Below are 456,833 nucleotides of genomic sequence, written 5' to 3'. Positions count from 1 at the left end.
CGTCCTCGACGTGTCCGCCGGAGACGTCGAGGTCGGCGACGTCGAGCTGCGCGGCGAGGTCGTCGGGCGAGGCGGCCGCCGCGGCGCGGATCGAGTCGAGCGTCTTGCCCGACAGCCGCCCGAGCAGGTTCACCTGTGCGAGCCCCGCGACGGCGAGGGCATCGCGCGGGTCCTGGGCGATCGCCGTGCGGTACGCGGCGGCGGCGGCGTCGTAGTCGCGCCGCTCGATCGCGTCGTACGCCTCCTGGTGGAGCGGCGGCAGCGGCGGCTCGGCCGGCGCCTCGGCGACGCCCTCGTCGCCCGGCTCGATGCGGCCTGCGGCGCCGTGCTGGGCGCCCAGTTCGAGGAGCTGGTCGAACAGCTGGGAGATCACGTCGTCGGGCTGCTCGCCCGCGAACAGCGGCACCGGCTGGCCGGCCACGAGGGCGACGACCGTCGGCACCGACTGCACCTGGAGGGCCTGCACGAGCTGCGGGCTGCGATCGGCGTCGGCGGCCGCGAGCACGAGTCGGCCGTCACGAGCGCGGACGAGCCGCTCGAGCGCCGCGAGCAACTGCTGCGACGGCTCGCTCCACGTCGCCCAGATCGCGACGACGACGGGCAGCGTGCGCGAGAGCTCGAGGACTTCGCCGAATGCGGCGTCGTCCGTCTCGACGACGATGCGGTCGGTCGACGAGGGCGCATGCGCCCCGGTCGGCTGGGCGGCCGCCTGCTGACGCTGCACGAGCGACGTGAGGTCGACGGCTCCGCGCAGCGAGGCGCCGGACGGCGGAATCGGGTTCGTCATCTACTTGACCTCCGATGCTGAGACGAGGCTCTCGGACCAGCCGAGGAGCTGGATCTTCGCGGCGCCGTCGGCGGCGCCGACGCCGGGCACGTAGAACAGCAGTTGGATGCTGCTGGCGCGCTGGACGCCCTTCGCGCTCTGACCCGTGAAGCCCGACAGCGCCGCGGCGCTGCCGCCCTCCTGGAATCCGGTCGTCCCGCCGTCGTTCGGCACGCTCTTCTCGCCGCGGCGGACCTCGACCGACACGATGGCACCGGCGTCGATCGTGCCGAAGCCGATCGCGGGCGCCTTGCCGGCGGCGGTCGAGACGGTCAGGGTCGCCGTCGGGTTCGCCTTCTCGGCCTCGGACTTGCGCGCGGCGGCGTTGAGCGCCTCGTCGAGGTCAGACGCCTCGAGATCGAACATGGGGGCGAACTCGCTCTTGTCGCCGTTCTGGAGGATGTCGGCGTACGCCGCAGCCACCTCTCCGGTCGGCATGACGAGGCCCTTGAACTCGGGCGAGATCGGAGGAGCGCCGATCGAGGCGGGTGCGACCTCGGGGACGTCGGTGTCGGGCACGAGCGCCGTCTGGTACATCACGCGGTAGTTATCGCGCGGCGTCTCCTGCACGAGGACGAGCGCGGTCGGGGCGATCGTCTCGTCGTCGGCGTTCTTCGCGATCGTGAGCACGGTACGCGGCCAGCCGGTCGACTGCTGCGGGAGCGTCAAGGTCAGCGGCGACGCCGGGATGGCCGGCGGCAACGGGTGGTCGGGCAGCGTGCGCCGGATCTTGTAGTTGGCCTCACGGGCCGCCATCGCCGGCCCCGTGAAGCGCTCGGCGGCCTTCGCCGTCGCGCGTCCTTCGTCGACCTCGCTCGCGAACACCGCGATCCGGCGCATGATGCGCTCCATCTGCGGCACCGTGACGGCGGGCTCCACCACGGGCGCGGCCGGGTCGGGCTCGTCGGTCGCGACCGGCGTGGCTTCCGGCGTCGCCGGTGCGGTCGTGGCCGGAGCGTCGGAGCCCTCGAAGCTCGGCCAGTAGTCGGCCGAGCAGGCGCTCAGCGCGAGGGCCGGCACGAGGAGTGCCGGGACGATCGCGATGCGCTTGGCACGGCCGACCGAACGGCGGCCGCTCGTCAGCTGGTTGCGCTTGTTCGGCTTCGGCGCGCTCGGCAGCCGGCCGCGCGGCCCCTTGGGCAGGTTGCGGCGCGGGCCGCGCGAGCGGCGGTGGCGCACGAACCCGGACACGAGCAGGCCGATGCCGACGAGGAACACGAGCGCTCCGCCGACGATGAGCGGGCCGGCCCAGGGCGTCCGGGTGTCGCCCGGCCAGTCGAGGGCGACGCGGGCGGGCGCGGGGTTCACGCCGTCCGAGGCGATGAGCACGCTGATGCCCGCCGGAACGTCGATGGTCGTCGTCACGAACCGCTCACCGGTGAACTCGTCGAGCCAGAGGTCCGACCCCACCGGGGTCGCCGCGGCCAGCACCTCGGGATCGATCGGCTCGGAGGTCTCGTCGGCACCGGGCGTCGCCGGGGCGGTCGCCTCGGGCGCCGGAGTCTCGGTGGGCGCCGGAGTCTCGTCCGGGGCGTCGGGTTGCGGGTCGGCCACCGGCTCCGTCGTGACGACCTCGCTCACGAGCGCCTTCGTCTCGTCGTCGTAGTGCACCGACTGATACGGCGTCGGACCGAGCCAGGCGACCATGTCGGAGCTGCGCCCGTACGAGATGAAGATGGGACCGTCGCCGGAGACCGTGATCTCCTGCTTGCCCGGGTTGGCGGCGAGCGCGTCGGGCTCGACGACGGTGAACGCCGTCGCGCCGTCGGACTCGATCGCCATCGACGCGCGGTCGGGCTCCATGAACACCGTGCGCTGGGCGATGCCGAGCCCGATCATCACGGCCGCGGCGACGAACGCCACGATGGCGAAGACGAAGCGCACGAACTGACCTCCCAAGCCGCGAATGCGGCATCCGACACAGACATCCCACACTACCGGCTGAGTCTGGGAGTCGTCTGCTCGGACCCTGAACGACACGCGCCACCGAGGCATCCCGATGCCCCGTACAATCAGAACGATTCCCGCATGAGCCCCCACAAACGCGGGACACGACCCGGAGGAAGCATGGCCGTCGAAGAGACCGAGTTCACACAGGTGTTCCGCGGATACGACAAGGACGAGGTCGACAAGGCCATCAACGGCCTTCGTCGAGACATCATCGCCGCGAACACCCAGTCCGCGGACACGGTGAAGGAGAACAAGCGCCTGCTGGCCCGAATCGACGAGCTCACCGCCGAGCTCGAAGAAGTCGGCAGCCCCACCTTCTCGGGTCTCGGCACCAAGCTCGAGAACACCCTCCGCGTCGCCGAGGAGCAGTCGACCAGGCTCATCGCCCAGGCCGACATCGACGCCGAGAAGCTCCGCCGCGCCGCCGAGGACGAGGCGCACCTCATGCGCTCGGACGCGCAGGAGTTCGCCGAGCGCACGCTCGGCGAGGCCCGGGCGCAGGCCGCCCGCCTGCTCGAGAACGCGCGGTCCGAGGTCGACGACATGGTCGCCCGCGCGCACGAGACGAGCGAGCAGCTCCGCCAGGACGCGGCGCGCGACGCGGGCGCGATCCGCGGCGCCGTCGCGACGGAGACCGCCGAGCTCCGCTCGAGCGCGAAGCGCGAGTCGTCGGCCCTCATCTCCGCGGCCGAGCGCAAGGCCTCCGAGATCCTCCTGGCCGCGAACACCGAGGCGAGCGAGGCGCGCGCCACCGCCGCCGGCCTCACCCAGGAGACCGAGCAGACCCGCGCCGAGGTCGCCGTCGAGCTCGACCGTGCACGGGCCGAGCTCGCGAAGGAGACCGAGCAGGCCCGCATCGACCTGGCCCGCGAGACCGAGCAGTCGCGGCTCGACCTCGAGCGCGAGTCGGCCGAGGCCCGAGCCGCGATCGACGCCGAGATCGAGGAGCGCCGCGCCGCCCTCGTCCACGAGCTCGAGCAGGCGCGCACCGACCTCGACCGCGAGCTCTCGGCGAGTCGCGCCGAGCTCGCCGAGGAGCGCGAGCAGTCGAAGGTCGACCTCGAGCGCGAAGCCGAGTCGGCTCGCCTGAAGCTGCAGCACGAACTCGAGCGCATCCGGGCGAAGCACGCCGCGGACCTCGACCAGATGCGCGCCGACCTCGCGCTCGAGCAGGAGCAGGCCCGGGCCGACTTCGAGGCCGAGTCGGAGCAGGCGCGGATCGACCTCGACAACCAGCTCACCGCGATGCGCAAGAAGACGACCCACGAGGTCAACCGCATGCGGCGCGAGATCGAGAAGGGTCGGCTCGACCTCGAGTCCGAGCTCACCGCCAAGCGCGACGAGGCCGAGCAGGAGCTGCTCGCCGCCCACCAGGAGGCGGTGGCCCAGACGCAGAAGTTCCTCGACGACGCGAACGCCGAGCTCGCCGAGACGGCCGCACGCACGGCGGAGAGCCGCGCCGAGTCCGAGCGGCTCGAGACCGAGGCCCGCTCGGCGATCTCCGGCATCCGCGAGAAGGCCGAGCAGGAGGCGTCGGACCGCATCGCCGCGGCCCACGACCAGGCGCGCAAGCTCATCGCCGACGCGGAGGAGCGCACGCGTGCGCTCGTCGCCGACGCCGAAGACCGGCTCTCGCAGATTAGGATCGAGCGCGACGCGGTCGCGGGCTACTTCGAGAGCCTGCGCGGTGTGCTGACGCAGGCCGAGCAGATCGCCGCCGACACGAAGTAGTCCGGAAGGGGCGCGGTGGTTCCGTGAAGATCCTCAACGCGTTCCGCATCGGCCTCGTCGGCACCCTCGGTGTCGGCGTCGGCCTGTTCATCCTGACCTCGATCGTGAGTCTCTCGACGATCATCACCTACATCGGAGCAGCGCTCTTCCTGGCCCTCGGCCTCGACCCGGCGATCAGCTGGCTCGAGCGCCGAGGGCTTCCGCGTTGGGCCGCGATCCTCATCGTGATGAGCGGGGTCGGCATCATCGTCGCCGCGCTCGTGCTCGCCGTCGTGCCGATCATCGTCGAACAGATCGGCGACCTCGTCGAGGAGATCCCGCGGATCATCGAACAGGTCAACTCGCAGGACTGGCTCGCGGTCCTGCAGGAGCAGTTCCCGCAGTTGCAGGTCGAGGAGATCAACGCGCAGGTCACCGCCGCGCTCACCGACTTCTTCACCAACCCGGACAAGCTCTCCGAGCTCGCGGGCGGGGTGCTGCAGGTCGCGTTCGCGATCGGATCGGGCGTGTTCGCGGTCGTGATCGTGTTCATCCTGATGCTCTACTTCGCCGCCTCGCTCAACGCGATGAAGCGCGCCACCTACCAGCTCGTACCCGCCTCGCGTCGCGCGCGATTCGCCGATCTCACCGAGCAGATCACGCAATCGGTCGGCCGCTACGTGCTCGGCCAGGTCTCGCTCGCGGCGGTCAACGGCGTGCTGAGCTTCATCTACCTGTCGATCATCCAGGCGCCGTTCCCGGCCGTGCTCGCCTTCCTCGCGTTCATGTTCTCGCTCGTTCCGCTCGTCGGTACGCTCACGGGCTCGATCGTCATCGTGCTCATCTGCCTGATCCCCGGCCTCGGTTCGCCGCTCACCGCCCTCGCGGCGGCGATCTACTACATCGTCTACATGCAGGTCGAGGCGTACATCCTGAGCCCGCGCATCATGCACCGCGCGGTCAAGGTACCCGGTGCGCTCGTCGTGATCGCGGCCCTCGCCGGCGGCGCGCTCGGGGGCATCCTCGGCGCGCTCGTCGCCATCCCGGTCGCTGCGGCGATCCTGCTCATCATCAAGCAAGTGGTCATTCCACGCCAGAACGAACGCTGACCGGCGCCGAGCGCCCCCACCGCGGCCCGCGGGCGAGCGGGGTCAGCCCGCGTTCGAACCGTGGCCCGGTGCGGGCCAGTGGGTCGGCAGGGGCGACGCCGCCGGGTTCACGGCCGCGACGATCTCGTCGAGCACCCGCCGGGTCTGGGTCTCCCCCACCCACAGGTGGCGTCCGCCGGCGACGTCGATGCGCCGAAGCCGCGGCAATCCGGCGAACCGCTCGGCCGCCTCGGCCGGGCGGAGGTAGTCGTCGTGCTCGGGGATCAGCGCGACGAGCGCGGGGCCCGCGGCCGACCACCTGGCGAGCTCGGCATCGCTCGTGCGGTGCAGCGGGGGCGACAGCAGGACGGCGCCGTCGATGCCGTGCTCGAGGCCGTACTTGAGCGCCAACTCCGTGCCGAACGACCACCCGACGAGCCAGGGATGCGGCAGCCCCCGCTCCTCGACGAACGACATCGCCGCGGCGACGTCCGCTCGTTCGGCGACGCCTTCGCCGAACTCCCCCTCGCTGCGTCCGCGAGGCGACGCCGTCCCGCGGGTGTTGAAGCGCAGCACCGCGAGGTCGGCGAGCGCCGGCAGCCGAGCGGCCGCCTTGCGCAGGATGTGCGAGTCCATGAACCCGCCGGCGGTCGGCAGCGGGTGCAGCGTCACGAGGGTCGCGACGGGCTCCCGGTCGAGCGGCATCGCCAGTTCGCCCACGAGCCGCAGCCCGTCGGCCGTGCGGAGCTCGATCTCCTCGCGGCGTGCCGGGAGTTCGACTCCGGCGCGGATCTCGATCGGTTCGGTCGTCTCGCTCACCGCGCGCCCATCCTCCAGCAGTGCGTATGCCAATGCCGCCGCGACGCGAGGTCGGCGGCGTCGCCGAGCACGCCGTCGGCCCGCCAGGCGACGAGGTGCGCCACGCCGGGAGCCACCTCGAGTCCGCAGCCCGGGCAGACGTAGGCCTTCACGGCCTGCGCCTCCGACACGGGCTGCACGTTCCATTCCCGGCCGGCGTGAACCTCCGTACGACGCCATCCGGCGGTCAGCCGCTCGACGTCGAGCTCGGGGTGCGCCTCGCGTGCACGGGCCGCCCGAGACCGGGGTCGATTCGAGCGTGCCATGGGTTCAAGTCTAGGGCGGGCCGGTGCGTCGAGCGCACCGTCAAGCGACGCCGCACGTCCGCCGGCCGGATGCCTCGGCCGCGGGCCGGGCTCAGTACCAGCCGACCGACTCGGAGTGGCCCCACGCGCCGCACGGCGTGCCGTAGCGACCGGACACGTAGCCGAGCCCCCACTCGATCTGGGTGGCCGCGTTCGTCTCCCAGTCGGCGCCGGCCGTCGCCATCTTCGATCCGGGCAGCGCCTGCGGGATGCCGTACGCGCCGCTCGACGCGTTGTAGGCGTTGACCCGCCAGCCGGACTCCTTGTTCCACAGGGCCACGAGGCAGTCGAACTCCGACGACGGCCAACCGCGTGCGGCGACCGCGCCCGCGGCGTACGCCTGCGCCGAACCCGGGTCGGGGGTGACGGCGGGCGGCGCCCAGCCCGCACCCGACGATGCGGGCTCGATCACCGGCTCGGGCTTCTCCTCGACGACGTACTGCTCGTGTCCGCCGACGGTGACCTCGTAGTCCCCGCTCGCGACGACGGACTGCGCGGACTCTCCGCCGAAGCGGGCGCCCTGCGCGAAATCGGGCGACGCCGTCGCCCCGGAGTACGGGTCGACGATGTTGACGAGCACGAAGCTCACCGAGGCGAGGAACGCGAACACGACGGTCGCCGCCTGCTTGACGGGCCCACGGGTGCTTCTGGGAACGGTCGACGGCGACGGCTGCGCCGCGTCGCCCGATCCTGCATGCCTACCCACGATTCGTCGAGTGTAGCGGAGCGATGCGCCGTCGGGCCAATGCCGCGCCCGAGCTCATCGGACCGCCAGCATGACGTCGACGACGGCGTCGAGTACGAGATCGACCTGCGCCTCGCGATAGCCGCCCCGCTGGGTGGCGAAGACGACGGATCGGACATCGTCGACGGATATCGGCCAGCCGTCGCGGAAGTACCGGGTGAGCTTGTCAGCGAACTTGTCGACCTCGCGGACGCTGTACCCGAGCACGAGCGGGTTCATCCGTTCGAAGCGCTGCCCCTCGGGTCGTGCGAGCCGGTTGGAGACGACCTGGGCGGTCAGTCTGGCCTCGCGGAGCCACGCCTCGTCGCCGTGCAGGCGCGCGGCGTCCTGGCGCTCCTGGGCCGCGAACGCGTCCTCCAGCCGGGCGAGGGCGGCGTCGACGTGCTCCGTCGAGTACCCGCCCTTCTGCATGGCGAACGCCGTCAGCCTGATGCGTTCGCTCGTCATCGGCTCGTCGTCGGGCTCAGCGGTGCCGTCGTAGGCGCGGCGGGCGAGCTTCAGGAACTCCTCGACCTCTTCGATCTTGTAGCCGAGTCGGGGCTTCCTGGCGCGCGGGAACGTCGAATCCACTGCACCAGTATCGCGCACGGTCACCCGAAGAGCCGGAACGCCACGAACGCGACGGCGGCCGACGGCAGGATGGAATCCAGCCGGTCGAGGAACCCGCCGTGACCCGGCAGCCAGGAGCTCATGTCCTTGATGCCGATGTCCCGCTTGATGAGCGACTCGACGAGGTCGCCGAGCGTCGCGGTGAGGAAGATCGCGCCGCCGAAGACGAGGCCGAACCACCACGGCTCGCCGAGCATGAACAGCGCGAGCAGGACGCCCGCGACGAGGCTCGCGGCCGCACCGCCCGCGAATCCCTCCCACGTCTTCTTCGGGCTGATGACGGGCGCCATCTTGTGCTTGCCGAACATGAGGCCGAACGCGTACGCGCCGGTGTCGGCGGCGACCGCGGCGACGATGAACGCGAGGGTCCACCACTGGCCGCCGTCGGCGGCGACGAGCACCACCGTGAACGTCGCGAGGAACGTCACGTAGCCCTGGACGAACGCGCCCGCGGAGAGGTCGCGCAGGAGCGCCCGCCCACCGGCGCGCCGCGACGGCAGCAGTTGCTCGGCGAGGCGCCACACGGTGACGATCGCGACGCCCGCGACGACCGCGAGCAGTTGGCCGCCCGCTCCCCCGTAATAGGCGATCGGAACCGCGGCGACGGCCACGGCGACGGCCGGCACGCGCGGCACGTGGATCTCGGCATGGCGGAGCGCCTGCGCGAGTTCGTAGCACGCGAAGCCCGCGAGCACGACGGCGAAGAGCATGAAGAGCTCTTTGACGACGAGCAGGCTGAGCAGCAGTGCACCGCCGAACACGAGCCCGATCAGGATCGCGACGATGAGGTTGCGGCCCGTCCGCGCCTTGATGCGCTCCTGCGCTTCATCGAACTGCGCCTTGGATGCCTCGAACTGACGCTCGAGGTCGGCCTTGCGCGCGTTGACCTGCTGGCGGAACTCGTCGCGCGCGGTCCGTTCGTGCCCCCCGGCGTCCGACTGACCCTCTTCTGGGACGCCTGACATGGCCCTCCCTCAGACCCCGAGCCCTCAGACCTCGAGGAGCTCGGCTTCCTTGCGCTTAAGCGCCTCGTCGATCGCGTCGACGTTCGTCTTCGTGATCTGCTCGAGCTCCTTCTCGCCGCGTGCCACCTCGTCGTCGCCGACCTCGCCCTTGAGTGCGTCGAGGTCGTCCTTGGCCTTGCGGCGGATGTTGCGGACCGAGACCTTGGCGTCCTCGGCCTTCGAGCGCACGATCTTCACGAACTCCTTGCGGCGCTCCTCGGTCAGCTCGGGCAGGGTCACCCGGATGAGGTTGCCGTCGTTCGACGGATTGGCGCCGAGGTTCGGGGTGTCGCGGATCGCCTGCTCGATGTCCTTCAGCGCGCCCTTGTCGTAGGGCGTCACGACGAGCGTGCGGGCCTCGGGGTTCTGCAGCGACGCGAGCTGCGCGAGCGGCGTCGGGGTGCCGTAGTAGCTCACCATGATCTTCTGGAAGAGCTGGGGGTTCGCCCGACCCGTGCGCACGGTGGCGAAGTCGTCCTTGGCGACTTCGACCGCCTTCTGCATGCGTGCGGTGGCATCGGAAAGTACATCCGCGATCACGGGAACTCCTTTACGGTTCGCTACTCGAGCCAGTCTATCGACTGACCTGCTCCACGCCGTCGCCACGATGGCGCCGGGGTCGGCGCCGCGGGGCCGCGGCGATGACCTTCTACGGGGCGACCGGCTCGACGCCGTTGCTCACGACGGTGCCGAGGTCGGCGCCGAGGATGGCGGCGGTCACGTTGCCGGCCGGCTCCATGCCGAACACCTGCATCGGCATGCCGTTGTCCATGCAGAGGCTGAACGCCGTCGAGTCGACGACCTTGAGCCCGCGCTGCAGCGCCTCCTGGTAGCTGATGCGATCGATCTTGGTCGCGTCGGGGTTGGTGCGCGGATCGTCGGAGTAGACGCCGTCGACGCCGTTCTTCGCGACGAGCACGACATCGGCGTCGATCTCGAGTGCGCGCTGCGCCGCCACCGTGTCGGTCGAGAAGTACGGGAGACCGGCACCCGCGCCGAAGATGACGACGCGGCCCTTCTCGAGGTGACGCTCGGCGCGGCGCGGGATGTAGGGCTCGGCCACCTGGGTCATCGAGATCGCGGACTGCACACGCGTCTCGGCACCGGCCTGTTCGAGGAAGTCCTGCAGCGCGAGCGAGTTCATGACGGTGCCGAGCATGCCCATGTAGTCGGCCCGGCCGCGGTCCATGCCGCGCTGGCTGAGTTCGGCGCCGCGGAAGAAGTTGCCACCGCCGACCACGATCGCGACCTCGACCGTCTGGGCCGCGTCCGCGATCTCGCGCGCGAGCGCGCTCACGACGTCGGGGTTGACCCCGAGGGCCCCACCGCCGAACGCCTCTCCCGAGAGCTTCAGCATCACCCTGCGCTTGCGTTCCGTCATCCCGGCCCGTCCTTCCGTCACCCGTGTCAAAACTAGTGCTTCGCCCCGCCGGTGCACAGCATCCGTCGTGGCGCGCGGCGCCGCGGCGTCCGAGGACGTCAGCGGCGAAGCATCCGCGCATGGAAAAGGGAGTCCGGATCGACTGAACGATCCGGACTCCCTCACCTCGGCGTTACGCCGTGGCCTTGAACCGGGCGAACGCGGTCACGGTGAGACCGGCGTCCTCCAGGACCTTCTTGACCTGCTGCTTGTCGTCGCGGGCGTAGCCCTGCTCGAGGAGCACGATCTGCTTGAAGAAGCCGGTGAGACGGCCGTCGACGATCTTCTCGAGCATCGCCTCGGGCTTGCCCTCGTTGCGGCTGATCTCGGTGACGATGTCGCGCTCCTTCTCGACGAGCTCGGCCGGCACGTCCTCACGGGTGAGGTACTGCGGGTCGAACATCGCGATGTGCTGCGCGACGGCGCGAGCCGTCTCGGCGTCGGCGCCCGTGTAGGCGACGAGGACGCCGATCTGCGGCGGCAGGTCCTTCGAGGTCTTGTGCAGGTAGACCGCGAACTCGTCGCCCGAGAGGGTGACGGCCTTCGCGAGCTCGACCTTCTCGCCGAGCGTGGCGGCCTGCTCGTCGATGACCTCGGCGACGGTCTTGCCGTCGACGGGCGCCGCGAGGGCGGCCGCGACATCGGCAGCACCGGCAGCGGCGACCGCGTCGAGCACCTTGTCGGCGAGGGCGATGAACTTGTCGTTCTTCGCGACGAAGTCCGTCTCGCAGGCGAGCTGGATCATCGTGTAGCCGGCGGGCGACTCCTTGGCTGCGACCAGGCCTTCGCTCGTCGAGCGGTCGGCGCGCTTCGCGTTGCCCTTGGCACCCTTCAGGCGCAGGATCTCGGTGGCCTTCTCGAGGTCGCCGTCGGCCTCCTCGAGCGCCTTCTTCGTGTCGACCATGCCCGTGCCGAGCTGCTCGCGCAGGGCCTTGATGTCAGCGATGCTGATTGCCATGTCTGGCTGTCTCCTTCGGGGACTTATTCGGCGGGGGTGGCGGCGGCCTCGGCGGCCTCGGCGTCGGCGGCCGACTCCGTCGCGGCGACCTCGGTCGCGGCCTCGTCGACGACCTCGGCGGCCTCGGCCTTGGCCTCGGCCTCGGTCTCGGCGGTCTTCTCGGTCGCGGCGCCCTGCTGGAGGAGCTCCTGCTCCCACTCGGCGAGCGGCTCGACGGCCGAGACGTTGCCCTCGGCCTCGGGCTTCTGGTGGCGCTCGATGAGGCCCTCGGCCGCGGCGTCGGCGATGATGCGGGTGAGCAGGCTCACCGAGCGGATCGCGTCGTCGTTGCCCGGGATCGGGTACTGGACCTCGTCGGGGTCGCAGTTGGTGTCGAGGATGCCGATGACGGGGATGCCGAGCTTCTTGGCCTCGTCGATCGCGAGGTGCTCCTTCTTGGTGTCGACCACCCAGAGGGCCGACGGCGTCTTCGACAGGTTGCGGATGCCGCCGAGCGACTTGTGCAGCTTGTCGAGCTCGCGCTTCTTGATGAGCAGTTCCTTCTTGGTGAAGCCGCTCGTGGTGCCCTCGAAGTCGAGTTCCTCGAGCTCCTTCATGCGCGCGAGGCGCTTGGAGACCGTGGTGAAGTTGGTGAGGAGGCCGCCGAGCCAGCGCTGGTTCACGTAGGGCTGGCCGACGCGCGTCGCCTGCTCGGCGATCGACTCCTGGGCCTGCTTCTTGGTGCCGACGAAGAGGATGGTGCCGCCGTGGGCGACCGTCTCCTTGACGAAGTCGTAGGCCTTGTCGATGTAGGCGAGCGACTGCTGCAGGTCGATGATGTAGATGCCCGAGCGCTCGGTGAAGATGAAGCGCTTCATCTTCGGGTTCCAGCGGCGGGTCTGGTGCCCGAAGTGCACGCCGCTGTCGAGCAGCTGGCGAATGGTGACGACGGCCATGAGCCGTTCTCCTTCTGTTCTCAGTTGTCGCAACCGGCCGGCGGCCGGGAGCCCTGGTGCCCGGCACGGCTCCGCCGGTCGCGCTCTCGAGAGCGGGTCGGACTGAGTGGAGTCGGTTGCCGAATGGGCACGCGTAGTCACCTCGACGTGCGAGGCGCTCCGGACACTCTACCATCGGCACTCGTCCTCCCCAACCGCGCGCGGCGTCCCGTAGCCCACCGTCGGCGTCGATGCGGGCGGGATGCCTCGTGGCCGATGCAGGATCGGCGGATGGATGACCTCGAACCTTCCCCCGCCGCCGCACCCCGCCGGCACTCCGCCCGCGCGGTCGGCGCACGGCGCGTCGCCGTCTTCGGCCTCCTCGCCGCGCTCGTCGCCGCGGCACCGTCCGCGGCGACCGCATTCGAGATCGCGGCTCCCCCGCAGCGGGCGTCTACCGCGATGCCGCTCCCGCTCCAATGGGTCTGGCCGACGCCGGCACCCATCCGCGTCGTGGGTGCGTTCCGCGCTCCGCCGACGCCGTACGCGGCCGGACACCGGGGCATCGACCTCGCGGTCGAGCCCGGCGCGACCGTGGTCGCCGCGCAATCCGGTACGGTCCGATTCGCGGGCATGGTCGCCGGCCGCGGTGTCGTGTCCATCGACCACGGCGGCGGGGTGATCAGCTCGATCGAGCCGGTCGACGCGCTCGTCCGGAATGGCGACGTGCTCGGGGCCGGCGACACGATCGGCACGGTCGACCGCGGCGGGCATTGCCCCGGCGACTGCGTGCACTTCGGCATCCGCGTCGACGGCGAGTACGTCTCGCCGTTCCTGTACTTCGGCGGACTGCCGCGTTCGGTGCTCCTGCCGCTCGAGTGACCCGCCCTCATGCCCGCGGGTGCGCGGTGCGGTAGCTCTCCTTCAGCCGCTCGGCCGAGACGTGCGTGTAGATCTGGGTCGTGCCGAGGCTCGCGTGTCCGAGGAACTCCTGCACGGCGCGCAGGTCGGCGCCCCCGTCGAGCAGGTGCGTCGCCGCCGTGTGCCGGAAGGTGTGCGGTCCGCTCGGACCCGAACCCGGGATCCCGGCGAGCACGTCGGCGACGAGGCGGTACACGCTCCGGGTGCCCATCCGAGCCCCGCGGGAGCCCACGAAGACGGCGTCGGTCGGCGGAACCGGCTTCGCCGGGGCCTGCGCCGACGGGCGGGCGCTCCGCTCGGCGGCCGCGGCGACGATCGCCTCGCGCGCCGTGTCGAGATAGCGATCGAGGGCGCGCGCAGCCGGCGCCCCGTACGGCACCACGCGTTCCTTCGAGCCCTTGCCGAGCACCCGGACCGTACGACGCCGACGGTCCAGGTCGACGCGGTCGATGCCGACGAGCTCGGAGACCCGGAGCGCCGAGGCGTAGAGGAGCTCGGTGATCGCGACGTCTCGCGCCGCGATCGGATCACCGGTGGTCGCCGCCTTGGCTTCGAGCGCGGCGAGCGCCTCCGCGAGGGCGGGCGCGGTCACCACACGGGGCAGGGCGCGCTGTGCGCGCGGCGCACGGAGGCGGACACCGGGATCGGCGGCGAGCTCGCCCCGCCGGGTGAGCCAGGCGGTCAGTCCCCTGGCGGATGCCGCGCGACGCGCGATGCTCGAACGCGCGAGCCCTCGCTCGGTCGACGCCCACAGCCAGTCGCGCAGCAGCGCGAGGTCGAGATCGCGGACGTCCTCGACCCCCTGCGTCTCCGCGAAGGCGGTCAGGTCGACGAGATCGGATCGGTATGCCGCGATCGTGTGCTCGGAGTAGCCCCGCTCGGTCCGCACGTGACCGAGGTAGTCGTCGACGACCCGGTCGAGGTTCACGGCGACGGCTTGCGGGAGAACCGGTCGACCCGCCCCGTCGGGTCGAGGGCCTCGAGCTCGGCGAGGTAGGCCTCGTCGAACCGGGTCACCACGGGACCCGGCGCGAGGGGCACGACCGAGGTGGTCACCGAGTCCTCGAACAGGTGCACGAGCGAGAAGGAACGGCCGCCGTCGACGCCGACCAGCTCGCGGGGCGGCGCCGAGAGATCCATCGTGTAGGCGGTCGCACCCGCGACGGCCACGGGCACGCCCGCGAACGACCCCTGCGTCGGGTAGTGCAGGTGGCCGCCGAGGATCAGCCGGACGTCGCTGCCGCGGACGACCTCGGCGAACCGCGCCTGCCCGCGTAGCTCGAGCACGTCCATGAGGGCGAGCGGCGTCGGGATCGGCGCGTGGTGCAGGGCGAGCACGCTGCCCCGCGGGGCGGGGGTCGCGAGCACGTCGTCGAGCCAGGCCAGCGCCGAGTCGTCCAGCTCGCCGTGATGATAGCCGGGCACGCTCGAATCGAGCGCGACGATGCGGAGCCCGTCGACGTCGTGCACGCGGTGCACGGGATCGTCGGCGGGCGGTTCACCGAGAAGCTCGGTGCGGAACGGAGCCCGCTCGTCGTGATTGCCCATCACCCAGACCAGACGCGCACCCGTCGCGTCGGCGAGCGGCTCGAGCGCCGCCCGCGCACGGGTGTACGCGTCGACCTCGCCGAGATCGGCGACGTCGCCGGTGACGACGATCGCATCGAGGTTCGTGCCGAGGCGGCGCAACTGCGCGGCGGCCTGTGCGAGCGCACCCTCGGTGTCGGCGACCCCGCCCAACGGCGCACCGCCCGCCAGCAGGTGCGTGTCGCTCACGTGCGCGATGACGGCCTGCGCGGCCGGATACATGCCGAGTCGTGGGTACACGGAGCCTCCTCGCGGCCAGCCTAGACGCGTGCCCCGACACCCGCGCGGACGATCGCGGGCGCGCCGGACGACTCCTCCTCGACAGGTTCCGCGACCCCTCCTCGACAGCCGCCGAGGCGCGCCGTTCGTCGGTCCCACGGCCTGCACGGGGCCATGGGCGCGTTCCGACGGTCGACGCTGGGCTGCGGAGGTGGTGCCGATGAGCCACAACACGGAACTGGGGCGGCGCGGCGAACGGCTCGCCGCCGAGCACCTGGAGGCGGCGGGCATGACGGTCGTCGATCGGAACTGGCGCTGCGCGTTGGGCGAGCTCGATCTCGTCGCGAGAGCCGGCGCGACCCTCGTGTTCGTCGAGGTGAAGACCCGCTCGGGCGAGGGCTTCGGCCACCCGTTCGAGTCGATCACGCCGCGCAAGCTCGCGCGGTTGCGGCGGCTCGCGGCCGCCTGGTGCGACGAGACGGGCTCGCACGCCGACCTGATCCGGATCGATGCGGTCTCGGTCCTCGCACCGCCCTCGGGCGCCGTGCTCGTCGAGCACCTCGAGGGGGTCGCCTGATGTCGGTCGCCCGCACCCGCTCGGTCGCGCTGCTCGGGCTCACCGGCTCGATCATCGAAGTCGAGGCCGACCTCTCGTCCCAGCTCCCGGCCGTGGTCATCATCGGACTGCCCGACGCGGCGCTCGGCGAGGCGCGCGACCGCGTCCGCTCCGCCGCCAGCAACGCCGGGTGCCCGCTGCCGACGCGCCGACTCACGGTGAACCTCTCCCCCGCGGCGCTGCCCAAGCACGGGTCGGGGTTCGACCTGGCGATCGCGCTCGCGTGCCTCGGCGCGGCCGGCGAAGTGCCGGCCGCGTCGATCGACCGCGTCGTGCACCTCGGCGAGCTCGGACTCGACGGGCGCCTCCGCCCGATCGACGGCATCCTCCCGGCGGTGCTCGCAGCGGCGCGGGCGGGGCACGATCTCGTCATGGTGCCGAGCGGGAACGCCGCCGAGGCGGCGCTTGTGCCCGGGGTGCGCGTCGTCGGCGTCGCCTCGCTCTTGGAGGCGGCGATCTGGCACGGCGCCGCGTACGAGCCGCGCGACATCGAACCCGTGCTCGCCCCGGCCGCCGACGAGATCGCGGCCGAGCCGCCCGGCGACCTCGCCGACGTCGCCGGCAACACCGACGCCGTCGACGCGATGCTCGTGGCCGCGGCCGGCGGCCACCACATCTCCCTCCTCGGCCCACCCGGCGCGGGCAAGACCATGCTCGCGGCCCGGCTTCCCGGCCTGCTCCCCGATCTCGACGCCGACGCCGCGCTCGAAGTGGCCTCGATCCGTTCGCTCGCCGGCCTCCGCCCGAACGGGTCGCTCTCGTTCCGTCCGCCGTTCGAGGCGCCGCACCACACCGCGACCGCAGCCGCGATCGTCGGCGGCGGCAGCCGTCTGATCCGCCCCGGGGCCGCCGCCCGGGCGACCCACGGCGTGCTCTTCCTCGACGAGGCGCCCGAGTTCCCGCGAGCGGTGCTCGACGTGCTCCGCCAGCCCATCGAATCGGGCACGATCTCGATCCACCGAGCGAACGCCGTGGCCACGTTCCCTGCGCGCTTCCAACTCGTGCTCGCCTCGAATCCGTGCCCCTGCGGCAACGCGGGCACGAGCGAGTGCACGTGCGCGCCGATCGTCCAGCGGCGATACCTCGCGCGGCTCTCTGGACCGCTGCTCGACCGCATCGACCTGCAGTTGCGGGTGCCGCGGATCACGGTCGCGGCGATGCGCATGGGCGGCGACGGGCCCACGGTCTCGACGGCCGAGGCACGGCGTCGCGTCACCGAGGCGCGGCTGGCGGCGACCGAGCGGCTGCACGGAACACCGTGGCGCACCAACGCGCAGGTGCCCGGCCCCTGGTTGCGCGGTGCCGGGCGGCTGCATCCCGGCGGGCGGGCGACGAAGGGCATCGATCGCATGCTCGAGCTCGGCGTCATCACGATGCGCGGCTACGACCGCATCCTCAAGGTCGCATGGACCCTTGCCGACCTCGCCGGCGCCGGACGTCCCGAGGCCGAGCACGTCGGGCGTGCCAGTTTCTTCAAGACGGGAGTCGAAGCATGACCGCCATCCGTTTCACCTACGTGGACCCGACCGTCTTCGATGCCGTCCGTGCGTGTCCCGGCGATCGTGACGAGCGCCGCGGCGACGCCGAAGCGAGGGCGCTCCTCGGGTTCCTGTCCGAACCCGGCGACGCGGTGCTGGGCAGGGCAGTGTCCGCGACCGGCGCGCACACCGTCGCCGCACTCGTCGCGGACGGCGCTCCGGCATCGGCCCTCGTCGAGGTGCTGCGGCGAGACGGCGAAGCCGCGACCGTCCAGTCCGCCGCACAGGCGCTGGGACGGTGGCGGCCCCGCCTCGACGACGAGGCGTTCGCCCGCTCGCTCGAGCAGGCGGCGAGGGTCGGCGCCCGGCTGCTCGTGCCCGGCGACCCGGATTGGCCCTGGCGCGTCGACGACCTCGGCGCCGCGGCACCGCTCTCGCTGTGGGTGCGGGGTCGTCCGGGCGCCCTCGTCGAGTCGCCCGCGACGATCTCGCTCGTCGGAGCCAGGGCGGCGACCGGGTACGGCCAGCACGTCACTGCGGAGGCGTCGGCCGGGCTCGTCGACCGCGGGTTCACGATCGTATCGGGCGGCGCGTACGGCATCGACGGCACGGCGCACCGGGCTGCCCTCGCGAGCGACGGCACGACGGTCGCGTTCCTGGCCGGGGGCATCGACCGCTATTACCCCAGCGGGCACGAGGCCCTGCTCTCGCGCATCGCCGAGACCGGTGCCGTCTACTCCGAGGTCGCGTGCGGCACGTCGCCGTCGAAATGGCGCTTCCTGCAGCGCAACCGCTTGATCGCCGCGACGGGCGACGCGACCGTCGTGCTCGAAGCCGGACTCCGGTCGGGCTCGCTCAACACCGCGGCGCACGCGAGCGAGCTCGGGCGGCCGCTCGGGGCCGTGCCCGGCCCGGTCACGAGTCCGGCCTCGGCGGGCTGCCATCGGCTGTTCCGCGAACGGGACGCGACGTGCGTCGTCGATGCGGCCCAGATGGCGGAACTCGCCTCGGGCATCGGTGCGACCATCGGCGAGACCGGAACCCCGGGCGGTCGCCGCTCGATGACGGCGGCAGCAGCCGAACCGACCCACGACGGGCTGCGCGTGCTCGACGCGCTCAGCACGCGGGCCGCCCGCGGCGTCGACGACCTCGCGCGCCGAAGCGGCATGGCGCCCGGGCACGTCATGGCGACGCTCGCCGAACTCGAGGTCGAGGGTCACGCCCGACGCGACGCCGGAGGACTCTGGACCCGCCGCGTACTGCGCCGATGACCAGCCCGTCCGGCCGTGCGGGTGCCCGCGCGCGGAGGCGGCTTCGCCCGCCGCTCGAGTCACTCGTCGAGTGCGAGCTCCTTCGGCAGCTCGAATTCGCGGGTCGCGAGCTCCTCGACGTTGACGTCCTTGAAGGTGAGCACCCGAACGCTCTTCACGAAGCGGTCGGCGCGATAGACGTCCCATACCCAGACGTCCTTCATCGTGAGCTCGAAGTAGAAGTCGTGCTCGGTGTCGCGGCGAACGAGTTCGACCTCGTTCGCGAGGTAGAACCGTCGCTCGGTCTCGACCACGTACTTGAACTGCGAGACGATGTCGCGGTACTCGCGGTACAGGGCCAGTTCGACCTCGCGGTCGTAGTCTTCGAACTCGTCTTCATCCATCGCGAATCATCCTACGCCGAGGTCGAAGAGCGCCGGCGCCTCGGGCTCCCGCTCGTGCAGCCACGTGCGACGGTGCAGCTCGCTCGGCCCGTGCTCGCCGATCGCGGCGAAGTGGGCACGGCTCGAGTACCCCTTGTTCTCGTCCCACGCGTACAGCGGGGTCGCGGCGTGGGCCAGCCGCATGCCGCCGTCGCGGTGCACCTTCGCGATGACCGAAGCCGCCGCGACCGAGGCGCAGTCGCGGTCGGCCTTGATGCGGGTGCGCACCCGCGCCCGGTACTCGATCGCGGGGCTCAGCCAGTCGTGGTTGCCGTCGAGGATGAGCGGAGCGCCACGCGTCGCGAGCGCGAGGTCCGCCGGCAGCGCCGCGAGCGCGCGGGCGCCGGCGAGGCCCAGGCAGGCCATGATGCCGAGCGCGTCGATCTCGTTCGCCGTCGCCTCGCCCACCGCCGACGCCATGACCCAGGCTGCGGCTCGCGGCGCCATCGCCTCGCGCCGCGGCTCGGTCATGAGCTTCGAGTCGCGCAGTCCGGTCGGCATGCGCCGGACCGTCGGATCGATGACGACCAGCCCGACCGTGACCGGCCCGGCGAGTGCGCCGCGCCCGACCTCGTCGCACGCGAGCACGAATGGCGCGCCCTCGTCGAACAGCTCGCGTTCGAGCTTGAGGTTCGGGATGGCCTGCTTCGGCATCAGCCGCCGCCTTCGTCGACGCCCTCGAACACCTGCGGGTAGTTGTCGAGCCATGACCAGTGCGAGATCGGCCAGCTCACGACGAACGCGCGACCGACGACGTTCTCGATCGGCACGAATCCCTCGAGCGGCGTATCCGCGTTGTAGCGCGAGTCCTTCGAGTTGTAGCGGTTGTCGCCCATCACCCAGAGGGAGCCCTCGGGCACCGTCTCGTCGAAGTCCACGGCGGAGACCTTCGTGTCGCCGGGAGGCAGGTAGACGTACGGGGACTCGTCGAGCGGCACGCCGTTGACGCTCATCTGGCCGAGCGCGTTGCAGCACTCGACGTGGTCGCCCGGCAGCCCGATGACGCGCTTCACGAGATGGTCGTTCGAATCGGGCGCGCTCAACCCGACGAACGCCATGAACCAGTCGACGGCCGCCACGAGCGGCGGCTGCTGCACCTCGGGCCTGGCCGGCAACCAGCCGCCGGGATCCTTGAACACGACGACGTCGCCGCGGGCGATCGGCGTGACCTCGGGCACCAGCTGGTTCACGATGATGCGGTCGTCCTTCACGAGCGTCTCCTCCATCGACTGCGATGGGATGAAGAACGATCGGATGAGGAACGTCTTGATGAGGAACGAAACCAGCACCGCCACCACGAAGATGACGAGCAGGTCCCTCAGGAAGAGGAGGACGCTGCGCTGCCTGCGTGCCGATGCCGTACCCGCGCGATCTGCGCGCGTGGTGGTGTCTTCTTCTGTCATTTAACCGCCCGAGCTCCCCACCAGTCTATGGTGGGGAGCTCGGTCGGAAGTTCGCGGCCGGCCGCGATTCGCGCGTGCCGGATCAGGCGTCGCGCTTCTCCTTGATCTTCGCCTTCTTGCCGCGGAGCTTGCGCAGGTAGTAGAGCTTCGCGCGACGCACGTCACCGCGGGTCACGACCTCGATGTGGTCGATGACCGGCGAGTGCACCGGGAACTTGCGCTCGACGCCGACCTGGAAGCTGACCTTGCGGACCGTGAAGGTCTCGCGGACGCCCTCGCCCGAGCGGCCGATGACGACGCCCTGGAAGACCTGGATGCGCGAGCGCGTGCCTTCGATGATGTTCACGTGGACCTTGACGGTGTCGCCCGCGCGGAAGTCGGGGATGTCCGACCGCAGGCTCGCCGCGTCGACATGGTCGAGGATGTGCATGATGATTCGCTCTCTGCGCCCGCCACCGGTCGAACGCGGATCTTGATGGGAAAGTGTCTGGTGCCGCCTCGCACGGTGACCGTGCGTCGCATGCTCCCCGGAGGCAGAGTCGTCGGCAGGATCACTCCTGCAGCGGCACAATCCTCTATTGTGCCATGCCGACGGCCCGACAGCCAAAGCGGCGAGACGGATGCCTCGGAGACGCCGGGACCGCGATCAGTCGCGGACCTCGTGGATGATGATGACGTCGCCTTCGCCGTCGTCGAACGGCGGGCGCCGCCCCGAGGCATCCCCGCCGGTCGCACCCCCGCGCTGCTCGGCCGCGAGCCGCTCGAACTCCGCCATCGACGCATTCATGCGCTTCGCACCGTCGCGAACGAGCTCCCACAGGACGATCCAGAATGCCGCGATCGCACCGATCACGGCGAGGAGCCCGAACACGCCGCCGACGGCGGTGTAGAACCCCGTGCCGATGATGGCGGCGTGCCAGGCGCCGAGCACGGCGACATCCGTCCACGAGACGGCACGCTCGCGGCGCACGGTCGGCCGTGCGTTCACGAGGAGCGCGACGACCCCGAGCGTGAGGAACGCGATCGGCACCGTGATGACGAGGCCGAGCGTGCCCCATCCGCCCGAGCCGAAGATCGCCCACCCCACGAGCAGCCACACCGGCAGCGCGATGATCGCGATGAACTGCCAGCGGTAGAAGAGGCGCCGGATGAGCATGTGCCAAGGCTAATCCCGCCCGGCTGCGAGCGCGCCGGGTGTTCACTCAGGGCGGAGCCGACAGAATGGACTCGGAGAGGATGAGCGTGATCGAACTGAGGACCCCCGCCGAGATCGAGGAGATGCGGCCCGCCGGCCGTTTCGTCGCGAGCGTCATCGAGGCGACGTCGAAGGCCGCGGCCGTCGGCGTCAACCTGCTCGAGCTCGACGCGCTCGCGCACGAGATGATCCGCAAGGCCGGCGCGGAGAGCTGCTACATCGACTACCACCCGTCGTTCGGAGCGAGCCCGTTCGGCAAGGTCATCTGCACGTCGGTCAACGACGCGGTGCTGCACGGTCTCCCCCGCGACTACAAGCTCCGCGACGGCGACCTGCTGAGCCTCGACTTCGCCGCATCGGTGAACGGCTGGGTCGCCGACTCGGCCCGCTCGATCGTCGTCGGTACGCCGCGCGACGCAGACCTCCGGCTCATCGAGACGACCGAGCGGGCACTCGCCGCCGGCATCGCCGCCGCCCGCCCCGGCAATCGCATCGGCGACATCTCCCGGGCGATCGGCGACGTGGCGAAGGCCTCGGGCTACCGCGTCAACACCGACTTCGGCGGGCACGGCGTGGGTCGCACGATGCACGGCGACCCCCACGTGCCGAACAGCGGTCGACCCGGTCGCGGCCTCCCGCTGAAGCCCGGCCTCGTGATCGCGATCGAACCGTGGTGGCTCGAGACGACGGACGAGATCTTCACCGACCCCGACGGCTGGACGCTGCGCAGCACCGACGGCTCGCGCGGTGCGCACTCCGAGCACACGATCGCGGTCACCGAGGGCGACCCGATCGTGCTCACCGCCCGCGACTGAGCTGTTCGAGCGGCGTCGGGCTCAGACCTCGAGCTCGACCTCGATCATGCCGCCGACGATGCGGGTGCGGTACGTGCCCAGCGCGAGCGAGCCGTCGGTGAAGCACTCCCCCGTTCCGAGGTCGTAGACCTCCTTGTGCAGGGGCGAGGCGATCGTCGGGCGGTCGCCGCGCGAGCCGACGATGCCGCGCGCCATCACGGGAGCGCCCGTGTGCGGATCGTGGTGGTCGACGGCGTACACCTCGCGCTCGTCGAGCCGGACCAGCGCGATCTGGTGGGATCCGTGCAGGGCGACCTCGCCCCAGCCGGGTTCGAGGTCGTCGACCTCGCAGGTCGCCAGCCAGGCGGTCGTCGGTTCGATGGCGATGGACATCGCGGGCTCCTCTCGTCGGCGGTCGGCGCGACGTGCGCACCGGACGGCACGGATGCGACGCGCCGGCTGCTGTGCGTCGACCGTAGTCGCGGGCTGTTTCGCCGCCCCGCCCCTCCGTGTTTCGCGATCGTGAATCGCACCTCACATCGGCCCGTCGCCGTCGTGCGACGGGCGTGCCGGCTGGTTACCGCGCCGTAACAACGCCGAAACGGCCCCTTCCTACGCTCGCCTCAATCGAGCCCGGGGAGGCAGCATGACCGAGAACAGCCGCGCCAGCGTGCGCGACGTCGTGATCGTCGGCGGCGGGCCTGCGGCGCACCGCCTCGCCGACAGCCTGCACGCCCGCGACGCGGACGGGTCGCTCCGCGTCACCGTCGTCGGCGAGGAGCGCCACGCGCCGTACGACCGCGTCGCCCTGAGCACGCGACTCGCGGATGCCTCGGCCGACCTCACCCTGGAGCCGTCGACCCTGTGGGGCGACGCAAGGATCGAGCTCGTCGTCGACGACCGCGTCGTCGCCGTCGACCCCGCCGCGCGCACGGCGACGACCGCGGCCGGACGGGTGCTGCCGTGGGACGAGCTCGTGCTCGCGACCGGTTCGAGTGCGCCGGTGCCGGATCTTCCGGGCGCCGAGCACGCCCGCGTCTACCGCACGATCGACGACGTCGACGCACTCGTCGCCGAGACCGCGACGATCGCCCGGGAGCGCGGGCGTCCCGCGCGGGTCGTCGTCGCCGGCGGCGGGCTGCTCGGCCTCGAGGCGGCGGGCGGGCTCGCCGCGCTCGGCGCGCACGCGGCGGTCGTGCACTCGGGCGGCTGGCTCATGTCGGCCCAGCTCGACGAGGGCGCGGGGCGCGCGCTCGGGAGGATCATCGCGGGCCAGGGCATCGGCCTGCATCTCGGCACACGGCCGTCGAGCGTCGTCGTCGACGACGGCGCCGTCGTCGGCGTCGAACTCGCGAACGGCAGGCGCATCGACTGCGACGTCGTCGTCTTCGCGATCGGCATCACCCCGCGCGACGAGCTCGCCCGCGACCTCGGCCTCGAGCTCGGTCCGCGCGGCGGCGTCGCCGTCGACACCTCGTGCGCGGCATCCCTGCCGAACGTCTGGGCCATCGGCGAGGTGGCGAGCTTCGAGGGCCGCTGCACCGGGCTCGTCGCCCCGGCGAACGCGATGGCCGAGGTCGTCGCCGACCGGCTGCTCGGGGGGACCGCCGAGTTCACGACCGTCGACGACGCGACGAAGCTCAAGCTCTCGGGCGTCGACGTCGCGAGCTTCGGCGATGCACTCGCACGGACGGCGCACTCGCTCGAGATCGTCTACGCCGACCCGGCACGCGGGCTCTATCAGAAGCTCGTCATGACCGACGACGCCAAGACCCTGCTCGGCGGTGTCTTCGTCGGCGACGCGGCCCCGTACTCCTCGCTCCGGCCGCTGCTCGGCACGGAGCTCTCGTCCGAGCCCGCGGCCTACCTGTCGGCGGCCGGCGTCGAACCGCCCGCGGGCGACGAGCTGCCGGCCGGCGCACTCGTCTGCGCGTGCAACAACGTCACCGCGGGCACGATCCGCGACGCGATCGCGGGCGACGGCCACGGGCCCGGCTGCGCCGAGCTCGGCGAGCTCAAGGCCTGCACGCGGGCCGGCACCCAGTGCGGCTCGTGCGTGCCGCTCGTGAAGAAGCTGCTCGAGTCGGAGCTCGTGAAGGCGGGCGTGACCCCGTCGCGCGCACTGTGCGAGCACTTCGAGCTGAGCCGGCAGGAGCTGTTCGAGTCGATCCGCGTGCTCGGACTCACGTCGTTCGACGAGATCGTCGAACGGCTCGGCGCCGGGCGCGGCTGCGACGTCTGCAAGCCCGTCGTCGCCTCGATCCTCGCCACCCAGCACGGGTCGTACATCCTCGACGGCGGGCGCGGCGGCCTCCAGGACACGAACGACCGCGCGATGGCGAACATGCAGAAGGACGGCACCTACTCGGTGGTGCCGCGCATCCCTGCCGGGGAGGTCACCCCCGAGAAGCTCGCCGTCATCGCCGAGGTCGCGATGGAGTTCGGCCTCTACACGAAGATCACGGGCGGCCAGCGCATCGACCTGTTCGGGGCGCGCCTCGACCAGCTGCCCGACATCTGGCGCCGCCTCGTCGACGCCGGCTTCGAGTCGGGGCAGGCGTACGGCAAGGCGCTGCGCAACGTCAAGAGCTGCGTCGGTTCGACGTGGTGCCGGTACGGCGTGCAGGACTCGGTCGCGATGGCCGTGCGCCTCGAGCTGCGCTACCGGGGCCTGCGCTCCCCGCACAAGCTCAAGTTCGGCGTCTCGGGCTGCGCCCGCGAGTGCGCCGAGGCCCGGGGCAAGGACGTCGGCGTCATCGCGACCGACGCGGGCTGGAACCTCTACGTCGGCGGCAACGGCGGGTTCCAGCCGGCGCACGCGCAGCTGCTCGCGAGCGATCTCGACGACGAGACGCTCATCCGGTACATCGACCGGTACCTCATGTACTACATCCGCACCGCCGATCGACTGCAGCGCACCGCGCGCTGGATGGAGGACCTCGAGGGCGGGATCGACCACGTGCGCGAGGTCGTCGTCGACGACTCGCTCGGCCTCGCGGCCGAGCTCGAGGCGGCGGTCGCGGCCCACGTCGATCACTACGAGGACGAGTGGGCGGCGACCCTCGCCGACCCCGAGCGGCTCCGGCGGTTCCGCTCGTTCGTCAACGCGCCGGGCACGCCCGACCCGTCGATCGCACGCGTGGCCGAACGGGACCAGTTCCGGCCGGCGACGCCCGAGGAGCGCGCCGACGGGCGGGCCGTGCTCGTCGCGGGATCTCGGATCCCCGTGCGGGAGGGCGCACGATGACCGGCCGGGTGACGATCGTCGGCGGCGGTCCGGGCGCGATCGACCTGCTCACCGTTCGCGCCACGAGGGCGCTCGCCGACGCCGACGTCGTGCTCTACGACCGGCTCGCCCCGCACGACGAGCTCTCCGGCCTCGCCCCCCGGGCGCGACTCATCGACGTCGGCAAGCGCCCGGGCCACCACGCCGTGCCGCAGCACGAGATCGAGGCGATGCTCGTCGAGCACGCCGCATCCGGTGCGCACGTCGTCCGCCTGAAGGGCGGCGACCCGTACGTGCTCGGTCGCGGCGGCGAGGAGGTGCTGGCGTGCCACGCCGCCGGCATCCCCGTCGAGGTCGTGCCCGGCGTCACGAGCGCGATCTCGGTGCCCGCGTCGGCGGGCATCCCGCTCACGCACCGCGGGGTGAGCCACGCGTTCACCGTCGTCTCGGGCCACGCGCCGCTCACGGACGACGAACTTCGCCACCTCGCCGGGCTCGGCGGCACCATCGTCGTGCTCATGGGCATCGGCACGCTGCCGTCGCTGGCGGCGGGCCTGGCCCGGCACGGGCTTCCGGCGAGGCATCCCGTCGCCATCGTCGAACGCGGCTGCACCCCGACGCAGCGCACGACGCTCGGCACCCTCGGCGACCTCGTGTCGACCGCGGCCCGTGCCGGTGTCGCGTCGCCCGCCGTCGTGGTCGTCGGCGAGGTGGTGCGCCTCGCCCACGACGGCGACGCGAGCGCCGCCGAGCTCATGGACCGCGCGGCACGCTGGTCGGTGGTCGCATGACGGACGCCTCGGACTGCGCGCCGGGCTTCCGGCCCGACCAGCTCGCCGGATTCCGGATCGGCGTGACGAGCGATCGCCGCGCGGGCGACCTGATCGACGCCCTCGCACGCCGCGGCGCGCAGGTGCTCCACGCACCGACCCTGCGCATGGCGAACGCGGTCTCCGACGATCCGGTGATCGCCGACACCCGGGCGATCATCGCCGCCCGCCCGGACGTGCTGCTCGCGACGACCGCGTACGGGGTGCGGCGCTGGTTCGAGGTGGCCGACGCCGCAGGGCTCGGTGAGGAGCTCGTCGAGGCGCTCTCCGCCACCGACATCCTCGTGCGCGGGCCGAAGGCGCGCGGCGGCATCCGCGCGGCCGGTCTCGGCGACGTCGGCATGAGCGCCGAGGAGACGACCGAGTCGCTCGTCGACGAGGTGCTCGAGCGCTATCCGCCTGGGCTCACCGTCGCGGTGCAGCTGCACGGCTTCCTGCAACCCTTCCAGCTCGAGCGGCTGCACGAGGCGCACGCCCACGTGCTCACGGTCGAGCCGTACCGGTGGGTGGAGACCGACGCCGACGACGACCGAGTCGACCGGCTCATCGATGCGGCCTGCTCGGGCGGCCTCGACTGCATCACCTTCACGAGCGCGCCCGCCGTTCACGCGCTCTTCGGTGCCGCGGAGGCGCGCGGGCGGTACGACGAACTCGTCGACGCGATGTGCGGCCCCGTCGTCGCCGCGGCCGTCGGCCCGGTGACGGCGGCCCCGCTCGAAGACGCCGGGATCACGCCGATCCAGCCGGAACGCTACCGGATGGGCGCGCTCATCCGCCTCGTCTGCGAGCACCTCGAGCAGTCGCGCGTCATCCGCCTCGACACCCGGCACGGACCGCTCGCGCTCCGCGGGTCGGTGCTCGACATCCACGACCGCCGGGTACCGCTCGCTCCCGTCGCGCTCGCGCTCCTGCGCGCGCTCGTCCTCGCCCACGGCGCGGTCGTGGCGCGCGACCGGCTCGCCTCGGGGCTGCCCGGCACGACCGACCCGCACGCGCTCGAGGTCGCGCTCAGTCGCCTGCGCCGCACGATCGGCGTGCCCGGGCTCATCACGACCGTCGTCAAGCGGGGCTACCGCATCGACGTCTGACCGCCCTCACACGGCCGCACCGCACGGGTGAGCAGGTCGAGACGCGGCGTTCACGACCGCAGCGACCGGCCGAAACACCCGCTCATTAGCGTCGACGTCACGAACCCCGACCGCAACCGCAACGGAGGCCCCGATGACCGAAACCGTGAGCACCCGACCGCGCTTCGGCGCACCCGCACCCGCGCCGTCGTCCGCACTCGTCGCCCTGCCGGGCCGGTGGATCGACGGCTGGAACCCCGAGGACGCGGAGCAGTGGGCCTCGCAGGGCCGGGCGATCGCGCGCCGCAACCTGCGCTGGTCGATCTTCGCCGAGTTCCTCGGGTTCGTCGTCTGGCAGCTCTGGTCGATCGTCGCGGTCCAACTCCCGGATGCGGGCTTCGACCTCTCGACGGGCGAGGTGTTCTGGCTGATCTCGATCCCCAGCCTGGTCGGCGCGACACTGCGCATCCCGTACTCCTTCCTCGTCCCGAGGTTCGGCGGGCGCAACTGGACGATCGTGTCGGCGGCGCTCCTGCTCCTGCCGGCGGTCGCCCTCGCGGTGTGCGTCGCGAACCCGGCGACGCCGTTCCCCGTGCTCCTCGGGGCAGCCGCGCTCGCCGGATTCGGGGGCGGCAACTTCGCGAGCTCGATGGCGAACATCACGTACTTCTATCCGCAGCGCGAGAAGGGTTGGGCCCTCGGACTCAACGCCGCGGGCGGCAACCTCGGCGCAGCGGTCGCCCAGTTCATCGTGCCCGTCGTCATCGCGATCGGCGCCGGTGCGAGCCTGAACCTGCCGCTCGCCGGCCTCATCTGGGTGCCGTTCATCGTCGTCGCGATGATCGGGGCGTGGCGCCGGATGGACAACCTCGTCGGTGCGAAGGCCGACCTCGCGAGCTCCGCCGCGGCCCTCAGGGAGCCGCACCTCTGGCTGCTCTCGCTGCTCTACATCGGCACGTTCGGCTCGTTCATCGGGTTCGCGAGCGTGTTCCCGAAGCTCATCGCCGACCAGTTCCCGGCGTTCTCGACCTTCGCAGTCGGCGGCACATCGGTCTCGCTCGCCTTCCTGGGGGCGCTCGTCGGCTCGCTCGCCCGCCCATACGGCGGGCGGCTCGCCGACCGGTTCGGCGGCGCCCGCATCACGATGTGCGCGTTCGCGGCGATGAGCGCGATCACCCTCGTCGTCGTCGCGGCCGTCCCGGCCGCGGGATTCTGGCCGTTCCTCGGGCTCTTCCTGCTGCTCTTCGCCGCGACCGGAATCGGCAACGGCGCGACCTACCGGATGGTGCCGGTCGTCTTCGCGCTCCGCGCCTCGGGCGACGACGCGGCCCGACGCCGCAAGGCCGCGGCCGCCCTCGGGCTCATCTCGGCGATCGGCGCCTACGGCGGATTCCTCATCCCGCAGGCGCTGAACCTCTCGTTCCAGACGACGGGCGGCTATGCGACGGCCTTCCTCGGCTTCGTCGCCTGCTACGCCGGGCTCCTCGTCCTCACCGCCATCGTCTACGTGCGGCCGCTGTGCTCGCACCGGGTCTGATCGGAGCCCGCATGACGCGCACCGCCACCGACACGCACTGCCCCTACTGCGCACTTCAGTGCGCCATGAGCCTGGCCGAGACGGATGCCTCGCCGGCGACTCCGCTCGCGGCGACGGGGCCGACCGCACCGATCACGGTCGCCGCGCGCGACTTCCCGACGAATCGGGGCGGCCTGTGCAAGAAGGGCTGGACGTCGGCGGAACTGCTGCACTCGCCCGCACGACTGCTGGCACCGCTCGTGCGCGGCGCCGACGGCGACCTGCACGAGGCGAGCTGGGAGGAGGCCCTCGATCTCGTCGCGACCCGGCTGCGAGGCATCCGCGACCGGTACGGCGCCGACGCCGTCGGTGTCTTCGGCGGCGGCGGGCTCACGAACGAGAAGGCCTACCTGCTCGGCAAGTTCGCGCGGGTCGCCCTCGGCACGAGCCGCATCGACTACAACGGGCGCTACTGCATGTCTTCGGCGGCCGCGGCCGCCAACCGGGCGTTCGGCGTCGATCGCGGGCTGCCGTTCCCCGTCGAGGACCTCGACGGCGCCGAGACCGTGCTGGTGCTCGGCTCGAACGTCGCTGCGACGATGCCGCCGTTCATCGGGCACCTCGCGGGCGCCCAGGCGGCCGGCGGGCTCGTCGTCGTCGATCCGCGCCGCACGGCCACCGCCCGGCTGACCGACGAGGGTCGCGGCATGCACCTGCAGCCCGCGCCGGGCACCGATCTCGCCCTGCTGCTCGGGCTCGCGCACGTCGTCATCGCCGAGGGACTGGCCGACGCGCGGTACCTCGAACGCCGCACGATCGGCTTCGACGCCGTCCGCCGGAGCGTGGCGAACTGGTGGCCCGCCCGAGTGCAGTCGGTGACGGGTGTGCCGGCCGCCACCCTGCGCGACGTGGCCCGGCGCCTGGCCGCCGGCGGTCGCACGTTCATCCTGACGGGACGCGGCGTCGAGCAGCACGTCGACGGCACCGACACGGCGACCGCCGCGATCAACCTCGCACTGCTGCTCGGGCTGCCCGGCCGACCCGGCAGCGGCTACGGCACCCTCACGGGCCAGGGCAACGGCCAGGGGGGTCGCGAGCACGGGCAGAAGTGCGACCAGCTTCCGGGCTACCGCCGCATCACCGATCCCGCCGCACGCGCCCACGTCGCCGGGGTGTGGGGCATCGACGCCGACGACCTACCCGGCCCAGGGGTTCCCGCCGTCGAGCTCCTGCAGTCGCTCGGCCGCCCCGGCGGTCTCCGCGCGCTGCTCGTACACGGCTCGAACCTCGCTGTCTCGTCGCCGAACGCCGCCTCGGTGCGCGCCGGGCTCGCCGCGCTCGACCTCCTCGTCGTCTGCGACTTCGTGCCGTCGGAGACCGCTGCGATGGCCGACGTCGTCCTGCCCGTGCTGCAGTGGGCCGAGGAAGAAGGCACGATGACCTCGCTCGAGGGGCGCGTGCTGCGTCGCCGGCGCGCCGTCGAGCCGCCCGAGGGCGCCCGCGACGAGCTCGCCGTGCTCGCCGAGCTCGCCCGCCGACTCGGCAGCCGCGCGCGGTTCGACACGGACCCGGCCCTGGTCTTCGAGGAGCTCCGGCTCGCGTCCGAGGGCGGCCTCGCCGACTACTCGGGCATCGAGTACGCCCGCCTCGACCGCGGCGAGCCCGCATATTGGCCGTACCCGCGCGGCGGGACGTCGACGCCGCGACTGTTCGCCGAGCGGTTCGCGCACCCCGACGGGCTCGCCCGGCTCGTCGCGGTCGCACCGCGCCCGACCGCACGCCCGGTGCCGGAGCCCGACGAGCTCACCCTCATCACCGGCCGCCTGCTGGAGCACTACCAGAGCGGGGCGCAGACGCGCCGCGTGACCGAACTGCTCGCGGCCCAGCCCGAGCTCGTGGCCTCGTTGCATCCCGCCACCGCCGAGCGCCTCGGCATCGCCGACGGGGAGATCGTGACGATCGAGAACGAACGCGGACGCCTCGACTGCCCGGTCGCCCTGACGACCGACGTCCGCGTCGAGTGCGTCTTCCTGCCGTTCCACTTCGGTGGCGACCGGGCCGCGAACCTGCTCACGTCGGATGCGGTCGATCCGATCTCGGCCATGCCCGAGTTCAAGACCGGCCACGTGCGGGTGCGCCGGACGGGCGCTGCCGCATCGACCGTCGCGTCGACCGCGGTCGACGCATCCGCCCCGCGGCCCGACCGCCGTGCCGGAGAGGGAGCCGCCGCATGACCCAGCCGCATCGCATCGTCCTCATCGGCTACGGCCCCGTCGGCGCCCGCTTCGTCGAGGAGCTGCTGCCAGCGGTCGCCGACGGCCTCATCCAGCTCACGGTCGTCGGCGGCGAGGCCGTCGAGGCGTACAACCGGGTGCTCGTCGCCGAGTACGCCGTCGGCGCCACGGGGCTCGACGCGATGCTCGTCGGCGATCGCGACGCCGCCGAGGCGGCGGGGGCCCGAATGCTGCTCGGGGTCACGGCTCGTGCGATCGACCGCGAGGAACGGTCGGTCGCACTGTCGGACGGCGAGCGAGTGCCGTACGACCGCCTCGTGCTCGCCACCGGCTCACGGGCCAACGTCCCGACGCTCGACGGCGTCGAGCGGCACCGACGCGACCTCCGATCACTCGAACGGGACGCCGCCCTGGTCGGCCACGACGACGCGCTGCCCGCGGGGGTCACGACCCTCCGCGACCTCGACGACGCCGAACGCGTGCTCACCGCGGTCACCGGGCGCGAGCGCATCATCGTCCTCGGCGCGGGCGTGCTGGGGCTCGAACTCGCCCTCGCCGCACGGCATGCCGGTGCCGAGGTCTGCGTCGTGCACCACGGCCCGCACCCGATGCCGCGAAACCTCGACCGCGCGGCCGGCCTCGTCACGCGCGCCGCGCTCCGGCGCAGCGGCGTCGCCGTCGTCCCGAATTCCCGTGCGGAGGCGGTCGGCTTCCGCGGCGAGGACGACGCCCGCCGGTTCGACCGGCTCATCACCGCCGACGGCAAGGAGCTGCCCGGCGACCTGCTCGTGCTCTCGTGCGGCGTCAGCCCGCGGAACGAGCTCGCGACCCTCGCGGGCCTCCGCACAGCGGTCGGCGTCCTCGTGCACCCGTCCCTTCAGTCGTGGAACGATCCCGCGATCTACGCGATCGGAGACTGCGCCCAGGTGGCCGACCGCGACCTGCACGGCGAGGACGCCGTCGTCCCGGGCGCACCGTCGGGTCTCATCGGTCCCGGCTGGCGCCAGGCGGCCTGGCTCGCGGAGCGCCTCGTCGCGGCGGTGCGTGGCGGCGACCGGGCCGTCGTCGAGGAAGCGGCCGCGGCCGAATCGGTCGGGGCGACGACTCGCCCCGAGCGCGAGGTCCTCGCACCCGAGCGCGAGCCGATCGTCATGCTGAAGGCCGAACATCTCGACGTCGTCGCCGTCGGCGACGTATCGGCCGACCCGTGGGACGACGACCCCGCCCGACCCGACCGGCGCGTTGCGCAGTGGGCGGATCCCGAACACGGCCGCTACGTCAAGATGGTCACCGAGGGCGGGGTGCTCTCGGCCTTCGCGAGCGTCGGGATGCCTCGCACAGCAGCCGAGCTCACGCTCCTGTTCGAGCGTCGCGCGGAACTGCCCGCCGACCGCTCGCTGCTGCTCCGCCTCGACGGGCCGGACGACGACCCGGGCACCGCATCGGGCGCGCTCGCCCCCGATGCCACGGTCTGCTGGTGCAACGGGGTCACCGGTCGACGGATCGTCGAGTCGGCGGCCTGCGGCAACCGCACGGTCGAAGCGGTGGGGCGCGACACCCGGGCCGGCACGGGCTGCGGCGGCTGCCGCGGAAGGATCGTCGAGCTCATCGCCGGCGTGCACGAGGCCGCCGACGAGGCCGCGAGCCGGGCCGGCTGACGCCCGACGCCGCACCGGCCGGGCGGCGGGACACCGCTCCGCCCTGCCCGTCGTCACCGCGGGAGCCTCGCCGGGCGCTCCGGGAGCTTCAGGCCCCGGGCTCGGCGGTCGTCGCGTCGAAACGGGCGAGCACGAGCTCGACGAGCTCGGGCGGTGCCGTCTCGTCGGGGAGGAGCAACGGCGCGGCCACGGCGTCCGCGCCGGATCCGGAGGCGGCGTCGAAGAACCTCCCGGGCGCGAGCAGGTACGGCCCGACCACGACGCGCCGGCCGCGATGGACCTCGCGGATCATCTCGATCGCATCGGGCAACCGCGGCAGCGCCGCCGCGATGAACCCGACCGTCACCGGCCGTCCGAGCCGCACGCCCAGCAGGCGGGCGGTCTCGAAGCACTCCCGAACCGCCCTCGGATCGTTCGACCCGGCCGCGGCGAGCACCACGACGTCGTCATCCTCGAGCCCGGCACGATCGAGCCGCCGTGCGAGCACCTCGACGATGCGGTCGTCCGGGCCGAGCTCGGCGGCGAGCCCCACCTCCGAGCCGGACCGGTCGAGACCGACCTGGAGGCCGGTCCGCACGTGGAAGCCCGCCGAGAGCACGAGCGGCACGATCACCGAGTCCTCGTCGCGGTCGGCGAGGAGGTCGGCCAGCCCGCCGGCGCGGGCGTCGACGAACCCGATCGAGACGTCGAGCCTCGGTCGCGCGGAGGCGACCGCGTCGACCAGCCTGATGATCGCCTCGCGGTTCGCCGACGTCGGTTCGCCGTGCGTCACGGCGACCAGACGGAGCCGGCGCACCGAATCCGGCGGCTTCGGCCGCCCCGCACTCGTGACGATCATGCTCGACCCCGCGCCTCCCGGCGGTGGTCCCTGAGTCCGCCGGTTCGACGGTACGAACCGGGTGTTACGCGTTCGAGATGCGTGGATTTCGGGCGTGTGAAGAACGGCTCACGCGTCGGCGTCGCGCTGCGCGCCGGCCTCACCCAGCAGCTCGGGCCGCACCCGCCGGGTGCGCTCGACCTGCTGCTCGTGGCGCCAGGCCGCGACGGCGCCGTGGTTGCCGGAGCGCAGCACGGGCGGCACCTCGAGCCCGCGCCATTCGGCGGGCTTGGTGTAGCTCGGGTATTCGAGCAGTCCGTTCTCGTGCGACTCCTCGACGAGCGACTCGGGGTTGCCGACGACGCCGGGCACGAGCCGGCCGGCCGCCTCGATCATCGCCATCACGGCGACCTCGCCGCCGTTGAGCACGTAGTCGCCGAGCGAGATGAGGCGCACGCGCATGCGGGTCGCGTAGTGGTCGACGACGCGCTGGTCGATGCCCTCGTAACGGCCGCAGGCGAACACGAGGTGCGGCTCCGCCGCGAGCTCGCGCGCGAGCTGCTGGGTGAACGGCTCGCCCGCCGGCGACGGCACGACGAGGAGCGCCTCGGACTCGCCCTCGCCGACGATGGCGTCGAGCGCCTCGCCCCACGGCTCGGGCTTCATGACCATGCCCGCACCGCCGCCGTACGGCGTGTCGTCGACGGTGCGGTGCCGGTCGTGCGTGTGGTCGCGCAGGTCGTGCGCGGTGATCTCGAGCAGGCCCGATTCGCGCGCCTTGCCGAGCAGCGACAGGTCGAGCACCGAGAAGAACTCGGGGAAGATCGTGACGATGTCGACGCGCATCGGCCGGCTCCTAGCTGCGGGACTCGTCGCCCGCAGCGGGCTCGTCGCCGGTCAGCTCGGCATCGGCGAGAGCCGACGCCTCGGCAGCGGCATCCGCCTGCTCGACCTCGGGGATCTCCTCGAAGAGCCCGGCCGGCGGGGTGACGGTGAGCGTGCCAGCCTCGAGGTCGACCTCGGGCACGATCGCCGAGACGAACGGCACCATGACCTCGCCGGTCGCCGTCTTGACGATGAGCAGGTCCTGCGCGGGAAGGTGGTCGACCTGGACGACCTCGCCGACGCGAACGCCGTCGCGCACGACCGCGAGGCCCACGAGCTGGTGGTCGTACCAGGCGTCGGGCTCGCCCGCTTCATCGTCGCTGTGCTCGACCCAGAGGATGGCCTTGATGAGCGTCTCGGCCGCGGTGCGGTCGTCGACGCCCTCGAAGAAGCCGACCGGGTGCCCGTTGTACCAGCGCAGCTCGCGCAGTACGAGGTGCTTGCCGTGCCAGGGCGACTCCTTCGGCACCTGCAGGGAGAACTCGGCCCCGGGCACGAAGCGGCGCTCGGGGTCGTCGGTGTACAGCTCGAGCTTGATCGCGCCCTTCAGGCCGTGCGCCTTGGTGAGGCGGCCGACCCGGAGCTGCGTCTTCGGTGCGTCGGCCACGTCAGTCGTCGGTGTCGACGACGTCGACCCGCACGCGGCGGCCGTCGGCGAGCGCCGTGACGAGCGTGCGGAGGGCCTTGGCGGTGCGGCCGGCCCGGCCGATGACACGGCCGAGGTCCTCGGGGTTCACGTGAACCTCGAGGACCTCGCCGCGTGCGCTCGACGCGGAGACGACCTTCACGTCGTCAGGGTGATCGACGATCCCCTTGACGAGGTGTTCGAGCGCGGACTGGAGCAAGGCCTTACGCCTCGTCCGTCGCGGTCTCCGCAGCCTCGGCCTCGGCCTCGGCGGGCTCCTCGGCCTTGGGGGCCGGCTTCTCAGCCTTGGGCTTCAGCACCGGCTTCTTCTTCTCGTCGGCGACGAACTCGGCCTTGGCGTCCTTCGTCTGGACGGTCGAGACGGCGTTCGCGTCGCCCTTGAACTTGCCCCAGTCGCCCGTGAGCTTGAGGATGGCGAGCACCTGCTCGGTCGGCTGCGCGCCGACGCCGAGCCAGTACTGCGCACGGTCGGAGTCGACCTCGATGAACGAGGGCTGCTCGGTGGGGTGGTACTTGCCGATCTCCTCGATCACACGACCGTCGCGCTTGGTGCGCGAGTCGGCGACGACGATGCGGTAGTACGGCGCACGGATCTTGCCGAGACGCTTGAGACGGATCTTGACAGCCACGATTCTCCTGAATGTGTAGAAAGGTTGAACCGATCGCCTGGAGCGTGGGGTGCACACCCGGCGGAAGCTCGAATGGTCGGACCACGGCCTGATAGAGGGTCGGGCGGCGGTCCAACCCCCTATTCTGCCAGATCCGGGCGGATGCCGCGAACCGGCGCCGACCGGGCGCCGACGCCGGCGAGGTCCGTCAGCGGAGCCCGGCCATCCACGCCTCGACGCCCGCGGCGTCGATCGGCAGCCCCTTCGAGAGCACGTCGCTGCCGGTTTCGGTGACGACGACGTCGTCCTCGAGGCGCACGCCCACGCCGCGCAGCTCGGGCGGCAGCGTCTCGTCGAAGGCGTGGAAGTAGAGGCCGGGCTCGACCGTGAGCGCCATGCCCGGCCGCATCTTCGCCCCCTGGTAGGCGGCGTGGCTCGCGGAGGAGCAGTCGTGCACGTCGATGCCGAGGTGGTGACCGACGCCGCACACGATGTAGCGGCGGTGCTGCTGCCCCTCGGGCGAGAGGGCCTCGTCGACCGACACGGGCAGCAGGCCCCAGTCGGAGAGTCCCCGCGCGAGCACCTCCATGCACGCGGTGTGGAAGTCCGCCCAGTCGCGGCCCGGTCCGACCGCCGCGAGGCCGGCCCGATGCGAGGCCTCGACGAGGTCGTGCACCTCGCGCTGCGCCGCCGAGAACGTGCCCGATGCGGGCACCGTGCGGGTGACGTCGGCGGTGTAGCCGCTGCGGCGCTCGACGCCGAGGTCGAGCAGCAGCAGCGCCTCGGGGTCGACCGCGCCCTCGGCGCGCACCCAGTGCAGGATCGGCGCGTGCGCCCCCGAACCGACGATCGAGGCGTAGCCGACACCCGCGCCGAATGTCCGGGCGTGCCGGTCGAAGGTGCCCTGGAGCCAGCGCTCCCCGCCGGCTCGCACGGCCTGCGGGATCTCGAGGGCCGTCGCCGCGAAGCCGTCGACGGTGGTGTCGACCGCGGCCCGCAGCTCGGCGAGCTCCCATCCGTCCTTGATCATGCGGAGCTCGGCGAGCACGCGGGCGAGCTCACCCGCCCGGGGACGCCCGGCGATCCCAGCCGCGGGGCCGGCCGTCGGCACGGTGCCGGCGAGGAGGGCGGCACCCGGCAGCTCGAGCTCCTCGATGCGCCGGGTGCGCACGCCGAGCGCGTCGGCCCACTCGGCGAGGCCCGGCATCGGGCCGACCCAGAGCTCACCGCGCAGCGCGTCGGCGAAGAAGCCCTCGTCCCCGGGGCGGAAGGGCGCGGGCAGGTACAGGGTCGCGTCGTGGCCGCCACCGGTCGGCTCGAGCACGAGCACGGCGTCCTCGACCGCGGCGCCCGCGAGCCAGAGGAAGTCGCTGTCGGCCCGGAACTCGTGGGCGTTGTCATTGACGCGCATGGGCGCGCGGCCGGCCGCGATCGCGAGCACCTCGCCGGGGAACGCGGCCGAGAGCCGGTCGCGGTGGCGGGCGGCCGCCTCGGGTGCACCGGCGGGCACGACGGGCGTACGGTCGGCCTCGCCCCAGCCCTCGAGCATCATGTCGCGGAAGCCGGGCGAGGCGGCGAGCCGCGGCATCCTGGGGTCGGGTTCGGCCGGCTGCGGCATCGACCGCGCCGGCGCCGGCTCGGTGATCGCGGAGGTGTCCGCCTCGGGATCGGTGGCGATGATCGTGGCCGCGCCTTCGTGGGCGTGCATGTTCGCTCCTTCCGCGCTTCCTCGCGCGTTCATCCTTTTGTGATGCATTACGCATCACATAGTAGACTCGGCGCATGTCCGATGTCATCGCCGCCATGCGGGTGCTCGACGCCGCCGCGCTCCGCGCGCGCATCGACATGCCCCGCGCCATCCGCGCCCTCCAGGACGCGCTCCGCGACGGCTTCGACCCCGACGACGACCCGCCGCGCTCGATCGTCGACGTCCGCCACGGCCAGCTGCTGCTCATGCCCGCCGACCTCGGCCGGTACGCCGGGCAGAAGCTCGCGACGGTCGCGCCCGCGAACCCCGCCCGCGGGCTCGAGCGCATCCAGGCGATCTACGTCGTGCTCGACGCCGAGACGCTCACCCCTGTCGCCCTCCTCGACGGCACCGAGCTCACGAGCCTGCGCACCCCGGCGATGTCGGCCGCCATGCTCGATTTCGTGGCCGAGCCCGACGCCACGAGCCTCGTCGTCTTCGGCACGGGCCCGCAGGGGGTCCGCCACGTCGAGGCGATGCGCGCGATCCGCCCGATCGAGCGCGTGCGCTTCGTCGGCCGCGATCGGGCGAGGGCGCTGCGAGCGGTGGCCGAGTGCGAGGCATCCGGACTCGACGTCGCCGTGGGCGAGGCCGCCGACGTCGCCGACGCCGACCTCGTCGTCTGCGCGACGACGGCACGCACGCCGCTCTTCGACGCCGACCTCGTGCGCGACCGCACCTCGATCGTCGCGGTCGGCTCCCACGAGCGCGACGCGCGCGAACTGCCCGGCGCCCTCCTCGGTCGCTCCCAGGTGATCGTCGAGACCGACCGGGTCGCCCGCACCGAGGCCGGCGACGTCATCATGGCGTTCGACGAGGGGCACCTCTCCCCCGGCGACGTCGTGCCGATGGCGCGCATCGCGACGGGCGCCGTCGCCGTCGCGCACGACCGGCCCCGGATCGTGAAGACGTGCGGCATGGGCTGGCAGGATCTCGCGGTCGCCCAGGCCGCGATCGACGACGAGGACGGAGGCGCGTGATGCGCTGGATCACCGAGGACTGGCACACGGCGGGCGAACCGTTCCGCATCGTCGAGGGCGTCGCGACCGAGGGCTCGACCGTCGCCGAACGGCGCGTGCACGCGATGACGGGCGAACCCGACCGGGTGCGCCGCTTCCTCTGCCTCGAGCCGCGCGGCCACGACGACATGTACGGCGGGTTCATCACCCCGCCCGACGACGACGGCGCCGACTTCGGGGTGCTGTTCTGGCACAAGGACGGATTCTCGACCGCGTGCGGGCACGGCACGATGGCGCTCGGCGCCTGGGCCGTGGCGACCGGTCGGGTCGACGCCCCCGACGACGGCGAGGCGGTCGTCGTGATCGACGTGCCGAGCGGGCGGGTCGAGGCGCGCGTTCAGCGATCGGGAGGGGCGACCACGGGCGTCGTCTTCCGCAACGTCGCATCGCGGGTGCTCGCCCGCGGCATCCCCCTCACGACGAGCCGCGGCGAGGCGCTCGTCGACCTCGTGTTCGGCGGCGCGGTCTACGCGACGCTGCCCGCCGCCGCCCTCGGCCTCGAGGTGACCCCCGCGCACACGACAGAGCTCATCCGCCTCGGCCGCGAGATCAAGTGGGCGCTGAACGACCATCCCGCGGCGCAGCTCGACGACGACCGGCTCTCGGGCGTCTACGGCACGATCCTCGTCGACGACCTCGGCCGCACCGACGCCGGCCCGTGGCAGCGCAACGTCACGGTCTTCGCCGACGGCGAGGTCGACCGCAGCCCGTGCGGGTCGGGCACCGCGTCGCGGGTCGCGTTCCTGGCGGACACCGGCGAGCTCGCCGACGGCGATACGCTCACGCACGACTCGATCATCGGCACGCGATTCCTCGCACGCATCGCGGCGCGCACCGGCGACGGCGTGATCCCCGAAGTCACCGGTCACGCCTACCGCGTCGGCCGCTGCGAGTTCGAGCTCGACCCCGCCGACCCGCTCGCCGAGGGCTTCAGCCTGCGCTGAGCGTCGGCCTCGCCCCGGCACCCTTTCAGGAAACAGGCCGCTGCTCAGGATCGTATCGCCAAGATCGTCCTGAACAGAGGCCTATTTCCTGAATCGGTGGGGTGCGGCGGCGCTCGTGCGTCAGTGCGCGCCGGTGAGGCTCCCCCACCCGGCCGAGGCGCCCGCGGCGCTGCGGCGCTGCGGCACGCCCCACGGGTTGTCGTCGCGGAGCGGTGCGGGCAGCAGCGCCTGCGGCGCGTTCTGGTAAGCGACACCGCGAAGGAACCGCGTGATCGCCGCCGTTCCGACGCTCGTGGCGTCGGTCGTCGTCGCCGGGTACGGTCCTCCGTGCTGCATCGCGCTCGTGACCGAGACGCCCGTCGGCCACCCGCCGAAGAGCACACGACCGCTCGTCTCGGCGAGGGCGTCGACGAGGTCGGCGAGCCCGCCGCCCTCGAGCTCGGCGTCGCTCGCGTGCAGCGTCGACGTGAGGTTTCCGGGGAACAGCTCGCGTTGGACCTCGGGCAGCTCGGCCGCGTCGTCGTACCGCACGATGATCGAGAGCGGGCCGAACGACTCCTCGAGGAGTTCGTCGCGGTGCTCGCGCAGCGTCGCGAGGTCGACCTCGACGACCGTCGGCGTCGCGAAGCGCTGGTCGGCGTCGTCGACCCGCACGGCGCCCTCCGCGAGCACCGTCACGCCGGGCGCACCGAGCACCGCCCCGCGGCGTTCCTCGAAGGCGCGGCCGATGCCGGGGTTCAGCAGCCGGTGCTCGGCGACCGAGGCGGCCGCGCCGCCCACCGGGCCGAGCTCGGCACCTCGGGGCACGAAGAGGAAGCCGGGCTTCGTGCAGAGCTGCCCCGCCGACCCCGAGACCGAGGTCAGGAAGCCCTGCAGCAGTTCGGGGTCGCCGGCGACCGCGCCGGGGGTCGCATAGACGGGGTTCACGCTGCCGAGCTCCCCGAAGAACGGGATCGGGCGGGGCCGTGACGCCGCGATGTCGGCGAGCAGGCGGCCCACGTGGGTCGAGCCGGTGAACGCGCCGGCGCGGATGCGCTCGTCCTTCAGCAGCTCGACGCCGGCCTGCTGGCCCGCGACGACCTGGAAGACGCCGTCGGGCATGCCCGCGGCCGCGAGGGCACCGCCGACGATCTCACCCGTGCGGCGCGACAGCTCCGGGTGCCCCGAGTGCGCCTTCACGATGAGCGGGCAGCCCGCGGCGAGCGCCGCGGCCGAGTCGCCGCCGGCGACCGAGAACGCGAACGGGAAGTTCGACGCCGCGAAGTTCAGCACCGGCCCGACCGGCTCGAGCACGCGCCGCACGTCGGGGCGCGGGCCGATCACGTACGCCGGGTCGGCGTCGTCGATGCGGGCGTCGAGGTAGTCGCCGTCGACGATCACCTCGGCGAAGAGGCGCAACTGGTTCGTCGTGCGGCGGACCTCGCCGGTCAGCCGCGCCTCGGTGAGGCCGGTCTCGCGCATCGCGATCGCGATGAGCTCGGGGCCGGCCGCGTCGAGCGCGTCGGCGACGGCCACGAGGGCGGCCGCGCGGGCGCGCGGCTCGGTCTCGGCGAAGGGGCGCGCCGCGCTCGCGGCGCGCGCGGCGACGGCGTCGATCTCGGTGGTCATGGATGGCTCCAACTGGTCGATGCGGATGTCGTCAGAAGACGAAGCCCTCGGGGAACGGGTCGTCCTCGTCGAGGAAGTACTGGCCGAGGCCGGTCACCCAGGCCCGGCCGGTGATGGTCGGCACGACCGCGGGCACGCCGCCGACCTCGGTCTCGCGGATGAGGCGCCCCGTGAACTCGGTGCCGATGAACGACTCGTTCACGAAGTCGGTCTCGAGCGCGAGCTCGCCGCGGGCGTGCAGCTCGGCCATACGGGCGCTCGTGCCGGTGCCGCACGGCGACCGGTCGAACCAGCCGGGATGGATCGCCATCGCGTGCCGCGAGCGCACGGCATCGGAACCGGGCGCGATGAACTCGACGTGATGCACGTGGTTCGCACCCGCGATCACGGGGTGCTGCGGCGGCGCCTGCGTGTTGATCGCGTCCATGATCGCCAGCCCCGCCCGCAGGATGTCGTCCTTGCGGGCACGGTCGAAGGGCAGGCCGACCGCGTCGAGCTCGACGAGGGCGTAGAAGTTGCCGCCGAAGGCGACCGAGTACGGCACCTCGCCGTAGCCGGGCACCTCGATCGAGGCATCCAGCCGGTCGACGAAGCTCGGCACGTTCTCGATCGTGACGTGCTTCGCCCGGCCGTTCTCGACCGCGACGCGCGCGATCACGAGCCCCGCGGGCACGTCGAGCCGGATCTCGGTGACGGGCTCCGTCACCTCGACCATGCCCGTCTCGACGAGCACGGTCGCGACGCCGATGGTGCCGTGCCCGCACATGGGCAGGAACCCGGATGCCTCGATGAAGACGACCCCCCAGTCGGCGTCGTCGCGCGCGGGCGGCTGCAGCAGCGCGCCCGACATCGACGCGTGGCCGCGGGGCTCGTTCATGAGCAGGCCCCGCAGCCCGTCGAGGTGCTCCATCGCGTAGAGGCGGCGGTCGTTCATGGTCGCGCCGGGGATCCGGCCGACGCCGCCCGTGACGACACGGGTCGGCATGCCCTCGGTGTGGGAGTCGACGGCCGACAGGACCCGGCGCGCTCGCATCAGGCGACCGCCGCCCGGCGTGCCGCGAGGGCGGCGAGGGCTCGCTCGGTGTCGGCCGTGACCTGCGCGTGCTGCTCGGGCGAGAGCGGGCCGCGCGGCGGGCGCGTCGGGCCGCCGTACGAGTTGCCGCAGATGTCCATCGAGAGCTTGATCGCCTGCACGAACTCGGTGCGCGAGTCCCAGCGGAAGACGGCGACGAGCTGCTCGTAGAGCGCCTTCGCCTCGTGCCACTCGCCCCCGGCGCAGAGGTTGTAGAGCTCGACGGCCTCGCGCGGGAACGCGTTCGGGTAGCCGGCGAACCAGCCGACGGCGCCGTTCACCATGAGCTCGAAGAGCACGTCGTCGGCGCCGGCGATGATGTCGATGTCGCACAGTTCCTTGATCTCGTACACCCGGCGGACGTCGCCCGAGAACTCCTTGATCGCGACGACCTCGGGGATCTCGGCGAGCTTCGCGACGAGCGAAGGCACGAGGTCGACCTTGGTGTCGAACGGGTTGTTGTACGCCATGATCGGCAGGCCGACCTTCGCGACCTCCTGGTAGTGCGCGATGACCTCGCCCTCGTTGGCGCGGTAGATCGTGGGCGGCAGGAGCAGCACGCCGTCGGCGCCGTCCTCCTTCGCGTACTCGGCCCACTGGCGCGCCTGGTGGCTGCCGACGCCGTGGACGCCCGCGATGACGATGCCGCGGCCGTCGACGGCCTCGACGGCGACCTGGATCACCTTGCGGCGCTCCTCGTCGGTGAGCGACGAGTACTCGCCGAGCGAGCCGTTCGGGCCGACGCCGCGGCAGCCGTTCGACATCAGGAAGTCGACGTGCTCGCCGAACTTGTCGTAGTCGACGGCGAGCCCGGCGGGCGCGGAGTCGTCGGCCGTGAAGGCGAGGGTGGTGGCGACGACGACACCGCCCAGGTCCATGTTCTGCGTGGTCATTTGCATTCCATTCTGATCGTTGTCGTCGCGGAGGGCGACGGTGGTGTTGTGCTGTTGCGGGCGGACTCGCCGCCGACGATCGGGAGGCACGCGACGCCGTCGTCCCGTACCGTGCTGTGTAATATATCACACACTACAACCTGCTCCAGTGCTCCGCCGGCCCGTCCCGGGACTCAGTCGGCGGCGCCGGCCGCTTCGTGGTCGGACGCGCGATCGCCGGCGCACGCGGCGAGCTCGCCGATGCGCACCGACGACAGGACGGGCCGGCGGTCGAGGTCGAGCGGGCGCCCGAGCACGGCCTCCACACTGCGGCCGCAGGTGCGGCCCTGGCAGGCGCCGAGACCGGCGCGCGTCGCGAGGCGGATGCCGCGGCTCGAGCCCGCCGCATCCGCGGCGTCGCGCAGCCGGGCGACCGTGACCGACTCGCAGCGGCACATGATCGTCTCGGCGTCCAGCCAGGCCGTCCAGCCGGGTGCGATGTCATGGGTCGCGAGACGCGCCGCGAACGCGTGCATGCGGCGACGGGCTGCGAGCGGTCCGCGCAGGCGCGGGTCGGCCGGGTCTCCCCCGGCGGCGGCGGAGCCCGCGACCGCGCCCTCGGCCAGGGCCGCGTCGGCACCCGCGATGCCGGTCACCTCCCCGGCGGCGAAGACGCCCGCCACGCTCGTGGCCTGCCGGTCGTCGACCTCGACGAACCTGGCGGCACTGATCCGGCAGCCCGCCTGGATCGCCGCCTCGAGGCGGGGCGTGAACCCGTGTCCGAGTGCGACGGCGTCGCACTCGACGTGCCGCTCGGTGCCCGCGATCGGCCGCCATCGTGCGTCGATGCGCTGGATGGTCACCCCGTCGACCACGGTCTCGCCGTGGATGCGGGTGACCGCCTGGCCGAGCCGGTACGGCGTGCGGTGCCGGGCGAGCGAGACGGCGTACTCGCCGAGCTCCCCGGCCTTGCCGGCGACGCCGGCCAGCTGCCACGGCGCGCGCCCCCACCCCCGGGCGATGCCGCGCTTCCCGACCGCCTCCACGACCTCGACGACCTCGCCGCCGACGCGCGCGATGCTCGCGGCGACCGGCAGCAGGAACGGGCCGGCCCCCGCGACGACCGTGCGGCGCCCCAGTGCGACCCCGTCGCGCTTCGCGAGCGCCTGGGCGGCACCGGCCGTCGTGACGCCGGGCAGCGTCCACCCGGGCACGGGCAGGGCCCGGTCGTGCGCACCCGTCGCGATCACCAGGGCGTCGGCCTCGATCGTGAGCGCCGTGCGAGCGGCCGCATCGGCCGGTCCCTGCAGTGCGTGCACGCGCAGGCCGTGCTCGGTGTCGACCCGCCACACGCTCGTCGACGTGTGCACGGTCGCGCGGTCGAGCGCGCCGCGCAGCCGCTCGAATCGGCTCCACTGGTGCTGCAGGCGGCGGTCGGTGAGCGTGTCGTGGTGCCGCCAGAACTGCCCGCCGACCCGCTCGCCCTCGTCGATCACGACGACGTCGGCGCCGTGGGCGAGTGCGGCCTGCGCGGCCGCGAGTCCCGCCGGCCCCGCCCCGAGGACGACGACCCGCCGCTTCATCGCGCCTCCCGTTCGACGAGGTCGCCGTCGCAGGCGGTCCGCTGGCACGCGCGCACGCTCTCCGTGCCGTTCACGGTCACGACGCAGTCCTGGCAGATGCCGATACCGCAGAACACGCCGCGCTCGGCACCGTCGGCGGTGCGCCAGCTGCGGCGGCCCGCGGCGAGGAGCACGCCGGCGATCGTCTGGCCGTCGCGGCCGGCGAGTTCCTCGCCCTCGAAGGTGATGCGGATCGTCATGCGGCATCCTCCCGGAGCGCGGGCCTCGTGGGCAGGAACGGCGTCGGGTCGATCGGTGCCGGCGCACCGAGCACCGCATGGGCGACGAGCTCGCCCGTGGTCGGCGCGAGCCCGATGCCGGCGCCCTCGTGCCCGGCGGCGTGGAAGAGCCCCGCGACCTCGCCGTCGGCCCCGATCGCCGGCAGGTGGTCGGGCGCGTACGGGCGGAACCCGTGATAGCTGCGCAGCAGCATGGTGTCGGCGAGGAACGGGAAGAGACGGGCGGCCTTCGCGGCGATCTCGGCGAGCGCCGGCAGCGTGTTCTCCGACGAGAAGCCGACCCGCTCCCGGCTCGAGCCGATGAGCACGGTGCCGGCCGGGGTCGACTCGACGACCGTCGAGGTCTGCAGGGCGGCGTCGCCGGAGCCCACGGCGCCCACGTAGTCGGCGTCGTAGACCTTGTGGAACACCCGCTGGGGCATCGGCACCGTCACGAGGATCACGCCGCGTCGCGGCCGGATGGCGAGCCGCGCGCCGAGGAGCTCCGCGACCTCGCCCGCCCACGGTCCCGCGCAGTTGACGACGGCATCGCCCTCGATCGGCCCCTCCCGCGTCTCGACGCCGACCAACCGCTCGCCGCGGCGCCGGGCGCCCGTGACCTCGGTCACCCGGAGCGTCGCGCCGAGGCGCACGGCCCGGGCGAGCATCGCCTGCGTCGCGAGGCTCGGCTGCACCTGGGCGTCGTCGGGGTAGTGGATGCCTCGGCAGACGTCCGGCGACAGGTGGGGTTCGAGCGAGCGCAGCGCCGAGGCATCCACCTCGGAGGCCCTGATGCCGATGCCGCGCTGCGACGCGGCGAAGTCCTCGAGGGCCCGCTCGCCGCCCGCGAAGGCGACGACGACCCCGCCCTTCGCCTCGAACTCCGTCGCGGGCTGGCCGGGAGCCCGGTCGGCGTCGAGCCGCTCCGCGAGCGAGCGCCAGGCGCGGTTCGCGACGATCGCGAGCTCCGCCTCGGCGCCGGGCCCCTTGTCCGAGACGAGGATGTTGCCCTCGCACCGGCTCGAGGTCTCGCCGGCGACGCCGGCCCGATCGATGACGACGACCTCTGCGCCCGCCTCGGCGAGCGCGAGCGCACTGGCCGCACCGATCGCACCGGCGCCGATCACGATGACGCGCACGGCGCCACTCCTTCCACTGGTCCTCCGCCGAGCCCTCGCTCAGGCGCCGAGGTAGGCCTCGACGACGCGCGGATCGGCCGCGAGCTCGGCTGCCGGCCCCGACAGGGTGACGGCGCCGGTCTCGACGACGTACGCGCGATGGGCGATCTTGAGGGCCGCCCTCGCATTCTGCTCGACGAGGAGCACGGTCGTGCCCTGCGCGTTCACCTGCTGGACGATCTCCATCACCTGCTTCACGATGAGCGGCGCGAGCCCCATCGACGGTTCATCGAGCAGCAGCAGCTTCGGTCCGCCGATCAGCGCGCGACCGATCGCCACCATCTGCTGTTCGCCGCCCGAGAGCGTGCCGCCCTGCTGCTTGCGCCGTTCGGCCAGGCGCGGCATGAGCTCGTACACGTCGTCGAGCCGGCTCGCGATCTGCCGCTTGTCGCGCACGGTGTACCCGCCGAGCAGCAGGTTCTCGTGCACCGTCATCGTCGAGAAGATGCGCCGGCCCTCGGGCACGTGGAGCAGCCCGGCCGAAACGATGTTCCACGGCTTCTCGGTGGTGAGGTCGAGGTCGTTCCAGCGGACCGTTCCCGACTTCGGCCGCACGAGGCCCGAGAGCATGTTCATCGTCGTCGACTTGCCGGCGCCGTTGTTGCCGAGGAGGCACACGATCTCGCCCTCGTCGACCGAGAAGCTGAGTCCGCGCAGGGCGTGCACCCGGCCGTAGTAGACGTCGGCCTCGTTCACCTCGAGCACGCTCACGATCGGCCTCCGTCCGCCTCGACGGCGCTCTGCGCGCCGCCTTCCTCCTCGTCGACGCCGAGATACGCCTCGATGACGACGGGGTCGTTCTTGATCTCCTCGGGGGTGCCGTCGGCGATCTCCTTGCCGTAGTTCAGCACGACGATGCGCTCGGCGAGCTCCATGACGAGCCCCATGTCGTGCTCGATGAGCACGACCGCCACGCCCATGTCGCGGATCTTGCGGATGAGCTCCATGAGCGATTGCTTCTCGTTGAAGTTGAGGCCCGCGGCGGGCTCGTCGAGCAGCAGCAGCTTGGGGCTCGTGGCGAGCGCCCGGGCGATCTCGACGCGGCGCTGCTCCCCGTAGGGCAGCTGCGTGACGTAGAGGTTCTCGTCCTCAGCGAAGCCGACGAAGTCGAGCCAGCCGCGCGCCTCCCGGGCGCAGGCCTCTTCGGCCCGGCGGTAGCCGGGCGTGTGCAGGAGCGTCGACCAGAAGCCCTCGCGCAGGTTCGCGTGCATCGCGGTCTTCACGTTGTCGAGCACGCTGAGCTCGCGGAAGAGCCGCAGGTTCTGGAACGTGCGCGCCATCCCCCACTTCGTGACCCGCGAAGGCAGCACCCGGTAGAAGCCGAAGCTCTGCAGCAGGTGGCCGAGCCCGATCCGGCGCCAGAACGCCGGGACCTCGCGAACGATGCGGTTGCCGTCGAACTCGACCGACCCCGACGTCGGCAGGTAGAACGCCGAGATGCAGTTGAACGCACTCGTCTTGCCGGCGCCGTTCGGCCCGATGACGGCGAGGATCTCGCCGGACCGGACCTCGAAGCTCAGGCCGTCGACCGCCTTCACGCCGCCGAACTGCAGGCGCAGGTCGCGGACCTCCAGGAGCGCGCTCACGGCTGCCTCCCCTCCTCGGCGTCGGTCGCGGGCAGGCCGTCTACCGACTCCATCACGCTCGGCGGAACGATGGGTTCGCCGGAGTCGACCGCCGACACCGCCGAGGTGAAGGGCGGCGGCTGCGGCTTCTGGCGCTTCAACCACGGCAGTACCGCGGTCGCCGGCCAGAGGCCCGCCGGGCGGAACAGCATGACGACGACGAGCAGGATGCCGAAGATGAGGTAGCGCCATTCGGCGAAGTCGCGGAGGAGCTCGGGGGCGAGCGAGACGAACAGCGCGCCGATGATGACACCGGGCGTCGAGCCCATGCCGCCGAGCACGACCGCCATGAGGATGAGGGCCGAGTAGAGGAACTGGAAGCTGTTCGGGCTGATCGCCGACAGGTGCGTCGCCATGAGCTGGCCGGCCATGCCGGCCCACACGGCGCCGATGATGTAGGCCGAGATCTTCGCGACGTAGGTGTTGATGCCCATCGCCTCCGCGGCGTCCTCGTCGTCGCGCACGGCCTTCCAGGCGCGGCCGAGCTTGCCCTTGCCGAGCCGGCCCGCGCCGATCACGCCGACCACGACGACCACGAGCGCCACGAAGTAGTAGAAGACCACGTAGCCCGGGAACTCGATGCCGCCGATGGAGAAGCCGTCGTCGAAGCTCCACCCGCCGAACTCCCACGACGGGATGCCGTGGATGCCGCTCGGGCCGCCCGTGATCTCGAGGTTGTTCGCCGTGATGCGGATGATCTCGCCGAACCCGAGCGTGACGATCGCGAGGTAGTCGCTGCGGAGCCGCAGCGTCGGTGCGCCGATGATGATGCCGGCGAGCACGCAGGCGCAGACCGTCGCGATGAGCGCGAGCCACATCGGGAAGCCGAGCACCGTCGTGAAGATGCCCGAGACGTAGGCGCCGACCGCGAAGAACGCGATGTAGCCGAGGTCGAGCAGTCCCGCGAAGCCGACGACGACGTTGAGCCCCATGCAGAGCATGACGTAGATGAGGGCGCTCGTCGCGATCGACATCGTGTACCGCGAGGCGTCGACGAAGGGCAGTACGAGGAGCAGGAGCACGGCGAGGCCGCCGAGCATCCGGAGGAAGCCGGTCTGCGACGTGAACACGCCGCGCGGCGCGCGCGGGCGGTCGAAGAGCGGCGAGGGCGCGCGCAGCGGCGCGTGCTTGAGCGCCAGGTCGAGTCTGCCGGCCATGTCACATCCTCTCGACGACGCGGGCGCCGAGGAGCCCGGTGGGTTTGAAGGTCAGGAACAGGATGAGGAACGCGAACGAGAACACGTCGCGCCACTCGCCGCCGAACCATGCGGCGCCGAACGACTCGAGGAGGCCGAGCAGGAGGCCCCCGAGCATGGCGCCGTAGAGGTTGCCGATGCCGCCGATGACCGCGGCCGTGAACGCCTTGAGCCCGATGATGAAGCCCATCAGGAAGTCGATCGAGCCGTAGTACGCGCCGGCCATGACACCGGCGGCGCCCGCGAGGGCGGAACCGATGAAGAAGACCGTCGCGATGACCCGGTTGACGTTCACGCCCATGAGCTGGGCGCCCTGCGGGTCGAGGGCGATCGCGCGCATCGCACGACCCTGGCTCGTGCGCTCGACGATGTGCGCGAGCACGAGCATGAGCACGGCGGCGATGACCACGAGCACGAGCTGCGAGGCGGTGATGCGCATGCCGAGCACGTCGAACCCGGTCGAGGCGAGCCGGATGGGGAACGCCTCGGGATTCGGGCCGAACAGCTGGCGCACGCCGTACTCGAGCGTGAACGAGACGCCGATCGCGGTGATGAGCACCGCGAGCCGCGGACTGTTCCGCAGCGGACGGTACGCGATCCGTTCGATGCCGACGCCGATGAGGCCGGTGGTCACCATCGAGAGCAGCATGATGACGAGCAGCAGCGGGATCGAGGTCTCGTTCGAGATGCCGAAGGCCGAGAGGGTGAAGAACCCGACGAAGGCGCCGAGCATGTAGATGTCGCCGTGCGCGAAGTTCAGCAGCTTGATGATCCCGTAGACCATGCTGTAGCCGAGCGCGACGAGGGCGTAGAACGAGCCGACGATGAGCCCGTTCCAGATGAGTTGCATCACGACAGCGGTGTCCTTTCCGCCGGGGCCTGGGGGTTCGAGGCGGGGCGGGGGCGTACGCCCCCGCCCCGGTGACTCAACCCTGCAGGTCGTCCTCGAGCACGAAGGCGCCCGTGGCCGGGTCGATCGCGACGATGACGAAGCCGCCGCCCGAGAGGGTGTGGTCGTCGGTGAACGTCAGCGGCCCGGCGAACGTGTCGAAGTCCTCGAGGCCCTCGAGGCCCGCGACGACCTCGTCGAAGTCGGTCGACCCGGCGTCCTCCATCGCCTGCGCGATGACGCGCACGGCGTCGTACGACTGCGTGGAGTACGGGCCCGGGGCGGCGCCGGCGAGCTCGGTGTAGTCGGCGATCCACTGGTCGGCGCCCTCGATCATGTCGGGCGTCTGGGTGAACGTGCCGACGATGCCCTCGGTGTAGCCCTCGCCCGCGATCTCGGCGAGCTTGGCGTCGACCGAACCGTCGCCGACGAGGAAGACGCCGTCGTAGCCCGCGTCCTTCGCCTGGCGGGCGATGAGACCGCCCTCCTGGTAGTAGCCGGTCCAGTAGACGAGGTCGGGCTGCTCGTCGGCGAGCTGGGTCGCGACGGCCGAGTAGTCGTTCTCGCCCGGGGTGATGGTCGCCTCGAAGGCGACGTCGAGTCCGGCGTCGGTCGACTGCTCGACGAAGGATGCCGCGAGGTCGGCGGAGTAGGCGGTCGCGTCGTCGATCGCGGCGACGGACTGGGCGCCGATCTTCTCGGAGTACGCGACGGCCGCCGCCGCCTGCTGCGTGCCGGTGCCGTTGATGAGGAAGACGCCCGGCAGGCCCTGCTCGACGAGCTCGTTCGAGTTCGCGGCGGGGATGACCATGGGGATGCCGGCCTCGTCGAAGATCGGCATCGTCGGGAGCGTCGCACCCGAGCAGTAGCCGCCGACCGAGGCGGTGATGCCCTCGGTCACGAGCTTGTTGGCGCCGGCGACCGCCGTGGTGGCGTCGCAGGCGTCGTCTTCGACGACGAGCTCGAGGTCGCGGCCGAGGACACCGCCGTCGGCGTTGATCTCGTTCACGGCCAGCTGCGCGCCGTTCTGCATGTAGTCGCCGAACGCCGACTCGCTGCCCGAGAACGGGGCGAGCATGCCCAGCTTGATCGGGCCGTCGTCGGAGCCTCCGTCGTCGCCTCCGCCGCCGAGGCCGCCGGAGCAGCCGGCGGTGGCGATCACGAGGCTCGCCGCGGCGGCGAACTGCAGGAGGCGCGTGCGGCGCCGTGGAGCGTGGAACATGGGGACTCTCCTCGTCTGCGTCTTTGCATGACCTCGGGCTCGCGTCGCTTGGTGCCACGCCGCCGAGCGGTACGTGACATATTACTCATGATCGGCCGTCCTGCAAATCGCCCCGCGGAACCGACACGGCAGCCGACGACGGCGACGCCGGGGCATCCCGCCGCTGGCACGGCCGGCCGCGAGGGACGCGCTACTCGTCGCGGCCGCTCCAGAGCCCGGCGACGTGCCCGATGTGGCGTCGCATGAGCTGCTCGGCGGCCTCGCCGTCGCCCGCGACGAGCAGCCGCACGAGCTCGGCGTGCTCGAGCGACGACGCCGCGAGCGCGTCGGTCTCCGCCAGGTGCACGAGGCCGACGAGCCGAGTCTGCTGGCGCAGCTCGCGCACGAGCCGCACGAGATGCCGGTTGCCCGTCAGCTCGAGCAGGGTGAGGTGGAACGTCGTGTCGGCCTCGAGGTAGTCCTCGAAGCGGCCCTCGCGCCCGGCCCGCACGATCTCGTCGGCGAGGCCCTCGAGCCGCTCGACCGTCTCGCCGGGCAGCTTGCCGGCGAGGCCCCGCATGGGTGGCGCCTCGAGCAGCACGCGCACCTCGCGGAGCTCCCGGAGCTCGTCCTGCGAAACCTCGGTCACCCGGAACCCGCGGTTGCGGATGGGGCTCAGGAACCCGCGGCGCGCGAGGTTCAGCATCGCCTCGCGCACGGGCGTGGCGCTCACGCCGAACTCGTTCGCGAGGGTCGGCACGGTGAGCACCGTGCCGGGCGCGAACTCGCCCGCGACGATGCGCGACGACAGGGTACGCTCGACCTGCTCCCGGAGGCTCTGCACCTCGAGCAGGCGAATGGGCTCGGGAGTCATCGTCCACCGCTCGCGTGATACATCATGTGGCACATCGTATGCCAACTGGGTCCTCGCGGCGCGGATTCGCGACCGAGCGACCATCGCGTCACGCGGCGTCGCACCCGCCGTCGGCGCACCGGCTCGTGTCATGATTGCCGCACGGGACGGGTCCGGCGACCCGCCCGAGAAGGGCCGCCCATGTCGATCGAGTTCGCCCGGTCCCCGCGATCGACCGTCGGCCTCGAGTGGGAGATCGCGATCGTCGACCGCGCCACGGGCGAGCTCGCCTCGGTCGGCGACCGGGTGCTCGCGATGCTCGACGCGATCAGCCCCGGCGGGCGGCACCCGTTCATCACCTCCGAGCTGCTCACCAACACCGTCGAACTCGTCTCGAGCGTCCACGCGACGGTCGCCGCGGCGGTCGCGGACCTCGAGCACCAGCTCGCCGAGGTGCGCGCCGTCGTGGAGGAACTCGGCGACTACGACCTCATCTGCGCCGGATCGCACCCGTACAGCCAGTGGTACGACCAGCACCTCACCGACAAGCCCCGGTACCACAAGCTCATCGAGCGCACCCGCTGGTGGGGCCGCAACATGATGATCTGGGGCGTGCACGTGCACGTCGGCGTCGAGGACCGCGACAAGGCGCTGCCGATCCTCGACGGCCTGCTGACCTACCTGCCGCACCTGCAGGCGCTCAGTGCCTCGAGCCCGTACTGGGCCGGCGTCGAGACCGGCTACGCGTCGAATCGGGCGCTCATGTTCCAGCAGCTGCCGACCGCCGGCCTGCCGTACCGGCTCGACGACTGGGCCGCGTACGAGCGGTTCGTCGACGACCTGCAGCGCACGGGCGTCATCGAGGACCACAGCGAGGTCCGCTGGGACATCCGCCCGTCGCCGCGGTGGGGCACGATCGAGGTGCGCGTCTGCGACGGCGTCTCGACCGCGCGCGAGCTCGGCGCGATCGGCGCGCTCGTCCAGTGCCTCGTCGAATGGATGTCGACCCGCCTCGATCACGGCGAGCCGCTCGAGGTGCTGCAGCCCTGGTACACGCGCGAGAACAAGTGGCGCGCCGCCCGCTACGGCCTCGAGGCCGTCGTCATCACGGATGCCTCGGGCTCGGAGCGGCCCGTCTCGGCGGACCTGCTCGACCTCGTCGAGGTGCTGGCACCCGTCGCCGAGCGCCTCGGCTGCTCGGCCGAGCTCGCCGAGGTCGGCCACATGGTCGCGGCCGGAGCGAGTGCCCAGCGTCAGGTGCATGTCGCCGAGGCATCCGGCGGCGACCTGCGTGCCGTCGTCGCCCACCTCGCGCAGGAACTGCGCGAGGGCATGGACGGCGACTGACCGGCTGCACGGCGCGGCCGCGCGCGGCCGTCGGCCGCGACGAGCGCCGCTCGACGGCTACCGGCCGCCGAGGAGCTTCTGCATCGCGGCCAGGTCCTGCTCGCTCGGCTGGCCCTTGGCCGCACCGCCGCCGAGCCCGAAGCCCGAACCCGTCGGCGCGCCGCCCTGGCCCGCGGGCGTGACGCCCGAGGCGATCGCCGCGTTCTCGGCCGCGCGCTTGGCGGGGTTGCCCGAGCGCGAACCGCCCGACTTCTTCTTGTTCTTGGCCGCCTGGCGCTTGCCGCCGCCGTAGCCGCCGGCGCCCGGGATCGGACCCATGCCGGGGATCTGCGGCACGCCGCCGCGGGCGACGGTCTTCATCATCTTCGCGGCCTGCTCGAAGCGCTGCACGAGCTGGTTCACGTCGGTGACGGTCATGCCCGAGCCCTTCGCGATGCGCAGGCGCCGCGAGCCGTTCAGGAGCTTCGTGTTCTTGCGCTCGGCCGGGGTCATCGACTGGATGATCGCCTCGGTGCGCACGATCTCGCGCTCGTCGAAGTTCTCGAGCTGCTGCTTCATGCCGCCCGCGCCGGGCAGCATGCCCAGCATCTTCTTGATCGAGCCGGCGCCGCGCAGCTGCTGCATCTGCGCGAGGAAGTCGTCGAGGGTGAACTGCTCCTTCGCGAGCTTCTCGGCGACCTTGAGCGCCTCCTCTTCGTCGAAGGCCTGCTGGGCCTGCTCGATGAGCGTGAGGATGTCGCCGAGGTCGAGGATGCGGCTCGCCATGCGGTCGGGGTGGAACGGCTCGAAGTCGTCGAGGCCCTCGCCGGTCGACGCGAAGATGATCGGGCGGCCGGTCACCGAGGCGACCGAGAGCGCTGCGCCGCCGCGCGCGTCGCCGTCGAGCTTGGAGAGCACGACGCCCGTGAAGTCCACGCCCTCCTGGAAGGCCTTCGCCGTGGCGACCGCGTCCTGACCGATCATCGCGTCGATGACGAAGAGCACCTCGTCGGGGTCGGTCGCCTTGCGGATGTTCGACGCCTGCTTCATCATCTCGGCGTCGACGCCGAGGCGGCCCGCGGTGTCGATGATGACGACGTCGTGCTGGGCGCGACGCGCCTCGGCCACGCCGTCCTTCGCGACCTTCACCGGGTCGCCGACGCCGTTGCCCGGCTCGGGCGCGTACACCGGCACGCCGGCCTGCGAACCGACCACCTGGAGCTGGTTCACGGCGTTCGGGCGCTGCAGGTCGCTCGCCACGAGCAGCGGCGTGTGCCCGTCTTTCGCGAGGTGCTTCGCGAGCTTGCCCGCGAGGGTCGTCTTGCCGGCGCCCTGGAGGCCCGCGAGCATGATCACCGTCGGCGGGTTCTTCGCGAACTGCAGGCGGCGCTGCTGCCCGCCGAGGATCGCGACGAGCTCTTCGTTGACGATCTGCACGACCTGCTGCGCCGGGTTCAGCGCCTTGTTGACCTCATCGCTCAGGGCGCGCTCGCGCACGTGCGCGGTGAACTGCTTGACCACGTCGAGCGAGACGTCGGCGTCGAGCAGCGCGCGACGGATCTCGCGGACGGTGCCGTCGACGTCGGACGCGGAGAGCTTGCCCTTGGTGCGGAGGTTCTTGAAGGTCTCGGCGAGGCGGTCAGACAGGTTTCCGAAGGTAGCCATGGTGCCTTCGATTCTAGGCGAGTCCGGATGCCTCCCCGCTGCGCGGGTCGATGCCGCCCCGACGACGACGCGTTCAGCCCTCGAATCGCACGTCGACGATCTCGCGCTCGAGGTCGATCGCGGCGATGAGGCGTTCGTCGGTGTCCTCGGGCGCGAGGGCGTATTCGAACTCGGCGAACGCATCGCCCGGCTCGTCGGCGTCGGGCCGCAGGTCGACCCGCACGAGGCTCATCGACCGGAGCGCGTCGACCTGGCGGTCGCCCGACTCCCGGCCGATCGCGGCCTCGACGTCGTCGGCCTGCTCGAGCTCGGGGTCGAGCACCGTGTCGAGGTAGCGCACGATCGGCGAGCCCTTCGTGTCGAGCTGGCTCACGAACGCCTGTCGCAGCTCGTCGTCGATGAGCTCGAGCTCGCCGACCATCGCCGACGCGACGTCGAGCGCGGCGATCGACACGAGTTCGGCGTCCGCGTCGAGGACGACCTCGACGCGCTGGTCGGCGTACTCGAACGTCTCCGACCAGTAGTCGCCGACGAGTCCGAAGTAGTCGTGTTCGATCGACATGGGGCTCCCCTCCCGAGTCCTGCGCTATCCGACGAGCTTCTGGGCGAACACGTGCGGCGTGAAGCCGGTGAGGTCGCCGATGCCCTCGCCCTGCCCGATGAGCTTGATCGGCAGGCCGGTCTTCTCCTGCACGGCGAGCACGAAGCCGCCCTTGGCCGAGCCGTCGAGCTTCGTGAGCACGAGCCCGGTCACTCCCCCGTGCTCGATGAACGCCTCGGCCTGCGCGAGCCCGTTCTGGCCGGTGGTCGCGTCGAGCACGAGCAGCACCTCGCTGATCGGCGCCTGCTTCTCGACGACGCGCTTGATCTTCCCGAGCTCGTCCATGAGCCCGCCCTTCGTGTGCAGCCGTCCAGCCGTGTCGATGATCACGATCTCGGTGCCGTCCTGCTTGGCCTTGTCGACCGTCTGGAACGCGACCGACGCCGGGTCCTGCCCCTCGCGCTCCGGCCGCACGATGCCGACGCCGGCCCGGTCGGCCCACGTCGCGAGCTGGTCGACCGCCGCCGCGCGGAACGTGTCGGCCGCGCCGACCACGACCGAGCGGTCGTAGCTGCGCAGGAAGCGCGCGAACTTGCCGATGGTGGTCGTCTTGCCGACGCCGTTGACGCCGACCACGAGCACGACCGCGGGCCGCTCGGTGAGCTTCAGCGTCGGGTCGTACTTCGCGAGCCGCTCCTCGACGAGCTCGCGCAGCATGCGCTGCACGTCCTTCGGGTCGGTCGTCTTGAACCGCTCGACCTGCGCCCTGATCCGGTCGACGATCTCCTCGGTGACGGCCGGGCCGAAGTCGGCCGTGATGAGCGCCGCCTCGAGGTCGTCCCACGTGTCCTCGTCGATCGTCTTCGCCCCGAAGATGCCACGCAGGGCGTTGCCGAGCGACCATGAAGCGCGTTCTGCCATGCCTCCAGCCTAGGCGAGCGACTTCCGCCCGGGCGCGCAGGATCGTCGCACGCGAACGCACCCACGGCAAGGGGGTTGTCGGGATCCTCGGACGGGGCGAGCGTCGAGGTGGACGGAAGGAGTTCGCATGACCGTCGTGGGCTTCCACGCCTCGCACGAGCAGATCGCCCCGGCGCGCCTGCTCCGCGCGGTGCAACGCGCCGAAGAGGCCGGCTTCGACGCCGCGATGTGCTCGGACCATCTCGAACCGTGGAGCGTCCGGCAGGGCGAGTCCGGGTTCGCCTGGAGCTGGCTCGGCTCGGCGCTGCAGGCGACCCGGCTGCCGTTGGGCGTCGTCACGGCGCCCGGCCAGCGCTACCATCCGGCCATCACGGCGCAGGCCGTCGCGACGATCGAGTCGATGTACCCGGGACGGTTCTGGGCCGCGCTCGGCAGCGGCGAAGCACTCAACGAGCACGTCACCGGCGACCCGTTCCCGCCGAAGGAGGTCCGCGACGCACGGCTGCGCGACGCGGTCGACGCGATCCGCGGGCTCCTCCGCGGCGAGGAGGTCAGCGCCGACGACCTCGTGCACCTGGACCGCGCCCGGGTGTGGAGCCTTCCGGCCGTCCCGCCGCCCCTCTTCACCGCCGCGGTCAGCCCCGAGACGGCGCGCGACGGCGCCGCCTGGGCGGACGGCCTCATCACGGTCGACCAGTCCCGCGAGGCGATCCGGGCGGTCGTCGACGCCTATCGCGACGCCGGCGGAGACGGGCCGGTCGCGGTGCAGGTGCATCTCAGCTGGGCTCCGACGCACGACGAGGCCCTCGCGATCGCCCACGACCAGTGGCGCACCGGCGTGCTGCCCGGCCCGCTCGTCTGGGAGCTCGATCGCCCCGAGGCGTTCGACGCCGCCACGGCCGATGCCTCCGCCGAGGACGTCGCCCGCACCGTCCAGGTCTCGAGCGACCCGTCGCATCACCTCGAGCGACTCGTCGAGCTCGTCGGCCTCGGCGTCGACCGGATATACCTGCATCACGTCGGCGTCGAGCAGGACGCGTTCATCGACGTGTTCGGCGAGCGCGTCGTGCCGGCGCTGCAGGAGGCGGGCCGATGAGGGTCACCGACCGCAGCGACCTCTGGTGGAAGACCGCCGTCGTCTACTGCCTCGACGTCGAGACGTACATGGACTGGAACGACGACGGCTCGGGCGACTTCGAGGGGCTCGCGCACCGACTCGACCACCTCGCCGAACTGGGCGTCACGTGCATCTGGCTGATGCCGTTCCAGCCGACGCCCGACCGCGACGACGGCTACGACATCACCGACTTCCTCGGCGTCGATCCTCGGCTCGGCTCGCTCGGCGACGTCGCGGAGTTCACGCGCACGGCCCGCGACCGCGGCATGCGCGTGATCATCGACTTCGTCATGAACCACACCTCGGAGCGGCATCCGTGGTTCACGGCCGCCCGCCGCAGCCGCACCTCGCCCTTCCGCGACTGGTACGTGTGGCGCGACGATCCGCCCGAGCAGGCGAACACCGTCTTCCCCGGCGAGGAGCAGTCGGTCTGGGAGTTCGACGAGCGCACCGACCAGTACTACCTGCACAGCTTCTACCGGCACCAGCCCGACCTGAACATCGCCAACCCGGCCGTCCGAGACGAGATCGCGCGCACGCTGGGGTTCTGGCTCGAGCTCGGGATCTCGGGGTTCCGCGTCGACGCGGTGCCCTTCCTCATCGAGCCGCCGGAGGGCGTCGACATCGGCGATCCGCACGAGTTCCTCCGCGACCTCCGCCGATTCCTGCAGCGCCGATCGAGCGAAGCGGTGCTCCTCGGGGAGGTGAACCTGCCGTACGCCGAGCAGCTCGACTTCTTCGGCCGCACCGGCGACGCGGCCGAGCTCACCCTGCAGTTCGACTTCCTCGGCATGCAGGCGCTCTACCTCTCGCTGGCGCGCGAGGACGCCCGGCCGCTCGCCGAGTCGCTGGCGAAGCGCCCGAAGCTCGAGCCGGAGGCGCAATGGGCGAACTTCGTGCGCAACCACGACGAGCTCACACTCGACAAGCTCTCCGAATCCGAGCGTCAGGAGGTGTTCGACTCGTTCGCGCCCGAGGAATGGATGCGCGTCTACGACCGGGGCATCGTGCGCCGGCTGCCGACGATGCTCGACGGCGATCCGCGCCGCATCCGGCTCGTCTACAGCCTGCTCTTCTCGCTCCCAGGCACGCCCGTGCTGTTCTACGGCGAGGAGATCGGGATGGGCGAGAACGGCGAGCAGGAGGGCCGGCAGGCGGTGCGGACCCCCATGCAGTGGACCGACGAGCGCAACGGCGGATTCTCGCGCGCGAGGCCGTCGCGGCTCGCGGCGCAGCCGCCGGGCGACGGGTACTCCCCCGAGCACGTGAACGTCGAGGCGCAGATGCACGACGCCGATTCGCTCCTCTCGTTCATCAAGCGACTCGCGACCCGGTACCGCAGCTCGCCGGAGATCGGGTGGGGCGAGCTCGACGTGCTGCCGACCGGTGCGGACCAGGTGCTCGCCCACCGGATCACCGCCGACGTGGGTCGGTTCGTCGCCGTCCACAACTTCGCGCCGAGCCCGGTGCTCGTGCCGCTCGAACTCGGCCCGGTCTCGCCCGACTCCGTGCTGTCCGACCTCTTCGCCCCGGACACCTTCCCGCTCGACGAGCGCGGCCGCATCGAGGTGCATCTCGACGCGTACGGCTACCGCTGGTTCCGGATCGTCGAGCCCGACGACCGGCGACTCACCTGAGCCCGGGTCAGCTCGCCCGCGCCTCGCGGTCCTCGCGCACGCGCTGGCCGACGACCGCCGAGACGCCGTCCTGGCGCATCGAGACGCCGTAGAGCGCGTCGGCGATCTCCATCGTGCGCTTCTGATGCGTGATCACGATGAGCTGCGACGAGTCGCGCAGGTCCTCGAAGGTCGTGAGCAGGCGCCCGAGGTTCGCATCGTCGAGGGCGGCCTCGACCTCGTCCATGATGTAGAACGGGCTGGGGCGCGCCTTGAAGATCGCCATGAGCAGCGCGACCGCGGCGAGCGAGCGCTCGCCGCCCGAGAGCAGCGAGAGCCGCTCGATCTTCTTGCCGGCGGGCTTGACGCTCACCTCGATGCCCGTCGTCAGCATGTCGTCGGGGTTCGTGAGCGTGATGCTGCCGGTGCCGCCGGGGAAGAGCACGGGGAACACCTCGGCGAAGGCGGCCTTCGTGTCGTCGAACGCGCTTCGGAAGATCGACTCCATCTTGCCGTCGATCTCCTCGATGATCGTCAGCAGGTCCTTGCGGGTGTTCGCGAGGTCGGTGAGCTGCTCGCTCAGGAACTGGTGGCGTTGTTCGAGGGCGGCGAACTCCTCGAGGGCGAGCGGGTTGACCCGCCCGAGCTGGGCGAACTTGCGCTCGGCGGCGGCGAGGCGGCGCTGCTGCTCCTCACGACGGAACGGCACGGCGTCGCCGTCCTCCGTCTCGGCGGGAACCGGCTGCTCGGGGCCGTACTCGTCGACGAGCACGTGCTCGTCGAGCCCGAGCTCCGACTCGGCGCGTTCGAGGAGCCCGGTGACGTGCAGCTTCTTCTCGTAGATGCGCAGCTCGAGACCGTGCACGTCGTCGGTGACGGCGTGCAGGCGTTCGCGTACCGCCGTCTCCTCGCGGCGCACGGCCTGCAGCTCCTCGTTGCGACTCGAGCGCTCGGCCTCCGCCCGACCGAGGGCGACGCGCGCCTCGGCCACGGAGGCGTCGACCGACGCGAGCGCGGGCGGCAGCGCCGCGGCGACGCGCCGGGCGGCTCGGAGCTGCGCCCGACGGATCACCGCACGGCGGGCCGCTTCCTCGGCCGCGCGACGCTCCTGGTCGAACTGCGCCTCCATGGCGCGGATCCGCGCCTCCTCCGCGCGCACGCGCTCCTTCGCGGTCTCGAGCTTGAGCTTCGCCTCGACTTCGGCCTCGCGGGATGCCTCGACTGCGGCGAGCGCCCCGTCGCGCACCGAGACGTCGAGCACGGGACGGGGCACGGCCCGGGCGGCCTCGAGCGCGGCCTTCGCCTCGTCGGCGGCGGCCTCGGCGTCGGCCACCCGCTCCGCGGCGTTCGCGGCGGCCGCCTGGAGGCGCTCGGACTCGGCCTCGGCCGCCTCGGCCTGCACGCGTGCCCGGTTGAGCCGCTCGGTGCGCTGGGCCAGCTGGGCGTCGAACTCGCGCAACGCCGCGAGCGCGCGCTTGGACTGCTCCTTCGCCTGCTCGACGAGGCGACGCTGCTCGGCGAGCTCGGCACGGCTGCGCTCGATCTCGCCGCGCACCTCGTCGAGCCGCGCGGCCGCGCGATCGCGCTCGGCGATGAGCTCGATGCGGCTCTGCGTGCGTCCCGATCCGCCGCGCACGACGAAGCGGCCGATGACGGTGCCGTCGCGCGTGATGACGGTGGCCGGGCGGTCGGCCGATGCGAGCGCGGCCTCCGCCGCACGGGCGGCCGCGAGGTCGTCGGCGATGAGCACCTCGGCGAGGAGCCCGCGGACACCCGCGGGCGCGGTCACGACCGATGCGGCCGGGGTGAGGCCGTCGACGACCAGCGCGTCGTCCGCGGCCCGGCCCGGCTCGGCGAGCGCGAGCGCGACGCGGCCCATCTCGGCCTGCCCGGCGCGGTCGAGCGCCCGGTAGGCGGCATCGCGGTCGTCGACGAGCACCGCGTCGGCGAGCGAGCCGAGCGCGGCGGCGATCGCGGCTTCGAAGCCGGGTTCGACCTGCATCGCCTCGGCGAGCAGGCCTCGCACACCGGCGACGCCCGCGGCCACGAGCGCGGCCGAGCCGTCCTTCTGGTCGAGCGCGAGCGAGAGCGCCTGGGTGCGGGCGCCGAGGGCCCCCTGTTCGCGCTCCCGTCCGTGCAGCTCCTCGCGGATGCGCTCGATCTCGGCCTCCGCTTCGAACACGGCGGCCTGGGCGAGCTCGTAGGCCTCGTCGAGGTCGGTCTCGGCCGACTCCTCGACGCCGGCCGCCGCCTCGGCCTCGGCGAGCGCCTCCGCGGCCGCGGCACGACGACCGGCCGACGCCTCGAGCGCGTTCGCGTGGCGGAGCACCTCGCCGCGCACGGCGGCGAGCTTCGAGCCGGCCGAGTCGGCCTGGCCGGAGAGCTTCGAGAGCTCGAGGTCGTAGGCCGACACCTGCGCCGACTGCCGGGCGATCTCCTGGTCGACGGCGTCGAGTTCGGCCCGGCGGCGCTGCGTCGCCTCGTGCGCGTCGTCGAGCGAGGATGCCGCAGCGCCGATGCCGTCGCGGAGGCCCCCGAGCTCGGCGATCGCGGCGTCGATCATCTCGCGGGTGACGCTCGGCGAGGCATCCGCGTCGTCGGATGCGCCCTCGAGGAGGGCGATGCGCTGGCGGGCGAGCGAATCGAGCGAGCGGAGCCTCGCCTGCGCCTGCTCGAGGGCGAAGCTCGTCGAACGGGCGCGATCGACGTCGTCGCCGACCTGCGCCTGCTCGAGTGCGGTCACCTTCATCTGGTGCTGCTCGAGGCGCTCCTGCAGGACGAGGCGCTCGGCGTGCCGCTCGTGCTCGCTCTTCCCGTGCTCGTCGAGGGCGCGGCGGAGGCCGACGACCTCGTCGGCGAGCAGGCGCGCCTTCGCGTCGCGCACGACCGCCGCGATCGTGGCCGCCTCGCGCGCGACCTCGGCCTGCCGGCCGAGCGGCTTCAGCTGTCGCCGGATCTCGCCCGCGAGATCGGAGAGCCGGGTGAGGTTCGTCTGCATCGCGTCGAGCTTGCGGAGCGTCTTCTCCTTGCGGCGCCGGTGCTTGAGGATGCCCGCGGCCTCCTCGATGAAGCCGCGCCGGTCCTCGGGCGTCGCGCGCAGCACCTGGTCGAGCTGTCCCTGTCCGACGATGACGTGCATCTCACGGCCGAGGCCCGAGTCGCTGAGCAGCTCCTGCACGTCGAGCAGTCGGCACTGGTCGCCGTTGATGGCGTACTCGCTCGTGCCGTTGCGGAAGAGGGTGCGCGAGATCGTGACCTCGGTGTACTCGATCGGCAGCGCGCCGTCGGTGTTGTCGATCGTGAGGCTCACCTCGGCGCGGCCGAGCGGGCCGCGGGTCGACGTGCCCGCGAAGATGACGTCCTCCATCTTGCCGCCGCGGAGGGTCTTCGCGCCCTGCTCGCCCATCACCCAGGCGAGCGCGTCGACGACGTTCGACTTGCCCGAGCCGTTCGGGCCGACGATGCACGTGACGCCGGGTTCGAAGGCGAAGGTCGTCGGCTGTGCGAAGGACTTGAAGCCCTTGAGCGTCAGGCTCTTCAGGTACACGTCCCACCCTCTCCTGCTCGCGAGAACGCTGCCGACTACGGTAGCCGAGGTTCGGCGCCGAACCGCGCACGCGCGCCGCGCTTCGGAGATCGCCCCTTGCCGCCGCCGGGAGGGATCGATAGTCTGATCCGCTGCCCGTGCCCGGCAGCACCCTGAGGAAGAGGAGCCGGCTCGTGTCCGTCGAGATCCGTCCCGTCACGATCCCCGGTGCGCTCGGCACGACCGAGTCGGCCGAGTTCGAGCGCGTCGTCGACCTCGCCACCGCGTGCGAGATCGAGCGATGGGGCGACGACCGCTTCGCCGACACGGCGGCCGAACTGCTCGCCCTGTACCGCGACGAGTACCTCCCGCGCCTGGTCTTCGCCGCGTGGGACGGCGACCGCTGCGTGGGCCGCGCGACCGCGTGGTGGGAGGCCGACCCCGCCGCGGTGCGCGGCGACATCGTCGTCGAGGTCGTCCCCGATCACCGCCGGGCCGGGATCGGTTCCGCGCTCCTCGCGCGCGCCGAGGCGGTCCTCAGCGACCTCGGTCGCGACGTGTTCGGGATGTTCGTCGATCTGCCGATCGCGGTGGCCGAGGGCCCGGGTGAGCGTCTGCACGCACCGCAGGGCGACGCCTCGATCCCGGTGGACCTGCCCGGGGTGCGATTCGCACTGCGCCACGGCTACACGCTCGCCCAGCTCGAGCGGCAGAGCGGGCTGACCGTCACGGGTCGCCTCGGGGAGTTCCGCGACGCCTCCGAGCGGCGCGAGGCCGAGGCATCCCCGTATCGGCTCGTCGGCTGGATCGACCGCGCGCCGGACGACCTGGTCGACAGCTACGCGGCCGCCCGAGCCCGCATGGTGCTCGACGTGCCGGCCGGCGGGCTGACGCTCGACGAGGAGGTCTGGGATGCCGCGCGCGTGCGCGCCCACGAGGATCGCGCCCTCGACGGCGGGCGGAGGTTGCTCGTGCAGGCCGCGCTCGCACCCGACGGCGGGGTCGCAGGCTACACCGAGCTCGAGCTGCCGCCCGGCAAGACCGTCGCCTATCAGTCCGACACGCTCGTCGTCGCCGCCCATCGCGGGCACGGCCTCGGCATGCGCGTGAAGCTCGCGAACCTCGTCCGGCTCGCCGAGCTCGCCCCCGAGCGCACCGACGTCTACACCTGGAACGCCGACGAGAACGAGCACATGCTCGCGATCAACATCGCGCTCGGCTTCGAGCTCCGCGGCCTCTCGGCGGAGTGGCAACGCGGGTGATGCGCGTCACCGACGCCGCTGGCACCTCGGGCAGCGGTGCGACGAGCGATTCATGAAGGGCTCGCGCACCATCGCCGTGCCGCACCTCGGGCAGGGCTCGCCCGACCGCCCGTACGCGTTCAGCGAGTGCTCGAAGTAGCCCGAGGCGCCGTTCACGTTGACGTACTGGGCGTCGAAGCTCGTGCCGCCCTCGGTGAGCGCCCGCCCGAGCACGTCGCGCACGGCGCCGAGCAGCTCGCGGACGCGCCGGGCACTGAGCGAGGCGGCCGGCTGCTCGGGGTGCAGGCGCACCGCCCACAGGGACTCGTCGGCGTAGATGTTGCCGATGCCGCTCACCACGCCCTGATCGAGCAGCACCCGCTTGACGCCGGTGCCGCGGCGGGCGAGCTGCGCGGCGAACCGCGCGTCGGAGAACGCCGGGTCGAGGGGGTCGCGGGCGATGTGGGCGACCTGGCTCGGGATGCTCCGTGCCCATTCGCCCGTCTCGTCCGCCGAGAAGCCGCCGAGCCCGCCGTCGGCGGTGGGCAGCATGCGGTCGACCGCCAGCGAGCCGAAGATGCGCTGGTCGACGAAGTCGACGCGGAGCTCGCCGTGCGCGGGATGATCGAGATGGAGGCGCACACGCGCGTGCCGGTCGTCGCCCGGATGGTCGGGTGTGCGGAGCAGCATCTGCCCGCTCATGCCGAGATGGCCCACGATCGCGCGCTCGTCATCGATCGGCAGCCAGAGGAACTTGCCGCGCCGCACCGCCGCGGCGACGCGCGCGCCCGTGACGAGTCGCTCGAAGTCGCCGAGGAGCGGGTCGTGCCGCTTCAGCGATCGCCGGTCGAGCACCTCGACGGCGACGACGGTCGCGCCCGTGACCGCGGGCGCGAGACCTGCGCGGACGACCTCGACCTCGGGGAGTTCGGGCAACTCAGGCCGCGCCGTTGATCAGCGTCCAGGCCTCGAGTGCGGCGGCCATCTCGGCCTGCTTCTTGCTCGAGCCCTCGCCCGACGCCTGCACGAGCTCGCCGACCGTGACGGTCGCGACGAAGTGCTTGTTGTGATCGGGACCCGACTCGGCGACCGAGTACGACGGTGCCGGCGCACCGCGGCGGGCCGCGATCTCCTGCAGGCTCGTCTTGGGGTCCATCGCCGCGCCGAAGCGCTCGGGGTCTTGCATGAGGGGCGTGATGAGTCGCAGCACCAGCTCGGTCGCGGCGTCGCCGCCGGCGTCGAGATAGACCGCGCCGATGATCGCCTCGACGGTGTCGGCGAGGATCGACGGCTTGTCGGCGCCGCCCGTCATGGTCTCGCCGCGCCCCAGCCGGATGTACGAGCCGACACCGATGGTGCGTCCGACCTCGGCGAGCGCGACACTCGACACGAGGCTGGCGCGCCGCTTCGCGAGCTCGCCCTCATCGAGGTCGGGGTGGTCCCTGAAGAGCCTGACCGTGACGGCCTGCCCGAGGATCGAGTCGCCGAGGAACTCGAGGCGCTCGTTCGTCGGGATGCCGCCGTTCTCGTACGCGAACGACCGGTGCGTGAGCGCGAGCAGAAGCAGGGAGGGATCGATGTCGACCTGCAGCGTTCGCTGCAGTTCGTCGAGCGTACGATCCTCGAGCGCGGTGCGCTCGCCTCCCATGCGTTCCGTTCGCGTCACGACCGGTCGTCGGTACGTTCCGGGCCGACTAGACGTCGGCGACCTTGCGGCCCTTGTACTCGAGGAAGAGCGGCGTGCCCGCCGAGTCCTCGACGACCTTCGCACGGTGCGGAAGGCTGTAGGTGACCTTGCCGTTCTCGACGGTCTTGACGAGCGTGGGGACCTCGGCCTTCCACTGCGAACGGCGCGCGTGGGTGTTGGCGCGTGACTTCTTCCGCTTGGGAACAGCCATGACTATCTCTCTTCTCTCTGCTGATCGGCGCCGGACGACGCATCCGGACCGTTGTCTTCGGAAGCCTGGAACCCCGCGAGCGCGGCCCAGCGAGGATCGCTGTGCTCAGGGGTGACGAGTTCCGGATGATCGGCCAGTCGGAGCCCGGTCTCTGGGTCGAGACCCGGGCAATCCGGTCGGCACACCGGCTGGAACGGCAGTGCCAGCACTACCGCATCTCGGATGAGTGGTTCAAGATCCACGTGGTCGTCTTGAACCTCATACTCGATGGCTTCCCCGCCATGATACCCGAAGAGTTCTTGGAACTCGACTCGGACGGGCAGGGCGATGTCGGTCAGGCACCGCCCGCACTCGCCCTCGGCGGTCGCGTCGACCTCGGCGGTGACGAGGATGCCCTCGTGCACCGATTCGAGCCGGACGTCGAGTTCGACCTCCGATCCGGCGCCGACGGCGACGAGACCCTCGCCGTACTGCTCGGGCGCGGGGACGGTGATGAGCTCCTCGCGCATCTCGCCGGGACGATTGATGAGATCGCGCACGTTCACGCTGAACGGCGACTGCTTGATGGCCACGAACGACGATTCTACGCGCCGGAGGCAGGGCGTTCGCCGAAGGCCGGGCGGGCGCGGTCGATGAGCGAACGGGGCACGAGCACCGCCCGGTAGCGCTCCGCCAGCGGCTCGCCCACCGCGAGCGCGGAGCGTGCCGTCGAGAGGGCGGCGGTCAGCCGTGCAGTGGATGCCTCGTCGGCGTGTCGCGTCGGACCGTAGCGCTCGCGCTCCACGGCATCGCGGAGGACGACCAGCGCGGCCGCCGCCTCCGGTGCGGCGAATCCCTCGCACCCGGAGAGGTGCGCGGCCGCGCCGCGCGGCGTCGCGGTCGCCTCGAGCCGGATCCCGAGGTCGCGGGCGCTCGAGAGCAGCTCGTCCCACGCCGCGTCCGCCGGCCGCTCTCCGCGCCGGATGCGTCGCAGCCGGCTCGAGCGCTGCACGGCCCGCAACGCGGCCGGTGCGGCGAGCACCGCCGCCACGAGGAGGACGATGACCCCGCCGCGCAGCCACCAGTCGTCGCCGCCGACCGTGCCGCCCGCGGAGGCGCCGAGGCCGCGATCGGGGTCGAGCTCGGGCCGGCCGCTCGCCGGCCCGGTCGAGGCGCCCGCCGTCGGCGACGGGGTCGCGCCCGCGTCGCCGGCGCCCGGCCGAGAGTAGTCGGGTACGCTCCCCCGGCCCGGCGTCGGCTCGAACGACACCCAGCCGATGCCCTCGAAGTACAGTTCGGGCCATGCATGGAGGTCGTGCGAGTCGACCTCGACCCGCTGCACGCCGCCGACCCGCTCCTGGGTCGCGGTGCCCGCCGTGTACCCGACCGAGATCCTCGACGGGATGCCCGCCTCGCGGGCGAGCACCGCCATCGTCGAGGCGAAGTGCACGCAGTAGCCCGACTTGCTCTCGAGGAACTTCGCGATGACCTCGAAGCCGCCGCCGTCGTAGCCCTCGTCGACCGGCGCCTCGGTCGAGTACTCGAAGTCGTCGGACCGCAGGAACGACTGGATGGCCACCGCGGCGTCGTACGGCGTCGCGGCGCTGCCCGCCACCGCGGCGGCGGTTTCGGGGATGACCGGCGGCACGTCCTCGGGCAGGGCGAGGTACCGCTCGAACTCGGGATCGCCGACGACGCCCGAGGAGCGCAACTGCGCGGCCGTCGGCTCCCGCTCGAGCCACGTCGCGCGATACCGCTGGCCGCCGGTGTCGGCGTCCACGCTGCGCACGGTCAGCGCGCCCGGATCCCAGAACCAGGATCCGCTCAGTCCCTCGACGCTCCGGGTCGGGTACGGCAGGGGCAGCCACGTCGTGCGCACCTCGTCGACGACGATCTCGATCGGGTGCTCCTTGGCGGCGACGTCCTCGTCGAGCCCGTCGGGCAGCGGCATGGCATCGACGGTGTTGTCCGCATCGACGCGCGACTCGGTCACGCCCCAGGCGGCGCCCTCGAACCGGTCGAGCGTGAGCAGGGTGAAGTACGGGCGATCGTTGTCGCGGGCGAAGTAGTGGAACGCCGGACGGGGCTCCGGGCGGCGCAGGTCGCGCCCGAGGTCGATGAACGGGCTCACCCCGCGGCCGAAGATCACGCCCTGCGAGCCGGTGCCGAGCAGGAGGCTCGTGGAGATGCTCGGCGTCGAAGCGGCGAGCACGGACGCGACGAGGATGCCGACGGTGGTCAGCCCGAGCGTGGTCGCGAGGCCCGATGCGACGGGCACCCGCGCCGGCGGCACGACGGTCGCGGCGCGGTCGTCGTCACCGGCGCCCGCGAGGTTCGCGCGGCGACGCACCCGGACGTCGACGCGGAGCAGCAGGAGATAGGCCGCGGCCGAGAAGACGAGCGCGGGCACCTCGGCGCCCGTCTCGATGATGAACCCCGGGATGAGGATCGGCACGAGCGCCGGGGCCGCGGCGAGCGCGGGCATCCGCACGGTCTGCACGAGCACGTCGACGCACACGGCGAGCACCCCGACGCCGAGCGCGAGCACGAACGAGAGGGCCGGAACGGGGATCGCCGGGACGGCCTGCTGCTGGATGGTCCGCTGGGCGCCGTCGAACAGGTCCGCGAAGAGCGGGAAGGTGTCGGCCGTCGGCACGATGAGCGCGAAGCTCGTGGAACCGCCGAAGACGAGGGTGAGCAGGAGCAGGAGCACGACGAGTTCGCCGAACGGCACGAGGGACCCGGGCACCCGCAGGGCCCTGAGCCCCGCACCGCCGAACATCGTGCCCGCGGCGATGAACGCGCACAACCACCACCAGCCGCTCCCCGCGATGAGCGGGCCGAGCGCCATCGATGCGACGGCGACGAGCAGGAACGACGCCGCCGTCAGCGCCAGCCGCTGCGGTCGGCTGAGCGGTCGGTCATCGGGATGCATCGCGCTCGCCCCCGACCGCGCCGGTGATCGCGTCGGCCTTCACCGCGATGCCCGCCCAGGCGTCGCCGATCGAGGCGGGACGGCGCACGCGCACGACCCGCCAGTCGGCCTCGTCGAGCGACTCCACGAGCCTCGGCGCAACGGCCTCCGAGACGAAGGCGATCGCGGGCTCGAGGGTCTGGCGGAGCCCGACGAGAGCCGCGACATCCCGTTCGTCGGGCTCGACGAGCACCGCGATTCCGGGCATCCGCGCTTCGCGCGCGCGCACCCCGTGGTCGCCGCCGCCACGCGGAGTGCGCGCCTGCGCGTCGTCGCGCTGCGCGATCTCGAGGCGGGCGAGGTCTTCGAGGAGCAGGCGGTCGCCGCCCGGCATCCGGTACGGGCCGGGCGCCGCCGCGTTCGCGATCGATCCCCGCGACAGGTCGCCGACGGGGTCGCAGCGAACCCGGAAGCCCCGATCGAGCAGGTGCACGCCGACGGACGCGACGACCTCGACGCCGAGCTCGAAGCCGGCGTGTCCCTGTTCGGGCACGGCATGGGCGAACGCCCCGGTGCGGGGCCGGCCCGCGAGGGTCGTGTCGACGAGGATGCGCACCTCGGGGTCGCCGCGCTGCTCCTCCTCGCGGACCATGAGCTCCCCTCGGCGCGCCGTGGCCGCCCAGTTCACCCGCCGCATCGGATCGCCGTAGCGGTACTCGCGGGCGATCAACTCGTCGGAGTTCGGGTGCGTGCGACGCTGCAGGCCGTGCAGGACGCCGTCGACGCTCGCCGCCGACCCGAGGGCGTGTTCGAGTGGGGTCACGCGCGGCGTGACGACGACCTCGTGTCGCGCACCCGCGTCGCGGTCGATGCGTGCGAGCGCGAACGGATCGAAGACGCCCACTCGGAGCGGACCGATGCCGTACACCCCGCGCCGGGGCAGTCTCAGCCGGTACTCGAGGCGCACGGTGTCGTCACCGGAGGGCAGCACGGCCTCGTACGGCCCGACGGCCGGGAGCACGGCCTCCGGCGGCGCGTCGAGACCCTCGGGCACCCGGTCGCGCCAGTGCGCCCCGTCGAACGCGCGCCGGCCCCGATTGCGCACGGTGATCGCGACGCTCGCCCCCGAGCCGGCGCTGACGACGGGAGGGGTGAACGTGCGCGTGACGCCGAGCCGCGGCGATCGCACCGTCACGAACAGCGCCGCCACCGCGGGCATGGCGATCCCCACGAAGGCGAGGAGCATGATGTCCCGCAGGTCGAACCACAACGAGATGGCGAGGAGCACCACGCCGACGACGAGCAGCGCGCCGCCGCGCCGGGTCAGCCGCGGCCAGGCGGCGGCTCGTGGAAGGCGCGGGCGCTTCATCTCAGTTCCTTCGTGCGCTGCCCACCGGAACCGGCGTCTCCCCCACGATCCGGCGGACGATGGCGTCGATGAGCGGCCCGGCGTCGCGATCGTGCGCCCCGAGGGCGCGGCTCGTCGGCACGAGCCGGTGCGCGAGCACCGGGACGGCGAGCGCGTCGATGTCGTCGGGCAGCACGAAGTCGCGGCCGTGCATGGCCGCGTGCGCCTTGGCCGCGCGGACGAGCTGCAGCGTCGCCCGCGGACTCGCGCCGAGCCGCAGCTGCCGGTCGTCGCGGGTCGCGCGCGCGAGGTCGACCGCGTACTCCTTGACCGGCTGCGAGGTGAAGACGTGCTGCACCGCCTCGATCATCGCGCGCAGCTCGTCGAGCGAGACGACGGGTGCGAGGTCGTCGAGCGGGCTCCTCGTCTCGCGCGTCGAGAGCATCGCGAGTTCGTCGGCCGACGCCGGGTAGCCCATCGAGATGCGGGCCATGAACCGGTCGCGCTGCGCCTCGGGCAGCGGATACGTGCCCTCCATCTCGACGGGGTTCTGCGTCGCGACGACGGTGAACGGCGCGTCGAGCCGATAGGTGGTGCCGTCGGCGGTGACCTGCCGCTCCTCCATGCACTCGAGGAGTGCTGACTGCGTCTTCGGGCTCGCCCGGTTGATCTCGTCGCCGATCACGAGGTTCGCGAAGACGGGCCCGCGCTTGAACTCGAATCGACGGCTCGACTGGTCGAACACCGAGACGCCGGTGACGTCGCTCGGCAGCAGGTCGGGAGTGAACTGGATGCGGTTGATGGTCGCATCGACCGATCGGGCGAGCGCCTTGGCGAGCATGGTCTTGCCGACGCCCGGCACGTCCTCGATGAGGAGATGCCCCTCTGCCAGCAGCACGGTGAGGGCGGAGGTCACAGCCTCGCGCTTGCCCGCGATGACCGTCTCGACGTTCGCGACGATGCCCGCGGCGAGGGCGCCGACCTCGTCGATGCCCATGGTCGCAGGGCCGGCAGTCTCCGACCCGCCCGACACCGCGACCGCCTCGCTCATGGCGTCATCGCCGTCTCGAGGTAGTCGGCGACGACGGTCGGCACGTAGGGTGCGACGTCCCCGCCGAGCGACGCGACCTGACGGACGAGCGAACTCGACACGTGGGCGTTCGCCGGGTCGGGAAGGAGGAAGACCGTCTCGACGCCGGCGAGGTGTCGGTTCACGATGGCCATCGGCGTCTCGTACGCGACGTCGACCTGGGACCGGATGCCCTTCACGAGCACGGTCGCCCCGACGTCGGTGCAGTAGTCGACGAGGAGGCCCATGCTCCACGAGGCGACGACGATGCGGCCCTCGATGCCGGCGTCGGCGATCGACTGCTCGATGAGCGAGACCCGCTGCGCGATCGGCAGCAGCGCCGACTTGTCGGGGTTGTGGACGACGACGACGTGCAGCTCGTCGTAGAGACCCGCCGCCCTGGCGATCACGTCGAGGTGGCCGCGCGTGACGGGGTCGAACGATCCTGGGACGACGGCGATCCGCTGCATACGCAACAGCGTAGTGTCTCCGAGGAGCACCGCGGCGCCTCCGTGAGAGTCTCAGCCCTTGCTCAGGTAGCCGCTCGCCTCGTCGTCGAGACGCCGCCGCACCGCGGCCGCGAGGGCGTGATGGTCAGCGAGCTGCGGGTCGGCCTCGAGGAGCTGTTCGGCTTCGGCCCTCGCGTCGGCGATCACGTCCCCGTCACGCACGACGCGCAGGAGCTTCAGCGACGACCGACCGCCCGACTGCGAGGCGCCGAGCACGTCGCCCTCGCGGCGCAACTCGAGGTCGACGCGCGCGAGTTCGAACCCGTCGAGCGTTGCCGCGACCGCCTCGACGCGCTGGAGCGCGAGGGAGCCCGGCGGCGCCTGGGTGACGAGCAGGCACAGGCCCGGCACCGCGCCCCGGCCGACCCGGCCGCGCAACTGGTGCAGCTGCGAGACTCCGAACCGGTCGGCGTCGACGACGACCATGACGCTCGCGTTAGGCACGTCGACGCCGACCTCGATGACGGTCGTCGACACGAGCACGTCGAGCTCGCCGGCCGCGAAGGCGCGCATGGTGCGATCCTTCTCGTCGGCGCTCATCCGCCCGTGCAGCGGAGCCACCCGCAGGTCGGCGAAGCGCGGGTTCTCCTCGAGCTCGGCGAGCACCGACGCGACCGACGCGACGGGCCCGGCGGCCTCGGCCCCGCCCTCGACCGGCTCGCCGTCGTCTTCGGCCACGCGCGCCTCGATCGCCGGGCACACCACGAAGCCCTGGCGGCCGAGCGCCACCTCTTCGGCGAGACGCTCCCAGACCCGCGGCCGCCAGGCCGGACGGATCGCGAGCGGGACGACCTGCGAATCGATGCCCGCCCGGCCGGCGGGCAGTTCGGCGATCGTCGACACGTCGAGGTCGCCGAACACGGTCATCGCGACGGTTCGCGGGATCGGCGTCGCGGTGAGCACGAGCACGTGCGGCGGCTCTGCGCCCTTCAGCCGCAGGGCCTCCCGCTGCTCGACGCCGAAGCGGTGCTGCTCGTCGACGACGACGAGTCCGAGGTCGGCGAACGAGACCCGGTCGCCGATGAGCGCATGCGTGCCGACGATGAGCCTGGATTGGCCCGCGGCCGCGCGCAGCAGGGCCCGCTTGCGGTCCGCGGCCGGCAGCTGGCCCGTGATGAGGGTCGGGACGAGCTCGGCGGAGAGCTCGGGGCCCAGCATCTTCACGATCGAGCGCAGGTGCTGCGCGGCGAGCACCTCGGTCGGCGCGAGCAGCGCCGACTGACCGCCCGAGTCGGCGACCGCGAGCATCGCGCGCAGCGCGACGAGCGTCTTGCCGGAGCCGACCTCGCCCTGCACGAGACGGTTCATCGGCACGGGTTCGCCGAGGTCGTGGGAGATCTCGGCGCCGACGGCGACCTGGTCGCCGGTGAGCGAGAACGGGAGCGCCGCATCGAAGCGTTCGAGCAGGCCCCCGGCGGTCGGGCGGCGGGCGAGCGCGTGCGTCGACCGCAGGGCGGCACGCCGCTGGAGCAGCGCGGTCTGCAGCACGAACGCCTCGGTGAACCGGAGCGTGCGGCGCGCCGCCTTCCACTCCGCTTCGAGCTCGGGCCGGTGCACGCGCTCGAGCGCGTCGCGGTGACCGAGGAGCCCCCGGCCCGACCGGACCGACGCGGGCAGCGGATCGTCGACCGCACCGAGTCCGTCGAGGAGGAGACCGATCGACTTCGCGATCTGCCAGCTCGCGAGCGTCGACGTCGCGGGATAGATGGGGATCGGCGACTCGGCCCAGCGCTTGGCCGCCGCGTCGCCGACGTCGACCGGTGAGAGGTCGTCGAACAGCTCGTAGTCGGGGTGGGCGAGCTGCCGATTGCCCTTGTAGTCGCCGACCTTCCCGGCGAATATGCCCCGGCGCCCGGGACGCAGGTCGTTCTCGCGCCAGCGCTGGTTGAAGAACGTGAGGGTCAGGACGCCGGTGCCGTCCGAGATCTTCGCCTCGACGATCGAGCCCCGCCGCTGGCGCATCTCGCGAACGCGGACCTCGAGGACCTCGGCCACGATCGTGACGTTCTCGTCGAGCGGGAGCGAGGCGAGCGCGGTGAGCTCGCCGCGCAGCGCGTACCGCCGGGGATAGTGCGCGAGCATCTCGCCGACGGTCGCGTAGCCGAAGGCCCGTTCGACCGCCTGCGCGGTGCGCCCGCCGAGCACGCCGGAGAGCCTCGAGTCGAGGGTGAGGGTTCCGGGCGCGGCCGGTGCCGCGCCGTCGGTCTCCGCTGGTCGGGCCGTCATGCCTCGATCGTAGGCTCCGCCTGCGTCAACGCCGCCAGCTCGGCCTCGACGTAGGGATCGTCGGGCCGCTCGGCGGCGAGCGCGCGCTGCAGTTCGAGCGCCTCGTCGGTGCGGCCGAGGCTGCGCAGGCAGCGCGCGACCGACCATCGCGTCACGTGCCGCTGCTCGGCCGTGCCGTACGCGTCGGCAGCCTCGACGGCCTGCTCGAACTGCATCAGCGCACCGGTCAGCCGGCCCGAGTCGTGCAGCGTCCAGCCGAGGTTGTTGTGGAGGGCGACGCCCCAGCGCAGGACGCGCGGGTCGCGCGAACCGTCGAGCACGTCGAAGCCCTCGGTGGCCCACTCCTCCTCGTGGCCGGCGTCGTTCAGCGCGAGCATGTGCAGCGCGTCGAGCACGAGGAACGGCGAGCCGGCGATGGCCGCCTCGCGCACGCCGCGGGTCAGCTCGGGCACGGCGTCGGCCGGGCGGTGGTCGGATGCCGCGAGCCGGCCCCGCTCGATCGCCACCCTCGCTCGCACCTCCGCGGCGTACGCCGCCGGCTCGCCCTCCACGGGCTCGAGCGCCGCGACCTCGTCGAGCGCGGCGAGCGCCTCGTCGCCGCGGCCGAGGATGCCGAGTGCGCGGGCCAGCTGGGTCGTCATGACCGCCCGCGTGTGCGTCGAGTTCGACTCGTCGGCCGCCGCGGCGCGGAAGCGCTCGGCGCTCGCCTCGGGATCGGAGAAGTCCCAGAGGCGGTCGATGAGCTGCTGCTCGCCCTCTCGGTGTCGGGACGGCTCCGCGGGCACGCGGTCGGTCGAGCCGGTCTCTTCATCAATCGGGGCAGGCACGCTTCCATCATGGCAGTGCCGGGCCGTCATGGCAGTGCCGGGCCGCCGCCGATATGCTGCCGGGAGCATGACCCGCATCATCTCCGGCTCCGCCGGCTCGCTGACCCTCCGGGTGCCCCGCACGGGCACCCGTCCGACGAGCGACCGCGTCCGGGAGGCGATCTTCTCCGCGCTCGAGTCGCGCGACGCGATCGACGGCGCGAACGTGCTGGACCTGTACGCCGGCTCGGGCGCGCTCGGCCTCGAGTCCGCGAGCCGGGGCGCCGCCGAGGTCGTGCTCGTCGAGCGCGCCGCCGCGGCGGCGGAGGTGTGCCGGCGCAACGCCGACGCGGTTCGCCGAGCCGCGCGGGGCGCTGGAGCCCGGGTCAGGGTCGTGCAGCGCGCCGTCGCCGCGTACCTCGAGGGTGCGACGGGCGGCTTCGACCTCGTGTTCATCGATCCCCCGTACGACCTCGGCGAGGCCGCCCTCGCGCGGGACCTCGAACTGCTCGCGCCGCTGCTCGCCCCCGACGCCGTCGTCGTCGTCGAGCGCAGCAGCCGCTCCCCCGAGCCGATCTGGCCGTCGGGCATCGAGTCCTCGCGGCGGCGCGACTACGGCGAGACGACCCTGTGGTGGGCGGACGCGGTTCAGCCCGTCGCGCCGTCCCAGCCCGAATAGGGGTCCCAGCCGTCGGCGTCGACCGCGCCGCCGTCGAGGAGGATCGCGCCCGGCGCCTCGACGACCCGTCCGATCGCCTCGAACGGCTCGGGCAGCGCGACTCCAGGCGGGAACGTCGCGAGCAGGCCGTGGTCCTCCGCGCCGGCGAGGGCCAGTCGCACGTCGGGGCCGAGCGCGGCCCGGTCGAAGTCGAGCCCCACCCCGCTCGCCTCGGCGAGGCGGCGGGCGTCGCGGGCCAGGCCGTCGGAGACGTCGAGCATCGCCGTCGCGCCGGCGATCGCCGCCGCCCGACCGGCGCCGACCGGCGGGCTCGGTGCCAGCTGGGCCGACAACGCGCCGGGATGCCTCGCCCGCAGCAGCGCCGTGCGCTCCGGGTCGGGCCGGCCCGAGTCGTCCACCCCCTCGGCGAAGAGGAGCGCGAGGCCGCGCGCCGCGTCACCGCGTGCCCCGGCGTGCGCGACGACGTCGCCCACCCTCGCGCCGGACCGCGTGATCGGCGCGCGGCCCTCGAGGTCGCCGAACGCGGTCACCGAGATCGTCAGCACCGACGACGCCGACAGGTCTCCGCCGACCACGCCGCACCCGGGGGCGAGGGCGGCGAGGCCCTCGCGCAGCCCGTCGGCGATGCCCTCGAGCACACTCACCGGGAGGTCGTTCGGTGCGGCGATCGCGACGACGAGCGCGGTCGGCCGCGCGCCCATCGCCGCGACATCCGTGAGGTTGGTCGCCGCCGCCTTCCAGCCGAGCTCGTACGGGTCGGACCACGCGAGCCGGAAGTCGGGACCGTGCACCATGAGGTCGCACGTGACGACGAACCGCCCGTCCGCCGCGGCGACGACCGCGGCGTCGTCGCCCGCGCCGAGGAGCTCCGACTCGCCGCCGTCGAGTCGCGGGAGGATCCTCGCGAGCACGGCCTGCTCGCCGAGTTCGCCGATCGGACGGTCGTCGTGCGTCGCGGGCGCGGTCGTGTCGGGCATCCGTCCAGCGTAACGAGCACCGAGCGCCGGAATGGTGTGTAATGGTTCCTTACGAACTCAGGGTCGAGCACGTGCTCTGCGGTTCGGCACGAGACCCGAACGCGGCGGATCCCCCGTCCGCCGCCCTGCAATGGAGCATGCGTGAGCCGTCGGAGCGAAAGAGCAGAACGCACGGCGAGCCGCCGCCGTCGCCGCCGGGCGATCATCGCCGTGACCGCCGCCGCGACCGTCGTCGCGGTCATCGGCGGCGCCGGCGTCGCCTGGGCCGACGGCCGGTTCGACCGGTGGCTGAACCCTGAGACCCCCTGCACGGAGCCGGTCGAGCTGACGGTCGTGGCCGACCCCGCCGTCGCGCCGACCGTGGAGGCGATCGCCGCCGACCACGACGCCTCCCGGGACTCGTGCTCGAGCACCGAGGTCGTCGCGCAGGCGTCGGCCGACACGGCCGCGATGCTCGCCTCGGGAAATGCCCCCGACGTCGACGCATGGATCCCCGACTCGCCCGTCTGGCTCGTGCGCATGTCGAGCACCGCGAGATCGCTCGGCCGCCCGGTGCCGAACCTCGCGCTCGAACGCTCCCTCGCCTCGAGCCCGGTCGTCTTCGCCGCGCCGGCCGACCGTGCCGCGGCCGTCGGCGACGAGGGACTCAGCTGGAACGCCCTCCTCAACGACGGGTTCACCGCGCTCCTGCCCGACCCCGAGGCATCCTCGGCCGGCCTCAGCGCACTGCAGGCGATGGAGCGACGGGTCGACATCGGCTCGCCCCGCCAGTTCCAGCAGGCGATGATCGAGCTCAACGACACGATGCTGCCGTCGGCCGACGATGCGTTCGCCGCCCTCGACGCGAGCCCCGACGGCACGGTCGCCGTCGCGAGCGAGCAGGACATCGCCCGGCACAATCGCGAGAGCGGCTCGACGCCCCTCGTCGCCCTCTACCCGACCGACGGCACCCTCGCGCTCAACTACCCGTTCCTGCGCGTGCTCGACGAATCGGAGCTCGCGAAGAACCTGCCCGCGGCGGGCGAAGCGGCCGACGAGGGTCCCGAAGCGCGCGCCCGTGCGCGGCACGCACGGGAACTCGACGCTCTGAAGCTCGCGCTCTGGTCGGCGAAGGGCGCGTTCGCGGCAGACGGATTCCGCGACGGCACCGGCTCGGGAGAGCTCGAACAGGAGGGGGTGCTCGTCGACGCCGTGCCCGTCGCCTCCGCCGCGGCGGGGGCGCAGGTCGCGATCCTCCGCACCTGGGGCGTGCTGAGCCTGCGGTCCCGCATCCTCGGCGTCATCGACGTCTCCGGATCCATGGAGGAACCGACCGTCACCGGGCTCCGCCGCATCGACCTCCTCACCCAGGCCGCCTCGAAGACGCTCTCCCAGTTCTCGGGCGACGTCGACCTGGGCCTCTGGATCTTCTCGACCGCACGCGCCGGCGACCGCGACTGGGAGGCGCTGGCCCCTGTCGAGAGCCTCGGCGACGACGCCCAGCGGGCGCGCATCGACTCCGCGATCGCCTCGCTCCCCGGCCGGCTCGGGGGTGCGACGGGGCTCTACGACACGGTGCTCGCCGCCGTCGCGCAGGTGCGCACCACGTACGACGCCGACCGCGTGAACTCGGTCCTGCTGCTCACCGACGGGCGGAACGAGGACGAGAACGGCATCTCGCTCGACACGCTCCTCGAGAAGCTCGGGCGGCTCGACGATCCCTCCCAGCCCGTACCCGTCGTCCTGGTCGGCATCGGTCCCGACACCGACGTGACGGCGATGCGCGCGATCGCGAAGGCCACCGGCGGCGCGGCGTACACCGCGGCGAAGCCGCAGGACCTGAGCTCGGTGCTCACCGACGCGCTGTCGCAGCGCGCGTGCCGCCCGAACTGCTGAAACGCGGATGACTCCGGCTGGGCCGGCCGTCGGGTGTCGCCGTTCCCACCCGGCGATGCCGTTCGATCGGCGACGCTCGGCACGAACGGCGACATTCGACGCGAGCCGTTGCCGCGCGCAGCGGGCGCTCGGGATCGGACGGCTACCCTGAGAGGGATGTCTCACCCGATCGCGCGCGCCCGGCGCGCCCGCCTCGCCCTCGCCGCCGCCTGCACCGCCGGGCTCGCGCTCGCCCTCACGGGCTGCAGCCAGCCGGTGCCCATCGACCCCGCAGTCGACGCGAGTTCGCCCGACTGCGCGGCGGTGATCGTGCGGCTGCCCGACGCGCTCGCGAAGGACACCGGTGAGGAGCAGGCCGAGCGCGAGACCAACGCGCAGGGCACGGGCGCCTGGGGCTCCCCCGCCTCGGTCCTGCTGCGCTGCGGCGTGCCGACGCCCGGCCCGACGACCGACCGCTGCGTCACCGTGAACGGCGTCGATTGGATCATCGACGAGACGGACGCACCGAACTTCCGGTTCACGACCTACGGGCGCACCCCGGCCGTCGAGGTGCTCGTCGACAACGACGTGGTCTCGGGGACCACCGCGATCACCGAATTGTCGTCGGCGGTCTCGGTGATCCCGGCCGAGGCCGCCTGCACGACCGTCGACGACGCGACCGCCGAGCCCGGCGCGGACGGCTGACCCGGCCGGCGGTCGCGGACGGCGGCCCTACCGGGCTCCGGTCGCGTACCCGACCTCGATGAGCTCGGTGATGAGCTCTGGATAGCTGAGCCCCGAGTTCAACCAGCAGGTCGGGAACATCGAGATCGGCGTGAACCCCGGCATCGTGTTGATCTCGTTCACGACGAACCCCTCGCCCGTGAGGAACACGTCGACGCGGGCGAGGCCCTCGCCGCCGATCGCCTCGAAGGCGCGGCGGGCGACGCGCTGCAGCTCGAACAGCTCGCCGTCGCCGAGGTCGGCAGGGCAGACGAGCTCGACGCCGGGCGCGTCGAGGTACTTCGCCTCGAAGTCGTAGAACTCGCGCCCGGTCATCACGATCTCGCCGGCGACGCTCACCTGCGGCGTGCCGTCGCGCCCCTCGAGCACGGCGCACTCGATCTCGCGGCCGACGACGGCCGACTCCACGAGCACCGTGCCGTCCTCGGCGAACGCCGTGTCGAGGGCGTCGTGGAGCTTCGCCCAGTCGTCGACCTTCGTGACCCCGACCGACGAGCCCGCGCGCGCCGGCTTCACGAACACGGGCAGGCCGAGACTGTGCACGCGTCGGTGCCACAGCTCGGGGTCGTGATCGATCCCCGCGCGGGTCACGGTGACCCACGGCGCGACCGGGATGCCGGCGCCCTCGAGCACCGTCTTCGTGAAGTGCTTGTCCATGCCGAGCGACGACGCGAGCACGCCGTTGCCGACGTACGGCAGGCCGACGAGCTCGAGGAGCCCCTGGACGGTTCCGTCCTCGCCGAATCGGCCGTGCAGGATGGGGAAGACGACGTCGACGTCGCCGAGCGAGCGCGTGCCCGAGTCATCCGTCACCGTGAGCTCGCGGGAGACCGCCGAAGTGGGCCAGGAGACCCGCGTGCCGTTGTCGACGACCTCGGGCAGGTGCGCGGGGTCGAGCGCGAAACGCGCCGGATCGTCGGCCTCGAGCACGTAGGCTCCGTCGCGCGTGATCCCGACGGGGATCACGTCGAAGCGACTACGGTCGATCGCCCCCAGCACCCCGCCCGCCGTGGCGCAGCTGATCGAATGCTCGCTTGAGCGCCCGCCGAACAGCAGAACCACCGTGAGCTTGTCCATCTTTCGTCCTTTCGCCCTGCGGCTCGTCGTCGGTCGTGAGGTGCGGGGCGATGTCCTTCGGGTCGAGCGTGCCCGCGAGGACCTGCCGGACCTGCTCGACGATGGGCATCTCGACACCCTTCGCCCGCGCGAGTTCGAGGATCGGCCCGACCGAGGCGAGGCCCTCGGTCGTCTGCTGCATCTGGTTCACCACGTCGTTGAGGTGATACCCCTGGCCGAGCAGGCGACCGGCGGTGTTGTTGCGCGACAGCGGCGACTGGCTCGTCGCGATGAGGTCGCCGAGCCCCGCGAGACCCGACAGCGTCTCGGGGTGCGCGCCGAAGGCGACGGCGAAGTCGGTCATCTCGACGAGCCCGCGCGTGATGATCGACGCCTTCGTGTTCTCGCCGTAGCCCGCACCGTCGACGATGCCGATGGCGACCGCGATGAGGTTCTTCAGCACGCCGCCGAACTCGGTGCCGATGACGTCGGTGTTGACGAACGAGTGGAAGTAGCGGTTGCGCGCGACCGAGGCGATGGCCTGCGCCGTCTCGAGGCTCGTCGAGGACACGACCGCGGCCGTCGGCTGCTCCTTCGCGATCTCGAGCGCGAGGTTGGGGCCCGAGATCACCGCGATCTGCGATTCGTCGATCGGGAGCACGTCGGCGATGACCTCGCTCATGCGCAGGCCGGTCGACTTCTCGACGCCCTTCATGAGCGAGACGACCTTGGCCTCGGCGTGCAGGTGCGGCTGGATCGCCTTCAGGTTCTCGCGGAGCGACTGGCTCGGCACGGACACGAACACCTGCTCGGCCCCCGCGAGGGCGAGGTCGAGCCGGCTGGTCGCGCGGAGGTTCAGCGGCAGGTTGATGCCCGGGAGGTAGTCGCTGTTGCGCTTGGCCTCCTGGATCTCGCGCGCCATCTCGGGCCGCCGGGCCCACAGGACCACGTCGGCTCCGCCGTCGGCGAGGATCTTCGCGAACGTCGTGCCCCAGCTGCCGGCGCCGAGCACGGCGACGCGAGTGCCGTGGGGCGGCTTCTGCCTAGTCTTCAAGGCGCCCCGTCTCCTTCTGGCCGTGTGCAGCCGGGTTCCACCGCTCGTCGGGCGCGGGCTCGCCGCGCACCTCGGCGAGGAGGCCGGCGATCGCATCCATGAGCTCTCCGGTGGCCTTGAGGAGCATCGCCTGGTCGAGCGGCTTATCGCGGTACTCGCTGAGGTCGAACGGCTCGCCGATGATCACGTCGATCGTCTTGCGCGGGAACAGGCTGAGCTTCTTCCCGTAGCGCGGCAGCACGGCCTGGGTGCCCCAGTGGGCCGCCGGAACGATCGGGATGCCGCGCTCGAGGGCGATGCGCACGGCGCCCGTCTTGCCGCGCATCGGCCAGAGGTCGGGGTCGCGGGTCAGCGAGCCCTCGGGGTAGACGATGACCATCCGCCCCTTCTCGACGAGCTCCTCGGCGGCACGAAGGGCCTGGTGACCGTTGCTTCCCGTGCGCTCGACGGGGATCTGGCCCGACGTGCGGAGGAACCAGCCGAGCACGGGGTTCTTGAAGAGCGACGCCTTCGCGAGGAATCGCGGCGCGCGGCCGAGCTTCCAGCTGGCGGCGCCCATCACGACGGGATCGATCTCGCTGTAGTGGTTCGGCGCGAGCACGAAGGCGCCCGACTGGGGCATGCGCTCGGGGTGGTGGAACCGGTACCGGATCGCCAGGTTCAGGAGCGGCAGGATGAGTACGGCGAGCACCCAGAAGAACGACGGTCGGCGCTTCTCAGACCGGGGCTTGGCAGGGTGGTTCGCCGAGGAGGTGTCGTGTGGCACTCCCCTATTATCCTTCGAGTTCGAAATCCGCCCCGAGCAGCTCGAGCTTCGTGATGAAGTCCTCGTAGCCGCGGGCGATGATGCCGACGTTCGAGACCGTCGAACGGCCCTCGGCCGTGAGCGCCGCGATGAGGTGGCTGAAGCCGCCCCGCAGGTCGGGCACCTCGATGTCGGCGCCCGTGAGGGTCGCGGGACCCGAGATCACCGCGGAGTGCTTGAAGTTGCGCTGGCCGAAGCGGCAGGGCCGCCCACCGAGGCACTCTTTGTGCACCTCGATCGACGCGCCCATCTCGACGAGCGCGTCGACGAAGCCGAACCGCTGCTCGTACACCGTCTCGTGCACGATCGACACGCCCTTCGCCTTCGCGAGGGCGACGACGAGGGGCTGCTGCCAGTCGGTCATGAACCCGGGGTGCACGTCGGTCTCGATGATGACGGGCTTGAGCTCTCCACCGGGGTGGTAGAACCGGATGCCCTCCTCCTCGATCTCGAACGCGCCGCCGACCTTGCGGAAGACGTTGAGGAACGTGAGCATCTCGGCCTGGCGGGCGCCGCCGACGAAGATGTCGCCGTCGGTCGCGAGTGCCGCGGCGGCCCAGCTGGCCGCCTCGTTGCGGTCGAAGAGTGCCCGGTGCGTGTAGCCGTCGAGCTTGTCGACCCCCTCGATGCGGATGACGCGGTCGGTGTCGACCGTGATGATCGCGCCCATCTTCTGGAGGATGTTGATGAGATCCATGATCTCGGGCTCGATCGCGGCGCCGGACAGCTCGGTGATGCCGTCGGCGAGCACCGCGGTCAGCAGCACCTGCTCGGTCGCGCCGACGCTCGGGTACGGCAGCGACACCTTGGCGCCGTGCAGGCCCGCGGGCGCCGACATGCGGATGCCGCTCGGCAGCTTCTCGACGATGGCGCCGAAGTTGCGCAGCACCTCGAGGTGGTAGTCGATCGGGCGGTCGCCGATGCGGCAGCCGCCGAGGTCGGGGATGAACGCCTCGCCGAGCCGGTGCAGAAGCGGCCCGCAGAACAGGATCGGGATGCGGCTCGAACCGGCGTGCGCGTCGATGTCGGCCATGTGCGCGGTCGCGACACCCGACGGGTCGAGGATGAGCTCGCCCTCCTCGATGCCGTGGGTGACGCTCACGCCGTGCACCTCGAGCAGGCCGCGCACGATGCGCACGTCGCTGATGTTCGGCACGTTCTTCAACACGCTCGGGGTGTCACCGAGGATCGCCGCGACCATCGCCTTGGTGACGAGGTTCTTGGCGCCCTTCAGTTCGATCCTGCCGCGAAGCGGCTTGCCGCCGTTGATCGTGATCTTGTCGACGTTCAACCCGACTGCCGTTCCATGGTTCTTGGCATCCTGCCCGAGTGTGTTCACAGACTCCCTGATTCCGCCGGCTCCCTGATGGGGAGCGTCTTGGGGCGCCACGCCGCCCGATGTGTCTCGAACTCGGCGATGGCGTCTTCGTCCCGGAGGGTGAGGCCGATGTCGTCCAGGCCCTCCAGAAGCCTCCACCGAGTGTAGTCGTCGATGTCGAACGGCACGGTGAGCGATCCTGCGCTCACCGTTCGTGCAACCAGATCGACCGTGACGGCTATTCCCGGATCGGCCTCGACGACCTCCCAGAGGCGCTCGACGTCCTCGTAGGCGACCTGGGCGGCCAGCAGGCCCTGCTTGCCCGAGTTGCCGCGGAAGATGTCGCCGAAGCGAGACGAGATGACGACGTCGAAGCCGTAGTCGCGCAGCGCCCAGACGGCGTGCTCGCGGCTCGAGCCGGTGCCGAAGTCGGGTCCGGCGATGAGCACCTTCGCCCCCTGGTACGCGGGCTGGTTGAGGATGAACTCGGGGTCCTGGCGCCACGCGTGGAAGAGGGCGTCGTCGAAGCCGGTCTTCGTGACCCGCTTCAGGAACACCGCCGGGATGATCTGGTCGGTGTCCACGTTGGACCGGCGCAGCGGGACGGCGACGCCCGTGACGGTGGTGAGCTTCTGCATCAGCGGGCCTCTCCTTCGGTCTGCAGATCCCAGGGGCTCGACAGCGTGCCCCGGATGGCGGTCGCGGCGGCGACGAGCGGCGACACGAGGTGCGTACGCCCGCCCTTGCCCTGACGACCCTCGAAATTGCGGTTCGACGTCGAGGCGCAGCGCTCGCCCGGGGCGAGCTGGTCGGGGTTCATGCCGAGGCACATCGAGCAGCCCGCGAAGCGCCACTCCGCGCCGAATGCCTCGAACACCTTGTCGAGACCCTCGGCCTCGGCCTCGAGCCGAACGCGGGCCGAGCCCGGCACGACCATGACGCGCACGCCGTCGGCCTTCTGCTTGCCCTCGATGATCGACGCGAACGCCCGGAGGTCCTCGATGCGGCTGTTCGTGCACGACCCCATGAAGACGGCGTCGACCCGGATGTCCTTGAGCGGTGTGCCGGGCTCGAGGTCCATGTACTCGAGCGCGCGCTCAGCGGCGGCGCGCTCGTGCTGGTCGTCGAACGAGGCCGGGTCGGGCACCGACTCGGAGAGGGACACGCCCTGGCCGGGGTTGGTGCCCCAGGTCACGAACGGCTCGAGCGCGTCGGCGTCGATGAAGACCTCGGCGTCGAACTCGGCGCCCTCGTCGGTGGGCAGCGTCTTCCAGTACTCGACGGCGGCGTCCCAGTCGGCCCCCTCGGGAGCGTGCGCACGCCCCTTCAGGTAGGCGAACGTCGTCTCGTCGGGGGCGACCATGCCGGCGCGGGCGCCGGCCTCGATCGACATGTTGCAGATCGTCATGCGGCCGTCCATCGAGAGCGACCGGATCGCCGACCCGCGGTACTCGAGCACGTACCCCTGCCCGCCGCCGGTGCCGATCTTGGCGATGACGGCGAGGATGATGTCCTTCGCGGTCACCCCGGGGCGCAGGGTTCCCTCGACGTTGATCGCCATGGTCTTGAACGGCTTCAACGGCAGGGTCTGCGTCGCGAGCACGTGCTCGACCTCGCTCGTGCCGATGCCGAACGCCATCGCGCCGAAGGCGCCGTGGGTCGAGGTGTGCGAGTCGCCGCAGACGACGGTGATGCCGGGCATGGTCAGGCCGAGCTGCGGCCCGACGACGTGCACGATGCCCTGCTCCTTGTCGCCGAGCGAGTGCAGCCGGATGCCGAACTCCTTCGCGTTCCTGCGGAGGGTCTCGATCTGCGTGCGGCTCGTCGGGTCGGCGATCGGCCGGTCGATCTCGAGCGTCGGGGTGTTGTGGTCCTCGGTCGCGATCGTGAGGTCGGGGCGGCGAACCGGCCGCCCCGCCATCCGCAGGCCGTCGAAGGCCTGGGGGCTCGTGACCTCGTGCACGAGGTGCAGGTCGATGTAGATCAGGTCGGGGGTGCCGTCTTCGCCCTGCTTGACGAGGTGGTCCGTCCAGACCTTCTCGGCCAGCGTGCGGGGACGTGCGACAGCGTCGTGCGCAGCGTTCATTTCGTTCGTCTTCCTTCGAGGATCGGTTTCGGCCGACGACGGACTCCGCGACGGGGACGGCCTCAGTTCGAAGCCCCGTCGCGGCGACGAAGGAGAAGTCGTGGCGCGCGCATGCCCATCAGGCTAACACCTCGCCGACCACGCGCCGGCCTCGAGCGGACGTGTGGAGGTCATCGGGCGTCACGGCGAGACGTCCGGCGGCCGTCAGCGGGTCGCGCCGTCGACGCGCAGGCCGAATTCCCCGAGGTAGAGCGCCGCGCCGAGCGCGACCACGACCGGCTCCCCCGGGACGAGCTCGCGCATCGGCCCACCGGGCGGCTCCACGCGCACGCCGTTCGTCGATCGCAGGTCGGTCACCCGCAATCCGTCGGCCACGGGTTCGACGAGGGCGTGGGTCTTCGAGACCGTGCGTGCAGGATCGTCGACCGCGATCGTGCGGGCCCCGGGCACCGCGCCCGGCTGCGGGTCGCGTCCCAGCACGGCCGGCCCGTCGACGACGGCCTCGAAACCGGATGCCGCGACGAGACGCCGGACCGGAACCGCCGTCGCCGGCGCGGGCGACTCGACGGTGACCGCCCCCGCGCTCGACGGCTGCGCGGGCACGGCGCCGCGGACGGGCGGGGACGGCAGCGGCACGCCGGGTGCGCCGATGGCCGGTCCCCCGGGCGCGAACGACGGCAGGGTGCGCGGCACGGCGCGCACCGTGCGATCGGGCGCGCTCGGCTGCGGCGCCTGGGGCACGAGCCCCGGCGGCGGCACGATGAAGTCGGACTCGCCCACCCGCCAAGCCTAGCGACGACGACGGATGCGATACCGGCTGATGAATCGTCGGGCACGACCGACGGCCGCGGTCACGGCCGCCGTCGCGGCATCCGCCTCGGTCCATCGGCGGGCGACGACCTCGTCGGGCACGGCCGAGCCGTCGAACACGTCGCGGTCGATCACCGCGGCGAGCGCCGACAGCGGCACCGCGTCCGCCGAGGCATCCGCCGCGGACATCGCCGGCGCGAGCCCCTGCTCGGCGACCTGACGCTCGAGGGACGCCGCCGACTGGCGGCGGGTGGCGCGCACCGGCGGCTCGAACCCGAGCTCCGCGTAGCGGTCGACGAGCTCCTCCCACGCGGCGGCGGCCTGTCGGGCGTTCGGGCCGGAGCGGCGCCGACGTCGCCGCGCGGCCTTCGCCATCGCCGCCACGAGCATCGGCAGGAACACGAGGGCCGCCGGGATCGCGATCGAACCGAGCGCCACCCACACCCAACCCGGGATCTGGAACGGACGGTCCTTGTCGTCGTCGTCGGTGTCGTCGATCTCGACGGTCGCGAGCAGCTCGTCCTCGGAATGCTCCGCCCGCGGGGGCTGGCGCACCTGCGGCTGCGGCTCGGACTTCGGCTTCGGGGTCTCCTCCTTCGGCACGTCGACCTGGTCGGGGGTCGGGTGGAAGGCCACCCAGCCGACGCCCTCGAACGCGACCTCGACCCACGCGGTCACGTCGTCGCCGACGACCTCGACCTCGTCCTGGCCCTCGCCGACCTCGGGCGCGAAGCCCATGACGACGCGCGCCGGGTAGCCGAGATCGCGAGCCATGAGCGCCATAGCCGCCGCGTACTGCTCGGCGTCGCCGACCATCTGGGACCGCGTGAAGAGCTCGGTGATGCGGTCGGCGCCGTGCCCGGCCCGCGAGGCGACCGCGTCGGACGCGAGTCCGTGGCTCAGGAATCCGTTCGTCGTGAGCGCCTTCTCGATGGCCCGCAGCTGCTCGATCGGGCTCGGCGCGTCGCCCGCGAACTCCTGCGCCTTCGCCTCGGCGACGTCGGGCGAGTTCTCGACGATCGGCAGGGTCAGGTCGGCGACGGGCACGTCGAGCAGCGCCTCGGTGTCGGGCTCGCGCTGCACGCGCGCCTCGAGCTCGTAGCGCGTGCCCTCGCCGACGCCGCTCGTGAGCACCGCGGTGCCCGCGTCGGGGTTGTAGCGCAGGTCCCCCGCCCGGGCGGCGCTGTCGCCGTCCTGCAGGTGCAGCGCCGTGCCGTAGCCGACGGTCGGCAACCAGACGTCGGAGTACGCGCCGATCTCGATCTCGACGTCTCGCGTCGAGCCGAGGTCGGCGAGGCCGGGCTCGGGCAGCGATTCGCCGACGATCCCGTAGCCCGCGTCCGATCCGGCGTCCTCGGGGCCGGCGACGTTCCACAGCCGACCCGTGTAGGCATCCATCGTCGCGAGCCTCAGCGTGTCGCCGGGTTCGAGGCCGCGAACCGTGAACAGCGTCTCCTCGGCGAGGTCCTTCGTGTACTTGCGGAACCCCGACAGCGGGCTCGGGAACTCGAGCGGGTCGAACGGCGGCACGACCTCGTCGCGCAGCACGAATCGCTCCGGGCTCACGGGTGCGAAGGCTACGCCCGCGAGCGCGCCGATCGCGACGGCACCGGCGACGACCGCGCTCGTGCCGGCCACCTTCTGCCGACGGAGGCGCTTCGCACCCTCCCCGGCGGACTCCACCGTCGTGCCGCGATGCCACGCGATCCAGACGAGGGCGATCACCGCGAACGCGACGCCGCGGACGCCCGCGAAGTACGGCTCGTCGGTGCCGAGCAGGATGCCCGAGAGGTAGAGCAGGGCCGGACCGACGACGAGCACGCTCGCGCGGAGCGCGGTGCGCCGCTTCGGCAGCCAGCGGGTCGCGAGCATCGCGCCGACGAGCGAGACGAGCCAGGCCGCGAAGTACGGCAGCGCCGCGATGTAGTAGGGCGCCTCGACCGGGGTGCCGATCGTGACGATGTCGGCCCACCCGAAGACGGCGCCGTAGGCGAGGCCCGCGAGCGAGGCGAGCGACGGCAGCACCCCGAAGATCGCGGTCTCGGGCATCGTGAAGGGCGAGCCGAGGAGGAAGTAGGCGGCGATGCCGACGAGGACGGTGGTGAGCACGCCGAGCCGCCAGACCGCGCCGGCGACCGCCGCGAGGGTGCCGACGACGAGGCCGGCGATCGCGGCGACGAGGAAGTTCAGGTCGCCGAAGCTCGTCTCGTAGCCGATGATGCCGAGCAGCGACAGTAGGCTCAGCACGAGCAGGTCGCTCACGACGTTGCGGGGAAGGCGTCTCACGGGCGCACCCTCCGCATCAGCCGGGGCAGGTCGGCGAGCTCACCGACGGTCGCGACGGTCATGCCGGCGATCTTCGTCAGCGAACTGGCGGCGCCGAGCTCGATCCGCACGGCGATGGTCTGCGTGTCGTTGCCGAACACGGTCTCGACGGCACGGAACTCCGCGAGCGGCAGCCGCGAACCGCCGACCGCGATCACGACGCTCGGCGCGGGCAGGCGCTTCGTGGCCTCGCGCACGAAGTCGCGCATGGTCGGGTGGGCGCCGTCGACCGGCTCGATGCGGCACGAGTCATCCAGCAGGGTCGTCGGCGTCGCCGTGCGCAGCGCGACGCGCTCGGTCACGACGGAGAGGCGGGTCTGGTCGCGGATCACCTGCACGCCGATCGAGGCGAGCACCGAGACGCCGAGCTCGAACTCGTCCTCCGAGGCGTAGTGCGATCGCTCGGTCGACTGCACGAGCGCGAGCTGCGACCGCCGGGTCTCCTCGTACTGGCGCACCATGAGCCGGCCCGTCCGGGCCGACGTGCGCCAGTGCACGTTGCGGAGCGGATCGCCGGGCTCGTAGGCGCGCAGCGCGTGGAACGAGATGTCGTTGTTGGTGATGACCTTCGTGATCTCGCCCTCGAGGTCGCGCACGAGGCCCGCCGCCGACGGCAGGAGGCGCGCCGTGACGGGGTGCACGAAGAGCTCGACGGGGTCCGTCCAGCGCACGGTGCGGCGCAGGATGCCGAGCTGGTCGCCGCGGACGGACACCGCGGGACCGGCCACGATCACCGCGCGCCGGTTCGTCGGCACGGCGAAGAGCTCCTCGTGCTCCTCGCCGGGGGCGAGGTGCGGCACGACGAACTCGGCGAGGCCGGAGCCGACCGGCAGCTCGATACGCGCCGGGGCCGACGGCGCCGAGCCGGCGTTGCGGACGGCGAGGCGCCCGAGCGCTCGCTCGCCCGCGACGACGCGGGCCGGCTGCAGTTCGATGCCGACCGCGAAGTGCATGCGACCGAACACGAAAGCGACCGACACGAGCACCGCCGCGAGCAGCGTGAAGCCGAGGAAGGCGAACTCGATCCAGCCGAAGGCCCACGCGAGCACGAGCGAGACCGCCGCTGCGGCGAGCACGAGCCATCCGGTCGTCGAGACGACGCCCGTCACCGGCGCGCAGAAGCCGGCGACCGCGCGCCAGGCGCGGCCGATGGCGCGCGACGCCGTCTGCAGGGATGCCTCGAGCGACCGCCCGACGGCGCGGGCGGCGATTCTCGTCTGCGAGGGCGCCGGCCCCGGTTGCTGCGGGGCGGGCGCCGCCCGCGTGCCGGTCTCGGTGCTCATGCCGCCCGGTACGCCGGCGGAGCCACCTCGACCAGCACCCGATTCACGATGTCGATCGCGCTCACGCCCGCGAACTCCGACTCGGGGTCGACGATGATGCGGTGCGCGAGCACCGGCACAGCCAGTTCGCGCACGTCGTCGGGCGTCGCGAACGTGCGGCCCTGCGAAATCGCCCGGGTCTTCACCGCCCGCGCGAGCGCGAGGGCGCCGCGCATGCTCACACCGAGCGCGGAGTCCTTGTCGTCGCGGGTGGCCGAGACCAGTTCGTTCAGGTACGACAGCACGGCCGCGTCGACGTACACCTCGCTCGCGAGCTGGGCCATCGTCGTGATCGACTCGGGCGCGATGATCGGCGACACCTTCGACGCGCGGGCGCGGTTCGCCGAATCGAGCAGCAGTGTCACCGCCGTGTCGTGGTCGGGGTAGCCGAGCGAGGTCTTGATCAGGAAGCGGTCGAGCTGCGCCTCGGGCAGCGAGTAGGTGCCCGCCTGCTCCACCGGGTTCTGCGTGGCGATGACCATGAACGGCGAGCCGACCTCGTACGACACGCCGTCGACGGTGACCTTGCCCTCCTCCATCACCTCGAGCAGCGACGACTGGGTCTTCGGGCTCGCGCGGTTGATCTCGTCGGCGAGCACGATCGACGCGAAGATCGGGCCCCGGTGGAACTCGAACTGCCCCTTGCCCTGGTCGTAGATCGTGACGCCCGTGACGTCGGACGGCAGCAGGTCGGGCGTGAACTGGATGCGCGAGTTCGTGCCGTCGAGCGTGTTCGCGAGCGCCTTCGCGAGCACCGTCTTGCCCGTGCCCGGGTAGTCCTCGAGCAGCACGTGCCCGTCGGAGAGGAGCGCCGTCACGACGAGTTCGATCACGTCGCGCTTGCCGAGGATCGCGCGGTCGACGTTGTCGACCAGCTTCGAGAAGGCGTCCTGGAACCACAGGGCTTGGTCTTGCGTCACTGACATGCGAGATTCGTCTTTCTCTTGCTTCTGCTTCGTTGGCGTCGGTTCACGCGGCTCACCACGTGTTGAACGGGATGCTGTTCCACTGGCTGCCGCTGATCGCGCCGAGGGTTCTCGAGGTGCCGCCGCTGACGTTCTCGAATCGCACTGCGATGGTCTCGCCCGCGGCGCGCCGGCCGAGGTGGTTCTGCAACTCGAGCCGACCGTCCGCGCCGACATCGTAGGTCCCCTTGTAATTGCCCCAGGAGCCGTTGACGGTCACGTACACCTGGTAGCGGCCCGGGTCCATGTTCGCCCACGAGATCCGCACATTGGCACAACCGCTGCCACCACTGTCGCAGGCGCGGCTGCCGCCCTTGCCGATTGAGCCCGAGGGTTGGGGCGGCGGACGGTTCTCGACGCTGAACCGGATCGAATTGGCCGGCCCGACCTTCTGGCTGCCGACGTTCTTCGCACGTACCTCGACGGTGTGGCTGCCGGCACCGAGGTTGCTGAACGTCTTCGATCGGGCCGCGCCCCAGCCCGACCAGCCGTTCCCGTCGATGTTGGTGGAGTACTCCACGCTGCCGCCACCGGTGTCGTTCGGGGGGTTCCAGCTCACGCTGACATCGGCCGGCGCATATCCGATCGAACCGTGGCTCAGGCCCGTCGGCTGCGTCGGCGTGCCGTACGGCGTCTGGGTCAGGCTGTTCGAAGTTTCCGACGTGCCCTTCGCGTTGACCGCCCGCACCGTGAACGTGTACGCGGCACCGTTGCGCAGGCCGTCGATGATCTGCGGTGTACCGGCCGCGGCCTCGCCGAACTCGCGCGATCCCCCGTCGTAGCTCACGATGTATCCCGTGATCGGCGAGTTGTTCGTCGCATTCGCCCGCCAGGTCACCTCGACCTTGCTGTCACCGCTCGTCGCCGAGATCAGCGTCGGCGGGTCGGGCCGGTCGCGCACGATCACCGTGACGCGGCCCTGCACCTCGCGCGCCGGGTCCATCGTCGCGTCGCCGATGCGGTAGATGACGCTGAGCTCGCCCGTGAAGGCGGCTCCGGTGCGCACGGTGAGGTCGGACTCGGTGTGGCTCACGGACGCGTTCGACCCGACGCTCGCCGTGTCGATCTCGGCGGCGACCACGCGCAGTTTCTCGCCCTCGGCGTTGAACGGGTTGAAGTCGTTCCCGAGCACGTCGATCGTCCTCGTCTCGCTGCGGACCATCTCCTCGGGACCGTCGTCCTTCGCGATGGGCTTCGACCGCGTGGAGGAGACGACCGTCACGTCGACGTAGCCGGGAACGGTGAACGACTCGAACTCGAGGTCGAAGGTCAGGCGCGTCGCGGTGCCCGGCTGCACGCCGAGCTCCGACCACACCGTCAGCGTCCCGCCGTCGATCCGCGCCTGGATGTCGTCGGTCGTGCCCGACAGGTTCGTGTACGCGACCCGCTCGATGTTGTCGGGGTTCGGCTGGTAGGTCGACGACCTCAGGTCGACCTCGAGCGGCGTCTCGCCCGCCTCGATGGTCTCGTTGCGGGGCGTGAACGTCGGCGGGGTGTCGTTGAAGTCCGGGTCGCCGACGGTGATCGGGATCGTGAGGTTCGCGACGCGCCCGATCGGGTCGGAGGCGTTCTTGCCGTCGGTCACCTGGAAGGTCACGGCTGCCGATCCCCGGTAGTCCTGCTCGGGGACGTACTGCAGCGTCTGGCCGTCGACCATCGGCGCTTCCTTCGCGTTGGTCGCGGAGGCCGTGAGGACGAGCGGGGGTTGGCCCGAGGGCACCACGACGATGTCGTTCACGTCCCACGTGATGCTCCCGTTCATGGGCACGACGACCGGTTCCATGTCGGCGAGGTGCGGAGCCGGGAACTTCGCCTTCTCCTCGGCGGCGAGCTCTTCAGGGGTCTTCGGCCGCTGCGTCTCCTCCGCGATCGGCTCGTCGTCGCCGCCGGGCACGGGCGGCACGATGACGAACGCCATGGCGTCGAGCTCGTCGAGCTCGTTCGTGAGGCGGTAGGCGACCGCGAACCGGGCGCGGCCCGGCTTCACGTCGATGCTGCCGTCCGAGAGCACCTCGGCGCGGTCGGCGTTCGGCCCCTCGAGGCTCACCTTCAGGTCCTCGACGAGTCCGCCGGGGTTCGTCGCGTCGTTCAGCGGTCGGACGTTGACACGGTCGACGTCGACGACCTCTTCCGGCTCGATGACCTGGTCCTCGGCGGTCGGCGGCGGGATCACCGCGTCTTCGGAGACCGCGACCTGGAGGAAGGCGGCGTCGGCGCCGCCGTGGCCGTTCGAGATCTCGTAGCGCACCGTGTAAGCGCCCTCGGTCTCGGGCGCCGTCACCACGACGCGCCTCCGGTCGCGGATCTCGGCCTCGATGCCCTCGTCGACGTCGGGGAGCCCCGCGACGTGGAGCTGGTAGCCCGACGGGTCGGAGTCGTTGAGCAGCACCTCGACGCCGACGGTGCGGCCGGGCTTCATCTCGATCGTGTCGTCGACCGCCTTGGGCGGCAGCTGCACCGCGGGGCGCGGGATGACGCCGATGCGGACGACGCCCTTCGACCTGGCGCCCTGCGTGTCCTCCACCTCGTACTGGAAGGTGTCGGTGCCGGCAGAGCCGGTGAGCGCCTCGTAGGTGATCGAGGTGCTCGTACGCTCGAGGATGCGCCCGAGCGACGGCGCCGACGCGATGCCGGTGAGCGTCACCGAGTCGCCGTCGGGATCGATGCCGTCGAGCGGGACGTCGATCTTGACCGCCGAGCCCTCGAAGGTCCGCGAGGTGAGCGGTGTCGGCAGCGGAGCCCGGTTCTTCTCGGGATCGGGACCGATGACCGTGAAGCGCACGGTCGCCCGCGCGGTCTGCTCGAAGTCGTCGCCGACCGTGTAGACCGCGCTGTACACGCCGGGTGTCTTCGGCGCCTGGAACCGCACCTCGTCGCCGTTCACGAACGCGAGGCCGCCCTCCGCGTCGACCTTGGTCAGCTCGGGGAGGACGTGGATGGCCGCGGCGTCTGGGTGGTAGTCGTTGTCGAGCACGGGGACGGTGACGATGTCGCCCGCGCGTACGTTGACGCTGTCGTCCGCCGCGACGGGAGGCTGGTGCTTCACGAGCGGCGGAACCGGGACGACGGCGACACTCGCCGTCGCCGTGTTCACGCCGTCGGAGATCGTGTACTCGAACTCGAGCTGGCGGTCGATCGCCTCGGAGGCGGTGACGCGTGCGACCGTGTTCGTCAGGATCTCGACCGAGACGAGATCGTCGGTCGCGGAGTCGTCGACCGACTGCACCGCGAGCACGCGGCCCGACGGCGAGACGTCGTTCGCGAGCAGCGGCACGGTGGTCGGCTCGCCCGGCCGCAGGTACGCCGTGTCCTTCACCGCGATCGGCTTCGGCTCGTCGTCGGGCGCCTCGGCGACCTGCACGCGGATCAGCCCGACGCTCACCGCCGTGTCGGCGGCGAGGTCGTAGAGGAAGACGTATTCGCCGGGCGCATCGGCCGAGAACGTGATCGTGCCCCGCTCGAGGTTCGGGGTCACCGATGCCCCGTCGGGCACCTCTTCGACCCCGGCGAGCGCGAGCGGCGCGCCGGACGGGGTGAGGTCGTTCGCGAGCGGCTCGATCGCGATCGACTCGCCGACGAAGACCTGCGCGAAGTCGGGGGTGCCGACGGGATTGAGGGTGCCCGTGGGCTTCACCTCGACCTCGAGGGTGCCGGCCGCCTCGGTCTGCCCGTCCGAGACGACGTACTGCACTTCTTTGGTGCCGAGCTCGCCCGAGCGGTGCGCGAAGGTGACCTGGCCGTCGGGGCTGAATCGCACCGAGTCGCCGCTCGTCGGGGACGCGTTCACGAGGTACACGTCGTCGCCGTCGGGGTCGTTCCAGTCGGCGAGCACGTTGTAGGAGATCTGCCGGTTCTGCTCGACGCTCGTCGCCGCGGTGCGCATCGAGACCGGCGCCTCGTTCTCGGTCTCGGGGGTGATGCGCACGTTCACGGATGCCTCGGCCACGCCGCCGCGCCCGTCGTCGGCGGAGTACCGGAACGATGCGGTGCCCGCCGCGCCCTCGTCGGGGGTGAACTGGAGCGCCCGACCGCCGTCGATGAGCTCGAGCCGGCCCTGGGCGCCGCTCACGGTCGGCAGCTCGGCGACCGTGAGCACGTCGCCGTCGGGGTCGGTGTCGTTCTCGAGGACCTCGAGGACGGTCGTGCGCTCGGGCCGGACGCCGAACTCGTCGTCACGGGCGAGGGGCGGGCGATTGACGGGCCCGCGCTCGGCGAGGGTGTCTTCGAAGTTCTGACGGGAGCTCTTCTCCTCGCCCTCCTCGTCGTCGGACTCCTCGGGCGGGGTGACCTCCTCCCAGTTGTCGACGAGCCGAAGGTCGGAGTCGACCAGCCACGCGTTGCCGTTGGAGAGGTTGTTGAGCACGATGACGTTGCGATTCACGCGGAACTCGAGCCGCTGCCCGGCCGTCTTCTGCTCGATCTCCTGCGATCGGGGTTCGTCGCCGTCGCACGCGGCCAGGTACGTCGCCGACGTCGACCAGGCGCCGTGCGCGCAGCCGTTCAACCAGACCGGTGCCGCGACCCGCGCGGCATCCTCGGCTCCCGCGTCGGCGCCGCTCGGGATGACGCGGACCGATCCGCCCGCGAGCGGCGCCTCGAGGAGCGCGTCGGCCGTCGCGACGAGGGCGACGTCGTGCTCGGCGCCGGTCTGCTGCAGCCGCAGCCCCTGCTCGGGCAGGTCGACCACGGCGTCGCCGGAGATCAGGCGGTTCTCGTCTTCGTCGAGGATGACCGCCCGCTCGCCGACGGCCGCGAGCTGGTGCTCGCCGAGCTTCGGCGTGCCGCGCTTCTCGGGGTCGGCGCCGACGGCGACCGTGTAGATCGTGCGCTTCTCGGGGCGGGTCGCGAAGACCGTGCCCTCGCTCGAGACGGCGACCTTCGCGCCGTCGCCGAGCTTCAGGAGCGGATCGGTGCCCGCGGCGTCGAAGGAGAGTGCGGACCCTGCCTGCACCGTCCACAGCTCGCCCTTCGGCGAGAGCACGGCGATGACCTCGCCGCCGTAGGCGACGGTCGACCCCGGCGGCACGTCGATGCGCTCCGTGAGCGTCGTGAACGACGGGTCGATGCGCTCGATGGAGCCGATGCTGCGGTCGTAGAGGAACGCGTCGTCGCCGTTCTGGAGGACGTCGAACTCGTTCGTCGCGGTGTTGACGGCGGCGTCGAGCTCGCCGATCGGACGGTTGAGTCGCCCCGCGAGCAGGTCTTCCTCGTTGAGCACCCAGACGTCGCGTGCGTCGAGGTCGGGGTCGGTCACGGGGAAGCCCTGGTGCAGCACCGCGAAGGTGAGCGGCACTCCGGCGATGAGCGTCAGGGCGAGCGTCGTCGCGGTCGCCTTGCGCGTGCGCACCCAGGACGTGAAGGAACCCAACGCTTCTCCCTGATGCACGGCGAACAGAAAACGGAGCCGACCGCCCCACAACGGGGTACACGGTAACACGAGCCTCCCCGGCCGGCACATGGGGAGACGTCCCCATGCCGGCCCGCGCTACGCTCGCGCGACGACTCGCACCGGGCTACGACCGCGCCTCGTCCCCGTCGCCCGCGCCATGGGGGCGATCGAGCAGCGGAAGGTCGTCGGCGCTGACCAGGCGGGTCGCCACCGCGTATTCGACGAGCCTCGCGCGCCGGTTCGTCGCGAGCTTCCCGCGGCCGCCTCGGAGGCCGTCGACGCCGATGCGGTCGAGCTTCTCGCAGACGTTGTCGAGCTTGCGGTTGAACGTGGTCATGCTCCAGCCGAGGCGGGCGGCGGCCTCGGCCGACGTCGGCACCGCCGCGCGGCCGGCCGCGGGCTGTGCGAGCACGTGCTCGGCGAGGGCGACGACGAGCAGGCGCTGGCTCGTGGTCAGCGTCACCGGCATCACGGTCGTGCCGCCGTCGACGGGCGTCGCCGTGAGCGAGGTGTTGTAGAAGTCCTCCTCGGCGTGCACGGTGAAGTCGTACGTCGTCGCGCCCGCACTGAACATCACGTGCACGGTCTGGAAGACGAGCGGCAGCTTCGCCCCCGGGGCGACCCACGCCTGCACGCTGCCGGTCGCATCGGAGACGGTGGCCGAGAGCAGCTGACCGACGTTCGACAGCCACCACAGCCCGTACTCGCTGGAGAGCGTGAGGAACGTGCGGTGCAGGTAGGGGTTCTCGTCGATCGTGAGATCGGAGTCGCGGCCGATGGTGAACGGCTCGCCCCCCGACTCGACCGTGTACCACTCCCCGCAGTATTCGACGCGCAACGGTCTCATTCCGAGCATCCCTCCACCGGCTCCGATGTCTTGCTGCCGCGCTGCACCTCGACTTCGATGCAGACGACTCCCCCAGCCGTATTCTCGACCACGATCGTCGACGCCTCCGTGACCTCGACCCCGCCCGAGCCGTCGACCCGCTTCCAGCGGTACCGGTCGCCCTCCTCGGCGCGGTCGTGCGAGACCTCGAAGACCGTACTCGACCCGTCGACGCCGGCGTACTCGACCGACGGCGCCGGCACGGTGGCGGCGATCACCGCGTCCTGCGCGTCGGCGCCCGTCGTGGGCTCGGGCTCGGGGGTCGCGAACGTGCCCGAGAGGGCGATCGCGATGCCGACGACCGCGACGACGACGACGCCGGCGGCGGCGGCGACGATCGCCCCGGCCCTGCCCCGACGCGGCGCGCGCGTCTCGGTCGCGGCGGCGCCGGGCGCTTCGGGCACGTTCGTGCGCGGGCGCACGATGGTCGCATCGACCGGTGTCGCGGCAGCGGGCGACGCACCGCGCAGCAGGGTCGCGTCGTCGACCACGGGCGACGGGCGCTGCGGCTGGGCGACGACCTGCTGCGGCATGCGGGCACGCGTCCGGTCGTCGTCGACGGGGGCCGGCGCGGACGAGGGGCCGTGTGCGGAGGCCGGAGCCGGCGCAGGAGGCGGTGCGCCGATCGGCGCCGCCGGTCGCGGAGCCTGCGCCTCGACCGTCTGCACCGTGCGGGCGCGGGTGGCATCGGCGCCGTCGTCGACCGGGGCGGCTTCGCGCTCGGCGCCGAGGTTCGGCACCTCGATGTTCGTCGCCGCGTAGCCGAGCTCGAGCTCGACGCGCTGCAGGGCACGGGCGAACTCCACCGCACTCGGATAGCGGTCGGCTCGGCGCACCGCCATACCCTTCGCGAGCACGGCGACGAGGCTCGCCGGCACGTCGGCACGCCCGATGGGCGTGATCGCGCCGCGCTCGATGCGACCCATCAGGTCGAGCGAGCCGTTCGACCGGCCCGGGATCTCGAACGGGGTGCGCCCCGCGAGGAGCGTGTGCACCGTCGCGGCGAGCGAGAAGACGTCGCTCCTGGTGTCGGGCTTCGGGTCGTCCTCGAACATCTCGGGCGGCGACCAGGGCACGCTGAGCCCGACCGCCGACTGGCCCGAACCCGAGCCCGTCGCACCCAGCTCGGCCGCCGTGACGGTGTGCACGGGCAGCTCGCCCTCGAGGTTCGACGAGATGCCGAAGTCGGTGAGCGCGGGCCACCCGTAGTCGTTCGTCAGCACGTTCGCGGGCTTGATGTCGCGGTGCAGGATGCCGGCGGCGTGCGCGGTCGCGATGGCGCCGGCGAGTCGCACGCCCGTGCGCAGCGCGTCCTCCACCGAGAACGGCTCGCGCTTGTAGCGCTCGGCGAGGCTGGGACCCGAGCAGTACTCCATGACGAAGTACGGGCGCCCGTCGGCCGAGACGTCGGCGTGGAAGATCGTGACGATGAACGGGTGCGCCGACAGCTGCGCCATCAGGTTCGCCTCGGCGACGAACTGCGCGCGCGTGTCGCGCTCGAGCTCTTCGGTGAGCAGCACCTTGACCGCCACCTTGCGGCGCGGCAGCTTCTGCTCGTAGAGGAAGACGTCGGCGAATCCGCCCGAGCCGAGCAGGCCGAGCGACGAGTAGCCGGGCAGCTCCGGCGGGGTCGACGGGGCGCGGCGCATCAGTCGCCGACCACCTGGATGGTCCAGCCGCCGCCGAGGTCGACGACGGTGCCGATGAGCACGGGCGTCGGCTCGCCGGCCCGCAGCTTGACGGGCGGCTTGCCGGGCGCGACCACGAGGGTGCCGTTGCGCGAGTGCAGGTCGGTCACGACGACCGTGCCGCCTTCGAGTGCGAGCCGCACGTGACTGCGCGAGATGTCGGCGTCGCCCTGACCGATCGTCACGATCCGCGGCAGGCGCCCGCCCGACACCTTGCTGACGCTCGGCGCACGACCGAGCACGATCTCGTGCACGAGCGGTTCGAAGCTGCCGTCGGGCATGCGCAGCCGGACCTCGGGCGACGGTGCGGGGTCGCCCGCGGCGACCGTCGGGCGGGATGCCTCGCGCTCCGCGCGGAGTCGCCGGATGTCGGCGCTCGCCACGGTCATGCCGTCGTGGTCGCCCTCGCCGATCGGCGGCGAGACGATCTCGCCGGCGCGCCTCGCGATGGTCTCGTCGAGATCGGGCTGGGGCTCGGACGGTGCCGCCGCGGTCGCCTCCGGCGGGCGGATGAACTCGGAGACGCCCGCGATCGTCTCCTCGACCGGCGCGATCGTCTGCTCGGGCGCGGGCGGCGGGACCGCAGGGCCCGGCGCGGCGGGCGTCGCCGCGGCCACAGCCTGCGGTGCGCCCGCCGAGAGCACGGTCGGCGCGGTCTGCGGACCGCGAGCGGCCGGCTCGTCCGTCGATGCCGTCGCTGCCGTCGACGCCGCCTGCATGGAATCGAGCGATGCGGTCGCGGCGGGTCGCACGGTCGCGGCGGCGCCCGGCACCGCGACGGCGGCGGTCGGCACCACGCCGTCGATGACGGGCAACCACGAGGCATCCGCCCCGATGCCCGCGGCCGCGACCTCGACGCGCTCGACGCCCTCGACGACGCGTTCGGTCCAGGTCGACACCGCCGCACCGGAGACGATCGTGTCGCCCGCGACCACCTCGAACGCGCCGCGTACGATGATGCGGACGGGCCCGAGCACGCCGGGACCCCCGGTCCAGGTGACGAGGGCGAAGTCGGGCGTGCGCCCGAGGCCGTCGGCCGTCAGCCGCTCGAGCACCTCGGTCGACGAGTCGGGCGCGAGCGTCGGCCAGAGATCCGTCGCGATCGACGGGGCCGACGGCCCCGACACGATGAGTGCGGCCCCCGCCCGCACCGCGGCGACCGCGTCGCCCTGCACGTCTGCGCGATACTCAGGCATCGCGACCCCCCTCTTCTCGTGGTCTCGTCTCCTCGACCGCCTCGATCGCCCGATCTCGGGTCGCGTCGCCGTCGTCGGCCCCGTCACCGCCGATCGTCGACTCGACGACGACGACGCTCACGTTGTCGCGGCCGCCGTGCGCGAGCGCCGCCTCGACGAGCTCGCCCGCCATGCCGGCCGGGTGCGCCGCGTCGCCCGCGAGGATCGCCGCGATGCGATCGTCGTCGAGCTCCTTCGTGAGGCCGTCGGAGCAGATCAGGAACACCTGGCGGCCGGCCGCGGGCACCAGCCACACGTCGGGTTCGACGACGTCGTCGGCGCCGAGCGCCCGCGTGATGACGTTCCGTTCGGGATGGCGCTCGGCGTCCTCCGGGCGGATGAGCCCCGCGTCGACCAGTTCCTGCACGGCCGAATGGTCGACGCTCACCTGGTCGAGCGAGCGGCCGTCCCACGCGTAGATGCGGGAGTCGCCGATGTTGAACGCCATCCAGTGGAAGCCGCCGGAGTCGCCCGCATCGACGAGCGCGACCCCGGCGAGCGTCGTACCCGCGACCGCGGTGCCCTCGTCGCCGTCGCCGCTCAAGGCCCGCACCGCGTCGTTCGAGCTGTGGATCGCGTCGAGCACCTGCTCGGGCGACGGCGGCGTACCGGGCTCGATGTGCCGGCGGAAGGTCTCGACCACCGCCCGGCTCGCGGCGTCGCCGCGGGCGTGGCCGCCCATGCCGTCGGCGACGAGGTACACGGGCGACTCGGCGAACACGGCGTCTTCGTTCACACTGCGCACGAGCCCGAGGTCGGTGCGCGCCGAGTGGGCGATGAGCGCGGAGCCGCGGGTCAGGGCGACGACGCCCTCGGCATCACCTGGCACGGAACTCCTCGGTAGGGCGGGGCGGTCGGGACGGCAGCCCGAGCGACGCGCCGAGGCGTCGCCCGACAACGGTAGCAAGTCCGCGGGCCGGACGCCTGCTCATGTGGAGAACGCGAGCGGGACGGGACGGCGATCCGACCGCCTCGACCCGTTCGCCGGACTCAGCGCCCGGTGCGCTCGGAGTCGTCGGTGAAGTGCGGCACTTCCTCCATGAGAGTGTGACCGCGGCGCTTCGCATCCACGCGCGCCTTGACGAGGCTCGCGACCGTGGCCACGAGCATCGCGAGCACGATGACGCCGAGCGACATCCACGTGGAGATCTCGGGCGCCCACTCGATGGGCTCGCCGCCGTTGATGAACGGCAGTTCGTTGACGTGCATCGCGTGGAACACGAGCTTCACGCCGATGAAGGCGAGGATGAACGCGATGCCGTACTTGAGGTACTCGAGGCGCTCGAGCAGGCCGCCGAGCATGAAGTAGAGCTGGCGCAAGCCCATGAGCGCGAACACGTTCGCCGTGAACACGATGAACGCCGACTGGGTGATGCCGAAGATCGCGGGGATCGAGTCGAGCGCGAAGAGCAGGTCGGTCGTGCCGATCGCGATGAACACGATGAGCATCGGCGTGAAGAAGCGCTTGCCGTCGATCGTCGTGCGCAGCTTCACCCCGTCGTAGTCGTCGGTGAGGCGCACGCGCTTGCGGAGCATCCGCACGACGAACGACTCGGAGTCGTCGTCCTCGTGGTCGCCGCGGACCTGCTGGATCGCCGTCCACACGAGCCACGCGCCGAAGATGTAGAAGATCCAGCTGAAGTTCTCGATGAGCGAGGCGCCGAGCAGGATGAAGATGCCGCGCAGCACGAGCGCGATGATGATGCCCACCATGAGCACCTCCTGCTGCAGCTTCCGCGGCACCGAGAACCTCGCCATGATGATGACGAACACGAAGAGGTTGTCGATCGACAGGCTGTACTCGGTCAGCCAGCCCGCGAGGAACTGCCCGGCGAACTCGCCGCCGGCGAAGAGGTACATGAGCCCTGCGAAGACGAGGGCCAGCACGACGTAGAAGACGACCCAGAGCGTCGACTCCTTCATCGAGGGCACGTGCGGGCGCTTGAGCACGAGCAGCAGGTCGGCGAGGAGGATCAGGGTCAGCACGACGAGCGAACCGACTTCGAACCAGACGGGGAGTTCGAGCACGTTGGACCTTTCGGGGGGATCAGGGTACGGCAGGGCCCGAAAGTCTCTCCCCGTGGCGCCAACCACTCCCACGACCGGAGCGGCGACGACGGCGCTCGTACTGACGATCATGGGTCGGAGCCGCGGCCCCGCGGGATACTCCCCTTCGCTCAGGCGAGTCTAGCGGACGGCCCGCCCACGTAGACTCGAACCCCGCGAACCGAGGAGAGAGCTTGAGCGCCCGAACGACGCCCGTCAACCCCGATCCGTACTCCACGACTCCCGGCTCCGCCGTGATCGGCTATGCGATCTTCGCCAGTCGCTGGCTGCAGGCCCCGCTCTACCTGGGCCTCATCGTCGCGCAGGCCGTCTACGTCTGGGTGTTCCTCAAAGAGCTCTGGCACCTCGTGGACGGCGTCTTCATCGACCAGGAGCACGTGCTCGGCGAGGCCGACGTCATGCTCATCGTGCTCGGCCTCATCGACGTCGTGATGATCGCCAACCTGCTCATCATGGTGATCATCGGCGGCTACGAGACGTTCGTCTCCCGTATCAGGGTCGACGGCCACCCCGACCAGCCCGAGTGGCTCTCGCACGTCAACGCGAACGTGCTCAAGGTCAAGCTCGCGATGGCCATCATCGGCATCTCGTCGATCCACCTGCTCAAGACCTTCATCGAGGTCGGCGACCTCGGCAGCCCGGACGCCGAGAACACGACCGGCGACACGTACACGGGCGAGGGCGTCATGTGGCAGGTGCTCATCCACCTGACCTTCATCCTCTCCGCCGTCGCGCTCGCGTGGATCGACCGGATGTCGTACCACAAGGCGACCGCGGGCGAGACGCACGACGGCGTCGCGGTCCCGGTCCCGCCGGTTCCCGCCTCCGACGGGGCGACGCCCGCGCCCGTCACCGCGCCCGACCCGAGGCTCGAGCCCGTGCGGTGAGCTTCGGCCCGCGGCCGACACGACACGGATGCCTCGGAGCGACCCGCTCCGAGGCATCCGTCGTCTCTCGGGGCGCCCCGACGGAACGACTCCGGAAAACGAAGAACGCCCCCGCTTTCGCGAGGGCGTTCCGTCGTGTTGCCGATCGTGACCCCAGCGGGATTTGAACCCGCGCTACCGCCGTGAGAGGGCGGCGTCCTAGGCCGCTAAACGATGGGGCCGTGGTTGGAAAGAGCTCCTTCTGGATCTCGCTCCGTTTCCGGCAACTCGAAGAGTATGACACACGTTTCGGGCGGTTTCCAAATCGAGCGGTCGCCCGCCGCCCCGACCCGCCGGAACGCCCGGATCGACGGGGTTTCGGAACGGGTTGCGTGCGCCCGTCGCACGGGTGTTGGCTCGAAGCATGCGCCTCACCAAACTCGAACACGCCGCCCTCGTCATCGAGGACTCGGGCGACAGGCTCTACATCGACCCGGGCAGGTTCACGACGCCCATCACCGAGTCGGCGGGTGCCGTGGCCGTCGTCATCACGCACGAGCACGACGACCACTGGGCGCCGGAGCAGCTCGACCGGATCATCGGCATGAATCCCGACGTGCGGATCTTCGGGCCGGCGGGCGTCGCCGCGGCCGCGGCGGACTACCCGGTCGAGGTCGTCGCCCCGGGCGACGGGATCGAGGTCGGGCCGTTCCGCCTCCGCTTCTACGGTGGGGAGCACGCGCTCATCCACCGATCGATCCCCGTCATCGACAACGTCGGCGTGCTCGTCGACGACGCGCTCTACTACGGCGGCGACTCGTTCGCCGTGCCCGAGGGCGTCGCGGTCGACGTGCTCGCGGCGCCCGCCGGCGCCCCGTGGATGAAGCTGTCGGATTCGATGGACTACGTGGAGGCGGTGGCACCTCGTCGGGCGTTCGCGACGCACGAGATGCTGCTCTCGCAGGCGGGCAAGGCGCTCGCGAACACGCGCCTGGCGTGGGCGACCGAGCAGCACGGCGGCGAGTTCCTGCCGCTCGAGCCGGGCGACACCCTCGACTTCTGAGCCTCAGTCCCCCGAGTCGTCGCCCGAATCCTCGTCGTCCTCGTCATCGCCGCGGAAGACGCCGGGCGGCGGGTCGACCACGGGACCGGGTCCGGCCTCGGTGAAGGCTCCCCCGCCGTACTTCGCGGCGGCGACCGACATCACGACGGGCCACATGCGGTGACGCGCCTCGGCCGCCCGCCCGCTCGCGAAGAAGATGCCGCGCTGGTTGGCGTCGCCGTTCACGCTCACGACCGCCGCGACGGTCGCGACCTCGGTGCTCGCGCCCGCCATCCACGTGTCCTTCGCCCCGTCGGTCGTGCCGGTCTTGCCGATCAGCGGCACGTGGGGCACCGTGTTCTGGTCCGACTCCCAGGCCGTGCCGTTCATCACCCTCGTCATGCCGTAGTGCATGCCCGCCGCAACCTCGGGAGACACCGACTGCGTGCAGGTCGACTTCGGCGGCGGCAGCTCCTCGCCGTCCCGTCCGACGATGCGGTCGATCGCGATCGGGCTGCAGGTCCGACCGTTGTTCGCGATTCCCGCGAAGGCGACGGCGACGCTCAGCGGGGCGACCTCGTTCGTGCCGATCACCGTCGAGGGGCTCTGCAGCAGCGGGTCGCCGTCGGCCCGGTGCATCCCGAACGCCTCCGCCGACTTCCGGATGCCGCAGAGGTCGAGCTCCTTCGCCATGCCGAGATACCCCGTGTTGATCGACTGGACGGTCGATTGGAGCGCAGTGTAGGCCCCGCCCGACTCGCCCGAGTCGTTCTTCGGGTTCCAGTTCTCGCCCGACACGTCGTAGTCGCCGACGCAGCTGTCGTGGAAGACGCCCCAGTTCGAGCGAGGCTTGGAATCGACGCGCTCGCTGAGCCCGTGCCCCTCCTTCAGCCATTGGGCGAGCGTGAAGACCTTGTAGGTCGATCCGGGCTGGAACCCGCGAGAGCCGCCCTGGGCGAAATCGGTGTTGTAGTTGATGCTCGTGTACTCGGGCCCCGACGCGAGCACCTCGGGGTCCTGGCTGTAGCGCTTGTTCTGCGCCATCGCGAGCACGCGCCCCGTGCCCACCTCGACGCTCACGACGACCCCGCCGAGATCCCAGCCGGGATAGGTCATCGGCACGTTCTCGGCGATGGCCCGGACGGCCGCCCCCTGGAGATCGACGTCGAGGGTCGTGTAGACGTCGTAGCCGCCCCGACGGAAGTTCATCATGCGCGTCTCGGCGTCTTCGCCGAAGGTCGGATCGTTCTGCAGGATGTTCTTCACGTAGTCGCAGAAGTAGGCGCTCGCCCCGGCGGTCTGGCAGCCGGTGCTGGGCTCGGTGATCTTCGGTTCGACGGGCGAGGCGATCGCCTCGTCGAACCGGTCGCGGGTGACCTTGCCGAGGCTCAGCATCCGCTTCAGGATGTAGTCGCGCCGGGCGTGGTTCGCGGCATAGCCGTTCTCGGCGCCGTTCGACTCGCTGCCCGGACGGTCGAGCCGAAACTTCTCGGGGTTGTTCACGATCGCCACGAGCGACGCGGCCTGCGCGAGCGTGAGATCCGACGCCCGGGTCCCGAAGTAGTACTTCGCGGCCGCCTCGATGCCGTACACCGTGCCGCCGAAGCCCGCGATGTTGAGGTACCCGAGCAGGATCTCGTCCTTGCTGTAGCGCTTCTCGACGCCGATCGCGAGCCGCATCTCCTTCACCTTGCGGTCGATCGTGGTCTCCGTGACGGCGTCGTAGCAGTCGTCCTTCGCGGCCACGTCGAGCTCGAGCTCGCACTGCTGCACGCGGACGTTCTTCACGTACTGCTGCGCGATCGACGACCCGCCCTGCGTCTCGCGGCCGCTCGCCGTCGTCACCGCGGCGCGCAGCGTGCCCTGCAGGTCGATGCCGCCGTGGTCGTAGAACCTCGGGTCCTCGCTCGCGATCGTCGCGTCCTTGACGTCCTGGTCGACGGCATCCCAGCCGACCTCGACGCGATTCTGGTCGTAGAACGAGGCCATCAGGCTCGGCCGGCCGTCGGCACGGACGACGAAGATGTTGCTCTTCTCGCTCAGCTCCCCGATCTGGAGGTACCCCGGCAGGTTGTCGAACATGCCGATCGTGCCGCTGGCGGCCAGGCCGACCATGGCGATCGAGGGCGTCGCCGCGACCACCACGAGCGCGGCGACGGCGGCACTCGCCGCGATGAGCCCGACGAAGCCGCCGAGCACGCCCAGCGGCGTGCGCGTCTCGGCGAAATCCCGGTTGCGCATGTTGCGCGGTTCCGACGATGCCACCTCGACGCACCCCCAGCCCTGGGTTCACTTCGGCGGATGCGAGCGGAACCGATCCGCGCTGTCACATCAATGACACCGCAGCCGGCCGGAGTTTGTCCAGCCTCCGGCCGGCCTTGCGCGTCGTCAGGTCGGCGCCGCGCTCAGGATGCGAGCCGCTCGCGCCGCACCGGCCGCCAACCGGGCCGCGGCACCGCGGCCCGCAGCGACCGCGTGTACGGGTGCACCGGGTTCGCGAGCAGGGCGGCCGTGTCGCCCGAGTCGACGACGATGCCGTGCTCCATCACGATCATGCGGTCGGAGATCTGGTTGACCACCGCGAGGTCGTGCGAGATGAACAGGTAGCTGATCTCCCGTTGGGCGCGGATGTCGCTGAGCAGGTTGAGGATCTGCGCCTGGATCGACACGTCGAGCGCGGCGACCGCCTCGTCCAGCACGATCACCGCCGGGTCCGCGGCGAGCGCCCGGGCGATGGCGACGCGCTGCCGCTGCCCGCCCGACAGCTGGTGCGGGTACTTCGAGGCGAAGCGATCGTCGAGGCCGACGCTCTCGAGGATCTCGAGCGCCGCCGTGCGGGCGGAGCCGCGCCGGCCGGTGCCGCCCGCGTGCAGCGCGACGCTCGTCTCCACGATGTCGCCGACCCGCTGCCGGCCGTTGAGCGACGAGTACGGGTCCTGGAACACGTACTGCACCTCGCGCGCCCAGCGGCGGCGGTCGGCGAGTCGCTTCACTCCCCCGGCGCGCGACTCGCCACGCACCGAGAGCTCGCCGGCGGTCAGCTTCTCGAGGCCGACGAGCATGCGCGCGACCGTCGTCTTGCCCGACCCCGATTCCCCGACGATGGCGAGGCACTCGTCGGGGAACAGCTCGAACGACACCTCGTCGACGGCGACGATCGGCTCGTCCTTCGTCGGCCCGGGGAACTCCTTGCGCAGCCCGCGCGCGACGACGATGGGCTCGGTCCGGTCGGTCATGCTTCCGCCTTCAGCAGTTCGTGGGTTTCGCGGTTGTAGCGCAGCACCGGAAGGCGCTCGACGCGCTCCTCGATGCTCGGCCGTGCGCCGAGCAACTCGACGGTGTACGGGTGGGTCGGCGCGTCGTAGACGTGCGCGCCCTGCTCGACGATCTCGCCCGCGTACATCACCGCGAGTCGGTCGCAGCATGCTGCGGCGAGCTCGAGGTCGTGGGTGATGAACAGCAGGGCGAGCCCGCGAGCGCGCCGCTGTTCGTCGAGGATCGCCATGACGTCGGACTGCGCCGTCACGTCGAGGGCGGTGGTCGGCTCGTCGGCGAGGATCAGCCTCGGCTCGGCGAGCAGCACGCTCGCGATCATGACTCGCTGCAGCAGCCCGCCCGACAGCTCGTGCGGGTACTGGCGCAGGCGGTGCTCGGGGTTGCGGACGCCGACCTCGTCGAGGAGCACGACCGCGCGGCGCTCGGCCTCCCGACGGTCGACGCCGCGTTCCTGCACGAGCGCCTCGGTCAGGAAGTCGCCGACCCGGTGGACCGGGTTCACGTGGGCGCGCGGGTCCTGGAAGATCATCCCGACGTCGCGCGACCGGTACTTCCGGAGCTTCGCGGTGTTCATGCCGAGCACGGACGCTCCGTCGAACTCGATGTCGCCCGTGACGGCGAACTCGGGGCCGAGCATGCGCGTGATCGCGCGGGTCGTGAGCGACTTGCCCGATCCCGACTCGCCGACGAGCCCGAGGGCCTCGCCCTCGCCGATCTCGAACGAGACGCCGTCGAGCAGCCGCTGCTCGACGCCCTTGAGCCGGAGCGTCGCCCGCACGCCGTCGAGGCGCAGCAGTGGTGAGGTCATCGGAGGCTCCTTGCGCTGGAGGTGAGTCGGTCGCCGATGACGGTGACGCACCAGACGATGAGGACGATGAGCGCACCGGCCGAGATCGCCTCGATCGGGTGTCCGCGCAGCATCGAGTCGAAGCCGCTCTTGACCATGAGGCCGAGGTCGGCCGTCGGCGGCTGGACGCCGAGTCCCAGGAACGACACCGCCGCGAGGTCGATCACGGCGAACCCGAGCGACGAGACCGCCTGCGCGACCACGATCGGCTGCACGTTCGGCAGGACCTGCGTGAAGGTGATCCCCGTTCCCGACTGGCCCTGGAGCCAGGCGGCCGAGACGTACGGCATGTTCCGCTCGCGGAGCGCGGCACCGCGTACGACGCGGGCGACGTACGGGATGTAGGCGATCGAGAGGCCGGCCACGACGGTGCCGAGGCCCGGTCCCCAGATCGCGACCGCGATGAGCCCGAACACGATGCCGGGCACCGCGAACAGGATGTCGAGCAGCCAGGTGATGACCGTGTCGGTGCGGCCTCCCCGCCAGGCGGCGAGCAGTGCGAGCAGCACGCCGACGACGGTCGCGATGAGGATCACGAGTCCCGGCCCGGCGAGGGTGATGCGCGCGCCCCAGATCAAGCGGGACAGGATGTCACGGCCGAGTGCGTCGGTGCCGAGCAGGTGCGCGGGCGACGGTGCGCCGAGCGCGGCCAGCAGATCGGGGAAGTCGGGGTCGTACGGTGCGATGACCGGCGCGAGCGCCGCGGCGAGGATGATGACGAACAGGATGCTCGCCGCCGTGCAGCCGAGGACGCCGAGTCGGTCGCGCGTCGCCGTGACGAGGCCCGATCGGCGTCGGACCCGTGTCACTCGCGCGACGGCGAGGCTCGTGGTGGATGGGGTGGTCATTGCCGGCTCCCGAGCGCGATGCGCGGATCGATGAAGGTGTAGAGGAAGTCGACGACCGCGTTCACGACGACGAACGCGACGACGAGGACGAGGATCACCGCCTGCACGACCGCGAAGTCGCGTTGCAGGATGGCGCGCACGAGCAGCGACCCGAGCCCGTCGAGCGCGAACACGTTCTCGACGACGACCGCGCCGGCGATGAGCGTCGCGATCGTGAGGCCGAGCACCGTGACGATCGGAACGAGGGAGTTGCGCAGCACGTGGTGCTGGACGATGTACCGCGGGGTGAGCCCGCGCACCGTCGCCGTCTGCACGTGCTCGCGTCCGCTCTCCTCGAGCACCGCCGCCCGGGTGATGCGGGCGAGGTACGCGGCACTCGCGACCGACAGCGCGATCGCGGGCAGGGTGAGGTGGTACAGGGTGTCGACCCCGCCGGTTCCCGACCCGAAGGTCGGGAACCAGCCGAGGGCGACCGCGAAGATGCTGATCAGCGCCACACCGACCACGAACGACGGCGTCGAGAGCCCGATCGCCGCGAGCGACGAGGTGACCTGGTCGCGCCAGCCCCGCCGCAGCGCCGCGTAGGTTCCGGCGAGCACGCCCACCACGGCGATGATCACGGCCGCCATCGACACCAGTACGAGCGTCGTGGGGACTCGGCCGGAGATCAGCGTCGAGACGTCCTGCCGGTACACGATCGAGTAGCCCAGGTCGCCCTGCAGGATGCCGCCGAGCCATGCCACGTAGCGCACCGGGAACGGGTCGTTCAGGTGGTACTGCTCGGTGACCGCGGCGATCTGCTCCGGCGTGCCGCCGCGCGGCCCGAGGATGAACGCCAGCGGGCTCCCGGGGGCGAGGTAGAGCAGGCCGAAGACGAGGAAGGAGGTCACGAGCAGGACGAGCATGAGCCCGCCCACGCGTCGCAACATGTAGGCGCCGACCGACATGGGTTACTCCACGCCGCCGAGCGACGCCGCCCACGGCGCGTAGAGGTACGCGAACGAGGCGGTCGCACCCGAGATGCGGTCGTTCTGCACGAGGGTCACGGGCTCGTAGGCGAGCGGGAGCCACGGCAGTTCGTCGGTGATCGTCTGCTGCGCGTCGATCACGAAGTCCGCACGGGCGGCCTCGTCGGTCTCGGCGCGCGCCGCGAAGATCGCCTCGTCGGCGTGGTCCCAGCCGGCGTAGTTGTGGCTGTCGGTGCTCGCGAACATCTGGTACACGTCCGTCGGGTCGGCGAAGCTGCCGTACTGCGTCGTGAAGAAGCCGTCGATGCCCTCGCGCGCGGCCGGGTCGAAGTACAGGTTGCCGAACTGCTCGACCGGGATCACCTTCGTCTGGATGTCGAGGCCGATCGCCTGGCCGGCGGCCTGGATGACGTTCGCCGTCTGCTCGTGGACGGCCGAGCTGCCCTGCACGGCGAGGACGATCGGGTCGACCGTGCCCACCTCGGCGACGAGCTGCTTCGCCTCCTCGATGTCGGGGTCGGCCGAGAACTCCTCCCAGGCCGTCGCGAACTTCTCCTCCTCGTAGCCCCAGTACGCGGGGCCGGCGAGCGTGGTGGCGGGGATGCCGGCGCCCTGGAACACGACCTTCGTGAGCGCCTCGCGGTCGATCGCGAGCGAGAGCGCCTGGCGGACCCGGTCGTCGCCGAGGCCGCCGTCGAAGTTCGTCGTCATCATGGTCCAGAACACGAGCGAGTCGCCGAACGTGACGGTCACGTCGTCGCTGTCGGTGAGCTGGCTGAGCCCGGCCGGCGGCAGGTAGAAGTACTGGCCGTCGACCTCGCCGGTGCGCAGCGCGTTGACCGCGGTCGACTCGTCGGCGATGAAGCTGAAGCTGAGGGTCGAGGCGAGCGGGGCGCCGCCGTCCCAGTAGCCGGGGTTGGCCGCGAGGTCGATGCTCTTGCCCGAGTTCCATGTCTCGAGCGAGAACGGACCGGTGCACTGCAGCCCGCCGTCGGGCGTGCCGAAGGCCTCGCCCTGCTCCTCGGCCGCCGCCTTCTGCACGATCGCGCCGGCAGCGGTGGCCATGGCCTGGGTGAACAGCACGTCGGGCTGGGTGAGCTTCACGGTCACCTCGTTCGGGCCGGTGGCCTCGACCGACTCGACGTTCTGGAAGTAGCTCGAGAAGTAGCTCGTCGCCGTCTCGCCGACCTGGCGGTCGAGCGAGTAGACGACGTCGTCGACGGTCAGCGGGGTGCCGTCCCAGAAGGTGACGCCGTCGCGGATGGTGTACACGACGGTCGTGTCGTCGGGCTGCGTGACGCCCGAGGCGAGGCCCGGCTCGACCGAGAAGTCGGGCTTCATGCGCAGGAGGCTCTCGCAGAGGTTCGCGGTGACCGTGTTCTCGGCGTAGTTGTAGCCGAACTGCGGGTCGAGCGACATCGGCTCGTACGGGAGGTTCCACTTCAGGTCGTCGACCGGCGCGGTGCCGGCCTCGGTGGTGGTGGCGAGGTTGTCGAGGTCGACGTTGAGCGTCGCCTCATCGTTCTGCTCGGTCGCCTGCGCGGTGCAGCCGGCCAGGGCGAGGCTCGCGGCGGCCAGGGCGGCTGCCGTGATGGTCATACGGCGTCGGAACACGGGGGAACTCCTTTGTCGTCGTGTCGGATTGCGGATGGTGCGGATGGGTGGGGTGGGCGGATCGGGAAAAGCGGTGACCGACCGGCTCAGGGCCGATCGAGCCGGCGCCCGTCGCGGATCACCGCGGCGGGGCCCGGGCGGTCGATCACGATCTGCGCGATCGACTCGCCGGCGAATTCGAGGCGGGTCGGATGCTCCGGTCCGGAGTAGCCGGCGAGGTCGGGCAGGCCGATCAGGCTCGCCCCCTCGGTCGAGCAGATGCGGTAGCACCGCTCGAGCTCGGCGTCGGTCATGGCGCCCGTGCGATAGGCGAGCAGGTGCGCGCGGTCGACCATGCTGCCCGAGCCGAAGGGGGTCCACGAGTCGCGGACGCCGTCGCTGCCGGCGACGAGTCGGACGCCGTGGCGCTCGAGCAGGTCGAGGTCGGGCACGGGGTCGTCGCCGAGGGCGCAGTTCGCGATCCACACGCCCGCCTCGGCGACCGCGTCGAGCGTCGAACCGAGCGTCGGCAGGGAGGCATCCCCGAGCGCGAAGGCGTGGCTCACCGTGACCCGGCCCTGCATGCCGGCCGCGCGCGCCCGCTTCGCGATCTCGCGGATCTGCGCGAGCCCCGGCTCGCCACGGTCGTGCAGGTGGATGTCGACGTCGCGACCGGTGCGCTCGGCCAGGCCGAAGACGGCGTCGAGGTGTCCGTCGACGTCGCCCTCGAGGCCCAGCGGGTCGATGCCGCCGACGAGGTCGGCGCCGGTCTCGAGCGCCGCGGCCATCGCGTCGATCGTGCCCGGGTTCGTGAGCAGGCCGAACTGGGGGAACGCGACGATCTGCACGGTGAGCCAGGGTGCCAGCCGTTCGGCCGCGGCGCGCACGCCCTCGACGTTCATGGTTCCGAGCTCGCTCGAGACGTCGACGTGCGCGCGCATCGCGAGGGTGCCCTGCTCGACCGCGGTGGAGAGCAGCGCGTGCGCACGCTCCTCGACGCTGCGCGTGTAGGAGCGCTGGGTCGCGAGGTCGTTCGCGATGAACTCGGGCAGCGAGGCGGCCCGGCGGCGCGACATCCACGGACCGCCCCAGCTCGACTTGTCGGGGTGGATGTGGGCGTCGACGAGCGCCGGGGCGGCGACGACACCCGTCGCCGGGCGGTGGACGTCGACGGCTTCGGCCGTCGTCGCGGTCGCGTCGGTCATGCGAACGAACTCCTTTGTCCGTGGGCGGCCGGAAGATTCCGGACCACGTGTGATTTGTCAGATGTATGATAACCATACATTCCCCCGGAAGCGGAAGATCGAGAGAATGGAAATCGTGAAGCCCATCCAGCGAAGGTCGATCGTCGACTCCGTCGTCGACCGCCTGCAGTCCGAGATCGCGACCGGGGCCTGGCCCGTCGGCACCCGCATCCCGACCGAGGCCGAGCTCACCGAGACGTTCGGCGTCAGCCGCCCCTCGGTCCGCGAGGCGGTGCGGTCGGTCGCGCAGCTGGGCCTGCTCGAGACGCGACAGGGCGACGGCACCTACGTCATCGCGAGCGACGCGACCGAGGTGGCACTCCGCCGGGCGCTCGGCGACGCCGACGCCCGCGAGGTGCTCGCCGTGCGTCGGGCCCTCGACGTCCTCGCGGCGCGCGAGGCGGCCGCGCATCGCGACGACGGCGACATCGCGGCGCTCCGCGACGAGCTCGTGCTCCGTCGCGCGGCGATCGACCGCAACGACGTCGACGCGTTCGCGGACCACGACGTCGCATTCCACGTCGGCGTCGCCGCGGCCTCGCACAACCGGCTGCTCGTCGGCATCTACGCGAGCTTCGACGCCTCGCTGCGCCATTCGGTCGCGCAGAACTCGTGCCTGTCGAACAACGCCGACCCGAGTGCGGTCGACCTGCACGAACAGTTGCTCCGGGCGATCGAGGCGGCCGACCCCGAGTCGGCGACGGCCGCGGCGCTCGGCGTGCTCGACCAGACCGAGCGATCGCTCGATGGCTGAGCGCCGACGCGCACCGATCCTCGTCGTCGGCGCCATCGTGGTCGCCGGCCTGCTCGCGGGCTGCACGCCCGATCCCGCCCCGACGGGCGCCGCCGCGACCCCATCGCCGAGGCCGACCGCCCCGACCGCAGAGGAGACCCCCGTGCCCACCCCCGAGCTGACCGCCGACGAGGCGAACGCCCTCATCATCTCCGCGACCGCCGCGGGCGACCTCGCGGGCGTCGAGCGCGCGATCGCGAACGCCGCCGACGTCGACGCGCGCGACGGCGAGGGTCGCCCGGTGCTCGTCACCGCCACCCGCGCGAACCAGGTCGCGATCGCGCGTGCGCTCCTCGAGGCGGGCGCCGACCCGAACGCGAAGGACGCGATCGAGGACTCGGCGTTCCTCTACGCGGGTGCCGAGGGGCTGAACGACATCCTGCGGCTCACGATCGCGCACGGCGCCGACCCGAAGAGCACGAACCGCTACCGCGGCACGGCGCTCATCCCCGCGAGCGAGCACGCGCACGTCGAGACGGTGGGCATCCTCATCGAGGCGGGCGTGCCCGTGAACCACGTCAACAACCTCGCGTGGACGGCCCTGCACGAGGCGATCGTGCTCGGCAACGGCGACGACGCGCACGCCGAGACGGTGCGGCTGCTGCTCGCGGCCGGCGCCGACCCGTCGATCCCCGACGGCGACGGGGTGCTCCCCCGCCGGCTCGCCGCGCAGCGCGGCTACGACGCGATCGTCGCCGAGATCGACGCGGCGAGCTGATCCGAGGGCGGATGCCTCGTGGCCGCCGCCCGTCAGCCGCGGACCGCGCCCGCGGTCAGCCCCGGGTCGCGCTGCGCGCCGGCGCGGCGGGGGCCTGCGGCATCCGCCTGACCTGCCCGAACCGCTCGGCCACGGGGGCCAGCAGGAGCGGCCGCGCGAGCACCCAGCCGCCGACCATGACGGCGAGCGACACCGCGAACACGGCGAACCCGACCCAGTCGTCGGCCTCGCGCGCCGCGTACATGTGGTTGAGGTTGCGCAGGGCGCCCGTCGCGAGCACGAGCACGACGTGCACGGCCGTGAAGAGCAGGAAGAAGAGCATCACCGGGTAGTGCAGCGCACGAGCGAACCGCTCGGGCGGCGCCGACGCGAGGGCGCCCCGCATCGGCCAGATCGGTGAGAGGCGCAGCCCCGTGATGATCGCGAGCGGCGACGCGATGAACACGATCGTGAAGTAGGCGAGCACCTGCGCGTCGTTGTACGACATCCACGAGTTCTCGACGGGCCACTCGAGCGAGAGGTACTGCAGCACGACGGAGATCGAGTTCGGCACGACGTCCCAGCTCGTCGGGACGATGCGCACCCATTGCCCGGTCGCGAACAGCAGCACGACGTAGACGACGCCGTTGAGCACCCAGAACGCGTCGACGACGAGGTGCAGCCAGACCGAGATGCCCATCCGGCGCGGCGCGCCGTCGGTGCGGGGCCAGCGGGTGTTGTCGCGCGTCCAGAATGCCGGCGGGCGCGCCTTCGACCGGATGATGAGCCCCGTGCGCACGAGCATGACGAGGAAGAACGCGTTGAAGAAGTGCTGCCACGCGAGCCACGCCGGGATGCCGACCGGAGCCCCCTCGGGCAACGGGCTGTGGCCCGGGTACTCCGCGATGAAGTCCTGCACGGCCGGCGCGGCGCGCAGGGCGCGCGCGACGAGCACGGCGACGACGAGCAGGATGACGGCGCCGCAGGCGACGAGCAGGGCTCGCTTCACGGAGAGTCCCCGTAACCCGGGGCGCGAGGATGAGGGCACGTCTCTCAGCGTGACAAAGGCGTGCAGGCCGCGCAACTTCGGGCCGTCACGTGACGTTCGGCGGGAATCGATTCGGCCCGGGACGGCGGGGAATGCTCACGCGGCCGGCGCGGCGCGCCAGAGTAGGGGCATGTTCGAAGCCGATGTCCGTGATGTCGCACAGCTGAGCTCGACCGGGTCGCTGCCGCCGAACGCCGACGTCGACGAGCTCGTGGCTACGGCCCACGCCCGGTACGCGGGACTCGACGAGGGCGTCGTCGCCGACTACATCCCGATCCTCGCCGAGGCCGACCCCGCCTGGTTCGGGCTCGCCGTCGTCGGCGCGAACGGCAGCGAGCACCTCGCGGGCGACGTCGAGGTCGCGTTCTCGATCCAGTCGATCTCGAAGGCGTTCGTGTTCGCGCTCGTCTGCGACCTGATCGGACACGACGCGATCCACGAGGTGATCGGGGTGAACAACACGGGCCTCGCGTTCAACTCGGTCGTCGCGATCGAGCTCAACGGCGGCAGCCCGATGAACCCCATGGTGAACGCGGGAGCGATCGCGACGACGGCGCTCATGCCCGCCGGCCATGCCGACGAGCGCTGGCAGCTCGTGCGCGACGGGCTCAGCCGCTTCGCCGGCCGGCCGCTCGCGCTCGACGGCGAGGTCTACCGGTCGGAGGCGTTCACGAACCACCGCAACCAGTCGATCGCCCGGCTGCTGCAGAGCTACGACCGACTCGCGATCGACCCCGAGGAGGCGGTCGACGTCTACACCCGGCAGTGCTCGCTCGCCGTGACCGCCCGCGATCTCGCCGTCATGGGGCGACGCTCGCCGACGGCGGCGTCAACCCGGTGACGGGCGAGCGGGTCGTCTCTGCCGGGACGGCGCGCGACACGCTGGCCCTGCTCGCATCGTGCGGCATGTACGAGCGGTCGGGCGAGTGGCTCTTCGAGATCGGCCTGCCGGCCAAGTCGGGCGTCGCGGGCGGCATCGTCGCCGTCGCACCCGGCAAGGGCGCGGTCGGCGCGTTCTCGCCACGGCTCGACCCGGCGGGCAACAGCGTGCGCGGCCAGCGCGCCTGCGCCTTCCTGTCGCGCGCACTCGGCCTCAACCTGTTCGCCTCGGACCCGCGGCCCTCGGGCGCGCAGCCCGTCTCAACCGACGAAGGAGCCCCGCGATGACCAGCTCTGCACACCCCACCGGCGCGACCGAGATGAATACGAACGGGGCGGATGCCTCGGGACCGGCGCCGCACGCGGGCGAGCGCCGCTCGTGGGCGCCGATGGTCGGGCTCTTCCTCGCCCAGGTGCTCATGTCGTTCAACGTCGCCGCGCTCCCGATCTCGCTGGGCGGCATGGTCGAGGACTTCGGCGTGCCGCCGACCGTCGCGTCGACGACGATCGTCGTCTACGGCCTCGCCGTCGCCGCGCTCGTGATGACCGGCGCGAAGCTCGGCCAGCGCGTCGGCTGGGTGCTCATCTTCCGCATCGTCGTGGCGGTGTTCGCCGTCTCGTCGATCATGATGATCCTGTCGACGTCGATCGGCTGGGCGATCGCGGGCCAGGTGCTCGCCGGGGCATCCGCCGCCATCATCGTGCCCGCGCTCGTCGCCCTCATCGCCGAGAACTACCGCGGCGACCAGCAGGCGACGGCGGTCGGTTCGCTCGGTTCGGCCCGGGCGTTCTCGGGCATCAGCGCCTTCCTCATCGGCGGCACGCTCGGCACGCTCGTCGGGTGGCGCCCCGTCTTCTTCATCACCCTCGGCCTCGCGGTCGCCGTGTTCGCGCTGAGCTTCCGGTTGCGCGGCGACCGGGGCGACAAGGGCATCCGCATCGACCTCGTCGCGTCGGCGCTCATCGGTGCGGCGATCGTGATGCTCACGCTCGGGTTCAACAACCTCAACTCGTGGGGCATCCTGCTCGCCGGGCCGGGGGCGCCGTTCTCGGTGCTCGGCCTCTCTCCCGCGCCGATCTTCGTGGTGGCGGGCCTCATCCTCGGCCAGGGCTTCTTCATGTGGACGAAGCGCCGCATGCGGCTCGGCCGCGTGCCGCTCGTCGATCTCGGGGTGCTCAGCGAGCCGACCGAGCGGGCGGCGGTGTACGCGATGTTCATCATCGTCGCGATGGAGGCCGCCGTGAACTTCACCGTGCCGACGTACATCCAGGTCGTGCAGGGTCGCACCCCGTTCGACACGTCGCTCGCCATGATGCCGTTCAACCTGACGGTGTTCGTCACCGCGACACTCATCGTGCGCTTCTATCGGCGCCACAGCCCCCGCACGATCGCCCTGTTCGCGTTCGGGCTCACGACCGCGGCGCTCGTCTGGCTCGCGTTCGTCGTGACGAACAACTGGGAGACGGTGCCGACGATCGCAGGGCTCATCGTGTTCGGCATCGGCCAGGGCGCGCTCGTGACCCTCGTCTTCAACGTGCTCGTGACGGCGGCGCCGAAGGAGCTCGCGGGCGACGTCGGCTCGATCCGCGGCACGACGCAGAACCTCGCGAGCGCGGTCGGCACCGCGCTCATGGGGGCGCTCCTCGTCACGATGCTCACGCTCAACTTCACGCAGGCGGCGGTCGAGCACCCCGAGATCCCCGACGAGCTGAAGGCCGAAGTCGGCCTAGGCCAGGTGAACTTCGTCAGCAACGACGACCTGCGCGCGAAGTTCGAGGAGACGAGCGCGACGCCCGAGCAGGTCGACGCGGCCGTCGCCATCAACGAGGAGGAGCGGCTCAACACCCTGCGCCTCGGGTTCCTCGTGCTGGCGGGCCTCAGCGCGCTCGCGGCGCTGCCCGCCTCGCGCCTGCCGAAGTACAAGCCCGAGGAGATCCCCGACCCGATGGCGGCTGCAGGCGGCGACGACTGACCGGCGAGCGAAGACCGCAAGGACGACGGGATGCCTCGGCCGAGGCATCCCGTCGTCACCGGTTCGATGCGGACATCGTCAGGCGGTGGGTTCGGTGAGGGTGCCGGTGTAGTCGATGAGCCAGTGCTTGAGGTCGCTGCCGAGGTCGTCGCGGTCGACGGCGAGCTGGATCACGGCCTTGATGTAGTCGAGCTTGTCGCCCGTGTCGTACCGGCGACCCCGGAACACGACCCCGTACACCCCGCCCGTGCCCTCGACATCCTCCGCCATCGTCATCAACGCGTCGGTCAACTGGATCTCACCACCCTTGCCCGGCGCCGTGTCGGCCAGCACCCCGAACACCTCGGGCTTCAGCACGTACCGGCCGATCACCGCGTAGTTCGACGGCGCGACCTCCTTCGCGGGCTTCTCCACCAGGCCCGTGATCCGCACCACATCCGGGTCATCCGTCGCCTCGACCTGCGCCGCCCCGTACAGGTGGATGTGATCCGGATCCACCTCCAACAACGCCACGATCGACGCATCCCGCTTGACCTGCTCATCCAGCATCCGGGTCAGCAACTCGTCCCGGGCGTCGATGATGTCATCACCCAGCAGCACCGCGAACGGCTCATCCCCCACATGCATGTGCGCCCGATGCACCGCATGCCCCAACCCGAGCGGGTCGCCCTGCCGCACATAGTGCATGTCCGCGAGCTGGGTCGACTCGTTCACCTTCTCGAGCTTCGCGTGATCACCCTTCTTCTCCAGCGTCGCCTCCAACTCCGCGACCCGGTCGAAATGATTCTCCAACGCGTTCTTGTTCCGACCCGTGATCATCAACACATCCGTCAGACCCGCGGCAACCGCCTCCTCGACCACGTACTGGATCGCCGGCTTGTCCACCACCGGCAGCATCTCCTTCGGCATCGCCTTCGTCGCCGGCAAGAACCGCGTACCCAGACCAGCAGCCGGAATGACCGCCTTCGTGATTCGCCCGTTCGCGGGCGTCGTGCTCTCCGTCATCGTCGTGTCCTCTCGTCGCATCCTCGTCGTCTCGCGGCAGCGGGGCCCGCGCTCAGGCCGGCCGGAATCCGGTCGTCTCGGGCGGCGGCGCGTGCCGGATCATGAGGTGGCGGGTCACCGAGTAGTCGAGCAGCGGCTCGATCGACATGTCCTTGCCGAAGCCCGATCCCTTGACGCCGCCGTGCGGGGCCTCCGAGGCGATCGGCAGGTGGTCGTTGACCCAGGTCACGCCGACGTCGAGCGACTGGCTCACCCGGAGGGCGCGGCCCACGTCGCTCGTCCACACCGACGAGGCGAGGCCGTAGGCGCTGTCGTTCGCGAGCGCGATGCCCTCGGTCTCGCCGTCGAACGGCAGCACCACGAGCACGGGGCCGAAGACCTCGCCCTGCACGATCTCCGACGACTGCGCGGCGCCGACGAGCAGGGTCGGCGCGAAGTACGAGCCGACGCCGTCGATCGCCCGGCCGCCGACGAGCGCCTCGGCGCCCTCGGCCACCGCGCGCGTCACGAAGCCCTCGACGCGAGAGCGGTGCGCCCGCGACACGAGCGGCCCGATGTGCGTCTCGGGGTCCATCGGGTCGCCCGCGACGACGCCCGCGACCGCCTGCCGCAGCGCGGCGACGCCGTCGTCGTAGACCGAACGTTCGAGGTACACGCGGGTCGCGGCCGTGCAGTCCTGCCCGGAGTTGTAGGTCGCGCCCATGGTGACGGCCTGGGCCATCGCCCCGAGGTCGGCGTCGGCGAAGACGATCACGGGCGCCTTGCCGCCGAGCTCGAGGTGCACGCGCTTCACGCCCTCGACCGCCCCGCGCATGACGGCCTTGCCCGTCTGCGTCGAACCGGTGACGCTCACCATGTCGACCTCGCGGTGCGTGACGAGCGCCTGCCCGACCTCGGCGTCGCCCGTGACGACGTTGAACAGCCCGGCCGGCAGGCCCGCCTCGACGGCGAGCTCCGCGAAGCGGAGCGTCGTACGCGGGGTCGCCGGCGCGGGCTTCACGATCACGGCGTTGCCCGCGGCGAGCGCGGGGCCGGCCTTCCAGATCGCCATGATGAGCGGGAAGTTCCACGGCGTGATGCCCGCGACGACGCCGACCGGGCGCCGGGTGAGGATCGACGTGTACCCGTTCGAGAACGAGCCGGCGCCGGTGCCGTCGAGCGAGCGCGCCGCACCGGCGAAGAAGCGCAGGTTGTCGATGCCGAACGGCAGCTCGCCGTCGAACGCGGTCGTCCACGGCTTGCCCGAGTCCTCGACCTCGAGGCGGGCGAGGTTCGCCGCGTCATCCTCGAGTGCGTCGGCGAGCCGCAGCAGGGCGAGCGACCGCTCCCCCGGCGTCTTGGCCGCCCAGGCCGGCTGCGCGGCGCGCGCGGCCGCGGCCGCCTCGTCGACATCGGCGATGCCCGACGCGGTGAACGAGGCGACCTCCTCCTCGGTCGCGGGGTTCGTGATGACGGCGTCGCCGCCGGTGCCGGCGCGGTAGTCGCCGATGAACGTTCCGGTGCTCATGTCGAGCTCCTCTCGGGCTGGTGGTCGGGGCCGGATGGCCGGCGTCGGTCGGATGGCGGTCGCGGCGGATGCCGCGCGACGGGTCGGGCTCGCTTCGACGGACTCGGCGAGCGATCGGCTAGGAGTTGAACCCGAGGCCGAACCGGTCGAGGGTGCGCAGCCACAGGTTGCGCCGCCCCTCGTGCGCGTCGGCCGCGAGGATCGAGTGCCGCGTGAACTGCACGATCGGGTTGCGCAGCGGCTCGGGCGGGATCGGGAACGGGCGGCGCCTGACGATGTCGTAGCGCAGCCGCGAGGTCGGCTCGCCCGCGAGCAGGTCGAGGGCGACGTCGGCCGAGAACCGCGACGCGCCGACCCCGAGTCCGGTGTGTCCGACCGCGTAGGCGACCCGGCCGCCGCGCGCCGTGCCGTACGCCGCGGTGAATCGGGTGGTCGAGTCGATGGGACCGGCCCACCGGTGCGTGAAGCGCACCCCCTCGAGCTGCGGGAACGTCTCGAAGAAGTGCCGCGCGAGCAGCTCGTGCGAGGCGTCGCGCTGCTCGAGGCTGGCGTCGACCCTGCCGCCGAAGTAGTACACGGCGTCCCAGCCGCCGAAGAGGATGCGCCCGTCGACGGTCGGCCGGTAGTAGTGGAACTGGTTGCCCGCGTCGGTGAGCCCCTGCCCCTCGGACCAACCGATCGCCGCCTGTTGTGCGGCGTCGAGCGGCTCGGTCATGAGCACGTGGTCGTACAGCGGCATGATGTAGCTGCCGAGCCGTCGCAGCGGCGCGGGGTACGCCGCGGTCGCGATGACCGCGTGCTTCGCGTCGACGTGCCCGAGCGCCGTGCGCACGCGCACGCCTGCCCCCTTCCGGTCGGTGCCGGTGACCGCGGATGCCTCGAAGACACGCACCCCGCGGCGTTCGAGCTCCGCAGCCATGCCCCACGCGAGCCGCGCGGGGTCGATGAGCACGGTCCCGGTCCGATCGCGGAGTCCGCCGAGGTAGGTCGGCGAGTGCACGTCGGCCTGCACCTCGTCGCGATTCTGCAGCTCGAGGTCGACGCCGTGCCGTGCGCCGAGCTCGTGCGCCTCGCGGAGCCCGTCGAGCTGCCACGGTTCGATCGCGACGGTCGTCTTGCCGGCGCGGCGCAGACCGCAGTCGATGCCGGCCGTCTCGACGGTCGCAACGAGCTCGGCGAGGTTCCGCTCGCCCTCCTCGTGGAGGGCGCCGACCTGGGCGGGCCAGATCGCGGTGCCGTGCGTGAGCCCATGCGTGAGCGAACTCGAGACGAACCCGCCGTTGCGGCCGGTCGCGCCGTGCGCGACGCGCTCGGCCTCGAGCACGACGACGGATGCCCCGGGGTCGCGCTCGATCGCCCGCCAGGCCGTCCAGAGCCCGGTGAACCCGGCGCCGATCACGACGAGGTCGGCCTCGGCCGGTCCGTTGAGCGACGGGCGCGGCAGCGGGGCGCCGTCGGCGGGGGTCCGATCGGTCCAGTAGGCGCTCGGGGCGGCGTCGGCGAGCGCCGCGCGGGCCTGCTCCTGCGCCCGCGCGGTCGCGTCGACGGCGGTCACACCCGTTCCCGGGCGCCCACGCGCTCGATCACGTCGGCCGCGACCGAGACCCCGTCGCGCGAACGGATGACGGCGCCGGCGGCCGCGACGCGCTCGCGCAGCGCCGTGTCGTCGAGGAGCGTGCGCACCGCACCGGCGAGCTCGTCGGGCGTGAACCGGTACGGGTCGAGGCGAATGCCGTAGCCGCGTTCGTGCACGCGCTGGGCGTTGTCGTACTGGTCCCAGAAGAGCGGCAGCAGGATCATCGGCTTGCCGAAGTGCAGCGCCTCGGTCGTGGTGTTGTTGCCGCCGTGCGTGATGACGAGGTCGACGAGCGGCAGGACCTTCGTCTGCGGCAGGAACTCGGCGCCCCACATGTTGTCGGCGAGCTCGATCTCGGCGTGCAGCGGCCCCTTCGAGACGATGACGTTGACGGGCTGCTCGGCGAGTGCGGCGATCACTCGGCGCATGAGCTCGACGTCGGCCGAGCCGAGCGACCCGAGGCTGAAGTAGACGAGCGGGCGACTGCCGCCGGTGAACGAGGCGGGCAGGTCGGCAGGCGCCTGCTCGGTCTCGCGCACCGAGGAGTCGAGCCGGTGCCAGGTCTCGTCGAGCGGGCGCTCGTCGGTGTAGTCGAGCACCTCGGGGTAGACGTAGAGGTTCTCGTCGCCGCGGTGGATGAACTCGAGGTCGGGCAGGGCGGGGGCGCCCTGCGCCCGCACCCAGGCGTCGAACTCCTGCCAGAGCGGCCGGTGCGTGCGGTCGTACTCGGCGCGGAAGGCCGGCCAGGCCGCACGGTCGTCGGCCGCGAGGCCCGAGAACACCGGGGCGATGTCGTCGCCGGGCACCTCGAGCGGATTGCACGACACGATCCGAACGAACGGCACGCCCGCCGTCACGAGCGCCGGGAAGGCGATCACGTTGTCCTCGACGATGACATCGGGCCGCACCCGCTCGATGATCGCCTGCAGCTGCGGCTCGCAGTACTTCGCGCCGTCGACGAGCGCCTGCCAGATCGGCAGCGTGACGGTCTCGAGCTGCTCGGCGGTCGTCTTGCGGAACTCGGGCGAGACCTCGCGGATGTAGTCCTTCCAGAACTGGCCGGCGTCCTGCTCGACCTCCTCCTCGGGGGCGGGGGCGAGGTCGACGAGGTCCTCCTCGAAGCCGAGGGCGGCGAGCTTGCCCTCCCACGAACGCTCGGCCGCGAACACGACGCGGTGCCCCCGCTGGAGCAGCACGTTGCCGATGCCGATGCAGTTGTTCGTGGGTCCGTAGGCGCTCTCGGGCATGAAGAGGAAGGTGCGGCGCTCGCCGGCCATGGGTGACTCCTTCGTCGATTTATTGAATGGTGATGAAAAGAATTCGAGTTGTCAAGGGTTCGGAAGAATATGGCCGCTTCGACGTATCATTGAGCAGCGATACAGAGAACTCGTCGAGGAGGGGAGCCCGGATGGCGCGGCCGAAACGGCAGGAGGAGCGACGGAGCCAGCTCGTCGCGGCGGCCCAGCGGGCGATCGCGGCGCACGGCCCCGACGGCGCGCGGCTCAATCGCGTCGCCGAAGAGGCGGGGCTCACGTCGAGCGCCGTGCTGTACTACTACCCCGACATCGACGAGCTCATGTTCGAGGCGAACCGCGCCGGCATGGAGCGGTTCTACGAGGCGCGGGTGCGCATGCTCGAGCAGCTCCCCGACGACCCCGTGGTGCGGCTGCTCGCCCTCGCGAAGTCGGGCCTGCCGAGCGGCCCGGGCGACACCGAGGTGCGGCTGCTCTGCGAGCTCGGCGGCTCGGCCGGGCGCAACCCGCTCATGGCGTCGCTGCTCACGACCCTCTACGACCGCCAGGTCGGCATGTACCAGGTCGTGCTCGAGCAGGGCGCGGCGCGCGGCATCTTCACCCTCGCCCAGCCGTCGCTCGTCATCGCGCGCAACCTCGTCGCCCTCGAGGACGCGTACGGCTACCGCATCATCGCGGGCCACCCGACGATCGACCACGACGGGGCGTTCGAGCTCATCGCGGCGAGCGCGCGGCTCGCGACGGGTCACGACCTGACCCCCTCCGCCTCCTCCTGAGCCGGGTCGCCGGCGGGGTCCGCCGAGATCGTCGAGCGTGCGGATGCCTCGGCCGAGGCATCCCCGCCGGTCGATGCGTCGCGTGCGACCGCGGCGGCCCGCCCGAACCGCACGCCGACCGCGTCACCGCGGGCGAACGCGCTCGCGCCGTGCACCGAGGCGATGACCGGTGCCGCGAGGCCGGGCACCTCGATCGAGAGCGTCGACGCGCCGCCGAGGAAGTACGTGTCGACCACGGTGCCCCGGAGCGCCGCCGTCGCGGCGTCGGCCGCCAGCTCGACGTCTTCGGGGCGCACGACCGCCGTTGCGGCCACTCCGTCGGCGAGGCCGTGCGGGGCCACCTCGACCGGGCCCGCGCCCGGCACGTCGATGCGCCCGGCGCGCACGACGCCGTCGAGCAGGTTCGCCGAGCCGATGAACGACGCGACGAATCGCGTCGCCGGGTTCGCGTAGAGCTCCTGCGGGGTGGCGAGCTGCTCGAGTCGCCCGTCGCGCAGCACCGCGATGCGGTCGGCCATCGACATCGCCTCCTCCTGGTCGTGCGTGACGACCACGAAGGTCAGGCCGACCTCGTGCTGCAGGCGCTTGAGCTCGAGCTGCATCGAGGCGCGCACCTGCCGGTCGAGCGCCGAGAGCGGCTCGTCGAGCAGCAGCAGCTTGGGGCGCTTGACGATCGCACGGGCGAGCGCGACGCGCTGGCGCTGGCCGCCCGAGAGCTGGCCGGGGCGGCGCTTGGCGAGATGCGCGAGGCCCACGACGTCCATGACCTCGGCGACGCGCTTCGTCGTATCGGCGCGGCCGACGCCCTCCGACTCGAGGCCGTAGGCGACGTTCTTCTCCACCGACATGTGCGGGAAGAGGGCGTAGCTCTGGAACATCATGTTCACGGGGCGACGGTGCGCCGGCATGCGCAGGAGGTCGTCGCCGTCGATCTCGATGCGACCGGCCGCGGGCGTCTCGAAGCCGGCGATCGAGCGCAGCAGCGTCGTCTTGCCGCAGCCCGAGGGCCCCAGCAGCGCGAAGAACTCGTTGCCCTCGATGTCGAGGGAGATGTCGTGCAGGGCGACGGTGTCGCCGTAGACGGCGCGCACGCCGTCGACGCGGAGGAGGGGTGCGGTGCTCACTTCGTGGTTCCTGTCAGTCGGGTCAGTCGTTGCGCCGCGATCACCGTGACGATGCTCACGAGCAGCAGGATGCTGGCGAGGGCGTTGACTTCGGGAGTGACCCCGAAGCGCACCATCGAGTAGATGACGATCGGCAGCGTCGGCTGGGTCGGCGCGGTCGTGAAGAACGCGATCACGAACTCGTCGATCGAGAGCGTGAAGGCGAGGAGGGCCCCGGCGACGATGCCGGGCGCGAGCTGCGGCAGCGTGACCCGCATGAAGGTGCGCACGGGCCCCGCGCCGAGGTCGCGCGAGGCCTCCTCGAGGCTCTGGTCGAGGCTCGCCATGCGGGCGAGCACGATCGCGGTGACGAACGCGGTCGCGAACACGGCGTGCGCGAGGATCGCCGAGTGCAGGCCGAGCGACACCGACAGCAGCGAGAAGAACGTGAGCAGTCCGATGCCGAGCAGCAGGTCGGGCAGGATGGCGGGCGCGATCGCGAACGCGCGGATGAGCCCGCCCCGCGTGAACTTCTGGATGCCGTACGCGAGGAGGGTCCCGAGCACGGTCGCGATCGCCGTGGCGCCCGCCGCGACGACGAGGGTGTTCGCGAGGCCCTGCATGATCTGCTCGTCGGCGAACAGCTCGGGGTACCAGCGCAGCGAGAAGCCGCGCCACACGAACAGGTTCTCGGAGTCGTTGAAGCTCATCACCACGACGACGAGGATCGGCAGGTAGAGGAAGGCGTACCCGAGCCACAGCGGCACGAGGATGCCTCGCGGCTTGCGCACCGGTCGCGGTGCCGAGGCCGGGTCGGCCTCGCGCATCGCGGTCGTCGGCGGATTGCGGACGTCAGCCACGGCGGCTCCCCTCCGTCAGGCGGCGGGAGACCGCGGACTGCACGAGGATGACGAGCACGAGCATGATCGTGAGCACGAGCGCGAGGGTCGCGCCGAACGGCCAGTCGCGCGCCTCGAAGAACTGGTCGCGCACGAGGTTGCCGACCATGATCGTCTTGCCGCCGCCGATGAGCTCGGGGATCACGAAGTTCGACATCGCCGGGACGAAGACGAAGATGCACCCGGTGAGCGCGCCCGGCAGCGAGAGCGGCAGCGTGACCGTGCGGAACGTGCGCCACGGCGTCGCTCCGAGGTTCGTCGCCGCCTCGCGGAGCGAGGGGTCGAGCTGCTGCAGCGAGGCGTAGAGCGGCAGCACCATGAGCGGCAGGTACATGTAGAGGAGGCCGACCACGATCGACTGCGGCGTGTAGAGCATCGCGATCGGGTCGTCGATGAGCCCCAGGGACTGCAACCACTGGTTCACCCAGCCGGCGTTGTTGAGCAGCAGGATCCACGCGTAGGTGCGGATGAGGAAGTTCGTCCAGAACGGCAGCACGATCGCGACGAGCGCGACGGTGCGCCACTTCGGCGAGAGGCCCGCGATCGCGTACGCCATCGGGTACCCGATGAGCAGCGCGAGCAGGGTCACGACGAGCGCGATGAGCACCGACTGGCCGATCACGCCGAGGTAGAGCGGCTCGAAGAGCTTCACCCAGTTGTCGAACGTGAACTCGAACACGATGCCGCCGAAACGGCCGCGCTCGAAGAAGCTGTAGAACGCGAGCAGGCCCACCGGGATCGCCATGAAGACGATCAGGAATCCGAGGCCGGGGGCCAGGAACGGAACGGGCGCGAGCCCCCGTCGCGTGCGCGGTGCGCGCGCGACGGGGGTCGGCCGGTCGAGCGTCGACGTCACGGCGTCAGTTGGTCGCCAGCACTTCGGCGTTGAGGTCGACGTACTTCAGCGAGTCCTCGCCGAGGTCGACGATGACCTCCTGCTCGAAGAGCTCGTCGACCGTGATGCCGAGCGTCGGGTACTGCTCGACGAGGGCGGGGTCGAGTGCCTCCATCGCCGCCTGGTTCGGCACCTTGTAGAGGATGTTCTCGGCGACCCAGGTCTGCACCTCGGGGTCGAGGATGTAGTTCACGAAGGCCATCGCGGCCTCCTTGTTCTCCGAGCTCTCGAGCACCGTCATGGTGTCGACCCACAGGTCGGCGCCCTCCTCGGGGATCACGAACTCGATGTCGGGGTTCTCGGCGATGCCGTAGTTGCACCAGCCGTCCCACGCCTCGACCAGGGCCGCCTCGCCCGAGACGAGCTTCGAGTAGAACGTCGTGTCGTCGTAGGCGAGAAGGGTCGGCTTGGTCTCGAGGAGCTGCGCCTTCGCCTCCTCGAGCTCGGCGTCGTCGGTCGTGTTGAGCGAGTGACCCTCGAGCTTGAGCGCGGGCATCGAGAGCCAGCGGTCGGTCGAGAGCATCGTCGTCTTGCCCTCGAGCTCGGGCTTCGGGTTCAGGAGGTCGCCCCACGACGTCGGCGCGAACCCGGTGAGGTCGGGTCGGTAGCAGAGGCCCGTCGTGCCCCACGCGTACGGCTCGGAGTACACGTTGCCCTCGTCGTAGTCGAGTTCGAGCGCCTCGGGGTAGAGGTTCTCCTCGTTCGGGATGAGCGACTTGTCGAGCTTCGCGAGCAGCCCCTGCTCGCCGAGCGCCTGCGCGTACTGGCCCGAGACGAACGCGACGTCGATGCCGGGGTCGGCGCTTGCGGTGAGCTTCGCGACGATGTCCTCGTTCGTGGTGTGGTTCACGATCGTCGTCTTGACGCCCGTCGCCGCCTCGAACTGCTCGGCGAGGTCCTCGGGGTAGTAGTCGGCCCAGATCGACACCGTGAGCGACTGCTCGCCGAGGTCGGCGTCGGGGTCGAGCGTCTCGCCTCCCCCGCCGTCACCGGTGGAGCACGACGTGGCGACGAGGGCGAGCGCGAATGCGCCGGCCGCAGCGGCGGCGATGCGACGGGTCGAACGCATGGGGAACCTCCTGCAACATTGGTCAAGGTTGAGCGATTGTTGCATCGGTCATCAAGAAATGGCAATGGCCCGGAGAAAACACTGGAGCGGGGTTTGCCGAATAGTTATAATCCGAATTCAATGAACTCGACGATGAGCAGCGGCTCGACCATCAGCGGCGCAGAGCCCGTCGTCGACGGGCGCGCGCTGTCCGTCGACGACGACGGCGCCGTGCTCCTCGACGGGCGTCGCCCCGCCGCCGGCGACGGCCTGGCCCGGGCGCTCGCCCGTGCCGTCGGCGGCTATTCGGTCGAGGCGGATGCCTCGGAGCGCGCCATCACGGTCGACCAGACGAACGTCTCGGTCATCGTCGACGAGCGGCTCGTCGTGAAGCTCGTCGGGCGATGGGGGGCCGCCGATCGCGCCGGGGCCCTGCTCGAGCGGCTCGCCGCGGCGGGATCGACCGACGTCGACCGGCTCGTCGGCCGGGTGGAATGGCGGCACCCGTCGCTCGGCGTCTCGACGATCGCGATCGTCACCGAGTACCTGCCCGGCGCCGAGGACGGCTGGACCTGGGCGGTCGACGACGTCGTGTCGATGCTCACCTCGGGTGCCGAGCCCGAATGGCCGGCGCTCCTCGGCACGCGCGTCGCGCGCATCCACGAGGTGCTCGGCGCGACGGCGACGCCGTCGGGCGACGACGCCCCGGACGCGAGGCTCGCCCGCGCCGACGACGCCCTCGCGCGGGCGCTCGACGCGACCGACGCCGCCGACGGCGAGGTCGGCGCGCGACTGCACAACCGCCGCGACTCGCTCGCACGAGACATCCGCTCGCTCGGCGGCACCTCGGCCGGCCTCGAGTTCCCGATCCACGGCGACCTTCACGTCGGCCAGGTGCTCGCCTCCCCCGACGGAACCGGGGGGCGACGCTACACCGTCATCGACTTCGACGGCGACCCGCAGTTGTCGAGCGACGACCGCGAGCGCGCCGACGCGGCCGCACGCGACGTCGCGCACCTCGTCGTCTCGCTCGACCTCGTGGCCGCCGTCGCCCAACGACGGCTCGGCCGCGCCGACGACCGCGCGTTCGCGTGGGCCGACCGGGCCCGGGCGGCGCTCCTCGACGCCTACGTCGCCGAACTCGCACGGCCGGAACTCTTCGACGAATCGCTGCTGCCCGGATTCTGCGCCGAGCAGCTCGTCGCCGAACTGCACTACGCCGACCGGTTCCTGCCCGTCTGGCGCTACGCGCCCGACGCCGCGATCACGCACCGCCACCCTTCGACCGCCGAACATCCGGAGACCCCGTGGACCCCACCGCCTTCCGTGCCGACCTCGAGCTGATCCCCCACTCGCTCGGCGAGCTCGCCGACGCGCTCGACGCCGGCCTGCCGGGCCTCGACGACGTCGCCGCGCTCGCCCGGTCCGGGGTCGATCGCGTGCTCGTCGTCGGCATGGGGTCGAGCCGGTACGCCGCCGACGTCGTCGCCCGCCGTCACCGCGCCGCCGGCGCGAACGTCGTCGTCGAGCTCGCGAGCACCGAGCTGCTGCCGCCGCCCGCACCCGGCCTCGTCGTCGTCGCCGTCTCGGCGACGGGCGGCAGCGTCGAGGTGCTGAACGCCGTCGAACGCTACCGCGGTTCGGGCCGGCTCATCGCGATCACGAATCGGCCGGCCTCGCGCCTCGGCGAGCGCGCCGACGTCGTCGTACCCCTCGTCGCCGGCACCGAGGCATCCGGCATCGCCTGCCGCACCTTCAGGGCGACGTTCGCGGTGCTCGACGCCGTGCTGCACGCACTCCGCGCGGTCGACGTGGCGCGCTTCGACGGCGCCGTGCTCCGACGCGCCGCCGACGCATCGGCCGACCTGCTGGCGACGTCGACGACCTGGCTCGACCCCATGACCCGGCTGCTCGCCGGCCCGTCGGGCACGTGGACGCTCGCCCCGGTCGAGCGCCTCTCGAGTTCGCAGCAGTCGGCGCTCATGCTGCGCGAGGTGCCGAGGGTCGGCGCCTTCGCCTCGGAGACGGGCGACTGGTCGCACGTCGACGTCTACCTCACCAAGACGCAGGACTACCGCGCGCTCGTGTTCGCCGGCTCCGCCTGGGACGCCCAGGCCCTCGAGTGGATGGCCTCGCGCGGGTCGCGGTTCGCCTCGGTCGGCCGGGAATTGCCCAGCGCCGAGCTCGTCGTGCGCCACCGGCACGACGACCGTCCCGACGTCGCGACGCTCGCCGAGGTACTCGTCGGCGAACTCGTCGCGAACCGGATCCTCGACGGAGAGGGGGTTCATCAGCGCGCCTGATGCCGCGCCTCAGACCCCGGCGCACCCGCCGGCCGGCATCGCACTCTGCTCCATGTTCAGCACCGCTCCACCCATACGGAACAGCGAGGTTCATCATGCAGGCAACTCCCCGCGGCACCACGCCGCTCACCGCACGGATCGGCTCGATCCTCCGCGCCCACGGCGAAGCCGATCGACGCGGCATCCCCGTCGACGAGGTGCTCGGCGAAGCCGCCGAAGTCCGCGCCGAGGCCGCCGGATCGAGTCGGCGCGCCGGCGCCGTATCGATATCATCCGCCACGGCCGCCGACCGACCGAAACCGCCGCCCAGCCGGCGCGACGCCCTCAGGGTCGCGGGCGTCGCCGGTGCGGGCGCCGCACTCGCGCTCGCCGCGACGCCCATGCCGGCCGCGGCCGCGGCGGCCAAGCCCGCCCCGGCCCCGACCGTCGGCATCGTCGGCGCCGGGCTCGCGGGCACACGCGCCGCGCACTGGCTCTGGCGCACGAAGGGCATCGCGTCGACGCTCTTCGAAGGCAGCGCCCGAGCCGGCGGCCGTTGCTACAGCCTGCGCGACCACTTCTCCGACGGCATCGTCGTCGAGCACGGCGGCGCGCTCATCAACACCGACCACAACGCCATCCGCAACCTCGCGTCGAACCTCGGGCTGAGCCTCGACGTCGTCGCGGGCGGCAGTTACAACGGCTGGGTCGACAAGTACCGCATCGACGGGGCCGACTATCCCTACGACGACGCGAACGACGACTGGGGCGAGGTGTACCAGGCGATGAAGGCCGACCTCGCCGCCGCCCCGTACTGCCAGACGTACGACGTGCACACGGCCGCCGGTGTCGCCCTCGACGAGATGACGGTCGACGACTGGCTCGCGGCGAAGGTGCCGGGCGGGCTGTCGAGCCGCTTCGCGAAGCTCATGCAGTCGAACGTCATGGCCGAGTACGGGCTCGAGTCGCACGAGCAGTCGGCGCTCAACCTCGTGTACCTGCTCGGCTGGAACGCGCAGAACAGTCTGTCGCCCATCAACGGCGCCGACGAGAAGTACATCGTGCGCGGCGGCAACGACCAGATCGTCACGCGCATGCTCTCGGAACTGCCCGCCGGCACGGCCCGCTACGGCCACGAGCTCATCGCCGTGAAGCGGAACGCCGACGGCACCGTGCGGCTGAGCTTCAAGGTCGGCAACCAGACCGTCGACCGGACGTTCGACCGCGTCATCCTCGCCCTGCCGTTCACGACCCTCCGCGAGTGCGACCTCATCCAGGCGGGCTTCTCCGCGCACACGCTGCGCGCGATCGACGAGCTCGGCCTCGGCGCGAACGCCAAGGTGCACGTCGAGGTCTCGCACCGGCCGTGGGTCGAGCAGGGCTACGGCGGTGCGGCCTACACGAACCCGTCAGGGTTCCAGTGCGGCTGGGACGACACGGCCTCGCATCCGCTGCCGATCGGCGTGTACAACTTCTTCCCCTCGGGCGACCAGGTGAAGGCGTGGTCGGGCCAGCCTTTCGGAGTCGCCCCCGCGACGCAGGTGCAGGGGCTGCTCGCCCAGCTCGAGCCGATCTTCCCCGGCGTGACGGCCGCGTACACGGGCAGGAGCTACCGCGACTTCTGGTGGGCGAACCGCTGGTCGCACGGGGCGTACACGTGCCAGCGGCCCGGGCAGTACACGCAGCTGTTCGGCGCGGGTTCGACGCCCGAGGGCAATGTCCACTTCGCGGGCGAGCACACGAGCGTCGAGTACTACGGCTTCCTCAACGGTGCCGTCGAGTCGGGCGAGCGCGCGGCGAAGGCGGTCGCGCTCTCGTGAGCTGAGGCGGGGCGTCCGCGGGGCGGGGGCATCGTGGATGCCTCCGCCTCGCGTCGGCCGGCGCGAGATCGGCGTCCTACTCGCGTTCGCCGACGGGCGCATCCGGGTCGATGCAGTCATCCGCCTCCGCGGGGCGCCCGGGAAGGTCGCGGCGGCGGAGCCAGGGCTGGCACCAGGAGACGGCGTTCGACAGGAGGGCGACGACGCCCATCGCGAAGATCACCGGCGCGGGCCCCCACTGCTCGGCGAGGATGCCGGCGAGGAGCCCCGCGATCGGCATGCCGGCGAAGTTCACGAGCTGGGCGCTCGTGCTCTGGCGCGCGAGCATGTGCTCGGGCACGTACGACTGGATCCAGGTCCGGCGCAGCACGTTCGCGGCGACGATGCCGGCGACCGCGAGGGCATTCGCGACGACGACGATCCAGAGGACCGGGCCCGGCTGCGCGAGCGCGAGCAGCGGCAGCATCAGCCCGGCGCCGGTGAGCAGGATGCTGATGCCGCGCGCGTCGCCGAGCCTGCGGCCGAGCCACGGCGCCACGAGCGCGCCGACAACGCCACCGATCGAGGAGATCGCGAAGACGGCACCGATGGTCGCGGGGTCGAGCTGCAGGTCGCGACTCAGCCACAGCACGAGGATCGCCTGCTGCCCGATGAGCCCGAAGTTCGCGACGGCGCCCTGCAGCACGAAGAACCGCACGATCCGATCGCCGAACACCACCTCGAGGCCCGAGCGCACCGCCGCCCACAGCGGCTCGCGCGACGGCTTCGCCGCGACCGGATGCGGCTGCATGGCCACGAGGCACACGAGCGAGATCGCGAGCCCGATCGCCTCGCCGAGCATCGCCCGGACCGGGCCGACGAGCTGGCCGACGAGCCCGCCGAGACCCGGCCCGACGCTGTTCGCCGCGTTCTCGGTGCCGAACAGGAGGCTGTTGGCGACCGGACGGTCGGATTCGGGGACGATCCGCACGAGCAGCTTCGTGTAGGCCGATCGGAAGGCGATCGTCGCGGTGCCCACGACGAGCGCGACGAGCACGAGCTGCCAGAGGCTCAGCACACCGAACAGGGCCGCGACGGGCACGGAGAGGTATGCGGCGATCGAGATCGCATTCGCCCCGATCATGACCGCGCGCGGCGAGCGGCCGTCGACCCACGCGCCGATGGGCAGGCCGACGACGAGCCACGGCAGCCACGTCGCCGCGGCGATCACGCCCATCCACGTCGCCGAGGCGTCGAGCCGGTCGACGGCGATGAGCGGCAGCAGCACGCTCGTCATCCCCGCCCCCGTCACCGACGCCGCCTCGCCCGACCACAGCAGCAGGAAGTCCCGGTTGCGCCAGACTCCCCCGCCGCGCGGCGCACGCGACGACTCGGTGACGGCCGGTTCGGCGACGAGCGCGTCGCGGGGCCGCGGCTCGGCGTCCGCCGTCTGTTCGACGCTCACGGCCGGTTCGGGAACGCGCGCGCCCAGACGAGCACGGCCTCCCGCCCCTCGGGGTCGCGGCCGCTGAACGAGCGGAGCACGGCTTCGAGCGCCTCGCCGAGCGCGGTGGCCTCGGCGGGGGTGAGCCACATCCGCGACTGGTGCGCGAACGCGACCTCGGCCCATTCGGGTCGGTCGTCGCGCTCGGCGAGCCACTGACGGGCCTGGGCGTGCTGCTGCTCGAGCATCTGCCCTTCCACCGCGTCGGCGACGACGCGGGCCGCAGGGTCGGAGAACCCGCTGGAGGACCACCGGATACCGCGTTGCGCCCGCTGCCACCAGTGCTCTCGGGCATCGCGGGCGAGTTCGGGCGCCTCGACGACGAGGCCCGCGCGGGCAAGGATGCCGAGGTGATGGCTGACGCTGCCGATCGCGACGCCGGCCTTCTCGGCGAGCATCGAGACCGTCGCCGGCCCGTCGACGGAGAGCAGGTCGTACAAGCGGTTGCGCAGCGGGTGCGTGAACGCCTTCAGCACATCGGCGTCGACGATGTCGCGGATGCCGTCGCGCTCCTGGATGGGTTCCATGGCTCCACGATAGATGCACAAGCTTATTTGTACAAGCCTTCTTGTGCATACTCGGGGCCTCGATCACCGGCGCCAAGGTCCTCCCGAAGCACTTCTTGACGACCCGCCCGCGCCCGGGTTACTCTTGCCGCAGCCATCCTGACAGCGCTGTCATTCCGCATTCCCGGACGCGACTCCTGTCGACCGCACGTGGCACCCCGAAGGCCCGCCGAACCCAGGAGACACCATGGCCCCCTCCGGCCCCACCGCCGCACGCCGCGCGAAGTCGCCCAGATGGCGTCGCACCGTCGCCCTCGCCGTCGGGGCGGCCCTCGCCGCACCACTCGCCGCCTTCGCGCCCGCAGTCCAGGCATCGGCCGCCCCCGCCGTGCGGACCGCCGCCTTCGGCGCCCCCGATGAGATCGCCGCCGACTACTACGCCGCCCTGCTGCGACACACTCGGTGGGTGAACACGGTCTGGGACCCGGCGATCAACGCGTACCAGTTCAAGGACTTCAACTTCGCGGTCGTGCTCGGCAACGCCGTGATCGTCACGCACGGCGACTACGACGCCGAGATCACCGGCATCTCGAAGGACCAGCTCACGCAGCGCACGGTCGACACGATCCGCTACTACGCCGCCAAGAACCGCTTCGTCGACCCGAACGGCACCTGGGGCAAGCGGATGTTCTGGGACTCCACGTTCCAGTCGTACTTCCTCGACGCCGGACGCGTGCTGTGGGACCGGCTCGACGCGACGACGCAGCGCAACCTCGAGACGATCGCCGTCGGGCAGTCGGCCTACACGTCCGACCTCGACCACGGCGACGACCCCCTCTCGGGGTCGTGGACGGCCGACTGGCCCACCGGCAAGCACGTGGGCGACACCGCGCAGGAGGAGGCGGGCGTGTACACGCAGGCGCTCGCGCCGGGCCTCGCCTGGGCGCCCGACCACGCCGACGCCGACCGCTGGAACGAGCAGCTCGGCGACTGGGCGCGCAACGCCGCCGGCCAGCCCACCGCCGACCTCAACAACCCGGCCGTCGTCGCGGGCAAGCCGGTGTCGACGAACACGATGCAGACGATCTACGACACGTACCTCGTCGAGAACCACGGTTCGTTCGGGCCGCACTACCAGTCCGACATCTGGCGCTCGGGCGGTCGCAACGCGATCCAGTTCATCCTGAACGACCAGCCGATTCCCGAATACCTCACGCACCAGCCGAACTCGGCCGAGCTCTGGCGCTCCATCGAGATGGTGATGTCGAACCAGGGCGAGCCGTTCATGCCGATGGTCAACGACCGCGAGTACCTCTACGGCCGCGACGTGATCCCGATGGCGTTCCTCGGCCAAGTGCTGCGCGACCCCGACGCCGTGCGCGCCGAGGCGAACATGGCCGCGTCGCTCGAGGCCTACCAGGCGTACGCGCCGGTCGACCGGCTCGCCAAGTTCTCGGGCGAGCCCAAGTACGAACCCGAGGCGCGCGCCGAGATCGCGATCTCGTACCTGCTGCACGTCGAGGCCGCCGAATCGGCGGAGGGCGTCGTGCAGCCCACGCCGCAGGACGAGTTCTTCGCCCGTCTCGCCGGTGTGCGCGACTTCGGCGCCGGCCCCGGTCTCTCGGTTCAGCAGTCCGCGAACGCGTGGGCGGCGGCATCCAGCAAGAAGGGCTTCCTGAAGTTCCCGTGGGTTCCCGGCCACGACTCGTGGCTGTTCGCGCTGTCGGGCTCGACCCCGTACCTGTATCCGAACTCGGCGGCGACCGTCGCCGATCGGCGCACGAGCACCTACACCGGGCCGCGCGACGGCTTCGAGGGCACGGCATCCGTCTTCCGCATCGGCGACGGCTACGCGGGCCAGGCGACGCTGCCAAGCGGGGCGGCGCTCTACGCCTCGACCGGCGCCGGCTGGCAGGACGGCACCGTTTCGGTGCGCAACCTCGACCTCGGCGGCTACAACGACCTCGACGGGTCGCGCACCTACTTCACGGCCGAGGGATCGGCCACCGACACCCTCCCCGTCGTGACGCCTCCGAACCCGGCCGACGCGAACGCCGCACGCATCGACGACCTGTCGTTCGACCCGGTGCCGGCGCGGTACGTGCGCATGCAGGGCCAGCAGGGCAACGCCCGCTACGGCTACTCGCTGTACTCGCTGCACGCCTACGGCACGGGTGACGAGGCCACGACCGACCTGGCCGCCGGACGCCCCGCAACCGCGTCGAGCGAAGACCCGGCCCGCCGGGCCTCGACGGTCACCGATGCCGACCCCGCGACCCGCTGGGCCGTCGCCACGGCCGAGCGCACGCGTGCGGACTCGTGGATCCAGGTCGACCTGGGCGCGGAGCAGACCGTCGGCTCGGTGCGGCTGGCCTGGGAGGTGAGCGCCGGTGAGCGCTACCTCGTCCAGACGTCGTCGGACGGCCGGACGTGGACGACGCAGACCGCCTACACCGGCGGCGCCGACGCCAACGTCGCACGCCTCGACACGGTCGACCTGACGCCGGCGGGAGCGACCGCGCCGGCTCCGGTCGAGACGAGGTTCGTGCGCATGCAGGGCGTGCTGGGCGACCCCGCCTACGGCTACTCGCTCTACACGATGCGCGCGCTGACGCCGACCGGCGTCGACGCCGCAGCGGGCAAGCCTGCGACGGCCTCGAGCTCGGACACGGGACGCGCCCCGTCGAACGTGACCGACAGCGACCCCGCCTCGCGCTGGGCGGTGTCGCGCGCCGAGCGCACCCGCGCCGATTCCTGGATCCAGGTCGACCTCGGCGCCCCCACCGCGATCGCGCAGGTGCAGCTGGGCTGGGAGGTGTCGGCCGGTCGCGAGTACCGCATCCAGGTGTCGGCCGACGGTGAGACCTGGCAGGATGCCGCGAGCTTCCGTTACACGGGCGACCAGGTCACCACGACCGAGGGCTCGTGGATCAACGTCGAGGGCAGGGCCGGCTACGTCGTGCGGGGCGGGCAGGCCCCGATCACCGTGTCGAGCGAGAAGGAGGGGATCAACACCGTGCGCCTCGGCGGCGGAGACCGCCCGATGCTCGTCGAGATGGTGCCGGGCGACGCCGCCGCGACGGCCGCTCAGGATGCCGCGCCCCAGCCGAGCGCCGACGGACTGCTCGTGAGCTCCCTCGACGGCTACCTCACGGCGTTCAACCTCACGGCCGCCGACGTGACGACCGAGGTCACGATCCCCTACGCGGGCGACGACGTGTCGCTGTTCGCCGGCGACCAGGTGCTCGGGTCGGATGCCTCGACCCTCACCGTGACGGTGCCCGCAGGCGACGCCGTCGTGCTCGCTCCGCGAGCCACGGTGCCGACCGCCGCCGCTGAGGTTGCCGGCGTCTCGGTGTCGGTGCTCGACGGCCGCACGATGCGCGTCGCGAGGGTCGACCTCGGAGATGCCCGAGCCGAGGCATCCACCGTCGCCGCCCCGCCGACGCTCGACGTGACGAACGTCGAGACCGGCGAGACGCGGACGCTGCCGGTCGGCAGGCCGGACGTCGCGGCCGCCGCGACGTTCCCGGGCGCGACGGCGTTCCCGGTGCCCGACCTGGCGCTCAGCACGATCACCTTCCCGGCGTCCGTGCTGCCCGAGGGCATGACCTCGCCGCAGGGCGCGGTCGACGACGACACCCGTACCGCGTGGACGCCGGGTCCGGACGGCCGAATGGTCACCGACCTGGGTTCGGCGCAGCCGATCGGCACCGTCACCACGCTGTGGGACGGCGACGGCGCCCCGGCGGCCACCGTTTCGGTGAGCGACGACGGCATCACGTTCCGAGAGGTCGGTTCGATCAAGGCCGACGCGACGCGCGGGTCGGTGGTGGTCGACGCGACCGCGCGCTACGTGGCGCTGGCCACCGAGTGGACCGAGGCCGACCCGAGTCTGACCGCGCTGCGCGTGCTCGTTCCGGGGGTGATCGAACGCGGCGGCCGAGTGGGTCAGTGAGCGCTCCCCCGGTCAGGAGCCGTCGGGTGGGCTGAGGCAGACCACCTCCAGCTTGAATCCGTGCGGGTCGAGGAAGTACGTCGCGTAGTGGTCCGGGCCGAACTGCGGGAACACGCGCGGCGCGTGCAGCACCGTGTCGCCGCGCTCCCGCACCCAGTCGTGGATCGCATCGACCTCGGAGCGCGTCGCGACGAGGAAGGCGAGGTGCTGCAGGCCCGTGCGGTCGCGGGAGTAGTCGCCGCTCGCCCTGGCCTCGTAGAGGAAGAGTTGGGCACCGTTCCAGTCGACCGGACAGTAGCCGTTGTCGAAGCACTCCTGGAAGCCGACCATCGGCATGAGCTCGTCGTAGTAGCGCTTGGCGGTCGCGACATCGGGTACCGCCAGGCCGATGTGTTCGATGGGCATGCCCCCACCCCCTCACTGGCTCGTGGTCAGTCGACGCTCTCGATCACGAACATCGTCGTCGCCCACCCGACTGCGAGCAACGACACCGCTCCGAGCACCCACGAGACCGCCGTCAGCGCACCGAGCCGCTGCCGACGGGTCCGTGTCAGGTGCACGGGGACGACGATGCAGTTGATCAGCAATGCGAGGTACGCCGCGAGCCAATACGGAACGAGCCCGATCGCCGCCATACCGCACGCTGCGCAATCTTCTGGGATCGTGGCCTGGAACCGCCAGGTCATGACCGTTGCGACCGCAACGATCACGAGGCTCACGACGAGCCAGACGATGTAGCCGGCGAACTTCACCACACGCTCATCATGGCCCGATCGGAATCGGATTCGCATCGATCCGAGTACGAGTACGCACCTTCGGGGCCGACCCCGTCTTTGCATTCGGCGAACCCGTTGATCTGCACGTGGCCGCTCGCGCCCGTCCGGCCAGTCGAGTCGGATGCGTGGGCTCGTGGTCGCTGGTGGTAGCGTCGCTGCATGTCCCAGAAGCGCCCCGTGACGCTCCAGGACGTGGCCGACCTCGCCGGAGTCTCGCGCGGTGCGGCGTCGTTCGCGCTCACGAATCGCAGTGGGGTCTCAGCGGCGACGCGTGAGCGAGTGCGCGCCGCAGCGGCTGAGCTCGGGTACCGGCCGAACCCGACGGCGCGCAATCTGAGGACGTCCCGCACCGGCATCGTCGCCGTGTACCTGCCGCGTGTCGCCCCATCGCTCAGCTACTATGCGGCGGCGACGTTCGGCGTCCTGGACGAGGCGCAGGACGCAGGCTACCTCGTAACGCTCGTTCCGCGGCCGACGACGCCCACGCCGCTGCCGGCGCTCCATGCCGACGGCGTCATCGCGATCGACCCGATCGGCGGGGACCCGGTCCTCGATGAGATCCTGGGTTCCGGCATCCCCGTTGTGAGCGGCGAGGCGATGCCCGAAGGGTACGCGCCGACCCGAGGCGAGGTGCGCTCGGACCACGCGGCGACGACCCGCGAGCTGCTGGACCACTTCGATGAACGGGGCGCCCGCTCGCCCGCGATCATCGTGCCGGACACGACCGCGACCTGGTCGACCGAGATCGAACGCGCCTACTCCGAGTGGTGCGCAGCCCACGGTCGGCGTGGACGCATCGAACGCGTGGGTGTGCGGGGGCTCGGTATCGAAGGCATCACCGCATCGACCATCGCGGCGACGCGACGACTCCTCGATGCGAGCGATCCGGCCGACGCGATCATCGCCTTGTCCGAGGGATCGGTGCTCAACGTGGTCACGAGCGCGAAGGAGTTCGGACGGAGGATCGGTGACGACCTGCTGGTCGCGGCCGCCGTGGACTCGCCCACGCTGCAGTACACCGAGCCGCCGATCACCGCCGTGGACCTTCGCCCGCACGAGTTCGGTCGGGCGCTGATGCGGGTCATGCGCGATGTGCTCGACGGGAAGGTCGCGCCCGGCGAGACCCGTCGGCTCGTCGTGCCCATCGAGGTCGTCCTGCGAGAGTCCACAGCCGGGACGACTGGCTGAAGACACGGGCGACGCACTCACGACTCATAGCGATGGCGGACGCCAGGCCGGCGACATCTCGCACGCCGCGGAGTCCGTGAGGTTGACGGCTTCGCCCCCTACCCGTTGCACCCAGATGTCGCAGTCCCGCGTGAAGGCGATCGTGCCGCCGTCGGGGCTCCACGCCGGTTCGTCGGCGTCGGCTGAGGCATCCGTGACCTCTCGCACTTCACGCTGCCCGCCGTCGAGTGAGACGGTACGGATCCGGCGCACGCCGTCGATGAGCCAGGTGAACGCGATCGTGCGGCCGTCGGGCGACCATGCGGGGTGGGCGGCCACGCCGCCCTCGACGATCGGGCGTGAGCGCCCGTCTTCCCACACCATGAGCGGTTGCTCGCAGGGCGTCTCTGGGGTCGCCTCACAGCCCGGCTGCGCGGCGACATAGGCGAGCCGTGCCCCGTCCGCCGACCAGGCCGGGTGATACACCGAAGCCTGATCGGCGATGACCGGCAGCGAAGCCGTGCCGTCCAGGTCGACGGACTCGATCGCCGAGACGGACTGGGCGCCCGAGGACTCCCGCGACGAGACCTGCGCCGTCTGCACGTACACCTCGTCGTTCGACCGGAACGACGACACCGAGGGAACCCGCGAGCCGGTGATGAGTTCGGTCACTCCCGGATCTTCGTCCACGACGAGCACGGCCATCTCGTAGTGACCCTCGCGGAAGATCCGACCGACCACCGACAACTGGGAGCCGTCCGCCGACCACGCCGGGTTCGTCGCCGCGAGTTCCGACAGTGTGACGCGGCCCGAGCCGTCCGGCTCGATTCCGCCGAGACGGAACGTGCCGTCGTCGTTGCCCGAGAACACGATCGCCGGCACGTCGTCGACGATCAGGGTCGCGAGCTCAGGGTCGTCGGCGTGCTCCGGCTCCGTGATCGGGGCGTCGTGCACATGGCCGTGGCCGTCGTCTTCGGCCTCCGCGGCGGACGTCGGCGAGTCGAGCGATTGATCCACCGCGACGGAGCAACCGGCCAGCAGCGTGACCGCGGCGATGACGGGGATGATTCGGGCTCGGGTGGCCGCACGGGAGCGTGGGTGCATTGGGAGATCTCCTTCGATCTGGCGGTCACGTCGAGGGCGGCGGACCGGTCTGCGGCGAACGCTCGCAGACCGGCCCGCCGATTTCGCAGGTGTTCCGGTCAGCCCACAGGGTTCGCCGGGTCGGAGTAGACGACCGTGCCGCTCAGCATGGTCATCAGGACCTTGGTGTCGGAGATCTCCTCCGTCGGGATCGAGAAGAGATCCTGGTCGATGACGATCAGGTCGGCGGCCTTGCCCACCTCGATGGAGCCGGTCACGTCGTCCTGGTGCATCTGGTAGGCGACGCCGATCGTGGAGGCCTTGAGCGAACGGATGAGCGAGATGCCTTCCGAGCCGACGAGCTGGCCGGGCAGGATCCCGGCGGCCTCGTTGACTTCGCCCTCGCGGTCGATCGCGGTCTCGATCTGCGTCCACGGGATGAGGTCGGTCACGGGCCAGTCGGAGCCCGCTGCGACGACCCCGCCGCCGTCGAGGATCGACTTCGCCGGGTACATGCCGGCGAGATCCTCGGGTGCGATGTAGCCCTCTGCGCCGTTCACCGTCCAGCCGTCCCGTTGGGCCCACTGGAGCGACATGCTCGCGACCACGCCGAGCTCGCCGAAGCGAGGCCGGTCGACGGGGCGCACGAACTGCAGGTGAGTGATCGTGTCGCGACGGTCCCAAGCCGGGTTCTGCGCCTGGATCGCCTCGAAATTGTCGAGCGTGACCTTCACGGCGCGGTCGCCGATGCTGTGCGTGTGGATCGTCCAGCCGTCCTTGTCGAGCGCGAGGAACCCGTCGAGGCCGTCCTCGCACGACGGCTCCTCGCCGCGGAGGTCGCCTTCGACCCAGACCGGGTTCTCGGCTGTTCCGACGTTGATTCGGTACGGCTTCATCATCGCGGCGGTCTGCCCGGGATACTCCGGCACGCCGTCGCAGAAGATCTTGACCGTGTCGATGGCGAGCGACCCCGGGCTGTTCGGCGAGGTGTAGCCGTCGTAGGCGTCTCGCACCGCGTTGATGCGGTCGAGCACCTTCTGGATGCCTGCCGCGTCGGCTCCGCGCACATCGCTGGCGGAGAGCGCCTGGTTCAGGCGGACCGTCAGCTCGCCCTCATCGGCCAGGCGCTTCGCGAGCGCGGCATTGTTCGCACTGCCGCCCGGTCGCAGCACCGAGGTGATGCCGAGCCGGTTCGCCTTCTCGATGTTCGTGACGAGCTGCTTGAAGGCCGCGTCGGCCGGGGCCGGCGTGCCGGGTCCGAAGTTCGCCGAGTAGTCGGCGAACGTCCCGTTCGGCTCGCCCGCGGCATCGTGCCCGATGAACCCGCCCGACGGCGGAACGGTATCACGGGTGATGCCCGCGTTCGTGATCGCCTGGGAGTTCGTGGCGTACTTGTGGCCGTCCATGTTGCGGACCACGATCGGCCGGGTCGTGCCCGTGCCGTACGGGTCGTCCGCGGGCGACTTCGACAGGCGGTCGAGCGTCTGCCGGTCGAGGATCGTGCCCTTCGGCTGCATCGCATCGCCCATGAAGTTCTGGGCCGACAGCACGTAGTTGCTCGTCAGGTAGCCGCTCTGCTCGGCACTGAGCAGGCAGGCCTTGAGCTTGCCGAGCACGATGTCGACCGTGCCGCCCTCGTAGCCCATGTCGCATCCCTCAATCCTGGCCATCCGACCTACAATCTATCCTCGGAATCATGGCCGAGCCTCTGATGGATCGCGAGGATGATCTCGACGACCACAATTACCAAGTACGCGAGGTATACGCGCAGTATGGCCTGTCCAGTTATCTCGGTCAGGTCGTCGAGAAGGGCGTCGTCAATCTCCTGACGCTGCACGCCAACTTTGAGTCCTCCAATCCGACTCAACAGAGCTTCGACGCGTTCTTCGAGAAATACGCGACGTACACGATGGGTCGCCTCATCACCGCAACGGAGAAGGCGTTCCCGACGGAAGTCGAGACGATCGCCGCGCTGAGGCGAGCTCTGCCTCTCCGCAACTCATTAGCCCATGACTTCTTCTGGGACCGAGCGACACAGTTCATGTCTTTCGCCGGGCGAGAGGCGATGCTCACAGAGATCATGAATATGCATGAGCCGTTCCAAGCGGCCGACCTGCTCGTCAGCGACCTCGTGCGCCGTGTGGTCGAAGCGAGCGGCATCACCCCAGAACAGTTCGAGGCGAACCTCTCCGAAGCCCTAGACGAGATACGGGCGCAGATCCCTAACGACTAGCTAGCTGCAGGCCGTCAAGGAGTCCGCTCAGTTGCGACTGCCAGATCGTCCCTCTGTGTTACACCGAGCGCACCTTTCATGCAGAGCATCCCTGATTGGAGCGGCGCATGTATGTCTTCGAACGTGATGAACGGTCCACGCGGTGGATCAGCATCGCATTCCTGCAGGGCAAGGATGCCACGGAGTTCCTGGACCTCATTGACGAGGAAGGCCCGATCTCCGCGATCTATCGCCTCAGCGAGCGCGACCTAGGCGATGAGAGCGTTGAGGCCGCTCTCGCGAACGGCTACGTGTACGACGCCGTGCCTGCCGGAAGCACTGACCGAACGATCGAACCCTTCGGGTCGCCCTATGCGCTGACGTACAGCGAGAAGTACGGATACGTCTCGCTACTCCGCCGGTACGAGGTGCAGCCTCAACATGACCATCCGGTGCCGATAGGCGGAACGTTGCTCGCCTTCGAACGGCCTACGCAGTCGCATGCCGGTGATTCGCTCGCACGTGCGTCCTCGGCGATGCGAGGCTCGCGGGTGGAGCACGGGGTTGCGTTGTGATCGTCGGCGAACGTCTGCACACGTCGCCGCTGATCAACCCGCACCACGAGCCGCACCGTCTCCGGCGGGCGCGCAAGCGCGCAGCATCCAGGATCGAACACGACGCTCGGAAGGCGGCCGCCGGCACACGGCGTGAACAATACGAGGCCGAACGTTCGGCCGCTTGTGCAGCCAGCTACCTGCCCCGTTCCGGCGAGCCTGGACCTGCTACTCTCCGCAGCCCGGGCCGGCTGAAGCTTCCGAAGCATCAGGACACCTCGGCGACGCTCGCAGGCCACTACCCATTCCTCGCTGAGGGAGGTCTCGGCTCGGCTGGCGTGTTCGTCGGCCAGGACCTCTATTCGGGCGGGTCGTTCGTTTACGACCCGTGGGTGCTCTACCAGCGGGGTATGATCACGGCTCCGAACGTTGTGCTGGCTGGCATCGTCGGCTCCGGGAAGTCGTCACTCGCGAAGTCGCTGTACACGCGATCGTTGCCGTTCGGGCGGCGCGTCTATGTGCCTGGTGACCCGAAGGGTGAGCACACTGTCGTCGCCGAGACCGTCGGTGGGAAGGCGATCATTCTCGGCCATGGCCTGCGCAATCGGCTGAACCCGCTCGATGAGGGGCACCGGCCGAGCACTGCATCCGACGCCGAGTGGGCCGCCCAACTCGCCGCACGCCGACGTGAGCTCATCGGCGCGCTCGCCGAGACCGTGCTCGACCGCCCGCTCTCCCCGCTCGAGCACACCGCCATCGACCTCGCGCTCAACGACGCCGTGCACAGCGCCGACGTGCCAATCCTGCCGATGGTCGTCGACCGCATCCTCGACCCGAGCATCACGACCGACCCCGACCGTCGCCTGGGCGAAGACGGACGCCTCGTCGCCCACGCACTCCGCCGCCTCGTCGCCGGAGACCTCGCCGGCCTCTTCGACGGGCCCTCAACGGTTCGATTCGACCCGTCACTGCCGATGGTCTCGCTCGACCTCTCACGGGTGGCCGAGAATTCGACCCTCATATCGGTGCTGATGACGTGTTCGTCAGCGTGGATGGAATCAGCACTCTCCGATCCCGACGGCGGGCAACGCTGGGTGGTCTACGACGAAGCCTGGCGACTCATGGCCTACCCGGCACTGCTCCGTCGCATGGACGCCCAGTGGCGCCTCGCCCGGCACTTCGGCATCGCGAACATGCTGATCTTCCACAAGCTCTCCGACCTCGACAACGTCGGCGACTCCGGGTCCGCGATGCGCGCCCTCGCGTCATCCCTGCTCGCGAACGCAGAGACTCGCATCGTCTACCGGCAGGAGCCCGACCAACTCGGCGCAACCGCGACGGCCCTTGGGCTCTCCAGCACCGAGCAGAAGCTCCTCCCAACGCTCGGCACCGGGCAAGGGCTCTGGCGCGTCAAAGACCGGAGCTTCGTGGTGCAGCATCAACTCCACCCCGCCGAGCTGGCAGCGTTCGACACCACGGCCCGCATGATGGCGGGCGCTTCACGGTGATCTGGATGCCTCGTGCCGACGGCCACGCGGGTGCACCTTCCGGTCACACCGAGGAGGCACTGTGACCACAGACGACGAACGTGACGCGAGGATGACGCTCGCCGTCGCATCCGAACCGGCCGACATCATCACCGGCACCCTCGTCGGCCGCCTCGGCGCCGCCGAGACCCTCTCGCTCATCGAGTCCCGCACCGCCCTTCCGTCCGACATCGACCCCGCCGAGGGGGAACTCTGGCGTCGACGGCTTGCTTCGCGGCTGACGCCCGGCGAAAACGATCGAATCCTCAGCCGGATGGAGCAGCACGAGCTGCGCATGATCACGCCCGGCGACCAAGGCTGGCCCACCGAGTTGAGCCAGCTCGGACCGAGCGAACCGCTCGCACTCTGGATGAGAGGCGACATCGCACCGCTGAACGTGGCGTTGCAGCAGAGAGTCGCAATGATCGGAGCGAGGGCCTCGACGTCATACGGCGATCGGATGGCGGCAGACATCGCAGCTGATCTGACCGGCCGGGGGAAGGTGGTCGTCACGGGAGGCGCGTACGGCATCGACGCTGCTGCCCTCCGCACGGCGACAGATACGGCCCCCGCTCATGCGATCGCGATCCTCGCAGGTGGACTCGATCTGCCCTACCCCAGCGGCCACGACGACCTCTTCGCCCACGTCACCGGCGCAGGGGGTCTCCTGCTCAGCGAACTCCCACCGGGAACCGCGCCGACCAAGTGGCGGTTCCTGCAACGAGCGCGACTCGTCGCGGTCCTGGGCAGCGTGACGATCGTCGTCGAAGCCGGCCGACGGTCGACCTCACTGCACATCGCTGGGATCGCGCACGCGCTCGGCCGCCCCGTCGGCGCCGTCCCCGGACCGCTCACCTCGGTCGCCAGCGCCGGCGCGCACCGGCTGATCCAAGACGGCATCGCCAGCCTCGTCGTCAACGCCGCCGACGTCATTGACCTGACGGATCCGGCCGCCAGATACGCCGCCAGCCGCCCCTTCGCTGACTCCCACGCGCGCCGCAATCGCCTCGTTGGCACCCCAATCGGTCGCTGATTACATGAGCACCCAACGACACACTTCCGCCGGGCTCGGCGACGAGCTCACCAACTTCGGCATGATCGTGCTGATCGGAGGTGCTGGACTCACGCTCGTGCTCCGAGCCGCTGGAAGCGCCGCGGCATGGGCCACGGGCACCACTCAACCAACCAGCGGTCCAGGGTCCGGTGTCGCAGTCCTCTTCAATCCCGGCGATCCCGGAAGCGCGCTCGGCGCCCCGGACCTGCATCCGGTCGCCTATTGGGTCACCGCCGGACTGTTCGTCGCAGCCGCCGCGGCGGCCGCGCTCTTGATCGGGCACGCCTTGCATACGTCGACGCATGCCCGCCGAGTCGATCCGCTTCGGTATCCCGGAATCGCCACGAGATCCGAGATTGCGCGAGCGGCATCGCACGCTGCGCTCATGAGGCGCGCCAGACATCTACGCCCGTCATTGACGGGCGCGACCCCGACTGATGTCGGCTACCGGCTCGGTAGTTCCCGGGGCGTAGAGGTGTGGGCATCGGTCGAAGACTCGATCCTCGTCATCGGCCCACCCCGCTCCGGCAAGGGCGCGCACATCGTCATCAACGCGGTTCTGGATGCACCCGGCCCCGTCGTGACGACGTCTACCCGCCCTGACAATCTCACGACGACCTTGCGCGCGCGAGAGCAGCAGGGGCCGGTCGCCGTCTTCGACCCACAGCACCTCGCTGCCGGCATCCCTTCGGGTCTCCGGTGGTCGCCCATTCGTGGATGCGACGACCCGCTCACCGCGATGATCCGCGCGACCGGCCTCGCCGCCGGCACCGGCCTCGCCGCAGGTGGTGTCGAGAGCGGTAGCTTCTGGGAAGCCAAGACCCGCGTCGCCCTCCAAGCGCTCCTCCATGCCGCCGCCCTCGACCATCGCACGCCCGTCGAATTGTTCCGCTGGACCCTCGACCCCGCGGCTGCAGCCGATGCCGTCGCGATCCTCACCGCCAACCCTTCCGCCGCGGTCGGATGGGGTGATTCCTTGCAGGCGATGCTCGAAGCCGACCCACGAACCCGTGACTCGATCTGGCAGGGCGTCTCGCTCTCACTCGCCGCGCTCGCCGATCCACGCGTGCTCGACGCCGTCTCCGCCAGCGACCAGGAGGAATTCCGCCCCGAGTCGTTCCTCAGGAGCAACGGCACCCTCTATCTGCTCGCCACCAGTGCAGGCGCGAACAACGCGGCATCGCTCGTCGCCGCGCTCCTCGAAGACGTCATCGAAACGGCCCGGCGGATCGCCGCCCGCAGCCCTGGCGCCCGCCTCGACCCTCCCCTGCTGCTCGCCCTCGACGAGATCGGCAACCTCGCCCCGCTCCCTTCGCTCCCCAGCCTCATGGCCGAAGGAGGCGGCACCGGAATCACGACGATGCCGGTACTGCAATCCCTCGCCCAAGCCAGAACGAAGTGGTCAGACAGCGCAGCAAGCACGATCTGGGATGCTTCGATCGTCAAGATCGTCCTCGGCGGAGCATCCAACTCGAAAGACCTGCAGGATCTCTCCACCTTGATCGGCGACCGGGACGACGCAACCGACTCGACCACCATCGGCGACCGCGGGTCGCGCTCCTCGCAACGCTCGGTACGCCGCGTTGCGACGATGCCGCCCGACGCGATCCGCACCCTCCCATTCGGAACGGGACTCATCCTGCTGCGCTCAGCGCCGCCGATCATTGCGCGCCTCCGCGCCTGGACCCGACGAGCCGACGGGAACGCACTCTGGGCAGGGCGTGCCGACGTCGAAGCTCTGCTGGGCGCACCAGCGCCCCAAGCGGCATCCGAACCGGAAGCCGACGAGGCGACCGATCCCGTCGAGTGAGACAGCCTCGAGGGGTGTGGATGCCGCGGCGGAGCACCGAGCGCACCTCTTGGTGAGCGCGGATCGACGGTCCGCCCGGCACAGGAAGGCACAGTCCCATGGCTCTGCACACTCAGCAATCGATCTCGGGCTTCATCGCGACCGAGCCCCGGCAGTCGGTCACCGAGCGCGGCGAGACCCGCTTCTACGCACGCATCGGCCAACCCAGGTTCCGCCGCGAAGACGACGGCACCTTCACCGAACTCGCGCCCACGTTCCACGACCTCGTCGCCTATCGGGCCATCGCCGACCGTGCCATGGCCCGGTTCGCGAAGGGCGATAGCTTCGTCGCCGAAGGCTACGTCCGCACCTTCCAGGTCGAGCACGACGGCGAGATCGTCGACCGAGAAGAGTTCGTCGCGAAAAAGCTCGGTCACGACCTCGCACGCACCGAGTACGAGGTCGATCGCTCCCGCCGGCACACCGCGGTCATCCAGGCGGATGCCACGGCCAAGGTCAATGACACCCTCGCGGCGGAGGGCGATCAGCCGCGAACGCACGAGAGCGGCGGGCCGGCAGCCTTCGGAAATGCCGTCCTCGGATTGTGATCGACGTGGTCGACGCATCGCGAGGAGCCGCGTCCGCCGACCAGGAGCCCCTGTTCGGCGGACGCACCTTCAACGAAGCCCTCTTCGACGACCATGCCTTCGACGGCGCCACCGAACCACTGATCGCCGAGCCGCCGCATCCCGTCAATTGGAACGTTCTCACTGCCGAACAAGCCGAGACCGAATGGATCGAGCTCAACCGCTGGGTCAACTGGCTCCGCCGCACCTACGGCCTCCCGGCGTCGATCATCCCGCCGTTCTGGCACCGCCATCCCGAACTCGTGTGGGAGCTCTCCGCCCTGCACCTTCATTGGCTCAGTGCCTACGACCCCGACCAGCACGGCTCGGCCCCCTTCGGCTGGCACCGCGACTTCGCCGACGCCCGCAACCGACTCCACGATTGGGTCGCCACCTCCGGCGCCCGCCTCGACCGCGACCGCCCCACCCGCCAAACCAGCTGGCCGGGCGAGCCGCCGGCACAGGCTATCGATGACGTCGTCATCTCCGATCGTGAAACCGACTTCGTCGAGTTCGTCGTCGCCGATATCGAGCGTCGTCGCGCGTCCAACGTGCAGGATTCAAGCCCGCTCGATCCTCGCGGCTGACGGTTGCGTCACTGGGGCAGGTGCGAGGCGGATCGCCTCCGCCACGACCGGGCGGCCTGACCGATCGCCCTGACGTGGCGAGGTCGGCGCGGCTCCGATGGACCGAGAATGGGTGAACACCGTCACGATGTATGTGCCGCTGTCGGGGTACCGCACGACCGAAGCTTCGTTGCCGACACCGAGAGTTTCTTCGGACACCTCGAGGACGAGCTCTACTGCAACACCACGTTCCTCACCGTCGATGCGCTGATCGAGGCGATCGATGCCTACGTAATCTGGTCCAACACGGACCGAGGCCATACAGCGCTGCAGGGCCTGAGCCCGGCGGAACACCGGACCCAGGCCCTCACGCGCTAGACCCCTGCGCCTATCCTTGGCCTCTGGGACCGGTTCAGCATGCGGGGCCTTCGTCGGGGCGTACCTACGCTGATGCGCCCTTGCTCGCCTCGGCGGCGTCGATCTCGGACGCGAGCTCCTTGTCGAGGTCGCCCCACGTCGTACCGGTGACCTTGCTCGCCTCGGCGTGGCTGAGCAGCGGGGTGATGTCGCTCCCCTTCTGGTTGACCGCGACGACGACCAGCCCGGATTCTCCGGCCTCGAGGAGGTCGGCGAGTTCGCGAACCTCCTTCTTCGGGATGTTGTGGTGGAAGTGGCCGACGATCGCGCCGACGCCCGAGCCCGTCCCGGCCGATGCCGCGACCGCGGCGATGCCCAGCGGCGGCACCAGCAGCGCGAGCGCGCCACCGAGCGCCGCGCCGCCCCAGATGAGGTGCTTGGTGGTGCTGTCGTGGCGGTCCATGCGCAGGTCGCCGTTCTCATCCTTGGTCAGCACCGCGACAGCCGTGTGGTCGAACTCGCCATCGTGCCGGGCGTCCCAGACCGCGTGGAAGTCCTTCACTGCCGAGTCTCGATCCGCGTACTTCGCCGCGGCGAGCGTGATCGGAGTGTCCTTGTTCAAATTGCACCTCCTGTTTGCATGAAGGGCGGAATTCCTACCCCCGGATCGAGCCTTGAACACCTCCGGCCGGTTGCCATCACCCAGAATTGACGAAGTCTCTCCTACGTGTGGCTGCTCGGGCTCGAGGGCGTCGCGCAAAGGCCGGCGTCCGTGCCGCAGGCCTCTGAACCGTGACTTCACCCCGCCCGTGCCTGGGTGATGAACGTCACCGACGTTCGTACATGACGCGCTCATGGAGTCGATCAACGAGCTCTACGAAGCCGAGTGCGTCCGCACGTTCACTCCATCTATGTGATGTCGGCGCTCTCCCACGCTCCTTACGCTGACGCGTACCAACGCGGCAGGGGTGGGCGCAACAGGTCGACGACGGTGTCCCCGTCGGAGTTCACGTCCGAGACGCAGCGCCGCGTACGGGATGCAATGTGGAGGAGGGGGCTATGCCGAACACAAAGAAGCCGAACATCGTCTTTGTGCTGTACGACAACATCGGGTGGGGCGACTGGGGCGTCTACGGCGGAACGACCGCGACGCCGAGGATCGATGAGTTCGCCGGTCAGGGGGTCCGATTCAACAATTACAACGTCGAGTCCCAGTGCACGCCGACGCGCGCGGCCTGCTTGACGGGACGACTGCCGTCCCGCTCCGGCACGTACGCGGTGCCCCTGCCCGGGCAGGGCGCCTACGGGCTCAGCCCCTGGGAGTACACGCTGGCCGAGCTGCTCTCCGATGCCGGGTACGCGACGTCGGCGTGGGGCAAGTGGCATCTCGGAGAGGTGGAAGGCCGGCTCCCGACCGACCAGGGCTTCGACGAATGGTGGGGCTACCGCAACACCATCGATGAGGCCGGGTACTCCTCGTACGCCGGATTCCGCGAACTCGTGAAGGACGGTGTCGTAGAGCAACCGAAGATCTGGGAGGCGAAGCGCGGCGAGAAGCCGGTCGCGGTGGCCGACCTCGACCTCGCGATCCGACCCCTCGTGGACGAGAAGATCGCCGGGCTGGCGACGGACTTCATCCAGCGCAAGGCGAAGGACGGAGAGCCGTTCTTCACCTACGTCGCCTTCTCGCACGTGCACCCCCCGGAGGCGGCTCACCCCGATTTCGACCAGACCTCGCCGGAGCGGAACGGCCGGTACGCCGACATCATCGCGGAGACCGACTACCGCTTCGGGCAGATCCTCGACGCCATCGACGACGCGGGCATCGCCGACAACACGATCGTGCTGCTGCTGAGCGACAACGCCGCCGGAGGCGTCGACGCCACCCTCGGCGGGTCGAACGGCCCCTGGCACGGGAACTTCATGACCCCGCCGTTCGAGGGCAGCATGCGGGTGCCCGGGATGGTCCGCTGGCCGGGCAAGATCCCGGCAGGCGTCGTCACCAATGAGCTGCTGTCCGCGGTCGACTGGTTCAGCACGCTCGCGACGCTCGCCGGTGCGGCCGACCGGGTGCCGACCGACCGGCCGATCGACAGCGTCGACGTCTCCGAGTTCCTGCTCGGCAACGCCGACTCGACCGGGCGCGAGTCGATCCTGTTCTGCGGCCCCGACGGCGAACCCATGTCGGTCAAGTGGCACGACATCAAAGTCGTCCTCCGGTACGCCGAGGGAATCGGCGAACCCATCTGCAAGCCCATGTTCCCGCACGTGTACGACCTCAGCAGCGATCCCGGCGAGCAGTACAACCTCATGAGCGAGAAGCTCGACATGGGGTGGATGTTCGCGCCGGCGTTCAGGGAGGTCGGCGCCTACCTCCGAAGCGTCGCGCAGTACCCGAACACCAAGCCGGGTGAAGACTTCGAGGGCTACAAGCAGACCGCCTGATGCGGAATCGCACGACACCACCGTTGAGGGAGCGGAATGTCAACGAGTACTCGCAACGGAGGAAGCGGCAGCGAACTCACCGTCTTGATCGCCTGCTTCGCAGGACGGAAGACAGCAGGAAGGACCCGCCGGTCGCTCGCGAAGGCAATGCGCTCGACCGGCGCGGTCCTGCTCGACACGACCGTGATCGACGTCGACGAGAAACACACGGCACGAACGCATAGTCCCCGACGTGTGCTCGCCGGCACGCTCACTCCGCTCCTCACCTGGGGGCTGTGCGGGTTACTCACCGGCGGCTGGGTGAGCGCGATCTTCTGGGGCTTGCTCGGGGCGATTGCGGGCGGACTCTATACCTACTTCAAAGTACGCCTCGCGACGAAGGCGCAGCTCGATTACTTCGGGAGCCGGCTCCCACCGAACTCCTCCCCTCTGCTGGTCTTCGCCGGAGCCCGTAACCCCGAGAGCCAGCTGACGGCTGCAGCTTCGTTCGCTCCATCTGTGGCGAGCGTCGTGTCGATCCACGACGACCTCGCCGGCGAGGTCATGCACTGGACCGGCGACCCCCGCGGCGCAACCCACGCAGCGACCGAGCAATCACCCGCAGCGTCGAAGACGCTGGTGAACATGATCCTCACTCGCTATCCCCAGCCGGACACTGCGCGAAAAATCGCCGATGCACTCCAGACCCAGATGGCCGACGAGCTGAAGCAGCTCAAGCCCGCCGAAGCCGCGGCGAAGAAGGAGGGCGCCGAGGCCTTGAAAGCGTTCGAAGCCGCCGTCGCGGAGGCAGAAGCCGCCGGCGCAGAACCCGAGGTCGATCTCGTCATTCGCACTGACGCAGCGGGCAAACGCCGTGTGCACGATCCCAACGTCGGCCCGATGGCCGTCGCCAAGGGGGACATCTCGGGCTGGGCCGCTTTCGGTGCCGTTTGCGGGCTGATCGTCGGCTGGATCGGGAACGGATTCTGGGGCAGCGTCGAGGTCGGCATCATCGCCGGAGTAATCTGCGGCGTGTTCGGGTTCTTCGCTGGAATGCTCTACGGGCTGTGGGCCGGACGGTCTGCGTCGGCTCGACGACTCAGGCCGATCGGCCCACTCCTGGCCCCGGGAACCTCCCTGATCCTCGCCTGGGCAGGCGGCGGCCTGCGGTCCGAAGGTCTCGCAGAACTCACGACGACGGACTCGAGTCAACTCGTCGTCCGGTTCGACGCCGCGCCCGGTGGCATGACGCTCAATACGAGCCGATCGGGCTGACAGGTTCCGACAACGGAGGTGCTCCGGGTCCGACTCACGCGATGCCCGGCACGCTGTCGTTCGTCCGACGGGCTTTCCGCATGCTCCGCGCTGCCAGCAGAACTGCTTCATTGCGAGTGCTCGCCCCCAACTTCCGATATATCGACTGGACTTCAGTGCTGACGGTGTTCCGCGAGAGGTTGAGTTGAAGCGCGATCTCGGCATACGTCAAATGCGTATGAAGAAACGGCAGCAACCGCGTTTCAGCGGCCGACAAGGTCGGCTCGATGTAGCTCGCCGCATCAAAAGATGAATGGACCGATGGCAGAAAATCGAGCAGTTCGTCGATCGCATCCAGCGCCCGTCTGACATGCCCCTCCGCCATCGACCACCGACCATCGTCGATCGCGATCATCGAGAGCTCGACGATCGATTCATCCAATCGTGCAAGAGCGTCAACATTTCGGGCAGCTTTGATCATCCTCACCGGGTCCCCCTGATCTTTCCCCACTTCGCAGGGTCGCGTCCCCCATGCACGCGCGCCCTGCACCCGAACGCTAAGGACTTCGAGAATGGCTCCGCATCATCCGAATTGGATGACATGTGCCACGTTCCGCTCTGCACCGAAGGGCGGAGGTGGGTCGTTGCGCGTTCCGCGGGGAAGAAGATGGCCCCGAGCATCGCTGGGCGCCTACTTTGACCAGCTTCTCGCGCACCAACTCGACGACAGAGCCAAGGCAGGTCTAGCCAGCCTGCCGCATAAGGACACTGCAATCCCATGCGCTGCCCCGAGAGACGAACCGACGCGTCGGCGGTGCGTGCGGAATGGGTGACACGACCTTGGGTCCGCCCGTCCGTCGGTCAGGACGAGCGCACCGTGGATCGAGCCGCGCCCCCGCTGCAGGGAGCGCGGCTCGATCTGCTCGCCGCTAGGCCTTGCGGCGGCGGGTGGCGACGACCACGACCAACCCGACGATGATCGCGATCGCGCGCCGACGATGCCGGCCAGTCCAACGACGACCGAGATGCCTGCAGAGCTGGCAGGTCAATCCATGAATCGATCCCGGGTAGGAGAGCGGCGGTCGTGGTGATGCAATTGCTGCACCGCCTTGCGTTGATGAGACTACCCACCGAGCACCTCATCAAGGATCTGCGCCGTGATCGGATCCACCTGCTCAGCAGACACGACATAGCTGGCCCGAGTGACCTGTTCGTTCGCGTGCCCAAGCAGCCGCGACGCGATGGTGATCCCGGCCGCGCGTTCAATGAGCGTGGCGGCGGTACGCCGGTAAAGGTGCGTCGAGAATTCGTCGACGTCGATGCGGAGCGCCACCAATGCACCCTCCTCGTCGGAGATGAACGTTCGCAGCAGCCGCTCGTAGTTGCTCACGCTCAGCGCGCGCCCCGACCTGGTCGGGAAGAGGAATGCATCTTCGGCGGGACCGGCAAGCGCCAGTCGCCGGCGTACGGCCGCGGCGGCCATCGTCGGGATCGCGATCGTGCGGCGTTGGCGGGAGCGTTTCGGCGAGTCCTTTCGGTGTGTTCCCTGCGTCCGGTTGCTCACGATCGTGCCGTTGACCAGCAGTGTTGGCGGTTGGGTGGTCATGTCGACGTCGCAGCGCCGCAGGCCGAGGCACTCACCGACGCGGATCGACGTGCCGATCATGATGTCCATGCCGTCCACGAGCGCTCGGTAGTTCGGCCGCGGTCCGTCGCCCCCGCCGTGCCGCCATCGCCCCATGAGTTGCCTGAGGCCGGAAATTTGCACCGGCGACAGCGCGGATTCCTTCTTCGGTGTCATCGGCAGCCGTTGCACATCCCGGATAGGGTTGCGCGGCATGGCGTCATCCCTCACGGCATACCCGCAGACGAGGCTCAGCACGGCCCGAGCGCGGCGTGCCGCCGAGACCGACTCTTCCTCGAGGATGCGCTGCAGAATGCGATCACAGCGTCCGACTGTGAGCTGTTCAAGCTTGACCTCACCGCACCTGGGCACGAGCAGCATCCGGGCCGTAGTCTCGTACCGCTCATACGTCGAGAACTCCAGGCTGCCGGCCGTCGCACGACTGAGGATCTGGGGCAGCCACGCCGCGACCGCGTCCGCGAGCGTGCTCGACGGTGCGAGTCCGGATTCGCCACCCGTGCTGAGCACGCCGGCCTGCCGACGCAGTTCGGCGCGCACCGCGTCTTCCGTCGTTCCGGTCGCGAGCAGCCGGTGCGGGCGCCCAGAGTCGTCGCGGGTGGATGCACGACCCCGGAACCGGCCGCTCGCGAGCGCCGTGACGGTGATCTTTCCGAGCTCACCGGCGGGGATCCTGGGCCTAGGCATGCTCGCGCTCCTTGGCCCAGGCGAGCACCTCGGCGATGTCGTAGCGGACGTGCCGGCCGAGCTTCATGTATCGAGGTCCGGTCTGGAAGAGCCGCCAGTCCTCGAGCGTGCGCTCGGGCACCTGCAGCAGTTCAGCGACCTCGTGCTGCGTAAGGAAGGGCTGTACGTGCGCCGCCGTCTCGTTCATACCCGAGAGGTGCACGGACTCCTCCGTGACTTCTCGGAACGAACCGTGATGAGCACGGGCTGACCGCGCCAACGACGCAGCGCGGACTGCCCGAACACGGGTTTCTGGCAGGTTTCTGGTAATCGCGCCCCAAAAACGCTGAAGGCGCGAGCTGGGCAATGGATGATATTGCCGCGGAATCTCGCGCCTACAAGAGCTGGGGTACCTGGACTCGAACCAAGAACAACTGAACCAGAATCAGCCGTGTTGCCAATTACACCATACCCCAATGGCCTGAAACCGAGGTTCCCGGGCCGAGAGACAACATTAGCCTACCGGGCCGCCTCCGCCAAACTGAGCCGCACTCACCGGGCCGTGCTGGGTTCCGGGGGTGCATTTCCGCAAGTTCGGCGCCGCGAGTGCGGCGAAAGTTGCGGAGAAGCACCCCCTGGAACCCGTGGTCTCGATACGCGCTTCGCGCTACTCGACCGACGAAGGCCGCGGCGCGGCACCCCCAGCCGAGCCGGCCTCAGCCGACGAGCGCCGCCAGGCGGTCGATGCGCGCGAGCGAGTCGAGCTTGCCGAGGATCTGCATCGACTCGAAGAGCGGCGGCGAGACGCGGCGGCCCGAGATCGCCGTGCGCACGGGGCCGAAGGCCACGCGGGGCTTCAGGCCGAGGCCGTCGATGAGGGCGGCGCGCAGCGCCTCCTCGATCTCTGCGGTGTTCCAGGCCGAGGCGGGCAGCGCGTCGAGCGCGTCACGTGCCGCGGCGAGCACGGCGGGTGCGTCGGCCGGAAGGGCGCCGACCGCCGCCTCGTCGTACTCGAGCCCCGAGGCATCCGTGAAGAGGAAGCCGAGCATGCCGGGCGCCTCGCCCAGCAGTCCGATGCGCTCCTGCACGAGCGGCGCCGCTTCGGCGAGGATCGCCTCGTCGGCCGCCGAGAGCGGCGCGGCGACGACGCCGGCCTTCTCGAGGTACGGTACGGTGCGCGCGGCGAAGTCGGTCACCTCGAGCTGGCGGATGTGGTCTCCGTTGATCGCCTCGGCCTTCTTGAGGTCGAAGCGCGCGGGGTTCGGGTTGACGTTCTCGACGTCGAACGCGGCGACGAGCTCGTCGCGGCTGAACACGTCGCGGTCGGCCGAGTAGCCCCAGCCGAGCAGGGCCAGGTAGTTCAGCAGGCCCTCGGGGATGAACCCGCGGTCGCGGTGGTGGAACAGGTTCGACTCTGGGTCGCGCTTCGAGAGCTTCTTGTTGCCCTCGCCCATGACGTAGGGCAGGTGCCCGAACCGCGGGATGAACGTCGTCACGCCGATGTCGATGAGGGCGCGGTAGAGCGCGATCTGGCGCGGCGTCGACGAGAGCAGGTCTTCTCCGCGCAGTACGTGCGTGATGCCCATGAGCGCGTCGTCGACGGGGTTCACGAGGGTGTAGAGCGGGGCGCCGTTCGGGCGCACGAGCACGAAGTCCGTCGTCGATCCCGCCGCGAAGTCGATGCGGCCGCGCACGAGGTCGTCGAAGCCGAGCTCGACGTCGGGCACGCGCAGGCGCAGCGCCGGCTGGCGGCCCTCGGCGCGGAACGCGGCCTTCTGCTCGTCGGTGAGGTCGCGGTCGAAGTTGTCGTAGCCGAGCTGCTTGGGGCGGCCGGCGGCCTCGTTGCGTGCGTCGATCTCCTCCGCCGTCGAGAACGACTCGTAGAGGTGGCCCGCCGCCTTCAGCTTCTCGATGACGCCGGCGTAGATGTCGCCGCGCATCGACTGCCGGTACGGCTCGTGCGGGCCGCCGACGCCGACGCCCTCGTCCCACGAGAGGCCGAGCCAGGTCAGTGCGTCGAGGATCTGCTCGTAGCTCTCCTCGCTGTCGCGCGCGGCGTCGGTGTCTTCGATGCGGAACACGAACGTGCCGCCGGTGTGCCGCGCGTACGCCCAGTTGAAGAGGGCGGTGCGCACGAGACCGACGTGCGGGGTTCCGGTCGGTGAGGGGCAGAAGCGAACACGGATGTCGCTGCCGGTGGCCTGGGTGACGGGGTGAGCTGAATCGGACATCGGCTCAATGGTATCGAGGCGCACGGCCGGTTCGCGGTGCCGTGGTGGCGCGCTCAGCCGGTGAGACCGTCCAGTGCGGCCAGCGCCGCGGCGACGGCGGGCACGCGGTCGGCGCCCTTCGCGGTCACGAGGTGCAGCGACCGCACGTCGGCGCGCGCGGTCGGCCGGGTGACGACGCCGGGGTGCCGGGGCGACGCGGCGAGCGCGAGCGCCGGCAGGAGCGCCACGCCGAGCCCCTGGGCGACCATGCCCTCGACGGCGACGAAGTTGTCGGTCTCGAAGGCGATGCGCGGCGTGAAGCCGGCGGCGTCGGCGAGTTCGAGCAGGTGGCCGCGGCAGCGCGGGCAGCCCGCGATCCACGCCTCCTCCCCCAGTTCGGCGAGATCGATCGTCTCGGATGCCGCGGCCGAATGCCCGGCGGGCAGCACGAGCCGCATCGGCTCGTCGCCGTACGCACGCACGTCGAGGCCGCGCGCGCTCGCCCGATGCGGATCGTCGCGGTCACCCGGGTAGCTGAACGTGATCGCGACGTCGGCACGGTCGGCGCGCACCGCCGCGACCGCCTCGGGCGGCTCGGCCTCGACGTAGGTCACCGTGACCCCGGGGTGTTCGGCCGCGAGCGCGGCGATGAGCCGCGGCACGAGCGTGGCCGAGGCCGACGGGAACGCGACGAGGCGCACGCGCCCGGCTCGCAGGCCCCGGAGTTCGGCGAGCTCACCCGCGGCGGCCTCGAGGGCGGTCGCGACGGCGTTCGCGTGTCGCGCGAGCACTCGTCCCGACTGGGTGAGGCGGATGCCTCGGCCGACGCGTTCGACGAGGGCGATGCCCGTGCGGTCCTCGAACCGGCGGAGCTGCTGGCTGACGGCGGGCTGGCTGTAGCCGAGCGACTCGGCGGCGGCGGTGAGCGAGCCGTGCTCGGCGATGCGACGCACGACCCGCACGGTCTGCAGGTCGAGCGCGGCGGCGAGGGCTTCGATCGAGGCGTCCGACATGCGCCAATCATAATCCTGAGTTATCTGTGTCATAGATCACCGGGCCTTGTCGAATGATTCTCGCTCGTCGAGGCTTGACCCATGCTCGAACTCGCAGACCGCTTCGCCGCCGGCCGCGGCTACCTGGCCGCCTGTACGCTCGGCCTGCCCGCCGACGTCACCCGCGACGCCGTGCGCCGCGACCTCGAGCGCTGGTCGACGGGATCGGCGAGCGCGGCCGACTACTCGGCGGCGCTCGAGCGGGCACGGGGCCACGCCGCCGCGCTCCTCGGCACCGCACCCGAGCACATCGCGACCGGCTCGCAGGTCTCGGTGTTCGCGGCGCTCGCCGCCGCCTCGGCGCCCGCCGGGGCGGAGATCCTCTGCGTCGACGGCGACTTCTCGTCGGTCGTCGCCCCCTTCCTCGCGCGCGGCGACCTCCACGTGCGCCACGTGCCCCTCGACGCCCTCGCCGAGTCGATCACCCCGTCGACCTGGCTCGTCTCGTACTCGCTCGTGCAGTCGGCGACCGGTGAGGTCGCCGACGAGGCATCCATCACCGCGGCCGCGCGTGCCGCCGGCGCGCTGACGCTCCTCGACACGACGCAGGCGACCGGCTGGATGCCGACCGACGACGTGGACGGCGACCTCGTCGTCTGCCACGCGTACAAGTGGCTCGGCGCGCCCCGCGGCGCCGCATTCGCCGCGTTCTCCGCGCGCGCCGTCGCCGAGTTCACCCCGCACACGGCCGGCTGGTACTCCGGTTCCGATCCGTGGGCCTCGTGCTACGGGCCCGAGCTCCATCTCGCCGACGGTGCCCGCCGGTTCGAGGTCTCCCCCGCATGGCATGCGTGGGCCGGCGCCGAGGCGGCGCTCGGCTTCGCCGCCTCGCTCGACATGGCCGAGGTGCGGCGCCACGACCTCGGGCTCGCGAACGCGTTCCGCGAGCGGCTCGGCCTCGAGGCATCCGACTCGGCCATCGTGACCTGGCCCGACGAGACCGGCTGCGACCTGGCCGCGTTGACCGCGGCCGGGCTCGTCGCCTCGGGTCGCGCGGGTCGCGCGCGGGTCGCGTTCCACCTGTGGAACGACCTCGAGGACGTCGCCCGCGCCGCCGATGCGGTCACGGGCTCGAAGCGGTCGCTCGTCGTCGGCTGAGCTCGACCGCGGTCCGGGTCACGCGTCCCGCGTCACGCGTCCCGCCTCTCGCGGTCACGCGTCAGCGGACTACTCGACCTCGGTCGGACCCGACCTCGGTCGCATCGATGAGTCCCGCGGCCTCGAGTCGCTCGCGAGTCGTGATGGTCTCGTGCATCGAGCCGGACCCACCGGCGAGGCGTCGGCGGATCGATGCGGCGATGCGACGGGCCTGCGTCTTCGCGCGCTCGGCCGCGGGGCCCGCGAAGCGGGAGTCGACCTCGGCGTCCCAGAGCTCGAGCCACCGGGCGAAGTGGGCCTCGCCGAACGGCGCCTTCGCGTGCACCGCGACGTGCAGGGCGAGCGCGTTGCGCCGGTAGGCGCCGGTGTCGAAGAGCACCGTCTCCCAGAAGTCCACCATGATCGGCAGATGGTGCTCGAGGTCCATGTGCGCGACGTCGGTGAAGATCGGGCCGATCATCGGGTCGGCGAACGCGCGGCGGTAGAACGCCGCGATGAGCGCGCCGAGGTCGTCGCGGTCGCGGATGTCTCGGCGATCGCCCTTCGCCACGCCCATGGTCGCCCCGCCTACCGCGCGGCGCGCACCGGGTTCGAGAGGGTGCCGAGCCCCGAGATCGTCACCTCGACGGTGTCGCCGTCGACGATCGGGCCGACGCCCGCCGGCGTGCCGGTGAGGATGACGTCGCCGGGCAGCAGCGTGAACACGCTCGAGGCGTAGGCGACGATCGCCGGCACCGAGTGCACGAGGTCGGCGAGCCGGCCGTCCTGCCTGCGTTCGCCGTTGACGCTCGTCTCGAGCGTGCCGTTGGCGAAGTCCAGGTCGGTGTCGATCACGGGGCCGAGCGGGCAGAACGAGTCGAAGCCCTTCGCCCGGGTCCACTGGCCGTCGTGGCGCTGCAGGTCACGGGCGGTGACGTCGTTGGCGATCGTGTAGCCGAAGATCACCTGGTCGGCGTCGGCCTCGCTCACGTTCTTCGCGATGCGGCCGATGACGACGGCGAGCTCGCCCTCGTGCTCGACCCGCTCGCTCTGCTTCGGCAGCACGATGGCGTCTCCGGGGCCGATCACCGAGGTGTTGGGCTTGAGGAAGAGGAGCGGCTCGGCCGGTGCGTCGCCGCCCATCTCGGCCGCGTGGTCGTGGTAGTTCTTGCCGACCGCGACGACCTTCGATCGCGGGATCACGGGCGCCAGGAGCTTCGCCTCGGCGAGCGGAACCCGCTCGCCCGTCGGCTCGTAGCCGGCGAACATCGGGTCGGCCTTGAGGACCACGAGCTCGTGCTCCTCCTCGTCGACGATACCGAACGAGATGGCCTGTTCTTGTTGGCTCTGGCCGTGGCTGAACCGCGCGATCTTCATGGCGTCCAGCCTATCTTTCGCCGAGTCGCCGAAAGGTGCTGCTCACGCCGCGACGAAGAGCAGGTTTCGGCGACTCGATGAGCAGGCCGACGGGCGGCTCGGTCGAGTCAGCCGTCGGCGATCAGGCGCTTGCCGAGGCTCACCGCATCGTCGACCGCGTAGCCGAGCCGCTCGTAGAAGGCGATCACCTCGGTGTTCGACGTGCGCACCTGCAGGTTGAGCTTCGGGCAGCCGCGCTCGATGAGCCGGCGCTCCGCCTCATCCATGAGCGCCCGCCCGAGCCCCGTGCCGCGCGCCGGGTCGGCGACCGCGAGGTAGTTCACCCAGCCGCGATGACCCTCGTACCCCACCATCGCCGTGCCAACGATGCCGTCACCGCCCGCAGAACCGGCGACCGCGACCAGGAACAGCTCGGGCTGCACCGTCAGCTTGCGCTCGATGTCGAGATACGGGTCGTTCCACGGCTTGACGAGCCCGGCCGCGCGCCAGAGCGCGACCACCGCCTCGGTGTCGCCGACGGCGAACGGCCGGATCGAGAACGATCCGGCCGCCGCCTGGTCTGCCGGAACAGACGAAGCAGAATCGACGTCGCTCACGCGTCCAGCCGGAGCATCCACCCGTGCCGGTCTTCGACGCGACCGTACTGGATGCCCGTGAGCTCTTCACGGAGCGACATCGCGAGCTCGGTCGCGGCGTCGCCGGAGTGCACGATCTCGAAGTCGTCGGCGAGCAGCTTGCCGATCGGCACCACGACCGCGGCCGTGCCGCACGCGAACGCGCCGACGATCTCGCCCGACTCGGCGCCCTGCCGCCACTCGTCGATCGAGATCCTGCGCTCCTCGACCTCGATGCCGCGGTCGCGGGCGAGCTGCAGGATCGAGTCGCGCGTGATGCCCTCGAGGATCGAGTCCGACTCGGGCGTGAGCAGGCGTCCGTCGCGCGTGACGAGCACGACGTTCATGCCGCCGAGCTCTTCCAGGTTGCGCTCGTCGTCGAGGAAGAGCACCTGCTGGCAGCCCTTCTCGTACGCCTCCGCCTGCGGCAGCAGGCTGGACGCGTAGTTGCCGCCCGTCTTCGCGGCGCCCGTGCCGCCCTTGCCGGCACGCGCGTAGTTCGTCGACAGCCAGATGTTCACGGGCTGCACGCCGCCCGGGAAGTACGCCCCGGCCGGGCTCGCGATGAGGTAGTACGCGACCTTCTTCGCGGGGCGCACGCCGAGGAACGCCTCCTTCGCGAACATGAACGGCCGCAGGTAGAGGCTCGTCTCGTCGGCCGAGGGCACCCAGGCGCCGTCGACCGAGATGAGCTGGGTGAGCGAGTCGAGGAAGATCGACTCGGGCAGCTCGGGCAGCGCGAGACGACGGGCGGAGCGCTGCATGCGCGCGGCATTCGCCTGCGGACGGAAGGTCCAGACCGAGCCGTCGGCGTGGCGGTACGCCTTCAGGCCCTCGAAGATCTCCTGCGCGTAGTGCAGCACCGCTGCGGCCGGGTCGAGCTGGATCGGACCGTACGGCGAGACGCGCGGGCGGTGCCAGCCGCCCTTCTCGCTCCAGCAGACGTCGACCATGTGGTCGGTGAAGTGCTGGCCGAAGCCCGGCGCAGCGAGGATGGCCTCGCGGTCGGCGTCGGACTTCGCCTCGGGATTGCGGACGGTCTGCCAGATGAGCCCGGCGGCAGTCGGGGCCTGGAGCGGAAGGTCGATGGTCATGGCGCCCTCTTTCGGAGATTTCAGAGATGCGGATATGGGATGCGGTTGCTACGAATTCGCGGGCACCGTCGCCGCGACGCGTGCGGCGATGCGGTCGCCGATCTCGGAGGTCGATGCGGCGGCGCCGCCGCGCTCGGCCACGTCGTCGGCGATCGCCCGCTCGACGCGGGCCGCGGCATCCGCCTCGCCGAGGTGGCGGAGCAGGAGCGCGACCGAGCCGATCGCGGCGGTGGGGTCGGCGATGCCCTTCCCGGCGATGTCGGGAGCCGAACCGTGAACCGGCTCGAACATGCTCGGGAACGTGCCGTCGGGGTTGATGTTGCCCGAGGCTGCGAGTCCGATGCCGCCGCTGATTGCGCCGGCCAGATCGGTGAGGATGTCGCCGAAGAGGTTGTCCGTGACGATGACATCGAATCTAGCAGGGTCCGTCACGAGGAAGATCGTCGCGGCGTCGACGTGCAGGTAATCCACGGCCACGCCCGGGAACTCGGCGGCGACTGCGTCGACCGTGCGCTTCCACAACGACCCGGCGAAGACGAGCACGTTGGTCTTGTGCACGAGGGTGAGCTTGCTGCGACGGCGGGATGCCTCGGCGAACGCGTAGCGGACGACGCGCTCGACGCCGTAGGCGGTGTTGACGGAGACCTCGTTCGCGACCTCGGCGGGCGTGCCGACGCGGATCGCCCCGCCGTTGCCGACGTACGGGCCCTCGGTGCCCTCGCGCACGACGACGAAGTCGACGTCACCGGGGTTCGCGAGCGGGCTGACGACGCCCGGGTAGAGCACGCTCGGGCGGAGGTTCACGTAGTGGTCGAGCTCGAAGCGCAGCTTCAGCAGCAGGCCGCGCTCGATGTTGGCACCGGCCAGGCGCGGGTCGCCGGGCACGCCGCCGACGGCGCCGAGCAGGATCGCGTCGTGCGACTTGATCGCGTCGAGGTCGGCGTCGGTCAGCACGTCGCCCGTCTCGAGGTAGCGGGCGGCACCGAGCGAGAACGGCGTCTGCTCGAAGGCGAGCGCTCCCCCGGCCGACGCGGCCTCGAGCACCTTGAGCGCCTCGGCGACGACCTCGGGGCCGATGCCGTCCCCGGGAATGACCGCGAGCTTGACCGTACGTACCATGGATTCTCCTTCTCGCACCAGCCCCTCCAGCGTAGTGCCGTCGCTCGCTACGCTCAGCCGTATGACGAGGACTTCGTCGCCCCACGCGACGCCTCGTCGACGCGGAGCCACCCCCGGCTCCGCGGGGAGAGGGAGGACGTCATGAGTCTCGGACTCGGAATCGTGCTCGTCGTCATCGGCGCGATTCTCACCTACGCGCTGAACATCAGCGTCGAGTGGATCGACCTGCAACTCGTCGGCTACATCCTCATGGTCGCCGGCGCCGTCGTCATCGTGATCGGCATCATCCTGCTCGTCCGGCGTCGCAAGACGATCGCGACCGAGCACACGAGCGTCGACCCGTCGAGCGGCGACCGGATGACGCGCGCCGAGCGCTCCACTCCGGAGGACCCGACGCTCTGACCCGCCGGAGGTCGTCCGCGTCACGGACGATCCGGGCGCAGGCCGCCGAACGGCAGGCCTGCGTCCGGATCCGGGACGATGACGCGGCGGGCTCAGTCGTGCTGGGCGGGGTTGCGCAGCGTGATCGCCGCGATCACCGCCGCCGAGACCATGAGGCCGACGCCGATGAGCGACGTCACGAGCACCCCGCCGTCGAACGCGACCGCCGCGGCCCGCATGAGCGCGTCGGCCTGCGCCGCGGGCAGCTCTGTCGCGACCGCCGCGGCGCCCGCGAGGGTCTCGCGCGAGGCATCCGCCTGGGCCGTCGTGAGGGAAGCGGGCAGTTCGATGGCGCTCGCGTAGTGCGCCGCGATGATGCTGCCGAGGCCCGCGGTGCCGAGCACCGCGCCGAGCTCGTACGCCGTCTCCGAGACCGCTGAGGCGGCGCCCGCCTTCGCGGGCGGTGCGCTCGAGAGGATGAGTTCGTTCGACACGGTCTCGGCCATGCCGATCCCGATGCCGAGCATCGTGAACGCGAGGATCACGGCACCGGTCGACCCCTCGGACGCGCCGAAGGCGACGACGAGGTAGCCCCCGGCCGAGAGGCTGAGCGCCGCCGGCACGAGCACCCGCGGGTGCACGCGACGCGCGATCGGCACGACGACGAGGCCGGAGACGATCATCGCGATGAGGCCGGGCAGCAGTGCGAGGCCCGCCTCGACGGGCGACAGGCCCGCGATGATCTGCAGGTGCTGCGACACGAAGAACAGGAACCCGACGAGCGAGATCACGCTGAGGAGGTTCACGAGCACGGCGCCGCCGAACGGGCCCACCGTGAACAGGCGCACGTCGAGCATGGGCGCGTCGCTCGAGAGCTGGCGGCGTACGAACAGCCAGCCGGCGAGGAGGCCGACGACGATGAAGAGCGGGCCGGCGGCGTCGAGCCCCTCGGTCGCGATGTGCTTGATGCCGAACACGATCGGCGCCATCGTGAGGAGCGACAGCAGGATGCTCCACACGTCGATGCGGCCCGGGTTCGGGTCGCGGCTCTCGGTGATGAGCAGCGGCACGAGCACGAGCATCGGCACGAGCACCGGCACCGCGAGCAGGAAGACCGAGCCCCACGCGAAGTGCTCGAGCAGGAGGCCGCCGACGAGCGGGCCGAGGGCGGCACCCGCGGCGAACGCCGAGGCCCAGATCGCGATCGCGAGGCGGCGCTGCTCGCGGTCGCTGAAGATCGACCGCAGCAGCGAGAGGGTCGACGGCATGAGCATGGCGCCGAAGAACCCGAGCGCGGCGCGCGCGGCGATGAGGAGCTCGGCGGTGGGCGCGAACGCCGCACCCACCGAGACGACCGCGAAGCCGATCGAGCCGATCATGAGCATGCGGCGACGGCCCCAGCGGTCACCCGCGCTGCCCATGGCGACGAGGAGCGCCGCGAGCACGAGCGGGTAGGCGTCGATGATCCAGAGCTGCTGGGCCGCGGTCGGTGCGAGCTCGCTCGAGATCTCGGGCAGCGCGAAGCTCAGCACGGTGTTGTCGATCGAGATGAGCAGCGCGGGCAGCATGAGCACCGCGAGGGCGAACCAGGCGCGCCGCGGGGCGCGGCCGGTCGCCGGGGCGCTGCCGGCGCGGCGGGCGGCGTGGGCGGATGCCTCGGGCGCGTCGGTCCGCCGGGCGGTCGTCGTGGTCGTGGTCGGGGTCGTGGTGGCCGTCTGCTCGGTCATGGTTTCACTCAGTTTCTATACCGTCTGGTTGGTATAGTAACTGATGCGACCCGCATCCGCCAGTGGGTCGCCCCGCCCGTGAACACCGCCGTTTCAGGGAGAATGAAGCCATGGCCCGCCCACCCGCCGCCCGAGAGGCGGTGCTCGACGCGTTCGAGCGGCTCATCATCTCCGACGGCGAACGCGCCGCGACGATCGACGCGACCGCTCGCGCGGCCGGCGTCTCGAAGGGCGGCCTGCTCTACCACTTCGGCTCGAAGCAGGCGCTCGTCGGCGGGCTCGTCGAGCGTCTCCTGCGTCTCGTCGACGACGACCTCTCGCGCATCGACGAGGCGCCCGACGGGGCGATCGCCTACTTCCTGCGCTCGTCGCTCGACATCGAGACCCCGCTCGACCACACGTTCGTGGCGATCCTCCGGCTCGCCCAGGGCGGCGACCGCGAGGCCGGTCGCGCGCTCGACGACGCGGAGACGCGATGGCTCGGCACCCTCACGAACCACGTCGGCGACCCGACGCTCGCCCTCGCCGTCACGCTCGTCGGCGACGGGCTCTACCACCGGGCGGCGCTCCGCGCCGAGGCCGTCGACGTCGACCTCACCGCGTCGACGACCGGTTCCGTCTCCTCCGAGCAGCTCACCGCACTCGTCGCACTGCTCGAGCGCCTCGTCGCCCGCTGAGCCCGCAGCGTCCCTGCCGCGCCGGGATGCCCCGGCCCCACCCCGCGAGGAGTGCCGCGCCGAGGCATCCCGCCCGAAACGACCGAACCGTCGCGAACGGCGAGGCGTGCTCGCGCACGCCCGCCCTTCGCGACGGTTCGACAGACGACCGCGCGAGCGCGACCTACTCGGTGATGTCGATCTCGACGAAGAGCGTCGCGTCGATCGCCTCGCGCACCCGGTCGAGCACGTCGCCCGGAATCGGCGAGTCGACCGTGAGCACGCTGAGCGCCGAGCCGCCCGCCTCGCGGCGCGCGATCTGCATGCCCGCGATGTTGATGCCGGCGTCGCCGAACTCGCGTCCGTAGACCGCGACGATGCCGGGGCGGTCGGTGTACTCCATGATGATGTGGGTCGTCGCGATCGGCACCTCGAGCTCGTAGCCGTTGACGCCGACGAGCTTCTCGGCCTGCTTCGGGCCCGTCAGCGTGCCCGCGACCGACACCTGGGTGCCGTCGGCGAGCGCGCCGCGCAGCGTGATGACGTTGCGGTACTCGGGGCTGTCGGCCTCGGTGATGAGGCGCACCTGCACGCCGCGCTGCTCGGCGAGGAGCGGTGCGTTGACGTACGAGACCGTCTCGGAGACGACGTTCGTGAACACGCCCTTGAGCGCCGCGAGCTTCAGCACGCTGACGTCGTAGTCGACGAGCTCGCCGCGCACCTCGACGTCGAGGCTCGTGAGCGCGCCGTGCGCGAGACCCGAGAACAGCTGGCCGAGCTTCTCGACGAGCGGGATGCCGGGGCGCACGTACGGGTCGATGATGCCGCCCGCGACGTTCACCGCGTCGGGCACGAGCTCGCCCGCGAGCGCGAGGCGCACCGACTTCGCGACCGAGATGCCCGCCTTCTCCTGGGCGTCGTCGGTCGACGCGCCGAGGTGCGGCGTGACGATGAGGTTCGGCAGGCCGATGAGCGGCGACTCCTTCGGCGGCTCCTGCACGAAGACGTCGAGCGCGGCGCCCGCGATCTCGCCCGAGACGAGCGCGTCGTGCAGCGCCTGCTCGTCGATGAGGCCGCCGCGGGCGACGTTCACGACGTAGGCGGTCTTCTTCATCTTCGCGAGCTGCTCGGTGCCGATCATGCCGAGGGTCTCGGGCGTGCGCGGCATGTGGATCGTCACGAAGTCGCTGCGCTCGAGCAGTTCGTCGAGCGAGACGGTCTGCACGCCGAGCTGCTGCGCACGGGCCGCGGTGATGTACGGGTCGTACGCGATGACCTCCATGCCGAACGCCTGCAGGCGCGCGGTGATGAGGGCGCCGATGCGGCCGAGGCCGATGATGCCGACGGTCTTCTCGTAGAGCTCGGTGCCCGTGTACGACGAACGCTTCCACTGCCCGGCCGAGAGCGAGGCGTGACCGGCGGGGATGTGGCGGGCGAGGCTCAGGATGTGGCCGATCGTGAGCTCGGCGGCCGAGATGATGTTCGAGGTCGGCGCGTTCACGACCATGACCCCTGCGGTCGTGGCCGCCTTGACGTCGACGTTGTCGAGTCCGACGCCGGCGCGGGCGACGACCCGCAGCTTCGGGGCGGCGGCGAGCGCCTCTGCGTCGACCTGCGTGGCCGAGCGGATGAGGATCGCCTCGGCGTCGGCGAGGGCCGACAGGAGGGCCGGGCGGTCGGTTCCGTCGACCTGGCGGATCTCGAAGTCGGGCCCGAGGGCGTCGACGGTGGCGGGCGAGAGTTCTTCGGCGATCAGCACGACCGGCTTTGACACGAACGGTTCCTTCGGGGGCGGTGCGCGACGAAGCGCGCGAATGGGGTGCGCCTACGCCAGTGGGGGCGCCGTTACCCCGACCACCCTACTGGAGCATGACGTCGCATCTCGTTCTGTGACGGTGAGCGACGCTTCAGCCGACGATGACGCCGCGCACGAGCCCCAGCAGCACGGTGCAGCTGAGGAACAGTGCCGCCGACGCGCACAGGCCGGTGAAGTAGAGGGCCGCGCGCGCGAGGACGCCGTGGCGACGGCCGAGCACGAACGCGCCGAAGAAGCACGCGAACGGTGCGAGGAACGCCACGGTCATCACCGCCCAGCCGGCGGCGGAGAACGTGAGGCCCAGGCCGAGCAGCTGCACGACGCTTTCGACGACCTCCCAGACGTCGTAGGCGTAGAACAGGCCGAACACGGTGGCGAGCACGACGTCGAGCCACATCGGCACGCGAGGCGACGGGGCGGATGCCTCGGGCAGGACGCTCTCGGCGGTCATGCGGTCACTCCCAGGACGAACGGCAGCGGAATGAGCACGACCGCGCCGACGACGAGCCACACGAATCGTGCGCGGCTCGTCGGCGCAACACGCAGGGCGAGTGCGAACCAGCACGGTGCGGCGAGCACGGCGAGCCAGAGGCCCAGCGAGTACATCGCATCGCTCACGAGGCTCGTTCCGGGCGCGGAGGTGCGCACGGCGGTGATGAGCCAGCCGATCGTGTAGAGCAGGTAGACGCCGCCCAGCACACCGAGGGCGACGAGCGCGACCGAGCCGGTCTGGCGCGGGACGTCCTCGTCGTCGACGGGCTCACCGGCCGCGCCGTCGGGCTCTCCGTCCACCGCGTCGATCCCCTCGACGACACCGTCGGCCGAGGTGCCGGTCGCGTTCAGCGGAACCGCCTTGCCGACGGTCTTCCACCCGGGTGCGAGGGTCGGGTCGTCGTCGCCCTCCCAGCGGAGGGCGTCGTCGTCGGCATCGGGGTCGGGACGCATGGCTCCAGCCTAGTGGCGCGGCCCCGACGGCGCGTCGGGCCTCACGCGCCCGCGGTCACGCCTCGCCGAGCGGCTTCGACCGCCGCCGCCACGAGCGCGGCATCGGTCTCGTCGAAGCCGTCGACGCCGCCCCCGGGACCGCTCGGGCCGCCGCGGAGCGCCCGACCGCGCGCCGACAGGTGCACCGCGTCGACGCCGGCGTCGGCGAGCGCGGCGATGTCGGCGAGCTTGACCCCGCCGCCCGCCATGATCTCGAGCACGCCGGACACTTCGGCCATCGCCGTGAGGGTCGCGAGGCCCGAGCGGCAGTCGGCGGCTCCGCCCGAGGTGAGCACGCGACGCACGCCGAGCCGGGCGAGCGACGCGACCGCGGCGCGCGGGTCGTTCGCGGCATCGACCGCGCGGTGCACGGTCACGTCGGCCGCGCCCGCTGCGTCGACGAAGCGCTGCACGGCGTCGACGTCGAGGTCGCCGGCCTCGGTGAGCGCACCGACGACCACGCCGTCGGCCCCCGCACCGACGACCGCCCGGATGTCGCGCTCGATCGTGTCGAGCTCGTCGGCGTCGTAGACGAACCCACCGCCGCGGGGCCGCACGAGCACGTGCACGAACGAGGTCGCCGACGCCTCGGCGGCGAGCGCGACGGCCGTCTCGACGAGCCCGATCGACGGGGTGAGGCCGCCGAGTCCGAGCGCCTGGCAGAGCTCGATGCGCGCGGCCCCGTGCTCGATGGCGATGCGCGTGCCCGCGGCATCCTGAACGGCGATCTCGACGGGGAGCGGGAAGGCGACCATTCTCGACAGCGTAGCGGGCGCGGGGACGGCCCCGTCGTCTCGGGGTGACGACGGGGCCGCGTGGGGCGGAGGAGCGGACGGCGACTGCGAACGGCGAGTCGGTCACCATCCGTTCGTGGTGACCCCGTGCAGGCCTCGAGGGTCGTCGTCGTTGACGAGGCGACGCTCCTGCGGCGCGGGCGTCGGCGTCGGCTGCGATGGGTCGCTGCGGAGCCCGCTCGGCCCGGTGGGCGACCGCTGCGCGGACTCCGAGGGGAGGTCCTCGATCGATGTCACCCTTCCGGGCTTCGTGACGCCGTGCAGGCCGCGCGGGTCGTTGTCGTTGACGAGCGACGACGACACGCTCGCCGCGCCCCCCTCGCCCGTGCCCGCTCCGTGCAGGCCGCGCGGGTCGTTGTCGTTGACGAGCCGGTTGAGCATCCGCTGCTGGTCGAGCGGCAGGCGCACGGCTTGGCGTTGCTCTCGGGGCTCGGTATCCACCTCGCTCGAGGCGGTGGCTCCTGCGCATCCGGCGAGGCCGAGCGCGACGAGGAGGGCGATGGCGACCGGGCTGTGCCGCCGGATCCGGGGGGTCGTGGTGTTCATGCCCCCACCGTGTGCCGCGCCGGTATCCGCCCGCCCATCCTCCGGTATCCGTGCGGTATCCACCCCCGGACTCGGGAATTGACGAATACTCACCTTGAGCCGCAGAATGCACGCGTGACCGTCAGCGTGCTCGGTGCGCTCGTCGTCGACGGGAGCCCGATCAGCCCGCGGGAGCGGGCGGTCCTCGCCGCACTCGTGCTGCGAGGCGGAGCCGCGGTCGCCCCCGACGAGCTCGCCGACGCGGTGTGGGGCGAGCGCCCACCCGCGACGTGGCCGAAGCAGGTGCAGATCGCGATCGCGCGGCTGCGCCGGCTTCCCGGCGTTCCCGAGATCGTCACGGAGCCGGGCGGCTACCGGCTCGCGGCCAACACGACGACGACGGATGCCTCGGAGTTCGAGCAGCTCGTGCAGGTGGGCCGTCGCCACGCCGCCGACCGCGCCGCCGATCGCGCGGAGGCGGCGTTCGATCGCGCGCTCGGCCTGTGGCGCGGTCGTGCCTACCCGGAACTCGCCGACTGGCCGCCCGCCGCAGCCGAGGCGCAACGACTCGACGAGCTGCGCGCCTTCGCCGACGAGGAGCGGCTGGCCGCCCGGCTCGAGCTCGGGCAGGCCGCATCGCTCGTCGGCGACGCCGAGCGGCTCGTGCGGGAGGCACCGCTGCGCGAGCGACGATGGGAACTGCTCGCCCTCGCCCTGTACCGCGGCGACCGGCAGGCCGACGCACTCGCGGCACTCAGGTCGGCGCGGCGACGCTTCGACGACGAGCTCGGCATCGAACCGTCCGAGCGGCTCACGCTGCTCGAGGCCGGCATCCTGCGGCACGACCCCGCGCTCGCCGCCCCGACCGGCGCGCCCACGCTCGACGCCGCGTGCCCGTATCGCGGCCTCGACGCGTTCGAGGCCGAAGACGAGGAGTGGTTCTTCGGTCGCGACCGCGAGATCGGGGCCGCGCTCGAGCGCATCGACCGGTCGGCGTTCGTCGCCTTCGCGGGCGCGAGCGGCTGCGGCAAGTCCTCCCTGATCCGCGCCGGGGTCGTGCCCGCCCTCCGCCGGCGCGGGCACCGCGTCGAGGTCGTCCTGCCGCGCCGCGGTCTCGCCGTCGAACTGCCCGACCGGCTGGCGGCCGGCCGAGCCGGCGACGTGCTCGTGATCGACCAGTTCGAGGAGGTGCTGCACCTCGGCCTCCCGGACGAGGACCTCGAGTCGATCGGTCGCGGCATCGTCGCGTTCATCGAGGCCGGCGGCGGCATCGTCCTCACGGTGCGCAGCGACCACCTCGATGCCTGCGCCGCACTCCCCCACCTCGGCGGATACTTCGCCGACGGCGTGCAGCTCGTGCCGCCGATGGGCGCCGAGCAGCTGCGCGCGGCAGTCGAGTCGCCCGCCGCGTCCGTCGGCCTCCGGGTCGAGCCCGGCCTCACCGAGCTCGTGCTGCGCGACGCGGCCGGCCGGCCCGGGGTGCTGCCGCTCGTCTCGCACGCGCTCGTCGAGACCTGGCGACGCCGCGAGGGAGCGACGCTGACGGTCGCCGGCTACGAAGCCGCCGGCGGACTCTCCGGAGCGATCGCCCAGTCGGCCGACGAGATGTACCGCCGCATGTCGCCCGAGGAGCGCGACGTCTGCCGCGCCACGATGCTGCGACTCGTCGCGCTCGGTGCTGACGGCGCACCCGTGCGACGGACCTTCCCGACGCGGTCGCTGCACGACGACGCCGTGCGCGAGCGCGTGCTGGCCCGACTCTCCGACGCCCGGCTCGTGAGCGCCGACGAGTCGACCGTCGCCGTCGCGCACGAAGCACTCGCCGACGCGTGGCCACGCCTGCACCGCTGGCTCGAGGAGGATGCAACTGCGGTGCGGACGATGCACGCCGTCGCGAACGCAGCCGAGGCCTGGGAGGCGGGCGGACGCCTCGACGAGGACCTCCTGCGCGGCGCACGTCTCGAGGCGGCGACCGAGTGGTCCGAGGCCGAGGAGCGCTCGCTCACCGCCGTCGAGGCCGAGTTCCTCGCCGCATCCGCAGACCACGAGGCATCCGACCGCCGCGCCCTCGAAGCCCGCGCGAAGGCCGACCGTCGGCAGAACCGCCGCCTGCGCTCGCTCCTCGCCGCCGCCGCGGCGCTCATCATCGCGCTCGTCGGCGTCGGCACGTTCGCCGGGTTCAGTGCGAACGAGGCTGAACAGCAGCGCAACGACGCCACGATCGAGGCGCTCGTCGGCAAGGCCCTGTCGCTGCGCGACTCAGAGCGGGATGTCGCGGCGCTGCTGGCCGCGGAGGCGTACCGCCGCTGGCCCGACGACCCGAGGACCCGTGCGGGGCTCATGGGCGTCGTGAGCGGGGTCGGCGGATTCCTGAGTAGCGCATTCATCGACGGGGCCGGCGCGGCGTTCGGTGCGGTGATCCCGGGCACGCGCAGCGCGCTCGTCGCGACCGACGACGGCGACATCGCCGTCCGCGAGGTCGACGACGGCTCGGTCGTGCAGACGCTCGAGCTCGGCTTCGACCCCGTCGCTTCGGCGCCACCGCCGATCGTGGTCGTCAGCGCCGACGGCAGCACCGGGGCGGTGCTGTGGCCCGAGCGCGTCAATCCGGAGGTCGGCAACACCTGGTACGGCACGGCGACGAGTTCTACCCTCACGGTCTTCGACGTCGACACCGGCGAACGCCGGCTCGACCCCGTCCGCGTTGGAGTCGGCCCTGGAGCGCTCGCGATCGACGGCACCGGCGAACGAATCGCGGTCGCCGCATCCAGCAATGGCTCTGTGCGTCTCATCGATACGACCACCGGCGAGCAGCGCCGGATCACCGGCGAACGTACGGTACCGCTCGACCACGATTCCGTCGCGGCGTCGCTCGCCTACGGAACCGACGGGTCGCTCTACGTCGGCCGCCTCGACGACCGGGTCGACGTGATCGACCCGGCGACCGCGACGACGGTCGCGACGCTTGTCGTCCCGGTCGCGTCGGCCAATCGGGCGATGGTGATCGGGCCCGACGGTGTGGTAGTAGCCTCCGGCGACGGGAAGCTGATCGCCCTCGACCCCGCCGACGAACGGCTCGAATGGGCCGTCGAGCTCCCGCCGAGCATCCCCGACTCATGCTCATGGATCACCGCGTCGGAAGCGACGAGCACGGTGTACTGCGGCGGCCAGTTCGGGCATATCGACGAGTACTCGCTCGATGACGGCCGACCGCTCGGACGGCTCGATGCGCGGCTCGGCTCCGTCGGACCGCTCACGACGCTCGACGACGGACGCGAACTCGTGTCGATCAGCCTGACCGGCGCGGCGATCCTCCGCTGGCGGCTGGACGGCGGCGGCCCGGCGCACCGCCTCATCACCGCAGGTTGGCAGGCGGACGGCGGATACTCCGAAGCGGGCAGCCTGATCGTCGCTCGCCCGCGCGACCCGGCGCCGGCCGACGGGAGCCCGCCCATCGCGGCCGTCGTCGACACCGCTACGGGCGAGTTCCTGCGTCGATTCGAGGACGGGCTCGCCGATCCCGTGTGGGGCTCGGGGCAGCTGCTCGTCGGTCGCGCGGCGGAAGGCGGCTTCCACCTCTTCGACGCCGATACGGGCGACGTCATCGCCGACCTGCCCGAAGGAACGTTCGGCGTCTGGCCGTCGCCTGGGCGCGAGCGGGTGTTCGCGGCGCAGAAGGACTGGACGATCGCGACGGTCGACGGCGCGACTGGCGAGGTCGCGGGCGCCCCGGTCACGGGACCGGACGGGTTCCCGGTCGGGGTCGTAAGTTCCCCCGACGGCGAGGTGCTCGGCATCCTGGGGTACCGCGGCGGCGGGCTACTCGCCGCCGGAATCTTCGACACCGCGACCGGTGAACTCATCATCGAACAGTCCGGACTCCATGTCGCCGCGATCACCGATGACGGGTCGATGATCGTGTTCGACGAGGACCGCATCACGCGGCGCGCGTCGTTCGACGACGAGTCGGCGCAATCGCTCGCCGGCACCGGCGGCGGGCTCGGCGTCGCCGCGCTGAGCTCCGATGGTCGCACCCTGCTCGTCACCGCCGGCGACCAGTCGGTCCAGGTGTTCGACCTGCCGAGCGGCGTCCGGATCGGCGAGCCCTTCACAGCCGACGCAGTGACGTCGTCGAGCGCATTCCTCCGCCCCGACGGCCGCGAACTGGCGGTCACGATCGCCGACGGAATCATGATCTGGGACCTCGACCCCGGCCACCAGTTCGACGCCGTGTGCCGCATCGCCGGCCGTAACCTCACCGAGCAGGAGTGGCGCACCTACCTGCCGGGCTTCGACGGACCGCAGCGCACCTGCGGCTGACGGGCGACGTGCAGCCCGAGCGCGGACGGCGGCCCGCCCCGAGACATCCTCGAAGGCGGGCCGCCGTGCACAGCTGGAACGCGACCGCTCAGAACACCGGCACGCCGTTGCGCACGAGCCTCCAGTTCACGACGTGGAAGTCCTGCGGGTCGATCGTGCCCTGCGCCGACGCGTAGGCGACGATCGCTTCGCGGATGGCGACCTGCGCGTTGTAGACCACCGGCGCCGTCGCGATGTGCGGGAACCCGCCGCCGCCCGACTGGCGGTAGTTGTTGACCGCCACGAGGAACTGCTGGTCGTCGGCCACCGGCGCGCCGTCGTACACGAGCGGCGAGATGCGCTGCCCGACCGGCTTCGAGATGTCGATCGTGTACTCGACGCCCGAGAACTGGTCGTAGTTGTAGTCGGGGGTGAAGGCCGACCTCGGGGTCGGGGCGTTGGTCCACGATGCCGGTTCGACCGGGGCGTCGGGGGCGACGGTCTTGAAGTACTCGGCCGAGAACTCGAGGTACTCCTTGATCTGCTTGCCCGTGAGGATCGACGCAATCAGCGTGTTGTCGTAGATGTAGAGGCCGGCGACGTCCTTGATCGTGACCTCCCCCTCCGGGAAGCTCGCGGCCCGGTTGAACGGCGCCGCGATCGAGACGATCGGCAGGGATGCCTCGGCGGTGCCCGCGACGGCGGCGCGCACGGTCTCGGTCTGCACCTCGTTGACGTAGTCGAGGATCGCCGTGTCCTTCCAGCAGGACTCGGCGGCGAGCATCTCCTCGGTCGAGGTCGCGACCTCCGAGTGCATGTAGTCGACGACGGCGTCGTGCTGGTCGCGCACGATCGCGACGAACTCGGGGTCGTCGACGACGGTGTTCGCGTTCAACAGGTACGCCTTGTGTTCGACGACCGACCACTTGCCGCGCGAGTAGCTGAGGTCGAGGTCGAACACGCTGAGCCGCTGGCCCCAGTTCTTGGGCTCGCTCATGATGACCTCGGCACCGGTCACGAGGTTCGTGACGAGCCGCTCGGGGATCTCCGCGTGGGCGTGCCCGAAAAGGACCACGTCGATATCGGGCACCTGCTCCGCGACGAGCTTCGCCGCGTTCTCGATCGGCAGGTCGGAGCCGTAGGTCGACAGGCCGCTCTCGCCCGAGTGGGCGCTCACGACGATGATGTGCGCGCCTTCGGCCTTCATCACCGGCACCCAGCGCTTGGCGGTCTCGACGAGGTCGAGCACCTCGACCTTGCCCGAGACGTTGGCCTTGTCCCAGATGACGACGCCGGGGTTCGTCAGCCCGAGCACGCCGACCTTGACGGGCGGGTGGCCCTTCGCGACCTTCAGCTGCGTGATCGTGTACGGCGTGAATCGCGGAACCTTCGTGCCGGCGTGCACGGCGTTCGCGGCGAGGGCCGGCGCGTCCATCTGCGAGATCCAGTTGTCGAGGAATTCGAGGCCGTAGTTGAACTCGTGGTTGCCGAGGGCCACCGCGTCGTACTCGAGCGCGTTCATCTGCGCCGCCACCGGGTGCAGCGCACCGGTCTCGGTGACCGGTTCGACCGTGGCGTAGTAGAACCCGAGCGGGGTGCCCTGGATCGTGTCACCCGCATCGAACAGCAGCGTGTTGCCGCGACCGCGGTCGGCTCGGACCTGCTTGACGAGGCTGGCCACGCGCGCGAGGCCGACGGCGTTCGTCTCCCGCGTCGGCGAACCGTCGTAGTACGTCGCGTCCTTGTAGTAGTCCCAGTTGACGACGTTCGCGTGCAGGTCGCTCGTGCCCATGATCGTGATCTTCGCCGACGTGCCGTCCGTCGCCGCCATCGCAGGGCTCGCCGACCAGCCCGCGGCGGCGAGGGCGCCGGCCGCCGACATGCCGACGAGGACGTTGCGTCGGGTGACGCCCGAGTGCGCATGGCCGGCTTCGTCGTCGGGCACCGCGCAGGAGCACCAGCGGGGAACGGGTTCGGGTTCGTGGTTCGCGAGTTCACTCATGGCACAGAATGCGACCACGATCGGATGCCTCGGTGCAAGGGTTTGCAGCTGAATTCCGCGTGCTCATTCGCGCACGACGACGAACGGCCCGTTCCGGAGTGATTTCCGGAACGGGCCGCGTGGTCTCGATACGGCGCTGGCGCGCCTACTCGACCGACCTCAGGTCAGCGAGCGACCTCGCCGTCGACGTAGTCGTCGTCGTCCGAGGCGTTCCACGCGAAGAGCTTGCGCAGTTCGCGGCCGGTCGACTCGATCGGGTGCTGCTCGCCCTTGGCGCGGAGCTCGAGGAACTCCTTCTGGCCGTTGTCCTGGTCGGCGATGAAGCGCTTGGCGAACGTGCCGTCCTGGATGTCGGCGAGGACCGCCTTCATGTTCTCCTTGACCGACGGGTCGATGACGCGCGGGCCCGAGACGTAGTCGCCGTACTCGGCCGTGTCGGAGACCGACCAGCGCTGCTTGGCGATGCCGCCCTCCCACATGAGGTCGACGATGAGCTTCAGCTCGTGGAGCACCTCGAAGTAGGCGATCTCGGGCTGGTAGCCGGCCTCGACGAGGGTCTCGAAGCCGTACTGCACGAGCTGCGAGGTGCCGCCGCAGAGCACGGCCTGCTCGCCGAACAGGTCGGTCTCGGTCTCTTCGGTGAAGGTCGTCTTGATGACGCCGGCGCGGGTGCCGCCGATGCCCTTGGCGTACGACTTCGCGAGATCCCAGGCGGTGCCGGTCGCGTCCTGCTCGACGGCGATGATGTCGGGGATGCCTCGGCCGGCGACGAACTCGCGGCGCACCGTGTGCCCCGGCGCCTTCGGCGCGACGAGGATGACGTCGACGCCCTCGGGTGCCTCGATGTAGCCGAAGCGGATGTTGAAGCCGTGGCCGAAGACGAGCGCGTTGCCGGCGACGAGGTTGTCCTTCACCGAGTCGGCGTAGATGTGGCGCTGGTACTGGTCGGGCGCGAGGATGACGACGACGTCGGCCCACGCCGCGGCGTCGGCGACGTTCTTGACCTCGAAGCCGGCCTCTTCGGCCTTCTGGATGGACTTCGAGCCCTCCTTGAGGCCGATGACGACCTCGACGCCCGAGTCGCGCAGGTTCTGCGCGTGCGCGTGGCCCTGCGAGCCGTAGCCGATGACGGCGACCTTCTTGCCCTGGACGATCGAGAGGTCGGCGTCCTGGTCGTAATACATCTCAGCCATTGCTGTTCTTCTCCTTGGTGTGGGTTTCGGTGACGGATGTCTCGGCGCCGTGCCGAGGCATCCGTGGTCAGTTCTTGAAGACGCGTTCGGTGATGCTCTTGCCGCCGCGCCCGATCGCGAGGAGGCCCGACTGGGCGATCTCCTTGATGCCGTACGGCTCGAGCACCTTGAGCAGCGCCTGGGTCTTGCCCGAGTCGCCGGTGACCTCGATCACGAGCGCGTCGGTCGAGACGTCGACGACGCGGGCGCGGAAGAGGTTGACCGCCTCGAGCACCTGGGAGCGGGTCGTGTTGTCGACGCGCACCTTGATGAGCAGGTGCTCGCGCTGCACCGACTGGGCCGGGTCGAGCTCGACGATCTTGATGACGTTGACGAGCTTGTTGAGCTGCTTCGTCACCTGCTCGAGCGGCAGGTCCTCCACGTCGACGACGACCGTGATGCGGCTGAGGCCGTCGATCTCGGAGTGGCCGACCGCGAGGGACTCGATGTTGAAGCCGCGGCGGGCGAACAGGCCCGCGACGCGGGTCAGCAGGCCCGGCTTGTCCTCGACGAGGAGGGAGAGCACGTGGGTCGACATGGTCAGTCCTCCTCGCTGAAGGCCGGCGAATGGTCGCGGGCGTACTGGATGTAGCTGTTCGACACGCCCTGCGGCACCATCGGCCACACCATCGCGTCGGCCGAGACGACGAAGTCGATCACGACGGGGCGGTCGTTGGTCTCGAGCGCGAGCTTGATCGCATCGTCGACCTCCTCCTTCTTCGTGACGCGGATGCCGAGGGCGCCGTACGCCTCGGCGAGCTTCACGAAGTCGGGGATGCGCACCGTGTCATGACCCGTGTTGAGGTCGGTGTTCGAGTACCGGCCGTCGTAGAACAGGGTCTGCCACTGGCGCACCATGCCGAGCGACGAGTTGTTGATGACCGCGACCTTGATCGGGATGTCGTTCAGGGCGCACGTGGCCAGCTCTTGGTTGGTCATCTGGAAGCAGCCGTCGCCGTCGATCGCCCACACGTCGCGGTCGGGCTGGGCGACCTTCGCGCCCATCGCCGCCGGCACCGCGTAGCCCATCGTGCCCGCGCCGCCCGAGTTGAGCCACGAGTTGGGGCGCTCGTACTTGATGAACTGCGCCGCCCACATCTGGTGCTGGCCGACGCCCGCGGCGTACACGCCCTCGGGGCCGGTCAGCTCGCCGATGCGCTCGATCACGTACTGCGGGGCGAGCAGGCCGTCGCTCGGCTCGGAGTAGCCCAGCGGGTATTCGTTGCGGAGGCCGTCGAGCGTCGCCCACCACTCGTCGAGGTCGGGGGTCTCGTCGCGCGTCGCATCGCGGTAGGCCGCGCCGAGGTCGACGAGGACCTCCTTCAGGTCGCCCACGATCGGCACGTCGGCCGTGCGGATCTTCGAGATCTCGGCCGGGTCGATGTCGACGTGCACGACCTTCGCCTCGGGGGCGAAGAGCGCGGCCTTGCCGGTGACCCGGTCGTCGAATCGTGCGCCGAGGGCGACGATGAGGTCGCTCTCCTGCAGCGCGAGCACCGCCGGCACCGTGCCGTGCATGCCGGGCATGCCGAGGTGCTGCGGGTGCGAGTCGGGGAAGGCGCCGCGGGCCATGAGCGTCGTGACGACGGGCGCCTTCGTGGTCTCGGCGAGCGCGAGCAGCTCTTCGGACGCGCGGGCGCGGATCACGCCGCCGCCGACGTACAGCACCGGGCGCTTCGCGGCGGCGATCAGCTGCGCCGCGGCGGTGACCTGCTTGCCGTGCGCCTTCGTGATCGGACGGTAGCCGGGCAGGTCGACCTTCGGCGGCCAGCGGAACGAGAACTTCGCCTGCTGGGCGTCCTTCGTGATGTCGACGAGCACCGGGCCGGGTCGACCCGTCGTCGCGATGTGCACCGCGGCGGCGATCGTGGCGGGGATGTCCTCGGCACGCTTCACGAGGAACGAGTGCTTCGTGATCGGCATCGTGATGCCGACGATGTCGGCCTCCTGGAAGGCGTCGGTGCCCATGAGCGTCGAGAACACCTGGCCGGTGATCGCGAGCAGCGGCACCGAGTCCATGTGGGCGTCGGCGATGGCGGTGACGAGGTTCGTCGCGCCGGGACCCGACGTCGCGATCGTGACGCCGAGCTTGCCGCTCGACGACGCGTAGCCCTGGGCGGCGTGACCGCCGCCCTGCTCGTGGCGCACGAGGATGTGGCGCAGCTTCTTGCTCTCGAAGAGCGGGTCGTAGACGGGCAGGATGGCTCCGCCCGGGAGTCCGAAGACGTCGGTGATGCCGAGCAGTTCGAGCGAGCGGACGACCGCCTCGGCACCCGTGATCTCCACGGGTGCAGCGGACGGCACGGCCGCAGGCGTCGGCACGGGGGTCGATTCCGTGGGCATGCGGTTCCAATCTGGTGGACGGTGATTGCGAAGAGTGCGCAGCACTCAGCCCGTCGTCGCGCCTTCGGCAGCGGAGCGCACGAGCTTGGAGTACTTCGCGAGAACGCCTCGGGTGTAGCGCGGGGGAAGCGGAGCCCAGCCGTCGCGGCGGGCAGCCAGCTCGGCCTCGTCGACAAGTAGGTCGATGGACCGGGCTGCGATATCGACCCGAATCAGATCACCATCGCGCACGAAAGCAATCGGACCTGCGTCGACTGCTTCGGGTGCCAGATGGCCGATGCACAGGCCGGTTGTGCCGCCTGAGAATCGACCGTCCGTCAAGAGTAGTACATCTTTTCCGAGGCCGGCGCCCTTGATGGCCGCCGTGATGGCGAGCATCTCGCGCATGCCGGGGCCGCCCTTGGGGCCCTCGTAGCGGATCACGACGACGTCGCCGTGCTTGATCTCGCCGTTCGTGAGCGCGTCCATCGCACCGCGCTCGCGCTCGAACACGCGGGCCGGGCCCTCGAACACGGCGGCGTCGAAGCCGGCCGTCTTGACGACGGCGCCCTCGGGCGCGAGCGTGCCGTGCAGGATCGTGAGGCCGCCCGTCTCGTGGATCGGGTCGTCGAGCGTGTGCAGCACCTCGCCGTCCAGCGGCGGCAGGTCGAGCTCTTCGAGGTTCTCGGCCATGGTCTTGCCCGTGACGGTGAGCACGTCGCCGTGCAGGAGGCCGGCGTCGAGCAGCGCCTTCATGAGCACGGGCACGCCGCCGCGACGGTCGACGTCGTTCATGACGTACTTGCCGAACGGTTTGAGGTCGCCGATGTGCGGCACCTTGGAGCCGATGCGATTGAAGTCGTCGAGCGTGAGGTCGACCTCGGCCTCGCGGGCGATCGCGAGCAGGTGCAGCACGATGTTCGTCGAGCCGCCGAGCGCCATGCCGACGGCGATGGCGTTCTCGAACGCCTTCTTGGTCAGGATCTGGCGGGCGGTGATGCCCTTGTTCAGCAGGTTCACAACGGCCTCGCCCGAGCGGTGCGCGTAGTAGTCGCGGCGACGGTCGGCCGACGCGGGCGACGCCGAGCCCGGCAGCGAGAGGCCGAGGGCCTCGGCGACCGAGGCCATGGTGTTCGCGGTGTACATGCCGCCGCAGGCGCCCTCGCCCGGGGCGAACGCGCACTCGATGCGCTTCGCGTCGGCCTCGCTCATTGTGCCGGCCTTGACCGCGCCGACCGCCTCGAACGAGTCGATGATCGTGATGTCCTTCTCGGTGCCGTCGGAGAGGCGCACCCAGCCGGGCGCGATCGATCCCGCGTAGAGGAAGACGCTCGCGAGGTCGAGGCGGGCCGCCGCCATGAGCATGCCGGGGATCGACTTGTCGCAGCCCGCGAGCAGCACCGAGCCGTCGAGCCGCTCGGCCTGCATGACGACCTCGACCGAGTCGGCGATGACCTCGCGCGACACGAGCGAGAAGTGCATGCCCTCGTGGCCCATCGAGATGCCGTCGGAGACCGAGACGGTGCCGAACTGCAGCGGGTATCCGCCCCCGCCGTGCACGCCCTCCTTCGCGGCCTGCGCGAGGCGGCCGAGCGAGAGGTTGCACGGGGTGATCTCGTTCCACGAGCTCGCGATGCCGATCTGCGGCTTGTCCCAGTCGGCATCGCCCATGCCGACGGCGCGGAGCATGCCCCGGCTCGTCATGGCCTCGATGCCATCGGTGACGGTACGACTACGCGGTTTGGGATCGAACTCCGACATGCATCGAGTCTATGGCCAGCGCGATCCGCCGTTACGCGCGACGTCGCGCTCGTCGGCCAGGCGCTCGAGCAGCAGCGCGACGTCCTCGGGACTGCGCACGCGGTGCGCCGCGAGCGACTTGCCCTGGCCGACCTTGACGCCGAGGTCGTCGCCCTCGAGGGCCGCGAACGCGTCCTCGTCGGTCACGTCGTCGCCGACGTACACCACGGCGCTCGCGCCCGCGTGCTGGCGGAGCCGGGTGAGCGCCTCCCCCTTGTCGCTCGGCCGCACCGAGAACTCGAGCACGTTCTTTCCCGCCCGAACGGTGAGCTCCGGCAGCTCGCGCGCGACGCGCTCGCGGACCGCGCGCTGGAGTTCGGCCGCCTGGGCCTGCGCGACCTTCCGCGTGTGGAGGGCGAGTCCGGCGGGCTTCCACTCCACCCACGCCCCCTCGACCGACGAGGCCGACTCTTCGAGCACGCGCGTCAGCTGCTGGAGCTCGGCGAGCTCGCCGTCGCGCAGGTCGATCGTCACGCTGCCGCCGTCGAGTTGCAGCTCGACGCCGTGCGAACCGCTGAGCAGCGCCCCGTGGGGCGGATCGGCGACCTCTCGAAGGCTCTCGAGCGCGCGCCCCGACACGATCGCGACGCGAGTGTCCTCCGCGGCCGCCAGGCGCTCGATGGCCGCACGGGCCCGTCTGGTCGCCCGGGCGTCCTCGGGGCGGTCGACGAGCGGGGCGAGGGTGCCGTCGAAGTCGAGGGCGACGAGCAGCCGCTCGGTCGTGGCGATGCGGCGGAGCCCCGACACGAGCTGGTCGGGCACGCCGGGCGCGATGATGCCGGCGCCCGTCAGCGTCTTCAGGAACGTCGCGGACCAGTTCGCCACGTCGTTGTCTCGCACGCGCTTGCGGAGCGCCCGCATCCGCCGCGCGCGCTCCCGCCTCGGCATCGAGGTCGCCTCGACCATCGCGTCCTTCAGGCCCTCGATGTCGTGCGGGTTGACGAGGACGGCCTGTCGCAGTTCGTCGCTCGCCCCGGTGAACTCGCTGAGCAGCAGCGTGCCGTCCTCGTCGAATCGGCACGCCACGTATTCCTTCGCGACGAGGTTCATGCCGTCGCGGAGTGCGGTGACGAGCATGACGTCGGCGGCGAGGTACAGCGCCACCATCTCCTCCCGGGGGTAACCGTGGTGGAGGTAGGCGATCGCCTGGTGCCCCAGGGTCGAGTAGTCGCCGTTCAGCCGGCCGACCATGAGCTCGATCTCGTCGCGCAGCTGGCGGTACGTCTCGACCCGTTCGCGCGAGGGGCTCGCGACCTGCACGAGCGTCGCCTGCTCGACCGAGAGCCGTCCGTCGCGCAGCAGCTCGCCGAACGCCTTGAGCCGATGCCGGATGCCCTTGGTGTAGTCGAGGCGGTCGACGCCGAGCATGATCGTCTCGGGGTTGCCGAGGCTCTCCCTGATCTCGCGGGCCCGTGCCTGCACCTCGGGCCGTCGGGCGATCTCCTCGAAGCCGGCGGCATCGATCGAGATCGGGAAGTGGCGAGCCACGACGCGTCGCACCTCGCCGTCCTCGGCCGGCACCTCGATGAGCGTGCCGCGCGTCGCGTACCCGAAGAGCCGTCGTACCGCACGCGAGAAGTTGCCGGCGTCGGCCGCCCGCTGGAACCCGATGACGTCGGCCCCGAGCAGCCCGTCGACGACCTGGCGGCGCCACGGCAGCTGCGAGTAGATGCCGTACGCCGGGAACGGGATGTGGTTGAAGAAGCCGATCACGAGGTCGGGCCGGTTCTCGCGCAGCATCTTCGGCACGAGCTGCAGCTGGTAGTCCTGCACCCACACGACCGCCCCCGGGGCGGCCGCCCGCGCGGCGGCCTCGGCGAACCGTCGGTTCACCCGCACGTACGCGTCCCACCACTCGCGGTGGAACGAGGGGGGCGCGATCACGTCGTGGTACAGCGGCCACAGGGTGTCGTTCGAGAAGCCCTCGTAGTAGTCCTCGAGCTCGGATTCGCTGAGCGGGACCGGGATGATCGAGATGCCGTCGTGCTCGAAGGGGTCGAACTCCCGGTCGGCGACGCCCGCCCAGCCGATCCAGGCGCCGTCGGCGGCGCGCATGACCGGTTCGAGGGCGGTGACGAGCCCGCCGGGCGAGCTCCGCCATTGCGTCTCGCCGTCGGGTCCGGCCTGGTAGTCGACGGGCAGCCGGTTCGAGACGACGATCATGTCGTAGGCCGCATCGACGTAGAGGTCGTCGCGTGATGGTTCGGGGGCGTTCATAGAGCGGATGTCCCTCCTCGCGCTCTCCTCAGGCTAACAGCGCGTCCGCGGGGCGCGGTCGGTCGAGTCGGCGCGCAGCGCCGTATCGAGACCACCGCCCGGCTGTCGGACGTCGCTGCCAGTATCGGCGCATGGACATCCAACGCCTCCAGCCCGAGGGACTCGTCGTGAGCCCCGCCTTCAGCCATGTCGCGATCGTGCCGCCGGGAGCGACGACCGTCTACCTCGGCGGCCAGAACGGCGTCGACGAGACGGGTGCGGTCGTCTCCGACGACGTCGCCGAGCAGGCCGTCCGCACCATCGACAACGCGACCATCGCCCTCGGCGCCGCGGGCGCGACGCTCGCCGACGTCGTGCAGTGGACCGTGCTCATCGCCGACGGCGCCGACCTCCGTGCCGCCTACGGCGCGATCGCCCCGCGTCTCGCGACCGGCGGTGCGCCGCCCCTCGTCACGGCGGCCACGGTCGCCGGTCTCGGCGTGCCCGGCGCGCTCATCGAGGTGAGCGCGGTCGCGGCGCTGCCCGCCCGGTCGGTCGAGTAGCCACCACGGAGCGCATCGAGACCACCCCGGTCGGTCGAGTAGCGACGAAGGCGCGTATCGAGATCACCCCCGGTCGGTCGAGTAGCGACGAAGGAGCGTATCGAGATCACCCCCGGTCGGTCGAGTAGCGACGAAGGAGCGTATCGAGACCACCAGCAGGCTGCTCTCGATACGCTCCCGTCGAGCTCCGGCCGGCTCAGCCGAGCGCGGCGGCCGCGAATCCGATCGACCGGATGCCTCGGCGCCGGCCGACCACGATCGCGGTGCCGACCACACCGAGCACGCCGAACAGGGCGATCACGGCCGCGGCACCGGCGACGGCACCGCCGCCCGCACCGGACACGATGGTCTGCATGCCCTGCACCGCCCACGTGAGCGGGAGGAACGGACTGATCGCCTGGTACGGGCCGCTCAGCACCTCGATCGGCACGAGCCCGCCGGTGGAGGTCAGCTGCAGGGCCACGAGCACGAGCGAGACGAGCAGGCCGGCGCGTCCGAGCCACGCCGTGAAGAACGCGTGGAGCGCCGTGAACGCGAGCGCGAGCAGGGCCGAGAACGCGAGGGTCTGCGGCAGGAGGCTCCAGGCCACGCCCATGCCCGCGTGCATTAGGAGCACGACCGCGACGGCCTGCGCGAGCGCGATGAGGCCGGCTCGCGCGAGGGCGCGCCACACGAGCCCGCCGGTGGAGGCCGTGCTGCGGAGCGCCTCCCGGCCGAACGGCCGGAACACGAGGAAGAGCGCCATCGCGCCGAGCCAGAGACCGATCGGCACGAACAGCATGCCGATGACCTCGCTCGTCGAGCCGATCTCGTTCTCGCGCGACGTGTCGACGCTCACCGGTTCGGCGACGACGTCGGCGGTCTGCTCGGCGTCGATGTCGCCGAGCTTCTGCGCCTCCTTCGCGCCCGAGGCGAGCCCGTCGGCGAGCGAGTCGGCGCCCGAGGCGAGCTTCGTGGCGCCGTCGGCGGCGCCGTCGGCGCCCGCCTGCAGCTGGCCGAGCCCGCCCGCGAGTTCGCCGACGCCCGACGCGAGACCGGTCGCTCCGTCGCTGAGCCCGGCGGACCCGGCCGAGAGCTGCTCGGCGCCCGAGGCGAGACCTGCGGCGCCGTCGCGGATGCCCGTCGAGCCGGCCGCCAGCTTCGTCGCACCTGCGGAGAGTTCGGCGATGCCGTCCTGCAGCGCCGGGAGACCCGCGCCGCCCGTGGCGAGCGGAGCGCCCTGCTCCGAGAGCGTCTCGGCGCCGTCACCGATGCCGACGACGCCCTCGCGCATCTTGCACAGGTCGGCGAGCTGTGCCGGCCGCGGCTTCGTCGTGCAGTCGGCGAGTCCACCCGTCGCGGCGGTGATCGTCTGGTCGATGAGGGCGAGCAGGCCGGGTTCGAGGGCGGCGTAGTTCTCGGATAGCGCAGTCACGCCCTTCGTGTACGCCACGACGCCGTCGCCGAGCTGGCCGAGCTGAGCCGTGTTCGTCGCGAGCTCGGAGAGCCCGCCCGCGATGCCGTCGACGCCCGCCGTGTACTTTGCCACGCCGGCCGAGTAGCTCGAGAGCCCGCTCGCGATACCGTCGACCCCGTTCGTATACTGCGCCACGCCGTCGGCGTACGCGGAAGCCCCGTCCGCGGCATCCGAAGCACCGGCCGCCGACTGCGCGACGCCGTCGGCGAGCTGACCGATGCCGCTCGAGAGCGAGCCCGCACCGCTCGAGAGCTGCGCCGCACCGTCGGCGGCTTCGCCGAGCGAGCCGCCCATCGTCGCGAGGTTGCCGTAGAAGCCCTCGAGGTATTGGGTGGTGAGCTCGCGGCCGAACGCGGTCGACATTGCGTCGCCGACCGACTGCGCGACCGAACCGGTGAGGTAGCCGTGCGCGTCGTCGGTGCGGATGTCGAGGTTGGCGCGCGTCGGCGACTCCCCCGAGATCGACGTGACCGACTCGGAGAAGTCGGCGGGGATCGTGAGCACCGCGTACGCCTCGCCCGAGGCGAGCTTCTCGGCGGCCTCGTCGTCGTTCGAGATGGTCCACTCGAACCCGGCCGTCTCGGGCCCCGTGAGCTCGGTCACGAGCTGGCGGCCGGCGAGCACGGGCTGCTCGGTGCCGTCGGGCAGGGTCATCGTGACCATCTCGTCGTTGTTGACGACGACGGCCGGGATCTGCTCGAGGTTGTCATCGGCGCCGCCGAGCGCACCCGAGACGAGGCCCGCGACGGCGAGCGGAACGGCGATGACGGCGGCGACGAGCACGCCGTAGCGCACGCGGCGCTGGGCGGGGGTCGAGCCGAACAGGCGGGCGAGTCGGGAGCTCATCGCTGTGCCTCCAGGGTGCGAGAGACGGGTTCTACGTATCGGATGCCTCGTGCCGCGAGTTCGGCCGAGGAGTCGGGCGGGCACGACCCGTCGCCGAGGCCGACGATCAGGGTCACGCTCGCGGGCACGAGGCGGCCGAGTGCGGCCCACAGCTCGTCGCTCGCGTCGCCGGGGTCGTCGTCGAGGTCGACGACGACGACCTTCGGGCGTTCGGCGAGTGCGGCCGCCACGGCGACGACCGTGCGGGCCTCCGCCCCGAGCGCCGAGAGCGGGGTGTCGACGCCGACTCGAGCGCCGTCGGCGCCCAGCGCGGCGGCCGCGCGATCGGCCCACTCGCGGACGAGCGAGGTCGACGGTGCGAGCCGGTACCACGGTCGGGTGGCGTCGAGCCGCGCGGCGATGAGTTCGCCGACGGTCGAACCGGTCGGCGCGTCGGACGCGACCTCGGCCATCGCCACCTGCCGCATGACCCGGCCCGCCCCCGTCGGGAGGGGCGTGCCCTCGACGGCGACCAGGCCCGAGACCGGGGCGAGCCGGCCCGCGAGCGACGCCGCCACGACGCGTCGGTCGACGGTCTCGCCGCGCACGACGAGCACCCCGCCCGTCGGCACCTCGACCGCGAGCGGCCCGATCGGCCGCTCGGGCAGGCCGAACACGGCGCCGTCGAGGTTGACGGCCGCGGGTCGCGCCGCCGCCCATTCGGCCTGCTCGAGATGGGCGCGCAGGCCCTCGCCCTCGATGTCGACGTCGGGCAGGATGCGGGCGAGCCACTTCGGCAGCCACCAGGCCGCCGTGCCCGCGAGGGCCATCGCGGCGGGCACGAGGGTCATGCGCACGAGGAACGCGTCGAACGCGACGCCGATCGCGAGCGCGAAGGCGATGCCCTTGATCACCCCCGAGCCCTCGGGCACGAACGCGAAGAAGACGAAGAACATGATGAGTGCCGCGGCCGTGACGACGCGCGCCGCGTGCTGGAAGCCGTGGACGATCGACGTGCGCGGCTCCTTCGTCTTCACGAACTCCTCGCGCATGCCCGACACGAGGAAGACCTCGTAGTCCATCGCGAGTCCGAACAGCACGGCCATGAGCAGGATCGGGAGGAAGCTCAGGATCGGCCCCGGCTCGACGTGCAGCAGGTCGGCGAACCATCCCCACTGGAAGATGGCGACGGTCGCACCGATGGCCGCGAACGCCGACAGCAGGAAGCCGAGCGCCGCCTTGATCGGCACGAACACCGACCGGAACACCATGAGCAGGAGCACGACGGACAACCCGACCACGATGAGCGCGAACGGGACGAGCGCGTCGGCGAGGCGGTTCGAGATGTCGATCGCGACCGCGGTGAAGCCGGTCACGGCGATCGGCGTGCCGAAGTCGGCCTCGATCGAGGGGGCGAGGTCGCGGATCGACGCGACGAGCTCCTTCGTCTCGGGAGAGTCGGGCGCCGACTCGGGGATGACCTGGATGATCGCCGTGTCGACCGTCTCGTTCGGCAGTCCGTCGCCGACGTAGGCGACGTCGTCGAGCTCGCCGATACGGGCCCCGATGGCGTCGAGGTCGTCGAAGATGTCGGTCGTCTGGGTGATGTCGACGGTCACGATGAGCGGGCCGTTGTAGCCCGGCCCGAAGCCCGCGTCGATCATCTCGTACGCCTCGCGCTGCGTCGACCCGGCCTCGCCCGAGCCGTTCGGCAGGTTGAGGTCGAGGCTGAGCGCCGGTACCGCGGCGGCGCCGAGCACGCCCACGACGGCGATGACGAAGACGACCGGCGCCTTGAGCACGAGGTCGACCCAGCGGCGGCCCATCGTGCGCTTGCCGCCCTCGTCGGCGGCGTTCGCGCGTCGGTGGGCGCGGCTGCCCGGCTTCGGCGTGAGCCGGCGGCCGAAGACGCCGAGCAGCGCCGGCAGGAGCGTGACGGCGCCGGCGACCGCGATGAACACGGCGAAGGCGGCGCCGACGCCCATGACGCTGAGGAACGGGATGCCGACGACGAGCAGGCCGAGCAGGGCGATGATCACCGTGAGGCCCGCGAAGACGACCGCGCCGCCCGCCGTGGCGACCGCCTCGGCGGCGCTCTCCTCGGGGTCCTCGCCGCGGGCGAGCTGGTTGCGGTGGCGGGAGAGGATGAACAGCGCGTAGTCGATGCCGACGGCCAGGCCGATCATGACGGCGAGCATCGGCGCGGTCGACGAGACGGTCGCGAAGGCGGCGACGATCGTGATGCCGCCGACGGCGGTGCCGACGCCCACGAGCGCGGTGATGAGCGGCATGCCCGCCGCGAGCAGCGACCCGAAGGTGATGATGAGCACGACGGCGGCGAACAGCACGCCGAACACCTCGGTGATCGTGAGGCCGAAGCTCGTCTCCTGGAAGACATCGCCGCCGAACGCGACGGCGAGGCCGGCCTCCGTGCCGATCTCGCCCGTCGCGGTGACCTCGTCGAGGGTCTCGGGGGTCACGTCGGTGACCTGCCCGTCGAACGTGATCTGGATGTACGCGGTGCGCTCGTCGCCCGAGATCTGGTCGCCCGCGTACTCGTCGAACGGCCCGAGCACGCTCGCGATGCCGTCGAGGTCTTCGAGGGCGACCTCCATGTCCTGGATGGCGTCCTGGTACGTCGCATCCTCGACGGATGCGCCCTCGGGGACCTCGACGACGGCCTTCGCCTGCGCGCCGGCGGTCTGGGGGAACACGGCTGCGAGCTGGTCGATCGCCTGCTGCGACTCGGTGCCGGGGATCGCGAACGAGTCCTGCAGCTGGCCGCCGAGCGCGACGCCCGTGCCGAGCATCGCGCCGAGCGCGACGACCCAGGCGACGATGACGAGCCAGGCGCGACGGTACGCGAAGCGGCCGATTCGGTGGAGGAGCAGTGCCATGGCGGGCCCTATCGGGTCGGCCGGCCGTCGGCCGGGATCAGGAGTTCGGTGAGGACCTCGACGAGTGCATCGCGCACCTCGTCGTCGGAGTGGGTGTTCATGAGCTCGCTCAGCTTGTCGTCGTCGAAGAACATGGCCCCCGCGACGAGCGAGTAGGTGGCGCCGGCGAGCGCGACGCCGAAGCGCATCTGCTCGGCGAGCGACGCCCCCGTGCAGATGGCGTCGGCGAGCACGCGGATCGCGGCATTGCCGCGCTCGACGATGGGGATGTCGCCGAGCGCGTAGCCCTGGCTCACGAAGAGGTGCACGGCGAGGCGCTCGCCGAGCAGCAGGTCGACGAAGCGCCCGATGAACGCGGATCGGGCGGCGTCCGACCGGCGCCCCTCGACGAACTCGGCCACGAGCACCTCGAGCCGCTCGATCGCGGGCGTGATGCCGGCCTCGAGCAGCGCCTCCTTCGAGGCGTAGTGGTAGAGCACGCTCGACTTCGAGTAGCCGGCGTGGTCGGCGATCTGCTGCAGCGACGTGGCGGCGAAGCCGACGGTCGCGAACTGCTCGAGGGCGGCGTGCAGCAGTTCGTCGGAGGCGCGGGCGCGCGCAGGGACGGTCGCATCGGTGGGCATGCCCCGACAGTACTTGACCGATCGGTCAGATCCTGCACGATCGGTCAGATTCACGGATGACTCCCAGCGGGCGCATGAGCGCGGTAGCGTTGCGGCATGCGCAAGTACCTCTTCAGCGGGGCCGTGATCTCCGCCGCCGTGAGCGGCATCAGCGTGATCAAGGCGACGGCGTCGGGGCCGCGCGACTGGCGGCTGCTGCTGCTCTGGGTGTCGTGGGCGGCGAGCCTCGCGATCGCGATCGGCACCGTCGCCGAAGAGACGAAGCGTCCCGAACTCGGCGAATAGCGGGTCGCACCCGCCGGTCTGCGGCGTGTCTTGCGGAATCCGCTCCGCCGTGCCCGAAACTGGAGCGAACGACCCGAATATCGCAGTACCCGCTGCACCACGACGAGAGGGGCCACCGATGTTCCGCCGTTGGCGACGCGCACGGCTAGCCGCCCAGGCCTCCGCCCACGCTGCCGCTCCCACTCCCGCACCGCGCCCCACCGCGGCCGACCTGCGTGGCGAGCACATCTTCGAACTGCTCAACGCACGTCTCTCCGAGTTCATCGGCCCGGGCGGCGGCTGGTCGCTCGTGCGCCGCAGCGACGGCGACACCGACCGAATCTTCCACGCGATGCTCACGCACCAGATCGCCGCGGAGCTCACCCGCGCCATCCTCGACGAGCGCGACTCGGTCGCCGTCGTCGTGCCGGCCGGTGAGGAATCGATGGCGCTCGGCTGGGAGCCCGCGCCGCTCATCGTCTGGGCCGATCCCGTCGAGGCCGCCGGCGCGATCGACGCCGACGCCGAGGCATCCGTGGTCGATGCCGAGGTCCACCCGTTCGGACCGCTCACCGAGCTCGAGGCCCGCGCCGCGGCCTGACCGTTCCAAAATCGACCCCCGATTCTTGTACGGCTGGGCCGACGCGGCCCTCCCCCGCGCTCATAGCGTGATTCACGGGCAATCCGCCCGCACGCCTTGAGAAGGGGAACCCGATGAGCACCGCACCGAGCAGCACCCCGCCCGCGGCCGAGCCGACCGACGTCGCCGGCACCCCGCAGCCCACGACCGACGCGTCGCCGAAGCGCCGCCACACCGCCCGCGACCTCGCGCAGATCGCGGTCTTCACCGGGCTCATCGCCGCCCTCGGCCTGCCCGGCGCGCTGTACCTCGGCGGCACCGCCGTGCCGATCACGTTCCAGACGCTCGGCGTGATGCTCGCCGGCGCGATCCTCGGTGCGCGCAAGGGCTTCCTCTCGGTGCTGCTGCTCATCGCCCTCGTCGCCGCCGGCCTGCCGTTGCTCTCGGGCGGTCGTGGCGGGCTCGGCGTGTTCGTCGGCCCGTCGGTCGGGTACCTCCTCGGCTGGCTCGTCGGCGTCGTCGTGATCGGCTGGGCGACCGCGCGCCTGCTCCCCCGCTACCGCATCCTGCCTGCGCTCCTCTGGACCGCGCTCGGCGGCATCGTCGCCATCTACGCCGTCGGCATTCCCGTCTTCGCGGCGATCACGGGCACGCCGATCGGCGTCGCGGCGGCCGGCTCGCTGCTGTTCCTCCCGGGCGACGCGATCAAGGTCGTCATCACCGTGCTCGTCGCGAAGGGCGTGCACCGCGCCTGGCCGGGGCTCATCGAGCCGAAGCCGTGGCCGTGGGCGCGGCGCAGCGCCGACTCGGCGGTCGACGCGGCGTGAGCGAATGGCTGCGGGGCTCGCCCGGCGCGCCCGCCCTCGCGTTCGGCGGCGACGTCGTGCGCGTCGGCGAGCTCGCCCGGGCGATCGCCGCGGCCGACCTGCCCGCCGGAACGGGCCTCGTCGCCTGCCCGGCCGGTACCGATCCGGTCGAGCTGATCACGACGGTGCTCGCGGCGCTCGACCGCGGTCGCCCCGTGCTCGTCGGCGGCACCCGCGAGGAGGCGCGCCGCCTCGCCGAGGAGCTGCCGGCGGGCACCGCGCTGGCGCTGCACACCTCGGGCTCGTCGGGCGCGGCGCCGACCGTCGTGGCCCGCACCGAGGCATCCTGGCTCGAGTCGGCGGCGCCGCTCGCGGAGATCGCCGGCATCGCGGCATCCGACCGCGTCGCCGTGACCGGGCCGCTGCACGTCTCGATGCACCTCTACGCGGCGCTGCACGCGCTGTGGGCGGGCGCGGTCGTCGGCGACGACGTGCGCGGCGCGACCGTCGTGCACGCCACCCCGACCCGCCTCGCCCGCCTGCTCGACGGTCCCCTCGGGGCGCGCGCGGCCGTCGTCGCGGGCGCGGCCATGGGCGAGCCGCTCCGGCAGTCGGCCCGCGAGCGCCTGCGGCTCACCGAGTACTACGGCGCGGCCGAGCTGTCGTTCGTCGCGGCCGGTCACGGCGACGGGCTCGAGCCGTTCCCCGGCGTCGAGCTCGACCTGCGCGAGGCGGTCGGCGGACGCGAACTCTGGGTGCGGTCGCCGTACCTCGCGCTCGGCGCGATCGGCGGTGGGATGCTGCGCCGCGACGCCACCGGTTTCGCGACGGTCGGCGACCTCGCCGAGGAGCGCTCCGACGGCGGGCTGGCGATCCTCGGGCGCGGCGACGCGGCGATCACGACGGCCGGCGCCACCGTCATCGCCGAACGCATCGAGGTCGTGCTCGCTGGCCTCCCCGGCGTCGCCGCCGCGGCCGTCGTCGGCGAACCGCACGAGCTGCTCGGCGAGCGCGTCGTCGCGGTCGTCGAGCTCGTCGACCCCGTCGGGGCGGAGCTCGCCGCGAACGACCGTGACGTCGCCGGCCTCCGCGACGCGGTCGTGGCCGCTGCGAGGTCGCGCCTCGCACCTGCCGAGCTTCCGCGTCGCTGGTTCTTCGCACCGCTTCCGCGCACCGAGTCGGGCAAGGTCGCCCGCGGAGCGGTACGCGCCGCGCTCGTCGCCGGCGCCCTCGACGGAGCCCACCGCGCCGGGGACGACCGCGCCGAGACGATCCGCGCCGTCGCGACCGCCGACCACGTCACAGGAGGAACCGAATGACGACCGCCCCCGTCCTCGTCGCCGCCCGCCGCACGCCCATCGGCACGGCCGGCCGCGGCTTCGCCGCGCACGCGGTCGATGCGCTCGCCGCGCCCGTGATCGCCGCGGTCGCCGCGCAGGTGGCACCGGCCGAGGTGCCGATCGACGACGTCGTCCTCGGCAACTGCATGGGGCCCGGCGGCGACCTCGCCCGTGTCGCGGCCCTCCGCGCGGGGCTCGGCGTCGGCGTGCCCGGCGTGACCGTCGACCGCCAGTGCGGGTCGGGCCTCGACGCCGTCATGCAGGCGGCGGTCCGCGTGCGCGCGGGCGACGGCCGGCTGCTGCTCGCCGGCGGGGCGGAGTCCGCCTCGACCGCACCCGTCCGCAGCTGGCGCGACACGGGCGAGCGCTACGACCGCGCGCCGTTCGCCCCGGCCGGGCTGCCCGATCCCGACATGGGTCCCGCCGCCGATCGGCTCGCCGCGGTCGCGGGGCTGTCGCGCGCCCGGCAGGACGCCTGGGCCGAGCGCTCGCACGCACGCGCCCTCGCCACCCAGCGATCGGGCGGCTTCGACGCAGAGCTCGTCGCGGTCGACGACGTCGACCGCGACGACCGCCCCCGCGCGATGAGCGCGGCGATGCTCGCACGCTTCACTCCGGCCTTCGTGGCCGACGGGGCGGACGTGCCGGCCGACGCCGGCACGGTCACGGCGGGAAACTCGTGCGGCTTCTCCGACGGTGCGGCCGCGATGGCCGTCACGACGCCCGAGCTCGCCCGCGCACTCGGCCTGCCCGCGCTCCGCGTGCGCGCCGCGGCGGTCGCCGCAGGAGACCCCGCGCTGCCCGGCCTCGGCGCGGCGCCCGCCGCCGACGCAGCCCTCGCGCGCGCCGGCCTCACCGCGGGCGGCCTCGGCTTCGTCGAGATCACCGAGGCGTTCGCCGCCCAGCTGCTGGCCGTGAGCGACGCGCTCGGCCTCGACGAGGACATCGTCAACACCGAGGGCGGCGCGATCGCGCTCGGTCACCCGTGGGGGGCCTCCGGTGCCGTGCTGCTCGTGCGACTGGCCGCGCGCATGCTCGCCGCCGACGACGACCGCCCGGGCCTCGCCGCCTGCTCGATCGGCGGCGGCCAGGGCATCGCGATGATCGTGGAGCGGGTCGCATGAGGGGGATCGTCTTCGACCGCGTGTCGCACGACTTCGGCGCCGAGCCGATCGTCGACGACGTCTCCCTGGTGCTCGGCGAGCGGCGCGTCGGCATCGTCGGCGCCAACGGCTCGGGCAAGTCGACGCTCGCACGCATGATCAACGGCCTCGTGACGCCGAAGTCGGGCAGCGTGACGGTCGACGGCCTCGACGTCGACCGCCGCGGCCGCGAGGTGCGCCGCCGGGTCGGCTTCGTCTTCACGAACGCCGACAACCAGATCGTCATGCCCACCGTCCGCGAGGACGTCGCCTTCACGCTGCGGCGACACCGCCTGCCCGCCGAGGATGCCGCGGCGCGCGTGGAGGCGACGCTCGAGCGGTTCGGGCTGACGAGCCTCGCCGATCGTCCGGCGCACCGCCTCTCGGGCGGGCAGAAGCAGTTGCTCGCCCTCGCGTCGGTGCTCGTGGCCGACCCGGCGATCATCGTCGCCGACGAGCCGACGACACTGCTCGACGCGCGCAACGCCCGGCTCGTCGCCGACCACTTCCGCTCGCTCGACGAGCGCCTCGTCGTCGTGAGCCACCAGCTCGAACTGCTCGAGGACTTCGACCGGGTCATCGTCATGGAGTCGGGGCGCGTCGTCGCCGACGACGAGCCGGCCGGTGCGCTCGCGGCCTACCGCGCGTTGATCGGCTGAGCGGCGGGATCATGATCGGCGTCTTCCACCCCGGCGACTCGCTCGTGCACCGGGCGCCCGCGCTGCTCAAGCTCGGGCTGCTCGCGGTGTTCGTCACCGTCGTCGCGCTGCAGACGTCGCTCGCCGCGCTCGGCATCGCCGCCGGCGCGACCTTCGTGCTGTTCCTCCTGGCGCGCCTGCCGGCCCGGGCCGTGTGGCCGCAGATCGCGCCGATCCTCTGGGTGCTCGCGTTCGCCGTGCCCGTGCAGTGGCTGTTCTCCGGATGGGAATCGGCCGCGACCATGGCGATCCGGCTCGTCATCGCGGTCGCCCTCGCCGCGCTCTACACGCTCACGACGCCCGTCACCGCGACGCTCGACGCGATGCAGCTGATGCTGCGACCGCTCCGGCGGTGGGTCGACGCCGACCGGGTCGGACTCGCGCTCGCCCTCGCGATCCGCTGCGTGCCGCTGCTCGCCGACATCGTGCGCGAAGTCCTCGAAGCGCGCAAGGCCCGCGGTGCCGAAGGCTCGATCATGGCACTCGCGGTGCCCGTCATCGTGCGTGCGCTCCGCACCGCCGACCACCTCGGCGAGGCGCTCATCGCCCGGGGCTTCGACGACTGAGTCCCGGGCGGGAGAATCCCCGCTGCGTCACTACCGTCGCGCCGCTGCCTCCCAGTAGTGTGAGCCTCACTCACGCGGAGGTGCATGGTGGACTGGACCGGTTGGTCGGCGATCGCCGTATTCGTGGCCGTATGGGCGGTCGGGCAGTGGGTGTACACGCGCCGCCGCAAGGCCGGCCGCACGAGCCGCCCCGCGCCCGGCGGCACCGACGTCGCGAACTCGGTCGACGTCGAGCGCGAGAAGTCGATGCGGCAGATGAAGGGCGGCATGATGCCGTGACGCCGCGGAGCGCCTGACCGCCGGCGACGAGTGGAATGGCGCCTCGGGGTCCAGCCCTCGCGATTTCGGCGCCGGGACATCTGGATGCACCAGCCCGTCGCGCCCTATGCTCGCGCCATGAATGGTGCCCACGGAAGCAGGCTGACCCGGATCCGCACCTTGGGAGGTATGCCGTAGCGGGTCACTACTCCCGGACCGAGCCAGCCTGCCGTCGCTCTGCCCCCCTGCATCACGACATCTCCATGCCAACGCAGCCGGCCGTTGTACGCGACCCCTTGACAAGCGTCGAAGCCCGACGTCGGTCCGCGAACTCGAACGCGATGACGAACCTCGTGCACTCGGTTCGCCCTGCGCGTCGCCGCCCCTGCACCTTTCGCCGCGTTGCACAAGCCCCCGGCACGACATCGCACCGAACGTCCCTCGTTCAGGGCACACGGATGGAAGCGGCGTAGCGTCCAGAGATGGGAACTCTCTATTATGGCGATTCGCAGACCCCGATCGGGATCGAGGATCGCGCGCTGGCCCACCTGAAGGTGGCACTCATCACGAAACTGCGGCGCGGCGAGAGCTTCACCATGTCCTGGAAGCATCCCGATGATCAGCCACGCGGGCGCTCCACCATCTGGATGAACCCCGCCCTGCCCCTGAGATTCGTGTTCGACGTACCCGACCGCCCGGTGTTGAACTTCGACTGGATCAACGACCTCATGCGGTCCGCGAACTCGACCGGCGGCGTCGAGCTCGTCGCCGAGAACCTCGAGACGTCACCGATCCCGACGGAACCGAACCAGCCGACCACTGTCGGCGTCGACGTGCAACCGCTCGTGGGCAAGGCGGATCTCACGCACCGCTCGAAGCGGGCGAAGCAGGGCATGTCGACCTAGAAGACGGGCTCGAGCGGGCTGATCTCCCGCGATGCGCAGGGCGTGCGTCGCGATGACCTCCCGCGCGCGAGTGCACGTGGACCCGGCGTGAACGACGAAGGCCCGGAACCTCGCATCCGCGAAGTTCCGGGCCAACTTGGTGCACCCCCAGGGACTTGAACCCTGAACCCACTGATTAAGAGTCAGTTGCTCTGCCGATTGAGCTAGAGGTGCATTGATTCGGGGCTGTTTTTCAACAACCGAACCGAGCGTCAACGTTATCAGGTCGATCGCCGCTGCGCCAATCGAGCACGACACGGCGTGTTCACCGTCGCCCGATAGCCTGATCGACGTGACCGATGCCGCCGAAACCACCACTGCAGATCTCGCCGCCGACCTCGCGCTCGCCCTCGAACTCGCCGACCTCGCCGACGCCGTCGCGATCGCGAAGTTCCGCGCCGTCGACCTCGATGTGTCGACGAAGCCCGACCGCACGTTCGTGACCGAGGCCGACCTCGCCGTCGAGCGCATCATCCGCGAGCGGCTGGCCGAGGCGCGCCCGGCCGACGGCATCCTCGGCGAGGAGTTCGGCACCTCCGGCGACACGACGCGGCAGTGGATCGTCGACCCGATCGACGGCACCTCGAACTTCATGCGCGGCGTGCCCGTGTGGGGCGCGCTCATCTCGCTCGCGATCGACGGCGTACCGGTGGTCGGCGTCGCCTCCTCCCCCGCGATGGGTCGTCGCTGGTGGGCGTCGCGCGGTGCGGGGGCGTTCACCACGGATGCCCCGGGGCAGGCGCCGCGGCGCATCGCCGTGTCGGCCGTGGCCGACCTCGCCGACGCCTCGCTGAGCTTCCAGAGCATCGCGCAGTGGCGCGACGCGGGTTATCTCGACCGCCTGCTCGCGCTCGCCGAGCGGGTCTGGCGCGACCGCGCGTACGGCGACCTGTGGTCGTACATGCTGCTCGCCGAGGGCCTCATCGACGTGACGGGCGAGTTCGACGTGAAGCCCTACGACCTCGCGGCCCTCGTGCCGATCGTCGAGGAGGCGGGCGGGCGGTTCACGTCGATCACCGGCGAACCCGGACCGTGGCACGGCTCGGCGCTCGCGACGAACGGCCGACTGCACGACGTCGTGCTCGACGCCCTGCGCGAGCAGGCGTGACGGGCATGGAGTTCGTCGTCTTCACCGAACCCCAGCAGGGCGCGAGCTACGACGAGCAGCTCGCCCAGGCGCAGGCCGCCGAGCGCCTCGGCTTCGACGGCTGGTTCCGCTCCGACCACTTCCTGCGCATGGGCGACGGCGACCCGCTGCCGGGCCCGACCGACGCGTGGGTGACGCTCGCGGGACTCGCCCGCGAGACCGAGCGCATCCGGCTCGGCACGCTCGTGTCGTCGGCGACGTTCCGGCACCCGTCGCTCCTCGCGATCCAGGTCGCCCAGGTGGACGCGATGTCGGGCGGGCGGGTCGAGTTCGGCCTCGGCACCGGATGGTTCGCCGAGGAGCACACCGCGTACGGCATCCCGTTCCCGCCGAAGCGCTTCGACCTGTTCGAGGAGCAGCTCGAGGTGATCACCGGGCTCTGGTCGACGCCCGTCGGCTCGACGTTCGACTACGCGGGCGAGCACTACGAGCTCGGCGGCGCGCCCGCCCTGCCGAAGCCGGTGCAGAACCGGGTGCCGGTCGTCATCGGCGGCGCCGGCGCCAGGCGCACGCCCGAGCTCGCGGCGCGCTTCGCGACCGAGTTCAACCTCGGCTTCCGGTCGGAGGACGACATCGCCGCCGCCTTCGACCGCGTGCGGCGCGCGTGCGAGGCGATCGGCCGCGACCCCGCGACGATGCGACTCTCGGTCGCGCTGCCGACGGTCGTCGCGACGAACGACGCCGACTACCTGCGCCGGCTCGCGGCGATCGATGAGGACCCCGACGACTTCGCCGAGGTGAATATCGCGGGCACCCCCGCCGCGGCGATCGAGAAGATCGCGCGACTGCGCGAGCTCGGCGCCGATCGGGTCTACCTGCAGCTCGTCGACGTGCGCGACCTCGACCACCTCGAACTCATCGGCGCCGAGGTGCTCCCCGCCGTGCGCTGATCCGATCGCGGATGCCTCGTGGCCGGCGCCGGCCACGAGGCATCCGCTCGTTCACCGACGGGTCGGACGAGCGGGCCGCCGGCTCCACGCGACGCCGATGAGGCAGAGCGCCCCGCCGATCATGCCGAGGAGCGTCGGCAGCTCGCCGAGCAGCAGCCAGCCGAGCAGCACCACGATCGCGGGGACGGCGAGGGTGGCCGACGCGGTGACGCCCGCGGGGCTCCGCTTGAGCACGTAGGCCCACAGCAGGAACGCGACGGCCGACGGGAAGATGCCGAGATAGACCATCGCCCAGACCGCCGGTGCCGGTGCGGAGCCGACCTCGACGACCGTCTGCGGCAGGAAGGGCAGCAGGGCCGCGGCACCGATCGCACAGCCCACCCACGTCGCGCTCAGCGCGTCGGTGTCGCGCAGCGCGACCTTCTGCACGAGCACGCCGAGGGCGTACAGCAGGGCCGCGAGCAACCCGAGCACGATGCCGAGCGGGTCGGCGTGGTTGCCGACGCCGCCGGTCGCGATGAGCACGACGCCGGCGAAGGCGACGAGCATTCCGACGACGAGCGACCGCGGGAAGCCCTCCTTGAGGAACACCCCGGCCGCGACCGCGACGATGAGCGGCGCGATGTTCACGAGCATGGCCGCCGTACCGGCGTCGAGGTGGCGCTCGGCGAGGTTCAGCACGAGGGTGTACCCGGCGAACCAGAGCACCCCGTAGAGCGCCACGAGCGCGAGCGCGCGACCGCGCGGAAACGGCGGGCGCCGCACGAGGGCGACGACGACGAGGGCCGCGGTTCCGACGAGCTGTCGGCCGAGGGCGAGCGGGCCCGGCGAGATCTCGTCGCCGACGAAGCGGATGGCGATGAACGCCGAGGCCCAGAGGACGAGCACGACGAGCATCGCCGCGAGCACCTTCCAGCGGGCGCCGGGGCTCGACGGGGTCGAGACGGGCGGTGGGGCGAGGATCGGTGCGGCGTTCGGCATGCCTCCAGCCTCGGCGATCGCATCGCCTGAGCACAAGCGAACGATCCTTGGCATTGATTAAGCCCGACTGTACGATTGATCCATGGTCGACCCGCACCGCCTCCAGGTCTTCCGCACGGTCGTGCAGACCGGCTCCATCAATCGCGCCGCCGAACGTCTCGGCTACACGGCCTCTGCCGTGAGCCAGCACGTGAGCGCGCTGCAGCGCGAGACCGGGCTCACGCTCGTCGAGCGGCACGGTCGGGGCATCGTGCCGACGTCCGCCGGCGTCGCCGTCGCCGATCGTGCGGCTCGCGTACTCGATCACCTCGCCGACTTCGACGGCGCGGTCGACGACCTCCGCGCCGGCCGCAGCGGCACCCTGCGCATCGGCAGCTTCATGTCGGCGAATCGCGCCTGGATGCCGCCGGTCATCGCCGACCTCGTGCGCCGGCACCCCGACCTGCGGCTCGAGCTCTCCATGGTCGAGCGGCGCGGGCAGCACGCCGCCGATCCCGACCTCGAGCTCTACGTCGCCGAATCGGTGCGCGGCGACCGCGATCCCGCGGTCGCCGAGGGCTCCTCCGACGGGTACGACCTCGAAGAGCTGAAGTCCGAGGGCTACGTCGTGGTCCTGCCGACCGACCACCCGCTCGCGACCCGCACCTCGGTCGGCCTCATCGAGCTCGAGCACGAGCCGTGGATCGACAACGACGACGAGCGCGGCCCGTGCCGCGAGATCGTGGTCGCCGCCTGCGCCGCCGTGGGGTTCGCCCCGCAGTTCCGGCTCCGCGCGCCCGACTACGCGAGCGCGTTCGACTACGTCGAGCACGGCGTCGGCATCACCGTGCTGCCCCGGCTCGGCGCGATCGACCTACCCGCCGGGGTGGTGATGCGCCCGATCACCGACGACGCGGCACGACGCCGCATCATGCTGCGGGTCAAGCGCTCGATGCGCACGCACCCGGCCGTGCGGCGTGCCGCGGAGATGCTCCGGGGGGCGGCGCGGGAGGCGTGAGCCCGCCGCGCGCCGCGCTCAGGGACGCAGCTCGGGCAGCGGACCGCCACCGCGGGCGTCGGCCCAGAGGTCGATGCCGGCGTCGCCGGCGAACCGGTCGATCTCGGCGAGCTCGTCGGGCGTGAAGTCGAGCCGATCGACGGCGGCCGCATTCTCTTCGAGCTGGCGCACGCTCGAGGCGCCGACGACGAGACTCGTCACCCGCTCGTCTCGGAGCGCCCAGGCGAGCGCGAGCTGCGCCAGCGACTGGCCCCGGCTGCGCGCCACCGCGTCGAGGCCGCGGATGCGCTCGAGGGTCTCGTCGGAGAGCATCGAGCGGTCGAGCGAGCCGTCGGAGGCCGCACGGGAGCCCTCGGGGATGCCGCCGAGGTACTTGCCGGTGAGCAGCCCCTGCGCGAGCGCCGTGAAACCGATGACCCCGAACCCGTCGTCGACGGCCGCCTCGAGCAGCCCGTCGGTCTCGATCCAGCGGTTGAGCATCGAATACGAGGGCTGGTGGATCGTGAGCGGCGTGCCGCGCTCCGCGAGCAAGCGCGCCATCTCGCGGCTCTGCTCGGCCGAATACGACGAGATGCCGACGTAGAGCGCCTTGCCCTGCCGCACGACGTGGTCGAGCGCCGCGGCCGTCTCCTCCAGCGGGGTGCCCGGGTCGGGACGGTGGTGGTAGAAGATGTCGACGTAGCCGAGCCCGAGGTCGGCCAGCGAGCGGTCGAGGCTCGCGACGAGGTACTTGCGGCTGCCCCCGACGCCGTGCGGGCCGGGCCACATGTCCCACCCGGCCTTCGTCGAGACGACGATCTCGTCGCGATACGGCGCGAGGTCGCTCGCGAGGATGCGGCCGAAGTTCGCCTCGGCGGCACCGTAGGGCGGGCCGTAGTTGTTCGCGAGGTCGAAGTGGGTGATGCCGAGGTCGAAGGCCCGGCGCACGATCGCCCGCTGCGACTCGAGCGGCCGATCGTCGCCGAAGTTCTGCCAGAGCCCGAGCGAGAGCAACGGCAGCTGCAGGCCGGATCGGCCGGTGCGGCGGTGGGGCATTCGTTCGTAGCGGGCGGCATCGGCGATGTACGGCATGAGGCCAATGCTAACGAGCCGCGACGACAGCACCTCCGGGCGGTGAGGCGAAGGACGTTCGTATTCCGCCGGCGGAATCCGCTCGGCCATGGACACGATGGACAATCGGCACAGAGAAGTTCACCGACACGGCCATATGGCAACCGGCCCGGCGACTGACAGGATCTTCAACCATCGCGACGCATCCCCCACGCGCGCAGCCCCGACGAAGGATCCGACGATGGACGAGCACCAGCCCCAGAACTGGTACTGCCCCGAGCCCGACTGCGACTACTGCGGGGGCGCGTTCACCGACTGAGCCCGCACGTCATCCGTACCCGACCCGTACCACCCCCGACGCAGAACGCCCGGCCGCTCCGAGAGGAGGGGCCGGGCGTTCAACGGTTTCCGCAGCGTGCGACAACGGCCTGGTGGTGGAGATGGGGGGAATTGAACCCCCGTCCATCGCTGAGATTCCACGTCTTCTCCGGGCGCAGCCTGTGAGGGCGTTCTGCTCGGCCCCGACTCTTGCCACAGGCACCTGAGTCGACGGGCCCAGCCTGAAGAAGTCCCGCACGTCGCTCAGGCGACGACGCGCAGCAAGTTCCCTAGATGACGTCAGTGACCGGGGCGGGAACGAACCCGGACTGACGGACTATCGAGCTCGCTTAGGCAGCGAGGGCGAAGTCGGACTGCTTCTTATTGGCAGTTATTTGTTCGCAGGGAGCGTTCACGAGATAACCCTGCATCCTCGGCCCGCTTCTCGTGGGCACACAGGCGATGTCGAAACCGATCATCCCCATGTGACGTCGAACGAGTTCGACGGACCGTTGTCGCACGCTGTGGAGTTTCCAAGAGTCGCGACCCTCAACCGAGAAGTTATGGGTGCGCGGCCTTACAGTCTAGAACAGGCGCCGCCGCTCCGCCATTCCCGTCCCTCGAGCGGATGCCTCGTGAGGAGCTCCATGGCCACCGTCATCGCCGTTCGCGGCACTGCAGAAGAACGGATCGACCCCGAACTCGCCGCGGTCACGCTGACGGTCGGCGTGTCCGAGCCCGAGCGCGACAGCGCGCTCGCCCGCACCGCGCAGGCGCGCGAACGCGTTATCGCCGAGGTGCGCGAGCTCGAGGCGGCCGGCGCGCTCGACACCTGGGCGGCGGGCCAACTGCGCGTGTGGTCGCATCGCCCGTGGAACAACGAGGGCCGGCAGCTGCCGCTCGTGCACCAGACGAGCTCCGAGATCGAGATCGTCTTCAGCGACCTCGACCGCCTCGGCGAGTGGGTGAGCCGCGTCTCCGACGGCGAGGCGGTCGATCTCAACGGCATCGACTGGAGGCTGACCGAGCCGACGCGCCGACGGGTGCAGGAGCTCGCGCAGCGCGCAGCGGTCGCGGACGCCGTGGCGAAGGCACGGGTCTACGCCGCCGCGCTCGGGCTCGGCGCGCCGACGCCGGTCGAACTCGCCGACACCGGCCTGCTCACGGCGCAGCCCGTGCCGCCGGCGCCGCGCGCCATGAAGGCGGCGATGACGATGTACGACAGCGCGGGCGGAGCTTCGGGCACGGAGTTCGCGCCCGCCGTGCTCGTCGTCGAGGCCGCCGTCGAGGCGCGCTTCCACGCCGATCCGGCCTGACGCGGGGAGTCAGTCGGCGACGATGAGCAGGCGCTCGAGGGCGGCGAGGGCGCCGAGTTCGAGCCCCGAGGCGAGCAGGTACTCGCGAACCGAGCCGTGCGCGCGTTCGACGGTGTCGAGCACGCCCTCGAGCGCCTCACGAGGGCTGCCGCCCATGAGCGTGCGCAACTCGGGGGTGTCGGGCACGCCGTACTTCGCGATGACGGCGACCATGCCCTCGAGCCACTCGCCCGCGAGGTTCGCCTCGGTGCGGGCGTAGTCGTCGACGACGGCCTCGCGGTCGACGCCGACGGCCAGGAGCGCGAGCGCCACGACGATACCCGTGCGGTCCTTGCCCGCCGTGCAGTGCACGATCACCGAGCGCTCGCCCGCGCTCGCGATCTCGCGGAGCGCCGAGACGACGACGCCCGCGTGCTGGGTGACGATGCGGTCGTACAGCGCCTCGAGCGAGATGCCCCCCTTGCCCTGCGAGGCGCCCGACCCCTCGAAGACCGGCAGCCGCAGCACCTCGACCTCGAGCCCGTCGAGGTCGTCGGGCATGGCCCGCGCCTCGTTGTCGTCGCGCAGGTCGATCACGATGCCGACGCCGAGGTCGCGCAGTTCGGCCTTGCCGGCTTCGCCGAGCCGGAACAGCCCGTCGGAGCGGTAGAGCACGCCGTCGCGCACGGTGCCCGTGCGTGCGGGCAGCCCGCCGACATCTCGGAAGTTGTACGTACCCGGAACGGGGATGCGCATCGACGTCTTCATCGCGACGAGCCTACCCCCGGGCTCCCGAGAGGGCACTCAGGGAAGGCCGGGCTACTCCCCCAGGTGACGGCGGCTCGCCATCGCCCGGTCGGCTTCGCGCTTGTCCTGCCGCTCGCGCAGCGCCTGCCGCTTGTCGTACTCGCGCTTGCCTCGGGCGATGGCGAGCTCGACCTTCGCACGGCCGTCGCTGAAGTAGATCGAGAGCGGGATGAGCGTGTAGCCCCCGTCCTTGATGCGGTGGCTGATCTTCACGATCTCCTGCTTGTGCAGCAGCAGCTTGCGCTTGCGACGGGGTGCGTGGTTGTTCCACGTGCCCTCGGTGTACTCGGGGATGTGCACCGCGTCGAGCCACATCTCGCCGCCGTCGATGAAGGCGTAGCCGTCGACGAGCGACGCCCGCCCCTCGCGCAGCGACTTCACCTCGGTGCCCTGCAGCACGAGGCCGGCCTCGTAGGTGTCCTCGATGAGGTACTCGTGCCGCGCCTTGCGGTTGGTCGCGACGACCTTCTGTCCGCGTTCCCTGGGCACGGTGATCTCCTTGCGAATCGAGCTGACGCTGATGGATGCCTCCGGCCGATGCCGGGCGAGCCGTTCAGTCTAGCGGACTCAGACGCGCAGGTACCGCCGGATGGCGATGCCCGCCGAGACCGCGGCGAGCAGCACGCCGACGATCACGAGCAGCGGCATGACGAGCAGCGCGTCCCCGGCGTCGACGAAGGTGAGCGAGAGGTTCTTCGAGAGGTATCCCTGGACGAAGAACACCACGATCGCCACCACGGCGCCGCCCGCGAGCAATGAGCCGACGAGCCCGGCGAACACGCCCTCGAGCACGAAGGGCGTCTGGATGAACCGGTTCGAGGCGCCGACGAGCCGCATGATGCCGAGCTCGCGCCGTCTCGAGAACGCGGACAGCCTGATCGTCGTGGCGATCAGCAGCGCGGCCGCGACGAGCATGATCGCCGCGATCACGATCGCCGTGTAGCTCGCCGCGTTGAGCGCGTCGAAGATCGGGTCGAGGTAGCGCCGCTGGTCGACGACCTGCTCGACGCCCGGCATGCCCGCGAGGCTCTCCACGATGACGTCGGACTGCGACGGGTCGATGAGGTTCACCCAGAACGCCTCGGGCAGCACGTCGGGGGTCACGTAGTCGGCCGACGGGGTGCCCTCGAACTGCTTCTGGAAGTTCTCGTACGCCTGCTCGTGGTCTTCGAAGTAGAACTCGTCGATGAACGGCGCCAGGGTGTCGGACCGCAGCTGCGCCTCGACGGCCGCCTTCTGCTCCTCGGTCGGCTCGCCGTCGACGCAGCCGGCCGCGGTCGACATCGCGGTGCAGAGGTAGACCGCCACCTGCGCCCGGTCGTACCAGAACCCCTTCATCTGGGCGATCTGCAGCTGCATGAGTGCCGCAGTGCCGACGAAGGTCAGCGAGATGAACGTGACGAGCACCACCGAGATGACCATGGTGATGTTGCGGCGAAGCCCGTTCGCCGCCTCGCGAAGGACGAGACCGGCCCTCATTTCGTCGGCCCCACTTCCTGGTCGCTGTCGCCTTCCCGCGGGCCTCCCGGGGCCCTGAGTCCCAGCCGTTCGGCGAGGGTCAACGGGGCGGATGCCTCGGCCCCGGGCTTCTCCTTCGGCACGAGCTTCTCGGGGTCGACCTCGATCGCGCCGGTCGCGGCCTTCGTGATCTCGGCTGCGGCCTCGGTCACCTCGTCGGTCGCCTCGGGCTCGACGTAGAGCGGCTCCGCGTCGCGCATGACCTCGGCGGTGACCTTGGGCGCGGCGGCCGCGGTCGCCGCCATCGTCGCGGCGGGCGCCGCAGGCGCGGCGGGCGCGGCCTGCTGGGCCGGCTCGGGCGGAACCGCGGCGGCGACGCGCTCGGCGTCGGTCGCGACATCCGCAGCGGGTTCGCCGCCCTGCTCGGGGACGTACTCGACGTCGCGGACCGTCTGCCCGTCGTAGCCGGCGCTGCGCTCGTCGCGCACGATGTCACCCGCGGAGAGCTCGATGACGCGGCGACGCATCTGGTCGACGATGCCGGCCTCGTGCGTGGCCATGACGACGGTCGTGCCGCCGGCGTTGATGCGCTCGAGGAGGGTCATGATGCCCGCGCTCGTCACGGGGTCGAGGTTGCCGGTGGGCTCGTCGGCGAGCAGGATCTGCGGCTTGTTGACGATGGCTCGGGCGATCGCGACGCGCTGCTGCTCACCGCCCGAGAGCTCGTGCGGCATGCGCTTGGCCTTGCCGTCGAGCCCGACGAGCTTCAGCGTCTCGGGAACGGCCGACTGGATGAAGCCGCGCGACTTGCCGATGACCCGGAGGGTGAACGCGACGTTCTCGAAGACCGACTTGTTGGGCAGCAGCCGGAAGTCCTGGAACACGACGCCGAGGTCGCGCCGGAAGTACGGCACCTTGCGGGTGGAGATCTTGCCCAGGTCCTGACCCAGCACGTGGATCTTGCCCTTCGTCGGCTTCTCCTCCTTCAGGATCAGCCGGAGGAAGCTCGACTTGCCCGAACCCGAGGCGCCCACGAGGAACACGAACTCGCCTCGCAGGATCTCGACCCCGATGTCGTTCAGGGCGGGCCTGGATTGGCCGGGGTAGGACTTGGTGACGGAGTCGAAGCGGATCATCGTGTTCGAGCCTAGGCAGGGTCGGCGTGATTCACGAGAGCGACGCGCACGCAGCGCGTCCCGGAATGCGAATCAGTCGTCGCTCTTGCGCTTGCGCCACTTGATGCCCGCGGCGATGAGCCCGTCGAGGTCGCCGTCGAAGACGATCGCCGGGTTGCCGACCTCGTAGCCGGTGCGCAGGTCTTTCACGAGCTGCTGGCCGTAGAGGAAGTACGAGCGCATCTGGTCGCCCCAGCTCGCCGTGATCGTGCCGGCGAGCTCCTTCTTCTGGGCCGCTTCCTCCTCTTTCTTGAGGAGCAGGAGGCGGGTCTGCAGCACGCGCATGGCCGCGGCGCGGTTCTGGATCTGCGACTTCTCGTTCTGCATCGAGACGACGATGCCGGTCGGGATGTGCGTGATGCGCACCGCCGAGTCGGTCGTGTTGACCGACTGGCCGCCCGGGCCCGACGAGCGGAACACGTCGACGCGGATGTCGTTCTCGGGGACGTCGACCTCGGTCGCCTCCTCCATGACCGGGATGACCTCGACCGCGGCGAAGCTCGTCTGGCGCTTGTCGGCGCCGCCGAAGGGGCTGATGCGCGCGAGACGGTGCGTGCCCGCCTCGACCGAGAGCGTGCCGTAGGCGTACGGGGAGTCGATCTCGAACGTGGCCGACTTGATGCCCGCACCCTCGGCGTACGAGGTGTCGAGCACCTTCACCGGATAGTCGTGGCGCTCGGCCCAGCGCAGGTACATGCGCATGAGCATCTCGGCGAAGTCGGTCGCGTCGTCGCCGCCCGCGCCCGAGCGGATCGTGACGACCGCCCCGCGCTCGTCGTACTCGCCGTCGAGGAGGGTCTGCACCTCGAGGTCGCCGATCGTCTTCTGGAGGGCCGCGACCTCGTTGCGGGCCTCGGCCGCCGAGTCCTCGTCCTCCATCTCGTTGGCGAGGTCGATGAGCACCTCGAGGTCGTCGAGCCGCTGCCCGACCTCGGTGATGCGCTTGAGCTCGGCCTGACGGTGGCTGAGCGCGCTCGTCACCTTCTGGGCGTTCGCGGTGTCGTCCCACAGGTCGGGGGCGCCCGCCTGCTCGGAGAGCTCGGCGATCTGCGCCTCGAGCGCGTCGACGTCGATCACGGTACGGATGTCGCCGAAGGTGGCGCGGAGCGCGGCGATCTCCTGCGAGAGGTCAAGTTCCAACATGGCGCCCTCCAGCCTAGTCGGCTGCGGGGTGGATGCCTCGCGCGGGGCCGTCCCGTCGATCGGCGGCGCGCGGCCGAGACATCCCGCGTCGGTCAGACCCAGGACCGGCGCACGGCCTCGGCCCCCAGCTGCATGCGGCTCGTGACCCCCGCCGTCTCCATGAGCTCGGCGATCCGTCGCTGCAACGTGCGCAGTGAGATGCCGAGCTGCGACGCGGCGCCCGCGTCGGTCACGCCGAGCAGCAGCAACCGGATGAGGTCGCGGTCGATGTCGTCGGCCGTCGGCTGCGCGGCCACCGGCAGGAACGCGGTCGCCGTGCGCCAGTACTCCTCGAAGATCGCGATGAGGAGGTCGAGCAGGCCGCTCGGATGGATGAGCAACGCACCGGATCCGCGATCCTCGCCCTGCGAGCGCATCGGCACGAGCGCCATCTGGTCGTCGGCGACGAACATCCGCGTCGGCAGCGACGGCAGCACCCGGATCTCCTCGCCGATCTCCGTCATCGCGCGAGCCGCCGCGAGCCAGCCCGGCCGCTCGAGCACGCCGCTCTCCACGATGACGCGGTAGCGCACGCCCCGCTCGAGCGCACGGTCCTCCTCGATGTTCTCCTCGTTGCCCAGCACGGCGACGTCGTGCAGCACGAGCACCCGCACCTGCTCGGTCGACGCCGCCTGCAGCTGGGCGACGCGCTGGCGCACGGCGTCGTCGCCGATCACGACGTCGACGACGTCGGCGACGCTGCGCTGGTCGGCCGAGCTCCGATAGAGCTCACCGAGCTCGGCGAGCGCCTCGTGCGCCCGGGTGAGCCCGCGTTCGCGTTCGAGCAACAGCGGTCGCAGCGAGATCGCCGGCGGCGACGCGACGAACCGGTCGCGATTCGACCCCTGACGAGCGAGCAGGCCGAGGCCCTCGAGGTCGGCCGCGATCGAGCGCACGCGGGGCACCGACATGCTGAGCACGGAGCCGATCTCGGCGGTCGATGCGGCCGGCTGCTGCAGCACGCACCGGTAGACCGCGGTGTGCTCCTCGTCGAGCCCGAGTGCCTCGAGCACGGTGACCTCCTCGTCTCGCGCGAACGCTGCGGGCCGTCGCCCCGCGACGTGGCGGATGGTGGCCATGGCGGGACTCCGCCACCACTTTAGGCGAGCGGGCGGCGAAGGTGGGGATACCGATTTCCCTACACCGAGAGGCTCGCGCATGTCACGACCCCAGCCCTTCGGTCGCCGCCTGCTTCCGATCGCCGCCGCCACGAGCGGCCTCGCGATCGGCATCGCAGGCGTCGGCCTCGCATCGCTGCCGGCGGCCGCCGATCCTGCAGCCGGCGTTCCCCACGCCGCCGCGGCCGCCGGCGGCTCCAGCACCGTCACGCTGATCACCGGCGATCGCGTCACGGTGACCGACCTCTCCGACGGCACGCACACCGTCTCCGTCGACACCGCCGTCGACGGCGCCGGCGTGCAGACCTACGAGGCGGCCGGCGACCTGCACGTCGTGCCGCAGGCCGCGATGCCGTACCTCGCGTCGGGAGCGCTCGACGGCGACCTGTTCAACGTGACGAAGCTCATCGAGTTCGGCTACGACGACGCCTCGGTCGACGCCACCCCGATCATCGTCGAGCAGTCGGCCCCCACCGCGCGCGCCTTCGCCGCTCCGGTGCCGGGCCTCGAGGTGCAGGCGCAGCTCGAGAGCGTCGGCGGGGCCGCGGCCACGCTCGGCCACGCCGACGCGGCGTCGGCCTGGCAGGCGCTCACCGCGGCGTCCGGCCCGTCGGCCCGCAGCAGGTCCGCCGCGCCGTCGCTCGCCGACGGCATCGAGGCCATCCACCTCGACGGCAAGGTGCAGGCGACCCTCGACTCGAGCGTGCCGTACATCCACGCGCCCGAGGCATGGGCCGACGGCCTCACCGGCGAGGGCGTCACCGTGGCCGTGCTCGACACGGGCTACGACGACACCCACCCCGACCTCGCGGGCCGCGTCCTGCCCGAGTCGAAGAGCTTCGTGCCCGACTCGGATGTCGCGACCGACGCGCACGGGCACGGCACCCACGTCGCCTCGACGATCGCCGGCACCGGCGCCGCGAGCGACGGCGCCCACCGCGGCGTCGCCGACGGCGCAGACCTCCTCGTCGGCAAGGTGCTCGGCGACGACGGGTACGGCCAGGACTCGTGGATCATCGAGGCCATGGAGTGGGCCGGCGAGAACGCCCCCATCGTTTCGATGAGCCTCGGCTCGATGGAGGCCTCCGACGGCACGGACCTCATGGCCGAGTCGCTCAACACGATCGCGGAGGAGACCGGCGCGCTCTTCGTCGTCGCCGCCGGCAACGCCGGGGCCCCCGAGACCATCGGTGCCCCCGGCTCCGCCGCCGAGGCGTTCACCGTGGGCTCCGTCGTCGACCCGACCGGCGAGCTCTCGTACTTCACGAGCCAGGGCCCGCTGACCCGCTCGGGCACCATGAAGCCCGACGTGTCGGGCCCGGGCAGCGACGTCACCGCGGCGCGCTCGGCCGACAGCGGGGGCGAGGGCTCGTACATCACGATGAGCGGCACGTCGATGGCGACGCCGCACGTCGCGGGCGCCGCCGCCATCCTGCTCGGCGCGCACCCCGACTACACGACCGCCCAGTTGAAGGCGGCACTCGCGAGCACCGCCGCCGACCTCGGGCACACCCCGTACCAGGGCGGCTCGGGCCTCATCGACGTGAAGGCCGCGCTCGACGCGCCGGTCATCGCGTCGGGCTCGGGCGACTTCGGCATGCTGGCGTGGGGCGAGGAGCCGACTCCCGTGACGCGCACCGTCGAGTACACGAACCGCACCGACGCCGAGGTGACGGTCGCGCTGTCGGCCGGGCTGAACGACACCACCCCCGGTGACGGGGGCGGCGACCCCGGGCCGCTGTCGGCCGGCATCGCCTACGACGCGCTCACGATCGACGCCGACTCGCTCACGATCCCGGCGGGCGAGACCCGCTCGGTGTCGATGACGGTCGACCCGGCCAAGGTGCCCGCCGGCGCGCAGCTCTCGGGCGCGCTCGTCGCCTCGGTCGACGGCACTCCCGTCGCGCGCACCGCCCTCGGCACCATCGCCGAGGCCGAGCGCTACGACCTCACGATCACGGCGACCGACTTCGAGGGCGAGCCGACGGCGACCTACGCCTACCTGTGGAACCCCGCGACACAGTTCGCCGAGCCCGTGTGGGTCGACGGCGAGACGACGCTGCGTCTCCTGAAGGGCGACTACACGCTCATGACCTTCATGGAGCTGCAGCGCACGCCCGACACGCTCGCGAGCGTCATGGTCGGCGAGCCGACGATCCACCTCGACGAGGACACCGCCGTCGCGCTCGATGCCCGCACCACGAAGCAGGTCACCCTCGACGTCGGCGAAGACGGCCTCGACCCGGTGTTCCGTCGCATGGACATGAAGGTCGACGACTTCCTCGCGAGCGCGATGATGCCGATCTGGACCGACGAGATGTGGGCGCAGCCGATGACCGTCGACGACGCCGACTTCGACTTCACGACCCGCGGGCGCCTGCAGAAGCCGTTCCTCGCGGTGACCGCCGGCAAGCAGCAGCTCGACGTGATCGTGCCCGGCGGGTCCGCCCTGATCGACGGCTCGATCAAGGCCACGGCGGTCGACGCCGGCACCGGCACCCCCGACGAGCTCGCAGCCGCGGGCGCGGCCGGCAAGGTCGCCGTCGTGACGCGTACTCCCGACCGCTCGGCCTCGCAGCAGGCCGCCGACGCGGTCGCCGCGGGCGTGAAGCTGCTCATCCTCGCGAACGACGCCGACGCCGAGTTCAACGCCTGGGTCGGCTCCGAGACCGATTTCTCGGAGCTCACGATCCCCGTCGCGGCGATCAGCGGCGTCGAGGGGCGCGAACTGGTCGCGCAGCTCGCGAAGAAGAAGGTCACGGTCTCCGCGATCGGCACGCACTACTCCGACGTCGTGTACGACATCGCCGAGCACGGCGACGGCGAGATCCCGTCGGACCTCGCGTACACCCACTCGAAGAAGGACCTCGCCCGCATCGACACCCGCTTCCACGGGCAGCAGGAGGGGCTCGGCGAGTTCCGGTACGACTTCGTGCCGGGCGCCCAGTACGGCAGCGGCTTCCCGATGATCGCCCAGCGCGGCATGGACCGCACCGAATGGGTCAACACCGAGGGACTGCGCTGGAACCAGTGGGTCGCCGTCATGTCGGTGATGTGGGAGATCCGCGACATCCAGCACACGTACGAGCCCGGCGAGCGCACCTCGGCCGAGTACTTCGGCGGCATCGTGCGCCCGTACGTCGCCACCGGGTTCTGGGTGCCCTACCGCGTCTCGGACTACGCGCAGGTCAACGTTCCCAGCTGGGCCGACGGCGGCAGCGCCGACCACACCGGCACGTTCGAGACGTGGATCGAGCCGTCGACCGTGAAGCAGACGACCGACATCTACCTCGACGGCGAGCTCATCAAGCAGGCCGAGCACCAGGGTGCGAACGTCTTCGAGCTGCCCGACGGCGAGCAGCAGTGGCGCGTGGTCAGCACCGCGACCCACGACGGCAGCCACCTCGCGGGCTCGACGAAGACGGTGAGCGACTGGACCTTCACGTCGGAGGGCAAGCTCGGTGACTGGACCAACCGGCTGCTGCCGATGATCCAGGCGTACTACGACCTCGATGTCGACGTGTCGAACCTGGCCGGCGCGGACCGCCGCAAGGGCACCGGCATCGCGCTCGGCCTCGAGCTCGGCCACGTCGCGGGCACCGCGCCCGCCGGCGCCATCACCGAGGCGAAGCTCGAGGCCCGCACCGCCGGCGGCGACTGGGTCGAGGTGGCGCTGAAGCCCGCGAAGACCGACGCCCCCACGGGCGCGGTCGAGGGCGACGGCGACGTCTTCGTCAAGAGCCGCGCCTGGGTGAGCGGCTACGCGACGAAGATCCCGGTGTCCGACAAGGGCGGCTGGGTCGACCTGCGGGTGACGGCGAAGGATGCCGCGGGCAACACCTTCTCGCAGGAGATCGACCGCGCGTTCGAGGCGGCGCCCGCGAAGGGCGTGCGCTGAGCTCACTCCCCCGGTGAGATGAACGAGGGGCCCGGCCGCACGGCCGGGCCCCTCCATCGCGCGGTGGGTCGGGCCGGTCGACACCGGGCGTTTCGACCCGTGCTGCGGGTGTAGCGTCGAACCGATGATGACCGTCTCCGCCACCCCGTTCTCGTGGCGCGGCATCATCCTCCCGGCCTATCTGCCGACCCTGCTCTTCTCGCTCGGCGAGGGTGCGATCATCCCCGTCATCCCGGTCGTCGCGACCGAACGGGGCGCCTCGCTCGCCCTCGCCGGGCTCATCGCCGCGATGCTCATGGTCGGCGAGCTCGTCGGCGACCTGCCGGCCGGGTGGGTCGTCGCACGCATCGGCGAGCGCAACGCCATGATCGGCGCCGCCCTGCTCGCGGTCACGGGGGTGCTCGTCGCGCTCGCGTCGCCCACGACGTTCGCGCTCGGGGTCGGGGTCTTCCTGCTCGGGCTCGCGACGGCGGTGTTCGGGCTCGCCCGCCACGCGTTCCTCACGAGCTACGTGCCGGAGCGGGTGCGCGCCCGCGCGCTCTCGACCCTCGCGGGCGTGTTCCGCGCGGGCTGGGCGATCGGCCCGTTCATCGCGGCGGCGATCATCGCGGTCGCGGGGTCGTCGGAGCCGGTGTTCTGGGTGCTCGTCGCGAGCTGCTTCGCGGTCGTCGTGGTGCTCGTGCTGCTGCCCGACCCCGAGCAGGCGTTCGGCGCCGCGCGGCTCGCGCGCGAGGCATCCGCTCGACCGGTGGAGGCCGCCGCAGACGGCGAGCCGGCCCGCACCGACGGCGAGGCCGAGGCGGCGGCCGCCTCGCACGGCGTGTTCCGCGCGATCGTCGTGCACCGCGAGGTGCTCGCCCGCATCGGCACGGGCATCGGCATCCTCGCCGCGCTGCGCGCGAGCCGCACGATGATCCTGCCGCTGTGGGCGGTGTCGATCGGCATGCCGCCCGAACAGGCGGCGCTCGTGATCGGCATCTCGGCGACGATCGACTTCGCGCTGTTCTACGTGAGCGGCCAGGTGATGGACCGGTTCGGCCGCATGTGGAGCGCCATTCCGGGGCTGCTCGGCCTCGCGGTCGGGCACCTCGTACTCGCGTTCACGCACGACGTTCCTGCGGCCGCGGCGTGGTTCACGGCGGTCGCGCTGCTGTTCGGCATCGCGAACGGGCTGTCGAGCGGGGTGATCCTGACGCTCGGCGCCGACCTCGCGCCGAAAGCGAACCCGGCGCCGTTCCTCGCCGGCTACCGCACGATCGGCGACGCCGGTCAGGCGGTCGCGCCGCTCGTCGTGGCGGGAGTGACGTCGCTCGTTTCGATCATGGCCGCGAGCGCGACGATGGGCATCGTCGGGCTGATCGGCGCGGGCGTGCTGTGGCGGTACATCCCGAAGTACGTGCCGCGGCGACTGCGGTGAGGCCGCGAACGCTGCCGCGCCCGCACTCGAGCAAGCATTCCGGGGGTGCATTTCCGCAAGTTCAGGAGCCCGGGCGGGCCGAAGTTGCCGAAAAGCACCCCGGGACGCACGCGGCGGTAGCCGCAGCGACGGATCAGCGGCCGTTGACCTTCTCGAGCTGCATGACGAGGATGACGCGGTCGGCGCGGTCGGCGGGCGACTCGGTCTCGGGGTCGCCGTAGCGCTGCCCGAGTCGCACGTAGAAGTCGCCCTCGGGGTCGGGAATGACTTCGGTGAGCGTTCCGCGCACCTCGACGTACTTGTGCGCGTTCTCGGGGTCGGTCATCGCGAGCGTCATGGCCGGGTTCTGCTGCAGGTTGCGGAACTTCGCACGCTTCGTCGTGTGCGTGAAGCGGATCGTCTGCGAGTCGGCGTCGAACTCGAACCACATCGGGTTGATCTGCACCTCGCCGTTCGGGCGCGTGGTGCCGAGGAAGGCGAACACGGGCGCGTTGAGGATGCGGGCGAAGTGGTCGTTGATCTCGATCGTCATACTCCCAGTCAATCAGCCGGCGGGCCCGTGCATTCCCGCCGGCTCGGCACGGCGGCCGCCCTACCGGACATCAGTGGAACACCGATCGCGCCGTCGCCGTGACCTCGATCGGGACGCGGACGGGCACGAGGTCGGTCGAGATCGGGGCATGCCAGACCGCTCGCAGCGTCACGGTCGCGGTGCGACCGTCGGCCGACGTCGCCTCGATGAGCTCGACGTCGTCGAGTTCGTGCACGGCGTCGCCGAGGTACTCGCCGGCCGCCCGTCGCACCCCGGCGTCGTCGAGTTCGATCGAGAGCGCAGCGCCATCGACACGCACCTCCTCGAGATCCCAGACCTCGGCCCCGGCGAGCGCGGCACCGTCGGCCAGGGTGAAGAGCCGCTTGCGGTCGAGGTAGAGCGAGGTGGCCGAGGCCACCACGAGCACGAGGGCGAGCCCGAGCGCGCAGAAGAAGATCGTCAGGAGCATCGTCGATCCGCGCTCGCCGTCCGCCCCGTCTTCCGCACCGACCGACGCGTCCCCGCTCGCCCGCGCGACGAGGCGGTTCACGACGGGCCTCCGGCGAATCGCGACACCGTCTGCGTCGCGCTCGCGTCGAGCGTCACGCTGCCGACCCGCTCGAGGTCGAGCACATCGGGCACGAGCGGAAGCCTGACGGTCGCGCGGACCGCGACGCTGATCCGGCTGCCTCGGGCGGCGCAGTCGTCGGCCTGGCAGTCGAGCTCGACGGTTGCATCGCCCGCGTCGATTCCGTAGTCGGCGAGCGCGACCGCGACCGTGCGTTCGACGGCCGCCTCAGCAGCGGCCCGATCACCGGCCTCCACGGCGACGCGGGCGGCTTGCCGGGCCGCGCCCTCGACGGCGAGGGCACCGCCCTGCACCGCCGCGATCGCGAGCACCAGGTAGACGAGCGGTACGAGCAGCAGCATCCCGACGGTGAGGAACTCGAGCGAGGCCGAACCGCGCTCGCCGTCGCCGCTGCGTCGTTCACCCGATGCGTTCGACCGCGGCATGCCCGGTCACCTCCAGGCCTCGGTCGGGACCGAGCAGGCCGACGACGGGCAGTGTCGCCCGAACCGTGATCGCGACGACCGGTATGCCGCCGACCGTCGTGCGCTCGGCGCGCACATCGCCGGCGTAGTCGCTCGAGATCGCCGCCGAGATGAGCTCGCGCGTGCGGAGGACCCCGTCGACGTCGCTCGATCCGGCGAGCGCCGCGTATCGCGCGCCCTCCGCGGCTGCGTCGAGCACCGTGTTGCGCACGTGGAGCGCGAGCGCCAGCTGCACCACGGCGAGCGCGAGGACGGTGACGAGCACGCCGACCAGGGTGAACTCGGCGACCGCCGAGCCGCGTTCGTCCGCGAGCCGCGCACGCAGCCGACCGTGCTGCCCCTGCCTCAGATGCCGAGCACCCGGTCGATCGCCTGGTTGAACACGTCGCTCAGCGCGGGGCCCGCGAGACCCCAGATGACGATCACGAGCCCGGCGGTCATCAGGGTGATGAGCACCCAGCCCGGCACATCCCCGCGTTCGTCGAGGAGCCGGCGCTTGATCAGCTGTCGCATGGGAGTTCCTTTCTTCGTCGGGCATCAGAAGCCCGCCTGCAGTACGAGATAGCCGGGGAAGAGGGCGAAGGCGATCGTGACGGGGAGGATGAGGAAGATCAGCGGCACGAGCATCGCGATCTCCTTTCGGCCGGCCGTCTCGATGATCGTGCGCTTCGCGGCCTCGCGGGCGTCACCCGCCTGCGCCCGCAGCACGGCCGCGAGGGGCGCCCCGCGCTCGAGCGCGCCGAGCACCTGGTCGAGTGCGCGCGAGAGCGCCGCGTGGTCGAGGCCGTCGCGCAGGTCGGCGAGCGCCGTCGCGAGCGGGACGCCGGTGCCGACGGTCGTCACGACCCGCCCGAACTCGGTCGGCAGGTCGCCCGTGCCGGCCGCGGCGATGCGACGGAGCGCGTCGAGCATGCCCTCGCCGGCGGTGAGGCTCAGCGTGAGGAATTCGAGCACCGTCGCGAGTTCGGACGAGATGCGGGCGAGGCGCCGTTTCGCGCTGCGCTGCAGCATCCAGTCGCGTGCGAGGGCGCCGAGGGCGGCGGCGAGCACGGGCGCGGCGAGGCGCACGGTGGCGGGCATCGTCGCGAATCCGGGTGCCGCGACGACGAGGACGGCGCCGACGACCAGGCCGCCCGCCGCCCATGCCAGCTGCTCACCGCGGAACCGCTCGACGGAGATGCCCGAGCCCGCCTGCCTGAGGCGCTTCGCCACGAGATCGTTGCCGCCGAGCCACGTCGACAGCAGGTTCCGCAACCACTGCAGTGCCGGCGCCGCGATCGCGCCCAGAACCGGACCCGGGTCAGCCGGGCGGCGGGCGAGCATCGCCCGCGCCTCGGCTGAGAGGTCGGCGACGTACGGCGCGACGCGCTCGGCGAGCCGCGGTCGGCCGATGCGCGGTACCGCGGAGATCATCAGCCACAGGCCGAGCCCCGCCGCGACGCCGAGTGCAACGCTCAGGGCGCCGACCGTCGTCAGTTGAACCATCGGCGCTCCTCGGGGAGGCGACCGAGCGCGATCATCGCGCGATAGGCGACGATCGTGACGCCGAGGCCGACGAGGATGAGCGCGGCGCCGGCCGGACTGTCGTAGGCGACGATCGCCTCGTGCCGCGAGGCCAGCACGAGCAGCAGCAGCCAGGGGGCCGCGACCCCCAGTCGGGCGGCGTTGCGGATCCACGACTGCCGGGAGACCACCTCGGCGCGCAGTGCCGCGTCTTCGCGCAGGTAGCCGGCGAGCGCCCGCAGCACGGCCGTCACGTCGCTGCCGCCGACCTCGCGGGCCATGCGCAATGTCTCGATGATCCGGTCCGCGACCGGATCGGCGAGCTCCGCCTTGAGTCCGTCGAGGCACAGCGAGAAGTTGGCGGTCCGACGGTACTCGCGGTCGAACGCGGCGAATGCAGCCCGGGTCGGCGCCGGCCCGAGCTCGGCGAGGGCTCCGAGGCTGTCGGGCAACGACATGCCCGCTCGCACCGAGGCGACCAGGTGATCGACCGCATCGGGCCAGACCGCTCGATTCGCGGCCCGGCGTCGGGAGGCCCGACCGCGGACGATGACCGGGACGAGTCCTCCGCCGAGCACCGCGCCGATCGCGCTCAGGAACGGGATGCCGAAGACCGCTTGCACGAGTGCCCCGCCCACGAACGCGAGCGCGACGCAGACGGCGATCACGACCGGCAGTGGCACGCCCCCGAGCCCGGCGAGGGCCAACTCGCCGCGCACTCGATCGAGCGCCCCGCGCGACTTCGCCGGCCTCGCGGTCCGGGGCCAGAGCATCGGCGCGGCGATGAGGAGGACGCCGAGGCCCAGCAGGGCGCCGAGCACGAGGCTCACACGACCACCCCCAGCACGTGCTCGGGGTCGAGGCCGCGAGTCGCGAACTTCTCGAGGCGCGCCGGGCGTGCCCCGGTCGGACGGAGCTCCCCGCCGATCGACGCGAAGATGGCCTCGGCGTCGACGCTCGCCCCGGTGGTCGTGCCCGTCGGCGCGACGATCTCGGCGACGCGCCGGTTGCCGTCGCGATCGATGGTCAGGTGCACGACGACGTCGATGCAGCTCGCCACGGTGGGCACGACGAAGGCGGCGTCGATGTTGCGGCCCGCGAGCAGCGGCAGGGTGCACAGCTTCGCGAGCGCGTCGCGCGCGGAGTTCGCATGGATCGTGCACATGCCGGGGAGGCCCGAGTTCAATGCGATGAGCAGGTCGAGGCTCTCGGCTTCGCGCACTTCGCCGACGATCAGGCGGTCGGGTCGCATTCGCAGCGCCTCTTTGATGAGCCGCCGCAGGGTGATCTCACCCGTGCCCTCGAGGTTCGGCTGTCGGCACTGGAGGGCGACGAGGTCGCGCACCTCGAGGTCGAGTTCGAAGGTCTCCTCGACGGTGACCACGCGGTCCCCCGGCCGGGCGCTCGACATGAGGGCGTTCAGCATCGTGGTCTTGCCGGTGTGCGTCGCGCCCGACACGAGGATGTTCGCCCCGGCGAGCACCGACATGCGCAGGTACTCCGACGCCTGCACCGTGAGCGAGCCGAGCTCGACGAGCGTCGCGAGCGACTTGATGCGCCGCTGGAACTTCCGGATGTTGACCGCCCAGTGATCCCTCGCGACGTCGGGAATGGCGACGTGCAGGCGCGACCCGTCGGGCAGCGAGGCGTCGACGAACGGCGAACTGAGGTCGACTCGGCGACCGGTATGCGCGAGCATGCGTTCGACGAGCTCGCGCACCTCGCGATCGCGCAGCACGACGCCCGTGAGCTCGGCGACGCCGCCGCGCGCGACGAACACCCGCGCGGGCCCGTTGATCCAGATCTCCTCGACCGAGTCGTCGTCGAAGAACGGCTGCAGCGCCCCGTACCCGGTGAGTGCGGCGACGACTTCGCGCGCGGTGCCGACCTCGTCGGCGAGGCCCGTGTGCGCGCCGGCGAGCGCTCGCTCGCTGTACCGCCGCACCTCTTCGTGGGCGTACCGGGCGGCGACGTCGTCGGCCTTGGCGAGGTCGACGCCGTCGCGCAGCACCCGCGCCCGCACGCGCTCGGAGATGGTGCGGACGGCGTCGGACATGGCATCCATCATGCGGGCGGAGCCGGAAGCCGCCCCGAAGTTATCCACAGCACCGGCAGCGAGGGCATCCGCCGGACCGCCGGCACCGTCGTGCGACATCCGAATTGTTCACATTAGGTACTTGATCTGTTACAGTACTCAACATGATCCAAGATTCAGCGGCATCCGGCGACGCGTTCGCGGCCGACCTGCTGCGCGGGCACACCGACACGATCGTGCTCGGCGTGCTGCGCGAGCACGACAGCTACGGCTTCGAGATCTACAAGCACATCCGCGACGCGACCGGCGGCGGCTACGAGATCAAGGAAGCCACCCTCTACGCCAGCTACCGCCGGCTCGTGCGCGACGGCCTCGCCGAGGCCTACTGGGGCGACGAGTCGCAGGGCGGCCGCCGCAAGTACTACCGCATCACCGACGCGGGCCGCGCGGCCTTCCGCCAGAACGTGGCGAGCTGGGTCGCCACCCGCACCATCATCGACTCCCTGCTCGGCAGCCAGGCGGCGCCGGCGAACACGAAAGGCTCCCTGCGATGAGCGAGAACAGCCCCAGCCCGCGCACCTCGACCGAGGTGCACCGCCTCCTCGACGAGGCCTTCGCGGGCATCGACCCCACCCCCGAGGCGCAAGACCTGAAGGAGGAGATCCGCGACAACCTGCTCTCGCGGGTCGCCGAGCTCGAGGTCGCCGGCGCCTCCCCCGCCGAGGCGGCGCGCCGGGCCGTCGACGAGCTCGGCGACGTGCGAGAGCTCGTCGCGGCGGCGACGGGCGACGGGGCGGATGCCTCGGCCGGTGCCGCCCGCACCGCAGGCGCCGGCCCGTCGACGAGCGGCAGCCGCGCCGCTTCGGCGAGCGAGTTCGCCCTGCGTCACCGGGTGCGACCGAAGCCGGCCTTCGTCGTGCGGACCGTCGTGCTCTCGATCGTCGCGGCCGGTGCGCTCGTCGCGCTCGTGCTCGGACTCACGCCGCTCATGCCGCTCGCAGCCGGCCGGCTCATCGCGATCGACGCCGTGCTCGGGCTCGCGATCGGCGTCATCACTGCCGACGCCCTGCGCCAGGAGACGACGACGAACTACCCGCTGCCGACCGGCCGCGCCGTCGCGTTCGGCGCCGCGACGGGCACCCTCGTCGCGTCGCTCGGCTTCGCCGCCGTCGTCGTCTGGCGGCTCGAGCTCGTCTGGCTCGTGCTCGCCGCGGTGCTCGCGGTCGCCGCGATCGCGGTGCTGAGCGCGCTCGGCGCGACGCAGACCAACCGGCACAAGCCGTGGGTCGTCGCGATGCAGCGCGACGCCGTCGAGGTCGGCAACCGCTTCGAGCAGGACCCGGCGGCCGCCGCTCGCTTCGGCATCTACACCGCCGTCATCTGGCTCACCGCGTTCGCGCTCGTGCCGGTGCTCGGCTTCACCGTCGGCTGGTGGTGGGCACCACTGCCCGTCGTCGGGGCGTTCATCGTCATGATGCTCGTGCTCGCGCGCATGCTGTTCGGCCACGACGCGACAGCGTCGGGCGGCACCCGGCACACCGGCCCGAACGACTGACCCCAACACCCGTCGGCAGCACACCGCGACGCCCTTCCACACCCTCCGTGGCGGGGCGTCGCGGCGTTGCTAGGCTCGGCTCGCCCGCCCCGACCGAGCGACGAGGAGCCCGAGCCCCCATGACCGCAACGCCGCGATCGTCACCCGCAGACGGCGCACGGGCCGCAGCCCTCGCCTCGCGCGACCTCGTCGTCGACCTCGCCCGGGTCGCCTGCATCCTGCTCGTGGTCGTCATCCACCTGCTGATGATCGGGGTCGGCTACGCCCCGGACGGGTCGCTCGTCGTGTCGCGCCCGCTCGAGGCGCAGCCCTGGTTCGCCGCCACGACGTGGATCGGGCAGGTCATGCCCCTCTTCTTCGCGGTCGGCGGCTTCACCGCGCTCGCGGCGTGGCGCAGCCTGAGCCGGCGGGGCGGTGACGCGACGGCCTTCGTGCGCGGCCGGGTGCTGCGACTCGGCGGCCCGTCGCTGCCGCTGTTCGCGTTCTTCACGGTCGTGCTCGGTGCGGCGACCCTCGCGGGGGTCGATCCGCCGCTCCTCGACACGGTCGCGACCGGCGCGGGCTCGCCGCTCTGGTTCCTCGCCGCGTTCCTCATCGCCCAGTGCGCGGTGCCGTGGATGACTCGGCTGCACGCTCGCGTGCCGAGAGCCACGCTCGGGGTGCTCGCCGCGGGCGCGGTCGCCGTCGACGCCGTTCGCATCGCGACGGGCGTGACCGAGATCGGCCTCCTGAACCTGCTCTTCGTCTGGCTCTTCGTGCAGCAGCTCGGCTTCTGGTACGCCGACGGATGGTTCCGGCGCCGCCGCATCGTGACGCTCGTCGGGCTCGCCGCCGCGGCGTACCTCATCATCTGGCCGCTCGTCGCCGCCGGCTGGTACTCCCCCGACATGCTCGTGAACCTCAACCCGCCGACCGTGCCGCTCATGCTGCTCGGCATCGCGCAGATCAGCCTGCTGAGCGCCCTGCACCGTCCGCTCGACGCGCTCATGCGACGGCGCGCCGCGCAGTCCGTCGTCTACCTCGTCGGCAGTCGCGCGATGACCGTGTACCTCTGGCACCTGCCGGTCATCATCGCCGTCGAAGGCCTCTCGCTCCTCGTGCCGGGCGCCGCGCCCGAGCCGGGCAGTGCCGCCTGGTGGCTCACCCGGCCGATCATGTTCGTCGTCGTGCTCGCGGTCGTGTTCGCGATCGCGCCGCTGCTCGTGCGCTTCGAGCGGATGCCGACCGCGATCCCCGCCGGCCGGATCGCCCCGTCGCCGTTCGCCACCGGCATCGCGACCGTGCTCGCGATCGTGCCGCCGTTCCTCGTCATGCAGTGGTTCCTCGACCTGCAGCTCGCGATCACGGGAACGGTGCTCGTCACCGCCGCGCTCCTGCTGCTCCGGCCGCGCCGGGCATGGGACGGGGCGTCGGTCGGACCCGCCGCCGCGACCGACAGTGAGAACGCACGCGCATAGACTGAACGGGCACTCGCGGGAGTGGTGAAATCGGCAGACACGCAGGATTTAGGTTCCTGTGCCTTCGGGCGTGTGGGTTCAAGTCCCACCTTCCGCACTGGAACGCGTCGACGGCGATTCGAGCCCGACGAGCCGATTCCGTCGAGGCCGACGCCCCTCGCCGAACGGTCGTCTGCACGAGACCCGGGCCCGCGTCAACCCCTCGCGACAGGCCGGGCGCCTATGTTCTGCTGAGGGAGTCGTAGGGACGACACACCCCGGTGGTTCGGTCACCGGGATCAGGGGATAGCGGCCCGGGCTCTCGAGATCGACGCGAGCCCGGGCCGACTCCGTGTCACCGGTCGATGACCGGCGGCCCCGCCGCGAGGCGTTCACGCGAGTACTGCTCGATGCGCTCGGCCGGCACCGACCAGTCGGTGTCGAGCCACCACGTCGCACCGGCCTCGGCCCACGGGCGCACGACCGCCGCGTCGGCGACCGCGTCGACTCCGGCGGTCGTGCCCTCCTGCACCCAGTCGAACGGCTCGTCGGCCAGTCCGATGCGTTCGCGCTCGGCGCGGAGCCAGTCCATCGCCTCGGCGCCGATCTCGGGGGTGAACAGCTCGCGCTGCGCGTCGGGCCCGGCAGCGCCGTCGCCCGTCGGGGCGTAGTTCGGCAGCCAGCCGTCGAGACGCGCGACGCGACGCATCGACTTCGGCCGGGGCCAGAGCCCGACCGCCCAGATGGGGATGCCGGGCCGCTGCACGGGCGGCAACGGCAGCATGCGATCGGTGCGGCGCACGGTCGTGAACTCGCCCTCGAACTCGAACGGCTCGCCGCGCCAGAGCTTCGGCAGCAGCTCGAGCGCCTCGTCGAGCTGGGCCGCGCGCACCCGGCGGCCGGGATCGTGCTCGAAGATCCAGAAGCGATCCTCCGCGTCTTCGGCGACGCCGAGCCCAGCCGACAGGATGACCCGGCCGCCGGAGAGGCGGTCGACGGTCATCGTCTGCCCGGCGAGCTCCCACACCCGGCGCCTCGGCACCGGCGTGAGCATCGTGCCCAGCCGCAGCGATTCGGTGCGCATGGCGGCCGCGGCGAGCACCGACCAGGGGTCGGTCGCCCAGATGCCCTCCCACACGAAGAAGCCGTGCCAGCCGTGCCGCTCGGCGAGCTCGGCGAGCTCGATCGCGACGACCGGATCGCTGCCGGGGTAGATGAATCCGTAGCGCATGCGGTCACGCTACGCCGCGCCACCGACATCCGACTCCCATTCCCGAACCCCGCACGGTAAGGTAAACCTAACCTCACCCGAGCACCTCCCGAAAGGCCGCCATGTCGACGACCACCACCGCACAGCCCACGCCGTCGACCGCCGCCGAACCGCTCGACGTCGCCGCGCTCGTGCGCGCCGCCTCGGCCGACGACCACCGGGCGACCGAGTCGCGCGGGTTCATCACGGCGCTCATGGGCGGCGAGCTCTCGCTCGACGACTACACCCGCTACCTCGCCCAGTTCGCCTGGGTCTACGAGGCGCTCGAGGCCCGAGGCATCCGCCCCGGCGACCCCGCCGTCTTCGACCCCGAGCTCGCCCGCCTCGCCGCCATCGAGGCCGACCTCGCCGCGCTCGGCGCCGCCGACTGGCGCGAGGCCCACCCGCCGCTCGCCGCGACCGCCGAGTACGCGGCGCACCTGCGCGGGCTCGCCGACGACGACGTGCGCTACCTCGCGCACCACTACACGCGTTACCTCGGCGACCTCTCCGGCGGCCAGGCCATCGCCCGTCTCGTCGCCCGCCACTACGGCGCGACCGAGGCGCAGCTCGGGTTCTACCGGTTCGACATCGCCGCCGACGGCGTCGTGCGCTACAAGCGCGGCTACCGCGAGGCCATGAACGCGCTCGCCCTCTCGCCCGAGCAGGTCGACGCGCTCATCGACGAGGTGCGCACGTCGTTCCGCATGAACGGCGCGATCTTCGACGAGCTCGCCGCCTGAGCGCGGCACCGGATCGAGGGGCCCGCGTGATCGCGCCTCACCCCGCGGGGTGAGCCACGAGTCATCCTGCAGTCGGATGTCCCGCACAGGTGCCGCTCGGTAGACTCGCGTCATACCCTCGCCGCCCGCCGACCCGGTCACCACCGGGCTCCGACGACTGGAGCTCCTCCGAATGGTCCACACCGCCCTCATCCCGTGGCTCGACCCCGAGACGATCATCGGCGCCGCCGGGCCATGGGCGCTGCTCGTCGTCTGCGGCATCATCTTCGCCGAGACGGGCCTGCTCATCGGGTTCCTGCTGCCCGGCGACACGCTGCTCGTCATCTCGGGGCTGCTCTCGCACCCCCTGCCCGGCTCGCCCGAGGGCGTGTTCGGCCTGAACGTGTGGTGGGTGTCGCTGCTGATCGGGCTCGCGGCGTTCGTCGGCGGCGAGGTCGGCTACCTGATCGGCCACAAGGCCGGCCCGTCGATCTTCGAGCGGAAGGAGTCGGGCCTGTTCAGCGTCAAGAACGTCGAACGCACGAACGCCTTCTTCGACCGGTTCGGCGCCCTCGCCGTGATCCTGGCGCGCTTCGTGCCGATCGTGCGCACGTTCACGCCCGTCGCCGCCGGCGTCGGCCACATGCACAAGGGCAAGTACACGCTCTACAACTTCATCGGCGCGGTGATCTGGGGCTTCGGGCTCACGATGTTCGGCTACGCGATCGGGTTCATCCCGCCGATCGCCGACTTCGTCAAGGAGTACATCGACCTCATCCTGCTGGCGGCGGTCGGCGGCACGGCCCTCGTGACGCTCTGGCACTACCTGCGCGAGCGTTCGAAGGCGAAGAAGGCCGCCGCCGCGGGCGAAGACGTCGTGACCGACGAGGCCGAGGCCGCCGAGCTCGTGCTCGACGCCGACGTCTTCGAGCGCGGCCCGAAGCACGACGAGCACTGAGGCGGATGCCTCGGCCGAGGCATCCGCGCAGCTGACCGCGACCCGCGGCATCCGCCGCATCCGCGGCCTCAGCCGGCGTACCAGCCGCTCGGCGCGACCTCGGCGCCCATCCGCGGCACGTACTGATCGAAGTAGACGCGCGAGATGAGCTCGCGACGGCTGCGCACCCCCGCCTTCTCGAACACCGACTTGAGGTGGTCCTGCACGGTGTAGGCCGAGACGTGCATCGTGGCCGCGATCTCCTTCGTCTCGACGCCCTGCAGCACCAGCCTCGTGACGTCGCGCTCGCGCGGCGTGAGCCCGAACGCCGCGACCACGAGGGCGACGATCTCGGGCGGTCGCGCCTCCTCGATCGTGATGACCACGTCGCCCGCGGCGCCGTCGGGCCCCGCGAGCGGTGAGGCGTGCAGCACGAGCCACGTGCCCGCCGCGGTGCGCACCCGAGCACGCGGAATCGGCGAGCCGGGCACGGCGAGCGTCCGGCGGGCGGCGCCGACGAGTGCGGTCACGAGGCTCAGCGGGTCGCCGCTGTGCCGGCTCGTGGCGAGCTCCGCGAGCCGCTCCTCCGCGCCGACGCTGATCTGCGACACCTCGTCGTCGGCGCCGATGATGACCACGGCCGGGCCGTACACCTCGGCGGGGCCGATCGGTGAGGCCGCGAGCCGGGTCAGCATGCCCGTGCGCACCCCGCGCGCGAACGACTCGGAGAGCGTGCCGAGGAAGTCGATCTCGTCGAGCGAGAACCTCGCGTCGTCGGAGCCTCGGAACATCGCGAGGCACCCCCAGACGCCCGCTCCGTCGCGGAAGACGAGGCGCGCCTCGTCGCCGAATCCGTAGATCGGTCGCATGAGGCGGTTGGTCCGCTCCGACCGTTCGGCGTCGACGCTCTCCGACGCGTGCATGCCGATCGCACGCGACTCCGACCTGGCGAGCGCACGGAAGGAACTGGGCTCCTCCGCCCCGTACTCGAGCAGGCCGAACAGCATGTCGTGCTCGTTGTTCGCGACGAGCGAGCCGTACTTGCGCGCGCTCGTGAGCATCATCGTCGAGGGGTCGTGCGTGCCGACGCAGGCGCCGACCCAGGGCGTCGCCCGGCCGACGGTCTCGGTCGCCTCGGCGATGAAGTCGTCGAGGTCGAGACCCGCGCGCGACAGCACGTCGAGGTCTCCGCGGGCGCGTTCGGCGCGCAACCGGTTGTGCATGCGATCAGTATGCGCCCGCCCCGGCCCGCCGCGATATCCCAGATCACTGGGATCCGGAAATACCCCCACAACTGGGATGGCTCGGAGCCGGCGCCGTTCGCAGGCTTGGATCCGTGACCACCACCATCCGCTCCGAGCCCGTCGACCAGCACGGCGACCTCGTGCACGCCGACGACGTCACGGCGCAGCTGTGCCTCGCGTTCGTGCGCCTCGAGCACGACATCGTCGGTCGCGGACTGCCGCTGACGGCGCTGCGCCGCCTCCGGGTGCACAACGCGTCGGCGGAACCCGCCGACGAGATCGTCGGCATCCTCGCCGAGCGGCTCGGCGACGCGACCCGCGTCCGGATCGAGGTCGTCGACGACGAGCGCGCCCGGCCCGCGGGCATGCTCGTGCGTCTCGAGGCGACGGTCGCCGCACCCGTACCGACCCATCACGAAGGAACCAGCATGAACCCGACCCTCACCGGCCTCGCCGCCCTGCGCGAGCTCGAGCACGTCCTCCTGCCCGGCGACGCCGGCTACGAGGAGGCCTGCCGTCCGTGGAACCTCGCCGTCGAGCAGCACCCGGCGGCGGTCGCCGTGCCGCGCACGGTCGACGAGGTCGTCGCGGCCGTTTCGGCCGCAGGCGCCGACGGACTGCGCATCGCGCCGCAGAGCACCGGCCACGCGGCATCCGCCCTCGTCGGCGCACCGTTCGACGAGGTGCTGCTGCTGCGCCTGCACGAGCTGACCGGCGTCGAGATCGACCCGGCCGCGCGCACGGCGCGCATCACGGGCGGCACCCTGTGGCAGGACGTCGTCGCGGCCGCGACCCCGCACGGGCTGACGGCGCTGCACGGCAGCGCCGGCGACGTCGCGGTGGCGGGCTACGTGCTCGGCGGCGGGCTGTCGTTCTACGGGCGGGAGCACGGGCTCGCCGCGTCGTCGGTGCGGGCGATCGAGCTCGTCACGGCCGACGGACAGCTGATCCGCGCGAGCGCCGACGAGCACGCGGCGCTGTTCTGGGCGCTGCGGGGCGGGGGCGGCGGCTTCGGCGTCGTCGTCGCGATCGAGCTCGAACTGCTGCCGATCGCCGACGTCGTCGCGGGGATGCTGCTGTGGGACCTCGCCGCAGCGCCGACGGTCGTCGCCGCCTGGACGGAGTGGTCGCGGACCGCACCCGAATCGGTCACCACGTCGCTGCGCCTCATGCGCTTCCCGCCGCTGCCCGAGCTGCCGCCCTTCCTCAGCGGTCGTGAGCTCGTCGTCATCGACGGCGCACTGCTCGAGGACGACGAGCGCGCGGCCGAGCTGCTCGCTCCGCTGCGGGCCCTCGCACCCGAGCTCGACACGTTCGCGCGCATCCCGGCCGCCGGCCTCCTCGCGGTGCACATGGACCCGCCAGCGCCGACGCCCGGCGTCTCCGCCCACGCGATGCTCGGCGACCTGCCGCCGGCGGCGATCGACGCGCTGCTCGCCGCAGCCGGGCCGGGCGTCGCCACGCCGCTCATGTTCGCCGAGCTGCGGCACCTCGGCGGTGCGCTCGCGCGCCCCGCCGACCAGGCGCTCTCGCACCTCGACGGCGCGTACGCGCTCTTCGCCGTCGCGCCCGCGTTCACCCCCGAGCTCGCCGCGCTCGGCGAGCGGGCGACCGCCGCGGTGGCCGACGCCCTCCGCCCCTGGTCGACCGATCGCGCCTTCCCGAACTTCGCCGAGCGCCCGGGTCGCGCCTCGGCGTTCTTCTCCCCCGGCGTTCACGAACGGCTCGTCCGCGTGCGCGACCTCTACGACCCGCGGCGGATGTGGGTCGCGTCGCACGAGGTCGAGCGCGACTGAGCGGCGCGAGCCCCGGGAACACGACAGGCCCGTCCGAAACCCGAAACCCGAAACCCGAGAGAAGGAACCTCCATGCGAACCATCCACCGGACGATCGTCGCGACGCTCATCGCCGCGGCGGCCGTCACCGTGCCGGCCCTGCCGGCGCAGGCCCACGACGGCGAGGACCACGACTCCACCGCCACGACGCCCGAGATGCGGCGCGTCGTCGCCGAGGTCCGCGCGGCGACCGCCCGCTTCCACGACGTCGACGCGGCGATCGCCGCGGGCTACGTGCCCGCGGGCGACTGCGCCGCGAGCCCCGACGGGGCGATGGGCTTCCACTACGTCAACCCCGATCTCGTGCGCCCCGGCGCCCCGGTCGACCCGGCCGCGCCGCCCATGCTCACCTACGGCCCGTCGCCGTCGGGCGACCTGCGCCTCTGGAGCGCCGAGTTCTTCGAGCCCGACGTGGGCCAGCCCGTGCCGATGCTCGGCTCGCAGCCGTTCGACGGCCCCATGCCCGGGCACGAGCCCGGCATGCCGACGCACTACGACCTGCACGTCTGGGTCGGCGCGCACAACCCCGCCGGCGTCTTCGCGGCGTTCAACCCTGCCGTGAACTGCTGACCGGCGGCTCGCCGCGCGCTCCGAGCCCGCTCCGCGTACGCGGGGCGGGCTCGATGCGCAACGGATCCCGCGCGCCTCAGCAGTGCGAGCCCTGCTCCTGCTCCGCACGGCCCGCCGGCTCGAGCTGGAAGGTCGAATGGGCGACGTCGAAGTGCTCGCTGAGGCATCCGCCCAGCTCGTCGAGGAGCGCGCCCGTGCGCCCGTCCTCGAAAACCTGCGGCTCGACCTCGACGTGGGCGGTGAAGACCGGCTGGCCCGACGTGATCTGCCAGACGTGGATGTCGTGCACCGCGACGACACCCGCGGTGCCGAGCAGGTGGTCGCGGATCTCGGCCACGTCGGTGTCGGCGGGGGCGCTCTCGCTGAGCACCCGCACGACGTCGCGCAGCAGCGAGAGCGCGCGTGGGACGATGAGGACCGCGATGCCGAGCGAGGCGATCGCGTCGGCGGCGTTCCAGCCGGTCAGCAGGATGACGATCGCCGCGATGATCACGAGCGCCGAGCCGATCGTGTCGCCGAGCACCTCGAGGTACGCGCCGCGCAGGTTGATGGAGTCCTTCGCGCCCCCGCGCAGCACGAGCATCGCCGCGATGTTCGCGGCCAGGCCGACGACGGCGATGACGAGCATCATGCCGCCCTGCACCTCGTGCGCCTCGCCCTCGGCGCCCGTGACGAGCCGCCCGATCGCGCCGATCGTGACGGTCACCGCGACGACGATGAGGATGACGCCGTTGACGAGCGCGCCGAACACCTCGGCGCGGCGGAAGCCGTAGGTCTGCCGGTCGGTCGCGGGGCGTGCGGCGACGAACGCCGCGACGAGCGCGACGACGAGGCCGATGAGGTCGCTCGTCATGTGCCCGGCGTCGGCGAGCAGCGCGAGCGATCCGCTCACGAGGCCGCCGACGACCTGCACGATCACGAACGCGCCGATGATCGCGATCGCGATCCACAGTCGAGTGCGGTTCGCCGTCGCGGCGTGGTCGTGGGAGTGATCGTGCGCCATGTCCCCTCCAGCGTAGGTCGGCCCGAGGGCCCTCCGGGGCCATTCGCCGCAATCAGGAATGAGTCGCGTTCTCATGGGCATGGCAGGCATCGGCACCGCCCGGGGGTCGCGGTGCGTGCCGCTCCCCCCCTAGGCTGCGGACCATGCCGTCGCGTCGAACGCTCGCCCTGCTCCTGACCGCCGGATGCCTCGTGGCCGCGCTGTCCGGATGCACGGGCGGCTCGGGCAGCGGCGAAGCCGGCGATGGATCGGCGCCGGCGACCGCCCCGGCGGACGCGCTGCCCGCATCGCCGACGGAGCGCTGCGGCGACACCGGCGTCGCGTCGACCGCGATGTGGCTCCCCGTCGGCGAGGCGCGGTTCGACGTCGGCGTCGCCGGCGAGGGCACGACGACCGCGATCCTCGCGCACCAGCGCACCCAGGACGAGTGCGGGTTCTGGCCGTACGCGTCGATGCTCGCCGAACAGGGCGTGCAGGTGCTGCTCGTGAACAACTGCGGCTACGGCGAGACCGAGTGCCCGTCGGGCGCGAATCACGTCGTCGACGACGGCGCCGAGGCGATCCTCGCCGCCGCGGCGTGGGCGCGCGAGCAGGGCGCAGAACGCGTCGTCGTCGTCGGGGCCTCGATGGGCGGAACGGCGGCGATCGTCGCCGGCGGGCGCGACGGCGCGGAGGGACTGCTCGACGGCGTCGCCGACCTGTCGGGGCCGATCTCGTTCCGCGGCTCCGACTCGATGGACGACGCGGCGGGGCTCACGGCTCAGCCCTTCCTCGCGGTCGCTCCCGACGACTCGACCGTGACGGTCGATGAGTTGCAGCAGCTGGCCGACGCGACCGCCTCGGACGACGTGACGATCGTCGACGACGGCGTCGGCCACGGCTGGGCGATGCTCACGACGGGCACGGCGTTCAACGCGTTCGCCGATCGGCTGACGGCGTTCGTCACCGGCTGAGGGCGCTGACGGCGTTCGTCACCGGCTGAGCGCGGCCGCCGTCCTCGAGACGCCGATCGCGCCCCGACGGTCGGCTACTCGGCCGAAGGCACGACCCGTGCCGCGACGCGCTCGAGCTCGGGGATGAGCACCTCGAAGGCGCGCGCCCGGTGGCTGATCGCGTTCTTCTGCTCGGGCAGCAGCTCGGCCGCCGTCACCTCGTGGCCCTCGGGTTCGAACACGGGGTCGTAGCCGAAGCCGTGCGAACCGCGCGGCTCGTAGGCGAGCGCCCCCGGCCACAACCCCTCGGCGACGAACTCCTCGCCGCCCTCGCCGCCGAGGAGCGCCGCCGGCACGACGACCGCGATCGTGCAGTGGAACGCCGCACCGCGGTTCGGCCGGCGCACGTCGCCGAGCTGCGCGAGCAGGAGGCGCACGTTCTCCTCGTCGCCCGCCCGCTGGCCCGCCCAGCGCGCCGAGAAGATGCCCGGCGCACCGCCCATGACGTCGACGGTGATGCCGGAATCGTCGGCGAGCGCGATGCGGCCGGTGTGCTCGGCCGCGGCCCGCGCCTTGATGAGCGCGTTCTCGGCGAAGCTCGTGCCGTCTTCGACGGGGGAAGGCCCGTCGTAGCCGAGCACCGTGAGTCCCGGCATCCGCTCGCCCAGGATGCGCTGGAACTCGGCGACCTTGTGCGCGTTGTGGGTGGCGAGCACGACCTCGAGTGCGGCCACGGTCACTCCCCCGCCGCCGCGGCGAGCGCGGCGCGCTGCAGCTCGGCGAGCGACGCGTTGCCGGCGAGCGCGAGGTCGAGCAGCGAATCGAGTTCGCGCCGGTCGAACGGGGCGCCCTCGGCGGTGCCCTGCACCTCGACGAAGAGCCCGCGCCCGGTTGCGACGACGTTCATGTCGGTCTCGGCGCGCACGTCCTCGACGTAGGCGAGGTCGAGCATGGGCGTGCCGTCGATGATGCCGACCGACACGGCCGAGACGGTGTCGATGAGCGGCGTCGACTTCTGGCCGATGAACTTCTTGCCGCGCGCCCACTCGATCGCGTCGGCGAGCGCGACGTAGGCGCCCGTGATCGCGGCGGTGCGGGTGCCGCCGTCGGCCTGCAGCACGTCGCAGTCGATGACGATCGTGTTCTCGCCGAGCGCCTTCGTGTCGATCACCGCGCGCAGGCTGCGGCCGATCAGGCGGCTGATCTCGTGGGTGCGACCGCCGATGCGGCCCTTCACGCTCTCGCGGTCGTTGCGCGTGTTCGTCGAGCGCGGCAGCATCGCGTACTCGGCCGTCACCCAACCGGTGCCCTTGCCCGTGAGCCAGCGGGGCACGCCGTTCGTGAAGCTCGCCGTGCAGAGCACCTTCGTGCCGCCGAACGAGATGAGCGCGCTGCCCTCGGCGTGGGCGCTCCAGCCGCGCTCGATGGTCACCTCGCGCAGCTGGTCGGCGGCGCGCCCGTCGGCGCGGACGATCGGGGTGGCGGATGCCTCGGTCATGCGTTGTTCTCCTGTCGAAGCCGGGCGCGGTCGGGAAGGGGGATGACGCCCGTCTGCACGAGCTCGACGCTCGGGATCTCGGGGGCGATCAGCCGGTGGGCGAGGTCGAGGAAGGCGCTCGTCGATGTGCCGGTCGCCTCGTAGCGGTAGGTCGGCGGGGTCGGGTCGCGGCGCTCCATGCCGGCCCCGACGAGCACGCGGTAGACGTCGTTCGCGGTCTCGACGTCGCTCGAGACGAGCGTGACGTCTTCTCCCATGACGTACGAGATGGCGCCCTTGAGGAACGGGTAGTGCGTGCAGCCGAGCACGAGCGTGTCGACGTCGGCGCGGCGCAGCGGCTCGAGGTACTCCTCGGCGACGGCGAGCAGTTCGTCGCCGGTCGTGACGCCGGACTCGACGAACTCGACGAACCGGGGGCACGCCTGCGAGAACAGCTCGAGGTGCGGAGCGGCGGCGAAGGCGTCGTCGTAGGCGCGCGACGAGACGGTGCCCTGGGTGCCGATGACGCCGACCCGGCCCGTCTTCGTCGTCGCGACCGCACGGCGCACCGCGGGCTGGATGACCTCGACGACCGGCACGTCGTAGCGTTCGCGCGCGTCGCGCAGCATCGCCGACGAGGCCGTGTTGCAGGCGATCACGAGCATCTTGACGCCCTGGGCGACGAGGTCGTCGAGCACGGCGAGCGCGTAGCCGCGCACGTCGGCGATCTTCTTCGGCCCGTAGGGCGAGTGCTCGAGGTCGCCGATGTAGAGGATCGACTCGTTCGGCAGCTGGTCCTTCACGGCGCGGGCGACGGTGAGGCCGCCGACCCCTGAGTCGAAGATCCCGATCGGTGCGTCCGTCACGAGGTTCAAGCTTAGGCGAGCGGACCGGTCGCGTACGCCTCGCGGATGGCTCGCGCCAGCCGCGTCGTCGCCGGGTGCCGCCAGGCTCGGTGCCATGCGAGGTGCACCTCGATCGGCGGGGCGTCCGAGAGCTCGGCGAACACGATGCCGGGGCGCGGGTACTGGTGGGCGGTGGCCGCGGCCGTGACGCCGATGACCTGGCCCGCCGCGATCAGGTCGAGCCAGTCCTCGAAGTCGGTCGTGTCGGTCATGCGCGGCGGCTCGAGCCCGGCGTCCGACCACAACGACGTGGTCGTGGTGCCCGTGTACCGGTCGACGGCGACGACGAACGGCACGAGGTCGGCGAGCGCGACGCTCGACCGATCGGCGAGCTCGTGGTCGACGGGCATGGCGACGAAGCGCCGTTCGTGTCCGACGACCTCGTCGACGAGGTCGGGAACCCGCACCTCGCCCCGGATGACGGCGAGGTCGACCCGGCCGTCGGCGAGGCCCGCGTCGCGGCGGTTGATGCGGCTCAGTCGCAGCGGCTCGTCGGGGTGGGCTCGGTTCCATCCGCGGAGCACCTCGGTCGTGTGCGCGCCGAGCGCCGCCCACGAGTAGCCGAGCCGCACGAGCGACCGCTCACCGCGCAGTTCGGCGATCGCGAGATCGAGCTCGGCGATCAGCCGGCGAGCGGTCCCGGCGAACGCGACGCCGGCACCCGTGGGTTCGACCCGGCGGGTCGTGCGGTGCACGAGCGGGGTTCCGAGCTCGTGCTCGAGGGCGGCGATCGACCGCGAGACCGCAGCCTGCGAGAGCCCGAGCCGCGCCGCGGCCGTCGTGAACGAGCGCTCCTCGTCGAGGGCGGCGAGCACGCGCAGGTGCCGGAACTCGATATCCATGCGTGAAGCGTATCAATGCACGCGGATTGCATTTCAGTTCATGATCAATGCGATCTAGCGTCGAAGCATGGAATCGACACGGGCCGCGAGCCTCGCCATGGTCGGCAGCGCGACCTCGGTCGCCGTCGGCGCAGCCGTCGGCGCGACCGTCTTCCCGGTCGTCGGACCGGCCGGCGTCGTCGCACTGCGCCAGGCGGTCGCCGCGATCGCGACGCTCGCCGTCGCGCGGCCCCGACTGCGCGCGATCGGCTGGCGACGGCTGCGGCCGGCCCTGCTGCTCGGCGCCGTGCTCGTCGTCATGAACCTCTCGCTCTACGCCTCGATCAGCCGGGTCGGTCTCGGACTCGCGGTCACCCTCGAGTTCCTCGGACCGCTCGCCGTCGCACTCGCGGGATCCCGCAGGCGGCTCGATCTCGCCTGCGCGCTCGGCGCGGGGCTCGGGGTCGTCCTGCTCACGGGCACGGTCACGGGCCTCGACCCGCTCGGCATCCTCCTCGGCTTCGTCGCCGCGGGCGCCTGGGCGGCCTACATCGTCATCGGCCAGCGCGCCGCCCTCGCCCTGCCCGGCCTCGCCGCGACCGCCGTCGCGAACTCGACCGCGGCGCTCGTCACCTCGCCGCTCCTCGTCGTCGCGCTCATCGGGATCGATCCGGCCGAGCTCCCACGCGTGCTCCTCGTGGGCGTCGCCGTCGGCCTGCTCTGCTCGGCCCTGCCGTACGCGATCGACATGTGGGCGCTGCGGCGCATCTCGAAGGCGCGGTTCGGCGTCCTGCAGAGCCTGCACCCGGCGGCCGCGACGCTCTTCGGCTTCCTCATCCTCGGGCAGACCCTCACCGGGTGGCAGCTTGCGGGCATCGCCCTCGTGATGCTGAGCGACATCGTCGCGACCGCGCGTCCCGCCGAGGCATCCCGGGCGGTCGAGCCGTTGCGGACGGCCGGTGCCCGCCCACGCCGACTCGCCGTTCGCGACGGCTCGGCGTGACCGCGGCGGGTGCGCGGCGCCTCCGGCTAGGCTCGGTGGGGTGACCGGCTCAGCTGCCCTCTTCACCGACCGCTACGAACTGACGATGGTCGACGCCGCCCTGCTCGACGGCACCGCCCATCGCGAGAGCCTCTTCGAGGCCTTCGCCAGGCGCCTGCCCGACGGGCGGCGCTACGGCGTCGTCGCCGGCACCGGGCGCCTGCTCGAGCTCATCCAGCGGTTCCGCTTCGACGACGCCGAGCTCGAGTGGCTGCGCGAGCACGAGGTCGTGCGCCCGGCGACCCTCGACTGGCTCGCCGACTACCGGTTCACGGGCGACATCTGGGGCTACCGCGAGGGCGAGGCGTACTTCCCCGGCTCGCCGCTGCTGACCATCCAGGCGTCCTTCGCCGAAGCCGTCATGCTCGAGACCGTCGTGCTCTCGACGCTCAACTACGACTCGTCGGTCGCGAGCGCCGCGGCCCGCATGGTCTCGGTCGCGCTCGGCCGGCCGATCGCCGAGATGGGTTCCCGTCGCACGAGCGAACGTGCGGCCATCGGCGCCGCTCGCGCCGCCTACATCGCCGGGTTCGACGCCACTTCGAACCTCGAGGCGGGGCGCACCTGGGGCATCCCCACGATGGGCACTGCCGCGCACGCCTTCACCCTGCTGCACGACACCGAGGAGAGTGCGTTCCGGGCCCAGGTCGAGGCGTTCGGCCCGAAGACGACGCTGCTCGTCGACACCTACGACATCCATCGGGGCGTCGAACTCGCGGTGCAGGTCGCCGGGCCCGAGCTCGGCGCCGTCCGCATCGACTCGGGCGACCTGCCCACGGTCGTCGCCGCCGTGCGAGAGCAGCTCGACGCGCTCGGCGCGGTCGACACGAGGATCACGGTCACGAGCGACCTCGACGAGTTCACCATCGCGGGGCTCTCGGGCGCGCCCGTCGACTCGTACGGCGTCGGCACCGCCGTCGTCACCGGTTCCGGATTCCCGGCCGCGGGGATGGTCTACAAGCTCGTCGCCCGCAAGGACGACGCCGGCGAGTGGGTGCCGGTCGCGAAGGCCTCGACCCAGAAGGCGAGCGTCGGCGGCCGCAAGAACGCCGCACGACGTCTCGACTCGACCCGCACCGCCCGCGAGGAGCTCGTCTTCGTCGGCGACGGGCCCGACGGCGAGGCCGAGTTCGAGGTCGGCGACCACCTGCGTCCGCTCATGGTGCAGCTCGTGGCCGGGGGCGAGGCGGACCCCGCCTTCCTCGGAGCCGCAGGCACGGCCGCGGCGCGGGCGCACCGCGCCGACGTCATGCAGGAACTCCCGATCGAGGCGTTCCGCCTCGGCCGCGGCGAGCCGGTGATCCCGACGAGCTACCGCTGAGTCGCCGCTACCCGCGCCGCATCTTCTCGTAGATCTCCTTGCAGGTCGGGCACACCGGGAACTTCTCGGGGTCGCGACCGGGCGTCCACTTCTTGCCGCAGAGCGCCTTGACCGGCTTCCCGGTCAAGGCGGACTCGAGGATCTTGTCCTTCTGCACGTAGTGCGAGAAGCGCTCGTGATCGCCCGGCTCGATGGCCTCGTCTTCGAGGAGCTTCTCGAGTTCGCGGTCGAGGACGTCGGTGCCGCCGCCGGGCTGGCCGGGGTCGGCGATGCTGGCGCGCACGCTGTGGATCATGACGACGAGTCTACGCGCGGCCGGAGCGACCGCGCCCGACGGTTGCGACGATCCCTCGGGCGACGACGCTCGCACACGATCAGGCGCGGATCGCGGCGGCGAGCGTCTCGGGCCCGCGAAGGTCGAACACCCGACCGCCCCACCAGACGCCGAGCACGAGCACGGCGACGCCGAGTCCGACGCCCGCGGCGAACGAGGCCGCGTGCCACGCCGGGTCGACGAGCACGCCCATCGCGCCGAAGACGAGCGCGGGCGCCGCGACCAGGATCGAGGCGAGCATCGTGAGCGACTGCACGAGCGCCGTGAGTCCGCCGGTCGACTGCGGCTGCTGGAACGGGCTGTCGCCGGGCTTGACCGCGGGGTACGGGAACCGTGCCGAGGCGACGGACCCGACGCCGAGGCCCGCGAGCAGCAGCGCGGTGCTCACGCCGAGCAGCGAGGGCAGCAGGCGCCAGTCGTCGAGTGCGAACACCGTGACCGCGCTGCCGAGGCCGATGACGAGCACGCCGGCGAGCAGCACCGGCACGAGCCGGCCGAACCGGTCGGAGACGCCGCGAACGCCCGAGACCACGTGCAGCCAGATCGCCGTGGAGTCGTAGGCGGTGTCGTTGTGCAGGCTCCACCCGAGGAAGAGGCACATGAGCGGCACCGGGATGAGGCCGAGGTACTGCGTCGGCACGCCGGCGACGCCGAGCGGCACCATGACGAGCACCGGCACGATCGGGATCATCACGACCGACACCCAGTACCGGGCGTCGCGGAACCAGTACGTGAAACTGCGCGCCGCCACCGCGCCGGTGGCGCCGTGCGGCAGGCGATCGAACCAGCCGAGCCCGCGGTAGCTCCTGGCGGAGGCCTCGCGCCCCGGGGTCACGAGCATCTTCGCGACGAGCGACTGCCAGGCGAGCCAGATCGCACCGAGCGTCGCGACGGCGATGATGAGTTCGAGGACGGCCGGACCCCAAGCGCCCGACGCCGCGTCGCCCGGCACGGCGAACACCGCGCCGAACGGCGTCCACGCGAGCACGCCGCCGAGGGCGTCGAGGATCGTCCGCCCGGAGTTCGCCCAGTCGAGCGTCGCGATCACGACGATGATCGGCGACAGCATGACGATCAACAGGAGGCCGATGACCCCGAGCAGTTCGCGGGCGCGGCGGGTGGACAGCAGGAACGACGCGAGCGCGGTCGTCACGCGGGCGAGCAGCAGGCAGGTCGCGAACGCGAGCGCCGCCGAGATGAGCGCGAGGAACGTCTCCGCGATGCCGCGCGACCAGGTGACGACGGTGCCGAGGAGCACGATGCCGAGCACGAGCGCCGGGATGCCGATGAGGCCGGCGACCGCGAGGCTCAGTGCGAGGGTGCGGTCGGGCAGGCCGAACAGCGCGAACTTCCGCGGGTCCATGGTGTCGTCGGTGCCGAACACGAGCGGGAAGACGATGAATCCGAGCATCGTCGCCGAGCCGGCCACGACGAGCACGTCGCGGATCCACTCGACGTCGCCGACGACGCGGAGTGCGACGAGGGCGAGGAAGAGCAGGAGCGCGAGGCCGAGCCCGTAGACGAGCCCGACGACGATGCCGACGACCTGCCAGGTGCTCCGTCTGAAGATGTTCGCCAGCAGGCGCAGTTTCAGTCCGAGAAACTGTGCAACCATTCCATGCCTTCCGCAGCCTTGCGCCCGCCCGCGAGCTCGACGAATCGATCTTCGAGGGTCTGGCCGGCGCGCACCTCGTCGAGGGTGCCGGCCGCGAGCACTCGGCCGGCGACGATGATCGCGGCCGAGTCGCAGACGCGCTCGATCAGGTCCATGCCGTGGCTCGAGAGGACGACGGTGCCGCCGCCGGCGACGTACCGCTCGAGGATCTCGGTCAGGTTGGCCGCCGAGACGGGATCGACCGACTCGAACGGCTCGTCGAGCACGAGCAGCCGCGGCGAGTGGATGAGCGCGCACGCGAGCGCGATCTTCTTCGTCATGCCGGCCGAGTAGTCGGCGACGAGGCGGTCGACCGCGTCGTCGAGCCCGAAGGCGGTGATGAGGTCGGCGCTGCGCTCGCGCACCGTGCGGTTGTCGAGGCCGCGCAGCACGCCCGAGTAGTAGAGGAGCTGGCTGCCGGTGAGCCGGTCGAAGAGGCGAAGCCGGTCGGGCAGCACGCCGGTCACGCGCTTGGCGGCCCGCGGGTCGGCCCAGGCGTCGATGCCGTGGATGCTGACCGTGCCCGTGTCGGGCCGCAGGAGGCCCGTCACCATCGAGAGCGTGGTGGTCTTGCCCGCGCCGTTCGGCCCGACGATGCCGTAGAACGACCCCGCCCGCACCGAGAGGCTGATGCCGTCGACCGCGGTGTTGTCGCCGAAGCGCTTCACGAGGCCGGTGACCTCGAGCACGCGGGGCGCGTCGGCCGGCGGCGCCGGCCGTGCGACGCGCAGGGTGCGCTTCTTCCGCGGGGCGGGCGTCTTCTTGGCGGGGATCACCGTGACCGTCTGGGCGGCGATCAGCGGGGCGGATGCCTCGGCGAGCGGCGGGTCGTCGACCGAGGACTCGGCGGGCGAATCGGAGGCCTCGGAAACGGACGCCTCGGGCGCGACGGGGTCGGTCGCGAGCACCTCGGTCGCCGCGGTGCTCGACGCGAGCGCCGCCGCACCGCTCTTGCGCTCGGTGGTCGCCTCGAGGTCGAAATCGTCGTCGGCCGGGGCATCGACTGCTGGGACGGCGGCGCTCGCGGGCTCGGCGGTCTTGCGCGGGCTGCGTTCGGCGGCGGTCGTCTCGGTCGTGAGGGATGCGGCGACCCGTTGCGACTGGCGGTGCGCCGACGCCGAGGCCGCGGCACGCGTACGCGCCTCGGCGGTGCTCGCGGCGGTCGACGCCCGGGCGGCGCCCGTCGTCCGCGCGGCCGCGCTGCGGGCCGAGCTCGCCGACGACGAGGCGGCGCGCGACGCACCGCTCCGCTTGGAGTCCTGCGGCTCGGCGGACGCCTTCGACTCGGCCTCGGCCGCCGCTGCGGCGGCCGCCTTGTTCGCCTTGCGCGTCGCGGCCGCCTTCTTCGCGGCTGCGGAGCGAGCCGCCGACCGCTCGGCCGGGGTCATCGACTTCGCCTTCGACTTCGATGCACTCGCCCGCTTCGGGCTCGACGGCGCAGCGCTCGACGAGTCGGCACCCGTCGATCGGGCGCCCTGCTCGCGGCCGCCGACCGAACCGGTCTCGGCACCGCGTTGCTCGGATGCCCCCGCACCGGTGCCTTCGGCAGCTTCGTCGTCGTGCTCGGAACGCGAAACGGAAGTCACCAAGCCAACCTACCAATGACCACCCGTCGAACGCTCCTCCCCCGCTCGCGGCGGCGCTTTCTGTGCATCACCTGTGCGTCGTATCACGATCCGACTACGACCGCCCGCCTCGATTGGCCGGGCTGAGCGCCCCGCCGATAGTCTGGGAGGACGGCATAACGGCGTGTCCATATGTGAACTTCCGGATGAACTCCGGGCGAACACCTCGCTTCGAGGTGCGCCCGGCGGGGGCATCCGACCACCGAAGGAGATGCAGTGACCACCCAGATCGTGATTCTCGCGGCCGGCATGGGGAGCCGGCTCGGGCGATCCCTCCCGAAGCCGCTCACCGAGCTCAGCGACGGCCGAACGATCATGCGCCAGCAGTTCGACAACGTCGAGCACGCGTTCGGCGGCACCGCCGACGTGACGATCGTCGTCGGCTACAAGCTCGAGCACATCATCGAGGCCTTCCCGCAGGCGTCCTTCGTGTACAACGAGGAGTACGACCAGACGAACACCTCGAAGTCGCTCATGCGCGCCCTCGCGGCGTCGCAGCCCGGCGGCGTGCTGTGGATGAACGGCGACGTCGTCTTCGACCCGGCGATCCTCGACCGGGCGCTCCCCCTCATCGCGCGCGACCAGTCGTTCGTCACGGTGAACACGGCGAAGGTCTCCGACGAAGAGGTCAAGTACACGACGAGCGCCGAGGGCTACATCAAGGAGCTCTCGAAGACCGTCAAGGGCGGTCTCGGCGAGGCCGTCGGCATCAACTACATCTCGAGCCGCGACAAGGCCACCTTCCTCGCGCACCTGCAGCGGGTCGGCGACCAGGACTACTTCGAGCGCGGCCTCGAGCTCGCGATCGAGCACAACGGCCTGCTCGTCGAGCCGATGGACGTCTCCGACCTCTACGCGGTCGAGATCGACTTCGCGGAAGACCTGGAGCGCGCGAACCACTTCGTGTGACCTGCAGCACACAGCACAACAGCGAAGAGCGGATGCCCGAGGCATCCGCTCTTCGTCGTTCACGGCCGCTCAGGTGAGCGTGCGCGCGACGCCCGCCCGCGACAGCGAGCGCGCGATGACCCGGCCGAGCCAGGTGAACACGACCGGGCTGAGTGCGAACATCGCGAGGTAGAGCACCCAGAACCAGGGCGCGTAGTGCTCGGGCCCCAGCGCGATGAACGTGCCCACCGCGAGCACGAGGCCCGAGCCGCCCGCGGCGGCGTAGAAGAGCCACGGCGACCACGTGCGGTAGCGGGTGACGAAGAACGGAAGCTCGAGCAGGGCGCCGACGAGGAGGCCCGTCATGAGGAAGCGCCAGATCCACTGGGGGGCGAACGCGGCGCCGACGAGCCCGGCGATGAACCCCGTGAGGATGCCGACGCCGGGGCGCTTCAGGAGTGCGAGGGCGACGGCACTGGGCAGGAAGTGCGATCCGATCGTGATGCCGTAGAGCATGGGCGCGATGCCCGCGACGAGGCCGGCGAAGTAGCCGGCGCCTGCGGCGAAGAGGCCGCCGCCGACGCCGATCGCGGCGCAGCTCAGGATGACGCGGGTGCTGGTGCGGTGCACGGGTGCACGACTCCTCTCGACCGGGCTCGGCACGTCGCCACCCGTCGGCATCAAATCTACCCCGAGGCTCCCTCTACGATGAGATGCGTGACGAGCACCGCACCGGTCGCCTACGGCGACGCCCATCCGCTGCAGCGGACCCCGTGGGCGAGGTACCGGCACGCGCTCTGGCTGCTGACGACGCGCGACCTGAAGGTGCGCTACTCGACCTCGGTGCTCGGCTACGTGTGGTCGGTGCTCGACCCGCTGCTCATGGCGGGCATCTACTACTTCGTGTTCACGGTCGTGTTCCAGCGGCTCACCGGCACCGAGCCGTACATCGTGTTCCTGCTGTCCGCGCTCCTTCCGTGGATGTGGTTCAACGGCGCCGTCTCGGATTCGACGCGCGCATTCCTGAAGGACGCGAAGCTCGTGCGCTCGACGATGATCCCGCGCACGATCTGGGTGAACCGGATCGTGCTCGCGAAGGGCATCGAGTTCGTGTTCGCGATCCCGGTGCTCGTGCTCTTCGCGGTCGTGTTCCAGGCCTCGGCGTCATGGCAACTCGTGCTGTTCCCGCTCGCGATCGCGCTGCAGGCGCTGCTCACCGTCGCGGTGTGCCTCATCGTCGCGCCGCTCGTCGTCTTCTTCCGCGACCTCGAGCGGGCGGTGAAGCTCGTCCTGCGCTTCCTCTTCTACGCCTCCCCCATCGTCTACGGCGTCTCGAACCTGCCGCCCGACCTGCGCCCGTGGGCGGCGTTCAACCCGCTGACCGGCATCTTCAGCCTGTACCGTGCGGGGTTCTTCCCGGGCGAGCTCGACTGGTTCGCCGTCGCGGTGTCGGCCGGCATGTCGCTCGCGCTGCTCGCGCTCGGGCTCTGGGTGTTCCGTTCGTGCGAGCGAAGCGTGCTGAAGGAGATCTGATGACGGAAGCCACCACCGCCGTCTCCTCCGGCTCGTCCGCGGCGCGGCAGCCGACGGCGATCCGCACCGACGGCCTCGGCATCCGGTTCCGCCGCAACCGGCGCGGCCGGCGCTCGTTCAAGGACCTGTTCGCGGGCAAGCGCCGTCGCACGCGGCCCGGCGAGTTCTGGGCGTTGCGCGACGTCTCGATCGAGGTGCGGCCCGGCGAGGCGATCGGCGTCGTCGGCCGCAACGGCCAGGGCAAGTCGACCCTGCTGAAGCTCGTGGCCGGGGTCATGCTGCCCGACGAGGGCACGGTGGAGATCACGGGCGGCGTCGCGCCGCTCATCGAGATCACCGGCGGGTTCGTCGGCGATCTCACCGTGCGCGACAACGTCTACCTCACCGCCGGACTCCACGGCATGACGCGGGCGCAGATCGACGCCAAGTTCGACGAGGTCATCGACTTCGCCGAGATCGGCGACTTCCTCGACACGCCCTACAAGCACCTCTCGAGCGGCATGAAGGTGCGCATCGCGTTCGCCGTCATCTCCCAGCTCGAGGAGCCGATCCTGCTCGTCGACGAGGTGCTCGCCGTCGGCGACGCGGCGTTCCGCGAGAAGTGCTACCGGCGGATCGACGAACTGCTCGCCGGCGGACGCACCCTGTTCTTCGTCTCGCACAACGAGCGCGACCTGCGCCGGTTCTGCACGCGCGGCCTCTACCTCGACAAGGGGCGGCTCGCACTCGACGCCCCCATCGACGAGGTGCTCGCGCGCTACAACGGCGACTACGGCACGAAGAAGTAGCGCGGGCGGCACTCGCGGCGACATCCGCCCGCGGAGCGCGCGCGTTCGCGACGAGTGAGCGCCGCGAACCGCGCTCGTTCGTCGCGACGACGCTCACTCACCGGTGATCAGGCGAGCGCGTCGCGCTCGATGATCGCGCGGATCGCGGCCGCGTCGTTCTCCGCCTCGGTGACGACCTGCGGCGCCTCGAGCAGTTCGCGCAGGTGCGCGGGCACCTCGGGGGCGCGACCGATCGCCTCCTCGACGATCTCGGGGAACTTCGCCGGCTTCGCCGTCTCGAGCACGAGCATCGGGATGCCTCGATCGAGGTGGCGACGGGCGACGGCGAGCCCGTCGGCCGTGTGCGGGTCGACGACGACGCCGTAGCGCTCGTGCGTCTCGCGGATGGCGGCGACCCGGTCGGCATGGGTGCTCGAACCGCTGACGAAGCCGAACTCGTCGGCGAAGCGGCCGCGCTCGGCGGAGAGATCGAGGAACCCGTCGCGCTCGAGGCCCGCCCACGCCTCGCGGAGGCGCTCGGGGTCGCGACCGAGCACCTCGAAGACGAAGCGCTCGAAGTTCGAGGCTCGCGAGATGTCCATCGACGGGCTCGACGTCGCGAGCGCCTCCTCCCCCGCACGAGGCCGGTAGACGCCGGTCCGGAAGAACTCGTCGAGCACGTTGTTCTCGTTCGTCGCGAGGACGAGCCGGCGGATGGGCACGCCCATGCGACGCGCCAGGTGGCCCGAGAAGATGTTGCCGAAGTTGCCCGAGGGCACCGTGACGTCGATCCGCCGGGCGGCGCGCTCGTCGACCGGCAGCGCATCGGTGACCCGCAGCCAGGCCCACACGTAGTAGACGATCTGCGCGCACACCCGCGCGAAGTTGATCGAGTTGACCGCACCGATGCGGTACCGCCGCTTGAAGTCCGCGTCGCCCGCGATCTGCTTCACGAGGTGCTGGCAGTCGTCGAAGTCGCCGGCGACGGCGATGTTGTGGATGTTCGGGTCGGTGAGCGAGTACATCTGCGCGCGCTGGAATCGGCTCATGCGCCCCTGCGGGGAGAGCATGAAGACGGCGATGCCGCGCTTGCCGCGAAGCGCGTACTCGGCGGCGGAGCCGGTGTCGCCCGACGTCGCCCCGAGGATGTTGAGGGTCGCCCCGTCGTGGGCGAGCGCGTACTCGAGGGCCTGGCCGAGGAACTGCATCGCCATGTCCTTGAAGGCGAGCGTCGGCCCCTCGCTCAACCCGACGAGCGCGAGCTCGTCGTCGAGGCGCCGGATCGGCACGATCTCGTCGCCGCCGAACACCGCCGGGTCGTACGCGGCACGGCAGAGCCGCTCGAGGTCCTCGCGCGGAACGCCCTCGGCGTAGCGGCCGATGACCTCGATCGCGAGGCCGGCGTAGTCGAGCCCCCGCCAGGCCTCGAGCTCGGCCGCCGACACCGCCGGAACCGTCTCGGGGACCACGAGCCCGCCGTCGGGCGCGAGGCCCTCGACCAGGATCTCGGCGAACGGCGACGGCTGCATGCCGCCTCGGGTCGAGACGTACTTCACGGCGCTCCTCTGGAGATCGTGCGGGGGTGAGCTTCGATCGTACCGAGGATCGGCCGCGTGCGACGGCGGGTGACGCGGACGCCCGGGCTGTCCCGGGCCCGGGCGTCCGCGCTCTCCCCCGAGCTCAGTCGGTGTCGCAGATGAAGTTCTCGAAGTGACCGGGTGTCGACGCGAACGCCTTGCCCGAGTTGTCCTTGAGGTCCTTCGTGTAGACGATCGCCGCCTCGCGGTAGGCCGAGCCGCTCGCCGACTGCACGTCCTGGAGCGTCGGCGCGCCGTCGAAGTCGGCGCGGGCGCCGGTGACGTAGGCGATCTTCTCGAGCCCGAGCAGGTTGTTCGGGTCGAGCTTGCGGACGTCGTTCCAGCCGCCGTACGCCGCGTTGCACGCCGTGTAGAGGTTGTAGGCGCCGTTCCAGTCGAGCAGCTTGTCGCCGTCGTTCGGTCCGTTCGCCGAGACATCCGCCTGCAGCACGTCGCGGTCCCAGCCGCCGTACAGCCAGTCGGTGCCGTGGTGGTGCTGGCGCGTCTCCGACCCGGTGTTCTCCGGCGAGGTGTCGGCGTAGGCGGCCACCATCTTCTGCCAGTCGTCGGGGTCGGTGCCCGGCCGCGGCTGGTAGTCGAGGATGTCGGCGCCGGCCTCGCGGTTGTTCGCCCCGTGGCCGCCGAACATCACGTCGATCCACTGGCCGTTCTCGCCGGGGTCGTTGCGGCCCGGGAGGTCGGGGCTGCCGACCGCCGGGTCGCCGCGACCACCCCACATGACGTCGGCACCGTCGTCGCCGAACGCGTAGTCGCCACCGGAGTCGCCGTTCATGAGGTCGGCGCCCTCGCCGCCGTGCATCGAGTCGTGCCCTGGCCCGCCGCGCATGCGGTCGGCGCCGCCGGCGTCGTGCCCGTTCTTCTCGAGCACCGAGCCGTCGCGGTCGTGCGTGAGCGACGTGCCGCGGTACAGCGGGTGCGCCTCGAAGGGGTGGAGCACCGCGTCCTGCTCGCCCGAGTCGGGGCCGCCGAGGTTGATGCCGGGAGGGCCCTGGCTCGTGTGCGTCAGGATGTCGGGATCGTCGGCGTCGCCGCCGTCGACCTCGACGAAGCGCGTCTGCACGCCTCCGCGGTCGCCGACCATCGCGTCCTCGCCCGCGCCGCCCCACATGGTGTCGTCGCCGAGCTCGCCGTACTGGTCGTCGTCGCCGTCCTCGCCGAACAGCGTGTCGGCGCCGTCCTGGCCCCACTGGCTGTCGTCGCCGTCGCCGGCACCCGCCGAGATCAGCGGGTTGGTGCCGTTGCCGCCGAAGATCAGGTCGGCGCCCCAGACGCCCGCCGCCGCGGCAGCGCCGACGTCGTAGCGCGTGACCTCGCGCTCGATGACCGCCGAGCCGTCGTCGGGCGGGTCGTTGTCGGGGTAGCGCTCCTCGTAGACCGCGTAGGCGGCGTCGTCGCCCTCACCCTCGACGGTGCGGTTCAGCTCGCCGTTGTCACCGAGCTGGAAGTCGGCCTCGCCGTCGCCGAAGAGCCAGTCGCCCGTGTCGCGGTGGCCGGCGAGGTTCGACCCGCCGAACTGGTCGTCCTGTCCGTCGGCCTGCGCCGCACCGACGAGGTCGGTGCCCGTGCTCGGTGCGCCCGGCAGCCCGCCGGGCACGGCGGGCAGTGCGGGGAGCACGCCTCCGACCTCGACCGGAAGGGCGATCTCGTCGTAGGCGTCGACCGGCCGGTCGCCGACGACGACGTCGGCGTCGCCGTTGCCGTGCTGGAAGTCGGCGCCGCCGTCGCCGAAGAGCGCGTCACCGCCGTCCTGGCCGAACTCGGCGTCGACGCCCGACCCGCCGTTCAGCGTGTCGCGCCCGAACTCGCTCGGGAACGGGCCGTCGAGGTCGTGGTAGACGAGGCCGCGCCGCGTCTCGACGCCGAGCTGGCTCGTGACGTAGTGGAACTCGTCGGGCGCGGGGTCGTCGAGGGCCGGGCACGAGCTCGGGTCGAAGTCGACGCCGGGCACGTCGCGCACGACGCACGCGTTGTCGCCCGCGACCACGTCGGCCCCGCCGCCGCCCCACAGGACGTCACCCGCGTCGGGCTGGTCGGGGAAGCTCGACCCGCCGATGAGGTCGTCCTCGTCCTGGTTGCCCTCGAGCCAGTCGCCGTCCTGGTTGCCCTCGACGAGGTCGTCCTCGGCATTGCCCTTCACGAGGTCGTTGCCGCCCTCGCCGAACATGCGGTCGTTCTCGTCGTTGCCCTCCATGTAGTCGCCGCCCGAGACCTCGTCGAGGTCGGCGCCCGTCTTGTCGGTGTCGAGCAGGGTCACCTCGCGGAACACGCCGCCCGTGACCGGGTCGGTCTGCCACGCGTCCGGGTCGTCGGGGTCGGCGTGGCGGGTCAGCACGGCATTGTCACCGGTCATGACGTCGTCGGCGCCGTTGCCCTGCATCTCGACCTCGCCCTCGTCGAGCGCGTGGTCGAACCCCTCGGGATCGGCGAGCGGGTTGACCGGCGACGAACCGCCGATCAGGTCGTCGGCGCCGTCGTTCGAGTCGTCGGCGGTGTGGTCGCTCTCCTCGTCGAATCCGAAGATGCGGTCCTGGCCGCCGTTGCCCTCGAGGTGGTCGTCGTACGAGCCGCCCCGCAGGGTGTCGGTGCCGTGCCCGCCGAAGCCCCGGTCGTCGCCGCCCGTCGGCCACGGGGCATCCGCCGTGTCGAAGTCGCCCCAGATCGAGTCGTCACCGCCCGTGGTGGGCGCGACGAGCGCGATCACCGTCTCGGGCGAGCCCTTCGGCGTGCCGGGGTTCCAGCCGCCGGAGGGCGGCGCGACGTCCCGGGCGGGCGGTGCGATCGTGCCCTGGTCGCCGACGATGTCATCCGGATCGGCCCCGCCGACCAGGTGGTCGCCGGCGAGTTCGCCGAACAGCTGGTCGTAGTCGTCGGCGCCGTACAGGCGGTCGACGGCGTCCTGGCCGTGCAGTTCGTCGAGGCCGGTGCCGCCGTCGCCGATGTCGTCGCCGTAGGTGCCGACGACGAGCGACGGCTCGAAGGTCACCTCGTCGAGGGCGTCGCGTCCGGGATCGAACGCCCCGTTGAACCCTCCGTCGGGGTCGATCGTGACGTCGTCGCCGAAGGTGCGGTCGTCGTCGGGTCCGCCATACATGGTGTCGCCCGCGTCGGCGCCCGTCGCATCGTCGTGACCGCCGACGATGAGGTCGATGCCCTCCTGGCCGTGCAGCTGGTCGCCGCCGGCATTGCCGAACACGACGTCGGCACCGGGTCCGCCGTAGCCGAAGTCGGCCTCGCCGTCGCCCCAGACCTCGTCGTCGCCGGTCTCGCCGGAAACGTGGTCGGCACCGCCGTTGCCGTGCACGAGGTCACGGCCCGAACCGCCGTAGGCGACGTCGGCCCCGCCCTCGCCGTAGACGAGGTCGCGGTCGGCCCCGCCGGAGAGCGACGGGTCGCCGACGCCGACGGTCTCGCTCGGGTGCGCCACCCACGCGCCGGGGCTGCCGTCGACCGTGCCGTTGTCGCCGAGCACGATGTCGAGGCCGTCGCCGCCGTCGGCGGTGTCGCCGCCCATGGTGGCGTCGACGGCGCCGTCGCCGTCGCCGATCAGCTCGTCGTCGCCCGCCTCGCCGGCGATCGTGTCGGCCCCCGGGCCGCCCCAGAGCCGATCGTCGTCGGGTCCGCCCTCGAGGACCGGATCCGCGTCGGACTGGCCGTGCACCTCGTCGGCGCCGGCCTCGCCGTCGACCGTGTCGGCCCCGCGCCCGCCGTAGAGCAGGTCCGCGCCGTTCGAGCCGAACACCTGATCGGCGCCGTCGCCGCCCTGGATGCGGTCGGCCGAGTCGTCGACCCCGCTCGCGACGAGCCGGAAGCCGCCGAACAGCAGGTCGTCGAGACCGCCGCCGTAGATGCGGTCGGCACCGCCCTCCCCCTCGACGCGGTCGTTGCCGTCGCCGGACTGGGCCGCAGGCGATTCGTCGCTCACCTCGTTCGCGATCTCCTGGTCGCCGTAGAGCACGTCGTCGCCCGAGCCGCCGAGCACGGTGTCGTCGCCGGCGCCGCCGATGATCGTGTCGATGCCGTCGATCTCGTTCGAGACGCCCTCCGGCAGCGGGGCCCCCGGTGGCACCTTGAGCTTGTCCTTGCCGCCGCGCAGGGTGTCGTTGCCCGCGTCGCCTCGGATGGTGTCGCCGCCGAGGCCGCCGTCGATGACGTCGTTCCTGCCTCCGCCGCGCAGGGTGTCGGTGCCGCCGCCGCCGGTGATCTGGTCGATGCCCTCGCCGCTGCCGTCGGACTCGTCGCCCGACGCGGTGTTCGTACCGTCGCCGACGGTGATGGTGTCGTCGTCGGGACCGCCGATCACGACGTCGTCGCCCGATCCGGTCACGATCGAGTCGTTGCCGGTGCCGAGCTTCGCCTCGCCGACCGGCGCCGTGAACGGCCACCGGTTCGGGTCGTCGGGCGGGGTCTCGCCTTCGACGTTCGACTCGTTCTCCGGATCCTCGCCGGCCTGCGCGCCCTCGCCCGATCCCGAGAAGAGGAACGAGTCGTTGCCGGTGCCCGAGTCGAGCTTGACGCCGACGCCCTCGTACGGCTGGCTGTAGCCGAATGCGGTCACGATGAACGGGTACTTGCCGTCCCCGTCGGGTTCGGCGGCCATCTGGCGCACCGTGAAGCTCTCGTTCTCGACATCGGTGAACGCCGTTCGCGCGCCGGCCCTCGGGCCGACGTTCAGCACGACCCAGCCGCTGAGCTCCTCGGCGAGCACGGGCTCGTTGTCGGCGCACGACGACGAGAACTCGAAGAGCGTGATCTCGGCGAGCCGCCAACTGTCGGAGTAGCAGAACGGGCACACGCCGAACTCGGCGAACACCTCGAGGAACGCGACGAGCTTGCCCTCGATGTCGAAGAGGCAGATCGGCGTCGGGAACTTCTCGATGATCTCGTCGATGTGCATGCGACCGTCGGCCTCCGGCGTGTCGTTGAGGTTGAGCCCGAAGGTCGCGGTGATGCCGCCGCGCACGCCCGCCTCGGCGATGAAGATGTCGAGCTTCGCGCCGGCCGTGATGGTGCCCGAGACCTCGAACTCCGCGATGTCCTTGCCCTCCGCGTCGACGTCGGTGAGGTAGAGGCTCTGCAGGAACGGCGCCGCGATCGACTCGGCGTCGAGCGTGATCCCGTCGCCGCCGATGAGCTGCTCGCCGAGCATGCGGATGCCCCGCGTGGAGACGCCGGCGCCGATCTCGGCCTTCGCGTCGAGCGCGCCGCCGATCGTGACGTACAGGACCCCGAAGAACGGACCGAAGCTCATGGTGTACTCCATGTGCACGGTCAAGGGGTCGGGCCGCCACTCGACGACGGCGCAGTCCTTGCCGAACAGCAGCCCGACGAGGCACGACGGGTCGTCGAACACCGGGTAGCTGAAGTCGGAGGCGTCGCCCGAGCCCGTCGACGCACCGAGCGCGTCGAAGTCGCCGTCCTTGCCGTTCTCGGCGAGCGGGGACTTCACCTTCGAGGTGAACTGCGTCTTCTTCGCATCGGAGTTCGCCTCGCCCTCCACGGCGTCCTCGTCGTAGAGCTCCTCGACCTCATCGGGAGTCGGTGGTGCTCCCTCGCGCGCCGTGTCCGCCGAGAGCGAGAGCGACTCGACGAGGATGATGGACTCGCCGTTCGCGAGCGTCTTGGCGAGCTCGAGGAACTCGAACACCTGGTTGATGTCCTTGAGGAGCGAGACGTCGACGACCCCGGTCAGCTCCGCGAGATCGACCATCGTGACCGGTGGGCCGTCGAAGAACTCGGAGAGGTCGCTGATCACGGGGATCGGCGAGAACAGGAACTCGCGGATCGGCTCGATCGGCTCGATGATCGGGTTGATCGTGTCGATGACCTCGCCGAACATCTTCGTGAACAGTTCTCCGGCCTTCACGCCGATGTCGTTCAGCTCGATCGTCGGATCGGTGCTCGTGCCGCCGTCGAAGGTCCACTCGAGCACGAAGTTCGCGGTGAAGCTCGGCAGGGTCTTGTTGACCGTGCTGTAGGTCTCACCGCTCGTGATCCCCGTGTCGATCGCGAGATCGAGGTGGATGCCTCCGGTGATGCTCGGCTCGGTGAGGAAGTCGCCGATCTCCCCGGAGAGGAACGAGGTGATCGGGATGACGCCCGTGCAGTGGTCGCCGGGCGCCGCGATGCCGGCGGCGAACGGCGTGCCGGTGAGCGCGTCGCAGCTCGGGGCCACGAGCCCGAGCTGCGCGGTCAGGCTCGCCCCGCTCGCCCCGCTGCCGGCGAGGTTGTCGGTCGCCTCCATGCCGATGAAGCCGATGCGTCCGGCGATCGGCGTCGCGTCGGCGAGGTGGGCGCCGAGGTTCACGCGGATCTCCTGCGGCCCGTCGGCCGCCTCGGCGTCGGCCGCGCCGGTACCGGGCACCGGGTTGTCCAGCAGGTAGAAGCCGTCGTCGCGGGAGATGCCGAAGCCGAGCTCGATCGTCCACCCCGCCTGCGCGTTCACCTTGCCGGTGAGCGACAGCGGCAGGCCGGGCAGGCCGAGGTCCAGCGGGATCTCCGCGGTTCCCGGGCAGGTGGCGGCGTCGGGGCAGCCGTCGCCCGAGATGGTGCGGGCGCCCTGGCCGAGCTCGAGCTCGATCCGGAGGTCGAGCAGGTCGGCGAGCGAGGCTCCGGCCGGGCAGACGACCTCGCCGCCGGCGCCGTCGTCGCACACGGCCACGACGCGGATGTCGGTCGCGTTCACCGTGGTGTCGCCGGCGGCCTCGGCGGGCCAGGTTCCGACGGCGCCGTAGTCGCCGTCGCGGAGCACGCCCGCAGCGATGAGCTTGTCGGCGAGCACCTGGCGGATCCCCTGCGGGCCGTAGACGGCGTCGTCGACGGTCGCACCGGGCAGGCCCGGGATCTGCGGGTCGTCGAGGAACGCCTTCACGTCCGCGAGCCCGTCGGCGAGCGCCGTGAGGTCCTCGCCGACGACGGGCAGCCGGCCGCCGATCTCGCTCGCCTGGATCGCGAGGTCGAGCAGCTTGCCGATGGACTTCAGGCCGTCGGTCAGGCTGTCGAAGCTGAAGTCGAGCGTGGAGAGGACCGAGTCGAGGGCGGCCGGCGGGGTCACGGTCGGTGCGCTCGTGAGGTCGTCGATCGCCACGGTCAGGTAGTCGTCGGCGCTCGGCGTCGCACGCGGTGCCCCGCTGAGCGTCTGCAGGCCGGTGCCCGGGTCGTAGAGCACGGGCAGTGCGGCGCAGCCGAACGCGCCGGCGACCGGGACCTGCCCCGGCGCCGCGCACTCGTAGCCGCCGTCGACGGGCGAGTCGGCGGTGAAGCCGAAGGTGCCGCCGAAGAAGTCGGCGACGGGCATCGGTGCCTCGGAGGCGTCGCCCGGATCGGGTGCGTCCGATCGGCTGAGCGCGAACTCGACGCCGACGGCGATCCGGCCGGTCTCGTTCTCCGCGTCGCCGAGCTGCGCGGCGAACGGGCCGAGGTGCACGGCCAGCTGGGTCGCGCCGGGCGAGCTCTCGGCGACCTCGGCGGTCACGGTGAGACGGCTCGAGTCGAGCAGCCGCGGTTCACTCGGCGCATCACCCGGTTCGAGGCCGACCACGACGCCGAGGTTCATCGCGGCGGCGAGTTCGGCGTGGAGTTCGCCCGCGCCGTCGGTGCCGGCGATCGCCGGCAGGCTCGCATCGGCGAGCGAGAGCGGCACGTCGAGGTCGGCGGACTTCTCGCCCGTCAGGTCGATGACGAGCACCGGGTCGAGGTCCGTGCCGTCGTCCAGGTCGCGGAGCCGGAAGCCGACGTCGAGGCCGAGCGCGCCTTCGAGCTCGGTCTCGAGGACCGCGAGGTCGACGGGCAGCTCGCCGCCGCGGAACCCGTCGTACGCCGCCTTGAGGCCCGTGACGTCTCGCAGCAGGCTCTCGATTCCGCGGTTGAGGAACGGCACCGTCGGGCCGCTGCCGAGGACGTCGTCGACGGAGTCGAGCGCGTCGACGACGGCGCCGAGGCCGTCGAGGGCACGGCCGAGCAGCCGATCGGGCGCGGACGTGTCGACGTCGAGCGACTGGAGCAGTGCCATCTCGGCGCTCGCGCCGCTCGCGGTGTAGGCCGACGGGTCGAAGCCGGTGCCGGAGACGGTGACCGTGCCCGCATCCGCCGTGAGGTGCTGCGTCCCGTCGGCGCCGTGTCCGTCGATCACGAGGTCGGCGCTCACGGCGGCGTGGCGCGTCGCCTCGGCGACGGGATAGGTCGGCGCGTCGCCGTCGTGCTCGTAGATGCCGCCGAGGAGGTCGGTCAGTCGCGGCGACGCGTCGCCGCCGGACACGGGGTCCACGTCGGCCTCGGTCGTCGCCTGCGAGCCGTCCTGCTCGAGCGAGTAGTCGCCCGTGATCGCGGCGGGCACGAATCCGATCTGGCCGGCGCCTTCGAGGTCGACGCCGACCTCCTGGGCGAGTCGCACCTCCGGGCCCTCGACGAGCTCGGTCTCGAAGCGCTCGTAGACCATCGGGTCCTCGAACTCGACGACGGCGGTGGCGGGGTCGTCGGCGCCGTCGGCGCCGTCGCTCGACGCCTCGGCGAGGTCGATCACGATGGGCAGGTCGATCTCCACCGCGACATCCGTCTCGGGCGTCTTCTCCGCGCCGGCGGCGGCGCCGCGGAGCCCGACCTGGTCGAGCAGCTGGTCGCCGAACGCGAGCTGCGCCGCGGGCGGCGGAGGCGGCAGGTTCGGGTCGACGGGCGGCAGTTGCGCCTCGGGGACGCCGTCGAGCTGCGTGCTGATCTCGAAGTCGAGCTTCACCGAGGCGTCGGCGCGGTCGAAGACCGGGGTGATGTCGGCGTCGGCGCCCGTGATCGAGCCGGAGATCTCGTCGGCGAGGTCGCCCACGGTGGTGATGCCGACCTCGATCACGGGGTCGACGGGGTCGGTCGGGTCGTCGCCCGAGGGCGGGGTCACGGTGATGAGCGACTCGGCGAGCGCGGCGAACTCGCCGCCGAGGTCGTAGAGGTCGGCGAGCGTGCCGCTCAGCAGCGGCAGTTCGGCGTCGACCGACGGGTGGCGCTGGAGCGCGCGCAGGAGCGTGCCGTACTGCACGAGTCCCGAGACGAGGTCGGCCGGTCCGATGCGGGTGAAGGCCTCGAACGCGGCGAGGTCGCCGTCGCTCGCGGTGAGGTCGGCGAGCAGGTCGGGATCGGTGGCGAGGTCGGCGTCGAGCACGAGCGACGGCGGGTCGGCCGCATCCAGTCCGAGGAGCGACGAGCCGAACTCGAGGTCGGCGGTCGCGGATCCCGCGACGGCGAAGGCGGTGAGCTGCTCGGCGGGAATCGTGAGCTCGCCCGGCGTCTCCTCGCCTCCATCGAACGCCGGCGGCTCGAACATCGCGAGCCGGCCGTCCCCGTTGACGTCGTCGATGGTGCCCGACCACTCGGCCGAGACGTCCACGGTGCTGCCGTCGAGGATCTCGACGTCGCCGACGCCGATCGCGGCGGACCCGCCCGGGAACGCGAACTCGTCGGCGCCCGCGAGCTCGGCGGTGAAGCTCACGTCGGGTTCGCCCTGCGTCGTGTCGAGCCAGAAGCGCTGACCGAGCGGATCGGTGCGCACGACGCCGGAGAACTCGAACGCGAGTTCGTAGGGCGCTGGGTCGGCCTCGGCGGTGACGAGCCGCAACGGCTCGCCGCCGGGGCCGTCGGGTTCGACGATCGCGAGCGGCGAGTCGACCGTGCGGGAGGCACGGATCGTGAGGTCGAAGCCGCGCGTCTCGCCGGAGTCGACGAGGTTCGCCGTCGAGACGTCGAGCTGCGTGCCCGCCACGTCGGCATCGAGGCCGTCGACCGCAGCCTCGAGGTCGGCGGTCGACGCCACCGGGTCGAGACCGAGCAGGGCGGTCTTGACGCCGGCGGCGAACGTGTCGGCGAGCTGCATCGCCGCGCCGGGGTCGACGATCGTCGCCCCCGGCGCGGTGTCGGCGAGCGGCAGCGGCGCGGCGAGCGGGCCGACGTCCTCGTAGTCGCCCAGCGCGACCTCGGAGAACGCCGCGATGCCCGCACGGAGCTTCGCGACGTCGGCGGGGTCGTCGGCCAGTGGATCGGCGTACGCCGCCTGCGCCGCGCCCGTGAGCGCGAGCGCCCAGGCGCCGACCGCGGCGACGGCGCGGAAGCCGCTCCGGTACCCCCGGCGTCGCCGATGCAGGTGCCCCCTCGCATCTGCTTCTGTGTTCGAACGGTTCGGGACGTTCTGGGCGCGCATAGCCATCCCCCAAGTCGATGCCAGCCCGGTGCACCCCCCAAGCAGTGTGCACTCGACGCCTGTTGTACTCCTCCTGCGAACCCGCCGACAAGAGAAACCCTCACTTTGGGGGGCAAAATCAGTTGTGCGACTTAGGATCGACCTCATGGCCGAGCCGGTGCACACGATCACCACGATGGGGACGGATGCGCCTCGTGAGGACTCGGCGCGGACGAACGCGGGCTCCGAAACCGGTGCCCGGCGCCCCACCGCGCCGAACGTCGATGGGGGACGCGCGCACGGCGTCGAGCACGCGATCGATCGCGCCCTCGCCATCCAGCGCCCCGTCGTCGTCGCCCATCTGCGCAGCATCCGCCGCCGCGCACCCGGCGCCACGCCCGACCAGCTCGTGCGCATCCTCGAGCGCCGCTACCTCACCGCGGTGACGACGGGCGGCGCGGCCGTCGGCGCGACCGCCGTGATCCCCGGCATCAGCACGGGCATCACGCTCGCCCTGTCGGGCGTGGAGACGGCCGGCTTCCTCGAGGCGACCGCCCTGTTCGCGCAGTCGGTCACGGAGGTGCACGGCATCCCCCTCGAGAATCCCGAGCGGGCGCGCGCCCTCGTCATGACGCTCATGCTCGGCGACGAGGGCAGCGACCTCGTCCGGCAGTTCGCCGGGCAGGCGACGGGTTCCGGCGTCGCGCGCAGCGCGTACTGGGGCGAGCTCATCACGAACAGCCTGCCGAAGGCCGTCATGGGAACGGTCGTCGACCAGTTGCGCCGCACGTTCATGCGGCAGTTCGCCGTTCGCGGCGGCGCGGGCATCATCGGCAAGGCGATCCCCTTCGGCATCGGCGCGGCGATCGGCGGCGTCGGCAACAACATGCTCGGCCGCCGGGTGCTCGCCCAGTCGCGGCTCGCGTTCGGCCAGGCGCCCGCGGCGCTGCCGCCCGAGCTCGAGCCGGTCGGCGACGAGACGCTGGTCGTCTCGACGGGCAAGCGGGTGGCGCGTGCCGCCGGCGTCGTCGGAGGCGCGGTCGGCAGGGCCGCGAAGCGGCCGTTCGGTCGGTTGGGTTCGATGCGAACGAACCACGACAAAGGTACCGGCGACGACAGCGTGAGAACCCGCGACGCCGAGACGCCGCCGGACGCCGGGCGCGACGACGGCCGAGGCGACGACGACTAATCGGGCGCGACGACCGCGAGCCCGGCACGCCGAGCCGCATCGGCCAGTTCGCGGTCGTACGTGATCATCTCGTCGGCGCCCAGCCGCAGCGCGACGGCGAGGTGGATGGCGTCCTGCGCACGCAGTGGCGAATGCGTTCCGGCGGACAACAGGTCGGCTCGCGAGATGTCGACCAGGAGCACTCGATCGAGCACGGCCTGCAGCCGAGCGGAGGAGAACTGCTCGGGTCGTCGCCCGGCTGCGCAATGGAGTTCGGTGTGCAGCAGCCAAGACGCGACCAGCCGACGATCGGATCTCTCGAGAGCGTCGATGAGCGCTCGGCTGCCGGGTTCGCGGATGACGAGCTTCATCGCCGCCGAGGTGTCGAAGTACGCGACGGTCATCAGTAGCCGCGCTCGTAGCCGCGAACGTCGGCCAGCAACTCGGAGCTCGTCATCGTGGCAGGGGCCGGAGGCGGAAGCTCCGACCATGCCGCATCTGAACGCGGCGGCCGCGCAGCGCCTTCGGCGATGAGTTCGTCGATGACCGACTTCGAGATCGGGCTGATGCGAGCGACGGGCCGGCCATGGTTCGTCACCACGAGCTCTTCGCCTGCTTCGACCCGCCGCAGCACTTCGGCGCTGTTGTTGCGCATCTCGCGATGGCTGATCGTCGACATGTAGCACAGCGTAGCACTTTCACTCACGGCGCTCACCTTCTCGCCCCGACGGCTTTGAGCGCGCCTGCGCGCGCGACGGAGCGCCCCCACGAACTCCCAGACGGCGCACAGGTGGTCGCCGACGTCGACGAGCCGTCGGCTGATGATGATCCGGCCGTCGATGTCGGCGAACCGCAGGTGCGCGCGCGCACTCGTCGGCCGGAGCGGTGATCGGTCGCGCCCGATGTAGGCGGGCAGCGCGTACAGCTGGTCTTCGGCATCGCCGACCCGCGTGGCGGCGAGGTGAAGATCGATGGCGCGTTCGAGCTCGAGCATCGCACCGCCGGCATCAGTGAAGATTCGCTCGGCGACGCCGTCGAAGTAGCGGCGAGGTCGGTGCGCGCGGACCGGTACTCGTCGACGGCCTGCACGCTGCGGCCGTTTCTGAGGGATCGCTCCGCTCCGGCGATGATCTGTGCTGCGGTGATCTGCGGTCGGGTCATACCGAAAACCTCGCGCGACCCCCCGACATTCGCTCGAGCCCCCTACAAACCGGATGTCGGAGGCCGGCGATACCGTGATGGTCTCGTGCCGCCGAGTTTCCCCAGGAGGAATCCGCATGCCGCACGAGGCATCCATCGAGCCGTTCGCCTCCCGCGCGAGCCACCGCTCCCCCGCAGCCGGGCCCGCCTACCGGGTACCGTGGCGCCTCGATCGCTCGCGCGATCCGTGGTTCACGCTCGTGAACGAGAGCGACGAGACGCTGCGTGCCGTGCACCTCGTGTTGAGCGGCGACGGCCGGCTCATGTGGAATCCGCTGCTGCGCGTGCCACCCGGCGGCCACGTGCGATTCGTGCTGCAGGCCGACGACCCGGCTCGCGACTGCATCGCGTGCGTGCGCTGGTTCAGAGAGAACGGCGACGACTACCTGTGGCGAATCGCGTTCTGAGCGGAGGGATGCCGCCGCCCGAGCCCGCTCGCTACTGCTTGCCGCGCCGCTTGAGCTCGGCGATCACATCGCGAACCGTCACGTGATCGACGTCGGGCAGGGAGTCGAGCCCGATGCCCGCCATGAGCTTTCCGGGGTCGGTGTCGAGCACTCCCGCGATGCGCACGATCGTCGTCATGCGCGGGTTCGCCTGGCCGCGCTCGATCTTGCCCAGATTCGTGACATGCATCTCAGCCAGGTGCGCGACGGTCTCCTGACTCACGCCGCGCTGCACGCGAACCTCCTTGATGCGCTCGCCGAGAATCTGCGCCGCGCGCGACTGGGGTTCGGGCATGCCTTCATGACTATCTGCCCCCAGAACTGGGCACCAGCGCGAACACGCCTCGCGCGTTTCTACCTCATGTGTTGTGGCACTGTTAATCAGATCGACGGTCGGCTGCTCCCCCCGTGGACCGCCTACGTCGCCCCGCCCTACCGAGGAGACATTCGCGTGACGATTTCGGATCACCAGCTCGAATCCACGATCGAGCCGGAACGCGAGCCGATGACTGCGCTCGACGAGTTGCTCGCCGAGTTCCGAGCGCTCTCCGACTCGAAGCGGATGCAGGGCAACTACCTCGAGCAGCTCGCGCGCCACTACCTCACCGTCGAGCCGCTTCGGGCCGATCGGCTGGGCTCCGTATGGCTCTGGAAGGACTGGCCCGGTCGAGACGGCAGGCCCGACACGGGGATCGACCTGGTCGCCGAGATCCAGGGCGGGGGCCTGATGGCGGTTCAGGTCAAGTTCTTCGCCCAGAGCCATCGGATGCAGAAGGGCGACCTCGACTCGTTCTTCGAGGCGATGGGCAAGGAGCCGTTCACCGAAGGGCTCGTGATCGACACGACGAGCGCGCCGTGGTCGGCGAACGCCGAGGAGGCCCTCAAGAACCGCAGCAAGCCGGTCGGGCGCGTTTCGCTCGATGAGCTCCGGCACAGCCAAGTCGACTGGTCGACCTACGAGTTGCTCAGGCCCGAAGTGGCGCCAGAGCGGCACGAGCGCAAGACCTTGCGCGCCCACCAGCATGCCGCGGTGAACGCCATCCTGGCCGGCATCGGGCCGGACGGCGCCCACGACAGAGGCAAGCTCGTCATGGCGTGCGGAACAGGCAAGACATTCACCGCGCTCAAGCTCGCCGAACGATGGACGAACGATATTGCGGGCGGCGCCGCAACGGTGCTCTTCATGGTGCCGTCGCTGGCGCTGTTGCAGCAGTCGCTCGACGAATGGTCGCGCGAGCGCGATCCCGAGATGGGGTTCCGCGCGTTCGCGGTCGGCTCCGACACGAACATCGGGCGGCGCAAGAACGATGACCTGACGAGTGTGCTCATGGAGGACCTGGGCGCGCCGGCGACGACCGACGGTGCGGCGCTCGCCGCTTTGCTCGGCGACCTCGATGAGGAGCACGACGGGCTCACCGTCGTCTTCTCGACGTACCAGTCGATCGACGCGGTGGCCGAGGCGCAGCGTCTCCGCGGCGACACGTTCGACCTCGTCATTTGCGACGAAGCACATCGCACGACCGGCGTCACGCTCGCCGGCGACGACGAGTCGCACTTCGTCAAGGTGCACGACAATGCCGTGATCCCCGCGACGGCGCGTGTCTATATGACGGCGACTCCTCGCATCTTCGCCCCCGAGGTGAAGAACGCGGCCTCGCAGAAGTCCGCCGAGCTCGTCTCGATGGACGATGAAGAACTGTTCGGCCCGCTCCTGTATCGCATCGGCTTCGACGAGGCGGTGCGCAAAGAGCTGCTCACCGACTACAAGGTGATCGTCCTCGGCATCAGCGAAGACGAGATCGTCGAGACGCTGCAGCAAGAGCTCGCGCACGAGGGCCGCGAACTACTCGTGACCGATGTCGCGAAGCTCATCGGATGCTGGAACGCGCTCGCCAAACGCAACGCCGGCACGATCGCCGACGGCTTCGGCACGGATGTCGCGCCGATGCGCCGCGCGGTCGCGTTCGCCAAGGACATCAAGACCTCTCAGGGCGTTGCGAGCGATTTCACCGCACTCGTCGACGGACACCTCTCGAACATCCAGAACGAGGACACGACTGACGACCTCACGGTGCAAGCGCGGCACGTCGACGGCACGATGAACGCCACGCAGCGCGGCGAGCGGCTCGACTGGTTGAAGGCGGCTCCCGAGCACGATCAGTACGGGCGCCCGGTCGCTCGCGTACTTACGAACGCGCGCTGCCTCAGCGAAGGCGTTGATGTGCCGAGCCTCGACGCGGTGCTCTTCCTCAGCCCACGAAAGAGCCAGGTCGATGTCGTGCAGGCGGTGGGCCGGGTGATGCGCCGATCCGACGAGAAGAAGCTCGGCTACATCGTGCTGCCCATCGCGATCCCGGCCGGTGTCGAACCCGAAGAGGCACTGAACGACAACGAGCGCTACAAGGTCGTCTGGCAGGTGCTGCAGGCGTTGCGCGCCCACGACGAGCGCCTCGATGCGGCGATCAATCAGGCGGCGTTCACGGGGCGCCTGCCCGAACAGGTACTGATCGAGCGGGTCAGCCTGACGCCCGCGAAGCAGGCTGAGGCGTCGCCCTTCGATGCGCCGAATGACCGCGACGTGGATGCCTCGCCCGAAGCCGATCCCGGCGCCGAACGTGGCCCCGCCCATCTCGCGGCGACGCTGCCCGGCCTGACCACCTCGGCCGACACGTGGAAGGACTCGGTCTACGCCAAGCTCGTCGCCAAGGTCGGCGACCGCATGTATTGGGACGACTGGGCCGGCGACATCGCCGAGATCGCGCAGAAGTTCATCGCGCTGATCACCGCGCACGTCAACGCGACGGAGAACGACCGCGCACCGTTCGACGACTTCGTGAAGGCGCTGCGAGCCACAGTGAACCCCGACGTCTCCGAGCCCGAGGCGATCGAACTGCTCGCGCAGCACCTCATCACGAAGCCGGTGTTCGAGGCGATGTTCCCCGAAGGCTCGTTCACGCAGGACAACCCGGTGTCGACCGCGATGGAGGCGGTACTCGAGACGTTCCACGAGAACGCTGCCTTCGCGCGTGAGCGCGAGCCGCTCGATGCGTTCTATGGACGCGTCACCGGCCGCATCCGCGGTCTCGACACGGTGAGTGCGAAGCAGCAGATGCTGGTCACGCTCTACGACAAGTTCTTCACGAAAGCGTTTCCGCTACTTGCTGACCGCATGGGGATCGTCTTCACACCGGTTGAGGTGGTCGACTACATCCTTCGATCGGCAGACGCCGCGCTTCACCAGCATTTCGGCAAGCGACTCTCCGACGAGGGCGTGAATATCCTCGAGCCGTTCGTCGGCACCGGAACCTTCCTCACCCGACTCATGCAGACGGGGCTGATCAAACCCCAGGATCTCACCCGCAAGTACACGCACGAGCTGTTCGCGAATGAGATCGTGCTGCTCAGTTACTACATCGCCGCCGTGAACATCGAGAGTGTGTACCGGGAACTATGCGCCGAGCACGGCATCGAGCCGGCAGACGGCGGCTTCACGGGAATCTCACTCACCGACACGTTCGCAATAGGCGAGCGCGACTCACAGCTCGCAGGTGGAGTGTTCCAGGAAAACACCGCACGGCTGGAGAAGCAACGGGCCACGACGGTTGATGTCATCGTCATGAATCCGCCGTATCGAGCGGGTCAGTCAAGTGCGAACGACGGAGCAAAGAACGCGAAGTATCCGAAGACAGATGCTCGGATCTCCGAGAGTTACGTGAAGCGGTCGACCGCGACGCGGAAGGCCGACATGTACGACTCCTACTATCGCGCACTCCGTTGGGCGACCGATCGGCTGAGCGACCAGGGCGTTATCGCGTTCGTCTCGAACTCGGGATTCATCGATAGCGGAACCGCCGACGGCGTACGGCTGAGTTGGGCCGACGAATTCAGCGACATCATCGTCTACAACCTTCGCGGCAATCAGCGAGTCAAGAACTGGCAGGCCGAGGGCGGCAAGGTCTTCGGTGAGGGATCACAGACAGGGATCGCCATCACGATCCTGATCAGGGATGCTTCGCACTCAGGCCCTGCCCGAGTGCACTACGCAGACATTGGCGACTATCTAAGCCGTGAGGACAAGCTTGATCGACTCCTCACCGAACAATCAATTGTGAAGACTTCCTTCATCCGCGCTTCGCCGAACGAATCAGGCGACTGGATCAATCAGCGAGATGAACGTTTCAGTTCATGGACAGAGCTAGGCGACAAGAAGACGAAGGGACGCGACGACTCGCCTGCGGTCTTCAAGAAGTTCGCGCTTGGAATCTCGACCAACCGTTCTCCGTGGGTCTACAGCTTCAGCTCCGAGTCCTTACAGCGGAATGTCTTGACGATGATCGATGAGCTCGCTCGCCTCATCAGCGATCCATCCTCCGACCCCGATCCGAAGCGAGTCGGATGGTCTCGTGGCTTCGATTCACGCCGAAAGACCGGGCGGGCACTCGAACCAACAAACGGGGTGCTACGGCGAGCTGCCTACCGCCCATTCACAAGCCAACTGCTCTGGTTCGACACCACGATGATCGACAGCCCTGGCATCGCGAGATTGTTTCCATCGTTCGACGCGCACGATCAACTTGCGATCGCCGTCAGCACGGACGGGCGGGTGGACACTCCACCACTCATAACTCGGTTGCTTCCAGACCTTGCGCTCAACGCATCAAACCAAGTCTTCCCCCGATACACCTGGGAACCGGCATCCGCCCCTGACGGCGCACTCAACCTCGAAGCGCTCACTGCATCCGATACCGACGAGATCGTCGACGGTTACCGCCGCGTCGACAACATCACCGACGCGACGCTCGCAGCATATCGGGCGGTGCACGGCGACGACGTCACCAAGGACGACATCTTCTTCGGCATCTACGCGCTGCTGCACCATCCCACCTACCGCGAGAACTACGCGGCTGACCTGCAGAAGATGCTCCCCCGCATCCCTCAGGTGAACGACTTCCCCGAGTACGCACGCATCGGCCGCGATCTCGCCGTTCTCCACGTCGGCTACGAGTCCGTCGAACCAGCCGACCTCGGCGAACAGCTCACGTCGATCGATCCGCCCGACCGATCCCTACGAGCTCTACCGCATCGACAAACTCTCGTGGATCTCGCGCAAGGATCACACAGCGATCCGCTACAACGCGCACCTCACGATCACCGGCATCCCGCTCGAAGAGAGCGAGTACAAGGTCGGCGGCCGCAGCCCGCTCGAGTGGGTCATCGACCGCTATCAGGTGAAGGTCGACAAGGCGTCGGGCATCGTGAACGACCCGAACGCCTGGCTGCGCGAGCAGGAAGACCCACGCTACGTCGTGAACCTGATCCGCTCGCTCGTCACGGTGTCGCTCGAGACACAGCGGTTGGTGGCCGAGTTGCCGGCGTTCGAGGTGATCGAAGTCGACACCAGCAAGCGAGCGTCATGATCGACGGGGTCAAGCTCGACGCTGCCCGGGAGTCGATGATCAGGTTCGCCACAGATCTCGCCGACTCGACGCCTGCTCTGCCGGGCAGCCCGATGGTACTCGCGCCGACGTACGCGAGCACGACCGGTGCGCGGGCGGTCAAGCTCGCTCGGTCGGTCTTCCCCTCCACGCGAGGACTGCGCATCGCAGGATGGAGCTTCCTCGCCGCCGCGATCATCGCGCTCTCCCTGATCGGTCTGCTCGGCGTCTCGAGCCTCTTCGTCGCCCTGATCCTCCTGATCGCCTGGGTGACGACGCTGATCCAACGTCACCGGCTTGCCGTCGCTCGATCGGAGGAGGAGGTTGCGGTCATCCGAGATCTGAAGGCGCTCGCACTGAACACCGGCGTCGCGCGCCTCGCGGAACTCAATCGACTTCGTCGATCGCAAGGATGACCACATGCCGGTGCGAATCTCCGCAACGTACGCCCCTTCGACTGTCGGCCGTGCCGAATAGGTGCGAGCAGCGATGAGGAGGAGCGAGCGCCGCCGCTACCCCAGCTCCACCCCGAGCAACCCGGCCAGCTCGCGCGTCTCCACGTCGAGCACGTCCTCGCCCTTGCCGGCGTCGCGGCGCACCCGGTAGCGTCCCGCGAGCACGGTGATGCGGTCGTCGACGTCGTGCTCGGGGTTGCGCTCCACGGCGCGCAGGGCGATCACGAACCAGCGCTCGGCGAGGTCGGGCTCGTCGGCCATCTCGAACGCCTCGGCCACATCGAGCAGGCGCCACCAGTCGTCGAGTCGGGCGCTGCGCAGCCGGTCGGCCTCGGCGATCGCCTCGTCGCGCCGCCCGAGGTCGAGCAGGAGCGAGACGAGCGTTCCCCCCGCCTCCCCGGGTTCGACGTCGGATGCCTCGGCCGCCCGCCGTGCGACGGCGAGTGCGCGCTCGAGCTCGCCCGCCGCCCCGAGGTGCTCGGCCGCGATCACGAGCAGTTGCGCGCGGCGCACGCCGTCGCCGAGCACGAACCCGTCGCCCTCGACCGCCCAGCGCTCGAGCAGCTCGGCCTGCGCCACGTGGTGGCCGGGGCCGTCGGAGACCCGGAGCTCGAGTTCGTCGAGGTCGGCTTCGGTGATGAGCTGCGCCATGTCGCCAGTGTAAGTCGTCGTCCGTCGGCGGTGCTCGCGAGGCCGCGATTCCGACGAGATCTGCAATTCCGAGGAGCCTCGGAGCGGCGGGCGTCCTCGAGATCGCAGATCTCCTCGGCTCCGCGACGCGCCGAGCCCGCCCTCAGCCGAGGTCGGACTCGTCGCCCGCGCCGGCCTCGGCCCGTTCCCCCTCGACGTCGTGGTCGTCGAGTTCGCCGTCCTCCGCATGCAGGGCGGCGAACCGCTCCCACTCGCCCATCAGGTGGTCGATCGCCGCATGGAAGCGCGCGGTCGTGACTCCGGGGGTCGTGTCGCCGAAGTACCGCTCGACCCAGTACTTCAGGCGCTCGAGCGCCGACTCGTCGTGCGCCACCTCGTCGACGCGGGCGACCAGCGCCGAGGCATCCGCCGCGTCGAGCCATTCGCACGCCTGCAGGTAGCCGCTCGTGTCGACCTGCGCGGCCGGGTTCACCGGACGGGTGATGAGCAGCGGCTTGCCGGCGGCGAGCCGGTCGTAGACCATCGCCGAGATGTCGACGATCGCGACATCGGCGGCGGCGAGCTGCCAGCCGAGCTTCGGCCCGTCGTCGAAGACGTGCTGCGCCCCCGGATCGACGGCGTTCGCCTGCTCGAGGGCCACGATGATGCGCTTGTTCGCGGCGGCGTACGCCTCGTCGAGCACGCCCGAGCGGGGGTGCGGACGGTAGATCACCCGGTGACGACCGGTCGCCAGCAACCCCTCGACGAGGGCGACGCCGTGCGACGCGATCGACCCGTAGGCCGCGGCCGCGCGGTCACCCTCCCACGTCGGCGCGTACAGCACGACCTCGCGCTCGTCGGGCGTGTACGGCAGCGGCGAGCCGTCGAGGTAGTGGTCGGCCTGCGGGCGCCCGATCGGGATCGCCCGCTTGTCGAAGTCGTAGTCCCAGAGCACCTTGTCGAGTCGCGCCCTCGCCGCGTCGCCCGCGATCAGGGCGTAGTCGTACGCCTTGAACTGGTTCGTGGTCATGTACATCTTGTCGGACTCGCCGTGGTTGATGAACACGTGCCAGCGGCGCCCGTAGCGCATCATCTGGAAGTTCTTCGCGTTCTGGTTCACGTAGAGGATGACGTGCAGGTCTTGTTCATGGATGACCCGCTCGAGGTCGGCCACCCGGCGCACGTAGGCGACCGGCAGCGGGGACTCGTCGAGGAGCTTCAGCGCCGCGCCCGACGCCCGGCTCAGGATGAGCACGGGGTGCGTCTCGGCGAGCTCGGCGAGCGGGGCGTACCACTGCCGCAGCTGGTAGAGGTTGACCTTGCCGTCGGCGAAGTACACGCCGATGCGGAAGCGATGCGGCTCGAGCGCGGGTCGGCCGGCGAGCTTCGCCGCGAGCGCCCGCTGCGCCCGCCGCGACCACATGATGTCCTTGGCGAGCTTCACGGCGCGACGCGCGTCTTTCCTCAATCCCACCGTCCAAGGGTAGCGAGGCGCAGCTGTGCGGATGCCTCGTGGCCGGCGTGCAGCGGAGACCGAGAGCCGATCGTTACGGCGGGACGACGGGCGTCAGACGACCGGCGGGCGTCCGGCCCGAGTCATCCGCCGCACCGTGCGCCAGCGGATCGGCCGGCGTTCGCCGGGCGATTCGCGCCAGCCCGCGCGCCAACCGCCGAACCAGGCCCTGAGCGCGGCGGGCTGCCGCGCCCAGCGCAGCACCTGGATCGCGGTCCACGAGCCGACGTAGAACGGGACGAGGACGGCCGGCAGGTTGCGCCGGGCGAGCCAGACCCGATTGCGGGCGTTGAGCCGGTAGTAGTACGAGTGCCGGGCCGGGTCGATCACGGGGTGGGCCGCTTCGAGGCCGCCCTCGTACCAGGCGACCCGGCCCGTGTCCCACACCCGCCAGGCGAGCTCGATGCCCTCGTGCGCGTAGAAGAACGGGTCGGCCCAGCCGCCGGTCGCGTCGAAGACGACGCGCGGCATGAGCACGGCACCCTCCCAGCAGGAGAAGACCGGGCTCGAATGCGCGGGGTCGCCCTTCCGGATGCGCGGAATCCATCGACGCGGCGAGGTGAGCCCCGTCGGGTCGACGACCCGCGGCTGGACGAGCCCGAGCTCGGGCCGGTCGGCGAGCAGGCGGCAGCCGTCGGCGAGGAAGGTCGCGCTCGGCAGGAAGGCGTCGTCGTCGAGGAAGAAGAGCACGTCGCCCTCGACATCGGGCACGCCCGCGTTGCGGCCCGCCGGGATTCCGAGGTTCTCGGGCAGGTGCCGGGTCTTCACCCCGGCGGGCAGCGCGGGATCGGCGGTCGCCGGGTCCCAGCCGTTGCCCACCACGACGACGTCGACCGCGACGCCCCGCTGGTCGAGCACGCTGCGAACGCCCCGGGCGAGGTCGTCGGGACGCTTGCCCATCGTGAGCACGACGACGCCGACGCGCGGCGCGGCCGAGGGGTCAGGAACGGACACGACGGCTCGCCATGATCGCGACGAAGTGGCCGATCACCGCGAGCACGGCGAGGGGCAGCAGCGCCGCGACGACGACGCGATCGACGATCGGCTGTCCGGCGAAGAGCCCGACGATCGCGGCCGCGAAGGCGATGAGCGTGAGCTCGACCGAGTGGTAGAGCCGGTGGAACGGCACGAACCGCGCCGCCTTGCGGAGCTTCGCGACCAGTCCACCGCGCGGCGCCGTCTCGCCGTGCGTGTCGGCGAGCTTCGGCAGGCCGGCGTTCGCCCGGGCGACGTGCACCATGTCGTTGAGCGCCTTGTTGAGCACGATGACGAGGGCGAGCATGGCGCCGATCGTCGTCCAGAGGAAGTCCTCGGGGAACTCGAGCGGGTACGCCGCCGCGCGGATGCCGAGCGCGATCGGGATGAGCGCCTCGGTCGTGTAGTGGCCCACCTTGTCGAGGAAGACGCCCGCGGGCGACGAGGTGCGGCGCCAGCGGGCGACCTCGCCGTCGCAGCAGTCGACGAGCATCTGCAGCTGGCCGAGCACGACCGCGAGGAGTGCGCCCCAGACGCCGGGGATGAGGAGCGCCGCCGCGGTCGACCAGCCGACGAGGATCATGAGCCCGGTCACGCCGTTCGCCGAGATCTTCGTCTTCAGCAGCAGCCACGTGAGGTAGATCGAGAACCGGCGCAGGTACAGCGACGCCGTCCAGTGCTCGGCGTTGCGGCGGCCGCGCACCTCGGGCGGCTGCGAGACCGCGCGCAGTTCGGCGATGCTCGCCGGCCTGGCCGTCACCGGTCGGGCGTCAGTCATCCGTGCTCACCTTCCCGTGTGCCGTGCGATGTTGCTGGTCAGCGAGAGGTAGCCGAGCACGAAGCCGATGCCCCACGTGACGTGTATGCACGGCAACACTACGAGAAACCAGCCGGCGGTGCCCGCACCGCGACCGCGCGCTTCGACGATCGTCGCGGCGACGACGAAGAGCAGGTAGACGACCGGCGCGACGAAGCCGACGAGCAGCCACGGTGAGGCCCCCACGGCCAGCTGCACCAGCCCGCCGATGCCGAGCAGCAGGCCGATCGTCACGCCCACGACCATGGCCGGCGGCACGAAGTAGCGGATGCCGTTGGCGGCCGGGAACCGGCGCGCGAGCTCACCTCGCCAGAGCCCCGTCGAGAACATCTGCCGCGCGAGCCGGTCGAGGCTCGAGCGCGGCCGATAGGTCACGGCGAGCTCCGGCGTGAACCACACGGTGCCGCCGGTCTCGCGGAGTCGCCGGTTGAGCTCCCAGTCCTGGCCGCGCTTGATGGACTCGTCGAAGAGCCCGACGCGCTCGAGCGCCGAGCGGCGGAACACGCCCAGGTAGACCGTCTCAGCCGGGCCCTCGGAGCCGCCGATGTGGAAGGCCGACCCGCCGAGGCCGACCTTCGTCGTGTACGCGAGCGCGACGGCGCGCTCGAAGGCGGTCTCGCCCCGCGCGTCCATGATGCCGCCCACGTTGTCGGCTCCGGTCCGCTCGAGCGTGTCGACGGCGACGCGCGCGTAGTCGACCGGCAGCATCGAGTGCGAGTCGACCCGCACGACGACGGGGTACCGGGCCGCGCGGATGCCGATGTTGAGCCCCGCAGGGGTCGAGCCCGCCTCGTTCTCGAGGACGCGCACCCGCGCGTCGCGCGCAGCGAGGTCGCCGACGAGCTCGGCGGTGCCGTCGATCGAGGGCCCCAGGGCGATGAGCACCTCGACGGGGCCGGAGTAGTCCTGCGCGAGGATCGATTCGACCGCGGCGCGCACGTGCGTGGCGTCGTTCAGCACGGGCATGACGTACGACACGCCGACGAGCGACGACGGTGTCGTCTCGGGGTGGTGCTCGGGCATGTTCCTCATTCGTGCTCGGGTCGATCGAGCCTAACAGGCGACGCCCCGCCACGGGCGTTCCGGCCGGCGACGCCGGACGGGGCCGGATCGTCTCCGATCCGGCCCCGTCGGCGGGCCTCAGCCCGAGGCATCCATGTCGGTCGGGTTCAGCCCTCGAACGTGTCGAGGGTGACCGTCACCGTCTCGGTGTCGCCGCCCCGGGTGATGGTCAGCTCGGCCTTCTCGCCGCCGGCCAGCGCCCGCACCTGGGCGGTGAGGTCGGTCTGGTCGGTGATCGGCGTGCCGTTGAACTCGGTGACGATGTCACCGGCCTGCAGGCCGGCCTTCTCGGCGGCGCCGTCGGGCGAGACGTCGGTGATGAGCGCGCCGACGGTGTCGCTCTGCTCGTCGGCCTCGGCCGAGGTGACCGTCGCGCCGAGCAGGCCGTGCGTGGCCGAACCGTTCTCGATGATCTCCTTCGCGATGCGCTCGGCGAGGTTCGACGGCACGGCGAAGCCGACGCCGATGTTGCCGCTCTGGCCCGACCCGTCACCGGTGCCGAGGATCGCGACGTTCACGCCGATGAGCTTGCCCTCGTCGTCGACGAGCGCGCCGCCCGAGTTGCCGGGGTTGATGGCGGCGTCGGTCTGGATGACGGGCAGCGCCACCTGGCCCGCACCGGCGGCCGGCTGCTGCGGCGCCTGCTCGGGCGACTGGCCGCCCTCGTCGGGGATGTCGAAGAAGAAGTCGAACGGGCTGTCGCCCTGGCCGCCGTCGCCCTGGCCGCTGTCGCCCTGGCTGTCGTCGCCCTGGCTGTCGTCGGGGGTCGACGGGGCCGCCGAGGAGGCGACGTCGATCGAGCGGTTGAGCGCCGACACGATGCCGTTCGTCACGGTGCCCGAGAGCCCGAGCGGGGCGCCGATCGCGATGGCCGTGTCGCCCACGTTGAGCTTCGACGAGTCGGCGAACTCGAGCGGCGTGAGGCCCGAGGCGTCGTCCAGCTTGATGACCGCGAGGTCGCTGAGCGGGTCGGTGCCGATGAGCTCGGCCGTGTAGAGGTGCCCGTCGCTCGTCTTGACCTGGATGGTCGGGTCGCCCGTCGCACCGTCGAGGGTGACGACGTGCGTGTTGGTGAGCACGTAGCCGTCCTTCGAGAGGATGATGCCCGAGCCGGTGCCCGCGCCCTCGCCGCTCGAGACGGAGATGGTCACGACGCTCGGGCTCGCCTTCGCGGCGACCGCCGAGATCTGGTTGACAGAGTCGGGGTCGTTGACGACGATGTTCTGCGCCGAGTTCGAGGCGGCCGTCGAGCCGGCCGGCTGGTTCGCCGCGACGAGCGCGGTGATGCCGGCGCCCGAGGCGCCGCCGATGAGGGCGGCCGCGACGATCGCGGCGGCGACGCCGAGACCGACCTTGCGCGGCTTGGCCTCCTTGGGCGCGGATGCCGCGGGGCCGGCGTGACCCGGGGCGCCGGCGACCGGCGCGGTGGGCTGCGGGCCGCCGAACGCCGGCGGCACCTGGCCCGCGACCGGAACGGTCGGGGCGGTCGCCGTGGCGGGCGCCTGCGTCTGCTTGGTGTACTGCGGGGCGTGGTACGGCTGCGGCGCCTGGCCCGGCTGGTACACGACGCCGGTCGCCGGGGCCGCGGGCGCGGCCGGGGCCTGGGCGGGCGCGGCGGGCGCCTGGTCGGCCGGGGCGGCGGGCGTCTCCGCCTTCGCGACGGTCTGGACGGCGGTGGTCTCGACGTCCGCCTCGGGCGTGGTGGGGACGGCGGTGGTCTCGACCGCGGCGTCGGGCGTCCGGGCGGCCTCGGTGGTGCCGGCCCCGGTCGCGGCCGAAACGGCGGCAGCGTCGGTGGTGCTGGTCTCGGGCGTGGTCTGCTCCGCGGGGACGTCGGCCTCGCGGGGCTCCCCCGTGGCGCCGTTGGTCGTGTCGGTCATGTCTGCTCCTTCCAAAGCGATGCCAGCATCCCGCGGCAGTCTGTGCGGGGGATTGGCGGTTTCTATGTCTCGGCTATCAGCGAGCAGTGATTCGTCCGAACGCCCCGGATCGGGCCCGAAGGCCCGGCGCCAGCGTAGCGGTCCCAGCCTCGCGTACGGTGTGAAGATGAGCGACTTCTCCCCCGCTTCCGGCCTCGTCCCGTGGCAGCGCACGGCCGCCGGCGCGGGGCTCCTCGGCGCCGACGGCGCGATCGCGGCGACCATCTTCGCCGAGATGAGCGCCCTCGCCGCTCGCACCGGCGCGATCAACCTCGGCCAGGGCTTCCCCGACGAGGACGGCCCCGCCGAGGTGCTCGAGGCCGCGCGCGACGCGATCGCCGCAGGGGTCAACCAGTACCCGCCGGGCACCGGCCTGCCCGTGCTCCGCGAAGCGGTCGCCCGTCACCAGCGCCGGTGGTACGGCCTCGACGTCGACGCGACGTCCGAGGTGCTCGTGACCGCGGGCGCGACCGAGGCGCTCGCGGCGACGATCCTCGCGTTCGTCGACGCGGGCGACGAGGTCGTGACGTTCGAGCCCTACTACGACGCGTACGCCGCGCTCATCGCCCGGGCCGGCGGCGTGCACCGCACGGTGCCGCTCGCGTTCCCCGACTGGCGGCCCGACCTCGACGCACTCGGCCGCGCGATCGGCGACCGCACCCGCATGATCATCGTCAACTCGCCGCACAACCCCACCGGCGCGGTGTTCGACGACGAGGTCCTCGCCGAGATCGTGCGCCTCGCCGAGCGGCACGACGCGCTCATCGTGACCGACGAGGTCTACGAGCACCTCGCGTTCGACGCGCCGCACCGGCCGATCGCGGCCTTCCCCGGGGCCCGGGAACGCACGATCTCGATCTCGTCGGGCGGCAAGACCTTCTCGACCACCGGCTGGAAGATCGGATGGCTCACCGCCCCCTCGGCGCTCGTGAGCGCCGTGCTCGCCGTCAAGCAGTTCCTGACCTACGTGAACGGCGCGCCGTTCCAGCCCGCGATCGCGACGGGGCTCGACCTGCCCGACGAGTTCTTCACGGGGGCCGCGGCGACGCTCGCCGCGAAGCGCGACGTGCTCGCCGCGGGGCTCGAGGCGGCCGGCTTCACCGTCTCCCTGCCCGCGGCGGGCTACTTCATCGTGGCGGATGCCTCGCCGCTCGGCCACCCGGACGCGGCGCAGCTGTGCCGGGAACTGCCGGGGCTGGCCGGCGTCGTCGGCGTGCCCGTGTCGGCGTTCGTGCACCCCGACCGCCAGGAGGCGTACCGCAGCCTCGTGCGCTTCGCCTTCTGCAAGCGCCTGCCCGTGCTCGAGGAGGCCTCGGCCCGGCTGGCCGCGCTCGGGTGACCGGCCGCGGGAGGCTCAGCGCGGCACGACGGCGTAACGACGCAGCGCGAGCGCCGGGTTCACCCGCCTGACGGCGGCGATGCGCTCGCGCGAGACCCACGCGACCGCGACGCCGGCCTGCTCGCCGAGCCCCGCGAGCTCGGTGCCCATGGGGTCGATGACGAAGCTGTTGCCGACGGCGATCGGCGGCGTCTGGTCGGCCGCGGCGAGGTAGACCGTGTTCTCGATCGCCCGGGCTGTGGCGAGCGTGCGCCAGTGGTGCTCCTTGAGGGGCCCGCGCACCCATTCGGCCGGCACGAGCACGAGTTCGGCCCCGGCGTCGACGATCGTGCGCGTGACCTCGGGGAAGCGCAGGTCGTAGCAGGTCTGCATTCCCACCGGCACGCCGTCGACGGCGAACACCTGCGGGGCGTCGAGACCGCCGGCGACGACCCGCTCGGACTCGCGCATGCCGAACGCGTCGTAGAGGTGCTGCTTGCGATAGGTGGCGACGAGCCGGCCGCCGTCGTCGACGGCGACGAGCGTGTTCGAGAATCGCTCGGGGTCGGAGGTCTGCTCGAGCATGCCCGCGACGAGGTGCATGCCGAGGTCGCCGGCGAGCGCGCCAAGCGCGCGCACGAACGCGCCGTCGAGCGGCTCCGCGGCGTCGGCCATCTCCTGCCCGAGGTCGGGCGTGAAGTACATCGAGTACTCCGGGAGGACGACGAGCCGCGCCCCGCGCTCCCCCGCGGTGCGCGCGAGCGCCTCGATCGCGTCGAGATTCGCCGCGACATCCGCGACGGGTGCGAACTGCGCGACCGCGACGCCGAGTTCGCCGAGGGATGCCTCGCCGTCGACCTGTTCGCCCGTGGTGCCGACCTCGTCGTCTGTCATGGCACCAGCGTAGGCCGCGTCGGGGTCGCCGCGTCGCGGGTCAGACGAAGCGGGCCGCGATCGCCTCGACGGCCCACGCGTAGTGCCCGCCGAGGCACTCGTGCGCCGGCACGGCGAGCGCGCCGCGCAACCAGTCGAAGCGTTCGTCGTCGAAGAGCACCGCGTCGCCGAGGGCGGACACCCTCGCGAGAGCGGCCGCATGGCTCGTCTGCAGGCGCGCGAGCGCGCGCGACACGTCCTTCACGCGGTACTTGTCGCGCAGCGAGAGGTTGAGGGCGTCGAGGCGGCTCCAGTCGTAGCCTTCCGCCGGGTAGGCGGGCGTCGTGCCGCGGTCGATCGCGTCGAGCCAGCCGAGCAGCAGTTCGTGCCACGCGTGCAGGTGATTGAGCACGTCCTGCAGGTCGCGGTCGCGCGCCGCGCCCGGCACGCCGGCGGCCGCGGCCGACGTCGCGGCCACGGGGAACGGCCGGTCGCGGACCTTCGGCGGGATGACGTCGATCACGTCCTCGAGCGTGCGGAAGCCGCGCATCGCGGCGGCCTGCAGGGCGACGGCGGTCTCGGGTACGGGCATGGGGCCATCGTAGGGTGATCGCGTGGGTCCGATGGCCCGCGATCCCGGCCGCGTTGCCGCGGCTTCTCTCCCATCCCGTCGACGAATGCAAGCCCCTTCCGCACGAATTCCGGGCGTGTTCCACTGTCCGGGTTCAGACGGGGCCGCGACGATGCGGTCCCCGACCGATCGGTCCCGCGCGACGAAGGGCAGACCGTCCCGGCACGGCGGGTCCATGAGAGATGGGACACAGCTGTGCTCCGAGCACCATCCAGAGCGGCCGGCGTCGTCACGAGCGTCGCCGTCGCCGCCGCATTCGTCGCGGCATCCGCGGCACCGGCCCAGGCCGACGACCACCTGAACCTGCCCGGCGAACCGACCATCACGCTGCCGATCAACGACAGCGAGGCGGGCGGAACCTACGATCAGGACTTCACCCGCGTCTACGCGGGCGCCACCCCCGACGGCACGCCCGTCTACATCTACGTGCCCGTCGGCACGCCGCTCGACGGCAGTGCGCCGACGAGTGTCGACAGCCTCGACCCCGCCTTCGATCCCACGCCCGACGACGAGTTCGTCCCGTGCGCCGACGCCGACGCCGCGGACTACACGCTCACCCAGGCCCAGATCGACTACATGGGCGCCGAGCTGTCGAACCAGATCGTCGCCGTCGACGAGGAGCACTTCGGTCCGATGGACGCGGCCGACCCGGAGGAGCCGGCGAGCGACTCACTCGTCATGGTCGTCTACAACGTGCAGGACACCCAGTACTACGACTGCGCGGAGACGACCTACACGGCCGGGTACTTCGCCCCCGAGTTCATCGACTCGTCGGGCATGAACGCCATCGTCATCGACGCGTACGACTGGGCCAACCGCGTCGGCCCCGCCGACTCCGAGTGGAACGACGACGACCCGTCGAACGACCAGCCGACCCTCTACGAGGGCGTCATCGCGCACGAGCTGGAGCACCTGCTGCACAACTACAGCGACCCCGGCGAACTGTCATGGGTCGACGAGGGGCTCGCCGACTTCGCGGTGTTCCTCAACGGGTACGACGTCGGCGGCTCGCACCTCACCTACCACCAGGTCTTCTACGCCGAGACCTCGCTCACGAGATGGGGCGGCGGGCTCGAGAACTACGGCGCCTCGTACACCTTCTTCCAGTACCTGTGGGAGCAGGCAGGCGGCAACGGCGACGGCAGCTACACCCCCGACCTCGAATACGACGGGGTCGCGGGCGACCTGCTGATCAAGCGCATCTTCGAGAACCCGGCCGACGGCATGGAGGGCGTGCAGGCCGCGATCGACGCGTTCAACGACGAGACCGACGGCACCCTCCGCACGGCGGAGGAGCTCTACCAGGACTGGGCCGTCGCGGTGTACCTCGACGACGAGGACTCCGACCGCTTCGACATCAAGGCGGTCGACTTCGGCGACCCGGCGTTCACCTCGTGGACGTTCGACATCGCGGACGACCAGTTCTGGGGCGGCCGGGGCTCGAACCAGGGCGCACAGCCCGAGGCCAAGTGGCTCCGCCGGGCGAACCCGTCGAGCGACGTGGCGCTGCCCTTCGGCATCCAGGTCGAACGGTTCCGGAACCCCGGCCCGACCGTCACGGTCGCGCTCGACGGCGAGGACACCACGCGCATCGCACCGCATACCGGCGAGACGCACTGGTACGCCGGGTACGAGAGCCAGTCGGAGAACGTGCTCGACGTCGACACGACCGGCACGGTGACCTCGCTCGACTTCTGGACGTGGCACTTCATCGAGGAGGGCTGGGACTACGGCTTCGTCGAGGCGCTCGTCGGCGGCGAGTGGGTCACGGTGCCGCTGGTGGACAACTCGGGAACCGAGGTCACGACCGACGACGACCCGCACGGCAACAACCCGACGGGCAACGGCCTGACGGGCACCTCCGGCGGCGAGTACTTCGTCGACGAGCCGGTGTACGTGCACTACACGGCGCAGCTGCCCGCGGGCACGACCGACGTGCAGTTCCGGTACTCGACCGACGCCGCCTATCTCGACACGGGCTGGTTCGTCGACGACGTGATGGTGAACGGCGCCGCCGCGACCCTCTCGTCGGGCGAGGGCGAGTGGTTCGAGACGACCGGGCTCCAGGACAACAACTGGACGCTCCAGATCGTCTCGACGTGCGACCTCACGCCGGGCGTCGACTCGCCCTTCGAGATCACGGACGGCGCGGGCAACTTCGTCTACCGGCTCGAGGGCGACGCGATCTCGCAGGTCGGCTTCGTCACGAAGTGCGCGAGCGGCAACAACCGCGACTTCGCGACGCTCGTCTCGAACCTGCCGACGGGCGACCTGACGTACCTCGACGCCGGGTACACCCTCACCGTCACCAACACGGGCAACCGCAGGAGCGGCTGACCGCCGACGGCCGGCACGACCGGGAGGCCCGGGACCGCCACGGTCCCGGGCCTCTCGTCGTGCTCCGTCACGTCGCGGGTCCGGTCTCTCGTCGTGCTCCGTCACGTGGCGTGTCCGGCCTCTTCCTCCCGCGCACGGCGACGGGCGCGGCATCCGCTCGGGATGCCGCGCCCGTGGTCGCGCGAGACCCTCGATCAGGGATCGAACGGCTCGGGCGGCATCGTGGCCGCTCCGGACGACGACGGCCGCTGCGCCGGTGCGGCACCCGGGCTCGTGAGCGGCGCCGCCGTCGCCGGGTCGGACGCCGTGTCCGCCGCGGTGTGCCGCTCGGCGGTGTGCTTCGCCTCGCTGCCCACCTCGGTCGCGGCGGCCTCGCCCTCCTGGCGGACGGTCTCGACCGCCTCCGCGGCTCGTTCCCTGACGGCGTCCGCGGCCTCCTTCGCCGGCTCGCGAAGGTGGTCCGCGGCCTCGGCCGCGATCTCCTTCACCTCGTCGACGAGCGGCGCCGCGGCATCCTTCGCCTGGTCGGCGACCTGTCGCTCGACCTTCGAGGCCGGCACGAGCGACGCGACGAGCCATCCGATGCCGAAGGCGATCAGGCCGACGGCGATCGGGTTGCCGCGCGTCGTGGACGCGACCGCGCGCGGCGCATCGGCGACCGCGTCGCCCACGTGCTCCGCGGCGTCGTGCGCGGTGTCGCCGAGGTCGGAGGCGACGCCCATGACGCGGTCCTTGACCGAGGTCATGGCGCGTCGCACCCGCCGCGACTGGCGCTCGGCGATCTTCGACGGCGTCACCTTGTCCGCGAGCGCGTCGACGTCCTGGCCGAGCTCGGCGCGAGTGCGTTCGATGTCGGCACGGATCTCATCCGGGTTGCTCATCGGTTCTCCTCATTCCTCTTCAGTACCTCGGGGATCTCCTTCACGGTCTCGACCGTGCGCGGAACCCCGCTGATCTCCTCGATCTGCTTCTTGCCCGTGAGGGCGAGCACCAGGGCGACGATGCCCCACAGGACGGCCACGATCACGGCCGACCACGCGTTGCCCATCACGTAGCCGAGGCCCCACCAGAGCGCGACCGACAGGAACGCCAGCGCGAGCATCCCGGCCGCCCCCGCACCGCCGAGGAGCCCGGCGCCGCGCCCCGCCCGCTTCGCGGACTCGCGGACCTCGGCCTTCGCGAGCTCGACCTCCTGTCGCATGAGCGTCGACACGTCGCGCGAGACCTCCGAGAGGAGATCGCCGAGCGAACTCGACTCCGCCTGTCGTTCGGACGGGGTCAGCGGCGTCTCGTGGGCATGACGTGCATCACCCATCAGACCCCCCTCTCCGGCGCGTCGTGGCGTGCACCGTCATCGAGGCCCGCTCCGGTGCCCGTTCCGGGCGCCCCCACCGCCGCCGTGGACACGGAAGATCCGGTGGCCCCGGTCGACCCGGGCGACCCCGCGCCGACCGTCGTCGCCGCCGGCGGCGCGACCTCGCGAAGGGGCGGGGCCTCCTGCGCCGAGGCGCCGGCGCCCGTCGTGACCTGCCTCCGGGTCCTCGATGCGGAGCCTTCGGGCGGCGTGGCCATGGCGCGCGTCAGTCGACCGGCGAGGATGCCGGCGCCCAGCGCGATCGCGATGAAGACGCCCGGGCGACGTCGTGCGAAGCCCTTCGCCTCTTCGAGCACCGAGCGGGGATCGCGCTGCTCGAGCCAGCGGGCGGCCGCGTCGGCCCGGCGTCCCGCGCCGCGCACGAGGTCGGAGGCGTAGCCCGAACGCGTCGAGCCGTTCGCCATCTCCGAGAACTCGGTGCCCGCGGAGTGCAGGCCGCCGGCGAGCCGCGCCTGCTGCACCGACGCCTGGTTCTGCAACTCGTCGCCGACCTGGCCGAGGAATCGCCGTGCCTGGTCCTTGGTCTCCGACGCGACCGAACGGGTCTCGTCCTTGGCGACGTCGACGACGTGCCGGCCGGCGTCGCCGGCGTCCGAGGCGAGCGCGGAGACGTCATCGCGGAGGTCGCCGGTCTGGGTCGGCGCGGACGGCATGCGGGTCGCGGCGGGGTCGCCGGCGCCGCCGCCTCGGGTGTTCGACAGAGAACTGCTGTTCATCGTCTGCCTTCTTCCTGCATCGTGCCGACGGGCTCGATGCCGCCGTGGAGCCGCGGCAGCCCGTCGGGTCGGGTGAGAACACGGTACGTAGGCGTCGAAACCGCATGAAGGCCCTTGCGATCGCGGAACACGGCGCGTATAACCACGCGCAGACGAGCGGGAGCCGGCGGCGCGGCGTACGGTGCATGCGTGCCGACGGCCGGAGCGCAACCCCGTTCCTCGTTCGCGGCCGGCGTGCTGGACTGGTCGGAACTCGACGCCTGCCGACTCGGCGCCGGAGGAGGCTCACGATGACCGACACCCGACGTCACGAGGCGCGTCCCGTCCTCGACTCGACGGGGCCGCCGCCATCCCCTCTGGGCGCCTTCCTGGTGACGCCCGACCTCGAACCGCTCGACGGGCTGGACGGCGACGACCTCCAGCGCATCATCGCGACCGCCAAGCGCAGGCGCGGCTTCGTGTGGCTGTCGATGCTCGATCCCGAGGACGAGGCGATCGACGAGGTGAAGACCGCCCTCGGCATCCACCCGACCGCTGCAGCAGACGTCGTCTCCGGCCGCCAGCAGCCGAAGATCCAGAGGCTCGAGGGGCACCTGTTCGTCCTGCTGTGGGCCGTCCTGCGCACCCGGCGGAACGGCCTCGCGCTCGGACAGACCTTCCTGTACATCGGCGACAGCTGGCTGCTCACCGTGCAGCGCAGCGTCGACGGCGAGGCGACCGATCTGCGGGAGCTCCTCGAGCGCACCCCGGAGCACCTCCGCGACGAGACGATGAAGGCCGCGTACCGGATCATGGCCGACCTCGTCGACGGGTACGCGAAGGCCGCCGCCGACGTGGAGACCGACCTGGAGGAACTCGAGGAGCAGGTCTTCTCCGAGAGCACCACGGAGGATCATCGTCGCATCTACGAAATCCGCAAGGACATCGGCCGCATCGACCGCGCGGTCTCGAGCATCGAGGCCGCGCTCCGCGAGAGCACGCGCCACCTCGAGTCGACCAAGGTCGGCCGCGAGGAGATCGTCCCGTACCTGCACGATCTCCTCGACGATGCCGCCGGCACGACCGCGCTCATCAACAACCAGAGCCGGGCGCTCGACGCCCTCCTCTCGAGCCATGAGAACAACGTCGCGGCGCGCCAGAACAAGGACATGCGGACGATCTCCGCCTTCGCTGCGCTGCTCGCCCTCCCGACGCTGATCGCGGGCATCTACGGCATGAACTTCAAGAACATCCCACTCGTGCAGTGGCAGTACGGCTGGGCGGCCATCGGGGCGGTCATCGTCATCGTCGACGTCATCATCTACCTGATGTTCAAGCGTCGCCACTGGCTGTGAACCGCGGCGCTCCGACAGGCGCGGGAAAAGCAGAAGGCCCGGAATCTCAAGGATTCCGGGCCTTCTTCTCGTTGCGGGGGCAGGATTTGAACCTACGACCTCTGGGTTATGAGCCCAGCGAGCTACCGAGCTGCTCCACCCCGCGGCACAAGAGAAAACATTAGCACGAGAAATGAGCCTCGTCCAATCGGCCGCCGCCCGATCGCCCGATCGCCCGATCGCCCGCTCGCCCGCTCGCCCGCTCGCCCGATCGCCCGATCGCCCGATCGCCCGATCGAGTGTTGCCGTTCCCACCGAACGGCACCGATCCGCGGGCACCGCTCGGCGGAAACGGCCACCCTCGGCGATGCGCCCGGCTGCCGCACCGGGACGAGGGCCGACGCGTGTGCACCATGTGCACGCCTCGGCGAATCCGTTGGAGGACTCCACAGCGACCGCGCGGCTTCCGCCGCGACATCCCCGAACCTTTGTGAGGAGTCTTAACTCACTGTCGCGACCTTGGTAGTGTCCCCGGCAACCGCCGCACCCGCGGCGGCCGGCAGACCACGATCGATGAGGATTCCATGTCACCACGCCCCCTGCTGCGCGGCGCGGCCGTCGCCGCCGCCGCGTCCGCGCTCGTCGCCGCCGCGGCCACCGCCCCGGCCGTCGCCGCGAATCACGACCTGCCCGAAGGTCCGAGCGACATCAACGGCTACCGCAACGTCGGCTACCTGATGGGCGACACCCCCGTCACGCGCGACTTCCAGATCGAGGACCTGCTCACCACGGGCGCCATCGAGGACGTCACGCACATCAACTACGCGTTCGGCAACGTCACGACGAACCTCACGTGCGAGATCACGGATGTCGCGGGCGAGGGCGACGCGTACAACGACTACCTGCGACTCGTCTCGCCGCAGGACTCGGTCGACGGGAAGCGCGACCTGCCGAACCGGAACCAGCGCCTCGCCGGCAACTTCAACCAGCTCAAGAAGCTCAAGGCGGTCAGTCCCGACACGAAGGTGCTCATCTCGCTCGGCGGGTGGACCTGGTCGGACAACTTCTCGGCCGCGGCCGCAACGCCCGAGAGCCGCGAGAAGCTCGTGTCCTCGTGCATCGACCTCTACCTCAGGGGCGACCTGCCGAAGGTCGGGCACCTCGGCGGTGCGGGTGCGGCGGCGGGCGTCTTCGACGGCATCGACGTCGACTGGGAGTGGCCGGTCAACGGCGGCGAGACCGCCAACGCCTCCCCCGCCGACCGCGAGAACTTCCTCGCGCTCATGGAGGAGTTCCGCGCCCAGCTCGACGCCTACGGCGCCGAGACCGGTGAGGACTACCTGCTCACCGCGTTCGCGCCCGCCGGTGGCTGGAACACGAACGCCGGCGGCTGGACCGACCCGCGCCTCTTCGACGTCGTCGACTGGCTCAACGTGCAGGGCTACGACTACGCGGGCGGCTGGACGGGTAACACCGGCCACCAGGGCAACCTGCACCCCGACGGCACGAACAACTGGGGGCTCGCCCTCGACAACGCCGTCGGCCTCTACACGGCCGCGGGCGCCCGCCCCGACCAGCTCAACATCGGCATCCCCGCGTACGGCCAGGGATGGATCGGCGTGACGGTCGGCGACCGCGCCGTCTGGACGCCCGACCCCGCCGTCACCTCGCTCGGCACGAAGCCGTATTACGAGATCCGCTCGATCGGCGAGGGCCATCACGACCCGGCGATCGGCGCCTCGTGGCGCTACGACGCGGCGACCGGCCAGTGGTGGAGCCTCGACGACCCGAAGTCGGTCGGGCAGAAGGCCGAATGGCTCGCCGAGCAGGGCTTCGGCGGTGCCATGTGGTGGGACCTGTCGGGCGACTACCGCAACGAGCTCGTCGGGACGCTCGGCGACACGCTCCGCGCGGCCGAGGAAGGGCCGCTCGACTAGTGCGGAGTCCGTCGGTCGAGTAGCGACGAAGGAGCGTATCGAGACCACGCATGATCGGGTCTCGAAACGCTTCGCTACTCGACCGGCGGTGCCGGGTTGCGCGCGACGATCTCGTACGACAGCGGCAGCCAGCGTTCGGCCGGCCAGCCGTACATGCCCTCGCCCAGCGCGGGCGTCGACGGGTACATCTGCCACGGCACCGAGTAGTGCTCGTCGAACGACTCGACCTCGAGGCCCGCGTCGCGCAGCGCCCCGAGCACCGCGCTCAGCGGGTGCAGCCACTCCCAGTTGCGGGAGTTCTCGAGCTTCGCCTCGGGATCGGCGTAGTCGCTCGCGTCGTCGAGCACGTCGGGCTCGCCGCGGTTGTCGTAGGCGTAGCTGATCGTCGGCAGCCCGCCGGGCCCGTCGGCCCCCTCGAGCACCATCGCGGTCGGATGCCCCTCGGCGAAGTACAACCGCCCGCCCGGCTTCAGGAACCAGGCGACGATGCGGGCCCACTCGGCGATGTCGGGCAGCCAGTTGACGGTGCCCCAGGTCGCGAAGACGAGGTCGAACGACTCCGGCTCGGGCAGCATGTGCCGGGCGTCGTAGACGTTCGACTCGATGAACCGCGCCCGGTCGGCGACGCCGATCTCGGCCGCCATGCGGCGCGCCTCCGCGATCGCGGCGGGCGCGAAGTCGATCGCGACGGCCGTCGCGCCGCGGTTGACGAGCGAGAGCGTGTCGGAGCCGAAGTGGCACTGCAGGTGCAGCACCCGCACGCCGTCGAGGCCGCCGGGGAACAGCCGGTCGATGCCCGCCGCCGAGATCGGGTCGAGCACTCCCCCGCCGGCGCGCAGCGGCGACTGGTCGTAGAAGTCGCTCGCGAGGTGCACGCCGACGCGCTCGTCCCAGTTGGCCCGGTTGTCGTCGAGCCACTCGCCGTCGCGGAGGTCGACCGTCATCAGCTGCCCGAGTCGGTCGAGCCGTCGGTCGAGCCCTCGTCGCCCGTCGACCCGCCGCTCTGCTCGGCGTCCGTCAGGGCGATCATCTTCGAGATGATGTCGGCCAGCTGCGCGTCGGCCTCGCCGTACGCGGCCCAGTCGCCCTCGGCGAGTGCGGTCTGCTTGTTCTTCAGTGCCTGCTTGGCCTGGTTGAGCAGCGCCTGCATCTCATCGCTCGGCGTCTCGGGGGTCGTCGGCGAACCGCCGCCCTCACCCTCGCCCGAGCCCGGCTCGACCGGCTCATCGCCGGCGTTCGCCCCCGAGTCGCCGCCGAACAGGACGTTGAGCGCCTGGTCGAGCGTGTCCTGGAACGCGATCTGGTCGCCGAACGCGACGAGCACCTTCTGCAGCAGCGGGTAGCTCGTGTTGCCCGTCGACTCCACGTAGACCGGCTGCACGTAGAGCAGGCCGCCGCCGACCGGCACCGTGAGCAGGTTGCCGTTGATGACGTTGGACTGCCCCTGTTTCAGCAGGTTGAGCGACTGCGACACGCTCGGGTCGGAGTTGAACTTCGCCTGCACCTGGCCGGGGCCGGGCACGTTGTCGTCCTCGGGCAGCGTGAGCAGCCTGAGCTTGCCGTAACCCTCCGCACGTTTGCCGTCTTCCGCGCCGGCGTCGGAGTCGACCGCGAGATAGCCGCGCAGCACGTTGCGGCTCTGGTCGCCCCGGGCCTCGGGGATGAACGTCGAGTAGAGCGAGTACGCCGGGGCGTCCTGCCCGGGCATCTGCATCGTCAGGTAGTACGGCGGCTGCAGCAGCTGCGTGTTCGCGCCGCCGGTCGGCTCCTTCGGCGTCGTCCAGGCGTCCTCGCGCGAGTAGAACGGGCTCGCCTCGGTCACGTGGTAGCGCCCGAGCACGGCGCGCTGCACCTTGAACAGGTCGGACGGGTAGCGCACGTGGCTCATGAGGTCGCCCGACATCTCCTCCATCGGCTTGACCGTCGACGGGAAGACCTTCTGCCAGGTCTGCAGCACCGGGTCCTCGGCGTCCCACGTGTAGAGCGTGACCGTGCCGTCGTACGCGTCGACGGTCGCCTTCACCGAGTTGCGGATGTAGTTGATCTCGTCGAACGCGAGCGACGGGGTCAGCCCCTCGCTGTCGGCGATCGCCTCCGACATGCTCACCTTGTTGGAGTACGGGTACTGGTCGCTCAGCGTGTAGCCGTCGACGACCCACACGATGCGCCCGTCGACGATCGTCGGGTAGGTGTCGGAGTCGAGCGTGAGGTACGGGGCGACCTTCTGCACGCGCTGGATCGGGTCGCGGTCGTAGAGGATCTGCGACGAGGTGGTGACCTCGTCGGAGAGGAAGATCTGCTCCGACTGGAACTTCAGCGCGTAGACGAGCTTCGTGAAGATGTTGTCGAGCTTCGGCCCGCCGTCGCCGGTGAACGTCGTCTGGGTCTGGTCCTCGTTGTCGCCGCCGGCCGGGTAGTCGAGCTCGATCGGGTTGCTGCCCTTCGGTCCGCCCACGATCGAGTACTGCGGCGAGCCCTCGCCGAAGTAGACGCGCGGCTCGAACTCGCCGAGCGTGCCCGACTGCGGGATGCCCGACTGGAGGAACACGGGCTGCCCGTCGACCGAGCGCTGGTTGCCGGCCGCCGCCACGAGTCCGTAGCCGTGGGTGTAGACGAGGTGCGAGTTGAACCAGGTCTCCGCGTCGCCGAGGCCCGACACCCGGATGTCGCGGACCGCGACCACCGTGTCCTGCGTCTCACCGTCGACGTCGTAGCGGTCGACGTCGAGCTGCTCGGGGAACTGGTAGTACTGGCGGAACTGCTCGAGCTGCGCGAAGGCGGGTGAGATGACGAGCGGGTCCATCAGTCGGATGCTCGCGGTCGTCTCGGCGTCGGAGCGCAGCGCGCCCGGCTCGGCGTCGGTCTTCGCCTCGAACGGGATCTCCTCCACGTCGGCGACGTTGTAGGCGTCGCGCGTGAGGTCGATGTTGCGCTGGATGTACGGCGCCTCGAGCGACTTCGCGCTCGGATCGACCTGGAACCGCTGGATGACCCACGGGTAGAGCGTGCCGATGATGAGGCTCGTGACGATGAGCAGCGCCGTGCCGATGAGCGGCAGGCGCCACCGGCCGATGATCGCGGTCACGAAGAACAGGACCGCCACGACGACCGCGATGCCGGCGAGGATGCCGCGGCCCGGGATCACCGCGTTGACGTCGGTGTACCCGGCACCGGTCATGAGCGTGCTGTTCTCGGTGACGGTCGCGTACTGGTCGAGCCAGATGCTCACTCCCTGGAGCAGCAGGTAGATGCCGGCCGTCACGGCGATCTGGATCCGCGCCGACTTCGAGATGACGACCTCGCGACCCGAGACCCTGATCGCCCCGTAGAGGTAGTTCGTGGCGATGACGAGCAGCACCGAGAGCAGCACGACGGCCGACGCGAAGCCGACGATGCCCCGGTAGAACGGCAGCTCGAAGACGTAGAACCCGATGTCGAGGCCGAACTGCGGGTCGGTCTGGCCGAACGGGGTGCGGTTCAGCCACGCGAGCGTGATCTCCCAGCGGCTCGAGGCCGAGACGCCCGCGAAGACGCCGAGGACGACCGGGATGCCGTACATCGCGAGCCGGCGGAGCGGCTCGAACACCTCCTGGTAGCGGTCGAGCTGCGAGTTGAGCTTGGCGTACACCGGTCGGGTGCGGTAGGCGATCTGGATCGAGCCCCACACGGGCACGGCCATCGCGAGGAAGCCGATGACGAACAGGGAGGCGCGGGCGATCCACTCGGTGGTGAGCACCGAGATGAAGCCGAGCTGCTGGTACCAGAGGACGTCGGCGTAGAGCCCCGTGAACACGAAGAACGCGATGACGAGCGCCACCACCACGCCGATCGTGATCGCGATCGGCGCACGACGGCGCGGGATCCTCGGTTCTTGCGGCTGTGCTGACACTCTCGGCCTCATGTTCGGTCGGGATGGGATCGGGACTCCATCCTAGAGTCGCGATGCTTGGAATCTGCTGGTCAGGAGGGGTCGCACGACGGGTAGGAGCCCGCCACCTCGCCGTCGGCGAGGTCCTCGACGATCGTGCGCGCCTCGTCGAGCGTCGACACGGCGAAGACGTTCATGCCGTCGGGGACATGCCCGACGACCTCGTCGCAGTTCTCCGCGGGCGCGAGGAACCATTCCGCACCGACGTCATCGGCACCCCAGAGCTTCTGGCGGACGCCGCCGATCGGCCCGACCTCGCCGGCCGAGTCGATCGTCCCGGTGCCGGCGACGATCTCGCCGCCGGTCATCGCCCCGGGCGTGAGCTCGTCGACGATGCCGAGCGCGAACATCATGCCGGCGCTCGGACCGCCGACGTTGTCGAGCTGCAGCTCGACATCGATCGGGAACTCGTAGGCCATCCGCACGCCGACCCCGAGCACCGGGGTGCCGTCGTGGTCGGCCGGCGTCACCTCGACCGTCTGCCGTTCGCCGTCGCGTTCGATCACGATCTCGGCCGGCGTCCCGGTGCCGTGCTCGCGGACCGCCTGCTGCAGTTCGCCGATCGAGTGCACGGGCGTGCCGTCGAGGGACACGATGACGTCGCCGGCCTCGATCACACCGGCGGCCGGCGACTCGTCGAGGAGCGACACGACCGTCACCTCGCGCGGGAAGTCGTAGCCGAGCTCGACGAGGGCGGCGGCGATCGCGTCCTGCTGGGAGTCGACCATCGCCGCCTGGTTCTGCGCATCGCGGTCGGTGTTCGAGACGCCGGGCGGGAAGATCGCCTCCACGGGGACGACCGACCGGGTGCGATCGAACCACGCCGACATGACCTCGATCCAGGTCGGGGTGTTGCCGGGCTTGCCGATCACCGACACGGTGAGCAGGTTGAGTTCGCCGTCGGTCGGGTAGGTCGTCTCGTCGGGGATGTGGATGAGCGCGACCTCTTCGCCCTCCGCGTTCTCGGCGACCCCGAGGGTGTCGTACACCGGACCCGGCGCCTCGATGACGTACGGCGACGGCATGACCGCGAACACGAGTGCGATCACGATCGAGACCGTCACCGCCCCCCAGCCGATGCGCTCGCGGCGCGACCACTCGTGCCGGTGATGCGCCGACGAGGAGTCGTCGGAGAAGAGGGCCATCGGGCAGTCCTTTCGCGCCGATCGCAGCGAGGTACGGGGTTCCGGGGCGACCGCGCCGGCGCTGTTCGCGAAGGGCGGACACCCGAAGAGCCAGCCTAGGCCATTTCCCAGTCGCGACCCCGTACCGCCGCGTTACGGTTGAGACGACGAGACGTGGAGGTGGCACGCGTGGCCGATCAGCAGGGCGAACCCGGCGACCGGAACCCCGAGGACGAGTTCCGGGAGATGCTCCGAGAGCTCCTCTCCGGCGCGGGCGGGATCGATCCGTCGAAGCTCGCAGGCGCGGCCGGCCTGCCCGACGACCCGGCGAGCGTCGCAGCGCTCTTCGGACAGTTGCAGCAGGCGATGAACCGCTCGGGCGACGGCATCGACTGGTCGATCGCGACCCGGCAGGGCGAGGAGCGCGCGGCGGCCGGCCAGCAGCAGATCTCCGACGCCGAGCGCGCCCGGTTCGACCAGGCCTTCCAGGTCGCCTCGCTGTGGCTCGACGAGGCGGTCGACTTCTCGTCGCTGCCGCAGACCCCCGAGCTCCTGACGCGTCGGGCGTGGGTGGCGGCGACGATGCCGATCTGGACCCAGCTCGCCGAGCCGGTCGCCCTCTCGATCTCCGACGCGCTCACGCGTGTCATGCTCGAGCAGGCGCCCGAGGAGATGCGCGGCATGATCGAGAACGCGAGCCGCATGCTGCGCGGTATCGGCGGCACGCTCTTCGCGATGCAGCTCGGCCAGGTCGTCGGCCAGCTGGCGACCGAGGTCGTGTCCGGCGGCGACGTCGGCCTTCCCCTGCTCGACGACTCGCGCGCGGCCATCCTGCCGCAGAACGCGACCGAGTTCGGCGTGGGGCTCGACATCCCCTCCGATCAGGTCGAGCTCTACCTCGCGGTGCGCGAGCTCGCCCACGCCCGGTTGTTCCGGCACGCGCGCTGGCTGCGGCTGCACTTCATCACCGCGATCACCGCGTTCGCCAAGGGCATCGACATCGACACCGACCGGCTCGAGCAGCTGGCCGAGGGCTTCGACCCGTCGAACACCGAAGCGCTGCGCCAGGCCGTCGTGTCGGGCGCCCTGATCCGCCCGAAGAGCGAGGCGCAGCAGGCTGCGCTCGCCCGGCTCGAGACCATGCTCGCCCTCGTCGAGGGCTGGGTCGACGCGGTCACGGCCGACGCGACCGGTCGGCTCCCCCGCACCGACGCGATCGCCGAGACGATCCGCCGCCGGCGGGCGTCGGGCGGGCCCGCGGAGTCGGCGTTCGCGACGCTCGTCGGGCTGGAACTGCGGCCGCGTCGCCTGCGCGAGGCGACCGCGATGTGGCGCGCCGTGACCGATGCGGTCGGCGTGGAGGCCCGCGATGCGCTGTGGGCCCATCCCGACCTGCTGCCGACGGCCGCCGACCTCGACGATCCGAGTGCGCTCGTCGCCCGGCTCACCGGCGCCGATTCCGCCGAGAACGAGGCCGACGACGAGTTCGACCAGGCGCTCGAGCAGTTGCTGCGGGGCGAGACGCCGGCCGGTCCCGGCGAAGACGGCGAGTCGCCCGAGTCCTGAGAGGCCGGGCGCCCGTCGTCGGGCTCGCCCTGTGGAAGGATTCCGCGGCGTGGCGGCACGCTGCGGCATGCTCTCGGCATGTCCCCGCGAATCGACCCGGCTCTCCCCCTCGTCTGGCGCTCGCCGACCGAGCTGCAGCTCGGCGCCGAGTTCCCGCGCGTCGTCCTCACCGACCCCGGCCCGCTCGAGACGGGGCTCATCAGCGTGCTCCGTCACGGCGCGAGCCTCGAGACCGTCCGCACGATCGGTGCGGGCCTCGACGGTTCACCGGCCGAGGTCGACCGCGCACTCGCCCGGCTCGCGCCCGCCTTCGAGCCCGAGCCGGCCGAGGCGGCGGCCCCGTCCCCGCGCGCGGCGTCCGCGGCCGCTCCGCCGCTCGTCGTCATCGACGCGCCCGCCCCGTTCGCCACGCGCGTCGCGACCCTGCTCGCCCAGCTCGGCTACGCGACGACCGCACCCGACCGACCCGACGGCTCCCCGGGCGCGCCGGCGCCGGCGCTCGCGGTCGTGGCGGCGCACTGGGTCGTGCCGCCGGCCCGCCACCTGCCGTGGCTCCGCGCCGACGTGCCGCACCTCGCCGTCATCGACGACGAGCGGGGCTGGCGCGTCGGACCGCTGGTCGAACCCGGTCGAGGCCCCTGCCTGCGCTGCATCGAGCTCGCGCGGCGCGACCGCGACGAAGCCTGGCCCGTCATCGCCGCGCAGCTCGCGGCGCATCCCGCACCGCACCGGCCACGAGGCATCCGCGAGCTGTTCGACGCCGCCGTCGCGGCCGCCCGGGTCGTCGACGACCGTCTGCGGCACGGCGACGACTCGCTCGCCGCCGCGAGCTTCACCCCCGGCGAGCAGGCGCCGACGGAGTACCGGACGCATCCCGAGTGCGGCTGCCGAGCTCCTGCAGGAAGCGCGACGGCTCCCGCTCCCCGCGCGGCCCGTCGGCCTGCCGGGCCCAGCTCAGCTGCAGCCGTCGCCGTGCCCGCGTGAGGCCGACGTACAGCAGCCGCCGCTCCTCGTCGATCGCGTCGAAACCCTTGGCGTAGCTGATCGGCAGCATGCCCTCGTTGAGGCCGACGAGGAAGACCTCGTCCCACTCGAGCCCCTTCGCCGAGTGAAGCGTCGCGAGGGTCACCACGGCGAGCGCCGGCTCGTGCTGCGCCTCGGCGCGGGCGCGCAGGTCGTCCGCGAACTGGCGGAACGTCGTGCCCGCCGGGGCATCGTCGACGAGGCGGGCGATCGCGTTGAGGGACTCCCACCGGGCGCGGACCGCACCCGGGCCGTCGGGCGCCTGCACGCTCCAGCCGAGCGACCGCAGCACGTCGCTGACCGACTTGAACAGCGGCTCGCCCGTGATCGTGAGCGCGGCGGCTCGCAGCGCGTGCACCGCCTCGCGCACCTCGGGCTGGTCGAAGAACCGCGCGGCACCGCGCACCCGCGACCCCACGCCGACCTCGTCGAGCGCGTGCTCGAGGATCGCCGACTGCGAGTTGACGCGCATCAGCACCGCGATCCGGTCGGGTGCCGTGCCGGCATCGATGCGCTCGCGGATGCGCGTGGCCACGCCGCGCGCCTCGGCGAGGTCGTTCGGATACTCCACGACCTCCGGCTCCGGGGCATCCGGTCGGCGTGCGGCGACCGCCTCGAGGCGCAACGCGCCCTCGCGCCCTCGCATGAGCCGGTTCGCCGTGTCGACGATCGGCGCCGTCGACCGGTAGTTGCGCTCGAGGCGCACGATCGTCGCATCGTCGTAGCGACGCTCGAAGCCGAGCAGGAACTCGGAGCTCGCACCGGCGAACGAGTAGATCGTCTGGCTCGCGTCGCCGACGACGCACAGCTCGGTGCGGTCGCCGAGCCACAGTTCGAGCAGTCGCTGCTGCACCGGCGAGACGTCCTGGTACTCGTCGACGATGAAGTGCCGGTAGCTCTCGCGCACCTGCATCGCCACGGATGGCTCGGTCTCGATCATCCCCGCGGTGGCGAGCAGCACGTCCTCGAAGTCGATCATGCGCCGCTCGTCCTTCACCTGCTCGTAGGCCTCGACGAGCTCGAGGAACTGGTCGGCGGAGAGCCGGCCGGGCGCACCCCGGCTCGCGAGACGGGCGCGGAACGCGTCGGGGTCGTGGAGGCCGACCTTGCGCCACTCGATCTCGGCCGCGACGTCGCGCAGGGTCGGCGTGTCGACCTTGAGCTTCGCGCGTTCGGCGGCCTGCCCGAGCACCCGCCCCTTGTATTCGAGCACGCGCGGCGCCGGGCCGCCGACCACGAGCGGCCAGAAGTGGTTGAGCTGGGCGAGGGCGGCGGCGTGGAAGGTGCGCGCCCGCACGGCCCCGGCGCCGAGCGTCGCGAGCCGGCCGCGCAATTCGGCGGCCGCGCGCGCGGTGAACGTCAGCGCCATGACCCGGGCGGGATCGTACGAACCCGACGCGACGCCGTAGGCGATGCGGTGGGTGATCGCGCGGGTCTTGCCCGTGCCCGCGCCGGCCAGCACGCAGACCGGGCCGTGCAGCGCCTCGGCGACGATGCGCTGCTCGTCGTCGAGGCCGTCGAGCAGCGGGTCGCCGGTGACGGCGATGCCGGGCTCGGTCACGTCCCCGACCGGTCGGCCGCGACCGGCGACGGCTCGGGCGAGGCCGGCACCGTGGTCGCCGGCTCCACCGTCGACTCGAGCGGACCCCGCGCCGCCACGCCGTCTCCGGATTCGACCGGGCCGCCGTACCACTGCTCGATGAGCCAGCGGGCGATCGACGTCGAGCCGGGCAGGAGCACGCCGCCCCACGCCTCGGCGAGTTCCGAGCGGGTGAACCAGCGCAGTTCGAGGATCTCCTCGCCGTCGGCGGTCGCCGTCGCCGGATCGACGCCCGGTGCGACGCGCGCCGCGAACCCGAGCATGAGGCTCGCAGGAAACGGCCACGGCTGGGAGGCCCGGTACTCGACCCGGTCGACGGCGAGGCCCGCCTCCTCGGCGATCTCGCGGACGACCGCCTCCTCGAGCGATTCCCCGGGTTCGACGAAGCCGGCGAGCAGCGAGAACCGTCGCTGCTCCCAGAGGGCGTTCGAGCCCAGCAGCAGCCGGTCGTCGTCGTCGGTGACGAGCATGATCACCGCCGGGTCGGTGCGCGGGAAGAGCAGCGCGTCGTCGCGGTCGCACCGGCGCACCCACCCGCCCTGCGCGGGCGAGCTGGGCGAGCCGCACCGCGGGCAGTACCCGTGCACGGCATGCCAGTTCGCGAGCGCGAGCGCCTCGACGACGAGCCCGGCGTCGAACGCGTCGACGGTCGTCGCGACGGCCCGCAGGCCCTGCCAGCGCGCCGCCTCGGGCTCGAGCGCGCGAGCGGTCTCCTCGTCGAGGATGCGCGCCTCGTAGGCGCGGGCGGGGTGCGCCGGGCCGGTCGTCCGGCCGAGGTAGACGCGCAGCCCGGGTTCGGGAACGAGCGACGGATGCCGCAGCTCGAGCGTCGGCGACGACCCGTCGACCTGCTCGGCGAGGAGCACCCGGTCGCCGTGCACGAACAGGACCCGCGAGGCGGGATCGGCGTCGAACGAGGCGATCAGGTCGGGGTCGGAACGGCGCCCCGCATCACGATCGATCACAGCTCGGGCGAACGGCGGCCGCGGGTCGTCGACGGTCACTGCGCCCCTCTCACTGCGATTTCGGAAGTCCCCCATGCGATTGCGGAGTCGCCGGGAAGGTGTGGCGGTCGCCCCTCGCCCGGAGTTGCCTGCTTAAGCTGAATGCCATGGCCAGACCCCCTCTCACTCTAGCCGCGTTGGCCACGGCGGCGGTGCCCGGACTCGAGGTCAACGCCGCACGGGCGCACTCCCGTCGCAGCCACGGGGCGTTCGACGCCGTCGAATTCCGCACCACCGACGATCGGCACCTCATCATCCGCGTTCCGAGGTCGCAGGCCGCCGAGTCCGAGCAGTCGGCCGACCTCGTCGCGCTGCGCGCGCTCACCCCCGGCATCCGCAGCCGGCTGCCGTTCACCGTGCCGACCTTCGTCGGCCAGGCGCCGATCGACGGCACGCGCGCGGTCGTGACCGACTTCATCGCGGGCGGCGTCTCGACCGCCGACGAACTCACATCCCACGACCGCCTCGCCGAATCCGTCGGTCTCGCGATCGCGGCGATCCATTCGCTGCCGACCGGGTTCGTCGGCGACGCCGGCCTCCCCCGGCAGTCCGCCGACGGCGCGCGCGAGTCGGTCGTCGCGCTCGTCGGCCGCGCCGCCGACACCGGCCATCTCCCGGCGGCGCTCCTCCGTCGGTGGGAGGAGGCGACCGACGACGACACGCTGTGGCGGTTCCGGCCGACCGTCGTCCACGGCGGACTGAGTGCCGACGTCATCCTCAACGACGGCGTGACCGTCACCGGCGTTCTCGGCTGGTCGGGACTCGCAGAGGGCGACCCGGCGCGCGACCTCCACTGGCTGCTGACCTCGCGCGGTGCGGCCGCCGAGCGCGCGCTCGGCGCGTACATCGCCGCGCGGGAGGGAGGTGCCGACGCGCACCTGCCCCAGCGCGCCCTGCTCCACGGCGAGCTCGAGCTCGCCCGGTGGCTGCTGCACGGCATCGACGAGCACGACCAGGCGATCGTCGACGACGCGATCGGCCTGCTCGACGGCCTCGTCGAGAGCGTGCACGACCGCTCGAGCGAGCCGCTCTCGCCCGAGACGGGCCCGATCCTCGCGGTCGGCGACGTGGAGCGAATGCTCGACGAGACCCCGCTCGATCGGCTGCCCGCGGAGCGCAGCGGGGCCATGCTCACCGACAGCTACGACTTCTCGGGGCTGCGGGGCGAGGGCGAGGCTCCGATGGACGCGACCGCGCCGATTCCGCTCGACCTCAGCGACTGGGGCGACGCCGAACCGCCCCGCTCCTCAGCGGGCGCGGATGCCGCCGACGGCGCGACGCGGGCGGGCGACGACGGTCAGTCGCGCGGCGACCCCTCGAGCGACGAGGCCGACGACCAGGCGCGTCGCAACGCCGCCTCGTCGTAGAGCGCGTCGGGGCGGATGACTCGGTCGTCCTCGACGAAGTAGAACACCGCGTCGACGGTCGCCGGGTCGACGTCGGCCCATTTCGCGTACGCGAGCCGATAGAGCGCGAGCTGCGTCTGCTTGAGCTCGAGGTCGCGCGCATCGCGCGGTGCCTTGCCCGTCTTCCAGTCGACGACCTGCACGCGGATGCCCCGGGCACCGAGTTCGGAAGCGGGGTCGATGTCGAAGACGGCGTCGAGCTTGCAGACGAACACGTGCTCGCCGAGCGGCAGGTGCAGCTCGAGCTCGACGGCCGACGGCCGGCGTGCGCCCCATTCGGATGCCGCGAACCGCGCCTGCAGCACGCGGAGGCGGTCGGGGGCATCGTCGAGGCGCACGACCGCCGACGGGTCGTCGTCGAGTTCGACGAGCAGCGCGTCGAGCTCGTCGAACCCGCCGGCGGGGACCACGTCCGCCCCCGTCGACCGCTGCTCCACCCACTCGTGGAAGAGGGTGCCGATGCGCGTCGCGCGGAACGGGCGCTGCGGCATCGGCCGGCGGAGGGCCGCGGCGACGGCGAGGGGGTCGTCGACGTAGTCCTTGAATCGCGACGCGGGTACCCGCACAGGGATCTCGGGGGCCGCATCGGGTTCGTGCCGGCGTCGACGCTCTTCGAGCAGGAGTCGGAGGTCGTCGGCGAGCCGCGGACCGATGCCCTGCCCTGTGGGTCGGGTCGAGGCGGCCCGCACCGCTTCTGCCGCCGCCTCGACCGCGGGGCGACGACGACCGAGCGGGTCGAGCGGCCAGCGCATCCGTTGGGCCGATCCGGCCCTCGGGTTCTCGTCGTCCTCGGGGGTCGTCGGCAGCGCGTCGGCGGGGGCGATCCCGGCGACCGCGAGCTCGCGGAGGAACGGGCTCGGGTCGCGCGGCGCCTTCTGCGTCGACCACCACGACCCCGAGAGCAGCAGTTCGGACTTGGCCCTCGTCACCGCGACGTAGGCGAGGCGTCGCTCCTCTTCGGCGTGACGTTCGCGGTTCTCGTCGGCGAAGGCCGTGGCCGCCTCGTCGAACTCGGCCTGGCTCTGCACGCCGCGCCACTGCAGTTCGGGCAGCTCGTCGTGGTCGCCCTTGAACTCGTTCGGCAGCTCGCCGAACGAGAGCCAGCCCTTCGTCGATCGGGGCTTGGACGGCACCTCGGCGTCGACCATGCGGGGTATCGCCACGAGGTCCCACTCGAGGCCCTTCGAGCCGTGGATGGAGAGCACCTGGACCGCACCGGGCTCGGGCTCGTCCTGACGGGGCGACAGGCGGTCGCGCTGCTCGGCCTCGGTGAGCCATGCGAGGAACGCGCCGAGCGTGGGCTGCTCGGCCATCTCGACGAAGCCCACGAGCAGCTCGTCGAACGCCTCGAGGCTCGGTGCCCCCAGGGGTTGGGCGGCGTTCGCCGCGACCTCGACGTCGAGCAGGAGCTCCTGCTGCACGAGGCTCACGAAGTCGACGAGCCCGAGTCCGGCGCGGCGCCGGAGCGATTGCAGCTGAGCGCCCGCGCGGCGCATGCGTGCGAGGCCCACCGCGCTGAACGTCCGTAGCGCCGAATGGTCGTCGGGTGCGGTGAGCACGAAGTCGAGGGCGTCGACGATCGACGGCGACTCGTCGATCGCGATCGACGCTCGCAGCCCCCGGCGCACGTCGTCGCCGAGACGTCGCATCGCGAGGTCGCGGTCGGCGAGCCACTTGGCGAGGCTGCGGAGCGCGTCGAGGTCGGCGGCGCCGATGTTCCACCGCGCACCGCCGAGCACCCGCACGAGCTCGGAACCGGCGGACGGGTCGTGCAGCACCCGCAGCACGCAGACCAGGTCGGCGATCACCGGCTGGTCGAGCAGGCCCGCCATGCCGAGCACGTGGACCGGCACGCCGCGCGCGCGGAGCGCCTCGATGAACACCTCGGCGTTCGCGAACGTCCGGCAGAGCAGGGCACCGCTCGCACGATCGCCCGCGCGCCCCAGTCGTGCCGCGAACCACTCGGCGACGCGGGCCGCCTCGGCCTCGATGGTCTCCGCCCACGCGACCTCGAGCCGCCCGGGACCGGCGAACGGCGAAGCGGTGAGCGGCGCCTTCGGAATGCCGGCGTCGAGCGGGGCGATCAGCACGTTCGCCGCGTCGAGGACGACCCTCGGATTGCGCCAGCTCGTCGACAGGTCGTAGACCGCGGCCGCGCCGGCTTCGGCGAAATCGCGACCGAAGCGGGCCAGGTTCGCGGCGCTCGCCCCGCGCCAGCCGTAGATCGACTGGTCGGGATCGCCGACGGCCATCACCGGATGGTCGGCGAAGAGGGCCGACAACAACCGGGTCTGCACGACGCTCGTGTCCTGGTACTCGTCGAGCAGCACGGTCCGGTAGCGCGCGCGATGCGCGATCGCGACCTCGGGGTGACGTTCGCAGATCGCGAGTGCGAGCGACACCTGGTCGGAGAACTCGACGAAGCCGCGGTGCTGCTTCGCCGCCGCGTACGCGTCGGCGAGTTCGAGCAGCGGCGGCAGCGCCCCGACGACGCCGAGGGCATCGACGAACGAGGCGAAGTCGGTGCGCTTGCGCGGCGCCTCGATCGGCAGCCCCTCCATCTGCAGGAAGTCGTGCACCATCGCCCGGACATCGCGGCTGTCGGCGACGTTCTCGGCGAGCGCGCGGCTGAGGCCGAGCACCGCGCCGGTCACCCGGTCGAGGGATGCGTCGAGCTCCACGAGCCGGGGATCGGCCGAGGCCTGGGCGACCGACCTGGCGAGCTGCCACGCCGACGCCTCGCCGAGCACCGAGGCATCGGGCTCGCGGCCGATGAGCATCGCGTGCTCCCGGTAGATGGCGCTCGCGAAGGCGTTGTACGTGCCGACCGCGGCCGACTCGAGCGGGTCGAGCGCGACCTCGGCGATGCCCTCGTCGACGAGTTGCCCGACCCGCTCGCGAACCCGGTCGGCGAGTTCTCCGGCGGCCTTCCGCGTGAAGGTGAGCCCGAGCACCTCGGGCACCTCGACGTGACCGTTGGCGAGCAGCCAGACGACGCGGTTGGCCATGGTCTCGGTCTTGCCGCTGCCGGCGCCCGCGACGACGATGCTCTGGCCGAGCGGGTCGGCCTCGATGACCGCGCGCTGTTCCGGCGTCGGCGCGTGCAGCCCGAGCCGCGACGCGATCTCGAGCGCGCTCAGGCCGCCCGCCGACCGGCGAGCGCCGTCGTGCGGCGTCGCCGCGGAACCCGCGAGCGCGCCGTTCTCGCTCACGCGGACACCGCCGGGATCAGGTGGACGCGGTACTGCCACGCGCCGAAGCGCGACCCGAAGCCGAGCTCGGCCGGGCCGTCGAAGCCGGATGCGGCCATCGTCTGCGCGACCGCGCCGAGCCGCTCGCGGAACGCCGCCTCGGCCGTGTCGTCGAACGGCTGCTGCGCGCGCTCGGTGTAGGCCCGGCCGTGCGCCGGCCGGGCCACGTAGACGAGCTTCGCCCCGCCGAGCGAGCCGCCGGCGGGCACCGCACCCGACCGGGCCGCCAGCTGGTAGGCGGCGAGCTGCGGATGCACGGCGGTCTGCGCGACCGTCGGCGGCGTACGGCCCGTCTTCAGGTCGACGATGACGGTCGTGCCGTCGGGTGAGACCTCGACCCGGTCGATCGTGCCGGTGATGCGCACGCGGTCGACCTCGAGAGTGAATCGCCCTTCGGCCTCGAGCAGCACCTTCTCGTCGTCGGCGAAGTTCGCGAGGTAGTCGGCGGCGCCCTCGGTCATCTTGCGGGCGCCCCTGCGCTCGCGCTCGGCGACCCAGCCCGCCTCGAACCGGAGTTCGTCGAGCCGGGCCGACACCCCCTCCCAGAGGGCCTCGACGCTCGTGTCGCCGTCGGCGCGGGCGCCCGCCTCTTCGACGACGGCGTGGACGATCGTGCCGATCGACGCCGAGATGCCCGACGGCGGCGACGCGACGTGGTCGATGAACCAGCCGAGCGGCGACTCCTCGACGCGGTCGATCTGCGACGGCGACACAGCGACGACCGCCTCGGGGTCGCCGTCGAGGTCGACGAGCGGGGCGGAGGTCGACGGCTCGGCCAGCCCGTACCAGTCGTCGGGGTGCGCGCCGGCCACACCCGCCTCCGCGAGCAGCGCGAGCGCCGCCGGCGCTTCGCCGGACGGCGACGCGACCGCCTCGCGTCGGAGCGCGCCGACGAGCCCGCGCAGGTGCAGCGGGCGCGCCCGCGGCGCGCGCACCCGCTCGGGGGCGTAGCCCATCAGCATCGACGGCTGCTCGTCGTCGTTCGCGGTGCAGCTCAGCACGAGCTGTCGCCCGGCGCGCGACGCCGCGAGCGCGAAGAGCCGCAGCTCGTCGCCGCGCACCGACGCGCGCGCCTCGGCCACCGTCTCGACCGACGGCAGTGGGGCCCCGGCGCGGAGGGCGGTCGCCGTGCGGGCGAGGAGGCCCGCGTGCAGCAGGGTGCCCCTCGGTCGCAGGTTCGGCCACACCCCGTCTTGCAGGCCGGCGACGACGACGACCTCGAACTCCCGCCCGATGAGTGCCGGGGGCGTCGTCACCACGACCGATTCGACCGTGCGTTGCGGGGCGAGCGAGTCTTCGGGCAGCTCGCTCGCGAGCACCTCGTCGACGAACCGCACGGCCGGCGCATCGGGTTCGCGCTCGACGAACCGCTGCGCGGCGGCGAAGAGCGCCACGGCGGCGTCGAGAGACCGGTTCGCCTCGTCGGCGAGCACGCCCGTGCCCGAGGCCTGCGCGCCCCACTCGGCGGCGAGCCCGCTCGCGTTCCACACCGACCAGAGCAGTTCTTCGACCGTGCAGCCGCGCACCGCCTCGCCGCGCGCCGTCGCGAGCAGCTTCGCGAGACGCGCGGCGCGTCGTGCCGGGGCGGCGTCGATCGAATCGAATCCGCCCGGGGCGCCCAGCGCCTCGACGAGCAGTTCATCGCCCGTGCGATCGCCGCCGATCGCGAGCTCCTCGTGACGGAGGGCGAGCCGGAGCCGTCGAAGACCGACCGCGTCGAGCCGGCCGACGGGTCCGGTCAGCAGGCCGACGGCGAGCTCGGCCGTGAGCGGCTCGCGATCGAGCACGAGCGAGGCGGCCGACAGGAGTGCGGCCGCGGCCGGTGCATCGCGCAGCGCCATGCGTGCGGCGCCGCCGGCGATGGGCACGTCGGCGAGGGCGAGCCCCCGCTCGAACGCCGGCACGTCGCCGCCCGAGCGCAGCACGACGGCCATCTTCGACCACGGCACGCCGTCGAGCAGGTGCCGCTCGCGCAGGAGTGCGGCGACGGCCCGGCACTCGGCCGCGTGCGAGGGCGCCTCGAGCCCCATGACGGGGACGAGGGCACCGCGCGTGCCGTGAGCGGGCTGCTCGGCCGCGCCGTCGACCGGCTCGACCGCCGCCGCACGGTGCGACCCGCCGAGGGCCGCGCCGATGTGGCCCGTCACCGACTGCACCACCGCGCGCAGTGCGGCACCGCCGCGATGGACGGCGGGCAGGACATGGCGCTCGACCGGTGCGCCGTCGAGCACGACCGAGAGCGCGCCGAGCAACTCGGGCCGGCCGCCGCGGAACCCGTTGCTCGCGACGTCGGGGTCGCCGATCGCGATCACCTGCACGCCGCGCGCGGCGAAGGCGCCGAGCAGCGCCGCGGTCGCCTCGGTCGCCTCCTGCGCGTCGTCGACGATGACCGTCCGGAGCCGCGCGAGCCGGCCGAGCGCGTCGAGGGCGCCGGCGTCGACCGTGCTGCGCCGCACGATCGCCGCGGCGAAGGCCGCGAGCTCGGCCGAGTCGTACTGCGAGGGTCGCACCTGCGCCTTGACCTCGTCGTACTCGGCGAGGAACGCCGCGGCCGCCACCCACTCGGGCCGCTCGCATCGCTCGCCGAGCCGCGAGAGCGTCTCGGCGTCGACGCCGTGCTCGACCGCGCGCATCATGAGGTCGCGCAGTTCGGTGCGGAACCCGCGCAGCGCCCTGACGTCGGCCGAGAGCGGCTCGGGCCAGTCGGGCCCGAACCCGTCGCGCACGCCGCCCTCGAGCAGTTCGCCGATGATGTGGTCGTGCTCGGCGCCCGTGAGCAGCGTCACCGGCTGCCCCGTGAACGCCCGCACGAGCTCGAACGCGATCGAGTTCGCGGTCCGCGCGAGCGGCCCCCTCGTGGTGATGCCGAGCCGCACGGCGAGGGCGTCGCGCAGCGACGTGGCCGCGGTGCGCGTCGCCGACACCACGAGCACCTCGTCGGCGCTGCCGCCGCGCTCGATGCGGTCGGCGACGAGCTCGATCGCGAGCGTCGTCTTGCCGCTCCCGGGGGCGCCGAACACCGCCGCGTGCCCGCCGACGGCGAGGCGACGGACGAGCTCGTGAGCGGTTCGGGTGCCCTGCATGTCGGCAACGGTAACGGGTTCCGCCGACAGTGAACGCGAACGGCTCGCGCGCTCGCGATGTGTAGGGTTTCAGCAAGAGCAGAAAGGCCTACCGTGGACGTTCGCATCGGCATCCAGAACTCCCCCCGTGAACTCGGTTTCGAGACCTCGCAGTCGGCCGCGGAGGTCGAGCAGGCGGTCGCCGCCGCGCTCGCCGGCCAGGCACCGCTGCTGAAGCTCGCCGACGACAAGGGCACCGTCTACGTCGTCCCCGCGGCCGCGCTCGCGTACGTCGAGATCGGCTCGGAGGAGTCGCGCCGCGTCGGATTCGTCGCCTGACGATGGAACTCCTGTTCGTCACCCTCGGCGGCGCCATCCTCGGCATCGCCGCGCACTTCGCGTTCCCCCTGCGCAAGCTCCGCGGCGTCGTGCTCGTCCCCGCGATCGGGGCGGGCGTGGCCGCGGTCGTCTGGGTGGCCCTCACCTGGCTCGGCTGGGCGTGGGACGGCGGCTGGATCTGGGTCGTCTCACTCGCCGCCTCCGCGCTCGCCTCGGCGGCTGCGGCCTGGTTCATCGGCCCGGGTCGCCAGAAGGCCGACACCGCGCGCTTCGAGCGCCTGTCGCGCCACGGGCTCGGCCGGGCCTGACGCGCCCGCCCCGAGGCATCCCGCCCGAGGCATCCCGCCGTCGGGTCGCGGGCTCAGGCCGTGAGGCCGAGCGCGTCCATGCGTCGTGTGTGCTCCGCGATGAGCTCGGTGAACACGGGCTCGACGGGGTCCCCCGCACGGTCGGCCGGCTCCGAGCCGCGGAGCGCGGAACGTGCGATGAGCAGCGTGTCGCCGACGATGCTGCGGCCCCACAGGGCGAGCCGGTCGGCGAGCCCGGGTTCGGCCTCGATCGCGGCGCGCAGCTCCGCGTCGAGCACCTCGCCGACGCCGCCCGTCGCGAGGATCGACCGCACGCGGGTGCGGAGCTCGGCGGGCAGCCCCTCGGAGAGGCGGGCGAAGTAGTCGTCGAGCATGCCCGACGTGACGAGGATGCCGAGCATGAGCTCGTACTGGTCGGCACCGGCGGTCGACTGGCCGAGGCGATCCGTCGCGGGCGCGAACGGCGCCATCACGGCGTCGGGCTCGACGTCGAGCCGGCGCAGCTCCGCGATGAGGTCGTGGTGCTTGCGCAACGCGATGCCCGCCGCGCGGCTCAGCTGCTCCTTCGCGTGCATCGTCGGCGCGCCGATCACCGCCTGCGACAGGCTCTCGAAGAACTCGAGCTGGATGTACGCGGCCTGGCCGAGGAACGGCACCGGGTCGGGCACGAGCTCCGTGAAGTCGACCTTGGTGACCTCCGTCGGGGCGACCCGCGGGCGCAGCCGCGGCAGCTCTTGACGCACGCCGCGCCGCTTGGACCAGAACACCACGCAGACAGCCTATCCGAGGCTCACAGGCAGTCTCCGATAGGGTGGAGGGGCATGCGGACGCCGGATCCGCGGCCGTGCGCCCGGGGTTGAGTCGAGGCGCACCTCACGACCTTCACTCTCGAAGCACGACCGACAGGCAGATCTTTGACCACTTTCACCGACCTCGGCATCGCGTCCGACATCGTCGACGCGCTCGCGGGCAAGGGCATCGTCGATGCCTTCCCCATCCAGGAGCAGACCATCCCCCTCGCCCTCACCGGGCAGGACATCATCGGCCAGGCCAAGACCGGCACGGGCAAGACGTTCGGCTTCGGCCTGCCGCTCGTGCAGCGCCTCGGCGACGACCCCGAGCACGGCGTCAAGGCGCTCGTCGTGGTGCCGACCCGCGAACTCGCGGTGCAGGTCACCGAAGACCTCGAGCTCGCCACCTCGAACCGCCCGACGAAGGTCGTCTCGATCTACGGCGGCAAGGCGTACGAGGGCCAGATCGAGCAGCTCAAGGCCGGGGCGCAGATCGTCGTCGGCACGCCGGGCCGACTCATCGACCTCGCGAACCAGCGCATCCTCTCGCTCGCCGACGTCCGCGAGGTGGTGCTCGACGAGGCCGACAAGATGCTCGACCTCGGCTTCCTCGCCGACATCGAGAAGATCTTCTCGAAGGTTCCGGCGGTGCGTCACACCATGCTGTTCTCGGCGACCATGCCGGGGCCGATCGTCGCGCTCGCGCGTCGCTTCATGTCGAAGCCGATCCACATCCGCGCGAACGACCCCGACGAGGGCCTCACCCAGGCGAACATCAAGCACGTCATCTACCGGGCGCACTCGCTCGACAAGGACGAGGTCATCGCCCGCATCCTGCAGGCCGAGGGGCGCGGCAAGACCGTGATCTTCACGCGGACGAAGCGCGCCGCCGCGAAGCTCGTCGAGGAGCTCAACGACCGCGGCTTCAACGCCGCCGCCGTGCACGGCGACCTGAACCAGGACCAGCGCGAGCGCGCCATGGCGGCGTTCAAGGCGGGGAAGAAGGACGTCCTCATCGCGACGGACGTCGCCGCCCGCGGCATCGACGTCGACGACGTGACGCATGTCATCAACCACACGATCCCCGACGACGAGAAGACGTACCTGCACCGCGCGGGCCGCACGGGCCGTGCCGGCAAGACCGGCATCGCGGTGACGTTCGTCGACTGGGACGACCTGCACAAGTGGGCGCTCATCAACCGCGCCCTCGAGTTCGGCCAGCCCGAGCCGACCGAGACGTACTCGTCGAGCCCGCACCTCTACACCGACCTCGACATCCCCGAGGGCACCAAGGGCCGCCTGAAGCCCGCCGCCCCCGCGGCGAGCGCGACGCGCTCGAGCACGGCGGGGCGCACCGAGGGCGACGCCGAGCGCGCGCCCCGCAGCCGCAACCGCCGCCGTACCCGGGGCGGCAAGCCCGCGGGCGACGGCCAGGCCGCCGAGTCGTCGGCCGGCGCGAAGGATGTCGCGGAGAAGCCCGCAGGCACGGGCACGCACGACGGCAAGGGCAAGGAGCACCACGACGGCAACGCCGCGCCGCGCCGCCGTCGCCGTCGCCGCGGCGGCAGCTCGGGCGGCGGCCAGACGACCGCACCGGCCGCACCGCAGGCCTGACACCCGCCCTGACGAACGAGCGCGCAGGCACCCGTCGGTGACGGCTGCCTGCGCGCTCGTCCCGTCGGGGCGCCCGAACCCGCAGACCGGCGCGACGTGCCGGGGCCGCGCCGGGCACGATGTCCGGGAGGTCGCGGCTAGGCGGGCAGCACCGGCGCGCTGCCGCGCCCCTCGGCGACGAGCCGTTCGACGACGTCGGCGGCCGTGCGGCACTCCCCCAGGCGGTTCGGCTTGCCCGATCCGTGGTAGTCGCTCGAGCCGGTGATCTCGAGGCCGAACGTGGCAGCGAGCTCGCGGAGCCTCGGCTTGGCGTCGGCCCGGTTCTCGGGGTGGTCGATCTCGAGACCGAAGAGTCCGGCGTCGACGAGCTTGGCGAGGCGCGCCGGCGGCACGACCCGTTCGGCGCCGCGGGTGCCGGGGTGCGCGAGCACGGGCACGCCCCCGGCGGCCCGGATGAGGCGCACTCCCGTCAGCGGGTCGGGCGCGTAGTGCGGTTGCGCGTACCCCGCGCTCGGGTGCAGGATCCCGGCGAACGCGGCCGATCGGGTCGCCACGTGCCCGCGGGCGACGAGCGCGTCCGCGATGTGCGGGCGGCCGATCGTCGTGCCTTCGGCGGTCTGGGCGAGCACGTCGTCCCAGCTGAGCGCGTAGTCGCGACCGATCCGGCGGACGATCTCCTCGGCGCGGGTGAGCCGCGACTCCCGGATGCGGGCCGTCTCGGCGAGCAGCGACTCGTCGAGCGGATCGATGAGGTAGCCGAGCAGGTGCACGCTCGTGAACCCCTCGCGGGTCGAGAGCTCCATGCCCGGGATGAGTGCGACGCCCGTCTCAGGCACCGCGGCCGCGGCCTCGGCCCAGCCGCTCGTCGAGTCGTGGTCGGTGAGCGCGACGGCCGAGAGTCCGGCCGTCGCCGCCTGCCGCATGAGCTCCGCCGGCGTCTCGGTGCCGTCGGACACCACGGAGTGGGTGTGCAGATCGGCCTCGCCGATCGCGGCGGGGGCGCGCGACATCCCCCCATCGTATCGATGACGCTCTCGGGGCCCTCTCAGAACCGCGCACCGTAGGCTGGGTGGAATGCTCCCCCGCATCCTCGGCCGGGTCGTGATCGTCGGCACGGCCGTCCTCGCCGCCGTGCTCCTCTGGCCGCAGGCGTTCGGCCTGCAGAACCAGTGGATCGCCGCGCACGTCGTCGCGCTGCGCGGCGTCGCCGCCGTCGGCGGAGCGGTTGCGGCGATCCTGTTCGCGGTGCTCGCCGTCCCGCGGCGCCCACGGCGGTTCGCGATCGCCATGGCGATCGTGTTCTCCCTGTTCACGGCGGGCCAGGTCGCGGTGCTCGCGGTGCGCGGCACGGGCGGCGCGGTCGGCGCGGCGACCGCGGCGGCCGACGAGGGCGGGGATGCCTCGGCGACCGGGTCGACCGTGACGGTGCTGTCGTGGAACACGCTCGGCGAGGTGCCCGACGCATCGACCATCGCGGGGCTCGCCCTCGACGAGGGCGCCGACGTGGTCGTCCTCCCCGAGACGACCGATTCGCTCGGCGAGGAGGTCGCGATCGCGATGCGCGAGGGCGGATCACCCATGTGGGTGCACACGCAGGCCTACGACGACATCGCGAAGGCGCGGTCGACGACGCTGCTCATCAGCCCCGACCTCGGCGACTACGAGGTCGTCTCGGCCGGCTATCCGGGCCCGCCGGGCAACACGAACACGCTCCCGAGCGTCGTCGCCGACTCCGTCTCGGGCGACGGGCCGCGCATCGTCGCCGTGCACGCGGTCGCGCCCATCCGCTGGGAGCTGCGCAACTGGCGCAGCGACCTCGACTGGCTCGCCGCGCAGTGCGCGGGCGACGACGTCATCATGGCGGGCGACTTCAACGCCACGATCGACCACTTCGCCTGGCGCGGCGCCGACGGCGGCGACCTGGGTCGCTGCCGGGATGCCGCGGCGCAGGCCGGATCGGCCGCGCTCGGCACCTGGCCGACCGACCTTCCGCCCCTGCTCGGCAGCCCGATCGACCACGTGCTCGCGACGCCCGGCTGGACGGTCGAGGACTTCGGGGTGATCGACTTCCTCGATGATGCGGGGAGCGATCACCGGCCGGTCGTCGCGACGCTGGCGCGAACGGGGTGACCGGTTCCGGCGAGAGCCGGGCCCGACGCCGGTGCGAGAATGGGGGCATGGCGAACTCGAGCGACACCTCCACCACCGAGACCGCGGCTGCGGCGAACCCCTCCGGCGACGACGCCGGGCGCAACGCGAACCGGTCGACGACGCCGGGTTCCGAGGGGTTCAAGGCGTTCATCTCGAACGGCTGGGCCGAGCGCGACGAATCGCTGCCCGAGCCGCGCCCGCAGGCCGCCCACGCCGCCGCACGCCGCGCGAAGGTGTCGGCCGAGTTCCCGGGCCAGCGGCTCATCGTCCCCGCCGGCGACATGAAGCAGCGCGCCAACGACACCGACTACCCGTACCGGGCGCACTCGGCGTTCGCGCACCTCACGGGTTGGGGCTCCGACTCCGAGCCGGGCGCCGTGCTCGTGCTCGAACCGACGGGCGATGCCGGCCACGAGGCGACGGTCTACTTCCGCGAGCGCGCCGGTCGCGACTCGGAGGAGTTCTACGCGAACCCGGCGATCGGCGAGTTCTGGATCGGGCCGCGCCCCTCGCTCGCGCACGTCGCCGCCGACCTCGCCGTCGCGACCCGCGACATCAGCGCGTTCGACGCCGTGATCGACTCGGTCGACACCGCGACCCTCGTCGTGCGCGAGGCCGACGCCGCACTGACGGAGCGCGTCGACCACGCCCGCATCCGCTTCGCCGCAGAGCGCGTGCTCAGTGAGAACGCGCAGGACGCGGCCTTCTCGCTCGAGGTCGGTGGCGAGCACGAGCCCGACGGCGAGCTCGCTCGCGTCGTGAGCGAGCTGCGGCTCGTCAAGGACGAGTACGAGATCGGCCAGATGCGCGCCGCGATCGACGCGACCGAGCGGGGCTTCGGCGAGGTGCTCGCCGAGCTGCCCCGCATCACCTCCGAGGTGCGCGGCGAGCGGGTCATCGAGGGCGTCTTCGCCACCCGCGCCCGCCTCGACGGCAACGACGTCGGCTACGGCTCGATCGCCGCCGCCGGTCCGCACGCGACCATCCTGCACTGGACCCGCAACGACGGCCCCGTCGTCCCCGGCGACCTCGTGCTGCTCGACGCCGGTGTCGAGATGGACTCGTACTACACGGCCGACATCACGCGCACCTTCCCCGTGAACGGCACGTTCTCGCCCGTGCAGCGCCAGGTGTACGAGGCCGTGCTCGAGGCGGCCGACGCCGCGTTCGCGATCGTGAAGCCGGGCATCGTGTTCCGCGAGGTGCACGCGGCGGCGATGCAGGTCATCGCGCGCAAGACGGCCGAGTGGGGCTTCCTGCCCGTCTCTGCCGAGGAGTCACTCGAGCCCGACAACCAGTTCCACCGTCGCTACATGGTGCACGGCACGAGCCACCACCTCGGCCTCGACGTGCACGACTGCGCTCAGGCGCGCCGCGAGCTCTACATGGACGGCGTCGTCGAGGAGGGCATGATCTTCACGATCGAGCCGGGCCTCTACTTCCAGCCCGACGACCTCACGGTGCCCGAGGAGTTCCGCGGCATCGGCGTGCGCATCGAGGACGACATCCTTGTGACCGCCGACGGCGCCGAGAACCTCTCCGTTCGCATCCCGCGAACGGCCGACGACGTCGAGGCGTGGGTGCGCGGCGCCGGCCGCTGATCGGACGCGACGCTGAACTCCCGACCGGAACTCGCGTCTCCGAGGAGCTCTGCGAATCGGAGGAGCTCTGCGAATCGGAGGAGTTCTGCGAATCCGAGGAGGGCTCGCGCCCGATTCATCCGCTGAATCGCAGATCTCCTCGCGATCGCAGATCGCTCCCGCAGAGACGAACGGTTCGGAATCCCCCGGCGCTCAGGCGCGTTCAGCAGCCGCTGCCCGCCGTGCCCGCCACCAGGCCCAGAAGCGGGCGAGCTGTCGCTTCGTGAACGCGGCGAGCCGCTTCGCCCATGCGAACTCGGTGCCGAGGATGGCGAGCCCGAGGAACACGACGAGCCACCCCGGCCCGGGGAGCGGCACGAGCAGCAGTCCCCCGATCGTGATCACGCCGCCGAGGACGGCGATGAGGACGCGATAGGCGCGGAGGAGGCCCGGCCGACGCCCGATCGACCGCCGCAGCCGTCGCAGCATGCGACGGACGGGCCGGTCGTGGCGCTCGGCGTCGGCGATCTCACCGGCGATCTCGAGTTCGAGGGCGGGCCGTCGGGCGTCTCGTCCGGAGGTCATGCGGGTCAAGATATATCGCGAGTCTGGGAGCCGGCCGGGTCTGGCGGGTCGCGATGGCGGAGGGTTAGGGTCGGGACGAACCCGATCACCCACACGCTGGAGGATCCATGTCGCACCGTCCCAACACCCTCGCCGTCCTCGGCGCCGCCGGCCTTGCCGTCGTGGTCGCCACGACACCCGCGGTCGCCTCGGCCGCGCCGGGCGGGCCCGTCGGCTCCGGGGCTCCGCAGTACAGCGCGGGCGCCGACGGCGCGGGCGATCCGTACTTCCCCCTCGCCGGGAACGGCGGGATCGACCTGCGCCACATCGACCTCGACCTCGACTACACGCCGCCGGCGGCGGCGCCGGCCCCGCTCGAGGGCCGGCTCGACGGCGTCGCGACGATCGACCTGCGCGCCACGCAGAATCTCCACCGCTTCAACCTCGACCTGCGCGGCCTGACCGCCACCTCGGTCGTGGTCGGCGGCCGCCCCGCGACGTTCGAACAACTCGGCGACGAACTCGTCATCACTCCACGGACCAAGCTGCACCGCGGCGCACAGGCGCGGGTGGTCGTCGAGTACGGCGGCACGACCACGCGGCCGACCGACATCGAGGGCGCGCTGTACGGCTGGGTGACGACGCGCGACGGTGCGATGGTGGTCTCCGAGCCCGACGGTTCCTCGACGTGGTTCCCGGTGAGCGACCACCCGACCGACAAGGCGAGCTACGACTTCGAGATCACCGTGCCCGAGGGGCTCGTCGCGGTCGCGAACGGCACCCTCACCGGGTCCGAGACGGTCGACGGCCTGACCACGTGGAACTGGCACGCGCCCGACCCGATGGCGGCGTACCTCGCGACCGCGAGCGTCGGCGACTACGTGCTCGACCGGTACACGACCGATGACGGGCTCGAGATCATCGACGCGGTCGACCCGGCCGTGAAGCCCGAGGATTCGGCGTCGCTCGCCCTGACCGGCGACATGATCGACTTCTTCGAGGACCGCTTCGGCCCCTACCCGTTCGTCTCGTACGGCGCGATCGTCGACGACGACACCGTCGGCTACGCGCTCGAGACGCAGACCCGTTCGTTCTTCTCCCGACGAGCGAGCGAGGGCACCGTCGCCCACGAGCTCGCCCACCAGTGGATGGGCGACCATGTGAGCCCCGGTCGCTGGGCCGACATCTGGCTCAACGAGGGCTGGGCGACCTACGCCTCGTGGATGTGGGGTGAGGAGCAGGGTCGCGACACCGCAGCGGAGCGCTTCGACGAGGTGATGACCATTCCCGCCGACGACGAGTTCTGGAGCCCCGTGGTCGCCGAGCCCGGCCCGTTCGGCCTCTTCGCCGACCCCGTCTACGACCGCGGCGCCGCGACGCTGCACGCCCTGCGCGCCGAGATCGGCGACGACGCCTTCTTCGAGCTCGCGAAGGAGTGGGTGGCGCGCTACGGCGGGGGCACGGCGACGACGGCCGACTTCACAGCCCTCGCCGAGGAGGTCTCGAGCGCCGACCTCGACACGCTCGTCGAGGTGTGGCTGTACACGCCTGAGAAGCCGACCGCCTGGTAGGCGGAGCCGTCAGGCGCCGTCGCTCTCCGACGCGCGACGGCGGGCGGCCTCGGCCTCGCGGGCGGCCCGGCGCGCGGCATCCTGCGCCTCGCCGTACGTGAGGGCGCGCGGCTCGTCGACCCGGCCTGCCGAATCGGATGCCTCGTCGCCGGCGCCGGACGCCGCACCTGCGTCGCTCGGCGTGGTGGCGGGCTCATCGGACGCAGCGGGCGGCACGGTCGGAGCCGACTCGCGCGCGGCCGGAGCCGACTCCCCCGCTGTGCCGAGCACGTTCCGCGCGCGGGCGATGTGCGAGGGGTCGGTGATGATGATCGCGTAGCGCATCGCCAGCACCTGGATGTTCGAGGTGAAGTCGCGCCGGCGCCGGTTCACCGAGTACGAGACGACGCTGAAGATCATGCCGAAGCCGGCCCCGATGAGCACGGCGGCGCCGAGGATGCCGAACGACGCCCCCGACGGCGCGAAGATGAAGAACAGCAGTCCGAGGAACAGGCCGAACCACGCCCCCGAGATGGCGCCCGCGCCTGCGGCCCGGCTCCAGGTCAGCCGGCCCGTGATGCGTTCGACGGTCGTCAGGTCGGTGCCGATGATCGCGAGCTCCTTCACGGGGAACTCGGCCTTCGACAGCCGGTCGACGGCGGCCTGCGCCTCGGCGTACGTCTCGAAGCTCGCGACCGTCTCGCCCTTCGGCATGGTCGGAAGCTCGCGGCCCGCGCGGCCGCCGAACGGGCTCTGGTTCGTCACCCGGCCATTGTCCCACGATGCGGCGTCCGGCGTCCGGATGGCGCCCGGCACGAGGCATCCGGGGGCTAAGTTTGTAGCGTGAGCGCCACGAGAGTCTTCGTCGCCCGACTCGCCGGGTGCGCCGTCTTCGACCCCAACGGCGATCGAGTGGGCAAGGTGCGCGACGTCCTCGTCGTGTACCGCAAGAGCGACCCTCCGCGCGTGGTCGGGCTCATCGTCGAGATCCCCGGCAAGCGCCGCGTGTTCGTCTCGATCGGGCGCGTCACCTCCATCGGCGGCGGACAGATCATCACGACCGGCCTCATCAACCTGCGCCGCTTCGAGCAGCGCGGCGGCGAGGTGCGCGTGATCGCCGAGATGCTCGGCCGCAAGGTCAGCTTCAACGACGGCTCCGGCACCGCGACCATCGAGGACGTCGCGATCGAGGAGCAGGAGCCCGGCGAGTGGGAGGTCGACCAGCTCTTCGTGCGGCGGCCCAAGGGCGCGTCGCCGTTCTCGAAGGGCCAGTCGGCCTACGTCACGTGGCGCGAGGTGCGCGAGCAGATCGCGAAGGGCGAGGCGCAGTCGGCCGAGCAGCTCATCGCCACCTACTCCGAGCTGAAGCCCGCCGACCTCGCGTCGACGCTGCTCGACCTGCCCGCCCAGCGCCGCCAGGAGGTCGCCGAGGAGCTGCCCGACGACCGCCTCGCCGACGTGCTGGAGGAGATGCCCGAGTCCGACCAGGTCGACATCCTCGCCGGTCTCGGCGACGACCGCGCGGCCGACGTGCTCGACCACATGCAGCCCGACGACGCGGCCGACCTCATCGCCCAGCTGCCCGAGGAGCGCGGCGAGCACCTGCTCGAGCTCATGGAGCCCGAAGAGGCGGAGGACGTCCGGTTCCTGCTGTCGTACGGCCCCGACACCGCCGGCGGTCTCATGACCACCGAGCCCATCATCGTGTCGGCCGACGCGACGGTCGCCGAGGGGCTCGCGCTCATCCGCCGCCACGACCTGCCGCCCGCGCTCGGCGCCGCCGTCTGCGTGACGCTGCCGCCCTACGAGCCGCCGACCGGCCGCTTCCTCGGCATCGTGCACTTCCAGCGCATGCTGCGCTACCCGCCGCACGAGCGGCTCGGCACCCTCATCGACCAGGGCCTCGAGCCCGTGACCGCCGACACCTCCGCCGCCGAGGTCAGCCGCATCCTCGCGAGCTACGACCTCGTCTCGGTGCCGGTGGTCGACGAGAAGCATCGACTCGTCGGGGTGGTGACGATTGACGACGTGCTCGACTACCTGCTGCCCGATGACTGGCGAAGTCACCCCGACGAACAGGAGCTGGCCAAGCGCACCACGGCGCGGGCCCAGCTGACCACGGGGAGCATCCCCATCCCGTATGGAAGGAGGGGCGCAGATGGCACGCGCTGAGTCGGAAGACCGTCGATTCGACACACCGAAGGGCATCCGCCGCACCGCGACCTTCCGCGGGTCGGGCGACAACGACCGGTTCGGCCGCTTCACCGAGTGGGTGGCCCGCGGCATGGGCACCCCGGGGTTCCTCGTGGGGCTGTCGGTGTTCGCGATCGGCTGGATGGCGTGGAACACCTTCGCGCCCGAGGACTGGCGATTCGACTCGATCGCGATCGGCTTCACGGCGCTCACCCTCGTGCTCTCGCTGCAGGCCTCGTACGCGGCCCCGCTCATCCTGCTCGCTCAGAACCGGCAGGACGACCGCGACCGCGTGCAGATCGAGCAGGACCGCCAGCGCGCCGAGCGCAACCTCGCCGACACCGAGTACCTCGCCCGCGAGGTCGTCGCGCTCCGCCTGGCCGTGAAGGACCTCGCGTCGAAGGAGTTCATCCGCGCGGAGCTCCGGGCGATGCTGGAGGAGCTCGACCGCCGCGACGACGAGGAGGCCGAGCGTGCCGGCTGACGTCCCACACGACGACACGGCGATGCGCGAGGAGGCCGTGCGGCGCGCACTCGCGTCCGTCATCGACCCCGAGATCCGCAAGCCCGTCACCGAACTCGACATGGTCGACCGCGTCGTCGCCCGCGAGGGCGGCCGCGTCGAGGTCGGCATCCGGCTGACGATCGTCGGATGCCCCGCCTCCGACCGCATCGAGCGCGACGTGCGGCAGGCGGCCGAGTCGGTCGTCGGCGCCGGCAACGCCGACGTGGAGCTCTCGGTCATGACGCCCGAGCAGCGCGCGGCGCTCACCGAGCGCCTCCGCGGCGGGCGGGCCGTCCGCGGCAACCCGTTCGGGCCGGGCACGCTCACCAAGGTGCTCGCGGTCACGAGCGGCAAGGGCGGCGTCGGCAAGTCGACGGTGACGGCGAACCTCGCCGTCGCGCTCGCGGCGCGCGGCCTCTCGGTCGGGCTCATCGACGCCGATGTGCACGGGTTCTCGATCCCCGGGCTGCTCGGCCTCGTCGACGGCGAGGGCACGGCGACGCGGCCCACCCGCGTCGACGAGATGATCCTGCCGCCCGTCGCGCACGGGGTGAAGGTCATCTCGATCGGCATGTTCATCGAGCCCACCGAGCCGGGGGCGCGCGCCTCGTCGACGGCCGTCGCCTGGCGGGGCCCGATGCTGCACCGCACCCTCTCGCAGTTCCTCACCGACGTCTACTTCGGCGACCTCGACGTGCTGCTCGTCGACCTGCCGCCCGGCACCGGCGACATCGCGATCTCGCTCGGCCAGTTGCTGCCGAACGCCGAGGTCGTCGTCGTCACGACCCCGCAGGCCGCGGCGGCCGACGTCGCCGAGCGCTCGGGCGTCGTCGCACGCCAGACCGGCCAGCGCATCGTCGGCGTCATCGAGAACATGGCGGGTTTCGTGCAGCCCGACGGCCAGGTGCTCGAGCTCTTCGGCTCGGGCGGCGGCGCGCTCGTCGCCGAGCGCCTCTCGGCCGGTCAGCCCGAGCCCGTCCCGCTGCTCGCGAGCGTGCCGCTGAGCATGGCGCTGCGCCAGGGCGGCGACGACGGCGTGCCCGTCGTCGCGTCGGCTCCCGACGACCCCGCGGCGCGCGCCATCGAGGCGGTCGCCGCACGGCTCGCCGGGATGCCACGCGACCTCGCCGGTCGTCGCCTCGACGTCTCGGTCCGCTGAGCCGTCGCCGGTCGCCCGGCCCCGACCGCGCTCGCGCTCGCGCTCGCCGCACGATCTCCCCGCCGAGCGTTGCCGTTCCGACCGGTCGTGACCACGCGAACGGCCACACTCGGCCGGAACGGCGACACTCGCTGATCCGGATCGGGCGTCACCCGATCAAGCGCCGGGTGACGGCTCCACGACGCGGGCGAGCAGCTCGACGAGCAGGCGCTCGGTGAGCGGGCCCGGGAGGGCCTCGACGAGCGCGAGCACCGGCGCGAGCCGATCGGGCAGGGCGTCCTCCCCGCCGAGCAGCCCCGCAGCGGCGAGCACGGCGGCGGCCGAGTCGGCATCGAGCGAGCCGGCGAGCCCGGCGAGCGCCGCGATGCCTCCCGCCTCGAGCGCCTCTCCCCCGAGCGCGCCCGGCAGGGCCTCGGCCAGTCCGGCGAGGGCGACCCGTCCGTCGATCTGCGGGATGCCCCGCACCTCGTCGGCCGCCGCGACGAGCGCGGGCACGAGCTCGGGCAGCACGCGTTCGGTCACCGGCGTCACCGTCAGGTGCGTCGTGTGCGGGAGGCTGGTGCCGTCGGCCTGCACGAGTCCGGGCTGCAACTGCAGCTGCCAGCCCGCCGAGCGCGCGGCATCCGCCCAGTGGTGCGGGTCGACCCGCGCGGTGACCGGCGCCTCCTCGTCGGCGGCCACGGCGAGCAGGGGACCCGTCGGTTCGCCGACGACGCGCAGGCCCTCGATGCCGTCGATCGCCGCACGCAGCTCGGCCGTCGCGCGCGCCGACTTCGCCGTCAGGTCGCGGAATCCCGGCTCGCCGAGCGCCTCGATGATCGCCCACGCCGCGGCGAGCGGCCCGGCCGGCTTCGAGCCCGTCATCGTCGGGTTGACGACGGGGTAACCCGGCCAGCCGGTCGTCGCGAAGTACTGGTGGCGCTGCCGATCGCGTCCGCGGGTGAGCAGCACCGAGGCGCCCTTCGGCGCGTACCCGTACTTGTGCAGGTCGGCGGAGAGGCTCGTGACCCCGGGCACCGAAAGGTCCCAGGCGGGCAGCGCGTCGGGCCAGAACGCGAGCGCGAACCCGCCGATGCAGGCGTCGACGTGCAGGGCGATGCCGCGCGGCGCGGTGATCGCGGCGACGTCCGCGACGGGGTCGAGGCTCGCGAACGGGTACGAGGGCGCGCTGACCACCACGAGCGCGACGTCGTCGCCGAGGCGCTCCTCGATCGCGGCGGCGGCGAGCGTGCCCGTCGCGGGGTCGACGGGCACGAGGTCGAGTTCGAGGCCGAAGTAGTGGGCGGCCTTGTGGAACGCGGCGTGCACCGTCACGGGGGCGACGATGCGAGGCACCCGCGGCGTGCCGACGCGCGCGGTGCGCCAGGCGTCGCGGGCGGTCTTCACGGCGAGCAGGCAGCTCTCGGTGCCGCCCGAGGTCACCGAGCCGACGACGACCTCGCCGTCGACCCCTGCGCCGTCACCACCGCCGAGCACGCGACGGGCGAAACCGACGACGTCCCGCTCCATCGCGGCGACCGAGCCGAACGTCGTCGGGTCGAGTCCGTTGACGGGCTGCACCCGACGAGCCGCACGGCCGGCCAGCTCGTCGAGCTCGTCGAGCCCGGAGTCGTACACGTACGACAGCACGCGCCCCCCGTGGGTCGGCGCGTCGGCGGCGCGCAGCGCGTCGAGGTCGCGCAGGATCTCGGATGCCTCGCGGCGGAACCCGATCATCGGGTGCTCCCTTCGGTGGTGCCGGCGCCGCCGGACGGTCCGGTCGTGCCGGGCGGGCCGGCGACGGCGGCCACGGCGGCCGCATCGGCATTCACGTCGCCCCGCCGCAGCGGGTAGCCGCGCAGCACGACGACGCTGATCGCGACGAGCACGGCGGGCACGAGGCTGAACGAGAGCGCGATGCCGGCGATCGCCGCCGCCGACTGCTCGACCGTCTCGGCCCCCGTCGACTCGAGGTAGCCGGTCGCCGCGAGCATGATCGTCAGCAGGGTCGCGCCGAGCGCCATCCCCGCGGTCTCCCCCGCCGTCCACACGCCGCCGAAGCTGCCGGCGTGGTCCCGCCCGGTCTGCCGGGCGTCGTGCGAGATGACGTCGGGGAGCATCGCCATCGGCAGCGACTGCATGCCCGCGTACGCGGCGCCCGCGACCCCGACGGGCAGGTAGACCCACGGGCCCGGCGCCCAGACGAGCAGGCTCATGGCGAGCGCCGCGACCGCGAACACGATGCTCGCGATGCGGAAGCCCCGCTCCTTGCCGATGCGGCGCGCGAGTCGCCCCCACAGGGGCGCGAAGTACAGCGCGGGGGCGATGAGCGCGACGAAGAGCAGGGTGACGGCGGTCTCGGACTCGAGCACCCACGTCGCCACGAACTGGGCGCCCGCGAGCATGAGCCCGGTCGCGAGGCCCTGCAGCACGAACACCGACAGCAGCACCCGGAACGGCCGGCTGCGGCGCAGCGCGCGCAATCCCTCGCGGTACCCGCCCTCGGCGGCCGCGGCCGGCGGGATCGCCGCCGGACGGCCGAGGCCCGAGGCATCCCCCCGCCTCGCCGTACCCGCGGCGATCAGCATGCCGACCCCGATGACGACGCCGGCCACGACCGCCATGACGAGATAGCCCGTCGCCTCGTCGTCGAACGCGTTGCGGATCTCGGGGCCGCCCGCGCCGAACAGCAGGATCGCGAACGTCAGCACGACGACCCGCCAGGTCAGGAGCCGCGTGCGGTCGTCGTAGTCGGCCGTGAGCTCGGCGGGTAGGGCGATGTACGGCACCTGGAACAGGCTGAACGCCGTCGCGGTCCCGAGGAACGCGACGAACACCCAGGCACCGGATGCCTCGGGGCCGACGCCGGGCGGCACCGCGAACGTGAGCGCGAATCCGACGGGCAGGCCGACCGCGCCGACGAGCATCCACGTACGGCGCGTGCCAGTGCGGACGAGGGCGCGGTCGCTGCGGGCGCCGATCCACGGGTCGATCACGACGTCCCAGACCTTGGCCGCGGTGACGACGAGTCCGGCGATGAGGGCGCTCACGCCGAGCGTGTCGGTGAGGTAGTAGACGAGGACGAGCCCCGGCAGCGTCGCGAACCCGCCGGTGCCGAGCGAACCGATCGCGTAGCGGGCGACGACGCCACGGGACAGGGGACGCTCCGCTGCGGTCATGGGGGAAGTGTACTCACTCGGCGGACAAGTGGGTCAATTGACCTAGACTGTGCGCATGCGCGCCCAGACCGCCTCCCCCGACCTGTTCCGCCGCCTGACCGACGACGTCGTCGCGTCGGGCTCGGAGACCGCCGCCGTGCCGACGCCCTCGACGGGCGAGACGCTGCACGAACTGCCCCGCTCGAGCGCCGACGACGTGCGCGATGCCGTCGACCGGGCCCGGCTCGCGCAGCTCGCGTGGGCCCGCGCCGGCTTCGCCGCGCGCCGTCGTGTGCTGCTCGCCGCGCACGACCTGCTGCTCGAGCGGCGCGAGGAGCTGCTCGACCTCATCCAGCTCGAGAGCGGCAAGACACGCGGCCAGGGCTTCGAGGAGATCTACCAGGCGGCCTCGGTGACCCGCTACAACGCGATCGCGGCCCGCAGGGTGCTCCGCGGGCGCCCGGTGCGATCGGGGGTGCCGACGGTCGCGACCACGCGCGTGCGGTTCGCCCCGAAGGGGGTCGTCGGCGTCATCACGCCGTGGAACTACGCGCTCAGCCTCGCCGCGATGGACGTCGTGCCCGCCCTCGCCGCCGGCTGCGCCGTCGTGCAGAAGGCCGACGACCAGGGTGCGCTGACGATCCTCGCCCTGCGGCGGGCCTTCATCGACGCGGGCGTTCCCGAGGCGCTCTGGGCCGTCGTGACGGGCGAGCCGGGCGAGGTCGGCGAGGCGCTCACCGACACCGTCGACTACATCTGCTTCACGGGTTCGACCGCGACGGGTCGCAGGATCGCCGAGAAGGCCGGCCGACGACTCGTCGGCGCCTCGCTCGAGCTCGGCGGCAAGAACGCGCTGCTCGTGCTCGACGACGCCGACCCGGCCCGCGCCGCCGCGAACGCCGCCCACGCGTGCTTCTCGGCGATGGGCCAGCTGTGCGTCTCGATCGAGCGCATCTTCGTCGACCGCCGGATCGCCGGCGATTTCGAGCGCGAACTCGTCGAGCGGCTCCGCACGGCGAAGCTGGGCGCCGCGGTCGGGTTCGGGACCGACTTCGGCTCGCTCGCGAGCGCCGCGCAGCTCGCCCGGGTGCAGGCGCACCTCGACGACGCCGTCGAGAAGGGTGCGACCGTGCTCGTCGGCGGCAAGGCGCGCCCCGACCTCGGGCCGTGGGTCTTCGAGCCCACGATCCTCACCGGCGTGACCCCCGACATGCGCGTCTACGCGGAGGAGACGTTCGGTGCGATCGCGTCGCTCTACCTCGTGTCGGGCGACGAGGAGGCCGTGCTCGCCGCGAACGCGAGCGAGTACGGGCTGAACGCCGCGGTATTCACCGGGTCGACGCGCCGCGGCCACCGGGTCGCCGATGCGCTCGAGGCCGGCAGCGTCAACATCAACGAGGGCTACCGCGGCTCGTTCGCGTCGGTCGCCGCCCCGATGGGCGGCGTGAAGCAGTCGGGTGTCGGCCGGCGCAACGGCGAGGCCGGGCTGCTGCGCTTCGTCGAGCCGGTGACCGTCTCGCAGGCGACGGGCCTCCTGCAGCTGCCGCGCACCTCGGCCGAGTACGAGGCGCAGGCGCCGCTGCTGCTGCTCCTGGCCCGGGCGCTCAAGGCCGTGCGCCGCGCCTGACGCGGGCCCCGGGATGCCTCCGTCCGAGGCATCCCGGCCGATCAGGTGGCTTCGGAGTCGAACGGCGCGGGCTCGCCCGCGGCGAGGGCCTCGCGCTTGCGCTTGCGCTGCAGGTAGGCGGAGTTCTCGTTGACGCCCGCGCGCGCCACGACGGGTGCCGGAGCCGGTGCTTCGGCGAACGGGTCGGCGTCGGTGAGCGCCTCCCTGATGATGCGGCGCGGGTCGTACTGGCGCGGGTCGAGCTTCTTCCAGTCGACGTCGTCGAAGTCGGGGCCCATCTCTTCGCGCATGCGGTCTTTCGCCCCGTTGGCCATGTCGCGCATCGAGCGCACGAGCCGACCGAGCTGGGCCGCGTAGTGCGGCAGGCGTTCGGGCCCGAGCAGGAAGACGGCGATCACCCCGATGATGAGGAGCTTCTCGAACGTCAGACCGAACACCCCTACAGGATAGTCGGCGGCGAGGCATGCGAACGCCACGTCGCACGGCCCCTAGGCTGGGGTGTCGAGAGAGCCGCCACCAGGGAGCTGAACCGTGTCCGAACACGACCTGAACTGGAAGTACGTCGACGAGTCGGTCGTCGAGTCCGAGCCGATCACCAAGGCACGCCAGCAGTCGCTCGAACTCGGCGTCGAACCCGTCTCGCCGGCGGTGGGTGCGCAGCTCGCCGTCATCGCCGCCGCCTCGCGCGCGAGCTCGATCATCGAGGTCGGCACCGGCGTGGGCGTCTCCGGCCTGTGGATGCTGCAGACCGCGCGCCACGCGATGCTCACGTCGATCGACACCGAGAACGAGTACCAGCAGCACGCCCGGCAGCACTTCGCCGACGCCGGCATCGCTGCGGCGCGGGTGCGACTCATCGCCGGTCGCGCGAGCGAGGTGCTGCCGCGCATGAACGAGAGCTCGTACGACATCGTCTTCATCGACGCCGACGCCCCGTCGGTCATCGAGTACGCCGAGCACGGCCTGCGGCTCGCGAAGCCCGGCGGCAGCGTGCTCGTCGCGCGCGCCCTCTGGAAGGGCCGCGTCGCCGACCCGGCCAAGCGCGACGAGGCGGCGAGCGCCTTCCGCACGCTCATCACCGAGCTCGCCTCCTCGACGGCGGTCGCGACCGCGATCTCCCCCGCCGGCGACGGACTGCTGCAGATCGTCAAGCTCGGCGCCTGACCGGTCCCGGTCGAGGAGCGCGCGCAGTGCCGCGGGCGACGAAGGCGCACGCGTCTCGAGCCCCTCGCCCGACGCGGTCGTGATACGCACCGCGGCACGCCCACCGGGTGCCGCCCGTTAACGCAGCGAGCCCCGAGATCGCTCTCGGGGCTCGGGCAGTGCGTTGCGACTCAGGCAGGGTTCACGACGCCGCCGAGGACGTCGTACAGCTCCTTGGCCTCAGCGTCGTTCACCGAGACGACGAGGCGCCCCCCACCCTCGAGCGGCACGCGCACGATGATGAGTCGCCCCTCCTTCACAGCCTCCATAGGCCCGTCTCCGGTGCGTGGCTTCATGGCCGCCATTGAGCTCCCCTTTCGCTGCTGAGATTCCATTATCGGACATCCCGAGCGTTGCTGTGAAATCGCCGCGAAGTTGTGGACAACCCGTCGGACCGGATTCGCCGGTCGTTCACCCGCCGCCGGCCGCCTCGGATGTCAGGATTCCTGCCCCGATCAGGGCGGCGTCCAGTCGTAGTCGTCGATGCGCCAGACCCCGGCGATCCACCAGTACTGCAGCGCAATGAAGAGCAACGCGATCGACCAGCGGTACCATCGCGCCCGCGGCACCGCGAGGGCGCCGACGATCGGGAACAGCGGCGCCAGGATGCGGAACGTCGACGACTGCGGGAAGAACACCGCGAAGAGGTAGAGCCCGTAGCTCGCGAGCCAGAACCTGATGTCGACGCCGAGCCGTCGCACCGCGGGCAGGAACAGCACGGCGGCGAACCCGAGCACGAGCACGGCGACCGCCGCCATCCCGGCCCACGCCGGCAGCCCGATCCACGACGCCCACCACGCTCCGCCCTGGAACCAGGGCGTGAGCGGCACGAGCTCCTGCCGGCCGATGTAGGCCGACCGCCACGCGAGTTCCGTCTCGGTGTACCCGTCGACCTGGCCCGTCGAGATCCACACGACGAGCGGCCACGCGAACCCGGCGAGCACGGTGAACAGCCCCACGCCGACCACGACGAGCTGCTCGCGCGGCGGGAACGGATCACGGTCGCGATGCCACCAGCGCCACACGAAATGCAGGCCGAGCGTGAGCGCGAAGGCGAGTGCGCCGGGCCGCGTGAACGCCCACGCGGCGACGACCGGCACGAGCCATCCGTACCGCCGGTCGACGAGCAGGAGCAGCGCGATCGCGAGCCAGAGGAAGCCGAGCGATTCGGCGTACCCGAACTGCATGATCGGCGAGACCGGGGCGATGCAGAACAGCACGACGGCGAACAGTGCCCGGTCGGGCTCGAGGAAACGCGACATGAGCCGGTGCAGCACGAGCGCCGCGCCGTAGCCCGCGACGACCGCGACGACGACCGCCGCGAGCTTCCACGGCACGCCGACGAACGTGACGGCCTCGGTCATGCTCGGGTACACCGGCAGGAACGCCCACGCGTTCTCGGCGACGTGGCCGTCGTCGGCGAGCGGAAGCTCGCGCGGATACCCGCCGATCGCGATGACCTCGTACCAGCGGGCGTCCCAGATGTTCGCGAAGTCGAGGTAGCCGGGCTTCGCGTCGGTCCACCCGTTCGGACCCTGCTGGCGCGCGACCTCGATCACCATGATCGTCGTCAGCACGCGCGCGCCGACGTAGACGAGGGTGACCTTCACCCACCAGGGCAGCAGCCGCCAGCGCACCCGCGGCGAGTGGCGCGTCGCCCGGGACGGATCGGGTTCGCGCAGCGCCGACCCGGGATTCGTCGATTCGGGGCTCATGCCCCGGTGAGCCAGGCCCGCAGCGCCCGCTCGGTGTCGACGATCTGGCGGATCGCGACCCGCTCGTCGTCGGCGTGGGCCTTGAGCGGGTCGCCCGGGCCGAAGTTCACCGCGGGGATGCCGAGAGCGCTGAAGCGCGCGACATCCGTCCAGCCGTACTTGGGGCGCGCCTCGGCGCCCACCGCGCGCACGAACTGCTGCGCGAGGGGCGCGTCGAGCCCGGGGCGAGCGCCCTCGGCGCTGTCGACGATCTCGACCTCGAACCCCTCGAAGACGTCGCGGACGACGTCGGAGGCCTGCTCGACGCTGCGGCTCGGCGCGAACCGGTAGTTCACCGTGAGCACGGCCGCATCGGGGATGACGTTGCCGGCGACGCCGCCTTCGACGATCACGGCGTTGAGGCCCTCGCGATACGCGAGGCCGTCGACCTCGACCGTCTCGGCCTCGTACTCGGCGAGCCGGGTGAGGGCGGGCGCGAGCTTGTGGATCGCGTTGTCGCCGACCCAGCTGCGGGCCGAGTGGGCGCGCACCCCGGTCGTGCGCACCTCGGCGCGCAAGGTGCCGTTGCAGCCGCCCTCGACCTGCCCGTTCGACGGTTCGCCGAGGATCGCGAAATCGCCCTCGAACAGGTCGGGCCGGTTGCGGGAGAGCCGGCCGAGCCCGTTGAGCGAGGCGGCGACCTCTTCGTGGTCGTACCACATCCACGTGAGGTCGACGACGGGTTCGGTGAGCTCGAGCGCGAGCTTCAGCTGCACCGCGACGCCCGCCTTCATGTCGACGGTGCCGCGACCCCAGAGGTACTCGTCGCCGTCGATCGTCTCGAACCGCGTGGGCAGGTTTCCGTTGATCGGCACGGTGTCGATATGCCCGGCGATCACCACACGGCGCTCGTGCCCGAGGCTCGTTCGGGCGACGATCGTGTCGCCGTCGCGGATCACCTCGAGGTGGGATGCCCCGGCGAGCGCCCGCTCGATCAGGTCGGCCAGCGGCGTCTCGTCGCCCGACACGCTGTGGATGTCGCAGATCGCCTGCGTGATGGCGACGGCGTCGGCGGTGAGGTCGAGCGTAGCGGGGATCGCGGAGGGCATTCCCCGAGTCTATTCGGGGCGATCCGGCACCGTCGCGAATGGAGGGGGAAGCGCACGCCACGCCGCGCAACGGTGGCCCGACGCGCCGCGCGGGCGGTGGGAGTTCCTCCAGTCGGCGGGGTCTCCGCGCGTCACACGCCCGACACCCCTCGCTACCCTTGAAGCATGCCCGCGAACGACGACGCCATCAGCCCTGCCCGCACGGCCTCCGCCGCCGGGCTCACGACGATCGCCTGCGACGGCACGGTGCTCGACGCGTGGTTCCCCGCACCGCGGCTCGGCGCCGAGGCATCCCCCCTCGCCCCCGAGCACGCGGCGCTCGCGGGCGACGACGCCCGGCGCAACGTGCGCGTCGAGGTCGTCGAGCTGACGATCGACCTCGATGCCGCCCCCGCGGGCACCGCCGACGCGTACCTGCGACTGCACGTGCTCTCGCACCTGCTCGCGGCACCGAACACGATCAACCTCGACGGCGTCTTCGCGCACCTGCCCGCCGTCGTCTGGACGAACGCCGGCCCGGTGCACCCGGCCGACTTCGATCGGCTGCGCCCCGCGCTGCAGCGCGCGGGCATCCACGCGACGGGGCTCGACAAGTTCCCGCGGCTCCTCGACTACGTGACGCCCGAGCGCGTGCGCATCGCCGACGCCTCGCGCGTGCGCCTCGGCGCGCACCTCGCGCCCGGCACGACCGTCATGCACGAGGGCTTCGTCAACTTCAACGCCGGCACGCTCGGCACCTCGATGGTCGAGGGCCGCATCTCCCAGGGCGTCGTCGTCGGCGACGGCAGCGACATCGGCGGCGGGGCATCCATCATGGGCACCCTGTCGGGCGGCGGCACGCAGCGCGTCGAGATCGGCGAGCGGGCCCTGCTCGGGGCGAACTCGGGCATCGGCATCTCGATCGGCGACGATTCCGTCGTGGAGGCCGGACTCTACGTCACCGCGGGCACGAAGGTCGTCATCGTGGGCGACGAGGGCGAGGAGCGCACCGTGAAGGCGGTCGAGCTCTCGGGCCAGCCGAGCCTGCTGTTCCGGCGCAACTCGCTGAGCGGGCGGGTCGAGGTGCTCGCGCGCGACGGGCACGGCATCGTGCTCAACTCGGCGCTGCACGCGTAGGACTTCGGCGCGCGGGTTCGAACGGGGCAGGTGGGTCATGCGACCCATTCGGTCGGGGTACAGTGGTGCTTCCGAGGCCGCCGCGTGGCGGCCTCGTCACGCGCATCACGAAGGAGTGACGTGGGTACCGACGCCCCGAGGACCCGCCGCCACCGCGGCCTGAGATTCCTCATCGGCCTGCTGGTCGCCGTTCTCGTCCTGGGCGTCGCCGGGGCCGGTGTCGGCTGGTGGACGGTGCAGCGCTCCTTCCCCACGACGAGCGGCCGCATCGACGTGCCCGGCCTCACTGCGAGCGTCACCGTCTACCGCGATGACGCGGGCATTCCGCAGATCGTGGCCGACACGAGTCGCGACCTCTTCTTCACGCAGGGCTACGTTCACGCCCAGGACCGCTTCTGGGAGATGGACTTCCGCCGGCACGTCACGGCGGGCCGGCTCGCCGAACTCTTCGGCGAATCGCAGGTCGGGACCGACGCCTTCATCCGCACGCTCGACTGGCGCGGCATCGCCGAGCAGGAGTACGAACTGCTCGACGACGAGTCCCGCGCGTTCTACGAGGCGTACGCCGACGGCGTGAACGCCTACCTCGCCGAGCGCTCGGGTGCCGACCTCTCGCTCGAGTACGCCGTGCTCGGGCTGCAGAACCCGGGCTACTCCCCCGAGCCGTGGACCCCCGTCGACTCGATCGCCTGGCTCAAGGCGATGGCGTGGGACCTCCGCTCGAACCTCGGCGACGAGATCGACCGGGCGCTCCTGTCGAGCGAGCTCACGCCCGAGCAGGTCGCCGAGCTCCACCCCGACTACGCCTGGGAGCAGATGCCGACGATCGTCGGCGGCCCGATCGGCGCGCAGCCGGCGGCGGTCGAGAGCCGCCTGCTGGGTGCCGACGGCGCACCGACCGCCGCAGGCGACGCGACGACGGATGCCTCGGCGCCCGGGTACACCGCGCCGTTGACGTCGCTCGCCGCGGCGCTCGACGACCTGCCCGAACTGCTCGGCCCCGAAGGCGGCGACATCGGCTCGAACTCGTGGGTGGTCTCGGGGGCGCTCACGGAGAGCGGCAAGCCGCTGCTCGCCAACGACCCCCATCTCGGGCCGGCGATGCCGTCGATCTGGGCGCAGATGGGACTGCACTGCGCCGAGATCACCGACGAGTGCGCGTTCGACGTGGCCGGTTACACCTTCTCGGGCCTGCCCGGCGTCATCATCGGCCACAACGAGCGCATCGCCTGGGGATTCACGAACCTCGGCCCCGACGTCGCCGACCTCTACCTCGAGCGCGTCGACGGCGACGCGTACGAACTCGACGGCGCGATGGTGCCGCTCACGCTCCGCGAGGAGGTCATCGAGGTCGCCGGCGGCGATCCCGTGACGATCACCGTGCGCTCGACCGCCCGCGGGCCGATCGTCACCGGCATCGGCGACGACTTCGCCGCCGTCGCCGAGACCGCCGCTGAGGCATCCGGTTCGGATGCCGGAGCGCTGCAGGTCTCGCTGCAGTGGACCGCGCTCACCCCGGGTACGACCGCCCAGGCGATCTTCGCGCTCGATCGAGCGCGCGACTGGGACGGGTTCCGTCGCGCGGCATCGCTGTTCGACGTGCCGTCGCAGAACCTCGTCTACGCCGACCAGGAGGGCAACATCGGGTACCAGGCGCCCGGCAAGATCCCGGTGCGCAAGTCGGGCGACGGCACGATGCCCCTGCCCGGCTGGACGAGCGCCAACGGCTGGAGCGGCATGCTGCCGTTCGACGAGCTCCCGAGCGTGCAGAACCCGCCGGCGGGTTACATCGTGACGGCCAACAATGCGGCCGCCGGCCCCGCCGGCCCGCTGCTCACGAAGGACTGGGACTATGGCTACCGCGCGACCGGCATCGACTCGCGCCTCCGGGCGGCGCTCGAGGGCGGGGCGAAGCTGACCGCCGAGGACATGTCGTCGATCCAGCTCGACACCGCCGACGCGAACGCCGCCCGGTTCCTGCCCGTGATCTCCGAGCTCGAGCTCTCGGGCGACGCCGCCCGCGGTGCGAAGCTGCTCGACGGCTGGAACGGGCACGCCGATGTGGAGAGCGCCGAGGCCGCCTACTTCAACGTGTTCTGGCGGACGCTGCTCGACGACCTGTTCGGCGGGCTGCCCGCCGAGACGCGGCCGCAGGGCGGCGACCGCTGGTTCGCCGTCGTCGGCGCACTGCTCGGCGAGCCCGACGCGGCGTGGTGGGGCGAGGCCTCAGGCGACGCGACGGCTCGCGACACGGCGATCGCGCGAGCCCTCGCGGCGGCGTGGGGCGAGGCATCCCACCTGATGGGCGACGACCCCGACGACTGGCGCTGGGGCGACCTGCACACCCTGACCCTCACGAACCAGAGTTTCGGCGAGTCGGGCATCGCCCCCATCGAATGGCTGTTCAACCGCGGACCCTACGAACTCGGCGGCGGCTCGGCGATCGTCAACGCGATCGGATGGGACGCCTCCGTGGGATACGGAGTCGACTGGGTGCCGTCGATGCGCATGGTCGTCGACCTCGACGACCTCGATCGATCGACCTGGATCAACCTCACGGGCGCCTCGGGGCACGCGTTCAACCCGCACTACGACGACCAGGCGCCGCTCTGGCAGCGGGGTGAGACCCGGGCATGGCCGTTCACGCACGAGGCGATCAGCGCGGCCGCGCACGACACGCTCGTGCTGAAGCCGGGCGAGTAGTCCGAGCAGCCGTCGACGGGCAGCCGGCCGCTCGGTCGTCGGCACCGGCGACGCGGACCTCCGACGTCAGGCGCGGATCGCGTTGATCGCGAGCCCGAGCACGCGCTTGCGCTGCGCGTCGTCGTCGAACGACGAGACCGCGGCGACCCCGGAGACGAGCTTCACGACGTCGCCGATCGTGATGTCGGCTCGCACCACGCCGGCCGACTGGGCGCGCTCGAGCAGCGGTTCGCCGGCGCCGAGCATGATCGAGCGGCATTCGCCGAGCACCGAGGACTCCCGGTTGAGCCCGTCGAGCAGGGCGTGCTTCGTGCCGACGTACGACACGAAGCGATCGAGCCAGGCCTCGAGCGCCGGCCACGGCTCGAGGCCGGCGACCTCGTCGGCGGCCTGGACGAGCGCTTCGACCTCACCGAGGTAGAGGGTCTCGATGAGGTCGTCGCGGGTCGGGAAGTTGCGGTAGAGCGTGCCGATGCCGACGCCGGCGCGACGCGCGATGTCTTCGAGCGAGGCCTGGGAGCCGTCTTCGGCGAAGGCCTGACGGCCGGCCGCGACGAGCGCGTCGAAATTGCGCGCGGCGTCGGCACGGCGCGGCCTCCGCGCCTCGAGGGTGTGCACCCGCATCACCTCGGTCATCCCGCGTTCCACTCCTTCTGCCGGTCGGCGTCGTGCTCGAGACCCGGCGACGACGAATTCCGATTCGCTCCTTGCAAAGCGGAGGGGCCCTCCGGTAGTGTCATCCTCGTCGACAACCGGAGGCAGCCTCCACTCGGAGCCGTACTCCACTTTACCCCGCCCATCGTGTTCGCGCACCTGACCGAAGGGTCCGCCGTGTCAACCACCTCACGCACCGCGTTCGCGGCCATCGCCGTGAGCGTCGCCTCGCTCGCGCTGCTCCAGAATCTCGTCATCCCCGTCATCCCGACCATCGCCGCCGACTTCGGCGTGGCCGCCGACACCGCCTCGTGGACCAACACCGCTTGGCTCATCGCCGCGGCCGTCGCCACTCCCCTGCTCGGCCGCATCGGCGACCTCCGCGGCCGCCGCGCCACCTTCCTCGCCGTGCTCGCGGTCGTCGCCGTGGGCGACATCGTCGCGGCCGTGGCGCCCGACCTCCCGACACTCATCGCCGGGCGCATCCTGCAAGGAGTCGGCGGAGCGCTGTTCCCCCTCGCGTTCGGCCTGCTTCGCGACGTCATGCCGCGCGAACGCCTCACCGGGGCGATCGGCGCCACGAGCGCGATCATCGGCATCGGCGGCGCCGCGGGCAGCGTGCTCGCCGGCCCGATCGCGAGCGTGCTCAGCTGGCGTGCCGTCTTCGCGGTGCCCCTCATCACCGCCATCGCGGGCATCGTGCTCGTGATGCTGCTCGTGCCGACCTCTGGCACCCGCGCCACCGGCCGCGTCAACGTGCTCGCCGGGGTGCTGCTCTCGGGCTGGCTCGTCGCCCTCCTCGTGCCGCTCAGCTCGGGCGCGCGCTGGGGCTGGGGGTCGCCCCTCACGGTCGGCCTGTTCGTGCTCGCCGCCCTGCTGATGGCCGCCTGGGCGATCACCGAGCTGCGCTCGGCCGAACCCCTCGTCGACCTGCGCCTGCTGTTCGCCCGCGAGCTCTGGCCCGTGAACGCGGCCTCCCTGCTCCTCGGCGCCGCGGCCTTCGGATTCTGGGGCTATCTGCCGCAGTTCCTCGAGACGACCGCCGGCTGGGGCCTCGGACTCGACGTCCAGGCCGCCGGACTCGCGCTGCTGCCGCTGCTCATCGGCATGTCGGGTGTCGGCTTCGCGGCCGGGGCGCTGAGCCGAGTCATCCCCCTGCGCCTCATGCTCGCCGGCGGCGCGCTGCTCATGGCCGCGGGCGTCGGCTACGCGGTGTTCGACCACGACGCCGTGTGGAAGCTCGCCGTCGCGGGCGGGGTGTTCGGCGTCGGCATCGGGCTCGCCTACGCGTCGGCCGCGAGCATCGTCGTCGAGAGCGTGCCGGCCGATCGCACCGGCGTCGCGACCGGCGTGAACGCCAACCTGCGCACGATCGGCTCGGCGATCGGCTCGGCCCTCGTGAGCGCGATCGTGTTCGGCTCGGCGGGCGGCACCGCCGCCCCGACGCAGACCGGGTACGACATCGCGTGGCTGACGGTCGCGCTCATGGCCGTGCTGGCCGCCGTGATCGTGCTCGCCGTCGGCCGGCCGGCCCGCGTCGCGAACGTCGACGAACCGGATGCCTCGTCCGCGACGGAGCTCGTCGACGCCGCCTGAGCGCGGAACGCACCACGAGCGTGCCGTCGTCGCTCCCGAGGGGCGGCGACGGCACGCTCGCTCACCACGCCCGCGCTCGGCCTGAAAGCGAACGTGCACCCGCCGCCCGGAATCGGGTGGCGGGTGCACGTTCGAGGAATCGAGACCCCGGCCGGGTCAGGCGCCCGGGTAGTGCCGCACGGGCTCGCCCGTGTAGAGCTGCTGCGGGCGGCCGATCTTCGTCGACGGGTCGAGGTTCATCTCGCGCCAGTGGGCGATCCAGCCGGGCAGGCGGCCGATCGCGAAGAGCACGGTGAACATGCGCGTCGGGAATCCCATCGCCTTGTAGATCACGCCCGTGTAGAAGTCGACGTTCGGGTACAGGCGACGCTCCTTGAAGTAGTCGTCCTGCAGGGCGAACTGCTCGAGCTCCTTCGCGATGTCGAGCAGCGGGTCGTCGATGCCGAGGCTCTCGAGCACGGCGTCGGCCGACTCCTTGACGATCTTCGCGCGGGGGTCGTAGTTCTTGTAGACGCGGTGCCCGAAGCCCATGAGCTTCACGCCGTCTTCCTTGTTCTTGACGCGCTCGACGAACCGGGCGACGCCCTCGCCCGACTCCTGGATGCGACCGAGCATCTGGAGGACGGCCTCGTTCGCACCGCCGTGCAGGGGGCCCGAGAGCGCCTGGATGCCCGCCGAGATCGACGAGTAGAGGTTCGCACCGGTCGAGCCGACGAGGCGCACGGTCGACGTCGACGCGTTCTGCTCGTGGTCCTCGTGGAGGATGAGCAGGCGGTCGAGCGCCTTCGCGAGCGTGGGGTCGATGCGGTACGGCTCGGCCATGTTGCCGAAGTTCAGCCGCAGGAAGTTCTCGACGAAGTTCAGCGAGTTGTCGGGATAGAGGAACGCCTGCCCGACGCTCTTCTTGTGCGCGTAGGCGGCGATGACCGGCAGCTTCGCGAGCAGGCGAAGGGTCGTCAGCTCGACGTGGTCGGGATCGTGCGGGTCGGACGAGTCCTCGTAGTAGGTCGAGAGGGCCGCGACCGCGCTCGAGAGCACCGACATCGGGTGCGCCGTGTGCGGCAGCGCAGAGAAGAAGCGCTTGAGGTCTTCGTGCAGGAGCGTGTGGCGACGCACCTTCTCGTCGAACTCGGCGAGCTGCGAGGCGGTCGGCAGCTGGCCGTAGATGAGCAGCCACGCGACCTCGAGATAGGTCGAGTGCTCGGCGAGCTCCTCGATCGGGTAACCGCGGTAGCGCAGGATGCCCTGCTCGCCGTCGATGTACGTGATCGCGGACCGCGTCGATGCGGTGTTGACGAAGCCGTAGTCGAGCGCGGTGAGCCCGGTCTGGCGCGTCAGCGTCGAGAGGTCGATGCTCGCATTGCCGTCGACCGCAGGGCGCACGGGGAACTCGGCGGTGCCGCCGGGGAAGCTGAGGGTCGCGGTCTCGGGGTTCTGCCCCGCCGCGGGGTTCACGACGTCGCTCACGGCGCCTCCTGTGATCGTCACTTGTGCGGTCACCTGCCTTTCGGGCTCGCGACGTAGGGTTGGCCACGGCCCGACCTACAGCCTAGACGTGCCGGGGGCACACTGTCGCATCCGCCAAGAGATCGCTGAATACATTGGCGGCACCTCACACCCTCGGGATGCTACGTGCCGGATGCCGCGCGCAGGCGGGAGGCCGCCGCGGCGATGCGCTCGTCGCTCGCCGTCAGCGACAACCGAACGTGCTGGGGGTGATGCACCCCGTAGAAGTGCCCCGGGCCCCCGATGATGCCGAGGTCGGCGAGGCGCCCGATCGACTCCCACGCGTCGCGGCCCTCGGTCGCCCAGAGGTAGAGGCCCGCCTCGCTGCGATCGATGCGGAACCCCGCGGCCTCGAGCGCCGGCTTGAGCTCGGCGCGGCGAGCGCGGTAGCGCTCCTTCTGGGCGGCGACATGGGCGTCGTCGCGCAGCGCGGCGATCATCGCCTGCTGCAGCGGCTGGGCGAGCATGAGCCCCGCGTGCTTGCGCACGTTCGTGAGCCGGCCGACGACCGTCCGGCAGCCCGCGATGAACGCCGTGCGATAGCCGGCCATGTTCGACTGCTTCGAGAGCGAGTAGGCGACGAGCGTGTTCCTCCGGCTGTCGCCCACCACGCGGGGGTCGAGGAGGCTCGGGACGGCGCCGTCGGCCCAGTCGCCCGCCCAGCCGAGTTCGGCGTAGCACTCGTCGCCGACGATGACGGCGTCGAGCTCGAGGGCCCGCTCGCGCGCCGCGCGCAGTTCGTCGATCGTGAGCACGCGACCGTCGGGGTTGCCGGGGCTGTTGAGCCAGACGAGCTTCGTCGCCTCGGGCCACTCCGCCGGGTCGTCGCTCGCCATCGCCGTCGCACCGGTGAGCACGGCACCCATCTCGTAGCTCGGGTAGGCCGCCTTCGGGTGCACGACGACGTCGCCCTCGCCGAGCCCGAGCAGGAACGGCAGGAGCGCGACGAGTTCTTTCGAGCCGACCGTCGGCAGCACGTGCTCGCGCGTGAGACCCGTGACGCCGCGTCGCCGGGCGAACCACGCGACGATCTCGTCGCGCAGCACGTCGGTGCCGACCGTCTGGGGGTACGCGTGCGCGTCGGTCGCGGCGGCGAGCGCTTCGCGCACGATCGCGGGCGTCTCGTCGACGGGCGACCCGATCGACAGGTCGACCGCACCGTCGGGGTGGACGGCCGCCCGCTCGCGGTACGGGACCATGAGGTCCCACGGGTAGTCGGGCAGCTCGCCCCGTGCCACGGTCAGCGCCTCGCCGACTAGTGCGCCTGCGGCGGGAGCGCGGCGATGATCGGGTGGTCCTTGGGGATGACGCCCACCTTCGCGGCGCCGCCGGGCGAGCCGACCTCGTCGAAGAACTCGACGTTGGCCTTGTAGTAGTCGGCCCACTCGTCGGGCAGGTCGTCCTCGTAGTAGATCGCCTCGACGGGGCAGACGGGCTCGCACGCCCCGCAGTCGACGCACTCGTCGGGGTGGATGTAGAGCGAGCGCTCGCCCTCGTAGATGCAGTCGACGGGACACTCGTCGATGCACGCACGGTCTTTCACATCGACGCACGGGAGGGCGATGACATAGGTCACGGTGGTTCGTGCTCCTTCGAAGAGGCTGGATCTTCAGTCTAAGCGCGGGAGCGCGCCCGTGACGGCAGCTCGGGCCACGCGACGACGAGCACGCCGATGAGCGACGGCGCGAACGCCCACACCGTGCCGAGCAGGTCGCCCACGACGAGCACCGAGCCGCCGGGGCCGGGCAGGTACGTGAGCACCGCCACCATCGCGACGAGGCCGGCCGCCGCGGCGGCCGTGATCGCACGGCCCCGGGTCACGAGCCGGATGCCCACGAGGAGCGCCGCGATGCCGACGATCGCCACGACGAGGCCCCACGGGATCACGACCTCGCCGATCACGAGCACGTGGCGGTGGCCGACGGTCGCGACGGTGCCGTAGACGGCGCCGATGAGCACCGCCACGAGGAGCGCCCCGAGGCGGCCGGCGATCGACTGGCCCGCGGGCTGCGCAGCGTCGCTCATCGTGCGGGCGGGGTGGGGGTCGTCGGCATGCGGTCGAGTCTACCGGCGGGCGCCGACCGCGAAGGCCCGGGCCCTGATGCCGTAGCGTGGTCGGCACGCGCCCGACGCACGAGAGGATCGACGATGACCGACGCCACGAACGCGACCCATGACGACGCGCCCGAGGTGCGGGTGGAGCGCGAGGGCGACCTCGCGATCGTGACGATCGACCGGCCGAAGGCCCTCAACGCCCTCTCCCCCGCCGTGCTCGCCGCGCTCGAGTCCGCCTTCGACGGACTCGCGTCCGAGATCGCCGCCGACGGATCGGCCGTGCGCGGCGTGCTGCTCACGGGCGAGGGCGGGCGGGCGTTCGTCGCGGGCGCCGACATCCGGGCGATGGCCGGCCTCACGCCCGAGGAGGGCGAGGCGGCCTCGCGCGCCGGCCACCGCGTCGCCGCGGCGATCGAGGCGCTCCCGGTACCCGTCATCGCCTGCGTCGACGGGTTCGCGCTCGGCGGCGGGCTCGAGATGGCGCTCGCGTGCGACTTCATCTACGCCACGGATGCCTCGGCCTTCGGCCAGCCCGAGGTGCACCTCGGGCTCATCCCCGGCTTCGGCGGCACGGTACGCCTGCCCCGGACCGTCGGGCTCGCGCTCGCGAAGGAGCTCATCTACACCGGTCGTCGCATCGGCATCGACGAGGCCGTCGCCGCCGGACTCGTCGCCCGCCGATTCGCCGACCGCGCCGCGATGTTCGCCGGCGCCCGCGAGACCGTCGCCCTCGTCACCGAGAACGCCGCACCCGCGGTGGGCCTGGCCAAGCGCGTGCTCGTCGCCGGGACGGGTGCGCCGACCGCGACCGCGACCGATCTCGAGGTCGCCGGCTTCGGCGACGCGTTCCGCACCGACGACATGCGCGAGGGCGTGTCGGCGTTCATCGAGAAGCGCGAACCGCGCTTCACGGGCGCGTAGCCGTCCCGGTCGGTCGAGCAGCGACGAAGGAGCGTATCGAGACCTCTTTCGAGCGTGGTCCCGATGCACGTGCTCCTTCGTCGCTCGCGACCCGACCGGCGGACCGGAGTCAGCCGATGTGCGCGGCGAGCCAGGCGAAGCCGTCGAATCGCACGCCGTCGGTGCCGAACATCTCGAGGTGGAGGTGCGGGCCGGTCGACTGGCCGGTCGTGCCGACGAGGCCGAGCTGCTGCCCGGCGGTCACGCGCTCGCCGACCGAGACCGCGATCGACCCGTACTGCATGTGCGCGTACGAGCTCGTGATGAGCTCGCCGCCGATGTTGTGCTCCACCTCGACGTTCACACCGAGTCCGCCGCCGCCCTCGGTCGCCTTCACGACGACGCCGTCGGCGATCGACATGACGGGCGTCCCGTCGCCGGGGTTGAAGTCGACGCCGTCGTGGAACGTCGAGCAGCCCGCACAGGGAGCGTCGCGGGGTCCGTAGCCGCTGCTGCGGCGGTCGGGGCTCTGCACCGGCCACACGACGGTGTCGGACTCGACGATCGACACGGATCCGAGGCCGGCGACCTGGGCGACGATGGGCGGCGGCGCCTTCTCCACGTCGTACGACTCGGCCGCGAGCGTCGCCTCGACGGCTTCGGCGCCGACCTCGACGTGCTGCGGGGTGAAGCTCACGGTGTCCTCGGCGGGCGCATACACCGAGGCGCGGACCTCGGTGTCGGTCGCGGTCACGGCGAGGGCGGGCACGCTCGTCGCGACGAGCATCGCGCCGACGAAGCCCATCGCGACGACGGACAGCGCCTGCCGGGCGGTCGCGGGGCGACGCACGGGGCGGGTGCGGGGGCGGGCAGGAACGGGGGCGGCCGCGCGGCGGCCGTGCTGGGGGGAAGTCATCACGCGTTACGTATCAGGGGGGTCGGGTTTCGTGGCAGAAACGGAAAACGTCTCGATGTCGAGACGATCTCAAGAACCGTACGCAGCGATTCTGGGAAGAACCTCCGATACGCATGCATAGAACCCGTGCGTGGGCGCGCGGACGAACCGCGCCGTGCCGCCGAGAACGACGATGCGGATGCCTCGGGGTCGACCCCGAGGCATCCGCATCGTGCGTGAGGGAGCTGCGCTCAGCCCTGCTTCTTGAGACGCGACGCCGCCCGAGCGCGCGCCGTGGCGTCGAGCTCGACCTTGCGGATGCGCACCTTCTCGGGGGTGACCTCGACGCACTCGTCCTCGCGGGCGAACTCGAGGCACTCCTCGAGCGTCAGCTGGCGCGACGGGGTCATCGACTCGAAGGTGTCGGCCGTCGACGAACGCATGTTCGTCAGCTTCTTCTCCTTCGTGATGTTGACGTCCATGTCGTCGGCGCGCGAGTTCTCGCCGATGACCATGCCCTCGTAGACCTCCTCGGTCGGGTTCACGAAGAACGTCATGCGCTCCTGCAGGGCGATGATCGCGAACGGCGTCACGACGCCGGCGCGGTCGGCGACGATCGAGCCGTTGTTGCGGGTCGTGATCGCGCCCGCCCACTCGTCGTAGCCGTGCGAGATCGCGTTCGCGATGCCCGTGCCGCGCGTGATCGTCATGAACTCGGTACGGAACCCGATGAGGCCGCGGCTCGGCACGATGAACTCCATGCGCACCCAGCCCGTGCCGTGGTTCGACATGTTGTCCATGCGGCCCTTGCGCGCGGCGAGCAGCTGGGTGATGGCGCCGAGGTACTCCTCGGGGGCGTCGATCGTGAGGTGCTCGTACGGCTCGTGCGTCTTGCCGTCGACCTGCTTCGTGACCACCTGCGGCTTGCCCACGGTGAGCTCGTAGCCCTCGCGGCGCATCTGCTCGACGAGGATCGCGAGCGCGAGCTCGCCGCGTCCCTGCACCTCCCACGCGTCGGGCCGGCCGATGTCCTCGACCCGGAGCGACACGTTGCCGATGAGCTCGCGGTCGAGGCGGTCCTTGACCATGCGGGCGGTGAGCTTGTGCCCCTTGACCTTGCCGACGATGGGCGAGGTGTTCGTGCCGATCGTCATCGAGATGGCGGGGTCGTCGACGTGGATGGCGGGCAGCGGCCGCACGTCCTCGGGGTCGGCGAGGGTCTCGCCGATCGTGATGTCCTCGATGCCGGCGACGGCGATGATGTCGCCGGGGCCGGCCTCCTCGGCCGGGAAGCGCTCGAGCGCCTTCGTCTTCAGGAGCTCGGTGATGCGCACGTTCGAGTGCGTGCCGTCGTGGCGCACCCAGGCGACCGTCTGGCCCTTCTTGATCGTGCCGTTGAAGACGCGCAGCAGCGCGAGGCGGCCGAGGAACGGCGACGCGTCGAGGTTCGTGACCCACGCCTGCAGCGGGGCCTCGTCGTCGTACGAGGGCGCCGGCACGTGCTCGAGGATCGCGCCGAAGAGCGGCTCGAGGTCCTCGTTGTCGGGCAGCGCGCCGTTCTCGGGGCGGTTGAGCGAGGCGCGACCGGCCTTGCCCGACGCGTACACCACGGGCACGTCGAGCAGTGCGTCGACGTCGAGGTCGGGCACGTCGTCGACGAGGTCGGACGCGAGGCCGAGCAGCAGGTCGTGGCTCTCCTCCTCGACCTCCTCGATGCGGGCGTCGGGGCGGTCGGTCTTGTTGACCAGGAGGATCACGGGCAGGCGCGCCTCGAGCGCCTTGCGGAGCACGAAGCGGGTCTGCGGCAGCGGACCCTCGCTGGAGTCGACGAGGAGCACGACGCCGTCGACCATCGACAGGCCGCGCTCGACCTCGCCGCCGAAGTCGGCGTGGCCGGGGGTGTCGATCACGTTGATCGTCACGGGGCCGTCGGTCGCGTGGGCGCCGTTGTACTCGACCGCGGTGTTCTTCGCGAGGATCGTGATGCCCTTCTCGCGCTCGAGCTCGTTCGAGTCCATCGCGCGGTCGTCGACGTGGGCGTGCTCGGCGAACGAGTGGGTCTGCTTGAGCATCGCGTCGACGAGCGTCGTCTTGCCGTGGTCGACGTGCGCGACGATCGCGACGTTGCGCAGGGAGTTGCGGGTGGCCTTCGCCATGGATTTCGTCCTCGCGGTGAGGCATCCGCCTGTTCGGCCCGCCGGACCCGGAAACGGGCTCGGCCGGACCGCGCGGATGCGCTGGATGGGAGTCTGTGGGAGCGCGGACGACCGTGGATCGACGGTTCGCGCCATGACAGCCTACCGTGCGCAGCCGAGTGAACGCCGAACGCCCGGCATCCGAGGGTCGGATGCCGGGCGTTCGGGTGGGGCGGGGCGGCGTGGATGCCTCGCGGCGGGCCTACGCCCCCAGCTCGATGTTCGCGCCCGGGATGGCCGCGAGCAGGTCGCGCGTGTACTGCTCCTTGGGGTTGTCGAACACCTCGTCGGTCGTCGCCGCCTCGACGATGCGCCCCTTCTGCATCACGCAGACGTTGTCCGCGATGACGCGCACGACGGCGAGGTCGTGCGTGATGAAGAGGTACGTCAGGTTGAGCTCCGACTGGAGCTCGGCGAGCAGGCGCAGGATCTGCGCCTGGACGAGCACGTCGAGCGCCGAGACCGCCTCGTCGAGGATGACGATCTCGGGCTTCAGCGCGAGCGCGCGCGCGATGGCGATGCGCTGGCGCTGCCCGCCCGAGAGCTCGTTCGGGTACCGGCTGACGAGCGTGCGCGGCAGCGACACCTGGTCGAGCAGCTCGAAGACGCGCTCGCGGCGCGAGGTCTTCGTGCCGACCTTGTGCGTCTGCAGCGGCTCGGCGATCGTGTTTCCGATGTTGCGGAGCGGGTTCAGCGAACCGTACGGGTCCTGGAAGACCGGCTGCATGCGGCTGCGGAGCGCGAACAGCTCCTTGCCGCTCGTCGCCGCCAGGTCCTTCCCGCCGACGACGATCTTGCCGCTCGTCGCCTCCTCGAGCTTCAGCAGCATCTTCGCGACGGTCGACTTGCCCGAGCCCGACTCGCCCACGAGCGCCGTGGTGGTGCCGCGTGCGATCTGGAACGAGACGTCGTCGACGGCCGTGAAGTCGCCCGAACCGCGGATGTTGAACACCTTGGTCAGGTTCTCGACCACGATCGCCGGCGGCTGCGCGGCCGCGGCCTCGAGGGCCTCGGCGCGTGCCTCGGCGGTCGCGATGAGGTCGATCGCCTCGCCCGCGGCCGACGACGCGTCGCTCGCGATGGCCGACTCGGCCGCCGCGATGCTGCCCGTCGCCTGGATGCGGCGCGAGGCGAGGCTCGGTGCCGCGGCGACGAGGCGCTGCGTGTACGGGTGCTGCGGGTTCTGCAGGATCTCGCGCGACGGACCTGCCTCGACGACCTGCCCCTTGTACATGACGAGCAGCTGCTCGGCGCGCTCGGCGGCGAGGCCGAGGTCGTGCGTGATGAACAGCAGGGTCGTGCCGAGCTCACGGGTGAGCGACTCGAGGTGGTCGAGGATGACGCGCTGCACGGTGACGTCGAGCGCCGAGGTGGGCTCGTCGGCGATGAGCAGCTGCGGGTTCGCCGCGAGGCCCATGCCGATGAGCACGCGCTGGCGCATGCCGCCCGAGAACTGGTGCGGGTACTGCTTGAGGCGTCGGTCGGCGTCCTGCAGGCCGGCCTCCTTCAGCACCTGGATCGCGCGGGCCTTGACCTCCTTGCGGCCGCTGGCGATGCCGTTCGCACGGATCGCCTCCTCGACCTGGAAGCCGATCGACCACACGGGGTTGAGGTTCGACATCGGGTCCTGGGGGACGAAGCCGATCTTGCGACCGCGGATCTGCTCCATCTCGCGCTGCGGGGCCTTCGCCAGGTCTTCGCCGTCGAGCAGGATCTGCCCGCCGGAGATGTGCCCGGTGCCCGGCAGCAGGTTGATGATCGCGTGCGCGGTCGTCGACTTGCCCGAACCCGACTCGCCGACGATCGCGAGGCTGGAGCCGCGGTCGAGCGTGAAGCTCACGCCGCGGACCGCCTGCACGAGGCCGTTCTGGGTGCGGAACGCGACCTCGAGGTCTTTCACTTGGAGCAGGGGGGTGCTCATCGCTGTGCCCTCGCCTTCGGGTCGAGTGCGTCTCGCACGACTTCACCGAGCATGATGAACGAGAACACGGTCAGGGAAAGTGCGATCGACGGGTAGATCAGCACCTGCGGAGCGGTGCGGAGCGTCGTCTGCGCCTGGGCGATGTCGTTGCCCCACGACATGATGCTCGTGGGCAGTCCGACACCGAGGAACGACAGGGTCGCCTCGGCGACGATGGCACCGGCGAGCGAGATCGTCGCGATGACGATGACCGGCGCGATCGAGTTCGGCACGACGTGCGCCCAGAGGATCTTGAACCGGGTGACGCCGATCGCCGTGGCGGCGGTGACGAAGTCGGAGTTCTTGACCCTCAGGATCTCGGATCTCAGTACTCGGGCTGTCGCCGGCCACGCGAAGATGCCGATCGCGAGCGAGATGACCCACACGTTGCGGTAGTTCGCGAGCACCGACATGATCACGACGGCCGCGAGGATGTAGGGGATCGAGAAGAAGATGTCGCCGACGCGCGAGAGGATGCCGTCGGTCCATCCGCCGTAGTAGCCCGCGAACGCGCCGAACAGCACGCCGAGGGTGAACACGAGGACGGTGACGATGATGCCGACCGACAGCGAGGTGCTCGCGCCGTAGACGATGCGTGCCCACACGTCGCAGCCCTGGCGCGTGAAGCCGAGCGGGTGGCCCGGCTGCGGCGCGCCGTTGCTGTTCGAGAGGTCGCAGCCCTGCGGGCCGGGAGACTCTCCGGTGAACAGGCCCGGGAACAGGGCGATGAACACGATGATGAGGATCAGCGCGGAGGAGACCCAGAACATCGGGCGACGACGCAGGTCGTCCCACGCGTCGATCCAGAGGTTCGACGGCTTGCCCTCGGTCTTGACGGAGTCGATCGCACTGAGCGGCGTCTCCTCCAGCGGAGCGACGTAGTGCTCGATGGGGAGCTTCGATGAAGACTGGTCAGGCATAGCGGATCCTCGGGTCGAGCACGGCGTAGAGAAGGTCGATCAGGAGGTTCACGATCAGGTACAGGAGCACCATGATCGTGACGAAGGACACGACGGTGGGTCCTTCACCCCGGATGACCGCCTGGTAGAGCGTGCGACCGACGCCGGGCACGTTGAAGATGCCCTCGGTGACGGTCGCGCCCACGAGCAGCGTGCCGAAGTCGGTGCCGAGGTAGGTGACGACCGGGATCAGCGAGTTGCGCAGGATGTGCACGGGCACGATGCGCTTGCCCGACAGGCCCTTGCTGTACGCGGTGCGCACGAAGTCGAGCCCCTGGGTCTCGATGACCGAGGAGCGCGTCAGTCGCGAGATCTGCGCGAAGCTGATGGTCGCCAGCACGATGGCCGGCAGGATCAGGTCCTCGGTCGGAGCGCCGGCGCCCACGGTCGGGCTGAACCAGCCCCACTGGATCCCCATGAAGTACTGGGCGACGAAGCCGAGCACGAAGATCGGGAGCGAGATGAGCACGAGGCTCACGCCGAGGCCGGCCGAGTCGAAGATGCCGCCCTTGCGGAGGCCGCTGATGAGGCCGACCGAGATGCCCGCGACCATCTCGAAGAAGATCGCGAGGAGCGCGAGGCGGATCGTCACCGGGAAGGTGCGAGCCAGGACTTCGCTGACCGGCTGGCCCGAGTAGGTGACGCCGAAGTCTCCCTGGAAGATGCCCGCGAGGTAGTAGAAGTACTGCACGATGAACGGTTCGTTCAGGTGGTACTGCTCACGGAGCTGTTCGATCACACCGGGCGCCGGCGGGCGGTCGCCGAAGAGCGCCGCGATCGGGTCGCCCGGCATGGAGAAGACCATGAAATAGATGAGGAAGGTGGCTCCGAGGAGCACGGGGATGATTTGGAGGAGTCGCTTTCCGGTGTACCAGAGCATCAGCGCTCCTCAGTGTCTAGTGCTGAGAGCATTTTGGGCCGCAATCACAGAGTCGTTCGGATATCAGCATGATGTCCGGGGCGTTGCCGCCCCGGACATCATGCTAGACGGGATTATAGACGAGGTGTCGTCTTACTCCTGCGTCGCCTTGGTGATCTCGGTGTAGAGCGGAACCGAGTCCCAGCCGAACACCACGTTGTCGACGGTGTCGGCCGAAGCGCCGGTCACGTTCGAGTACCACAGCGGGATGGCGGGCAGGTCCTTCAGGAGGACCTCCTGAGCCTGCTGGAAGATCTCGGTGGCCTCCTCAGGCGTCGCGGCGAGCGTGCCCTCCTTGATGAGGTTGTCGAACTCCTCGCTCGAGTAGTCCTCGTAGTTCGACCCGGCACCGGTCAGGTAGAGCGGCGCGAGGAAGTTGTACATCGAGGGGTAGTCGCCCTGCCAGCCGGCGCGGGTGCCACCGGTGAGCTTGTCGTTCGAGCGGTCGTCGAGGGCCGCGGCGAACGTCGGGTAGGGCTTGCCCACGGCCTGGATGTCGAGGGTGTTGGCGATCGAGTTCACGACCGCGTCGACCCACGCCTGGTGGCCGCCGTCGGCGTTGTACGCGAGGTCGAAGACGGTGTCGCCGTAGGGCGAGATCGCGTCGGCCTCGGCCCAGAGCTTCTTGGCCTCCTCGGGGTTGTACGCGAGGACCTCAGCGCCCTCGAGCTGGTCGGTCCAGCCCGCGATGACCGGCGAGGTGTAGTCGGTCGCCGGGGTACGGGTGCCCTGGAAGATCACGTCGGTGATCTCCTCGCGGTCGATCGCCATCGAGATGGCGGCGCGACGGAGCTTGCCCTCCTCGCCGCTCCAGTGCTCGAGGTAGTACGGCATGTTGAAGCCCTGGAAGATGGCCGCGGGCTGGTTGACCGCACGGTCGCCGAACTCGTCCTCGTAGGTGGCGAGGGCCGAGTCGGGCACGGCGTCGAGCACGTCGAGGTTGCCGGCCTGCAGGTCGGCGTACGCCGCGTCCTGCGAGGCGTAGAAGACGATCGTCAGGCCGCCGTTGGCCGGCGTGCGAACACCGTCGTAGTCGGGGTTCGTGACGAGCTCGATCTTCTCCTCGTGCGTCCACGCGTCGTCGCCGGCGAACATGTACGGGCCGTTGCCGACGGGGTGCTCGCCGAAGGCCTCCATGTCCTCGAAGGCGGACTCGGGCAGCGGGTAGTACGCCGTGTAGCCGAGGCGCAGCGGCCAGTCGGCCTCGGGCGCGTTGAGCTTGACCGTGAACGTCTTGTCGTCGACCACGTTGAGGCCGGTGAGCTCCGAGTCCTCGGTGTAGCTGAAGCCCTCGATGTTGTCGAAGAAGTACGAAGCGCTCTGCGCGTTGCTGAACTTCGCGCCGTAGTTCCACGCGTCGACGAACGACTGGGCGGTGACCGGGGTGCCGTCCGTGAACGTCTGGCCGTCCTTGAGCGTGACCGTCCAGGTCTGCTTGTCGTCCGACTCGATCGACTCGGCGACATCGAGCTCGATCTCACCGTCGGCCGTGTACGACACGAGGCCCGCGAAGATCGACGTGACGATCTTGCCGCCGCCGGTCTCCGTCGTGTTGGTCGGGATCAGCGGGTTCTGCGGCTCGGAGCCATTGGTCGTGATGATCGCGGTGGGGTCGCCAGCGGCCTCGGTGGACTCGCCCCCGCCGCCGCTCGTGCAGCCGGTGAGCACCAGTGCGCCGGCGGCAGCAAGAGCAATGGCTGCAGCGCCGATTCTCTTGTTCTTCAATGTTCCTCCTGTGAGATGTGCGCGGAACAGCACGGCTCTTGGCCGGGCTGTGCGCTTCGTGGTGCCAGACTACGAATCGTTCCCTGAGATACAAAGTCGAGACGGAAACCGTTACCGAGGCGCAACCTAGTGACACGGGACACGACATAATCCGCCGCGAATGCGCACGATCGTTGCGTGCGAGGCGCTCATGCGATGATTGCGGCATGTCGGATGCACGACCACTGCACAGCCCGCACACAGGCGAACCCAAGGTGGGCGGTGCACACGCCGCTTGGAGGCTCCGCCTCCGGGCCGAGATCGTCATCGTGCTCGGGCTCTCGCTCGGTGCCTCCGCGGTGTACTCGATCGTGTCGATCATCGCCCGCGTGACCGACGAGACCCCCCTCGCGAAGCAGTCGGCGGCGATCAACCAGTCGCGCTCGAGCCGGGAGTGGCTCGACTTCACCTACCAGTTCCTCGATGTGTTCTTCGGGCTCTTCGTGGTGGCCCTGGTGCTCTACCTCCTCTGGCAGCCGACGCGCAGCGGGTTCCGCCGCATCGGCTTCGACCTCACGAGACCCGGACGCGATGCGGCATCCGGCCTCGCCCTCGTGCTCGCGATCGGCGTGCCGGGCCTCGCGCTCTACGCGCTCGGCCGCGCGGCGGGCATCACCGTGACCGTCGTGCCGTCACCGCTCGACACGCACTGGTGGACGGTGCCGATCCTCGTGCTCGCCGCGCTCAAGGCGGCGCTCACGGAGGAGATCATCGTCGTCGGCTACCTGTTCACCCGTCTGCGCGAGCTCGGGGTCGGGCCGTGGGCCACGATCGTCTCGAGCGCGCTCCTGCGCGGCACGTACCACCTCTACCAGGGCTTCGGGCCGTTCGCCGGCAACGTCGCCATGGGCATCGTGTTCGGCTGGTGCTACGCGCGCTGGGGACGGACGATGCCGCTCGTGATCGCGCACTGGGTGCTCGACATGGCCTCGTTCATCGGGTATCCCCTGGCGGTCGCGTGGTGGCCGGAGCTCTTCGCTCCGCCCGCGTGACGCCACGGCGACCGACGACGAGCGCGCGCCGGCTGACGAGCACGCGGATGCCTCGGGCCGGCCGCCGACGCCGGTCGGCGCGTCGCGGCGCGAGGTGCCGGCCTTCGGGCGACGTCGCCGTCCGGACGACGACGGGCGCGCCCGCGCGCGCCTGGACAGGTCGCGGTGCATCGGCCGGGGGCGCGTGGGTCGTCTCGGACTCCAGGTCTCCGGAGAGCCGCAGTCGGCGACTCGGCGTGCAGACCACGCCGAGGTAGCCGCCGCGCGCGTAATCCATCACGTCCTGCGCATGCCGTATCGCCTCGGCCGACTCGCCGACGCTGCCGCGCCGGCGCATGCGCTGCTCGAGGCCCCCCGCGTCCGCCGTCGCGACGCTCACGACGGCGAAGGCGACGACGATCGCGATGCCCGCGATCACATCGATTCCCGGCATTCGGCACCTCCCCGTGCGAATGGCCCTCGGGCCGCCCGATACGGAAGCCCGAGAGAACCTCAGTCTACTCCCGGGCCGCCGTCGCGGTCAGTCGATCGGCCTCAACCGCCGATCTTCTCCCCCGCCGGGCTCAGCACCCACCACACGCCGTTGACGCCCTGGCCGTTCACGTCGCCCGCGGCGCCGTCGCCCGCGAAGGTGTACAGCGGCCAGCCGTCGAGCGTCACCTGCGTCGAACCGTCGACGCCGGTGATGGTGCCGACCTCGCCCGTGACGCCCTCCACCTCGGGGCTGTCGGAGTCGGTGGTCACCGCGGGCCAGTTGGTGGCGCACTCGCCCTCGCAGCTGCTGGAATCCCCGCCCTGGGTGTCGGAGTCGAACATGTACACCGTCATGCCCTCGCCGTCGACGACGATCTCTCCGAGGTCCGAGTCGGCGGTCGCGAGCACGGCGCCCGACGCGGCGCCGCCGTCGGGCGTCTCCGTCGCAGCCGGCGTGTCGCCGCCGTACATCGACCCGCCGGACGTGCCGTCGGATCCGCCGGACGTCCCCGTGCAGCCCGCGAGCGCGATGACGAGGCCGAGCACGGCGGCCCCTGTTGCGATGCGCGATTTCATTCGAGATCCCTCTCTCGTGGCGTTCGGGCCGCGAACGCGGCCCCCTGCAGTGAGCACGAGAGGGAGCTGCGGATGGTTCACCCGATCAGTCGACGGTGCTGCGCATGAGCACGTCGCCCGAGCCCATCGCCCTGATCTCGAGGGCGGCGATCTCGTCGAGGTCGAGCGCGGCTCCCGCGGAGAGCCGGGCTGCGGTGCCGGGGCTCGCCCGCCAGCTCGACACGTCGGTGCGTTCGCCGTCGCGCCCCACCACGACGAGGGCGTACGGCCAGCCGTCGGCGGGGGCGTCGGATGCCTCGGCGTCCGCGTACCGGCAGTCGAGTTCGATCCTCGTGCCCCACGCGACCTGCGTGAGCTCGGCGGTCGCGGTGAGCGGCACCTCGGCGACGGACTCGAACGCGACCGTCTCGGAGACGACGGGTGGGCGGCCGAGGGCGACCGGCACCGCGATCGCGGCGACGAGCACGACCGCCGCCGCGGCGGACGCGATCCACCAGGAGCGGGCTCGGCGGCGCCGACGACGACGGTCCTCGAGGCGGACGACGTCGAGCAGGTCCTCACGAGGGCCGGGCCGGGCACCGTCCTCGCCGTCGGCGAGGAGCGCGGTCGCCCGCTCGGGCGAGAGGCGTGCGAGCAGGCCGGGCATCGGTGCGAGCTCGGCGACGGAACGACGGCACCGCTCGCAGGTCTCGAGGTGCTGCTCGAACTCGCCGCGCTCGGCCGGCGAGAGCGCGCCGAGCACGTAGGCGGAGTCCCACTCCGCGAAGCGCGCGTGATCCGGGTTCATCGCGTCACTCCCTTCTCCTGCAGCGCGAGCCGCAGCGCCCGAAGCCCGTAGTGCAGCCGGGACTTCACCGTACCCTCCGGGATGCCGAGCCGACGGGCGACCTCGGCCACGCTGCAACCGCCGTAGTACGCGTGCACGATCACCGCCCGATGCTCGAGGCTCAGCGTCACGAGCGCCTCCTCGACGAGGAGGCTCTCGAACAGCGCGTCCGTCTCGTCCCGGGCCGGCGGCTCGGGCGGCTCGGGCGCCTCGGCGACGCCGATCTCGTGCCGGCGTCGCGCGCTGCGCGCCTCGTCGATCACGAGGTTGCGGGCGACCGTGATCATCCACGACCGAGTCGACGCCGGCTCCTGCGCCAGGATGCGGGGGCTCCGCCAGGCGCGCAGCAGGGTCTCCTGCACGATGTCGTCGGCGCCCGCGGCGTCGCCGGTGAGGTGCACGACGTACCGCCACACCGAGGCCCCGTGCGCCTCGTAGAGCGCGGCGAGCCGGCGGTCGTCATCGAGCGGCTCGGCATCGTCCGTCATCCACCACCTCCGGTCCTTCGACGGGAGAACGAGACGGCGCGCCGATCGGTTCAACGCGCGGAGGGGGTGAACCCGTGGGCCGTGCACGACGTGTTCTCGGCATGGACCCCGTGAACGCCGCACTGACCGCCTCCGCGCTCGCCTCCGGCGACCTCATCCAGATCGCGGGCCTTCCCCTGCATCCGCTCATCGTGCACGCGGTGGTGGTGCTCACCCCGCTCACGGTACTCGCCCTGCTGCTCGGCGCGTTCTGGCCGCAGGCTCGGCGACGCCTCGGGATGGTGACGGCCATCGGGGCGGCGATCGTGCTCGTGCTGGTGCCGATCACGGTCGCCGCCGGGCAGTCGCTCGCCGCGGTGCTCGGCCCGATCCCGGCGGTCGCCCGGCATCAGCGTTTCGGCGAGATGCTCCTCCCGTGGGCCGTCGCGCTCTTCGTCGTCGCGGCGGGCCAATGGGCCTGGTTCCGCTTCGCCGACGAACGGGTGCGCCGGGGCTCCCCCGGCGCCGCACGAGCGGTCCGGATCGGACTCGCCGCGGCATCCGTCGTCGTGGGCGTGGGCACGATGGTGCTGCTCGTGCTCATCGGCGACTCGGGAGCCCGCGCCGTGTGGGGCGGGCTCCCGAGCTGACCGTGATCGCTGCGGGGCCGTCGGATGTCGCCGTTTCCGCCCGCCGTGTCCACGCGAGCGGACACGGCGGGTCGGAACGGCGACACTCGTGAGCGAAGACGCTCGAGCGGCCTACGCGAACGCCTCCACCGGCGGGCAGGCGCACACGAGATTGCGGTCGCCGTACGCCTGGTCGATGCGTCGCACCGGGGCCCAGTACTTGTTGCGCACGAGCGAGCGGACCGGGTAGACGGCCTGCTCGCGCGTGTACGGGTGGGTCCACTCGCCCGAGATCGCCGACTCGGCGGTGTGCGGGGCGTTGTGCAGCGGGTTGTCGTCGGCCGGCCACTCGCCGCGTCCGACCGCGTCGGCCTCGGCCTTGATCGCGACCATCGCCTCGACGAAGCGCTCGAGCTCGGCGAGGTCTTCCGACTCCGTCGGCTCGACCATGAGCGTGCCCGCCACGGGGAACGACATCGTCGGCGCGTGGAAGCCGTAGTCGATGAGCCGCTTCGCGACGTCGTCGACCGTGACCCCGGTCTCGGCCGTGAGCGGGCGCAGGTCGAGGATGCACTCGTGCGCGACGAGCCCGTTCTCGCCGGTGTAGAGCACCGGGAAGTGCTCGCGCAGGCGCGACGCGACGAAATTCGCCGCGAGCACCGCCGAGGCGGTCGCCTGCTTGAGGCCCTCCGAGCCCATCATGCGCACGTAGGCCCACGAGATCGGCAGGATCGACGGGCTGCCGTACGGCGCCGCCGAGACCGGTCCGCCGCCGTGGACGAAGCCGCCCGCGTGGTCGGCGCGCTGCGCCATCGGGTGGCCGGGCAGGTACGGCGCGAGGTGCGCCTTCGCCGCGACCGGGCCGACACCGGGGCCGCCGCCGCCGTGCGGGATGCAGAACGTCTTGTGCAGGTTGAGGTGCGAGACGTCGCCGCCGAAGTCGCCGAAGCGCGAGTAGCCGAGGAGCGCATTGAGGTTCGCCCCGTCGACGTAGACCTGGCCGCCGGCGTCGTGCACGGCCTGGGTGATGTCCTTCACCTCGTGCTCGTACACGCCGTGCGTCGACGGGTAGGTGATCATGAGCGCCGCGATCGAGGCGGCGTGCTCGGCGATCTTCGCGCGCAGGTCGTCGAGGTCGACGTTGCCGAGCTCGTCGGTCGCGACGACGACGACGCGCATGCCGGCGAGCACCGCCGAGGCCGCGTTCGTGCCGTGCGCGCTCGACGGGATGAGGCACACGTCGCGCTCCGCCTCGCCGTTCGCGCGGTGGTAGCCGCGGATCGCGAGGAGGCCCGCGAGCTCGCCCTGGCTGCCGGCGTTCGGCTGCAGCGAGACGGTGTCGTACCCGGTGACCTCGGCGAGCCACGACTCGAGCTGCTCGACGAGCCCGAGCGAGCCGACGACGTCCGCCTCGGGCGCGAACGGGTGCAGGTTCGCGAACGCGGGCCAGGTGACGGCCTGCATCTCGGTGGCGGCGTTGAGCTTCATCGTGCACGAGCCCAGCGGGATCATGCCCCGGTCGAGCGCGTAGTCGCGGTCGGCGAGCTGCTTGAGGTACCGCATCATCTGCGTCTCGGAGTGGTGCGTGTTGAACACCGGGTGCTCGAGGTACGGCGACGTGCGGCGCAGCGCCTCGGGGACGGCGGTCTCGGTGATCGGCCCGTCGAGCTCGCGCTCCTCGGGGCCGCCGAACGCCTGGGCGACCTTGTGCAGGTCGTCGAGGGTGGTGGTCTCGTCGACCGAGACGTAGACGGTCGCCTCGTCGGCCTCCCACAGCAGCACGCCGAGGTCGCGGCCGCGCGCGACGACGTTCTTCGCGAGCCCCGGCACGTGCACGGCGAGGGTGTCGAAGTACGCGTCGTGGGCGACGCGCTGGCCGAGGTCCTCGAGCCAGCCCGCGAGCAGCTTCGCCTTGCCTGCGGTCTGCGTCGCGATGGCGCGGATGCCGCGGGGACCGTGGTAGACGGCGTACATCGAGGCCATCACGGCGAGCAGCACCTGCGCGGTGCAGATGTTCGAGGTCGCCTTCTCACGGCGGATGTGCTGCTCGCGGGCCTGCAGGCTGAGGCGGTAGGCGGGGTGGCCGGCCGCGTCCTGCGAGACGCCGACGAGTCGGCCCGGCATCTGCCGCTCGAGGCCCTTGCGGACGGCCATGTAGCCGGCGTGCGGGCCGCCGAAGCCCATCGGCACGCCGAAGCGCTGCGAGGTGCCGACGGCGACGTCGGCGCCGAGCTCGCCCGGGCTCGTGATGAGGGCGAGCGCGAGCAGGTCGGCGGCGACGACGGCGAGGGCGCCCTGCGCCTTCGACGCGGCGATGACGCCCGACGGGTTCCACACCCGTCCGGACGCGCCGGGGTACTGCACGAAGAGACCGAAGTGCTCGCCGAAGGCGGAGGCATCCGTCTGCTCGGTGAGCTCGACCTCGACGAGCTCGATGCCGACCGCCTCGGCGCGCGAGACGAGGAGCGCCTTCGTCTGCGGCAGCGCGTCGGCGTCGACGATGAAGCGGTTCGCCTTCGACTTCGAGCCGCGGCGGGCGAGCAGCATGGCCTCGACGACCGCGGTGCCCTCGTCGAGCATCGACGCGTTCGCGATGTCGAGGCCGGTGAGGTTCTCGACCATCGTCTGGAAGTTGATGAGCGCCTCGAGCCGGCCCTGGCTGATCTCGGGCTGGTACGGCGTGTAGGCCGTGTACCAGCTCGGGTTCTCGAGCACGTTGCGCTGGATCACCGCGGGCGTCACGGTGCCGTAGTAGCCGAGCCCGATGAGGGGCGTCCGCACCGTGTTCTGCGCCGCGAGCGCCGCGAGCTCGGCGAGCGCGTCGCGCTCGGTCGCCGCCGCGGGGATGGCCGAGTTCAGCACCTCGCCCATGCGGATCGACGACGGCACCGCCGCCGACATGAGCGCGTCGAGCGAGTCGTAACCGAGCTCGGCGAGCATGATCGAGTGGTCGCTCGGCGTGGTGCCGATGTGGCGGCGCCCGAAGGCGTCGAGGTCGAAGGCCGACGAGGGCGAAGTCATCCGGGTGGTTCCTTACTCTCCGGTGAGGGCGACGTACTCGTCGCGGGTGAGCAGCTTCGGCAGGCTCGAGACGGTCACCTTGAGCAGCCAGCCCTCGCCGAAGGGGTCGCTGTTGACGAGCTCGGGGGCGTCGACGACGGCCTGGTTCGCCTCGGCGACCTCGCCGCTGAGCGGGGCGAAGAGCTCGCCGACCGACTTCGTCGACTCGATCTCGCCGACGACGTTACCCTCGGTGATCGCGGTGCCAGCGGCGGGCAGGTCGACGTAGACGACGTCGCCGAGCTTCTCGGCGGCGTAGTCGGTGATGCCGATCGTCGCGACGTCGCCGTCGACGACGACCCACTCGTGCTCTTCGGTGTACTGCAGGGCGTTGAGGTCGGTCATGGGGTGCTCCTTGTGGTGTCGGATGACTCGGGGTTCGCGTCGCCCGCGCTCGCGAGCGGCGCCGGGATCATGAGGCGCGCTTGTAGAACGGCAGGGCGACGACGGTGGCGGGGATGCGCGTGCCGCGAACGTCGACGAAGAGGCCCGTGCCCTGCTCGCTCGCGGCCGGGTCGACGAAGGCCATCGCGACCGGGTGGCCGAGCGTCGGCGAGAGCGCGCCGCTCGTGACGACCCCGACGCGGTTCGCGTCGGCGCCGTCGCCGTCGTACACCTCGTAGTCGGCGCGGGCGGCGCGGCGGCCCTCCGCGGCGAGGCCGACGAGCACGGGCGCGCCGTCGGCCGGGCCCTGCTCGATCGCGGCGCGACCGACGAAGTCGCCCTCCTTCGAGAGCGCGACGACGCGTCCGAGGCCGGCCTGCACGGGCAGGATGTCGCGGCTGAGCTCGTGGCCGTAGAGCGGCATGCCCGCCTCCAGCCGGAGGGTGTCGCGGCTCGCGAGGCCGCACGGCACGACGCGCGGACCGCCGGTCTCTGTGAGCGCCTCCCAGAGGCGCGCCGCGCGCTCGGGCGCGATGTAGAGCTCGAAGCCGTCCTCGCCCGTGTAGCCGGTGCGGGCCACGAGCACCGGCTGGCCCTCGAACGTCGCCGGGAAGGCTCGGTAATACTTGAGCGCGGCGACCCGGGCGTCGAAGTCGTCTTCGTCGTTGCCGGGCCCGTCGACGCCGAAGCCCGGCGTCTCGAGCAGCACGGCGCGCGCGTCGGGGCCCTGCAGGGCGACGAGCGCGATGTCGTCGCTCTCGTCGGAGACGATCGTGTCGAAGCCGGCGGCGCGGGCGCGCAGCTCGTCGGCGACGACGGCCGCGTTCGAGGCGTTCGCGACGACCATGTAGCGGTCGTCGCCGGTGCGGTAGACGACGAGGTCGTCGATGATGCCGCCGTCTTCGGCGAGCAGCAGGGAGTACTTGGCCTGGCCGACCTCGATCGCCGACAGCTTGCCCGCGAGCGCGTGGTCGAGCGCGGCGGCGGCCTCGGGACCGACGAGCACGATCTCGCCCATGTGCGAGAGGTCGAAGATGCCCGAGGTCGTGCGCACGGCGTGGTGCTCGGCGAGGTCCGACGAGTAGCGCACCGGCATCTGCCAGCCCGCGAAGTCGGTGAAGCTCGCGCCGGCGGCGCGGTGCACGGCGTCGAGCGGGCTGCGGCGCTCGTCGGCGGGGCTGGTGGTTCCGGGGTCGTTCGTCACGAGTTCTCCTGACTGGCCTGCTGTCGTCGCCGGCGCGGTCGCGATTCGTGCGGCGGATGCCGCATGAGAACTCCCCCTCTGTCATGGGCCTGAGAGTTTCACGCGAGGACGCGCTTTCACCGTGGGCGGCCCCGCGCGCATCGCGGAGCACTTTTCAGAGCGGCCTCGTCATCGCGGTGTGTGACCTGAGAGATTGGCAGGGAGGCTTGCTCCTTCGGTGCCGGGCGGCCCGTTCGATGGATCTGAACGTGGCTCCGGCTCTCCCGCGACGCGTCGATGGCCCGGTATGAGGTTGTACCGTGATCCTAGCAGCGCCCGGCCGGGCGGGCCGATGGTGTCCCCCGACGCCCCCCGTACGCGGTACGGACGGTCGCGCCGCCGGGCGATACGCTCATCGCATCGGCACGGTCGAGCTTGGGCGGGTGATGCGGGTGATGCGGGAACGTGCGCGCGCGACGGTCGATCGCGACCGGGTGGAGGACGACGTCGAGCCACCGCGACCGGTCTGGCCGGGCATCGGCGACGGCACGTGGAAGCGCGCCGCACGGACGCTCTCGCTCCTCGCGACGGTCCTGCTCATCGCCGTCGCGCTCGCCGAGCTCGACCGGCTGATCGCGAGCGTTCCCGATCACCAGGGACGGAGCCACTCCCTGAACCTCGTGCTCGGCCCGCTCGGTCCGTTCCAGCTCGACAGCTGGGCGGCCTGGGCCCGGATGCCCTGGCACGCCGACATCGGCGGATGGATCATCCTCTCCGCGCTGCTCGATCTCGTCATGGTGGCCGCGTACGCCACGCTCCTGCGCGGGCTCGTCCGGAGGGCGCCGACCGGCGTGCAGATCGTCCCGAAGGTCGCGCTCGTCACGATCGTCGGCGCCGAACTGTTCGAGGACGCGCTGCAGATCGTCGCCGGGATCACCGTCGCGAACGGCCTGGAGCCCGCATCCGCGGCCGTCGGGTCGGTGATGGTGTGGGCCACGGTGTTCAAGGTGCTCGGATTCATCGTGTTCGGCGTCGCGGTGCTGCGCATCCCGGCGTATCGGCGATGGCTCGGCAACCGCACGGCCCGGCTCGGCCGCGCGATCTGGGTGCATCGGCTCGCCGCGCTCGCGATCGTCGTCCTGCTCGTGCTCGCCTGCATCCCCGCCGCCGACCTCCTCGACCAGCTGCCGGACGTGCAGCGCCAGTGGGCGGACGGCCCGCTCGGGGCGGTGCACGCGCTCGCGGCCATCGTCGCGATGCTCATCACCGGCGCGCTCACCCTCGCGCTCGGCCGACGCCGGACCCGCTACATGATCGAGACCCGGGTGCACGGGTGGGTCGGCCGGCCGACGCCGCACCCGTTCGATGCGGCGCTCCCCTGGCTCATCGCCCCGATCGCCCAGATCGGTCTCGCGATCGCGACCGTCGCGATCGTCGGACCGGTCGATCCCGACGGCGGCTTCCCCGTGCACCTGCCGACGTTCCTCGCGGTGCTCGTGATCGAACTCGCGATCGCGGCACTCGCGGCGTTCGGCGCGGGCTGGGTCCATCGCCGGCCGGAGGCGCCGCGCCGCGCCTCCGTCGAGCGCGCCGCCGACAGCTGGATCGTCGGGGACTCGCTCGCCGCGGTGGTGCTCGTCGTCGGCGCGATCGGCGTGGTCCGCTCCTTCCTGGTGCCGCTCGTGCTGGGCGGCTCCGCGGCGGGGCTGCTCGGCTGGCTGCTCGTGCCGGTGTCCGCCGGCGTCGCGGTGCTCGCGCCCTTCGCCGTGATCGGGTTCGTCGACCGCACCGGGCTCGGACGGCGTGCGATGCGCGCGGGCCGGCTCGATCCGACCGTCCATCGGCCGGCGGGCGACGGCATCGTGTCGCGGGCCGGTCTGGTCGAGTGGATCGCGCTCGTCGTCGGCAGCGCGGCGCTCGTCGCCGCGATGCTCTGGCCGGCGCAGCTCGGTTCGTCCCTCGGCGCGGTCGCGGTGGTCCTCCTCGGCCTCGGCGCCTGGGTGGCCGTGCTCGGCGCGTTCACGCTCATCCTGCAGTCGCGGGCCCTCGTCTTCCCGTTCCGCGTGCTCAACATGAAGGCGAGCCCGGTGATCGCACTGGCGCTCCTGATGCCGCTCGTGGTGAACGTGGCGCTCTCGGCCGCGCCCTGGCCGTTGTCGGACACCGCGCTGCATCGCGTGCACGTGTCGACCGAGGAACCGGCCGCGAATCCCGTGAAGCCCGACGCACTGGCCGAGCAGTTGCGCACCATGCGGGCGGAGGCCGACTGCGCGTACGTCGCCCCGGACGGCGAACGCATCCGCCCCGTGTTCCTGATCGCCTCGGAGGGCGGCGGAATCCGCGCGGCGTACTGGACGGCCTCGGTGCTCGACGCGCTGCCCGGATGCGCCGCGAGGTCCGGCCTCGTCGCGAGCGGCATCAGCGGCGGTTCGGTCGGGCTCGCGCTCGCGAGCGCGGCGGGCACCGCGGCCGACGGCGCCGACGGCTCGCTCGTCGAGTCGGCCGCTCATCTCTCGGCGCCCGGCGCCGTCTCGACCGCAGCGCTCGCGCTCGTCGTCGGCGACGCGGTCGCGGGCGGCTGGGGCGTGCACATGCCGTCGTACCTCGCCCCCTCGGACGCGGAGGACGACCCCGGCTGGCGCTGGCGCGACCGGGCGGCGCTCATCGAGTCGTTCTGGGAGCAGGGCACGGCGCTCGGCGAACCGTTCTCGAACACGATCGATCCGCGCACCGGGGCGCTGCTCATGAACTCGGCCGACGTCGTCACCAAGTGCCGGCTTCTGGTGCAGCAGGCACCGGTCACGGCCGAACGCGCGGCGTCGGACCTCGCGCCCGCGGCCGGTGCGGCGATCGGGCCGTGCGACGGGACGGGCGGACTGCCGTCGATGCTGCAGTTCGGCGAGCTCCCCGGCGTGAAGGGGGCGCAGAACGCGGCGAAGTGCCTGGCCGGGCTCGACTGGTCGACCGCGGCGATGCTGTCGGCCCGCTTCGCCGTGATCACCCCGACCGGCAGCATGCCGGGCACCGGGCCGTGCAAGGAGGTCGGCGGCAGCGACGGCGCCCAGTTCGTCGACGGCGGCTACGTCGAGCCGACCTCGCTCGCGACGATCGCCGACATCGCGCCCGCGCTCATGAAGGTCTTCGCCGACGTCAACGCCGAGCCCGAGAGCGACACGAAGCTCGTGCCGGTGCTCCTCTATCTCCGCAATTCGCAGGGCTACGACCTCGTCACCGACGTCACCCGCGCCGAGGCCGAGCCGCTCGCGCCGATCACGGGGAACGCGGCGCGGGTCCGCCTCACCGCGCAGGACGCATGGATCCAGCGCATCGCCCTCACCCTCCCCGAGGCCTGCCCCGAGGGCGATGACGAATGCGTCGCCGCGGTGGACGCGCTCATCGGCGACGATGGGCGCATCGACGGCGGGGTCGTGGTCGTCGCGCCCGCGTCCGAGCCCGCGGTGGTGCCGCCGCTCGGCTGGGCCCTCTCCAAGGCGAGCCGCGACCGGTTCACCGAGGCGCTCAGCACGGCCGCGCACTGCGGACAGGACTCGGCGGGCGAACGGGCCGCGGCGAGCAGCCACTACCCCGGTCTCGACGAGCTGCCGCTGCTCTTCGAGCAGGAGGACCCGTCGACGAAGACGACGGAGATGGGCGCCGAGATGTGCGACCGCATCGACGCCCAGCGCACCGTGGAGCCCTCGACGGCCCAGTGATCGGGCGCGGGTCGCGGCATCCACCGCGGATGCCTGGACCCGCGCCTGCTGGGCCGGTCGCCGTGCGCGCCGCGCTCGAACCCGCGCGCCTCGAGCGATGACCTGCGTCACCGGGTTCGCCTTCTGGTCAGAGTGACTGTAAGCTGGCGTCACGCGAGTTCGAGTCATCCTGACCTGAACCGCTCGGCCGGAGGGAGCGCGACATGCCGCACCAGCACGACGCCCCGACGCGCCTCGCCGTGTCGACGGTGATCTTCGCCCTGCGCCCCGACGCCTCCGGGCGAGCGGTGCTGTGGACCCCGCTCGTGCGCCGCACCCGCGAACCGCAGCTCGGGCTGTGGGCGCTGCCGGGCGGCTGGCTCCCCGTCAACGAGGAGCTCGAGGTCGCCGCCGCCCGCACGCTGCGCGCGACGACGGGCCTCGCGCCCAAGTACCTCGAGCAGCTCTACACGTTCGGCGAGGTCGACCGCTCCCCCGACGCGCGCGTGATCTCGGTCGTCTACTGGGCGCTCGTGCAGAGCGACGAGGCGGCTCGCGCCGTCGCGGGGCCGAACGTGCGGTGGGTGCCGGCCGACACGCTGCCCGCACTCGCGTTCGACCACAACCGGATCGTCGAGTACGCGCTCTGGCGGCTGCGCACGAAGGTCGAGTACACCGAGATCGCGCACGCCTTCCTCGGCGAGACGTTCACGCTCGCCGAGCTGCGCGAGGTGTACGAGGCGGTGCTGCAGCGCCCGCTCGACCCCGCCAACTTCCGGCGCACGATGATCGCCTCGGGCCGGCTGCGCGAGACCGGCGAACTCCTCGCAGGTGCGGCGCACCGACCGCCGAAGCTGTACCGCTACGTCGCCTCGACCCGCACGGCCGAGGCCCGAGAACCGTTCCAGAGCGAGAGGCCCGCCTCATGACCATCACGACACCCGACACGCGCAGCGCGGCATCCGTCGACCGCAGCCTGCGGCTCATCGCGACCGGTGCCGCGCCGGGCGCGAGCTGCGCGCCCGAGCTCGCGAAGGGCCCGTGGGAGTTCGACGCGGGCCCCGCGGGCTACGGCCCGGGCGCCTCGATGGGCGACGTCATCCCGACGGGGTCGCCCCGCCAGGGCGCGCTGCCCGAGGCGTACCGCCGCGCCTCCGACGACGAGCTGCACGAGCGCATCCGCGCCGCGAAGGCGACGCTCGGCGACCGCGTCGTCGTGCTCGGCCACTTCTACCAGCGCGACGAGGTCGTGCAGCACGCCGACTTCGTAGGCGACTCCTTCCAGCTCGCGAACGCCGCCCTCACCCGGCCCGACGCCGAGGCGATCGTGTTCTGCGGCGTGCACTTCATGGCCGAGACCGCCGACCTGCTGTCACGTCCCGACCAGGCCGTGATCCTGCCGAACCTCGCCGCCGGCTGCTCGATGGCCGACATGGCCGACCTCTCGAGCGTCGAGGAGTGCTGGGAGCAGCTCGCCGAGGTCTACGGCGACCTCGACGCGGTGGATGCCTCGGGGCGGGTGCCCGTCGTGCCGGTCACCTACATGAACTCGTCGGCGGCGCTCAAGGGCTTCGTCGGACGGCACGGCGGCATCGTGTGCACCTCGTCGAACGCCCGCACGGTGCTCGAGCAGGTCTTCGAGCGCGGGCAGCGCGTGCTCTTCTTCCCCGACCAGCATCTCGGCCGCAACACGGCGAAGGCGATGGGCGTGCCGCTCGAGCGGATGCCGATGTGGAACCCGCGCAAGCCCCTCGGCGGCTCCTCGGCCGACGAGCTCGCCGATGCGAAGGTCATCCTCTGGCACGGCTTCTGCTCGGTGCACCGGCGCTTCACGGTCGACCAGATCGCCGAGGCCCGTGCGAACCACCCCGGCGTGCAGGTCATCGTGCACCCCGAGTGCCCGATGCCGGTCGTCGACGCCGCCGACGCCGCGGGCTCGACCGACTTCATCGTGAAGGCGATCGCCGCCGCTCCCGCCGGTTCGACGTTCGCGATCGGCACCGAGATCAACCTCGTGCAGCGGCTCGCGGCCGAGCACCCCGAGCACACGATCTTCTGCCTCGACCCGGTCGTGTGCCCGTGCTCGACGATGTACCGGATCCACCCGGGCTACCTCGCCTGGGTGCTCGAGGAGCTCGTCGAGGGGCGCGTCGTCAACCGCATCACGGTCCCGTCCGACGTGGCCGAGCCCGCGCGGCTCGCGCTCGAGCGCATGCTCGCCGCGAAGCCTCCGGCGGCGGCGCCCGCCCCCTCAGCGGTCGCGGGAGCCTGAGATGACGCGCGTGCTCGTCGTCGGCGGCGGCATCGGCGGCCTCTGGGCCGCGGTGCGGGCCGCCGACGCCGGGGCGACCGTCGAGCTCGTCACGAAGACCGAGCTCGCCGAGACGAACACCCGCTACGCGCAGGGCGGGATCGCCGCGGCGCTCTTCCCCGACGACTCCGCAGAGCGGCACCTCGCCGACACGCTCGCGGCCGGGGCCGGTCTCGCCGACCCCGAGGCGGTGCGGGTGCTGTGCGACGAGGGGCCGGCGCGGGTGCGCGACCTCATCAGGTTCGGCGTCGCGTTCGACCGCGGCGAGTCCGGGCTGTCGCGCGGCCTCGAGGCGGCGCATTCCCGCGCGCGCATCGTGCACGCCGGCGGCGACGCGACCGGCGCCGCCATCGAGGCGGCGCTCGTCGCGACCGTGCGGCGCCGCGCCGTGCGCATCGACGAGCGCACCATGCTCGTCGACCTCATCGTCGAGCCGGGGTCCGATGGGCGGCCCGTCGTCGTCGGCGCCCGGCTGCTCGGCCCGGACGGTGCGATCGTCGAGCGCTTCGCCGACGCCGTCGTGCTCGCGACGGGCGGCAGCGGATGCCTCTACCGCCGCACGACGAACCCCGACGTCGCGACCGGCGACGGTGTCGCGGCCGGGTGGCGCGCCGGCGCCTCGGTCGCCGACCTCGAGTTCACCCAGTTCCACCCGACGGCGCTCGCCGCACCGGGCACGCCCCTCATCTCCGAGGCCGTGCGCGGCGAGGGCGCCGTGCTGCGCGACGCCTCGGGCGCGAGGTTCATGCTCGACGAGCACCCCGACGCCGAGCTCGCCCCGCGCGACGTCGTCGCCCGCGCCGTGTGGCGACGCATGGCGGAGCAGGGCGGCGAGCCCGTGCGGCTCGACGCGACCGCGCTCGGCGCGACGTTCCTCGCCGCACGGTTCCCCGGGCTCGACCGCGTCGTGCGCGAGGCCGGGTTCGACTGGGGCGGCGAAGCCGTGCCGGTGACGCCCGCCGCGCACTACGCCATGGGCGGCATCGTCACCGACCTCGACGGCCGGTCGACCCTGCCCGGGCTCTACGCCGTGGGCGAGTGCGCCCGCACGGGCGTGCACGGCGCGAACCGCCTCGCCTCGAACTCGCTGCTCGAGGCGGCCGTCTTCGGCGAGCGCGCCGCGCGGGCGATCACGTCGGCTTCCGCCGGGAGCGCCGGCTCGAGCACCACCGATCCAACCGGCCCCGCACCGAATGTCGGAACCTCCGAACGACGGGCCGCACGCGACGCACCTGCAGACGGTGTGTCGCCCGAAAGCTCCTCCAGTGCGAATCCGGCCACGGCTCGCGATGCCCTCGCCGGGGTCCGCCCGGCGGACGGCACGTCACGGAACGTCGACCGCGGCGCCCTGCAGGAACTCATGTGGCGCCGGGTCGGGCTCGAGCGCGACGAGCGGGGGCTCGCCGAGGCATCCGCGCGGCTCGAGGCCTGGACGGCGCCGACGCCGGTCGACCGCCGCACGGCGGAGGACCGCAACCTGCTCGACCTCGCCCGCCTGACGGTCGACGCGGCGCTCGCCCGCCGCGGGAGCGTCGGCGCGCACTTCCGCACCGACGACTCGATCGGGCGCGGCGCGACCGCCGCCCGACCGGACACGACCCGCACCCGCCTCGAGGAGGCCGCCTGATGACCGACGCCCGCGAGATCGACCGCATCGTCACCGCCGCCCTCGACGAGGACGCCCCCTGGGGCGACCTCACCGGCGAGACCCTTATTCCCGTCGACGCGACCGCGACGGCCGAGCTCGTCGCCCGGGAGCCCGGCGTGCTCAGCGGCATCGACGTGTTCGCGGCGGCGTTCCGCCTCGTCGATCCGCGCATCGCGGTCGAGCCCCTCGCACGCGACGGCGAACCGTTCGCCGCGGGCGCCGTGCTCGCCCGCGTGCAGGGACCGGCGCGCGGCATCCTGCGCGCCGAGCGCGTCGGGCTCAACCTGGTGCAGCGCATGTCGGGCATCGCGACGCTGACGGCGCGGTACGTCGCCGCCGTCGCCGGCACCCGGGCGCGCATCGTCGACACGCGCAAGACGACGCCGGGCCTGCGCAGCCTCGAGCGGCAGGCCGTGCGCGACGGCGGCGGACGCAACCACAGGCGTTCCCTCTCGGACGCGGTCATGGCGAAGGACAACCACCTCGCCGTGCTCACGGCCGGCGGCGTCGACCTCGCGACGGCGCTCCGCGCGGCCCGCGACCGGATGCCGCACACCGCGCACCTCGAGGTCGAGGTCGACCGCGTCGACCAGATCGAGCCCGTGCTCGAGGGCGGCGCCGACACGATCATGCTCGACAACTTCACGACCGACGAGCTGCGCGCGGGCGTCGCGCTCATCGACGGGCGCGCGATCGTCGAGGCGTCGGGCGGCGTGAACCTCGACACGGTCGCCGAGATCGCGGCGACCGGGGTCGACGTCGTCTCGGTCGGGGCGCTCACCCACTCGGTGCGATCGCTCGACCTCGGGCTCGACGTCGCGGTGGATGCGAGCGCGCCGGCCGCGGGCGCCACGACCGGTACCGGCGCGGGCGCCGCCGCTGACGAGTTCGCCGCGAGGCACCCGTGATCTTCCTCGATCACGCGGCGACCACGCCCGTTCGCCGCGAGGTGCTCGAGGCGATGTGGCCGTACCTCACCGGTGCGTTCGGCAACCCGTCGAGCCGCCACGGCTTCGGCGACGAGGCGGCGCGCGCCCTGGCCGATGCCCGTGCGGCGGTCGCCGAGGCGATCGGCTGCCGACCCGGCGACGTCGTCTTCACGAGCGGCGGCACCGAGGCCGACAACCTCGCGATCAAGGGCCTCTCCCTCGCGAACCCGCGCGGGCGGCACGTCGTCATCTCCCCCGTCGAGCACGAGGCCGTACTCGAGTCGGCCGCCTACCTCGCCCGGCACCACGGTTTCGAGGTCGACGAGGTCGACGTCGATGCGGGCGGCCGGGTGTCGGCCGACGCGCTCGCCGCCGTGCTGCGGCCCGACACGACGCTCGTCTCGGTGCAGCTCGCGAACAACGAGGTCGGCACCGTGCAGCCCGTGACCGAGCTCGCGGGGCTCGCCCGCACCGCCGGCGCACTCATGCACACCGACGCGGTGCAGGCGGCCGGACGGCTGCCGCTCGGGCTCGACGCGCTCGGCGTCGACGCGATCTCGCTCGCCGGCCACAAGATCGGCGCGCCGAAGGGCACGGGCGCCCTCGTGGTGCGCGGCCGGCTGCCCCTCGAGCCGGTGCTGCACGGCGGCGGGCAGGAGCGCGGTCGCCGGTCGGGTACCGAGAACGTCGCCGGCGCGGTCGCCTTCGCCGCCGCGCTGCAGTCGGCCGAAGCCGAGCGCGTCGACGCGTCGGCGCGCATCGGCGCCCTCGGCGCACGACTCGCGGAACGCGTGCTCGCCGAGGTCCCCGAGGCGCGGCTCACGGGCGACGCCGAGCACCGGCTGCCCGGCACGGTCTCGTTCGTGTTCCCCGGCACGAGCGGCGAGGCGGTGCTGCTCGAGCTCGAGCGCGAGGGCGTGGTCTGCTCGAGCGGGTCGGCCTGCGCGGCCGGTCGCGACGATCCGTCGCACGTGCTGACGGCGATGGGCGTGCCCGCCGCGATCGCGCAGACCGCGGTGCGGTTCACGCTCGGCTCGGCCACCACCGCGGGTGAGATCGAGGATGCCTCGGCGGCCGTCGCCCGGGCCGTGTCGGCGGTGCGCGCTATCGTGGCCACATGAGCGATTCGATTCCGACCCCGCCCGCCGACGACCTCGAGCGCGACCACCGGCTCGAGACCGAGCTCGCGCCCGAAGAGTCCCTGCTCGAGGGCTGGCTGCCCCGCCCGACGCCGACCGACGGCCCGGCTCCGGCTCCCTGAGCCGCGATCGCCTCGACTGGTCGAACGCGGTCGCCGAGACGACCGCGTTTCCATGCGTTCCGATCGATCTCGGCTTTCGGGAATAGCTCGTCGCCCGTCTCGGGTTGACCCACCTGTTCCTTGAATTCCTTCCGCACCTTTTCACGCCTCGACGCACGTTCCGGCGCGACTCAGCGCCGATCTCGATTGGAAACGTCTCTGTGACCGAACGCGCCGTATCCGACCTCACCCCCTCGACCGCTTCAACGCCGGCGATCGACCTCGACGCCGCCGCCCAGGACGCGGCGGTCGTCGCCCACCAGCCCGCCCACGGGGCGAGCAACAACCGCGTCATCTGGCTGCTGCTCGCCGCCACCTTCGTCGTCTTCCTCAACGAGACGATCATGGGTGTCGCGATCCCGCACCTCGTCGACGACCTGCAGATCACGCTGTCCGCGGCGCAGTGGCTCACCACCGCGTTCATGCTGACGATGGCGGTCGTCATCCCGATCACGGGCTTCCTGCTGCAGCGGTTCCCGACCAGGCCGATCTTCATCACGGCGATGAGCCTGTTCTCGGCGGGCACGCTGATGGCCGCGCTCGCCCCGGGCTTCGAGGTGCTCCTCGGCGCCCGCGTCGTGCAGGCGACCGGCACGGCGATCATGATGCCGCTGCTCATGACGACGCTCATGACCCTCGTCGCCCCCTCCGACCGGGGGCGGTTCATGGGCCGCGTCTCGATCGTCATGTCGGTCGCGCCCGCGATCGGGCCGACGATCTCGGGCCTGATCCTGAACTACCTGACCTGGCGGTACATGTTCTGGCTCGTGCTGCCGATCGCGCTCCTCATGCTCGTCATCGGCATCCGCCGCGTCGAGAACGTGAGCGAGACGCGCAAGCTGCCGATCGACGTGTTCTCCGTGATCCTCTCGGCGTTCGGCTTCGGCGGACTCGTATACGGGCTCAGCCTCGTCGGCGGCGTCGTGAGCGGTCGCAGCGCGGCCGACGCCCCGGCCATGTGGATCTCGCTCGCCGTCGGCCTCATCGGCATCGCGGCGTTCATCGTGCGCCAGCTGCTGCTGCAGCGCCACGATCGCGCGCTGCTCGACCTGCGCACCTTCACCTCGCGCAACTTCGCGCTCTCCGTGGCCCTCATGGTCGTCATGATGGCGGCACTGTTCGGCACGATCATCCTGCTGCCGATCTACCTCCAGGACGTGCTCGGGCTCGAGCCGCTCTACACGGGGCTCCTGCTGCTGCCGGGCGGACTGATCATGGGCCTGCTCGGGCCGACCGTGGGCCGGCTCTACGACCGATTCGGGCCGACCCCGCTGCTCGTGCCCGGCTCGATCGTCGTGTCGGGAGTGCTGTGGAGCCTGACCATGGTGAACGAGCACACCTCGCCGTGGCTCGTGCTCGTGGCGCACGTCGTCATGTCGGCGGCGCTCGCGTTCATGTTCACGCCGTTGTTCACCTCGGCGCTCGGCTCGGTCGAGCCGCGCTTCTACTCGCACGGCTCGGCGATCGTCGGCACCGTGCAGCAGGTCGCCGGTGCCGCGGGCACGGCGCTCTTCATCACGGTCATGACCTCGCGATCGGCGGTCGCCGAGGCGGCCGGCGTCTCGACCGTCACGGCGAGCGCGAGCGGCATCAGCTCGGCGTTCATGGTCGGCGCGGTCCTGTCGCTCGTCGCGATCGTCGGCGCGTTCCTCATCCGCCGGCCGGCCGACATGGAGCACGGCGCGCCAGTCGGGCACTGAGCCGGTGACGCGCGAAGGGCGAGGGAGCAGCGCTCCCTCGCCCTTCGTCCTCCGTCGTGCCGTCAGCCGCAGTTCGGCCGGCAGCTGCGCTGCGAGAGTGCATCGACGAGCACGGTCGAGAGGTCCTCGGGCTTCGTCGCCGAGTAGGCCGCGCCCTTCGTGACCTGCGCGATCTGCTGCATCGCCGCGAGGTCGGTGTCGGGTCCGAAGCCGATCATGATGACCGGCACCGGCTTCGTCGGGTCGTCGAGCTTCTTCAGTTCGGCGAGCAGCGTGTCGAGGTCGATGCCGTTCTCGTCTTCGTTGCGTCCGTCGGTGATGAGCAGGACCGAGTTGACCTTCTCGGGGTCGTACGTCTCGCGCACCCGCTTCACCGCAGCGAGGGTCGTGTCGTAGAGCCCGGTAGCGCCGCCGAGCCGGTCGGGCAGCGACTGGATGATGCCCGCGATCTGCTGCGTGTGCGCCGCGTCGGCGAGCGGGGCGATCGGCGAGAGGTCCTCGTAGTCGAGGTCGCCGTTGCGGGCGGTCGAGAAGATCCACACACCGAGCTCGACCTCGCCGGAGAACTTCTGCATGGCTCCGACGGCGGCCTGCTGGAAGACGTCGATGCGGCGCAGGCCGTTGGCCGCCGGCTCCTCCATCGAGCCCGACACGTCGATGACGGTGAGCATGCGCGAGCGCAGGGTGAGCACGCCCCAGGCGCGGAGGATCTCGAGCTGCGCCGCTCCGTCGAGCGCGGGCTCGGCCGCCGGTCCCTCGGTGCCGACGCCGGCGAGGTCGAGCTTGCCGCCGCCGTCAGGGGCGCGGAACCCGTGCGCCGCGAACGTCTTCTGCGCGTCGCGGACGGCCGCCTCGAACTCGTCGAGCAGCTTGCGCTTCGCCTTCTCGTCGCTCAGCCGAACGAACGGGAAGTCGAGCGAGACGGTGCCGTCGGCCGGATAGGCGGCCACGAGCGGTTCCGCCGGCTCCTCGCTGTTGTAGGCCGCGACCTGCGCCTCGCTCGTGATGACGACCGCGGGGGCGTCGCCGACCCCGAGCGCCCCGAACGCGGCACTCGTCGACGCCGGGATCGACTTGCCGAGCGCGAGCATCGCGCCGGCGAACTGCCGCGGGTCGTCGGGCGAGGCATGGCCGCGCAGGGCGAGCAGGCCGGCGAGGCTGGCCGCGGATGCCTCGGGGTCGGGCAGGATCGTCGGCAGTGCGCCGCCGAGCACTCGCGACCAGCTGACCGGCTCGCTGGCGAGCTCGGTCGCGTCGGTCGCGGCCGCGGCGAAGACGATCGGCGTCGAGGCGACCGATTCGCCGGCGGTCACAGCGGCTGCCGACTGGCCGAGCGATGCGGCCGTCGCGTCCATGCGGTCGAGCCAGACGCTCGACTCGGGCACCCAGGCGTCGGCCTCGACCGTGCCCGACGCGAGTACCGCGGCGGTGTCCGCCGAGTCCTGGGGCGTCACCTTCGTCGTCACGCAGTGCTCCGCCGATCGGTCGAACCGATCGGCGACCTCGGCGACGGCCGGGGCGATCGAGCGGTCGGCCACGACGACGAGCTGCTCGGGCTCCGTGCAGCCCGCCTCCGCCGAGGCGAGCAGCGGGTCGAGGTGACCGCCCACCCAGAGGAACACGCCCGAGCCGACGATGCCGATCACGGCCACGGCTCCGACGATGGACATGACGAATTTGCGGGCCGGCCTCTTCACCGGCGCCGCGACGGTATGACGTCCCACGGGCTCTCCAAGCAGACGGGGTTGGGGGCCCGCCGAATCCTTGAACGGGTTCCCCCGAACCGGGGAGCCCGGGGGAAGGATCTGCACCAGTGTAGGCGACGACCCTGCGAACACGAAGCCCCCTCGTCTTTGGCGACGGCGGGAAGGGGGTTGACGCCTCCGGTCCATCGCGGCTAATCAGGGAGTGCAGGCCCTGCACGAGGCATCCGAGGCGTACTCGATGGAGCACTTCGCGAACCGCGTCGAGGCGGGCGAACGACTGGCCGCCCGGCTCCTCGACCGGGTGCGCGCAGGCGCCGCCGCACCGATCGGCGACGCCGTCGTGCTCGGCCTGCCCCGGGGCGGGGTGCCCGTCGCCGCCAGGGTCGCCGATGCGCTCGGCGCACCCCTCGACGTGCTCGTGGTGCGCAAGCTCGGCACGCCGGGCCACGCCGAACTCGCGATGGGGGCGATCGGCGAGGAGGGGGCGATCGTGCGCAACGAGGACGTCATCGCCTCGGCGCGGGTCGACCGCCGCGAGTTCGACGCGGTGCTCCGGCGCGAACGCGCCGAGCTCGAGGCGCGCGTGGGGCGCTTCCGCGGCGACGCGCCGCCCGTACCGCTCGCCGGCCGCACCGCGATCGTCGTCGACGACGGCGTCGCGACCGGCGCGACGATGCGGGTCGCCTGCCGGGTCGCCCGGGCCCGCGGGGCCGCACGGGTCGTCGTCGCGGTCCCCGTCGCGGCGCCCGACAGCCTCGCCGACCTTCGCGAGTCGCCCGACGTCGACGACGTGGTCTGCCTGTCGACGCCGCCGGGATTCATGGCCGTCGGCATGCACTACCTCGACTTCAGGCAGACGGGCGACGACGAGGTCGCACGGCTGCTCGCCGAGCGACCCCGGGGCTGACGTCCCCGGGCCGGCCGGGTGCGTGCTCAGGACTCGAGCGCCCGCCTCCCGACCACGACGACGGTGTCGTCGTCGGCGTCGTCGCCGGCCACGAAGCGGGGCACGAGCCCGCCGTCGCGCATGAGCTCGGCGGCCGTCTCGGCCTGCGCCTCGCTCGTCTCGATGAGCAGGCTGCCGCCGGGGGCGAGCCGGTCCCGGGCCGAGGCCACGACCCGGCGGTGCACGTCGAGCCCGTCGCCGCCGCCGTCGAGCGCGATGAGCGCCTCGTGCTCGCGCGCCTCGGGCGGCATGAGCGCGATCTCCTCGGTCGGCACGTACGGCGCGTTGACCGCGAGCACGTCGATGCGACCCGCGAGCCCGGGCGGCAGGGCGGCGTACAGGTCGCCCTCGAAGACCCGGGCGCCGCGCGGTTCGAGGTTGCGCCGTGCGACACGCACCGCCGCGGGGTCGACGTCGGTCGCATAGAGCTCGACAGGGCCGGCGGTCTCGGCGACCACGGCACCGATGGCGCCGACGCCGCAGCACAGGTCGACGACGATCGCGGGGCGTCCGTGCGACCCGGCGGCACGGCGGGCGAGTCGTGCGGCCTCGGCGGCGAGCAGCTCCGTGCGATGCCGCGGCACGAACACCCCCGGTTCGACGACGAGCCGGAGGCCGGCGAACTCGGCCCAGCCGAGCACGACCTCGAGCGGCTCGCCGGCGACCCGGCGTGCGACGAGCGCCTCGCGTTCGGCCGCGTCGTCGGTCGCGGCGCCGAGCAGTCCGGCCTCCGCCTCCGCGAAGACGCAGCCCGCGGCGCGCAGGCGCGCGACGAGCGCGGGGTCGGGGGCGACGGGCATCCCCGAATCGTAATACGGCTGGCGCGCGTCCCACCGATGCCGTATGGTGCTCGACATGACCGCGTCGAACCGCAGCTGGTGGCCCGCCTCCTAGGCGGCCCGCGCGTTTTCGACGACTCACGACCGCCCGAGGGCGGTCGTTCCGTTTCTGCGGAGGGTCCATCCGAGGGCCCGACCCGGAGACACCATGACGAGACTCCTCACCGCCCTGCTCGCCGCGAGCGAGCCGCCGGCGTTCGCCGTCATCCGCCGCGAGCACGACGCGACGCTCGACGTGCTCGTCGGCGAGGTCGTCGACGTGGAGCGCCTCGCCGACATCCCGCTCGACGGCGCAGAGGTGCTCGCGCTCGTGCCGTTCCGGCAGGTGCGCGAACGCGGCTTCGACGCGCACGACGACGATGCTCCGCTGCGCTGCCTCGTCGTGCGCGAGCGCGAGCAGATGCCCGTCGATGTCGCCGTCGGGCTCCTGCCGAGGCATCCCGTGGTCATCGACGACTTGGGCGTCGACGTCGACGACGACGAGTACGCGGCCGTCGTGCGTCGCGTCGTCGATCGCGAGATCGGGCGCGGCGAAGGGGCGAACTTCGTGATCCGCCGCGAGTTCGCGGGCTCGACGACGGCGCCCGCCGGGCCGGCCGTGCTCGGCTGGTTGCGCGCGCTGCTCGAGCACGAGGCCGGCGCGTACTGGACGTTCGCGGTGCACACGCCGGGGTTCTCCGCGGTCGGTGCGACCCCGGAGCGGCACGTCTCGAGCGTGGGCGGGCTCGTCACGATGAACCCGATCTCGGGCACCTTCCGCCACCTCGACGGACCGCCCTCGGGCGACGCGCTCGCCGCGTTCCTCGCCGACGTCAAGGAGCGTGAGGAGCTCGTCATGGTCGTCGACGAGGAGCTCAAGATGATGAGCGCGGTGTGCCCCGACGGCGGCCGGATCCGCGGGCCGTTCCTCAAGCGCATGTCGCGCCTCACCCACACCGAGTACGTGCTCGAGGGGCGCAGCACCCTCGACCCGCGGGAGGTGCTGCGCCGCACGATGTTCGCGCCGACCGTGACCGGCTCGCCGATGGGCAACGCGTGCACCGTGATCGCCCGCCACGAGACGACGCCGCGCGGCTACTACGCGGGGGTGCTCGCCCGATTCACGCCGACCGCGTCGGGCTACGACCTCGACGCGCCGATCCTCATCCGCACCGCCTACCTCGACGCCGCCGGCACCGTGCGCGTGCCCGTCGGCGCGACGCTCGTGCGCCACAGCGACCCCGACGGCGAGGTCGCCGAGACCCACGCGAAGGCGGCCGGCGTGCTGACGGCGCTCGGCGCGATCCCCCGCCAGGGCGAACGACCGGGTGGATGCCTCGGCACCGACGCCGACGCGGCGGTCGACGACGCGGCCGAGTCGTCCGACCCCGCATCGCTCGCCGAGCGGAACGCCCACCTCGCGCCGTTCTGGATCTCCCCGCAGCCCGCGGCGGCGCCGCGCGGGGTGTCGGCGCTCGTCGTCGACGCGGGCGACGACTTCACGACGATGCTCGCGCACCAGCTGCACCACCTCGGAATCGCCGCGCGAATCGTGCCGTGGAACGAGGCGCCGCTCACCGCGGGCGAGGACCTCGTCGTGTTCGGGCCCGGCCCCGGCGACCCGCGCGACGCGACCGATGCGCGGATGTTCCGGCTGCACGAGCTCATCGCCGCGCGGCTCGCGCAGCGCGCCCCGATGCTCGCCGTCTGCCTCAGCCACCAGGTGCTCGCCCGGCTCGCCGGGCTCGCGGTCGCGCCGCTCGCCGCGCCCCAGCAGGGCGTGAAGCGCGAGGTCGGGCTCTTCGGCGAGCGCGCGGCGATCGGGTACTACAACACGTTCACCGCGTTCGACGCCGGGCTCGGCACAACTCCACGGCACGGGCTCGAGATCGCCGCCGACCCGAGAACCGGCGCCGTGCACGCCCTGCGGGGCGCCGGCATCGCTTCGGTGCAGGGCCACCTCGAGTCGGTGCTCTCGGTCGACGGGCTCGCGACGCTCGAGCGGCTGGTCGACGGGGTGCTCGAGCGGGCGACGGTCGTCACCCAGGATGCGGCCCTCCCCCCTTTCCTCGTCGGTCAGCCCGAGTAGCCGTCCCATGACGACGGATGACCGAGCCCGCGCCGATGCGGCCGGCGATCGTGGCGGCGGCGAGCGCAACCGGAAAGTTGCGACCCGAGGTGATGGACGCGTGACGTGGCGCGATGTACTCGTCGTCGTCGATGAGCGCGGCCGTCTCGAATCGGTCGCGCCCCGCGTAGCGCACCACGTATCCCCAGTCGGGCGTCGAAGTCCGCGAAGATCCCGGCGCTGACGACATCGGGTCCACCGGTGCGAGGGTGCAGATCACTCTGGCACATCGGCGCGCCCCCGAGAAACTCAGCGCTTCGGCTCGAGGTGCAGCCTGACCATCGGGATCTCGGGGTCCGCCTCGCCCGTCGCATCCACGATCGAGCGGTGCAGCATCGCCCAGGTCCTGGGGCGTTCGCGCGCGTAGCGGTCGAGCAGCGCCCGGCTCTCCGCCTCGTCGAGCAGTTCGGCACGGGCGGGCACGCGTCGGCGCCAGCCGACGCTCACGCCGCAGCGCGGCTCGGCCTCGAGGTTGCGGTACCACTGCGCCGTCGGGCCGAACCCCGAGGCGACGATGATGCGATCCCGCGACTCGTGCTCCGCGGCCTCGATGACGACGTACCGGCGTTCGCCGCTCCTCCGTCCGCGATGCTCGAGCATGAGCAGCCGGCCGAAGAACAGGAAGCCGAACCCCGCCTTGAACATCGGGATCGGCAGCCGGACCGCCCAACGCGTCGTCAGTATCCTCGCGCCGAGATCCATCGTGCTCCCCTCGTTCGTCGTGCTCAGTCGACCGCGGCGCGCTCGGCGGCGCGCTCGGCGGCCCGTCGCTCGCGCCACTCGTCCGCGAGGATCGCATAGGTGTAGCCGTCGATCCAGCCGAGCTCGGCGTGCCACGAGTCGCGCACGCCGTGCTGCTCGCGGCGCATGCCGAGCCGCTCCATCACCTTCCACGAGGCGATGTTGTCGGCGAAGCACCCCGCGGTCACGCGGTGCACCCCGAGTTCGTCGACGGCGAGGTCGATGAGCGACCGGGCGATCTCGGTCGCGTACCCGCGGCCGGCGTGGTGCGGGGCGACGCCGTAGCCGATGCCCGCCTCGGCGCGCACGTACTCGGCGGGGTCGCCGTGCGTCTGCCCCATGCCGTCGGTGATCCACAGCGATCCGGTGCCGACCACCTCATCGCCGAGCACGGCGATCGCCGAATGATCGAGCGGGTCGTCGATGCCGTCGAGCCAGGTCGTCGTGAACGCCTCGGGGTCGACCTCGGTGCGCAGCAGCCACCGCGTGACCTCGGGGCGGTTGCGCCACACGAGCACCTGCTCGATCAGTCGCCGGGTCGGCAGTCGGAGCTCGAGCGGGCCGGCGGGTCGCGGCCAAGCCACGTCGGAAGTCGTCATCCCTCCTGCCTACCAGCAGGCGCCGACGCCGTGCCACCCGTCAAGGGCTGCGCCGCTACTTCACGAGGCGCGAGAGCACTCGGTCGGCCAGCGGCTTGCCGCCCGTCTGGCACGTCGGGCAGTACTGGAACGTCGAGTCGGCGAAGATCACCTGCCGGATCGTGTCGCCGCAGACCTCGCACGTCTCGCCCGTCCTGCCGTGCACGCGCATCGCCCGGCGCTTCGCGTCCTTCAGTTCGGCGGGCGGGCGGCCGGATGCCACGGCGACCGCCTCGGCGAGGGTGTCGCGCATCGCGCCGTAGAGCACCTCGGTCTGCTCGGGCGTGAGCTTCGCCGCGAGCAGGTACGGCGAGAGCTTCGCCGCGTGCAGGATCTCGTCGGAGTACGCGTTGCCGATGCCGGCGAAGACGGACTGGTCGCGCAGCAGCCCCTTGATCTGGGTGCGCCGCCCGGCGAGGACCGCCGCGAAGTCGTCGAGGGTGAAGTCGGCCGCCGTCGGATCGGGGCCGAGCCGGGCGATGCCCGGGACCTCTGCCGGGTCGCGCACGACGTAGACCGCGAGCGACTTCTTCGTGCCGGCCTCGGTGAGGTCGAAGCCCGCCCCGTCATCGAGGCGCACGCGCAGCGCGAGCGGCGATCTGCCCGGCTTCACCGGGGTCTTCGGCACCTCGTCGTACCAGCGCAGCCACCCCGCCCGGGCGAGATGGAACACGAGGTGCGCCGCACCCGCGTCGACGTCGACGAACTTGCCGTGCCGGCGCACCCCACGGATGCGCTCGCCCTCGAGCGCCGACAGCGGCGGGTCGAACGTCTTCAGCGCCGAGATCGCCGCGACGCGCAGCGACGCGAACGCACGACCGGTCGTCCGCTCGTCGAGGAAGGCGACGAGCGCCTGCACTTCGGGAAGCTCGGGCACAGGGGAATCCTGTCACCGACGGGCGACATCCGCACCCGGGCGGCGATGAACGGCGTCAGCGCCGCCAGACGTACGGGGTCGTCGTGGAGACCTTCACGAGACCCGACCGCTCGAGGATCGGCCGCGAGAACTCGGTCGAGTCGCTGTGGATGTAGCGCTTCCCCATCGCGAGCGCGGAGCGCGCTCGCGCGGCCGTGAGCGCCCGGTAGATGCCGCGACCGCGCCACTCCTCGCGCGTCGCACCTCCCCAGATGCCCGCGAACTCCGATCCCTCGACGGGCTGGAGGCGCCCCGCGCTCACGATGCGGCCGTCGGCCTCGGCGATCCACAGTTCCGTGCCGTCGCCGCCGTCGAGCCGCTGCACGAGGTCGTCGGCCCGCTCGACCGAGACCGGATCGCCGAACACCTCGTCCTGCATCGCGCTCATCGCGCGGACGTCGCGCTCATCGGCGGCGCGGCGCAGCACGACTCCGTCGGGCAGCGGCACCTCGGCCGTGAGGAGGGCGGCCTCGCCGACCATGATCGACTCGGGCTCGTCGGCGACGTAGCCGTGCGCGACGAGCGCCTCGAGCAGGCCGGGCGCACGATCGTGCCCGCGCGTCTTCCATTCGACGGCGGTGATCGCGGGTTCGGCGGCGAAATCCGCGAGCACGCCACCGACGAGGACGTCGATCGCGTCGGCGTCGAACCCGTCGAGGTCGCGATAGCTCACGAAGCCGTACCCTCCCGGGAAGACGGCGAGCCGCAGTGGACCTCGCCGTTCGGCCCGCACCGCGTGAGCGGTCTCGGCGTCGGTGCGGAGCTGGTCGTCGTAGGCCCGCAGCAGTGCGGTGGCGTCGGTCATCGCTCAATGATGGCCCATCCGATCCGGCGCCTGACGAGGCATCCGCCTCGAACACGGCGCGACGGCCCCGGCGCGGCGACGCTGCCGGGTCAGCGGCCGACCCGCTCGGCCGCAACCGGCCCGCCGGCGACGAGGTCGACCGGTTCGCGCCGGATCACGAGCGACACGGCCACCGCGAGGACGACCGCGATGACGGCCATGAGCGCGAAGCTCCATTCCCAGCTGCCGGATGTCTCGTGCACGACGCCGACGAGCAGCGACCCCGCACCGGCGATGGCGTAGCCGCCGCCCTGGGCGATCGCCGAGACCACGCCGGCCGATGCCGCGTTCGCCGACATGCCGACGATGAGGCTGATGCCGAGCCCGAACGCGGCGCTCTGCACGGCGCCGAGGAGGCCCACGACGAGCACGAACTGATCGCCCGTCGCGACGTACAGCGCGCCGAGGCCGACGGCGACCGCGATGCCGAGACCCGGTCCGAACCATGCGAGCACCCGCGGCCTGCGGGCGAGCACCGGGGTGACGAGGGTCGGCACGAACCCGGCGACGCTGAACCACGCGAGCAGGGCTCCGCGCACCGCGGGCGGTTCGCCGCGATCGGCGAGGAACTGCGGGAGCCACGCGGTGACCGCGAAATAGAGCAGCGCCTGCAGCCCGAACACGGCCGTCACGAGGCCGATCGTGAGGCCGCCGCCCGACGGCAGCCGGAGCGGCGGATGCTCGACGGTGCGATCGTGTCGCGCGCCGCGCCGCGCCGCGACGGCCATGGCGGCCGTCGCGACGATCGCGAGCAGGGTCCACATCCCGAGCGCGATCGGCGCCGATCCCCCGCTCGCCGTGTAGGCCGGAACGACCAGGCCCGCGCCGAGCGCCGCCCCGACGCCGAACGACATGCTGCTCAGGCCGATCCAGAGCCCGCTCGCGCGGAGCTCCTTGAGGTACTGCGGCAGCAGGGTGCCCGCGGCCATGATCGCGACGCCCGCGAGGAAGGTTCCCGGCAGGACCAGTGCCGAAGCGGCGACCCGCAGCGCGAGCGCTGCGGCGAGGCCCGCCATCGACCACGTCAGCGCGCGGGCGACGCCGATGCGCCGCGCCAGCCACGGCCCGACCGGCGCGGTGAGGCCGAACGCGATCACGGGCAGCGTCGCGAGCACCGTGGCGTCGGCGGAGCTCAGCCCGTACGCGATCCGCGTCTCGTCGAGCAGTGCAGCGACCCCGGTGATGGCGGGGCGGAGGTTCACCCCGATCAGGAGGGCGGCGACGAGGCCGGCGGTCGTGCCGGCGCCCGTCCCGCGTTCGCGCCCGGCCCGCCCCTCAGGCGCCGACGACACGGAGGCCATCGGCGACGACCCGGCCGTCGTGGATGACGGTGCGGTCGCGACCCCGGTCCATGACGGCGCTCGTCGGCGTCTCGCCGTCGACGAGCACGAGGTCGGCTCGATCGCCGACCGCGACGCCCGGCCGGTCGCCGACGCCGGCGATGCGCGGCGACTCGTGCGACATGATGCTCGCGCCGCCCATGGTCGCCACGGCGAGCGCGAGCTCGACGAGGTCGTCGCGGCGGAATCCGTTGACGAACGCGAGCTGCCAGGTGCGGTCGAGCATGTCGCAGTTGCCGTACGGGCTCCAGTAGTCGCGCTGCCCGTCCTCCCCCAGGCCGACCCGCACGCCCGCCTCGGCGAGCGCGACGAGCGAGAGGTGGTTGCTCGTCGACGGCGCCACTGTCGCCATCGCGATGTCGAGCTCGGCGAACTCGTCGATGAGCCGGCGGCTGACCGCCTCGGACACGGCGCCCAGTTCGTAGGCGTGGGACATCGTGACCTTGCCCTGCATGCCGAGGGCGCGCGTGCGCTCGAGCACGAGCTCGGTGCTGAACACGCCGAGCTCGCCCGGCTCGTGCAGGTGGATGTCGATCTCGACCTGGTACTTCTCGGCGAGCCCGAAGACGATGTCGAGGTGCTTCGCGGGGTCGCGGTCGAGCTGGCTCGGGTCGATGCCGCCCATCACGTCGGCGCCCTGCTTGAGCGACTCCTCGAGGAGCTCGACGGTGCCCGGCTCGCGCAGGATCCCGGCCTGCGGGAACGTCATGATCTGCACCTCGGCGTGGCCGGCGAACTTCTCCTTCGCGGCGACGACCGAGTCGAACTTCTCGAGCTTGCAGTCGACGTCGACCTGCGCGTACGAGCGCACCCGCGTGGTGCCCTTCGCGATCATCTGCTCGAGCGTGCCCGCGACGATCTCGGCGTGCGGCACGTCGGTGTTGCGCCAGTTCTCGCGGTCGTTCATCATCATGCCCCAGACCCCGGGCCGGCCCGTGTGCTCGCGGAACGGCAGGCCGATCCGGCTCGAATCCAGGTGCACGTGCACGTCGCTGAACGCGGGCAGCACGAGCCGGCCCCGACCGTCGACCGCGTCGGCGACCGCTGCGGCCGCGTCGTGGGGCCGGATCTCGCTGATGCGCGATCCCTCGATGACGAGGTCGACGGGGTCGCCGCCCCAGGGGCGGACGTCACGGATGAGCATGGGCGATGTTCCTTTCGGCGGGGTCGACGGGTCCGGGCGCGAATGCGGCGGCCTCATCGGGATGGTGGCATGCGTTGGGTCCGGTCGGCACGACGTCGATGCAGTTCCGCCGACGATCCTCGTCCAGCAGCGCGAAGACCGGGCAGCGAGTGCGGAACACGCAGCCGCTCGGCGGGTTCGACGGGTGCGGCAGGTCGCCCACGAGCCGGATGCGCCCCGAACGGTCGGCGGTCGGGTCGGGCTTCGGCACCGAGCTGAGCAGCGACCGCGTATAGGGATGCCTCGGCGAACCGAACACCTCGTCGGCGTCGCCGTGCTCCATGATTCGGCCGAGGTACATCACGGCGATGTCGTCGGCGAAGTGCTTGACGACCGACAGGTCGTGCGCGATGAACACGTACGAGATGCCGGTGTCGGCCTGGATGTCCTGCAGCAGGTTGATGACCTGGGCCTGCACCGACACGTCCAGCGCCGAGACGGGCTCGTCGCAGATGACGACGTCGGGCTCGAGCGCGAGCGCCCGGGCGATGCCGACGCGCTGCTTCTGGCCGCCCGAGAACTCGTGCGGGAAGCGGTTGACGTGCTCGGGGCGCAGGCCCACCCGGTCCATGAGCGACTGCACGCGGCGCTTCATGCCCTCGGGCGGCGAGATCTTCTGCGCGACGAGCGGCGCTGCGATGACCCCGCCGACGGTCTGGCGCGGGTTGAGCGACGACGCCGGGTTCTGGAAGACCATCTGCACGCGCCGGCGGAACTGCGCGAGGTCGCGCCCCCTGAGGTCGGTGACGTCGGTGCCGTCGACGACGATGCGGCCCGCGGTCGGCTCGATGAGCCGCATGAGCAGGCGCCCGGTCGTCGACTTGCCGCAGCCCGACTCGCCGACGAGCCCGAGCGTCGTGCCGCGTTCGAGCGTGAACGAGACCCCGTCGACGGCCTTGACGACCGACCCGCGGCGGAAGAGCCCGCCGCCCTTGCCGAAGTACTTCGTGAGGCCTTCGACCTCGAGGATGGGCGTGCTCATGCGAGGACCCCTTCGTTCAGGTGGCAGCGCGACCGGTGGCCGTCGCCGTGCAGCTCGGGCCGCTCGGTGAAGCAGCGGTTGCCCGGCACGAGCTGCGCGACGGGGCAACGGGGTGCGAAGAGGCATCCGTTCGGGAGATCGACGAGCGACGGCGGGAAGCCCGGGATCGGCGTGAGGCGCCCGGCCTCGTCGGCCATCGAGGGCATCGAGGCGAGCAGGCCCTGCGTGTACGGGTGCGCCGTGTCGAAGAACGCGTCGTGCACGTCGGCCTGCTCGACGCACTGGCCGCCGTACATGACGACCACGCGTTGGCACACCTCGGCGACGACGCCGAGGTCGTGGGTGACGAAGATGACCGCCGAGCCCGTCTCAGCCTGGAGCGACGAGATGAGGTCGAGGATCTGCGCCTGCACGGTGACATCGAGCGCGGTCGTCGGCTCGTCGGCGATGAGCAACTCGGGCTCGCAGACGAGCGCCATCGCGATCATCGCGCGCTGGCGCATGCCGCCGGAGAACTCGTGCGGGTAGGCGTCGTAGCGCGAGACCGGGTCGGGGATGCCGACGCGGGCGAGCATGTCGATCGCGGTGGCCTTGGCCTGCTTGGCCGTCACCCGGTTGTGCACGCGGTAGGCCTCGGCGATCTGCTTGCCGACCGTGTAGAAGGGATGCATCGCCGAGAGCGGATCCTGGAAGATCATGCCGATCTTCTTGCCGCGGTAGGCGCGCATCGCGCGCTCGTCGAGGGCGACGAGGTCGACGCCCTCGAACATGATCCGGCCGCTGATCTGCGCGCTCGTGCCCTTGAGCAGGCCCATGAGCGCCTGGCTCGTGACGGTCTTGCCCGAGCCCGACTCGCCGACGATGCCGACGGTCTCCCCGCGCCGCAGCGAGAGGTCCATGCCGTTGACGGCGTGCACGAGGCCGTCGTCGGTCGGGAAGGCGACCTGGAGCCCCTGGATGTCGAGGAACGGTTCGGTGGCCATCAGCTGATCCTGACTCGGGGGTCGACCGCCGCGTACGACACGTCGACCACCACGTTCGCGATGATGATGAAGAAGGCGGCGAGCATCGTGATCGCCATGGTCACGGGCAGGTCGCCCGAGGTGGCGGCGCGCACGGCGGTGAAGCCGAGGCCCGGCACCGAGAAGATCTGCTCGGTGAGCACCGCGCCGCCGAGGAGGGCGCCGATGTCGAGGCCGAGCATCGTGATGATCGGGATGAGCCCGGCGCGCACGCCGTGCCGGAACGTGATGCTGCGGCGCGAGAGTCCCTTCGCCCTCGCCGTGCGCATGTAGTCCTCGCCGAAGGTCTCGATCATGTTGTTGCGCGTGATGCGGATGTACTGCGCGCTGAACAGGATCGCGAGGGCGATCCACGGCAGCAGGTAGTTGGCGAACCACGCCCCCGGCCCGGCCGGGCCGAACGGCGACGAGATCGTGTTGCTCGTGAACGGCAGCACGCGCAGCGTGCTCACGAAGACGAGGAGGAGCAGGAGCCCGGTGACGGGCACCGGCAGCGAGACGCCGATCGAGGCGGCGCCGACGATGAGCTTGTCGGTCGGCCGGCCCTTGCGGAGCGCGGCGAGGAGCCCGAGCCCGACGCCGAAGATCGTCCACAGCACGACGGCGCCGATCGCGATCGAGAGCGTGTACGGGAGCGCCCGGGCGATGACGTCGGTCACGTTCTCGTTCGTCTGGAACGACTTGCCGAGGCACGGCCAGGTGCACAGCTGCTCGGCGCCGGGGGCGCCGATCATGCGGTCGCCGACGAACCCCGAGAGGTAGTCGACGTACTGCACGAGGAAGGGCTGGTCCATGCCGAGCGCGACGCGCGCCTCGGCGATGCGCTCGGGGGTGCACTCCTGGCCGCACGCGGCGGCAGCGGGGTCGGCCGGGCCGAACTGGAACAGCGTGAACGTCACGAAGCTGACGACGAGGAGCAGGGCGAGGAGGGCGACCGACCTGCGGGCGAGGAATCCGAACATCACTGGGCCTGTGCGGGGCCGGCCTGCGCGGCCGGCCCCGCCCTTTCATGCGTGAGTGGAGCGCGTCGTTACTGCTCGACGCCGACGGTGGAGAGGTCGATGCTGCCGAAGAAGTAGCCGACCTGGGCGTTGCGGATGTCCGATCCGACGACGCTGTTCGTGAACGTGCGGATCAGCGGCACGATCGGGTAGCTCTCCATCGCCTCGTTGTAGAGCTCCGACCAGGCGGTGTTGATCTCCTCGGAGGTGCCGTTCGTGTCGCGCAGTTCGTACATCTTCTGCGCGATCTCGGGGTCGTGGAACCGCGAGATGTTGCTGAAGCCGTAGGTCGTGCCGTCGAGGCTCGGCCCGATGTTCGGGTCGACCGTCGTGCGGGTCGAGCCCGAGGCCGCGCCGCCGCACCAGCCGGCGCGCGCGATGTCGGGCATCTCGTCGCTCGCGAGCACCGTGTAGTAGTTCGCAGCCGGGATCGCGGTCATCTGCAGGTCGATGCCGAGTTCCTTGAAGTTCTGCTGCAGCACCGTGCCGAGGTTCTTGTACCGGTCGGTCGCGTTCGAGTACCCGTAGGTGAGCGTCGCGGGCACGTCCTCGCCCTCGAGCAGCGCCTTGGCCTCGTCGAGCTTCGCGGCACCTGCCGGGTCGAGGTCGGTCGTCTCCTCGACGTAGCCGACCTGGCTGTCGTTCAGGTACGAGTTCGTGATCTTGCCGAAGCGGGCGCCGCCGTACTGCACCTGGATCGCGGCACGGTCGATGGCGAGCGCGAGCGCCTTGCGCACGTCGGGGTCGGTGATCGTCTCGGTGTTGAAGTTGAGCACGTCGGTGCAGCCGAGGATGCCGGCGGCGGTGCGCTCGGCGATGCCGGCCTCGGTCAGGCGCGAGGTGTCGGACGCCTGCAGCGCGCCGTTCGAGTCGAGCGTGATCGCGGTCGGGTCGGTGTCGGCGAGCAGCTGCTGGCTGATCGTCGCCTGCGCCGTCGAGAGCGAGAAGGTGAACGTGTCGGGCAGCGCCGTGCGGTTCTCGTCGGTCGCCGGGTCCCACTCGGGGTTGCGCACGAGCTTGAGCTCGCGACCCCGGTCGTAGCTCTCGATCATGTACGGGCCCGACGAGATCGGGTGGTTCGTGTAGTCGAGCTTCGTGTCCTTCGCCTCGGGCACGGGCGCGGTGTTCGACCGCGAGACGAGCGCCGGGAAGTCGGGGTTCGGCTGCTTGAGGTGGAAGACGATCGTCTGCTCGTCGGGCGTCTCGACCGCGGTGAGCTCGCCGCCCGCGTACGGGCCCGTGTAGTCGTCGGAGTCGAGGGCCGAGTTGAGCTCCTGCGGCGCCTGCGTGTAGACGTCGCGGGCGTAGGTGCGCTCGATGCCGTACTTGACGTCGGCCGAGGTGATCGGCGTGCCGTCCTCGTACTCGAGGCCGTCCTTGAGCGTGTAGGTCCAGGTGAGGCCGTCCTCGGAGACGGTGCCCGTGTCGGTGGCCATGTCGGCGACGATGGCCGGCGGCTGGCCCGCGGTCTCCTTCGCCATGGTGAGCGTGCGGTAGTACAGCTGGCCGACGTTGGCGGTCTGCACGTAGTTGCTGTTGCCCGGGTCGAGCGTCATGAAGTCGCTCGACATGAGCACGTTGACGTTGCCGCCGGGCTCGGTGAAGCCGGGCTCGACGATTCGTGCGGCATACGGGTCGTTGCTGCCGGCCGAGGGCTGGCTGCCGGGGTCGCCTCCGGCGGTGCAACCGGTGACGGCGAGCGCCACGGCCATCGTGGCCGCGACGATCAGTGAACTGCGGAACTTCATGACTCTCCTTGCGTGGGTGGTGCGGTGTGGACGGGAAGACGGGATGCGTCGAGGCCGAGGCCTCAGTCGCGCGAGGCCTTGGGGTCGAGCGCGTCGCGGACGGCGTCGCCGAGCAGGTTGAACGCGAGCACGGTGATGACGAGCGCGGTCCCCGGGACGATGAGGAACCACGGGTCGCTGAGGTACCAGTTGCCCGCTTGGGCGGCGTTGAGCATCTGGCCCCACGAGGGCGTCGGGTCCTTGACGCCGACGCCGAGGAACGAGAGCGCGGCCTCGGCCGAGATGTTCGCGGGGATCAGCATGGTCGCGTAGACGAGCACGACGCCGAGCACGTTCGGGATGACCTGCTTGAAGATGATCGAGCGGTACGACGCGCCGTACGAGCGGGCGGCTTCGATGTACTCCTGCTCGCGGATGCTGAGCACCTGGCCTCGCACGACGCGAGCGAGGTACGCCCACCCGAAGAATCCGAGGATGAGCACGAGCGAGGCGATCGGCACGAAGCTGCCGGTGCCGAGCGGGGTGTCGCGCAGTCGCGAGGCGAGGATCGGCGTGAGCGACAGCACGAGCAGCAGGTGCGGGAAGGCGAGGAAGAGGTCGATGGTGCGACTGATGATCATGTCGACCTTGCCGCCGAAGAAGCCGGCGGCAGCGCCGAGCACGGTCCCGAGCACGACCGAGACGAGCGTCGAGAGCAGGGCGATGACGAGTGAGACCTGGGCGCCGTAGGCGAGCCGGGCGAACAGGTCGCGTCCGAGACCCGGTTCGACGCCGAGCCAGTGCTCGGCGGAGGGGAACATGTAGCCCGGCAGCGGAAGGCCCGGGGTCATGAAGTTGTCGAGCACATCGGGGCCGGTGCGGGTCGTGAACGGATCCTGCCCCTCGATCGCGACGAGCACGGGGGCGAGCACGGCGAAGAGCACGATCGCCACGACGACGCCGAACGACGCGAGCGCCACCGGGCTCCGCTTGATGCGCAGCCACGCGGTGCCGAGGAGGCTCCGCCCCGTCGCGATCTCGGCCTTCGGCTCGCCGTCGCGCGGCGCATCGATGGTCGGGGCGGCGACGGGCGCCTGCCGTTCGCTGCTGTCGGGGCCCGCGGTCGGGGTCGCCACCTGCATATCCGTCACGATCGTCCTTGAAGGGTCGGGGTTCGGTCGGGCAAAACTGTATACCAAATCTCGCGAATCGCAAGCCCGGTGGAATATCACGTTGCACCACCCGGGCATCTTTCAACCCCAGCGAGCGATGAATCCCCGGTTCAGGTGACATTTCCGGCTGGATGCCTCCAGCCTGACGGAATGCGTCGACTTGAGGCATCCGTCACGACTCGGTAGTTTTTGGATACCAAACGTTCACATTCCTGCGAAAGGAACCCCGTGCGCACGCTGATCACCGCCGATCACCTGCTCGCCTTCGACGGCACGAGCCACGTCGAGATCCGCGACGGCGCCGTCGTGACCGACGGCGACCGCATCGTCTACGCCGGCACCGCCGCCGGCGCGCGCGAGCTCCAGGTCGACGAGCGCATCGAGCTCGGCGAGAGCCTGCTCATGCCGGGGCTCATCGACCTCGACGCGCTGACCGACATCGACCACCTCATCCTCGACTCGTGGTCGAGCGGCGAGGACGGACCGCGACTCCAGTGGTCGAGCGAGTACTTCGACCGCCGCGCGCACGTGTTCACCGAGGCCGAGCGCCGCCGCATCCGCGAGATCGCCCTCGTGCAGCTCGCGCTGCACGGCATCACGAGCTACATGCCCATCGCCTCCGAGGTGCACTCGGCCTGGGCGGAGTCGGCCGACGACTTCCTCGCGATGGCGGAGTTCTCGAGCCGGATCGGAATGCGCGGCTTCCTCGGGCCGTCGTACCGGTCGGGCGTGCCCGTCGTCGACGAGACGGGTGCCCGCGACATCCGGTTCGTCGAGGAGGAGGGCCGAGCGGGCCTGGCCGATGCGATCCGATTCGTCGACCGCATCCGCGAGCTCGACGACCCGCTGCTGACCGGCGTGTTCCTGCCCTGCCGCATCGAGACCCTCTCCCCCGAACTGATGGAGGCCACGGCCGCCGCCGCGCACGAGCGCGACGCCCTCGTGCGCATCCACGCCCTGCAGGGCGAGTTCGAGCGCGAGTACGTCATCGCCCGATACGGGCACACCCCGCTCGACCACCTCGAAGCGCACGGCCTGCTGCACGACCGCGTGATCGTGCCGCACGGCGTCGTGGTCGACGTGAACCCGCACGTGCACGGCGAGGACCGCGGCGACCTCGCGCGGCTCGTGGCGGCCGGCGTCTCGATCGTCCACTGCGCGCTCACGAACGCCCGCTACGGCGCCGAGCTCTGGGACTTCGCGCGCTATCGCGACGCGGGCGTCAACTTCGCGCTCGGCACCGACTCGTTCCCGCCCGACCTCATCCGCGGCATCGACACGGGCGTGTCGGCGGCGAAGGTGCAGCACGGCGACCTCTCGAAGGGGGACATCGCCGCCTACGTCGATGCGGCGACCCTCGGCGGCGCCCGTGCGCTGCACCGCCCCGACCTCGGGCGCATCGAGGCCGGCGCGACCGCCGACCTCACGGCCTTCCGCCTCGACGACGTGCGCATGGGACCGGTCGAGGACCCGATCCGAACGCTCGTGCTCAACGGCACCGCGCGCGACGCCTGCCTCACGATGGTCGGCGGCCGGGTCGTCATGCGCGACGGGCGCCTGCCGGGGGTCGACCTCGACGCCGTGCGCGCCGACACGAAGGTCCTGTTCGCGAAGCTCCGGGCCGGCTACACGGACCGCGACGGGCGGCACGGTTCGGCCGACGAACTCTTCCCGCCCGTCTTCCCGGTCGCCGGCTGACGCCGGCGACCAGACCGTCGCCGCCTCGAGGCACAGAGCCGGGAACCCTCATGAATCAGCGCACCGAGGAAGCCCTCGCCGACGGGGTCTATCGCGCCCTCCTGCGCGCGATCATCGCCGGCGACCCCCGGCCGGGCACGCGCCTCATCGAGCGGGAGCTCTCGGAGCGCTACGCGGTGTCGCGGGTGCCCGTGCGGCAGGCGCTGCAGCGGCTCGAGTCGGAGGGCTTCGTCGTCACGGAACCGCGGCGCGGCGCCGTCGTGCGCCTCGTCACCCGCGCCGACCTCGAGGAGCTCTTCGACGCGCGACTCTGCATCGAACCGTTCGCGACCCGGCAGGCCGCTCGGCGCATCCAGGAGGGCGTCGCCTCGCCGGAGCGGCTCGCCGAGCTCCTCGAGCGGTCGCAGGACCGCTTCTCGGCGGGCGACGAGTCGGCCGGCATCTCGGCGAACCTGCGCATCCACGCCGAAATCGTGCGGCTCTCGGGCAACGGACTGCTCGTGCGGAGTCTCGAACCGATGCTCGGACGGATGGAGTGGGTCTTCCGGCTCACGCACGAGGCCCGCGACGAAGCGCAGGCGCACGAGCACGAACGGCTCTTCGACGCGCTCGTGAGGGGCAACGCCGAGCTGGCGGCGTCGCAGGCGTACGCGCACATCGAACTCGGGCGAGCGCCGATCCTGGCGGCGCTCGCCGATGTGCTCGCCGCCTGAGGCCGACCTGGGGTGATGTCGGTGGGTGCTGAGAGGATCTCACCATGGAGATCACGGCACTGCGGCAGACTCGCGAGTTGCACGTCGGCGACACGCTCGTGAGCTCCGCCGACCGAGCCTACGAGGTGACGAAGATCAGTCGCGTCGGTCGCGGCATCCGTGTGCAGTACCTGACACCCGACGGGCGGCCGGGTCGGTTCACGGCGGCTCCCGAGGCGGTCAGCCGGGTCCGTGTCGGCGGCTCGACGCTGGCGGCGTGAGCCGTCAGCCGCTCCCGGCGTTCCGATCGGGCGCGCAGGCGCCCTATGATCGCGTCGTGGATCCCATCACCGCCCGTGCCGCGCTCCGGCTCGCACCTTCGACCGTCGTGACGCCCGAGCTCGTCGAGGCCGCATACCGCGACGCCGCAGAGGAGCGCCTTCCGGCGCGCTACGCCGACGCCGCCGACCGGGCGGCGGCCGAGGCCTGGGCCGGTGCGCTCGCAACGGCGCGGGCCGTGCTCATCGCCGAGGCGACGGGCCGCTGGCCGGCGGCGCCGGCCGCGACACCGCCCGCCCGGCGACGCATGGGCGCCGGGGGCATCGTGGCGATCTCCGTTGCCGCGACGCTCGTCGTGGCGGGCGTCGGCGCGGCCGCGGGCTTCGCGGCGGCGTCGCTCTCCCGCCAGTCGAACGCCGGCGCATCGTCCGCGTCGGGCGCCGACCCCGCGGAGAGCGAGGCCGACCAGCCGCCGGTTGAGTACCTCAGCGCGGACGAGACCGGGTTCAGCTTCCCGGCGGCGGTCGAGGCGTACTTCGACGGACGCTACGACGACGAGTGCCCGACCGAGTTCGAACTCGGCTGCTGGCAGACGGCGATCATCACCGACACCGACTGCGACGCCCTCGAGGTCGAACTGGCCTTCTCCTCCTCGGAGGACGGCGGGGCCGAACGCACCGAACGCCGAACGCTCGGCAGCGTCGTTCGCGGGCTTCCCGAACCGGTGGTCTTCGGCGACGACGACCACGAGTACGGCTGGATCAACGACGTCGTCTGCGTCACCACCGAGAGCTGACGCGGCGCGCCGGCCCTGCTCAGCCGAGCGTGATGCCCCGCTGGCGCATGAACGGCACGGGATCGATCTGCACGCCCGACTGGTAGACCTCGAAATGCAGGTGGCAGCCGGTCGCCGCCCCGGTCGCGCCCGACCAGCCGATCTGCTGACCCGCGCGCACGAGCTGACCGGCTTTGACGAGCACGCCGCCGTTCGCGAGGTGCGCGTACCCGGTGTCGATGCCCTTCCCGTGCGCGATCTTCACGAAGTTGCCGTAGGTGCCGACCCAGGCCGACGTGCTCACGCGACCCCCTGAGGCCGCGTAGACGGGCGCGTTGCACCCGGTGCCGAGATCGACCCCGCGGTGGAAGGACTGCGTGCACCCGCTCGGGGTGCAGATCGGGTCGCGCGGGCCGAAGACGTCGGTGATGCGCCCGGAGGCCGGCTTCGCCCAGATGATCGGGCACGGCGTGTTCGCGGCGACCTGCTCGCCGACGACGCCCGTGCCGCCGATGATCACGCGGGTGGGCGGCGACAGCTGGTTGAGCGCGACCCAGACGGGGTGCGGGATGCAGGTGCCCATGGTGAGGTAGAGCGGGTCGCCCATCGCCCCGGCGAGCGTCGCCCCGGCGAGCGCGTCGGCGAAATCGGCGCCGGTGGCGAGGAACGCATTCCGTCCGAGCGCCGGGTCGACGCCGAACACCGCCTCGTTGATCGCGGCGGCCGTGAGGTACCGGTCGAGGCCGTCGTGGCGCTTCGCGGCGAATCCGTTCGAGACCAGCTGCTTCGCGATCGACGCGCTGACCGCCCCGGTGCCCCCGGCGATGCGCACCGTGCCCACCCGAAGGGTCCGCAGCGTCGTGATCGTCGAGGCGCGCAGGCTCGCCGCCGATCCGTCGACGAGCAGCACTGGTGCGCCGATCGCACCGGCGGCCGCCGACGCGGCGAGCGCATCGGGGAACGTCCGGCCGGTCGCGACGAACGCCTGGGTGGCACTGCCGAAGGCGTCGGCGACGAGCCGCTCACCGGTCTCGTACCGGTCGCGGCCGCTGATGCGTTCGATGGCCGGCGTCAGCGAGGAGAGCTGCCGGAAGACCGCGGCGCCGACGGCGGTCTCGCCTCCGGCCACGATGATGCGCTGCGGGGCGAGCCGTTCGATCTCGGCCCGGACCACGTCCGGAAGGACGGTCGCCCGGGTCAGCAGCAGCGGCCCGCCGCGGTGGGCCGCTGCGGCCGCAGAGCTCAGCGCATCGGGGAAGTCGGCGCCCGTCGCGATGTAGAGCACGGGCACGCCGGGTGCGAACCGCTTCGACACGGCGACCGCGGTCGCGTAGCGATCCGGCCCGGCGAGCCGCTGCACACCGGTCGGGAACGGCTCGATCTCGGTCGCCTCGGCGACGGAGAACCGGGGGGATGCCTCGGCGTCGGCATCCGGCGTCGACGGAGTCTTCGTCGCCGGCACCTCGGTGGCCGGCGCCTCGGTGGCGGGCGGCTCCGTCGCCGGCGGCTCCGTCGCCGGCGGCTCGGTCGCCGGCGTGGTCGGCTCCGCGGTCTCCGGGGCGGGCGAGGGCTCGCCGGTCGGTTCGGGCCCGGCCGGCGGCTCCGAGGGGTCGGGCGACGACGCCGCGACCGGCTCTTCCGGCGTCAGCGGCGACAGCCCGCTCGCTGCGACGGCGGGAGACATCCCGCCGAACCCCATGACCGCGGCGACCGCGAGTGCGATCGCTCCATTTCGTGCGACGCGCATGCGACGTCTCCTCCCCCGTGGCGAAGACGTCGAGATGCGACGGCGTCCCCCGACCGACGTTCGCACTTCGCAGTCTACGAGGCGGGCCGGGCCGGTGGAAGCGCGCGAGCTAGTCGGCCGCCTTCAGCGGGAGCGACTCGCCGTCCGTCTGGCACGTCGGGCAGTACTGCGCCGTCGTGCTCGCGAAGCTGAAGTCGCGAACGGTGTCGCCACAGACCGGGCAGGCCTCACCGGCCCTCCCGTGCACGCGCATCGCGGCGACCTTCTCGGCCTTGAGCCGGTCGATCGGCACGCCGCGCCGATCACTGATCGCGTCGTTCACGACGCCGACCGTCGTCGCGTACAACCGGTCGAGCGCGCTCGGGTCGAGCGCTGCGGCGTGCCCCACCGGCGAGAGCTTCGCCGCGTGCAGGATCTCGTCGGAGTAGGCGTTGCCGATGCCGGCGAGCGACTCCTGCTCCTGCAGCAGCGCCTTCACCTGCTTGCGTCGCCCCGCGACCGCGGCGTCGAAGTCGGCCCGCGTGAACGCCGGGTCGGCCGGATCCGGTCCGAGCTTCGCGACGGCCGGGACCGCGATGGGGTCGTCGACGACCCAGAGCCCGAGCGAGACCCAGTCGCCCGCGTCGGTGAACTCGACGGCGGTGCCGTCGTCGAACTCGACGATCGCGAGCGTGGGCGGCCGGTCGTCGCCGGAGGCATCCGCCGGTTCGTCGGAGCCGTAGCGCGCCCAGCCGTGGCGGCCGAGTGAGACGACCAGGTGACCCGTGCCGACCGCGAAGTCGAGCAGCTTGCCGCGCCGCGACACCCCCTCGACCCGCTCGCCGACGAGCGAGGTGGGCGGCGTCGTGCGCGTCTTGACCGTGCGGAACTCGACGACGTCGACCGCCGTGATCTCGTGACCGCTCAATCGCTCGTCGAGTTCATCGGCGAGCGCCTGCACCTCGGGCGACTCGGGCATGCCCCCAGCCTCGCACGATGACGGGCGGCCCCGGAAGGGCCGCCCGTCATCGTGGCCGTCACTCGGTCGAGAAGTCGAGCTCCGAGTCCGCCACCGCGATCATCGACCAGGTGCCGCCCTCGGCGTCGGTGAACTCGTAGGCCGGCACGACGAGCACGCTGCCGTCGGGCTGCCACTGGCTCGCGAGCCCGAGGCGCGCGTCGACGATCTCGACCTCGTGCACGGGCCACGAGACCGCTGCCCCCTCGGCGGGCGTCGCCGGCGGCTCGGTCGGCGGGGTGTAGACCTCGGGCATGTCCGCTGCATCGCCCTCCATCGCGGCGTACGGCATCACCGTCGTCTGCGCGCCGAACCGCGGGTCGGAGAGCCGGTCGAACGCCTCCTGCTCGCTCACGATCGCATAGGCGCCGAGCGCGACGATCGGCGCGAGCGATCCGCTCGCACTGTAGGTGCCCTGCTGGGTCACTTCGATCGACCATGCCTGGTCGAGCCGCTGGCCGTCGACGACGGGCCACGCCTGCGCCGAGCGGGTGAAGGCGCCCTCGTAGTTGTTGTCGGTCGTGTACTCGAACGCCCCGGGGTCGCGACCGGTCGAGGCGATGAGTGAACGGAGCGCATCGACGGCGGCGGCATCGCCGGGCAGCTCGGGCACGGGCGGCTCGCAGACCACGTCCGGCTCCGCGCCCTCCGCGTACAGCTTGTTGCACTCCGCCCACGGGTCGAGCGCGGGGTCCATGAACCAGAAGCTCAGGGTCCCGTCGAGGCCGACGGAGACCGATGGGGCGCTGCCGTCCTGCGGGCCGACGACCCAGGAGCCGTCCTTGAGCTCGGGGGTGCCCTGCACGCCGAGCGCCGCGGCGAGCGCGGCCACCGTCTCCGCGTTCGATGCGGATCGCGGGTCGTATCCGTACCCGGCGGCCGAGCCGCCCTCGGTCGAGAGGCCCGAGGAGCTGAAGACGTTGCGGCCGTACCCGAAGCCGTAGGGGTACGACATGTCAGTCGACACCTTGGAGTCCGCCGCACCGCCCATGGCGGGCGCCTGCCCGGTCACCGACTGGTCGGCGGGACCGCTCGATTCGCTCTCGCCGGCGCCTGAGCCCTGCAGCGAGATCGGCGGCGCGGCCGGCCCCGCGACCATGGAGGTGCCGTTGAGGCCGGCACCGGCGGCGTATCCCGCCCCGCCGACGATCGCGAGCGACGCGGCGACGGCCGCGATCGCGATCCAGCGCGGACGGCGGCGGGCCCGTTCGGCGGTCAGGTCGGCCACGGGTGCGCCTTCGGCGGCGGGGGTCGCCTCGCCGACCGGCCCCGCTCCGGCGCCGGTCGTGTCGACGGCGGCTGCGATCACGTCGTCGGCGAAGCCGTCGCGCGGTTCGACGTCGGCCGCCGGGTCGGCCGCGCGCAGCAGCGCCACGGGGTCGGATGCCTCGTCGACGGGCATCTCGTGCGCGAGGTCGTCTCCGGGCACTCGCTCGCCGTCAGCCGTGCGCTCGTCTCCGGGGTCGTGCTCGCGGGGCCCGTTCGGGTCGCGTTCGCGGTCGTCGTTCATGTCGATCAGCCTCCGTGGTGGGTACACATCGGATATGTCTCGGCCCGGCCGTACCTTGCAGGGCGATCACCGGGCGGCCCGATCGGGGCTCGGGTCAGAAGGTCAGCCGCTCGCCCCACGCGTCCCGGAGCCGCTTGCGAGCACGCGAGAGCGCGGCATCCGCCCCGGAGCGCGAGATGCCGAGCACCTGCGCGAGCCGCTCCCCGTCGAGGCCCTCCCAGGCGTGCAGCAGCAGGATGCGCCGATCGCGCTCCCCCACGCTTTCGAGCGCGCCGCGCAGCTCGGCGTCGAAGAGGGCGCTGAGCTCGGGATCGTCGGCGACCCGGGCGACGCCCGCCTCGGGCACCTCGTCGACCGGGAGGTCGACGTGCTTGCGCCGGTGGTTCGCGAGGGTGAAGCCCGCCGTGCGGTAGAGCCACGGGAGCTCCGCGTCGCGGGGGACATCGGCTCGACGCCGCCACGCGGTCGCGAAGACCTCGGCGGCGAGGTCCTCCGCGTCCTGGCGGGGCCCTCGGCGGGCGAAGTAGCGGACGAGCGCGGTCGAGTGCTCGCGCACGAGCCCGGTGAACCAGGCCGCGTCACGCGCGGCATCGTCGGGGGTCGCGGGCGGATCGGTGCTCGCAGGCATCGCCACCCCCTCGGTCGTCTCGGCGGCGACGGCGGCATCGGCATTCCTCACACCATGTCTGTGTCGCCCGTGCCGCGAGTCTTGCACGGCGATGCGGTCGATGTCTCGGTTCAGGCCTCGGCGACCCGCCCCGCTTCGACGTGCCAGCGCCGGTCGAGGTTCACGTGCTCGAGCATGCGGCGATCATGGGTCACGAGCAGCAGCGTGCCCTCGTAGCCCTCGAGCGCCTGCTCGAGCTGCTCGATCGCCGGCAGGTCGAGGTGGTTCGTCGGCTCGTCGAGCACGAGCACGTTGACGCCCCGCGCCTGCAGCAGCGCCATGCCCGCGCGCGTGCGCTCGCCGGGCGAGAGGTCGTCGACGGGTCGCAGCACGTGATCGGCCTTGAGGCCGAACTTCGCGAGCAGGGTGCGCACCTCGCCCGAGCTGAGCTCGGGCACGAGCGCCTCGAACGCGTCGGCGAGCGGCATGGTGCCGGCCAGCTGCGAACGGGCCTGGTCGATCTCGCCGATCGCCACCGACGAACCGAGGCTCGCACGCCCGCCCTCGGGGGCGATTCGGCCGAGCAGCAGCCCGAGCAGGGTCGACTTGCCGGCGCCGTTCGGCCCGGTGATGCCGATGCGGTCACCGGCGGTGACCTGCAGCGACACCGGCCCGAGCGTGAAGTCGCCGCGAGCGACCGTCGCCGCGTCGAGCGTCGCGACGACCGACGACGAGCGCGGCGCCTGCCCGATCGTGAACTCGAGCTTCCACTCCTTGCGCGGCTCCTCGACCTCCTCGAGGCGGGCGATGCGGCTCTCCATCTGGCGCACCTTCTGCGCCTGCTTCTCGCTCGACTCCATCGACGCCTTGCGGCGGATCTTGTCGTTGTCGGGCGACTTCTTCATGGCGTTGCGCACGCCCTGGCTCGACCATTCGCGCTGCACGCGGGCGCGGGCGACGAGGTCGGCCTTCTTCGCGGCGAACTCCTCGTAGTCCTCGCGAGCGTGCCGGCGCACGGTCTCGCGCTCCTCGAGGTAGGCGTCGTAGCCACCGCCGTAGACCCGGTTCGAGTGCTGGGCGAGGTCGAGCTCGAGCACCTTCGTGACGGTGCGGGCGAGGAACTCGCGGTCGTGGCTCACGAGCACGACCCCGCCGCGGAGCCCGGCGACGAACGCCTCGAGCCGGGCGAGCCCGTCGAGGTCGAGGTCGTTGGTCGGCTCGTCGAGCAGCACGACGTCGAACCGCGAGCAGATGAGCGCGGCGAGCCCGACGCGGGCGGCCTGCCCGCCCGAGAGCCCGGTCATGAGCGAGTCGGCGGTGACCGCGTGACCGTCGGGCGCACCCTCGCCGTCGCCGACCGCGAGCCCGAGCTCGGCGAGCACCGCGGGCAGCCGCTCCTCGAGGTCGGCCGCCCCCGAGGCGAGCCAGCGTTCGAGCGCGATCGAGTACTCGTCGGCGGGGTCGACGCCGGCGGGCGGCTCCGGCAGCGCCAGGAGCGCTGCCGCGGCATCCAGGCGGGCGGATGCCTCGGCGCAGCCCGTGCGGCGGGCGACGTACTGCGCGATCGTCTCCCCCTCGACCCGCTCGTGCTCCTGCGGCAGCCAGCCGACGAACGCGTCGGACGGCGCGAGCGACACGGTTCCGGCGAGGGGCGCGATCGCCCCGCCGAGGATGCCGAGGAGCGTCGACTTGCCGGCCCCGTTCGCCCCGACGACTCCGACGACGTCGCCCGGTGCGACCGTGAGGTCGAGATCGTCGAAGAGGGTGCGGTGGGCGTACCCGCCGGCGAGGCCCTGGGCCACGAGTGTTGCAGTCACCGGACCACCCTAGTCAGCCGAGTCGGCCCCGCCCGCATACCGCAACGGACATATTCGATCGCATACGTTTGCGGGATGCTCCGACGACTCGTCTCCCGCGTCTACTGGGCCCTGAGTCGCTGGACCCTCAGGAGCGAGCCCGCGCCCGCCCGGCCCACCGTGCTGGTCGGCGCACCGCACACGTCGAACTGGGACTTCGTGCTCATGCTCGGCATCGCCTGGCGGCTCGGCATCGACGTGCGCTGGCTCGGGAAGAAGAGCCTGTTCGCGGGTTGGCGCGGCCCGATCATGCGCGGGCTCGGCGGCATCCCGGTCGATCGCGCCGACCCGAGTCGCGTGGTCGGCGAGGTCGTCGCGCGCGTGAGGGCCGGCGAGGTCTTCGGGCTCGTCGTCACGCCCGACGGCACCCGCGGCGCGCACGAGTACTGGAAGTCGGGCTTCTACCGCATCGCCCGCGAGACCGGCATGCCCGTCACGCTCGGCTACGTCGACCGCACGACCATGACGACGGGTCTCGGCCCGACGATCGACCTGACGGGGGATGTCGCGGCCGACATGGACCGCATCCGCGCGTTCTACGCCGACAAGTCGGGCGTGCGCCCGAAGCTTCGCGTCGAACCGCGTCTCCGTGAGGAGGCGGCGCGCGGTTAGGCGCGCGGTCGCGCTCGCCACTCGTCGGCGAGCAGCCCGAGGATGACCTCGTCGGCGTGTTCGTCGACGACCCACGCCGACGAGCGCAGCACGCCCTCGCGCACGAAGCCGTTGTGCTCGGCGGCGCGCAGCATCGCGTGGTTGTCGGCGAGCGTCTCGATCTGCAACCGGCGCATGCCGCGGTACGCGAAGCCGTACGTGCAGAGGGTCGCCACGACGTCGGTGCCGTAGCCCCTGCCGTGCGTCGACGGCAGCGGGCCGAGCCCGATGTGCGTGACGGCTATCGCTTTCCGCGCCGCCTGTGTATCGTTTCTCGATAGGTGTCTACCGAATATCGATAGGAATCGCATGCAACGGCCCACCATCCTCGTGCTGAAGGCACTCATCGCCGTGATGATCGTGCTCATCCTCGCCTGCCAGTTGTTCCTCGTGCCGCAGACGGCGCACAGCATGGCGACCCGGTACCCGGAGTTCGCGGCGCTCGAGTTCCCGGGCATCGTGATCGCCGAGCTGTTCCTGCTCTGCATCCAGGTCGTCAACGTCTGCGTGTGGCGACTCCTGTCGATGGTCGGCCGGAGGAACATCTTCAGCACCGACGCGTTCCGGTGGGTCGACGTGATCCTCGGCGCGATCATCGCCGCGACCCTGCTCATCGGCGTCTCGTTCGTGCTGCTGTTCACGGCCGGCGTCGCGAACCCCTCGGTGCAGCTGCTCTGCGCGCTCGGCTTCGTCATCGGCGCCGGACTCTCGTTCCTCGTCATCGTCATGCGCGGGCTGCTCCGCAACGCGGCGCAACTGCAGCAGGACCTCTCCGAGGTCGTCTGATGCCCATCGTCATCGACCTCGACGTCCAGCTCGCGAAGCGCAAGATGTCGGTCGCCGATCTCGCCGCGGCGATCGACATCACACCCGTGAACGTGTCGGTGCTGAAGAACGGCCGCGCGAAAGCCGTGCGATTCTCGACCCTCGACGCGATCTGCCGCGTGCTCCAGTGCCAGCCCGGCGACATCCTGCGCTGGGTGCCCGATGACGTGGATGCCTCGACCGGCGCGGAGTCGGAGGTCTCGGCATGACTCGACCCGCCATCTCGACCGCGCGCGGATGGAGCGACGCCACGATCGCGTACCTGCTCGATGCGACCGCCTGCCCGGTCTGCGTGCGCGATCGCCTCCGCGACGGGAGATGCCCGAGCTGCGGAGCGGCCGTCGACGCCGGGCTCGCGCAGGCGCTCGCGATCGCCTCCCGGCACGCGGCCGACGCGATCCGGGGGCGGCAGGCGGTCGTCGACCGCGTTCCGTTCGCGCCCGCGACGAGTCCGGAGACCGGTCCCGGGAATGCCGGGGCCGTGGTGGCACCGGCTGCCGGGCCGGAGGCATCCGGCCGCCCGGCGCGGCCTTCGGTCGCCCGCGCGCCGATCGCCGCGGCCGCATCCCGCCCCGAGTCGAGCGCGACCGTGCAGTCGGTACTCGCCGTCGCCGGCGCGGGGCTCCTCGCGGTCGCGGCCGTCGTCTTCACGTTCTTCAACCCGGACCTCACCGACCACGGCGTGCGCAGCGCGATCATCGCGGCGACGACGCTGACCTTCCTGGCCGGAGCCTGGTGGCTCGCCCGCCGAGGCCTTCGCTTCTCCGCCGAGTCGGTCGGCGGGCTCGCGCTCGTGTTCGGCGCGCTCGACGTCGCCTCGATCGTCGGGCTCACGTCGGACCCGGCGAGTGCGTGGTTCGCCACCGCCGTCGCCCTGCTCGTGGGCGGGGCCGCGATCACGTGGCTCGGCCTCCTCGCGCGGGTGCGGATCTGGGTGTGGGCCGGCCTCGTCGGGCTCACCGCAGTCCCGGCGTCGTTCGGTTACTCGGGCGGGACCGCCGGCACCGCGCTCGTCGGCCACCTCGCCACGGCCTTCGCCGCGTTCGGCCTCATCGGCTTCGCCCGACGGGTCGGCGCACGGTTCGGCGGCCTCGTCGCGGAGGAGGTCGCGCTCACGGTCGTGCAGGTCGCCGCCGTCCCCCTCACGCTCGTGATGCTCCCGTTCGTGGGCGCCGATACGAACGCGAGCCGGTGGCTCATCGTCGCCGGAGTGCTCGCCGGCCTCTCGGTACTCGGCGTGCTCTCGTCGCGCCATCCGGCGCGATGGTTCTGGAGCGCGCTCGCGGGATTCACCGGCGTCGCCGCCGTCGGCGTGCTGCCGTTCGCGGCCGGCGCCGGTGACGAGTCGCCGATCTTCTGGGCGCTCGCCGTACTCGTCGCCGGTGCGAACGTCGGGCTCGTCGCGGCGTGGCTGCTCGCCCCGACGCTCGCCCGGGTGAGGCCGCGGGCGTTCGGCGGCGGCGCCCTCGCCGCTGCCGCGGCAGCCGTGACCGGCCCCGCGACCATCGCGCTCGCGACCGTGCTCACCACCCTCGTCGACGCGGTCTCGCCCGTGCCGCTCAGTGTGTCGCTCGCGGTGTCCGACGAGGTCATCGCGGTCGCCTGCGCCTGCGCCGCGGCGGCGATCGGTCTCGGCACGATCGCACTGATCTCGGCCGGTCGGCGCGGCGGGGCGGAACAGGGCGATGCGCCCGCCCGGCAGCTCGCCGTCGATGGAGGGTTCGGCGCGTCGGCGGCCGCGCTGGGCGTGCTCGCGTGGCTGCTCGTGGCCTGCGCGCCCGCTTTCGCGCTCGTGTCGCGCGTCGCGATCGCGCTGGCGCTCGCGCTCGTGGTCGCGGGGGCCGTCCGGATCTTCGCCGTGCTTCGCCCGCGCACGTTCGTGGGCGGCACACTCGTCGCCGGGGCCCACCTCGCCGTGCTGTTCGCCGCGCTGCTCGCTGGCACCGACCCCTCGACGCAGCCCTGGGCCGGATTCGCCGTGCTCGTCGTGCTCACGGCGATCGCACGCATCATGCCGGCGAAGGCGCGGTTCGCCTACGTCGGCATCGGCTTCGCCTATGCACTGACCGTGGTCGCCACCGTGCTCGGCACGACGGCGCTCGCGGGCATCGCGCAGTGGTGCCTCACGACGGCCGTGGGCCTCCTCGCCGCGATCGTCGCGACGTTCCTGCCCCGCGTCGGCGCACGCGAGTGGTGGGCGATACTCGCGGTGGCCGCGGTGCCGTTCGGCATCGGCATCGTGCAGGTCGTCTTCGAGCGCAGCGGCTGGACCGCACTCTCGACCGGCCTCATGCTGCTCCTGTCGGCAGCACTCGTGATGACCCGCCGACCGGGCCTCGGGCTCGGGCTCCGCACCGCGGCGGCGGCGCTGCTCGTCCCGAGCGCCGCAGTCGTCGTCGTCTGCCTCGGCGCCGAGCTGCTCGCGGGCAGCGCCTCGCCCGTCGTGCTCCCCGTGATCGCGGCACTCGTCGCAGCGGTGCTGCCCATGACCGAGGCGGTCGAGCACGCGCTCGCCCGGCACGGGCTCGGCCCCGCGGCATCCCGCGCCGTTCGTACCGCGATCGAGTGGTCGGCACTCGCGACCGGGGCGATCGGGGTCGCACTCTCCCTCGTCCGGGTGGCGACCGGGCTCGAGACGACGCTCGTCGTGCTCGTGGTGCTCGGCGTCGGCACCGCCGCCATGGCCGTCGTGCAGCGGCGGCAGCTCGGCTGGTGGCTCGCAGCGGCGAGCTTCACGGGCGCACTGTGGTGCTTCTGGGGTCTCCTCGGCGTCGATGCCGTCGAGGCGTACCTCGTACCGCCCGGGGTGGCGGCGGCGTTCGTCGGCGCGGTGCTCGTCGCCCGCGGTGCGCGCGGGCTCGCCCTCGTCGCGACGGGACTGCTCGTCGCCGTCGTCCCCTCGCTGCTGGCGCTCGCCATCGCGGCGCTCCCGCCCGTCGAGGGCGGCGCCGCGGCCCGTACCGCCGACCTGCGCGGTTGGGCGCTCATCACCTCGGCGTGGCTGCTCGTCGTGATCGGGCACGTCATCGGGCGGGGCGGCTCGGCGCGCGCCGTACGCCTGCGAACGCTCCGGCCCGCCGTGCGCGCGACCGCGATCGTCGCGGCCGCAGCCGCGGCAGCGCAGGGCGCTCGTCTCGGCTTCGACGGAATGCCCGGGTCTCCGCTCGCCGGCATCCCGCTCGTGGTCCTGTGCGCCGGCGTCGGACTCCTCGGCGCGACGGCCGCCACGACGGCGGCCCACGGCATCATCGCGGGTGCGGCGGGCAGTTCCGGACTCGCCCGCTCGCGATGGCTGACCGCCCCGGCGCTCGCCTACGTCGCGTTCGCGTCGTGGCCGGCGATCCGCGCCGAATGGCCCGAGATCTGGTCGATGTGGGTGCTCATGCTCGTCATGCTCGGGGTCATGGTGGTCGCGGCCGCCCGATCGCTCGCCGGCCGCACGAATCTGCCGCTGGTGTGGTTCGTCTTCCTACTCGCGTTCGTCACCGGGGTGGTCGCGTGGAGTCCGCGCGAGCTGCGGGTGGAGTGGTTCTCGGTGCCGCTCGGGATGTCGCTGCTCGTGGCGGGGGTGCTGGCGCTGCGTCGCACCACTGCCGGCGATGGCCTGCGCGAGGCGCCCGGCGGTGTCCGCTCGCTCGCATCCCGCTCGACCACGTGGCCGGCCGGCTCGCGCGGATCGTGGGCGCTCGTCGCGCCCGGGCTCGTCGTGCTGCTCTCCGCGTCGATCACGGCGACCTTCACCGACCCGCAGACGTGGCGAGCGATTCTCGTCATCCTGCTCGCGCTCGCCGCGATCCTCGTCGGTTCCGCCCTCAAGCTCGCGGCGCCGTTCCTCATCGGCATCATCGTGCTGCCGGTCGAGAACATCGTGGTGTTCGCCGTGCAGATCGGTCGCGGCATCGAGTCGATGCCGTGGTGGATCACGCTCGCCGTCGTCGGAGCCGTGCTGCTCATCATCGCCGTCACGACCGAGCGTCGTGCCGACGCCGACCAGGGCATCGTCGCACGGCTGGGCGACCTCACCTGACGCGCCGAGGGCGCTGGGCGCCCGACCGCGTCGAGGGTCTCAGCGCCGCCGCGCGATGATCGCGCCGTACGGGCGGTGCCCGGGGTCGGTCCGAGTGTGCGTCTCGACGACGTCGAAGCCGGCCGCGTCGAGCGCTGCGGCCATCTCGGGCACCGGCCAGAACCAGGCGGTGACGACGGCATGATCGAACGGCTCCAGGCGCGGGCCCTCGAAGAATCCGAGCAGCAGGGTTCCGCCGGGTCGGATGCCTCGAGCGAACTCCTCGAGGATCGCGGGCACCCCCTCTGGGTCGGTGTGGATGATCGAATACCACGCGAGGATGCCGCCGAGCGAGGCATCCTCGACCGGAAGGGACGTCAGTTCGCCGAAGCGGAACTCGATGCCGGGGAACCGGCGGGCGGCGCCGTCGACGAACGCGGGAACCAGATCGAGTCCGAAGACGTCGGCCCCGCGGTCGTGCAGGAACCGGGTCCAGTGGCCCGGGCCGCAGCCCGCGTCGACGGCCGGCCCGTCGAGCGTCGCGGCCCATCGCGCGATCAGGTCGAGATCCTGCGGGGCCATGTCGTCGACCGAGCCCAGGAGCTCGGTGTACTCGCCGGCTCGCGCCGCGTAGCGATCGCGCACCGTTTCGATTCCCATGCGACCTCCTCCGTCCGAACGTACCGGCCGACGCAGACATCGGCACCGGGCACAACCCCTTGTCGGCCGAGCCCGCCGACTCGTTGAATGATGCTGTCGCCAGAAGGGTGGGAGCCTCTCATGGATACGAACATCTGGATCTGGATCATCGTCGGCATCATCGTCGTCGCGATCATCGTCGCCGTCGTGGTGTGGGCGAACTCGCGGCGTCTGGCGCAGGCCAGGGCCGACGCCGATCGTCGCCGCGCGGCGAAGCTGCGGGAGAAGGCCGAGGAGACGGCGCGCGACGCTCGCGAGCAGGCCGCCGCCGCCTCGCAGGCGGAGGCCGATCGGCTCGCCGCCCAGGCGAGCGCCGCCGAGGCGGAGGCGTCGGCCGAGCGAGCCCGGCTCGAGGCAGAGCGACTCGAACACGAGGGAACGGATCGTGCCGAACGCGCGGCCGAGCTCCAGGAGAAGGCCGACGCCCAAGCCCGGAAGGCGGCCGACGTCGATCCCGACGCGTCGGCGGAAGCCGCTCGCGGGCGGTATGCGGGACGGGACACGGGCGTCGACGACGACGACCGGGTCGCTGTAGAGGATGACCGGGTCGGCGCGCGCGCCGGCGATCCGACCGCGGCGGACGCGGACGAGCGCCCCGCGGACCCGGCGGACGCGGACGCGCGCCGCGGCGCGGCTCCTCGGCCCGACGGCACCGCGGTCTGACGCGAGCGGGCTCAGCCCGTCCAGTCGCGCCGCAGCAAGCCGTACACCCAGGTATCGGACACGTCGCCGTTGACGATGCAGTCTTCGCGCAACGTCCCCTCGCGCTCGAAGCCGAGCTTCTCCAGCACTCGCGCCGACGCCGTGTTGCGGGTGTCGGTCTCGGACTGGATCCGGTTGACGTCGAGCGTTTGGAATGCCCACCCGAGCAGGGCGCGTGCCGACTCCGTCGCATAGCCGTGCCCCCAGGCCGACTGCACGAAGCAGTATCCGAGGGAGGCGCTCTTGAAGTCGGGATTCCAGCTGTTGAACGTGGCCCAGCCGACGAAGACCCCGTCGGCCTTCCGCTCGATCGCCACCCGCGCACCGGTGCCCTCGTCCGCCATCCGTCGGCATCCGGCCATGAACCGCTCGATCGACGCCCGGTCGGTCCACGGCGGCGAGTCCCAGTAGCGCAGCACGTGCGCATCGCTGTTCACCGCGTAGAGGTCGTCGGCGTCGGCATCGGCGAACGGCCGCAGCCGCAGTCGGTCGGTCTCCAGCGTCGGGGTCGGAAGCGTCACCCGGTCATCGTCGCACGATCGGAGCCGACCGAGGCGAGGAACGCACGCACGCGATCGGTGAGCAGCGCCGCCGCCTCGGGGTCGTACGCCTCGAGCGAGGAGTCGGCGAAGAGGTGCTGGTCGCCCGGATAGACGAACAGTTCGGCATCGCTCGTCGAGGCGACGAGCTCGCGCGCGGCGGGCAGGTCCTCGTCGAAGAACTCGTCACCCTCCTTGCCGTGGATCTGCACCGGGACCCCGTCGGGCCAGACTCCCCCGAACTCCTCGACCGGGATGCAGGAGTACATGAGGATCGCCCCACGCGCTCCCGGCCGGGTCTGGGCGAGTCGCTGGGCGATCGTCACGCCGAACGAGAATCCGGCGTACACGAGCTCGGGCCCGAGCTCGTCGGCGGCGGCCGCTCCGCGCTCGCGGATCGTGTCGAACCCCGTTTCGCGGGCGAACGCGAACCCCTCCTCGATGCTGCCGAACGTGCGGCCGCCGAACAGGTCGGGCGTGTGCACCGTGTGGCCGGCCTGCCGCAGGTCGTCGGCGAAGGCGCGCACGCCGTCGGTCAGGCCCTGGATGTGGTGGTACAGCAGCACTTCGGCCATGTCACCGACGTCCTTCCTCAAATGATCGAATGTTCTGGTTCATTCGAGAATGCTAGTCTGTTCGGTCATGGCGGACAACCCTCCGGACTACGAGCTCGCCGATCGGATCGCGCTGACCGAGCCGGCGCAGGTGCGGGCGATCGGACACCCGCTCCGCACGACGATCCTGCAGCTCCTCCACGAGCGGGCCGCGACCGTCACCGAGCTCGCTGCGGCCGTCGGTCGGCCCAAGAGCACGGTCGCGCACCACGTCGAGGTGCTCGCCGCCAACGGCCTGCTCCGCGTCGTGCGAACACGCAGGGTGCGGGCGATCGAGGAGCGCTTCTACGGGCGCACCGCCCGCATGTTCTACGTCGCGGCGGAGCGATCGTCGGCCGGTGCCGACCCGACGGGCGACTTCAACGACTTCGAGGTCGCCGCGCGCGAGTCGGCGGCGGCGTTCGAAGCGGGACGTCTCTGGGGCTTCATCAGGCATGCACGCATCTCGGAGGACCAGGCCTCCGAGTTCTGGCGCCGCATGGCCGAACTGGTCGACGAGTTCGACCGGCTGCCGCGGTCGGGCGAGACCGTCTACGGATTCGCGATCGGGGTCTACCCCACCGACTATCCGGCGTTGCCCGCCACTGAGTGAGGGCTGCGGGCCGGCGCCGTCGGCACCCGGTCAGACCTTCTTGACGACGCTCGATTTCAGCTGCAGCTGCCCGAAACCGTCGACCTTGCCGTCGAGGTCGTGGTCGCCGACCCCGTCGATGAGCCGGATGCCGCGGACCTTCGTGCCGACCTTGATGGTGCCCGATGCGCCCTTGACCTTGAGGTCCTTGACCACGGTGACGGTGTCGCCGTCGGAGAGCACGTTGCCGACGGCGTCCGTGATCACCCGACCGTCGGAGCCGGCCGCGGCAGGGTCGTCCTCACAGTCGCTCGGCGCCCACTCGTGCCCGCACATCGGGCACACGAGCAGCGCACCCGATTCGTACGTGTACTCGCTCGCACATTCGGGGCACGGGGGCAGCGTCGACTCGCTCATACGTTGAAGCGGAACTCCACGACGTCGCCGTCCTGCATGACGTAGTCCTTGCCCTCCATGCGGGCCTTGCCCTTCGCGCGGGCCTCGGCGACCGAGCCGGTCTCGACGAGGTCGGCGAACGAGATGACCTCGGCCTTGATGAAGCCGCGCTCGAAGTCGGTGTGGATGACGCCGGCGGCCTGCGGGGCCTTGTCGCCCTTGCGGATCGTCCACGCGCGCGACTCCTTGGGGCCGGCGGTGAGGTAGGTCTGGAGGCCGAGGGTGTCGAAGCCGACGCGCGCGAGCTGGTCGAGGCCCGATTCGTCCTGGCCCGTCGAGGCGAGCAGCTCGGCCGCCTCCTCGGGGTCGAGGTCGATGAGCTCCGACTCGATCTTCGCGTCGAGGAACACGGCCTCGGCGGGCGCGACGAGCTCGGCCAGCGCCGCCTTCTTCGCCGCGTCGGTCAGCACCTCCTCGTCGACGTTGAAGACGTAGATGAAGGGCTTGGCCGTGAGCAGGCCGAGCTCCTTGATGGGCGCGAGGTCGACCTTCGAGGCCGACAGCGGGGTGCCGGTCTGCAGCACCTCCTGCGCCTCCTTCGCGGCGGCGAGCACCGAGGGGTCGAGCTTCTTGCCCTTGACCTCCTTCTCGTATCGCGTGATGGCGCGCTCGAGGGTCTCGAGGTCGGCGAGGATGAGCTCGGTGTTGATCGTCTCCATGTCGGCCTTGGGGTCGACGGCGCCGTCGACGTGCACGACGTCGGAGTCGCTGAACCCGCGCACGACCTGCGCGATCGCGTCGGCCTCGCGGATGTTCGCGAGGAACTTGTTGCCGAGCCCCTCTCCCTCGGACGCACCGCGCACGATGCCGGCGATGTCGACGAACGACACGGCCGCGGGCAGGATGCGCTCGGAGCCGAAGATCGAGGCGAGCTGCTCGAGGCGCGGGTCGGGCAGGTTCACCACGCCGACGTTGGGCTCGATCGTCGCGAACGGGTAGTTCGCCGCGAGCACCTGGTTCTTGGTGAGGGCGTTGAAGAGGGTCGACTTGCCGACGTTCGGGAGACCGACGATTCCGATGGTGAGTGCCACGGGGGTCTATCGTACCGGTCTCACGCTGACCGGTTGATGTGGCGGATGCCTCGCGGAAGCGCTTGCTCGCGACATCCGTAAGTGGTAACTTACCGTTCGTGGAGGCTTACCAAGTGTTGGACGCCCTCGGCGACCCGACCCGGCGGCGCATCGTCGAGCTGCTGGCCACAGCCGGTCCGCTCTCCGTCGGCGAGCTCGCCGGGCGACTGCCCGTGAGCCGCCCGGCCGTGTCGCAGCACCTGCGCGTGCTCGCGGGCAGCGGGCTCGTCAGCCACGAGGCATCCGGCACGCGCAACATCTACCGCCTCGACGACCGCGGCGCGCAGGCGCTGCGCGGCTGGCTCGACGAGTTCTGGTCGGCCGCACTGACCCGCTTCGCCCAGGCGGCGGAGCGCGAATCGAAGGAGTCATCGTGAACGAGACCGTCGACATGAATCAGAAGGGCGTCATGGACGAGACCGACCCGCACGGCGCCGCGATCGTGAAGGCCGTGCACGTGCCGCTCGCACCCGAGCGGGCGTTCGAGCTGTTCACCGCCCGCATCGCCGAGTGGTGGCCGCTCGCGACCCACTCGGCCGGCCACGAGGACGCCGTCGGGCTCGCGATCGACGGCCGCGTCGGCGGCCTCATCGTCGAGACGCAGCGCGACGGCACGACGAGCGTGTGGGGCACGCTCACCCGGTGGGAGCCGCCGCACGAGGTCGCTTTCACGTGGCACCCCTCCCTCGGGCCGGAAGAGGCGACGGACGTGGCCGTCACCTTCGCGGCCGAGGGCGACGGGTGCACGCTCACGCTCGTGCACACGGGGTGGATGAAGCGCCGGGACGGCGACGTGCGCGACCGCTACGTCACCGGATGGGAGTTCGTGCTCGGGAAGTTCGTCGCTGCGACGGCCTGATCGTCGCGAGCGGTGCCGGCCACGAGCTGTGAAACCGGTCAGGCGAGCCGGGCGCGGAAGCAGCGGGTCAGGTACGGCACCTCGAGCTCGCCGCGGCCGTCGAGATCGGGATGCCGCGCCAGGAGCTCCTCGAGCTTCGCGATCGTGTCGCGCTGTTCCTCAGGGCTCGCCGTGATGAAGTAGGAGCGCGAACGCACGAGGTCGAGGAACCGCTCGCGGCTCATGGTCGCCGACCACGCGACCGTGTGCTCCTCGATCGGGCCGAACGGTTCGCCGATGCGCACGTAGGCCTCGAAGCTCGCGCTCGCGTCGTGCCGCTCGTGCATGATCTCGCCCGCCTCGTGCAGCCAGCCGACGCTCGTGTCGCGGCTGTTCCAGACGAGGCCCAGCACGCCGCCGGGGCGCAGCACGCGCGCGATCTCGGGCACGGCACGCTCGGGGATGAACCAGTGCCACGCCTGCCCCACCACGACGGCGTCGACCGCGTCGTCCTCGATCGGGATGTCCTCGGCCGTGCCGAGGATGCGCGGCACCCCGGGCACCGCGATCTCGAGCTCGTCGAGCATCTCCTCGACGGGATCGACCGCGATCACCTCGCGGTCGAGCTCCACGAGCGCCTGGGTCAGCTTGCCGGTGCCCGCCCCGAGGTCGAGCACGCGCACGGCGTCGCCGACGAGCCAGGCGACCGCGTCGGCCGGGTACCCGGGCCTCGCCGCGTGATAGACGGATGCCGCGGAGCCGAACGACCGCGCGGCATGCTCGTTCTCCGGTCCGAGGGGATTCATGGTCCCCATTCCATGCCCGCGGCGAGGCATCCGTCAACCGTCGGCGGGCCGTGCGACGATGCCCGCATGCCCGTGGACTTCACCGCCATCGATTTCGAGACCGCGAACTCCTCGGGCGCCTCGGCCTGTTCGGTCGGGCTCGTGAAGGTGCGCGACGGGCGGGTCGTCGACCGGGCGTACTGGCTGCTGCGGCCGCCGTTCCCGCACGACGAGTTCAACGAGTGGAACATCCGGATCCACGGCATCACGCCCGACATGGTCGCGGATGCCCCGAGCTGGGCGGGTCGTCTCGAGGAGTTCCGCGCGTTCACGGGCGACGACTGGCTCGTCGCGCACAACGCGACGTTCGACATGGGCGTCATCGCGAAGACCTCCGAGGCCTTCGGCCTCGAGACACCGGCGCACCGCTATCTCTGCAGCCTGCAGGTCGCACGCAAGACGTACCACCTCGACTCCTACCGTCTGCCGGTCGCGGCGATGGCAGCGGGCTTCGAGGACTTCTCGCACCACAACGCGCTCGACGACGCCGAGGCGTGCGCGGCGATCATGGCCCACGCCGCCGGGCGGCACGACGCCGCCGACCTCGACGGCCTCGCCCGCCTCGCCGGCGTGCGGGTCGGCGTCCTCGGAGCGCCGCGGCCGGCGCCCGCGCCGGTCGCCCCGTCCGTCGAGTAGGCGGGGGCCGGTCGGTCGAGTACGCGCAGGTCGGTCGAGTACACGCGGGTCGGTCGGTCGAGTAGGCCCGAAGCGCCGTATCGAGACCACGCAGGTCGGTCGAGTAGGCGCGAAGCGCCGTATCGAGACCACGCAGGTCGGTCGAGTAGGCGCGAAGCGCCGTATCGAGACCACCGGCCGACCCCCCCTCGAGACCCCGCTCCCCCGAGCGCCTCACCCCCGATGTCGGCGGCCCCTGCGACACTCGGTGACATGGAGATCCTGCTGCTCATCATCGGCCTCGTCGTCGGCATCGCGCTCGGCGCGCTCGGCGCATGGTTCCTCGCGCAGCGACGTGCCGACGCGGCCCCCGTCGACGCGACGATCGTCGAAGACCCCGCGCTCGTCGCCGCACGGCACGAGCGCGAACTCCTCGAGGTCCGTGCCGCGGGCGACGCCGCACTCTCGCGGGCCGTCGCCGCCGAGCAGCAGACCCAGGCCGAGCTGCGCGCCGACCTCGCCGCCGCGTCGGCCGCGGTCGACGGGCTGCGCGAGCAGCTCGAGCAGCAGCGCCTCCAGCAGCGCGACGCGGCAGAGCAGCAGCGCCTCGACCAGGCCGAGCGCGCCGAGCGCGAGAAGCGCGAGAGCGCGGTGCTGCAGGCGCTCAGCCCCGTACGCGAGACGCTCGCGAACATGCAGCAGAAGGTCTCCGAGCTCGAGCAGCAGCGCAGCGCTCAGTACGGCTCGCTCGCCGAACAGCTGAAGCAGGCCCAGGCCGCCGACGAGCGGCTGCGCGCCACGACCGAGTCGCTCGCGAGCGCCCTCCGCTCCAACAGCACGCGCGGCGTCTGGGGCGAGACGCAGCTGCGCCGCGTGGTCGAGGCCGCCGGCCTGCTCGAGCACGTCGACTTCGGCGTGCAGCACTCCATCTCGACCGACGCCGGCCGCGGCCGGCCCGACATGGTCGTCTACCTGCCCGGCGGCAAGTACATCCCGCTCGACTCGAAGGTGCCACTCGAGCACTACATCGAGGCCTCGTCGATTCCCGAGACGGCGGTCGGCGAAGAGGCGGCGCGGCGCAAGGCGCTCATCGAACGGCACGTCAAGGCGGTGCGCCTGCACATCGACGCCCTATCGAAGAAGACGTACTGGCAGGGCTTCGACGCCTCTCCCGAGTTCGTGATCGCGTTCATCCCGAACGAGTCGCTGCTCTCTGCCGCACTCGAGGCCGACGCGACGCTGCTCAACTACGCGTTCGAGCGCCGGGTCGCCCTCGCGTCGCCCGTCAATCTCTTCGCCGTGCTCAAGACCATCGACTACGCATGGCAGCAGCAGGCCGTCTCCGACGAGGCGAAGAAGCTGTTCGACCTCGGCAACACGCTCTACCAGCGCATCGGCGTGCTCGCCGGCCACGCCGACGGTCTGCGCAAGGCGATCGAGCGCACGGTCGACAGCTACAACAAGTTCGCGAGCTCGCTCGAGTCGCGCGTACTCGTGACGGCGCGCCAGTTCCCGGGCATCAACGAGGCGAAGCTCGAGGCGGTCGCCGAGCCGCATTCGATCCACGAGTCGCCGCGCCGCCTCACCTCGCCCGAGCTCACCGAGGCCGAGGTTGCGACGACCGCGGAGCCGGCCTCGGCCGAGTCCGCCGCCTCCGGTTCCGCCGCCTCCCAGCCGGCCCCCGCCGACTCGATCCGCGGCGACGAGCGCGCGACCGCCGGCACCGCCACCGATCGCGCGGCGGCATCGATCCAGGACGACGCGCTCCTGCCCCTCGACGACGCCTTCGAGGGCGCCGACATCGACCCCGAGGTGCGGTCGGCCTCGAACTGACCCTGACGGCTACGGCTGCAGCACGCTCAGCACGTTGCCGGCAGGGTCGCGGAACCAGCAGATGTCCGGCCCCATTCCGGCGGCACGGCCGTGCGCGATGCCGCGTTCGTCGGGTGCCGAAGTCCTCGTCGCCGCGGTAGATCTTGGTCACTACGCCTGCGGCGTTGAGTTCGTCGACTGCGACGTCGATGTCGGCGACGACGAAGTTCAGCACCGTGAAGCCGGCTGGTTCGTGGTCGGGTTTGCCGTAGACGAAGAGCGTCTGGCCCGACGGAAGGGTGAGTCGAAGCGCACCCATCTCATCGGCGACGCCGAGCCCGATCACGTCGTGGTAGAACGTCCGCGCCGCCTCGATATCGTCGACCGCCAGCCCCGGAAACGCGTCCAGCATCTGCACCATTTGCCACACCCTCGATCCAGGATGCACCCCGAGTATCGGCACCCTGCGCCCGAGCCTCGCACCTCTCGCGGGCGGCGGCAACGCCCTCGACGGAGCCCACGCGTTCGTTCCGGGCGGTGAGCGGAGCCTCGAACTCGGATGCGAGAACGTCCGGGATCTCAGACGGTTGGTCGTGCGACGATCTTGTCGCGCTCACGTCGCCGCGACGAGACTGGGGCGACGCCCGGCAACGCGGCCCGGCGATCCCGACGGGGAGAGCGGTATGGCAACACTCAGAGAACAACTCCTACGGCGCAAGCCCATCATCGTCCAGCATCGGCACCACCCGGGCGAAGAGCTCGCACGACGGATCGGCACGTTCCAGCTCATGATGTTCGGCGTCGGCGCGACGGTCGGCACCGGCATCTTCTTCGTGCTGAGCGAGTCGATCCCGAAGGCCGGTCCGGCGGTGATCATCTCCTTCATCGTCGCCGCGGTCTGCGCCGGACTCTCGGCGCTCTGCTACGCCGAGCTGTCGGCAGCGATCCCGGTCAGCGGATCCACGTACTCGTACACCTACCACGCGCTCGGTGAGATCTGGGCCGTGATCATCGCGGGCTGCGTGCTGCTCGAGTACGGCGTCGCGGTCTCCGCGGTCGCGGTCGGCTGGAGCGGCTACTTCAACGAGCTGCTCCAGAACACCCTGGGCTTCCGGATTCCCGAAGAGCTGTCCGTGTCCTTCGTCCCCGGACCCGACGGCGCGGCGACGGGCGGCATCATCAACCTGCCGGCCGTCGTGCTGGTCGTGCTGTGCATGCTCCTGCTCATCCGCGGCGTCGCCGAGTCGGCGACCGTCAACACGATCATGGTGCTCATCAAGCTCGGCGTGCTGGTGCTCTTCATCGTGCTCGGCTTCACCGCATTCAACACCGATCACTTCGAGAACTTCTTCCAGTTCGGCGCCGCGGGCGTCAGCGCCGCAGCCGGCACGATCTTCTTCTCGTTCATCGGCCTCGACGCCGTCGCGACCGCGGGCGAAGAGGTCCGCAACCCGCAGAAGGCGCTCCCGCGGGCGATCATCGGCGCCCTCGTCATCGTCTCGACGGTCTACATCCTCGTCGCCGTCGCGGGACTGGCCGCCGAGCCGGTCGAGTTCTTCTCGACGGAGGAGGCCGGCGAGGCGGGACTCGCGAAGATCCTCGAGAACATCACGGGCACGCCGATCTGGGGCACCATCCTGGCGGCCGGGGCGGTCATCTCGATCTTCTCCGTCACCCTGGTCACGCTGTACGGCCAGACCCGCATCCTGTTCTCGATCTCTCGCGACGGCTTCGTGCCGCACAAGTTCCAGCGGGTCCACCCGAAGACGCTGAGCCCGGTCTACAACACGATCGTCGTCTCCGTCGTCGTGGCGGTCATCGCGGGCTTCGTACCCTCGGACTACCTGTGGGACACGGTCTCGATCGGCACCCTGATGGCGTTCAGCGTCGTCGCGCTCGCCGTCATCGTGCTCCGTCGCACGCAGCCCGGACTCGAACGCCCGTTCCGCGTGCCGCTCTACCCGGTCGTGCCGATCCTCACGATCGCCGCGTGCGTCTACATCCTGTCGGGGCTCGCCGCGGTGACGTGGGCGATCTTCGGCACCTGGATCGCGATCGTGCTCCTGTACTACTGGTTCTACGGGCGCCGTCACGCGACGCTCAACGACTACACGTCCGACGAGGAGATCGCCGAGCCGATCCACCCCGAGGAGGAGATATGACGCTCCTGGTGGGCTACGGCCCGCACAACAACGATCGGAGTGCGGTCGAACTCGCCTGCCAACTGGCGGCGAGCCGTCCCGAGCCGGTGGTGGCCGTCTCGGTCGTCCCGAAGGGCTGGGGTACTCCCGTCCCGGGCGGAGTGGATCGCGAGTACGAGATCTGGGCCGCTGAGGAGGGCCGAGCGAGCGCGGACGCCGCGATGGAGGACTTCGGGCGGCATCCCGGCGTCGACGCGTCGGCCGTCTGGGTCACCGGGCGATCCGTTCCGCAGGTGCTCCTCGAGGAGGCGCTCGAACGTGACGCCTGGATGCTCGTCGTCGGCTCGGCCGCCGACGCCGAGCCGGGCCTCGTTCGGCTGAGCTCCAAGACCGACCGGCTCCTGCACTCCTCGACGCTGCCCGTTGCGATCGCACCCCGCGGCTATCGCGCCTCCGGCGCGGTCCGGCGGATCACGGTCGGCTTCCGAGACGACGACGCGAGCTGGACGCTGCTGGGCCGCGTGGCCGAGATCTGCCGGCTCATCGGGGCGAAGCTGCGCATCGTCACCTTCCTCGTCGAACCGCCGAGGCGACCCGTCACGACCACGGTGAGCCACGCCCAGACCCAGGTGCTCGACCTGTGGACGGCCCAGGTGACTGCGGCGCAGCAGGAGGCAGCGGTCCACCTCGAGTCGCTCGGCTTCTCGGCCGACGAACTCTCGTTCGGCATCACGGCCGAGAGCGACTGGCGAACCGCGGTGTCGGCCGTCGGCTGGTCCGACGGCGACCTGCTCGTGGTCGGGTCGTCGTCGACGCACCGGCTCGCGCAGGTGTTCCTCGGCTCGAGCGCCTCGAGGATCCTGCGCAACTCACCCGTGCCGGTCGTGGTGGTTCCCGGGTCCGTCACCGAGTAGCACGACGGAGCCGCGAACGCGCGTGACGTGGCGGCTCAGGCCTCGTCGAGCCACTTCGAGGCGAGGTGCTCCGCCTGGACCCGGCGCAGCGTGCCCGACTTCGAGCGCAGCACGACCGACTCGGTGACGATGTAGTCACCCTCGCGCTTGACGCCGGCGACGAGCGCACCGTCGGTGACGCCGGTCGCGACGAAGAACGTGTTGTCGCCTCGCACCATGTCGTCGATCTCGAGCACGGCATCGACGTCGAGCCCGGCCGCGATGCCGCGCTCGCGCTCGGCGTCGTCCTTCGGGGCGAGGCGGCCCTGCATGAAACCGCCGAGCGCCTTCACCGCGCACGCCGTCGTGATGCCCTCGGGGCTGCCGCCGATGCCGACGCACATGTCGATGCGGCTGCCGCTGCGCGCCGCGTTGATGCCGCCTGCGACGTCCCCGTCGAGGATGAGGCGGGTACCGGCGCCGGCGGCGCGGATGTCCGCGATGAGCTGCTCGTGGCGCGGGCGGTCGAGCACGGCGACGAGGATGTCGCCGACGTCCTTGCCGAGGGCGGCGGCGAGCGCGCGGATGTTGTCGCCGATCGGCTTGCGGATGTCGACGACGCCGTGGCCGGCCGGGCCGGTGACGATCTTGTCCATGTAGAAGACGCTCGAGGCGTCGAGCATCGTGCCCCGGTCGGACACCGCGAGCACCGACAGCGCGTGCGAGCGACCGGCGGCGGTCAGCGAGGTGCCGTCGATCGGGTCGACGGCGATGTCGCAGGCGGGGCCGTTGCCCGAGCCCACTCGCTCGCCGTTGAAGAGCATCGGGGCTTCGTCCTTCTCGCCCTCGCCGATGACGATGACGCCGTCGAAGTCGACGGTCGAGAGGAAGGCGCGCATCGCGTCGACGGCCGCGCCGTCCGCGGCGTTCTTGTCGCCCTTGCCGATCCACGGCTCAGCCCGGATCGCCGCCGCCTCGGTCGCCCGCACGAGCTCGAGCGCGAGGTTGCGATCGGGGTGGAACAGGCTGCCTTCGTTGCTCATGAGCGGGGTCCTCCAGGACGCGTCTGCGCCGCGGTCGTGCCCCGGCGCGCCGATCGGCGGTGATCCCGCCGCTTCGAGCCTAACCAGCCGCTCGCGCGATTCCACGAAGTTCGACGCCGCGTGACCGGCAAGTTCGTCGATTCTTAACGGTCGAGCAAGTCGAGTCGCGCGACGGCCGGTTCCGAGGCCGTCCAGTGATGCACCCGCGTTCCGCCGTACGACGTGCGGACGCCCGGCAGCGGCACGCCCACCTCGCAGTCGGTCACCGCCGCGACGAGCAGGTCGACCTCGTCCGGCGACGCCGCGCAGAGCGCGTCGAGATCCAGGATGTCGTCGATGGCGCGCGCACCGCCGAGGTGGCCGAGCACGCGCTCCCGCTCGGGCGCCGACTGCGGCGCGAACCGGGCGAGCATCGATCCGCCGAGCACCCGCGCTCCGGCCGCGACGATGACCCCCTCCGGCGCCCCGCCCACGCCGACCACCGCGTCGAGCCCGGAGATGCCCCGCCGTTCGCCGTCGGCACGGGCGGCCTCGGCTCCGCCGTGCAGCGCACGGATGCTCCGTTCGACGTCGCCGTGCTCGAACCGTTCGACGCGACCGCCCGCCGCCTCGACCGCCTCGACGTACGGCCGGTTGCGCGGCCGGTCCTGCACCGCGACGACCACCTCGTCGCGCGCGACGCCGCGGATCGCGGCAGCGCGGGCCACGAGCGTCGCCAGCTCGGCGAGGATGCCTCCCGCCGAGGCATCCTCGACGCCGATGCCCGGCACCCACGTGACGAGCTTCTCGAGGTAGTGCGCGGGGCCGAGGTCGAAGAAGCCGCCGCGCGGGGCGACCGCCATGACCGCCATCGCACCGGGGCGGTCGGCCGCGGCGAGCCGGGTGCCGTCGACCGGGTCGACCGCGAGGTCGATCGCCGGGTCGCCCTCGCGCGCACGACCGAACCGCTCGCCGAGGTGGAGCATGGGCGCCTCGTCCTTCTCGCCCTCGCCGACGACGACCCGTCCGTCGAACGGCACGTCGGCGAGCGCGGCGCGCATCGCGGCGACGGCGGCGGCGTCGACCGCGTGGCCGTCGCCGGAGCCGACGTACGGAAGGCAGGCCGCGGCGGCGGCGACCACCGCGGGCCGGAGCGGGTCGGCAAGGGCATCGACATCCTGCGAAACGATCACGCCCTTCATCCTGCCGTGGCGCGACACCACAGCTGAGCCTTGCTCGCGAGTCGTTAGACTCGTGCCGAACCCACCGCTGTCGTCATCGAAGGAGCACCATGCCCATCGCAACCCCCGAGCAGTACGCCGAGATGCTGGACACCGCGAAGGCGAAGGGCTTCGCGTTCCCCGCATTCAACGTCTCGAGCTCGCAGACCCTCAATGCAGTGCTGCAGGGTCTCACCGAGGCGGGTTCCGACGGCATCATCCAGGTGACGACGGGCGGCGCCGACTACTTCGCGGGCCACACCGTGAAGGCTCGCGCGACCGGCGCCCTCGCGTTCGCCCGCTTCGCCCACGAGGTCGCGAAGTCGTACCCGATCACCGTGGCCCTCCACACCGACCACTGCCCGAAGCCGGCCCTCGCCGACTTCGTGTTCCCGCTCATCGAGGCCTCCGAGGAGGAGGTCAAGGCGGGCCGCAACCCGATCTTCCAGTCGCACATGTGGGACGGCTCGGCCGTGCCGCTCACCGAGAACCTCGACATCGCGAAGGAGATCCTGCCCCGCATGAAGGCGATCAACGCGATCCTCGAGGTCGAGATCGGCGTCGTCGGCGGCGAGGAGGACGGCGTCAAGCACGAGGGCTCGAACGAGGCGCTCTACACGACCCTCGACGACGCGATCTCGACGGTCGAGGCGCTCGGCCTCGGCGAGCAGGGCCGCTACATGGCCGCCCTCACCTTCGGCAACGTGCACGGCGTCTACGCCCCCGGCAACGTCAAGCTCCGCCCCGCCCTCCTCAAGGAGATCCAGGACGGCCTCGCCGCGAAGTACGGCACGGGCGAGAAGCCGCTCGACCTCGTCTTCCACGGCGGCTCGGGCTCGACCGACGCCGAGATCGCCGAGGCGGTCGCGAACGGCGTCGTGAAGATGAACATCGACACCGACACGCAGTACGCGTTCACCCGCTCGATCGCGGGCTACATGTTCCAGAACTACGACGGCGTGCTGAAGGTCGACGGCTCGGTCGGCAACAAGAAGCAGTACGACCCGCGCGCGTGGGGCAAGATCGCCGAGTCGGCGATGGCCGTCCGCGTCGGCGAGTCGACCCGCCAGCTCGGGTCGGCCGGCCAGTCGATCACCGCGTAAGGCACCGGATGACTCGCGACGAGGCCGCTCGAACGCCCGACGACGCCCGGCACGACGCCGATGCTGCCCCGCAGCGACAGGCGCAGCCCCCGGCGTCGCCCGACGAGCGGCCCCGTCCGCGGTACGGCGAGTACGCACCCGAGGGCTGGACCTGGACGCCGCCGGCGAACGACCCGTATTCGGGCCGCTCGGCCGAGCCGGCCGACGCGGAGGGACCTGCCGCATCGGGCGCCGCAGGTGCCCCGGTGCCCACGTACGCCCCGCACGCCGCCGCTCGCCCGGCCGACCGCGCCTGGACGATCGCGCTGCTCGTGTTCGGCGCGATGGGCGCCGTCTACAACGCGATCTCGCTCATCGGCCTGCCGACGAACCTGCTCCGGTCGCTGCAGCTCACCGCCTCGATGTTCGGCACGACGCCGCCGGCCGAGTTCAACCCCGGCCCGGCGGTGCCCGTGGTGATCGCGGTCGGCGTGATCGCGCAGTTCGCCCTCTGGGCGGGTGCGGCGCTCTGGTCGCGCGCGCGAATGCGGGCGGGCACGAGCTCGTGGTGGATTCCGCTGCTCGCCGGCGTCGCCGCCTTCATCGTCGTGATGATCGTGACGTACCTCGTCGCGTTCAGCGATCCGGCGATCGTCGAGTTCATGCTGACGGCGCCGACGACGGGGCCCTGACGACGGTGCATCGTGCGCGAAGCGGGGCCGGGCGATTCGCCCGGCCCCGCTTCGCGTCTCGGCGGACGACCGGTCAGGCCGCCGCACCGCCCTCCGCCTCGTCCGTGTCGACGGGGGCCGCGAACTGCGCCTCGTAGAGCCGCGCGTACGCGCCGCCGGCCGCGAGCAGGCCGGCGTGCGTGCCCTGCTCGACGATGCGCCCGGCTTCCATCACGAGGATGAGGTCGGCGTCGCGGATCGTCGAGAGCCGGTGCGCGATCACGAACGACGTGCGGTCGGCCCGCAGCGCGTTCATCGCGTGCTGCAGCAGCAGCTCGGTGCGGGTGTCGACCGAGCTCGTCGCCTCGTCGAGGATGAGCACCGCCGGCTGCGCGAGGAACGCCCGCGCGATCGTCACGAGCTGACGCTCGCCCGCCGAGAGGTTCGACGCCTCGTCGTCGAGCACCGTGTCGTACCCCTCGGGCAGGGTGCGCACGAACCGGTCGACGTAGGTCGCGCGGGCCGCCTCGAGGATCTCCTCCTCCGAGGCATCCGGCCGCCCGTAGGCGATGTTCTCGCGGATGGTGCCCGAGAACAGCCACGTGTCCTGCAGCACCATGCCCATCCGCCCGCGCAGCTCGTCGCGCGTCATCCTCGTGATGTCGACCCCGTCGAGCGTGATTCGCCCGGCGTCGAGCTCGTAGAACCGCATGATGAGGTTCACGAGCGTCGTCTTGCCGGCGCCGGTGGGGCCGACGATCGCGATCGACTGGCCCGGCTCGGCGTTGAGCGAGAGGTGCTCGATGAGCGGCTTCTCGGGGTCGTAGCTGAACGACACGTCATCGAACACCAGACGACCGGATGCCTCGCCGGGGGCGGTCTCGGGCGCCTCGGGGTCGGCGGGGTCGGCGACCTGCTCCTCGGCGTCGAGCAGCTCGAACACGCGCTCGGCGCTCGCGACGCCCGACTGCAGCAGGTTCGCCATCGAGCCGAGCTGGCTGAGCGGCTGGGTGAACTGGCGCGAATACTGGATGAACGCCTGCACGTCGCCGAGCGAGATCGTGCCGCCGGCGACCATGAGCCCGCCGACGACGGCGATCGCGACGTAGACGAGGTTGCCGACGAACATCATCGCGGGCATGATGATGCCGCTCACGAACTGGGCGCCGAAGCTCGCCTGGTAGAGCTCCTCGTTCTTCTCGTCGAACGACTGCTCGACCTCGCGTCGGCGGCCGAAGACGCGCACGAGGGCGTGGCCCGAGTAGGCCTCCTCGATGCGGGCGTTGAGCGTGCCGGTGTGCGTCCACTGGGCGATGAAGTGCTTCTGCGACCGCTTCGCGATGACCGTCGTGATGAGGAGCGTGAGCGGGATCGTGATGAGCGCGATGGCCGCGAGCAACGGGGAGATGACGAACATCATCACGAGCACGCCGACGACCGTGAGCAGCGACGTGAGCAGCTGGCTCATGGTCTGCTGCAGGGTCTGCGAGATGTTGTCGATGTCGTTCGTGACGCGCGACAGCAGCTCGCCGCGCTGCATCTTGTCGAAGTACGACAGCGGCAGGCGGTGGATCTTCTCCTCGACCTCGCGGCGCAGCCGGTACACGGTGCGCTGGGTCACGCCGTTCAGCACGTAGGCCTGCGCCCAGCCGAACAGCGACGCGAGCACGTAGAGCAGCAGCACCCACCCGAGCACCGCGGCGAGCGCGGCGAAGTCGATGCCCTGCCCCGGCACGATGTTCTGCATCGAGGCGATCATGTCGGCCTGCTGCGTGTCGCCCGAGGCGCGCAGCTGGTCGACGACCTGCTGCTGGGTCACGCCCGACGGCATCTGCAACGAGACGAATCCCTCGAAGATGATGTTCGTCGCCTGGCCGAGGATCTTCGGGCCGAGCACGCTGAAGACGACGCTCACGATGCCGAGCAGGATCACGAACACGACGAGCGCGCGCTCGGGCTCGAGCCTCCCGATGAGGCGCTTCGCGCTCGGGCCGAAGTTCATCGACTTCTCGGCGGGCATGCCCATGCCGCCCATCGGGCCGCCGCCCATCGGCCCGCGTCGCACGGGCGGCCGCGGCGTGGCGGCCGGCGTCGCCTCGGTGGTGGTCCTCTGCTCGCTCACGCGGCCGCCTCCTCTGCGCTCAGCTGGCTCTCGACGATCTCGGCGTACGCCTCCGAGGTCTCGAGCAGTTCTTCATGGGTGCCGCGCGCCCTGATCCGGCCGTCCTCGACGACGAGGATCCGGTCGGCTCCGGTGATCGTCGCGACGCGCTGCGCGACGACGATCATCGTGGCGTCGCCGACGTTGCGCTCGAGCGCCGCGCGCAGCCGCTGGTCGGTCGCCGTGTCGAGCGCCGAGAACGAGTCGTCGAAGAGGTAGATCGGCGGTCGCTTCACGAGCGCCCGCGCGATCGAGAGGCGCTGGCGCTGCCCGCCCGACACGTTCGTGCCGCCCTGTGCGATCGGCGCGGCGAGCCCGTCCGGCATGGCCTCGACGAAGTCGCGGCCCTGGGCGGTCTCGAGGGCGGCCCACAGCTCGTCGTCCGAGGCATCCGGATCGCCGTATCTGAGGTTCGAGCCGACGGTGCCGGCGAACAGGTACGGCTTCTGAGGCACCAGGCCGAACTGGGCGTTGAGCACGTCGGGATCGAGCTCGCGCACGTCGACGCCGCCGACGCGCACGCTACCGCTCGTCGTATCGAAGAGGCGGGCGGCGAGGTTCACGATGGTCGTCTTGCCGACACCGGTCGACCCGATGATCGCGGTCACCTCCCCCGGTCGGGCCGTGAAGCTGAGGTCGTGCAGCACGGGCTCCTCCGCGCCGGGGTACGCGAAGGTCACGTTGCGGAACTCGACGGTGCCCGGCTCGGTCAGCCGGTCGACCGGCCGCGCCGGGTCGTGCACGGTCGACTCGGTCTCGAGCACCTCGCCGATGCGGCCGGCCGAGACGACCGCGCGCGGCAGCAGGAACGCGATCATCGTCGCCATCATGACGGCCATGAGGATCTGGATGAGATAGCTGAGGAACGCGGTGAGCGAGCCGACCTGCATCGAGCCGTCCTCGACGCGGAAGGCGCCGAACCACAGCACCGCGATGCTCGAGAGGTTGAGCACGAGCATCACGATCGGGAAGACGAGCGCGAACAGGCGGCCGGCCTTGAGCGCCGTGTCGGTGAGCGCGTCGTTCGCGTCGTCGAACCGCTCGGACTCGACGCCCTCGCGCACGAACGCCCGGATGACCCGGATGCCGGTGAGCTGCTCGCGCAGCACCCGGTTGACGCCGTCGATCTTGCGCTGCATCGACTGGAACAGCGGCACCATGCGGCTGATGATGAGCCCGACCGAGATGAGCAGCACGGGCACGGCGACGACCATGATCCACGAGAGTGCCAGGTCCTCCTTGAGCGCCATGATCACACCGCCGATCGCGAGGATCGGCGCCGAGACGAGGATCGTGCAGCTCATGAGCACGAGCATCTGCACCTGCTGCACGTCGTTGGTGGAGCGCGTGATGAGGCTCGGCGCGCCGAAACGCGACACCTCCTGCTCGCTGAAGTCGGCGACGCGGCGGAACACGGAGCGGCGCACGTCACGACCGAGCCCCATCGCGGTCTTGGCGCCGAAGTAGACGGCGGTGATCGAGGCCGCGACCTGCACGAGCGTGATGCCGAGCATCACGGCCCCGGTCGAGAGGATGAAGCCCGTGTCGCCCGTGGCGACGCCGTCGTCGATGATGTCGGCATTGAGGCTCGGCAGGTACAGCGAGGCGATGGACTGCACGAGCTGGAAGAAGATGACGGCGACGACGAGCCAGCGGTACGGGCGCAGGTACGTTCGCAGCAGTTTCAGGAGCATGGTTCGGTTCCCCTCGGGGCGGTGGGCGGGGTGGCGGTCGTGGGCGCGGCGGTGGTCGTGGGCGCGGCGGCATGGGCGGTGGGTGGGCCGGATGGCTCGACGCCGTCGCCTCTTCGGCCGACGATGCCGTGCACGATGAGGTCGGCGAGCCGGTCGGAGTCGAGGCCGGTCGTCTGGGCGAACTGCGGCATCGCCGACGAGAACGCGACGATTCGCACGAAGGCGAACACGTCGCCCGGCGGCACGCGGAGTCGCTCGAGCTCGGGGGCGAGCAATCGCTCGAAGATGCCGACGATCGCACCGGGGTCGATCGACGCGGGGGGCCGCGGCCTCGCACCGAGCGCGGCGAAGACGCCGAAGATGCCGCTGAACCGGTCTTGGAAGCGGTCGATGACGAGCCGCATCTTGAGGTCGAGCGGCAGGCTCGGATCGATGCGGCGCAGTGCCTCGCGGAACGGCTCGGGATCGAGGAACACCTCGACGGCGGCGTCGATGATCGCCTCCTTGCTGTCGAAGACCCGGAACAGCGTCCCCTCGGCGACGCCGGCCGCCTCGGCGATCTGACGGGTGGTCACGTCGCGCCCGAACTGCGAGAGCAGGGGCACCGTCGCAGCGGCGATCGCCGCCCGGCGGTCCTCGACGGACATCGGCTTGGCGCGGCCCTGCCGGGGCGGCACGCCGGGAGTGGGGTTCGTGGTGGGCGTCACGGTGGCCATGAGCGCGAGCGTAGCACTGAGTGAGCGCTCACTCATATAATGTTCGCCGAGGGCGAGCATTCCGAACCCCTCCCCTGCGCTACCGTGGCGACGTGCCGAGCCGCGACCTCCCCACCGCCCGCATCGCCCGCATGGCCTCGCGGGTATCCACGGTCGAACTGCTCTTCGACCTCGTCTTCGTCTTCACGATCAGCCGCGTGGCCGAGATCGTCATCCATCACCCCGACGCGACGGGCATCGCACAGGCCGCGCTCGTCCTCGGCCTCGTCTGGTGGATGTACGACGCCTTCGCGTGGCTCACGAACCAGGCCGCGCCCGACACGGCGTTCGTGCGCATCGCGCTGATCGGCGCGATGGCCGCCTTCCTCGTGATGTCCCTCGCGATCCCCGAGGCGTTCGGTGCGACCGGGGTGCTCTTCGGTGCGAGCTACATCGTCGTCGCGATCATCCATGCCGGCCTGTTCATCCACCGCGGCGGCCGCCCGGCGGCGCAGCGCATGCTCGTCGTCGGACCGTCGAACGTGCTCGTCGGTGTGCTCCTCGTCTGCTCGGGCTTCGTCGAGGGCCCGCTCGACTGGGTGCTCTTCGCCGTGCCGTTCCTGCTCTTCTTCGTCTCGGCGGCGCTGAGCGCGCGCGGCGGCTTCGACCCCGGCGCGACGCACTTCGTCGAGCGCCACGGACTCCTCATGATCATCGCGTTCGGCGAGTCGATCGTCTCGGTGGGCGTCGGTGCGACCGGCCACGAGATCGAACCCGCGCTCATCGTCGGGGCCGTGCTCGCGGTCGGGCTCGTCGCCGCGCTCTGGTGGTGCTACTTCACGGGTGACGACGAGCGCGCCGAGCGGGCGATCGCCGGGGCCCCGGTCGAGGCGCGCACGCGCATCGCCCTCGTCGCCTACTACCTCGAGCACCTCGCGATGATCTTCGGCCTCGTGCTGCTCGCAGCGGGCCTGCACGAGGTGCTCGGGCATGCGTTCGCCCCGGTCGAGACATCCGGCGCCTGGCTCGTCGCCGCCGGCACCGCGCTCTACCTCGTCGCCGACGCGACCTACCGGCGCACGCTCGCGCTCGGCCCGATCGCCTGGCGGCTCGCGGCCGCGGCGGCCTCCCTCGTCACGGTGCCGCTCGGGACGGCGCTGTCGGGCGCGGTGCAGCTCGCGGCGGTCACCGCGATCGTCGCCGCCGCGCTCGTGCTGGAGTCCGCGTCGGCGGGGCGCCGGACACGGCTCGCCGAGGCGGCCGCCTGATCGTCAGCACCCCGGGTCGGCGGCGCCGTCGTCAGGCGTCGGCCGGGCGGTTGCGACCCCCGAGCGCGCGCGCGTCGCGGTTGCCCTGGAGGTCCTTGCGGAGCTCCTTCGGCAGCGAGAACATGAGGTCCTCCTCGGCCGTCTTCACCTCGGCGACATCGGCGTACCCGGCATCGGCGAGCTCGAGCAGCACCTCCTTCACGAGCCCCTCGGGGACCGAGGCACCGCTCGTGACGCCCACCGAGGCGACGCCGTCGAGCCACTCCTGGCGGATCTCGCTCGAGTAGTCGACCCGGTACGCGGCCTTCGCGCCGTTCTCGAGCGCGACCTCGACGAGCCGCACGCTGTTCGAGGAGTTCGCCGACCCCACGACGATCACGAGCTCGGCCTCCTGGGCGACCTTCTTGATCGCGACCTGGCGGTTCTGCGTGGCGTAGCAGATGTCGTCGCTCGGCGGGTCCTGCAGGTTCGGGAACCGCTCGCGCAGGCGGCGGACCGTCTCCATCGTCTCGTCGACCGAGAGCGTCGTCTGCGAGAGCCACACGACCTTGTCCGGGTCGCGCACCTCGATGTTCGGAACGTCGTCGGGGCTGTTCACGAGCGTGACGTGGTCGGGGGCCTCGCCCGCCGTGCCCTCGACCTCTTCGTGGCCCTCGTGGCCGATCAGCAGGATCTCGAAGTCGTCGCGCGCGAAGCGCACCGCTTCGCGGTGGACCTTGGTGACGAGCGGGCACGTCGCGTCGATCGCATGCAGCCCGCGGTCGGACGCCGCGTTCACGACCGCCGGCGAGACGCCGTGCGCGCTGAAGACGATGTGGGCGCCCTCGGGCACCTCGTCGACCTCGTCGACGAAGATCGCGCCCTGCTTCTCGAGCTCGGTCACGACGTGGATGTTGTGCACGATCTGCTTGCGCACGTACACCGGCGCCCCGTAGTGCTCGAGGGCCTTCTCGACGGCGATGACGGCGCGGTCGACGCCCGCGCAGTACCCGCGCGGGGCAGCCAGCAGCACCCGCTTGGCGCCGTCGACCGGGTTATCCTTGAGCCGGCCTCGCACGCTCGGGATTCTGGGCATGCCGAGGTCGATCCGCGGTGCATCAGTCAAGCTCGTCACGATGCCAATCCTACGCGGCGCAACCTGGGCGGGCGGTCGGTCGGGAGGCCATGGTGACGGATGCTCCGGCGACACGTGAAGCGCCCTGGCCGGTGGCCCTCCTCTCGACCAAGATCAAGCAGTACATCGACCGTCTCGGCACCGTCTGGGTCGAGGGCGAGCTCACCCAGTGGGGCGTGTCCGGCGGCAACGTCTACGGCAAGCTGAAGGACCTCGACGCCGACGCCACGGTCTCGTTCCAGATCTGGTCGTCGGTCAAGGCCCGCCTCGGCGAGGAGTTCAAGCAGGGCGACCGCGTCGTCGCCCTCGTGAAGCCGAACTGGTGGGTCAAGGGCGGCTCGCTGTCGATGCAGGTCTTCGAGATGAAGCACGTCGGACTCGGCGACCTGCTCGAACGGCTCGAGCGGCTGCGCGCCCAGCTGGCCGCCGAAGGACTCTTCGATCTCGATCGCAAGCGCCGGCTGCCGTTCCTTCCGGGCGTCGTCGGGCTCGTCACCGGTCGAGACAGCGATGCCGAGAAGGATGTGCTGCGCAACGCCCGGCTGCGCTGGCCGGCCGTCGAGTTCCGGGGCGCGTACGCCGCCGTCCAGGGCGATCGGACCGCGAGCGAGGTCGTCGCCGCGATCCGCCGGCTCGACGCCGACCCCGAGGTCGAGGTCATCATCGTCGCGCGCGGCGGCGGCGACTTCCAGAACCTCCTGGGGTTCAGCGACGAGCGCGTCGTGCGCGCCGCCGCCGAGGCGACCACCCCGATCGTGAGCGCGATCGGCCACGAGGCCGACCGACCGCTCCTCGACGAGGTGGCCGACCTGCGCGCCTCGACGCCGACCGACGCGGCCAAGCGCGTCGTGCCCGACGTCGGCGAGGAGCTGTTGCGGGTCGAGCAGGCCCGCGCACGCATCGCGATGCGGCTCCGCACGCTCATCGCTCATGAGATCGACCGCATCGGGCACCTCCGCACGCGCCCCGCACTCGCGGACACCTCGTGGATCATCGACCGCCGCGCCGAGGACCTGACCCGCTGGGTCGCCCGCGGCGCCGAGCTCGTCGAACGCTCGATCGAACGGCAGGCGCACCGCGTCGGCGAGCTCCGCGGCCACCTCCGCGCGCTCTCGCCGCAGGCGACGCTCGATCGCGGCTATGCGATCGTGCAGGGGTCCGACGGGCACGTCGTGACCTCGCCGGCCGCCGCCCCCGCGGGCGCTGCGCTCACCGTGACGCTGGCCGCCGGCGCGATCGCCGCGCGCTCGGAGGGCGAGGTGCCGTCGGGCGTCCGCACCGGCACTGCGGCGGCGAACGAGGCCGTCGGCGCCGCCGAATAGAATGGGAGCCATGCCCTCCACCTCCGATGTCGCCGAGCTGAGCTACGAGCAGGCGCGCGACGAGCTCGTGCGCGTCGTCGGCGAACTCGAGCAGGGCTCGGCGACCCTCGAGCAGTCGCTCGCGCTGTGGGAGCGCGGGGAGGCGCTCGCCGCCCGCTGCGAGGAGTGGCTCATCGGCGCGAAGGCCCGGCTCGACGCGGCCCGCGCCGGCGCCGCGGCATCCACCGCCGGCCGTGACGCGACCGACGTCGAAGGCGACGAACGCTGATGGCCGCACGCGCACCACGGGTCGTCGCCGAACTCGGCCGCCCGGAGACGCCCGAGGAGACCGCGGCCCGCAAGGCCGACGCCTCGCTCAAGCACCGGCAGCGGCAGACCCTCAAGAACCTCGTGCTCGCGCTCGGCGCGAGCCTCGCGATCGTCGTCGTCATCGTGCTGATGGTGCCGCGCAGCGACACCCCGATCGATCGCGACATCGACGTCACCTCCGTCGCCGAGCAGGTGCAGGCCGTGCGCGACGAGCCGATCGCCGTGCCCGACCTGCCCGAGGGCTGGCGCGCCAACGCCGCCGAGCTCCGCACCGACAAGACCGACGGCATCACCGCGTGGTACGCCGGGTACCTCACCCCGAGCAACGAGTACCTCGGCATGTACCAGGGCTTCGACGCCAACCCGACGTGGGTCGCGAACCAGCTCGCCCGCACCCTCGCGACGGGCACCGTGAACATCGACGGCGTCGACTGGACGATCTACGACAACCGCGAGACCGACGACGACGTCGGCAACGCGCGGTACGCGTTGACCACCGAGTCGGGCGGCAGCACCTTCGTGCTGCTCGGCACGGCCACACCCGAAGAGTTCGCCGCCTTCGCGACGGCGATCACGCCGACGATCGAGGCGCAGGACTGACCACGAGGAGCCATGTGACCGAGCAGCCGAACGACGAGCCCAACGCCCGCCCCGACACCCCGGCCGCCACGTGGCGTGAGCTCCGGCGGGGCAACGAACGCTTCATCGCCGGAAAGCCCGAGCACCCGCGTCAGGACATCGACCGCCGCACCTCGCTCGCGCACGCGCAGCGTCCGATCGTCGCGATCTTCGGCTGCAGCGACTCGCGGCTCTCGGCCGAGATCATCTTCGACGTCGGCCTCGGCGACGCGTTCGTCGTGCGCAACGCCGGCCAGGTCGTGACCCCGTCGGCGCTCGGCTCGATCGAGTACGCGGTCGGAATCCTCGACGTGCCCGTCGTCATCGTGCTGGCGCACGACGAGTGCGGTGCGGTGCGGGCGGCGATCGACTCGCAGGCGGCCGACGCCGCGCCGCTGCCCCCGCACATCGCCGGGCTCGTCGAGAAGATCGTGCCCGCGGTGACCAAGGTCGCGGGCGAGGCTCCGGTCGAGCCGAGCCACGTCGACGCCGGCTTCGTCGGTCGAGAGCACCTGCGCAACACCGTCACCGAGCTCGTCGAGAGCTCCGAGATGATCAGCGACGCGGTCGCAGCGGGTACGCTGGCTATCGTCGGCGCGAACTACCGCCTGTTCGAAGGTCGCGTCGAGACCGACATCGTCATCGGTCGCATCTGACGCCGCCGCGAGCGGCATCCGCCGAGCCGGCAGCAGGCCGCCGACGCGGCATCGCAGCCGGCGAGTCCGGCATCGCAGAACCGAAGGGGAAACACACCGTGGTGGACAACGCCGCCGACTACCGCATCGAACACGACACGATGGGCGAGGTGCGGGTTCCCGCGCGGGCCCTGTACCGGGCGCAGACGCAGCGCGCGGTCGAGAACTTCCCGATCTCGGGGTCGGGTCTCGAGCCCCAGCAGGTCCAGGCGCTCGCCCGCATCAAGAAGGCCGCGGCGCAGGCCAACGCCCGTCTCGGCGTGCTCGACCAGGGCATCGCCGATGCGATCGTGGCCGCCGCCGACGAGGTCATCGCGGGGCAGCACGGCTTCGTCGAGCATTTCCCGGTCGACGTGTACCAGACCGGCTCGGGCACGAGCTCGAACATGAACATGAACGAGGTGCTCGCGACGATCGCGACCTCGAAGCTCGGCAGCGCGGTGCACCCGAACGACCACGTCAACGCGTCGCAGTCGTCGAACGACGTCTTCCCGACCTCGGTGCACATCGCCGTGACGGCCGCGCTCATCGACGACCTCATCCCCGCGCTCGACCACCTCGCCGTCGCCCTCGAGGCGAAGGCCGAGCTGTGGTCCGGCGTCGTGAAGGCCGGCCGCACCCACTTGATGGACGCGACGCCCGTCACCCTCGGCCAGGAGTTCGGCGGCTACGCCCGCCAGGTGCGCCTCGGCATCGAGCGCGTGCGTTCGGCACTCCCCCGGGTCGCCGAGGTCCCCCTCGGCGGCACGGCGGTCGGCACCGGCATCAACACCCCGGCCGGCTTCCCGCAGCTCGTCATCGAGCTGCTCCAGGCCGAGACCGAGCTGCCGATCACCGAGGCGGCCGACCACTTCGAGGCGCAGGCGAACCGGGACGGCCTCGTCGACGCGTCGAGCGCGCTGCGCACGATCGCCGTGAGCCTCACGAAGATCGCGAACGACCTCCGCTGGATGGGCTCGGGCCCGAACACGGGTCTCGGCGAGCTGCACATCCCCGACCTGCAGCCCGGCTCGTCGATCATGCCCGGCAAGGTCAACCCGGTCGTGCCCGAGGCCGTGCTCATGGTGTGCGCGCGGGTCATCGGCAACGATGCGACCATCGCGTGGGGCGGTGCGTCGGGCGCATTCGAGCTCAACGTGCAGATCCCCGTCATGGGCACCGCCCTGCTCGAGTCGATCCGCCTGCTCGCCAACTCGGTGCGCGTGCTCGCCGACAAGACGATCGACGGCCTCGAGGCGAACGTCGAGCGTGCGACCGCCCTCGCCGGCATGTCGCCCTCGATCGTGACGCCGCTCAACAAGCTCATCGGCTACGAGGCCGCGGCGAAGATCGCGAAGCACTCGGTCGCCAAGGGCATCACCGTGCGCGAGGCCGTGATCGACCTCGGCTACGTCGAGCGCGGCGACCTGACCGAGGCGCAGCTCGACTCCGCCCTCGACCTGCTCTCGATGACGCGTCCGCCGCAGGCGAAGTAAGGTCCGTCACCCGGATGCCTCGTGCCGAGTCTCGGCACGAGGCATCCGTCGTCTCAGGGAACGAGGGTGAACCGCCGCTCGCGTACGCCCTACGCCAGCTCCGCCCCGTCGAGCAGCTCCGAGACGAGGGCCGCGATCGCCGAGCGCTCGCTGCGCGTGAGCGTGATGTGCGCGAACAGCGGGTGGTCCTTGAGCGTCTCGATGACGCTCGCGATGCCGTCGTGCCGGCCGACCCGCAGGTTGTCGCGCTGGGCCACGTCGTGGGTGAGCACGACTCGCGAGTTCTGCCCGATGCGGCTCAGCACCGTGAGCAGCACGTTGCGCTCGAGCGACTGGGCCTCGTCGACGATCACGAACGCGTCGTGCAGCGACCGGCCGCGGATGTGGGTGAGCGGCAGCACCTCCAGGATGCCCCGGTCGACGACCTCGTCGAGCACGTTGTCGGAGACGACCGAGCCGAGCGTGTCGAACACCGCCTGCCCCCACGGGTTCATCTTCTCGCCCTGGTCGCCCGGCAGGTACCCGAGCTCCTGCCCGCCGACCGCGTAGAGCGGCCGGAAGACCATGATCTTCTTGTGCTGCTGGCGCTCGAGCACCATCTCGAGCCCGGCGCACAGTGCGAGCGCCGACTTGCCGGTACCCGCGCGACCGCCGAGCGAGAGGATGCCGATCTCCGGGTCGAGCAGCAGGTCGATCGCGAGCCGCTGCTCCGCCGAGCGCCCGTGCAGGCCGAAGACCTCGCGGTCGCCGCGCACCAGCTTCACCTCGCCGTCGCCGACGACGCGGCCGAGCGCCGAGCCCCGATCGGAGTGGATGACGAGCCCCGTGTTGACGGGCAGCCCCTCGACCTCGCTCGTGATCATCGACTCGTGCTCGTAGAGCTTCGCCATGTCGTTCGAGCCGAGCGAGAGTTCGGCCATGCCCGTCCAGCCCGAGTCGAGCGCGAGCTCGTGCCGGTACTCCTGCGCGTCGAGGCCGATCGAGGCGGCCTTCACGCGCAGCGGCAGGTCCTTCGAGACGACCGTCACGGGCACGCCGTCCTGCTGCAGGTTGGCCGCGCACGCGAGGATGCGGGAGTCGTTGTCGCCGAGTTGCAGGGCGCTCGGGAGGACCTTCGGGCTCGAGTGGTTCAGCTCGACCCGGAGCGACCCGCCGTCGCCCACCGGGATCGGGAAGTCGAGTCGCTCGTGCGCGACGCGCAACTCGTCGAGGATGCGCAGCGCCTGCCGCGCGAAGTACCCGATCTCGGGGTCGTTCCGCTTCGCCTCGAGCTCGGTGATCACGACGACCGGCAGCACCACCGCGTGCTCGGCGAAGTTGAAGAGCGCGCGCGGATCGCTGAGCAGCACGGACGTGTCGAGCACGTACGTGCGCTCCGCCTGCGCGAGGTCCTCGTGCGTGCCCTCCGCGGCGCGCTCCCCCGCGCGCGCGTCCTGGCGACCGACCGAATCAGGAGTAACCGATGACGTCACAACCGCTCCCGCCCCGAGCATTCCTGCCCGGTTCACGTTCCGGCCGCCGATCCCTCCCGTAGTCGGTTTCGAGGCCGACCCGAACGGGCGATCTGCCCGTTGAGCCGAACCTACGTCCGCCGCACGCGAACCGCGGAAGCGACACGCGAAACGTCACGCGCTGTTCACGTTCGCGTCGGTCGAACGCCGGATGCCTCGGGGCCGGCGCCGACCCCGAGGCATCCCCCCGCGCTCAGTACGACGCGGCGGTCGAGTACGAGACGAACGCGGCCCGCAGCATCTCGAGCGTCTCATCGCTCGTCACGGCGTGGATCGACAGTCGCACGGTGCCGAGGCGCGTCGTCGCGGTCACGCCGTGGTTGTGCAGCGACGCGGTGAGCACCGTCACCTGGTCGGCGGGCGGCTCGAGCACGACGATGCCGGCCCGCTCCTGCTCGTCGCGCGACGACGAGACGGGGATGGCGTACTCGTCCGCGAGCTCGATCGCCCGGCTCACCCGCTCGGCGACGGCCGCGTTGATCACGGGCACGGTCGTGTCGGCGATCTCCTCGAAGGCCGCGGCGAGACGCGCCTGCGCGAGCGGGTCGGGGTTCGAGAGCCGGTACGCGCGGGCGTCGGGCGCGGGCGGGGGCACATGTCCCCACGGCTCCGACTCCTCGGTCGCGCTGAAGCCCGAGAAGACGGGCGTGAGCCGTTCGAGGGCGCGATCGGAGAGCGCCATGATGCCCGTGCCCCAGCCGGCGCGGCACCACTTCTGGCCGCCGGTCACGACGACGTCGGCGACCTGCCACGGGGCGTCGACGACGCCGAAACCCTGGATCGCGTCGACGATCAGCAGCCGGTCGCCGATCACCTGGCGGATGCCCTCGATGTCGCAGAGGTAGCCGGTGCGCGAGTCGACGAGGCTCACCGCGACGGCGACGACGCTCTGCTCGAGCTGTTCGCGGATCTGGCCGGGCGTCACCTTGCCGTGGTCGGTCTCGAGCCAGACGGGCTGCACCGTGTGCAGCGCCTCCTGCGCGCGCACGGCCGCGATGGGCAGGCTCGGGAACTCCTCCTGCGACAGCAGGACCCCGCCGGTGAGCCCGAACATGGCGTGCATGAGGCCGGTCGTCGTGTTCGGCTCGAAGACGATCTGCTCGGCGGAGAAGCCCGTGAGCGCCGAGGCGGCCGCGCGCACGCGCGCGTCCTGCTCGCCGAAGGCGTCGAGGCTGCCGTGGCGCGCCCGCTGCAGCACCTGCGTGAACGCCAGCACCTCCTCCGCGGCGGCCGTCGAGAGCGGCCCCACACGGCCGTAGTCGAGGTAGCCCGGCTCCTCGGTGAAGCCGGTGCTGAAATCGTCGATGGTCACGTTGCGTGCCCCCTTCTCCGTCGAACATCTTGACAGAACGGGTGGATGCCTCGCAGCGCGCTCCTGCGAGAACGGGTGGTCAGCCGCCGAACCGGCGGTGGCGCTTCGCGTAGTCGCGGAGCGCGCGGAGGAAGTCGACCTTGCGCAGGTCGGGCCCGAGCGCCTCGACGAAGTAGAACTCCGAGTGCGCCGACTGCCAGAGCATGAAGTCGCTGAGCCGCTGCTCGCCGGACGTCCGGATCACGAGGTCGGGGTCGGGCTGGCCGCCCGTGTAGAGGTGCTCGCCGATGAGGTCGGGCGTCAGCCGTTCGGCGAGGTCCTCGAGGCTGCGCCCCTCGGCGTGATGCGCCGCGACGATCGATCGCATCGCGTCGGTGATCTCCTTGCGGCCGCCGTAGCCGACGGCGAGGTTGACGTGCAGGCCCCGCTTGTCGGCCGTGCGGTGCTCGGCGGCGTCGAGCGCCGCGACGAGCGGCTCGGGCAGGCCCGTGTCGCTGCCGACGTGCTGCACCCGCCAGTCGCGGTAGTGGCTGAGTTCCTCGGCGAGGTCGGCGATGATCTCGAAGAGGTCGGAGAGCTCGTCGCTCGGCCGATTGCCGAGGTTGTCGCTCGAGAGCAGGTAGAGCGTCACGACCTTGACGCCGAGGTCGTCGCACCACTCGAGGAACTCCCGCATCTTCGCGGCGCCCGCCCGGTGTCCGTCGGCGGCCGTGCGGTAGCCGAGCTGCTTCGCCCAGCGGCGGTTGCCGTCGATGATCATCGCCACGTGGCGGGGCAGGCCGGCGGGGTCGAGTCCGCGACGGAGCCGGTTCTGGTAGAGCCGGTAGAGGATCCCGCGACCGAGGGGCTGATCGCTCGTCTGCACGGCACTACGCTACCCCCTCGCCCTCCGTTCGAACTCACAGGCTGCCGTGATCAGGCAGGCCCTACGCTTTCACCATGAGCCCTGAGCGCCCGCACGAACCCGCCGACCTCGCCGAGGAGATGTCGCGCCCCGTGGCTCCCGCCGACCCCGACGACCTCGCGGTCTCGCGCGACGAGCACGGCCCCGACCTCCCCAACATCCCGCTGCTCGACGACGCGCTCAGCCACGACGCCGAGGCGGAGGTGAAGCCGAAGTGGCGCGGCTGGATCCACGCGGGCACGTTCCCCGTCACGATCGCCGCGGGCATCGTGCTCATCACCCTCGCCCACGGCGCGCCCGCGAAATGGGCGTCGGCGGTCTTCATGCTCACGTCGATGCTGCTGTTCGGCAACTCGGCGCTCTACCACCGCTTCAACTGGAAGCCGAAGACGAAGGTCGTGCTCAAGCGCATCGACCACGCCAACATCTTCCTGCTCATCGCCGGCACGTACACCCCCCTCGCGGTCCTCGCGCTCCCGCCCGACAAGGGGTGGGTGCTGCTCACGATCGTCTGGAGCGGGGCGCTCCTCGGCATCGGCTTCCGGGTGTTCTGGATCACGGCGCCCCGCTGGCTGTACGTGCCCCTCTACCTGCTGCTCGGCTGGGCGGCGATGATGTACATCGTCGATCTCGTGAACGCCAACGTGGCGATGATGGTGCTCGTCTGCGTGGGCGGCGTGCTCTACACGATCGGCGCCGTCGTCTACGGCTTCAAGAAGCCGAACCCGTGGCCCGGCGTGTTCGGATTCCACGAGATCTTCCACGTCTGCACGGTGCTCGCGTTCATGTGCCACTGGTCGGCGACGCTGCTCATCGCGATGAACCCCGTCTACCACGTGGGCTGATCAGCGCGAGGGTTCGTCGCCCTCGTCGCGCGCCTCGCCCGAGGCATCCGGCCCGTCGCCCTCGTCGAACGAGGCCAGCTCCGCGTCGCGCGCGGCCGCCTCCTCCTCCGCCTCGATCTGGGCGCGCACCTGGGCGCGGTAGTTCGTGCGACGGATGCGACGCACCATGTCGAGGATGAGGAGGATCACCACGACCATGATCAGGAAGGTGATGACGAAACCCCACACACCCGGCGTGACGGTGTTCGGGTCGAACTCCTCCTTGCCGTCGGCGACGATCTCGATCGCCGAGTACAGCACGGAGCGGGCGGAGTCGACGAGCATCGAGGGCCTTTCGAGGAGGGATCCACCCCTCAGGGGGCGGGGTTAGGCTTGAAGCAGCCTAGTCGATCCACCTCCGAAGGAGCCCCGTGACCACGTCGCTCGACGAGCGGTACGGACGTACGCGCCGCAACCGCTCGCGTGATCGGTTCCTGCTCATCGCCGGAGCCGTCGCGGTCGCCGTGGTCCTCGTGGCCTGGGTCGTCTGGGCCGGACTCGACGGCCAGAAGCCGCAGGTCGAGGTGACCGACACCGGCCACCGCCTCATGAACGAGGAGCGCGCCGTCGAGGTGAGCTGGAACCTCTCGGTTCCGCCCGGCAACGAGACCGCCTGCATCGTGCAGGCGCTCAATGCGGACTTCGCGATCGTCGGCTGGAAGACCATCATCGTGCCGGCGTCGACCGAACACATCCGCGCGCTCACGGAGACCGTTCGCACGGCGCAGGAGGCGAACACCGGTTTGATTTACCGCTGCTGGCTCACCTAACATGGGTCATTCGCCCCGACCCATGTCGGGGCGACACGTCTATTCGGCGCAGCATCGCGAGCCCTTCGCGACGACCGGCACCGGGTATCCCGAAACAGGAGTGTGCATCATGGCGCAGGACGCCACCGTCACCTGGCTCACCCAGGACGCCTACGACCGCCTGGCCGGCGAGCTCGAGCAGCTCTCGACCACGGGCCGTGAGGAGATCGCGAAGCGCATCGAGGCGGCGCGCGAAGAGGGCGACCTCAAGGAGAACGGCGGCTACCACGCCGCGAAGGACGAGCAGGGCAAGATCGAGGCCCGAATCCGCCAGCTCAAGGAACTGCTGAAGACCGCCGAGGTCGGCGAGGCGCCCGCATCGAAGGGCATCGTCGAGTCGGGCACCGTGATCACCGCGGTCATCGCCGGCGACGAAGAGACGTTCCTCATCGGCAGCCGCGAGATCGCAGGCGACTCCGAGCTCGACGTCTGGAGCGAGCAGTCGCCGCTCGGCGCCGCGATCCTGGGCCTCAAGGTCGGCGAGAAGACCAGCTACACCGCGCCCAACGGGCGCGAGATCGCCGTCGAGATCACGAGCGTCGACACCTGGGGCGGCCAGTAGTCCCCCACGACCCCACGCACGCGAAGAGCGGATGCCCCAGGCATCCGCTCTTCGCGTATGACGCGGCGAACCCCACCGTTTCAGGAAGAAGTGCGCTGTTCAGGACGATTCCGGGCGAATCGTCCTGAACCGGCGCCGAGTTCCTGAAACCGTGCGAGCTCAGTCGTCGAGGACGACGGGCTCGTAGCCGGCTCGGCGCAGCACCTCGACGACCTCGGCTCGATGGTCGGGACCGCGGGTCTCGACGGAGATGTCGATCTCGACCTCCGAGATCTGCATGCCGCGCCCGTGCCGCGTGTGCAGCACCTCGACGACGTTCGCGTGGGTGCCGGCCAGCAGTTCGGCGACCCGCACGAGCTGTCCGGGTCGGTCGGGCAGCCCCACGCGCACCGTCAGGTAGCGGCCGGACGCCGCGAGGCCGTGGGCGATGACGCGCTGCATGAGCAGCGGATCGATGTTGCCGCCCGACAGCACCGCGACGACCGGGCCGTCGTTCGGCACGGCGCCCTTCATGATCGCCGCGACGGCGACCGCGCCGGCGGGCTCGACGACGAGCTTGGCACGCTCGAGCAGCACGAGCAGGGCGCGGGCGATGTCGTCCTCGGTGACGGTCACGACCTCGTCGACCGCGTCGCGGATGATCTCGAAGTTGAGCTCGCCGGGCCGGTAGACGGCGATGCCGTCGGCGATCGTCGGCACGACCGGCACGGTCTGCGGGGCGCCCGCCGCGAGCGATGCGACGTACGGCGCGGCGTTCTCGGACTGCACGCCGATGATGCGGATGGCTCGCCCCTCGGCCGCAGCCCGCTGCTTCGCCGCGCTCGCGATGCCGGCGGCGAGGCCGCCGCCGCCGATCGGCACGACGATCGTCGCCGCATCGGGCGCCTGGTCGAGGATCTCGAGCCCGAGCGTGCCCTGGCCCGTGACGACGTCGACGTGGTCGAACGGCGGGATCACGACCGCACCGGTCTCCGCGGCGAAGGCCGCGGCCGCCTCGAGCGTCTCGCCGACCGATGCGCCCGCGAGCACGACGTCGGCTCCGTAGGCCTTCGTCGCCTCGAGCTTCGGCAGGGCGACGCCCACCGGCATGAAGATCGTCGCCCTCAGGCCGAGCTCGCGGGCGGCGAACGCGACGCCCTGGGCGTGGTTGCCGGCCGATGCGGCGACGACCCCGCGCGCCCGTTCGTCGGCGGTGAGCGAGGACATGCGGTTGAACGCGCCGCGCAGCTTGTACGAGCCCGTGCGCTGCAGGTTCTCGCACTTCAGTCGCACCGGGGCGCCGAGCACGCGCTCGAGGTAGCGGGATGTCTCCATCGGCGTGGTTCGGGCGACGCGCCCGACGACGTCGCGGGCGGCCTCGAAGTCGGCGAGCGCGGGGCCGGCGATCGTGTGGTTCAACTCGTTCATTCTCCTCGCTGGAAGCCGGGACGCTGCGGGACGGTGCGCCACAGCGGCGAGCGCACGGCGACGGTCGACGGCGGGGCGTCGTCCTTCCAGTCGCCGCTCGAGACGTACAGGATCATCACGTTGACGACGGCCGCGACCGGCACCGCGAAGAGCGCGCCGGGGATGCCGGCGAGCAGCGAGCCCGTCGCGACCGCGACGACGACGCCGAGCGGGTGCACCTTGACGGCGGTGCCCATGATGAGCGGCTGCAGCACATGGCCCTCGACCTGCTGCACGAGCAGCACGATGCCGAGCATGATGACGGCGGGCCAGAATCCGCTGTAGACGAGGGCGACGAACACCGCGAGCGCACCCGTGACGACGGCGCCGACGATCGGGATGAACGAGCCCAGGAAGACGAGGATGGCGATCGGGATCGCGAGCGGCAGGCCGAGGAACCAGGCGCCGAGGCCGATGCCGATCGCGTCGATCGTGGCCACGAGGATCTGCACGCGGACGAAGTTCTGCAGCGTCTCCCAGCCCGCCTGGCCGGCGCCGTCGACGGCGGCCCGGGCCCGGCGCGGGAAGATGCCCACCATCCAGTTCCAGATGCCGCGGCCGTCGATGAGCATGAAGAGGGTCGCGAAGAGCGCGAGCAGCATGCCGGCGAGGAAGTGTCCGAGCGTCGAACCGACCGAGAGGGCGCCGCTCCAGATGATGCCCATGTCCTGCTGGACGGCCTCGACGGCCCGGGCGACCCATTCGTTCAGCTGCGCCTCGGTGACGTGCAGCGGGCCGTCGAGGAGCCACGCCCGGAACTCGTCCCAGGCGACGAGGGATTGGGCGGCGAGCTCGTCGGCGCCCCGGACGATCTGCCAGATGCCGAGCGTGAGCAGACCGCCGACGACCGCGAGCGCAGACAGCATCGCGACCGCGACGGAGAGCCACTTCGGCCACCGGTGCCGCTGCAGGAAGGCGGAGAACGGCACGAGCAGGGCGCTGAGGAGCACGGCGACGAGCAGCGGGATCAGGATGAGCCGCAGCTGGATCACGAGGAAGACGACGACGGCGAGGACCCCGCCGATGAGCAGCAGGCGCCACGACCAGGCGCCGGCGAGCCGCATGCCGTACGGAACGCTCGCGTCCGCGTCGCGGGTCGCGGGCTCGCGCGCCGGCGCCGGCGCCGGTTCGGGCGCAGCCCCGAATCCGAACCACCGTCGCGCGCGCCGCCCGCCTCGTTCCGCCCCGCCCGAGTCCGCCATTCGTCCAGTCTAGGCACCGCGTATGCGCACCCCGGCATGTCGGCTTCCGACCCGGCGGCGCTCGCCGATGTCGGCGGCACGCGCTAGCGTCGGGATCATCATGGTCGACGTCGTCAGCCCCGCCCTCGCCCGCCGTATCGCGCTCGCTGCCCAGGGATTCGCGCGCCCACTGCCCGAGACCGCCGGCACCCGCGCCCTGAACGGCGTGGTCGACCGGCTGGGGCTGCTCCAGATCGATTCCGTGAACGTGTTCGAGCGCAGCCACTACCTGCCGGCGTTCAGCCGCGTCGGCGACTACGACCGGGCGCAGCTCGACCGCATCACGTCCGGGCGTCGCGGGCGCATGGTCGAGTACTGGGCGCACCAGGCGGCGTACATCCCGCGCGAGCTCTGGCCGCTGTTCGAGTTCCGCCGCGAAGAGTACCGGCGCGCGGGCAACGACTGGGGCGGGTGGGTCGCCGACGATCACGGTCTCGCGGGCTGGCTGAGGTCCGAGCTCGCCGAGAAGGGCCCGCTCCGTGCGAGCGAGATCGAGCACGACGCGAACGTGCGCCGCGGTCCCTGGTGGGGCTGGTCCGACGTCAAGCGCACGCTCGAGATGATGTTCCGCACGGGCGACGTCGTCTGCGTCGACCGGCAGCGGTTCGAGCGCGTGTACGCGCTGCCCGAGCAGGCGCTGCCCGCCGAGCTGCTCGAGACGGCGCCGCCCGTCGAGGAGGCCGTCCGCACGCTCGTCGAACGCGCGGCGGTCGCGTACGGCATCGCCACCGAGGCCGACCTCGCCGACTACTGGCGCATGAAGCGGGCGCCCGTGCGGCAGGCGATCGCCGAACTCGAGGCGGCCGGCGTACTGCTCCCGGTCGAGGTGCCGGGCTGGCGCACCGGCAGCCGGCCCACCCCGGCCTGGCTGCACCGGGACGCGCGACGCCCCCGCCGCATCGACGCCGTCGCGCTCCTGTCGCCGTTCGATCCGGTGGTGTGGTTCCGCCCGCGCACCGAGCGGATGTTCGACTTCCACTACCGCATCGAGATCTACACGCCCGAGCCCGACCGTCGGTTCGGCTACTACTGCCTGCCGCTGCTCGTCGACGACCGCGTCGTCGGCCGGGTCGACCTCAAGAGCGACCGCAAAGCGGGCGTGCTGCGGGTGCAGGCGGCCTGGTCGGAGGCCGATGCACCGGCAGAGACGGCGGCGCGTCTCGTGCCCGTGCTCCGTCGCGCGGCGGCCTGGCAGGGCCTCGACGAGGTGCTCGTCGTGGGCCGCGGCGACCTCTCCCCCGCCCTCGCCGCCGAGCTCGCGGTCGCGGCGTAGCCGCGGCGGCCTAGAAGCTGCCGCCCATCTCCTCGAGTCGCTTGACCCGATCGGGGATCGGCGGGTGCGTCGCGAACAACCGGCTCATGAGGCCGGGCTTCAGCGGGTCGGCGATCCAGAGGTGCGCCATCGACGAGTTCTGGCGCTGCATGGGCCGACCGTACGCCTCGAGCTTCACGAGCGCCCGCGCGAGCGCGTCGGGATGTCTCGTGGTCATCGCCCCCGTGGCATCGGCGAGGTACTCGCGCTGGCGCGAGACCGCGAGCTGCACGAGGCTCGCGACGAGCGGGGCGATGAGCATCGCGATGAGCCCGAACACCATGACGATCGGGTTCGAGTTGTTGTTGCCCCGGCCGAAGAACGCCATGCGCACGAACATGTCGGAGATGAAGCCGACCGCGACGACGAGTCCGAACACGATCATCGACAGCCGGATGTCGTAGTTGCGGACGTGGCCGAGCTCGTGCGCCATGACGCCCTCGAGCTCGGCGTCGTCCATGATCTCGAGGAGGCCCGTGGTCGCCGCCACGACGGCGTGCTGCGGGTCGCGGCCGGTCGCGAACGCGTTGGGCGCCGGGTCGGAGATGACGTAGACACGCGGCATCGGGGTCCCCGTCGCGATCGACAGGTTCTCGACCGTGCGCCAGAGCCGAGGGTGGTCGGCCTTCGAGCGGACCTCGATCGCGCCCGACATCGAGAGCGCCTGCCGGTCGGCGGTGAAGTACTGGATGAGCGCGTAGCCGGTCGCCACGACGAGCGTCACGACGACGATCGTCAGGTCCTGGTAGACGACCCCGGCGAGCCAGCCGAGCCCGCCGATGACGGCGAGGAAGAACAGGATGATGAAGACGGTGTTGCGCTTGTTCCTGGCGATCGCGCGATACAAGGCCGGCCCTTAGAACTGGACGCGCGGAGGCTCGGCGATCGCCGCGGCCTCGGTGACCTCGAAGAAGTCGCGCTCGTGGAAGCCGAGGCCGCGCACGAACAGGGTGTTCGGGAACACCTTGATCTTCGTGTTGAGTTCGCGCACGCCGCCGTTGTAGAAGCGGCGCGAGGCCTGGATCTTGTCTTCGGTGTCGACGAGCTCGGCCTGCAGTTGCAGGAAGTTCTGGCTCGCCTGCAGCTGCGGGTACGCCTCGGCGACCGCGAAGATCGACTTCAGCGCCTGCTGCATGTGGTTCTCGGCCACGCCCGCCTCGGCGGGTCCCTGCGCCTGCAGGGTCTCGGCACGAGCCCGGGTGACTGACTCGAAGACGCTCTTCTCGTGCGCGGCGTAGCCCTTGACCGCCTCGATGAGGTTCGGGATCAGGTCGGCCCGGCGCTTGAGCTGCACCGTGATGTCGCTCCACGCCTCGTCGACGCGGACGTTGAGGGTGACGAGCGAGTTGTACGTGGCCCAGAGGTAGATGCCGATGATCACCACGAGCGCGACGACGATGATGACGGGGATGAGCCATTCCATGGCACGGACTCCTAGCGCGTTCGGCAGCAGATCTGGGGCGTGAACAATCCTACCGATCGGGTCCTCCGCGGACCGGCCTTCCCATGAGACTCGGAGGAACCCCCGGGCCGGCTCCGGGCCCGGGCATAGACAGCTGCGCCGCCCACGGGCGGCGCTCCGCTCGCGCGCAGGGCTAGGCTCGGACTGTGACCGAGCGCAGCCCCCGACGGCGCCCGGGTCGCCCCAGGGGCGCGAAGCCGGGCGACACGCGGGCCCGCATCCTCGCGGCCGCCACCGAGGAGTTCGGCGAGCGGGGCTACGAGGCCGCCTCGATGCGGGCCATCGCCCGCCGGGCGGGTGTCGACCCCGCGCTCGTGCACCACTACTTCGAGGACAAGCAGCAGCTCGTCACCGAGGTGGTCGAGGTGCCGCTGCAGCCCGACCGCCTGGTGGCCGCCGCGCTCGACGGCCCCCTCGACGACCTGGGTGAGCGGCTCGTGCGCGCGGTGCTGACGGCGTGGGACTCCACGACGGTACGCCCCGCGGCCGTGGCCGCGCTGCGGTCGGCGATCGGCCAGGGGCCGGTCTCCCGGATGCTGCGCGAGTTCCTGCGCCGCGAGATCATGCACCGCATCGCGGAGCGGCTCGAGGCCGCCGACGCCGAGCTCCGTGCCGAACTCGCCGCGTCGCAGCTCGTCGGCGTCATCATGGTGCGCTACGTGCTCGAGTTCGAGCCGGTCGCCTCGCTGCCGACCGAGGAGCTCGTCGCCCGCGTCGGCCCGTCGGTGCAATGGCACCTGACCGGACGTCCCCCGGGGCCTTGACATCCGGCCGCCACCGGCGAATTATTCCACACATGATGAATAGCTCGGATGCCTCGGGCTCACGGCGCTCGGGCGCGCATGCGATCGCGGGCTCCGGGCCCGCCGTGATCGCCGAGGACCTCCACGTGGTCCGCGGCGGAACCGCGGTGCTCGACGGGCTGTCGCTCGCGGTGCCGAGCGGAATGATCGTGGGCCTGCTGGGGCCGAGCGGCAGCGGCAAGACCACGCTCATGCGATCGATCGTCGGCGTGCAGGTCGTGAAGGCGGGCCGCATCGAGGTGCTCGGCCGGCCGGCCGGCAGTCGTGACCTGCGGCGACGGGTCGGATACGTCACGCAGCAGGCGAGCGTCTACGACGACCTCACGGTCCGGCAGAACATCGCCTACTTCCGCCATGTCCTCGGTGCGCCGGCCGGCGACGTCGACCGGGTGATCGAGCGCACCGATCTCGGGTCGGTCGCCGGCCGGCTCGCGGGCACGCTCTCGGGTGGCCAGCGCAGCCGGGTGTCGCTCGCGGCCGCCCTCCTCGGCGAGCCGGAACTGCTCGTGCTCGACGAGCCGACCGTGGGCCTCGATCCGGTGCTCCGCGTCGAGCTCTGGGGCATGTTCCGCAGTCTCGCCGACGAGGGGAGGACGCTGCTCGTCTCGAGCCACGTGATGGACGAGGCGAAGCGCTGCGACCGGCTCCTGCTCATGCGCGACGGCGCACTGCTCGCCGACGACACGGTGCAGGGCGTACTCGAGGTCACCGGGACCGACGACATCGAGACGGCGTTCCTCCGGCTCATCGACCGCGGCGAACCCGACCTCCGCGCACCCGACGAGGAATCGCCCGGGGGCGGCCGGCACGCAGCGGCGTCCTCGGAGGCACCCGCGCCCGAGGATGAGTCGCGATGACCCCCGCACGGACCCTTGCGACGACCGGTCGCGTGCTCGGGCAGATCCGGCACGATCACCGTACGATCGCACTGCTGCTCGTCGTGCCGAGCCTGCTCGTCGGGCTCGTCGCCTGGATCTTCGTCGACACCGACGTGTTCGCCGACATCGGTCCGGCGATGATCGCACTGTTCCCGTTCATCGTGATGTTCCTCGTGACGAGCATCGCGACCCTGCGCGAGCGGCGCAGCGGCACGCTCGAGCGCCTGCTCGCCATGCCGCTCGGCAAGGGGGACTTCATCCTCGGCTACGCGCTCGCGTTCGGGCTGCTCGCGGTCGTGCAGACCGCCATCGTGGTCTCGTTCGCCGTCTGGGTGTGCGGGCTCGAGATCGAGGGATCGATCTGGCTGCTGTTCGGCGTCGCGGTCGCCGACGCGCTGCTCGGCACGGCCCTCGGCCTGCTCGCGAGCGCGTTCGCGCGCACCGAGTTCCAGGTGGTGCAGTTCATGCCGCTCATCGTCTTCCCGCAGATCCTGCTCGGCGGCATCTTCATCCCCCGCGACCAGCTGCCGGCCGGGCTCGAGGAGATCAGCGACTGGTTGCCCCTGAGCTACGCGATCGACGCGCTGCAGGCGGTCGCCGCCGACAGCGAGTCCGCGGAGTGGATCATGGTGCGGATTCTCGCGATCGGCGCATGGATCGTCGGTTCCATCGTCGTCGGTTCGATCACGTTGCGTCGACGCACCCCCTGACGCAGGTTTCGTGCGCAGCTCTCGACAACGCCCGCGGGGGACGGGCAGGATCGTGGCACTGTCCCTCGATCGGAAGAGAGCGATGCGCAAGAAGATATTCGCGGCCCTCGCGGCCCTCGCCACCGTCTGCGGCCTCGCCGTCGGTGCTGCCCCCGCCCATGCGTCGACCGGCGGCACCGCCGACGGCGAGCTCCACCCCGATGTCGGGCTGATCGCGTTCTACGACAGCACCGGCCGCTACCGCTGCAGCGCCACGCTCGTGTCGCCGACGGTCGTCATCACGGCGGCGCACTGCACGCTCGGCACGCTCGGCAAGACGCTCGTCACGTTCGACACCTACCTCGACGACGCCCCGCCGAGCTTCCTGCCGACGGCGGAGGACCCCGAGGCCGGGTACACGGCCGAGGAGCTCGCCGACGCGGGCTACATCTCCGGCACCGCGTACACGCACCCCCAGTACTCCGACTTCACCGACATGCGGAACTGGAACGATGTCGGCGTGATCGTGCTCGACGAGCCGGTCGCGTCCCACGGCGACGGATACCCGCAGATCGCGGCGACCGGCACGCTCGACGGCATCGCACAGAAGTCGCTGTCGAAGACGCTGTTCACGGCGGTCGGCTACGGCACGGAGGTGCGCCAGGAGGGCGACAACATGAAGCCCGAGCCCGAGAGCTACCCGATCCTGCGTCGTTACGTCGAGATGCCGGGGCAGAAGCTCACCCCGCAGATCCTGCAGACGAACGGCAACGAGAAGGACCCCTGGGGCACGGGCGGCACGTGCTTCGGCGACTCCGGCGGCCCCGTGTTCCACGACGGCGAGCTCGTCGCGGTGACGAGCTACGGCTACACCTCGAACTGCCGGTACCTCGGCGGATACCAGCGCGTCGAGATCCCCGTCGTCGACGAATGGCTGGCCGAGTTCGGTCTCTAGGCGCGAACAGCGCGTGACCCGGCGAACGGGCGGATGCTCCGGCATCCGCCCGTTCGTCTCGTCCGTGCCCGGCGGCCCGCCGGGCGACCGCTCAGGCCGTGACGTGCACGCCGTCGAGCACGCGCTCGAGGTAGGGGTTCGCGAAGCGCCGTTCGGGATCGAGCTCGTCGCGCACCGCGAGGAAGTCGTCGAAGCGCGGGTACACCTCGCGCAGCGTCTCGGCGGTCTGCGTGTGCATCTTGCCCCAGTGCGGGCGGCCGTCGTGGGCGCGCATGATCTCCTCGACGGCGGCGAAGTACTCGGTCGGGTCCTCGCGGTGATAGCGGTGCACGGCGATGTAGCCGGACTCTCGCCCGTAGGCCGTCGAGAGCCAGTTCTCGTCCGCCGCGGCGGCCCGCACCTCGACCGGGAAGCTGATGCGCCAGCCCTTGCGCTCGATGAGTGCGCGCACCTCGCGGAGCGCGTCGGGGACCTCGGCGAGCGGAATCGCGTACTCCATCTCACGGAAGCGCACGGTGCGGTTCGTCACGAACACGTCGGGCGAGAAGTCGGCGAAGTCGCGCCCGCTCTGCAACCGCTCGACCTGGCGGGCGAAGAACGGGATGACGCCGGGGGCGGCCGTGCCGAGGGCGCACACGCCGCGGAACAGCCCGTTCGCGAGCAGTTCGTCGTCGAGCCACCGCGAGGCCCGGCCGAGCGGCTTGCGCGGCGCCTCGCCCGGCAGCCTCGTGTTGGTCTTGGTCATGGCGACCTCGGTGTGCGGGTGCCAGTAGAACTCGAAGTGGTCGGCTCCGCGCACCCGCTCCTCCCAGCCGGCGAGCACGTCGACGAGCGGCTCGGGCCGCTCGACGGCATGCAGCACGTACCGCGGCACGAGCTGCAGGGTGAGCTCGACGAGCACGCCGAGCGCGCCGAGGCCCAGCCGCACCGCGGGCAGCAGTTCGGGACGTTCGCTCTCGCTCACCGTGATGAGCTCCCCGGTGCCGGTGACGAGCTTCGCCGCGACGATCTGCGTCGCGAGCCCGCCGAACCCGAGGCCGGTGCCGTGGGTTCCGGTCGAGGTGGCACCCGAGATCGACTGCCGGTCGATGTCGCCCATGTTCGCGAGCGCGAGACCGTAGGGCGCGAGGAGTGCCGGCAGGGCGTGCAGCTTCGTGCCCGCGCGGAGGGTCACCCGTCCGGTCGCGACATCGGCGTCGACGAGGCCCGAGAGGTCGGCCAGGTCGAGCTGCACACCGGGTGCCACGGCGATGCCCGTGAAGCTGTGCCCCGAGCCGACCGGCTTGATGCGCAGGTCCGACACGGCAGCGGCCTGCACGGCGCGCTGCACCGCCTCCGCCGAGGCGGGCCGTTCCACCCGAAGCGGCCGGACCTGTTCGGTCCTGCCCCAGTTGCGCCATGTCGCTCCGGTCGCGCTCACAGGAATGCCATCCCTTCTCCCCGATACGTCGGGATCATCTCGACAGTGTCGTCGCCGTCGACGACGGCGAACTCGTTCAGGTGCTCGGCGAGCTCGCCCGACTTGGTGTGCCGGAACCAGACCCGGTCGCCGATCGCGAGGCCGCGGGCCGCGCGCCCCGACACGGGGGTCTGCACTTCGCCCGCCATCTCGCGGGGCTCCATCACGAGCCCCTCCGGCCAGACGATGCGCGGCAGCCGGTCGGGCGCCGGCGGGCCGGAGGCGACCCATCCGCCGCCGAGGATCGTCGCGTGCCGCCCGCTCGGACGACGGACGACGTCGAGGGCGAAGGCGGCGGCCGGCGCGGGCGTGAAGTGCTCGTATCCGTCGAACAGGTGCCCTCCGAACAGTCCGGATCCGGCGGCGATCTCGGTCACAGACGGGTCGGCCGAGGTGCGCTCGAGCGATCCGGTGCCGCCGCCGTTGACGAACTCGAGATCGGCGACCTCGCGCACCGCCGCGACCGCGCGGGCTCGTCGCTCGAGCAGCTCGGGCATCGACCGCGACTGCATCCAGCGGTTGACCGCGCCGTCGACGGGCCGCCCCTCGGGCCGGTTCACGACGCCGGCGATCTGCGCCTCGTACGACATCATGCCCACGAGTTCGAATCCCGGCCGCTTCACGATGTACGCGGCGAGCGCGCCCGCGTCGGCGGGCTCGTGCACGGGCGAGCGGCGCACGCCGAGGTGGCCGAGCACCGGTGCGTCCCACGAGGCGTCGAGCTCGAGGCACACCCGGACGGTCTCCCGCCGGGCCGGCGGCAGCACCGCGTCGACGAGGTCGAGCTGGGCGGGCGAGTCGACCATGAGGGTCACTCGTGCGGCGAAGTCGGGGTCGGTCACCAGCCGACGGATGCCGCCGCGCTCCGCCGTCGGATAGCCGACGACGACGTCGTCGACGGTGTCGGCGAGCCAGAGCGCCTCGGCGAGCGTGTACGCGAGCACCCCGCGATAGCCCGGCATCGCGAGCAGCGCCTCGATCACGCCGCGCACGCGCAGCGACTTCGACGCGACGCGGATCGGCGTGCCGTTCGCCCGGCGGAGCATGTCGAGGGCGTTGTGCCGCAGCGCGCCGAGGTGCAGCGCTCCCACGGGCGCGTCGAGGTGCCGCGTCGCCGCCGTCAGCCGCGGCCAGTACTCCGACGGCCGGCGCCAGCTCGAGGCATCCGCGAGGGGGGTGCCGGTCTTGCGCAGGTCGAGGGCGGCCATCAGCGCACGCCCCGCACCCGCGCGACCGCGAACGCGCCCGCCGTCGAGAGCGCCGCACCGAGCAGGAAGACGAGCATGAACGAGCCCGAGACGACGACCGCGGCGGCGCCGATCATCGGCGCGACCGCCTGCGGCACCGCCGAGGCGATGTTCATGATGCCGAGGTCCTTGCCGCGGCTCGCCGCGTCGGGCAGCACCTGGGTCGCGAGCGCCTGGTCGACCGACAGGAAGCAGCCGTAGCCGAGGCCCAGCATGCCGGCCGCGATCATCGCGACCGTGAGGTCGGGGAAGAGCGCGAGCAGCAGCGCGGCGGCGCCCTGCAGCGCCGAGGCGACGAACACGAACTGCTTGCGGCGCCCGAGCCGGTCGGACAGCCTGCCGCCGACGAGCGACGCGAGGATCACGAACACCATGTACACGAGCGTCAGCACGATGAGGTCGTCCTCGGCGTGCTCGTCGTTCAGCTGGAACATGAGGAAGTACAGCAGCAGGCTCGTGCCGAGCGCGTTGCCGGTCGAGACGAGCACGCGGCTGAGCAGGGTCCAGCCGAAGTCGGGGTGCTTGCGCGGGCTGATCCAGAAGCCCGCGATGATCGTGCGCAGGGTCATGGGCGTGCGGAGGGCGGGCGCGAGCGGCTCGTCGTGCCGGGTGAGGAACGGCACGGCGAGCACGACGAGCAGCACCGCGAGCAGCAGGTAGCCGAGCGAGGCGTCGGTGACGAGCTCGGTCACGAGGATGAGGCCGACGATGATGCCGACCGCCTGCGGCGCCGACATCCACCCCGAGACGAAGCCGCGCTGGTTCACCGGCACCTGGTCGGAGATCGTCGCGGTGAGCGCGGCGGTCATGATGCAGAACCCGATGGATGCCGCGACCCACGCCGCACCGATGGCCCACATCTCGGTCTGCATCCCGAGCAGCACGAGCGAGACCGCGAACACGAGCGCGCCGATGAGGATCCACGGGCGGCGACGGCCGAACCTGCTGGTCGTCCGGTCGGAGATCGCGCCGGTCAGCGGGTACGCGATGATCGTGGCGACGGCGGCGATGCCCGAGATGGTGCCGAACGCGACGACCGAGTCGACCCAGTGCTCGGGCTGCAGCTCCTCGTCGATCTGCGCGGGCAGCAGCAGTTGCACGGGCGTGAGCTGCGCCATCCAGACCCCCAGCCAGACGGTCGCGAACGAGGCGATCCATCCGGCTCCCACGCGGCGCGTGGGTTCCGCGTAGACGGCGGATGCCTCGGTGCGGGCGCCGCCGGAGGGCACGGCGGGATCGGTTCGGGTCATCGGGGGTCTGCCATTCTCGAGACGGCGTCGGCGGCCGCAGCCGCGACGCGGCCCGCCGCCGCGTCATCGCGGTCGACCAGCCAGGTGATGGTGAGGCCGTCGCTGAAGGCGACGAGCACGCGGGCGACCTGCTCGACCGGCAGGCGCCAGGTCGAGCCGGTGAACTCGGCCGCGGCGTCGAGCGCCTCGACGAGCAGCTCGACGTATCGGGCGTACTGCGCGATCGCGAGCGGATGGCGCTCGGGCGAGCGCAACGCGTACTGCGTGAGTTCGAGCATCGCCTGCTCGTGCTCGGGGTCGTCGCGCAGGTGGTCGAAGTAGCGCAGCAGCCCGGCCTCGAGCAGCTGGGCGAGGCTCGCGCCCTGCGCCGCCGCCTCGGCGAGCCCGTCGACCGCGATCGCCTTGCGCTCACGGGCGACGACGACGCCGATGAGCTCGTCGATGAGTTCGTCGCGCGATTCGAACGCGTAGTGGAAGCTCGCGAGGCTCATGCCCGCCTCCGCGACGATCGCACGGGTCGTCGCCTGAGCGAGGCCCTCGCGGGAGACGACGCGCAGCGCCGCTTCGGTGAGCGCCTCACGGCGTTCGGTCGCCGACATCCGCGTCATCGCGATCTCCTGCTCCTTCGCGGGGCACGGCCGCGCGGCGATGCGTCGGCCATGACTGGGACAAATGACCCAGTTGCATAAGTATGCAGCATCGCGCGGGCGATCGCCACGCCGGACGCTACGCTCGCATCATGCGCCTCGGGGTTCTCGACGTCGGTTCCAACACCGTTCACCTGCTCGTGGTCGACGCCCACCCGGGTGCGCGACCGATTCCCACGGCCTCGCACAAGTCCGTGCTGCGCCTCATGCGGTACCTCGAGCCCGACGGCGCGATCAACCGCGAGGGGGTCGCAGCGATCCTCTCGTCGGTCGGCGACGCTGCGAAGGCCGCGCGCGAGGCGGGCATCGACGAGCTGCTCGCGTTCGCGACGTCCGCGATCCGCGAGGCCGCCAACGGCGAGCACGTGCTCGACCTGGTCGAGCGCGAGACGGGCGTGCGGCTCTCGGTGCTGAGCGGCGACGACGAGGCGCGTCTCACGTTCCTGGCGGTGCGGCGATGGTTCGGCTGGTCGGCCGGCCGCATCCTGCTCTTCGACATCGGCGGCGGATCGCTCGAGATCGCACAGGGCGGCGACGAGGTGCCCGAGGTCGCGCGGTCGCTGCCGCTCGGCGCCGGCCGCTCGACGGTGGCGTTCCTGCCCGACGACCCGCCCTCGGCCGAGCAGGTCGATCGGCTGCGCGAGCACGCCCGGGCGGTGCTGGCCGGTGCGGTGGCCGACTTCGCCGGGATCGCCGCGCCCGACCACGTCGTCGGGTCGTCGAAGACGATCCGCTCCCTCGCCCGGCTCGCCGGCTGGACGGAGGACGGCGTCGGCTCGGACGAACGCAGCATCCTGCGGCGCAAGGGGCTCGACGACTGGATCCCCCGGCTCGCCCGCATCCCCGCCGACGCGCGCCCCGCGCTGCCCGGCATCACGGCCGACCGCACGTTCCAGATCGTGGCCGGCGCGGTGGTGCTCTCCGAGGCGATGCGGGCCTTCGACGTCGCCGAGCTGGATGTTTCGCCGTGGGCGCTCCGCGAGGGCCTCATCCTGCGCCGCCTCGACCTCATGGAGTGAGTGGCGCTCGCCCCGGCCGAGGGCCCTGCTCGACGAGCACGACGACGGCGGCCGTGCACCCCCATGCACGACCGCCGTCGGTGGATCCCTCGGATCAGCCGGCGAGCGCCTTCGCCTTCAGCTGGTCGTACTCGGCCTGCGAGATCGCGCCCGAGTCGAGCAGCCCCTTGGCCTTCTCGATGTCGGCGGCCGCCGAGCTGCCGCCGCCACCGGCGACGCTCCGGATGTACGCGTTGGCCTGCGCCTGGGCGTCCACCTGCTCCTGCATGCGCCGCTCGGCCATCGACTTGCCGCGCGCGATCAGGTAGATGAACGCCGCCAGGAACGGCAGGAACACCAGGAAGATCAGCCACAGGGCCTTGGCCCAGCCGTTGAGCGTGTGGTCGCGGAAGATGTCGATGATGACGGTGATGAAGATCCAGATGCACGCGAACATGACGTAGATCCAGAAGAGCCAGACGAGGAAGTCCCAGAAGCTGTTCATCAGCGTGCCCCTTTCGTCACTCGGCGAGACCATCTTGCGCGAGGATGCCTCGAACGTACTCCCCCGCCCGACGCGGCCACATCATTCGAATCGCATGACGCCCGGCGTGTCGGGGCGCGGACCCGGTGCCCCCACTGGGATTCGAACCCAGACTGTGGCGGGTTTAAGCCGCCTGCCTCTGCCGGTTGGGCTATGGGGGCGTGCGCCGGAACGCCGACGCGGCGCCGCCCCGAAGGGCGACGCCGCGTCACAGCATAGTCAGGGCCGAACCGCTACTTGGCGGCGACGGGCTCCTTCTTCGTCGATTTCGCAGCCTTGGCCGGTGCCTCCGCCGCAGGAGCCGGAGCCTCGACGGCCGGCGGCTTCGGGCGCGCGGCGAACAGTTCGAACTGGGCACGCGGCTGCTGCAGGGCCGAGAGCGACACGATGTCGCGGCCGAGCCAGAAGTTGTTCCACCAGCCCCAGAACACACGGAACTTGCGCTCCCAGCTGGGCATCGCGAGGCCGTGGTAGCCGCGGTGGGCGAACCAGGCGAAGAGGCCCTTGATCGCGATCTTGCCCGACTGGAACACGCCCGAGCCGATGCCGAGGCCGGCCACGGCACCGAGGTTCTTGTGCACGTACTGCTTCGGCTCCTCGCCGCGGAGCACGGCGACGATGTTCTTCGCGAGCAGCTTGCCCTGGCGCACGGCGTGCTGGGCGTTCGGCACGCAGTAGCCGCCGACGCCGCCGCCCGTGAGGTCGGGCACGGCCGAGATGTCGCCGGCCGCCCAGGCGTCGGCCACGATCTCGTCGTCCTCTTCACCGCCGACGCGGAGGTCGGCGCGGGTCTTGATGCGGCCGCGCTCCTCGACGGGCAGGTCGCTCGAGCGGACGATGGCGGGGTTCGCCATGACGCCGGCCGTCCACACGATGAGGTCGGACTCGAAGCTCTCGCCGGTCGACAGCTCGATCTTGCCGTCGACGGCGCTCGTGAGCTGCGTGTCGAGGTGGATCTCGGCACCGCGCTGCGCGAGGTGCTTGATGACCCAGTGGCTCGTGGGCAGCGAGACCTCGGGCATGATGCGCCCCATGGCCTCGATGAGGTGGAAGTGCGTCTCGTCGAACGTCAGCTGCGGGTAGTACTCGAGCAGCGCGCTCGCGAACGAGCGGAGCTCGGCGAAGACCTCGATGCCCGCGAAGCCGCCGCCGACGACCACGAAGGTGAGCAGGCGCTCGCGCTCGGGGCCGGGGGGCAGGTTCGACGCCTTGTCGAAGTTGGTGAGCACGCGGTCGCGGATCGCGACGGCCTCTTCGACCGTCTTCAGGCCGATCGCGTTGTCGGCGATGCCGGGGATCGGGAAGGTGCGCGACACCGCACCGCCCGTGACGACGACGACGTCGTACTCGAACTCCCACGGCTCGCCGAGCTCGGGGGTGATCGTCGCGGTCTTCGACGCGTGGTCGATCTTCGTGACCTTCGCGGTGACGACGTTCGTCTTCTTGAGGTGGCGGCGGTGCGAGGTGACCGAGTGGCGCGGCTCGATCGAACCCGCCGCGACCTCGGGCAGGAAGGGCTGGTACGTCATGTACGGCAGCGGGTCGACGACCGTCACCTCGGCCTCGCCGGGGCGAAGCCACTTCTCGAGCTTCCACGCCGTGTAGAACCCCGCATAGCCACCGCCGACGATGAGAATCTTGGGCACGGTGAATGGACTCCTTGGTATCTGGTGAATGCGACGCGGTGCTCGCGATCAGTCGTCGCGCGCGCGTACCGCCCGCCTGGTATGCCGAATGGCGCCGATGCCCAACAGCGCTGCTAGCGTACCAAATCCTGCGACGAGCGAGAGCGGCACCGTGATGTAGGCCAGTGTCCACGGCGTGGGCAGCATGGTCGCCGTGCCCTCGTCGACCGGTGGGGGCGGATCGGCGATCGGGACGATCTCCTGCTCCGTCGCCTCGGGCGTCGGCGTCGTCGACGTGGCGCGGCGGTGGATGGTGATCCACTCCTCGAGGCTTCCGAGCGGATTCTCGTCGACGCTCTCGACCTCGGCCTGGAGGGCGGCGACCGGATCGATGAGCCCGTAGCCGTACAGCGGGCTCGGCACCGCGTGCCCGTTCGGGTCGGCGGTCTGGATGACCCGGTTGATGACGTTGGCCGCGTCGAGCTCGGGGTACTCGGCGCGCACGAGCGCGACCATGCCGGAGACGAGCGGGGCCGCGCCGCTCGTGCCGCTCCAGATCGCGACGCGGCCGTCGGGCCGCACGCCGACGAGGTCCTCGCTGGGGGCGGCGACGCCGAGCGTGATGCCCTGGGCGCTCGCGTCGAGGCTCGCGTTCTTCTCCTTGTCGACGCCCGCGACGGCGAGCACGCCGGGGATCGTCGCCGGAGCGCCGACCTCGGTCGTGCCGCTGCCGCGGTTGCCGGCCGCCGCGACGACGACGACGTCGTGCTCGAACGCGTACGTGAACGCGTCGTCCCAGCTCTCGGGCCAGTCGCGGGTGTTGCGGGTGAGCGACATGTTGATCACGTCGGCGCCGTTGTCGACGGCCCACTTCACGCCTTCGGCGATCTGCTCGTCGTTCGACTTCTCGGCGCCCGTGTCCTGGCCGAACGCGACCGACACGGTCAGCAGGTCGGCCTCGGGCGCCACGCCGATCACGCCGTTCCCCTCGCCGGTGCCGCGACCGGCGAGGAGCGAGGCGACCATCGTGCCGTGGGCGCTGTCCTCGGGGTCGCCGACGGGCGTCTGCCCATCGGGGGTGCCGAGGCCCGAGACATCCGTGCCGCCCTTCACGACACCCCGGAGCTCGGTGACGCTGCCGTTCACGCCGGTGTCGATGATCGCGACCGTGACGCCCTTGCCCTGCGTCGTCGACCACGCCGTCGTGAATCCGTAGTCCCCGAGCCAGTACTCGTAGTCGCGCACCGTGTCGGCCTGCGCCGGCGCCGCGCCGCCGAGTGCGACCGCGACCGCCGCGACGACGGCGACCGCCGACCTCGCGACGGTCGCGCGCGCGCGTTCGGCACGGCTGGACGGGGTCATGCCTCGTCGACTCCGTAGTCGGGGCACTTGCAGACGTCGGGCGACCAGCTCGATCGGGCGAGCGCCAGGTCGCCGATGGGGTTCGCCCCGGGGCCTGCGGCGAGCGCGTGGGCGGCGAGCGCGTGCAGGCACTTGACGCGCGTCGGCATGCCGCCGGCGGAGATGCCCGCGATCTCGGCCACGTCGCCGAACTGCCCGCGGTCGGCCAGGTAGTCGCGGTGCGCCTGCTCGTAGCCGGCGCGCACCTCGTCGTCGTTCGCGAGCAGCTCGCTGAACTCGACCATCAGCTGGCCGGCCTCGAGGAACGACATCGCCGCCGTCGCGGCCGGGTGCGACAGGTAGTAGAACGTCGGGAACGGCGTCCCGTCGGCCAGCCGAGGCGCGGTCGCGACGACGGTGGGGTTGCCGCACACGCAGCGCGCGGCGATGCCGACCACGTCGCGGACGGGGCGGCCGAGCTGCGCCGTGAGGATGCGGAGGTCGCGCTCGGCGACCGGCTCGAAGGGCGGGCGGGTCATCGGCCCTCCTCCGTCGACGGGGCGTCGGTCGCGGGCGCGTCGGTCGCGCCCGCCTCGGGCGCGAGCCCCGCGGTCATCACGGAGTCGAGCAGGGTGCGCATCCAATCGCCCTTCGATTCGGTCACTTCGGCCGAGACGGCCGTCGTCTCTTCGGTCTTCGCGGCCGCGTCGCGGTCGTCGATGACGAGGTAGCTCACCTCGCCCGGCATCACGTAGTAGAGCCGCTCACGCGCCTGCGTGACGATGAACGTCTCGTCGTTCCAGCGCTCGCGCTCGTCGCGGAGCCGCTGGACCTCCTCCTCCTGGGCGGAGACGGCGGCCCTGAGCTCCGCGAGCTGCGCACGCTGCTGGGCGAACGCGGCGATCGTCGGCGCGAGCACCACGACCGCGAGCACGAGTATGCCCAACATGATCAGCGAGAATCCTGAGAATCGGATGCCGCTGAGCCAACCCGCTCGCGTCGCCGACGCCGACCCGCGGCCGGACGGGGCGGTCGCGCGCGGCTTCGCGTTCCGCGGCGTCGCGCCGCCCGGGTGCCCGCCGGAGCGCTTCGCGCGCGGCGACGTGCTCGGCGTCGCGGGCTTCGTGCCCGAGACCGCCGGCTTCGCGTCGGTCGAAGCCGGCTTCGCGCGCTTCGTCGTGGCCGGCTCCGAGGCATCCGCCCCGGGCTTCGGGCGCGACCGCGGCACGCGGGAGCCCGCCGGGTTCGCGGGCCGGCGAGGGGTGCGGGAGGAGTCGCCGTTCATCGCCCTCCTCATGACGGCCCGGAAGACGACGACGGGGGCGGCCACCCGGCCGCCCCCGTCGCGATGTCGCTACGCGATCACGCCGTGAAGCGCGGGAACGCCGTGCGGCCCGCGTACACCGCGGCCTCACCGAGCTCTTCTTCGATCCTCAGAAGCTGATTGTACTTCGCGACGCGCTCCGACCGGGCGGGCGCGCCCGTCTTGATCTGACCCGCGTTCGTGGCGACCGCGAGGTCGGCGATCGTCGTGTCCTCGGTCTCGCCCGAACGGTGCGAGAGCACCGCGGTGTAGCCCGAGCGCTGCGCGAGCGACACGGCGTCGAGGGTCTCGGTCAGCGTGCCGATCTGGTTGACCTTCACGAGGATCGAGTTGCCCGTGCGCTTGGCGATGCCGTCGGCCAGGCGCTTCGGGTTGGTGACGAACAGGTCGTCGCCGACGAGCTGCAGCTTGCCGCCCAGCTCGGCGGTGAGGGCGGCCCAGCCCTCCCAGTCGTCCTCGGCCAGCGGGTCCTCGATCGACACGAGCGGGTAGGCGGCGGCGAGCTCGGCGTAGTACGCGCTCATCTCGGCGGCGCTGCGGTCCTTGCCCTCGAAGCGGTAGGCGCCGTTCTCGAAGAACTCGGTCGACGCGACGTCGAGGCCGAGCGCGATGTCGGTGCCGAGCGTGAAGCCGGCCTTGCCGATCGCCTCCGAGATGAGGTCGAGCGCCGCGCGGTTGTTCGCGAGGTCGGGCGCGAAGCCGCCCTCGTCGCCGAGGCCCGTCGAGAGGCCGTTGGCCTTGAGCAGGCTCTTGAGCGCGTGATAGGTCTCGACGCCCCAGCGCAGACCCTCCGAGAAGGTCGGCGCGCCGACCGGGAGGATCATGAACTCCTGGATGTCGACACCGGTGTCGGCGTGGGCGCCGCCGTTGATGATGTTCATCATGGGCACGGGCAGCACGTGCGCGTTCGGGCCGCCGAGGTAGCGGAAGAGCGGCAGGTCGGCCGAGTCGGCCGCCGCCTTCGAGACCGCGAGGCTCACGCCGAGGATGGCGTTCGCGCCGAGGCGGCTCTTGTTGTCGGTGCCGTCGGCCTCGATGAGGGCGGCGTCGACGAGTCGCTGGTCGCTCGCGTCGAGGTCCTCGATGGCCGGGCCGAGCTCGTCGAGCACGGCGTCGACGGCCTTCTGCACGCCCTTGCCGAGGTAGCGGTCGGCGTCGCCGTCGCGCAGTTCATAGGCCTCGAAGGCGCCGGTCGAGGCACCCGAGGGCACCGCCGCACGGGCGAGCGTGCCGTCGTCGAGCAGCACCTCGACCTCGACGGTCGGGTTGCCGCGCGAATCGAGAATCTCGCGCGCACCTACAGCTTCGATGAATGCCACAGTGGACTCCTCTGTGATGGGGGTGACTGGTGGACGACGCCGTCGTGATCCGCTCACGAGTCTAGAGGTCGAGGATGTCTCGTGCTCGCCGCGTGACGCCCGCGGGCCGGGTTGGCGCGATCCATGTGCAGCTTGGCTTCGAGTGTCGCCGTTCGCGCCCGGAGCGCCCGTTGAAGCGGGCGGGCTCGGTCGGAACGGCGACGCTCGCGGGCGTGGGCCGGCGTTACGCGGAGAGCTCGCGGAACTCGAGGGAGGCGGCGTCGGGCGTCGCGGCGGTCACCGAGGCGAACGCCTCGAAGCCGTCGGCGGTCACGCGGTCGAGCAGGGCGCGCACGTTCTTCACGCGGCGCTCGAGGCGAACGCGCGCTCCGGCGGCGACGAGCTCGCCCTTGATCGCGAGCAGGCGGTCGGCCGGGACATCCCCGTCGTGCACGAGGACCACGGCGCGCGGCCGCGCGTCGTCCCGCACCTCGAGGAGGTCGACGATGCGCTCGAAGCCGATCGAGAAGCCGCAGGCCGGCACCTCCTGGCCGAGGAAGCGCCCGACCATGTGGTCGTAGCGACCGCCGCCGCCGAGCGAGTAGCCGAACTCGGGGTGCGCGATCTCGAAGATCGTTCCGGTGTAGTAGCCCATGCCGCGCACGAGCGTCGGGTCGAACTCGATCGCCGCGCCCGGCAGCGCCTGCCGGATCGCGAGCAGGTCGGCGTACGCAGCCCGGTCGAGCCAGGCGGGCGGCGGCACGACGCCCGACGCCAGGTTCCAGTCGGCGGAGGTGAGCGCGTCGAGCTCCGCCGCGACCGGGGCGTCGGCCCCGACGACGCCGAGTTCGACGAGTTCGGCCGCCACTCCCCCGGTGCCGATCTTGTCGAGCTTGTCGATCGTGATGAGCGCTCGCTCGCGCAGGTCGTCGTGCACGCCCCACGATGCGAGGATGCCCTGCAGGATGCGCCGGTCGTTGATGCGGATCGTGCAGCCCGAGAGGCCGAGCGCGTCGAGCGTCGCGACGGTCGCGGTGAGCAGCTCGAGCTCGGCGAGCGGCGTCGCGTCGCCGATCACGTCGATGTCGCACTGCACGAACTGGCGGTAGCGGCCCTTCTGCGGGCGCTCGGCTCGCCAGACGGGAGCGATCTGGATCGAGCGGAACACGGGCGGCAAGGCGGCGCGGTGCGTCGCGTAGAACCGGGCGAGCGGCACGGTCAGGTCGTAGCGCAGGCCGAGGTCGGCCAGTGCGAGGGCGTCGCCGGATGCCGCGGCCGCCGCCAGGTCGTCGGCCGTGAGCCCGCGCTTCATGACGGCGAAGGCGAGCTTCTCGTTGTCGCCGCCGAGGCCCGCGTGCAGTCGCGCCGAGTCCTCCATGACCGGCGTCTCGATCTCGTCGAAGCCGTGCGCCGCGTAGACGCCGCGGATCACACCGAGGGCGTGCTCGCGTCGCGCCTTCTCGGCGGGGAGGAAGTCGCGCATGCCGCGCGGGGGCGTCACGTTCTGGGCCATGCGTGCCATTCTTCCAGTCGCAGGCGGCCGGCTCGTCCCGTCGAGACCCGCAACGACCCGGCATCGGCTTCGCAACGGCTTGGCAACGCCTCGCGCGCGACCCTCGCGCCCGGGCGCTGCGCCGCCCTACACTCGACCGACGACGCCCGGCGGGCCACCCCGGCGTCGCAGGGGGGAGACCGCATGTCGGGCATCACGGTCGAGGGCGTCGCCCGCTCGTTCGGCGAGGTGCGCGCCGTACGGCGCGCGAGCTTCGAGGTCGCGGCGGGCTCGGTCGCCGGGCTGATCGGGCCGAACGGCGCCGGCAAGACGACGCTGCTCCTCATGCTCGCGACCCTGCTCGCCCCCGACGCCGGACGCATCCGGGTCGCGGGCTTCGACCCCGTGACCGAACCGCACCAGGTGCGGCGCCGAATGGGGTGGATGCCCGACGCACTCGGCTCCTGGCCCGCGCTCAGCGTCCGGACCGCGCTCACCACGAGCGGGCGCATGTACGGGATGACGTTCGACGAGGCATCCGTTCGCGCCGAGGAGCTCATCGAGCTCGTGGGGCTCGCGCCGCTCGCCGACCAGCCCACGCGGGTGCTCTCCCGGGGCCAGAAGCAGCGGCTGAGCCTCGCCCGCGCCCTCGTGCACGACCCCGAGGTGCTGCTGCTCGACGAGCCCGCCTCGGGGCTCGATCCCGCCGCCCGCACCGAGCTGCGCGAGCTCGTGCGGCGCCTCGCCGGGGAGGGCAAGACGGTGATCGTCTCGAGTCACGTGCTCGCCGAGCTCGAGGAGATGGCCGACACGGCGGTCTACCTCGCCGCCGGCGAGACGGCCGCGCCCGATGAGGTCGAGCGGGCCGGCCGCACCGCGCGCGCCTGGCGCATCCGTTCGCTCGACCCCGAACGGCTCGCCGCGGTGCTCGGCGCCGCGGGCTACGGCGAGGTGGCGGCGTTCGACCGCTTCGGCGCGATCGTGCCGTTCTCGAGCGAGGCCGACGCGGCGCAGATGCTCGCCCACCTCGTCGGCTCGGGGGTGCCGATCTCGTCGTTCGCCCCGGCGGTGGGCGACCTCGAGCACGTCTTCCACGACCTCAACCGCCCGGGAGGCGAGGCATGAGCGGCTTCCTGCGCGGCATGTGGCTCATCGTCGTGCTCGACCTCAAGCAGCGGGTGCGCGGCGTCGCCTGGTACGTGCTGCTCGGCGTGTTCGTCGTGCTCGTGGCGGCCGTCACCGCACTCGTCGTCGTCTCGACGACGGCGTGGACCTCGGGCGGCGGCGGCGTGTTCTCGACGGTGGTCTTCTTCGTGCTGCTGCTCGGCACCCTCGTCTCGCCGGCCCTCAGCGGCAACGCGATCAACGGCGAGCGCGACGCTGGCACGCTCGCGACGACCCAGGTGACCCTCGTGACGACGGCGCAGCTCGTGATCGGCAAGTGGGTCGCCGCGTGGCTGACCGCGCTCGCGTTCCTGGCCGCGTCGCTGCCGTTCCTCACCTTCGGCATCGTGCTCGGCGACGTCTCCGCGGCGACGGTCTTCACCTCGGTGCTCGTGCTCGCGATCGAGCTCGGCGTCATCGCCGCCGTCGGCGTCGGGCTCTCGGGCGTGATCACCCGCCCGCTCTTCTCGGTCGTCGTCACCTACCTCGTCGTCGCGGCGCTGTCGGTGGGCACGCTCATCGCCTTCGGGCTCGGCGGGGCCGCGATCCAGACCCCCGTCCGGCAGACGTACATCGCGGTCGACCACGACCGGCTCGACGAGAAGGGCCTCGCGCCCGACGGCGGCGAGGTGCCCTGCCTCCCGCCGAGCACCTGGGAGAGCACGACGCCGCGCTTCGACCTCGTGTGGGGATTCCTCGCGGCGAACCCGTACGTCGTCGTCGCGGACGCCGCACCGGGGACGTTCGACGAGTACGGCAACCCGAGCGACCTGTTCGGCTGGATCGCCGTCGGCGTGCGCCAGGCGCAGCAGCCGCCCGAGACCGACGTCGTCACCGACGAGTGCGCGGCCTGGTCGAAGGGCGGAGGCGTCTACGACGACTATCCGACCCCGCAGGAGATCTACGACCGTTCGGTTCCCTCGTGGTTCGTCGGGCTCACGATCCACGTGCTGCTCGGGGCCGGCGCGCTCGTCTGGGCGTGGAAGCGCACCGAGGTGCCGGCGAGGCGGCTCGCGGCCGGAAGCCGGATCGCGTAGGCCGCCGTCAGCCGGCGACGCCCGCCGCGCCCGACTGCTCGACGCCGTGCACTTCGGCCTCGAAGGCGCGCACCGCGCCCCGCAGCGCCCGTTCGGCGTCGAGCCCCTGCGAGCGGGCCGAGGCGGCGAGTCCGAACAGCAGGCGGCCGAGCTCGTCCTCGGTCGACGGCGCGATCGGCGCGGGCCCCGAGGCATCCGCGATCGCCGCGGCGGTGACGCCCGCCTTCTCGGCCTTGCCGAGCATCTTCTGCGCGAGCGCGAGCGCGGGCATGCCGCGCGGCACCCCGTCGAGCACGCTCGTGCGGTGCGGCTTCTCGTCGGCCTTCAGGTCCTCCCAGAAGGCGACGACGTCGTCGGCCGTCTCGGCCTCGCGGTCGCCGAACACGTGCGGATGCCGCGACACCATCTTGGCCGTCATGTGGCGTGCGACGTCGTCGATGTCGAACCGCTCGCCGTCGGTGTGCGCCGCGATGTCTGCGTGGAAGAGCACCTGGTACAGCACGTCGCCGAGCTCCTCGATCATCTCGGCTCGGTCGCCCGCCTCGATCGCGTCGATCAGCTCCCAGCACTCCTCCACGAGGTACTGCACGAGCGACTCGTGCGTCTGGTCGGCGTCCCACGGGCAGCCGCCCGGGGCGCGCAGCAGGGCGACCGTGGCGATGAGTTCGTCGAGACCGGCGTGGGCTTGGCTCATACCGGCAGCCTATGCCGGGCGGACCGCGTCGGGCCCGCGCCCGACCGGCTCAGTGCACGAATGCGAGCAGCAGCGCGACGGCGATGAAGAGGCCGCCGAACACGAGGTTGAGCGTGCGCTGGCCGCGCTCGGTGCGGGTGAATCGGCGGAAGCCGTGCGCGGCCGCCGCGAAGAAGCCCCACATCACGGCGATGTCGACCGTGATGACCGTGATCGTCACGATGAGGTACTGCAGCCACAGCGGCTCGCCCGGACGGATGAACTGCGGCAGGAACGCCAGGAAGAACACGATCGCCTTCGGGTTCAGCAGGTTCACCCAGAGCCCTCGCGTGAACATCGACCATCGGCTCTCGGATGTCGCGGCGAGCGCCGGCCCCGCGGCATCCGGCTCGTCGTCATCGTCGTCGGCCGCGGCCGGCGTGGGCTTCGCGAGCATCTGCCGGATGCCGAGGTAGACGAGGTATGCGGCGCCCGCGTACCGGATGACGTTGAACGCCAGCTCGGACGAGGCGACGAGCACGCCGACGCCGAGCGCGACGATCACGATGTGGATGAGCAGAGCCGCCTGCTGGCCGAGGATGCCCCAGATCGAGCGGCGGAAGCCGTGGGTGAGCGAGTTGCCCATCGTGTTGATGGCGCCGGCGCCCGGGGTGAAGCTGATCACGAGGCACGCGACGAGCAGCGTGATCCAGAGCGAGAACGGCATCGCACCAGCCTAGGCGGCGCAGGGGCCGGTGCTCGCCGCCGTCGGGGGACCGCGGTGCGGCGACGCCGTCGCGCGGCGGGCCGCCGATAGGATCGACCCGGAGAGCCGGGAAGTCTGGTCGGCAGCACACGTACGTCGTACCCGAAGGATCCGCATGAACGTCCTCCGTTCCGAACGCTGGGCCGCCGCCCTCCTGCTGATCGCCGCCGCGCTCGGCCTCATCATCGCGAACACGCCCGCCGGGTCGTCGCTCATCGAGCTGAAGACCGAGCACCTCGACCTGCCGTGGCTCGGTCTCGACCTGTCGATCGGGCATTGGATCAGCGACGGCCTGCTCGCGATCTTCTTCTTCATCGTCGCCGTCGAGCTCAAGCGCGAACTCGTGATCGGCGAGCTGAACTCGCTGTCGAAGGCGCTGCTGCCGGCGATCGCGGCGGTCGGCGGCGTCATCGTGCCCGCGCTCATCTACGTCGCATTCACGGCCGGCACCGAGACCGTCGACGGCTGGCCGATCCCGACGGCGACCGACATCGCCTTCGCCCTCGGGGTGCTCGCCGTGTTCGGCACCTGGATCCCGACGCGCGTCCGCGTCTTCCTCCTCGCCCTCGCCGTGCTCGACGACCTCATCGCGATCCTCATCATCGCGTTCTTCTTCACGAGCGACGCCGACCTCGCCGCGCTCGGGTTCGCGGGTATCGCGATCGTGCTGTTCGGCGCGGTGAGCCGGCTCCTGAAGCCGCGCTCGGCGTACATCCTCGGCCGGCGCCCGCAGTGGCCGATCGTGCTGCTGCTCGTCGTGCTCGGCGTCGTCGCGTGGTACTTCGTCTACCGGTCGGGCGTGCACGCGACGATCGCGGGCGTCGCGCTCGGCCTCGTGATGAGTCGCCGCCCAGGCGGCCGGGCGGCGCACGTCCTCGAGCCGTGGTCGAACGGCGTGATCCTGCCGCTGTTCGCGCTGTCGGCGGCGATGGTCGCGGTGCCGCAGATGGCGCCGAGCGAGCTCGACCCGGCGTTCTGGGGCATCCTCGTGGCGCTGCCCGTCGGCAAGGTCCTCGGCATCTCGCTCGTCGGCGGGCTCGGCGGACTCGTCGCGCACCGTCGCGCCGACGCGACGCCGCTCACGTTCGTCGACCTGCTCGTCGTCGGCGCCCTCGGGGGCGTCGGCTTCACCGTCTCGCTGCTCATGAACGAACTCGCCTTCGCGGGCATGCCCGAGATCGCCGACAAGGGCACGCTCGCGGTGCTGCTCGGTTCGGGCATCGCGATCGTCGTGTCGGCGATCGCCGTCGCGCTGCGGTCGTCGTGGTACCGACGGCACGGCGCGAAATCGGGCGTCGGCGGCGCGTTCGCGCACTGACGCGCGGCGATCGCCGACGGTCGCCGATCCACCCGCCGGTCGGGACACCACGGCTCGGGCCACGCCTCGGGCCGCGGCGGCTCAGGCCGCGGCGGCTCGGGCCGCGGCGGCTCGGGCCGCGGCGGCTCAGGCCGCCGCCGGCGCCGGCTCGAAGATGTTCGCGATGAGCCGCGACACCCACTCGATGAGATCGGCGTCGCCGGGCGGTTCGCCGCCCGGGGTCGGCCACGGCACGAGGATGACGTCGTTCTGGGCGAAGTGCTTCGCCCCCGGGTACATGCGCTCGAGCCGTACCCGACGGGAGTCGGGGATCTGCGCCGGCCCGATGCGCAGCTTCGAACCCGTCGCGATGACCTCGCCGAGCCCCGCGAGCTGGGCCTGGCGGCGCAGCCGCGAGACCGCGACGAGGTGCTCGACCGACTCGGGCGGCGTGCCGTACCGGTCGACGAGCTCCTCGAGCACCTGGTCGATCTGCCCGTCCTTCGAGGCGGGGCCGCTCGCGGCGGACAGCTTCTGGTAGGCCTCGAGGCGCAGTCGCTCGCTGTCGACGTACTCGTCGGGGATGTGCGCGTCGACCGGCAGTTCGAGGCGGAGCTCGGTCTGCCCCTCGGCGACGTCGCCGCGGAACGCGGACACGGCCTCCCCGATCATGCGGAGGTACAGGTCGAAGCCGACACCCGCGATGTGCCCGGCCTGCTCGGCGCCGAGCAGGTTGCCGGCGCCGCGGATCTCGAGGTCCTTCAGGGCGACCTGCATGCCGCTGCCGAGCTCGTTGTTCGCCGCGATCGTCGAGAGCCGGTCGTGCGCCGTCTCGGAGAGCGGTTTCGCCGGGTCGTAGAGGAAGTAGGCGTACGCCCGCTCGCGGCCGCGGCCGACGCGGCCGCGCAGCTGGTGCAGCTGCGAGAGGCCGTACTTGTCGGCGCGGTCGATGATGATCGTGTTCGCGTTCGAGATGTCGAGGCCCGTCTCGATGATCGTCGTCGAGACGAGCACGTCGAACTTGCGCTCCCAGAAGTCGCTCACGATCTGGTCGAGCGAGTGCTCGTTGAGCTGGCCGTGGGCGACCGCGATGCGCGCCTCGGGCACGAGCTCGGCGAGCTGGGCGGCGACGCGGTTGATCGACGACACGCGGTTGTGCACGAAGAACACCTGGCCCTCGCGCAGCAGCTCGCGGCGGATCGCCGCGGCGACCTGCTGCTCGGAGTACGGGCCGACGAACGTGAGGATCGGGTGGCGGTCTTCGGGCGGCGTCGCGAGGGTCGACATCTCGCGGATGCCGGTGACCGCCATCTCGAGCGAGCGCGGGATGGGGGTGGCGCTCATCGCGAGGATGTCGACGTTCGTCTTGAGCTTCTTCAGCGCGTCCTTGTGCTCGACGCCGAACCGCTGCTCCTCGTCGATGATCATGAGGCCGAGGTCCTTGAACGACACCTTCTCGGTGAGGATGCGGTGCGTGCCGATGACCATGTCGACGGTGCCGTCGGCGAGGCCCGCGATGGTCTCCCGCGCCTCCTTGTCGGTCTGGAAGCGGCTGAGCGCCCGCACGTGCACCGGGAAGCCCGCGTAGCGCTCGTTGAACGTCTCGAGGTGCTGCTTCACGAGCAGCGTCGTCGGCACGAGCATCGCGACCTGCTTGCCCTCCTGGATCGCCTTGAACGCGGCTCGCACGGCCACCTCGGTCTTGCCGAAGCCGACGTCGCCCGCGAGCAGCCGGTCCATCGGGATGGGCCGCTCCATGTCGGCCTTGACCTCGTCGATCGTCTGCAGCTGGTCGTGCGTCTCGGCGAACGGGAACGCCTCTTCGAGCTCGTGCTGCCACGGGGTGTCGGGCCCGAACGCGTGCCCCTTCGCGGCCATGCGCGCCGAGTACAGCTTCACGAGCTCGACCGCGATGTCGCGCACGGCCCTGCGGGCCTTCGACTTCGCCTGCGACCAGTCGCTGCCGCCCATCTTCGAGAGCGACGGCGCCTCGCCGCCGACGTATCGCGACAGCAGGTCGAGCTGGTCCATCGGCACGAACAGGCGGTCGCCGGGCTGCCCGCGCTTCGACGAGGCGTACTCGAGCACGAGGTACTCGCGCACGGTGGTCGGCTGGCCCGCGATGCCCGCCGTTCGGCTCGGGCCCTTCGGCCGGGTGCCGGTCGCGACCTCGCGCTGCACGAGCTCGATGAACCTGCCGATGCCGTGGGTCGAGTGCACGACGTGGTCGCCCGGCTTCAGCTGCAACGGGTCGACGACGTTGCGCCGCCTCGTCGCGAGCTTCTTGCCGGCGCGGGCATCGTAGCCCGCCGAGCGCCCGTAGAACTCGGCCTCCGCGATGAGCCCGAGCTTCGCCTCGGGCACCTCGAATCCGCGGGATGCCTCGGCCTGGACGAGGTACGCGACACCGGCGTCGAGCGCGTCGGGCACCTCGTCGACGATGCGGCCGGCGAGCCCGGCCTCGGCGAGCACGTCGCGGGCGCGTTCGACGAGTCCGTGCCCGGCGGCGGCGACCACGAGCGCCCAGCCGTCGCGCAGGCGCTCGGCGACGTGGTCGACCGCGCCCGAGACGTTGCCCTGGAAGCTCG

397 protein-coding genes, 6 tRNA genes, 1 other RNA gene, 3 pseudogenes and 1 riboswitch (2 of these 408 only partly in view) are annotated in these 456,833 nt (G+C 71.6%); of the genes and pseudogenes, 153 read left to right on the top strand and 254 right to left on the bottom strand.

The features are described 5' to 3' along the window. Positions 1-787: the 5' portion of a co-chaperone YbbN gene (locus AC3RJ7_RS06515; RefSeq protein ID WP_491454988.1), read on the bottom strand. 152 nt of this gene lie to the left of the window's left edge; the window shows 787 of its 939 coding nt (coding positions 1-787); it begins with the start codon at positions 785-787; the stop codon falls past the left edge of the window. Next, positions 788-2,725 carry a DUF8094 domain-containing protein gene (locus AC3RJ7_RS06510; protein ID WP_491454987.1) on the bottom strand — a complete coding sequence of 646 codons (1,938 nt, stop codon included), beginning with the start codon at positions 2,723-2,725 and terminating at the stop codon, positions 788-790. Between the two features lie 168 nt (positions 2,726-2,893). Here AC3RJ7_RS06510 and AC3RJ7_RS06505 point away from each other — a divergent pair, with 168 nt between their 5' ends. Then, positions 2,894-4,507, top strand: a complete 1,614-nt coding sequence (locus tag AC3RJ7_RS06505) for a DivIVA domain-containing protein (RefSeq protein WP_491454986.1) — start codon at positions 2,894-2,896, stop codon at positions 4,505-4,507. A 23-nt stretch (positions 4,508-4,530) separates the two neighbouring features. Next, on the top strand, positions 4,531-5,595 hold the full coding sequence (locus tag AC3RJ7_RS06500; protein WP_491454985.1) for an AI-2E family transporter: 1,065 nt from the start codon (positions 4,531-4,533) through the stop codon (positions 5,593-5,595). Positions 5,596-5,637: 42 nt separating this feature from the next. On the opposite strand, the gene AC3RJ7_RS06495 is transcribed toward AC3RJ7_RS06500, so the two are convergent. The 9 genes from AC3RJ7_RS06495 to rpsB form a co-directional block, all read right to left on the bottom strand. Then, positions 5,638-6,372: an alpha/beta hydrolase gene (locus tag AC3RJ7_RS06495; RefSeq protein ID WP_491455241.1), complete on the bottom strand. Its 735-nt coding sequence runs from the start codon at positions 6,370-6,372 to the stop codon at positions 5,638-5,640. A gap of 17 nt (positions 6,373-6,389) precedes the next feature. Then, positions 6,390-6,698, bottom strand: coding sequence for an Rv1322 family protein (locus tag AC3RJ7_RS06490; RefSeq protein WP_491454984.1), 309 nt, complete (start codon positions 6,696-6,698; stop codon positions 6,390-6,392). 91 nt (positions 6,699-6,789) lie between these two features. Further along, positions 6,790-7,443, bottom strand: a complete 654-nt coding sequence (locus AC3RJ7_RS06485; protein WP_491454983.1) for an aggregation-promoting factor C-terminal-like domain-containing protein — start codon at positions 7,441-7,443, stop codon at positions 6,790-6,792. A gap of 54 nt (positions 7,444-7,497) precedes the next feature. Beyond that, positions 7,498-8,052 carry a DivIVA domain-containing protein gene (locus AC3RJ7_RS06480; protein ID WP_491454982.1) on the bottom strand — a complete coding sequence of 185 codons (555 nt, stop codon included), beginning with the start codon at positions 8,050-8,052 and terminating at the stop codon, positions 7,498-7,500. Positions 8,053-8,072: 20 nt separating this feature from the next. Further along, complete coding sequence (locus tag AC3RJ7_RS06475; RefSeq protein ID WP_491454981.1) at positions 8,073-9,056, bottom strand: phosphatidate cytidylyltransferase; 984 nt, start codon at positions 9,054-9,056, stop codon at positions 8,073-8,075. A gap of 24 nt (positions 9,057-9,080) precedes the next feature. Further along, the gene (gene frr, locus AC3RJ7_RS06470; protein WP_491427262.1) at positions 9,081-9,635 is read right to left on the bottom strand and encodes a ribosome recycling factor; all 555 of its coding nucleotides are present in this window, start codon (positions 9,633-9,635) and stop codon (positions 9,081-9,083) included. Positions 9,636-9,744: 109 nt separating this feature from the next. Continuing rightward, positions 9,745-10,476: a UMP kinase gene (gene pyrH, locus AC3RJ7_RS06465; RefSeq protein ID WP_491454980.1), complete on the bottom strand. Its 732-nt coding sequence runs from the start codon at positions 10,474-10,476 to the stop codon at positions 9,745-9,747. A gap of 172 nt (positions 10,477-10,648) precedes the next feature. After that, complete coding sequence (tsf, locus tag AC3RJ7_RS06460; protein WP_491454979.1) at positions 10,649-11,473, bottom strand: translation elongation factor Ts; 825 nt, start codon at positions 11,471-11,473, stop codon at positions 10,649-10,651. A 23-nt stretch (positions 11,474-11,496) separates the two neighbouring features. Next, positions 11,497-12,408 carry a 30S ribosomal protein S2 gene (gene rpsB, locus AC3RJ7_RS06455; RefSeq protein WP_491454978.1) on the bottom strand — a complete coding sequence of 304 codons (912 nt, stop codon included), beginning with the start codon at positions 12,406-12,408 and terminating at the stop codon, positions 11,497-11,499. A gap of 270 nt (positions 12,409-12,678) precedes the next feature. On the opposite strand from rpsB, the gene AC3RJ7_RS06450 reads away from it, so the two are divergent. After that, positions 12,679-13,269 carry a murein hydrolase activator EnvC family protein gene (locus AC3RJ7_RS06450; RefSeq protein WP_491454977.1) on the top strand — a complete coding sequence of 197 codons (591 nt, stop codon included), beginning with the start codon at positions 12,679-12,681 and terminating at the stop codon, positions 13,267-13,269. Positions 13,270-13,276: 7 nt separating this feature from the next. On the opposite strand, the gene AC3RJ7_RS06445 is transcribed toward AC3RJ7_RS06450, so the two are convergent. Both AC3RJ7_RS06445 and AC3RJ7_RS06440 read right to left on the bottom strand, forming a co-directional pair. Further along, positions 13,277-14,236, bottom strand: coding sequence for a tyrosine recombinase XerC (locus tag AC3RJ7_RS06445; RefSeq protein ID WP_491454976.1), 960 nt, complete (start codon positions 14,234-14,236; stop codon positions 13,277-13,279). Beyond that, a complete protein-coding gene (locus AC3RJ7_RS06440) occupies positions 14,233-15,135 on the bottom strand; it encodes a metallophosphoesterase (RefSeq protein ID WP_491454975.1) in 903 nt (300 codons plus the stop codon). The genes AC3RJ7_RS06445 and AC3RJ7_RS06440 overlap by 4 nt, the downstream gene beginning before the upstream one ends. A gap of 199 nt (positions 15,136-15,334) precedes the next feature. On the opposite strand from AC3RJ7_RS06440, the gene AC3RJ7_RS06435 reads away from it, so the two are divergent. The 3 genes from AC3RJ7_RS06435 to dprA are packed head-to-tail and all read left to right on the top strand — an operon-like array spanning position 15,335 to position 18,479. Continuing rightward, positions 15,335-15,691, top strand: coding sequence for a YraN family protein (locus AC3RJ7_RS06435; RefSeq protein ID WP_491454974.1), 357 nt, complete (start codon positions 15,335-15,337; stop codon positions 15,689-15,691). Beyond that, complete coding sequence (locus AC3RJ7_RS06430; protein ID WP_491454973.1) at positions 15,691-17,226, top strand: YifB family Mg chelatase-like AAA ATPase; 1,536 nt, start codon at positions 15,691-15,693, stop codon at positions 17,224-17,226. Before AC3RJ7_RS06435 ends, AC3RJ7_RS06430 begins: the two co-directional genes overlap by 1 nt. Then, entirely contained in the window at positions 17,223-18,479 is a 1,257-nt protein-coding gene (gene dprA, locus AC3RJ7_RS06425) for a DNA-processing protein DprA (RefSeq protein ID WP_491454972.1), read from the top strand. Before AC3RJ7_RS06430 ends, dprA begins: the two co-directional genes overlap by 4 nt. Before the next feature lie 59 nt (positions 18,480-18,538). On the opposite strand, the gene AC3RJ7_RS06420 is transcribed toward dprA, so the two are convergent. The 5 genes from AC3RJ7_RS06420 to AC3RJ7_RS06400 form a co-directional block, all read right to left on the bottom strand. Continuing rightward, complete coding sequence (locus AC3RJ7_RS06420; RefSeq protein WP_022891843.1) at positions 18,539-18,862, bottom strand: DUF2469 family protein; 324 nt, start codon at positions 18,860-18,862, stop codon at positions 18,539-18,541. A gap of 6 nt (positions 18,863-18,868) precedes the next feature. Next, complete coding sequence (gene rnhB / locus AC3RJ7_RS06415) at positions 18,869-19,555, bottom strand: ribonuclease HII (protein WP_491454971.1); 687 nt, start codon at positions 19,553-19,555, stop codon at positions 18,869-18,871. Next, positions 19,555-20,304, bottom strand: coding sequence for a signal peptidase I (gene lepB, locus AC3RJ7_RS06410; protein WP_491454970.1), 750 nt, complete (start codon positions 20,302-20,304; stop codon positions 19,555-19,557). The genes rnhB and lepB overlap by 1 nt, the downstream gene beginning before the upstream one ends. A gap of 82 nt (positions 20,305-20,386) precedes the next feature. Beyond that, positions 20,387-20,734, bottom strand: a complete 348-nt coding sequence (gene rplS, locus AC3RJ7_RS06405) for a 50S ribosomal protein L19 (protein ID WP_244853740.1) — start codon at positions 20,732-20,734, stop codon at positions 20,387-20,389. Between the two features lie 216 nt (positions 20,735-20,950). Beyond that, positions 20,951-21,460, bottom strand: coding sequence for a hypothetical protein (locus AC3RJ7_RS06400; protein ID WP_491454969.1), 510 nt, complete (start codon positions 21,458-21,460; stop codon positions 20,951-20,953). Positions 21,461-21,546: 86 nt separating this feature from the next. Between AC3RJ7_RS06400 and map the strand changes: the two genes are divergently transcribed. Continuing rightward, a complete protein-coding gene (map, locus tag AC3RJ7_RS06395; RefSeq protein ID WP_491454968.1) occupies positions 21,547-22,314 on the top strand; it encodes a type I methionyl aminopeptidase in 768 nt (255 codons plus the stop codon). Between the two features lie 21 nt (positions 22,315-22,335). Here map and nirD read toward each other — a convergent pair whose 3' ends face one another. Next, the gene (gene nirD / locus AC3RJ7_RS06390; protein WP_491454967.1) at positions 22,336-22,686 is read right to left on the bottom strand and encodes a nitrite reductase small subunit NirD; all 351 of its coding nucleotides are present in this window, start codon (positions 22,684-22,686) and stop codon (positions 22,336-22,338) included. A 253-nt stretch (positions 22,687-22,939) separates the two neighbouring features. On the opposite strand from nirD, the gene nirB reads away from it, so the two are divergent. From nirB to AC3RJ7_RS06360, 6 genes are all read left to right on the top strand, one after another. Continuing rightward, entirely contained in the window at positions 22,940-25,540 is a 2,601-nt protein-coding gene (nirB, locus tag AC3RJ7_RS06385) for a nitrite reductase large subunit NirB (RefSeq protein ID WP_491454966.1), read from the top strand. Beyond that, a complete protein-coding gene (gene cobA, locus AC3RJ7_RS06380) occupies positions 25,537-26,310 on the top strand; it encodes a uroporphyrinogen-III C-methyltransferase (RefSeq protein WP_491454965.1) in 774 nt (257 codons plus the stop codon). Before nirB ends, cobA begins: the two co-directional genes overlap by 4 nt. After that, positions 26,307-27,437, top strand: coding sequence for a uroporphyrinogen-III synthase (locus tag AC3RJ7_RS06375; protein ID WP_491454964.1), 1,131 nt, complete (start codon positions 26,307-26,309; stop codon positions 27,435-27,437). Before cobA ends, AC3RJ7_RS06375 begins: the two co-directional genes overlap by 4 nt. A 133-nt stretch (positions 27,438-27,570) precedes the next feature. Continuing rightward, positions 27,571-28,953, top strand: a complete 1,383-nt coding sequence (locus AC3RJ7_RS06370; RefSeq protein WP_491454963.1) for an MFS transporter — start codon at positions 27,571-27,573, stop codon at positions 28,951-28,953. An 11-nt stretch (positions 28,954-28,964) separates the two neighbouring features. Further along, positions 28,965-31,166, top strand: a complete 2,202-nt coding sequence (locus AC3RJ7_RS06365) for a molybdopterin oxidoreductase family protein (RefSeq protein WP_491454962.1) — start codon at positions 28,965-28,967, stop codon at positions 31,164-31,166. Further along, positions 31,163-32,824 carry an NAD(P)/FAD-dependent oxidoreductase gene (locus tag AC3RJ7_RS06360; protein ID WP_491454961.1) on the top strand — a complete coding sequence of 554 codons (1,662 nt, stop codon included), beginning with the start codon at positions 31,163-31,165 and terminating at the stop codon, positions 32,822-32,824. Before AC3RJ7_RS06365 ends, AC3RJ7_RS06360 begins: the two co-directional genes overlap by 4 nt. Positions 32,825-32,912: 88 nt before the next feature. On the opposite strand, the gene AC3RJ7_RS06355 is transcribed toward AC3RJ7_RS06360, so the two are convergent. The 6 genes from AC3RJ7_RS06355 to AC3RJ7_RS06330 form a co-directional block, all read right to left on the bottom strand. Beyond that, the gene (locus tag AC3RJ7_RS06355) at positions 32,913-33,662 is read right to left on the bottom strand and encodes a sirohydrochlorin chelatase (protein WP_491454960.1); all 750 of its coding nucleotides are present in this window, start codon (positions 33,660-33,662) and stop codon (positions 32,913-32,915) included. Between the two features lie 108 nt (positions 33,663-33,770). Continuing rightward, positions 33,771-34,487, bottom strand: a complete 717-nt coding sequence (gene trmD, locus AC3RJ7_RS06350) for a tRNA (guanosine(37)-N1)-methyltransferase TrmD (RefSeq protein ID WP_491454959.1) — start codon at positions 34,485-34,487, stop codon at positions 33,771-33,773. 10 nt (positions 34,488-34,497) lie between these two features. Further along, on the bottom strand, positions 34,498-35,133 hold the full coding sequence (rimM, locus tag AC3RJ7_RS06345; protein ID WP_491454958.1) for a ribosome maturation factor RimM: 636 nt from the start codon (positions 35,131-35,133) through the stop codon (positions 34,498-34,500). Position 35,134: 1 nt separating this feature from the next. After that, positions 35,135-35,371: an RNA-binding protein gene (locus tag AC3RJ7_RS06340; protein WP_056651189.1), complete on the bottom strand. Its 237-nt coding sequence runs from the start codon at positions 35,369-35,371 to the stop codon at positions 35,135-35,137. A gap of 4 nt (positions 35,372-35,375) precedes the next feature. Continuing rightward, a complete protein-coding gene (gene rpsP, locus AC3RJ7_RS06335) occupies positions 35,376-35,801 on the bottom strand; it encodes a 30S ribosomal protein S16 (RefSeq protein ID WP_491427238.1) in 426 nt (141 codons plus the stop codon). Positions 35,802-35,988: 187 nt separating this feature from the next. Beyond that, positions 35,989-37,488 carry an aminopeptidase P family protein gene (locus AC3RJ7_RS06330; protein WP_491454957.1) on the bottom strand — a complete coding sequence of 500 codons (1,500 nt, stop codon included), beginning with the start codon at positions 37,486-37,488 and terminating at the stop codon, positions 35,989-35,991. Positions 37,489-37,562: 74 nt separating this feature from the next. Here AC3RJ7_RS06330 and AC3RJ7_RS06325 point away from each other — a divergent pair, with 74 nt between their 5' ends. After that, complete coding sequence (locus AC3RJ7_RS06325; protein WP_491454956.1) at positions 37,563-38,507, top strand: ornithine cyclodeaminase family protein; 945 nt, start codon at positions 37,563-37,565, stop codon at positions 38,505-38,507. Continuing rightward, the gene (locus AC3RJ7_RS06320) at positions 38,507-39,490 is read left to right on the top strand and encodes a proline racemase family protein (RefSeq protein WP_491454955.1); all 984 of its coding nucleotides are present in this window, start codon (positions 38,507-38,509) and stop codon (positions 39,488-39,490) included. Before AC3RJ7_RS06325 ends, AC3RJ7_RS06320 begins: the two co-directional genes overlap by 1 nt. A 120-nt stretch (positions 39,491-39,610) precedes the next feature. Here the strand turns inward: AC3RJ7_RS06320 and AC3RJ7_RS06315 are convergent, their stop codons facing one another. The 12 genes from AC3RJ7_RS06315 to AC3RJ7_RS06260 all read right to left on the bottom strand — a co-directional run bounded on the left by AC3RJ7_RS06315 (position 39,611) and on the right by AC3RJ7_RS06260 (position 51,845). After that, positions 39,611-41,119, bottom strand: a complete 1,509-nt coding sequence (locus tag AC3RJ7_RS06315) for an aldehyde dehydrogenase (NADP(+)) (protein ID WP_491455240.1) — start codon at positions 41,117-41,119, stop codon at positions 39,611-39,613. A 10-nt stretch (positions 41,120-41,129) separates the two neighbouring features. Beyond that, entirely contained in the window at positions 41,130-42,131 is a 1,002-nt protein-coding gene (locus AC3RJ7_RS06310) for a proline racemase family protein (RefSeq protein WP_491454954.1), read from the bottom strand. Beyond that, positions 42,131-43,063 (bottom strand): dihydrodipicolinate synthase family protein, encoded by a 933-nt coding sequence (locus AC3RJ7_RS06305; RefSeq protein WP_491454953.1) that lies wholly within the window; start codon positions 43,061-43,063, stop codon positions 42,131-42,133. The genes AC3RJ7_RS06310 and AC3RJ7_RS06305 overlap by 1 nt, the downstream gene beginning before the upstream one ends. Before the next feature lie 173 nt (positions 43,064-43,236). Continuing rightward, positions 43,237-44,625, bottom strand: a complete 1,389-nt coding sequence (locus AC3RJ7_RS06300; protein WP_491454952.1) for an FAD-dependent oxidoreductase — start codon at positions 44,623-44,625, stop codon at positions 43,237-43,239. Beyond that, positions 44,622-44,864 carry a (2Fe-2S)-binding protein gene (locus tag AC3RJ7_RS06295; RefSeq protein WP_491454951.1) on the bottom strand — a complete coding sequence of 81 codons (243 nt, stop codon included), beginning with the start codon at positions 44,862-44,864 and terminating at the stop codon, positions 44,622-44,624. Before AC3RJ7_RS06295 ends, AC3RJ7_RS06300 begins: the two co-directional genes overlap by 4 nt. After that, the gene (locus tag AC3RJ7_RS06290) at positions 44,861-46,021 is read right to left on the bottom strand and encodes an NAD(P)/FAD-dependent oxidoreductase (protein WP_491454950.1); all 1,161 of its coding nucleotides are present in this window, start codon (positions 46,019-46,021) and stop codon (positions 44,861-44,863) included. Before AC3RJ7_RS06290 ends, AC3RJ7_RS06295 begins: the two co-directional genes overlap by 4 nt. Positions 46,022-46,060: 39 nt before the next feature. Next, positions 46,061-46,771: an ABC transporter ATP-binding protein gene (locus tag AC3RJ7_RS06285; protein ID WP_491454949.1), complete on the bottom strand. Its 711-nt coding sequence runs from the start codon at positions 46,769-46,771 to the stop codon at positions 46,061-46,063. Beyond that, entirely contained in the window at positions 46,768-47,646 is an 879-nt protein-coding gene (locus AC3RJ7_RS06280; RefSeq protein ID WP_491454948.1) for an ABC transporter ATP-binding protein, read from the bottom strand. The genes AC3RJ7_RS06285 and AC3RJ7_RS06280 overlap by 4 nt, the downstream gene beginning before the upstream one ends. After that, positions 47,643-48,842, bottom strand: a complete 1,200-nt coding sequence (locus tag AC3RJ7_RS06275) for a branched-chain amino acid ABC transporter permease (RefSeq protein WP_491454947.1) — start codon at positions 48,840-48,842, stop codon at positions 47,643-47,645. The genes AC3RJ7_RS06280 and AC3RJ7_RS06275 overlap by 4 nt, the downstream gene beginning before the upstream one ends. Before the next feature lies 1 nt (position 48,843). Beyond that, positions 48,844-49,731: a branched-chain amino acid ABC transporter permease gene (locus AC3RJ7_RS06270; RefSeq protein WP_231432314.1), complete on the bottom strand. Its 888-nt coding sequence runs from the start codon at positions 49,729-49,731 to the stop codon at positions 48,844-48,846. A gap of 76 nt (positions 49,732-49,807) precedes the next feature. Further along, on the bottom strand, positions 49,808-50,992 hold the full coding sequence (locus AC3RJ7_RS06265) for a branched-chain amino acid ABC transporter substrate-binding protein (RefSeq protein ID WP_491454946.1): 1,185 nt from the start codon (positions 50,990-50,992) through the stop codon (positions 49,808-49,810). A 190-nt stretch (positions 50,993-51,182) separates the two neighbouring features. Next, positions 51,183-51,845: a GntR family transcriptional regulator gene (locus AC3RJ7_RS06260; RefSeq protein ID WP_491454945.1), complete on the bottom strand. Its 663-nt coding sequence runs from the start codon at positions 51,843-51,845 to the stop codon at positions 51,183-51,185. 180 nt (positions 51,846-52,025) lie between these two features. Between AC3RJ7_RS06260 and AC3RJ7_RS06255 the strand changes: the two genes are divergently transcribed. After that, on the top strand, positions 52,026-53,171 hold the full coding sequence (locus AC3RJ7_RS06255; RefSeq protein WP_491454944.1) for a glutamate--cysteine ligase: 1,146 nt from the start codon (positions 52,026-52,028) through the stop codon (positions 53,169-53,171). A gap of 57 nt (positions 53,172-53,228) precedes the next feature. Here AC3RJ7_RS06255 and ffh read toward each other — a convergent pair whose 3' ends face one another. The 3 genes from ffh to ftsY all read right to left on the bottom strand — a co-directional run bounded on the left by ffh (position 53,229) and on the right by ftsY (position 56,277). Further along, positions 53,229-54,815, bottom strand: coding sequence for a signal recognition particle protein (gene ffh / locus AC3RJ7_RS06250; protein ID WP_491454943.1), 1,587 nt, complete (start codon positions 54,813-54,815; stop codon positions 53,229-53,231). A gap of 73 nt (positions 54,816-54,888) precedes the next feature. Continuing rightward, a complete protein-coding gene (locus tag AC3RJ7_RS06245; RefSeq protein ID WP_491454942.1) occupies positions 54,889-55,377 on the bottom strand; it encodes a DUF2004 domain-containing protein in 489 nt (162 codons plus the stop codon). 24 nt (positions 55,378-55,401) lie between these two features. After that, positions 55,402-56,277: a signal recognition particle-docking protein FtsY gene (gene ftsY / locus AC3RJ7_RS06240; RefSeq protein ID WP_491454941.1), complete on the bottom strand. Its 876-nt coding sequence runs from the start codon at positions 56,275-56,277 to the stop codon at positions 55,402-55,404. A gap of 127 nt (positions 56,278-56,404) precedes the next feature. Between ftsY and AC3RJ7_RS06235 the strand changes: the two genes are divergently transcribed. Continuing rightward, the gene (locus AC3RJ7_RS06235) at positions 56,405-57,373 is read left to right on the top strand and encodes a TIGR03885 family FMN-dependent LLM class oxidoreductase (protein ID WP_491454940.1); all 969 of its coding nucleotides are present in this window, start codon (positions 56,405-56,407) and stop codon (positions 57,371-57,373) included. Beyond that, positions 57,370-59,031: an alpha-amylase family protein gene (locus AC3RJ7_RS06230; RefSeq protein ID WP_491454939.1), complete on the top strand. Its 1,662-nt coding sequence runs from the start codon at positions 57,370-57,372 to the stop codon at positions 59,029-59,031. The genes AC3RJ7_RS06235 and AC3RJ7_RS06230 overlap by 4 nt, the downstream gene beginning before the upstream one ends. Before the next feature lie 7 nt (positions 59,032-59,038). Here the strand turns inward: AC3RJ7_RS06230 and smc are convergent, their stop codons facing one another. Further along, on the bottom strand, positions 59,039-62,557 hold the full coding sequence (gene smc, locus AC3RJ7_RS06225) for a chromosome segregation protein SMC (RefSeq protein WP_491454938.1): 3,519 nt from the start codon (positions 62,555-62,557) through the stop codon (positions 59,039-59,041). A gap of 173 nt (positions 62,558-62,730) precedes the next feature. Between smc and AC3RJ7_RS06220 the strand changes: the two genes are divergently transcribed. Beyond that, positions 62,731-63,798 (top strand): GNAT family N-acetyltransferase, encoded by a 1,068-nt coding sequence (locus AC3RJ7_RS06220; RefSeq protein WP_491454937.1) that lies wholly within the window; start codon positions 62,731-62,733, stop codon positions 63,796-63,798. Between the two features lie 6 nt (positions 63,799-63,804). Here AC3RJ7_RS06220 and mutM read toward each other — a convergent pair whose 3' ends face one another. From mutM to AC3RJ7_RS06170, 10 genes are read right to left on the bottom strand one after another with little or no spacing between them, the layout of a single operon-like run. Beyond that, a complete protein-coding gene (mutM, locus tag AC3RJ7_RS06215; RefSeq protein WP_491454936.1) occupies positions 63,805-64,713 on the bottom strand; it encodes a bifunctional DNA-formamidopyrimidine glycosylase/DNA-(apurinic or apyrimidinic site) lyase in 909 nt (302 codons plus the stop codon). A 1-nt stretch (position 64,714) separates the two neighbouring features. Then, complete coding sequence (rnc, locus tag AC3RJ7_RS06210) at positions 64,715-65,425, bottom strand: ribonuclease III (protein ID WP_491455239.1); 711 nt, start codon at positions 65,423-65,425, stop codon at positions 64,715-64,717. Positions 65,426-65,471: 46 nt separating this feature from the next. Beyond that, positions 65,472-65,675 (bottom strand): 50S ribosomal protein L32, encoded by a 204-nt coding sequence (gene rpmF, locus AC3RJ7_RS06205; protein WP_022887809.1) that lies wholly within the window; start codon positions 65,673-65,675, stop codon positions 65,472-65,474. 2 nt (positions 65,676-65,677) lie between these two features. Next, complete coding sequence (locus AC3RJ7_RS06200) at positions 65,678-66,247, bottom strand: YceD family protein (RefSeq protein WP_491454935.1); 570 nt, start codon at positions 66,245-66,247, stop codon at positions 65,678-65,680. Between the two features lie 11 nt (positions 66,248-66,258). Next, complete coding sequence (locus tag AC3RJ7_RS06195; protein WP_491454934.1) at positions 66,259-68,589, bottom strand: transglutaminase TgpA family protein; 2,331 nt, start codon at positions 68,587-68,589, stop codon at positions 66,259-66,261. Next, on the bottom strand, positions 68,576-69,937 hold the full coding sequence (locus tag AC3RJ7_RS06190) for a DUF58 domain-containing protein (RefSeq protein WP_491454933.1): 1,362 nt from the start codon (positions 69,935-69,937) through the stop codon (positions 68,576-68,578). The genes AC3RJ7_RS06195 and AC3RJ7_RS06190 overlap by 14 nt, the downstream gene beginning before the upstream one ends. Position 69,938: 1 nt before the next feature. After that, on the bottom strand, positions 69,939-70,967 hold the full coding sequence (locus AC3RJ7_RS06185; protein WP_491454932.1) for an AAA family ATPase: 1,029 nt from the start codon (positions 70,965-70,967) through the stop codon (positions 69,939-69,941). Next, positions 70,964-71,455 carry a pantetheine-phosphate adenylyltransferase gene (coaD, locus tag AC3RJ7_RS06180; RefSeq protein ID WP_491454931.1) on the bottom strand — a complete coding sequence of 164 codons (492 nt, stop codon included), beginning with the start codon at positions 71,453-71,455 and terminating at the stop codon, positions 70,964-70,966. Before coaD ends, AC3RJ7_RS06185 begins: the two co-directional genes overlap by 4 nt. Positions 71,456-71,506: 51 nt before the next feature. After that, positions 71,507-73,720, bottom strand: coding sequence for an ATP-dependent DNA helicase RecG (locus AC3RJ7_RS06175; protein WP_491454930.1), 2,214 nt, complete (start codon positions 73,718-73,720; stop codon positions 71,507-71,509). Then, complete coding sequence (locus AC3RJ7_RS06170; RefSeq protein WP_491454929.1) at positions 73,717-74,547, bottom strand: tetratricopeptide repeat protein; 831 nt, start codon at positions 74,545-74,547, stop codon at positions 73,717-73,719. Before AC3RJ7_RS06170 ends, AC3RJ7_RS06175 begins: the two co-directional genes overlap by 4 nt. A gap of 67 nt (positions 74,548-74,614) precedes the next feature. Here AC3RJ7_RS06170 and rsmD point away from each other — a divergent pair, with 67 nt between their 5' ends. After that, positions 74,615-75,205 carry a 16S rRNA (guanine(966)-N(2))-methyltransferase RsmD gene (gene rsmD / locus AC3RJ7_RS06165; protein WP_491454928.1) on the top strand — a complete coding sequence of 197 codons (591 nt, stop codon included), beginning with the start codon at positions 74,615-74,617 and terminating at the stop codon, positions 75,203-75,205. Here the strand turns inward: rsmD and thiL are convergent. Continuing rightward, positions 75,175-76,182, bottom strand: a complete 1,008-nt coding sequence (gene thiL / locus AC3RJ7_RS06160; RefSeq protein WP_491454927.1) for a thiamine-phosphate kinase — start codon at positions 76,180-76,182, stop codon at positions 75,175-75,177. The genes rsmD and thiL overlap by 31 nt on opposite strands. A gap of 210 nt (positions 76,183-76,392) precedes the next feature. Here thiL and AC3RJ7_RS06155 point away from each other — a divergent pair, with 210 nt between their 5' ends. Both AC3RJ7_RS06155 and AC3RJ7_RS06150 read left to right on the top strand, forming a co-directional pair. Beyond that, positions 76,393-78,057 (top strand): substrate-binding domain-containing protein, encoded by a 1,665-nt coding sequence (locus AC3RJ7_RS06155; RefSeq protein ID WP_491454926.1) that lies wholly within the window; start codon positions 76,393-76,395, stop codon positions 78,055-78,057. 156 nt (positions 78,058-78,213) lie between these two features. Continuing rightward, positions 78,214-78,741 carry a DUF3515 domain-containing protein gene (locus tag AC3RJ7_RS06150; RefSeq protein WP_491454925.1) on the top strand — a complete coding sequence of 176 codons (528 nt, stop codon included), beginning with the start codon at positions 78,214-78,216 and terminating at the stop codon, positions 78,739-78,741. Positions 78,742-78,768: 27 nt separating this feature from the next. On the opposite strand, the gene AC3RJ7_RS06145 is transcribed toward AC3RJ7_RS06150, so the two are convergent. The 16 genes from AC3RJ7_RS06145 to AC3RJ7_RS06070 form a co-directional block, all read right to left on the bottom strand. Further along, positions 78,769-79,857: a D-alanine--D-alanine ligase family protein gene (locus AC3RJ7_RS06145; protein ID WP_491454924.1), complete on the bottom strand. Its 1,089-nt coding sequence runs from the start codon at positions 79,855-79,857 to the stop codon at positions 78,769-78,771. Further along, on the bottom strand, positions 79,757-80,848 hold the full coding sequence (locus AC3RJ7_RS06140) for an NAD(P)H-dependent glycerol-3-phosphate dehydrogenase (protein WP_491455238.1): 1,092 nt from the start codon (positions 80,846-80,848) through the stop codon (positions 79,757-79,759). Before AC3RJ7_RS06140 ends, AC3RJ7_RS06145 begins: the two co-directional genes overlap by 101 nt. 31 nt (positions 80,849-80,879) lie before the next feature. Continuing rightward, on the bottom strand, positions 80,880-81,656 hold the full coding sequence (locus AC3RJ7_RS06135; protein ID WP_491454923.1) for a lysophospholipid acyltransferase family protein: 777 nt from the start codon (positions 81,654-81,656) through the stop codon (positions 80,880-80,882). Between the two features lie 7 nt (positions 81,657-81,663). After that, entirely contained in the window at positions 81,664-83,034 is a 1,371-nt protein-coding gene (gene murA / locus AC3RJ7_RS06130) for a UDP-N-acetylglucosamine 1-carboxyvinyltransferase (RefSeq protein ID WP_491427200.1), read from the bottom strand. Continuing rightward, entirely contained in the window at positions 83,031-83,651 is a 621-nt protein-coding gene (gene leuD / locus AC3RJ7_RS06125) for a 3-isopropylmalate dehydratase small subunit (protein ID WP_491454922.1), read from the bottom strand. Before leuD ends, murA begins: the two co-directional genes overlap by 4 nt. After that, a complete protein-coding gene (leuC, locus tag AC3RJ7_RS06120; protein ID WP_491454921.1) occupies positions 83,651-85,099 on the bottom strand; it encodes a 3-isopropylmalate dehydratase large subunit in 1,449 nt (482 codons plus the stop codon). The genes leuD and leuC overlap by 1 nt, the downstream gene beginning before the upstream one ends. A gap of 204 nt (positions 85,100-85,303) precedes the next feature. Continuing rightward, entirely contained in the window at positions 85,304-85,879 is a 576-nt protein-coding gene (locus tag AC3RJ7_RS06115) for an FHA domain-containing protein (protein WP_491454920.1), read from the bottom strand. Between the two features lie 9 nt (positions 85,880-85,888). Further along, positions 85,889-88,195: a transglutaminase TgpA family protein gene (locus tag AC3RJ7_RS06110; RefSeq protein WP_491454919.1), complete on the bottom strand. Its 2,307-nt coding sequence runs from the start codon at positions 88,193-88,195 to the stop codon at positions 85,889-85,891. Then, positions 88,192-89,517, bottom strand: a complete 1,326-nt coding sequence (locus AC3RJ7_RS06105) for a DUF58 domain-containing protein (RefSeq protein WP_491454918.1) — start codon at positions 89,515-89,517, stop codon at positions 88,192-88,194. The genes AC3RJ7_RS06110 and AC3RJ7_RS06105 overlap by 4 nt, the downstream gene beginning before the upstream one ends. After that, positions 89,514-90,482: an AAA family ATPase gene (locus AC3RJ7_RS06100; RefSeq protein ID WP_491454917.1), complete on the bottom strand. Its 969-nt coding sequence runs from the start codon at positions 90,480-90,482 to the stop codon at positions 89,514-89,516. The genes AC3RJ7_RS06105 and AC3RJ7_RS06100 overlap by 4 nt, the downstream gene beginning before the upstream one ends. A 52-nt stretch (positions 90,483-90,534) precedes the next feature. Further along, a complete protein-coding gene (locus tag AC3RJ7_RS06095) occupies positions 90,535-95,889 on the bottom strand; it encodes an Ig-like domain-containing protein (RefSeq protein WP_491454916.1) in 5,355 nt (1,784 codons plus the stop codon). A gap of 145 nt (positions 95,890-96,034) precedes the next feature. After that, a complete protein-coding gene (locus AC3RJ7_RS06090) occupies positions 96,035-96,757 on the bottom strand; it encodes a hypothetical protein (protein ID WP_491454915.1) in 723 nt (240 codons plus the stop codon). After that, the gene (locus tag AC3RJ7_RS06085) at positions 96,754-98,445 is read right to left on the bottom strand and encodes a serine/threonine protein kinase (protein ID WP_491454914.1); all 1,692 of its coding nucleotides are present in this window, start codon (positions 98,443-98,445) and stop codon (positions 96,754-96,756) included. The genes AC3RJ7_RS06090 and AC3RJ7_RS06085 overlap by 4 nt, the downstream gene beginning before the upstream one ends. Next, positions 98,445-99,680, bottom strand: a complete 1,236-nt coding sequence (locus tag AC3RJ7_RS06080; protein ID WP_491454913.1) for an FHA domain-containing protein — start codon at positions 99,678-99,680, stop codon at positions 98,445-98,447. Before AC3RJ7_RS06080 ends, AC3RJ7_RS06085 begins: the two co-directional genes overlap by 1 nt. Then, positions 99,673-100,548: a PP2C family protein-serine/threonine phosphatase gene (locus AC3RJ7_RS06075; RefSeq protein ID WP_491454912.1), complete on the bottom strand. Its 876-nt coding sequence runs from the start codon at positions 100,546-100,548 to the stop codon at positions 99,673-99,675. The genes AC3RJ7_RS06080 and AC3RJ7_RS06075 overlap by 8 nt, the downstream gene beginning before the upstream one ends. A 161-nt stretch (positions 100,549-100,709) precedes the next feature. Next, entirely contained in the window at positions 100,710-101,747 is a 1,038-nt protein-coding gene (locus AC3RJ7_RS06070) for a TerC family protein (protein WP_491454911.1), read from the bottom strand. A 212-nt stretch (positions 101,748-101,959) separates the two neighbouring features. Here AC3RJ7_RS06070 and AC3RJ7_RS06065 point away from each other — a divergent pair, with 212 nt between their 5' ends. Beyond that, entirely contained in the window at positions 101,960-102,673 is a 714-nt protein-coding gene (locus AC3RJ7_RS06065) for a TIGR00645 family protein (RefSeq protein WP_491454910.1), read from the top strand. Between the two features lie 148 nt (positions 102,674-102,821). Here the strand turns inward: AC3RJ7_RS06065 and AC3RJ7_RS06060 are convergent. After that, a tRNA-Glu gene (locus tag AC3RJ7_RS06060) sits at positions 102,822-102,894 on the bottom strand. A gap of 182 nt (positions 102,895-103,076) precedes the next feature. On the opposite strand from AC3RJ7_RS06060, the gene AC3RJ7_RS06055 reads away from it, so the two are divergent. Further along, complete coding sequence (locus AC3RJ7_RS06055) at positions 103,077-103,715, top strand: MBL fold metallo-hydrolase (protein WP_491454909.1); 639 nt, start codon at positions 103,077-103,079, stop codon at positions 103,713-103,715. Positions 103,716-103,718: 3 nt separating this feature from the next. Here the strand turns inward: AC3RJ7_RS06055 and AC3RJ7_RS06050 are convergent, their stop codons facing one another. From AC3RJ7_RS06050 to AC3RJ7_RS06020, 7 genes are all read right to left on the bottom strand, one after another. Next, positions 103,719-105,935: a transglycosylase domain-containing protein gene (locus AC3RJ7_RS06050; RefSeq protein ID WP_491454908.1), complete on the bottom strand. Its 2,217-nt coding sequence runs from the start codon at positions 105,933-105,935 to the stop codon at positions 103,719-103,721. 164 nt (positions 105,936-106,099) lie between these two features. Continuing rightward, complete coding sequence (locus AC3RJ7_RS06045) at positions 106,100-106,930, bottom strand: ATP-binding cassette domain-containing protein (protein WP_491454907.1); 831 nt, start codon at positions 106,928-106,930, stop codon at positions 106,100-106,102. Continuing rightward, complete coding sequence (locus tag AC3RJ7_RS06040; protein WP_491454906.1) at positions 106,927-107,778, bottom strand: ABC transporter ATP-binding protein; 852 nt, start codon at positions 107,776-107,778, stop codon at positions 106,927-106,929. The genes AC3RJ7_RS06045 and AC3RJ7_RS06040 overlap by 4 nt, the downstream gene beginning before the upstream one ends. Beyond that, positions 107,775-108,665: an ABC transporter permease gene (locus AC3RJ7_RS06035; RefSeq protein ID WP_491454905.1), complete on the bottom strand. Its 891-nt coding sequence runs from the start codon at positions 108,663-108,665 to the stop codon at positions 107,775-107,777. The genes AC3RJ7_RS06040 and AC3RJ7_RS06035 overlap by 4 nt, the downstream gene beginning before the upstream one ends. Then, entirely contained in the window at positions 108,662-109,612 is a 951-nt protein-coding gene (locus tag AC3RJ7_RS06030) for an ABC transporter permease (protein WP_491454904.1), read from the bottom strand. Before AC3RJ7_RS06030 ends, AC3RJ7_RS06035 begins: the two co-directional genes overlap by 4 nt. Before the next feature lie 3 nt (positions 109,613-109,615). Then, positions 109,616-111,247: an ABC transporter substrate-binding protein gene (locus AC3RJ7_RS06025; RefSeq protein ID WP_491454903.1), complete on the bottom strand. Its 1,632-nt coding sequence runs from the start codon at positions 111,245-111,247 to the stop codon at positions 109,616-109,618. Positions 111,248-111,333: 86 nt separating this feature from the next. Further along, positions 111,334-112,431, bottom strand: coding sequence for an amidohydrolase family protein (locus AC3RJ7_RS06020; protein WP_491454902.1), 1,098 nt, complete (start codon positions 112,429-112,431; stop codon positions 111,334-111,336). Positions 112,432-112,546: 115 nt separating this feature from the next. Here AC3RJ7_RS06020 and AC3RJ7_RS06015 point away from each other — a divergent pair, with 115 nt between their 5' ends. Then, a complete protein-coding gene (locus AC3RJ7_RS06015; protein ID WP_491454901.1) occupies positions 112,547-113,224 on the top strand; it encodes a FadR/GntR family transcriptional regulator in 678 nt (225 codons plus the stop codon). Next, on the top strand, positions 113,217-113,981 hold the full coding sequence (locus AC3RJ7_RS06010; RefSeq protein ID WP_491454900.1) for an ankyrin repeat domain-containing protein: 765 nt from the start codon (positions 113,217-113,219) through the stop codon (positions 113,979-113,981). The genes AC3RJ7_RS06015 and AC3RJ7_RS06010 overlap by 8 nt, the downstream gene beginning before the upstream one ends. Before the next feature lie 55 nt (positions 113,982-114,036). On the opposite strand, the gene AC3RJ7_RS06005 is transcribed toward AC3RJ7_RS06010, so the two are convergent. After that, positions 114,037-114,969 carry a cytochrome b/b6 domain-containing protein gene (locus AC3RJ7_RS06005; RefSeq protein ID WP_491454899.1) on the bottom strand — a complete coding sequence of 311 codons (933 nt, stop codon included), beginning with the start codon at positions 114,967-114,969 and terminating at the stop codon, positions 114,037-114,039. Between AC3RJ7_RS06005 and glsA the strand changes: the two are divergent. Continuing rightward, positions 114,866-116,175, top strand: a pseudogene (gene glsA / locus AC3RJ7_RS06000) (glutaminase A). The gene AC3RJ7_RS06005 and the pseudogene glsA overlap by 104 nt on opposite strands. After that, a complete protein-coding gene (locus tag AC3RJ7_RS05995) occupies positions 116,172-117,860 on the top strand; it encodes an MFS transporter (protein WP_491454898.1) in 1,689 nt (562 codons plus the stop codon). Before glsA ends, AC3RJ7_RS05995 begins: the two are co-directional and overlap by 4 nt. A gap of 78 nt (positions 117,861-117,938) precedes the next feature. Here AC3RJ7_RS05995 and galU read toward each other — a convergent pair whose 3' ends face one another. From galU to AC3RJ7_RS05975, 4 genes are all read right to left on the bottom strand, one after another. Continuing rightward, positions 117,939-118,865 carry a UTP--glucose-1-phosphate uridylyltransferase GalU gene (galU, locus tag AC3RJ7_RS05990; protein WP_491454897.1) on the bottom strand — a complete coding sequence of 309 codons (927 nt, stop codon included), beginning with the start codon at positions 118,863-118,865 and terminating at the stop codon, positions 117,939-117,941. A gap of 52 nt (positions 118,866-118,917) precedes the next feature. Further along, entirely contained in the window at positions 118,918-120,372 is a 1,455-nt protein-coding gene (locus AC3RJ7_RS05985) for an aminobutyraldehyde dehydrogenase (RefSeq protein ID WP_491454896.1), read from the bottom strand. Positions 120,373-120,490: 118 nt separating this feature from the next. Then, entirely contained in the window at positions 120,491-121,927 is a 1,437-nt protein-coding gene (locus AC3RJ7_RS05980) for an NAD(P)/FAD-dependent oxidoreductase (protein WP_491454895.1), read from the bottom strand. Next, a complete protein-coding gene (locus AC3RJ7_RS05975) occupies positions 121,924-123,225 on the bottom strand; it encodes a glycosyltransferase (protein WP_491454894.1) in 1,302 nt (433 codons plus the stop codon). Before AC3RJ7_RS05975 ends, AC3RJ7_RS05980 begins: the two co-directional genes overlap by 4 nt. A 131-nt stretch (positions 123,226-123,356) precedes the next feature. Here AC3RJ7_RS05975 and AC3RJ7_RS05970 point away from each other — a divergent pair, with 131 nt between their 5' ends. Beyond that, positions 123,357-123,977, top strand: a complete 621-nt coding sequence (locus AC3RJ7_RS05970; RefSeq protein ID WP_491454893.1) for a TetR/AcrR family transcriptional regulator — start codon at positions 123,357-123,359, stop codon at positions 123,975-123,977. Here the strand turns inward: AC3RJ7_RS05970 and AC3RJ7_RS05965 are convergent. The 4 genes from AC3RJ7_RS05965 to AC3RJ7_RS05950 are packed head-to-tail and all read right to left on the bottom strand — an operon-like array spanning position 123,947 to position 127,943. Then, positions 123,947-125,101, bottom strand: a complete 1,155-nt coding sequence (locus AC3RJ7_RS05965; protein ID WP_491454892.1) for an ABC transporter ATP-binding protein — start codon at positions 125,099-125,101, stop codon at positions 123,947-123,949. The two genes, AC3RJ7_RS05970 and AC3RJ7_RS05965, sit on opposite strands and share 31 nt — an antisense overlap. Further along, a complete protein-coding gene (locus AC3RJ7_RS05960) occupies positions 125,098-125,940 on the bottom strand; it encodes an ABC transporter permease (RefSeq protein ID WP_491454891.1) in 843 nt (280 codons plus the stop codon). Before AC3RJ7_RS05960 ends, AC3RJ7_RS05965 begins: the two co-directional genes overlap by 4 nt. Further along, positions 125,933-126,835: an ABC transporter permease gene (locus AC3RJ7_RS05955; protein WP_491454890.1), complete on the bottom strand. Its 903-nt coding sequence runs from the start codon at positions 126,833-126,835 to the stop codon at positions 125,933-125,935. The genes AC3RJ7_RS05960 and AC3RJ7_RS05955 overlap by 8 nt, the downstream gene beginning before the upstream one ends. A 4-nt stretch (positions 126,836-126,839) precedes the next feature. Then, on the bottom strand, positions 126,840-127,943 hold the full coding sequence (locus AC3RJ7_RS05950; RefSeq protein WP_491454889.1) for a polyamine ABC transporter substrate-binding protein: 1,104 nt from the start codon (positions 127,941-127,943) through the stop codon (positions 126,840-126,842). 120 nt (positions 127,944-128,063) lie between these two features. Here AC3RJ7_RS05950 and AC3RJ7_RS05945 point away from each other — a divergent pair, with 120 nt between their 5' ends. From AC3RJ7_RS05945 to AC3RJ7_RS05935, 3 genes are all read left to right on the top strand, one after another. Then, positions 128,064-129,266, top strand: a complete 1,203-nt coding sequence (locus AC3RJ7_RS05945) for a hypothetical protein (RefSeq protein ID WP_491454888.1) — start codon at positions 128,064-128,066, stop codon at positions 129,264-129,266. Further along, positions 129,230-130,225 carry an SIS domain-containing protein gene (locus tag AC3RJ7_RS05940; RefSeq protein ID WP_491454887.1) on the top strand — a complete coding sequence of 332 codons (996 nt, stop codon included), beginning with the start codon at positions 129,230-129,232 and terminating at the stop codon, positions 130,223-130,225. The genes AC3RJ7_RS05945 and AC3RJ7_RS05940 overlap by 37 nt, the downstream gene beginning before the upstream one ends. Before the next feature lie 95 nt (positions 130,226-130,320). Then, positions 130,321-132,024: a flavin monoamine oxidase family protein gene (locus AC3RJ7_RS05935; protein WP_491454886.1), complete on the top strand. Its 1,704-nt coding sequence runs from the start codon at positions 130,321-130,323 to the stop codon at positions 132,022-132,024. Positions 132,025-132,100: 76 nt separating this feature from the next. On the opposite strand, the gene AC3RJ7_RS05930 is transcribed toward AC3RJ7_RS05935, so the two are convergent. Beyond that, positions 132,101-133,468: an MFS transporter gene (locus AC3RJ7_RS05930; protein WP_491454885.1), complete on the bottom strand. Its 1,368-nt coding sequence runs from the start codon at positions 133,466-133,468 to the stop codon at positions 132,101-132,103. Further along, on the bottom strand, positions 133,465-134,034 hold the full coding sequence (locus AC3RJ7_RS05925; protein ID WP_491454884.1) for an ArsR/SmtB family transcription factor: 570 nt from the start codon (positions 134,032-134,034) through the stop codon (positions 133,465-133,467). The genes AC3RJ7_RS05930 and AC3RJ7_RS05925 overlap by 4 nt, the downstream gene beginning before the upstream one ends. A 226-nt stretch (positions 134,035-134,260) precedes the next feature. Here AC3RJ7_RS05925 and AC3RJ7_RS05920 point away from each other — a divergent pair, with 226 nt between their 5' ends. Beyond that, positions 134,261-137,971 (top strand): discoidin domain-containing protein, encoded by a 3,711-nt coding sequence (locus AC3RJ7_RS05920; RefSeq protein WP_491454883.1) that lies wholly within the window; start codon positions 134,261-134,263, stop codon positions 137,969-137,971. Between the two features lie 12 nt (positions 137,972-137,983). Here the strand turns inward: AC3RJ7_RS05920 and AC3RJ7_RS05915 are convergent, their stop codons facing one another. After that, a complete protein-coding gene (locus tag AC3RJ7_RS05915; RefSeq protein WP_491454882.1) occupies positions 137,984-138,376 on the bottom strand; it encodes a VOC family protein in 393 nt (130 codons plus the stop codon). Between the two features lie 26 nt (positions 138,377-138,402). Next, entirely contained in the window at positions 138,403-138,726 is a 324-nt protein-coding gene (locus AC3RJ7_RS05910; RefSeq protein ID WP_491454881.1) for a hypothetical protein, read from the bottom strand. 180 nt (positions 138,727-138,906) lie between these two features. Between AC3RJ7_RS05910 and AC3RJ7_RS05905 the strand changes: the two genes are divergently transcribed. Next, complete coding sequence (locus AC3RJ7_RS05905) at positions 138,907-139,935, top strand: LacI family DNA-binding transcriptional regulator (RefSeq protein ID WP_491454880.1); 1,029 nt, start codon at positions 138,907-138,909, stop codon at positions 139,933-139,935. A 24-nt stretch (positions 139,936-139,959) separates the two neighbouring features. Here AC3RJ7_RS05905 and AC3RJ7_RS05900 read toward each other — a convergent pair whose 3' ends face one another. Both AC3RJ7_RS05900 and AC3RJ7_RS05895 read right to left on the bottom strand, forming a co-directional pair. After that, positions 139,960-141,018 (bottom strand): TolB family protein, encoded by a 1,059-nt coding sequence (locus tag AC3RJ7_RS05900; protein ID WP_491454879.1) that lies wholly within the window; start codon positions 141,016-141,018, stop codon positions 139,960-139,962. A 98-nt stretch (positions 141,019-141,116) separates the two neighbouring features. After that, entirely contained in the window at positions 141,117-142,667 is a 1,551-nt protein-coding gene (locus AC3RJ7_RS05895; RefSeq protein ID WP_491454878.1) for an amidohydrolase, read from the bottom strand. A gap of 26 nt (positions 142,668-142,693) precedes the next feature. Between AC3RJ7_RS05895 and AC3RJ7_RS05890 the strand changes: the two genes are divergently transcribed. The 8 genes from AC3RJ7_RS05890 (at position 142,694) to AC3RJ7_RS05855 (ending at position 149,702) form a co-directional block, all read left to right on the top strand. After that, on the top strand, positions 142,694-143,230 hold the full coding sequence (locus AC3RJ7_RS05890; RefSeq protein WP_491454877.1) for a hypothetical protein: 537 nt from the start codon (positions 142,694-142,696) through the stop codon (positions 143,228-143,230). Positions 143,231-143,337: 107 nt separating this feature from the next. Then, positions 143,338-143,784 (top strand): hypothetical protein, encoded by a 447-nt coding sequence (locus AC3RJ7_RS05885; RefSeq protein ID WP_491454876.1) that lies wholly within the window; start codon positions 143,338-143,340, stop codon positions 143,782-143,784. Next, positions 143,781-145,271: an ATP-binding protein gene (locus AC3RJ7_RS05880; RefSeq protein WP_491454875.1), complete on the top strand. Its 1,491-nt coding sequence runs from the start codon at positions 143,781-143,783 to the stop codon at positions 145,269-145,271. Before AC3RJ7_RS05885 ends, AC3RJ7_RS05880 begins: the two co-directional genes overlap by 4 nt. Positions 145,272-145,332: 61 nt before the next feature. After that, positions 145,333-146,322 (top strand): DNA-processing protein DprA, encoded by a 990-nt coding sequence (locus tag AC3RJ7_RS05875; protein ID WP_491454874.1) that lies wholly within the window; start codon positions 145,333-145,335, stop codon positions 146,320-146,322. Positions 146,323-146,326: 4 nt separating this feature from the next. After that, positions 146,327-148,153 carry a type IV secretory system conjugative DNA transfer family protein gene (locus tag AC3RJ7_RS05870; RefSeq protein ID WP_491454873.1) on the top strand — a complete coding sequence of 609 codons (1,827 nt, stop codon included), beginning with the start codon at positions 146,327-146,329 and terminating at the stop codon, positions 148,151-148,153. 98 nt (positions 148,154-148,251) lie between these two features. Next, positions 148,252-148,740, top strand: a complete 489-nt coding sequence (locus AC3RJ7_RS05865; protein ID WP_491454872.1) for a single-stranded DNA-binding protein — start codon at positions 148,252-148,254, stop codon at positions 148,738-148,740. Between the two features lie 50 nt (positions 148,741-148,790). Continuing rightward, positions 148,791-149,345, top strand: coding sequence for a hypothetical protein (locus AC3RJ7_RS05860; RefSeq protein ID WP_491455237.1), 555 nt, complete (start codon positions 148,791-148,793; stop codon positions 149,343-149,345). A gap of 108 nt (positions 149,346-149,453) precedes the next feature. Beyond that, positions 149,454-149,702, top strand: coding sequence for an integrase core domain-containing protein (locus tag AC3RJ7_RS05855; protein WP_491454871.1), 249 nt, complete (start codon positions 149,454-149,456; stop codon positions 149,700-149,702). 64 nt (positions 149,703-149,766) lie between these two features. Here AC3RJ7_RS05855 and AC3RJ7_RS05850 read toward each other — a convergent pair whose 3' ends face one another. After that, the gene (locus tag AC3RJ7_RS05850) at positions 149,767-150,303 is read right to left on the bottom strand and encodes a hypothetical protein (RefSeq protein WP_491454870.1); all 537 of its coding nucleotides are present in this window, start codon (positions 150,301-150,303) and stop codon (positions 149,767-149,769) included. A 437-nt stretch (positions 150,304-150,740) separates the two neighbouring features. Here AC3RJ7_RS05850 and AC3RJ7_RS05845 point away from each other — a divergent pair, with 437 nt between their 5' ends. Beyond that, a complete protein-coding gene (locus tag AC3RJ7_RS05845) occupies positions 150,741-152,126 on the top strand; it encodes a sulfatase-like hydrolase/transferase (protein ID WP_491454869.1) in 1,386 nt (461 codons plus the stop codon). Between the two features lie 36 nt (positions 152,127-152,162). Beyond that, entirely contained in the window at positions 152,163-153,380 is a 1,218-nt protein-coding gene (locus AC3RJ7_RS05840) for a hypothetical protein (protein WP_491454868.1), read from the top strand. A 34-nt stretch (positions 153,381-153,414) separates the two neighbouring features. On the opposite strand, the gene AC3RJ7_RS05835 is transcribed toward AC3RJ7_RS05840, so the two are convergent. From AC3RJ7_RS05835 to AC3RJ7_RS05810, 6 genes are all read right to left on the bottom strand, one after another. Beyond that, positions 153,415-153,840 carry a response regulator transcription factor gene (locus AC3RJ7_RS05835; RefSeq protein WP_491454867.1) on the bottom strand — a complete coding sequence of 142 codons (426 nt, stop codon included), beginning with the start codon at positions 153,838-153,840 and terminating at the stop codon, positions 153,415-153,417. A 642-nt stretch (positions 153,841-154,482) separates the two neighbouring features. Then, a complete protein-coding gene (locus AC3RJ7_RS05830; protein WP_491454866.1) occupies positions 154,483-155,688 on the bottom strand; it encodes a tyrosine-type recombinase/integrase in 1,206 nt (401 codons plus the stop codon). Continuing rightward, complete coding sequence (locus AC3RJ7_RS05825; RefSeq protein ID WP_491454865.1) at positions 155,681-155,890, bottom strand: helix-turn-helix transcriptional regulator; 210 nt, start codon at positions 155,888-155,890, stop codon at positions 155,681-155,683. Before AC3RJ7_RS05825 ends, AC3RJ7_RS05830 begins: the two co-directional genes overlap by 8 nt. A 181-nt stretch (positions 155,891-156,071) precedes the next feature. Beyond that, positions 156,072-156,143, bottom strand: a tRNA-Gln gene (locus AC3RJ7_RS05820). Positions 156,144-156,383: 240 nt separating this feature from the next. Beyond that, positions 156,384-157,898, bottom strand: a complete 1,515-nt coding sequence (gene gltX / locus AC3RJ7_RS05815) for a glutamate--tRNA ligase (RefSeq protein ID WP_491454864.1) — start codon at positions 157,896-157,898, stop codon at positions 156,384-156,386. A gap of 53 nt (positions 157,899-157,951) precedes the next feature. After that, a complete protein-coding gene (locus AC3RJ7_RS05810) occupies positions 157,952-158,890 on the bottom strand; it encodes a LysR family transcriptional regulator (protein ID WP_491454863.1) in 939 nt (312 codons plus the stop codon). An 81-nt stretch (positions 158,891-158,971) separates the two neighbouring features. Here AC3RJ7_RS05810 and AC3RJ7_RS05805 point away from each other — a divergent pair, with 81 nt between their 5' ends. Continuing rightward, the gene (locus AC3RJ7_RS05805; protein ID WP_491454862.1) at positions 158,972-160,027 is read left to right on the top strand and encodes an aminotransferase class V-fold PLP-dependent enzyme; all 1,056 of its coding nucleotides are present in this window, start codon (positions 158,972-158,974) and stop codon (positions 160,025-160,027) included. Positions 160,028-160,088: 61 nt separating this feature from the next. On the opposite strand, the gene AC3RJ7_RS05800 is transcribed toward AC3RJ7_RS05805, so the two are convergent. From AC3RJ7_RS05800 to AC3RJ7_RS05780, 5 genes are all read right to left on the bottom strand, one after another. After that, on the bottom strand, positions 160,089-160,583 hold the full coding sequence (locus tag AC3RJ7_RS05800) for a group III truncated hemoglobin (protein ID WP_491454861.1): 495 nt from the start codon (positions 160,581-160,583) through the stop codon (positions 160,089-160,091). 11 nt (positions 160,584-160,594) lie between these two features. Then, entirely contained in the window at positions 160,595-161,383 is a 789-nt protein-coding gene (locus AC3RJ7_RS05795; RefSeq protein ID WP_491454860.1) for a fumarylacetoacetate hydrolase family protein, read from the bottom strand. A 107-nt stretch (positions 161,384-161,490) separates the two neighbouring features. Then, entirely contained in the window at positions 161,491-161,979 is a 489-nt protein-coding gene (locus AC3RJ7_RS05790; RefSeq protein ID WP_491454859.1) for a GNAT family acetyltransferase, read from the bottom strand. Then, positions 161,976-163,091, bottom strand: a complete 1,116-nt coding sequence (locus AC3RJ7_RS05785) for a branched-chain amino acid aminotransferase (RefSeq protein WP_491454858.1) — start codon at positions 163,089-163,091, stop codon at positions 161,976-161,978. The genes AC3RJ7_RS05790 and AC3RJ7_RS05785 overlap by 4 nt, the downstream gene beginning before the upstream one ends. A 48-nt stretch (positions 163,092-163,139) precedes the next feature. Further along, entirely contained in the window at positions 163,140-164,210 is a 1,071-nt protein-coding gene (locus AC3RJ7_RS05780; RefSeq protein ID WP_491454857.1) for a 3-isopropylmalate dehydrogenase, read from the bottom strand. 141 nt (positions 164,211-164,351) lie between these two features. On the opposite strand from AC3RJ7_RS05780, the gene AC3RJ7_RS05775 reads away from it, so the two are divergent. Then, on the top strand, positions 164,352-164,612 hold the full coding sequence (locus AC3RJ7_RS05775) for a DUF6458 family protein (protein ID WP_491454856.1): 261 nt from the start codon (positions 164,352-164,354) through the stop codon (positions 164,610-164,612). 92 nt (positions 164,613-164,704) lie between these two features. Here the strand turns inward: AC3RJ7_RS05775 and AC3RJ7_RS05770 are convergent, their stop codons facing one another. After that, positions 164,705-166,318 (bottom strand): MFS transporter, encoded by a 1,614-nt coding sequence (locus AC3RJ7_RS05770; protein ID WP_491454855.1) that lies wholly within the window; start codon positions 166,316-166,318, stop codon positions 164,705-164,707. A 110-nt stretch (positions 166,319-166,428) separates the two neighbouring features. Here AC3RJ7_RS05770 and AC3RJ7_RS05765 point away from each other — a divergent pair, with 110 nt between their 5' ends. Next, entirely contained in the window at positions 166,429-166,995 is a 567-nt protein-coding gene (locus AC3RJ7_RS05765) for a TetR/AcrR family transcriptional regulator (protein ID WP_491454854.1), read from the top strand. A gap of 163 nt (positions 166,996-167,158) precedes the next feature. Here the strand turns inward: AC3RJ7_RS05765 and serA are convergent, their stop codons facing one another. The 5 genes from serA to AC3RJ7_RS05740 all read right to left on the bottom strand — a co-directional run bounded on the left by serA (position 167,159) and on the right by AC3RJ7_RS05740 (position 171,114). Then, positions 167,159-168,748 (bottom strand): phosphoglycerate dehydrogenase, encoded by a 1,590-nt coding sequence (gene serA, locus AC3RJ7_RS05760; RefSeq protein WP_491454853.1) that lies wholly within the window; start codon positions 168,746-168,748, stop codon positions 167,159-167,161. Between the two features lie 133 nt (positions 168,749-168,881). Continuing rightward, positions 168,882-169,241 (bottom strand): hypothetical protein, encoded by a 360-nt coding sequence (locus AC3RJ7_RS05755; protein ID WP_491454852.1) that lies wholly within the window; start codon positions 169,239-169,241, stop codon positions 168,882-168,884. After that, positions 169,238-169,735, bottom strand: coding sequence for a DNA polymerase III subunit gamma/tau (locus AC3RJ7_RS05750; protein WP_491454851.1), 498 nt, complete (start codon positions 169,733-169,735; stop codon positions 169,238-169,240). The genes AC3RJ7_RS05755 and AC3RJ7_RS05750 overlap by 4 nt, the downstream gene beginning before the upstream one ends. Before the next feature lie 41 nt (positions 169,736-169,776). Then, positions 169,777-170,529: a copper homeostasis protein CutC gene (locus tag AC3RJ7_RS05745; RefSeq protein WP_491454850.1), complete on the bottom strand. Its 753-nt coding sequence runs from the start codon at positions 170,527-170,529 to the stop codon at positions 169,777-169,779. A 102-nt stretch (positions 170,530-170,631) separates the two neighbouring features. Further along, complete coding sequence (locus AC3RJ7_RS05740; protein ID WP_491454849.1) at positions 170,632-171,114, bottom strand: hypothetical protein; 483 nt, start codon at positions 171,112-171,114, stop codon at positions 170,632-170,634. Positions 171,115-171,228: 114 nt separating this feature from the next. On the opposite strand from AC3RJ7_RS05740, the gene AC3RJ7_RS05735 reads away from it, so the two are divergent. Beyond that, positions 171,229-175,413, top strand: a complete 4,185-nt coding sequence (locus AC3RJ7_RS05735; RefSeq protein WP_491454848.1) for an nSTAND1 domain-containing NTPase — start codon at positions 171,229-171,231, stop codon at positions 175,411-175,413. An 88-nt stretch (positions 175,414-175,501) separates the two neighbouring features. Here AC3RJ7_RS05735 and AC3RJ7_RS05730 read toward each other — a convergent pair whose 3' ends face one another. The 6 genes from AC3RJ7_RS05730 to AC3RJ7_RS05705 all read right to left on the bottom strand — a co-directional run bounded on the left by AC3RJ7_RS05730 (position 175,502) and on the right by AC3RJ7_RS05705 (position 184,965). Next, complete coding sequence (locus AC3RJ7_RS05730) at positions 175,502-177,394, bottom strand: 5'-nucleotidase C-terminal domain-containing protein (RefSeq protein ID WP_491454847.1); 1,893 nt, start codon at positions 177,392-177,394, stop codon at positions 175,502-175,504. 164 nt (positions 177,395-177,558) lie between these two features. Beyond that, the gene (ilvC, locus tag AC3RJ7_RS05725) at positions 177,559-178,587 is read right to left on the bottom strand and encodes a ketol-acid reductoisomerase (protein ID WP_491454846.1); all 1,029 of its coding nucleotides are present in this window, start codon (positions 178,585-178,587) and stop codon (positions 177,559-177,561) included. A gap of 67 nt (positions 178,588-178,654) precedes the next feature. Beyond that, complete coding sequence (gene ilvN, locus AC3RJ7_RS05720; protein WP_231430651.1) at positions 178,655-179,164, bottom strand: acetolactate synthase small subunit; 510 nt, start codon at positions 179,162-179,164, stop codon at positions 178,655-178,657. A 2-nt stretch (positions 179,165-179,166) separates the two neighbouring features. Beyond that, entirely contained in the window at positions 179,167-180,969 is a 1,803-nt protein-coding gene (locus tag AC3RJ7_RS05715) for an acetolactate synthase large subunit (RefSeq protein ID WP_491454845.1), read from the bottom strand. A gap of 45 nt (positions 180,970-181,014) precedes the next feature. After that, positions 181,015-182,709, bottom strand: coding sequence for a dihydroxy-acid dehydratase (ilvD, locus tag AC3RJ7_RS05710; RefSeq protein ID WP_491454844.1), 1,695 nt, complete (start codon positions 182,707-182,709; stop codon positions 181,015-181,017). A 9-nt stretch (positions 182,710-182,718) separates the two neighbouring features. After that, on the bottom strand, positions 182,719-184,965 hold the full coding sequence (locus AC3RJ7_RS05705) for a bifunctional alpha,alpha-trehalose-phosphate synthase (UDP-forming)/trehalose-phosphatase (protein ID WP_491454843.1): 2,247 nt from the start codon (positions 184,963-184,965) through the stop codon (positions 182,719-182,721). A gap of 131 nt (positions 184,966-185,096) precedes the next feature. Between AC3RJ7_RS05705 and AC3RJ7_RS05700 the strand changes: the two genes are divergently transcribed. Continuing rightward, positions 185,097-185,507: a RidA family protein gene (locus tag AC3RJ7_RS05700; protein WP_491454842.1), complete on the top strand. Its 411-nt coding sequence runs from the start codon at positions 185,097-185,099 to the stop codon at positions 185,505-185,507. Positions 185,508-185,703: 196 nt separating this feature from the next. Here AC3RJ7_RS05700 and AC3RJ7_RS05695 read toward each other — a convergent pair whose 3' ends face one another. From AC3RJ7_RS05695 to AC3RJ7_RS05685, 3 genes are read right to left on the bottom strand one after another with little or no spacing between them, the layout of a single operon-like run. Continuing rightward, positions 185,704-187,809, bottom strand: coding sequence for a YhgE/Pip family protein (locus AC3RJ7_RS05695; RefSeq protein ID WP_491454841.1), 2,106 nt, complete (start codon positions 187,807-187,809; stop codon positions 185,704-185,706). Beyond that, a complete protein-coding gene (locus AC3RJ7_RS05690; RefSeq protein ID WP_491454840.1) occupies positions 187,806-190,685 on the bottom strand; it encodes an MMPL family transporter in 2,880 nt (959 codons plus the stop codon). Before AC3RJ7_RS05690 ends, AC3RJ7_RS05695 begins: the two co-directional genes overlap by 4 nt. An 8-nt stretch (positions 190,686-190,693) precedes the next feature. Beyond that, positions 190,694-191,308 carry a TetR/AcrR family transcriptional regulator gene (locus AC3RJ7_RS05685; RefSeq protein WP_491454839.1) on the bottom strand — a complete coding sequence of 205 codons (615 nt, stop codon included), beginning with the start codon at positions 191,306-191,308 and terminating at the stop codon, positions 190,694-190,696. Between the two features lie 96 nt (positions 191,309-191,404). On the opposite strand from AC3RJ7_RS05685, the gene AC3RJ7_RS05680 reads away from it, so the two are divergent. The 9 genes from AC3RJ7_RS05680 to AC3RJ7_RS05640 all read left to right on the top strand — a co-directional run bounded on the left by AC3RJ7_RS05680 (position 191,405) and on the right by AC3RJ7_RS05640 (position 197,867). Continuing rightward, entirely contained in the window at positions 191,405-191,593 is a 189-nt protein-coding gene (locus AC3RJ7_RS05680; protein WP_491454838.1) for a hypothetical protein, read from the top strand. A gap of 118 nt (positions 191,594-191,711) precedes the next feature. Beyond that, positions 191,712-192,173 carry a hypothetical protein gene (locus AC3RJ7_RS05675; RefSeq protein ID WP_491454837.1) on the top strand — a complete coding sequence of 154 codons (462 nt, stop codon included), beginning with the start codon at positions 191,712-191,714 and terminating at the stop codon, positions 192,171-192,173. 113 nt (positions 192,174-192,286) lie between these two features. Next, positions 192,287-192,979: a biotin transporter BioY gene (locus tag AC3RJ7_RS05670; RefSeq protein ID WP_491454836.1), complete on the top strand. Its 693-nt coding sequence runs from the start codon at positions 192,287-192,289 to the stop codon at positions 192,977-192,979. Further along, positions 192,976-194,277 carry an AMP-binding enzyme gene (locus AC3RJ7_RS05665; RefSeq protein WP_491454835.1) on the top strand — a complete coding sequence of 434 codons (1,302 nt, stop codon included), beginning with the start codon at positions 192,976-192,978 and terminating at the stop codon, positions 194,275-194,277. The genes AC3RJ7_RS05670 and AC3RJ7_RS05665 overlap by 4 nt, the downstream gene beginning before the upstream one ends. After that, complete coding sequence (locus tag AC3RJ7_RS05660) at positions 194,274-195,422, top strand: thiolase family protein (RefSeq protein WP_491454834.1); 1,149 nt, start codon at positions 194,274-194,276, stop codon at positions 195,420-195,422. The genes AC3RJ7_RS05665 and AC3RJ7_RS05660 overlap by 4 nt, the downstream gene beginning before the upstream one ends. Next, positions 195,419-196,099, top strand: a complete 681-nt coding sequence (locus tag AC3RJ7_RS05655; protein WP_491454833.1) for an energy-coupling factor ABC transporter ATP-binding protein — start codon at positions 195,419-195,421, stop codon at positions 196,097-196,099. Before AC3RJ7_RS05660 ends, AC3RJ7_RS05655 begins: the two co-directional genes overlap by 4 nt. 11 nt (positions 196,100-196,110) lie before the next feature. Continuing rightward, positions 196,111-196,704, top strand: a complete 594-nt coding sequence (locus AC3RJ7_RS05650; RefSeq protein WP_491454832.1) for an energy-coupling factor transporter transmembrane component T family protein — start codon at positions 196,111-196,113, stop codon at positions 196,702-196,704. Positions 196,705-196,788: 84 nt separating this feature from the next. Next, on the top strand, positions 196,789-196,983 hold the full coding sequence (locus AC3RJ7_RS05645) for a hypothetical protein (protein WP_491454831.1): 195 nt from the start codon (positions 196,789-196,791) through the stop codon (positions 196,981-196,983). A gap of 461 nt (positions 196,984-197,444) precedes the next feature. Then, positions 197,445-197,867 carry a DUF7882 family protein gene (locus AC3RJ7_RS05640; RefSeq protein ID WP_491454830.1) on the top strand — a complete coding sequence of 141 codons (423 nt, stop codon included), beginning with the start codon at positions 197,445-197,447 and terminating at the stop codon, positions 197,865-197,867. Between the two features lie 137 nt (positions 197,868-198,004). Here AC3RJ7_RS05640 and AC3RJ7_RS05635 read toward each other — a convergent pair. After that, positions 198,005-198,080 (bottom strand) — tRNA-Lys (locus AC3RJ7_RS05635). A 118-nt stretch (positions 198,081-198,198) separates the two neighbouring features. Between AC3RJ7_RS05635 and AC3RJ7_RS05630 the strand changes: the two genes are divergently transcribed. Together AC3RJ7_RS05630 and AC3RJ7_RS05625 are read left to right on the top strand one after the other, a co-directional pair. After that, positions 198,199-199,014, top strand: coding sequence for an inositol monophosphatase family protein (locus AC3RJ7_RS05630; protein WP_491454829.1), 816 nt, complete (start codon positions 198,199-198,201; stop codon positions 199,012-199,014). Positions 199,015-199,019: 5 nt separating this feature from the next. Beyond that, entirely contained in the window at positions 199,020-199,943 is a 924-nt protein-coding gene (locus tag AC3RJ7_RS05625; RefSeq protein ID WP_491454828.1) for an LLM class F420-dependent oxidoreductase, read from the top strand. Between the two features lie 51 nt (positions 199,944-199,994). Here AC3RJ7_RS05625 and AC3RJ7_RS05620 read toward each other — a convergent pair whose 3' ends face one another. Next, positions 199,995-200,924, bottom strand: a complete 930-nt coding sequence (locus tag AC3RJ7_RS05620; RefSeq protein WP_491454827.1) for a DMT family transporter — start codon at positions 200,922-200,924, stop codon at positions 199,995-199,997. A gap of 82 nt (positions 200,925-201,006) precedes the next feature. On the opposite strand from AC3RJ7_RS05620, the gene AC3RJ7_RS05615 reads away from it, so the two are divergent. Further along, positions 201,007-201,921, top strand: coding sequence for a LysR family transcriptional regulator (locus tag AC3RJ7_RS05615; protein ID WP_491454826.1), 915 nt, complete (start codon positions 201,007-201,009; stop codon positions 201,919-201,921). 18 nt (positions 201,922-201,939) lie between these two features. On the opposite strand, the gene mgrA is transcribed toward AC3RJ7_RS05615, so the two are convergent. Continuing rightward, positions 201,940-202,992 (bottom strand): L-glyceraldehyde 3-phosphate reductase, encoded by a 1,053-nt coding sequence (gene mgrA, locus AC3RJ7_RS05610; protein WP_491454825.1) that lies wholly within the window; start codon positions 202,990-202,992, stop codon positions 201,940-201,942. Positions 202,993-203,128: 136 nt separating this feature from the next. Here mgrA and AC3RJ7_RS05605 point away from each other — a divergent pair, with 136 nt between their 5' ends. Next, on the top strand, positions 203,129-203,290 hold the full coding sequence (locus tag AC3RJ7_RS05605) for a hypothetical protein (protein ID WP_491454824.1): 162 nt from the start codon (positions 203,129-203,131) through the stop codon (positions 203,288-203,290). A 113-nt stretch (positions 203,291-203,403) separates the two neighbouring features. Here the strand turns inward: AC3RJ7_RS05605 and ssrA are convergent. Then, positions 203,404-203,772: a transfer-messenger RNA gene (gene ssrA / locus AC3RJ7_RS05600) on the bottom strand. A 164-nt stretch (positions 203,773-203,936) separates the two neighbouring features. Between ssrA and AC3RJ7_RS05595 the strand changes: the two genes are divergently transcribed. After that, positions 203,937-204,605, top strand: a complete 669-nt coding sequence (locus tag AC3RJ7_RS05595; protein WP_491454823.1) for an SIMPL domain-containing protein — start codon at positions 203,937-203,939, stop codon at positions 204,603-204,605. Positions 204,606-204,614: 9 nt separating this feature from the next. Here AC3RJ7_RS05595 and AC3RJ7_RS05590 read toward each other — a convergent pair whose 3' ends face one another. The 6 genes from AC3RJ7_RS05590 to AC3RJ7_RS05565 form a co-directional block, all read right to left on the bottom strand. Beyond that, positions 204,615-205,352 (bottom strand): tyrosine-protein phosphatase, encoded by a 738-nt coding sequence (locus AC3RJ7_RS05590; RefSeq protein ID WP_491454822.1) that lies wholly within the window; start codon positions 205,350-205,352, stop codon positions 204,615-204,617. Between the two features lie 51 nt (positions 205,353-205,403). Next, on the bottom strand, positions 205,404-205,880 hold the full coding sequence (smpB, locus tag AC3RJ7_RS05585; RefSeq protein ID WP_491454821.1) for an SsrA-binding protein SmpB: 477 nt from the start codon (positions 205,878-205,880) through the stop codon (positions 205,404-205,406). Positions 205,881-205,958: 78 nt separating this feature from the next. Continuing rightward, a complete protein-coding gene (gene ftsX, locus AC3RJ7_RS05580; RefSeq protein WP_491454820.1) occupies positions 205,959-206,870 on the bottom strand; it encodes a permease-like cell division protein FtsX in 912 nt (303 codons plus the stop codon). Next, the gene (ftsE, locus tag AC3RJ7_RS05575; protein WP_491454819.1) at positions 206,867-207,985 is read right to left on the bottom strand and encodes a cell division ATP-binding protein FtsE; all 1,119 of its coding nucleotides are present in this window, start codon (positions 207,983-207,985) and stop codon (positions 206,867-206,869) included. The genes ftsX and ftsE overlap by 4 nt, the downstream gene beginning before the upstream one ends. Positions 207,986-208,057: 72 nt before the next feature. Beyond that, complete coding sequence (gene prfB, locus AC3RJ7_RS05570; RefSeq protein WP_491454818.1) at positions 208,058-209,167, bottom strand: peptide chain release factor 2; 1,110 nt, start codon at positions 209,165-209,167, stop codon at positions 208,058-208,060. Between the two features lie 92 nt (positions 209,168-209,259). Beyond that, positions 209,260-210,285, bottom strand: a complete 1,026-nt coding sequence (locus tag AC3RJ7_RS05565; protein ID WP_491454817.1) for a TrmB family transcriptional regulator — start codon at positions 210,283-210,285, stop codon at positions 209,260-209,262. A gap of 79 nt (positions 210,286-210,364) precedes the next feature. Here AC3RJ7_RS05565 and AC3RJ7_RS05560 point away from each other — a divergent pair, with 79 nt between their 5' ends. Both AC3RJ7_RS05560 and AC3RJ7_RS05555 read left to right on the top strand, forming a co-directional pair. After that, complete coding sequence (locus AC3RJ7_RS05560; protein ID WP_491454816.1) at positions 210,365-214,222, top strand: S8 family peptidase; 3,858 nt, start codon at positions 210,365-210,367, stop codon at positions 214,220-214,222. 124 nt (positions 214,223-214,346) lie between these two features. Then, positions 214,347-215,639 (top strand): MFS transporter, encoded by a 1,293-nt coding sequence (locus tag AC3RJ7_RS05555; RefSeq protein ID WP_491454815.1) that lies wholly within the window; start codon positions 214,347-214,349, stop codon positions 215,637-215,639. 133 nt (positions 215,640-215,772) lie between these two features. On the opposite strand, the gene AC3RJ7_RS05550 is transcribed toward AC3RJ7_RS05555, so the two are convergent. The 8 genes from AC3RJ7_RS05550 to AC3RJ7_RS05515 form a co-directional block, all read right to left on the bottom strand. Then, positions 215,773-216,171 (bottom strand): PPOX class F420-dependent oxidoreductase, encoded by a 399-nt coding sequence (locus tag AC3RJ7_RS05550; RefSeq protein ID WP_491454814.1) that lies wholly within the window; start codon positions 216,169-216,171, stop codon positions 215,773-215,775. A 70-nt stretch (positions 216,172-216,241) separates the two neighbouring features. After that, the gene (locus AC3RJ7_RS05545; protein WP_491454813.1) at positions 216,242-216,721 is read right to left on the bottom strand and encodes a pilus assembly protein TadG-related protein; all 480 of its coding nucleotides are present in this window, start codon (positions 216,719-216,721) and stop codon (positions 216,242-216,244) included. Beyond that, positions 216,718-217,185: a hypothetical protein gene (locus AC3RJ7_RS05540; protein ID WP_491454812.1), complete on the bottom strand. Its 468-nt coding sequence runs from the start codon at positions 217,183-217,185 to the stop codon at positions 216,718-216,720. Before AC3RJ7_RS05540 ends, AC3RJ7_RS05545 begins: the two co-directional genes overlap by 4 nt. After that, complete coding sequence (locus tag AC3RJ7_RS05535; protein WP_491455236.1) at positions 217,160-217,549, bottom strand: TadE/TadG family type IV pilus assembly protein; 390 nt, start codon at positions 217,547-217,549, stop codon at positions 217,160-217,162. Before AC3RJ7_RS05535 ends, AC3RJ7_RS05540 begins: the two co-directional genes overlap by 26 nt. Positions 217,550-217,569: 20 nt before the next feature. Then, entirely contained in the window at positions 217,570-217,737 is a 168-nt protein-coding gene (locus tag AC3RJ7_RS05530; RefSeq protein WP_491454811.1) for a hypothetical protein, read from the bottom strand. A 24-nt stretch (positions 217,738-217,761) separates the two neighbouring features. Further along, positions 217,762-218,709: a type II secretion system F family protein gene (locus tag AC3RJ7_RS05525; protein ID WP_491454810.1), complete on the bottom strand. Its 948-nt coding sequence runs from the start codon at positions 218,707-218,709 to the stop codon at positions 217,762-217,764. Next, the gene (locus AC3RJ7_RS05520) at positions 218,697-219,557 is read right to left on the bottom strand and encodes a type II secretion system F family protein (protein ID WP_491454809.1); all 861 of its coding nucleotides are present in this window, start codon (positions 219,555-219,557) and stop codon (positions 218,697-218,699) included. The genes AC3RJ7_RS05525 and AC3RJ7_RS05520 overlap by 13 nt, the downstream gene beginning before the upstream one ends. Beyond that, positions 219,554-220,783, bottom strand: a complete 1,230-nt coding sequence (locus tag AC3RJ7_RS05515; RefSeq protein ID WP_491454808.1) for a TadA family conjugal transfer-associated ATPase — start codon at positions 220,781-220,783, stop codon at positions 219,554-219,556. Before AC3RJ7_RS05515 ends, AC3RJ7_RS05520 begins: the two co-directional genes overlap by 4 nt. 143 nt (positions 220,784-220,926) lie before the next feature. Here AC3RJ7_RS05515 and AC3RJ7_RS05510 point away from each other — a divergent pair, with 143 nt between their 5' ends. From AC3RJ7_RS05510 to AC3RJ7_RS05495, 4 genes are all read left to right on the top strand, one after another. After that, positions 220,927-221,316 carry a PadR family transcriptional regulator gene (locus AC3RJ7_RS05510; protein ID WP_491428378.1) on the top strand — a complete coding sequence of 130 codons (390 nt, stop codon included), beginning with the start codon at positions 220,927-220,929 and terminating at the stop codon, positions 221,314-221,316. Then, on the top strand, positions 221,313-222,317 hold the full coding sequence (locus AC3RJ7_RS05505) for a permease prefix domain 1-containing protein (RefSeq protein WP_491454807.1): 1,005 nt from the start codon (positions 221,313-221,315) through the stop codon (positions 222,315-222,317). The genes AC3RJ7_RS05510 and AC3RJ7_RS05505 overlap by 4 nt, the downstream gene beginning before the upstream one ends. Before the next feature lie 119 nt (positions 222,318-222,436). After that, positions 222,437-223,774, top strand: coding sequence for an acyltransferase family protein (locus AC3RJ7_RS05500; RefSeq protein ID WP_491454806.1), 1,338 nt, complete (start codon positions 222,437-222,439; stop codon positions 223,772-223,774). Positions 223,775-223,789: 15 nt separating this feature from the next. Further along, a tRNA-Leu gene (locus tag AC3RJ7_RS05495) sits at positions 223,790-223,871 on the top strand. Positions 223,872-224,108: 237 nt separating this feature from the next. Here AC3RJ7_RS05495 and AC3RJ7_RS05490 read toward each other — a convergent pair. Further along, positions 224,109-224,984 carry an LLM class flavin-dependent oxidoreductase gene (locus AC3RJ7_RS05490; protein ID WP_491454805.1) on the bottom strand — a complete coding sequence of 292 codons (876 nt, stop codon included), beginning with the start codon at positions 224,982-224,984 and terminating at the stop codon, positions 224,109-224,111. A 101-nt stretch (positions 224,985-225,085) separates the two neighbouring features. Between AC3RJ7_RS05490 and AC3RJ7_RS05485 the strand changes: the two genes are divergently transcribed. After that, positions 225,086-225,745 (top strand): biliverdin-producing heme oxygenase, encoded by a 660-nt coding sequence (locus AC3RJ7_RS05485; protein WP_491454804.1) that lies wholly within the window; start codon positions 225,086-225,088, stop codon positions 225,743-225,745. Positions 225,746-225,917: 172 nt separating this feature from the next. Beyond that, complete coding sequence (locus tag AC3RJ7_RS05480; RefSeq protein ID WP_491454803.1) at positions 225,918-226,682, top strand: DedA family protein; 765 nt, start codon at positions 225,918-225,920, stop codon at positions 226,680-226,682. Between the two features lie 68 nt (positions 226,683-226,750). Here AC3RJ7_RS05480 and AC3RJ7_RS05475 read toward each other — a convergent pair whose 3' ends face one another. Then, on the bottom strand, positions 226,751-227,884 hold the full coding sequence (locus tag AC3RJ7_RS05475) for a helix-turn-helix transcriptional regulator (RefSeq protein ID WP_491454802.1): 1,134 nt from the start codon (positions 227,882-227,884) through the stop codon (positions 226,751-226,753). Positions 227,885-227,997: 113 nt separating this feature from the next. Here AC3RJ7_RS05475 and AC3RJ7_RS05470 point away from each other — a divergent pair, with 113 nt between their 5' ends. After that, positions 227,998-229,701: an FAD-binding oxidoreductase gene (locus AC3RJ7_RS05470; RefSeq protein WP_491454801.1), complete on the top strand. Its 1,704-nt coding sequence runs from the start codon at positions 227,998-228,000 to the stop codon at positions 229,699-229,701. 72 nt (positions 229,702-229,773) lie between these two features. Continuing rightward, positions 229,774-230,310 carry a hypothetical protein gene (locus AC3RJ7_RS05465; protein WP_491454800.1) on the top strand — a complete coding sequence of 179 codons (537 nt, stop codon included), beginning with the start codon at positions 229,774-229,776 and terminating at the stop codon, positions 230,308-230,310. Between the two features lie 76 nt (positions 230,311-230,386). Here the strand turns inward: AC3RJ7_RS05465 and AC3RJ7_RS05460 are convergent, their stop codons facing one another. After that, positions 230,387-231,313 carry a cation diffusion facilitator family transporter gene (locus tag AC3RJ7_RS05460; RefSeq protein ID WP_491454799.1) on the bottom strand — a complete coding sequence of 309 codons (927 nt, stop codon included), beginning with the start codon at positions 231,311-231,313 and terminating at the stop codon, positions 230,387-230,389. 143 nt (positions 231,314-231,456) lie between these two features. Here AC3RJ7_RS05460 and AC3RJ7_RS05455 point away from each other — a divergent pair, with 143 nt between their 5' ends. Beyond that, positions 231,457-232,266: an alpha/beta hydrolase family protein gene (locus tag AC3RJ7_RS05455; RefSeq protein WP_491454798.1), complete on the top strand. Its 810-nt coding sequence runs from the start codon at positions 231,457-231,459 to the stop codon at positions 232,264-232,266. A 74-nt stretch (positions 232,267-232,340) separates the two neighbouring features. Here AC3RJ7_RS05455 and rdgB read toward each other — a convergent pair whose 3' ends face one another. The 4 genes from rdgB to AC3RJ7_RS05435 are packed head-to-tail and all read right to left on the bottom strand — an operon-like array spanning position 232,341 to position 235,469. Beyond that, complete coding sequence (gene rdgB / locus AC3RJ7_RS05450) at positions 232,341-232,979, bottom strand: RdgB/HAM1 family non-canonical purine NTP pyrophosphatase (protein WP_491454797.1); 639 nt, start codon at positions 232,977-232,979, stop codon at positions 232,341-232,343. A 2-nt stretch (positions 232,980-232,981) separates the two neighbouring features. Further along, positions 232,982-233,743 carry a ribonuclease PH gene (gene rph, locus AC3RJ7_RS05445; RefSeq protein WP_491454796.1) on the bottom strand — a complete coding sequence of 254 codons (762 nt, stop codon included), beginning with the start codon at positions 233,741-233,743 and terminating at the stop codon, positions 232,982-232,984. Continuing rightward, entirely contained in the window at positions 233,740-234,588 is an 849-nt protein-coding gene (murI, locus tag AC3RJ7_RS05440) for a glutamate racemase (RefSeq protein ID WP_491454795.1), read from the bottom strand. Before murI ends, rph begins: the two co-directional genes overlap by 4 nt. 11 nt (positions 234,589-234,599) lie before the next feature. Beyond that, positions 234,600-235,469 (bottom strand): LysR family transcriptional regulator, encoded by an 870-nt coding sequence (locus AC3RJ7_RS05435; RefSeq protein WP_491454794.1) that lies wholly within the window; start codon positions 235,467-235,469, stop codon positions 234,600-234,602. 67 nt (positions 235,470-235,536) lie between these two features. On the opposite strand from AC3RJ7_RS05435, the gene AC3RJ7_RS05430 reads away from it, so the two are divergent. Both AC3RJ7_RS05430 and AC3RJ7_RS05425 read left to right on the top strand, forming a co-directional pair. Then, positions 235,537-236,451, top strand: coding sequence for an EamA family transporter (locus AC3RJ7_RS05430; RefSeq protein ID WP_491454793.1), 915 nt, complete (start codon positions 235,537-235,539; stop codon positions 236,449-236,451). An 85-nt stretch (positions 236,452-236,536) separates the two neighbouring features. Further along, entirely contained in the window at positions 236,537-237,811 is a 1,275-nt protein-coding gene (locus tag AC3RJ7_RS05425) for a nicotinate phosphoribosyltransferase (RefSeq protein ID WP_491455235.1), read from the top strand. 7 nt (positions 237,812-237,818) lie between these two features. On the opposite strand, the gene AC3RJ7_RS05420 is transcribed toward AC3RJ7_RS05425, so the two are convergent. From AC3RJ7_RS05420 to AC3RJ7_RS05410, 3 genes are all read right to left on the bottom strand, one after another. Next, the gene (locus AC3RJ7_RS05420) at positions 237,819-238,106 is read right to left on the bottom strand and encodes a DUF3039 domain-containing protein (protein WP_491454792.1); all 288 of its coding nucleotides are present in this window, start codon (positions 238,104-238,106) and stop codon (positions 237,819-237,821) included. A 79-nt stretch (positions 238,107-238,185) separates the two neighbouring features. Then, positions 238,186-239,760 carry a hypothetical protein gene (locus AC3RJ7_RS05415; RefSeq protein ID WP_491454791.1) on the bottom strand — a complete coding sequence of 525 codons (1,575 nt, stop codon included), beginning with the start codon at positions 239,758-239,760 and terminating at the stop codon, positions 238,186-238,188. Then, positions 239,736-240,488 (bottom strand): ABC transporter ATP-binding protein, encoded by a 753-nt coding sequence (locus AC3RJ7_RS05410; protein WP_491455234.1) that lies wholly within the window; start codon positions 240,486-240,488, stop codon positions 239,736-239,738. Before AC3RJ7_RS05410 ends, AC3RJ7_RS05415 begins: the two co-directional genes overlap by 25 nt. 1,152 nt (positions 240,489-241,640) lie before the next feature. Between AC3RJ7_RS05410 and AC3RJ7_RS05405 the strand changes: the two genes are divergently transcribed. Further along, positions 241,641-242,333 carry a phosphocholine cytidylyltransferase family protein gene (locus tag AC3RJ7_RS05405; RefSeq protein WP_491454790.1) on the top strand — a complete coding sequence of 231 codons (693 nt, stop codon included), beginning with the start codon at positions 241,641-241,643 and terminating at the stop codon, positions 242,331-242,333. A gap of 69 nt (positions 242,334-242,402) precedes the next feature. Here the strand turns inward: AC3RJ7_RS05405 and AC3RJ7_RS05400 are convergent, their stop codons facing one another. Next, positions 242,403-242,942 carry an ECF transporter S component gene (locus AC3RJ7_RS05400; RefSeq protein WP_491454789.1) on the bottom strand — a complete coding sequence of 180 codons (540 nt, stop codon included), beginning with the start codon at positions 242,940-242,942 and terminating at the stop codon, positions 242,403-242,405. 87 nt (positions 242,943-243,029) lie between these two features. On the opposite strand from AC3RJ7_RS05400, the gene AC3RJ7_RS05395 reads away from it, so the two are divergent. Together AC3RJ7_RS05395 and AC3RJ7_RS05390 are read left to right on the top strand one after the other, a co-directional pair. Then, positions 243,030-243,845 carry an ABC transporter permease gene (locus AC3RJ7_RS05395; protein ID WP_491454788.1) on the top strand — a complete coding sequence of 272 codons (816 nt, stop codon included), beginning with the start codon at positions 243,030-243,032 and terminating at the stop codon, positions 243,843-243,845. Next, complete coding sequence (locus AC3RJ7_RS05390) at positions 243,845-244,633, top strand: ABC transporter ATP-binding protein (protein ID WP_491454787.1); 789 nt, start codon at positions 243,845-243,847, stop codon at positions 244,631-244,633. The genes AC3RJ7_RS05395 and AC3RJ7_RS05390 overlap by 1 nt, the downstream gene beginning before the upstream one ends. A gap of 107 nt (positions 244,634-244,740) precedes the next feature. Here AC3RJ7_RS05390 and thrC read toward each other — a convergent pair whose 3' ends face one another. Together thrC and AC3RJ7_RS05380 are read right to left on the bottom strand one after the other, a co-directional pair. Continuing rightward, on the bottom strand, positions 244,741-246,168 hold the full coding sequence (thrC, locus tag AC3RJ7_RS05385) for a threonine synthase (protein ID WP_491454786.1): 1,428 nt from the start codon (positions 246,166-246,168) through the stop codon (positions 244,741-244,743). Between the two features lie 124 nt (positions 246,169-246,292). After that, the gene (locus AC3RJ7_RS05380) at positions 246,293-256,393 is read right to left on the bottom strand and encodes a hypothetical protein (protein ID WP_491454785.1); all 10,101 of its coding nucleotides are present in this window, start codon (positions 256,391-256,393) and stop codon (positions 246,293-246,295) included. A 139-nt stretch (positions 256,394-256,532) separates the two neighbouring features. Here AC3RJ7_RS05380 and AC3RJ7_RS05375 point away from each other — a divergent pair, with 139 nt between their 5' ends. Next, positions 256,533-257,555, top strand: coding sequence for a hypothetical protein (locus AC3RJ7_RS05375; RefSeq protein ID WP_491454784.1), 1,023 nt, complete (start codon positions 256,533-256,535; stop codon positions 257,553-257,555). Here the strand turns inward: AC3RJ7_RS05375 and AC3RJ7_RS05370 are convergent. After that, positions 257,552-257,938 (bottom strand): type II toxin-antitoxin system VapC family toxin, encoded by a 387-nt coding sequence (locus AC3RJ7_RS05370; RefSeq protein WP_491454783.1) that lies wholly within the window; start codon positions 257,936-257,938, stop codon positions 257,552-257,554. The two genes, AC3RJ7_RS05375 and AC3RJ7_RS05370, sit on opposite strands and share 4 nt — an antisense overlap. Beyond that, positions 257,938-258,528: a type II toxin-antitoxin system Phd/YefM family antitoxin gene (locus AC3RJ7_RS05365; protein ID WP_491454782.1), complete on the bottom strand. Its 591-nt coding sequence runs from the start codon at positions 258,526-258,528 to the stop codon at positions 257,938-257,940. Before AC3RJ7_RS05365 ends, AC3RJ7_RS05370 begins: the two co-directional genes overlap by 1 nt. 283 nt (positions 258,529-258,811) lie before the next feature. On the opposite strand from AC3RJ7_RS05365, the gene AC3RJ7_RS05360 reads away from it, so the two are divergent. After that, positions 258,812-259,141 (top strand): hypothetical protein, encoded by a 330-nt coding sequence (locus tag AC3RJ7_RS05360; RefSeq protein WP_491454781.1) that lies wholly within the window; start codon positions 258,812-258,814, stop codon positions 259,139-259,141. Positions 259,142-259,172: 31 nt separating this feature from the next. Here the strand turns inward: AC3RJ7_RS05360 and AC3RJ7_RS05355 are convergent, their stop codons facing one another. Beyond that, positions 259,173-259,475 carry a helix-turn-helix domain-containing protein gene (locus AC3RJ7_RS05355; protein WP_491454780.1) on the bottom strand — a complete coding sequence of 101 codons (303 nt, stop codon included), beginning with the start codon at positions 259,473-259,475 and terminating at the stop codon, positions 259,173-259,175. On the opposite strand from AC3RJ7_RS05355, the pseudogene AC3RJ7_RS05350 reads away from it, so the two are divergent. Together AC3RJ7_RS05350 and AC3RJ7_RS05345 are read left to right on the top strand one after the other, a co-directional pair. Continuing rightward, positions 259,365-264,197: pseudogene (locus AC3RJ7_RS05350) on the top strand (type ISP restriction/modification enzyme); the annotation flags it as partial. The gene AC3RJ7_RS05355 and the pseudogene AC3RJ7_RS05350 overlap by 111 nt on opposite strands. Continuing rightward, a complete protein-coding gene (locus AC3RJ7_RS05345) occupies positions 264,157-264,597 on the top strand; it encodes a type ISP restriction/modification enzyme (RefSeq protein WP_491455233.1) in 441 nt (146 codons plus the stop codon). The pseudogene AC3RJ7_RS05350 and the gene AC3RJ7_RS05345, both read left to right, overlap by 41 nt. 530 nt (positions 264,598-265,127) lie before the next feature. Here the strand turns inward: AC3RJ7_RS05345 and AC3RJ7_RS05340 are convergent. From AC3RJ7_RS05340 to AC3RJ7_RS05315, 6 genes are all read right to left on the bottom strand, one after another. After that, entirely contained in the window at positions 265,128-265,721 is a 594-nt protein-coding gene (locus AC3RJ7_RS05340) for a hypothetical protein (RefSeq protein ID WP_491454779.1), read from the bottom strand. Between the two features lie 142 nt (positions 265,722-265,863). Then, a complete protein-coding gene (locus AC3RJ7_RS05335) occupies positions 265,864-267,174 on the bottom strand; it encodes a CDP-glycerol glycerophosphotransferase family protein (protein ID WP_491454778.1) in 1,311 nt (436 codons plus the stop codon). A 93-nt stretch (positions 267,175-267,267) separates the two neighbouring features. Further along, positions 267,268-268,113 carry a glycosyltransferase family 2 protein gene (locus tag AC3RJ7_RS05330; RefSeq protein ID WP_491455232.1) on the bottom strand — a complete coding sequence of 282 codons (846 nt, stop codon included), beginning with the start codon at positions 268,111-268,113 and terminating at the stop codon, positions 267,268-267,270. A gap of 40 nt (positions 268,114-268,153) precedes the next feature. Beyond that, a complete protein-coding gene (locus tag AC3RJ7_RS05325; RefSeq protein WP_491454777.1) occupies positions 268,154-268,966 on the bottom strand; it encodes a CDP-alcohol phosphatidyltransferase family protein in 813 nt (270 codons plus the stop codon). 6 nt (positions 268,967-268,972) lie between these two features. Next, positions 268,973-270,028, bottom strand: a complete 1,056-nt coding sequence (locus tag AC3RJ7_RS05320) for a glycosyltransferase family 2 protein (RefSeq protein ID WP_491454776.1) — start codon at positions 270,026-270,028, stop codon at positions 268,973-268,975. 146 nt (positions 270,029-270,174) lie between these two features. Beyond that, a complete protein-coding gene (locus tag AC3RJ7_RS05315) occupies positions 270,175-271,947 on the bottom strand; it encodes a S1C family serine protease (RefSeq protein WP_491454775.1) in 1,773 nt (590 codons plus the stop codon). Positions 271,948-272,113: 166 nt separating this feature from the next. On the opposite strand from AC3RJ7_RS05315, the gene AC3RJ7_RS05310 reads away from it, so the two are divergent. Further along, positions 272,114-273,325, top strand: coding sequence for an aminotransferase class I/II-fold pyridoxal phosphate-dependent enzyme (locus tag AC3RJ7_RS05310; protein WP_491454774.1), 1,212 nt, complete (start codon positions 272,114-272,116; stop codon positions 273,323-273,325). A gap of 15 nt (positions 273,326-273,340) precedes the next feature. On the opposite strand, the gene AC3RJ7_RS05305 is transcribed toward AC3RJ7_RS05310, so the two are convergent. Together AC3RJ7_RS05305 and AC3RJ7_RS05300 are read right to left on the bottom strand one after the other, a co-directional pair. Continuing rightward, entirely contained in the window at positions 273,341-274,198 is an 858-nt protein-coding gene (locus AC3RJ7_RS05305) for a carbon-nitrogen hydrolase family protein (RefSeq protein WP_491454773.1), read from the bottom strand. A 40-nt stretch (positions 274,199-274,238) separates the two neighbouring features. Next, a complete protein-coding gene (locus tag AC3RJ7_RS05300; protein ID WP_491454772.1) occupies positions 274,239-274,769 on the bottom strand; it encodes a ClbS/DfsB family four-helix bundle protein in 531 nt (176 codons plus the stop codon). A 234-nt stretch (positions 274,770-275,003) separates the two neighbouring features. Here AC3RJ7_RS05300 and AC3RJ7_RS05295 point away from each other — a divergent pair, with 234 nt between their 5' ends. Further along, positions 275,004-277,145, top strand: a complete 2,142-nt coding sequence (locus tag AC3RJ7_RS05295; RefSeq protein WP_491454771.1) for a hypothetical protein — start codon at positions 275,004-275,006, stop codon at positions 277,143-277,145. Between the two features lie 194 nt (positions 277,146-277,339). Here the strand turns inward: AC3RJ7_RS05295 and AC3RJ7_RS05290 are convergent, their stop codons facing one another. The 3 genes from AC3RJ7_RS05290 to AC3RJ7_RS05280 are packed head-to-tail and all read right to left on the bottom strand — an operon-like array spanning position 277,340 to position 279,236. Next, entirely contained in the window at positions 277,340-278,026 is a 687-nt protein-coding gene (locus AC3RJ7_RS05290) for a DUF3618 domain-containing protein (protein WP_491454770.1), read from the bottom strand. Beyond that, on the bottom strand, positions 278,023-278,460 hold the full coding sequence (locus AC3RJ7_RS05285; RefSeq protein WP_491454769.1) for a phage holin family protein: 438 nt from the start codon (positions 278,458-278,460) through the stop codon (positions 278,023-278,025). The genes AC3RJ7_RS05290 and AC3RJ7_RS05285 overlap by 4 nt, the downstream gene beginning before the upstream one ends. Beyond that, a complete protein-coding gene (locus tag AC3RJ7_RS05280; protein ID WP_491454768.1) occupies positions 278,460-279,236 on the bottom strand; it encodes a hypothetical protein in 777 nt (258 codons plus the stop codon). Before AC3RJ7_RS05280 ends, AC3RJ7_RS05285 begins: the two co-directional genes overlap by 1 nt. Positions 279,237-279,526: 290 nt before the next feature. Here AC3RJ7_RS05280 and AC3RJ7_RS05275 point away from each other — a divergent pair, with 290 nt between their 5' ends. Then, the gene (locus AC3RJ7_RS05275; protein WP_491454767.1) at positions 279,527-280,570 is read left to right on the top strand and encodes a CorA family divalent cation transporter; all 1,044 of its coding nucleotides are present in this window, start codon (positions 279,527-279,529) and stop codon (positions 280,568-280,570) included. A 71-nt stretch (positions 280,571-280,641) separates the two neighbouring features. Here AC3RJ7_RS05275 and AC3RJ7_RS05270 read toward each other — a convergent pair. Continuing rightward, positions 280,642-280,715, bottom strand: a tRNA-Met gene (locus AC3RJ7_RS05270). 418 nt (positions 280,716-281,133) lie between these two features. On the opposite strand from AC3RJ7_RS05270, the gene AC3RJ7_RS05265 reads away from it, so the two are divergent. Further along, positions 281,134-282,486 (top strand): glycoside hydrolase family 18 protein, encoded by a 1,353-nt coding sequence (locus tag AC3RJ7_RS05265; protein ID WP_491454766.1) that lies wholly within the window; start codon positions 281,134-281,136, stop codon positions 282,484-282,486. 74 nt (positions 282,487-282,560) lie between these two features. Here the strand turns inward: AC3RJ7_RS05265 and AC3RJ7_RS05260 are convergent, their stop codons facing one another. From AC3RJ7_RS05260 to AC3RJ7_RS05250, 3 genes are read right to left on the bottom strand one after another with little or no spacing between them, the layout of a single operon-like run. Further along, positions 282,561-283,430 carry a class I SAM-dependent methyltransferase gene (locus AC3RJ7_RS05260; RefSeq protein ID WP_491454765.1) on the bottom strand — a complete coding sequence of 290 codons (870 nt, stop codon included), beginning with the start codon at positions 283,428-283,430 and terminating at the stop codon, positions 282,561-282,563. After that, positions 283,430-286,387, bottom strand: coding sequence for a UPF0182 family membrane protein (locus AC3RJ7_RS05255; protein ID WP_491454764.1), 2,958 nt, complete (start codon positions 286,385-286,387; stop codon positions 283,430-283,432). Before AC3RJ7_RS05255 ends, AC3RJ7_RS05260 begins: the two co-directional genes overlap by 1 nt. 59 nt (positions 286,388-286,446) lie before the next feature. After that, positions 286,447-287,559: a YlbL family protein gene (locus AC3RJ7_RS05250; protein ID WP_491454763.1), complete on the bottom strand. Its 1,113-nt coding sequence runs from the start codon at positions 287,557-287,559 to the stop codon at positions 286,447-286,449. Positions 287,560-287,727: 168 nt separating this feature from the next. On the opposite strand from AC3RJ7_RS05250, the gene AC3RJ7_RS05245 reads away from it, so the two are divergent. Beyond that, positions 287,728-289,104, top strand: a complete 1,377-nt coding sequence (locus tag AC3RJ7_RS05245; protein ID WP_491454762.1) for a zinc-dependent metalloprotease — start codon at positions 287,728-287,730, stop codon at positions 289,102-289,104. An 832-nt stretch (positions 289,105-289,936) separates the two neighbouring features. On the opposite strand, the gene AC3RJ7_RS05240 is transcribed toward AC3RJ7_RS05245, so the two are convergent. Together AC3RJ7_RS05240 and nudC are read right to left on the bottom strand one after the other, a co-directional pair. Then, positions 289,937-291,688, bottom strand: a complete 1,752-nt coding sequence (locus AC3RJ7_RS05240; RefSeq protein WP_491454761.1) for an ATP-dependent helicase — start codon at positions 291,686-291,688, stop codon at positions 289,937-289,939. After that, entirely contained in the window at positions 291,685-292,731 is a 1,047-nt protein-coding gene (gene nudC, locus AC3RJ7_RS05235) for an NAD(+) diphosphatase (RefSeq protein ID WP_491454760.1), read from the bottom strand. The genes AC3RJ7_RS05240 and nudC overlap by 4 nt, the downstream gene beginning before the upstream one ends. Before the next feature lie 107 nt (positions 292,732-292,838). Between nudC and AC3RJ7_RS05230 the strand changes: the two genes are divergently transcribed. Continuing rightward, positions 292,839-294,098 (top strand): phosphotransferase, encoded by a 1,260-nt coding sequence (locus AC3RJ7_RS05230; protein WP_491454759.1) that lies wholly within the window; start codon positions 292,839-292,841, stop codon positions 294,096-294,098. On the opposite strand, the gene AC3RJ7_RS05225 is transcribed toward AC3RJ7_RS05230, so the two are convergent. Both AC3RJ7_RS05225 and AC3RJ7_RS05220 read right to left on the bottom strand, forming a co-directional pair. Continuing rightward, a complete protein-coding gene (locus AC3RJ7_RS05225; protein ID WP_491454758.1) occupies positions 294,029-297,349 on the bottom strand; it encodes an ATP-dependent helicase in 3,321 nt (1,106 codons plus the stop codon). The genes AC3RJ7_RS05230 and AC3RJ7_RS05225 overlap by 70 nt on opposite strands. Beyond that, positions 297,346-300,471: a PD-(D/E)XK nuclease family protein gene (locus tag AC3RJ7_RS05220; protein WP_491454757.1), complete on the bottom strand. Its 3,126-nt coding sequence runs from the start codon at positions 300,469-300,471 to the stop codon at positions 297,346-297,348. Before AC3RJ7_RS05220 ends, AC3RJ7_RS05225 begins: the two co-directional genes overlap by 4 nt. Positions 300,472-300,564: 93 nt before the next feature. Between AC3RJ7_RS05220 and AC3RJ7_RS05215 the strand changes: the two genes are divergently transcribed. Both AC3RJ7_RS05215 and AC3RJ7_RS05210 read left to right on the top strand, forming a co-directional pair. After that, a complete protein-coding gene (locus AC3RJ7_RS05215) occupies positions 300,565-300,789 on the top strand; it encodes a DUF3107 domain-containing protein (protein WP_231430543.1) in 225 nt (74 codons plus the stop codon). 2 nt (positions 300,790-300,791) lie between these two features. Beyond that, positions 300,792-301,097, top strand: a complete 306-nt coding sequence (locus tag AC3RJ7_RS05210) for a hypothetical protein (protein ID WP_491454756.1) — start codon at positions 300,792-300,794, stop codon at positions 301,095-301,097. Positions 301,098-301,150: 53 nt separating this feature from the next. On the opposite strand, the gene AC3RJ7_RS05205 is transcribed toward AC3RJ7_RS05210, so the two are convergent. Continuing rightward, a complete protein-coding gene (locus AC3RJ7_RS05205; protein WP_491454755.1) occupies positions 301,151-301,867 on the bottom strand; it encodes a ferritin-like fold-containing protein in 717 nt (238 codons plus the stop codon). A gap of 144 nt (positions 301,868-302,011) precedes the next feature. Between AC3RJ7_RS05205 and AC3RJ7_RS05200 the strand changes: the two genes are divergently transcribed. After that, on the top strand, positions 302,012-303,502 hold the full coding sequence (locus AC3RJ7_RS05200; protein ID WP_491454754.1) for a DEAD/DEAH box helicase: 1,491 nt from the start codon (positions 302,012-302,014) through the stop codon (positions 303,500-303,502). A 137-nt stretch (positions 303,503-303,639) separates the two neighbouring features. Here the strand turns inward: AC3RJ7_RS05200 and AC3RJ7_RS05195 are convergent, their stop codons facing one another. Then, complete coding sequence (locus AC3RJ7_RS05195; protein ID WP_491454753.1) at positions 303,640-304,512, bottom strand: PHP domain-containing protein; 873 nt, start codon at positions 304,510-304,512, stop codon at positions 303,640-303,642. 64 nt (positions 304,513-304,576) lie between these two features. On the opposite strand from AC3RJ7_RS05195, the gene AC3RJ7_RS05190 reads away from it, so the two are divergent. Both AC3RJ7_RS05190 and AC3RJ7_RS05185 read left to right on the top strand, forming a co-directional pair. After that, complete coding sequence (locus tag AC3RJ7_RS05190) at positions 304,577-305,632, top strand: endonuclease/exonuclease/phosphatase family protein (protein ID WP_491454752.1); 1,056 nt, start codon at positions 304,577-304,579, stop codon at positions 305,630-305,632. A 47-nt stretch (positions 305,633-305,679) separates the two neighbouring features. Further along, positions 305,680-307,254, top strand: coding sequence for an aminopeptidase P family protein (locus AC3RJ7_RS05185; protein ID WP_491454751.1), 1,575 nt, complete (start codon positions 305,680-305,682; stop codon positions 307,252-307,254). Positions 307,255-307,446: 192 nt separating this feature from the next. On the opposite strand, the gene AC3RJ7_RS05180 is transcribed toward AC3RJ7_RS05185, so the two are convergent. Further along, positions 307,447-307,818: a TIGR02611 family protein gene (locus tag AC3RJ7_RS05180; protein ID WP_491454750.1), complete on the bottom strand. Its 372-nt coding sequence runs from the start codon at positions 307,816-307,818 to the stop codon at positions 307,447-307,449. A gap of 107 nt (positions 307,819-307,925) precedes the next feature. Between AC3RJ7_RS05180 and AC3RJ7_RS05175 the strand changes: the two genes are divergently transcribed. Next, entirely contained in the window at positions 307,926-309,368 is a 1,443-nt protein-coding gene (locus AC3RJ7_RS05175) for a M1 family metallopeptidase (protein WP_491454749.1), read from the top strand. A 9-nt stretch (positions 309,369-309,377) separates the two neighbouring features. Here AC3RJ7_RS05175 and AC3RJ7_RS05170 read toward each other — a convergent pair whose 3' ends face one another. Further along, a complete protein-coding gene (locus AC3RJ7_RS05170; RefSeq protein WP_491454748.1) occupies positions 309,378-310,112 on the bottom strand; it encodes a YflT domain-containing protein in 735 nt (244 codons plus the stop codon). Between the two features lie 78 nt (positions 310,113-310,190). On the opposite strand from AC3RJ7_RS05170, the gene AC3RJ7_RS05165 reads away from it, so the two are divergent. Genes AC3RJ7_RS05165 through AC3RJ7_RS05155 form a run of 3 tightly spaced genes read left to right on the top strand, consistent with a single transcriptional unit; the run spans position 310,191 to position 313,204 of the window. Next, on the top strand, positions 310,191-311,519 hold the full coding sequence (locus AC3RJ7_RS05165) for a magnesium transporter MgtE N-terminal domain-containing protein (RefSeq protein ID WP_491428442.1): 1,329 nt from the start codon (positions 310,191-310,193) through the stop codon (positions 311,517-311,519). Next, complete coding sequence (locus tag AC3RJ7_RS05160; RefSeq protein WP_491454747.1) at positions 311,506-312,024, top strand: DUF1003 domain-containing protein; 519 nt, start codon at positions 311,506-311,508, stop codon at positions 312,022-312,024. The genes AC3RJ7_RS05165 and AC3RJ7_RS05160 overlap by 14 nt, the downstream gene beginning before the upstream one ends. 22 nt (positions 312,025-312,046) lie before the next feature. After that, positions 312,047-313,204, top strand: a complete 1,158-nt coding sequence (locus AC3RJ7_RS05155; protein ID WP_491455231.1) for an Mrp/NBP35 family ATP-binding protein — start codon at positions 312,047-312,049, stop codon at positions 313,202-313,204. Positions 313,205-313,360: 156 nt separating this feature from the next. Here the strand turns inward: AC3RJ7_RS05155 and AC3RJ7_RS05150 are convergent, their stop codons facing one another. Together AC3RJ7_RS05150 and AC3RJ7_RS05145 are read right to left on the bottom strand one after the other, a co-directional pair. After that, complete coding sequence (locus AC3RJ7_RS05150) at positions 313,361-314,920, bottom strand: pyridoxal phosphate-dependent decarboxylase family protein (RefSeq protein ID WP_491454746.1); 1,560 nt, start codon at positions 314,918-314,920, stop codon at positions 313,361-313,363. Next, positions 314,917-316,362 (bottom strand): MFS transporter, encoded by a 1,446-nt coding sequence (locus AC3RJ7_RS05145; protein ID WP_491454745.1) that lies wholly within the window; start codon positions 316,360-316,362, stop codon positions 314,917-314,919. Before AC3RJ7_RS05145 ends, AC3RJ7_RS05150 begins: the two co-directional genes overlap by 4 nt. Before the next feature lie 55 nt (positions 316,363-316,417). On the opposite strand from AC3RJ7_RS05145, the gene AC3RJ7_RS05140 reads away from it, so the two are divergent. Continuing rightward, positions 316,418-317,968 (top strand): succinic semialdehyde dehydrogenase, encoded by a 1,551-nt coding sequence (locus AC3RJ7_RS05140; protein ID WP_491454744.1) that lies wholly within the window; start codon positions 316,418-316,420, stop codon positions 317,966-317,968. Positions 317,969-318,009: 41 nt separating this feature from the next. Here AC3RJ7_RS05140 and AC3RJ7_RS05135 read toward each other — a convergent pair whose 3' ends face one another. Then, positions 318,010-318,405 carry a sec-independent translocase gene (locus AC3RJ7_RS05135; RefSeq protein WP_491454743.1) on the bottom strand — a complete coding sequence of 132 codons (396 nt, stop codon included), beginning with the start codon at positions 318,403-318,405 and terminating at the stop codon, positions 318,010-318,012. Positions 318,406-318,499: 94 nt separating this feature from the next. Between AC3RJ7_RS05135 and AC3RJ7_RS05130 the strand changes: the two genes are divergently transcribed. Further along, positions 318,500-319,132, top strand: coding sequence for an O-methyltransferase (locus AC3RJ7_RS05130; protein WP_491454742.1), 633 nt, complete (start codon positions 318,500-318,502; stop codon positions 319,130-319,132). A 170-nt stretch (positions 319,133-319,302) separates the two neighbouring features. Here the strand turns inward: AC3RJ7_RS05130 and AC3RJ7_RS05125 are convergent, their stop codons facing one another. From AC3RJ7_RS05125 to dapE, 3 genes are all read right to left on the bottom strand, one after another. Then, on the bottom strand, positions 319,303-319,476 hold the full coding sequence (locus AC3RJ7_RS05125) for a DUF3117 domain-containing protein (protein ID WP_067875042.1): 174 nt from the start codon (positions 319,474-319,476) through the stop codon (positions 319,303-319,305). A gap of 150 nt (positions 319,477-319,626) precedes the next feature. Continuing rightward, complete coding sequence (locus AC3RJ7_RS05120; protein ID WP_491454741.1) at positions 319,627-320,886, bottom strand: hypothetical protein; 1,260 nt, start codon at positions 320,884-320,886, stop codon at positions 319,627-319,629. Beyond that, positions 320,883-321,974 (bottom strand): succinyl-diaminopimelate desuccinylase, encoded by a 1,092-nt coding sequence (gene dapE / locus AC3RJ7_RS05115; RefSeq protein ID WP_491454740.1) that lies wholly within the window; start codon positions 321,972-321,974, stop codon positions 320,883-320,885. Before dapE ends, AC3RJ7_RS05120 begins: the two co-directional genes overlap by 4 nt. A gap of 165 nt (positions 321,975-322,139) precedes the next feature. Between dapE and dapD the strand changes: the two genes are divergently transcribed. Both dapD and AC3RJ7_RS05105 read left to right on the top strand, forming a co-directional pair. Continuing rightward, positions 322,140-323,090: a 2,3,4,5-tetrahydropyridine-2,6-dicarboxylate N-succinyltransferase gene (gene dapD, locus AC3RJ7_RS05110; RefSeq protein WP_491454739.1), complete on the top strand. Its 951-nt coding sequence runs from the start codon at positions 322,140-322,142 to the stop codon at positions 323,088-323,090. Between the two features lie 120 nt (positions 323,091-323,210). Continuing rightward, the gene (locus AC3RJ7_RS05105; protein WP_491454738.1) at positions 323,211-325,793 is read left to right on the top strand and encodes a penicillin acylase family protein; all 2,583 of its coding nucleotides are present in this window, start codon (positions 323,211-323,213) and stop codon (positions 325,791-325,793) included. 66 nt (positions 325,794-325,859) lie between these two features. Here AC3RJ7_RS05105 and AC3RJ7_RS05100 read toward each other — a convergent pair whose 3' ends face one another. After that, on the bottom strand, positions 325,860-326,429 hold the full coding sequence (locus tag AC3RJ7_RS05100) for a TetR/AcrR family transcriptional regulator (RefSeq protein ID WP_491454737.1): 570 nt from the start codon (positions 326,427-326,429) through the stop codon (positions 325,860-325,862). Here AC3RJ7_RS05100 and AC3RJ7_RS05095 point away from each other — a divergent pair. Further along, entirely contained in the window at positions 326,406-328,043 is a 1,638-nt protein-coding gene (locus AC3RJ7_RS05095; RefSeq protein ID WP_491454736.1) for an MFS transporter, read from the top strand. The two genes, AC3RJ7_RS05100 and AC3RJ7_RS05095, sit on opposite strands and share 24 nt — an antisense overlap. 156 nt (positions 328,044-328,199) lie before the next feature. On the opposite strand, the gene AC3RJ7_RS05090 is transcribed toward AC3RJ7_RS05095, so the two are convergent. From AC3RJ7_RS05090 to AC3RJ7_RS05075, 4 genes are all read right to left on the bottom strand, one after another. Then, entirely contained in the window at positions 328,200-329,510 is a 1,311-nt protein-coding gene (locus AC3RJ7_RS05090; protein WP_491454735.1) for a citrate synthase, read from the bottom strand. A 161-nt stretch (positions 329,511-329,671) separates the two neighbouring features. Beyond that, complete coding sequence (dapC, locus tag AC3RJ7_RS05085) at positions 329,672-330,787, bottom strand: succinyldiaminopimelate transaminase (RefSeq protein WP_491454734.1); 1,116 nt, start codon at positions 330,785-330,787, stop codon at positions 329,672-329,674. Positions 330,788-330,804: 17 nt separating this feature from the next. Then, positions 330,805-331,125 carry a ferredoxin gene (gene fdxA, locus AC3RJ7_RS05080; RefSeq protein ID WP_491454733.1) on the bottom strand — a complete coding sequence of 107 codons (321 nt, stop codon included), beginning with the start codon at positions 331,123-331,125 and terminating at the stop codon, positions 330,805-330,807. Between the two features lie 38 nt (positions 331,126-331,163). Then, the gene (locus AC3RJ7_RS05075; protein WP_491454732.1) at positions 331,164-331,574 is read right to left on the bottom strand and encodes a histidinol dehydrogenase; all 411 of its coding nucleotides are present in this window, start codon (positions 331,572-331,574) and stop codon (positions 331,164-331,166) included. Between the two features lie 123 nt (positions 331,575-331,697). Here AC3RJ7_RS05075 and AC3RJ7_RS05070 point away from each other — a divergent pair, with 123 nt between their 5' ends. Beyond that, positions 331,698-332,525: an enoyl-CoA hydratase/isomerase family protein gene (locus tag AC3RJ7_RS05070; RefSeq protein WP_491454731.1), complete on the top strand. Its 828-nt coding sequence runs from the start codon at positions 331,698-331,700 to the stop codon at positions 332,523-332,525. 109 nt (positions 332,526-332,634) lie between these two features. On the opposite strand, the gene AC3RJ7_RS05065 is transcribed toward AC3RJ7_RS05070, so the two are convergent. The 6 genes from AC3RJ7_RS05065 to AC3RJ7_RS05040 form a co-directional block, all read right to left on the bottom strand. Further along, positions 332,635-333,420, bottom strand: coding sequence for a M23 family metallopeptidase (locus AC3RJ7_RS05065; RefSeq protein WP_491454730.1), 786 nt, complete (start codon positions 333,418-333,420; stop codon positions 332,635-332,637). Positions 333,421-333,650: 230 nt separating this feature from the next. Further along, positions 333,651-335,555, bottom strand: a complete 1,905-nt coding sequence (typA, locus tag AC3RJ7_RS05060) for a translational GTPase TypA (RefSeq protein WP_491454729.1) — start codon at positions 335,553-335,555, stop codon at positions 333,651-333,653. 241 nt (positions 335,556-335,796) lie between these two features. Further along, positions 335,797-337,515 (bottom strand): dipeptide ABC transporter ATP-binding protein, encoded by a 1,719-nt coding sequence (locus tag AC3RJ7_RS05055; RefSeq protein WP_491454728.1) that lies wholly within the window; start codon positions 337,513-337,515, stop codon positions 335,797-335,799. Beyond that, on the bottom strand, positions 337,512-338,474 hold the full coding sequence (locus AC3RJ7_RS05050) for an ABC transporter permease (RefSeq protein WP_491454727.1): 963 nt from the start codon (positions 338,472-338,474) through the stop codon (positions 337,512-337,514). The genes AC3RJ7_RS05055 and AC3RJ7_RS05050 overlap by 4 nt, the downstream gene beginning before the upstream one ends. Beyond that, entirely contained in the window at positions 338,467-339,393 is a 927-nt protein-coding gene (locus AC3RJ7_RS05045; protein ID WP_491454726.1) for an ABC transporter permease, read from the bottom strand. Before AC3RJ7_RS05045 ends, AC3RJ7_RS05050 begins: the two co-directional genes overlap by 8 nt. Positions 339,394-339,525: 132 nt before the next feature. Beyond that, positions 339,526-341,157: a peptide ABC transporter substrate-binding protein gene (locus tag AC3RJ7_RS05040; protein WP_491454725.1), complete on the bottom strand. Its 1,632-nt coding sequence runs from the start codon at positions 341,155-341,157 to the stop codon at positions 339,526-339,528. Between the two features lie 254 nt (positions 341,158-341,411). Here AC3RJ7_RS05040 and AC3RJ7_RS05035 point away from each other — a divergent pair, with 254 nt between their 5' ends. Then, positions 341,412-342,188 carry a CPBP family intramembrane glutamic endopeptidase gene (locus AC3RJ7_RS05035; protein WP_491454724.1) on the top strand — a complete coding sequence of 259 codons (777 nt, stop codon included), beginning with the start codon at positions 341,412-341,414 and terminating at the stop codon, positions 342,186-342,188. Here AC3RJ7_RS05035 and AC3RJ7_RS05030 read toward each other — a convergent pair. The 4 genes from AC3RJ7_RS05030 to AC3RJ7_RS05015 form a co-directional block, all read right to left on the bottom strand. After that, a complete protein-coding gene (locus tag AC3RJ7_RS05030) occupies positions 342,130-342,621 on the bottom strand; it encodes a hypothetical protein (RefSeq protein ID WP_491454723.1) in 492 nt (163 codons plus the stop codon). The two genes, AC3RJ7_RS05035 and AC3RJ7_RS05030, sit on opposite strands and share 59 nt — an antisense overlap. Before the next feature lie 101 nt (positions 342,622-342,722). Further along, on the bottom strand, positions 342,723-343,238 hold the full coding sequence (locus AC3RJ7_RS05025) for a COG4315 family predicted lipoprotein (RefSeq protein ID WP_491454722.1): 516 nt from the start codon (positions 343,236-343,238) through the stop codon (positions 342,723-342,725). 85 nt (positions 343,239-343,323) lie between these two features. Next, on the bottom strand, positions 343,324-344,025 hold the full coding sequence (locus AC3RJ7_RS05020) for an anti-sigma factor family protein (protein WP_491454721.1): 702 nt from the start codon (positions 344,023-344,025) through the stop codon (positions 343,324-343,326). Beyond that, positions 344,022-344,552 carry a sigma-70 family RNA polymerase sigma factor gene (locus AC3RJ7_RS05015; RefSeq protein WP_491454720.1) on the bottom strand — a complete coding sequence of 177 codons (531 nt, stop codon included), beginning with the start codon at positions 344,550-344,552 and terminating at the stop codon, positions 344,022-344,024. The genes AC3RJ7_RS05020 and AC3RJ7_RS05015 overlap by 4 nt, the downstream gene beginning before the upstream one ends. Positions 344,553-344,653: 101 nt before the next feature. Between AC3RJ7_RS05015 and AC3RJ7_RS05010 the strand changes: the two genes are divergently transcribed. Beyond that, positions 344,654-345,181: a DUF2231 domain-containing protein gene (locus AC3RJ7_RS05010; protein ID WP_491454719.1), complete on the top strand. Its 528-nt coding sequence runs from the start codon at positions 344,654-344,656 to the stop codon at positions 345,179-345,181. A gap of 111 nt (positions 345,182-345,292) precedes the next feature. Here AC3RJ7_RS05010 and gcvP read toward each other — a convergent pair whose 3' ends face one another. The 3 genes from gcvP to gcvT all read right to left on the bottom strand — a co-directional run bounded on the left by gcvP (position 345,293) and on the right by gcvT (position 349,808). Next, positions 345,293-348,181, bottom strand: coding sequence for an aminomethyl-transferring glycine dehydrogenase (gene gcvP / locus AC3RJ7_RS05005; RefSeq protein WP_491454718.1), 2,889 nt, complete (start codon positions 348,179-348,181; stop codon positions 345,293-345,295). Positions 348,182-348,193: 12 nt separating this feature from the next. Beyond that, positions 348,194-348,565, bottom strand: coding sequence for a glycine cleavage system protein GcvH (gene gcvH / locus AC3RJ7_RS05000; protein ID WP_491454717.1), 372 nt, complete (start codon positions 348,563-348,565; stop codon positions 348,194-348,196). A gap of 67 nt (positions 348,566-348,632) precedes the next feature. Next, a complete protein-coding gene (gcvT, locus tag AC3RJ7_RS04995) occupies positions 348,633-349,808 on the bottom strand; it encodes a glycine cleavage system aminomethyltransferase GcvT (RefSeq protein ID WP_491454716.1) in 1,176 nt (391 codons plus the stop codon). Positions 349,809-349,972: 164 nt separating this feature from the next. Then, positions 349,973-350,084: riboswitch (glycine riboswitch) on the bottom strand. 158 nt (positions 350,085-350,242) lie between these two features. Between gcvT and AC3RJ7_RS04990 the strand changes: the two genes are divergently transcribed. The 8 genes from AC3RJ7_RS04990 to AC3RJ7_RS04955 all read left to right on the top strand — a co-directional run bounded on the left by AC3RJ7_RS04990 (position 350,243) and on the right by AC3RJ7_RS04955 (position 361,367). Next, positions 350,243-353,500 (top strand): hypothetical protein, encoded by a 3,258-nt coding sequence (locus AC3RJ7_RS04990; RefSeq protein ID WP_491454715.1) that lies wholly within the window; start codon positions 350,243-350,245, stop codon positions 353,498-353,500. Between the two features lie 203 nt (positions 353,501-353,703). Next, the gene (locus tag AC3RJ7_RS04985; RefSeq protein WP_491454714.1) at positions 353,704-354,408 is read left to right on the top strand and encodes an NUDIX hydrolase; all 705 of its coding nucleotides are present in this window, start codon (positions 353,704-353,706) and stop codon (positions 354,406-354,408) included. Beyond that, the gene (gene nadA, locus AC3RJ7_RS04980; RefSeq protein WP_491454713.1) at positions 354,405-355,751 is read left to right on the top strand and encodes a quinolinate synthase NadA; all 1,347 of its coding nucleotides are present in this window, start codon (positions 354,405-354,407) and stop codon (positions 355,749-355,751) included. The genes AC3RJ7_RS04985 and nadA overlap by 4 nt, the downstream gene beginning before the upstream one ends. Position 355,752: 1 nt before the next feature. Then, positions 355,753-357,417, top strand: coding sequence for an L-aspartate oxidase (gene nadB, locus AC3RJ7_RS04975; RefSeq protein WP_491454712.1), 1,665 nt, complete (start codon positions 355,753-355,755; stop codon positions 357,415-357,417). Continuing rightward, complete coding sequence (nadC, locus tag AC3RJ7_RS04970; protein ID WP_491454711.1) at positions 357,417-358,346, top strand: carboxylating nicotinate-nucleotide diphosphorylase; 930 nt, start codon at positions 357,417-357,419, stop codon at positions 358,344-358,346. The genes nadB and nadC overlap by 1 nt, the downstream gene beginning before the upstream one ends. Beyond that, positions 358,343-359,488 carry a cysteine desulfurase family protein gene (locus tag AC3RJ7_RS04965; protein ID WP_491454710.1) on the top strand — a complete coding sequence of 382 codons (1,146 nt, stop codon included), beginning with the start codon at positions 358,343-358,345 and terminating at the stop codon, positions 359,486-359,488. The genes nadC and AC3RJ7_RS04965 overlap by 4 nt, the downstream gene beginning before the upstream one ends. Continuing rightward, positions 359,485-359,628 carry a hypothetical protein gene (locus AC3RJ7_RS04960; protein ID WP_491454709.1) on the top strand — a complete coding sequence of 48 codons (144 nt, stop codon included), beginning with the start codon at positions 359,485-359,487 and terminating at the stop codon, positions 359,626-359,628. The genes AC3RJ7_RS04965 and AC3RJ7_RS04960 overlap by 4 nt, the downstream gene beginning before the upstream one ends. 200 nt (positions 359,629-359,828) lie before the next feature. Then, a complete protein-coding gene (locus AC3RJ7_RS04955) occupies positions 359,829-361,367 on the top strand; it encodes an MDR family MFS transporter (RefSeq protein ID WP_491454708.1) in 1,539 nt (512 codons plus the stop codon). Positions 361,368-361,429: 62 nt separating this feature from the next. Here AC3RJ7_RS04955 and AC3RJ7_RS04950 read toward each other — a convergent pair whose 3' ends face one another. After that, positions 361,430-363,037: a VWA domain-containing protein gene (locus tag AC3RJ7_RS04950; RefSeq protein WP_491454707.1), complete on the bottom strand. Its 1,608-nt coding sequence runs from the start codon at positions 363,035-363,037 to the stop codon at positions 361,430-361,432. Between the two features lie 238 nt (positions 363,038-363,275). On the opposite strand from AC3RJ7_RS04950, the gene AC3RJ7_RS04945 reads away from it, so the two are divergent. Further along, positions 363,276-363,980 carry a phosphoribosyltransferase gene (locus tag AC3RJ7_RS04945; protein ID WP_491454706.1) on the top strand — a complete coding sequence of 235 codons (705 nt, stop codon included), beginning with the start codon at positions 363,276-363,278 and terminating at the stop codon, positions 363,978-363,980. Positions 363,981-364,006: 26 nt separating this feature from the next. Here the strand turns inward: AC3RJ7_RS04945 and AC3RJ7_RS04940 are convergent, their stop codons facing one another. Further along, on the bottom strand, positions 364,007-364,819 hold the full coding sequence (locus tag AC3RJ7_RS04940; RefSeq protein ID WP_491454705.1) for a putative protein N(5)-glutamine methyltransferase: 813 nt from the start codon (positions 364,817-364,819) through the stop codon (positions 364,007-364,009). Between the two features lie 187 nt (positions 364,820-365,006). Between AC3RJ7_RS04940 and AC3RJ7_RS04935 the strand changes: the two genes are divergently transcribed. Further along, positions 365,007-366,926, top strand: a complete 1,920-nt coding sequence (locus AC3RJ7_RS04935; protein WP_491454704.1) for an anthranilate synthase family protein — start codon at positions 365,007-365,009, stop codon at positions 366,924-366,926. Positions 366,927-367,214: 288 nt separating this feature from the next. Here AC3RJ7_RS04935 and AC3RJ7_RS04930 read toward each other — a convergent pair whose 3' ends face one another. The 11 genes from AC3RJ7_RS04930 to AC3RJ7_RS04880 form a co-directional block, all read right to left on the bottom strand. Further along, positions 367,215-367,667, bottom strand: coding sequence for a nitroreductase family deazaflavin-dependent oxidoreductase (locus AC3RJ7_RS04930; protein ID WP_491454703.1), 453 nt, complete (start codon positions 367,665-367,667; stop codon positions 367,215-367,217). Between the two features lie 23 nt (positions 367,668-367,690). After that, entirely contained in the window at positions 367,691-368,305 is a 615-nt protein-coding gene (locus AC3RJ7_RS04925; protein WP_491454702.1) for a GNAT family N-acetyltransferase, read from the bottom strand. Positions 368,306-368,360: 55 nt separating this feature from the next. Further along, the gene (locus tag AC3RJ7_RS04920; protein ID WP_491454701.1) at positions 368,361-369,221 is read right to left on the bottom strand and encodes an Fpg/Nei family DNA glycosylase; all 861 of its coding nucleotides are present in this window, start codon (positions 369,219-369,221) and stop codon (positions 368,361-368,363) included. Positions 369,222-369,276: 55 nt separating this feature from the next. Continuing rightward, positions 369,277-370,065 (bottom strand): GNAT family N-acetyltransferase, encoded by a 789-nt coding sequence (locus tag AC3RJ7_RS04915; protein ID WP_491454700.1) that lies wholly within the window; start codon positions 370,063-370,065, stop codon positions 369,277-369,279. A gap of 89 nt (positions 370,066-370,154) precedes the next feature. Then, positions 370,155-371,396 carry an MFS transporter gene (locus AC3RJ7_RS04910; protein ID WP_491454699.1) on the bottom strand — a complete coding sequence of 414 codons (1,242 nt, stop codon included), beginning with the start codon at positions 371,394-371,396 and terminating at the stop codon, positions 370,155-370,157. Then, positions 371,380-372,588 carry an amidohydrolase gene (locus tag AC3RJ7_RS04905; RefSeq protein ID WP_491454698.1) on the bottom strand — a complete coding sequence of 403 codons (1,209 nt, stop codon included), beginning with the start codon at positions 372,586-372,588 and terminating at the stop codon, positions 371,380-371,382. Before AC3RJ7_RS04905 ends, AC3RJ7_RS04910 begins: the two co-directional genes overlap by 17 nt. Next, positions 372,575-373,609 carry an ABC transporter ATP-binding protein gene (locus AC3RJ7_RS04900; protein ID WP_491454697.1) on the bottom strand — a complete coding sequence of 345 codons (1,035 nt, stop codon included), beginning with the start codon at positions 373,607-373,609 and terminating at the stop codon, positions 372,575-372,577. Before AC3RJ7_RS04900 ends, AC3RJ7_RS04905 begins: the two co-directional genes overlap by 14 nt. Beyond that, entirely contained in the window at positions 373,606-374,592 is a 987-nt protein-coding gene (locus tag AC3RJ7_RS04895; protein WP_491454696.1) for an ABC transporter ATP-binding protein, read from the bottom strand. Before AC3RJ7_RS04895 ends, AC3RJ7_RS04900 begins: the two co-directional genes overlap by 4 nt. Next, positions 374,592-375,593 carry an ABC transporter permease gene (locus tag AC3RJ7_RS04890; protein WP_491454695.1) on the bottom strand — a complete coding sequence of 334 codons (1,002 nt, stop codon included), beginning with the start codon at positions 375,591-375,593 and terminating at the stop codon, positions 374,592-374,594. Before AC3RJ7_RS04890 ends, AC3RJ7_RS04895 begins: the two co-directional genes overlap by 1 nt. Positions 375,594-375,661: 68 nt before the next feature. After that, positions 375,662-377,380: an ABC transporter substrate-binding protein gene (locus AC3RJ7_RS04885; protein ID WP_491454694.1), complete on the bottom strand. Its 1,719-nt coding sequence runs from the start codon at positions 377,378-377,380 to the stop codon at positions 375,662-375,664. A 62-nt stretch (positions 377,381-377,442) separates the two neighbouring features. Beyond that, positions 377,443-378,495, bottom strand: a complete 1,053-nt coding sequence (locus AC3RJ7_RS04880; protein WP_491454693.1) for an ABC transporter permease — start codon at positions 378,493-378,495, stop codon at positions 377,443-377,445. Between the two features lie 264 nt (positions 378,496-378,759). On the opposite strand from AC3RJ7_RS04880, the gene AC3RJ7_RS04875 reads away from it, so the two are divergent. From AC3RJ7_RS04875 to AC3RJ7_RS04860, 4 genes are read left to right on the top strand one after another with little or no spacing between them, the layout of a single operon-like run. Beyond that, positions 378,760-380,229 carry a chlorohydrolase family protein gene (locus AC3RJ7_RS04875; protein ID WP_491454692.1) on the top strand — a complete coding sequence of 490 codons (1,470 nt, stop codon included), beginning with the start codon at positions 378,760-378,762 and terminating at the stop codon, positions 380,227-380,229. Positions 380,230-380,279: 50 nt separating this feature from the next. After that, positions 380,280-380,942, top strand: coding sequence for a GntR family transcriptional regulator (locus tag AC3RJ7_RS04870; RefSeq protein ID WP_491454691.1), 663 nt, complete (start codon positions 380,280-380,282; stop codon positions 380,940-380,942). 44 nt (positions 380,943-380,986) lie between these two features. Further along, positions 380,987-381,202: a hypothetical protein gene (locus tag AC3RJ7_RS04865; protein ID WP_491454690.1), complete on the top strand. Its 216-nt coding sequence runs from the start codon at positions 380,987-380,989 to the stop codon at positions 381,200-381,202. 56 nt (positions 381,203-381,258) lie between these two features. Beyond that, positions 381,259-381,996: a hypothetical protein gene (locus tag AC3RJ7_RS04860; protein ID WP_491454689.1), complete on the top strand. Its 738-nt coding sequence runs from the start codon at positions 381,259-381,261 to the stop codon at positions 381,994-381,996. 19 nt (positions 381,997-382,015) lie between these two features. Here the strand turns inward: AC3RJ7_RS04860 and AC3RJ7_RS04855 are convergent, their stop codons facing one another. The 5 genes from AC3RJ7_RS04855 to AC3RJ7_RS04835 form a co-directional block, all read right to left on the bottom strand. Continuing rightward, on the bottom strand, positions 382,016-383,722 hold the full coding sequence (locus AC3RJ7_RS04855; protein ID WP_491454688.1) for a cell wall-binding repeat-containing protein: 1,707 nt from the start codon (positions 383,720-383,722) through the stop codon (positions 382,016-382,018). A 109-nt stretch (positions 383,723-383,831) separates the two neighbouring features. Beyond that, a complete protein-coding gene (locus AC3RJ7_RS04850) occupies positions 383,832-384,680 on the bottom strand; it encodes a DNA-formamidopyrimidine glycosylase family protein (RefSeq protein ID WP_491454687.1) in 849 nt (282 codons plus the stop codon). A 58-nt stretch (positions 384,681-384,738) separates the two neighbouring features. Further along, positions 384,739-386,229, bottom strand: a complete 1,491-nt coding sequence (locus AC3RJ7_RS04845; RefSeq protein WP_491454686.1) for a hypothetical protein — start codon at positions 386,227-386,229, stop codon at positions 384,739-384,741. Between the two features lie 94 nt (positions 386,230-386,323). Beyond that, complete coding sequence (locus tag AC3RJ7_RS04840) at positions 386,324-386,857, bottom strand: RNA polymerase sigma factor (RefSeq protein WP_491454685.1); 534 nt, start codon at positions 386,855-386,857, stop codon at positions 386,324-386,326. A gap of 110 nt (positions 386,858-386,967) precedes the next feature. Next, positions 386,968-388,653, bottom strand: a complete 1,686-nt coding sequence (locus tag AC3RJ7_RS04835) for an ABC-F family ATP-binding cassette domain-containing protein (protein ID WP_491454684.1) — start codon at positions 388,651-388,653, stop codon at positions 386,968-386,970. A gap of 75 nt (positions 388,654-388,728) precedes the next feature. Here AC3RJ7_RS04835 and AC3RJ7_RS04830 point away from each other — a divergent pair, with 75 nt between their 5' ends. Continuing rightward, complete coding sequence (locus tag AC3RJ7_RS04830; protein WP_491454683.1) at positions 388,729-389,304, top strand: 1-acyl-sn-glycerol-3-phosphate acyltransferase; 576 nt, start codon at positions 388,729-388,731, stop codon at positions 389,302-389,304. On the opposite strand, the gene AC3RJ7_RS04825 is transcribed toward AC3RJ7_RS04830, so the two are convergent. Then, positions 389,301-389,654: a GNAT family N-acetyltransferase gene (locus AC3RJ7_RS04825; protein ID WP_491455230.1), complete on the bottom strand. Its 354-nt coding sequence runs from the start codon at positions 389,652-389,654 to the stop codon at positions 389,301-389,303. The two genes, AC3RJ7_RS04830 and AC3RJ7_RS04825, sit on opposite strands and share 4 nt — an antisense overlap. Between AC3RJ7_RS04825 and AC3RJ7_RS04820 the strand changes: the two genes are divergently transcribed. From AC3RJ7_RS04820 to AC3RJ7_RS04810, 3 genes are read left to right on the top strand one after another with little or no spacing between them, the layout of a single operon-like run. Further along, positions 389,653-390,129, top strand: coding sequence for a DUF2975 domain-containing protein (locus AC3RJ7_RS04820; protein WP_491454682.1), 477 nt, complete (start codon positions 389,653-389,655; stop codon positions 390,127-390,129). The two genes, AC3RJ7_RS04825 and AC3RJ7_RS04820, sit on opposite strands and share 2 nt — an antisense overlap. Then, positions 390,129-390,377: a helix-turn-helix domain-containing protein gene (locus AC3RJ7_RS04815; RefSeq protein WP_491454681.1), complete on the top strand. Its 249-nt coding sequence runs from the start codon at positions 390,129-390,131 to the stop codon at positions 390,375-390,377. The genes AC3RJ7_RS04820 and AC3RJ7_RS04815 overlap by 1 nt, the downstream gene beginning before the upstream one ends. Then, positions 390,374-394,195 carry an SCO7613 C-terminal domain-containing membrane protein gene (locus AC3RJ7_RS04810; RefSeq protein WP_491454680.1) on the top strand — a complete coding sequence of 1,274 codons (3,822 nt, stop codon included), beginning with the start codon at positions 390,374-390,376 and terminating at the stop codon, positions 394,193-394,195. Before AC3RJ7_RS04815 ends, AC3RJ7_RS04810 begins: the two co-directional genes overlap by 4 nt. A 39-nt stretch (positions 394,196-394,234) precedes the next feature. Here the strand turns inward: AC3RJ7_RS04810 and AC3RJ7_RS04805 are convergent, their stop codons facing one another. Next, positions 394,235-394,834: a class I SAM-dependent methyltransferase gene (locus AC3RJ7_RS04805; RefSeq protein ID WP_491454679.1), complete on the bottom strand. Its 600-nt coding sequence runs from the start codon at positions 394,832-394,834 to the stop codon at positions 394,235-394,237. Between the two features lie 120 nt (positions 394,835-394,954). On the opposite strand from AC3RJ7_RS04805, the gene AC3RJ7_RS04800 reads away from it, so the two are divergent. After that, the gene (locus tag AC3RJ7_RS04800) at positions 394,955-395,536 is read left to right on the top strand and encodes a hypothetical protein (protein WP_491454678.1); all 582 of its coding nucleotides are present in this window, start codon (positions 394,955-394,957) and stop codon (positions 395,534-395,536) included. Positions 395,537-395,547: 11 nt separating this feature from the next. Here AC3RJ7_RS04800 and AC3RJ7_RS04795 read toward each other — a convergent pair whose 3' ends face one another. Both AC3RJ7_RS04795 and AC3RJ7_RS04790 read right to left on the bottom strand, forming a co-directional pair. Then, positions 395,548-396,096, bottom strand: a complete 549-nt coding sequence (locus AC3RJ7_RS04795; RefSeq protein ID WP_491454677.1) for a GNAT family N-acetyltransferase — start codon at positions 396,094-396,096, stop codon at positions 395,548-395,550. Then, positions 396,093-396,689, bottom strand: a complete 597-nt coding sequence (locus AC3RJ7_RS04790; protein WP_491454676.1) for a dienelactone hydrolase family protein — start codon at positions 396,687-396,689, stop codon at positions 396,093-396,095. The genes AC3RJ7_RS04795 and AC3RJ7_RS04790 overlap by 4 nt, the downstream gene beginning before the upstream one ends. Positions 396,690-396,756: 67 nt before the next feature. On the opposite strand from AC3RJ7_RS04790, the gene AC3RJ7_RS04785 reads away from it, so the two are divergent. Beyond that, positions 396,757-397,320, top strand: a complete 564-nt coding sequence (locus tag AC3RJ7_RS04785; RefSeq protein ID WP_491454675.1) for an ArsR/SmtB family transcription factor — start codon at positions 396,757-396,759, stop codon at positions 397,318-397,320. Between the two features lie 30 nt (positions 397,321-397,350). Here the strand turns inward: AC3RJ7_RS04785 and AC3RJ7_RS04780 are convergent, their stop codons facing one another. Together AC3RJ7_RS04780 and ychF are read right to left on the bottom strand one after the other, a co-directional pair. After that, a complete protein-coding gene (locus AC3RJ7_RS04780) occupies positions 397,351-397,716 on the bottom strand; it encodes a zinc ribbon domain-containing protein YjdM (RefSeq protein ID WP_491454674.1) in 366 nt (121 codons plus the stop codon). After that, positions 397,713-398,786 (bottom strand): redox-regulated ATPase YchF, encoded by a 1,074-nt coding sequence (ychF, locus tag AC3RJ7_RS04775; protein WP_491454673.1) that lies wholly within the window; start codon positions 398,784-398,786, stop codon positions 397,713-397,715. Before ychF ends, AC3RJ7_RS04780 begins: the two co-directional genes overlap by 4 nt. 113 nt (positions 398,787-398,899) lie before the next feature. On the opposite strand from ychF, the gene AC3RJ7_RS04770 reads away from it, so the two are divergent. Both AC3RJ7_RS04770 and AC3RJ7_RS04765 read left to right on the top strand, forming a co-directional pair. Continuing rightward, positions 398,900-399,202 (top strand): ArsR/SmtB family transcription factor, encoded by a 303-nt coding sequence (locus AC3RJ7_RS04770; RefSeq protein ID WP_491454672.1) that lies wholly within the window; start codon positions 398,900-398,902, stop codon positions 399,200-399,202. Beyond that, the gene (locus tag AC3RJ7_RS04765; protein ID WP_491454671.1) at positions 399,199-399,684 is read left to right on the top strand and encodes an SRPBCC domain-containing protein; all 486 of its coding nucleotides are present in this window, start codon (positions 399,199-399,201) and stop codon (positions 399,682-399,684) included. Before AC3RJ7_RS04770 ends, AC3RJ7_RS04765 begins: the two co-directional genes overlap by 4 nt. Before the next feature lie 38 nt (positions 399,685-399,722). Here the strand turns inward: AC3RJ7_RS04765 and AC3RJ7_RS04760 are convergent, their stop codons facing one another. Then, positions 399,723-400,469, bottom strand: coding sequence for a class I SAM-dependent methyltransferase (locus AC3RJ7_RS04760; protein WP_491454670.1), 747 nt, complete (start codon positions 400,467-400,469; stop codon positions 399,723-399,725). Positions 400,470-400,535: 66 nt separating this feature from the next. On the opposite strand from AC3RJ7_RS04760, the gene AC3RJ7_RS04755 reads away from it, so the two are divergent. Further along, on the top strand, positions 400,536-401,144 hold the full coding sequence (locus tag AC3RJ7_RS04755; protein ID WP_491454669.1) for a 3'-5' exonuclease: 609 nt from the start codon (positions 400,536-400,538) through the stop codon (positions 401,142-401,144). A gap of 252 nt (positions 401,145-401,396) precedes the next feature. Beyond that, complete coding sequence (locus AC3RJ7_RS04750; RefSeq protein ID WP_491454668.1) at positions 401,397-402,956, top strand: DNA recombination protein RmuC; 1,560 nt, start codon at positions 401,397-401,399, stop codon at positions 402,954-402,956. A gap of 9 nt (positions 402,957-402,965) precedes the next feature. On the opposite strand, the pseudogene AC3RJ7_RS04745 reads toward AC3RJ7_RS04750, so the two are convergent. After that, positions 402,966-403,356 (bottom strand): annotated as a pseudogene (locus AC3RJ7_RS04745) (VOC family protein). A gap of 262 nt (positions 403,357-403,618) precedes the next feature. Between AC3RJ7_RS04745 and AC3RJ7_RS04740 the strand changes: the two are divergent. Both AC3RJ7_RS04740 and AC3RJ7_RS04735 read left to right on the top strand, forming a co-directional pair. After that, the gene (locus AC3RJ7_RS04740; protein WP_491454667.1) at positions 403,619-405,097 is read left to right on the top strand and encodes an amino acid permease; all 1,479 of its coding nucleotides are present in this window, start codon (positions 403,619-403,621) and stop codon (positions 405,095-405,097) included. Beyond that, positions 405,094-405,990 (top strand): universal stress protein, encoded by an 897-nt coding sequence (locus AC3RJ7_RS04735; protein ID WP_491454666.1) that lies wholly within the window; start codon positions 405,094-405,096, stop codon positions 405,988-405,990. Before AC3RJ7_RS04740 ends, AC3RJ7_RS04735 begins: the two co-directional genes overlap by 4 nt. 35 nt (positions 405,991-406,025) lie before the next feature. Here the strand turns inward: AC3RJ7_RS04735 and glpX are convergent, their stop codons facing one another. Both glpX and AC3RJ7_RS04725 read right to left on the bottom strand, forming a co-directional pair. Beyond that, positions 406,026-407,012, bottom strand: a complete 987-nt coding sequence (glpX, locus tag AC3RJ7_RS04730; RefSeq protein WP_491454665.1) for a class II fructose-bisphosphatase — start codon at positions 407,010-407,012, stop codon at positions 406,026-406,028. A 143-nt stretch (positions 407,013-407,155) separates the two neighbouring features. Beyond that, complete coding sequence (locus AC3RJ7_RS04725; protein ID WP_491454664.1) at positions 407,156-408,184, bottom strand: fructose-bisphosphatase class II; 1,029 nt, start codon at positions 408,182-408,184, stop codon at positions 407,156-407,158. Positions 408,185-408,282: 98 nt separating this feature from the next. On the opposite strand from AC3RJ7_RS04725, the gene fbaA reads away from it, so the two are divergent. After that, positions 408,283-409,314 carry a class II fructose-bisphosphate aldolase gene (gene fbaA / locus AC3RJ7_RS04720; RefSeq protein ID WP_491454663.1) on the top strand — a complete coding sequence of 344 codons (1,032 nt, stop codon included), beginning with the start codon at positions 408,283-408,285 and terminating at the stop codon, positions 409,312-409,314. 8 nt (positions 409,315-409,322) lie between these two features. Then, positions 409,323-409,985, top strand: a complete 663-nt coding sequence (locus AC3RJ7_RS04715) for a DUF6264 family protein (protein ID WP_491454662.1) — start codon at positions 409,323-409,325, stop codon at positions 409,983-409,985. Between the two features lie 73 nt (positions 409,986-410,058). On the opposite strand, the gene AC3RJ7_RS04710 is transcribed toward AC3RJ7_RS04715, so the two are convergent. From AC3RJ7_RS04710 to AC3RJ7_RS04700, 3 genes are all read right to left on the bottom strand, one after another. Beyond that, positions 410,059-412,014 carry an ABC transporter ATP-binding protein gene (locus tag AC3RJ7_RS04710; RefSeq protein ID WP_491455229.1) on the bottom strand — a complete coding sequence of 652 codons (1,956 nt, stop codon included), beginning with the start codon at positions 412,012-412,014 and terminating at the stop codon, positions 410,059-410,061. Positions 412,015-412,082: 68 nt separating this feature from the next. Further along, positions 412,083-413,819 (bottom strand): ABC transporter ATP-binding protein, encoded by a 1,737-nt coding sequence (locus tag AC3RJ7_RS04705; protein ID WP_491454661.1) that lies wholly within the window; start codon positions 413,817-413,819, stop codon positions 412,083-412,085. Further along, the gene (locus tag AC3RJ7_RS04700; protein WP_491454660.1) at positions 413,810-414,535 is read right to left on the bottom strand and encodes a TetR/AcrR family transcriptional regulator; all 726 of its coding nucleotides are present in this window, start codon (positions 414,533-414,535) and stop codon (positions 413,810-413,812) included. Before AC3RJ7_RS04700 ends, AC3RJ7_RS04705 begins: the two co-directional genes overlap by 10 nt. Positions 414,536-414,627: 92 nt before the next feature. On the opposite strand from AC3RJ7_RS04700, the gene AC3RJ7_RS04695 reads away from it, so the two are divergent. After that, positions 414,628-415,782, top strand: a complete 1,155-nt coding sequence (locus AC3RJ7_RS04695; protein WP_491454659.1) for a low temperature requirement protein A — start codon at positions 414,628-414,630, stop codon at positions 415,780-415,782. A gap of 31 nt (positions 415,783-415,813) precedes the next feature. On the opposite strand, the gene AC3RJ7_RS04690 is transcribed toward AC3RJ7_RS04695, so the two are convergent. Beyond that, positions 415,814-416,857: a 4-hydroxy-3-methylbut-2-enyl diphosphate reductase gene (locus AC3RJ7_RS04690; RefSeq protein WP_491455228.1), complete on the bottom strand. Its 1,044-nt coding sequence runs from the start codon at positions 416,855-416,857 to the stop codon at positions 415,814-415,816. An 89-nt stretch (positions 416,858-416,946) separates the two neighbouring features. On the opposite strand from AC3RJ7_RS04690, the gene xseA reads away from it, so the two are divergent. The 5 genes from xseA to AC3RJ7_RS04665 all read left to right on the top strand — a co-directional run bounded on the left by xseA (position 416,947) and on the right by AC3RJ7_RS04665 (position 421,315). Beyond that, on the top strand, positions 416,947-418,218 hold the full coding sequence (gene xseA / locus AC3RJ7_RS04685; protein ID WP_491454658.1) for an exodeoxyribonuclease VII large subunit: 1,272 nt from the start codon (positions 416,947-416,949) through the stop codon (positions 418,216-418,218). A gap of 10 nt (positions 418,219-418,228) precedes the next feature. After that, a complete protein-coding gene (locus tag AC3RJ7_RS04680) occupies positions 418,229-418,486 on the top strand; it encodes an exodeoxyribonuclease VII small subunit (RefSeq protein WP_491454657.1) in 258 nt (85 codons plus the stop codon). Next, positions 418,486-419,127, top strand: a complete 642-nt coding sequence (locus tag AC3RJ7_RS04675; protein ID WP_491454656.1) for a DUF4245 domain-containing protein — start codon at positions 418,486-418,488, stop codon at positions 419,125-419,127. Before AC3RJ7_RS04680 ends, AC3RJ7_RS04675 begins: the two co-directional genes overlap by 1 nt. A gap of 14 nt (positions 419,128-419,141) precedes the next feature. Beyond that, the gene (locus AC3RJ7_RS04670) at positions 419,142-419,801 is read left to right on the top strand and encodes a carbonic anhydrase (RefSeq protein WP_491454655.1); all 660 of its coding nucleotides are present in this window, start codon (positions 419,142-419,144) and stop codon (positions 419,799-419,801) included. A gap of 98 nt (positions 419,802-419,899) precedes the next feature. Further along, complete coding sequence (locus tag AC3RJ7_RS04665; RefSeq protein ID WP_491454654.1) at positions 419,900-421,315, top strand: class II fumarate hydratase; 1,416 nt, start codon at positions 419,900-419,902, stop codon at positions 421,313-421,315. A gap of 89 nt (positions 421,316-421,404) precedes the next feature. Here the strand turns inward: AC3RJ7_RS04665 and phoH2 are convergent, their stop codons facing one another. From phoH2 to AC3RJ7_RS04650, 3 genes are all read right to left on the bottom strand, one after another. Beyond that, the gene (gene phoH2, locus AC3RJ7_RS04660) at positions 421,405-422,808 is read right to left on the bottom strand and encodes an RNA 5'-3' helicase PhoH2 (RefSeq protein ID WP_491455227.1); all 1,404 of its coding nucleotides are present in this window, start codon (positions 422,806-422,808) and stop codon (positions 421,405-421,407) included. 211 nt (positions 422,809-423,019) lie between these two features. Further along, a complete protein-coding gene (locus AC3RJ7_RS04655) occupies positions 423,020-424,138 on the bottom strand; it encodes an aminotransferase class V-fold PLP-dependent enzyme (RefSeq protein WP_491454653.1) in 1,119 nt (372 codons plus the stop codon). A 79-nt stretch (positions 424,139-424,217) separates the two neighbouring features. After that, positions 424,218-425,003, bottom strand: coding sequence for an isoprenyl transferase (locus tag AC3RJ7_RS04650; RefSeq protein ID WP_491428554.1), 786 nt, complete (start codon positions 425,001-425,003; stop codon positions 424,218-424,220). Positions 425,004-425,077: 74 nt separating this feature from the next. Here AC3RJ7_RS04650 and trhA point away from each other — a divergent pair, with 74 nt between their 5' ends. Next, on the top strand, positions 425,078-425,887 hold the full coding sequence (gene trhA, locus AC3RJ7_RS04645) for a PAQR family membrane homeostasis protein TrhA (RefSeq protein ID WP_491454652.1): 810 nt from the start codon (positions 425,078-425,080) through the stop codon (positions 425,885-425,887). Here trhA and AC3RJ7_RS04640 read toward each other — a convergent pair whose 3' ends face one another. Then, positions 425,888-426,211, bottom strand: coding sequence for a hypothetical protein (locus tag AC3RJ7_RS04640; RefSeq protein ID WP_491454651.1), 324 nt, complete (start codon positions 426,209-426,211; stop codon positions 425,888-425,890). Positions 426,212-426,297: 86 nt separating this feature from the next. Here AC3RJ7_RS04640 and AC3RJ7_RS04635 point away from each other — a divergent pair, with 86 nt between their 5' ends. Together AC3RJ7_RS04635 and greA are read left to right on the top strand one after the other, a co-directional pair. Next, positions 426,298-426,696, top strand: coding sequence for a DUF4307 domain-containing protein (locus AC3RJ7_RS04635; protein WP_491454650.1), 399 nt, complete (start codon positions 426,298-426,300; stop codon positions 426,694-426,696). Positions 426,697-426,805: 109 nt separating this feature from the next. After that, on the top strand, positions 426,806-427,297 hold the full coding sequence (gene greA, locus AC3RJ7_RS04630) for a transcription elongation factor GreA (protein ID WP_231430401.1): 492 nt from the start codon (positions 426,806-426,808) through the stop codon (positions 427,295-427,297). A gap of 159 nt (positions 427,298-427,456) precedes the next feature. Here the strand turns inward: greA and ilvA are convergent, their stop codons facing one another. Next, complete coding sequence (gene ilvA / locus AC3RJ7_RS04625; RefSeq protein ID WP_491454649.1) at positions 427,457-428,704, bottom strand: threonine ammonia-lyase; 1,248 nt, start codon at positions 428,702-428,704, stop codon at positions 427,457-427,459. Next, positions 428,701-429,945, bottom strand: a complete 1,245-nt coding sequence (locus tag AC3RJ7_RS04620) for an AI-2E family transporter (RefSeq protein ID WP_491454648.1) — start codon at positions 429,943-429,945, stop codon at positions 428,701-428,703. The genes ilvA and AC3RJ7_RS04620 overlap by 4 nt, the downstream gene beginning before the upstream one ends. A 100-nt stretch (positions 429,946-430,045) precedes the next feature. Here AC3RJ7_RS04620 and AC3RJ7_RS04615 point away from each other — a divergent pair, with 100 nt between their 5' ends. Beyond that, entirely contained in the window at positions 430,046-431,257 is a 1,212-nt protein-coding gene (locus AC3RJ7_RS04615) for a winged helix-turn-helix domain-containing protein (RefSeq protein WP_491454647.1), read from the top strand. Between the two features lie 10 nt (positions 431,258-431,267). On the opposite strand, the gene AC3RJ7_RS04610 is transcribed toward AC3RJ7_RS04615, so the two are convergent. Further along, positions 431,268-432,143 (bottom strand): M48 family metalloprotease, encoded by an 876-nt coding sequence (locus tag AC3RJ7_RS04610; protein ID WP_491454646.1) that lies wholly within the window; start codon positions 432,141-432,143, stop codon positions 431,268-431,270. A gap of 9 nt (positions 432,144-432,152) precedes the next feature. After that, complete coding sequence (locus AC3RJ7_RS04605; protein WP_491454645.1) at positions 432,153-432,719, bottom strand: LemA family protein; 567 nt, start codon at positions 432,717-432,719, stop codon at positions 432,153-432,155. 185 nt (positions 432,720-432,904) lie between these two features. Here AC3RJ7_RS04605 and AC3RJ7_RS04600 point away from each other — a divergent pair, with 185 nt between their 5' ends. The 4 genes from AC3RJ7_RS04600 (at position 432,905) to AC3RJ7_RS04585 (ending at position 436,083) form a co-directional block, all read left to right on the top strand. Further along, positions 432,905-433,522, top strand: coding sequence for a TetR/AcrR family transcriptional regulator (locus tag AC3RJ7_RS04600; RefSeq protein WP_491454644.1), 618 nt, complete (start codon positions 432,905-432,907; stop codon positions 433,520-433,522). 32 nt (positions 433,523-433,554) lie between these two features. Next, complete coding sequence (locus tag AC3RJ7_RS04595; protein ID WP_491454643.1) at positions 433,555-434,418, top strand: ABC transporter ATP-binding protein; 864 nt, start codon at positions 433,555-433,557, stop codon at positions 434,416-434,418. Continuing rightward, complete coding sequence (locus AC3RJ7_RS04590) at positions 434,415-435,149, top strand: ABC transporter permease (RefSeq protein WP_491454642.1); 735 nt, start codon at positions 434,415-434,417, stop codon at positions 435,147-435,149. Before AC3RJ7_RS04595 ends, AC3RJ7_RS04590 begins: the two co-directional genes overlap by 4 nt. An 82-nt stretch (positions 435,150-435,231) precedes the next feature. Continuing rightward, entirely contained in the window at positions 435,232-436,083 is an 852-nt protein-coding gene (locus AC3RJ7_RS04585) for a trypsin-like serine protease (protein ID WP_491454641.1), read from the top strand. A gap of 91 nt (positions 436,084-436,174) precedes the next feature. Here the strand turns inward: AC3RJ7_RS04585 and AC3RJ7_RS04580 are convergent, their stop codons facing one another. Genes AC3RJ7_RS04580 through AC3RJ7_RS04565 form a run of 4 tightly spaced genes read right to left on the bottom strand, consistent with a single transcriptional unit; the run spans position 436,175 to position 440,647 of the window. Then, the gene (locus AC3RJ7_RS04580; RefSeq protein ID WP_491454640.1) at positions 436,175-437,503 is read right to left on the bottom strand and encodes a D-arabinono-1,4-lactone oxidase; all 1,329 of its coding nucleotides are present in this window, start codon (positions 437,501-437,503) and stop codon (positions 436,175-436,177) included. Beyond that, positions 437,500-438,750, bottom strand: a complete 1,251-nt coding sequence (locus tag AC3RJ7_RS04575) for an alanine racemase (RefSeq protein WP_491454639.1) — start codon at positions 438,748-438,750, stop codon at positions 437,500-437,502. Before AC3RJ7_RS04575 ends, AC3RJ7_RS04580 begins: the two co-directional genes overlap by 4 nt. Beyond that, a complete protein-coding gene (locus AC3RJ7_RS04570; protein WP_491454638.1) occupies positions 438,750-440,039 on the bottom strand; it encodes an MFS transporter in 1,290 nt (429 codons plus the stop codon). The genes AC3RJ7_RS04575 and AC3RJ7_RS04570 overlap by 1 nt, the downstream gene beginning before the upstream one ends. Continuing rightward, positions 440,036-440,647, bottom strand: coding sequence for a TetR/AcrR family transcriptional regulator (locus AC3RJ7_RS04565; RefSeq protein WP_491454637.1), 612 nt, complete (start codon positions 440,645-440,647; stop codon positions 440,036-440,038). The genes AC3RJ7_RS04570 and AC3RJ7_RS04565 overlap by 4 nt, the downstream gene beginning before the upstream one ends. 131 nt (positions 440,648-440,778) lie before the next feature. Between AC3RJ7_RS04565 and AC3RJ7_RS04560 the strand changes: the two genes are divergently transcribed. Continuing rightward, a complete protein-coding gene (locus tag AC3RJ7_RS04560) occupies positions 440,779-441,705 on the top strand; it encodes a Ppx/GppA phosphatase family protein (RefSeq protein WP_491454636.1) in 927 nt (308 codons plus the stop codon). Positions 441,706-441,799: 94 nt separating this feature from the next. Here the strand turns inward: AC3RJ7_RS04560 and AC3RJ7_RS04555 are convergent, their stop codons facing one another. The 6 genes from AC3RJ7_RS04555 to AC3RJ7_RS04530 all read right to left on the bottom strand — a co-directional run bounded on the left by AC3RJ7_RS04555 (position 441,800) and on the right by AC3RJ7_RS04530 (position 446,143). Next, the gene (locus tag AC3RJ7_RS04555) at positions 441,800-442,189 is read right to left on the bottom strand and encodes an SHOCT domain-containing protein (protein WP_491454635.1); all 390 of its coding nucleotides are present in this window, start codon (positions 442,187-442,189) and stop codon (positions 441,800-441,802) included. Positions 442,190-442,315: 126 nt separating this feature from the next. Then, positions 442,316-442,389 (bottom strand) — tRNA-Leu (locus AC3RJ7_RS04550). A gap of 72 nt (positions 442,390-442,461) precedes the next feature. Further along, a complete protein-coding gene (locus AC3RJ7_RS04545) occupies positions 442,462-443,874 on the bottom strand; it encodes an NAD(P)/FAD-dependent oxidoreductase (protein ID WP_491454634.1) in 1,413 nt (470 codons plus the stop codon). 48 nt (positions 443,875-443,922) lie between these two features. Continuing rightward, entirely contained in the window at positions 443,923-445,215 is a 1,293-nt protein-coding gene (locus AC3RJ7_RS04540) for a S8 family serine peptidase (RefSeq protein WP_491454633.1), read from the bottom strand. Then, entirely contained in the window at positions 445,212-445,733 is a 522-nt protein-coding gene (locus AC3RJ7_RS04535; RefSeq protein WP_491454632.1) for a DUF501 domain-containing protein, read from the bottom strand. Before AC3RJ7_RS04535 ends, AC3RJ7_RS04540 begins: the two co-directional genes overlap by 4 nt. Next, a complete protein-coding gene (locus tag AC3RJ7_RS04530; protein WP_491454631.1) occupies positions 445,730-446,143 on the bottom strand; it encodes an FtsB family cell division protein in 414 nt (137 codons plus the stop codon). Before AC3RJ7_RS04530 ends, AC3RJ7_RS04535 begins: the two co-directional genes overlap by 4 nt. A 25-nt stretch (positions 446,144-446,168) precedes the next feature. Between AC3RJ7_RS04530 and AC3RJ7_RS04525 the strand changes: the two genes are divergently transcribed. Continuing rightward, complete coding sequence (locus tag AC3RJ7_RS04525) at positions 446,169-446,567, top strand: hypothetical protein (RefSeq protein WP_491454630.1); 399 nt, start codon at positions 446,169-446,171, stop codon at positions 446,565-446,567. On the opposite strand, the gene eno is transcribed toward AC3RJ7_RS04525, so the two are convergent. Next, positions 446,557-447,837 (bottom strand): phosphopyruvate hydratase, encoded by a 1,281-nt coding sequence (gene eno / locus AC3RJ7_RS04520; protein ID WP_491454629.1) that lies wholly within the window; start codon positions 447,835-447,837, stop codon positions 446,557-446,559. The two genes, AC3RJ7_RS04525 and eno, sit on opposite strands and share 11 nt — an antisense overlap. Before the next feature lie 223 nt (positions 447,838-448,060). Further along, positions 448,061-449,329: a histidine--tRNA ligase gene (hisS, locus tag AC3RJ7_RS04515; protein ID WP_491454628.1), complete on the bottom strand. Its 1,269-nt coding sequence runs from the start codon at positions 449,327-449,329 to the stop codon at positions 448,061-448,063. Positions 449,330-449,512: 183 nt separating this feature from the next. Here hisS and AC3RJ7_RS04510 point away from each other — a divergent pair, with 183 nt between their 5' ends. Both AC3RJ7_RS04510 and AC3RJ7_RS04505 read left to right on the top strand, forming a co-directional pair. After that, positions 449,513-450,433: an ABC transporter ATP-binding protein gene (locus AC3RJ7_RS04510; RefSeq protein ID WP_491454627.1), complete on the top strand. Its 921-nt coding sequence runs from the start codon at positions 449,513-449,515 to the stop codon at positions 450,431-450,433. Continuing rightward, positions 450,430-451,509: an ABC transporter permease gene (locus AC3RJ7_RS04505; RefSeq protein ID WP_491454626.1), complete on the top strand. Its 1,080-nt coding sequence runs from the start codon at positions 450,430-450,432 to the stop codon at positions 451,507-451,509. The genes AC3RJ7_RS04510 and AC3RJ7_RS04505 overlap by 4 nt, the downstream gene beginning before the upstream one ends. Positions 451,510-451,516: 7 nt before the next feature. Here the strand turns inward: AC3RJ7_RS04505 and AC3RJ7_RS04500 are convergent, their stop codons facing one another. Together AC3RJ7_RS04500 and AC3RJ7_RS04495 are read right to left on the bottom strand one after the other, a co-directional pair. Beyond that, entirely contained in the window at positions 451,517-452,203 is a 687-nt protein-coding gene (locus AC3RJ7_RS04500) for a MazG family protein (protein WP_491454625.1), read from the bottom strand. Between the two features lie 49 nt (positions 452,204-452,252). Then, the gene (locus AC3RJ7_RS04495; protein WP_491454624.1) at positions 452,253-452,909 is read right to left on the bottom strand and encodes a LysE family transporter; all 657 of its coding nucleotides are present in this window, start codon (positions 452,907-452,909) and stop codon (positions 452,253-452,255) included. Between the two features lie 154 nt (positions 452,910-453,063). Here AC3RJ7_RS04495 and nhaA point away from each other — a divergent pair, with 154 nt between their 5' ends. Continuing rightward, positions 453,064-454,266, top strand: a complete 1,203-nt coding sequence (nhaA, locus tag AC3RJ7_RS04490; protein WP_491454623.1) for a Na+/H+ antiporter NhaA — start codon at positions 453,064-453,066, stop codon at positions 454,264-454,266. Positions 454,267-454,392: 126 nt separating this feature from the next. Here nhaA and mfd read toward each other — a convergent pair whose 3' ends face one another. Then, a protein-coding gene (mfd, locus tag AC3RJ7_RS04485; protein WP_491454622.1) for a transcription-repair coupling factor crosses the window boundary here: on the bottom strand, positions 454,393-456,833 show its 3' portion. 1,195 nt of this gene lie beyond the right edge of the window; 2,441 of the gene's 3,636 nt are visible here — the last part of the coding sequence; its start codon lies beyond the right edge, outside the window; it ends in the stop codon at positions 454,393-454,395.

The organism is Agromyces solani (genome assembly GCF_058349925.1).
Note: the sequence above shows the minus strand (reverse complement) of the source record. Positions and strands in the feature narration are given on the sequence as shown.

Coding starts and splice junctions, on each gene's coding strand:
- AC3RJ7_RS04780 (WP_491454674.1), bottom strand. CDS start 397,716: ATGAGCGAGTCGACGCTGCCCCCGTGCCCCGAATGTGCGAGCGAGTAC.
- AC3RJ7_RS04735 (WP_491454666.1), top strand. CDS start 405,094: ATGACGCTCCTGGTGGGCTACGGCCCGCACAACAACGATCGGAGTGCG.
- AC3RJ7_RS05670 (WP_491454836.1), top strand. CDS start 192,287: ATGAGCACCGCACCGAGCAGCACCCCGCCCGCGGCCGAGCCGACCGAC.
- AC3RJ7_RS05260 (WP_491454765.1), bottom strand. CDS start 283,430: ATGACGGTCGACCTCCGCGACGGCGAGTGGCTCGACGACAACCGGGCC.
- AC3RJ7_RS05015 (WP_491454720.1), bottom strand. CDS start 344,552: ATGACGGACGATGCCGAGCCGCTCGATGACGACCGCCGGCTCGCCGCG.
- AC3RJ7_RS06260 (WP_491454945.1), bottom strand. CDS start 51,845: ATGACTCCCGAGCCCATTCGCCTGCTCGAGGTGCAGAGCCTCCGGGAG.
- AC3RJ7_RS05770 (WP_491454855.1), bottom strand. CDS start 166,318: ATGACCGAGCAGACGGCCACCACGACCCCGACCACGACCACGACGACC.
- cobA (WP_491454965.1), top strand. CDS start 25,537: ATGACCGGCCGGGTGACGATCGTCGGCGGCGGTCCGGGCGCGATCGAC.
- AC3RJ7_RS05180 (WP_491454750.1), bottom strand. CDS start 307,818: ATGACCTCCGGACGAGACGCCCGACGGCCCGCCCTCGAACTCGAGATC.
- AC3RJ7_RS05690 (WP_491454840.1), bottom strand. CDS start 190,685: ATGGCACTGCTCCTCCACCGAATCGGCCGCTTCGCGTACCGTCGCGCC.
- AC3RJ7_RS05020 (WP_491454721.1), bottom strand. CDS start 344,025: ATGAACCCGGATCACGCGCGCTTCGCGGAGTGGGACTCCGCCTACGTG.
- leuD (WP_491454922.1), bottom strand. CDS start 83,651: ATGCAGAAGCTCACCACCGTCACGGGCGTCGCCGTCCCGCTGCGCCGG.
- AC3RJ7_RS04885 (WP_491454694.1), bottom strand. CDS start 377,380: ATGAAGTTCCGCAGTTCACTGATCGTCGCGGCCACGATGGCCGTGGCG.
- AC3RJ7_RS04700 (WP_491454660.1), bottom strand. CDS start 414,535: ATGGCCACCGTGACGCCCACCACGAACCCCACTCCCGGCGTGCCGCCC.
- AC3RJ7_RS05945 (WP_491454888.1), top strand. CDS start 128,064: ATGAACTCGACGATGAGCAGCGGCTCGACCATCAGCGGCGCAGAGCCC.
- AC3RJ7_RS06100 (WP_491454917.1), bottom strand. CDS start 90,482: ATGTCAGTGACGCAAGACCAAGCCCTGTGGTTCCAGGACGCCTTCTCG.
- AC3RJ7_RS05785 (WP_491454858.1), bottom strand. CDS start 163,091: ATGACCATCGACCTTCCGCTCCAGGCCCCGACTGCCGCCGGGCTCATC.
- AC3RJ7_RS06230 (WP_491454939.1), top strand. CDS start 57,370: ATGAGGGTCACCGACCGCAGCGACCTCTGGTGGAAGACCGCCGTCGTC.
- AC3RJ7_RS05920 (WP_491454883.1), top strand. CDS start 134,261: ATGGCCCCCTCCGGCCCCACCGCCGCACGCCGCGCGAAGTCGCCCAGA.
- AC3RJ7_RS05515 (WP_491454808.1), bottom strand. CDS start 220,783: ATGTCCGACGCCGTCCGCACCATCTCCGAGCGCGTGCGGGCGCGGGTG.
- AC3RJ7_RS04530 (WP_491454631.1), bottom strand. CDS start 446,143: ATGTTGGGCATACTCGTGCTCGCGGTCGTGGTGCTCGCGCCGACGATC.
- ilvA (WP_491454649.1), bottom strand. CDS start 428,704: ATGAACGAGTTGAACCACACGATCGCCGGCCCCGCGCTCGCCGACTTC.
- AC3RJ7_RS05560 (WP_491454816.1), top strand. CDS start 210,365: ATGTCACGACCCCAGCCCTTCGGTCGCCGCCTGCTTCCGATCGCCGCC.
- AC3RJ7_RS05490 (WP_491454805.1), bottom strand. CDS start 224,984: ATGCGCTACGGATTCATCTACCCCGGCAGCGATCCGGTCGTCGCGATC.
- AC3RJ7_RS06275 (WP_491454947.1), bottom strand. CDS start 48,842: ATGGCCGGCAGACTCGACCTGGCGCTCAAGCACGCGCCGCTGCGCGCG.
- AC3RJ7_RS06055 (WP_491454909.1), top strand. CDS start 103,077: ATGCGCCTCACCAAACTCGAACACGCCGCCCTCGTCATCGAGGACTCG.
- AC3RJ7_RS05795 (WP_491454860.1), bottom strand. CDS start 161,383: ATGAAGATCGCGCGGTTCAGCCACGGCCAGAGCCAACAAGAACAGGCC.
- dapE (WP_491454740.1), bottom strand. CDS start 321,974: ATGCCCTCCGCGATCCCCGCTACGCTCGACCTCACCGCCGACGCCGTC.
- AC3RJ7_RS04960 (WP_491454709.1), top strand. CDS start 359,485: ATGAGCGATTCGATTCCGACCCCGCCCGCCGACGACCTCGAGCGCGAC.
- AC3RJ7_RS04825 (WP_491455230.1), bottom strand. CDS start 389,654: ATGCGATTCCTATCGATATTCGGTAGACACCTATCGAGAAACGATACA.
- AC3RJ7_RS05640 (WP_491454830.1), top strand. CDS start 197,445: ATGGGAACTCTCTATTATGGCGATTCGCAGACCCCGATCGGGATCGAG.
- AC3RJ7_RS04500 (WP_491454625.1), bottom strand. CDS start 452,203: ATGAGCCAAGCCCACGCCGGTCTCGACGAACTCATCGCCACGGTCGCC.
- AC3RJ7_RS05250 (WP_491454763.1), bottom strand. CDS start 287,559: ATGGCCCTCTTCTCCGACGACTCCTCGTCGGCGCATCACCGGCACGAG.
- AC3RJ7_RS05365 (WP_491454782.1), bottom strand. CDS start 258,528: ATGCTCGAGCTCGAACGCGCCATCGATCTTCACCTCGCCGCCACGCGG.
- AC3RJ7_RS04940 (WP_491454705.1), bottom strand. CDS start 364,819: ATGCCCGTCGCCCCCGACCCCGCGCTCGTCGCGCGCCTGCGCGCCGCG.
- rph (WP_491454796.1), bottom strand. CDS start 233,743: ATGACCGAGGCATCCGCCACCCCGATCGTCCGCGCCGACGGGCGCGCC.
- AC3RJ7_RS05775 (WP_491454856.1), top strand. CDS start 164,352: ATGAGTCTCGGACTCGGAATCGTGCTCGTCGTCATCGGCGCGATTCTC.
- AC3RJ7_RS04605 (WP_491454645.1), bottom strand. CDS start 432,719: ATGGAATGGCTCATCCCCGTCATCATCGTCGTCGCGCTCGTGGTGATC.
- AC3RJ7_RS05325 (WP_491454777.1), bottom strand. CDS start 268,966: ATGACTGACGCCCGACCGGTGACGGCCAGGCCGGCGAGCATCGCCGAA.
- AC3RJ7_RS04620 (WP_491454648.1), bottom strand. CDS start 429,945: ATGGCGGACTCGGGCGGGGCGGAACGAGGCGGGCGGCGCGCGCGACGG.
- AC3RJ7_RS05595 (WP_491454823.1), top strand. CDS start 203,937: ATGGCCACCGTCATCGCCGTTCGCGGCACTGCAGAAGAACGGATCGAC.
- AC3RJ7_RS05950 (WP_491454889.1), bottom strand. CDS start 127,943: ATGCGTTCGACCCGTCGCATCGCCGCCGCTGCGGCCGGCGCATTCGCG.
- AC3RJ7_RS06190 (WP_491454933.1), bottom strand. CDS start 69,937: ATGAAGCGCCCGCGCCTTCCACGAGCCGCCGCCTGGCCGCGGCTGACC.
- AC3RJ7_RS05185 (WP_491454751.1), top strand. CDS start 305,680: ATGGCGAACTCGAGCGACACCTCCACCACCGAGACCGCGGCTGCGGCG.
- AC3RJ7_RS04950 (WP_491454707.1), bottom strand. CDS start 363,037: ATGTCCATCGTCGGAGCCGTGGCCGTGATCGGCATCGTCGGCTCGGGC.
- AC3RJ7_RS05695 (WP_491454841.1), bottom strand. CDS start 187,809: ATGAGCTCCCGACTCGCCCGCCTGTTCGGCTCGACCCCCGCCCAGCGC.
- AC3RJ7_RS05025 (WP_491454722.1), bottom strand. CDS start 343,238: ATGAAATCGCGCATCGCAACAGGGGCCGCCGTGCTCGGCCTCGTCATC.
- AC3RJ7_RS05740 (WP_491454849.1), bottom strand. CDS start 171,114: ATGAACACCACGACCCCCCGGATCCGGCGGCACAGCCCGGTCGCCATC.
- AC3RJ7_RS04985 (WP_491454714.1), top strand. CDS start 353,704: ATGCCGCACCAGCACGACGCCCCGACGCGCCTCGCCGTGTCGACGGTG.
- AC3RJ7_RS04870 (WP_491454691.1), top strand. CDS start 380,280: ATGAATCAGCGCACCGAGGAAGCCCTCGCCGACGGGGTCTATCGCGCC.
- AC3RJ7_RS06050 (WP_491454908.1), bottom strand. CDS start 105,935: ATGCGCAACCGGGATTTCGCCGAGACGCGCACGCCGCTGGGCGTGCTC.
- coaD (WP_491454931.1), bottom strand. CDS start 71,455: ATGCAGCGGATCGCCGTCGTCCCAGGATCGTTCGACCCCGTCACGCGC.
- AC3RJ7_RS05330 (WP_491455232.1), bottom strand. CDS start 268,113: ATGGGCAAGCGTCCCGACGACCTCGCCCGGGGCGTTCGCAGCGTGCTC.
- ilvN (WP_231430651.1), bottom strand. CDS start 179,164: ATGTCGACCCACGTGCTCTCCCTCCTCGTCGAGGACAAGCCGGGCCTG.
- AC3RJ7_RS04800 (WP_491454678.1), top strand. CDS start 394,955: ATGGATACGAACATCTGGATCTGGATCATCGTCGGCATCATCGTCGTC.
- galU (WP_491454897.1), bottom strand. CDS start 118,865: ATGACGGAGAGCACGACGCCCGCGAACGGGCGAATCACGAAGGCGGTC.
- AC3RJ7_RS06320 (WP_491454955.1), top strand. CDS start 38,507: ATGCGCTGGATCACCGAGGACTGGCACACGGCGGGCGAACCGTTCCGC.
- AC3RJ7_RS04675 (WP_491454656.1), top strand. CDS start 418,486: ATGGCCGCACGCGCACCACGGGTCGTCGCCGAACTCGGCCGCCCGGAG.
- AC3RJ7_RS05620 (WP_491454827.1), bottom strand. CDS start 200,924: ATGCCGAACGCCGCACCGATCCTCGCCCCACCGCCCGTCTCGACCCCG.
- AC3RJ7_RS04840 (WP_491454685.1), bottom strand. CDS start 386,857: ATGCCTGCGAGCACCGATCCGCCCGCGACCCCCGACGATGCCGCGCGT.
- AC3RJ7_RS05590 (WP_491454822.1), bottom strand. CDS start 205,352: ATGAAGACGTCGATGCGCATCCCCGTTCCGGGTACGTACAACTTCCGA.
- AC3RJ7_RS06360 (WP_491454961.1), top strand. CDS start 31,163: ATGACCCAGCCGCATCGCATCGTCCTCATCGGCTACGGCCCCGTCGGC.
- AC3RJ7_RS04615 (WP_491454647.1), top strand. CDS start 430,046: ATGGTCGACGTCGTCAGCCCCGCCCTCGCCCGCCGTATCGCGCTCGCT.
- nadB (WP_491454712.1), top strand. CDS start 355,753: ATGACGCGCGTGCTCGTCGTCGGCGGCGGCATCGGCGGCCTCTGGGCC.
- AC3RJ7_RS06085 (WP_491454914.1), bottom strand. CDS start 98,445: ATGCGCCGCGCCCCGTCGACCCCGCCGGAGCTGCCCGGCTACTCGTCG.
- AC3RJ7_RS04915 (WP_491454700.1), bottom strand. CDS start 370,065: ATGACCGACGCCACCGCACTGCTGCGGGCCTACGACGACCAGCTCCGC.
- typA (WP_491454729.1), bottom strand. CDS start 335,555: ATGGCGAAGGCCACCCGCAACTCCCTGCGCAACGTCGCGATCGTCGCG.
- AC3RJ7_RS05100 (WP_491454737.1), bottom strand. CDS start 326,429: ATGACCGAGGTGATGCGGGTGCACACCCTCGAGGCGCGGAGGCCGCGC.
- AC3RJ7_RS05455 (WP_491454798.1), top strand. CDS start 231,457: ATGCCGTCGCGTCGAACGCTCGCCCTGCTCCTGACCGCCGGATGCCTC.
- AC3RJ7_RS05765 (WP_491454854.1), top strand. CDS start 166,429: ATGGCCCGCCCACCCGCCGCCCGAGAGGCGGTGCTCGACGCGTTCGAG.
- AC3RJ7_RS05150 (WP_491454746.1), bottom strand. CDS start 314,920: ATGATCGGGTTCCGCCGCGAGGCATCCGAGATCCTGCGCGACCTCGAC.
- AC3RJ7_RS04570 (WP_491454638.1), bottom strand. CDS start 440,039: ATGACCCGAACCGATCCCGCCGTGCCCTCCGGCGGCGCCCGCACCGAG.
- fbaA (WP_491454663.1), top strand. CDS start 408,283: ATGCCCATCGCAACCCCCGAGCAGTACGCCGAGATGCTGGACACCGCG.
- AC3RJ7_RS05070 (WP_491454731.1), top strand. CDS start 331,698: ATGACCGACGCCACGAACGCGACCCATGACGACGCGCCCGAGGTGCGG.
- AC3RJ7_RS04895 (WP_491454696.1), bottom strand. CDS start 374,592: ATGGCCACCGAACCGTTCCTCGACATCCAGGGGCTCCAGGTCGCCTTC.
- gcvP (WP_491454718.1), bottom strand. CDS start 348,181: ATGACTTCGCCCTCGTCGGCCTTCGACCTCGACGCCTTCGGGCGCCGC.
- AC3RJ7_RS05360 (WP_491454781.1), top strand. CDS start 258,812: ATGCCGCACGAGGCATCCATCGAGCCGTTCGCCTCCCGCGCGAGCCAC.
- AC3RJ7_RS05700 (WP_491454842.1), top strand. CDS start 185,097: ATGGACATCCAACGCCTCCAGCCCGAGGGACTCGTCGTGAGCCCCGCC.
- AC3RJ7_RS04555 (WP_491454635.1), bottom strand. CDS start 442,189: ATGAACAGCTTCTGGGACTTCCTCGTCTGGCTCTTCTGGATCTACGTC.
- AC3RJ7_RS04855 (WP_491454688.1), bottom strand. CDS start 383,722: ATGCGCGTCGCACGAAATGGAGCGATCGCACTCGCGGTCGCCGCGGTC.
- AC3RJ7_RS04830 (WP_491454683.1), top strand. CDS start 388,729: ATGCTCCGACGACTCGTCTCCCGCGTCTACTGGGCCCTGAGTCGCTGG.
- AC3RJ7_RS04990 (WP_491454715.1), top strand. CDS start 350,243: ATGCGGGAACGTGCGCGCGCGACGGTCGATCGCGACCGGGTGGAGGAC.
- AC3RJ7_RS05680 (WP_491454838.1), top strand. CDS start 191,405: ATGCGCAAGTACCTCTTCAGCGGGGCCGTGATCTCCGCCGCCGTGAGC.
- AC3RJ7_RS05565 (WP_491454817.1), bottom strand. CDS start 210,285: ATGGCCACCATCCGCCACGTCGCGGGGCGACGGCCCGCAGCGTTCGCG.
- AC3RJ7_RS04585 (WP_491454641.1), top strand. CDS start 435,232: ATGCGCAAGAAGATATTCGCGGCCCTCGCGGCCCTCGCCACCGTCTGC.
- AC3RJ7_RS05780 (WP_491454857.1), bottom strand. CDS start 164,210: ATGGTACGTACGGTCAAGCTCGCGGTCATTCCCGGGGACGGCATCGGC.
- AC3RJ7_RS05475 (WP_491454802.1), bottom strand. CDS start 227,884: ATGCACAACCGGTTGCGCGCCGAACGCGCCCGCGGAGACCTCGACGTG.
- rnc (WP_491455239.1), bottom strand. CDS start 65,425: ATGGGAGGCGAGCGCACCGCGCTCGAGGATCGTACGCTCGACGAACTG.
- AC3RJ7_RS05460 (WP_491454799.1), bottom strand. CDS start 231,313: ATGGCGCACGATCACTCCCACGACCACGCCGCGACGGCGAACCGCACT.
- AC3RJ7_RS05155 (WP_491455231.1), top strand. CDS start 312,047: ATGCGCGAGGAGGCCGTGCGGCGCGCACTCGCGTCCGTCATCGACCCC.
- AC3RJ7_RS05835 (WP_491454867.1), bottom strand. CDS start 153,840: ATGATCAAAGCTGCCCGAAATGTTGACGCTCTTGCACGATTGGATGAA.
- AC3RJ7_RS06030 (WP_491454904.1), bottom strand. CDS start 109,612: ATGTCGGTCGGCGCCTACATGTTGCGACGCGTGGGCGGGCTCATGCTC.
- dprA (WP_491454972.1), top strand. CDS start 17,223: ATGACCGCCATCCGTTTCACCTACGTGGACCCGACCGTCTTCGATGCC.
- AC3RJ7_RS06295 (WP_491454951.1), bottom strand. CDS start 44,864: ATGACGATCCGCATCACCTTCGAGGGCGAGGAACTCGCCGGCCGCGAC.
- AC3RJ7_RS05275 (WP_491454767.1), top strand. CDS start 279,527: ATGACCGACACCCGACGTCACGAGGCGCGTCCCGTCCTCGACTCGACG.
- ilvC (WP_491454846.1), bottom strand. CDS start 178,587: ATGGCTGAGATGTATTACGACCAGGACGCCGACCTCTCGATCGTCCAG.
- AC3RJ7_RS05870 (WP_491454873.1), top strand. CDS start 146,327: ATGAGCACCCAACGACACACTTCCGCCGGGCTCGGCGACGAGCTCACC.
- AC3RJ7_RS05420 (WP_491454792.1), bottom strand. CDS start 238,106: ATGATCCACAGCGTGCGCGCCAGCATCGCCGACCCCGGCCAGCCCGGC.
- AC3RJ7_RS05855 (WP_491454871.1), top strand. CDS start 149,454: ATGGGTGAACACCGTCACGATGTATGTGCCGCTGTCGGGGTACCGCAC.
- AC3RJ7_RS04560 (WP_491454636.1), top strand. CDS start 440,779: ATGCGCCTCGGGGTTCTCGACGTCGGTTCCAACACCGTTCACCTGCTC.
- AC3RJ7_RS05625 (WP_491454828.1), top strand. CDS start 199,020: ATGGAGTTCGTCGTCTTCACCGAACCCCAGCAGGGCGCGAGCTACGAC.
- AC3RJ7_RS06435 (WP_491454974.1), top strand. CDS start 15,335: ATGAGCCACAACACGGAACTGGGGCGGCGCGGCGAACGGCTCGCCGCC.
- AC3RJ7_RS05730 (WP_491454847.1), bottom strand. CDS start 177,394: ATGAGTGAACTCGCGAACCACGAACCCGAACCCGTTCCCCGCTGGTGC.
- AC3RJ7_RS05125 (WP_067875042.1), bottom strand. CDS start 319,476: ATGGCGGCCATGAAGCCACGCACCGGAGACGGGCCTATGGAGGCTGTG.
- AC3RJ7_RS06270 (WP_231432314.1), bottom strand. CDS start 49,731: ATGCAACTCATCTGGAACGGGCTCATCGTCGGCTCGTTCTACGCCCTC.
- AC3RJ7_RS06105 (WP_491454918.1), bottom strand. CDS start 89,517: ATGAGCACCGAGACCGGCACGCGGGCGGCGCCCGCCCCGCAGCAACCG.
- rpmF (WP_022887809.1), bottom strand. CDS start 65,675: ATGGCTGTTCCCAAGCGGAAGAAGTCACGCGCCAACACCCACGCGCGC.
- AC3RJ7_RS05375 (WP_491454784.1), top strand. CDS start 256,533: ATGGCCGAGCCGGTGCACACGATCACCACGATGGGGACGGATGCGCCT.
- AC3RJ7_RS05800 (WP_491454861.1), bottom strand. CDS start 160,583: ATGGGCGTGGCGAAGGGCGATCGCCGAGACATCCGCGACCGCGACGAC.
- AC3RJ7_RS05900 (WP_491454879.1), bottom strand. CDS start 141,018: ATGCACCCACGCTCCCGTGCGGCCACCCGAGCCCGAATCATCCCCGTC.
- AC3RJ7_RS05435 (WP_491454794.1), bottom strand. CDS start 235,469: ATGGATATCGAGTTCCGGCACCTGCGCGTGCTCGCCGCCCTCGACGAG.
- ftsX (WP_491454820.1), bottom strand. CDS start 206,870: ATGAGGGCCGGTCTCGTCCTTCGCGAGGCGGCGAACGGGCTTCGCCGC.
- AC3RJ7_RS05160 (WP_491454747.1), top strand. CDS start 311,506: ATGGCACGCGCTGAGTCGGAAGACCGTCGATTCGACACACCGAAGGGC.
- ffh (WP_491454943.1), bottom strand. CDS start 54,815: ATGGCTACCTTCGGAAACCTGTCTGACCGCCTCGCCGAGACCTTCAAG.
- AC3RJ7_RS04890 (WP_491454695.1), bottom strand. CDS start 375,593: ATGTTCGGATTCCTCGCCCGCAGGTCGGTCGCCCTCCTCGCCCTGCTC.
- AC3RJ7_RS05755 (WP_491454852.1), bottom strand. CDS start 169,241: ATGACCGCCGAGAGCGTCCTGCCCGAGGCATCCGCCCCGTCGCCTCGC.
- ilvD (WP_491454844.1), bottom strand. CDS start 182,709: ATGTCGGAGTTCGATCCCAAACCGCGTAGTCGTACCGTCACCGATGGC.
- AC3RJ7_RS05970 (WP_491454893.1), top strand. CDS start 123,357: ATGGCGCGGCCGAAACGGCAGGAGGAGCGACGGAGCCAGCTCGTCGCG.
- pyrH (WP_491454980.1), bottom strand. CDS start 10,476: ATGACGGAACGCAAGCGCAGGGTGATGCTGAAGCTCTCGGGAGAGGCG.
- AC3RJ7_RS04925 (WP_491454702.1), bottom strand. CDS start 368,305: ATGACGACTTCCGACGTGGCTTGGCCGCGACCCGCCGGCCCGCTCGAG.
- AC3RJ7_RS05530 (WP_491454811.1), bottom strand. CDS start 217,737: ATGCGACAGCTGATCAAGCGCCGGCTCCTCGACGAACGCGGGGATGTG.
- AC3RJ7_RS05485 (WP_491454804.1), top strand. CDS start 225,086: ATGTCGACGACCACCACCGCACAGCCCACGCCGTCGACCGCCGCCGAA.
- AC3RJ7_RS05340 (WP_491454779.1), bottom strand. CDS start 265,721: ATGGCGCAGCTCATCACCGAAGCCGACCTCGACGAACTCGAGCTCCGG.
- AC3RJ7_RS05370 (WP_491454783.1), bottom strand. CDS start 257,938: ATGACCGTCGCGTACTTCGACACCTCGGCGGCGATGAAGCTCGTCATC.
- AC3RJ7_RS05280 (WP_491454768.1), bottom strand. CDS start 279,236: ATGAACAGCAGTTCTCTGTCGAACACCCGAGGCGGCGGCGCCGGCGAC.
- AC3RJ7_RS05995 (WP_491454898.1), top strand. CDS start 116,172: ATGACCAGCTCTGCACACCCCACCGGCGCGACCGAGATGAATACGAAC.
- AC3RJ7_RS04540 (WP_491454633.1), bottom strand. CDS start 445,215: ATGACCCCGTCCAGCCGTGCCGAACGCGCGCGCGCGACCGTCGCGAGG.
- AC3RJ7_RS05525 (WP_491454810.1), bottom strand. CDS start 218,709: ATGGTTCAACTGACGACGGTCGGCGCCCTGAGCGTTGCACTCGGCGTC.
- gcvH (WP_491454717.1), bottom strand. CDS start 348,565: ATGACCGACCTCAACGCCCTGCAGTACACCGAAGAGCACGAGTGGGTC.
- AC3RJ7_RS06045 (WP_491454907.1), bottom strand. CDS start 106,930: ATGACCGACCGGACCGAGCCCATCGTCGTCGCGCGCGGGCTGCGCAAG.
- AC3RJ7_RS05315 (WP_491454775.1), bottom strand. CDS start 271,947: ATGACCGACACGACCAACGGCGCCACGGGGGAGCCCCGCGAGGCCGAC.
- AC3RJ7_RS05505 (WP_491454807.1), top strand. CDS start 221,313: ATGAGCGAGAACAGCCCCAGCCCGCGCACCTCGACCGAGGTGCACCGC.
- AC3RJ7_RS05705 (WP_491454843.1), bottom strand. CDS start 184,965: ATGAACGCCCCCGAACCATCACGCGACGACCTCTACGTCGATGCGGCC.
- rnhB (WP_491454971.1), bottom strand. CDS start 19,555: ATGCCGAAGCAGGCCATCCCGAACCTCAAGCTCGAACGCGAGCTGTTC.
- AC3RJ7_RS05715 (WP_491454845.1), bottom strand. CDS start 180,969: ATGCCCACGGAATCGACCCCCGTGCCGACGCCTGCGGCCGTGCCGTCC.
- AC3RJ7_RS05230 (WP_491454759.1), top strand. CDS start 292,839: ATGGCCAGACCCCCTCTCACTCTAGCCGCGTTGGCCACGGCGGCGGTG.
- AC3RJ7_RS05255 (WP_491454764.1), bottom strand. CDS start 286,387: ATGAGGCCGAGAGTGTCAGCACAGCCGCAAGAACCGAGGATCCCGCGC.
- AC3RJ7_RS04565 (WP_491454637.1), bottom strand. CDS start 440,647: ATGACGCGGATGTCGGCGACCGAACGCCGTGAGGCGCTCACCGAAGCG.
- AC3RJ7_RS04785 (WP_491454675.1), top strand. CDS start 396,757: ATGGCGGACAACCCTCCGGACTACGAGCTCGCCGATCGGATCGCGCTG.
- gltX (WP_491454864.1), bottom strand. CDS start 157,898: ATGTCCGATTCAGCTCACCCCGTCACCCAGGCCACCGGCAGCGACATC.
- AC3RJ7_RS05685 (WP_491454839.1), bottom strand. CDS start 191,308: ATGCCCACCGATGCGACCGTCCCTGCGCGCGCCCGCGCCTCCGACGAA.
- glpX (WP_491454665.1), bottom strand. CDS start 407,012: ATGAGCAACGAAGGCAGCCTGTTCCACCCCGATCGCAACCTCGCGCTC.
- AC3RJ7_RS05220 (WP_491454757.1), bottom strand. CDS start 300,471: ATGCAGGGCACCCGAACCGCTCACGAGCTCGTCCGTCGCCTCGCCGTC.
- AC3RJ7_RS04760 (WP_491454670.1), bottom strand. CDS start 400,469: ATGAATCCCCTCGGACCGGAGAACGAGCATGCCGCGCGGTCGTTCGGC.
- AC3RJ7_RS04710 (WP_491455229.1), bottom strand. CDS start 412,014: ATGGGCGGCGGCCCGATGGGCGGCATGGGCATGCCCGCCGAGAAGTCG.
- mgrA (WP_491454825.1), bottom strand. CDS start 202,992: ATGCCGTACATCGCCGATGCCGCCCGCTACGAACGAATGCCCCACCGC.
- leuC (WP_491454921.1), bottom strand. CDS start 85,099: ATGAACGCTGCGCACGACGCTGTCGCACGTCCCCGCACGCTGGCCGAG.
- AC3RJ7_RS04525 (WP_491454630.1), top strand. CDS start 446,169: ATGCCGCTGAGCCAACCCGCTCGCGTCGCCGACGCCGACCCGCGGCCG.
- AC3RJ7_RS05050 (WP_491454727.1), bottom strand. CDS start 338,474: ATGCCTGACCAGTCTTCATCGAAGCTCCCCATCGAGCACTACGTCGCT.
- AC3RJ7_RS04845 (WP_491454686.1), bottom strand. CDS start 386,229: ATGAACGACGACCGCGAACGCGACCCGAACGGGCCCCGCGAGCACGAC.
- AC3RJ7_RS05355 (WP_491454780.1), bottom strand. CDS start 259,475: ATGCCCGAACCCCAGTCGCGCGCGGCGCAGATTCTCGGCGAGCGCATC.
- AC3RJ7_RS06300 (WP_491454952.1), bottom strand. CDS start 44,625: ATGAAGCGGCGGGTCGTCGTCCTCGGGGCGGGGCCGGCGGGACTCGCG.
- rsmD (WP_491454928.1), top strand. CDS start 74,615: ATGACCCGCATCATCTCCGGCTCCGCCGGCTCGCTGACCCTCCGGGTG.
- AC3RJ7_RS04575 (WP_491454639.1), bottom strand. CDS start 438,750: ATGGCCGCCCTCGACCTGCGCAAGACCGGCACCCCCCTCGCGGATGCC.
- AC3RJ7_RS05510 (WP_491428378.1), top strand. CDS start 220,927: ATGATCCAAGATTCAGCGGCATCCGGCGACGCGTTCGCGGCCGACCTG.
- dapD (WP_491454739.1), top strand. CDS start 322,140: ATGCCCGCGAACGACGACGCCATCAGCCCTGCCCGCACGGCCTCCGCC.
- AC3RJ7_RS05045 (WP_491454726.1), bottom strand. CDS start 339,393: ATGCTCTGGTACACCGGAAAGCGACTCCTCCAAATCATCCCCGTGCTC.
- nadC (WP_491454711.1), top strand. CDS start 357,417: ATGACCGACGCCCGCGAGATCGACCGCATCGTCACCGCCGCCCTCGAC.
- AC3RJ7_RS06175 (WP_491454930.1), bottom strand. CDS start 73,720: ATGACGGCCCGACCAGCGGAGACCGACGGCGCGGCACCGGCCGCGCCC.
- phoH2 (WP_491455227.1), bottom strand. CDS start 422,808: ATGCTCGGGGCGGGAGCGGTTGTGACGTCATCGGTTACTCCTGATTCG.
- AC3RJ7_RS05805 (WP_491454862.1), top strand. CDS start 158,972: ATGCTCGAACTCGCAGACCGCTTCGCCGCCGGCCGCGGCTACCTGGCC.
- AC3RJ7_RS05145 (WP_491454745.1), bottom strand. CDS start 316,362: ATGACCGCAGCGGAGCGTCCCCTGTCCCGTGGCGTCGTCGCCCGCTAC.
- AC3RJ7_RS06355 (WP_491454960.1), bottom strand. CDS start 33,662: ATGATCGTCACGAGTGCGGGGCGGCCGAAGCCGCCGGATTCGGTGCGC.
- AC3RJ7_RS05120 (WP_491454741.1), bottom strand. CDS start 320,886: ATGAGCCCCGAATCGACGAATCCCGGGTCGGCGCTGCGCGAACCCGAT.
- AC3RJ7_RS05320 (WP_491454776.1), bottom strand. CDS start 270,028: ATGCCCGAGCACCACCCCGAGACGACACCGTCGTCGCTCGTCGGCGTG.
- AC3RJ7_RS05915 (WP_491454882.1), bottom strand. CDS start 138,376: ATGCCCATCGAACACATCGGCCTGGCGGTACCCGATGTCGCGACCGCC.
- tsf (WP_491454979.1), bottom strand. CDS start 11,473: ATGGCAATCAGCATCGCTGACATCAAGGCCCTGCGCGAGCAGCTCGGC.
- trhA (WP_491454652.1), top strand. CDS start 425,078: ATGAGCCCTGAGCGCCCGCACGAACCCGCCGACCTCGCCGAGGAGATG.
- AC3RJ7_RS06305 (WP_491454953.1), bottom strand. CDS start 43,063: ATGACCACGCAGAACATGGACCTGGGCGGTGTCGTCGTCGCCACCACC.
- thiL (WP_491454927.1), bottom strand. CDS start 76,182: ATGCCCGACACGACCGCGCCCGCGACGCACGACGACCGTCCGATCGGC.
- AC3RJ7_RS04790 (WP_491454676.1), bottom strand. CDS start 396,689: ATGGCCGAAGTGCTGCTGTACCACCACATCCAGGGCCTGACCGACGGC.
- AC3RJ7_RS06255 (WP_491454944.1), top strand. CDS start 52,026: ATGTCGATCGAGTTCGCCCGGTCCCCGCGATCGACCGTCGGCCTCGAG.
- AC3RJ7_RS04805 (WP_491454679.1), bottom strand. CDS start 394,834: ATGGGAATCGAAACGGTGCGCGATCGCTACGCGGCGCGAGCCGGCGAG.
- AC3RJ7_RS06375 (WP_491454964.1), top strand. CDS start 26,307: ATGACGGACGCCTCGGACTGCGCGCCGGGCTTCCGGCCCGACCAGCTC.
- AC3RJ7_RS05380 (WP_491454785.1), bottom strand. CDS start 256,393: ATGGCTATGCGCGCCCAGAACGTCCCGAACCGTTCGAACACAGAAGCA.
- AC3RJ7_RS06035 (WP_491454905.1), bottom strand. CDS start 108,665: ATGACCACCCCATCCACCACGAGCCTCGCCGTCGCGCGAGTGACACGG.
- nirB (WP_491454966.1), top strand. CDS start 22,940: ATGACCGAGAACAGCCGCGCCAGCGTGCGCGACGTCGTGATCGTCGGC.
- AC3RJ7_RS06370 (WP_491454963.1), top strand. CDS start 27,571: ATGACCGAAACCGTGAGCACCCGACCGCGCTTCGGCGCACCCGCACCC.
- AC3RJ7_RS05305 (WP_491454773.1), bottom strand. CDS start 274,198: ATGACAGACGACGAGGTCGGCACCACGGGCGAACAGGTCGACGGCGAG.
- AC3RJ7_RS06430 (WP_491454973.1), top strand. CDS start 15,691: ATGTCGGTCGCCCGCACCCGCTCGGTCGCGCTGCTCGGGCTCACCGGC.
- AC3RJ7_RS05285 (WP_491454769.1), bottom strand. CDS start 278,460: ATGGGTGATGCACGTCATGCCCACGAGACGCCGCTGACCCCGTCCGAA.
- AC3RJ7_RS05310 (WP_491454774.1), top strand. CDS start 272,114: ATGAGCGACTTCTCCCCCGCTTCCGGCCTCGTCCCGTGGCAGCGCACG.
- rpsB (WP_491454978.1), bottom strand. CDS start 12,408: ATGGCCGTCGTCACCATTCGCCAGCTGCTCGACAGCGGCGTGCACTTC.
- AC3RJ7_RS06145 (WP_491454924.1), bottom strand. CDS start 79,857: ATGGACAAGCTCACGGTGGTTCTGCTGTTCGGCGGGCGCTCAAGCGAG.
- AC3RJ7_RS05650 (WP_491454832.1), top strand. CDS start 196,111: ATGATCGGCGTCTTCCACCCCGGCGACTCGCTCGTGCACCGGGCGCCC.
- AC3RJ7_RS05890 (WP_491454877.1), top strand. CDS start 142,694: ATGGCCGAGCCTCTGATGGATCGCGAGGATGATCTCGACGACCACAAT.
- AC3RJ7_RS05985 (WP_491454896.1), bottom strand. CDS start 120,372: ATGAGCACCGGAACGTTCATCGGCGACTACCGCGCCGGCACCGGCGGC.
- AC3RJ7_RS04640 (WP_491454651.1), bottom strand. CDS start 426,211: ATGCTCGTCGACTCCGCCCGCTCCGTGCTGTACTCGGCGATCGAGATC.
- AC3RJ7_RS06400 (WP_491454969.1), bottom strand. CDS start 21,460: ATGCTCATCCGGCGCCTCTTCTACCGCTGGCAGTTCATCGCGATCATC.
- AC3RJ7_RS06450 (WP_491454977.1), top strand. CDS start 12,679: ATGGATGACCTCGAACCTTCCCCCGCCGCCGCACCCCGCCGGCACTCC.
- AC3RJ7_RS05555 (WP_491454815.1), top strand. CDS start 214,347: ATGATGACCGTCTCCGCCACCCCGTTCTCGTGGCGCGGCATCATCCTC.
- AC3RJ7_RS04820 (WP_491454682.1), top strand. CDS start 389,653: ATGCAACGGCCCACCATCCTCGTGCTGAAGGCACTCATCGCCGTGATG.
- AC3RJ7_RS04900 (WP_491454697.1), bottom strand. CDS start 373,609: ATGAGCACGCCCATCCTCGAGGTCGAAGGCCTCACGAAGTACTTCGGC.
- ftsE (WP_491454819.1), bottom strand. CDS start 207,985: ATGATCCGCTTCGACTCCGTCACCAAGTCCTACCCCGGCCAATCCAGG.
- greA (WP_231430401.1), top strand. CDS start 426,806: ATGGCGCAGGACGCCACCGTCACCTGGCTCACCCAGGACGCCTACGAC.
- nirD (WP_491454967.1), bottom strand. CDS start 22,686: ATGTCCATCGCCATCGAACCGACGACCGCCTGGCTGGCGACCTGCGAG.
- AC3RJ7_RS06310 (WP_491454954.1), bottom strand. CDS start 42,131: ATGCGAGCGCGCCGGGTCCTGTCGGCCGTCGACTCCCACACCGAGGGC.
- AC3RJ7_RS06090 (WP_491454915.1), bottom strand. CDS start 96,757: ATGAGACCGTTGCGCGTCGAATACTGCGGGGAGTGGTACACGGTCGAG.
- AC3RJ7_RS06020 (WP_491454902.1), bottom strand. CDS start 112,431: ATGACCGACGCGACCGCGACGACGGCCGAAGCCGTCGACGTCCACCGC.
- AC3RJ7_RS05660 (WP_491454834.1), top strand. CDS start 194,274: ATGACGACCGCCCCCGTCCTCGTCGCCGCCCGCCGCACGCCCATCGGC.
- AC3RJ7_RS06505 (WP_491454986.1), top strand. CDS start 2,894: ATGGCCGTCGAAGAGACCGAGTTCACACAGGTGTTCCGCGGATACGAC.
- AC3RJ7_RS05905 (WP_491454880.1), top strand. CDS start 138,907: ATGTCCCAGAAGCGCCCCGTGACGCTCCAGGACGTGGCCGACCTCGCC.
- nadA (WP_491454713.1), top strand. CDS start 354,405: ATGACCATCACGACACCCGACACGCGCAGCGCGGCATCCGTCGACCGC.
- AC3RJ7_RS05415 (WP_491454791.1), bottom strand. CDS start 239,760: ATGGTTGCACAGTTTCTCGGACTGAAACTGCGCCTGCTGGCGAACATC.
- AC3RJ7_RS05750 (WP_491454851.1), bottom strand. CDS start 169,735: ATGCGTCCCGACCCCGATGCCGACGACGACGCCCTCCGCTGGGAGGGC.
- AC3RJ7_RS05605 (WP_491454824.1), top strand. CDS start 203,129: ATGGCAACCGGCCCGGCGACTGACAGGATCTTCAACCATCGCGACGCA.
- AC3RJ7_RS04935 (WP_491454704.1), top strand. CDS start 365,007: ATGACGAGACTCCTCACCGCCCTGCTCGCCGCGAGCGAGCCGCCGGCG.
- AC3RJ7_RS05300 (WP_491454772.1), bottom strand. CDS start 274,769: ATGCCCGTACCCGAGACCGCCGTCGCCCTGCAGGCCGCCGCGATGCGC.
- AC3RJ7_RS05745 (WP_491454850.1), bottom strand. CDS start 170,529: ATGGTCGCCTTCCCGCTCCCCGTCGAGATCGCCGTTCAGGATGCCGCG.
- AC3RJ7_RS05210 (WP_491454756.1), top strand. CDS start 300,792: ATGGAACTCCTGTTCGTCACCCTCGGCGGCGCCATCCTCGGCATCGCC.
- AC3RJ7_RS06245 (WP_491454942.1), bottom strand. CDS start 55,377: ATGTCGATCGAACACGACTACTTCGGACTCGTCGGCGACTACTGGTCG.
- trmD (WP_491454959.1), bottom strand. CDS start 34,487: ATGCGCGTCGACATCGTCACGATCTTCCCCGAGTTCTTCTCGGTGCTC.
- AC3RJ7_RS06040 (WP_491454906.1), bottom strand. CDS start 107,778: ATGACCTCACCACTGCTGCGCCTCGACGGCGTGCGGGCGACGCTCCGG.
- AC3RJ7_RS04595 (WP_491454643.1), top strand. CDS start 433,555: ATGATGAATAGCTCGGATGCCTCGGGCTCACGGCGCTCGGGCGCGCAT.
- AC3RJ7_RS05810 (WP_491454863.1), bottom strand. CDS start 158,890: ATGTCGGACGCCTCGATCGAAGCCCTCGCCGCCGCGCTCGACCTGCAG.
- AC3RJ7_RS06365 (WP_491454962.1), top strand. CDS start 28,965: ATGACGCGCACCGCCACCGACACGCACTGCCCCTACTGCGCACTTCAG.
- AC3RJ7_RS06265 (WP_491454946.1), bottom strand. CDS start 50,992: ATGTTCCACGCTCCACGGCGCCGCACGCGCCTCCTGCAGTTCGCCGCC.
- AC3RJ7_RS05645 (WP_491454831.1), top strand. CDS start 196,789: ATGGTGGACTGGACCGGTTGGTCGGCGATCGCCGTATTCGTGGCCGTA.
- AC3RJ7_RS05195 (WP_491454753.1), bottom strand. CDS start 304,512: ATGTCGCGCGCCCCCGCCGCGATCGGCGAGGCCGATCTGCACACCCAC.
- AC3RJ7_RS06490 (WP_491454984.1), bottom strand. CDS start 6,698: ATGGCACGCTCGAATCGACCCCGGTCTCGGGCGGCCCGTGCACGCGAG.
- AC3RJ7_RS06010 (WP_491454900.1), top strand. CDS start 113,217: ATGGCTGAGCGCCGACGCGCACCGATCCTCGTCGTCGGCGCCATCGTG.
- AC3RJ7_RS05895 (WP_491454878.1), bottom strand. CDS start 142,667: ATGGCCAGGATTGAGGGATGCGACATGGGCTACGAGGGCGGCACGGTC.
- AC3RJ7_RS05290 (WP_491454770.1), bottom strand. CDS start 278,026: ATGAGCAACCCGGATGAGATCCGTGCCGACATCGAACGCACTCGCGCC.
- AC3RJ7_RS04495 (WP_491454624.1), bottom strand. CDS start 452,909: ATGCCGTTCTCGCTCTGGATCACGCTGCTCGTCGCGTGCCTCGTGATC.
- AC3RJ7_RS05265 (WP_491454766.1), top strand. CDS start 281,134: ATGTCACCACGCCCCCTGCTGCGCGGCGCGGCCGTCGCCGCCGCCGCG.
- AC3RJ7_RS06330 (WP_491454957.1), bottom strand. CDS start 37,488: ATGCACGCCCACGAAGGCGCGGCCACGATCATCGCCACCGATCCCGAG.
- AC3RJ7_RS05925 (WP_491454884.1), bottom strand. CDS start 134,034: ATGGAACCCATCCAGGAGCGCGACGGCATCCGCGACATCGTCGACGCC.
- AC3RJ7_RS05075 (WP_491454732.1), bottom strand. CDS start 331,574: ATGAGCGACGCTGCGCAGCCCGCGGGCCAGTCGATCGCCGGCCGCCTC.
- AC3RJ7_RS04690 (WP_491455228.1), bottom strand. CDS start 416,857: ATGCCCAGAATCCCGAGCGTGCGAGGCCGGCTCAAGGATAACCCGGTC.
- AC3RJ7_RS05935 (WP_491454886.1), top strand. CDS start 130,321: ATGCAGGCAACTCCCCGCGGCACCACGCCGCTCACCGCACGGATCGGC.
- AC3RJ7_RS04750 (WP_491454668.1), top strand. CDS start 401,397: ATGGAGATCCTGCTGCTCATCATCGGCCTCGTCGTCGGCATCGCGCTC.
- AC3RJ7_RS05550 (WP_491454814.1), bottom strand. CDS start 216,171: ATGACGATCGAGATCAACGACCACTTCGCCCGCATCCTCAACGCGCCC.
- hisS (WP_491454628.1), bottom strand. CDS start 449,329: ATGGCCCAGAACGTGACGCCCCCGCGCGGCATGCGCGACTTCCTCCCC.
- AC3RJ7_RS06150 (WP_491454925.1), top strand. CDS start 78,214: ATGTCTCACCCGATCGCGCGCGCCCGGCGCGCCCGCCTCGCCCTCGCC.
- AC3RJ7_RS05055 (WP_491454728.1), bottom strand. CDS start 337,515: ATGAGCACCCCCCTGCTCCAAGTGAAAGACCTCGAGGTCGCGTTCCGC.
- AC3RJ7_RS04535 (WP_491454632.1), bottom strand. CDS start 445,733: ATGACCCGCCCGCCCTTCGAGCCGGTCGCCGAGCGCGACCTCCGCATC.
- AC3RJ7_RS05425 (WP_491455235.1), top strand. CDS start 236,537: ATGGTCGACGCCGCCCTGCTCGACGGCACCGCCCATCGCGAGAGCCTC.
- AC3RJ7_RS04715 (WP_491454662.1), top strand. CDS start 409,323: ATGACTCGCGACGAGGCCGCTCGAACGCCCGACGACGCCCGGCACGAC.
- AC3RJ7_RS05465 (WP_491454800.1), top strand. CDS start 229,774: ATGCGAACCATCCACCGGACGATCGTCGCGACGCTCATCGCCGCGGCG.
- AC3RJ7_RS04930 (WP_491454703.1), bottom strand. CDS start 367,667: ATGGATCTCGGCGCGAGGATACTGACGACGCGTTGGGCGGTCCGGCTG.
- nhaA (WP_491454623.1), top strand. CDS start 453,064: ATGAACGTCCTCCGTTCCGAACGCTGGGCCGCCGCCCTCCTGCTGATC.
- AC3RJ7_RS06325 (WP_491454956.1), top strand. CDS start 37,563: ATGTCCGATGTCATCGCCGCCATGCGGGTGCTCGACGCCGCCGCGCTC.
- AC3RJ7_RS04815 (WP_491454681.1), top strand. CDS start 390,129: ATGCCCATCGTCATCGACCTCGACGTCCAGCTCGCGAAGCGCAAGATG.
- AC3RJ7_RS05885 (WP_491454876.1), top strand. CDS start 143,338: ATGTATGTCTTCGAACGTGATGAACGGTCCACGCGGTGGATCAGCATC.
- AC3RJ7_RS06080 (WP_491454913.1), bottom strand. CDS start 99,680: ATGCCTGAGTATCGCGCAGACGTGCAGGGCGACGCGGTCGCCGCGGTG.
- AC3RJ7_RS05175 (WP_491454749.1), top strand. CDS start 307,926: ATGTCGCACCGTCCCAACACCCTCGCCGTCCTCGGCGCCGCCGGCCTT.
- lepB (WP_491454970.1), bottom strand. CDS start 20,304: ATGACAGAAGAAGACACCACCACGCGCGCAGATCGCGCGGGTACGGCA.
- AC3RJ7_RS04905 (WP_491454698.1), bottom strand. CDS start 372,588: ATGCTCATCCGTGACGTCCGCCCCTGGGGCGGCGACCCCGTCGACCTC.
- AC3RJ7_RS06185 (WP_491454932.1), bottom strand. CDS start 70,967: ATGAGCGAGGCGGTCGCGGTGTCGGGCGGGTCGGAGACTGCCGGCCCT.
- AC3RJ7_RS04705 (WP_491454661.1), bottom strand. CDS start 413,819: ATGCTCCTGAAACTGCTGCGAACGTACCTGCGCCCGTACCGCTGGCTC.
- AC3RJ7_RS05065 (WP_491454730.1), bottom strand. CDS start 333,420: ATGACTTCCCCCCAGCACGGCCGCCGCGCGGCCGCCCCCGTTCCTGCC.
- AC3RJ7_RS05975 (WP_491454894.1), bottom strand. CDS start 123,225: ATGGCCGGCGAGCGCCGCACCTTCCTCTTCATGCCCGAGAGCGCCTAC.
- AC3RJ7_RS05390 (WP_491454787.1), top strand. CDS start 243,845: ATGACGGAAGCCACCACCGCCGTCTCCTCCGGCTCGTCCGCGGCGCGG.
- AC3RJ7_RS04865 (WP_491454690.1), top strand. CDS start 380,987: ATGGAGATCACGGCACTGCGGCAGACTCGCGAGTTGCACGTCGGCGAC.
- AC3RJ7_RS05840 (WP_491454868.1), top strand. CDS start 152,163: ATGTCAACGAGTACTCGCAACGGAGGAAGCGGCAGCGAACTCACCGTC.
- AC3RJ7_RS05830 (WP_491454866.1), bottom strand. CDS start 155,688: ATGCCTAGGCCCAGGATCCCCGCCGGTGAGCTCGGAAAGATCACCGTC.
- AC3RJ7_RS04810 (WP_491454680.1), top strand. CDS start 390,374: ATGACTCGACCCGCCATCTCGACCGCGCGCGGATGGAGCGACGCCACG.
- AC3RJ7_RS04505 (WP_491454626.1), top strand. CDS start 450,430: ATGAGCGGCTTCCTGCGCGGCATGTGGCTCATCGTCGTGCTCGACCTC.
- prfB (WP_491454818.1), bottom strand. CDS start 209,167: ATGTTGGAACTTGACCTCTCGCAGGAGATCGCCGCGCTCCGCGCCACC.
- AC3RJ7_RS05865 (WP_491454872.1), top strand. CDS start 148,252: ATGGCTCTGCACACTCAGCAATCGATCTCGGGCTTCATCGCGACCGAG.
- AC3RJ7_RS05500 (WP_491454806.1), top strand. CDS start 222,437: ATGACCGCAACGCCGCGATCGTCACCCGCAGACGGCGCACGGGCCGCA.
- ftsY (WP_491454941.1), bottom strand. CDS start 56,277: ATGGCAGAACGCGCTTCATGGTCGCTCGGCAACGCCCTGCGTGGCATC.
- AC3RJ7_RS06195 (WP_491454934.1), bottom strand. CDS start 68,589: ATGCATCCCGATGACCGACCGCTCAGCCGACCGCAGCGGCTGGCGCTG.
- AC3RJ7_RS05845 (WP_491454869.1), top strand. CDS start 150,741: ATGCCGAACACAAAGAAGCCGAACATCGTCTTTGTGCTGTACGACAAC.
- AC3RJ7_RS04850 (WP_491454687.1), bottom strand. CDS start 384,680: ATGCCCGAGTCGCCCGAGGTGCAGGCGCTCGCCGATGAACTCGACGAG.
- AC3RJ7_RS04590 (WP_491454642.1), top strand. CDS start 434,415: ATGACCCCCGCACGGACCCTTGCGACGACCGGTCGCGTGCTCGGGCAG.
- AC3RJ7_RS05430 (WP_491454793.1), top strand. CDS start 235,537: ATGGAATCGACACGGGCCGCGAGCCTCGCCATGGTCGGCAGCGCGACC.
- AC3RJ7_RS06475 (WP_491454981.1), bottom strand. CDS start 9,056: ATGTCAGGCGTCCCAGAAGAGGGTCAGTCGGACGCCGGGGGGCACGAA.
- AC3RJ7_RS06235 (WP_491454940.1), top strand. CDS start 56,405: ATGACCGTCGTGGGCTTCCACGCCTCGCACGAGCAGATCGCCCCGGCG.
- AC3RJ7_RS06420 (WP_022891843.1), bottom strand. CDS start 18,862: ATGGATGAAGACGAGTTCGAAGACTACGACCGCGAGGTCGAACTGGCC.
- AC3RJ7_RS04740 (WP_491454667.1), top strand. CDS start 403,619: ATGGCAACACTCAGAGAACAACTCCTACGGCGCAAGCCCATCATCGTC.
- xseA (WP_491454658.1), top strand. CDS start 416,947: ATGGTGACGGATGCTCCGGCGACACGTGAAGCGCCCTGGCCGGTGGCC.
- AC3RJ7_RS04510 (WP_491454627.1), top strand. CDS start 449,513: ATGTCGGGCATCACGGTCGAGGGCGTCGCCCGCTCGTTCGGCGAGGTG.
- AC3RJ7_RS05010 (WP_491454719.1), top strand. CDS start 344,654: ATGGACCCCGTGAACGCCGCACTGACCGCCTCCGCGCTCGCCTCCGGC.
- AC3RJ7_RS05615 (WP_491454826.1), top strand. CDS start 201,007: ATGGTCGACCCGCACCGCCTCCAGGTCTTCCGCACGGTCGTGCAGACC.
- rplS (WP_244853740.1), bottom strand. CDS start 20,734: ATGCACATCCTCGACCATGTCGACGCGGCGAGCCTGCGGTCGGACATC.
- AC3RJ7_RS05030 (WP_491454723.1), bottom strand. CDS start 342,621: ATGCCGGGAATCGATGTGATCGCGGGCATCGCGATCGTCGTCGCCTTC.
- AC3RJ7_RS04680 (WP_491454657.1), top strand. CDS start 418,229: ATGCCCTCCACCTCCGATGTCGCCGAGCTGAGCTACGAGCAGGCGCGC.
- AC3RJ7_RS05190 (WP_491454752.1), top strand. CDS start 304,577: ATGCTCCCCCGCATCCTCGGCCGGGTCGTGATCGTCGGCACGGCCGTC.
- AC3RJ7_RS05655 (WP_491454833.1), top strand. CDS start 195,419: ATGAGGGGGATCGTCTTCGACCGCGTGTCGCACGACTTCGGCGCCGAG.
- AC3RJ7_RS05140 (WP_491454744.1), top strand. CDS start 316,418: ATGCGCGCCCAGACCGCCTCCCCCGACCTGTTCCGCCGCCTGACCGAC.
- AC3RJ7_RS04755 (WP_491454669.1), top strand. CDS start 400,536: ATGCCCGTGGACTTCACCGCCATCGATTTCGAGACCGCGAACTCCTCG.
- AC3RJ7_RS05540 (WP_491454812.1), bottom strand. CDS start 217,185: ATGCCGCGGTCGAACGCATCGGGTGAACGACGCAGCGGCGACGGCGAG.
- AC3RJ7_RS05675 (WP_491454837.1), top strand. CDS start 191,712: ATGTTCCGCCGTTGGCGACGCGCACGGCTAGCCGCCCAGGCCTCCGCC.
- AC3RJ7_RS05480 (WP_491454803.1), top strand. CDS start 225,918: ATGGTCCACACCGCCCTCATCCCGTGGCTCGACCCCGAGACGATCATC.